This is a genomic window from Actinomadura luzonensis (genome assembly GCF_022664455.2).
GTDB lineage: Bacteria > Actinomycetota > Actinomycetes > Streptosporangiales > Streptosporangiaceae > Nonomuraea > Nonomuraea luzonensis.
In genome coordinates, this window is record NZ_JAKRKC020000001.1 from 1,555,001 (window position 1) to 2,006,672 (window position 451,672).

A 451,672-nucleotide genomic window follows, 5' to 3' on the forward strand; every position below is an offset into this window, starting at 1 on the left:
CTACCCGGCCGCGGGCCAGGGCTGGCGGGAGCGGGCCGAGGCGGCCGAGCGGAACGCGTACGAGATCGACTTCCCCGAGCCGCTGTACGACGTCGGCCCGGCCGGCAACCCCATGTTCACCACGACCCGGCTGCGGCTGGCGTACACGAGCATGGTCACCCCGCCCAGCGTGTACGACTACGAGCTCGACACCCACGAGCTGATCCTGCTGAGGCGGCGCCCGGTGCTGGGCGGCTACGACCCGGAGGACTACGAGCAGTTCCGCGAGTGGGCGACGGCCGAGGACGGCACGAAGGTGCCGATCTCGATCGTCAAGCGCAAGGACGCCGCGAGGCCCGCGCCGACCCTGCTCTACGGCTACGGCAGCTACGAGACCTCCATCGACCCGGGCTTCTCGGTGCCCCGGTTGTCGCTGCTCGACCGCGGGTTCGTCTTCGCCGTCGCGCACGTCAGGGGCGGCGGCGAGATGGGCCGGCGCTGGTACGAGGAGGGCAAGCTGACCAGGAAGCGGAACACGTTCACCGACTTCGTGGCGGCGGCCAGGCACCTGAAGGCGTCCGGCTGGAGCGAGCGGATCATCGCGCGGGGCGGCTCGGCCGGCGGGCTGCTGATGGGCGCGGTGACGAACCTGGCGCCGGAGGAGTTCGCGGGCGTGGTGGCCGAGGTGCCGTTCGTGGACGCGCTCAACACGATCCTCGACCCGTCGCTGCCGCTGACGGTGATCGAGTGGGACGAGTGGGGCGACCCGCTGCACGACCCCGACGTGTACGCCTACATGAAGAGCTACACGCCGTACGAGAACGTGGACGGCCGGCCGTACCCGCCGATCCTGGCGATCACCAGCCTGAACGACACCCGCGTCCTCTACCACGAGCCGGCCAAGTGGATCGCGCGGCTGCGGGCGACCGCGCGGGGCGGCCCGTTCCTGCTGAAGACGGAGATGGGGGCCGGCCACGGCGGGCGCAGCGGGCGCTACGACGCCTGGCGCGAGGAGGCGTTCGCGCTGTCCTGGATCATCGAAAGGGGCACGTCATGACCTATCAGGCGGACGAGCGGCGCTACGAGCGCCAGCCGTACAACCGCAGCGGGCGCAGCGGGCTGCGGCTGCCGGCGGTGTCGCTGGGGCTCTGGCACAACTTCGGCGACGACCGGCCGGTCGAGAACTCGCGGGCGATCCTGCGGCGGGCGTTCGACCTCGGGGTGACGCACTTCGACCTGGCCAACAACTACGGCGTGCCGTACGGCTCGGCGGAGCGGAACTTCGGCCGCGTCCTGCGCGAGGACTTCCTGCCGTACCGGGACGAGCTGGTCATCTCCACCAAGGCCGGGTACGACATGTGGCCCGGCCCGTACGGCGAGTGGGGCTCGCGCAAGTACCTGCTGGCCAGCCTCGACCAGTCGCTCGCCCGCATGGGCCTCGACTACGTGGACATCTTCTACAGCCACCGGCCCGACCCGGACACGCCGCTGGAGGAGACCATGGGGGCGCTGGACCGGGCGGTGCGCTCCGGCAAGGCGCTGTACGCGGGCATCTCCAACTACTCCGCCGAGCAGACGACGCAGGCCGCGCGGATCATGCGTGAGCTGGGCACGCCGCTGCTCATCCACCAGCCGTCGTACTCGATGATCAACCGGTGGATCGAGGACGGGCTGCTGGACGCGCTGGAGGAGGCGGGCATGGGGTGCATCGTGTTCTCGCCGCTGGCGCAGGGGCTGCTGACCGACCGCTACCTGGAGGGCGTGCCGGCCGACTCGCGGGCGGCCACCAGCCGCTTCCTCAGCGCGGACCGGATCGACCGGGACCTCGCGCGCGACCTCGGCGAGATCGCGCGGGGCCGCGGGCAGACGCTGGCGCAGATGGCGTTGTCGTGGACGCTGCGGGACCCGCGGGTGACGAGCGTGCTCATCGGGGCGAGCAGCGTGCGGCAGCTGGAGGACAACGTGGCCTGCGTGGACGGCCCCGACTTCACCGAGGACGAGCTCGAGGCGATAGACAAGATCACAGGGCCTCGTGCCGCTGGAGGTAGGTGAAGGAGGCCCAGCCGGGCAGCACCGGCAGCCAGAACGTGAGCAGCCGGTGCAGCAGCACGGCCGAGGTGGCGAGCTCGGCCGGCAGCCCGGCCACGGTCAGGCCCAGGGCCAGCGCGCCCTCGACCGCGCCCAGGCCGCCCGGCGTGGGCGCGGCCGAGCCGATGGCGTTGGCCGTGAGGTAGACGACGGCGACGGCGGTGAAGCTGAGCTCGCCGCCGAAGGCCGCCACGCAGGCGTCCAGGCACACCACGAACGCGATCGTGATCATGAGGGTGCCTGCGCACGCCTCGATCATCTTGCGCGGCGACTGGAGCACGTCGAGCAGGCGTGGCAGCACGTTCGAGAACAGCCTGCGCAGCCGTGAGGTGACGAGCCTGCGCAGCGGCGGCACGCCCAGCACGACGACGACCAGCAGCGCCACCACCAGCAGCACCAGCACCAGCCCGCGCGACGGGGTGAAGGAGGTGGCGGTGTTGGAGCCGGTGATGTAGGCGAACAGCAGCAGCAGCGCGATGTGGAAGACCAGCATGATGAGCTGGGAGGCGCCGACGCTGGCCACCGCGCTGCCCGGGGCGATGCCGCGTTTTTGCAGATAGCGGGTGTTGATCGCGACGCCGCCGACGGCGGCGGGCGCGACGAGCTTGACGAACGAGGACGCGAACTGCACCAGCACGGTCCGCCACAGCGGCAGCGGCTCGGGCACGAAGCCGCGCAGCATGAGCGCGGCGGCCACGAAGCTGACGAACGAGGCGGCGAGCGCCAGCACCGACCACGCCCAGTTGGCGGTGGTGACCACCTGGTAGAGGTTGACCTGGCTGAGCTGGGAGAGCAGGAAGTAGGCGGCGATCGCGCTGGCGATGATGGTGACGAGCGTGCGCGGACGGAAGCGTTCGAGCCGGACCTCCTCGACCTTGCCCTGCGGCTTGAGCGCGACGATCTGCTCGCGGATGCCGGGCAGCACCTGCTTGGCCTTGCCGAGGGCCGAGCGGGTCTCGCGGGTCAGCGCGATGCGCTGGAGCAGCGGCATGGCGGCGGCCAGCACGTCGGGGCCCATCACGGCGGCGGCCGCGCGGACCGAGCGCTCGGGGCCGACGCGGAGCGCGAGGTAGGTGAGGAGCTGGGCGACGTCGATGCGCAGCAGCAGGTCGCCGGCGGCGATCTCGCCGCTGCGGGCGTCGGTGAGCACGACCCGGCCGGCCCGGTCGAGGTGGATGCCGTCGCCGGTGAGGCGGCGGTGCGCCAGGCGCTGGATCTGCAGCAGCTCGACCTGCTCCCAGATCTGGTGCAGCAGGGCGTCGTCGATCTCGGTGTCGGGGATCTCGTCGAGCGGGCGGGTCTCGATGTGCTCGTAGGCGAGCAGCGCCGCCTCGGTGCCGATCTCGCTGGTGCCGAGCAGGCGCGGGGTGCTGGCGCCGGCGGCCTGGCCCGCGTACGACATGAGGGCCTCGCGCTCCAGCTCGGCGCGCAGGGAGCGGATGGCGCGGCGGCGGGTCTCGGAGTTGAGCCTGATGCGCCGCCACAGCCGGTACGGCAGCCCGGCCACCTGCCGGTCCCGGTCGAGGACGGTGACGTCGAGGCTGGTGCCGTCCTTCAGGCCGATGGCGTAACGGCGGCTGCCCTGGTGGTCGTCCTCGATGCGGCGGGCCGAGACGACCTGGAACGACAGCTTGCGCAGCGCGGCCACCACGGCGCTGCCGGGCGGCCTGGTGTTGGGGCTGCCGACGCCGTACAGGGTGGCGTAGCCGATGGCCATGCCGACGAGGACGGTGACGATGGCGCTGGGCAGCGTGATCTGGCGGCCGGAGAAGAAGGCGAGGATGTAGAGCGCGATCGTGGTCCACATCAGCATGCGCCAGGTGGGGCGGCGGGAGATGCGGACCGCGGTGGCGTAGGCGATGACCGAGGTGAGCAGGGTGTTGATGGGCTCGATGTCGCGGTTGCCGGTGAGCAGCACGCGGAGGTCCTCGGCGCTGCCGGCGACCAGCCACTGGCCGACCAGGAACGAGCCGGCCATGCCGACGATGGCGGCGATGAGCCCTTCGGCGACCCGGAGGCCGTCGCGGTGGAAGACCCGCTCGACGGCGAACGCGGCGGGCACCACGAGCACGGCGGCGCCGCCGAGGAAGGCGGCGATGCGGCTCAGCAGCGGGACGAGCTCGGCGCCCTGCTTGACGTCCTGCTCCAGGCCGATGAGCGTCTGCTTGGCGACCAGGGCGAGCAGCACGACCGCGGCCAGCACCGCGAGCGTGGCGAAGAAGCGCAGCAGGTCGGAGGGCCGGCGCAGGCGCTGGGGCAGCAGCGGCTCGACGACGTACACGTCGTTGTCCGCGCGTGACTCACCCACGGCCGGATCCCCCTCCGTGAGGTCCCCCGTGTCATCTCGTTCCCTGATTTCGGCCACCGTCAGTGATTCTGCACCTTCCCGGCCGGACCGTACGATCTCCGGTGTCCAGTGTCCCCGTTTCGCAACTCGCGGTCGCCGCCGTCCCGTCCGGCGGGTGATGTCCGCGCAGGCAGGCTACACGGTGGGGCTCCAGCAGTTCATCTTTCATGCCCCGACATAGGCTGTGTCCCATGTCGGGTGAATTGACGGTTCTCGGGGCGTGTCCGCTGGACTGCCCGGACACCTGCTCCTGGGTCGTGACAGTGCGGGACGGTGAGGCCGTCAAGCTGCGCGGCAACCCGGACCAGCCGTACACGCGGGGCGCGCTGTGCGTGAAGGTCAATCGTTATCTGGAGCACACGCGGGCGCCCGACCGCATCCTGCACCCCATGCGCCGGGTCGGCCCGAAGGGCTCGGGGCGCTTCGAGCGCATCACGTGGGACGAGGCGCTGGAGGAGATCGCCACCCGGCTGCGCGCCATCGTGGCCGAGCACGGCGGCGAGGCGATCTGGCCCTATCTCGGCACCGGGACGCTCGGCTACCTCCAGGGCTGCGAGGGCGTGGCGGGCCGGCGGTTCTGGAACGTGCTGGGCGCGTCGAAGCACTGGCTGAACATCTGCTCGGCGGCCGGCAGCAGCGGTCTGTTCCGGGCGAACGGCACCGCGGGCGGCATGGACCCCGAGGACTTCGCCTCCTCCCGGCTGATCCTGCTCTGGGGCACCAACACGCTGACCAGCGGCCACCACCTGTGGAAGTTCATCCAGGACGCGCGGGCGGCCGGGGCGCACGTGGTCGCCGTCGACCCGATCCGCACCCGCACCGCCGACCAGGCCGACGAGCACCTGGCCATCCGGCCGGGGACGGACGCGGCGCTCGCGCTCGGCCTGCTCAACGTGGTGCTGGCCGAGGGCGCGCAGGACGAGGCGTACCTGGCCGAGCACACCGAGGGCTGGGCGGAGTTCCGGGAGGAGATCCTGGCGCACCCGGTGGACAAGGTGAGCGGGATCACCGGCATCCCGGCGGCCGACATCCACAGGCTGGGGATGCGGCTGGCGCACACCCGGCCGACCGGGATCAGGGCCACGATGGGCATCCAGCGGCACGCGGGCGGCGGCACGGCGATGCGCACGATCGCCGCGATCCCGGCCGTCACCGGCGACTGGCGGCTGCCCGGGGGCGGGGTGGCGTACTCGACCAGCGGCCACGTGCACCTGAACATCGACACCCGCGACGACCTGCTGGCCAGGCCGGTGCGGACGCTGGTCATGACGAAGCTGGCCTCGCAGCTCGACGACGTGAAGTGCCTGTGGGTGTACGCGGCCAACCCGCTCGGCTCGACCCCCGACGCGAACGCGATCCGGCGGCAGCTCGCCCGCGAGGACCTGTTCACGGTGGTGATGGAGCACTTCCCGACCGACACCGTGGACTACGCCGACCTGGTGCTGCCGGCCACCATGCAGACCGAGCACCACGACCTGCACGCCGGCTACGGCCACCTGTACCTGCTGTGGAACGAGGCCGCGGTGGAGCCGCCGGGCGAGTGCCTGTCCACGACGGAGACCTTCCGGCGGCTGGCCAGGCACATGGGGCTGAGCGAGCCGTCCCTGTACGACTCGGACCTGGAGCTGGCCGAGCAGTTGCTGGCCGGCGGGCATCCGTCGCTGGAGGGCGTGACGCTCGACCGGCTACGCAAGGAGGGGTGGGTGCGGATGAACTATCCCAAGCCGTTCCTGCCCTTCGCCGACGGGTTCCCGACGCGGTCGGGCCGGATGCGCTTCCCGCGGGCCGGGCAGGCGTACGTGCCGTCGCACGCGACGCTGGCGGCGGAGGGCTCGCCGTACAAGCTGACGCTGGTGACGCCCGCCGCGCACACGTTCCTCAACACGACGTTCGGCAACAACGCGGAGCTGCGGCGGCGGGCGAAGGACCCGGTGGTGCTGGTCAACCCGGCCGACGCGGCGGCGCGCGGGCTGGTGGACGGGCAGCGGGTGCGCGTGCACAACGACGGCGGCGAGTTCCTGGCCGACGTGGAGATCAGCGACCGGGTGGCGGCCGGGGTCGTGGCCTCGCCCAAGGGCCGCTGGCCGAAGCTCAGCCCGGGCGGCTCGAACGCCAACGCGGTCGTGGCCGAGCGGGACGGCGACATGGGCAGGGGGCCGGGCTTCCACGACAACCTGGTCGAGGTCAGCCCTTGTGCCGGTTCATGAAGGTCTCGATCGCGTCCAGCACCTGAGCGGCGTGCGGGCTGCCGAGCAGGGCCGAGGCGTGCAGGCGCGCGCCGGGGATGATCAGGAGCTCGTCGTCGGGGGCCTGGGCGGCGGCGGCCTCCAGCGCCTCGCGGCCGCCGTAGTCGTCGTGCTCGCTGCCGATCTGCAGCAGCGGGACGGTGAGCCTGGCCGCGTCCTCGGGGGCGATCTCGCCTGACAGGGCGACCACGCCGGCGACCTTCCGCGGGCCGAGCTTCAGCGCCGCTGGGACGGCGGTGGTCGCGCCGATCGAGCCGCCGACCAGGAACACCCGCTTGACGCCTTTCTCCTTGGCCAGGCGCCGCGCCATGGCGACGGCGGTGTCCTCGGGGGCGGCGACGGCGCTCCTGGCGTAGAGGAGCACGCGGTAGCCGGTGGCGACCAGGCGGTCGGCGAGCGGGCGCCAGGTGCAGACGTTGCCGCGGCGCTCGTAGGTGACGACGACGCCGGTGGAGCCGGTGCCCGTGATGACGCCGGGCAGGCCGCCGCCGTACTCGAAGATCGTGCCGTCGGCCTCGGTGAAGCAGCCGGAGACGTTGGGGCCGGTCGCCACGGGCCGCGCCGAGGCGGTGGTGACCGGCGCGGGGGTGGTGACCGGCGCGGGAGTGGGGGCGGCCCCCGCGCCGCCCCCGCCCCCGCCTCCGCCCCCGCAGGCGGTCAGTGCCGCCACGAGCCCTGCCGCAGCCAAGGACAACCTGCGCACGACCGCCACCTCCGGCTTCCCCGCTATGTCTGAACTGACATAGTGGCTGGCACTCTATCCTGGGGCGACGATGACCTCAACGCTGGGATTCGCGATCCTCGCCGTGCTGGCCCGCGGCGAGCGCACCGGGTACGACCTCGCCGCGGCCATGCGCCGCCCGGTGGGCTACTTCTGGACGGCCGGCCACAGCCAGATCCACGCCGAGCTGCAGAAGCTGCGCGCCGCCGGGCTGGTCGGCTTCGAGACCGAGCGCGGGCCCGGCCCGCAGGACAAGAAGGTCTACCACCTGACCGCCGAGGGCCTGGCGGAGCTGCGGGAATGGGTGACCGAGCCGCCGCGCGCCCGGCCGGAGCGCGACGAGCTGGTGCTGAAGACGTTCGCGTCGTGGCTGGCCGAGCCGGGGCTGCTGCGGCGGATGTTCGCCGACCAGCTCGCGATGCACGAGGAGCGCCTGGCCGCCTACGAGCGGGAGGAGGCCGCCATCGGGGAGCCGCCCCCGCCCGGCGACCCCCGGTTCGGCAACTACGCGACGCTGCGGTGCGGCCTCGGCTACGAGCGGCACCGCGCGGAGTGGTGCAGATGGATGCTGGCGCAGCTCAGCTCAGCGTGAGCTTGAAGCCCTCGTGGGAGCCCGCGAAGCCGAGCGAGCCGTAGAAGCGGTGGGCGTCGGTGCGGGACTTGTCGGAGGTGAGCTGCACCATGGCGCAGCCGCGCTCGCGCGCCCGGTCGACCGCCCAGGTGATCATGCGGCGGCCGATGCCCTGGCCCCGGGTCGAGGCGTGCACGCGCACCGCCTCGATCTGGCAGCGCTCGGCCCCCAGCCGCGACAGCCCGGCCAGGTACGTGAGCTGCATCGTGCCCACGACCTTGCCGCCCCGCTCGGCCACGATCAGCTCGTCGTAGGGGTCGGCGTCGATGCGCTCGAAGGCCGCCAGGTAGCGCGGGTCGCCGGGGTCGCCCTCGCGTCGCGCGCCGAGGGGGTCGTCGGCCAGCATCTCGACGATCGCGGGCACGTCGTCCCTGCGGGCCAGGCGGAAGGTCACGTCATCAGGCATGGAGGTCACGTCGTCAGGCATGGACGCATCATGTCAGGGACAGCTCAGGGTCCGTCCCCGATGCCCCCAAGGGGCCCCAAAAGGGACCATGAATGCATGAACGAAATCAGTCGACGCGATGAGGTCTCGCTTTCGGGCGCCGCGCTTCGCGGAGCCCCTTGGAAGGCCGCGGCCATCGGCGGCGGCGTCGTGACGGCGGCCAGCTACGGCATGGGCCTGATCACCGGCGGCGGCGACCTGGTGTGGGCCCTGGGCCTCGGCATCAGCCTGTTCGCGCTGATCGCCGCGATCGGCGCGGTGTCCAAGCCGGAGGAGGGCGACCGGGTCACCCGCCAGGCGCGCCTGTGGTCGCTGCGCCACCCGTGGAAGTTCTCGCTGCTGCCCGCGGCCATCACCGCGGTGCTGGACTACCCGGTGCAGCTCGTGCTGGACGGCGAAGGGGTCTTCGGCTCGGCCGTGCAGGCCATGTGGCACGGCGCGCTGGTCTACCTGATCGCCGGCATCCTGACGCTCACGATGCAGGGCCGGGCCCGCTCGGCCCGGTGACCCCCGCTCGTCCCGTCACGCCTCCCGCTCGGCCTGGCTGCGGCACACGCAGAACTCGTTGCCCTCGGGGTCGAGCATCGTCACCCAACCAGTGCCGTCGGGCTGGCGCCGATCCGCATCGATGGTCGCGCCCAGCCCGACGAGCCGTTCGACCTCCTGGTCCCTGGTGCGGCCGTCGGTGCCGTTGACGTCGAAGTGCAGGCGGTTCTTGACCGACTTGCCCTCGGGGACGCGGATGAACAGCAGGTACGGGTCCTGCTTGGTGCGCAGCATCACCTCGTCGTCGCCCGGCCGGTCGTCGTCGCCGAGGGGCAGGCCGGTGGCCTGGCTCCACCAGCTCGCGATCGCGTAGGGGTCGTGGGCGTCGATGGTGACGGCGTGGATCTCGATCATGCGGTCCACCCAACCCGACACCACCGTGGACGTCAAACCGGTTTCAGTCCCACCAGACGGTCACCCAGCGGTCGCGCGGCAACGGCCACATGCCCAGCTCAGCGGCCGTCTCGGCGACCTCGTCCGCCCTGGACGGGTCGAGGCAGGCCCGCCGGCAGGCGCTGGCCGCCAGCTCCTCCAGGGAGCTGAAACGTTCCAGGGGAGCCTCCCGCTCCTCCACCCGCACCGGGAAGCCGAGCGCCGCCGCCAGGGCCACGCAGTCCTCGGCGACCGGCCGCACCGGCCGGTCGATGCCGTGGAAGTGCTGCCAGAGCGGCGTCATCCAGCTCATCGGATGGCGGTGCGGCAGCTCCAGCACCACCCGCCCGCGCGTGTGCGCGTCGAGCGCGCGCAGGAAGCCCGCCAGGTCCGGGACGTTGTAGACGACGTGGGCGGCGATCGCGACGTCGGCCACCGGGGCCTGCTCGGCGACCTCGGGCCAGCGGCCGTGGATGGTCGTGACCGGCACCCCGAGCTTGTCCGCCCGGAGCGTGAGCCCTTCCAGCATGCGGGCCGAGGCGTCCACCGCGTACAGGTGGCCGATGCGCTCGCCGAGCGGCAGCGAGGACGCGCCGGGGCCGGAGCCCACGTCGAGGACAGTGCCGCCGTCGGGCAGCGCCTCGACCAGCCGGGTCATGGTGGGCCCGTCGTCCGGCTCGCTGAGCGCCCGGTCGGTGCGCGCGCCGAACCGCTCCGGCGAATGGCTCCACGGGTCGGCGGGGGCCTGGGCGAGGATCTCCTCCGGGATGGCCCAGGCTTCCAGTCGCTCCCGCCACCGGGCGGCGAGTTCTTCGGCGTCCATGAGGACGAGCATGCCATGCATGCCGGGGGTTACCCGCGGGTAGCATTTCAGAGTAAGGTTACTCGTCAGTACACCCCGCCCTCGGTTCAAGGAGATCGACGCCCATGGGCCACTACAAGAGCAATGTGCGCGACCTGGAGTTCAACCTCTTCGAGGTGTTCGGGCGACGTGAGATCCTCGGCACAGGGCCCTTCGCGGAAGTGGACGAGGACATCGCGCGCAGCATCCTCGACGAGGTCAACAGGCTGGCGACCGGCGTGCTCGCCGACTCCTTCGAGGAGGGCGACAGGAAGCCGCCGGTGTTCGACCCCGCGACGAGCTCCGTCACCGTGCCCGAGGGCGTGAAGAAGTCGTTCAAGGCGCTGGTGGACGGCGGCTGGGCGCACCTCGACCTGCCGGCCGAGCTGGGCGGCCCCGGCATCCCCCGCAGCCTCGCCTGGGCGACCGCGGAGATGGTGCTCGGCGCGAACCCCGCGCTCTACATGTACGCCGCCGGCCCCAACTTCGCCTACACCCTGTGGAAGCTCGGCAACGAGGACCAGAAGCGCTTCGCGGAGTGGGCCATCGAGCTCAACTGGGGCGCCACCATGGTACTGACCGAGCCGGACGCCGGCTCCGACGTGGGCGCGGGGCGTACGAAGGCGGTGCCGCAGCCCGACGGGAGCTGGCACATCGAGGGCGTCAAGCGCTTCATCACCAGCGCCGAGCACGACATGGCCGACAACATCTTCCACCTGGTGCTGGCCCGCCCCGAGGGCCACGGCGCCGGCACCAAGGGCCTGTCGATGTTCCTGGTGCCGAAGTACCACGTGGACCTGGAGACCGGCAAGCTCGGCGAGCGCAACGGCGTCTACGTCACCAACGTCGAGAAGAAGATGGGCCTGAAGGTCTCCACCACCTGCGAGCTGACCTTCGGCGAGAAGCACCCGGCGGTCGGCTGGCTGGTCGGCGACGTGCACGAGGGCATCAAGCAGATGTTCATGGTCATCGAGCACGCCCGCATGATGGTCGGCACCAAGGCCATCGCCACCCTCTCGACCGGCTACCTCAACGCCCTCGAGTACGCCAAGTCCCGCGTCCAGGGCGCGGACCTGACGAAGATGACCGACAAGACCGCCCCGCGCGTCGCCATCACCCACCACCCCGACGTACGCCGCGAGCTGATGCTGCAGAAGGCGTACGCCGAGGGCATGCGCGCCCTGGTGCTCTACACGGCCACCTTCCAGGACGCCGTCATGATCGACCCCGGCGACCAGCACGCGCACGCCATGAACGACCTGCTGCTGCCGCTGGTCAAGGGCGTCGGCTCCGAGCGGTCGTACGAGCTGCTGTCGCGCTCCCTCCAGACCCTCGGCGGCTCCGGCTACCTCCAGGACTACCCGATCGAGCAGTACATCAGGGACGCCAAGATCGACTCCCTGTACGAGGGCACCACCGCCATCCAGGGCATGGACCTGTTCTTCCGCAAGATCCTGCGCAACCAGGGCGCCGCCGTCGGCGCGCTGCTCGGCGAGATCAACGCCTTCGCCGCCTCCGAGGCCGGCAACGGGCGGCTGAAGGAGGAGCGCACGCTGCTCGCCGAGGCCGCCGGCGAGGTCAAGGCCATGGGCGACACCATGGCGACCTGGGCGCTCGGCTCGCTGGAGAAGCCGGAGGAGGTCTACAAGGTCGGCCTCAACACCACCCGCCTGCTGCTGTCGCTCGGCGACCTGGTCATCGGCTGGCTGCTGCTGCGCCAGGCCGAGGTGGCGCTGGCCCGGCTGGCCGAGGGCGAGGACCCGTTCTACCTGGGCAAGGTCGCGGCGGCCTCGTTCTTCGCCAAGACCGTGCTGCCCCGGCTGGCCGCCGAGCGGCGCGTGCTCGACTCCACCGGCCAGGAGCTCATGGAGCTCCCCGAAGCGGCCTTCTGAGGCCTCCCCTCTCTGCCACCCGCGGCAGTCCGGCAGAACGCCCGCCCTCGTGCGGGCGTTCTGTCGTCCAGGACACACCCGCCGGGCGCGGCGGCCGGGTACCTTCGCGGGCATGAGCTCGACCGCGCACGATCACCCCCTGCCGCCGCCGCGGGTCGAAGAGGTCTCCGACGGCGTCTACGCCTACATCCAGCCCGACGGCAGCTGGTGGATCAACAACACCGGCTTCCTGGCCGGGCGGCGCGGCGTGATCTGCGTCGACGCCTGCTCGACCGAGCGCCGCACCCGCCTGCTCCGCGAGGCCGTCGGCAAGGTCAGCGGACGGCCGATCACCACGCTCGTCAACACCCACCACCACGGCGACCACACCTTCGGCAACTGGCTGTTCCCGGAGGCGACGATCGTCGGGCACGAGGGCGTGCGCGCGCAGATCCTCGCCGACGGGGTGCCCGCCTACCGCGCCGCCTGGTCGGCCGAGGTCGAGTGGGGGGCGCTGGAGCTCGCGCCGCCGTTCCTCACCTTCACCGACCGGATCACGCTGCACTCCGACGAGCTGCGCTGCGAGGTCCGGCACGTCGGGCACGCGGCCCACACCACCAACGACTCCTACCTGTGGATCCCGGAGCGGCGCGTGCTGTTCTGCGGCGACCTGGTCTTCAACGGCGGCACCCCGTTCGTGCTCATGGGCTCGGTCACCGGCGCCATCGACGCGCTCGCGCAGCTGCGGGAGCTGGGGGCCGAGACCGTCGTGCCCGGGCACGGCGAGGTGTGCGGGCCGGAGGCCTACGATGAGGTGGAAGGGTATCTGCGGTTCGTGCTGGAGACCGCCGGACGCGGCCGGCAGGCGGGGCTGTCGCCGCTCGACGCCGCCCGGCAGACCGACCTCGGCCCGTGGGGGCGGCTGCTCGACGCCGAGCGCATCGTGGGCAACCTGCATCGCGCCTACGCCGAGCTGGCCGGTCACCCGCCGGGCGCGCCGATCGACCTGGCCGCCGCCGTGGGCGACATGATCGCCTACAACGGTGGCCGGCCGCTGTCGTGCCTGGCGTGAGACGGGACGGGTGTGATCGTTGATACCCGGGTATGACCGTGGGCGTACCCGTTGTTTACTGGAGGCTCGTCATGGGTGTCGGGGTCAGCATCTTCTTCCTCACGCTCGGCGCCATCCTGAAGTTCGCGATCGAGCCCGACGTGTTCGGCAAAAGCGTGCACATGGACGTCATCGGGATCATCTTCATGATCGTGGGCGGGGTGGGCGTGGTGCTCAGCATCGTGCTGGCCCCGAGGCGGGGCCGCACGTCCGATGACCGGCTCATGCACCGGGAGAACAACCCGCCGGAGATCTAGACCTCGAGCTGCGCGGCGGCGCGGGTGGCCAGGATCGGCTTGATGTGCTCGGCGATGACCGCCTGGTGCTGCGGGTGGTCGCGGTAGACCAGGTAGTCCTCGACGCTGTCGAAGTCGGCCACCACCGCGTAGGCGTGGTTGCCCTGGTTGATCCCGGCGTCGGGGCCGACGGTGTAGGAGCGGAGCTGCGGGATGGCGGCCGGCAGCTTGCGCAGCTCGGCGGTCACCGTCTCCTTCTGCGCGTCGGTCGCGTCGTCGGTCCAGGTGAACAGCACGATGTGGCGAATCATGGGGAAACCCTAGTGCCCGCGGAAAGGCGTGTATCAGAGCGGGTGGGGCCGATCTCTGGTGAGGGTGACGGCGACCGTGCGGCTCACCCCGCACGGGCCACGCCCCGGAGGGTTCACGCGCTCTCCGCCGGGCCCGCGGTGACCGCCGGGGGAGGGGTCCTCCCGGCGGTCACCGCCGTTCCGTGCGCTCCAGGCCCTTGTTCAGCTCCAGGCCATGATCCGGAGCGGGTCCTCCAGCATGTCGCCGACGTCCCGCAGGAAGCGGGAGCCCAGCTCGCCGTCCACGATGCGGTGGTCGAACGACAGCGACAGGGTCGTCACCTTGCGGACGGCCAGCTCGCCGTCCACCACCCACGGCAGGTCGCGTACCTGGCCGAAGGCGAGGATCGCGGCCTCGCCCGGGTTGAGTATCGGCGTGCCGGTGTCGACGCCGAACACGCCGACGTTGGTGATGGTGATCGTGCCGCCCGCCATGTCGGCCGGCTGGGTGCGGCCCGCGCGGGCGGTCTCCGCCAGCTCGGTCAGGCTCCGCGCCAGGTCCGGCAGGGAGAGGGCGTGGGCGTCCTTGACGTTGGGCACCACCAGGCCCCGGGGGGTCGCGGCGGCGATCCCGAGGTTGACGTAGTGCTTGACGACGATCTCCTGCGCCTGCTCGTCCCAGGAGGAGTTGATCATCGGGTGGCGGCGGGCCGCCGTCAGGACGGCCTTGGCGACCAGCAGCAGCGGGCTCACCTTGACCTCGGCGAAGTCCGGCAGGGCGCGCAGGCGCTGGACGGCCTCCATGGTGCGGGTCACGTCGATCTGGAGGAACTCCGTGACGTGCGGGGCCGTGTAGGCGCTGGAGACCATGGCCGCGGCCATCATCTTGCGCACGCCCTTGACGGGGACGCGCTCCTCCAGGGCCTGCGCGGCCGGCGCGGTGGCTGTTCGCGGGGCCGGAGTCGCCTCCGCCGGTGCCGCGGCCGGTGCCGCCGTCGGAGTCGCGGCCGCCGCGTGGACGTCCTCGCGGGTGATCGAGCCCTGCGGGCCGGTGCCGGTGATCGTGGTGAGGTCGACGCCGAGGTCCTTGGCCAGCTTGCGGACGGGCGGCTTGGCCAGCACGGAGATCGCGCCGGGCACGCCCCCGGCGGGGGCCGGAGGCGCGGGAGCCGGGGCAGCGGCAGGGGCAGCGGCAGGGGCGCCGTCCACCTCCACGCGCCTCGGGTTGGCGACCGGGGTGGCCGGGATCGCGGCGGTGGCGGCGGTGGCGGCGGTTGCGCCCTTGCGCGGGCGGCGCTTGGTGGCTCCGGTCTTGACGCCGTAGCCGACCAGGACCGCCTGGCGCTCCTCCTTCGGCGCGGGGCTGCCGTGCGCGCCCGGCTCGACGGCGCCCTCCGCCGGAGGCTTGGGCACCAGGTCGTCGGCCAGGGCCTTCGCCCGGTCGGCCGGCTGGGACAGCGCGGCCGGCCCGGCCGCCGCGGTGGCGCCCGCCGGCTCACCCGCGGCCGGCTCACCCCCGGCCGGCTCCCCCGCGGCCGGCTCCGTGTCGACGGCGATGATCGGGACGCCGACGTCCACCGTCTGGCCCTCGTCCGCCAGCAGGCCGGCCACCACGCCGTCCCACGGGATGGGCAGCTCCACGATCGACTTGGCGGTCTCGATCTCGACCACGATCTGGTTGACCTTGACGTCGTCGCCCGCCTTGACGTGCCAGCGGACGATCTCGGCCTCGGTCAGGCCCTCCCCGACGTCGGGGAGCCTGAACTCGCGTCGCATGTGCCCCCCTTCCTAGAACCCGAAGGCCCGGTCGACGGCGTCGAGCACCCGGTCCAGGTCGGGCAGGTAGTGCTCCTCCAGCTTGGACGGGGGGTAGGGGGTGGAGAAGCCGCCGACCCGCAGGACGGGGGCCTCCAGGTGGTAGAAGCACTGCTCGGTGACGCGGGCGGCCAGCTCGGCGCCGAAGCCGTTGTAGACCGGGGCCTCGTGCACGACCACGACCCGGCCGGTGCGCCGTACCGACTCCATGACCACGGCCTCGTCGAGCGGGTTGAGCGAGCGCAGGTCGACGACCTCCAGGGAGCGGCCGTCGTCCTCGGCCGCCGCCGCGGCCTCCAGGCAGGTCTTCACCATCGGCCCGTACGCCAGCAGCGTCGCGTCGGCGCCCGGCCGCACCACCTTGGCCGCGTGCAGCGGCGTCCACCAGTCGGTGGAGGAGGTGTCGATGTCGGCCTTCTCCCAGTAGCGGCGCTTGGGCTCGAAGAACACCACGGGGTCGTCGCTGCGGATCGCCTGCTGGATCATCGTGTACGCGTCGGCCGGGTTGGAGCAGGCGACGACGCGCAGCCCGGCCGTGTGCGTGAAGTGCGCCTCGGGGGACTCGCTGTGGTGCTCGACCGCGCCGATGCCGCCGCCGCAGGGGATGCGGACGACGACCGGCAGCTTGATCGCGCCGAGCGAGCGCATGGGCATCTTGGCGAGCTGGGTGATGATCTGGTCGGCGGCGGGGAAGACGAAGCCGTCGAACTGGATCTCGCACACCGGCCGGTAGCCGCGCAGCGCCAGCCCGATCGCGGTGCCGATGATGCCGGACTCGGCGAGCGGCGTGTCGATGACGCGGTCCTCGCCGAAGTCCTTCTGCAGGCCGTCGGTGACGCGGAAGACGCCGCCCAGCTTGCCGACGTCCTCGCCCATGATGAGGACCTTGGGGTCGTCCTCCATGGCTTTGCGCATGCCCTCGTTCAGGGCCTTCGACAAGCTCAGTATGGTCACTTCTCGAACCCCTCCAGATACCCGGCGAACTGGGCGCGCTCCTGGTCGATCAGGGCGTGGGGCTCGCGGTAGACGTGGTCGAAGATGTCGAGCGGCTCGGGGTCGGGCATGGCCAGGCAGCGCCGCCGCAGGTCGGCGCCGAGCTGGTCGGCCTCCTTGTCGACGGAGTCGAAGAACGCCTGGTCGGCCAGCTCGTTCTTGAACAGGTAGGCCTTGACCCGCTCGATGGGGTCCTTCAGCTTCCACGCCTCCAGCTCGCTCGCCACGCGGTAGCGCGTCGGGTCGTCGGTCGTGGTGTGGGCGCCCATCCGGTACGTGAACGCCTCGATGAGCGTCGGCCCCTGGCCGGTGCGCGCCGCCTCCAGCGCCTTGCGGGTGACCGCGAGGCAGGCGAAGACGTCGTTGCCGTCGACCCTGATGCCCGGGAACCCGAAGCCGGAGGCGCGGCGGTAGAGCGGAATGCGGGTCTGCTTCTCCAGCGGCTCGGAAATGGCCCACTGGTTGTTCTGGCAGAAGAACACGACCGGCGCGTTGAAGACGCTGGCCCAGATGAACGACTCGTTCACGTCGCCCTGGGAGGTGGCGCCGTCGCCGAAGTAGACGATCGTGGCGGCGGTGGCGTCGTCGCGCTGGATGCCCATGGCGTAGCCGACGGCGTGCAGGGTCTGGCTGCCGATGACGATCGTGTAGAGGTGGAAGTTGTGCTCCTTGGGGTCCCATCCGCCGTGGTTGACGCCGCGGAACAGGCCGAGCAGCTTGACCGGGTCGACGTCGCGGCACCAGGCCACGCCGTGCTCGCGGTAGGTGGGGAAGGCCATGTCGGAGTCGGTCAGGGCGCGGCCCGAGCCGATCTGGGCGGCCTCCTGGCCGAGCAGCGAGGCCCAGATGCCGAGCTCGCCCTGGCGTTGCAGGGCGACGGCCTCCAGGTCGATGCGACGGACGAGCACCAGGTCGCGGTAGAGCGACCGGATCTCCTCCGGGGTCAGGTCGAGGTCGTAGTCGGGGTGCTCGACCCGCTCCCCCTCGGGGGTGAGCAGCTGGACGAGCTCCGGAGGTGCTTCGTCGCGGGCACCGCGAGAGGCTTCGACGGTCACGTGCCACTCCTGTGCGATCGGGGCCGGTCGTCTGGATGGGATTGCCACCTTAGGCCAGCCTTACCGGCGAGGAACCATGTGGTGGTGGTTCGTACGCTTTTGGGGACATCGTGGCAGACGTCACAGCCCTCCGCGCAAGCCCCATGTCCTCCCCGTTCCCGTTGTGCCGTCAGCCACACGCCCCCGGTAGGCTGGCTTTCCCAACCCCACCGCACGCAGGAGGAAGTCAGTGGCGCGCGTCATCGTGGACGTCATGCTGAAGCCCGAGATCCTCGACCCGCAGGGCCAGGCGATCGCGCGGGCGCTGCCCCGGCTCGGCTTCTCCGGCGTCTCCGCCGTCCGGCAGGGCAAGCGGTTCGAGATCGAGCTGGAGGGGCCGGCCGACGACGCGGCGCTGCAGGAGGTCCGCAAGATGGCCGAGACGCTGCTGGCCAACACCGTGATCGAGGACTACGCCGTCCGGGTTGAGGAGTAGAAGGGAGATTTGGCGTCCCTTTTTCACCGTGGGTGCGCAAAGCCGGGTTCTGACGTGCCACAATGCCACGGGCTTGCCAACACTGAATAACAACAACGTGATTTTGCGGTTAGCCCCGTTTTCACAGGGAAATCTACTCCAGGTGACATTCCGGCGCCCGGAGGAGTCCGGTGGATATTGAGTTCTCGTTGGCACTGCCTCGGGATGCGATCGGCATACCGATGGTCAGGCGAGTGCTCGGCGATGCCATGAGGTCGCTCAACGTGAGCGAGACCTGCATCGCCGACATGTTGCTCGCCGTCTCCGAGGCGTGCTCCAATGCGGTTCGGCACGGGGGGCCCGCCAACCGCTACGAGGTGACAGCGTCGATCGGCTACGGCCAGTGCGACGTCCGGGTGGCGGACAACGGCACGGGGGTGCCGTCGATCCCGCCGGGCTTCCCCCCTCCTGACACCGAGAACGGCCGCGGGCTGCTGATCATGCGCAGCGTCGTCGACGAGATCTCCTTCGGCATCACACCCGGCCGTGGCACCACCGTCCACCTGCGCAAATCGCTCGACTGGGAGAACGAGGCAGAAGTCCGTCCCCGGGAGCTCGCCGCCGTCTGACCGCGGATACCGGGCATCTGAGCGCACCCGATACCCTGAGGAGACCGCCGCAGACCACCGTCCACCCCGTAGAGACGGTGGCGCGTGCGCGCGCGCATTCCTCGGAGGGGACGACTGTCATGAGCGCTGCCCGTGTGGGCGTAGTCACGTTTCCAGGAACTCTCGACGACCAGGACGCCGCCAGAGCCGTGCGCCTCGTGGGCGCCGAGGCGGTTCCGCTGTGGCACGCCGACCACGACCTGAAGGGAGTGGACGCCGTGTTCCTGCCCGGCGGCTTCTCCTACGGCGACTACCTGCGCTGCGGCGCCATCTCGCGGTTCGCGCCGCTGATGGACGAGCTGATCCCGGCCGCCAGGGCCGGCTTGCCGGTGATCGGCACGTGCAACGGCTTCCAGATCCTGTGCGAGGCGCACCTGCTGCCCGGCGCGCTCACGCGCAACGCCTCGCTCCACTACGTCTGCCGCGACCAGCGGCTGCGCGTGGAGCGCGTCTCGACCGCCTGGACGAACGCGTTCGAGCAGGGCCAGGAGGTCACGCTGCCGATCAAGCACGGCGAGGGCCGCTACGTCGCCTCCGCCGAGACCGTGGCCGAGCTGGAGGCGAACGGCCAGGTGGTCGTGCGCTACCTCGGCAACCCCAACGGCTCGCTCAACGACATCGCCGGCATCAGCAACGCCGCCGGCAACGTCGTCGGCCTCATGCCGCACCCCGAGCACGCGGTCGAGGAGCTGGTCGGCGCGCCGAGCACCGACGGCCTCGGCTTCTTCACCTCCATCCTCAAGGCCATGGTGAACGCATGACCGACACGGTTGAGCGGGCGGCCGGCACGCCCGACGAGCCGATGCCCTTCGCCGAGCTGGGCATGAAGCAGGACGAGTACGACCGGGTCAAGCAGATCCTGGGCCGCCGCCCCACCGGCGCCGAGCTGGCCATCTACAGCGTCATGTGGTCCGAGCACTGCTCCTACAAGTCGTCCAAGGTGCACCTGCGGCAGTTCGCCACCAAGGCTCCCAAGTCGGAGGCGCTGCTGGTCGGCATGGGCGAGAACGCGGGCGTCGTGGACATCGGCGACGGCTGGGCGGCCACGTTCAAGATCGAGTCGCACAACCACCCGTCGTACGTCGAGCCGCACCAGGGCGCGGCCACCGGCGTCGGCGGCATCGTGCGCGACATCATGTCGATGGGCGCGCGCCCGATCGCCGTCATGGACTCCTTGCGCTTCGGCGCGGCCGACGCCGTCGACACCCGGCGCGTGCTGCCCGGCGTGGTCGAGGGCATCAGCAGCTACGGCAACTGCCTGGGCCTGCCCAACATCGGCGGCGAGGTCGTCTTCGACCCCTGCTACCTCGGCAACCCGCTGGTCAACGCCCTGTGCGTGGGCCTGCTGCGCAAGGACCAGATCAAGCTGGCCACCGCGCCCGGCCCGGGCAACAAGGTCGTGCTGTTCGGCGCGTCCACCGGCCCCGACGGCATCGGCGGCGCGAGCGTGCTGGCCAGCGCCACGTTCGAGGACGAGTCGCAGGCCAAGCGGCCCGCCGTGCAGGTGGGCGACCCGTTCATGGAGAAGCTGCTCATCGAGTGCTGCCTGGAGCTGTACGCGGCCGACGTCGTCGTCGGCATCCAGGACCTCGGCGCGGCCGGCGTCTCCTGCGCCACGACCGAGCTGGCCGCCAAGGGCACCGGCGGCATGACGGTCGACCTCAACCTGGTGCCGCTCCGCGACCCCTCGCTCCGCCCCGAGGAGATCCTCATGAGCGAGTCGCAGGAGCGCATGATGGCCGTGGTCCGGCCCGACGACATCCCGGCGTTCATGGCGATCTGCGCCAAGTGGGACGTCCCGGCCACCGTCATCGGCGAGGTCACCGACACCGGCCGCCTCGTGATGACGTGGGACGGCGAGGTCATCGTGGACATCCCGCCGGGAACGGCGGCCGACGACGGGCCGGTCTACGAGCGGCCGTTCCACGAGCCGGCCGGGCAGTCCGCGCTCAACGCCGACACCCCCGACCGCCTGGAGCGGCCCGCCGACCTGCGCGAGACGCTGCTGAAGCTGCTCGGCTCCCCCAACCTGGCCTCCAAGGAGTGGGTGACCGACCAGTACGACCGTTACGTCCGCTCCAACACCGTGCTGGCCCAGCCGGCCGACGCGGGCATGCTGCGCATCTCCGAGGCGATCGACGGCGCCGAGCCGACGACCAGGGGCATCGCGCTCGCCACCGACGGCAACGGCCGCTACGCCAAGCTCGACCCGTACGCGGGGGCGCAGCTCGCGCTGTCCGAGGCGTACCGGAACGTGGCCGTCACCGGCGCGCGGCCGCTGGCCGTCACCAACTGCCTCAACTTCGGCTCGCCGGAGGACCCCGAGGTCATGTGGCAGTTCGCCGAGGCGACGCGCGGCCTGGCCGACGCCTGCCGAACGCTCGGCGTGCCGGTCACCGGCGGCAACGTCTCCTTCTACAACCAGACGGGCGCGACCGCCATCAACCCGACGCCGGTCGTGGGCGTGCTCGGCGTCATCGAGGACGTCGCGAGGCGGGTGCCGTCCGGGTTCGTCGCCGAGGGGCTTCGCGTGGTGCTGCTCGGCGACACGCGCGAGGAGCTCGGCGGGTCGGAGTGGGCGCACGTCGCGCACCGCCACCTCGGCGGGCTGCCGCCGCAGGCGGACCTGGAGGCCGAGCAGGCGCTCGGCGCGGTGCTGGTGGAGGCGGCCCGGCGCGGGCTGCTGGAGGGCTCGCACGACCTGTCCGACGGCGGGCTCGCGGTGGCGCTGGCCGAGTCGTGCCTGGCGCGGGGTGTGGGCGCGAGCGTGGCGCTGACCGGCGATCCGTTCGTCGACCTGTTCAGCGAGTCGGCGGCGCGGGCGCTGGTCGTGGTGCGGCCGGAGGCCTACGAGGAGTTCGCCTCGCTGTGCGGGCGGCACGACGTGCCGTGCTACGGGCTCGGGGTCACCGGCGGGGAGTCGCTGGTGGTCGAGGGCGTGTTCGAGGTGCCGGTGGAGGAGCTGCGGGAGACGCACCGGGCGGCGCTGCCGGCGTTGTTCGGCTGACGGTCACCCGGCAAGGGCCGGTACGGGCTTCCGTACCGGCCCTTTCCCGCGTCAGATGCAGATGGCGGTGGCGGTGCCGCCGACGTTGCCGTCGAGCTCGACGTACCAGGTGCTGGAGTTCATCGGGGCGCTCTTGACGGCCTTCACGTTCGAGGAGAAGCCGCCGCCGGTGAGCAGCTTGCCCTCGGGGCAGGAGGCGTAGCCGGCCTTGCCGCTGAAGGACTTGTTGACGATGACGGGGGTGACGGTGGTGCCGCCGCCGCCCGTGCCGGGGTCGCCCTTGTCGCCCTTCTCGCCCTTGAGCGAGGCGAGGAACTGGGCCACGGTCTTGTTGCCGTTGCCCGGCTGGCTGCGCCAGATCTCGTAGGCGCTCTTGCCGTCCTCGCCGTCCTGGCCGTCGCGGCCGTTGCGGCCGTCCCGGCCGTCGGCGCCCTTGGGGCCCTGCGGGCCCGCGTCGCCCTTGGGGCCGGTGTCGCCCTTCGGGCCCTGCTCGCCGTTCTTGCCGGGGAGGCCGTCCTTGCCGTCCTGGCCGTTCTTGCCGTCCTCACCCTTGGGGCCCTGCGGGCCCTGCGGACCGGTGTCGCCCTTCGGGCCCTGCGGGCCGACCGCGCCCTGCTTGCCGGGGCGGCCCTGCGGGCCCTGCGGCCCGGCGTCGCCCTTCGGGCCCTGCGGGCCGGTGTCGCCCTTGGGGCCGACGGTCACCGAGTTGGTGGTGGCCTCGCCGCTGCCGCCGCCGATGAGGATGCGCACCTCCGTCACGCGGCACTTCGTGGTCGGGTTCACGATGCGGGCGTACCGCGTCTTCTTGTTCACGCAGGCGGTGACCTGGCCTGAGGCCGAGGAGGCGGTGGCGACGCCACCGACGGTGAGGAGCGAGGCGGCGAGCGCTCCGACAGCGGCGAGGGTGAGCGTGCGCCCACCGCGGACCTTGATAGCCACGGCTTTCCTTCCAGGGGAACCAGATGGTGCTGAAGTGATGCATGAGAGACACGTTTCAAACGGTCCAAGGGATGGCAGGAACTACATAACGTATTCGTCACGAAACATTCTGTTACTGATGATTTGACCGATTGTCGGTAACCTTGGTGAGTAAAACGACGCATTGGAGGCATGGGCCGCGCGTGGATAATCGGCTTGTGCCAAGCGCCGATCCCGCCCCTTACCTGCCCCCGGCCACGCAGCCCGTCCGCGGAGTGGTGTGGGCGATCCACCTGGTCCTGCCCATGCTGGGCCTCTGGCTGCTGCTCGCCAACGACAAGATCAACATCCCCTGGCAGCACAACCCGAGCCACTTCTGGTCGATCCTCGCGGTCGCCGGGGTCAACGTGGCGCTCGGCCTGATGATCAGCGAGGCGGCGCGGCGGCGCGGCGACGCCCGGCTGTTCCTCGTGTCCATGGTCTTCCTGAGCAGCGCCGGCTTCTTCTTCATGCACGGCCTGGCCACGCCGGGGTTCATCCTGCGCACCGGCTCGCTCGGCTTCGACGCCGGCCAGCAGGTCGGGCTGTCGGTGGCCGCCCTGTTCGCCTTCGCCTCCGCGCTGCCGCTCGGCGAGCGGGCCGCCGGGCGGGTGCTGGCCGCGCAGCACTTCGTCCGGGCGGCGCTGCTCGGCTTCATGCTGGTGTGGGGCCTGACGTCGCTGACGCCGGGCCTGACGCCGCTCAGCGAGCCCCCGGCCGAGGCGCCGGTGCCCTGGCTCGCCTGGGGCTCGCTGCCCGGGCTGCTGGCGTACGCGGCGGCGAGCGTGATGATGTTCCTCATCCACCGGCGGCGGCCCTCGGCCATGCTGATCAGCCTCATCACCGCGTACGCGCTGCTGGCCGAGTCCATGGTCGCCGGCATGTCCCAGCACAACTGGCACCTGTCGTGGTGGGAGTGGCACCTGCTGCTGACGCTGGCCTTCGTCTTCGTGGCCTACAGCTCCTACCTGCAGTTCCGGCGCGAGGGATCGAGCGCCGGCCTGTTCGACTCGGTGGCGCTCTCGGCCACCGTGCGGCGCATCAGGCAGGACTACGACCGGGCGCTGGAGGAGCTGGTCGAGCACGTACGGCGCGGCGAGCCGCTGGCCGCGACCCGGCTGTCGGGCAAGTTCCGGCTCAACGAGGGCCAGGCCGCGGTGCTGGACCGGGCCGGCCGGGCCCTGGCCGAGGAGCGTGAGCTGTCGGTGCGGCTGGCGGCGCTGGTCGACGTCAGCGGGCGGACCAAGGTCGGCCTGCCGGAGAACGAGCTGCTGGCTTCGTCGCTGGAGCGGGTGCGGCAGGCGTACGGGGACGTCAGGATCGCGCTGGTCGCCGACGGGAGGACCCAGGTGGGCTCGCGCGAGTACGCCTTCACCGGCGACGAGCCGATCCGGCGCGACCACCTGCTGGCCTTCCCCCTCACGGTCAAGGGGAAGCTGGCGGGCGTGCTGGAGGTGCCGATCGGCCGCACCAGCCAGGACGAGGCGCTGGCCGCCACGCTGGCCGGCCAGCTGTCGATCTCGCTGGAGAACGCCCGCCTCTACCAGGAGCTGCACACGCTGTTCCACCAGTACATGTCGCCGGACGTGGCGCACGCGCTGCTGGCCGACCCCGCGCAGGCGGCGCTCGGCGGCGAGCTGAGGGAGCTGACGGCGTTGTTCGCCGACCTCAAGGGCTTCACCACGTTCTCGGAGAAGGTGACGCCCGGCGAGATCGTCGAGATGCTCAACCGCTACCACACCGCCGCCGTGCCGTGCATCCTCGACAACGGCGGCACGATCGTGCAGTTCGTCGGCGACGCGCTGCTCGCGCTGTTCAACGCGCCGGCGGCGCAGGCCGACCACGCGCGGGCCGCCTGCCGGGCCGCGCTCGCGATGCAGCAGGCGGCGGCCGAGGTGGCCGAGGAGATGGCCTGGAAGCGGGTGGACGACGTGCCGTGGCCGACGTTCCGGGTGGGCGTCAACACCGGGCCCGCCCTGGTCGGCAACATCGGCAGCCCTGAGCTGCGCGGCTTCAACGCCATGGGCGACTGCGTGAACGTGGCCGCCCGGCTGGAGGGCGTCGCCGTGCCCGGCACGGTGGTCATCGGCGAGACCACGCTACGGCACCTGGGCGAGGGCGCCTCGGTGCGGCCGCTGGGGGACCTGAGCCTGAAGGGCAAGGAGGAACTCGTCACGGCCTATGTTCTGACGGATTTGGCGTAGTAGGGCCGGGCTCGTACCGACATAATCGGGCGCATGGATCCAGAGCCAGGCGAGTTCCTTTCCATGCTCACCGACGAGGAGGCGCAGGCGCTGCGGGCGGCCGGCCGCATCCGGCGGTGGGACCGCGGCACCGCCGTCATGAACGAGGGCGACCTGGCCGACTGGGTGCTCGTGCTGCTCGACGGCCGGGTGAAGGTGTCGTCGCACACCAGCAGCGGCACCGAGGTGGTGCTCGCCGTGCGCGGGCCGGGCGGGCTGCTCGGCGACATGTCGGCCATCGACGGCTCGCCGCGCTCGGCCACCGTGACGGCGCTGGAGCCGATCACCGGGATCGTGGTGCGCGACTTCCCGGCGTTCCTGGAGACCCATGGGCGCATCGCGGTGCTGCTGATGAAGCTCGTCACCGGCCGGCTGCGCGACTCCGACCGGAAGCGCATCGAGTACGGCGCCTTCGACACGACCGGCCGGGTGGCCACGCGCCTGATCGAGCTGGCCGAGCGGTACGGCGAGAAGACCAACGGCGGGGTGCGGGTGGCGCTGCCGCTGTCGCAGGACGAGCTGGCGGGCTGGACCGGCGCGTCCAGGGAGGCGGTCAGCAAGGCGCTGCGCACGCTGCGCGACCGGGGGCTCATCGAGACGGGGCGGCGGCGGGTGGTCATCCACGACCTCGACGGGCTCAGGAAGCGCGCCAGGTAACCCCTGTCACAAAACGGACGTACGTCGTACGTCATAGTGGGAGCATGGTCGCGGTCACCCCCCATGACGACAGCCGGCTCCGCTACGCCTGGAAGGTGTGCTCCGTCACCAGCCTGGGGCTCGTCCTCATCGGCATCGCCGGCAGCACGCTCAACGTGGCGCTGCCCGCCGTGGTGCGGCACTTCCACGCCGACGCGACGGAGTCCGGCTGGATCCTGCTGTCGTTCCTGCTGGTCAACACGGCGAGCCTGGTCTTCTTCGGCCGGGTCGCCGACCTGCTCGGGCGGCGGGAGGTCTACCTGGCGGGGTTCGCGCTGTTCACCGTCGCCTCGCTGCTGGCGGGGCTGTCGCCGGACGTGTGGTTCCTCATCGCGATGCGCGTGGTGCAGGCGGTCGGCGCGGCGATGATCCTGGCCAACGGCACCGTGATCATCACCGACGCGTTCCCGCCGGAACGGCTCAGCCAGGGCATGGGCGTCTACATCGGCACGTTGTCGGTGGCGCAGCTCGCCGGGCCCACGGTCGGCGGGCTCATCGCGGAGACGGCCGGCTGGCAGTGGATCTTCTGGGTGAACGTGCCGGCCGGGCTGATCGCGCTCGCCTGGGGCGCGGCGATCTTACGGAAGGTGCCCAGGGGGCCGCGGCAGCCGGTGGACGGCCTCGGCAACGTGCTGCTGTTCGCCGCGCTGTCGGCGCTGCTGCTGGCGCTGTCGGAGACCGGCTCGCGCGGGGTGGGCAGCCCGGTGGTGCTGGCCGGGGCCGGGGTGTTCGCGGTGCTGGTGCCGCTCATCGTGCTGGCCGAACGGCGGGCCGCGAACCCCGTGCTGGACCTGCGGCTGTTCGGCGGGCGGCTGCTCGCCTACGCGAACGCGGCCTCGTTCTGCAACGCGCTCGCCCGCTCGGCGCTGATCCTCGTGGTGGCGCTGTACTTCCAGGCGGCGCGGGGGCTCGACGCGTTCGCGGCGGGGCTCAGCGTGCTGCCGGTGCCGGTCGGGATCGGGCTGGCCTCGCCGCTCGTGGGGCTGCTGGGGCGGCGGGTGTCGCCGTACGCGCTGTCGATCGGCGGCGCGACGCTGAGCGCGCTCGGGCTCGGGACGCTGACGCTGACGGCCGGCCCAGGGACGCCGTACTGGGTGACCGGGATAGGGCTGTTCGTGGCCGGCTGCGGCAGCGGGACGTTCCTCACCGGCAACACCACCCAGGTCATGCGGGCGCTGCCGAGCGGCAGCCTGGGCGTGGTCAACGGCTTCCGCGTCATGATCATGAACGTCGGGATCGTGATCAGCGTCGGCCTGTCGCTGAGCGTGCTGACCGCCTCCGTCGGGCCCGAGCTGCGCGCCCAGGTGTACGCCGGCACGCTCTCCAGGCTCTCCCCCGTGGCCGTGGGGCAGCTCATGGAGGGTTTCCAGCGGGCCTACGGGGTGTTGTTCGCGGTGGCCGTGGCGGGCGCGCTGCTGGCCGCCCTGGCCCGCGGTCAGAGCAGCGCGGAGAGCCTGGACTCGACGTCGCGGTAGCGGGAGACCGGCACCAGGTGCACCCCGGCGAACGCGCCCGACTCGCGCAGCGCGAGCACCTGCTCGCAGGCCGCCTCGACGCCCGCCATGCGGTCGGCCGCCACCCGGCGCACCAGGTCGTCCGGCAGGTCGATGTCGGGGATGGCGGCCGCCAGCGTGCGGGCATGGCGCTCGCTGGCCAGCACCATCACTCCGGCGTAGACCGGCACGTCCGCCGGGTGCGCCTCGCGCCACCGGAGCTGGGCCTCCACCGAGTAGCTGACCTGGAGGAACAGGAAGTCGGCCGCGCGCTTCCACGACGGCAGGGAGCGCAGCCCGGCCGCCGCGCCGAGCCGCAGGTCCGGCGAGAACGCACGGGCCTCGTCGAGCATCGAGCGCACCGTGAGGTCGCTGGTGCGGTTGCCGCTCGTGGGCTTGTCGCCGTAGACGAACAGGAACTGGTCGACCCCGTAGGCCGCCGCCGTGAGCAGGTCGCGCCGGAAGCCGAGCAGGTTGCGGTCGCGGGAGTTGAGGCAGGCGATGCCGCGCCCGCCCATGGCCTCGACCTCGTGCGCGACCGCGACGCTGGAGACGGTGGCGCGGCCGATGTGGTTGTCGGGGATGAGGAACGCGTGCGCGATCTTGCTCATGGTGCCGATCTGGTGCCTGACGTGCTTCAGATCGGGCTTGGTCGGGGGTTCGATCTCGCAGATCAGCTCGAAGGTCACGGCTCCGACTGTATCCGGCGGGCCGCCAGCGCCTCGATGCCCGCCAGGACGAGATCGACGCCGAAGGTGTCGTACAGCTCCGGGTCCATGCCGCCGGCCAGCGGCGCGGCCATCTCCACGATGAACGGGTACCGCTCGGGCGGCAGCGCCTGCAGCCCGGCGCGCCTGGCCCTGACCTCCTGTTCGTCGCGGGAGTGCCCCGGGGCGTCGGCGATGGCGATGGCGCTCCGCAGCAGGTACTGGCTGATGAGGCAGCTCTCGTCGGCGCTGAAGCCGGCCGTGCGGCCGAGGCCGAGCGCCCGGTTCCAGACGGCCAGGTAGTTGGGGACGGCCACCTGGCCGACGCGCTCGAACACGTCGCGGGCGCACCGGTGCGCGCGCAGCGTGCGGATCAGGCCCACCGTGAGGTCACGGAGCTGCTCCTGCCACGGGCGCTCGTCGGCGGGCTGCGGCGCGAAGCCGGCGATCAGGTGGTCGGCCATGCCGGCGAGGAGCTGGTCCTTGTTCTTGAAGTGCCAGTAGAGGGCCATCGGGGTCACGCCCAACTCGGCGGCGAGGCGCCTGATCGTCACGGCGTCGAGACCTTCGGCGTCGCCGATCTCCAGGGCGCGCTCCGCGATCGCCTGAGCGGTCAGTTTTCCCATCACGGTTGACAACTATACGCCGTACACGTTGAACTGTACGACGTACAAGTACGGCGTATAGGAAGGCGTCGCCATGCGGTGGTGGGCGTTGGTCGCGGTGACTCTGGGCACCTTCATGACCTATCTGGACAACAACGTGGGCAACGTGGCGTTGCCCACCATCCAGCGGGAGCTGGGGCTCACGGTCTCCGGGCTGGAATGGATCGTGAGCTCGTACATCCTGGTCTTCGCCGGGCTCATGCTGGCCGGCGGGCGGCTCGCGGACGTGTTCGGGGCGCGCGGGGTGTTCCTCGCCGGCCTCGGCGTCTTCACCGCCGCGTCGCTGACCGCCGGCCTCGCCACCAGCGGCGGCCTGCTCATCGCGGCGCGGGGCGCGCAGGGCGTCGGGGCGGCGCTGCTCACGCCGACCGCGCTGGCGCTGATCGGGCAGATCTTCCCCGACCCCGCCGAGCGCGACCGGCGCGCTGTCCATGGCGCTCGGGCCGGTGGCGGGCGGCTTCATCAGCGAGCACCTGCACTGGGGCTGGATCTACCTGGTCAACGTGCCGATCGGGGCGGCCACGGCCGGGCTCGCGCTGTGGGCGGTCAAGCCCTCCGCGCGGGGCCGGCGGCACAGCCTGGACCTGCCCGGGCTGGTCACCTCGGCGCTGGCGCTGGTGGCGCTCACGTACGGGCTCATCGAGGGCGACGGGGCCGGGTGGACGTCGCCGGAGATCCTGGCCGCGTTCGGGGTCGCCCTGGCGGCGGCCGTGGCGTTCGTGGTGATCGAGTCGCGGGCCGCCGAGCCGATGCTGGTGATGGCGCTGTTCCGGTCGCGGGTGTTCACCGGCGGACTGCTCACCAGCGGCATCTGGTCGTTCGGGGTGTTCGGGATCTACTTCTTCAGCGCCCTGTGGCTGCAGAACGTGCTCGGCTTCTCCCCCACCGAGGCGGGCGCCTCGTTCGTGCCGATGGCCCTGGTCACGGCCGTCGTGGCGCTGCTGTCGCAGCGGGTGAGCCGGCTGTTCGGCATCGGCCCGACCGTCGCGACCGGCCTGGCGCTCATGGGCACCGCCGTCTACCTGCTCTCCCGGGTCGGCGGCGGGGCCGGCTACGGCGACGTCGGCCCGTGGTTCATCCTGTACGGCGTCGGCGCCGGCCTGATGGTGCCGCTGACCGCCGCCGTCCTCGCCGGCCTGCCGGCCGGGCGCTCGGGGGTGGCCGCCGGCATGCTGAACGTCTCCCGCGAGGTCTTCGGCCTGCTCGGCGTCACCGTCCTCGGGGCGATCCTGAGCGCCCGGCAGAGCGCGAGCGGGCTGCCCGCGCTGCCCGCCTTCCTGGACGGGTACGCGTTCACGCTGGTGATCGCGGCGGCCGTGATGCTGGCCGCCATCCCGATCGCCCTGTGGGCCCTCCGGGCCCGCCGCGGCCCCGTCCCGGCCGAGGACCCGACGGCCCCCGAGCCGGCCGCCGTCGGAAGCCCGACCTCTCAGGCGAGCGGGAGGACCGCCCAGACCACCCGCTCGCGGCGCTCGTTGCGGAAGTGACCCCACAGGCCACCGGTCAGCAGGTCCACCAGGACGAGGCCCCGCAGCCGCTCGACACCCGGGTCAGGGTCGGGGTCCGGCGAGGGGTCGTTGTCGGGCAGGCCCATGGCGGGCTCGCCCGGCGACCGTCCCGGGTCGGTGACCAGCAGCTCGCAGCGACGCGACTCGGTGGTCAGCTTGAGGCGGACGTACCCGGCGTCCGGCATCGGACCGAGGCCGTGGCGGACGGCGTTGGTGACCAATTCGCTGGTGACCGTCTCCAGGTCGTGCGCCCGCGCCCCGATCCAGCGGCAGACGGTGTCCCGGGCCATCGAGGGGAAGAGCAGCGGGTCCGCGATCCCCGCCAGGAAGGTGTGCTCCATGGGCATACGGCTTTCTCGTGGGCGGTAGGCCAACAAGAGCATGACCGTCTGGCTATGGAAGCGCCGCAGGTTGCGGGCGTACCGTTCCGTACCGTTCGTAGGCGACTGCGGTGGGTGACGGAGGGCGGCATGGCGGAGAACGGGCAGGACCCCAGCCTCAAAGCCTGGCAGGAGTACGCCGAGCGCCTCCACCGGTACCGGTCCGACCAGGGGTTGAGCCAGCAACGGCTGGCCGAGCGCATTCCCTACAGCGAAGCGGCGGTAGGGCATGTGGAACGGCTCATCCGCAAGCCGTCCCATGGGCTCACCAAGGAGCTGGAGAGGGTGTTCGGGCTCCAGGGCGAGCTGATGGAGCTGCTGCCGGAGATCCACGGCGTGGGGCCGAAGTGGTTCCGGGAGTGGCCTCGGGTGGAGAAGCTGGCGCACACGATCAGGACGTCCGAGCCGATGCTCATCCCCGGCCTGCTCCAGACGGAGAGGTACGCGAGTCACACGTTCCTCGGAGAGCCGGGAGCATCCGTGGAAGAGATCGAGACGGCGGTCGGCTTCCGGCTTCGCCGTCAGCGGATCTTCGCACGGGCCAGGCCTCCCGTGTACTCGGCGCTGATCGACGAGAGCGTGCTGCGGCGTCCTGTGGGCGGGGGCGCGGTGATGCGCGAGCAGTTGCAGAAGCTGACCGATGTGCTGAACCCGCCCTATGTCACGGTGCGGATCATTCCTCTGTCCGCGGGGCTCACGGCCGGCTGCCTCGGAGCCTTCGAGATCGCCACGCTCCTCGACGGCGGGCCGACCCACGCGTACGTGGAGTCCGCCGAAGAAGGCCGCGTCACCAGTCGCGCCAAGACGGTGCAGGCGCTTACGGTTCGATGGGAGGCGCTGTCCGGCATGGCGCATCCCGTGGACCGGAGTCGCGCGATCATCCGCGAGGTGATGGAGAGCTATGAGCAGTGAGCGGGGCCTCCGTACAGGCGTGTGGACCAAGGCCAGGGCGTCGGGCGGGAACGGCGGGAGCTGTGTCGAGGTGATGCGGCTGGCGGATGGCGGGGTGCTGGTCAGGGACAGCAAGGACGGCGGCCAGGGGCCCGAGCTGAGCTTCACCCGGGCCGAATGGCTGGCCTTCCTGGACGGGGCCGGGAAGGGCGAGTTCGACCTGTCCTAGGGCCTGTACGGAGTTGAGATCAGAGGGATTACCTGCGGTATGGCCGGCGGTCCTGGTAGGCCATCGGGCATGGCGCGTGGAGACCTCACCGACGAGGAATGGTCCTTGATCGAGCCTCACTTACCGCTGGGTGAGCGGGGTCCGATCCCGGATCTGCGACGGCTGTTCAATGCGGTGATGTGGCGGTTTCGTACCGGCAGCCCGTGGCGCGACCTGCCGACCGAGTACGGACCTTGGTCCACCGCCTACGACCGGTTCCGCTCCTGGGCGCTGAACGGCGTGTTCGAGCAACTGATGCAGGCGATGATCGCCGAGGCCGCGGCCCGTGGGCAGGCCGACCTCGACCTGGTCAGCGTGGATTCCACCACCGCCCGCGCTCACCATCATGCCGCCGGGATGGTCTTGGACGGCGAGCTGAGCGCAGCGCTGGAAGAAGCCGCCGAACGGGAAAAGGGGCTACGCCAAAGGGGCAAAACGCCCGCAACGACAGCGACGACGAAGGGTGCGACGGGGACGGGGACGGACGAAGGCGGCTGCGACGCCGACACCGGTTCCGGCTGAAGGCGGCCATGCTGGGCCGCTCGCGAGGCGGGCTGACCAGCAAGGTGCATCTGGCCGCCGACCGGCGATGCCGTCCGTTGTCCTTCGTCCTGACTGCCGGCCAGGCAGGCGATAGCCCGCAGTTCCGCGCCGTGCTGGAGCGCATCAAGATCGGCCTGCCGATCGGCCGTCCGCGCACTCGGCCGGGCGCGGTGGCCGCGGACAAGGCCTACTCCTCCCGCGGCAACCGCGCCTACCTGCGTCGGCGTCGGATCAAAGCGATCATTCCGGAGAAGATCGACCAGGCGGCCAACCGCAAGAAGCGCGGCTCCCGTGGCGGCCGGCCGGTCACCCATGATCCCGATCTCTACAAGCAGCGCAACACGGCCGAACGCTGCATCAACCGGATGAAGGAGTGGCGTGGGCTGGCCTTCCGGTTCGACAAGACGCCCGCCAGCTATCTGGCCGGCCTGCACCTGCGAGGAGCCGTCTTATGGATTCGAAGCCTGCGACCAGCCTAGAGATCCGAACTCCGTACACGCCCTAGCGCGGCTCGGACGGTCCGGGAGGATCGCCCGAGCCGCTTCGGAGCGGGGCGGTCAGTCACACAGCAGAAGGCTGAGCCCGCTGTCGGCCGCGCAGCCGGTGATGCTCAGGTGCGATTGAGCGGCGGCCTGGTCACCGCCCTTGGGGTCGCGCTCCGGTGGCAGGGCCTGCAGGTCGAGAAGGGTCATGGGATTCACCTCCTTTCGTCCAGGAAGGGCAGGGAGGCGGGGCGGCGGTGCTGGGCGGCGGCGAGGGCGAGCAGGACGCCGGCGGCGCCGGTCGCGAGGTCGGCCGACAGGCGGAGCAGCTGCTCGCCGGGGAAGGCCAGGCCGCCCCGGTGGGGCAGGGCGTGCCAGGCGAGCCGGCGCGCCTGCTCGGGGCCGTGCTCCGGGTCGTCCGCCAGCGCCAGGACGGCTCCGGCGCGCCCGCTGAACAGGCCGGGCTGGACGAAGAAGCCGCTGCGGGCCACCCGCCGGATCCCGGCCAGCGCCCGCGCGAACCGCGCGTCGTGGCGGTGCCGCAGGTAGCGGCGCAGCACCAGGCCGATGCCGATGCTGCCGCCCGCCAGGTACGGCATCAGCCGCCATCCTTCGTCGACCTGGAGAAGGCCGTCGTCATCGGTGACGCAGCGGCCGAGGTCGTGGCGGAGGGCGGTGGCCGCCCGGTCCAGGTACGCGGGGTCGCCGCGGTCCTCGTACAGGGCGAGGAACAGCAGGGCGGGCCCGGAGGCGCCGTGCATGAGGCCCGCCTGCGCGGGCGGGTCGTCGCCGATCCGGCCGGCCAGCAGGTGCGCGGCCTCCCGCAGGTCGGGGCGGGCGGTCAGGCGGGCGAAGTGCAGCAGGTTGAGGCCGATGCCGGCCAGGCCGCCGTACAGGTCGTGGCCGCAGTCCGTCAGGTCGTGGCGCCGGGCGGCGGCCAGCACGTCCAGGGCCTCGGGGAGGCGGCCCAGGCAGGCCAGCGCGTACGCGATGCCGTGCAGCCCGTCGTAGAAGCCGGGCCGGACGTCGCGGCCGGTCAGGACGCGGTCGAGCAGCCACCGCTCGTGGCCGGGGAACCGGCCCGCGCCGGAGGCGTGCAGGGCGTAGAGGACGCCCGCCGCCCCGTGCGCCAGGTTGAGCCCGCCGCCCGGGCCGAACTGGGCGATGTCGCCGGGGAAGAGCCGGTCGGCGCGGCCGGGGGTGGCGGTGGCGAGGATCGCGCGGGTGATCGCGTCCCGGCCCGGCCCGTCCGGTGCGAGGCGCGGGCGGGACGGCGGCCGGTCGGGGGCGATGACCGCGACGGCCTCCCGCAGCCACTCCTCGGGCACGGGGAAGTGCTCGGCGACGAGGTCCGCGAGGTGGGCGGCCTTGCCGCGGTCGAGCTGCAGCAGCATGGGCATCGGCAGGAACAGCGCCAGCCGCAGCACGGCCAGCGCGTGCCGGTCCAGGTCGGCGCCGGCGCGGCCGGGCGGCGCGAGGAAGCCGGGCGCGGCCACCGCGGGGCGGCGCCGCTCCGCGACCGGGAAGGCCGCCTCGTAGTCGATGAGCGTCACCGACCCGTCCGGGCGGCTCAGGACGTTGCCCAGGTGCAGGTCGCCGTGGACGTAGCCGCGGCGGTGGAGCTCGGCGACCGCCTGCTCGACGAGGCCGTGGGTGCGGAGGGCCCAGCGGGTGAAGCCGGCCACGTCGCGCTCGCGGCCGACCTCGGCGGTCAGCGGGTGCCGCCTGGCCAGGGCGGTGCTGAGGGTGATGCCCGGGACGAGCTCCATGGCCAGGAACTCGTGGTCGCCGAGGGTGACGTAGCCGTCCAGCGCGGGCACGGCGGGGAGCCCGGACAGCCGCTCCAGCAGGTTCCGCTCGTGGCGCAGCCGGGTGACCGCGTCGGAGCCGTCGGCGGAGAAGCCGGCGTGCGGGCGGGCCTCCTTCAGCACCACCGGCTCGCCGTCGTCCCTGCGGCGGGCGCGGTAGAGGCCGCCGCCGTTGGAATGGTGCAGGGCGGCCTCGATCTCGTACGGCAGCGCGCCGACCGTCACGGCCTCGCGGGCCGCCAGGTGGGGCGCGAGGAAGGGCGGCAGGTCGACCCAGGGCGGCAGCGCGAACACCGGGCCGCGCGGATCGGGCACCAGGGCGCCGGCGGGGTCCTCGATCGCGGGCACCCGCTCGCCGTCCGCGGACCGGCACCAGCGGGGGACGAAGGCGCCGTAGCGGACGTACAGCGGGCCGGCCGCGATGCGCAGGTCGCTCAGGATGTACGGGCCCGGCTCCCCCTCCAGCAGGCCGCCCAGCTCGGCGCACACGCGCTCCAGCTCGGCCTCGTCGCGCGGGTAGAGGGTCAGGAGCTTGCCGCTGCCCGCGCGAGGGGCGTACTTGGCGTTGCGGGCGAGCACCGCGCGCGGGCCGCGCAGGAACTTGAAGGCGAGCCCGCGCGGCAGGCAGTAGGCGCGCACCGCGGCGATGAGCCGTTCGGCGTTGTCGGGGCGGCCGGAGACGTGGATCTTCCAGCCCTGGGCGGGCAGGCCCGGGCCGGGCGGCAGGCAGCTGCGCCACTCGTGGTGGTCGTGGCGCAGCCAGCCGGGCGGCAAGGGGGCGCAGGGGAAGTCGTCCGCCGCGGGAGGGACGTCGTAGAAGAGCGGGTCGGCTTGGCAGAAGAGGTGGTAATCCCTGTTCACTGGTCACCTCGTCAGGGCTCACCCGTTACGGTCCCCCGAAAAGGAACTACCTAAAGTGACCGCGAGGTGACATCAAGCGACCCCCACGGTCGCCGGGTCGTCGAACTGGGTGCGGTAGAGCTCCTCGTAGCGGCCGCCGGCGGCCAGCAGCTCGGCGTGGGTGCCGCGCTCGACGATCCGGCCGTCCTCGACGACCAGGATGAGGTCGGCGGCGCGGATCGTGGACAGGCGGTGCGCGATGACCACGGCGGTGCGGCCGGCCAGGGCCTCGCCGAGGGCGGCCTGGACGGCGGCCTCCGAGGTGGCGTCGAGCGCCGCGGTGGCCTCGTCCAGGATCACCACCCGGGGCTGGGCCAGCAGCAGGCGGGCGATCGTCAGGCGCTGGCGCTCGCCGCCGGACAGGCGGTAGCCGCGCTCGCCCACCACCGTGTCGAGGCCGTCGGGCAGCGAGGCGATGAGGGCGGCCAGGCGGGCGCGGGTCAGGGCGTCCCAGAGGTCGTCCTCGGTGGCCTCGGGGCGGGCCAGCAGCAGGTTGGCCCTGATCGTGTCGTGGAACAGGTGGCCGTCCTGGGTGACCAGGCCGAGCGTGTCGCGGATGGCGTCGAAGGACAGCTCGCGCACGTCCACGCCGCCGAGCCGGACCGCGCCCGCGTCCACGTCGTACAGGCGGGGCAGGAGCTGGGCGATGGTGGACTTGCCGGCGCCCGACGAGCCGACCAGGGCGACCATCTGTCCTGGTTCGGCGCGGAACGAGATGCCGTGCAGCACCTCCTCGCCGCCGCGCGAGTCGAGCACGGCGACCTCCTCCAGCGAGGCCAGCGAGACCTTGTCGGCCGAGGGGTAGGCGAAGCGCACGTCGTCGAACTCGACCGCGACCGGGCCGTCGGGCACCCGGCGCGCGCCCGGCCGCTCCTCGATGAGCGGCTTGAGGTCCAGCACCTCGAAGACGCGCTCGAAGCTGACGACCGCGGCCATGACGTCCATGCGGGCCGAGGCGAGGGCGGTGAGCGGGGCGTACAGGCGGGTGAGGAGCATGGCCATCGAGACGACCGCGCCGGGCTGGAGCTGCTCGCGCAGGGCGTAGAAGCCGCCGAGGCCGTACACCAGGGCCAGGGCGAGCGCCGAGACCAGGGTCAGCGCGGTGACGAAGGCCGACTGGGTCATGGCCGAGCGCACGCCGATGTCGCGCACCCGGCGGGCCCTGGCGGCGAACTCGGCGGACTCGCGGGCCGGCCGGCCGAACAGCTTGACCAGCGTCGCGCCGGGCGCGGAGAAGCGCTCGGTCATCTGGGTGCCCATGGCGGCGTTGTGGTCGGCCGCCTCGCGGCGCAGCCGGGCGATGCGGGCGCCCATGCGGCGGGCCGGGAGCACGAAGACGGGCAGGAGCAGCAGCGCGAGCAGGGTGATCTGCCAGGAGATGCCGACCATCGCGGTGAGCGTGAGCGCGAGCGTCACGAGGTTGCCGACGACGCCGGACAGCGTGTCGGTGAAGGCGCGCTGCGCGCCGATCACGTCGTTGTTGAGCCGGCTGACCAGGGCGCCGGTGCGGGTCCTGGTGAAGAAGGCGACCGGCATGCGCTGGACGTGGTCGAAGACGGCGGTGCGGAGGTTCAGGATCAGGTCCTCGCCGATGCCGGCCGACAACCAGCGGTTGAGCAGCCCGAGGCCCGCCTCGGCCACGGCGATCGCGGCGATGGCGAGCGCCACCGTGACCACCGCGCTCAGCGGCTCGGCGTTGAAGATGGCGTCCACCACCCGTCCCGCGAGCAGCGGCGAGGCCACCGCGAGGCCCGCGAGCACCACGCTGAGCAGCACGAACAGGGCGAGCTTGCGGCGGTGCGGCCGGGCGAAGCCGCCGATGCGCCGGAGCGTCGCCCGCGACAGGGGACGGCGCTCCGGCCGGTTGTTCATCGAGTACAGCTGGTGCCAGGCGGTCATCTCCATGCTCATGGCATGGAACACTAGTTCCTCAAGTTAAGTTGAGGTCAACTGCCGATCTTCTTGTTCTTCGCGTGCCAGACCACGGCCACGGCGGGGCGCGGCTGGTCGCCGTCGGGCCAGCGGCTCGCCGGCTGGTCCGGGGAGGCGCCGTCGATCTCGCCCGGGTGCTGCACCGCCACGAACACGCTGCGCTGGTCCTCGCTCACCAGCGGGCCGCAGGTCTCCGCGCCGACCGGGACGGTGAGGAACTGGCGCAGGTGGCCGCGCTCCTTGCCGCGCACCGGCATGACGAACAGGCCGTCGTTGGAGCCGAGGGCGTTGCCGTCGGTGGAGATCCACAGGTTGCCGTCGCGGTCGAACGTGACGTTGTCCGGGCACGAGATCGGCGAGACCTTGCTCTTGTCGTAGCCGGCGAAGTACGTCGCGGGGTCGGCCGGGTCGCCGCAGACCAGCGGCAGCGACCAGGCGAAGGTGCGCTGGCCCGCGTCGTTGCCCTTCTCGACGAGCTCGAGCACGTGGCCGTGCTTGTTGGACGGGCGCGGGTTGGCCTCGTCCACCTGGGCGGCGGTGCGGTTGGTGTTGTTGGTCAGGGCCACGTAGACGCCGCCGGTGACCGGGTTGCGCTCCATGTCCTCGGGACGGTCCATCTTGGTGGCGCCGCCCTTCACCCGGTCGGCGGCGACCCGGGTGTAGACCAGGACCTCCGCGGCGGTCATGCCCTCCACGTACGACTTGTCGCCCGACACCAGCGGCAGCCACTCGCCGGAGCCGTCGAACGCGCCGTCCGAAGGCAGCTTGCCGGTGCCGTCGATCTCGGCGGCCGGGCTGTCGCCGGTGAACTTGGCCACGTACAGGGTGCCCTCGTCCAGCAGCGTCCGGTTGTGCCGGTCGAAGCCCGGGATGTAGCGGTTCTTGGAGACGAACTTGTAGATGTACTCGAAGCGCGAGTCGTCGCCCATGTAGACGACCAGGTGGTTGTCGCGCGACAGGGTGGTGTTGGCGGCCTCGTGCTTGAGCCGGCCGAGCGCGGTGCGCTTGATCGGCGTGGAGTCCGGGTCGAACGGGTCGATCTCCACGATCCACCCGAACCGGTTGGCCTCGTTCGGGTGCTTGGCCAGGTCGAAGCGCTCCTCGACGCGGTCGAAGCGGCGGTTGCCGGCCGGGGTGCCGGTGGTGATCGTGTAGCGGGCAATGTACGGCTTCTGCGCCTCGGGGACCTTGTCGCCGTTGACGAAGTACTGGTCGATGTTCTCCTCGGCGGTCAGGACCGTGCCCCACGGGGTGGTGCCGCCGGAGCAGTTGTTGAGCATGCCGACCGGGTTGCGGCCCTCGGGGTCGGCGGCGGTCTTGAGCAGGTCGCTGCCCGCCGCCGGGCCGGTGAACCGCATCGGGGTCTGGGCGGTGATGCGCCGGTTGTAGCGGCGGCGGCCCTTGGTGACCAGCTTCCACTGGCCGGTGTTGCCGGCCCGCTCGATCTCGACGACCGAGCCGCCGTGCGCGGCCAGCGCGATCTTGATCTGCTCCTCGGTGGCCGTGGCGCCGCCCGTGTAGCCGCGGAACATCAGGCTCTCGTCGGTGTACTCGTGGTTGACCCACAGCAGCGCGCGGTCGCGGCCCAGCGGAAGCAGCGTCACGTAGTCACAGTTGTAGCCGAACTGCTTGGCCTGGGCCTCGGCCGTCTGGTTGTCGAAGTCGAAGGCCGGGGCGTCGGGCAGCACCGGGTCGCCCCAGCGCGCCACCACGGAGGAGCTGTAGCCGTCGGGGATGCGCAGCGCGTCCTCGGTGCTGGGCGCGACGGGCGTGAAGTTCAGGCCACCGTTGCCGCCGCCGGTCCAGCCCTTGGCGGCGGCGGCCTCCGGCTCGTCGGCGAGCGCCGGCGCGGCCCCGGCGACGCCCACGCCGGCCACCAGCGCGCCGAGGGCGCCGGCCCGCAGCACGCCGCGGCGCGACAGCGCCTCCTTCACCACGTCGCCGAAGTAGGCGTTGTCCGTCGTGTTGGCCACGTCGTGCGCGCACGCGTTCCCACAGCGGAACTGGCAGGTCAACGCGGAACGGCCACCTTTGTGCGGAGTGGAAAGCAGCGGCAGCGGCCGCCGCCCGCCCCCGATGAGGTTTGCCACAGGTCCTCCATATATGCGCGGTTGTACCGCCGGGAGGTTACGGTCGGCGGCGAAACCGCAGGTGAACGAAGACCTCCGTCTCGATGAACGCTTCCCGCGAGACAATGGCGGGGTGCCACCACGCAAGATGGACCCGGAAAAGCTGAGAGCCGCCCTCGACGCCCAGCTCGTCGCCCTGGACGAGCCGCCGTACGACGGGCCGGCCGCCGCGCTGCCCGGCGCGCTGGTCGCGGCCGTGCTGGCCGCCTACGACCGCGGCCTCGCCCCCGAGCGCGACGCGGCCCGCCAGGCCGTGACCGCGCACCTGCTCGACCGCCTGGCCGCCGCCGCCCGGGGCGCACCGTGGAGGTGCGCGTGCCGCCGTACGCGGCCGTGCAGGCGATCCCCGGCCCGCGCCACACCCGCGGCACCCCGCCCAACGTCGTGGAGACCGACGGGCGCACCTGGATCGAGCTGGCCGTCGGGCGGCTCACCTGGGAGGAGGCGGTGGCCAAGGGAGCGGTCTCCGCCAGCGGCTCACGCGCCGATCTGGCAGAGCACCTGCCGCTGCGCGACTAGCCGCGGCGGCCGCCGCTCATCCAGGGGAAGCGCTCCTCGAAGCAGCGGTCGGCGGCCGGGCCCGACAGGTGGGCGCAGTCCTGCACCACGTTCCAGAACCAGATCGCCACGATCGCGAACAGGATCAGCGACAGGACGCTGATCACGATGCCGGCCAGGGCGCGGCCCTTGCCCGCCTTCCTGGCGAGCGCGACGCAGCCGAAGACGATCGACAGGATCGCGGTGATCAGGCCGGTGAAGCAGACGAACACGAGGAACGGGCTGGCCACGCCCAGCACCAGCGACGCCGTGGCCAGGCCGTTGCCGGTCCTGTCCTGGGGCGGGCGGTCGCCGTACTGGTAGGGCGGGGCCCCCGGGTAGCCGTACGGGGGCGAGGGGTAGCCGGGCGGGCCGCCGTACGGGCTGGACGGGCTGGTGCCGGGCACCGCCTCCTGGTGCGGCGGGACGCCGCCCCCTTGCGGGCCGCCCTGGGGGCGGCCGGGAGTGCGGTCGGGCGTCGTGTACCCGCCGCCGTACGGGTGCTCGGGGCGCGGCTCCTCGTAGCGGGAGGGCGCGGGCGGCCGGGCCGGGGGCTGCTCGTCCTGCGGAGGAGCGCTCTCCCAGCCGGGGTAGGCGGGCGTCGCGCCCGGGATCGGGAACGCCTGGGTCGCCTCCGCGTCCTCGCCCGCCGCCGGGGCCGGGGTCTCGGGCGCGGCCGGCAGATCGGGATGCCCGGGCCGTTCACCCGGGCGCGGCTCGTGCGGCGGGTGGGGGCCCGGCTCGGGGCCCGGCTCGGGGCCCGGCTCGCGGGGCGGCTCGTGGGGCGGCTCGCGGGGCGGTTCATGGGGCGGCGGGACGACGGGCGGCGCGGGCGCGATCGGCTCCTCGCCCTCGCGCGGCGTCGCGGGAACGCCCGGTTCCTCCCCTTCGCGTGGGTCCTGCCCCGGGCGGGGCTCGTTCGGATCCCCAGGTGTGGTCACGTCTGCGTCTCCCGACGGGTCTGCATGCCGGATACTTCACCCTTTCGCGGAGGCCGTCCGCTAAACCACGCGACACGGTAAGAGGGCGCTCATCCTTGGGTCACCATGCGCCAAAGCGGCAGGCGGCGGGCAAGATGGGGACATGCTGGACGAGTCCCCGTACCGGCCCGCCGAGCTGCGGGAACGGCTGCGGCACGTCTACTGGCTCGGCGGCGGCAGCGGCGCGGGCAAGTCGACGATCGCCCGCCGCCTCGCGGCCCGGCACGGCCTGACCGTGTACGCGACCGACGACGTCATGCCGGACCACGCCCGCCGCCTCACCCCCGAGGACGCCCCCCAGCTCAGCCGCTTCAAGGACATGGACATGGACGAGCGCTGGCTGAACCGCTCGCCGCGCGCCATGCTGGACACCTTCCACTGGTACCGGGGCGAGGGCTTCGCCCTGATCGTTTCGGACCTGCTGCGGCTGCCCCCGGGCCGGGGCGTGCTCGCCGAGGGCTTCCGGCTGCTGCCGCACCTGGTCCGGCCGCTGCTCGCGGACCCGGCCCGCGCCGTGTGGCTGCTGCCGACGCCCGCGTTCCGGCGGGCCGCGTTCGAGCGCCGGGGCTGGGACATCCCGCGCAGGACCAGCGACCCGCCGCGCGCCCGCGACAACCTCCTGGAACGCGACCGCCTGTTCACCGACCGGCTCGCCGCCGAGACCCGCCGCCTCGGGCTGCCCGCCGTCGGGGTGGACGCCACGCTGGGCGAGGACGAGCTCACGGACCACGTGGCCGGCCTCATGGGGCTCCGGCCGGCGTGCGGGCAGGTCACCGCCCGCGACGTCAGCCCGCCCCGGGGTGCGAGCACGGAAGCGGCCGACCTAGACTGAAGCACGTGCTGAAGGGCGACGGCCGGCTCGGCCATGACCTGGACCCCCACGACCGCGCACCTAAAGACGCCTGTGGCGTCTTCGGCGTCTGGGCGCCAGGCGAGGAAGTTTCCAAACTCACCTACTACGGGCTGTACGCGTTGCAGCACCGCGGGCAGGAGTCCGCGGGCATCGCGGCCAGCGAGGGCAGCCGCATCCTCGTCTACAAGGACATGGGTCTGGTCTCCCAGGTCTTCGACGAGTCCGTGCTGGGCACCCTGAGGGGCCACCTGGCGATCGGCCACTGCCGCTACTCCACCACCGGCTCCAGCGTGTGGGAGAACGCGCAGCCGACGCTCAGCTCCACCGAGGTCGGCGGGCTCGCGCTCGCGCACAACGGCAACCTGATCAACACCCCCGAGCTGGCCCAGCGCCTCGCTCCGGGCTCCACCAGGGCCACCACCGACACCGAGGTCCTGACCACGCTGCTCGCGCAGGACCGCACCCGCTCCATCGAGGACTCCGCCGCCGAGCTGCTGCCGCAGGTCAAGGGCGCGTACTCGCTGGTGTTCATGGACGAGAAGACGCTGTACGCGGCCCGCGACCCGCAGGGCATCCGCCCGCTGGTGCTCGGCCGCCTGGAGCGCGGCTGGGTGGTGGCCTCCGAGACGGCGGCGCTCGACATCGTGGGCGCCACGTTCGTCCGCGAGATCGAGCCGGGCGAGCTGCTCACCATCGACGAGCGCGGCGTGCGCTCGCGCCGCTTCGCGCTGGCCGAGCCCAAGGGCTGCCTGTTCGAGTACGTCTACCTGGCCCGCCCCGACACCACGATCGCCGGGCGCGGCGTGCAGGTCACCCGGGTCGAGGTGGGCCGCGTGCTGGCCCGCGAGCACCCGGTCGAGGCCGACCTCGTCATCCCCACGCCCGAGTCCGGCACCCCGGCCGCCGTCGGCTACGCCGAGGAGAGCGGCATCCCGTACGGGCAGGGCCTGGTCAAGAACTCCTACGTGGGCCGCACCTTCATCCAGCCGTCGCAGACCATCCGGCAGCTCGGCATCAGGCTGAAGCTCAACCCGCTGCGCGAGGTCGTCGAGGGCAAGCGCCTGGTCGTCGTGGACGACTCGATCGTGCGCGGCAACACCCAGCGGGCGATCGTCAAGATGCTCCGCGAGGCGGGGGCGCGCGAGGTGCACGTGCGCATCTCCTCGCCGCCGGTGGCCTGGCCGTGCTTCTACGGCATCGACTTCGCGACGCGGGCCGAGCTGATCGCGGGCTCGCTGACGGTGGAGGAGATCCGGGCCTCGCTCGGCGCCGACTCCCTCGGCTACATCTCGCTGGAGGGCCTGACGAAGGCCACCACGCTGCCGGCCGACCGGCTGTGCCGGGCCTGCTTCACCGGCGAGTACCCGATCCCGATCGACCAGGACAACGTCGGCAAGTTCGTGTTGGAGAGCAAGGCGTGAGTACGTACGAGGCCGCCGGGGTCGACATCGAGGCCGGCGAGCGGGCCGTCGAGCTGATGAAGGACAAGGTGGCCCGTTCGCGCCGGCCCGAGGTGGTCGACGACGCCAGCGGCTTCGCCGGGCTGTTCGACGCCTCCGCCCTGCTGCGCTACCGCCGGCCGCTGCTGGCCACCTCGACCGACGGCGTCGGCACCAAGGTCATGATCGCGCAGCGCTACGGCAAGCACGACACGATCGGCATCGACCTGGTCGGCATGGTCCTCGACGACCTCGTGGTGTGCGGGGCCGAGCCGCTGTTCATGACCGACTACATCGCCTGCGGCAAGGTGGTGCCCGAGCGCGTCGCCGAGATCGTGGGCGGCGTCGCCGAGGGCTGCCGCCTGGCCGGGGCCGCGCTGGTGGGCGGCGAGACGGCCGAGCACCCGGGCGCGATGGGCCCCGACGAGTACGACCTGGCCGGCGCCGGCACGGGCGTGGTGGAGGCCGACGCGCTGCTCGGCCCCGACCGCGTCAGGGCGGGCGACGTCGTGCTGGGCCTCGCCTCCTCCGGCATCCACTCCAACGGCTACTCGCTGGTCCGCCACATCGTGCGCGAGGCCGGCCTGTCGCTCGACGCGGAGCTGCCCGAGCTGGGCCGGCCGCTCGGCGAGGAGCTGCTGGAGCCGACCCGCATCTACTCGCTCGACTGCCTGGAGCTGGCGCGTTCGGTGGAGGTGCACGCCTTCGCGCACATCACCGGGGGCGGCGTGGAGTCCAACCTGGCCCGTTCGCTGCCGTCCGGGCTGGACGCCGTGCTCGACCGCGCGTCCTGGACCCCGCCGCCGGTCTTCGGCGTGCTGGCCGGGCACGGGCGGGTGGCCCAGCAGGACATGGACCGCACGTTCAACCTGGGGGTGGGCATGGCGGCCGTGGTCGCCGCCGACGCCGCCGACGCCGCCCTCCGCCTCCTCGCGGACCGGGGGCTGCCGGCGTGGGTGCTGGGCGAGATCGTCCCGGGGGCCGGCCAGGCCCGTTACCGCTGACCATCGGCGCGCGAACGGGGCCGGGCGGCGCGCCCAGCCCCGTTCGCGTCATTTGTGCCGCTGATAGTGGCGGGCCACCCGGACGCGGTTGCCGCACAGGTCGGGTGAGCACCAGCGGCGGCGCGGGTGGGCGGGCAGGAAGAGCAGGACGCAGCCGGGGCCCTCGCAGCCGCGCACCCGGGTGACGGCCGGGTCGGCGAGCAGGCCGGCGGCGGCCTCGGCGAGCTGGGCGAGCAGCACGGCCAGGGGGTCGCCGTCGCGGGCCGCCGACAGGCGCGGCCCGCCGTCCCGCCACTCCAGCACCTGGTACGCCGGCGCGGCCCGGGCGGCCTCGTTGATCGCGGCCAGGGCGGCGGCGGGCGGCGGGGCGCCCTCGCGGACGGCGTCCAGGGCCGTCGCCACGTGCGCGCGCAGCCGGCGGACGGCCGCCAGGCCGCCGGGCGTGAGCGGGCCGCCGGGCGCGGTGAGCCGCCCGGCCTGGCGGGCGAGCCAGGTCTGGAAGTCGCCGGGCGTGTCGAGCACGTCGAGGTCGCGGGTGCGGGTGTTGAGCAGGTCCAGCGCCAGCGGCTCGCCGATCAGCAGCTCCATGGCACCTAATGGTACATCCCGGGATTGACCCATTAGACTCGGGCTCGCTATAACTAATGCGTCTTCGACTGAAAGAGGCATTAGTGATGGTCATCCCAGAGGTGCGGCACGGTTTCGTGGACGTGGCGGGCGCGCAGGTCTTCTACCGCGAGGCAGGCCCGCGCGACGGCCTGCCGGTGCTCCTGCTGCACGGCTTCCCGTCCGCCTCCCACCAGTACCGGCGGCTCATGGACGCCCTGGGCGGCGGCCGGTTCCGGCTGATCGCCCCCGACTACCCCGGGTTCGGGCACACCCGGGCCCCTGCGGGCTTCACGTACTCCTTCGACCGGCTGGCCGACGTCGTGGAGGGCTTCGTCCAGGCGCTCGGCCTGGAGCGCTTCGCCTGGTACGCCTTCGACTTCGGCGGCCCGGTCGGCTTCCGCGTGGCGCAGCGGCACCCGGAGTGGATCGCCGCGCTCGTCGTGCAGAACGCCAACGCCTACGAGGAGGGCCTGTCGGACCTGGCCCGCGCGACGATCGCCGAGCCGCCCGCGGAGCTGTTCGACCTCGCGGTCACCCGCTCCCAGTACGTGGACGGCGCCGCCGACCCGGCCCGGATCGCCCCGGACGGCTGGACCCTGGACCAGCACTTCCTCGACCTGCCCGGCCGCAGGGAGGCCCAGCTCGCGCTGGCGCTCGACTACCGGAGCAACGTCGAGCTGTACCCGGCCTGGCAGGCGTGGCTGCGCGAGCACCGCCCGCCCACGCTGGTGCTGTGGGGCCGGGGGGACGCCTTCTTCCCCGAGGCCGGCGCGCACGCCTACCGCAAGGACGTGCCCGATGCGGAGGTGCACGTGTTCGACACCGGGCACTTCGCGCTGGAGGAGCGGCTGCCGGAGATCGCCCCGCTGATCGCGGGCTTCCTGCGGGGCCTGGACGCGCGAGCGTGACTGAGCCCCACGGTCACCCGTGGGGCCCGACGAGCACGGGCGAGGGTCCGGCGCGAACGCCGGCCCTCGGCCCCGTGTCAACCAGGAGTGCGGCTATCGGCGGCCGGACGGACGGCCATCGTCGTCGTCACCGGCGCCGTAGTCGTCGGCGTAATCGGCATAGCGATCCGCCAGCTCATCGTTGAGGTCGTCGGCGTCGTCATTGCGGCCGGGGTCTCCGACCCCGAGTTCGTCGCGAAGACGGTCAAGATCTGTGCCACCGCTGTTGTACTTCAGCTGGCGAGCAACCTTGACCTGCTTGGCCTTTGCTCGGCCGCGCCCCATTGGCTCGACCCCCTCGTCGGGGTCGTCCCCGACCCCTCGTCGCTAACGCACCACACACTGACGCCGCCCTGACTTCGGGCGTCAGCCTATCGTTCGCCTATTACCGTACCTGTTTTGTGCCCAGCTCGGTACGCCGTATGGCCGTGGGGCGTCAGTGGCCAAGCCAAATGGCCCTAATACGCCCGACTTCCGACATTCTGCGCTCAGCTAGCCTATCCGCTGCGACCGCGGGAGGAACTCCCTCATCGGCCGCGATTCGGAAGATCTTCGAAGTCGTGTCGTAGATCTGGGCGGCCTTGGCCCTGGCCCGCTCCATGTCGAAGCCCCTCAGCTCGTCGGCGACCTGGATCACGCCGCCCGAGTTGACCACGTAGTCGGGGGCGTACAGGATGCCGCGCTCGGCGAGCTGCTTCTCGACCCCGGCGTGCGCGAGCTGGTTGTTGGCCGCGCCGCAGACGATCCGCGCGCGAAGGCGCCCCACGGTCTCGTCGTCGAGCGCCCCGCCGAGCGCGCACGGCGAGAACACGTCGAGGTCGGCCGCCGTCAGCGCCGCCGCGTCGGCCACCACCTCGACCTCGGGATGGCGCTGGCGCACCCGCTCGACGGCCCTGGGGTCGACGTCGCAGACCACGACCTCGGCGCCGTCCTCGCGCAGGAGCTCCACCAGGCGGTGGCCGACCTTGCCCACCCCCTCGACACCCACGCGCCGGCCGTGCAGGGAGGGCGTGCCGTAGACCAGCTCGGCCGAGGCGCGCATGCCCTGGAAGACGCCGTACGCGGTGAGGATGGAGGAGTCGCCGGCGCCGCCGTTGGCCAGGGTGCGGCCGGTCACGAAGCGTGACTCACGGGCGACGACGTCCATGTCCTCGCTGTAGGTGCCGACGTCGCAGGCGGTGACGTAGCGCCCGCCCAGCGACTCGACGAACCTGCCGTAGGCGCGGAGCAGCGCCTCGCTCTTGTCGCGGGCCGGGTCGCCGATGATGACGGCCTTGCCGCCGCCGTGGTCGAGACCGGCCAGGGCGTTCTTGTAGGCCATGCCCTTGGCCAGGTTGAGCACGTCGGCGAGGGCCGCCTGCTCGCTCTCGTAGGGATAGAAACGGGTCCCGCCGAGTGCGGGGCCGAGCGCCGTGTTGTGGACGGCGATGATGGCGCGCAGCCCGCTCTGCTCGTCGGCGCAGAACACGACCTGCTCGTGGACGTCCTTATGGGACGTGCCGAAGACGTCGGTCACTGTGGTGACTCCCTGTCCGGTCCGCCGCCTCTTCGCGACGGAGATCACACTGAACACTGTAGTGAGGGCACAACGGTGCATCGAGGTTCGCTTCGTGACACGATTCCTCCGTGCTGCCCTATGCCGCCTACCTCCGCGTCTATGAGCCACTGACCGCGTTCGCCGAGTCCGAGCGCAAGATGTGGGCCGACTACGCCGACTCACGTGACCGCCCGCGCCGCGCGAACGCGCTCAACGCGGAGCACGACGAGTCGGTGATGCGCCTGCTCGGCATGCCCCCTCAACCCGTTCCCGCTCAGGAGAGCCCCAACGCCTATCTGCGGCGCGTTGAGGACCGACTGTACGTGTGCCCCTGGCAGACCCGGCTGCGCTCGTGGCTGGCCTTCTCACGGCGGCGTGGGACGACTCCGCAGAAGCTGATGGACCACCTGGTGCCGAGGAACGTCGCCGACCAGATCGCCGACGACTTCGACCGGTTCAAGCGGAAGGCCGGATCCTCCGGGTTGCGCACGCACATCCGCTCCACGGCGTGGCACGTCCCGCCGGCGTGGTTCGTGCCGTTTGATGGGAACGAGCGCTGGCTGGTGCTCGGCTCCTCCATCCCTGGACAGGACGTGAAGACGACCGCTACGGGCCGTAACCTCATCTACGTCACCTCCATGGCGCAGGCCAGGCGGCGGGCGGCGCGGGCGCTCAACGTCCTGCGGAGGCACCTCGGCGACCTCGCGGCCGGCTTCGAGGTCGAGGACATCGCCAGGTGGCTGGAGGAGTTCCATCCCCACTCGCTGGTCGAGCTCGACTACGGCGGCCTGGTGCACCTGATGGACGACGACGCGCTGCAGGCCGACCAGTCCGTGGCGGAGATGGCGGCGGCCCTGACGGGCCTGGACACGGGTCAAGAAGAACTTGCCTACGCCATGTATCAGCGGGTCATCCTGCGGTGGAAGTCAATGCAACAGCTGGAATCAGCCAACTGAACCCCAATACGGCCGTCTGACCTGCATGAGTAGGTCACGGCTCGCGGCTGCTCTCTTCTGCGAACTGAGTAGTTTGCCGTTTTCACTGCGATACCACGAAACGTGTCGCTAGAATCACCGAGCGTGACATGGCCACGGGGGCGGGCAGTTGGGTCAAAGAAGGGCTCGCCAATCGCTCTGCGTGGCGGTATGGTCACATCGGGTGATGCCGCATATGGCTCAGAAAAGCCGCACGCTCTGTGCCATAGGCGGACATCCGTGACACGCGCAAAGGCAGTCACAGGATCGCGAAGCCGGTCCACACGGAGGAGAGGCCGCACAAATGTCAGCTCGTACACCCGAGGCCGAGCCGCTGCTTACGCCCGCTGAGGTCGCCACCATGTTCAGGGTCGACCCCAAGACCGTCACGCGGTGGGCCAAGGCGGGTAAGTTGACGTCCATCCGTACTCTCGGTGGCCATCGGCGTTACCGGGAGACCGAGGTTCGGGCACTGCTCGCGGGCATTCCGCAGCAGCGCTCCGAGTAATCGAGGGTCGTCACTCACGAACCTCAGGGGGGATGAAGGGTGGACCAGGCTGGCACTGGGGCCCGGTCCACCTCGAAGAGTTGGCGTCGCCCGCCCGGCGCCATCCTTCCTTCCGCGCCCGCGCCCCAGGCCCTCCGCGCCCTGAGGCCCGCCGGGCCCGCGCGCTAGGCCAGCCGCTCCAGCAGGGCGGCCACGCCGGCGTCGTAGGTGGCCGCGACCCCGAGCAGCGCCACCATCTGGTCCACCAGCATGCGTTCGAGCGCCGGGCGCTCCAGATCCCGGTGCTCCAGCCAATCGAGACCGGCCGTCTCCACCGACGCGATCCACGAGCGCAGGGTCGCGCGCAGCACCGGGCTGGGCTCCTCCACCCCCATCTGCTTCTGGATGAGGCGGAACAGCCGCCGCCGCACGCCGTCGACGATCTCGCCGACCTCGCCGGTCCGGTTGGCCGGGCCGCCGCGCAGCAACGCGGCGAAGCCGGCCGCGTGCTCCTCCACGAAGTCGAAGTAGCGCCCGAGCCCCGAGGCCAGCTCGTCCAGCGGCCGGCCGCCCCCCTGGGGTCTCAGCCGCGACTCGAGCTGCTCGGCCGCGCTCTTCAGCGCGGCCACGTAGAGCTCCTGCTTGCCGCCGAAGTAGTGGTAGACCAGGGCCCGCGACGCGCCCGCCGCCGACGCCACGTCGTCGATCGAGACATCCTCCGCGTCGCGGGTGCTGAACAGCTCCAGGGCCGCCGCCATCAGCTCCTCGCGGCGGCGGTCGACGCTGAGCCTGCGCCGCGCCGGCCGTGCCGTCTCGGCTGACTTACCGGATGTCACACCTGTACGGTATCCGACCCCCGGCCCATGGCTGACGTGTGCATATCCCGTCAAGGTCGACTTCTCTTCGTCAATCCGCAGTGCAGGCCGTACCCTGCGGCGAACTCGATCGTTTGGTCAGACAGGTGCCCATATCCGCATCGCGGGGGAGACACATGTCAGGACCGCCCGTCAAAACTTCAACGATCACTGAGCTGAGAGAGGTAGATGCCTTGCCTCGGCCCAGACCAACCATCCGTAACGTCGCCGAGCGAGCCGGCGTCTCGAAATCGCTGGTCTCTCTCGTGCTGCGCGGATCCCCGCACGTGAGCGAGCACCGGCGCCAGGCCGTGCTGCAGGCTGCCCGCGAGCTGGGCTACCGGCCCAACGCGGTCGCGCGCAGCCTGGTCGAAGGCCGTACGCATCTCGTCGGCGCGCTCGTCGCCGACCTGCACAATCCGTTCTACGCCGAGTTCCTCGACGGCCTTCAGGAGAGCCTGCACGGCGACGGGCTGCGCATGCTCATCGGGAACAGCCAGTGGGACCCCGCGTTCGAGGACGAGGCCGTGGAGGCCTTCCTGGAGCTGCGGGTGGACGGGCTGGTCCTGCTGGGCATCCCGCCGACCAGCGAGACCCTGATCGAGGCGACCGCCTACACGCCCACGGTGGTCGTCGGGGAACGTGACATCGAGCTCGACGGCGTCGACATCGTGGTCGACGACGACCAGCTCGGCGCCCGCCTGGCCATCGACCACCTGGTCGAGCTGGGGCACAAGCGCATCGCGCACATCGAGGGGCCGCGCTCGTCACGGTGCGAGGGCTACCTCGTGGCCATGCGCAGGCACTCGCTGGCGCCGTACATCATGGTCGAGGCGGCCGACGCCTCGGAGGAGGGCGGCCGGGAGGCGGCGACGGCGCTGCTGACCCGCGACCCCAGGCCCACGGCGATCTTCGCCGCCAACGACGTGGTCGCGCTGGGCGTGCTGTCCGCCGCCGCCGGCCTGGGCCTGCGCGTCCCCGAGGACCTGTCCGTGATCGGCTACGACAACACGCACCTGTCGGCCTCCACCCACATCTCCCTGACCTCCGTCGACCAGGCCCGCCGGGCCATGGGCCGGTCGGCGGCGGCGCTGCTGAGCGACCGGATCGGCGACCCCGGCAAGGCCTCGCGGCTGCGCGAGGTGCGGCCGGAGCTGATCGTGCGGCGGAGCACGGGTCGCGTCTGAGAACGGCCAAGGCTGGGTCAAGCCGTGTGGCGGCGCGGCCGCACGGCGGTTTACTCGGCAGCGTCATGCTATTGGTGGCCGGACCCGTTCCGGCCACGCGTCGATCCGGGGGAACAGTCATGCGTGATCCGGAACTGGTGTCCTGCGCTCAGCGCGCGGCTGCCGAGCTCGAACGCGCCTGGGGGCACTGGCGCGCGGGCAGGGGGCGGGGCGCCGACGGCGGGGCCGAGTCCGTCGCCAGCTACGTCGCCCACTCCCTCGACCACCCGTGGGGCCGCCCCCGCGTGGTCCTCGGGCTCGACGCCGAGGACGCGCGGGAGCTGGCCGCCCTGCTGGAGCGCCAGGAGGTCGGCGAGCACGTGTGGTAACGCGCCGAGCTTGCCGTTCTGCGAGGTTCGCACCCGGGGCCTGACGTAAGTTAGAGGCCATGCGTGCTCTAGCAGCCTCAGCTCTCGCCGTCTGCGGCCTGATCGCCTCCGCGTGCGGCGGCGCCGGCTCGGGGGCCGGCTCCGGGGCCGGTTCCGGTTCCGGTGACGCCGCGGCGGGTCAGGCCGCTCCCGTGACCACCACCGCCTCTCAGCAGTCGCAGCCGCCGCAGACCTCCGGCAAGCAGGAGCCGCCGGCCGCCAAGCCGCTCGACGGCAAGGTCATCGTCATCGACCCGGGGCACAACGGCGGCAACTACCGCCGTCCCGACATCATCAACCGCCAGGTGGACGTGCTGACCGAGAAGAAGGCGTGCGACACCACCGGCACCTCCACCAACGACGGCTACAGCGAGGCCGCCTTCACCTGGGACGTCTCCAACCGCCTCGCCAAGATCCTCAAGAGCCGGGGCGCCGCCGTCAAGCTCACCAGGAGCGACAACACCGGCGTCGGCCCCTGCATCACCCAGCGGGCCGCGATCGGCAACAAGGCGAAGGCGGACGCCGCGATCTCCGTCCACGCCGACGGGGCGGGCCCCGGCGACCACGGCTTCCACGTCATCATGCCGAAGAAGATCGGCGGGCCGGTGGACAAGGTGGTGGCCAAGTCGTCGCGGCTCGGCGTCGACGTCCGCGACGCCTACCGCAAGGGCACCGGCATCGCCTACTCCACCTACATCGGCCGCGACGCGCTCGACTACCGCAACGACCTCGGCGGCCTCAACCTGTCCACCGTGCCGAAGGTCTTCATCGAGACCGGCAACATGCGCAACGCGGGCGACGCGGCCAAGCTGAAGAGCCCGGCGTTCCGGCAGCGGATCGCGGTGGCGCTGGCGAACGGATTGCAGCACTATCTGGGAGCATGATCCCTCGTCCTGAGCTTTTCTCCCGCCTGTCCGGTTCCTTCGAGCTGAGCGCCGGCGCGACCGTGTCCGGCGACCTCGTGGACGCCGTGCGTCTCGCCCTCCCCGGCCTCGACCTGCGGCCCGGCGACGCGGGCGAGATCGACGTGCGGCGCGACCCGGCGATCGGCGAGGAGGCCTACCGGCTGACGACGGGCTCGCGGGGCGTGGAGATCGTGGCCGGCGGCCGGGCCGGGGCCTTCTACGCGGCCCAGACGCTGCACCAGCTCCTGCCGCCCGCGTCCTACCGGTTCGCCGAGCGGACGTCCTGGCCGGTGCCCGGCGCGCGGATCGAGGACGCCCCGCGCTTCTCCTGGCGGGGCCTGCACCTGGACGTGGCCCGGCACTTCTTCCCCACGCGGGAGGTCCTGCGGCTGATCGACCTGATGGCGCTGCACAAGCTCAACCGGCTGCACCTGCACCTGGTCGACGACCAGGGCTGGCGGGTGGAGAGCCGGGCGTACCCGCTGCTGCACGAGGTCAGCTCGCACCGGCCGCGCACCGTCGTCAGCCACTACCGGGAGCCGGTCGTCTACGACGAGGTGCCGCACGGCGGTTACTACACGCTGGACGACCTGGCCGAGATCGGCGCGTACGCGCGCTCGCGCTGCGTGACGGTCGTGCCGGAGATCGACGTGCCGGGCCACGCCTCGGCGATCCTGGCCGCCTACCCGGCGTTCGGGGCGACCGGGGAGCCGTACGAGGTGCTGGACCGGTGGGGCATCTCCCCCGCCATCCTGTCGCCGCTGCCGCCGACGGTCGAGTTCCTGACCACGATCTTCGACGAGGTGATCGGCGCGCTGGGCGGGACGCCGTACGTGCACATCGGCGGCGACGAGGTGGTGCTCGACCACTGGGCCGGCTCCGCCGAGATCACCGCGTACCGCGAGTCGCTGGGCCTGTCGTCGGTCAACGACCTCCAGGCGTGGTTCCTGCGCCGGCTGGCCGACGCGCTGGCCGAGCGCGGGGCCCGGGCCGTGGTGTGGGACGAGGCGTTCGTCAGCGGCGGGCTGCGCGAGGACACCGTGGTCATGCCGTGGCGCGGCATGGGCGTGGGCCGGCGGGCGGCGGCGGCCGGGCACGACGTGGTGGCGACGCCGGTGTTCCCGCTCTACTTCGACTACGCCGAGTCGTCCTCGCCGGACGAGCCGATGGCCATCGGCGACGCGATCACGCTCGCGGACGTGGCCGCCTTCCGTCCCGCGCCGGAGGACTGGAGCGACGCGGAGCGCGCCCGGGTGCTGGGCGCGCAGGCGCAGCTCTGGAGCGAGCGGGTCCCCGACGCCCGCACGCTCGACTACCGGATGTGGCCGCGGGCCTGCGCGCTCGCCGAGGTCGCCTGGTCGGGCACCGGCCAGGACGGCTTCGCCGGCCGGCTGGAGGAGCACCTGGGCCGGCTGGACGCGCTCGGCGTGGAGTACCGGCCCCTGGCCGGGCCGCACCCGTGGCAGCGCCGCCGCCCGCACCGGCCGAGCACGGTCCGGGTGACGGACGTCATGGCCCGCATCGAGGCCATGACGCACGACCCGGAGTCGACCCGGCCGAGCGTGTGAGCCTCAGAACGTGAACGCGGGCCGGTCGTTGAGTATGCGCTGGAACAGCCGGTGGTCCTGCCAGCGGCCGTCGATCTCCAGGTAGTCGGGGGCGGTGCCGAACTGCTCGAAGCCGGCCTTGCGGAGCACGCTCTGCGAGGCCGCGTTGTCGAGCAGGGTCGCGGCGGCGATGCGGTGCAGGCCGAGCTCCTGGTCGGCGATCCTGCACACCTCCAGCACGGCCTTGGTGGTCAGGCCGCGGCCGGTGTAGCGGGCGTCGGTCCAGTAGCCGAGGTCGGCGTTGAGCCACGGGCCGCGGACGATGTTGTTGAGCGTCATGCCGCCCACCACCTCGTCGCCGTCGGCCAGCACCCACGGCACGGTGCGGCCGTCGGCCTGCTGGCGCAGCAGGTCCTTCAGGCGGTGGGCCTGGCCGGGCAGGGTGTAGAACTCGTCGGGGCGCCGGGGCTCCCAGCGGCGCAGGTGGTCGCGGTTGCGGGTGTAGGCCCGCAGGAGGGCTTCGTCGTCCCGCTCGGTGACCGGGCGCAGGATGACGTCGTCGGTGAGTGGTACTGCTTCGATCACTTTCCCACCTTAGGGGGCGGACTCGGCCGCCGGGCTACGCGGCGGTGCGGCCGATCGCCTCGGTGATGTTCTTCAGGCCGTGCCGGCGCACGCGGCGGGCGAGCTGCCGGTGGATGCGGGCCGCCCACAGCGGGCCGCCGTAGATCCAGCCGGTGTAGCCCTGCACCAGGGTGGCCCCGGCGAGGAGGCGCTCCCACACGTCGTCGGCGTCCTCGACGCCGCCCACGGACACCAGCGTGAGCCGGTCGCCGACGCGGGCGCGCAGCCGGCGCAGCACCTCCAGCGAGCGCTCCTTCAGCGGGCGGCCGGACAGCCCGCCGCTCTGGCCGCCGTGCCTGATCGTGGTGTTGGTCGCGATGATGCCGTCCAGGCCCAGTTCGAGGGCCAGGTCGGCGACGGCGTCCACGTCGGCGTCGGCGAGGTCGGGCGCGATCTTGACCAGCAGCGGGGTGCGGCGCGGCGTGCCGTCGGCGACCTCCTTGACCGCCGTGAGCAGCGGGCGCAGCAGCTCGACGGCCTGGAGGTCGCGCAGCCCGGGCGTGTTGGGCGAGCTGACGTTGACCACCAGGTAGTCGGCGAGCGGGGCCAGCTCCCTGGCGCCGGCCACGTAGTCGGCGGCGGCCCCGGACTCGGGCACGACCTTGGTCTTGCCGATGTTCACCCCGATGACGACCGGCACGCCGCGGGTGCGGCGCAGCCGCCGGGCGGCGGCCGCGGCGCCGGCGTTGTTGAAGCCCATCCGGTTGATCACCGCGTGCTGCGGCACCAGCCGGAACAGCCGCGGGCGCGGGTTGCCCGGCTGGGCGTGCGCGGTGATCGTGCCGACCTCGACGTGCCCGAAGCCGAGCGCCGCGAGGGCCTCCGCGCAGACGGCGTCCTTGTCGAAGCCGGCGGCGAGGCCGAGCGGGCCGGGGAAGTGCACGCCGAACGCGGTGATCCGCAGGGCCGGGTCGTGCGGCGCGAGCGCCCGGTGCAGCAGCCGCCTGAGCAGCGGCAGCCGGGCGAGGAGCGCGAGGGCGCTCACGGTCAGGTGGTGCACGGCCTCGGCGTCGAAACGCCGCAAGACCTGCGTGAACACGAGGCGATACATCACAGGTCAGGCTACCAACCCGGCCTCGTGGGCGATGATCGCGGCCTGCACCCGGTTGCGCACGTCGAGCCGGGTGAGGATGGCGCTCACGTACGCCTTCACCGTGCCCTCCACGAGGTGCAGCCTGGCGGCGATCTCCGCGTTGGACAGCCCGGCCCCGACCAGGGCCAGCACCTCGCGCTCGCGCTCGGTCAGCGCCTCGATCCGGTCGCGGGCCAGCGCGCCGCGCGCCATCCGGCCGCCGGACAGCTGCGCGATGACCCGCTGGGCGACCTTCGGCGACAGGTACGCCGCCCCCTCGGCCACGGCGTGGACGCCCGCGATCAGCTCGCGCGGGTCGCCGGACTTCAGCAGGAACCCGGCCGCGCCGAGGTCGAGCGCCTTGGCGATGTAGTCGTCCTCGCCGAACGTGGTGAGCATCACCACCGCGGTCGCCGGCGCGGCCCGGCGGATCTCGGCGGCGGCGGCCAGCCCGTCGAGGCGCGGCATGCGGATGTCCAGCAGCGCGACGTCGGGGTGGTGGCTGATGGCCAGGTCGACGGCCTGCCGCCCGTCGCCCGCCTCGGCCACCACGTCGAGCTCGGGGTCGGAGGCGAGGATGGCGCGCACGCCGGCGCGCATCATGGCCTCGTCGTCGGCGAGAAGGATGCGGATCACGCCTTCTATAGTGGCGGCATGGCTCAGGTGAAGGTGTACGGACGGCGTGAGGTCTGGGGCGGGCGGCAGCGCGAGCTGTCCGACCTGCTGCAGGAGTGCCTGGTGAGCGCGTGGGGGGTGCCGGCCGACAAGCGGTTCCACCGCTTCCTGCTGCTCGACGGCGACGACTTCGTCTGCCCGCAGCGCGGCGAGCGCTACCTCATCGTGGAGATCGTCTGCTTCACCGGCCGGAGCGACGACGCCAAGCGGGCGCTGATCCGGGCGCTCTATGACAAATGGCCGCACGACCCCGAGGACCTGGAGCTGACGATCGTCGAGATGCCCAAGGTCAACTGGGGGATCCGGGGTGTTCCCGCTGATGAGCTGACGCTGTCGTACAAGGTGGAGGTCTAGCGTCAGGGATGGTTCCGGGCGGGCGGTATGGTCCGTCCCATGAGCACTCACTATGACGTCGTCGTTCTCGGCGCGGGTCCGGGAGGATACACGGCCGCGGTCCGCGCCGCCCAGCTCGGGCTGCGCACCGCGGTCGTCGAGGAGAAATACTGGGGAGGCGTCTGCCTGAACGTGGGCTGCATCCCGTCCAAGGCGCTGCTGCGCAACGCCGAGCTGGCCCACATCTTCCACAACGAGGCCAAGACCTTCGGCATCAGCGGCGAGGTGAGCTTCGACTACGGCGCGGCCTTCCAGCGCAGCCGCAAGGTGGCCGACGGGCGGGTCAAGGGCGTTCACTACCTGATGAAGAAGAACGCCATCACCGAGTACGACGGCCGGGGCACCTTCCTCGACGCCAACACGCTCCAGGTGAACGGCGAGACCATCACCTTCTCGCACTGCATCATCGCGGCCGGCGCCACCACCAGGCTGATCCCGGGCACGCGGCTGTCGGAGCGGGTGGTGACGTACGAGGAGCAGATCCTCACCGAGGAGCTGCCGCGCAGCATCATCATCGCGGGCGCCGGCGCCATCGGCGTGGAGTTCGCGTACGTGCTGCACAACTACGGCGTCAAGGTGACCATCGTCGAGTTCCTCGACCGGGTGGTGCCGCTGGAGGACGAGGAGGTCTCGGCCGAGCTGGCCAAGCGCTACAAGCGGCTCGGCATCGAGGTGATGACCTCGACCCGCGTGGACGGCATCGAGGACACCGGCTCCTCGGTCAAGGTCACCGTCACCAAGGGCGGGCAGCAGCAGGTCCTGGAGGCCGACAAGGTCATGCAGGCCATCGGCTTCCAGCCGCGCGTCGAGGGCTACGGCCTGGAGAAGACCGGCGTCGAGCTGACCGAGCGCGGCGCGATCGCCGTGGACGGCCGCTGCCGCACGAACGTGCCGCACATCTTCGCCATCGGCGACGTCACGGCCAAGCTGATGCTGGCGCACGCCGCCGAGTCCATGGGCGTCATCGCGGCCGAGACGATCGCCGACGCGGAGACCATGGAGCTCGACTACGTGATGATCCCGCGGGCCACGTACTGCCAGCCGCAGGTGGCGAGCTTCGGCTACACCGAGGCGCAGGCCCGCGACCTGGGCTACGACGTGAAGGTGGCGAAGTTCCCCTTCACCGCGAACGGCAAGGCGCACGGCCTCGGCGACACGGCCGGCTTCGTCAAGATCATCAGTGACGACACGCACGGCGAGCTGCTCGGCGCGCACATGATCGGCCCGGAGGTCACCGAGCTGCTGCCCGAGCTGACGCTGGCCCAGCAGTGGGACCTGACCGTGCACGAGGTGGCGCGCAACGTCCACGCGCACCCCACGCTCGGCGAGGCGGTCAAGGAGGCCGTCCACGGGCTCGCGGGGCACATGATCAACATGTGATCGCCCGGCGACGCGACGCGGCCCCGATGTCGTCGCCGTCGGGGCCCGTCGCCGGGGTGGCGCGGATCAGCGAGAGGCCTGGCGCATGGCTCTGGCGACCTCCCAGCCGTCGCCGACCGGCCCGACGTGCCGCAGCTTGTCCGGGTTGGACACCGCCCAGATCGTGTGCACGTGCCCGTCGCGGATGTCGAGCGTGATCGTGTTGACGACCTTGCCGTCGCGGTCGCGCAGGATGGCGCCGGGCTGGCCGTTCAGCTCGTGCGGCTCCACCGTGCCGCCGATCGCGAGCAGCGCGGGCACGGTGACCGCCAGCACCCTGGCCACGTTGTCGACGCCCGTGACCGCGCGCGCGAAGGCCGGGGCCTTGCCGCCGCCGTCGCCGACCGCCTGCACGTCGGCCGCGAGCACCTCGCGCAGGGCGTCCACGTCGCCGCCGCACAGCGCGTCGAAGAAGCGGCCGGCCAGTTCCTCGCGCTCGCGCCGGCCGGCCGCGTACCGGGGACGGCCGTCGCTCATGTGCCGCCTGGCCCGCACGGCGAGCTGCCGGCACGCCGCCTCCGACCGGCCGACGGCGTCGGCGATCTCGGGGAACTCGAAGGCGAAGACGTCGCGCAGCACGAACACCGCCCGCTCCAGGGGGCTCAACCTCTCCAGCATCAGCAGCGCGGACATGGAGATGGAGTCGGCCAGCTCCGCCGAGCGCTCGGGGTCCTCGTAGGGGTCCTGGAGCAGCGGCTCGGGGAACCACTCGCCGACGTACGACTCGCGCCGCACCCGGGCCGAGCGGAGCACGTCGATCGCGATCCGGGTCACGACGGTCGACAGGTACGCCTGGACCGAGACGGGCTCGACGTCGGACGTCAGATACCGGAGCCAGGTCTCCTGGACGGCGTCCTCGGCGTCGTCCACGCTGCCGAGGATGCGGTAGGCGATGGAGAACAGCAGCGGGCGGAAGCGTTCGAACTCCTGGGCGCGGTCCGCGCCGGGGGCCGCCAGGTCACTGTCGTTCATCGGTGCTCCGTTCCGGTGTGGTTCGCCGCCAGCGTACTGGGCCACGGGTGGTCAACCAAGGGTTGACGGTCTCCCAGCGTCAACTTATGGTTGACGCATGGAAGGAACCGTTCGTCTCGACGACCTCATCTCCGTGATCAAGCACCGCCACCCGGACGGCGACCCGCTCGGCGAGCTGACCGACGCCGTCTCGCTCGGCGAGCACATCGGCGAGGTGGCCGACCACCTGATCGGCCATTTCGTCGATCAGGCCAGGCGCTCGGGCGCGTCCTGGACCGACATCGGGCGCAGCATGGGCGTCACCAAGCAGGCCGCGCAGAAGCGGTTCGTGCCCAAGGGCGGCGGAACGCCCACCCTGGGCGAGGAGCTGCGCGTCTACGCCCGCTACGACGACCACGCCCGCGCCGCCGTGGTCAAGGCCCAGCGGGCCGCGCTGAGCGGCCGGCACGACCACATCGAGCCCGGCCACCTGGTCCTCGGCCTGCTCGACGAGCCCGACGGGCTCGGCGCCAGGACCCTGGCCAGGCTCGGCGCCTCGCCGGAGGCGGTCGGGCAGGCCGTGCGCGACGTCCTCGGGACCGGGACCGAGCCGGCCGGCGCCCGGGAGGTGCCGTTCTCCGGGCAGAGCAAGAAGGCTCTGGAGCTCACCATGCGGGAGGGGCTGCGGCTGGGGCACGACCACGTGGGCACCGAGCACCTGCTGCTCGGGGTGCTGGAGCTGGGGGACGGGCCGCTGGCGCGGGCGCTCGCCGGGCTGGGCGTCACCAAGGAGGCGGCCGAGCGGGAGATCACGGCGGCGCTGTAGCAGGACGGCCCCGGGCGGCGGGTTCGCTGAGCCGGGTTCGCTGAGCCGGGTTCGCTGAGCACGGTGAGAATGTCGTGCCAGGTTGCTAGCGTGCCGGTCATGCTGGGAACGGGCGATGTCGTGGCCATCCCGCTGCCCCTGGGCGGCTACGGAGCCTGCCAGGTGACCGCGGCGGACGAATACCTCACGGTCTGCGTGCTCGACTGGCACTCCCCCGAGCCGCCCGGGCTCGACGACCTGCGCGCGGCGGGCCCGCTCATCGTCGATCACCATTCCTGGTCCGGCGACCCCGAGGTCGTCAACGTGGCGGCCGACGAGCACCTGCCGGCCGGCTACGTCCGGCTCGGCCGGCTCCCGGTGCGGCCCGAGCTGCCCCGAGGCACCAGCTCCTACGCCTTCTGGGCCGGCCTCGGCACGCAGGTGGTGCTCCAGCGGCGCTGGCAGCTCGAGGTGCCGGCCCGGGTCAGGGAGGCGTACAAACGGGCCGGGCACGGCCGGGTCCAGGTCGACCTCGGCAACGGGCCGATGACCAGGTCGGCCGCGCTGTCCCACCTCGACCTGCGCGACCAGCGCGGCGACGTGCGGTGGGCGGGGCTCGACGCGCTGCCGCACCTGACCCAGCTGAGCTGGCGCGGCGACGAGCGGGGCCTGGTGGCGGCGCTCCGGGACCGGCCGCTCGTCTCGGCCCTGCGCTGGGAGGACCCGCCGGCCGGCGTCGTCGACCTCGGCCGGACGTTCCTCCACGAGCTGACCCTCGCGGGCCGGATGCCGCGCCGGCTGGTCCTGCCGCCGGGGCTGATGACGTTACGGCTGGAGGGCGCGGCGCCGCCGGAGGCGGTGGAGGCGGCGCACGACGGGCGGTGGGTCGCCCTCACCACCGGGTGCGGGGTGCCGCAGGGGTTACGCGGCGTCCGCGAGCTGGTGGTGGAGGCCGCCGGCGACGTCACGGGCACGCTGCTGGACGGGCTGGCCGAGCTGGAGGCGCTGCGCGTGCGGTGGGCCCGGCCCTACGGCGGGCTGGCCGGGCTCGACGCGCTGCCCCGGCTGCACACGCTGGAGCTGGTCGACGCGTACGAGGTGGACGCGTCGATGTTGCCCGCCCCCGACGGGCCGCTGCGGCGGCTGGCCGTCGACGGGCTCAGGAGCAGCCGGTCCAAGGCCGTCAAGCAGCGCTACAAGGGCAGCGACGTGGCGGTCGAGGTGCGGGGCGCCAAGCCGGACCGGTGGCTGGCGGCCAACATCGACAACCCGCTGCGCGACTGGGTCGACGACCACAAGCGGGCCGGCGAGGCCGCCTGCCGGGCGTACGCGGCGGCGGCCCGGGCCCTCGGCGGCCTCGCGGCCGACGACCCGGGGGCGGTGGCCGACGCGCGGGTGATCCTGCGGGAGTTCGTGCACACGCTCAACGGGATCGACGAGCGGTACGAGGTCATCGACACCGTGCGGCGGGAGGAGGCCTGGGAGGTGTTCCTGGAGCTGGCCGACCGGGCGGGCGTCCCGTCGGCGGAGGCGGAGGCGTGGTTCGGCGACTGGCGCGAGTTCTGACGCCAGGGGCGGTCAGCGGGGCCTCCGCTCACCAGGGCCGGTGGTGACGGGGCCGGTGGTGACGGGGCCGGTGGCGAGGGAGTCGGTGGCGAGGGACTGGTGGAGGGTCGCCGTCAGGGTGGTCGCGTGGGCGGTCAGGCGGCGCACCTCGTCCGTGTCGTGAGCGGAGGCGAGCAGGTCGCGGTAGCGGTCGTTGCCGCGTTGCCGGTCGTGGGCGTGGAGTGCCAGGTCGGCGGCTCGTACGGACCGGGCGTAGTCCTCCAGCTCCCGCACCCGCCGCGCCGTGAACGCCACCGACGAGGCGAGCGCGTCGCGCTGCGCATCGAGCACGGCGGCGAGCTCCTGAGCGGGATCCTCCGCCGCCGGGTGCTGCGCCCGTGGCTCGCCGGGGGCGGCCAGGGTCGCCGCCTGCTCGGCGCGCAGGCGCGCGAGCGCGGTGTACGCGCCGGCCTGCTCCGCCCGCAGACCGGTGTGGGCGCGGAGCAGCCGCGCGATCTCCCACAGCCGCTCCGGCAGGACGACGTCGCAGGCCGCGGTGTCGAGCAGGCCGAGCCGGTACGCCCGCGACCCGCGCACGTCCGTGACCGCCCGGCGGGCCCGCGCCAGCAGCTCCAGCGCCGCCCGGTCCAGCTCGGCCGGGACGACGACACATTCGGGCGCGGGCCGCGGCCGCGAACGCCGGTAGCCCATGCCCGGCCGCGACAGCCCGATGAGCACCATGGTGACGACCACCACCGTCACGGCCGACATCGCCGCCGCCTCACCGTCCGTACGATGCGCCGCCATCGTGAACAACGCCCCGCTCACGACCGTCACGACCGCCCCCGCCCGCAGCGCCCACCGGACCCACGGCGGCGGCTCGCTCTCCCCCTGCCCGGGCTCCCCTCCCCCCGTCCGGCGGCCGGCGGCGCGACGGGCGGTCCTGGCGGGCGCGGCGGGGTCCACGATCGGCTCGTCGATCCAGTCCGGCGCTTCGGGCACGGCATCCTCCATCGCGGTCAGGGAACCCCCTTCGAGCAGACCCGAACAACGCGTCCCGATCCACCCGGCCGATGTGCGGATGTCGTGAAAAAGTCGTGCAGCCCGCCGCCGGCCCCATCCCGGGAAAGTCGCGGCGCGGAAGGCTGATCCTGGTGATATTGAGAGCCGCAACCATTTTCTCACCAGATCTTCAGAATCCGCACAGGTTGCTCTGAGCCTGCCGCGGCAGATTCCGGGTCATGACCTCAACCTCGGAGAGGGCGGCGCACCGCCGCCGGATCGCTCAAGCAGGCCCGATCTCGCTGCGTCTCGGACTCCTGGGGCTGGTCGCGGTCGGCATCGCGGGGGCGGTGCTGGAGCTGGCCTTCGAACGGCACTGGCACTCCCCGGTCCAGCTCATCCCCTGGGCGGCGCTGGCCCTGCTGGTGGTCGCGCTCGTGCTGCTCGCGCTGAGCGACGCCCCGCGGACGGTCACCGCGGTGCGGGTGCTGGCGGGCGTGGTGCTGCTCGCCTCGGCGTACGGCGTCTTCATGCACGTGTCGGTCAATCACGGCATGGGGTCGTCCGACGCGGAATGGGACGCGCTCTCGCCGCTCACCCAGTGGTGGTACGCGCTGACCAAGACGGTCGGCTCGGCGCCGCCGCTCGCGCCCGGCATGCTCGCGCAGAGCTCGCTGCTGCTCCTGCTGGCCAGCCTGACGCCCCGCAGAAAGCAGGCCTGAGCCCCCCGGGAGGGCGGCTCTGGTCAACGCCCGGCGCCGCGACGTATGTTCACGGTGTGACGGCGCGCCTGCAGCAGGTCTTCCGCACCGCACCCGGCCGTGCCCGCCTGGCGACGCAGTTCCTCCTGGCCTTCGGGGCGGCCTCGATCGTGCTGGTCCCCGCTCTGGCGGCCGGTGTCCCGCTCGCCGCGGCGTGGGTGGCGCTCGCGGTGGCCGCCTGCCTGGCCTGGGCGCTGGCCCGCGCCTGGCCTCGCGACCGGATCGTGCGCCGCTTGCCCTACGCGACGATCGTCGTCCGGTTCGGCGATCTGCTCGCCGAGGCGGAGCGCGAGCGGGCCGATCTGGTGGTGGGCTGCGGCGACACGTTCGACCTGGACGCGGGCTCCCTGGGCACGGCCTACGGCGGCGAACCGGATCGCCTCGGCGACGACCTGGACCGCGCCCTGGCCGCCCGGGTGCCGGTCTCGGTCGCGACGCGCGAGGCCAAGCCCGTGGGCCGGGTGCGGCGCTACCCGATCGGCACGGTGGCGGCGCTCGGCGGCGGCCCGCACCGCCGGGTCTACTGCCTGGCCTGCGCCCGCACGGGCGAGGACCCGTCCATGGACGACCTGTGGACGGCGCTCGGTCACCTGTGGACGTCGGTGCGCGACAGCGAGCGCGTGGCGGTGCCCCTGCTCGGGTCGGAGCTGTGGCTCGGCAGGGAGAACCTGGTCAAGCTGATCGTCCTGTCGTTCGCCGCCCAGGCCCAGGCGTGGCCGGTGTGCCGGGAGCTGGTGGTCGTGGTCCCGTCCGAGGAGACCAGAAACGTGGATCTGCGGCGGCTGGAGACGTTCCTGACGAACTTATGAACCCCAGATGACGTCACATTGTGCATTCGATGCCCAATGTGAGGCTGGTGAGGTAAGTGATGTTAGGTCGTGTCTTCATCGCTGTGGCCGCCCTGGCGGCCGTCGTGCTCGGCACGGACGGGACCGCCGCCGCGGCCGAGCCGGGCCCGGCCACCGCCGAGACGCGGGTCACGCCCGGGACGACGCAGGCGAAGGCCGAGGCCGACCCGGTGTGCGTCCGCGTCAAGGGCGCGGAGGCGTGCGTCGGCCCGGACGGCAGCGACCGCCCGGGCATCACGATCGAGGACACGGCCGGTGACCGGCTCCACGCCGCCGTCGAGTACTACCTCAACGGCTACCTCGGCACCGAGTACGTCGTCCACAACCTGGCCGGCCGGGGCGCGGTCCGCGGCAGCCGGGAGATCGGCAAGGTCGTCACGTTCCGGGCCGCGCTGTACCGGGGCAACCGCCGGGTCAAGTACGGCCGCTGGAAGACCGTCCAGAACATCGCCAAATATCCGGTCAAGCGGGAGACCCGCATCACCCCCGACACCGCCCGCGCCCGCGCCAAGCTCTGCACCACCACCCGCGGCGCCGCCATGACCTGCTTCGCCGAGCGCGGCACCGGCACCTACGTCCTCGCCTGCGACGTGCGCGCCGACAAGTACCAGGCCCGCGCCGAGTACTTCGTCGGCGGCGACCCCACCGCCCGCTTCGAGATCCACCAGCTCGCCGGCGTCGGCACCTGCGGCAAGGCCCAGCACGGCGACCTGTCGATCAGCATGTACCGGGCCGCGGTCTTCGACGGCCGCCACCGCGTCGCCGACAAGCTCTACAAGTACAACTGACCCCGAAGAGGGACCTTCGCCCCGGGCCACGAGCGCGCTCGACGCCTACGATGAGATCGCGCGTCTGTTCCTCCACGTGAGGCCGTGGTCCCGGGCGCCGCCCGCCGGCCGCGGCCGCGATCGGTCACGTCGACGGGAGACCGGCATGGGCAGCGACCTCATCACCGAACTGGCCGGCGCGGCGGCAGCCGATCCGGCGTACGCGGGCGGCAAGGGCGCGAGCCTGGCCGCCATGGTCCGGAGCGGCCTGCCGGTGCCCGGCGGCTTCGTGATCTCCACAGCCGCGTACCGGCGGCACGTCGCCGAGCGCGGCCTCGACGCGATGATCGACGCCGCCGTCAAGCGGGCGACCACGGACGCGGACACCGCAGGGGCGGACACCACAGGGGCGGACACCACGGGCGCGGACACCACGGGCGCGGACACCGCGGAGGCCGCCTCGGCGGAGCTGCGGGCGGCCTTCGAGGAGGGACCGGCGCCCGCCTGGCTGCGCGAGGCGCTGGCCCCCGCGTACCGCGCGCTCGGCGAGCCGCCGGTGGCGGTGCGATCGTCGGCGACGGCCGAGGACCTGCCCACGGCCAGCTTCGCCGGCCAGCAGGAGAGCGTGCTCGACGTGTCCGGCCTCGACGCGGTGTGCGCGGCGGTGCGCCGCTGCTGGTCGTCGCTGTGGACCGCGCGGGCGCTGGCCTACCGGCGCGAGCAGGACGTCGGCGAGGAGAGCCTCGCCATGGCGGTGGTCGTCCAGCGCATGGTGCCCGCCGAGCTGGCGGGCGTGCTGTTCACCGCGGACCCGGTGACCGGGCGGCGCGACCGGGTCGTGGTCGAGGCGGTGCCCGGGCTGGGAGAGGCCCTGGTGAGCGGACGGGTCACGCCCGACCGGTGGGTGCTCGACGCGGCCTCCGGCAGGGTCCTGTCCAGGACGGGCCGCTCCGTGACCGGGCTGCCCGCCGGCCGGCTCGCGGAGCTTGGGGCGCGGGCGGCCGCGCTGTTCGGCGGGCCGCAGGACGTCGAGTGGGCGGTCGCCGGCGGCGAATGCCTGCTGCTGCAGTCCCGGCCGATCACCTCGCTCTTCCCGCTGCCGGCCGCGCCGCCGGGGGACGGGCCGCGGGTGTACCTGGCGGCGTTGCTCGTCGCGCAGGGCATCGCCGAGCCGCTGACGCCCGCGGGGAACGCGTTCATGGCGGAAGTGGTCGGCCGGTGGATCCGTTACCTGTGGTCCGGTTCGTACGGACGGCCCGGCGAGCCGAGCGCCGCCGGGATGCCGGTCCTGGCGTGCCGTCTGTACGGCGACATCACCCCCTTGCTGCTGCGGCCCCGGCTGGCGTACCGGGTCGCCGCCCGGCTGCGGACGAAGGATCCGCAGGCCGAGCAGATCCTGACGGAGTGGCTGCGGGCCAATTCCGCCCGGCTGCCGCGCCCGCGGGGCGCCTCCCTGCCGCGCGGGCTCGCCCGCGTCGCGCCGGGCATCCTGACCGGCCTGGCGGCCGCGCTCGCCGCGCCCGCGCGCACCCGCCGCCGCCTGGTGGCACGGGCGGACCGGCGGCTGGCCGACGCCGAGCGGCGGAGCGCGGCGCTGACGTCGCCGCGGGCCCAGGTGGACGTCGCCACCGGGGTCCTGCCGGTGCTGGTGGTCCGGCTGGTCGTGGAGCAGCTCGCGCCCGTCTGTGCCGAGATCCTGCTCAGGGTGCTGGCCGAAGGGCTGGTCCGGCGCTGGCTGGGCACGGTCTCGGCGATGGAGCCGGTGCGGCGGTGGTTGCCGTACGACCCGACCATGGCGATGGGCGCGGAGCTGGCCCGTCTGGCGGGCCGGGCGGGCGAGCCGTCGCCGGCCGATCCCGAGGTGCGCCGGTTCCTGGCCGGGTACGGGCACCGGGCGCCCAGCCGGGAGATCGACCTGGGCCTGCCCCGGCTGGCCGACGATCCCGCTTATGTCATGGAGCTGATCCGCGGTTACCGGCACTCCGGGGAGGCGGCGTCGCGGTTCGCGGAGGGAGCGGCGCGGAGCAGGGCCGCGGAGCGGGAGCTCGTGGCGCGGGTGCGGCGGGCCAAGGGGGTGTGGCGTGCCGCGATCCTGGCCACCGTGCTGCGGCGGCACCGGGAGCTGGGCGGGCTGCGGGAACGGCCGAAGTTCGACCTGGTGCGGGTCGTCGCGCTCGCCCGGCGGACGTTGCTCCGCACCGGCGTGGCGCTCGTCGAGCGCGGGCTGCTGGACGACCCCGACGACGTCTTCTACCTCGACCTCGCCGACCTGCGCCGCGCGGTGACCGACGACGCGGGCGACGGGACCGCGTCCCGCACTCCGGGCGTGGCGGCCTGGTGGCCGGGCGAGCGGGCCGCCGCCCGCCGCCGCGAGTACCGTCGCGAGCTGCGCCGCCGCCGCGTCCCCCGCCTCCTCGTCAGCGACGGCGAGACGATCTACGGCGCCGCCGCCCCGGCCGGCGGCCCGGCGGCGGGGCTGAGCGGGACCCCGGTCTCCCCCGGCGTGCACGAGGGCGTCGTCCGCGTGCTGCTCTCACCGGTCGGCGCGAACCTGCGGCCCGGCGAGGTCCTGGTCGCCCCCAGCACCGACCCGGGCTGGACGCCGCTGTTCCTGCTGGCCGGGGCGCTGGTGATGGAGGTGGGCGGGGTGATCTCGCACGGCTCGGTGGTGGCCCGCGAGTACGGCATCCCGGCCGTCGCGGGGATCCAGGACGCGACGAGCCGGCTGCGCACGGGCCAGCGGGTCCGGGTGGACGGCGAGAACGGCGTCGTCACGCTCCTGGACCCGGGCTGAGACGCGCCCGGGACGGACCGCCCCGGCCAGGTGAAAGTTTCACGTCCGGTTGACGGGCCAGGCGCCACACCTCATGATCCTCATGCCTCCTGGTCAGGAGGGGGCGTCGAGTGTTTACCGCAATCCGTGGCGAGGTGCGTCGATGCCGAGATCCCTGTTACCAGCCGCGTCCGCAGTCCTGCTGGCGCTCACCGTGCTCAATGCCCCGGCGGCGCGGGCCGCCGACGATCCGTCCCCGGTCGCCGTGACCGTCAACGCGCGCGCCGCCCTCGCCACCGTCCCCGAGACCGGCATCGGCAGCAACCACGCGATCTGGGACACGAACCTGGGCACCGACGACACCGCCGACAAGCTGAAGGCGGCCGGCGTGAAGCTGCTGCGCTACCCCGGCGGCTCCTACTCCGACATCTACCACTGGGAGACCCACACCGCGCCCGGCGGGTACGTGGCCCCGAACACCGACTTCGACACGTTCATGCGCGGCGTCCGCCGCACCGGCGCCCAGGCCATGGTGACCGCCAACTACGGCACCGGCACCGCCGCGGAGGCCGCCGCCTGGGTCCGCCAGGCCAACGTCGTCAAGGGCTACGGCATCAAGCTGTGGGAGATCGGCAACGAGAACTACGGCAACGGCCACTACGGCACCGCCTGGGAGGCCGACGACCACGCCGACAAGAGCCCGGCCGAGTACGCCCGCAACGTCGTCGCCTACGCCGACGCGATGAAGGCCGTCGACCCGACCATCAAGATCGGCGCGGTGCTGACCACGCCCGCGAACTGGCCCGACGCCCTGGTGGGCGAGGGCGACGCCGGCACCTGGAACAAGGTCGTCCTGTCCACCGCCGGACCCAAGATCGACTTCGTGATCGTGCACTGGTACCCCGGCGCCCTCGACCGCACCGGCCACGTGCCCGACATGATCCAGCTCACCCGCGAGCAGATCGCCAGGTACGCCGGCCCGGACGCGGACCGGATCGGCATCGCGATGACCGAGTTCAACACCGGCAGCAGCAGCAACGGCACCAACACCCAGCCCGGCGCGCTCGCCGCCGCCGACTCCTACGCCACGCTCCTCGCGAACGGCGTGTTCACGGTCGACTGGTGGAACGTCCACAACGGCATCGGCACCGTCACCGAGGTCGCCGGCCACACCGACTACGGCGACTTCGGCCTGCTGTCCAGCGGCACCTGCACCGCCGACGGCTCGGTGTGCGAGCCGGCGCTGAACACCCCGTTCGCGCCGTACTACGCGCTGCAGATGGTGAGCAGGTTCGCCCGGCCCGGCGACCAGTTCGTCCGGGCGGCGACCGACCAGCCCGAGGTCAGCGCGCACGCCGCCCGCCGCCCCAACGGCGACCTCGCGGTCATGCTGGTCAACACCTCGCAGGACACCTCCTACCCGGTCACCATCGGCTACGCCGGCTACCGTCCCGCCGCGGGCGCGCCGACCGTCCTGACGCACACGAACGGCGCGACCGCCATCACGACCGCCACGTCGGGGACCGCGACCGCGCAGACCCTGCCCCCGCTCTCCCTCACCACGATCGTGCTGCACCCGGCCGCCTCGCAGGCGGGCCTGCCCGGCGCGCCCGGGCAGCCGAAGGCGGCGAACGTCACCGACCGGGCCGCCACCCTCTCCTGGCCCGCCGCCGCCCCCGGCGCCCGCCCGATCGCCAAGTACGAGATCCACCGCCAGAACGGCGCGGTCACCGAGCAGCTCGGCGAGACCTCCGGCACCTCGTTCACCGTCGGCAACCTCACCCCGGGCACCCGCTACACCGTCAACGTGCTCGCCCGCGACACCGGCGGCGGCCTGTCCTGGGCCTCCCCGCCGCTGACGTTCACCACCGGCACGCCCGCGACCAGCACCTGCTCGGTCCGCCTGACCGACCAGAACGACTGGGCCAGCGGCTACGTCGGCGGCCTCGACATCACCAACAACGGCGCCCCGCTCAACGGCTGGACTCTGACCTTCTCCTGGCCCCGGCCGTGGCAGAGCCTCGGCAGCGGCTGGAGCGCCGTCTGGACGCAGACCGGCTCGGAGGTCAAGGTCGTCAACGACCCGGCCAACCCGGTGCTGCCCACGGGCGGCACGGTCACGGTCGGCTACGTCGGCAACTACAGCGGCCCGAACGTCCTGCCGTCCGTCTTCACCCTGAACGGCACCGTCTGCCACACCGAGTGACCCTCGGCGGCCGCCGGTCGTACGGCACCGCGCCGTGCGACCGGCGGCACGGCCTCAGCGGCCGCCGTCCTCGACGGTGAGCAGGCCGCGCCGGAAGGCGACCGCGACGGCCGCCGCCCGGTCGTTGACGCCGAGCTTGGCGTAGATGTGCAGCACGTGGCTCTTGACCGTGGCCTCGCTGATGAACAGCCGCGCCGCCGCCTCGCGGTTGGTGGCGCCGTCCGCGATGAGCCGGAGGATCTCCAGCTCCCTGGCGCTCAGCGGGTCGGCGGGCGTGCGGACCTGGCCGAGCAGCCGCGTGGCGACCGACGGCGACAGGACGGCCTCGCCACGCGCCGCGGTCCTGACGGCGCGGACCAGCTCGTCGCGGCCGGTGTCCTTGAGCAGGTAGCCGGTGGCCCCCGCCTCGACGGCGGGCAGGACGTCCCGGTCGGTGTCGTACGTCGTGAGGACGAGCACCCGGGCGCGGAGCCCCAGCTCGGCGAGGCGTTTGATGGCGGTGACGCCGTCGGTGCCCGGCATGCGCAGGTCCATCAGGATCACGTCGGGGTCGAGCACCCGCGCGAGGTCGACGGCCTGCGCCCCGTCGGCGGCCTCGCCGAGCACCTCGAAGCCGGGGTCGCCGGCGAACATGCCGCGCAGCCCGTCCCTGACGATGGGATGGTCGTCGGCGATCAGCAGCCTGATGGGGGACGCCGGCTCAGCCACGCGGCACCGCCGGCAGGCTCGCCGAGATCGCGGTGCCCGCGCCGCCCTCGGACTCGACCTCCAGGGCGCCGGCCAGCCGGTCCACCCGTTTGCGCATCGCCGTCAGGCCGAAGGCGGTCAGGCCGGGGTCGAAGCCGATGCCGTCGTCGCGCACGTCCAGGGTGATCACGTCCTCCATGTACGACAGGGTCAGCCCGACGCGGGAGGCGTGCGCGTGCTTGGCGACGTTCGCCAGCGCCTCCTGCGCGGTGCGGAGCAGCGTCTCCTCGATCTCCGGGTGCATGGGACGGACCGTACCGGTGACCGTGAAGTCCGCGCGCACCCCGTTGAGCTCGCGCCACCGGGCGACGACCTCCTCCAGCGCCTCGGGCAGCGGCGCCGACTCCAGCTGGCCCGGCCCGAGCGCGTGCACCGAGCGGCGGGCCTCGGCCAGGCTCTCGCGGGCCAGCCGCGTCGCCTGGTCGACGTGCTTGCGCCAGTCCTCGGCCTGCCGCGCGGCCTGGAGCTGGGTGATGATGCCGGTCAGGCCCTGGGCGAGGGTGTCGTGGATCTCGGCCGCCATGCGGCGGCGCTCGTCGAGCACGCCGGCCTCGCGGGCCTGGACGAGGAGCTGGGCGTGCAGGCCGGCGTTCTCGCGCATGGCCTCCTCCAGCCGGGCGACCATGCGCTTGCGTTCGGCGCTGCGCTCGTTCGTGATCTCGCCGAGGAAGCTGAACAGGCCGACGGCGGCCACGATGGCGCCGGTGAAGAACAGGTAGGCGAGGATCGCGGACGGGGTGGGCTCGGGCAGGCCGCCGTTGTAGGCCGCGACGCAGATCGCCGCCGTCGCGGTCACCCCCGCGAACCGCCACTTCCCCCCCAGGTACTGCCAGGAGTGGAGGTAGCCGACGAAGCCGAAGAAGCTGGCGAACCACGCGCTCTGCGTGCAGAGCGCCCCGATCAGGACCACCAGCCCGGCCACGTACACCGGGCCGCGCGGCACCAGCCCCAGCCACGCGGCGGCGGCCGCGGCCAGCCCCAGCGTGATCCACACCGGGCCGCCGCCGATCAGGCTGAGCACCACGGAGACCGCCAGCAGGACGTACGGCGCCGCCACGAGCTGGCGCTCCAGCATCCGTTCCCAACGGTCGAGCCTGCTGGTCATCCCCCACTCACTCCCAGCGGAACAGCCTGGCCGCGGCAGCGCTCACGACCAGGGCGTAGACCGCCATCACCGCCAGCGGCACCGGGCTGGGGAACTCCCCCGCCCAGACCTCCCGCAGACTCCGCCCGAACGCGCCCAACGGGGTGTACTCCCCGACACGGGCCACCATAGCGGGCATCTGCCCGGCCGGTTGGATGAGCCCGGCCAGGTAGGCCATCGGGAAGTACAGCAGGACGCCGATGCCGTTCGCGGCCCGGCCGTTCGGCGCCAGGGCCGCCACCAGCAGCCCGATCGCGAACATGCTCGCCGTGCCCAGCACGAACACCAGCACCCCCGCGAGCACCCGGCCCGGCAGGTGCGCCCCCAGCACCGTGCCCGCGACGGCGATCAGCAGCCCGCAGGCGGTCACCGCGAGCACGAGCTGCAGCAGCAGCTGCACCACCAGCAGCCGGACCGGCCGCACCGGCGTCGCGGACATCCTGCGCAGGATCCCCCGCTCCCGGTAGGTGGCGAGCGTCGTCGGCACCAGGTACAGGCCCACCAGCCCGACCGCGATGGCCAGCGCCATCGGCAGCAGCACCGTGTCGCCCGGCTCGATCGAGCTGCCGAACACCACCAGGATGAACAGCGGGATCAGCAGCGAGAACAGCGCGCCGGGCTCGCGCACCAGCAGCTTGGTCTCGACGAAGGCGAGCTTCCTCATGGTTCGGGGCCTCTCTCAAGTGTCAGTTGTCGTCGAAGGAACGCCCGGTGAGCGCGGTGAACGCCTCATCCAGGGTGCGCTTGTCGATGCGCAGGTCACTCACCAGGACGCCGTGCCGGGCGAGGTACGCGGTGACGGCCGTGGCGAAGTCCCCCCGTCCGGTGACCACCACCCGGTCCCCCGTACGGGTCACTCCGGCGACCCCCGGCACGTCCGCCAGCCCGCCGAGGTCCCCCTCCTTGACCGTGAACCGCATCCGGTGCTCGCCCCCGAGCAGCCCCGACGGCGAGTCGAGCGCCACGACCCGGCCCCGGTTCAGCACCGCGACCCGGTCGCACAGCTCCTCCACCTCGTCCATGAAGTGGCTGACCAGCACCACGGTCACGCCGCTCGCCCGTACCTGCTTGATCAGCTCCCAGGTCGCCCGGCGGGCCTGCGGGTCGAGGCCCGTGGTCAGCTCGTCCAGGAACGCCACCCGCGGGTTGCCGACCAGGGCCAGCGCGATGAACAACCGCTGCCGCTGCCCGCCCGACAACTTCCCGAAGCGGGTGTCGCGCTTGTCGCCGAGCCCCCACTCCGCCAGCAGCTCCCGCCAGTCACGCGGGTTCGCGTAGAAGGAGGCGTACAGGTCGAGCGCCTCCCACACCTTGAGGTTCTCCGGCAGCTGGGTCTGCTGGAGCTGCACCCCGATCTGCTCGCGCAGCCGCCGCGCGTCCCGGACGGGGTCCAGCCCGAGCACCCTGATCGTCCCGCTGTCCGGCCGCCGCAGCCCCTCCACGCACTCGACGGCGGTCGTCTTGCCCGTCCCGTTCGGCCCGAGGACCCCGAAGATCTCGCCCTCCTCCACCGAGAACGACACCCCGTCCAGAACGGTCAGCTCCGCGTACCTCTTGCGTAGGTCTGTGACCTCGATGACTGCCATGCCGCAAGCATGCTTCTCCCCGCCCCACCCCCGAATCGACCTCCCGGCCACCCTCACCCCCACCCCCTGCTGACCCCAGAACCCACCGAACGGTGGATACCGCCACGCTCCTCCAGCAGATCCAGGGCGGAGGACCGGCCTCGGGGCGGTCACGTCTGCGCGGTGAGCAGGGCGTCGGCGAGGCCCGTACGGGAGTACAGCACCGCCCGCCCCGCCCGGTGCGCGCTCGTCAGCCCCGCCGCCCGCAGCGCGGTGAGGTGCTGGGACACGCCCGCCGCCGACAGCCCCGCCCGCTGGGCCAGCTCGGTGGTGGAGGCGGGCGAGTCCAGCTCGGCGAGGATCAGCGCCCGGGACCGGCCGATCACCGCGGCCAGGGCTTCGAGCTGCGCGTGCGTCCGGCGTTCCCACAACGCGCCGATGCCGCGCGCCGGGTAGGCGAGCTGCGGCGGCTCGGCCGCGACGGACCTGGTCAGCACCCGCGGCCAGGCGAACACCGACGGCACCAGCAGCAGCCCCGCTCCCGTCTCGATCCTGGTGACCGGGCAGTGCCGCTCGGCCAGTTGCAGGCAGTCGCCCGCCCAGCGCACGGTGTGGTGCAGCCGGTCGAGGACGTCGGCCGTGCCGTGCTCGGCGACCTGCCGGCCCCGGTGGAAGACGTCCGCCTCCAGCACCGCGCGGATCCTGTCCCAGTAGGGCGCGATCGCCAGCTGCCAGTAGACCTCGATCTCCGCGACGATCCGCGGCAGGTGGGTCTCCGGGGCGCGGTGGAGGCTCCGCAGCCGCGGGGACAGCCGGCCGTCGCGTTCGGCGGCCAGCTGGTCGAGGTCGCGCCGTACCTGCTCGGGGCCGGTGGCCGCGATCGCGGCCAGCTCGTCGGCGAGCTCGGGGGACGCGGTCGTCGGCGACGGGTTGAGGAAGTCGGGCAGGTGACCGGCGGGCGGGATCATGTCGGCCAGCCACCCCCGGTCGAGCCCCGCCGCGGCGAGCCTGGGACGCACCTGGCCGGCCCACACCCGGTGCGGCTCGGGCACGGTGGCGGCGGCCAGCGTCCGGCAGCTGGTGACGACCTCCCACATGGGCGAGACGGCGAACCGCGTCTCCGCCAGGTCGTGCACGGAGAAGGTCAGCCGCGTCCTCATGCCGCCCCCTGAGCGCTCGACGATTCGGCCTCAGCTTAATCAATGGACGCCCGCCGCTCCGCCCGCCAGCATCGTCTCAACCCGGAACGACACACGAAGGCGGTCACCCCATGCCAGTCGACGAGCTCCTGTCCTCCAAGGCCGAGCAGTTCCGCTCGCTGCACGCCCAGCAGTCCGTCCTGGTGCTGCCGAACGCCTGGGACGCCGCCAGCGCCGCCGTGATCGCCGCGGCCGGCGCGCCGGCGATCGCCACGACCAGCGGCGGCGTGTCCTGGTCCCTGGGGCGCGGCGACGGGCAGCGGCTCGGCCGCGACGAGATGACCGCCGCCGTCCGGCGCGTCGCGGCCACCGTCGACGTCCCGGTGACGGCCGACGTCGAGGGCGGCTACGGCCCGGCCCCGGCCGACGTCGCCGCGACCGTGCGGGCCGTGGCCGAGGCCGGCGCGGTGGGCGTCAACCTGGAGGACTCCCGGGCGCCGGGCGGCCCGCTGTTCGACGTCGCCGAGCAGGCCGCCCGGCTGCGCGCCGCCCGCGACGCCGCGGCCGCCGCCGGCCTGCCCGCCCTGTTCGTCAACGCCCGCACGGACGTCTTCCTCTTCGGCATCGGCCCGGCCGAGGGCCGGCTGGACGACGTGCTCACCCGCACGGCGGCGTACGCGGAGGCGGGCGCGGACGGCATCTTCGTCCCCGGCCTGCTCGACCTGGACACCCTGAGCACCCTCTGCGCCAAGTCGCCGCTGCCCGTGAACGCGATGGCCGTCGCCGGCGGACCCACCGTCGCCGAGCTGGCGCGGGCCGGCGTCCGCCGGATCAGCCTCGGCACCGCCCTGGCCCAGGCCGCCTACACCGCCACCCGCCGCGCCGCCGCCGAACTCCTCGACGCGGGCACCCTCACCACCCTGACGGGCACCCTGGACTTCGGCGAACTCAACGCCCTGTTCCGCCCCTGACCGGTGCCGAACACGAAAAAGCCCCGAAGCGATGATCGCTACGGGGCATTTCGATGATGGTGGTCAGGGGCGTGCGGACGGTGCGCAGACGCGTGGTCGAGCAGCGGTATCAAGCCGTGCTGCAGGTGCTGTCCGGGGCGAGTCTCACCGAGGTCGCCCGCAGGTTCGGGGTCTCGCGTCAGGCGGCGCATCGATGGTCGAGCCGATCAAGAAGGTCTCGTCCCGGCTCACCTCTCGGCACCTGCGGCAACTGATCGTCGATGGCGGCACCCGCAACCAGCCCGCGACCAAACCGGCCCGCCCCGGCGTCGGTGAGGTGGTCGAAGTCGACCGGACCATCAACGCCAGCGGCCTGGTCGCCTTAAGGCGGTCGGCAGTGCTCGGTTGGCTACCAGTTCGCCGGACGCCGGCTGACCGTCCGCGTCGACGGCATCTTGCTGCACCTTGCCGATGGACGCACGCTGCTGCGAACCCTGCCCAACCCGCTCACTAGCGATGAGATGGCCCGCCTCCGGGACGCCCGCCCCGCCGGCCCCGAACCCCAACCGGCCGCCGAACCCGTCCACGTGCAGCGGCGCCTCAGCAGCCGCGGCCAGCTCTCCATCGCCGGCCAGCGTATCCGCGTCGGCATCGGCCACGCCGGAGCAACCGTGACCGTCGAGGACCCGGGGGGACCTTCCGTATCACCCACGCCGGCCAGATCATCGCCGAGGTCGCCCGCACCACCGCCACCAAGCCAATCACCCGGTTCAAAGTCCGCAGGCCCCAGCATCAACGGGAGATCACATCGGGCGGGTAGAACTGCGTTCATGGATCAGGTGAAGCTGCAACAGGCCCTGGACGAGATCTTCGACCAAACCCTGCTCCACCACAGCTACGTGGACTACCTGCGCGACTATCAGCTCGTGATCCACGCCACCGCCGACCCCAGAACCGGGATCGCGCCGACGACGTTGCGCTACCTGTTCCGCCACTGCGTGCAGGCCAACTGCGTCACAACCGTGCCGGCCGGCACCTGGCGCACCTCCCTCGATGACCGGCTTACTACCTACGAAACCGGTGTCGACCTCGACGGATACGTCTGGGGAGTCAACTGGCAGGAGCTCTACCCCGGAGCCACGCTCATCGCCGACTCACCAACCGCCCGGCACTGGGCCACAGCTATCGGCATCGACTTCCATGAAGTCCGGATCCAAACCAACGCCCACGACCTCACCCTGATCTTCTCCGACCTGCGGATTGAAGAACTCCCGCCTGAATCACCGGGACCAGACCACAGATTCCCGATTCAATAGGCATCAAGAGAACGACAGATCATCTAGCCGGAGTGTCACCCGCCTCCCGAGCCGGATCTGTCGCACGGGTCACGAAACTCGACACTGCCGCCATGCTTCGATGATCTTGGTTGCTACGTCCGAACGCCTCTCCTCAGCGCCAGACCTAATCAAGCTGTGGTTCCGGTTCGTGCCGCGGGAGGGCTGGCTTCCCAACGACATCGAAGGGCTCTGGGCCACGCGCTTGAGCCAGGACGCTGTCCGCGTGGCGAACGTCTCTTTCCTACAGGACGGCGTGGCCGAGGGCGATGTGGCGCTTGGTCACCAACGCCTGGAGAAGCGCCTGACGATTGGCTCGTTCACGGGCTCTCATCGAATGAGTCCACGTTCCACAGCGCCGGCAGGTCGCTCCCGCAGAAGACGCAGACGAAGTCGTCCTCTCGGACGATGTTGCGCTCCTGGCAGGTGGGGCAGCGCCGGAACACCACCTCCTGCGTGAAGCCCGGCGGATATCCCAGGCAGGCCCGGTCCAGAGCTGCGGCGACCGCCGTCCATGAGCTGGTGTCCGGGCAGTATCCAGTCGAGTGGTTGCTGACCTCGACTACCGTCCAGCGGCCTGCCTCACCGCTGAAGCTGATCTCACCGGCGCTCAGCACCGGTCCGCCTCCGGCACATGCGACATGCTCGCTACGGCGGGGTGCCAGCCGCAAGACGCCGTCCATGTCGACCACAAAGGTGAACGGCTCGGCAAGTTCCGCGGGCGTGCGCTCGGCGATCCAGTCGTCGAAGTCATTCCTCGAACGGATGGGGTGGCCTGCGCTGTCAGCGCGGATCGCGGTCTTCAAATGGGCCGGTCCCGCGTACCGATAGCTCCGCTGCCGATCCTGCACGCGAGCCAACTTAGACCAGTTCCGCGGCAGGCCGTTGGCGATCAGATGAAAGGTCTCACCGTACGAGGCGAGAGAGCAGGGCGCGCCATGTGGCGTAGCCCGCTCGTGTGTTCATACGGTGGGTCTCGTAGATCGTTCCAGTGCCTGCTTCGGCGCGTCGATAGTAGGTCTGGCCGCCTGCCGCGCACAGTTCATAGATGACGTCGGCGCAGTGGCTGTCGACGACGCGTGAATACTGACCCCCAGGCGACGGCTGAATGTTGACCCCTCCACTCTCTGGAGGGTGATCAAGGTGGAGGACTGGGCGGAGATCCGCCGGCTGCACCGGGCCGAGGGCATGCCGATCAAGGCGATCGCGCGGCATCTGGGCGTCGCCAGGAACACGGTGCGGCCGGCGTTGTCGCCGTTGCGTGGGATCTCTACGTCGCTTGCCAAGGTGCCGAGCGAGCACTTGCGAAATACGTGATAGTTGGTCGACCTAAACTAGAAGAGGTCAGAGGAGCGCTGGAGTCCGCCATGAGCGAGGCGTCCCGGGCACGTGGAATATTCTTGAGTAACGGTCGTGCTCCCTTGGAGGGAAAGAGGATCCCTCTCCAAGGCGAACCAAGTCTCTGACTCCAAACCGCTCTTCAGGGCGGGGCAAGTTGCCTTCATCAGAGCATACCGGGAACTGTACCCGGCTCCGGAAGTCCAGGTATTGGGGCTCCAAAGGAGTCCACTTCTGGCTCCAGAAGTGCCTCTATGCGCTCCGATTCCTCTTCCGTAAGGTTCTCTCCGAATGAGAGGATTCGGTCCTCGAACTTGTCCATCAATCGCTCAGTAACTAGGCCGATAAACATCGACGCACGAAGGAGCTCATCCCCCATATACTCACAACCCTCCATGGAAACGAGGGCGAATGAACGCTCATGGAAGTAGTTGTGAGCTAGGAAATTGCGAATCCTTCTAACTCTGTCTATGTCTCGTTCGAGCTGCCCTAGCTCACCGCCGAAACGGGATCCCAGCTCTCGCCTAAGTCGCTCAATAGGCTTTCGAGCTAAGTCGAGTGCATCGCTCTCAAGGGCTTCAACTGTGGTCGCAGTGCCCATGGCCAGTGATATCAGAATTAGGGTATGTTCGAGCTCCTGTGCCTGCTCCATAGCGCGCGCATAGTCCAAATGAACTTCCTGGAATCTCTCACGCAACTCCTGGCGAGCCAGCGCCCGATCCTTCTTTTTCCCCACGATATCCACCATACGTACATTGCCTTGATGAGGCCACCGATTTCGATCAGACCCGACCTCATTTGGCATCGGCCTGATCACCTCACGGGCTGGAGATCTCCACCGGCGGCATTCTCTGTCCTTCACCCACCTCGGAGGGTGCAAGCGTCACCACGGGCCGTCTGCCTTTGTTCGACGAGGACACCGTCCTCGTGATCGCCCACTGGGCCTACGCCGGACAAGGGCTATCCGCCGGCGACCAACTCCTCGCCACGGCCATCACCGGTACACCGTTCTCAGGTCCAACCCGCTAGGAGGCCACCCATGAATGACCTCGTGCTCACCGTTGACGAGGCCGCTGCGCGGCTCCGCGTCAGCCGGTGGACCCTCTACACCCTGATCCGCTCAGACCGACTCCGAAGCTTCAAGGTCGGCCGCCGTCGCCTCATCGAGGTTGAGGCGCTGAACGAGTGCATCAAGACCCTGGCAGAGGTGGCCTGATGACGAAGACGACACTCGGCACGCCCGAGGAAGAGCCCAAGCGCCGCACCGGCCGCATCCGTAAGCGCTCAAACGGTGAGGGAAGCATCTGGTCGCGCAAGGATGGCCGCTACGGCTACGCCGCCTTCGTTCAGACCACGGCGGGCACCGTCAAGCGCGTCCAGGGCTCCGCCCGTACCCAGGAGGACGCGAGGAAGAAGCTGACCGAGCTTCTCCGCCAGGCCGACGAGGGCATACCCGTCTCGTCCGAGAATTGGACGCTGGCCGACTTCCTGACGTACTGGCTCAAGCACATCGTCAGCCAGGAGCGGCGCCCCAAGACCTACCAGGGGTACGAGGGCGTCGTCCGGCTTCACCCCATCCCTGGTCTTGGCAAGAAGGGCCTCGGCAAGCTCAACGCCCAGGACGTCCGCCTCTTCATCAATCGCGTCCGCTCCGAATGCCAGTGCTGCCGAAACGGTTGGGATGCTTCCCGCGAGAAGCCGGTGTGCTGAGCTCTGAAGAGCGGACAGTGCTGCGAGTCCCGCCTGTCCACCCGCATGGTCCAGTCCATGCACGCGGTCCTGCGGAACGCTCTGGAGTGCGCCGTACGCGAGGAGATCATCGCGCGCAACGTCGCCAAGCTCGTCAAGGTCCCGGTGCCCAAATCAAGGTCAACCGCGGCCTGACCGTCCCGCAGGCCCGCGCCGTTCTCAAGGCCGCCCGGGACCACCGCCTCTACGCGCTGTACGTCCTGGCGCTCTGCCTCGGCCTGCGCCGTGGGGAACTCCTCGGGCTCCGCTGGACGGACGTCAACCTTGAGGCCGGCAAGTTGGAAGTGGTCCAAACCCTCCAGCGGGTCGCGGGCCGCCTCCAGTTCGTCCGTCCCAAGACCTCCGACTCGGAACGGACCGTCCCGCTGCCGCCCTATCTGTGTGGAGGCCCTGAAGGAGCACCGAAGGAAGCTGTTCGCCGAACGCTCGGACCGCTGGGAGGAGTGGAAAGAACATGGCCTGGTCTTCCCCTCGCGCTGCGGGACCCCGATGGAGCCGGACAACCTACGGAGGAGTTGGGGAGCGATCCGCAAAGCCGCCGGCCTCGGAGAGATGAGGTTCCACGACCTCCGCCACACCTGCGTGACGCTCCTGCTAAACCTCGGCGTCCCGCCCCAGGTCGTCCGGGACATCGTCGGTCACAGCGACATCGAAGTGACCGACGATCTACGCTCACGCATCCCTCGACGACAAGCGCAACGCACTACGCAAGCTCGGAGATGCCTTGGGCTGATTCCAAGTTCTGCCTTGCTGGAGGCCGCCGCCCATCAGGGTGGTGGCCTCCCATCGTGCTCCAGCCCATCCCCCTTGATTGATGTGGAGAGATCGCCGAGCGAGCTGCTTCACTCTCGGTATGGGCCAAGCGCTTGACCTCGTTGTCCGATTTGCCACCACCGGCCGACTCGGACCCCTGCACTGCGGCATGCCGTTGCAGAATCTGGAGACCCTGATCGGGCCATTCCACGACCGCATGCACGACTCCAAGCCTCGCCGATGGCGGCCCCGACTCCATTTCTGGGACGATCTTGAGGTCTTGATCTGCCATGGGCTCGTGATCGATGTCGGAGTACCCCTGTGGCGTGACACAGTTGCCCTGCCCACCGCACTGTCCGGCTGGGAGCGGCCCATACCTGCCCGGCTCGACATGCTGGAGGTCCTCAGCGCCCTGGACACGGCTGGATGCGAGCGGGAAGAAGCGCCAGACATCGTCGTAGGCGACGGGGCTCGCGGCATCCGGACTCGTCGGCATGACGTTTGCCTCGTCTTCGCGCCCGAACGCCATTCAAGAGATTCACGTCTGCACAAGATCTACAAGTCAGACCCTGAAGCAGATCAGAACGATCATTCGCCCCGGCGAGGACGGGTGACTCAATGAAGCGTCGGGGACGTTGCTGTCACGGTTGCTGTCGCCAGACATCAAAAGCCCCGAACGATGATCCGTTCGGGGCGTTTTTGCTGTTCGAAGCTGGTGGTCAGGGGCAGGGTCGAACTGCCGACCTTCCGCTTTTCAGGCGGACGCTCGTACCAACTGAGCTACCTGACCCAGAGCGGTCCTGACGGGACTTGAACCCGCGACCTCCACCTTGACAGGGTGGCGAGCACTCCAAACTGCTCTACAGGACCTTGCTTGCCTTGCGGCGTTTCTTGCTGTTTGCGCTCGCTTAGCTTACCAGCTCTTCGGTGGTCTTCGACCGGCCGTTTCGCTCGTGCGCCAGGCGCTCGCGGTGCCCCCAACGGGATTCGAACCCGTGCCGCCGCCTTGAAAGGGCGGTGTCCTAGGCCGCTAGACGATGGGGGCCCTTAGGATTCCCTGTCGCCTTCCGTCGGAGACCTCTGAAGCATAGGGGACGATTGCCCTTGATGCCAAAGTGGCGGTCCGGCGTCGGGTGACGCGGAGCCGGTGACCATCCCCGTTGGCGACGGGGCGTTCGACGGCTCCGGAGAAATCATACGTTGTGGGTCGGGCTCCACGTGACGTTGGATGTACACGGATTGCTCGCCGAGCCCGCCGAGCGTGATGTCGTCCCAGGCCCGGAGGCGGCGGGTCTCCTTGTCGAAGTACAGGACCGAGGCCTGGACGGGCGTGGGCTGGGCGTGTTCGAGGGCGCGCAGGCCGGCTCCGCCGGTGGAGCCCTGCACCAGCATGCGGGTGCCGGTCGGCAGCAGGGTGGTGCTGCGCTCGTGGGTGTGGCCGGCCAGGATCATCGGGGCGGCGCCGGTGAAGCCCTGGCCGACGACCGGGTCGTGGACGGCGATCAGGTCGGGCGCGCGGACGTTGCCCAGGTGGGAGCGGGCGAACTGCTGGAGGGCGGCCGGGTCGGAGTCCACGGTGACCGACTTGTCCGGTGTGAAGCGGGGGTCGCCGAGGCCGTAGACGGTCAGGCCGGCGACCTTCTCCGCCCGGTCGTCGAGGACGATCGCGTTCTTCTGCTTCTCGACGGCCTTCTGCGTGGTCATGGAGTCGTGGTTGCCCCTGACGTACACGTACGGGACGTCGAGGCGGCTGATCTCGTCCACGAACTTGTTCTCCGGCTTGGTGCCGTGGTCGGAGATGTCGCCGGTGTCGATGATCACGTCGACCTTGAACTGGTCCTTGAGCGAGCGGATGACGTTCCAGGCGATGGGGTTGAGGTGGATGTCGGAGATGTGGAGCACCCGGATGGACTTCGGGTCGGCGTCGTACAGGGGCAGCGTCGAGACCGTGTCGTAGAGCTTGGAGACGTTCGTGACGAGTTTGGTGAGCTGCGACCGGTACGACTCGAACCGCGTCACGATCGACTCCGCGCTGCCCACCAGGGACGGCGCGGCGGCCACCAGGCCGGAGTAGCGCGGCTCCATGAGCGAGCTGGCGCGGAAGGTGGTGATCGCGAGCACGCCCGTGCCGGCGAGGGCCACCGAGGCCGCCAGGAGGCCCGTGAGGGCCACGCGCGGGCGCCTGAAGACCAGCAGGGCCGCGACGAGCGCCCCCGCCCCCGCGCACAGCAGCGAGCGGACGGCGAGCGCCCGCACGCCCGCCATCAGGTCCTCCTCGATGACCTGGGGCAGCCGGTCGGCCAGGCGCGGGTCCTCGATGAAGGCCTTGGCGCGTTCCTGGTCGATGTTCTCGAGGGTGATGCGCAGCCGCAGCGGGGCGTCGTGGGTGCGGAAGGTGAGCGTGCCGAGGGGGCTGGCGTCCACGACGGTCTCGCCGTTCCAGGCCGGCCTCAGGGACATCGCGGTCTCGACCGGGCCCACCTGGGCGCGTACGGCGCCGCTGAGGAAGATGCCGAGCCACGCCCCCACGGCGGCCACGACGAGCACGGCTGCCACGCGCGAAGCCCGCGAACGGATGATGACTTTTACGGTATTAGCGAACTTCATGCCGTTTCTTGCATAGCTGGCCGTCGGGGCAGAATGGCAGGTGTGATCGAGGTATCGCGGGAGAAGTTCGAGGCACTCGTGTCCGAGGCGCTGGACACGATCCCCGCCGATCTCGCGTCCGCCATGAGCAACGTCGTCGTGGTCGTCGTCGATGATCCGCCGGAGCCCCACCTGCTCGGCCTGTACACCGGTGTCCCCCTCACCGAACGCGGCGACTGGTACTCAGGAGTTCTGCCCGACCGGATCGAGATCTACCGCAATCCGATATGCGAGATATGCGATACGGAGGAGGACGTCGTGGACGAAGTGCGCATCACGGTCGTCCACGAGGTCGGGCACCACTTCGGCATCTCCGACGAACGCCTGCACGAGCTCGGCTGGTAACCCTTTGCTTTTGGTTGGCTGCTATGGGTTGCGGCCCGCCCCGCCCTTCGGGCACCTTAGGTGACATAGCGAGCACGCAAAGCGAGCGTCGAAAGTCAGGCACAGCGGAGTCCAATGGGGGCCATGCGGGCGCGACGGCCGCCGGGACGTCATCGACGTGCCGACGCCGCCGCGGAAGGACAGCGAGCCACATACCGGGAAGTCATCGCCATCAGGGAGTTCCGGGCCCTGTGGTACGGCCAGGGCCTCTCCCTCCTCGGCGACCAGCTCGCGCAGGTGGCGCTCGCCGTGCTGGTCTACGACCGCACCCGGTCCGCGCTGGCCACGGCCGCCGTGTACGCGCTCACGTACCTGCCGTCGATCGTCGGCGGCCCGCTGCTGGCCGGGCTGGCCGACCGCTTCGCCCGCCGCGGCGTGATGCTGGCCTGCGACCTCCTCCGGTTCGTGCTGGTGGCGGCCATGGCGCTGCCGGTCACGCCGTTCTGGGCGTTGTGCGTGCTGGTGTTCCTCGTCGTGCTGCTGAGCGCGCCGTTCTCCGCGGCGCGGGCGGCGCTGCTGCCCGAGGTGCTCGACGGCGACGCGTACGTGATCGGCTCGGCCCTGCAGAACATGACCAACCAGGCGGGGCAGATGCTCGGCTTCGCGGCGGGCGGCGCGGTGATCGCCGCGATGGGGCCGTACCGGGCGCTGGCCGTCGACGCCGCGACGTTCCTCGCCTCGGCGCTCATCCTGGTCTCCGGGGTGCGCCGCCGCCCCGCGCCGTGCCCCGACGACGGCTCCAGGCCGTCCATGTGGACCATGGCCAGGGCCGGAGCCCGGCTCGTCTTCGGCTCGCGCAAGCTGCGGACGCTGGTGTTGTTCGCCTGGTTGTGCGGCTTCTACGTACTGCCCGAGGGCATCGCCGCGCCCTACGCGGCCCGGCTCGCCATCGGCGCGGACGCGGGCGCGCTGCCGGTTCCGGTGATCACCGGGTTGCTGATGGCCGCCATGCCGGCCGGAACGGTGATAGGTGCGTTCCTGTTCAGTAAGTTCGTCGCGCCGGCGAGGCGACTGCGGTTCATGGGGTGGCTCGCCATGCTGAGCTGCGCGCCGCTGATCGTCACGGCGTTGCGGCCGCCGCTGGCCGTCGTGCTGGCGGCGTGGGTCCTGTCAGGGGTCGGCGGGGCTTACCAGCTCGCGGCCAATGCCGCATTCGTGCAGGCGGTGCCCGCCGAGCGCCGCGCCCAGGCGTTCGGGATCGTGCAGTCCGGGCTCATGGCCGCCCAGGGGATCGGCATCCTCGTCGGCGGCTTCGCGGCGGAGAGACTCGGTCCTGAGCCGGTGGTCGCGCTGTCCGGCATCGCCGGGGTCGTCTGCGCGGCCGTGCTGGCCATGCTCTGGACCGAGTCCCGGGGTGACAAGACCTCTCGGGTGCGGGCCGAGGCCGCCGCTTGATCACGGCTGCGGCTTGTGCTCGCCGGTCGTCCAGTCGGTGCCGCCGCCGTTGCGGTTCTGCTGCTTGCTGATGAGGTCCTGGACGATGGAGGTGTCGCTGGTCTCGTCCGGCATGAGGAGCCAGCCGATCGCGTAGACGCCGACGCCGAGGCCGCCGAACAGGGTGACGACCGCCAGGGCGATCCTGATGAGGTTGGGGTCGACGCCCACGTACTCGCCGATGCCGGAGCAGACGCCCGCGACGATGCGGCCCTTCTCCGTCCTGCGGAGCTTCTTGACGGGGGTCTTGGGGGACTCGCTGCCGTACTCGTGGTATTCGCTCATGTCTCAAGACTGCCCCCGGGCCCGGTGTTAGCACATCAGGTTTCCCCCTGGTACAACCCTGGTAGCCCCCTAAGCCCGCATCCTGTCCGACTGTCCGACGGAGGGACCACCGCCATGGACGACCTGCTGCGCCTCGACGAACGACTCGACGCCGACCAGCGGCTCATCCGCGACACGGTCAGGTCGTTCGTGGCCGACCGGGTGCTGCCGCACGTCGGCGACTGGTTCGAGGAGGCCACGTTCCCGGCGCGCGAGCTCGCGCCCGAGCTGGGCGCGCTCGGGCTGCTCGGCATGCACCTGCAGGGGTACGGGTGCGCCGGGACGGACGCCGTCTCGTACGGGGTGGCCTGCCGCGAGCTGGAGGCCGGCGACTCGGGGCTGCGTTCGTTCGTGTCCGTCCAGGGATCGCTGGCGATGTTCCCCATCTGGCGGTACGGCTCCGACGAGCAGAAACAGGAGTGGCTGCCCCGCATGTCCGCCGGCGAGGCGATCGGCTGCTTCGGGCTCACCGAGCCGGACCACGGGTCCGATCCGGCGAGCATGCGGACGTACGCGAAGAAGGACGGCTCCGACTGGATACTCAACGGCTCCAAGATGTGGATCACGAACGGCTCGATCGCCGACGTCGCGGTCGTGTGGGCGCAGACGGACGAGGGCGTCCGCGGCTTCGTCGTCCCCACCTCCACGCCCGGCTTCTCCGCCCCTGAGATCCACAAGAAGCTGTCCCTGAGGGCGTCGGTCACCTCGTCCCTCTACTTCGACGACGTACGCCTGCCCGCCTCGGCCGCGCTGCCCGGCGTCACCGGCCTCAAGGGGCCGCTGTCGTGCCTGTCCGAGGCCCGCTTCGGCATCGTGTGGGGCGTGACCGGGGCGGCGCGCGCCTGCCTGGAGGCCGCCGTCGACTACGCCAGGACCCGCGTCCAGTTCGACAAGCCGATCGGGGCGTTCCAGCTCACCCAGGAGAAGCTCGCCTGGATGTACGTCGGCCTCGCCCAGGCCCAGCTCACCGCCCTCCACCTGGGCTCGCTCAAGGACGCGGGCGACCTGACGCCCCGGCAGATCAGCTTCGGCAAGCTCGCCAACGTCCGGGCCGCGCTCGACATCGCCCGCCAGGCCCGCTCGATCCTGGGCGGGAACGGGATCACGCTGGAGTACCCTGTGATCAGGCACATGAACAACCTGGAGAGTGTGCTGACGTACGAGGGGACTCAGGAGATACACACGCTGGTGCTGGGGGAAGCGCTCACCGGCCTGTCCGCCTACCGGTGACCCTCGCGCGGCGTGGCACGGGGGCGGTTCGAGCGGATGTGGGGTACCGGTGTTGATTTGACCGGTGCTGTAGCCGTCGCGAGCGGGGCGGTAGTCTCTGTACCCTTGCTGTTGCTAGGGGCGTTAGCTCAATTGGCAGAGCTGCGGACTTTTAATCCGTAGGTTCCGGGTTCGAGCCCCGGGCGCCCTACCACTCCTTAAGTGCAGGCCGAAAGCGCTTTCTTCGAGGTGGCGACACGACCTGGCGGGATCGTCTCGAAGATCATGTTCCCGCATCTCAGCACGCAACGGTGAAAAGTCCGTTCGTTGATGCGAGTCGTGACCGTCTGTGCAAGCTGCTTCCTTCACCATGCGTCCCTGGACCGTCAGGGGGAGTTGTGGCGCGGATCATCGAACGCATGGCCAGGAACGGCGTGAGATCGTGGCTGGTGAAGTGACGTACAGGTGGGGGAAGAGGCGGAAAGGCGGCTACCCCAAAGGCTGCCACGGCATCGAGGACCCGCACTTCGACGGCACCCTTGACGCCGACATGCCGACCTTCGAGCAGTACGCGCGCCACGACTACGCCACCCGCCTCGGGGCCGCCCCCACTCAGCGCTTCGTCTACCTGACCGAGGCCGAACGGCATGTCTTCCCCTTCTTCGGCCACCTGCCCCTGGATCGGATCACCCGTCGAGTGCTGCGCGAATGGGCGGAATGGATGCTCGCCAAACCATCCGCACGCAACGAACACCAGCCCGCCCCTCCGTGTCGGATGAGCAGGCGGCACGACGATGGGCACGAACCAACGACATCGCGGTCAAGAAGACCGGGCGCGTGCCGCCCAATGTGCTGCGGCAGTGGCGGGACGCAGGCGCTCCCCGACCCGCACCACCGACCCCCGCGACGCTCTCCCCGGCCACAGCGGCGAAGGTTTATCGAGGAGCGATCAAGCCGGTCTTCAAGGCGGCCACGCAGCAGGGCGAGAACCCGGACACCGCCTTGTTCATCGTGACCGAAATGGCCACCGGCCTGCGCTGGGGTGAGATCGCCGGGCTTCACGTGTCCGGCCTGGATCCGATCGGCTGCGTGATCCAGGTAGTACAGACGTACGCCTACCTACTGGACGAAACGACCGGCCGCCAGCGCTGGCCGCTCAGGCTCTACCCGAAGGGTAAGAAGCAGCGCGACGTGCCCATCTGCCACGAACTGGCGACACTCCTGGCGCGCCGCGCAACGGTCGGGATCCTGGCCAGCCCCTCTTTCAGGGACGCAGAGGCGGCTACATCGATTACGTCAACCAGCGCAACAACGTGCTGCAGCCCGCCCTCGAGCGCGCTCACCAACGCGGCCTGGCCAAGCACATCACCCCACACGCACTTCGACACACCATGATCACCATGCTCCGTGATGGCGGCGTCGCACCAGGAGCCATGCAACTCATCGCCGGACACGAGTCCCACCAGACAACCGCGGGATGCTCCGGTCAGCACACCCCCGCCCAACGAACGCTTATCCTCAACTCCGTCCATCCCGTCATCAAGGCAGCAGGATTCCTGTTCAGCAATCCAGAACACGATGGGGAAGCCTCACCGTAGGTTACGCTCGGTGTCCGCTTGGCTGCATGGCGGAAATCGCGCAGGATAGATTCGTGGATTTGTGGGCCGAATGGGACGACCCGGTCGAGCTACGAATGCGGTTGGACGCCGCCTTGGTCGAGATCGCAGAGTTGCGTGAGGAGAACGACCGGCTCAAGCATCTTCTCCGTCAGCGAGCCTCGGCTTCGCGCGAGCACGAGGCCGCCGACCCTGATCAGACCTCCGCTGCCTGCGTCAACCCGCCGCAGGACGGCTTGCCGTATGCGGACATGTCGTCGTCTCCGTCTGCGAAGCTCGCCTTGTTCAAGGCGTTGTTCGTCGGCCGCCGCGATGTGTATGCGACCCGCTTCTTCAGCCGCAAGTCCGGACGGCACGGGTGGAGCCCTGCGGAGAAGGAGTTCTGGCGTAAACGCGACGACGCCGAGCGGGAGTTCCTGCCGCTGACGGACGAGGTTCTCATCGCGCACCTGAGCCGAACCACCGACGGGCGCGACTCCCATGTTGGGCTGTATCCGATGCTGCCCGACGACACCTGCCAGTTGCTGGCGTGCGATTTCGACGGCGCGGGCTGGCAAGGCGACGCCGCCGCCTACGCGGAAGCCTGTACGCGGGCGGGCATCCCTACGGCGGCGGAGATTTCCCGGTCCGGAGCCGGTGCCCACGTGTGGATGTTCTTCACCGAGCCCGTCCTGGCCGCGTCGGCACGTGCCATCGGCATGGGACTGTTGCGTGAGGCGATCGACCGGCGAGGCACGATGTCGCTGACCAGCTATGACCGGCTGTTTCCCGCGCAGGATTCGCTTCCGGTCAAGGCGGCGGCCCGGTTCCGGTTCGGGAATCTGATCGCGCTGCCGTTGCACGGCAGCAGTCGGGAGCAGGGCACAACGCTGTTCTGCGACCCACGAAACTGGCAGCCTTATGAGGACCAGTTCGCGTTCCTGTCCGGTGTGCGCCGGCTACGCCCGGTCGAGGTGGATGCACTGGTGAAGCGGTTCGGCCAGATCGACGCCGGACCGTCGACGTCGGGCAGGCTACCGGCCAAACCGCGTAGGGAAGCGCTGGGTGTCGCTCCTCAACAGGTGCACGCACGGCTCGGCGCAATGCTGGCGATTTCGACCGACAGCCTGCCCACGCCACTGATCGCCGCTCTCAAACACCTGGCCGCCTTTCACAACCCGGAGTTCTACCGGCGGCAGTCGATGCGGTACTCCACCTTCGCCACTCCGCGCTTCATATGCTGCTTCGATGACAGCGACCCCGACTGGCTACGACTCCCACGAGGGCTGGCAGAGCAAGCGGAACATCTGATCGCGGCAGCGGGCGGCGCCATCGAGATCACCACCACGGTGCCGGACCATGACCCCATCGCGGTGCGTTTCACCGGTGAGCTGACGGATGTACAGACCGAGGCGGTCACCGCGATGGCCAAGCACCTCATGGGAGTCCTGATGGCGCCACCCGGCGCGGGCAAGACCGTGATGGCCTGCGCACTGATCGCCCGGCACCAAGTACCAACTGCGATCATCGTGAACCGCGCCGAACTGCTCGACCAATGGAGAGACCGGCTGACGATGATCCTCGATCTTGACGGAGCGCAGGTGGGTGCCAAGGGCAGGGGCAAGGACAAGCGGCACGGAGTCGTCGATGTCATCATGCTGCAGTCCGTTGCCCACCGCGACGCCGACCCATCGCTACTGGACGCGTACGGCATGGTCATCGTCGACGAATGTCATGCGGTCGGTGCTCCGGCCGCCGAGGCCGCCATCCGTCAGGTGGCAGTGAAGCGCTGGATCGGGCTCTCTGCGACGCCATACCGGGCCGACCAGATGGACGCGCTCATCACCATGCAGTGCGGACCGATCCGCCATGAGATCACCTCTGAGGTGTCGTTCGCCCAGCGGCTCATTGTTCACGCGACCGGCTTCAGCAGCGAGGAGATCGGAAACGACGGCGCCTCCTTCCAAGCGATCTATGGCGAACTGGCCGCAGACGAGACCCGGACCGCCCGGATCGCCGCTGACGTCGCGGACGCGGCGAGCCGAGGCAGGAACAGCCTCCTGTTGACCAACCGAATGGAACACCTCGAACGCTTGGCCGCGGCCCTGGAGGACAAGGGCATGACCGTGACACTCCTTCACGGGCAGCTCAGCACCGCAGAACGCGACCGCGTCCGCACCCGCCTTGCCGATGCCGGGGCAGGCCCGCTGGTGCTCCTGGCCATCGACAAGGTCGCAGGCGAAGGATTCGATCTGCCGCGACTGGACGCCCTGTTCCTCGCGATGCCGATCTCGTTCAAAGGAAAGGTGATCCAGCACGTCGGCCGGATCATGCGAGAAGCCGCCACCAAGCACGACGTCGAAGTCCACGACTATCTGGACGCACAAGTCCCACAGTTGGAACGCATGTACGGCAAGCGGCGCCGCACCCTCACCCGCCTCGGCTTCACCACCACAGCATCCGGCTCAAATGAGCACCCACCAGCCACCGACGCGCCCCCGCGCCCTTCCTCGCCAAAGACACCAGCAGAGATCACACGTCCAAGCGACCAGCAGCCGATCGCATCGCAGGTGCGCGCGTGGGCTCGTGAACATGGACTCCCGGTCGCCGACCGCGGCAGACTCCGCCCTGAGATCTGGGAAGCCTGGCATGCCGCCGCCGACATCACGCCCGGGGAGAACCCCTGACTCTGCGGAAACCGCAGGAGGATGCCGGCCATCGGCCAGAGTGAAGCTCGGCCACCAGTTACGCTGGAGGTGCAACTCAGGCACCGCGACGGAGGGAGTCGAGCGACGGTGAGCGTGGACCTCGAACACGAGCCCATCCATGACCTCGCCCGCCGGGTCATCCGGCTGGCCGAGGAAACCCAGCACGCCGCTCAAGTGCTCGAACGCCGCCTGGATGCGCTGGAACGCCGTTCCGAAGCCGCCGGCAGGGCCGAACGCATTCTGAGCGTTGCCGCCGGCATGCGGACGCACCTCGGTCGAGGTCGACTGTCCGTGGAAGATCTGTACGACCAGGACACTGGTCTTCCCGCGGATCATCGACTCCAGCGCCATCATTGCGGTCATCAACGGTGAGCCAGAGGCCGTCCCATTCGCTCACACCATCGCCGCAAACGTGTGTCGCATCTCAGCCGTCAACTACGTCGAAGCGGCCATCGTGGCGGACAACCGTGGTGAAGCCATGCGCAACGCCTTGCCTTCGACACGCTCGTTGATGAGATGGGCCTCATCATCGAGCCAGTAACGCCTCATCAGGCCAGGATCGCGCGCCGGGCGTACCAGACCTACGGCAAAGGCAACAATTCCAAGGCCAAGCTCAACATGGGCGACTGCTTCGCCTACGCGCTCGCCAAAGACCTCGACCAGCCCCTGCTCTTCAAAGGCGAGGACTTCCCGCACACCGACATCACCCCCGCACAGCCCTGACGGTCCAGCAGTCTCTTGCCAAGCTGATCGAAGGGGTTCCCGCATCCCGCAGGAGTATCGTGTGCTCCTGTGACTCGGCTCCCTGACGATCCAGCTGGCGATCGGCATCCTCGGCCTGCCGCTGCCCGACCCGTCACCGGCCGGAGCCGAGTGAACCCGCGCGTTCGGACGCTGGATTGGGTGAGAGCGTGAGCGAATACCAGTACTACGAGTTCCTGGCCATCGACCGGCCGCTCACCGACCAGCAGCAGGCCGAGGTGCGCGCCCTGTCCACCCGGGCCCACATCACCGCAACCAGCTTCACCAACGAGTACCACTGGGGCGACTTCCACGGAGACCCGTCCCGCCTGATGGAGCGTTACTACGACGCCCACCTGTATCTGGCCAACTGGGGCACGCACCGGATCATGCTGCGTCTGCCCAAGGCCGTGCTCGACCCCAAGCAGGCAGAACGCTACCGCGTGGGCGAGCAGGTCAGCACCTGGACCAGCGGCGGACACCTCATCCTCGACTTCACCAGCGAGGCGGAGGAGGAGTACTGGGAGGACAACGTCGAACGATCGCTGTCGGCGATTGTCGGCATCCGCGCCGAGCTGGCCGCCGGGGATTCGCGGCCGCTCTATCTGGCCTGGCTGTCGGCGTACGGTGCATGGGAACGTGACGAGGACGCCTTCGACTACGAGGAAGAGGACGCGCTGGAGCCGCCCGTCCCGCCGGGGCTGGGTTCGCTCAGCGCGCCGCAACGAGCCCTGGCCGACTTCCTGCGCCTGGACGACGACCTGCTCGCTGCCGCCGCCGAAGCCAGCCCGCCGGCGCAACCCGTACAGCACGACCGAAAGGCCGTTGCCGCCTGGATCGGCGCGCTGCCCGCCAAACGCAAGGACGCGCTGCTGCTGCGGGTGATCGAAGAGGACGGCGTGAAGGTCCGGTGGGAGTTGCTGCGCGAGTTCGCCGGCGGAACCACCGGCCAGGAGGTGGAGACGGGGCGGACGGTCGCCGAACTGCTGGACGCCGCCAGCGCCCGCCGCCACGTACGCGAGCAGCAGGAGGCCGCGCAGCGCGCCGAAGAACAGGCCCGCCAGGAACAGGAGCGACGGCAGGCCAGGGAGCTGCGCCTGAACCGGCTCGCCCAGGATCTCGACGCCGCGTGGGACGTGGTGGAGACCACCATCGGCACCAAGAAGCCCCGAGAATACGACCTGGCCGTCGAACTCCTGCGCGACCTGCACGCCCTGGCCCTCCGTGACGAGGACGCCGGCGCCTTCACCCAGCGCCTCACCCACCTCCGGGAACGACACCGGGGCAAGCCAAGTCTCATCAAACGGCTCAACGACGCGGGCCTCACAGCCGGGTAACCGGCGATTGCATGCCTGGTGACCAGCGGTCCGCACCGCGGCGGCCTCGACATCACCATCGATCTGGCCGCGCGCGAACGATCGCCCGACTCGGCACCCCTCACTCGGGCCGCTCGCCAGGAGCCGGCACAGGTCTTCCCGGCTTGCTGGACGCACCCTTCGGGCAGCCGGGGCCCGTCGCCGGTCCAGCCGAGTGCCTTGACCACCTGTGCCGAGGCCAGGTCGCCGACCTCCAGGCCGGAGGTGGCGGGCAGTGGCCCGGCCACTAGCGTGGTCGTGCCGAGCACGTCGCCGCTGGAGCGGTCGATCACCAGCCGCCGTTCCAGCGGGTCTCGATCGACTTTGCGGACGATGGCCATGCCGGTTCGCCCGTCGGCGTCCCTGGCCTCGTCCACGGTTCGCGCGCCCGGCAGCGCGGCCATCATGGCAGGACGGCGGCCCGCACGGCGGACGGGGCAGGCGTGTTCATGAGGATGGTCTCGCCCATGAGCCACAGGGTGTCCTGCTCCGAGTACTGCTTGACGGAGGAACGGCCGGCAGGTTCGCGGCGCTCCTCGTCGCGCAGCCGCAGCAGCTCCGCTTCCAGCCGCCGCGGGTCCTGCGGGAGTGTGAGGAGCTGGGCACGGGACAGTGAGACCTCGCCGAGCTCGAAGCCCTCCGGGAAGGAGTAGTCCCGCCGGCCCTGCACGCCTTCGCAGCCCACCTGGAAGCCGCACAGGTCGGGCGCGCCCGCGGCACGCCATTTCCGTTCGTCGGCGGTCGTGTCCGGCCGGCTGTAGAGCGACGTGGTCTCCACGGCGGGGCCGCGAGGAGTCGCTCAGGAGACCCGGCGGACGTTGTCCTCGATGGTGTACGTCTGCCTGGCCGGCCGCCCCCACGTCAGCGTCTCCGATTCGCTGCGCCAGTACGCACGCGGCTGCTCGGCTCGCCGCGCCAGCGCGTCCACGACCGCGCTGAACCCCGCCGGACCCTCGGAGAGCCCAGCAGCGAGGGGACGATCGCGACCGCGCCGAGCACCATCGCGACGGAGGCCGCCGCCAGTACCGGCAGTCCCCGCACGCCTCTGCGCGGCCGGATCGAGACGGGAGTTCCGGCGGCTTTCAGGCTCTCCGGGGTCACCAGTTCCGCACCCGCGGCGAACGCGTCACGGAGCCGGGCTTCAACCTGACGGGTCATCGCTCCTCCTGCAGTGTCGCGGCGAGCGCCTTCAGCGCCCGCGATGCCGTCGATTTGACCGTTCCGCGGCTGACCCCCATCACCTGGGCGATCTCCGCCTCCGACAGGTCGAGGTAGAACCGCAGCACCGTCCGGCACCCGTTGACCACGGCCGCCCGCAGATATGGCAGCACCTGCCCGCGGTCGGCCAGCCGGCTCCACCTGCGATACACCGCGGCGAACGCGTCCTGCACCACGTCCTCGGCGCTCTCCTGGTCACCCACCAGCAGGAACGCCAGGCGCACGAGCGCGAGGCGGTGGGCGAGGAACAACTCGGTGACGACCGCGTCGGCCGAGGCCTCGCCGCCCGGAGCACCGGGCGGGGAGTGGATGATCTCAGACTTCATACCACCTACATGCGCAAGCCCCTCAACAGGTTGCGTCACTCCGTCGATCGAGCGGGCGGGAGCTCGCCAGTGTCGCAGACACCGCATCTGGACCACCTATGGTTCACCGATCGCCCGCCCATACGCGTCGGCCGATAAATGTGATCGCCCTCGACATTCCCGTAGAGAGGATCACAGGAAATGAGCCGTGCACGAGCGACCTGCGTGACCGGGCTGGCCATCGCCCTATTGGCATCGAGCCTCCAGACGCCGGCCAACGCCGCCGACCAGGCGAAGCCCGCGAACATCAAGCAGGCGATCGACACCGTGGCCGCCATCGACGGCGTGGTGGGCGTCATCGCCGAGCTGTACGTCGACGGCAATCGGAAGGGCCAGGCAAGCGCGGGAACCCGCCTGATCGGCGGCAAGGGCGGGCGCATCCCGCCGGGGTCCCGCTACCGCATCGCGTCCCAGACCAAGCTGATGGAGGCGGCGGTCGTCCTGCAACTGGCCGGGGAGGGCAAGCTCGGCCTGGACGACAAGCTCGGCGACATCCTGCCCGGCGTGTACGGGGAAGGGGACGAGAAGATCACCGTACAGGACCTGATCCGGCACACCTCCGGCATCCCCGACTCCGCCGAAGCCGGGAAGTTCGACGTCTTCGACTTCACCACCGCCTACAAGCCCATCGACCTGGTGAAGGCCGCCCGTGCCCTCCCTCAGGGCGAGCTCGGGAAATACCGCTACGCCACCACCAACTACGTCCTCCTCGGCATGATCATCGAGAAGGTGACCGGCCACGACCGGGCCGCCGAGTTCCAGCGGCGCCTGTTCGCCCCGCTCGGCATGGAGCACACCTACCTGGCCACCAAGATCTCCGACCAGATCAAGGGCCCGCACGGCCACGGCTACTACCCGGACGCCGACGGCCGGCCGCGCGACGTCGACCGGCTCAACGCCACCAGCTACGGCGTCGAAGGAGCGATCTCCACCGCGCACGACGTCAGCGCCTTCTTCCGCGCGCTCAACCAGGGCAAGCTGGTGCCCTCAGAGCTGTCGAAGCAGCTGCCGCGCCCCTTCCCCGAGCTGTGCGGCGGCACGGTCTCCTCGGCCTCGGGCGGCCTGCCCGGAATCAGCTCGGTCACCTTCTCCTCCGCCGACGGCCGGACCCAGCTCGCGATGGCAGCCACGCTGAAGATCGACAATGAGAAGGCCATGGCCGTCGGCGACGCCATGAAGCAGGCCGCCGAAGCCGTACTCTGCCCCGGCCGATGACCGCAGGTCAGTCACCCTTGCATCCGACGAGAGCTTTCATGAGACGACGAACCCGTGGCATGCTGCTCACGGCGCCGATCGCGTACACCCTGATGTTGACCGGCTGCGGCTGCGGCGACGGAGGTGGCCTCGGCCGGCGGCACGGGCAAGCAGACCGCGGCAGGCGCGCCGCCCAGCGCGGACTCGCAGGAGAAGGCGCTGAAGTTCGCCCAGTGCATGCGCGAGAACGGCGTCGACATGCCGGACCCCGACGGCAGCGGCAAGATGACGATGACGTTCGACGCGCCGCAGGACAAGGTCCAGGCGGCCCAGGAGACGCGCCGGCAGTACGTCCCCAGCGGGTGCAGCGGTTTCCCAGCCGCTTGCCTGTCACCGCGTCGGCGCAGCCACAACGCCGACACACCACGGGATCTTGAGCGCATGCCGTCGCCCTCCCCTCACGCTTGGATCACGTGAGACGACGGCGACGACAGCATCTACGTCCGACGAAGATCAGGTAGATCTCCTCGCCTCAATCTTTCTCGACCTTGAGGCGGTCGTCCATCGCCCCGGCCGAGCGCCGCAGACAACAGGTCCCGACCAGCCCGGGACCTCGCCCGCCGGCCGGCCATCAGCTGCTACCGGAATCGTCTGCCGTTCCGTCCCGACCGACGACCGGCGACCGGTGCCGTGATGGTCACGGGGACGCCTGAGGGAGCTTGGGCGCCCGTGATGCGCCTCAGCTCGGCCTCGCCCGAACGGACCTCGCTGGTCTGCGGGACGATGCCGGCGTCGGCCATCAAACGGGTCATGTCACGACGCTGGTTGGGCAGCACCAGGGTGACGACGCTGCCGGACTCGCCGGCGCGGGCGGTGCGGCCGCCGCGATGCAGGTAGTCCTTGTGGTCGTTCGGCGGGTCGACGTTGACGACGAGGTCCAGGTTGTCGACGTGGATGCCGCGGGCCGCGACGTTGGTCGCCACCAGCGCCGTGACATGGCCGCTCTTGAACTGGTCGAGAGTGCGGGTGCGCTGGGGCTGCGACTTGCCTCCGTGCAGCGCGGCGGCGCGCACTCCGCTGTTCAGCAGCTGTTCGGTGAGCCGGTCCACAGCGTGCTTGGTGTCCAGGAACATGATCACCCGGCCGTCGCGAGCAGCGATCTCCACAGTGGTGGCCTGCTTGTCGGCACCCTGGACGTGCAGCACGTGGTGCTCCATCGTGGTGACCGCGCCCGCCGAGGGGTCGACCGAATGGACCACCGGGTCGTTCAGATAGCGGCGGACCAGCAGATCGACGTTGCGGTCCAAAGTGGCGGAGAACAGCATGCGCTGGCCACCTGGGCGCACCTGGTCGAGCAGGTGGGTGATCTGCGGCATGAAGCCCATGTCGGCCATCTGGTCGGCCTCATCCAGCACGGTGACGCCGACCTGGTCCAGGCGGCACTCGCCACGCTCGATGAGATCCCTGAGCCGTCCCGGGGTCGCTACGACGACCTCCGCGCCGTTGCGCAGCGCCTGGGCCTGGCGGCCGATCGACATGCCGCCGACGACCGTGGCCAGCCGCAGCTTCAGTGCTTGGGCGTACGGCGTGAGCGCATCGGTGACCTGCTGGGCCAGTTCCCTGGTGGGGACGAGGATCAGAGCAAGCGGTCGCCGCGACTGTGCCCGCTGTCCGGAGGTGCGGACGAGCAGGGCCAGGCCGAAGGCGAGCGTCTTGCCCGACCCGGTGCGCCCCCGCCCCAGGACGTCCCGGCCGGCCAGGGAGTTCGGCAGCGTGGCCGCCTGGATCGGGAACGGTTCGTTCAAGCCCAGGCTGGTGAGCACCTTCAGCAGCGCGGGCGGCATGCTCAGCTCAGCGAACGTCGCGGCTGCGGGCAGGGCCGGGGTGACAGTGACCGGCAGCGCGAACTCTCCCTGGACCGCAGCGGGACGCCGCCCGTTGCCGCCCCGGCTGGAGGCGCCTGAACGGCCCTGAGCCCGAGAGCCGAGTCGGCCGCCCCTGCTTCGGGCGGAGCCGCCCGTCCGGGGCGAAGAGTTGCGATCGTGCGCGCGAGTTGTGTGGTTCATGCAGAACCTTCCTCAATGCGGCACGTGTCAGGTGGTTCTCGGTGCGATGAGCGGCACAAGAACAGCGAGCACGAGCCGAAGAAAAGACGAGTCGAACCGGCGGAAACGGCCTGGGCTCGTACGTCGAAATGGTCGGCTTTCGCCGAAAGAACGCGGCTGTGCTGCCGCGCCGTAGACCTGGAGCGGGCCTGTGCCCGCACCGGAGCCATCGGTGGTGCATCCGGTGTGCGGCGGAAGAACAGCCACGCTGCGCTTCTCGGGTTGTGAGGCCATCACGGCACGAGGGATGCCACAAAAGCAACGCGCCGGGTCCGCGCCCTACGGCGCGAGCCCCGGCTACGTGGTGCCTCAGTGTCAGGCGGGAACGATGTTCTCGGCCTGCGGGCCCTTCTGGCCCTGCGTGACGTCGAAGGCCACCTTCTGGCCCTCGTGCAGCTCACGGTAGCCGCCGTTGGCGACGATGTTGGAGTAGTGCGCGAAGACGTCGGCGCCGCCGCCGTCCTGCTCGATGAAGCCGAAGCCCTTTTCCGCGTTGAACCACTTCACGGTGCCAGAAGCCATGTTGATCTCCTTTGATAGGTGCAAAGCCGAAATCCGCATCGAACGGATCCCGCGTCGCCGCGGCAGGACCACACCCGGAGATGACCGGCAAACAAAAAATGCACCTGGGCTACATACCGTCAGGTGCACACAAGTCTTTATGGGTACCACAACTGCAACTGACCCCAATCTAGCACATGTGCCGTCGTGCTGCGCACGCCCCCCGCCAAAAGCCGGCGCGGCCTGCCTGTGCGGCCGAGGAGACCAGCAGGTCGGCGCGGCACCCGGCGGCAGCGGCCAGGACGGACGGACCTTCCAGCCGGAGCAGCCCCGGCGCTGGTCAGCGGCGGCCTCGTTCGGGAAGTGGCCGCGGGCCCGGACGGCCTCACGGATACGGGCATTGCCTCTTTCGATGGTGTTACGGCACGAACTCCGTCCAACTGGTCGCCCACAGCCGCACGATCGCCGGGTACTTCGGGGCGGTGTTGCCTCCGCGGCACTGCCTCAGATGCAGGAGACGGAAAGCCACCAGGCCGGGGTGACGGCCTCCCATGTCAGCGGCGCTGTCAGGACGGCGTCGGCCCCGTATCAGCGCGTTCGGCGACGGTAGTCCCCATGAACGGCCCACCGGCCGACCGGCCGACCGGACCGACTCGCTGCAAGGAGCACAGCATGCCCACCTTCGACACCGCCGCCCCGATCACCGTCGTCCTGCACATCCCCGCCGGCCGCGTGCGGTTCGCCGCCGCCGACCGGACCGACACCACCGTCCAGATCCGGCCCGCCAACCCCGCCAAGGCCCGCGACACCAAGGCCGCCGAGCAGACCACGGTCGCGTACGCCGACGGCGTCCTGCGCGTCGAGACCGCGATCAAGAACCAGTACCTCGGCCCCACCGGCGCCGTCGAGGTGACGGTCGAGCTGCCCGCCGGCTCCCACATCGAGGCCAGGACCGCCGGCGCCGAGCTGCGCACCGCGGGCCGCCTCGGCAACGTCGCCTTCGAGGGCGCCTACCGCCAGATCACGCTCGACGAGGCGGCGAGCCTGCGCCTCACCGCGACCGACGGCGACGTCGAGGTCGGCCGCCTGACCGGCCCCGCCCACATCACCACCGCGCGGGGCGACATCCAGATCGCCGAAGCCGGGGGCGGCACGCTCGTGCTCGCCACGCAGTCCGGCGACATCTCCGTCACCGCCGCCGCCGGCGTCTCGGCCTCCCTGGACGCCGGCACCACCTACGGCCGCATCACCAACGCCCTCAAGAACACCGGCACCGCCGAGCTGGACATCCACGCCACCACGTCCAACGGCGACATCACCGCCCGCAGCCTCTGAGCCGCGGCCGGACCGATGGGTCAGGAGGCGGGCTCGACGCGGGAGTGCCGCGCCTGGAACCAGTCGGCGGCGACGTCCGTTCCCGTGACGCGGCCGATCAGCGCCAAGGCCGAGCTGATGCTCTCGTCCACCTCCACGAGCTCGCCCGGGTCGTCGGACTCGGTGTCGTCGTACCGCTCGGCCGGCGAGGAGGGGTCGAAGGAGACGGTCACCCGCCCGTCGCGGGCGTGGACGAGGGAGGCGTTGTAGTTGATGTCCATGCTGAGGCCGATCGCCTCGCGGCCGTCCTCGGAGAGGGAGCGCACCACCTCGCGGTCGGCCTGCGCCGGTATGACGGCGGTCCAGCCGCCGGCCTCGGCCACCCAGCGGGAGCCGTCGTCGATGGCGTGGTCGGTCGCGGCGAGGGCGCCGAGGTCCGCGTCCTTGACCCAGACGGCGGTGAAACCGAGCGCCCACAGGTCCGTGTCGCCGTCGAGCCCTTCGGTGAAGAGGGTCGAGACCAGGAGGTCGTACAGGTGGGTCCGTGCCTGCATGGCCGCCTCTCGGCGGAGAAGCATCCCGCGGGACGCCCCCTCCTGTCCGTTTCCTCACGAAGAAGGCATTGCCGGGCTTGTCCCGCAGTCCTTCTGCGGAGGTCGTCGGATTTTGTAGAAGGCGCTCAGATCGCGCGGACCATTGCCCCTTTCTGAGCGACATGATTGGATTATCCGTCTGGATAAGATGCGCCTGGACGCCGCGCGGCCCTTGCCCACGACCATTCGTCCCTCGACGGACCAGAGGAGGCCCTGATGAGCACGGTGGCCGCAGTGGAGTCGTACGTCGAGAGCCTGCCGGTGCGGCAACTGTCCGGTGTGGTCCGGACCGTGTGGATCCAGCGCATCGGCGCGGCCGACCACGTCCACCGGCATCTGCCGACCGGCGGGGTCGAGATCCACTTCCCGCTCGGGGAGCAGCCGCGACTGCTCGGGCCGCTGACGCGACCGGCCCATGAGGTGATCCCGGCCGGCACCACGCTGGTCGGCGTACGGTTCCGTCCGGGGACCGCTCCGCCGCTGCCTGCGGCGCTGGACGAGTTGGTCGACCAGCAGCTCAGCCTGGCGGATCTGTGGGGTCACACCGCGGATCGGCTGGTCGAGGGGATGGCGCGGGCGACGTCGCCGGAGCGGGCGTTGCTGTACGCGCAGGCGCAACTGCTGAACGAGTTCCGGGCCGATCGGCTGGATCCCCTGGTGCGAGAGGCCGTCCGGGGGCTGATGCCGTGGCGACCGGTGTCGATCGACTCGCTGGCCACGGAGTTGGCGCTGTCGTCGAGCCAGCTCCGGCGTCGGTGCCTGCAGGCGGTCGGGACGACGCCGAAGGTGTTGCAGCGGACGTTGCGGTTCCAGGGATTCCTCGCCCTGGCGCAGGCTGGTGCGACGCCGTCCGGGCGGCGCGGGACGGACGGGACCGCAGGGCTCGCGATCGACGCGGGGTATGCCGATCAGGCGCACCTCAGCCGGGAATGTCTGCGGCTGACCGGGTTGACGCCGAAACAGTTGCTCGGCGTGAACCTGAACCGCTGCGGGTGTGAGCACGACCACTCGGGGTCGTACCTGCCGTTCCTGGCCGGGATGCACGATTCGTTCAAGAAGCCGGTGGTGCCGCGCTCCTAAGGTCGGCGCATGATCACTTGCCAGGTGGTGCGGTGCCGGTCGGTCGCGGAGGTTGTCGCCGCGATCAAGCACGCACGGCAGTCCGGTGCGCGGCTGGTGCCGCGCGGCTCTGGACCATGCGGGCCGGGCGCTTCCGGTCGCCCGGATCTCCGCACAGTGGTCTCCCCCGGACCTCGAACTCCTAGCCGCGGCCTGGCAAGCCGGCCGGGCCGACCCGGGAGCTCGTCCGGGAGTTGAGCGATCTGACCGGGTACGAGATCCCGTTCGAACTGCGGGGCGGCATGTCGCTGCCGGAGTTGCAGCGGAGTCTCAACGGGCCGGTGGAGGAGCACCACATCCGATCCGAGTTCTTCGCTCGTCCGCTCTCGGACCGGGTGCTCACCGAACTGCTGGATCACCAACCGCGTCGGTCCCGACGCCACCGCGTTCGCCCACCGCGACGTACGGTTCCTCATCGAGCACGTCGGCACCCCCGGCCGGGTCGACACCTCATGGGCGATCGCCCACGAAGATCCGGCCCTGGCCGACGGCCCCGCGGCGTACCACGGCGAGAATCTCGGCCGTCTCCGCGCGGTGAGACACGTCCACGACCCGGACCGCTTCTTCGACTTCCCGCAAGCACTGTGAAAGGACGTCCCATGAGCAAGGTGGTGGCGGCACTCGCCGTCTCGGTCGACGGCTACATCAGTGGCCGGACGCCGGAGGGCGCCGACGAGCTCGGCCGCGGGCTCGGCGACGCCGGCATGCTGTTCGACTGGTACTTCAACGGCGACACCCCGAGCAAGGTGTTCGGCGACGGGTTCAAGCTGAGCCCGGAGAGCGCCCGGATCTTCGACGAGCTCGCGGGCCGGGACGGCGCCGTGATCTGCGGGCGGACGACGTACGAGCACTCCGGTCATTTCAGCGACGGCAGCCCGCACCCGGACGCTCCGCTCGTCGTACTGACCCACCGGCCGGTGCCGGAGCTGCATCCGAGGCAGACGATCGCCTCCACCGTCGAAGCGGCGGTCGAGATCGCCCGCAAGCTCGCCGGCGGCAAGGACGTCGGCATCATGGGCGGCGGCGCCGTCACCTCCGCGCTGGCTGCCGGGCTGGTCGACGAGATCGTCCTGCACCAGGTCCCGATCCTGCTCGGCGGCGGGCACCCGTTCTTCCGGACACTCCCCCAGCATGTCGAGCTGCGCCTGCTCGAGGCCGTCCCGGCTCCGGGCGTCACGCACCTGCGCTACGAGGTGGTCCGGTGATCCTCATCACCGGCGGACCCGGCATGATCGGCGCCCGCACCGGCGTGCCGACGTACCGTCGTTCGCGCGTTCGTCGAGGCGGTCAGGGCCGTCCGCCCGGAGATCGCCGCCGAGCTGCTTCCTGGCGGTTCACGCCGAAGTTCGACATCGACCGCGCCGTCGCCGACTACGTCGACCGGCGAACCACCAATCCCCGTTGAGGAGTCCCACCATGCTGGAACCCGCCGTACGCGCCGCCCTCGACGCCGCGTCCTTCGGTCACCTCGCCACCATCGGCCCCGACGGCTCGCCGCACAGCACACCCGTGTACGTCGCGGCCCGCGGCGAACACGTCGTCTTCTTCACCGGCCCGCACACTCGCAAAGCTCGCAACCTCGCCCGCGACCCCCGCCTCGCCATCTCCATCGTCCCCGCCGCCAGGTGGTTCGAGCCCGTCGTCGTCCGCGGCCGGGTCGTCGACCGCATCGAAGGCGACGCCGCCTGGGAAATCATCGACGCCATCGCCGCGAAGTACACCGACCAGCCCTATCCCCGCGACAGCCCCCGCACCGTCTTCGTGATCGACCCCGAACATCAGAAGGTCGGGATGGGCTGAGGCGCGCGGCTTCCGGGACGGCACGCCAGACTCTCAAGGGCTGCCGCCACCCTCCGGGGCGTTTACGCCTCACGCCGAAGGTAACACAACGTAACCTATTGTTACGAGACGTAATTACCACCTATGGGCATGAGTCAGGAGACGCATCGTCAACGGAAGGCTCACCATGCATCTCCTGTCTCGTTGTCTCGTCCTCGCCTCCGCCGCCGCGGCGTTCCTCGTGTGCGCCTCGGCCGCCCAGGCGCAGGTGGATCCCCTGATCGCCGATGCGTGTGCGATCCTTTCCCCGATTCAGGTCCGGCTCTTGGATCCCGCGCAACCGGTCCTGTCGGGAGAGGGCATCTGCTGAAGATGATCTTCGGCTGCGGCGTCACCGGGCCGGCGGGTGGCCCCGGCCTGCGGTCACGCCCCGCCTCCGCCTGAGCCGAGGAGCCAGTCACCCCGCGTTCACCCACCCCGAGGTTGCGCCATGACCCGCATCACCATCAACGGTCACTCCTTCGATCCCCCGCGAGAGCGGCCCGGCGAACGCGCCGCCGCCGACGCCTCACACTCGGACTACGTCCTGGTGCAGGTCGATGGCCTGCTGACCGGCCGACGCAAGGCTGAGCTGTCCGGCCTGGGAGCCGAGATTCTCGAGTACGTGCCCGACGACGCCTACCTGTGCCGCTACCGCCCGGCCGACCTCGACGCCCTTCGCGCCCTGCCGTACGTGAGCTGGGCCGACGTCTACCAGCCGCACCTGAAGATCGAACCGGTCTCCCCCGGCGGGCCGCCCGGAAGCCGGCTCCGGCCGCGGGCCGGCCCTGTCGAGGTCGTCTTCCACGCCGGCGTGGACCCGGCCGCCTCCGGCCTGGCCGGCCGGCTCGCGGCCATCGCGTCGCAGGCGTCGGACCCGCCACGGATGAGCGCGCACAAGGCCCGCCTGACCGTCACCGAGGACGGCCTCGCCGAGCTGGCCGCGCTCGACGAGGTGCGCCTCATCCGTCCCGTGCCCCGCTACGGCCCGCACAACAACGTCGCGCGCTGCGTCCTCAACGCCGACGTCCTGATCGCCGACACCGTCTACCAGGGCGAGGGCCAGGTGGTCGGCGTCGTCGACACCGGCTTCGACAAGGGCTCCACCATCGACGTGCACCCCGCCTTCACCGGCCGGGTGGCCCGGCTGTACGCGCTCGGCCGGCCGGACAACGCCGACGATCCGCACGGTCACGGCACGCACGTGTCCGGCTCCATCCTGGGTAGCGTCAACTCGCCCATGAGCGGCGGCCTGATCGAGGGCACGGCGCCGCGTGCCCGCCTTGTGCTGCAGTCCGTCATCGACGAGGACGGCGACTGGAGCGGCCTGCCCGACGATCTGCGCGAGCTCTACACCCCGGTCTACTACGCTGACGGCGTCCGCGTGCACAGCAACTCCTGGGGCCTGACCGAGTCCGGTCTGCGCTACGACCAGAGCTCCTGGGAGATCGACGACTTCATCTGGCGCCACCCGGACATGGTCATCTGCTTCAGCGCCGGCAACTCCGGCGCCGATGCCGACAGCGACGGCGTCGTCGACCCCGGCCAGCTCGGCGACACCGCCGCGGCCAAGAACTCCATCACGGTGGGCGCCAGCGAGAACGTCCGCCCCGACATCGATCGCACGTACCGCGACATCTACCCCAAGGAGTTCCCCGCCGAGCCGATCCGCTCCGACAGGGTGGCCGACGCCGCCCACGGCATGGCCGCCTTCAGCAGCCGCGGCCCGACCAAGGAAGGCCGCTACAAGCCGGACGTCGTCGCGCCCGGCACCGCCGTCCTGTCCGCGCGCTCACGCATCCTGCCCCCGAACCCCGGGTCGCTCTCGCGCGACCCGCTGCTGACGTTCATGAACGGCACCAGCATGTCCTGCCCCCTGGTGGCCGGCTGCGCCGCCGTCGTCCGTGAGAGCCTGCTCAAGAACGGCACCCCCGACCCCACCGCGGCCCTGATCAAGGCGCTGCTCATCAACGGCGCCGTCGAACTCACCGGCCAGTACGCGCCCACGGAAGCAGGCACCTCACCCAACAGCAACTCCGGCTTCGGCCGCGTCGACCTGGCCCGCTCCGTCATCGTCCCGGGCCGCACCCCGCACGCGGGCTTCCACCAGGGCGATCCCCTGGAGCAGCAGCGCGAGCATGCTCTGAGCATCGACGTCCCGGCCTCCGGCACGCTCAAGGTCACCCTCGTGTGGACCGACCCGCCCGGCGCGGGACTGCAGAACGACCTCGACCTGATCGTCCGCGCCGGCGACGGCTCCGAACGTCACGGGAACATGGGCGCCTCCGATGGCTTCGACCGCCACAACAACGTCGAACAGGTGTGGTGGACCGGCGTCCCCACCGGCCAGGCCACCCTCACCGTCCGCGCCCACCGCATCACCGTCCACCCCCAGCCCTACGCCGTCGTCTGGCGCGTCACCTGAGGGCAGAAAGGAGGACTGCCGGGACCGCGGCCGTCCGCTGCCGGCCCGGTCCCGCGCATGCGGCGCGGCGGGACGCCCGCGGGGTCGCGTCAGTCGGTGGGGCGATATTCGGGATGGGCGGCCAGGTGGTCGCGGAGTTCGAGGTGGCGGAACTGGTAGGCGATCCCGGAGATCCTCAGCAGACCGGCGCCGTAGCACCAGGCGAGGAAGCGGCCGAGACGCCAGGGCAGGAGGCCGCGGGTGCAGAGCAGGAAGGCCAGGTAGCGCAGGCTCGCCGGGCCGCCCATGAGGGGCGCGGAGCTCACGAGGAGCAGGCTGACGGCGAGGCCGCAGGTGGCCGCGAGCGCGGCGGGCCACTGTGCGACGAACGTGCAGATGAGGGCGGTCGTGGACGCGTAGATGAGCAGCAGCGTGAGAGCGCCCGCGGTGTCGGATCGGATGATCGTTCTGGCGTCCGCGGCGGCGGGGTCGCTGGAGCTGAGCCCGACCGCGATGCCGATGACGAGCCCCAGCGAAGCGCCGAGCGACGCTCCGATGGCCGGCCCCAGCACGAACGAGAACGCGACTCCGTAGGCGAGCGCGCCCGGCAGCACGATGCACACTCCCCAGCCGAGTCTTCTGAGGCCCGCCGCGGTTCTGAAACGGGACAGGTCGATGGACTTCGGGGCGTACCAGGGCTGCGACCAGGGGCCTGAGCCGATCTTCTGCAGGAAGACCACGCAGCCTACGGCGATCAGGCCATTCGGCACGGTCAGCCTGTCCGACGGGTAGTGGCTCCAGATCTGGAGGAGGAAGAGAACCGCTACCAGGAGGCCGGCGGCCCTGAGGATGCGCACGCCGACGTGGTGGAAACGGTCCCCGGCCAGGGCCCACAGCTCGTGCAGGACCAGGTCGGTGGCGGACAGGGCACGGCCGGCGAACGGCGGGCGGCTCTCGTTGGCGTGCAGGTAAGTGGCCAGGACCGCGAGCCAGGCGTGCGCCCGCTCCGGCGCCGGGGCGCCTCTTCCGCCCGCGGCGGTGACACGAACATGGACGAATCGGCGGAGAAGGTGCTCGTGCACGTCCTCCTCGCTGGTCAGCGCGGTCAGCTCACGAGGATCGCGGAGGTACCGGCCGCCGGCCGGGTCCCGGCCCTGGTAGACGGTGGTGGCCAGGGTGAGCCGCCATGGCGTGCTGAGCGCCCTGGCCAGCACACCGCCACCGCTGGTCAGGGCGTCCAGCACGGGCTGCCAGCGCGCCGGATCCCGCTGGTCCGTCACCGCCTCGATGAACCGCCAGGCCTTGTCGCCGGACACCGGGGTCAGCTCGATCCGGACGGTCGCCCTCGCGCCCGCGTCTGCCTCGACGAGAGCGTCGTACTGGCCGGTCCGGCAGGTGACCACGAGGCAGGACCGGGTCAGCCCGTGCTGGTAGCCGTCCAGCGCCCGCAACATCTGGCTCGCGCGCGAGGCGAAGCCGGGCGAGGACGTCGGGTCCATCTCGTCCAGGCCGTCGATGACCGGCAGGACGCGACCGGTCTCCACCAGCGCGCGGGCCGTCACGGGTGGCAGGGCGAACGCCGTGGTCAGGTGTCCGGCGAGCTGGTCGGCCACCGGCAGTCCGGTGTTCCAGCTCGCCGCCGACAACCGGATCGGGACCGGGTCGTCCGGCGCGCGTCCGTCGAGCAGCCCGATGATGAGCTGCACGGCGAGGACCGTCTTCCCCGAGCCGGCGGGTCCCGTGATGACCAGCCGTCGCGGCGCGTCCAGCCCTCGGAAGTAGGAGACGACGTCGCGCAGGCTGCCGTGCGGCTCGGCCGGCACGGGGCCGCCCTGGCGGCGGAAGGTGAACTCGACGTCGATGACCGCGAGGTCGCCCAGCAACTGGGCCCGCTGCTTCGTCTCCGTCCGTAAGACCGCCTCGGCCAGGCGTGCCGACCACAGGTGCAGGTCGGCGTCGGCCGCCCGCTGCGCGAGCCGGCCCTGGCGCCACGCCGCCGCGGCCAGTCCCAGCGATATCAGCCCGATGACCGCGCCGACCGGGTCGACGTCGCCTTGCCTCTGCGACCAGGCCCACGCCGCGGCTCCCACCGCGACCGCCGCGCACATCGCGGCGATTCCCTTGAACAGATTCGCCCGCCCCATGACGTCATCATCCCCATGCGCGGCACCCGATGGGACAGAGCAGTCCGTCTCAGGATGTGAGACGCCGCTGGCGTGGTGACCAGCGGAAAGGGCCGCTGACGACAGGCGGTGACAAGAGTCGGGACCGGCTTGTCAGCCGGGCCGCAAGTGGTTCCTAAGCGCGTGTCACGAAGCTCTTCTCCGCACGGCGTACCCACCGTGCCCGAAGAAGGGACGGATGCGATGGAACTCGACATCAAGGCGCTCGACCTGCTCCCCGCGCAGACGGTGAGCGGCCTGGCCGCGTGTGAGATCACCTGCCCGCCGAGGGGCACCTGCACGTACACCTGCGAGGTCACGCACCAGTAGCCGGCCGTTCCAACCAGAGAGAGGGACACATCCATGGAACTCGACATCAGGGCGCTCGACCTGCTCCCGGCCCAGGCGGAGAGCGGGCTCGCCGCTTGTGAGATCACCTGCGGCCACACGTGCAGGACGAACAACACCTGCAACGACACCATCCGCTGACCAGGGCCGCCGACGAGCCCGCAGGGCGTACCGCCGGTCCGCCTCGGGTTCGTCCGGTCCTCCCTCGGTAGCCGAAAGAGAGCACACAGATGCTGACGCAATGCCGCCGTGCCGGTGACGGCCGTGGCTGAGCCGCCCGCCCCGGTCCCTGTGCCGCTCGACCAGGTGCCCGGGCTGGCGGACTTCCTCACGCGGCTCCGCCTGGGCGCGCTGCGCCCCGACGCGGTCTCCGCGTTCTTCGGCAGGAACGACACCTGGGCGGGCGTGACCGACGAGGGCGTCCCCGTCTTCGTCAAGCGCGTGCTCGGGGAGGCGGGCCAGGTACGCCGCAGGGTGGCACGTACCAGGGCGATGGGGACGGCGCTCGACGGGCACCCGGTGATCAACACGCCGCGGTTCCTGGGCGCCGACGAGGAGTCGGGGCTGCTGGCCTTCACCCTGGTGCAGGACGCGCGCAGCGGCGCCGACCTCGCCGGGGACGACGCGTTCACCTGGGACCTCGCGTACTCCGCCGGCAGGCAGGTGGGCACGCTCCACACCCTCGCCGCGCCGCCGCCCGTCGCGGCCGACGACTCCGAGCCGCCCATGCCGCCCCGCGACCGCCTCGTGGCCCTGTCCCTGGAGGCGCACGCCGCCGCCAGCGGAGCGGAGCTGGAGGCGTGGGCGCTCCTGCACAACGACCCGGTGCTCGTCCAGGCCGTCGAGGACCTGTGCGACCGGGAACGGCGCGGCCCGCACGTGCTGGTGCACGGCGACGTCCGGCTCGACCAGTTCCTCTGCCACGACGGCGTCCTGCACCTGACCGACTGGGAGGAGGCGAGGCTCGCCGACGCCGCGCGCGACGTGGGAGCCTTCGCCGGCGAATGGCTCTACCGGGGGGTGCTCGGCATGGCGGGGCCCGACGACGGCATGAGCGATCGCGAGGTCATCGCGAACGGCGCGCGCCGCTTCGAGGCCCTGCGTCCCCACGTCGAGGCGTTCTGGACCGGCTACCTGGAGGCCCGGCCCGAGGCGCGCGACGACCGCGGGCTCGCGGCCAGGGCGGCGGCGTTCGCGGGCTGGCACCTGATCGACCGGATCATCGTCGCGGGTCACCAGCGCGGCCGGTTGAGCGCGGTGGAACGCGCCGTCGCGGGCGTCGGCCGTACGGCGCTGCTGCGGCCCGCCGACCTCACCACCACGCTGGGCCTGGGGGAACGGCATGAAGTCCACGCTTGACCGGGTGCGGATCGGCGCCGGCCTGACCTCGGCGTACGTCGACGACCGCGAGATCGTCGCCGACGGCCCGAAGGCGCTGCGCGGCGCGCTGGCCGACGCGCTGTACGACACCTTCCACACCGGCCACCCGCGGCCCGGGGAAGCGGAGCACCGGTCGGTGCGCGACCCGGAGTTCGAGCGCCTGCTGCGCGAGCGCGTCCCGCACCGGGACACGGCCGCCGTCGCGCCGGTCGAGCCCGGCATGCCGGGCGTGCTGCGGCTGAACGGGGTGCGCGTGCGCGTCCCGGAGTCCCGGCTCGGCGACGAGGTCGCCACCCCGGCCGGGCCCGCCCGGCACGTGCGCCTGCCGGCCGTGCGGCCGTCGGTGTCGCCGGGGTTCCTCCTGGCCGGCGGCTCGGCCGGAGAGGGGCTCGGCGAGGGCGGATGCCTGCGGGTCTACCTGGGCGCCGAGAGCGCCGAGGCCGCGCCCGGCCTGTGGGGCGCGGTGCTCGAACGGCTGGAGCTGCTGCGGCTGCCGTACCGGGCCAAGGTGCTCTCCGCCCGCGACCTGCATCCGCGGCGCGACAGCGTCGTGGTGTACCTGGGCCCTTCCGCCTGGCAAGCCGTGCCGGAGATCGCCGCGGCCGCCCGTGCGGCCGGTGGGCTGCGCGAGGACCGGTCCGCCTACGTCGCCCCGCTCGGCCCGGGCGCCGGCTGGGCCTGGGAGCCGGACGACCGGCGGCCCGGCATGCGCGGGCTGAGCTTCGGCGAGCACCGCTCCCACGCCGTCGCCGCCGGTCTGCTGGCCTGCGCCGAGCACGGCGGCGACCGGGCGGAGGCGGTACGGGAGGCGCTGCTGGCCGCGGGGATCGACCCCGACGCGCCGCACCGCAACCTCACCTCCCCGGCGCGGCCCTTCCAGACTTCCGGTCCCGAACCCGGGCCCGGACCCCGCGAGGACAAGGAAGGAGGTGATCCGCATGTCCACTGAACTGCTCATGGAGGGCGCCGAGGCGTACACCTCGCTCGCCGAGGTCGCGGCGGTGCCCGGCAGCGACGCTCCCGGCGCCTGGCCGCGCACGAGCTACCTGACCGCTCACCTGTGCTACATCGCGTACACGATCAGCTGACGGTCGCGGTGCCGCGGGCGTCGACCGCGACCCGCGGCACCACCACCGAGCCCCCTGACGCCGGCGAGGAAGGCCATGACGACCGGACTGATGTTCCCGCTCCAGCACACCGACCCCGAGAAGGTCGTGCCGTTCGGCGAGCTGGTGGCGGGCGGGCTGGCCGGCCGGCTCTGGCTCGGGCAGTCGGTCCTGGCCGAGACCCACCAGACGCTCGCCTACCTGGCCGGCAGAGGGCTCAGGGTGCCCTGCGGTCTCGGCGTGACGCTGATGCCGCTGCGCCACCCGATGGAGGCGGCGGCGCAGGCACGCAGCCTGGCGGCGCTCACCGGCCGCCCGCTGGTCGCCGGGTACGGCACCGCGACCCCGGACCTGGTCCAGGCGTTGCGCGGCGCCCCGTACCGCAGACCGGCCGCCGCCGCCGCGGACTACGCCCGCGCGGTGCGCGCCTTCCTCGACGGTGACGCCGCGCTGCCCCCGATGAGCCACCCGCCCGTCGAGGTCGGCCTCGGCGTGCTGCGCCCCGGCATGGCGCGGGCGGCGGGCGCCGCCGCCGACGTGGCGGTGACCTGGATGACGCCGCCGCGCTACCTGGCGGAGACGCTGATCCCCGCGCTGGCGGAAGGGGCCGGCGGGCGCGGCGGGCGGCCCCGGGTCGTGACCGTCGTGCACGTCGCGCCGGCCGCGCGGGGCCGCGACCCGCGCAGGCTCGCCTACGGCGCCGCCGCCGACCACCTGCGGGCCCCGCACTACACCGACATGCTCCGGCGGGCCGGGGTGCCCGCCGACCCGGCCGACCCGCGGGCCGGCGCCGCCGCCCTGGTCGAGGCGGGCGTCTACGCGTACGGCCCGGTCGAGGACGTCGTCGCGAGACTGCGCGGCTACCGCGAGGCGGGCGCCGACGAGGTCGTGCTCAACCTCGCGGGCGTCGCGGCCCTCGAAGGGTTCGGCGCGGCACTGGCCGACGCGGAAGCCCTGCTGCACGCCCTGGCGGACGCCGGCGGGTGAGCCCCGCCGCCCGCCTGATCGAGAGACGAGGCTGCGCGCCACGCGCGGGAAGGAGGACCCGGTGACCGGCTCAGGCACGGGCTACGTGCTGACCGCGATCACGCGGTCGGCCGGGGGGTACTACTGGTGGACCCGCCGTCCGGGCCCGCACCCGGGGGGCGCGCTGCGTACGCCCGGCCCCGCAGTCCTGGCCGCAGTGGCGGCGGTGGCGCCCGGCCGGGTCGCGCTCACGCTGCCCGAACGCGCCGAGGCCACCGGCGTGGCCTACCGCACCAGGCAGAACCGCTCGCTCGCCGCGATGCTCCTCGGCCCGGCGGCGGGCGAGAGCGACGCCGAGATCGTCCGGATCGTCGCGCACACGCTGGCCGAGACCGGCGTGGCGCTCTCCCGGCTGCACGCCGTGCCGCCGCCGGAGCCCGGCCTGCCGGCGCCCGACGGGCTGGTGCGCCTGCTGTCCTGGCTGCGCGCGGGGCACGGTCCCGGCGCCGCGGCCGTCCTGCACCGCCGGGCGAGCGAGCTGCTGGGCCGGGACCGGATGGCCACGGCGGCGGAGTGGTGCCTCCCGCCCGAGGGGGCGCCGCGCGTCCTGCTGCACGGCGGCCCCGGCCTCGGCATCCTGCTCCCCGTGGTCCCCGGGACCGACGGCGCCCTGCTGACCGGCGAGAACCTGGCCGCGGGGCCGCCCGAGACCGACGTCGGGTGGCTCGTCGGCGAGCTGGTCGAGCTCGGCGCGTCCGTCGGCCGCTTCGGCGCCCGCAGATCCTTCGACACCGGCCTGTTCGCCGCCCGTGTCCTCGACGGCTACCCGGGCGCCCTCGACCTGGAGGCGGTGGGCAGGACGGCCGCGCTGCGCTTCCTGACCCACCTGCACGACTTCGCCGCCTACCTGAAATGGCACGACGTCCTGCTGGAGTACCTCAAGCTGGCCGCCGACGTGCTCGACGCCGCCGCGGAAGGCAGGTTGGTGCACCGGTGATCACCCGTGTGACGCTGGGCAACGGGCTGCGGGTCGTCATCGAGGAGGAGCGCTCCGTGCCCGTGGCGGGCGTGGCCGTGCACTACGACGTCGGCTTCCGCGCGGAGGCCGAGCACGCCTCCGGCCTGGCCCACCTGTTCGAGCACCTCATGTTCCAGGGCCACTTCCAGCAGGTCGAACGGGTCGGAGGGATCTGCAACGCCTCGACCCGCCAGGACTACACCGACTTCTACACCGTGGTCCCGTCCGGCTCGGTCGCGGCGGTGATCGCGCTGGAGGCGGGCCGCATGCGCGCCCCGGAGATCACCGAGCGGGCGGTGCGCACCCAGGTGTCGGTGATCAGGGAGGAGATCCTGGGCAAGACGCGCCGGCCGTACGGCGGGTTCCCCTGGCCGCGCATCTCGCCCGTGTTGTTCCGCTCCTTCGCCAACGCCCACGACGGCTACGGGGACCACGCGGCGCTCCAGCACGTGACCGTCGCCGACTGCGCGGAGTTCTTCGAACGGCACTACGGGCCGGGCGACGCCGTCCTGACGGTCGCCGGCGACGTCGAGCCTGAGGAGGTGCTGGCGCTCGTCGAGCGGGCCTTCGGCGGCATCCCGGGGCGTCCCCGGGCCGCGCGGGCCTCGTACGCGGAGCCGGAACCGGCCGGGCAGGTCACGGCCCGGCACGCCGACCCGCTGGCGCCGCTGCCCGCGCTCGCGCTCGGTCACCGGGTGCCCGACCCGGCGGCCGGGCCCGCCGCCCACGTCGCGCTGTCCGTCCTGGCCGGGGTGCTGACCGGCGGCGTGCGGTCCCGGCTGACGGAGAGGCTGCACCGGGACACCGGCCACGACGTCACCTTCTCGGCGCGCACCGGGCTGTTCGACCTCCTGGACGCCCGCGACCCCGACCTGTGGCTGCTCACCGCGATCCACCCGGCGGCCCTGCCGGCGCAGCGGATGCTGGCCGCCGTGGACGCCGAGCTCCGCGCGCTCGCCGCCGGCGGGCCCACGCGGGAGGAGCTGCGCCGCTGCCGTAATGCCTGGTCGTTGTCCCACCACCGGTCCATGGACGCGCTCGCCGACCGGGTGCGCATGCTGGGCCGCTTCGAGCTGCTGTTCGGCGATCCCGGGCTGGCCGCCCGCCTGCCCGAGCTGTACGCGGCCGTGGACGCCGAGGACGTGGCGGCGGCGGCCCGCGGTCTGCGCCCCGACTCCCGCGCGCTGCTGACGATCACCCCGGGGAGGGACCGATGACCGCGGACCGCACACTGGCGAACGGGCTGCGGGTGCTGGCGATCAAGCACGGCAGGGCCCCGGTGGCCGAGGCCCGCCTGATCCTGCCCGCCCCCTGCCGCACCCGGGAGACGCTGGCGGAGTCGGTCCTGCTGGCGGCCTGCCTGTCCCGGGGGCGGGTCGCCGAGCACGGGATGGAGCTGGACGTCGCGGCCGACGTCCACCAGCTGACCGCCACCCTGTCGGGCCCGCTGGACGACCTGGACACGCTGGTCCGGGGGCTGGCGGACGTGGCGCGCGGGGTGCCCGCCGAGGTCGACGCGGCGCGCGGGCAGCTGGTCGCGCGGCTCGCGCTGCTGCGCGCGAACCCCGACCTCGCGATGCGCGCGGAGCTGGCGCGGCACCTGTTCGGCGGGCATCCGGTGGCCTTCCCCATGCCGGGCGACGACGAGCTGGCCGCAATCGCCGAGCCGCGGCACCGGCCGGCGGGGCCGCGCGGCGCCGTCCTGGTGATCCTCGCGCCGGACGATCCGGACCGGCTGGCCGACGCGTGCGAGCGCGCGTTCGAGGGCTGGCAGGACGCCTCGCCGCTGCCGCCGCTGCCGCCGCTGCCCGGGATCGGGCGGGGCCGCCTGCTGCCGCTGCCCACGCCGGGCGCGCCGCAGTCGCGCATCCGCCTGCGCGCGCCGGGCGTGACCGTGGCGGACGAGCGTTACCCCGCGCTGTTCCTGGCCCGCGACATCCTGGGCGGCTCGCTGTCCTCCCGGCTCTCCCGCAGCCTGCGCGAGGACAAAGGCTACGTGTACGGCGTCACGGCGTTCTTCGACCACCATCCCGGCGCCGGATTCCTGTCGATCGAGGCCGACACCGCGACCGCGACCACCCGCCCCGCCCTGGACGTGCTGTTCGCCGAGTTGGACCGGATGCGGACGCACCCGCCCACGGCCGACGAGATCGAGGCCGCGCGCGCCTACGCGCTGGGCTCGGCGGCGGTCCGGCTGGCCCCTGCCGTCAAGCTCGCGGGCGCGCTCGCCGGCCTCGCCGCCAAGGCCGTGGACCCCTTGCTGCTGCTCGGCTTCCCGCGCAGGCTGGCCGCCGTGACGCCGGAGTCGGTGGTCGAGGCGGCCGGGCGGTTCTTCGCGCCGGGCAGCTTCTCCGGCGTGGTGGCCGCCGACCCCGGGGAGCTGACGGGCCTGCGGTGAGGCACGGCGGCCGCACCGCAGGGAATCCCGGGGACGGGTGACGCTACTCGGCGGCGGACACGTAGACGACGCTGTTGAAGATGCACGTCAGGCAGCACCGGGCCCGCGCGGACGCCGCGTTCCCCGGCTTCATCGGCAGTCTGTCCAGGGCTTCGACGTTGAGTTCCATCGTTGGATTCCTTTCTGTCGGGCGAAGAGCCTCCGCCGGTCCCGCGAGGATCGCAGGACCCTCTAACGGGCCGCTTAGCCGCGCTTAACGCCCGGGCCGCCGCCGCCTTTAGGGGTTCATTAGCCGCCGCTGGCACGCTCGCTGCGATCCATCCCGCAGCGGAAGAACGGAGAGCCGGCGTCGTGAGTGAACGTGGTCCGTCGGGGGACGGCGTCGCAGGTGCCGATCGGCACGTGCTCGAGGACGTCGCCCGCGCGGCGTTGCGCCGGTCGGGAGGCGACCGGGAGTGGCGGTTCAGGACCGACCCGCCCTGGACGTACGCGGCTCCCGACGGCGCCGCCACCCGGCCGCAGGGCTGGAAGCTGCACGTGGCGGCGACGCCGCTGTCGGCCCCCGTGGTCCTGGCCCGGGTGGCGCGGGTGCTCGGCCGGCGCGGCTGCCCCTTCAAGTACGCCGCCGACCTCGAGGAGCTGGCCCGGCTCGTCGCGCGTGACCAGGACCGGGGCTCGGTGGGCAAGTTCGTCACGGTCTATCCCCCCACGGACGCCGAAGCGGCCGAGATCGCCGAAGAGCTGCACGAGGCCACCCGCGGCCTGCCCGGCGCGCCGATACTCTCCGACCGCGTCTACCGGCCGGGCAGCCTGGTGCACTACCGCTTCGGCGTGTTCTCCGCGCCGAGCGAGCTGGACAACGACGGCTCGTACGCCTCCCGCCTGACCGCGCCCGACGGCACGCGGGTGCCCGACGAGCGCAACGCCTGGTACTCGCCGCCGGACTGGGCCGAGTGCCCGTTCGAGTCGGGCCGGGAGCCCGCGCGTACCGCGCCGCCGCAGGCGGTGCTGCTGGCCGGCAGGTTCGTGGTGCGCGAGGCCATCAGGCACGGCGCCAAGGGCGGGGTGTTCCTGGCCGAGGACCGCGAGAGCGGCCGCACGGTCGTGATCAAGCAGGCGCGCCCGCACCTGGGCGCGGGGCTCGACGGGACCGACGAGCGGGACCGGCTGCGCCACGAGGCGCGCATGCTGGACGTCTTCGGCCCGCTGGACGTCACCGCCCGCAAGGTGCTGCTGTTCGAGCAGGACGGCAACGTGTTCCTGGCGCAGGAGCACATCGAGGGCGGCGCGCTGGCCGGCTGGGAGCCGGACGCCGGCGACCGGGCCGGCGACCTGCTGGGCGCGCTGCGCGGCCTGGCCGAGCTGGTCGGCGTCGTGCACGAGCAGGGTCACGTGCTGCGCGACCTGACGCCCAACAACGTCATCATGACCGGGGACGGCGGCTGCCGGCTGATCGACCTGGAGATGGCCGCCGTGCCCGGCACGGTGGTCGGGCGGGCCTTCACGCCCGGGTACGCGGCCCCCGAGCAGGTGAACGCGCCGACGTACGCGCCCGCTCCCGGCGTGGCGGCCGACCTGTACGCCTTCGGGGCGATCGTCCTGTTCGCCGCCACGGGCTGCCAGCCGCCCCACCTGAAGGACCGGCCCGCCGGCGCGCGGTCCTGGGACGAGCGGGTGGAGACGACGGTACGGGTGGCGGTCTCGGGCGACCCCCTCGCCACCGCCCTGTCCCCGCTGATGCTGGGCCTGCTGCGGGAGCGCCCCGACCAGCGCTGGGACCTTCCCCGCGTGCGGGACTTCCTGGCCGCCCTGGACCCCGCCGCCCCGGGTCCCGCCGCGCGCCACCGCCTGGAGACGGCCGACCAGGACCGGCTGCTCCACGACGGCCTCGCCTTCACCCTGCGCACCATGACGCCCGGCACCGCCGAGCGCCCGTCCGCCCGCCTGTGGCCGAGCACGGGCTTCGGCCTGACCGCCGACCCGTGCGCCGTCCAGTACGGCTCCGCGGGCGTGATCGCCCTGTGGACGGCGCTGCTCGACGGGGACGCGCTCGCGCAGGACGTCCGGCCGGCACTGACCGACGCGCTGCGGGAGGCGGCGGGCTGGACCGCGCGGCGGCTGGAGCGGGAGCGGCGGCCGTCCCCCGGCCTGTACTTCGGCCGGGCCGGCATCGCCGTCGCCCTGCACGACGCGGGCCGCCTCCTCGACGACGAGGGCCTGCGCTCCACCGGGGTGGAACTGGGGCTCGGCCTGCCGGTCGGCTGGCCCAACCCCGACATCTGCCACGGCGCCGCCGGGACCGGCCTGGCCCTGCTGCACCTGTGGCGGGCCACCGGCGACGCGCGCTTCCGCGACCTGGCCGACGCGTGCGCGGACGGCCTGCTCAAGGCGGCGAGGCGTACCGACGAGGGCGGCGTGTCGTGGCCCGTCCCCGCCGGCTTCGACTCCAAGCTCGCCGGCGCCGACCACTACGGGTTCGCGCACGGTGTCGCGGGGGTGGCGGCGTACCTGCTGGCCGCGGGGACCGCGCTCGGCCGCGGCGACTGCGTGGAGACGGCCGTGACCGCGGGCGAGACGCTACTGCGCGCGGCCGAGCGCCACGGCGAAGGCGTCTGGTGGGCGGAGGGCCCGTCGGGCGGCTCGAAGCTGCCGCACTGGTGCAACGGCTCGTCGGGCGTCGGCACGTTCCTGGTCCGCCTGTACGCGGCCACCGGGGACCGGCGCTTCCGCGAGGCCGCGCACGGGGCCGCCATGGCCGTGCGCGACACCAGGCACGCCTCGGGCACGGCGGCCTGCCACGGGCTCGCGGGCGACGGGCAGTTCCTGCTGGACATGGCCGCCCTGCTCGACGAGCCCGCCTACCACGAGCTGGCCGAGGACCTGGCGGCGAGCCTGTGGGCGCGCGCCGTCCTGCGGGACGGGCTCCTGGTGGTGCCCGACGAGCTGGGGGGCGAGCACGTCTCCGTCGCCTGGAACACCGGCCTGGCCGGCCCGCTCGACTTCCTGCACCGCCTGCGTCACGGCGGCCCGCGCCGCTGGATGGCCGAGCAGGCCGGCCAGGCGTGATGACCACCGCGACGAGCACACCGCGCGCCACCGCGCACCGGCTCAACTTCCGCTTCTCCCCCGGCGGCCGGTACGCCGCCTGCCTGGTCGCGGGCGGCTCCGCGATGCGCCCCGAGGTGTGGGACCTGACCGGCGCCGGGCCGCGTCCCAGGGCGGTGCGGACCGGGGACGGCGAGAGCGCGACGAGCGTGCCCCTGCCCACCGACGAGGGCGATCTGTTCCTGTGCCGGTCGGGACCCTACGGCTCGCGGCTCACCTTCGCCGCCTGCCAGGGCCGCGACACGGCGGAGGAGACCGAGCTGATGGCCGTGCGCAGAGGCGGCCTCGGACTGGTGCCCGGCACGGCCGGGACCCCCGCCCTCGTCCTGGAGCTGGACGGCGACGGCGGCACCACCGTGTGGCGCCTGCCCGGCGGCGCCACGCCACCGGAGCGGATCGCCGAGGTGCCGCACCCGATCGGCGCGACGGCCTGGCTCGACGAGCGGGGGGACCGGCTCGCGCTGGGAGCCGGCGTCCTGGACCTGGCCCTCGGCACCGTCACCCCTCTCGGCCTGCCCGAGGGCGAGCACCTGCTCATGGCCGCTCCCCGCGCCGGGGTGCTGCTGACCGCCGTGCCCCACGGCAGCGGCTACCGGCTCGGCGTGCGCACGCCGGGCGAGCCGGGGCCGGCGCGGCTCCCCGAGCGGCTGAACGCCGTCGAGGGCAGCGTGACCCCGCTGGCGCTCGACCCCGGCGGCCGGTTCCTGGCCCTGTCGCTCACCCGCCGCGCCCGTTCCCACCTGCTGCTCCACGACCTCGCGGCCGACACCTCCAGCGAGATCGAGCTGCCGCCCGGCATCCTGTACCCGGCGGCCTGCTGGCCGGGCGACGGGCTGCGCCTGGTGCACAGCGCCGGGGACCGCCCGGCGGGCGTCGTCATGATCCCCGACCCGTCCAGGCCGCGCGTGCTCGCCGCGACCGGCGCCCCCTGGTCAGGGTGGGCGGCACCCCGTACGCGCGACTACCCCGCTCAGGACGGCGTCACGGAGGCCGTCGTGTACGGCGACCCCGCCGCCGCCCCCGGCCTGGTCGTGGCGTTGCACGGCGGGCCCGAGGCCGCCTGGCGGCTCGGCTTCGACCCGCTGTTCCAGCGGCTGGCCGCCGAGGGGATCGCGGTCGTGGCGCCCAACCAGCGCGGCAGCACCGGCTACGGCGCGGCGCACCGCGAGGCCGTCCGCGGCGCCTGGGGCGGCCCCGACCTGGCCGACCTCCTGCGCCTGGGCCGCCACCTCGCCGCGGAACGCGCCCCTGGCCTGCCCCGCCCCATGCTGTACGGCGTGAGCTACGGCGCCTACCTGGCGCTGCTGGCCGCGGCCGCCGAGCCGGACCTGTGGGGGCGCGCGGTGGCCGTCGCGCCGTTCCTGTCCGGCCCGCTGCTTTACGAGGACGGCTCCGAGCAGGTGCGCGACCTGATCGACCGGCTGGGCGGACGTGAGGACGTCCACGACGACCTCGGGCCGCGCGACCTGCTCAGGCTGGCCCACCGCATCCGCCTGCCGCTGCTCATCGTGCACGGCGAGCACGACCCGGTCATCCCGGTCGGCCACTCCCGCCGCCTGCGCGAGCGGCTGCGCGCGACCGGCCACCCCGGCGCGGCCTACCTGGAGGTGCCGGACGCCGGCCACGACCCCCTGTCCGACCTCGGCGGACACGCGGCCAGGGAGCGCGTGCTCGGCTTCCTCGACCAGGGCGCGGCCCGCTGATGCGGGCCCGGACCGCGGACCCCGCCGCGGCGCGGGTGACGCGGCGGGACGGTGACCGCCTGCTCGCCGCGACGGCACGCGGGGTCTGGGCGTCCCTGCTGGTGACCGGGGCGGCCGTCGCGCTCTCGACGGCGGCCGCCCTGGCCCTGCCCGCCGCCCTCGCGGCCGCCGTGGACGGCGTCGTGTCGGGCGACAGCGCGCGGGCCGCCCGGCTGCTCGCGCTCGTCCTGGCCGCCGCCGTCTGCGCCGAGCTGGTCAGCGGCCTCGCGGGCGCGGAGGCCACCGCGTCCGCGACGGCCGCGCTCCGCCTGCGCCTCGTCTCCCACCTGCTGCGGCTCGACGCCTCCCGCGCCCGCCGCCTCCCGCCGGGCGAGCTGGTCAACCGGCTGGTCGGCAACACGGGGACCGTCGGCCGCGTCCCGCTCACCCTGCTGCACGCCGTCACCGAGCTCATCAGCACGACCGGCGGCATCGTCATGCTCCTGGTGACCGACTGGCGCTCGGGCGTCGCCTTCGTGGCGGGGCTGCCCGTCGTGCTGGTCATCCTGCGGCTGTTCGTCACCCGCCTGTCCGGCGCGTACGAGCGCTACCAGGGCGCCCAGGGACGCCTGTCGGCACGCCTGACCGAGACCCTGGCCGGCATCCGGACGGTCCGCGCGTCCGGCACCGAGGACCGCGAGATCGCCCGGGTGCTGCGCCCGCTGGCCGAGCTCTCCGAGGCGGGCCACGAGGTGTGGCGGACCCAGGCGCGCAGCGTGTGGCAGGTCAGCCTGCTGCTGCCGCTGATCGAGGTGCTCGTGCTCGTCGTGGCGGGGCTCGGCGTCACCGACGGCCGTCTGCAACCGGGCCAGCTGCTGGCCGTGGCCGGCTACGCGGCGATGGGCGTGGGCTTCGTCGAGCAGGTCAACGCCGTCCTGGGCGTGGCGGAGGCCCGCGTGGCCGCCCGCCGGATCCAGGAGGTGCTCCTGCTGCCGCCGCTCGTGCCGGGCACCCGCCCGCTCCCGCCCGGGCCCGGCGCGTTGTCGCTGCGCGGCGTCACCGTCGTCCGGGAGGGCGCCCGCCTGCTGGACGGCGTCGACCTGGACCTCGTCCCCGGCTCGCTGACCGCCCTCGTCGGGCCCTCCGGCGCCGGCAAGACGACGCTCGCGCTGCTGGCCGGGCGGCTGCTCGACCCCGATCACGGCCGGGTCCTGCTCGACGGCCACGACGTCGCGGAGCTGGCGCCGCGGGCGCTGAGCGACGCGGTCGCCTACGCCTTCGAACGTCCCGTGCTGCTCGGCGGCGACCTCGCCGCCGCCATCGCCTACGGCCGGCCGGAGCTGAGCCTCGACCAGGTCCGCCGGGCCGCCTGGGCGGCGCACGTCGACGACGTCGTACGCCGGCTGCCCGGCGGTTACCGCACCCCGGCCGCGTCCGCCCCGCTGTCCGGCGGCGAGTTCCAGCGGCTCGGCCTGGCCCGCGCCATGGTGCGGCGCGCCCGGCTGACCGTGCTGGACGACGCCACCTCCAGCCTGGACACCGCGACCGAGGCCCAGGTGACCCGCGCGCTGGCCGAGGGCATGCGCGGCACCACCCGCCTGGTCGTCGCGCACCGCGCGGCCACCGCCGCCCGGGCCGACCGCGTGGTGTGGCTGGACGGCGGCCGGGTCGTCGCCCAGGGCAGGCACGCGGAGCTGTGGCGCCACCCGGCCTACCGGGCGCTCTTCGCGGGAGGCGAGGGATGAGCCGCCGGGCCTCCCGCAGCGGGTTCGGGCTGCTGGTCGCGCTGCTGCGTCCCCGCAGGCGGCCGCTGGGCTTCGCGCTGGTCTGGACGCTCGTCGAGGCCGTGCCCGGGCTGGTGTCCGGGCTGTTCGTCGCCAACGCGGTCGACGACGGCTTCCTCGCCGGCCGGCCGGGCACCGGGCTGGCCTGGCTCGGCCTGCTCGCGGCCGCGATGCTGGCCGGGACCGTGGCCACGCGGCTGATGTTCCCGCACCTCGCCGCGGTGGTCGAGCCGCTGCGCGACGACCTCGTCCGCGCCGTCGTCACGGCCACGGTGACCCGCGCCGCGCGGGGCGAGAGCCCCGACACCGCCGCCGTCAGCCGGCTCACGGGGCAGGTCGAGACGCTGCGCAGCCTGGTGTCCGCGCTGCTGCGCACCACCAACGGCCTGGGCATCTCGCTGGTCAGCGCGCTGGCCGGGCTGCTGGTGCTCTCGCCCCTGGCCGCGGCCGTCGTCGCGGGGCCCGTGCTCGTGGCGCTCGCGGTGTTCCTCCTGCTGCTGCGGGTGCTGCTGGCCCGTCAGCGCGGGCTCGTCCTGGCCGACGAGAGGCTGACGGCGGAGGCGACGCCGATCCTGTCGGGCATGCGGGACGTCGCCGCCTGCGGGGCCGGCGAGCAGGCGTACGCGGCCGTGCGGGCCGCGGTGGACGCCCAGGCCGCCGCCACCCGCGCGCTGGCCAGGGCCGGCGCGGCCCGGCGCCTGATCGTCAGCGTCGGCGCGCACGTGCCGATGCTCGTCCTGATCCTCGCCGCCGCGCCGCTGACCAGGCAGGGGCGGCTCAGCGCGGGCGAGGTGGTGGGCGCCGTGACGTACCTGGCGAACGGCCTGCAGCCGGCCCTGCAGTCGATGACCGGCATCCTGGCGAGCTGGGGCGTGTCCCTCGCGGTCACCCTGCGCCGGCTGGCCGAGACCGTCGTGCCGCCGCCCCCCGAGCCGTCGCTCGCGCACGCCTGCCCGCCCGCCGGGTTCGAGCTGACGGCGAGGGGGCTGACCTTCGCCTACGCGCCCCAGGCCACGCCCGTCGTGCAGGGGCTCGACCTGCGGATCCCCGAAGGGGAGCACCTGGCCGTGGTCGGCCCGAGCGGCATCGGCAAGTCGACGCTCTCCCTGCTGCTCACCGGGCTGCGCCGGCCCACCCACGGGCAGCTCCTGTTCGGCGGGATCCCCCTGGACAGGGTGCCCGAGCGCCACCTGCGCTCGGCGGTGGCGCTCGTGCCGCAGGAGGCGTACGTCTTCGCGGGCACCGTCAGGGAGAACCTGGGCTACCTGTGCCCGCCCGGCGTCCCGGACGCCTGGCTGCACCAGGCGGCCGAGCGGGTCGGCGCGCGGGCGCTGCTGGACCGGCTCGGCGGGCTCGACGCCGAGATCGGCGAGCCGGGCGCGCTGTCGGCGGGCGAGCGGCAGCTCATCGCCCTGGCCAGGACGTACGCGTCCCCGGCCCGCCTGGTCGTCCTCGACGAGGCGACCTGCCATCTCGACCCGGCCGCGGAGGCGCGGGCGGAGACCGCGTTCGCCGCCCGCCCGGGCTCGCTCGTCGTCATCGCCCACCGCATCAGCTCCGCCGTCCGGGCCCGGCGGGTGCTGCTGATGGACGGCGGCACCGCCCGCACCGGGAGCCACGCCGACCTGCTGGCCCGCTCCCGGTTGTACGCCGACCTGGTCGGCCACTGGTCGAACACGCCGCCGCCCGCCGCCCACCCCCTCGCGACAAGGAGGTTCCCATGAACAGGCCCACCCACGTCATCTGGGACGTCACCTACGCCTGCCCCCTGCGCTGTGTCCACTGCTACTCGGAGTCGGGAAGACGCCCGGCCAGGCGGCTCGCCCACGGCGACCTGTTCCGGCTCGCCGACGCGATCATCGCCATGGGCCCGCGCTCGGTCGAGTTCGCCGGCGGCGAGCCGCTGGTGGTCAAGGGCATCCACGAGGTGGCCGAGCACATCGGCAAGGCGGGCATCGAGGTCGGCCTCTACACCGGCGCCTGGACGCTCACCCCGGAGGACGCCGAGGAGAGCGCCAGGGTCTTCGACCGCGTCACCGTCAGCCTCGACGGGGCCGACGCCGAGGTGCACGACCGCGTGCGCGGCAGGCGCGGGTCCTTCGACCGCGTGCTGAACGCCCTGGCGCTGTTCGACGCCGTTCCCGGCCTGGAGTACGGCATCGACTGCTCGGTCATGCGCGCCAACTTCCACCAGCTTCCCGGCTTGTGCGCCGACCTCGCCCCCAGGTTCCCGCGGATGAGCTTCCTCAACCTGGCCGCCGCGGTGCCGGCCGGGCTCGCCAGCCGGCCGGGCTTCGCCGAGTCCGAGCTGCTGTCCAACGCCGAGCTCGCCACGCTGACCAGCCAGGAGTACACCGAGCGGCTGCGCTCGCTGGCGCCGCCCTCGCTCCGGGTGACGACGTCCGACAACTGGTTCCTGATGATGCATCCCCGCACCGTCGCCAGGCACGGCTTCCCGCTCATGCAGATCGAGCCCGACGGCGAGGTGCGCGCCATGCCGGTGTACGAGGGCTGCGTGGGCAACCTGCTGACCGACGACCCCGACGCGATCTGGCGGCGCGCGGTCGAGCGGTGGAGCGATCCCTTCGTGGTCGAGACGTTGTCGCCGGTGCGCTCCATGGCCGACTGGGCGGAGGCGGCCAGGAGGATCGACCGCCGGTTCGGGTCCCCGGAGGTGATCGCCCGCATCGAGCGCCGTCCCGCCTGGCCGCTCGCCGCCCGGCCCGCCTGACCGTCAGCGGCCGTCGAGCGCCGTGGTGAGCAGGGCGAGGAAGTGGTCGACCGGGCCGATGCAGGACACCGCGGACCCGCCGGAGATCCGGCCGGCGTAGGGCAGCAGCTTCTCCCGCGTCGCCCGGCACGCCGGCAGGTCGCCGACGGCGGCCTGGGCGGCGCCCTGCAGGCAGGTCATGGTCAGCCACGACCAGTCCCGCGGCGGCGACGGCCACCCGTCCCGGGTGAGGGCCCTGGCCTCCGCCACCCGGCCGCGGGCGCAGAGCTCCAGGACCCGGGCGTCGTGGTCGACGCTGGGATGGATGCCGGTGATCTGGTCGATCAGCGGCCCCGCCTCGGCCATGGCCCCGCGCTGGTAGTACAGCATGAGGCGGCCGTTGGCCACGACGGCGCCCGCGTACCACATGCCGAGCCGCTGGGCCTGGTGCTCGGCCTCGTCGTACAGCGCGGCCGCCTCGTCGAACCGGCCGTCGAGCGTGAGCCGGTTGGCCCGCCACATGGTGTGCTGGAACGTCGGCCAGGGCAGTTGCAGGTGCTCCAGCATCGCCTCGCAGCGGGCGGCGGCCCGGTCGGCGCCCGCCAGGTCGTGCGTCTCCAGCTTGTAGTGGGTGTCCATCATGTGCGCGAGCAGCTCGAACCTCGGCTCGTCCGCCCGGGGCGCCAGCTCGTGCAGCTCCTCGGCGACCCGCATCAGCTCGCCGAGGTGGGCCGACTGCGGCACCGACAGGGAGCGGGCGTTGAGCGCCCGCATGAGCAGGAGCGGGTCGCCGATCCTGCGCGCCATGGCGACCGCCTCGGCGGACAGGGTCAGGCAGCGGATGTCGCCGTCGCCGTACAGCTCCTGGGCCAGGCCGCCGAGCAGCAGCGCGCGCTCCGGGCTGTCGTCGTCGGGCAGCCGGCGCAGCACCGCGTCGAACTGGTCGACCAGCCGCACCTCCACCGGCTCGTACGGGTTGCGCAGCGTCCAGATGGCGGGCGCGTCGAGCGCCGTGAGCGCGCGGGCGGTCAGCTCGGGCCCCGCCCCCGCCCGCGCCGCGACGCGCAGGGCCTGCGCCCGCACCTGCCGGGCGCCCATCGCGTCGCCCGCCTCCAGGAGGGCGCGCACCTGGCGCAGCAGCAGCTCCACATGCTCGACGGGGTCGCCGCCGCAGGCGCCGTGCGCGGTGACGGCCCTGCCCCACCACTCGGCGGCCTCCTCGTACGCGGCCGCCTCGCTCGCCTGCCCGGCCGCCGCCCGCGCCCAGCGCGCCGCCTCCTGGTAGGCCGCGGGGCCCGCCTGCACCGCGTGGTGGGCGATGGTCGTCACGTCGGCGCACGGCCTGGCCGACAGCGCGGCCATCACCTCCCGGTGCAGCAGCGCCCTGCGCAGCGGCGGCACGTCGCCGGCCAGCGTGTCCCTGACCAGGTCGTGCACGAACGTCAGGCACCCGTCCCCCGCCACCAGGAGCCCGGCCCGCACCGCCAGGTCGAGCGCGCGGTGGGCGTACTTGGGGTCCGGCGCCCACGCCCCGCACACCTCCACGACCAGGCCGGGGTCGAAGCTCCTGCCGATCAGCGCGGCGGCGCCGAGCACCGCGCCGGCCTCGGGGCCGAGCGCGACCAGCCGCTGCCTGATCAGGTCGGCCACCCGCTCGGGCACGATCTCCAGGCTCTGCCCCTCGGCCAGCAGCCTGGCGCTCTCGCACACGAAGAACGGGTTGCCGCCGGTGCGCTCGGCCAGGCGCCGCGCCTCCGCGCCGCTGACCTTGGCGCCCATCTCCTCGGCCAGTTCGCGCACCTCGTCGGTGGACAGGCCGCCGAGCCTGACGCGGACCAGGTCGTAGCGGGCGAGCTGGTAGAGGATCTCGTCGGCGGAGAGCCTGAAGGCGCCGGCCGGGTCGCCCAGGTCGCGCTGCGGCGCCTCGCGGAACGCGGTGACCAGGGTGAGCGAGACGTCCTTGGCCTGCGCCCCGGACAGCACGGTGACGTCCCTGAGCAGTTCGAGCGTGGCGGAGTCCGCCCAGTGCAGGTCGTCCAGGACGATCACCAGGGGCCTGAGGCGGGCGGCCTCGACGAGCCATCGCGCGATGAGCTGGTTGCGGTGGCGGACCGTGGCCGACGTCGTCCCGGCGGGCCGTTCGTCGTCCAGCAGGCCCGCCAGCGCCCGGCGGTCGGGAGGCGGCACCAGCTCGGCCAGCGCCCGCAGCACCTGCAGCCACGGCCACAGCGGGGGCACGCCCTCGCCCTCGTGGCAGCGCCCGTCCAGCACCACGTAGCCGAGCTCGGCGCAGGCGTCGCGGAACGCCTGTAACAGCCGGGTCTTGCCGATGCCGGGCTCGCCGCTGACGGCGGCGGTGACCACCCCGTTGCGCTCCATCAGGACGGGAAGCGTCATCAGCGTCGCGACCTGCCGGTCGCGCCCGATCAGCCCGGCGCGCTCCGGAACCCCGGGCGGCGGGCCGGAGGAGGACGGGGGCGGCGGCGCGCCGGGCCCGGGCGGGAACGCGAGCGACGGCGACTGCTGGAGGATGTCCTGCTCCAGAGCCTGCAGCTCCGGGCCGGGGTCGAGGCCGAGCTGGTCGGCGAGCACGTTCCGCGCCCTGCGCAGCGTGGCCAGCGCGTCGGCCTGCCTGCCGCTGCGGTAGTGGGCCACGGCGAGCAGCCACCACAGCCGCTCGCGCAGCGGGTGTTCGCCGGTCTCCGGCTCCAGCTCGTGGATCACCGCCTGGGGGCGGCCGAGGTCGAGCTGAGCCTGCGCGCGGCGTTCCACCGCGGTCAGGCGCAGCTCGTGCAGGCGGTTCACCTCGGACATCGCCCACAGCTCGGCGGCGAACTCGCCGTACGGCAGGCCGCGCCACAGCCCCAGCGCCTCCTCCAGCAGGGCCAGCGCCTCGACCGGCGGGCGTTGCTCGGCGCTGTCGACGAGGTCGCAGAACCGCAGGGCGTCGACGTCGTCCGGGGTGAGCACGTAGCCGGGCCGCCGGGCGACCAGGAGCCTCGGCGGCGTGCGCGGGGCCCGGTCCGGCTCGATCACCCTGCGGATGTTCGACACGTGGACGTGGATCGAGGCCAGCGCGTTCGCCGGCGGCGCGCCGTGGTACAGGTCGTCGATCAGGGCGTCGATCGAGACGACGGACCCGGCCGCCGCCACCAGCCGCGCCAGCAGGGCGCGCTGCCGCGGGCCGCCGAGGCCGGCCGGGACGCCGCCGACGAGCACCTCGAAGGGGCCCAGCACCCGGAACTCGACGTGCCGCGCGTCGTCCGGCCGCCGGTGAAGCGACTCCTCGATCCCCCTGTTCGAGTTGCCTGCTTCACGGTCCCTCACACTGCCTCCTGAAGAAGAGCGGTTCACGACGTACCGCCCATGATGGCCGCGCGAACCCCTCGTCTCGTCACCCCGGAGGCGGATGCGCGGTCCACCGGGAGCGGTATACGAAACCGGTGTTGCGAAATTGTCCCGCTCCGGGTAACTTCTATTTCGCTACATGAGTTTCGGAATGAAGGAGGTCCCCGATGCCGCCTCGCGGACGACCGCGCGACGCGGAAGTGGACGAGCGGGTGCTGCGGATCGCCGCCGCGCTGCTGCTCGAGCGCGGCTACGCCGGCCTGTCCATCGACGAGGTGGCCGAACGGGCCGGCACGGCCAAGACCACGCTGTACCGCCGCTGGCCCACCAAGGACCACCTGGCCGTGGCGGTGGTGGCGCGGCTGCAGGCGGACGACGAGATCACCGACACCGGCGACATCCGGGCCGACCTCGTCGACTACCTGGAGAAGATCGCCGCCGGGCTCAACCGCATGCGCGCGGCGGGCGGCCGCGAGGGCCCGTCGTCGGGCACGGCCGGCGAGCTGGTGGCCGCCGCGGCCCGGCACGAGGACATCGGCCGGCTCACCCGCGAGCAGTACGCCAGGCGCAACGCCCTCGCGCTCGCCCTCATCGAGCGCGCCCGCGCCCGCGGCGAGCTGCGCGCCGACCTCGACGCCGAGACGCTGTTCGACCAGCTGGCCGGCGCCCTCTACTACCGAGTGATGATCACAGGCGCGCCTGTCGACCGGGCCTACGCGCAGCGGCTCGTGGCGTCGGCGCTCGAAGGGAGCCTGACATGTCAATGATCACGAACACGGCCCTGGTCCGCGCGGCCGACGCCGAGACGATCGTCTCGCCCGCGGCCACGGGCCGGCTGCTCCTCGACTCCAGCGACACCGGCGGCGCGCTGAGCACCATCAGGATGACGCTCACCGAGGGCGCCGACGGCGCCGTCCCGCACCACCACGCCACCTCCACCGAGCTGTTCTACGTCCTCGAAGGCAGGGCCCGGGTCCTGTCCGGCGACGAGATCGTGACGCTGGCGGCGGGCGACGCGGCGGCCGTGCCCCCGCTGACGCCCCACGCCTTCGCCGCCGCTCCCGGCCACACCGCCGACCTGCTCATCGTCGTCGCCCCCGGCATCCAGCGGTTCGCGTACTTCCGCCTGCTCGACCGCCTCCGCAGGGGCGAGGCCACGCTGGAGGAGCTGCTCGCCTCCCAGGAGCTGTACGACAACCACTTCCTCGACAGCCCCGCCTGGACCCGCGACCGCCAGGCCGCCTCGTCCACGGCCCACGCCGGAGGAGACCGTTGAGGCCCGCGAGGCTGCCGTCCCGCGGCACGGCAGGCGCCGTGCTCGCCGTCATCGGCGCGATCTTCATCGGCTACGTCGGGATCTCGTACCTCCTCACCCCCGCGTCCATGGCGCCCGCCTTCGGCCTGCCGAGCCGGCCCCGGGCCGAGGGCGCGGGCTTCCTCGCCGTCAAGGGGATCCGGGACGTGGTGTCCGGGCTGGTGATCCTCACCGTCCTGCTCGCCGGGAACCGCCGCGTCCTCGGGTGGGTCGTGCTCGTCACCGCGCTCACCCCGCTCGGCGACATGATCCTCGTGCTGGGGTCCGGCGGAGCCGCCGCGACCGCCTTCGGCGTGCACGGCGCCACCGCGGCCGCGGTCGTCCTGGCCGGCGGCCTCCTGCTGAGCGGTGCCCGGCCACGGCCCGCCACGCCTGCGCCTTGATCCACCGGTAGAACCCCGAACGAGACACCTTCACCACTCCGTACAGCCGCTTGACGCCGAAGGCAGGCGGATGCGTTCATCCAGCCGGCTGTGCGGTGACCGCAGCGGGTCGTCGTGCCGGCCGCTCCGCGGCCCGTGAGTGAGGCGGGAGCTCGATGGTGATGTCGAGGCCGCCGCCCGCGCGGGCGGCGATCGCGAGGTTCCCCTGGTGGGCATGGGTGATCGCGCGCACGATGGACAGTCCCAGGCCCAGGCCGGGGCCGTCGGTGCGGACGCGGGTGCCCTGTCCGTGCACGAACGGTTCCAGCAGCGTCTGAGCTTCCTCGGGCGCGATCTCGCGGCCGGTGTTGCGGATCCGCAGCACGGCGCGCGGGCCCGCTGTGCACGTCTCGACGACGAGGTGCCCGCCGGCGTGGTTGTGGCGCACCGCGTTGTCGACCAGGTTGCCGACCAGGCGTTCCAGCAGGACGGGCTCGCCGGTGACCAGCGCCGGCCGCAGCCTTGCATGTACGGCCATGCCGGCGGCTGTCGCCCGCTCCCGCGCCGTGTCGAGGACGTCGGCCGCGATGGCGGCCAGGTCGGCCGGTTCGCGCGCGCCGGAGCCGGCCTGGCTGCGGGCCAGCAGCAGCAGCCCGTCCAGGACGCGCTGCATGTGGGTGACGGCGTCGCGGACGTCGCCGGCCATCGCGAGCAGTTCGTCCCGGCTGGGGTTTCCGTCCAGGGTGACGTCGATCGCGGTGCGGGCGGTGGTCAGCGGGGTGCGCAGCTCGTGGGCGGCGTTGGCGGTGAACAGCCGCTGGCTGTCCAGGATCCGGTCGCGCTCGGCGACGCCGCGCTGGATGCGGTCCAGCATGTCGTTGACCGTGCCGGCCAGCGTCGACAGCTCGTCGGCCGGGGTGGTGACCGGGACCCGTTCGGTGAGGTTCTCGGCCGACAGCCGCCGGGCGGCCGAGGAAATCACGCGGATCGGCCGCAGCACCCGTCCGGCCACCAGCCAGGCCAGGACGGCGGCCAGGGCGGTCACCACGACGAGCGCCAGACCGGCCTGGGGCAGCAGCGCGGACAGCGTGTCGGCCTGCACCCGGTCGGCCAGCTCGCGCAGGTCCTGCGGCTGCGGCACCAGCCGCAGCGTGCCCTGCGCGTCGGGGCCGGCCGGGTCCAGATGGGTGACGAGCGCCGGGCGGCGCTTCATCAGCAGGTAGGTCAACCCGGCCAGCGCGGCCCCCGCGGCCAGCACGAGGGCGGTCTGCAGGACGGCGAGCCGGGCGCGGGCGGTCAGCATCACGGGCCGATCCGGTAGCCGGCGCCGATGACGGTCTCGATCAGCGGCGGGTCGCCGAGCTTGCGGCGCAGCGTGCCGACGGTGATCCGGACCGCGTTGGTGAACGGGTCGGCGTGCTCGTCCCACACCTTCTCCAGCAGCGTCTCCGCGCTGATGACGTCACCGCCGGCGGCCAGCAGCTGCTCCAGCACGCCGAACTCCTTGGGCGTCAGGCGCAGCAGCCGGCCGTCCCGCTCGGCGCTGCGCCGGGCCGGATCCAGGCTCACCCCGCCGGCGCGCAGCACCGGTGGACGGGCCGGCGCGCTGCGCCGGACGAGCGCGTGCACCCGGGCGACCAGCTCGGAGAAGGCGAACGGCTTGCCGAGATAGTCGTCGGCGCCCAGCATCAGCCCGCCGACCCGGTCCTCCACCGCGTCGGACGCGGTCAGCATCAGCACCCGCGACACGCCCCGCTGCACCAGCCGGCGGCAGACCTGGTCGCCGTGCACCTCCGGCAGGTCCCGGTCCAGCACGACCACCTCGTACGGGGTCAGCTCGCACTTGTCCAGCGCACTACGGCCGTCCAGGGCGACGTCCACGGTGAAACCGTGCTTGCGCAGCCCGGCCTCGATGTAACGGGCGAGGGGCTGCTCGTCCTCGACCAGGAGCACACGCATCCGGGCAGTATCGCAACGTCCGCATATGGACCGCATATGGTCCGCCGATCGCCCGCCGATACGCGCCGGCCGGTAGATGTGATCACCTCGAAAGCCCCATGGAAAGGATCATGACGAGATGAGCCGTGCACGAGCGGCCGGCCTGACCGGGTTGGCATCGGCCATGCTGGCGTTGAGTCTCCACACCTCCGCCACCGCCGCCGTCGAGGTCAAGACGGGAGACGTCCAGCAGGCGATGAAGGACCTGGCGAAGACGGACGGCGTGGTGGGGGCCATCGGCGAGCTGTACGTCGACGGCCGGCGCCAGGGGCAGGGGAGCGCGGGGACCCGCCTGCTCGGCGGCAAGGGCGGGCACATTCCCGCGGCTTCCCGTTACCGGGTCGGGTCCCAGACCAAGCTCATGACGGCCACCGTGGTCCTGCAACTGGTCAAGGAGGGCAAGCTCCGCCTGGAGGACACGCTGGCCGCCGTTCTGCCCCAGGTGGCGCAGCAGGACCTGGTCGAGCGGGCCGGCGAGATCACCGTCCAGCAGCTGCTCCGCCACAGCTCCGGCATCCCCGACTTCTTCGCTTCGGGGAAGTTCGACGACGCCTTCGACTTCACGACCTACTACTCCCCGATCGACCTGGTGAAGGCCTCCCGCGAGGTCCCCCGCACCGGGGAGCCGGGCGCGGGGTTCGCCTACTCCAACACCAACTACGTTCTCCTCGGCCTGATCGTGGAGAAGGTGACCGGCCGCAGCCTGTCCGCCGAGCTGGAGCGGCGTCTCTTCGTACCGCTGGGGATGAAGCACACCTACCTGACCACCAGGCCTCCTCAGGGGATCAAGGGCCCGCACGGGCACGGCTACCACCCCGACGCCAAGGGCAGGCCGCGCGACGTCGACCGGCAGAACGCGAGCTTCGGCGGCGCGGCCGGAGGAGTGGTCTCCACCTCCGGCGATCTGAGCGCCTTCTACCGCGCGCTCGGCCAGGGCCGGCTGCTGCCGGCGGACCTGCAAAGAGCGGTCGGACAGCCGCGGCCCGATCTGTGCGGCGGGACGGTCGCGGCGGCCGCGGGCAGCGGCCCCGGCTTCCTGGCGGTGACCTACACCTCCGCCGACGGCCGGACCCAGTTCGCGGTATCCACCACCTTGAAGATCGACAACCGGCAGGCCATGCCGATCAATGACGCCATGAACAAGGCCGCCGCGAGCGTGCTCTGTCCCTAGCCGGGCCGCGGTGGCGACAGCGCGAGGCAGTCCCCTGCCCCTGCACTCGAAAGGAATATCCCATGGATGTCAGCCGCAGGGCCTTTGCCGGCGGAGCGTTGCTGGCAGCGCTCGCCGCCACCGGACGGCCGGTCGCGCAGGCGGCCGCTGCTCCCTCACGAGAAGACTGGCGTGCCTTCCATGCCTACCTGAAGGACCTGGCCGCCGCCGGGAAGTTCTCGGGAGCGGTCCTGGTGGCCAAGCACGGCCGGCCGGTACTGAACAACGCCTACGGCATGGCCGACAAGGTCAGGAACGAGGTCAACACGCCGCGGACGCGGTTCTGCATCGGCTCCATGGGCAAGATGATCACCGGCGTCGCCGTCGCCCAGCTCGTCCAGCAAGGCAAGGTCTCCTTCCAGGACACGATCGGCACGCACGTCAAGGGCTTCCCGGACGAGATCGCCGACACGGTGACCGTCCACCACCTCCTCACCCACACCTCGGGCATGGGCGAGATTCCCGGGAACGACCATGCGCAGACCGACGTCGACGTGCTGATGAAGGAGATCGTCAAGCAGCCGCTGACGTCCGAGCCGGGCGCGAAGATGCAGTACAGCAACGCCGGCTACATCGTCCTGGGCGCGCTCATCGAGCAGGTGGGCAAGCAGGACTACGCCGACTACGTCCGCAAGCACATCCTGACGCCCGCGCGGATGCACGACACCTTCCTCGGCCCCTGGACGCCCGCCAAGGTCAAGCGCATGGCGCATCCCTACGCGCTGTTCGACACGAACGGCCAGTGGGTCGGCATGCCGACGATGGACGGCACCACCCCGGAGGGCGAGCTGCGCGACCTCGGCGACCAGCCCGACGGGGCGTCCCCCGCCGGTGGCGCCATCTCCACCGTGGGCGACATGCTCAACTTCGCCCAGGCCCTGCGGGGACACCGGCTGCTCAACGCCAAGCTCACCCGGACCGTCATGGAAGGCAAGGTGCAAGGCCTGAACAAGGACAGCAAGTACGGCTACGGCTTCAGCGACGAACTGCGGGGCGGCGTGCGCGTGGTGGGCCACAACGGCGGCATCCCCGGCTACTGGAGTGAGCTGGACATGTTCCCCACCAAGGGCTACACCATCGTCATTCTCACCAACCAGGACCTCGCCCTCTTCGAGCCACTCAGGAAGGCCAGAACCCTGATAACGGGTTAGCGCCGCCTCCAGGCGCTTGAGTCTTTCCGATCGACAAATTGTCGGCATCCGCCGGCGCGAACGCTACGTCGGCTTCTGCTTCGGCGCCCCAGGCCACCTCGATGGCACTCTCAAGGAACCCGATCCAGGGCATCAAGATCGCGACACCAGCACCCGCGACTCGCCCCCGCTGGACGAGCCGCCACCTCGTACGGAGTGAGCTCGCACTTGTCCGGCGCGCTGCGGCCGTCGAGAGCGAGGTCCACGGTGAAACCGTGCTTGCGCCGCCCGTCAGACGCCGCGTACGCCCGTCCGGACCAGCCTGCCGAACAGGCTGACAACACCGTTCTCCTACCGGACAGGCGCCCGGACAGGAACGTTGGACTCCGCCGCACAGGCATCACCCCGAGCCCTCGCACAGGAGTCGACGATGAAGCTGCCCGCCCGCGCCGCCGCCCTCATGCCGGCCGTCCTGCTCGCTTCGCTGACGGCGGCGATCGCGGGACCGGCGGCACAGGCGGCGCGAGCGGCCGACGCCGGCGCGCTGCCGAGCGTGAACATGGCGGCCACCGTCAAGGCGGCGCAGATCGACCCGCGGCGGCCCGACGACACGCTGACCCCCGGCGCCAGGGCCGGCGTGCTCCTCGTCGAGGAGGCGTTGCGGGACCGGCGCCTGCTCGACGCGAAGTGGGTGGACGGCTACTTCGGCACCACGACGGTCGCCGCCTACGCCGGCTACCAGAGGTCGCTCGGGCTCACCGGGCTCGCCGCCAACGGCCTGCCGGGCCGGACGTCGCTCACCAAGCTCGGCGCCGGCCGCTTCACGGTCACGGACGTCGTCGAGCCGGGCGCCAAGGTGTCCGTGGACGGGATGACCGTCGACGCCCGCACGCGGGACATGCTGGCGGAGGCCGAGCGGCTGCTCGGCCGTGACCTCACGCTGGATCAGGGCTCGTACAACCCCGGCGGCGACCCCACGTCCGCGGGCACGCACGACGGCGGAGGCGTCGTGGACGTCTCGGTGAAAGGCATGAACGCCGCCACGCGCACCGCGGTCGTCCGCGCGTTGCGCCTGGTCGGCTTCGCCGCGTGGGTGCGCAGCCCGCGGCAGGGCGACTGGCCGTGGCACATCCACGCCGCCGCCATCAGCGACACCGACCTGTCCAGCCAGGCTCAGCACCAGATCGGTGACTACTACCTCGGCCTGAACGGGCTCGCCGGCCGCGGCCAGGACGACGGCCCGCGCGTCGCCGTCCGCACCTGGGAGGAGTACCGGCGCCGCTGACGTGCCCGGCTCCCGATTTACCGACGAACACAAGGAGATCAGCATGAGCAAGCTCACCAGGGTCCTCGCGGCGGCGAGCGCCACGATGGCGTTCGGCGGGACGGTCCTCGCGGCCGCGCCGCCCGCCTCGGCCGCGAGCCGGGACGGCGTCTGCGACAGCGGCGAGTTCTGCTACTACTTCAACAGCGGCAACCAGGGCTCCGTCTCCGACTTCACCACCTCCGTCGCCGACTACGCCACCACCCAGCCCACCTGCTACGACTTCAAGGGCCCCGGCGCCGGCAAGGGCACCTGCGTCAAGAACTCCGCGGCCGCCGCCTGGAACCGCACCGCCAAGACCGTCCGCGTCTACTTCAACAGCGGCTACAGCGGCAGCTACCAGGACTTCGCCCCCGGCGCCAAGGCCGACCTCAACGCCACCCTGAAGAACCAGAACGCCTCCCACCAGATCGGCCCGTCGTCGGCGGCGCGCAGCAACATGTCGTACGCGCTGTACAAGGCGAGCGGCGGCCGGATCACCTGCGGCTTCGACGGCTACACCTCCACCTCCGGCCGGCACGAGGGCATCGACTTCGCGCGCGGCGTGGGCTCGAACGTCTACTCGCTGGTGGCGGGCGAGGTCGTCAGCGTCGTACGCGGAGCCACCGGCCGGGCGAACCTCTCCACGATCGCCATCTACAACGCCGCCTCCAACAAGACGGTGATCTACCTGCACTCCGCCCCGCTGTCCGCCCTGCGCGCGGGCCAGCGGGTGAGCCGCGGCCAGGCGATCGCCACCGAGTCGTGGCGCGGGGTGTCGAGCCGGTCGTCCGCGCACACCCACGTCGAGGTGCGCGCCGGACGGGTCGCGCAGGCGTCCAAGAGCGTCGGCGACCCGCACCTGGACAACGCGAACCCGGCCGCGTTCTGGGCCGCGCAGGGTTACCACGTCCGATGACGCGGAGGAGGGTTCCCGTGCTTCCACCCACTGCCCGGCCGTTGTCGCTGCTGGCCGTGACCGCACTCGCCGGGACGGTCCTCGCGGCCGCGCCGCCCGCCTCGGCCGCGAGCCGGGACGGCGTCTGCGACAGCGGCGAGTTCTGCTACTCCTTCAACAGCGGCAACCAGGGGGCACCCGGCTGACCCGCGCCGGGAAGATCTTCCGCGCCCAGTACTGCGCGACGACGACGGCGTGCGGCAACTGGGTGGACGGCGACTGGATGTCGCAGAACGGCTCCCGCGACCAGGCCCGGGCGGGCTGGAGCCACTCCAGGATCCTCAAGCACTACTACACGGGGATCGTCCTCGGCTCCTGACCGGCGTCACTCGACGATGATCTGGAAGTTGATCGGCCGGTTCCCGGGGAACGCGACCGCGCCCGAGGCGTCCACCACCTTGAAGCGCACGTAGCACAGGCCCGGCTTCCTGGGCGTGGTGACGGCGGTCTGAATGTCGACCGTCTCGCCGGGCGGGGTGTCCTTGATCGGCACGTCGGAGATGGTCTGGCACTGGTCGGCCTGCCGGCCGGGGTCGAGGCGGCGCAGCGAGTACCCCTTCCACGGCACGGTGCCGGCGTTCTTCAGCCGCCACACCTTGCTCACGGTCTCGCCTGCGGGGACGCGGGTGCAGTCGGACAGCGTGATGTCCGCGATGAACTGGGCGGCGTCGCCCTCGTGCGGCGGCGCGGCCCAGGGCGGGTTGGTGGCGCGGACCGGGCAGTCGGCCGGGGACAGCCCGGCGGCCGACGGGGCGGGGCCGGCCGGCTCCGTCCTGAAGCCCCAGGTGGTGGCGGCCACGGCCAGCGCCGCCACTCCCACGACGGCGGCCGCCGTCACCAGCACGGCGGGGCGGGTCGGCGGCCGGGGTCGCCCGTTCGTCCCTGGCGCGGGCGGTGCGGGCCGGGCGTCGCCGAGCGGAGGCGGCGGCACGGACACCGTGATCCCGCCGGCCGGCCTGGCCGCCGGGGACCCGGTGGTGAGGGGCACGGCACGGGCTTCCGCGAGCTCGCGGCCCGCACGGTCACCGGTGCCCGCCGATCTGACCACCCGGTTCGCGCTCTCCCACCGTTCGCGGTAGGCGGCCGGGTCCGCGTCGCACGCCTTGACGAACTCGACGGTGGTCTCCCAGCTCGGGAGCCGGTTGCCCTTCGTGGCCTCGTGCAGCGTGGTGTGGGAGATCGCCCCCGACCTGCCGGACATCTCGCGGAAAGAGGGATTGCCGACTGCGTTGCGTAATTCCCGCAGGGCAGCCGCGAAATCCTCGATCACCTCCGCTCGTGCACGCCTGTCGTCCACCGTGCGAAGGTAACAGCACCCCCGGCCCCGCTCAATCGGAACCGGAATCCCGGCCCGTTCACCGGGCGCCGCCCGTCCTGGCGAAGGGGGCGAACGGGGCTTGGCGGGAGCGTTCGACGGCGGCGAAGCCGTCGCGCAGCATCCGCGTCTCGTACGCCTGCTTGGCCTCGGCCAGGGACGCGCGCCCGGCGAGCAGGCGGGACAGCAGCGCGGCGTGCTGGAGCGCGACATTGGCGCCGTCGCCCCGGCCCGGCGACATGGTGTGGATCGCGTCGCCGAGCAGGGTGACGGCGGGCTCGGCCCAGGGCCGGACGGGGCGGGCCGAGGTGATCGAGACGCCGAACGTGCCGTCGCGGTCGGCGGCGGCGACGAGGTCGCCGAGCGCCGGGTGCCAGGTCTCGACGGTGCGGGCGGCCAGCCGGTGCAGGTCCGCGGGCGCGGACGGGCGTTCGCCGCCGGGGACGGCGACCATCCAGGAGAAGTAGCCGGGGACGTCGGTCAGGCAGGCGCGCGGGGCGATGCGCGCGGCTGCCCGCGAGGGTGGTTCCGGGGTGCGGCAGGTCGCCACGGAGAGGGCGGCGCCGGCGGGGCCGAGGACGCGGTTGAAGCTGTCGACCAGCTCGGGCGGGATCCGGTCCAGGAGGGCGGGCGTGATCGGGGTGCGGCCCCAGACGGCCCGGTCCAGCTCGTCGATGACGGCGTCGGGAACGAGTTGCCGCCGGACCGCCGAGCCGGTGCCGTCGGCGCCGACCAGCAGGTCGGCCACGTCCTGCGAGCCGTCGGCGAACACGACGCGGACCCGGCCGCCGGGCGCCGGCTCGTAGCGCTCGACGGCGGAGCCGAACCGTACGACGTCCTCCAGGCCGGTCAGCAGGATCTCCCTGAGGGTGAGCCGGTTGACGCCGAACGGGGCGTCGTCGCCGCCGGGCGGCGGCGGGATCTCGCGCTGGAACCTGGGCCGGAGCTGCTCGTCCAGGAAGATCATGCGGGTGGCGGTGCGGATGGCGGTGGCGCGGCACAGCCGGTAGAGGTCGCCGGGCAGGCACTCGCGCAGCGCCCGCGCCCCGGTCTCCTTGAGGCCCAGCCGGTAGCCCTGCGCACGGGCGGCCGGGGAGTCGTCGCGTTCGTGCACGCGGACGTCGACGCCCGAGGCGCGCAGGCCCTGGGCGAGGCAGAGGCCGGCGATGCCGCCGCCGGCCACGATGACGTGGAGGGGGTTTCTGAGGGGATTCATCACCGTCAGGTTAACCTGACCGCCCTTCGGCGTCAAGGCAACCTGACGCACGGAGAGTGACCGCTCCGGCTCGGCTAAGGTGACGGGCGTGAGCGCCAACACCGACCGCGGCAACGAACTGTGGCAGAAGTGGAGCACCTTCCTGGAGCGCATCCAGCTCGAACAGGCGCTGACCACCGCGCGGGCGGCCGATCAGCAGGACGAGGCCGCCCGGCTGGAGGCCAGGCTCGCGGACCTGCCGCGGATCACCTCGCTGGAGGCGCTCCAGGCCAACGCCGACCTCATGGCCATGCTCGGCACGCAGCGGTGGATCGCCATGCGCATCGCCCAGGAGGAGGGCGCCAGCCTGGAGCAGATCGGCCGGCAGCTCGGCATCTCCAAGCAGTCGGCGTGGGAGTTCATGAAGCGCCGCATCGACGAGCACAGGAACGCCTGAGTCGTCCCGGCGGAAAACGAGTGGAGCCCGGGCGGGCCGGGTGTGAGGAACGCACACCGTCCGGTGACAGATCGCATCTGGGCCGGGCGGCGCCCCGCCCTTACCGTCGGGGCATGTCTCTCACACGTGTGGCGGCCATGTGCGGCGTGGCGCTGCTGGCCGCCGGGTCGCTGGTGGCGCCGGCACAGGCCCAGGACTACGACTACGTGTGCCTGCTGGGCGGGCAGACCTTCCCGCCCGTCGGGCCGGTGTACGACTTCTCGGGCCGGGGGTGTCGCGGGTCGGGGAGCACGGACGTGACGATCGCCGCGCCGCCGGCCTACCACCGCTGCCGGACGGCCGAGATCACCTCCTCCGTCACCCGGTCGTTGTGGGCGACCGGGTGCGTGCAGATCCAGGGCTGAGGATCGGGCCTTCGGCGGTGGCGGCGAGCCGCGGGTAGAGCGTTTCCAGGACGGCCGCCACTCCGTCGTCGTCGTTGCCGGGCGCGTGGTGGCGAACCGCCTCCAGCACGGCGGGGTGCGCGTTCGCGACCGCGTACGAGCGGCCCGCCCAGGCCAGCATGGGGAGGTCGTTCGGCATGTCGCCGAACGCCATCACCTGCGACGGCAGGATGCCGCGCCGCTCGCAGAGCCGGGCGAGTGAGGTGGCCTTGTCCACCCCCCGCGCGCAGATCTCGACGAGCCGCCGCCGGTTGGTGTTCACCGGGGTCGCGAGGTCGCCGACGGCGATGACGGCGTGCGCGACGAGCTCTCCGGCGGACAGCCGCGGATGGCGAGCGAGAAGCTTGACGCAGGGCAGGGCGACCAGTTCGCTCAGCGGCGCCGTCGATCCGCACGGCGAGCGGGAGTCGTGCCCGCCCAGCTCATGGCCGGGCTCATAGGCGAAGCGGTCGCGATACTCGGCGGCGAACGTCAGCTCGGGCAGCGCCCCGCGCAGCCGCCGGACGATCTCACGGGCGACGTCTGGCGGGATCGCGTGCTCGGCCAGGACCCGCCGCGTGCGCAGGTCGTACTCGATCGCCCCGTTGGCGCAGATCGCCAGGCCGTCGCCGCGGAGCCGGTCGGCCGGCTCGGCCATCCGGCGCGGGGGCCGCCCGGTCACGACGGCGACAAGGGTGCCAGCGGCTCTGACCCGATCGAGCGCGGCCAGCGTGCGTCCCGAAAGCGTGCCGTCGGACCTGAGAAGGGTGCCGTCGAGATCGGTGGCGACGAGGCGCGGGATCACCATGGCGCCGAGTATGGCACCGGCCGGCCGACCGCGGACATGACAGCTTGTGGCCAGCGGCAGAAAGTGACAGGCGGCATCGCTGGCGGTTGATGCGGCCCTGTGGAAACTGGGGACGTGGTGCCCGTCCGCGAGAAAGAGGCCGGCATGAAACTGTTTCTGGACTCGGCTGATCCCGCCGAGATCGAACAAGCTCTGGAACGGGGTCTGATCGAGGGCGTGACGACAAATCCCTCGGTACTCCGGGCCGCCACGGGAACATCCAGCATGACGCAGCTCAAGAAAATCGCCCGGCTGCTCGGTGATCACCCACCGCACCTCCCCTTTTCCGTTCAGGTGATGGCGGACAGCCCCGAGGAGACGGTCCGGCAGGCGCTTTCCGTCGCCGACGAGCTGGCCTACAAATCGCTCGTCATCAAGGTGTCCTGCGGCTGGGAGGCGTTGCGCGCGGTCCACCGGCTGGCCCGCGACGGCTTCCAGGTCAACGTGACCGCCTGCATGACCACGGCGCAGGGGCTGCTGGCCGCCGCGGCCGGCGCGCGGTACGTGTCGTTCTTCGCGGGGAAGATGAGCGACGCCGGAATGGATCCGCGAACGGTCGTGGCGCAGTCGGTCCCGCTGCTGGAGAAACACGGCGTCGAGGTCATCTTGGGCAGTTTGCGGCGCTCGTACGACGTCACCGAACTCGCCCTGGCCGGCGCGCATGTCGTGACCGTTCCCTGGCGTTTCCTGCGGCCGCTGGCCGAGCACCCCAAAACGGCCGAGGCAATCGATCTGTTCGCCGCGGACTTCCAGCCGCTCGTGGCGGGGCAGCCGGGATGAACGACGTTCTCGACCGATGGGTTCATCCGCTCGCGGAGAACGGCACCTGGCGCGCTCTGAGCACTTTGCCGGAGAAATTTCAGCATTTCGCGACGGATTCCGCGTTCCGGGAGAGCTGGCGCACGGCCGTCGAGGTCCTCGGCGCCGACGCCCTGCCGTTCTTCCAGCGGTTGGCGATCATCACGATCAAGCCCGACGGCGTGTTGTCCAGGAAGGCGGACGCCTGCCTCGACTACCTCGCCGCGCACGACTTCGTGCCCGTGCACGCGGAGATGTTCTGGTACGACCGGCCGACGGCCCGCGACCTGTGGCGCTTCCAGTGGAACGTGGCGACGCAGGACCGCATCGAGCTCACCGACCTCATCCTCTACCGCACCCAGGCCATGACGGTCTTCCTGATGGACGTGAGCGACCCGCTCGCCATCCCGGCCGCCCCGCGCCTGATCCGGCTGAAGGGATCTGCCTTCCCCGAGGACCGTGATCCGGTCCAGCTGCGCGAGGTGCTCGGCGCGCCCAACCGCGTCGCCGTGCTCGTGCACTGCCCGGACGAGCCGATGGACATCGTCAGGGAGCTGGGCGTGGTCTTCGACCGGGCGACGCTGGCCGAGATCTACGCGACCCTGGCGACGGCCTTCCGCTCCCCCGCGCCGCAGGACATGACCGTCCCCGTGGAGAAGCTCTACACGGGCACGCCGCAGGTCAGCCTGGACGTCGACAGGGCGGTGGCCGGATTGTTCGATCGCCTGCGCGGCGAGGCCGGCCCCGGCGGCCGGGCGGCGGCCGCGCTGCTGCGGGCCAGGCAGGGCGTACCGCTGGAGTGGCGGAGCTGGGCGGCCGACGTCGCGGCGGCCGGGCTCTCCCCCACCGACTGGGAGACGGTGCTCATCGCGAGCCAGTACATCCAGCACGACCTGCCCGGCTCGAAGACCCTGATCAGGGAGACGGGACGCCGCCGATGGCTGGCCGGCGAGGGTCTGATGCGGGCTCCCGGGGCGTGAGCCGCGGCGGCGCGGCGGCGAGGACCGCGGACACCGCCTCTCCGACGGCCGCGCCGCTCAGCCGCAGCCCTGTCCCCCACACCTCGTGCGCGGCGTTGACCTTGGCGGTGAGCGACGCCAGCGGGACGGCGGCGTCCGCGCCCGCTGCGATGAGCTTGGCGTAGCGGAAACTGTCCACCAGAGCGGTTTTGACTGTCTCGTGTGCCCGGTAAACGCGTAGGTCGTGTTCCCAGCCGCGAATGTGCGCGGCTGGGAGCGCGCCGCTCCAGGCGCGCAGGACGGCGTCCTCCTCCGCGCCCCGATAACACATCTTCGACAGGTGCACGGCCAGGTCGTAAACCGGGTCACCGTGCGGCAGGCACAATTCCCAGTCGATGAAGAACGTGCCGCCATCGGCCACGATCAGATTCTTCCTGTGCAGATCGCAATGCACAGGCGCGAACCGCCGCCCGGCCATTTCCGGCCACCGCTCGCCCAATATTGCGAGCGGGTCGTCCGGGATCGCCAGCCGCTCGTAGAGCGGTGCGTAGGAGCTCGCGCGCACCTGGTCGGCCACGTGCTGCGTGGCCCCCGCCACCAGGCGGGCGAACCCGGCCGTGGTCCGCGGCCAGCCGGCGGGCGGCGGCGGGACCCGGCCCGCCGGGATGCGGCACAGCAGCTCCATCAGCTCCACGACGTCGCTGATGACGTGCGCGGGGACGGCGCGGCCGCGCGGCGCGAGATCGTGCAGCGTGGTCCCCGCGATGAACGTGTGCACCTGGAACGGCGGCCGGCTGGAGCGGTGCAGCAGCCGCGGCATGCGCGGCACGAGCGGGGCGAGGGCGGACAACGCCTCGGGCTCCGGCCACAGGCGCAGATCGCGCGCGTCGCCGCCCTCGATCGGGATGCGCACGACGACCCCGGCGTCCGGCAACACGATGTTCACATTGTAGTTCCCGTACCGACGAATGCCGTCGCCGGCCAGCGCCCGTGCATACCAGGAAAGCATGAAGCCCAGCCTAGAAATACGTCCGGGCGCGGCGCCATGGCAGCTCATGGCCATTGCCGACAAGTGCCATCGAAAAGCGTCGACAGCCGGAAACGGACAGCGCCAGAATAACGGCGGAACCCGGCCTCGAGAGGAGGGAGAAAGCCATGGGAAAGCCCCCTACGTCGACTGGTCTGCGCATTCGCGAGTAGCAGAGTGAGCGTGGAGGGGAGCGTCTTCCCCTCCACGCTGCCTTGTTCGTCGGGAGAAAAGGGAGGCCGTATGGAATGGAACCCGGAACGCCAGCTCGGCGAGGCGATGGCCGCCGCCGCGGTCGTAGCCCGGGACTATCCGGATGCGGGCGTCTACCTCGGCGGCGCGACCACCGCGGGCCTCGGCACCCCGATGTCGGACGTGGACGTCTTCGTGGTCGGCCGCGCGGGGGAGACACGGCAGGTGGCGGTGGGCGAACGCAGGGCGGACGTGGAGTTCGTCGCCCTGGAGCGGTTCGCCGGCGACGTGCGCGACTTCAGCCGCTACCGCTGCCACGAGGACGACTTCGACCAGCTCGCGCGGGCGTCGGCCAAACGGCTGGACGTCGTCGTCCGGTTCTGCCTGGGGCGGGTCGTCACCGATCCCCACGGCCGCCTCGGCGAGCTACGGGACGAGCTGCGCTCCAGCCCTGGGTTCGCCCGGCTCGTCATCGCCCGCCACAGCGTCGACTGCGGCAACCTGTCGGAGGACCTCAAGGGCGCGACCGCCCTGCGCGACCGGGGCTCGGCCGACTTCCTCGCCCAGCAGCTCCTGCTGCAGGCCGCCCAGGCGCTGCTCACCTCGCTCGGCGACCTGTACATGGGACAGAAGTGGGTCTGGCGGCGCTGGGAACGCACCGCGCAGAAGCTGGCGCACCCCCTCCTCACCGGGATCCTGACGGAGCGCGGGGGCGCGATGGCCACTGGGCACGACGTCGAGGCGTGGGTCCGCCGCGCCCTGCACACCGCGCAGGACATGCTGGTCATGGCGGCGACCGGCACCCTCTACGACCCCCGCCCGGTGGACGCCGCCGGCGCCCGCCGGGACCCCTGGCGGATGCCGCTGCCGCTGCGCGAGGGCGTGACCCTGTCGGAGCCGGACGGGCGCAACGGGGTGAGCTGCAGCGACCTGGGCGCCCTGCTCTGGGGGCTGTCGCACGGCCGTACCGAGGAGGAGGCGGTGTCGGAGCTGATGGCGGTGTCCGGGCGGCCCCTGCCGCGCGAGGAGATCGCCGAGTACTATGACGGCCTGGTCGCCTGCGGTGTGATCACCCGTGCCGCGAGCTGACTTCGCCCGCTTCTGGGCGGCGCAGGCGATCTCGGGCGTGGGGTCGCAGATCACGGTCCTGGCTCTGCCGATCCTGGCGCTCAACACCCTCGGGGTGACGCCCTGGGAGCTGGGGCTGCTGAACGCGCTGCAGTTCGCGCCGCTGGTGCTGTTCACCCTGGTCGCCGGCATGCTGGTGGACCGGCACGCGCCCAGGCCGGTCCTGATCTGGGGCAACGCGCTCGCGGGCGTCGTCCTGCTCGCCCTGCCCGCGCTGTGGACGGCGGACCTGCTTTCCTTCTGGATGGTCTGCGTGGCCGGCTTCCTGCTGGGCGCCTTCCGCGTCGGCATCGACGTCAGCGTCCACTCCTACCCGCCCTACATCCTGAGCCAGGACGCGCTGGTGACCGCCAACGCGCGGCTGGGCGTGACCTACGCGGCCACCGAGGTCGCCGGTCCCGGCCTGGCGGGGCTCGTCCTGCAGCTCGTCAGGCCGGCCGTCGCGCTCGCGGCGGATGCCGTGTCCTACCTGGTGGCCGCCGTCCTGGTCAGCCGGACGGTCGTGGTGCGGCAGCACCGGCGGCCCGCGCGCTTCAGGTTCGCCGACGTTCTCGGCGGCTTCGCGCCGGCCTTCCGCGACCCGTACCTCCGCGCGATGGTCCTGCTGTCGTCCTGGTTCAACCTCTGGGGCAGCGCGATCTCGACCGCGCTGATGGTGTACGCCGTCAGGGAGGCCCGCCTCGACGTGCGGGTGATCGGCCTGTGCCTGACCGTGGGCGGGCTGGGCGGATTGCTGGGCTCGGCGGCGGCGCCGCGGGTGGGGCGGATCATCGGGGTCGGCATGACGCTCCGGGTGAGCATCCTCGTCACGCTGGGCGGGTGGTTCCTGATCCCGTGGGGCGGCGGAGCCGTCCTCCTCTGCGCCGGGCTCGCCGTGCAGACGTTCGGCGACGGGCTGTACAACGTCTTCGCGATGAGCCTGCGGCAGACCGTCGCCGAGCCGGAGCGGCTCGGCCGGATCAACGCGTGCTACCGGCTGCTCTCCCACGGCGGCATCCCGCTGGGCGCCCTGGTGGCGGGCCTGCTGATGGACGTGCTCAGCGCCCGGCAGGTGCTACTGGTGGCGGCCTGCGCGGCCACCGCCGGATCCGTGCCTCTCCTGCTCAGCCGGGTGTTCGCCGTCCGCGACATCGAGTCCCTGGCCGCGGCCCGCGGGTGAGGCGGGCCCGCCGGTGGTGAGCCAGCCCGCCTGCATGGCCCGCGCTCCGGCCTGGAACCTGCTCTGCGCCTGCAGCTTCGTCATCAGGGAGGACATCAGCCGGCGGGTCGTGCGGAGCGACAGGCCGAGGCTGCGCGCCGCCCGCTCGTCGGTGTAGCCCTCGTTGAGCAGGCGGAGCAGCGCGCGCTCACGCGTGGACAGCCCTTCCCCGCCGACGGCGCACGGGGCGCTCAGCGGGGTGGCGCCCTGCCACACGTGCTCGAAGAGCGCGTGGAGCGTGGCGACGATGTCGGGCTGCTCGACGTACACGGCGGGGACCGACAGGGTCAGCACCGCACGGCGGTCCACGATGACCATGGCCATCGGCAGGGTGGGCGCCGTGCGCACGCCCGCGCCGGCGTCACGCAGCCACGTCAGGTGCTGTCTGGCGGCGGCGTCGGTGGAGAAGCTGTCCTGGTAGACGCCGCGCAGGCCGACGCCGCGCGCGAGGGCGGCCTGGTCCCATGAGCGGTCGGCCGCGGGCGTCCCGCTCCGGCTCGTGGTCAGCGACAGGCACTCGGACTGGGCCTGGCCTCTGACCTCCTCGAGCCTGGCCCGCGCGGCGACCGCGTCCCCCAGCCGCTCGACGACCTCCCCGCCCGCCTGGACCACGGAGAGGTACTCGTCCGCGAGGGCGGCGATGGCCTCGCGGGTGCTCTCGATCTGCCGCTGGCGTTCGTGCAGCTCGGCCTGGCTCCTGGCGAGCAGCGCCGACAGGCCGAACTGGGGGCGGACCGCCCGGAACGGACCGCAGGGCAGGTGCTCGGCCCGGACGAGCGACAGCCCGACGAGGCGTTCGAGGATCCGGCGGACGTCCTCGGCGGTGGTCTTGAGCTGGGCGGCGAGGGTGTCCACGTCGCCGTCCGGGTGACGCAGGAGGAGACGGTAAACGTTTTCGGCTTGGTGATCGAGACCCAACAGCTCAAGCATGCTCTCTCCGGGGACTCGGCGACGTCGCGAAAATAAGCTTCACGCCGCGAGGCGGTCAAGGGAAACGATCTCGGCCCGGTGGCCGGTGACCCGGCCGGACCGGTGAAGGGCCTGCGTGCGGGCCCGCGCGCGGACCGATCACGGACCGGCAGCCGACCGCTGGACGACCAATCGCCGTACATTTCCGCAGTGATCGTCTAATGTCGGCTCATGGTGGCACGCGCCTGGGCGTTCCAGATCTTGGGAGCGGTCGCGGTGACGGTCGACGGCGAGGAGGTCCCGCTCCCGTCGCAACAGGCCACGGTGCTGGCCACGCTCGTCCTGAACGCCGGCGCCGTGGTACCGGTCGACCACCTCGCGCACGTTCTCTGGGGCGACGCGTTCCCGCGTCACCACCGCGCCCGGATCCGCACGCTGGTCTCGAAGCTGCGCACGGCCTGCCGCGCCGGACCCGACGAGCTGATCGTCACCCGCCCTCCGGGCTACCTCCTGCGCGTCGAGCCCGGCCGGCTCGACGCCGACCGGTTCGCCGACCTCGCCGGACGGGCCCGCGCCGCCGCGGCGGACGACCGGCGCGAGGAGGCCGTCGCCCTGTACGGCGAGGCGTTGTCCCTATGGTCCGCCCCGTTCGCCGGCATCGATCACCCCTTCGCGAGTGCGAGGATCGCCCGTCTCGAAGAGCTGCACCTGGCGGCGGTCGAAGGCCGCGCGGAAGAACTGCTGGCGCTCGGGCGCGCGGCCGAGGCCGTCGCCGACCTGAGCGCGGTCGTGGTGGAGCATCCGCTGCGCGAGCGTCCGCACGGTCAGCTCATGCGCGCCCTGGCCGCCACCGGCCGCACCCCCGAAGCCGTGGAGCTCTACCACCGATTACGCCTGCGCCTCCGCGAGGAGCTCGGCGTGGAGCCGGCGGCGCCCCTGCGCGACCTGTACGCCCGGCTGATCGCCGGGGAGCGGCGGGTGGTCCCCCGGCACCTGCCGCCGGTCACCGGCAGCCTGTTCGGCAGGCGGCCCGATCTGGCCAGGGTGAGCGCCGCCGCCGCGGGGCCGGCCAGGACCGTGGCCGTCGTGGGACCGGCCGGCGTCGGCAAGACCAGCCTGGCCCTGTGGTGGGCGCACGAGCACGCTGGGGACTTCCCCGACGGCCAGCTCTTCCTCGACCTGCGCGGCTTCCAGCGCGCCCCTGCGACCACCGACCCGCTCACCCGGCTCCTCTGCGCGCTCGGGCACGCGCCGAGGGAGGTGCCGGAGGACCCCGACGCCCGCCTGTCGCTTTATCGGTCCTCCCTCGCCGGCCGCCGCATGCTCATCGTCCTGGACGATGCCGTGGACGCCGCGCAGGTCCGCCCGCTGCTGCCGGGCGAGCCCCGCTGCCTCGCCCTGGTGACCAGCCGCGACCGGCTCAGCGGGCTGGCGGCCCGTGACGGGGCCGAACGGGTCGCGCTCGACGTCCTCGTCCAGGACGACTGCCTCGCGCTGCTCGCCCACTCGGCCGGCGAGCGCAGGCTCGCGACCGAGCCCGAGGCGGCGGCCCGGCTCGTCGAACTGTGCGGCCGGCTGCCGCTCGCGCTGCGGATCGCGGGCGCCCTGCTGTCGGACCACCCGCGGCAGACGATCGACGGCTTCGTGACGCGGCTGCGCGAGCACGGGCGGCTGGCCGGGCTGCGCATCGAAGGGGACGACGGCGTGGCCGTACGTCCTGCGCTCGAACAGTCGTACCGTGCGCTGCCGCCTCTCGCGCGGCGGATGTTCCGCCTGGTCAACCTGATCCCCGGGACGGACATCACACTCGAGGCGGCGGCCGCGCTCGCGGACGTGCCGCGGACGGAGGCGGAGGGCCTGCTCGGCGAGCTCACCCGCGTGCACCTCGCGACCGAGAACGGCGCCGGGCGCTTCGCCTGCCATGACCTGCTCGCCGAGCTGGCCGGGGAGCTCAACGCCGCCGCCGACCCCGGCGAGCAGGAGGCGGCCGTCACCCGGCTGGCGCACTACTACCTGCACAGCATCGCCGCCGTCGCCAGGCTGGCGCACTCCCGCCCCGTCGACCTGCTCCCGGAGCCGCCTGCCGGGTCACCGGAGGTCTTCGGCTCGCGGGAGGAGGCGGAGGCATGGATGACGGCCGAGTGGGAGAGCGTCACGACCGTGGTGGAGCACGTCGCCCGGCACGGACCGCCGGGCCTGGCCTGGCGGCTGGTCGACGCGCTGCGCATCATCCTCTACCGGCGGCGCTGGATGGCGCAGTGGCTGCGTCTGGCCCGCCTCGGCCTGGAGACGGCCCGGCGAGAGCAGAGCCTGGAGGGCGAGGCCGCGATGCGCCTGTCGCTGGGGCTGGCCCACCACTGCGCGGGCGACTACCTGCTGTCGATCAAGGAGCTGGACCGGGCGACCGTCCTGTGCCGCCGCGCCCGCTGGCCGAGCGGGGAGGCCGACGCCCTCAGAGCCGCCGGCTCGGCGCTGGCCGTGCCCGGACGCCTCAGAGCGGCCCTGGGCAGGACCCGCCGGGCGCTGGACATCTACGCCTCGATCGGCGACCACGACCGGGCGGCCTCCAGCGTCAACAACCTGGCCTACATCCTGCGTCACCTCGGGCGCTTGTCGGAGGCCGAGGAGTACCTGGAGCGGGCGCGGACCATGGCGGCCGGGATCGCCTCCGCCGAGCCGCTCGTCCTGACGCTGGCCGGGCTCGGCCTGGTCAGGCAGGAGCAGGGCCGGCTGGAGGAGGCGCTGGACGTCCTCGGCCGGGCGCTGGAGCTGTCCCACTCGGCCGCGAGCCGGTACGGCCAGGTGGCGGTGCTGGACGCGATCGGCGCCGTGCACGCCGACGCGGGCCGGGACGAGGACGCGCTGGACGTCCGCAGGCGGATGCTCGATTTGGCCATGAGCATCGGCGATCACGGCTACGAGCTCCTCGCGCTCATCGGCCTGGCGCGTGCGGAGGTCCGGCTGGGCCGGCCGGTCACCTTCCGGCTGCAGGCCGCGAGCCGGGAGGCGGAGGGCATTGGGCACCGGCAGGGCTGTGTGGAGGCCGCGCTCGGGTTGTCGGAGCTGGCCGTGCGCGGGGGCCGGCTCGACGAGGCCACCGCGCACGCCAGGTCCGCGCTGGACTGGGCGGTACGGGGGTACGCGCCCGGCATCGGCAAGGCCGGGACCGCCTTGGCCGTGGCGGACCTCGCCCGGGGCGACTTCCAGCAGTGCGCGAGCCACTGCCAGCGGGCGGTGCGCGTCTTCGCCAGGACCGGGCAGCGCCTCGATCAGGCGAGGGCGCTGGAGCTCCTGGGGCAGGCGCGCGAGCGGAGCGGCGACCTGCGCGGCGCGCGGTCGGCCAGGTCGCGGGCGCGGGGCGTCCTGGACGGGCTCGGCGCCCGCCAGGATGCGGCCAGGATACGGACAGGATGCGCCCGGCCAGAACAATGATCGACCATGCAGGTGCAGTTGCTCGGCCCGGTCTGCCTGCGGGGCAGAACCGGTCCGGTCCGTTCCGTGCCGGGCCGCGCCAGGAGCCTTCTCGCCGCGCTGGCCTGGCAGCCGGCGGAGTTCGTGCCCGACGAGGTCCTGATCGAGCGCATCTGGGGGGAGGCGACGCCCCGCGACCCGCGTGACGCGCTCTACACCGCGGCCAAGCGGCTCCGCCGCACGGCCGCTGAGGTCTCCAGGGATCCGCTGGTCAGGCGGCGCGGCGGCTACGTCCTGGAGGCCGAGCCGCAGCGCGTCGACCTGTACCGCTTCCGCGCGCTGGTGGGCGCGGCGCGCGAGGCGGACGACGACGTCAGGCGTTCCCGGCTCTACGCGCAGGCCCTGCGCCTGTGGACGGGCCCGCCGCTGGCCGATCTGGCCGGCCGGTGGGCGGGCGGCGCGCGGGAGGCGCTGGCGTTCGAGCGGCTGGCGGCCCGGATCGCGACCATCGAGACCAGCCTCCGCCTCGGCCGCCCCGCCGAGGTGGCTCCGCTGCTGGTCGGCCTGATGAGCGAGAATCCGCTCAACGAACGCCTCGCGGCGCTGCTGATGCTCGCGCTCTACCTGAGCGGGCGCGGACCATGGCGGCCGGGATCGCCTCCGCCGAGCCGCTCGTCCTGACGCTGGCCGGGCTCGGCCTGGTCAGGCAGGAGCAGGGCCGGCTGGAGGAGGCGCTGGACGTCCTCGGCCGGGCGCTGGAGCTGTCCCACTCGGCCGCGAGCCGGTACGGCCAGGTGGCGGTGCTGGACGCGATCGGCGCCGTGCACGCCGACGCGGGCCGGGACGAGGACGCGCTGGACGTCCGCAGGCGGATGCTCGATTTGGCCATGAGCATCGGCGATCACGGCTACGAGCTCCTCGCGCTCATCGGCCTGGCGCGTGCGGAGGTCCGGCTGGGCCGGCCGGTCACCTTCCGGCTGCAGGCCGCGAGCCGGGAGGCGGAGGGCATTGGGCACCGGCAGGGCTGTGTGGAGGCCGCGCTCGGGTTGTCGGAGCTGGCCGTGCGCGGGGGCCGGCTCGACGAGGCCACCGCGCACGCCAGGTCCGCGCTGGACTGGGCGGTACGGGGGTACGCGCCCGGCATCGGCAAGGCCGGGACCGCCTTGGCCGTGGCGGACCTCGCCCGGGGCGACTTCCAGCAGTGCGCGAGCCACTGCCAGCGGGCGGTGCGCGTCTTCGCCAGGACCGGGCAGCGCCTCGATCAGGCGAGGGCGCTGGAGCTCCTGGGGCAGGCGCGCGAGCGGAGCGGCGACCTGCGCGGCGCGCGGTCGGCCAGGTCGCGGGCGCGGGGCGTCCTGGACGGGCTCGGCGCCCGCCAGGATGCGGCCAGGATACGGACAGGATGCGCCCGGCCAGAACAATGATCGACCATGCAGGTGCAGTTGCTCGGCCCGGTCTGCCTGCGGGGCAGAACCGGTCCGGTCCGTTCCGTGCCGGGCCGCGCCAGGAGCCTTCTCGCCGCGCTGGCCTGGCAGCCGGCGGAGTTCGTGCCCGACGAGGTCCTGATCGAGCGCATCTGGGGGGAGGCGACGCCCCGCGACCCGCGTGACGCGCTCTACACCGCGGCCAAGCGGCTCCGCCGCACGGCCGCTGAGGTCTCCAGGGATCCGCTGGTCAGGCGGCGCGGCGGCTACGTCCTGGAGGCCGAGCCGCAGCGCGTCGACCTGTACCGCTTCCGCGCGCTGGTGGGCGCGGCGCGCGAGGCGGACGACGACGTCAGGCGTTCCCGGCTCTACGCGCAGGCCCTGCGCCTGTGGACGGGCCCGCCGCTGGCCGATCTGGCCGGCCGGTGGGCGGGCGGCGCGCGGGAGGCGCTGGCGTTCGAGCGGCTGGCGGCCCGGATCGCGACCATCGAGACCAGCCTCCGCCTCGGCCGCCCCGCCGAGGTGGCTCCGCTGCTGGTCGGCCTGATGAGCGAGAATCCGCTCAACGAACGCCTCGCGGCGCTGCTGATGCTCGCGCTCTACCTGAGCGGGCAGCGCGCCGAGGCGCTGGCCTGGTACACGCGGGTGCGTACGGGCCTGGTGGAGGCCCTGGGCGACGAGCCGGGCGTCCCGCTCAAGGACCTGCACACGCGCATCCTGCGCGACGACCCCGCGCTGAGGGCCGCCGCGCCGCTCCTCGGGATCGGACCTGAGGAGTCGCGGCGGCCGGTCACTCCGTGGAGCGGCGCTCGACCAGCTCCGCGGGCAGCCGGATGACGGCCCGGGGCCGGTCGGGGTCGGCGATGCGGCGCAGCAGCAGGTCGACCGCGGCGGTGCCGGCCTCGTCGGCGGGCAGCCGGATCGTGCTCAGGGCCGGGTGGAGGTAGGCGGCGAACGGGTGGTCGCCGTACCCGAGGACGCGCACGTCGTCGGGCACGGCGAGGCCGCACTCGCGGATGGCCCGGTAGAGGCCGAGCGCGAAGTAGTCGTTCGCGGTGACGACCAGGTCGGGGTGGTTGTCGCGGGTGATGAGGTTGGCCGCCAGGGCGTAGGCGTCGTCGGGACGCCAGGGCAGGCTGGCGCCGCTGGTGCGGCGGGTGGGCACCTTGAGCACGAGCGCGTGCTCGGGGGCGACGCCCAGCTCGTCGAGCGCCCGCCGGAAGCCGGCGACCCGGGCGTCCACCGTGCTGATCCGCAGGTCCTCCTCCAGCAGCCAGACCCGGCGGACGCCGTCGCGGGCCACCCGGGTCACCGCGTCGGCGATGGCGGACTCCACGTCGGTGCCGACGAAGTCGAGCCCGCGGCCGGAGGCGTCGCGGCTGAGCTGCACCACGGGGATGCCGGCCTCGCTCAGCCCGTCCCACACGTCGCTCCTGGACTCGGTGGCGACGCCCAGCACGCCGTCCACGCCGAAGCGCAGGAGCTGCTGGACGGCGCGCTTCTCGTTCTCCCCGGAGTCCTCGGTCACGAGGAGCAGCACGGAGTAGCCGGCCGCCCGGCACTCCCGTTCGACCGCGGAGATGAGCGCGGCGTAGAACGGGTTGGACGGGTTGGTGATGACCAGGCCGACGACCATGGTGCGGCCGGACACCAGCGAGCGGGCGTGGCTGTTCGGCACGTAGCCGAGCCGCTTGGCCTCGGCGGCGACCAGGGCCCTGGTGGCCTCGCTGACCTGGTCCTTGCCGGCCAGCGCCCGCGACACGGTGTTCGCCGACAGGCCCAGCCGGTCGGCGACATCGCGTAGCGTCACCCGTTGCGAACGTGCCATCCCGTCATTCTCCGCTCAGCTCTTGCCCACGAGGTAGATCCGAAGTCTGGCAGCCGCTCCGGGGTCGCCGGAAACGCGGCAGCGCACCCGCAGCCACTGGCCGAACCCGGTGACCAGCCAGCTCGTCATCCCGGGCGTCTCGGCGCGGAGCACCGGCACGTCGGCCGGGCACCAGGTAAGGCCGTCCGGGGAGATCTCCGTGGTCAGCTCCAGCGTCCCGGTCAGCTCGTGCGCCTGGACGAAGAAGCGCGCCTCCTGGGCCCAGGGCAGCTCGTACGGCTCGGTGGCCAGCTCGTCGGTCACCAGCGCGGCGCGTTCCAGCACCGCCGTCATGGTCGATCGCATCGTCGTCACCAATCCACCGAGATGAGAACGGAGTCAAGGAAGAGGAAGTTGCGGATGTTCGCGTGGGTCCGGACGGAGAAGTAGAAGTTGAGCAGGTTGTCCAGGGTGCTGTAGCGGTCGGGGTAGATCGGCACCGGGACGTCGCTCATGTCCATGACGCGGTCGTTGAGGCGGAGCTCCACGTTGGAGCGGGTGCTGGTGTCGATGTCCCAGCGCAGGTAGTGCCAGTTGATCTTGGTGGGCACCTCGTTGACGCACATCTCCAGCGGCTCGTCGAAGTACCGCCAGTCGTCCGGGTCGGGCGCGGTGAAGTCGGCCGCGTACGGCAGGGCGAACTTGCCCTCCTGGTGGTCGCGCGGCGTCGGCTCGGGCACCACCGGGTACATCCAGCGCTGCGTCATCTCGCCGTCCAGGTTCGTGTTCTGGTAGCGGATCACGTTGTGGTAGCGCACGCCGTTGTCGGCGCAGATGTCGGTGGCCACGGTGAACGCCCCGAACTGCGACTCCGACGGGTGCCGGTTGCCGTCCCAGGCCACGCTGGCGGGCAGCTCGTGGCCGACGGTCGCCTCGGCCTTGAACGCGAAGTACGTTTCGATGCGCACCCGCCCCCGCCCGGCCATGGTGAGCCGGCGGATGCCGGTGGCGGTGTGGCCCCGGTAGGCGCGGGTGGCGAGCTTCAGCGCGTAGTTGCCGCTGAGCGTGCCGTGCGTGCCGACGTCGAAGAACGAGCAGGAGGAGAGCTGCGGCGGCCGGAAGTCGCGCATGTGGTCGTCGACGGTGCCGAGGTCGCCCTGGCCGTTGTAGTTGCCGATCAGCTCGGTCCAGCCGTGGGTGGTCGAGTCGAACCGGTCGAAGCACAGGATCCGGCCGAGCGGATCGTACTTCGACAGGCCGGCGTAGGCGGCCGGCGCGGCGATAGACATGCGCAGTCCTCTCATTAACGCTCATGTAAATGACTAGCTGGCCGAGACTCTTGACCTGTCGAACAGGCCACTCGTAGTGTTACGGCCACATTAACGTTAATGGTCCTGATACGGACAGCGCAATCGACAAGCTGTGATGAGGGAGTCCACGATGACGCTGCGGCTCAGCCGGGCCACGATCGCTTCCACCGTCGGCACCGCACTCGAGTGGTACGACTTCTCGCTGTACGGCACCGCCGCCGCGCTGGTGCTCCCGCTCGTCTTCTTCCCCTCCGGCGACCCGGTGGCGGCGACCCTGTCCTCGCTGGCCACCTTCGCCGTCGGGTTCTTCGCCCGGCCCGTCGGCGGCATCGTCATCGGCGTGCTCGGCGACCGCGTCGGGCGGCGGACCATGTTGTTCGTCACGCTGCTGCTCATGGCGGTGGCCTCGACGCTGATCGGCCTGCTGCCCTCCTACGCCGCCGTCGGCCCGGCCGCGCCGATCATGCTCGTGGCGCTGCGCGTGGTGCAGGGGCTCGGCGCGGGCGGCGAGTACGCGGGCGCCATGCTGATGTCCGCCGAGCACGCCGAGACCCGCTCACGCGGGCTGAACGCCAGCGCCCCGACCCTCGGCAACGCGGTCGGCTCGCTGGTCGCGACGGGCGTGTTCTTCCTGGTCTCCGCGCTCATGCCGCACGAGGCGTTCGTCGACTACGGCTGGCGAATCCCGTTCCTGCTCAGCGTCCTGGTGGGCGTGGCCGGCGTGATCGTCCGGCTGAAGGTGTCGGACACCCCCGAGTTCCGCGAGGCCAGGGACGCGGCCAGGGACGGCGGCGGGCCCGCGCAGGCGCCGCTGCGGGCGTTGTTCGCCACCTCCCGCCACAAGATCGTGCCCGGCATGCTCATCAGCGTCGCGCCGAACGTGATCAGCTACCTGCCGTCCGTCTACGCCCTGACCTACCTGACCACGCACGTGCACACGGAGTCGTGGGTCGGCCTGATGGGCGTGGTGATCGCCAACCTCGTCAAGATCGTCACGGTGCCGGCCGCGGGCCTGCTGTGCGACCGGTTCGGGCGGCGGCCGGTGATGGTCGCCGGGTCGGTCGCGGCGGCCGTGCTGTTCTACCCCTTCTTCTTCATGCTCGACACCGGCACGCCCGTGGTGATCTGGGCCGCGTTCGTGATGATCTTCACGCTCTGCAACGACCTCACGCTCGCCTCACAGGCCACGATGATGTCGGAGCTGTTCGACGTCCGCTACCGCTACACCGGCGTCACCTTCACCCGCGAGATCGCCGGCGCGATCGTCGGCGGCTGCATCCCCTTCGTGGCCGCCTGGCTCGACGACTGGTCCGGCGGGCAGACCTGGCCGATCGTGGTGGTGTCGGCCCTGCTCTGCCTGCTGTCGGCGCTCGGCACCCGGTTCATCAGCGAGCCGGCCCACCTGCGGCGGCCCGTGCCGGCGCGGGCCGCCGGCTAGTGACCGTCGCAGCAGGAGGACCGCGCCGCGCGCAGCTCGGCGGGGTCATGCCACCAGAAGGCCGCGGTGCTCGGATGGGCCGGGACCCGCTCCCGCACCGCGGTCGGGTGCGCCGCCGCGGTGGTCGCCGTGGTCGCGGACGGGTACGGCGCCAGCAGCTCCTCCACCGTGTGGTGCCTGCCGCCGACCAGGACGGCGGTGACGTTGGCGGCGTCCTCGACGCGGGCCAGCGGGTCGCCGTCCACGACGGCCAGATCGGCGTACATGCCCTCGGCGATCCTGCCCAGCGGCTGCCCGAGGAACGCCCCTGACGTGCTGGTCGCGGCGGTCAGCGCCTCGCGCGGCGTCAGGCCGTACTTGACCATGGCGCGCAGGTTCATGTGCAGGCTGACGCCGAGGTGGTCGATCGGCGCGTCGGTGCCGACGGTCACCACGCCGCCGCGGCGGATCATCGCGACGAGCTGCGCGACCTGGTTGGCGAGGTTGGTGAGGGTCACCTGGACGGCCGCCGGGTCGGCGTTGCGCGCGGCGGCGACGGTCGCCTCCAACGCGGCCGTCCGCCACTTCGGGTAGAGCCGGCGGACCCGCTCGTCCGTGGCGAGCGAGGCGTCCTCCCGGTACAGGGCGCTGGAGTTGAACAGGGTAGGCGTGCGGGCCATCCTCGCGGCCACGAACATGGCGATAACGTCGGAGTAGGCGGTGCCGACGTTCGTGACGGTGCGGGAGTAGCCGAACCGGCTGGTGGCGCCGACGTGCTCGGTCTGGTCGCCGCCCATGGCGATCGCCGGGTAGTGGTAGTGGGAGGTGACCGGCAGGCCGCGGCGGTGCGCCCAGTCGATGACCTCCTTGTGCCAGCTCACGGGCAGCCGCACGTAGCACTTCATCAGGTCGTAGCCGAGGGCGTCGGCCCGCTCCAGCTCCAGCCGGAGCTGGTCGTGGGAGAACGTCGGGCGCATGAAGTTGTAGAAGATGCGCGGCCCGTCCACGGCCTCGCCGGTGGCCAGGTAGCGCGGCGCGAGCCGGGCCCCGGACTGCACCGCCTCCCGCTCCTCGGCCATGTGGTACGCGGGCGAGCCGGGCGAGCGCGTGGTGGTGACGCCGAGCGCCAGCCACAGCGGGCCCTGCCGCGAGCCGTAGGCGTAGCCCTGCATCTCGCGGTGGTGGTGGATGTCGATCAGGCCGGGCATGACGAACCGGTCGCTCGCGTCGATCAGCGTGCCGGGCCGCCCGGCGCGGCGCGGCTCGACCGCGGTGATCCGCTGGCCGCGCACCACGATGTCGACGTCGCGCGCCACGGACCCGGACACGCCGTCCCACATCCGCCCGGCGCGCACCACGACCTGCTCGGGGCCGCTGTCGTTGCGCCAGGTCAGCCGCATCGGGACGGCGCGGCCCGGCCGGCCGTCCAGGCGCACGGTCTTCAGCCGCCCGCCGTTGAGGTAGAGCAGGGTGGCGGAGTCGCCGGCCCAGACGGGGGCGTCGGAGACCTCACTGGTGACCTGGCGGGCCGGGCCGGTGGGCCGCCCGCTCCGGTCCACCGGCAGGACCCACAGCAGCGACTCCATGGCGAAGGCCAGCATGGTGCCGTCGGGCGACCAGACGGGGCCGTCGTCGCCGCGGGTCTGGAGCGATCGGTGCGGCGCGGGATCGACGTACGTGCCCGCGCCGGTGGCCCGGTCGACGAGCAGGATCTTCGACAGGCCCTCGCGGTAGCGGCGGGAGTACGGCACGACCGCGGCCAGCGCGATCGTCCGGCCGTCGGGCGACCAGGTGGGCCGGCCCGGCTCGAAGGTGGCGTCGAAGACCTTCCGCACGTCGCCGCCGGCCACGTCGAGGACCCAGAGGGCGCCGTCCTGGTCGAGGTAGGCGATCTCCGACCCGTCGGGCGACCAGCGGACGGACAGGGCGGCCGAGTCGGTGAGGTGGGTGAGCTGCCGGTCGGCCCCCGTGCTCAGGTCGCGCACCCAGATGTTGAGCGTGCCGGTGCGGTCGGTGACGAAGGCCAGGCTGCGCCCGTCGGGGGAGAAGTCCGGGTCGGCCTTCCACCAGCGGTCGCGGAACAGCGGCTCGGGCCGGTCGCCGGCGCGCGTCAGGTAGATGTCGTTGAGCGCGCGGAAGGCGACGGTGGAGCCGTCCGGCGACACGGCCGGGCTGCCGATGCCGATCACCGGGAACGAGCCGGGCGCGTCGAACACCCGGACCTTCTTGGCGTAGCGCGGGGTCGTCGTGGTCAGCGCGGCCGTGAAGCCGACGGTGCCGGCGGCGGCGGAGCCCAGGCGGCGGGTCCGCACGACGCCGGCGGAGGTGTAGAAGTAGCGGCCGTCAGGGCCGAAGCGCGCCCGGAACGGGAACACCTCCTCGCCCGTGACGAGCGGGCCCGCGGTGCCGGCCAGGTCGTTGGCGCCCGCGTGGAAGTGGTGGTAGACGAGGTCGGCGCCGTTGGGCAGCCAGGACGGCTGGTGCAGCACCTGGCCGGCGGGGACCGTGACCGCGGTGCTGCGCGCGCCGGTCGCGACCTCGACGACGTCGATCCTGGTGTCGGCCACGACGAAGGCGATCTTCCGGCCGTCGGGCGACCAGGCGGGCTCGTACTCCTCGGCGGCGGTGTCCGTCAGGGCGCGGCCGGCGCCGGTGGCGACGTCGAGCAGGTGGACGCCGTAGCTGCCGCCGGCGTCGGAGGAGTAGGCGATCGTGCGGCCGTCGGGGCTGTAGCGGGGCTCGCGGTGGTCGTACGGGCCGGTGGTGAGCCGCTTGAGGCCGGAGCCGTCGGGGCGGATCGTCCACAGGTCGAACACGCCGTCCCGGTACGACTGGAACACGATCGCCGAGCCGTCGGGGGCCCAGTCGGGCTGGGCGATGTCGTACAGGTCGCTGGTGAACCGGCGGGCGGTGCCGCCCGAGGCGGAGCAGACCCAGAGCACGCCGAGCAGGTCGAGGGCGAGCAGGCGGCCGTCGGGCGAGGGCGCCACGGCGAAGTCGGTGCCGGAGGTGACGGACGTCCCGGCCGCGTGGGCGGCCGGTGCGGCGCCGGCCGGCCGGGCGGCGACCGGGGACACGGCGGCGGTGAGGGCGACGCCGGCGCCGCCGGCCAGGACGGCGCGGCGGGACATGGACGCGGGGGCCGGCGCGGGGGCGGCGGAAGGGGGGATCGGTTCCATGGCGGGCGTGATCGCTCCTCGGCTGGGGATCTTCTGCGAGTAGACATCCGGTCAAGCGATCGGTCAAGAGCGGCCGGAGGAGGCGGACCGGCTGACGGATAGTATCTCGACGGTGACTGCACGTGTGATGGCGTTCGCCCAGAGGTGGCTGCTGGGCCTCATGCTCGGCTGCTACGCGCTGGCCGGGGCGTTCCCCGGCCCCGGCGAGCGGCTGCGCGCGCTCCGCCTGCCCTGGCCGGCCGTTCCGCTCACCGCGCCCATGCTGCTGCTGGCCGTGATGCTGGCCAACGCGGGCCTCGGCGTCCGGGTGGGCGACCTGCGCGGCGTGCTCCGCCGGCCGTCCGGGCCGGTGCTGGGGGTCGCCGTGAACGCCCTGCTGCCCGTGGTGCTGCTGCCGGCGGTCGCGGTGCTCCTGCGCCCCTGGCCGGACGCGGGCGAGGTGGAGTTCCTGCTGGTCGGGCTGATGCTGGTGCTGGCGATGCCGATCGCCGGCGGGGCGGCGTCCTGGGGGCAGAACGCGGGGGGCAACGTCCCGATGATCGTGGCGATGGTGGTGGGCTCGACGCTGCTCAGCCCGGTCACGGTCCCGCTGGGGCTGCGGCTGGCCGGCCGGCTGGTGGGCCCCTCGGGCACCGGCGGCCTGGACGACACCGCCAGGCTCGACGGGCTGGCCGGCGCGGCGGGGGCCGGCGCGTTCGCCCTGGCCTCGGTGGTGCTGCCGTGCCTGGCCGGGATGGCGGCGCGGGCCCTCCTCGGCGAGCGGAGGGCCGCGCGGGCGCTGCCGGCGGTCAAGGCGGTCAACCTCGCCGTCATCCTGCTGCTGTGCTACGTGAACGCGGCCGGCGCGCTCGCGCGGGCGCTCTCCCGGCCCGACCCCGACCTGTTCGTGCTGGCGTTCGCCGTGCCGGGGGCGGTGTGCGGCCTGTCGTTCCTGCTCGGCGGGTGGCTGTCCCGGTGGCCGCGGCGCGACGCGCCGGACCGGATCTCGCTCACCTTCGCCACCGGGATGAACAACACCAGCGCGGCCGCCGTGCTCGCCTCGGCCTGGTTCGCCCACCGGCCCGAGACGCTGCTGCCGATCCTGTCCTACAGCCTCCTGCAGAAGGTCATGGCCTCGGTGGTCACGCGTCCCGGCGTCGCGGGGCGCTCTGACACGGGGCCGGCGCCGAGCTGACACGGCACCGGCGCGGCACCCCTACGCTGACCCCATGTACGCGCGTATGAACCAGATCGTCGTGGACTGCCGGGATCCGCAGCGTCTGGTGCGTTTCTGGGCCGCCCTCCTCGGCGGCGACCCGGTCGACCGGGCCCGGGGCTGGTCCCACGTCGAGCCGCCCGGGGGTGTCCGGCTGGCGTTCCAGCCGGTCGCCGAGGACAAAGCGGCCAAGAACCGCCTGCACCTGGACGTCGCCGTCGAGGCCATCGAGCCGGCCGCCGCCCGCGCGCTCGCCCTGGGCGCCACCCGCATCGGCCCGCCGGTCACCGACGACCAGGGCTCCTTCCAGGTCATGGCCGACCCGGAGGGCAACGAGTTCTGCCTCGTCACCCAGACGTGACCGGACGGAGCCGGAGCACGGCTGCCGCCGGAGTCCGGCAGACCGCCGCCGCGCCGCTGGAACGGTCGCTACTATCCTCGGGTGGCGCAAGCTCAGCGCAGACACATCCCCATTGAGGTCCGGCGCGCGCTCTTCGACGCGACCGACAGGCGATGCACCATCTGCCGGAGACCTCTGGACATCGAGGGCGGCACCCACCACATCGGCGAGATGGGTCACATCGCGCCCCACTCCCCTGACGGGCCCAGGCGAGAGGCGGCCAGGCCGGCCGAGGTCGACGGCGTCGACAACCTCATGTTGTTGTGCCCGAGCTGCCACCGGACCATCGACAAGGAGCCGGGGCTCTGGCCGGAGCAGCACCTGCGCGCGATCAAGGCCGAGCACGAGGGATGGGTCGTGGTCGAGCGGGCCCGGCCGGAGCCGGACGTGCCGCGCGACGAGGCGCCGGCCGGCCTCGGGGAGGCCGTCGAGGTCGGCGGTGCGCTCTACCGGGTCGCGGGCGAGCCCGAGGAGGAGCGGTCCGCGGACGGCACGGCGGTATTGTCCAGGGCGTTCGCGATCACGTCCGACGGCGGCCCGGTGTGGGTCCGCAGGATCGCCGCCGTGTGCCCGGACGCGTCGATCCTGGCCCGGCGGGCCGCGCTGGCCGCCGAGGCGGGCCTGCTCGCCGAGTCGCCGCCGGGCCTGCCGCGACCGGTCGCCGCTTCCATGACGGCGGAGACGGCGGTGCTCGTCACCGCGGTTCCCTCGCTCACCACCCTGGCCGGCTTCTACGGCGGGCGGGAGCGGGCGGCCGAGATCGTGCGCGTCCTGGCCGCGGGGACCAAGGCGCTCTGCGAGGGGCTGGCCTCGCTGCACGTACGGGGGCTCGCCCACGGCGCCCTCGGCCCCGGCACGATCATGGCCGATCGCGCGGGGGTGCTGTTCCTGCGTGACGCCGGGCAGGCGTTCCTGGGTGCCGCCGACCCGGCCGAGGACGTCCGCCGGCTGGCCGAGCTGATCCATCGGATCGTGACCGGGCGGCCACCGGTGCCGCTCGTCTCGGCAGCGGTCCTGAACCCCGCCGTGCCGGAGCGTCTCGCCCGCGCTCTCGGGCGCGCGCTCTCCCCCGACCCCGCCGAGCGCGGCGACGTGATGGAGCTGGGCGCGGGTCTGCGCGTCTGAGGCGAAGGAGCAACCGTGGAGAGAAGGGTCGTCGACCTCGGCACCGAGGTCGGGCTGATCTGGTCCAAGAACTTTCCCGGCAAGCTGGTCGGGCAGCGCGAGCGCCATCCGCTCCTGCCCGGTCTGGAAGGGATCGGCCACGACCTGTGGGCGGCCGGACCGCAGAACCTGGTTCCCGCTCGTCTGGAACGCGGCCGCGAAGGCCGCGACGACTTCCTCAAGGTCTACGTCGACGGCCGGTACGCGCTCATGTTGTTCCCCACCCGGGACCTCCGCGGCTACTGGGTCGGCGGCATCCATCCCATGCGCTTCGACGACCACGACCAGATCGTCCGGGGCGGCCTGCTGCTGCGCGCCGGACGCTGGCGGGTCTACGACCATCCGCGCGAACTCGGCCACTCCTCCGGCTGGCCGGCCGTGCAGGCCGCCTGGAGCGCCGGCGGCCCGGCGCCGGCCGCGACCGCTGCGCCGCGGGCCTCGCACACGACCTACCTCGACCGGCTCGAGACCGTCGTTGAGCAGGGGCGGCGCATCGAGGCGTCAGGCGGTGACGCCAGCCGCCTGATCCCGTACCTGCGGGTCACTCCAGTGGCCGCGACCCGCAGGTCCGCGCGTTCGGTGCACGCCTTCCAGCTCATCGGCGGCAACCGGCTCACCGACGGCAGCCGCGTGCACATCGACGGCGAGCCTGACCTGCGCGGCCGGGTCGAACGCGTCGACGAGGGCGTGGCCACGGTGCGATTCGAGCGACCCGTGGACTTCGGCCGGATCCCGGAGAGCGGGGCGTTCGCCGAGTCGCCCAATCTCGTCTCCTACGACAAGAAGCGGGAGGCCATCGAGATCCTCCGGGAGGGCCGCGCGCGCAACCCGCTGCTGCTGACGGTGCTGGCGGACGGCCGCTTCCAGCCCTTCGCGCCCGCGCTCGGCCGCCGTCCCCGCGAACCCCTGGACGCCAGCCAGCTCAGCGCCTTCCAGAAGGCGCTCGCGGTGCCCGACCTCGGGCTCGTCCAGGGGCCGCCGGGCACCGGCAAGACGCACACCATCCGGCAGGTCGTCCTCGCCTGCGCCGAGGAACAGCGCAAGGTCCTCATCTCCTCCTACACCAACCGGGCCGTCGACAACGTCCTGCAGGGCCTCCCGGAGGATCTGCTGGTGCTGCGCGTCGGGCGGGAGGACGGCGTCACGCGGGGCTGCGAGCATCTGACGCTGGAGGCCCGCGCGCTTGAGCTCCAGCAACGCATCGCCGAGCGGACCGAACCCCTGCTCGCGCGTTACGGCGCCGCCGCCCCGGACGGGCCGGCCGACGCCCTGCTCCGGCAGCTCGGCGAGGACCTGCGCCGCCTCGACGAGGCCAGGGCGGTCGTCCGGCGCAGCGCCGCCGCCATGGCGGAGCGCGAGGAGGCGGTGACCGTCGAGATCCGGCGGCGGACTGCGTCCCTGGAGGAGGCCGGACGCCGGCACGAGGAGCTGCTGGCCGACAGCGTGCGGTCCCTCCACCGGCTCGGCCGCGCGGTGGACAGGGCCCGGCGGAGCGCCGGGCTGCCGCTGGTCGGCCTGCTCTTCCGCGGCCGGCTCGACCGGCTGGAGAGGGAGCGGGCCGCGATCGGCGCCGAGGCCGGGAAGGCCCGCCGCACGCTGGAGGCGATCGCGCGGGACCTGGCGCACGTGGCGGCCGAGCTCGACCAGGTGCGGGCCACCCACCCGGACCTGGTGGCAGCCCGCCGGGCCCACGAGCGCGAGCTGGCCGAGCAGCACGCTCGCGCCGAGCGGGCCGCGCGGGTCGCCGCCTCCCTCAGCGAGCTGCTCGACGGCGGCCTGCCCGCGCCCTCGCCCGACCCGGCGGGGCTGGCGGCCTTCTCCTCCGCCGCGGCCGCCGCGCTCGCCCTGATGCGGAGGCGGCTGCATCTGCTGAACTCCTGGCGGGCGAAGCTGGAACGCCGGACCGAGCAGCTCTACGCCGAGCTGGTCAGGTACGCCGACGTGATCGGCGCGACCTGCATCGGCGCGGCCACGAGCGAGCACCTGGACGACGTCGACCTCGACCTGGCCATCGTGGACGAGGCCGGCCAGATCAGCACAGCCGACCTGCTCGTCCCGCTGGTGCGGGCGCGGCGAGCCGTCCTCGTCGGCGACCACGTGCAGCTGCCGCCGCTGCCCGACCAGCGGCTGGTGGCCTGGGCCGCGGCCGAGCGTCCCGGCGATCACGAGCTGGCCAGGCTGATCACCGACAGCGCCTTCGAGCTGATGTTCTCCCTGACGCCGCCGGAGAACAAGGAGGTGCTGCGCTACCAGCGCCGCATGCCCGAGAGCCTGGCCCGATTCATCTCCGCCCACTTCTACGGGGGGTTCCTGTTGTCCGATGTGCGACGGGTGCACCACGACGACCTGTTCGCGGCTCCCGTGGCGTTCGTCGACACGGCGGAGCTGCCGCAGCGGGAACGGCGTGATCGCAAACCCCGCCCTGACGAGCCCTGGCCCAAGGACAGCCGGCTCAATGAGTGCGAGGCCCGGCTGCTGACGCTTCTCGCCGCTCACTATCACGCCAAGTCGGACGACTGGGCGGTGATCCTCCCGTACGCGGCCCAGATCGGCCTGGTCACCTCACTCCTGGCCCGCCGCATCGGCGACGAGAACGCGGTCGCCCGGCGGGTGGCGACCGTCGACTCCTTCCAGGGCGGACAGCACGACACGATCCTCTTCGGCTTCACGCTCAGCAACCCGCAGCGCAGCGTCGGCTTCCTGCGGGAGGTGCGCCGCTCCAACGTGGCCTTCTCCCGCGCCAAGCAGCGGCTCGTCCTCGTCGGCGACCTCTCCACGCTCCTCAACGCCACCGACCCCGGTTTCCGCGGCCTGGCACAGGCGCTGCACGACCACGTGCGCATCTCAGGGGACCTCCGCGGCTACCGTGAGGTCCTGCGTCATCTCGGGGAGGCCCCGTGAACGGCGCCTCGGCCGAGGCGATCCTCTACGCCCAGGCCCGCGCCCTGGAGCACGCCGCCGCCCTGCCCGGGATGCGGCCGCTGCGGATCCACGCGCTCGCCTTCCCGCTGCACGCCGCGGAGCTGTCGGCGACCATCGAGGAACGCGGCCCGTTCGACCTGCTCGACCGGTACGTCGGCCTCGCCATCGCCGAGGGCGGGTTCACCCGCCTGGTGGACATCGCCGCGTTCCTGGGCGTCACCGAGCACATGGTCGACCGGGTGCTGCGTTTCCTCGGCGGCATCGGGCACCTTGAGGGCACCGCCGAGGCCCTGTCGCTAACGGAGCGCGGCCTGCGCGCGGTCCGCGACGACCGCCGCTACACCGAGAAGCAGGAGCGGCTACGGCTGTATTTCGACGGCGTGCGGTGCGAGCCGCTGCGCACCGCGCACTACGCGCGCGGCGTGCGCGTCCTGGACCGGGAGGCCGCCTACGCCCAGCGGACGTTCCGGCTCCTGCCGGAGACGTGCGGCTTCCGGCCTGGCGCGGTCGAGGAGCTGGCCCGGCGGCCCGACCGGAGCGCGTACGACCTGCCGGACGAGCTGCTCGGCCTCGCGGTGCTGGAGGTGGGCCGGGCGTTCCTGCCCTGCTACGCGATCCGGGCGCACGACGGCCGGCGGCTCAGGACGCTCGTCTACTCCGGCGTCGCCGAGCTGCGTGACCGGCACCTGGAGGAGATCATCGAGTCCTGGCCGACTGCCGCGAACGTGATGGAGAGCGCCGACTCCGAGCAGCCGCGTGACCACTTCGCGGAGTGGATGCGCGAACGCGACATCCGTCCCCGGGCGCTCTCCTGGATCGACCACCACAGCGTCCGGCTCGTCCTGCCGCCCTCCCGGTACTCAGGGGCGCGGGACAAGGGCGCGTTCTCCCTCGCGATGCTCGGCTCGTACGTGGCCCCGCGCGGCCACGTCCTCCAGCTCTGGTGCGACGACGCCGCCACGCGGGCCAGGGCCGTCCTCGACCGGGCGCTGGCGTACGCCACGGCCACCCGCCGCACGGTGGCTGAGGTGGCGGAGTTCCTCGACCGGGTCTGCCGGCAGCTCGAACCGGGCACCGCCGTCACCGTGGACGACCTGCGGAGACATGCCCGGCAGGCCGGGTACGGCGCCCTTGACCTCGCCGAGTGATCGTCAAGGATCCTTGACAGCCGACGAAGCGTCAAGGATCCTTGACGGCATGAACGAACTCGACACAGCCTTGCGGGCCCTGCGCGACGCGCTCGACGAGCTGACCCGGCAGGACCCGGTCACCGCCATGCGCGGCGCGGCGCGGGCCGAGACGCTCGCCCGCGAGGCCGCGCAGCGGGCCGTGGCCGCCGCGTGCCTCAACGCGAACGCGTCCTGGGCGGACGTCGGCGCCGCCTTCGGCGTCAGCAGGCAGGCCGCCCACCAGCGCTTCGCCCGGCAGGTCCGGGCCGCCCGGCCGTGAGGCTCCCCCGCGGCCTGGCGATCGTCAGCGCCGGGGGCCCGCTCGTCTTCGCCGCGGCCGTCCTGGCGCTCCACGTCGTGCGGCCCGGCCTGGACCCGGTCGGGGTGACCGTGAGCGAGTACGTCCTCGGCCCGGGCGGGTGGCTGTTCACGGCGGGCTGCCTCGCCTGGGTGCTGGGATCGCTCGCGCTCGTCGCGCTCCTGGCCGGTGCCCGCCGGGCCCGGACCGGGCGGGTGCTGCTGGCGGCGTGGGCGATCGGCCTCCTGCTGGTCGCCGTCTTCCCGACCGACCCGATCGACCGCGCGCACCGGACCGTGCGCTTCACGGCGGCGGGGATCGTCCACGCGAGCGCCGGTCAGCTCGCCTTCCTCTGCTTCGGCGTGGCGGCCGTGCTGATCACCCGCGCCGTCGGCGGCCCGCCCGCTCTGCGGGTGCTCGCGGTGCTCTGCGCCGCCACCCTGGCCTTCGCCCTCGCGGTGACGGCGCTCGGCCGGTTCCAGCTCTTCGGCCTGGCCGAGCGCCTGCTGCTGCCCTCGTACGCGGCCTGGTCACTGCTCATGACCGGGTACGTCCGCCGTCTTCGGCGCCTCGGCCCGGCGGAGGGCGAAGGTGGCGCCCTCGCTGCTCAGCACGCGGTCGAGGGCGATCACGAGGACGTTCGCCACGGCGGCGGCGAGCAGCCAGGGAGCGAGCCGGCGGGGCCGCCAGGCCGCCGGCAGCGCGGGGACCCCGAAGATCAGCAGCACGATCTCGGCGACCGCCGGCCACAGCGTCGCCGTCCCACCGAGGCCGGGGGTCGCGCCCACGAGAGCGGCGATCCCGACACCGCCGGAACTCAGCGGACGGCGCCGGCCTGGGCGAGGAGGTTCTGGTACCAGGCGTCGTACGGGTGGTTGGTGGCGGGGTAGTTGGCCGGCGGGTCGGTGGCGTCGCCGGCGGAGTCGAAGTCCCAGCCGCGCACGAGCCGCCCCGCCCGCCGGGCCGCGGTGATGAACGCCGACTGCGTGGCGGGCGCGGCGTAGAACAGCGCGCCCTGCTGGAGCTCGGCGCTGTCGCCCTGCTGGAACTCGGTGAAGGCGACCTGCGGGTAGCGGATGCGGTCGCCGGTGCGCCGGTCGGTGTCGACGCGCAGGGTCTGGGACGGAGTCGGGCCGTCGGCGCCGGTCCAGACGTGCACGCGGGACGTACCGGCGGTCGCGGTGGTCCGGTCGTAGCGGGCGTCGGAGGTCCTGGCGTTGCCGGTCCACGCGACCGTGCGCGCGGCGGGGTCGAGGACGCCGGCCCAGGTCCAGTTCTGGCTGTTGCTCTGGCTTCGGTGGATCTCGCGCAGCCGGGTGCCGGCGTCGGTGAACCGGACCGTCGGCAGGACGCCGTTGTCGTACTGGCGGCTGGCGGACCAGGCGATCTCGCCGTCGGCGGCGACCCGGCCGACGCGGTACCAGAGCGTGGTGGCGCTCTGCGACTGGTGGACCTCGACCAGGTCGCCGTCGTCGTTGAGCGCGACGGCGGGGGTCACGCCGCTGTCGTACCTGCCGTGGCGCAGCCAGGTCACCGCGCCGTCGGCCCCGTACGTGCCGCTCCAGTACCAGAGGTCGCCCGAGCCCGAGTCGTGGACTTCGACGACCTGGCCGCGGCCGTTCACGGCGACGGCCGGGCCGGTGCCGACGTCGCGCTTGTACAGGGTGCGGGTCCTGCCGTTGCCGGAGATCAGCGCGAGCACGCGTCCGCGCAGGGCGTCGAGGGAGGGCGGGTCGGCCGGGTACTCGTCGGCGCGCAGCAGCCGGTCGCCGAAGGCGGCGGCGAGTTCCTGGTTGAGGGCGGCGAGGTTGCCGGCGGCGTAGGAGGTGTTGTCCGTCAGGTCATCCTTGACGTCGAGCGCGACGGTGATCGGGGCGGCGGCGGGATGCTGGGCGGACCAGGCGTCGATGACGGCGAGCCAGTCGCGGAGGAGGTTCGAGGCGGGGTTCCCGTCGTGGTCCACGGCGTCGCCGGGGGCGTCGTGGCCGAGGGAGTAGTCGTGCGCGGTGGCGTAGCCGTTGTCGTGGATGTCCAGCTCGATGAAGCGGACGCCCTGGTCGAGCTGCTGGGCGATGGAGCCGCGGGCGCCGTCGAGGTCGCCGGAGTAGCTGTTGTGGGTGGCCAGGAAGATCGCCGAGGGTAACGGCACGTCGGCCGCCGCCGCGGCGGGGGCGGCGGCGGCGGTCAGCAGGGCGAGCGCGGCGAACGCGGCGGCGGCTCTCGGGTGCGGCATGGCGGGTCCTGTTCGTCCGGGGGTGGTGCCGACCATCTGATCAAGGACCGCCGGCCGGGCCGGGTCAAGCGGGTCGCGCACATCCGCTCTTGTGGAGGGGGTGACCGGCGCGGTACAAACGTCCGCGAGAGAGCGCTCTCTCAACCTGGGCCAGGCGTGGAAAGGACCAACCGCATGACGACCCACCCCGCGAGGCGGCGGCTCGGCCGGGCACTCACGACGTTAGGCGTCGTGCTGGCGACCGCCGTCATGGCCGCAGGAACGGCCGGAGCGACGGACGGCACGGAAGCGGCACCCGCGGCCCACGGCGGCGGCGTCCCCAACCTGGGGCCCGACCTGGGGCCCGACCTGGGGCCCGACCTGGGGCCCGACCTGGGGCCCGACGTCACCGTCTTCGACCCGAGCATGCCCGTCGCCGACATCCAGGCGACCCTCGACGCCGCCCACGCCGCCCAGGTCGACGCCGAGATGAGCACCGCCCGCCACGCCTACCTGTTCCGGCCGGGCACCTACGGCACCGCCGAGCACCCCCTCCAGATCAAGGTCGGCTACTACACCGAGATCGCCGGCCTCGGCGCCTCCCCCACCGACGTCGTCATCAACGGCAAGATCGAGGTCTACAACCGCTGCCTCGCCGACGGCGGCACCGGCAACTGCCTGGCGCTGGTCAACTTCTGGCGCACCCTGTCCAACCTGTCCATCCGTGTCAACGCCGCCGGCCAGGACGGCTGCCGCTCCTCGGCGAACTTCTGGGCCGTCTCCCAGGCCGTCTCCCTGCGCCGCCTCGACGTCAGCGGCGGCACCTTCTCCCTCATGGACTACTGCACCGCCGGCCCCCAGTACGCCAGCGGCGGCTTCATCGCCGACTCCCGGCTCCCGTCCGTCACCAACGGCTCCCAGCAGCAGTGGCTGACCCGCGACAGTGAGATCGCCGGCTGGTCGAACGGCGTCTGGAACCAGGTCTTCTCCGGCGTCGTCGGCGCCCCGGAAGAGAGCGCGTTCCCGAACCCGCCGTACACCACGCTCGACACCACGCCGGTCAGCAGGGAGAAGCCGTTCCTCTACACCGACGCCCGCGGCCGCTACCAGGTGCGCGTGCCCGCCGCCCGCAGGGGCACGCGCGGCGTCTCGTGGGCGAACGGCCTGACGCCCGGCCGCACGCTGCCGCTCGGCGACTTCTTCGTCGCCCGGCCGTCGGACCCGGTGCAGGTCATCAACAGCCAGCTCGCCCGCGGCAAGCACCTGCTGCTCACCCCCGGCGTGTACGACATCGCGCGCAGCATCGAGGTCCGGCGGCCGGGCACCGTCGTCCTCGGGCTCGGGCACGCGACGCTCACCGCGGCCCGCGGCTCGATCCCGCTGGACGTCGCCGACGTGCCCGGCGTGGTCGTGGCCGGCGTGACGATCGACGCGGGCGAGCAGAAGTCGCCGGCGCTGCTGCGGGTCGGGAAGCCGCACGGCCGCTCCCGGGGCGCCGCGGCCGACCCGACGACGCTGTCCGACGTCTACTTCCGGGTCGGCGGCCCGCACGTCGGCCGGACCGACGTCGCGCTGGAGGTCAACAGCGACCACGTGCTCATCGACCACACCTGGGTGTGGCGCGCCGACCACGGCGTCGAGGGCCTCACCGACACCCAGCGCTGGAACACCAACCTCGGCCGCAACGGCGCCGTCATCAACGGCGACCACGTGACCGCGACCGGCCTGTTCGTCGAGCACTTCCAGCAGTACAACACGGTCTGGAACGGCGAGGACGGCACGACGGTCCTCTACCAGAACGAGCTGCCCTACGACCCGCCCACGCAGGCCGACTGGATGAACGGCGACGTCGAGGGCTACGCCGGCTACAAGGTCGGCGACCGGGTGCGGACCCACCGCCTGTACGGGGCCGGCGTCTACGTCTTCAACCAGAACAACCCGCAGATCCACACCGAGAACGGCTTCGAGGTGCCGGCCGCGCCGGGCGTCAAGCTGCACCACATCATGACCGTCAACCTCAGCGCGGGCACCATCGACCACGTCGTCAACGGGGTGGGCGAGGCGGCCGACACCGGCAAGGTGGGCGTGCCGGTGTACGTCACCGACCATCCGGCTCCTTAGCGGGCGGGCCCGGCGCAGGTTGATCGGCCTCTGGTGAACGGCCTGCGCCTGGCAAAAACGCCTCGCGCCCGCCGCCGCGCTCATTAGCATGCTCACACACGGTCACGTGCCCGTTTCACCACGTACCCGAGCACGCTTCCGGCCCGCTCGCTCCCCCCGTCGAAGGAGTCTCCGTGACTCGATACGCCATCGACCGAGCCCGCGGCGCGCTCGTCGCGCAGTGGAGCATCGGCATCGGCGAGACCGCCACGACGGTGGCCGACCTGCCCCCCGCCCTCCCCCGCCACGAGCTCCTGCGCCTGTCGGCCGGGCTGACGCGGCTCTCCCACGCCTGCTGGCGCTGCTACACCCACCCCGCCGACGTGGCCGACCACCAGGGGCCCGGCAGCCTCGGCTGGCACCGGCAGCAGGAGCGGGACGCCTTCGGCACCGTCCTCCGCCTGCTCACCACCGCCGGCCGGTCCGTCCCGCCGCCGGCCGGCACCAGGGTGCAGGAGGCCGCCCACACGGTCGGCCGCGCCCTGCACGTGCTGGGCTCGCCGGCGCTCACCGCGCGCATCACCGGCGACGTGGCCGCCGAGCTGGACGCCGTCGAGCGGGCCGAGCTCGGCGACCTGTCCGAACGGGCCGCGCAGGCCGTCGCGCTCAGCCGCGAGGACGCCTCCCCGTCGCAGGTGTCGCAGGCCGACCGGCTGCTGCGGCGGCACCCGTTCGGCTGCGACGCGCTGTTCACCCGGCTCGACCCCACGGCCGCCGCCATCGCCGCCGCCCACTGGCTGCACGCCGCCGTCGTCGTCACCGCCGACCTCACCCGGATCCACCCGGCCCAGATCGTGGCCGCCGCCGACCAGCACGCCAAGCCGCTCGCGTTCGAGAGCCTGACCGAGGTCGTCGGCGTGCTCGGCAGGGGCGGACGGCCCCGCCAGGTGGTGATGTCCCTGATCCGCAACGCCCTGCACGTCGGCGAGGGGCACCTGCGCGGCATCATCGACGCCAGGCACCGCATCAACGCCGCCGAACGGCTCATCGGCACGGTGCACGCCGAGCATCCGGAGCTGGGCATCGGCGCCGACACCGTCCCGCTGCCCCTGACGCCGCTCGACCCCGGCCGGCCCGCCCCCGACCTGCTGGAGAACCTGCTGCACGGCATCCAGAGCTGCTGGCGGCTCTACGAGCGCTACGTCGCGCTGCACCAGCCCCGGGGCGGCACCGTCGAGGGCGTGCGGCGCCAGAGGCTGCGCCGCGCCTTCCTCATCGCGGTCCGCGAGGAGGCCGGGCTGCGGCGCGACCAGCTCCTCTGAGACCGGGCGCAGGCGGGCGTCACTCGCCGGTGAGGCCGTCCACGGACTCGCGGAGGAGGTCGGCGTGGCCGTTGTGGCGGGCGTACTCCTCGATCATGTGGCACACGATCCAGCGCAGCGACGGGGTCGAGCCGTCGGGCCAGCTCATCCGCGCCAGGCGGTCGAGCCCGCCGTCGGCCAGGGCCTTCGCGGTCAGCTCGCGGGAGACGGCCACCGCGTCCTGCCACATGGCGAGAAGCTGCTCGGGCGAGTCGTCGGCGGCCGACGACCAGTCCCAGTCCGGCGTGAGCCGCCAGTCCACGGTGTCCCACGGCGGGCGGCGGTCGTGGCCGTGCAGGTAGCGGCCGAACCAGTGGTCCTCGACGTAGGACAGGTGCTTGAGCAGCCCGCCGAGCGTCATCGACGAGACGCCGACGGTGGCGCGCAGCCCGGCCGCGTCCAGCCCTGAGCACTTCCAGGCCAGGGTGGCGCGCTGGTAGTCGAGGAAGCCGAGCAGGGTGGCGCTCTCGTCGGCGGCGACCGGCGGCTCCGGCCGGCCCTGTGCGTCGATGACGGTCATGGCAGGCGAGTCTAGGGCCCCGGACCGGGGATCACGCACGGGAGGCGGGCGGCCCCGCCTGCACCGCGGCGCGGGCGGCCGCGATCGCCTGGTCGACGCGCTCGTGCAGGTAGACGGCCTGCCAGGCGCCGGTGATCTCCAGGATGCGGGTCGGCCTGGGCTGGAGCCCGGCCAGGTGGATGGCCGCGCCGTGCACGCGGGCCAGGGTCGCGGCGGCGAGCAGGACGGCGAGGCCCGAGCTGTCGAGGAAGGACATCTCGCGCACGTCGAAGACCAGGTGCTCGTCCAGCCGGCGGCGGGCCCGGTCGATGAAGCCCTCCAGCTCGGCGGACGTGGTGGCGTCGACCTGCCCGGACACGGTGATCAGTGTGATGTCCGGCAGGTGGCTGCAGGTCAGTTTCACTGGGGCTCCTGGAGTGGAGAGACGTGCCCGTCCAGCGCCGCGACGACGGCCTCCGCCGCGGTGGGGTGGATGTCGAGGGCGCTCCACACTCCGGTGATCTGCAACACGCGGGCGGGCACGTCCCGGACGTCGGCGAGGTGCAGGCCGCCGCCCCGCTCGCGGGCGGCGGCGTTGAGGCGTAAGAGCACGTGCAGGCCGCTGCTGTCGAGGAACGTCAGCCCGCCGAGGTCGAGCACCAGCGCAGCGCCCGACCGGCCGGCCTGGTTGATCGAGGTCTCCAGCCAGTCGGCGTTCGTGGAGTCGACCTCACCGGCCACGGTGATCAGGACGCCGGAGGGCAGGGCGCGGACGTCCAGGCTCAAGGGAGACATGGCGGCCTCGGTGCGGCGGTCAACGGGCGGGTGGCGGGAGTGCGACGATGGCGACGGGCATGCGGTCCCTCGGATGGGTCGGCGGGCGGTGACGGTTAGTTGCCGTCGCGCAAACACTAACGCCCGAAGCTGGATACCGGAAGGAGAGTTCACCATAGGATCTCCTGGTAAACCAGCTTCGCCTGCCCGTCCCGCCGGACGTCGCGCACCCATCATGCCCGAGTGCCGGTCGAGATCGCGGGCGATCCGGAAGTTCGGCCGCGGCGTCCTCACCCGGTACGGCCGGCCGGAGCGGCGCCCGCGACCGGGGCGAGCCACTCCCTGACCGCCTCCGCCAGCCCGTCCGTCCCCGCCCAGGCCACGTAGCCGTCGGGGCGGATCAGCAGCGCGTCCGCGGGCGGGCCGGCGCAGCGGGCGCGGACGACGTCCAGCCCGGCGGCCGCGTACACCGGGTCGGCGGGCAGCTCGCCGGCCAGGTGGAGCAGCACGAAACGGGGCCGCCGCAGCAGCTCGGCGACGCGGCGCGCGCCCCCGCCGGCGTCGGGGACCAGCGGCAGGTCGGGCACCAGGCGGCCGACGAGGGGATGCCCGGCGCCGTCGCCGTAGCGCACGTCGGAGCCGTTGAGCAGGGCGGCGAGGTGGCGGGCCGGCTGCTCGAAGGCGAACACCTCGGTGAGCACCGCGGTCAGGGCCTCGGCGTCCTCGCCGGTCAGGCGGTCGAGCACGGCCTGGGCGCGGGTCAGCGTGAGGGCGCGGGCGGCGGCGGGGCGGCGCTCGGCCTCGTAGGTGTCGAGCGGGCGGGCGCGGCCGTCGAGGGCGGCGGCCAGCTTCCAGCCGAGGTTGACGGCGTCGGTCAGGCCGACGTTGAGCGCCGAGCCGCCCGCCGGGAACAGGTGGGCCGCGTCCCCCGCCAGGAACACCCGGCCGGCCCGGTAGCGCTCGGCCAGCCGGGCCTGGGAGACCGTGCTCGACAACCAGATCGGCTCGCCGAGCGGCAGGTCCCTGCCGAGCACGCGGCGCACCGCGGCCCCGAACTCGGCGGGCGTCACCGGCCCGTCCTGCTCGCGGCTCCCCCGCTCCCTGACGCCCGCGACGCGCACGCCGGGCTGGAGCGAGGTGATCAGCAGGCGGCCGTGCGGCGTGCGGTTCCAGCCCGGCCGGAGGCCGGCGAAGCCGGGATCGGCGAACGGGTCGCCGGACTCGCCGGGGGCGCGGAAGTGGCCGAGGCGCAGCACCTCGCCGTCGGTGGTGCCGGGGAAGCCGATGCCGGCCAGCGTCCTGACCCGGCCGGCGCCGCCGTCGCAGCCCACGGCGTAGCGGGCGCGGACGGCGAACCCCGGGCCCTCGACGGTGACGCCGTCGGCGTCCTGGGCGAGGGCGGTCACCTCGCGGCCCCGGCGGACGGTCACGCCCAGCTCGGCCGCCCGCTCCCCCAGCAGCCGCTCCAGCCGGGGCTGCTGGATCATCAGCATGCGCAGCGGGATGCCGTCCAGGCCGGCGAAGCGCAGCGGCACGGGCCCGAACGGGAACCCCGGCGGCACGCCGAAGAAGGGGCTGCCGGCGCTCAGCCGCTCCAGCAGGCCCCGGTGGTCGAGCACGTCGAGGATCTGGCCGCCGATGCCGTTGGCCTTGGGCAGGTCGCCGGGCTCGGCGCGCTTGTCGAGCAGGAGGGGGCGGGCGCCGCACAGGCTCAGCTCGCAGGCGAGCAGGAGGCCGACGGGGCCCGCGCCCACGATGACGATGTCATGGTCGGTCATGCCTGTCAGGCTAGATTGACAGAGGGCGACTCGTCAATCCAGACTGACAGCGCGGCCCCGGCCCCGGCCCGCACGGTAGGCCGCGAAGGCCGCCGTCCCCGCGCCCGCGACGAGCAGCGCCGTGACGCCGAGCTGCCACGGCGGGCCGGCCGGCGCGGCCGGGCCGCGGGCGGGCGGCTGGAGCGCGGGCGCGTTGGCGGCCCCTGGCGCCCTCGTGAAGACGACGTCCGAGCAGGAGTAGTAGGTGTCGGGAGTGTCGGAGTTCTGCCAGATGGTGTAGATGAGGTGGCGGCCGGTCCTGCCGGTGGGCAGGCGGCCCTTGAAGACGTACGAGCCGTCGGCGAGCTTCGGGTCGGTGACCGTGAGGAACGGCTCGCGCTCCAGGGACGACCAGCGCAACGGCTTCGCCGGGTCGTAGCCGGGCTTCGTGACGTACAGGCGGAAGGTGCCCTTGTGCGGGATCGTGCCGCGGTACCTGAAGGTGAAGCGGGCGCCCGGGCGCAGCTTGGTGGCGGGCCAGTCGTCGCGCGGCAGGTCGAAGCCGCGGAAGCCGGGCAGGCCGCCGCTGCACAGCTTGCCGTCCGGGACGACCTGGCGGTCCCGGCCCGCGACGCCGGCGATCCTGAGGTCGTCCCAGCCGCCGGGGAGGACCGAGCCCTTGACCGCGGCGGCGGCCCGGCAGGCGGCGGGCGGCTTCGTCCCGCCGCAGGCGGCCGCCCGGCTGAGCGGGCTCTCCAGCGCGCCGTGGGCCATCGCCGGGGCGGCGATCAGGGCCGACGACAGCGTCAGCCCGGCGGCCGTGCTCGTGATCCGGTGGCGCAACGTGGGACCTCCCCGCTTCCGTCCGTCAAGCGGAGGTACGTCGCCCGCGGGCACGGGGTTCAGAGGGCGGGGGCGTCGCGGTCAGAGGGCGGGGGCGTCGCGGTCAGAGGGCGGGGGCTGGGGTGGCGGTGGGTGGGCGGAGGAGGGTGAGGCCGACGGCGCCGAAAGTGATCGTCAGGAGCACGGGCCCCGACAGGCTCAGCAGCAGCGTCCCGCTCCGCGCCCCGGCCAGGAACAGCGCCAGGCCGGCCGCCGTCCCCGCCGGCAGCCACCAGCCCGCCTGCCGCGCCCGCGCCACCGCGACGCCGGCCAGCACCAGGCCGAGCAGCGTCCCGGCCAGGCCGGGAAGCTGCCAGCCGAAGATCACCGCCGGCTGGTACGCCGCGTCCAGCAGCTCCCCCGCCCGCTCGGCGGGCAGCCGCCGGTAGGCGGCCGACTCGAAGAAGTCCACCATCGGCAGGGCGGCCATCGAGACCAGGCCGGGCACGGCCAGCACGGCGGCGGCCCGCGCCAACGCGGAGCCGGGCCCGCCGGCCCGCACGCCCGCCAGCATGCCGAGCACGCCCGGCACCAGCAGCAGCCAGCAGTAGTGCAGCAGCGTGGCGGTGAGGCCCGCGCCGGCCGGGTCGGCGGCGTAGGCGACGCCCTCGGCCTGCCCGCTCTGCGGGGTCGGGTCGACGATCAGGGCGAGGAGCAGCAGGACGGGGGCGAGCAGGAGGCTCGCGCCGGCGGCTCGCCGGTAGAAGGTGTCGGTGTTCATGACGGCGACGGTAGGAACCGGGCGGCCCCCGCGTCGTCAAGGCGTGCATGGACCCCGGCGTCCCCCCGGAGGTGGACCCGGCGTGCGGCGCTGGGCGGATGACCTTCTTGCGCCGGGTACCTAAGCTGCGCTCATGGCCGACACTTCCCCTGTCCCCCGCTCGAAGTGGCCGGGGGCGATCGACTGGCTGGTGGCCGCGGTGATCGGCCTGTTCGCGCTCACCGAGGAGCTGCGCAACCCCGCCGACCTGCCCGACCGGCCGGTCCCGGCGTTCTGGGTGGCCGGGGCGGTGCTCACCGCGGCCCTGGTGCTGGTGCGGCGGCGGTACCCGTTCGCGGTGGTGGGCGTGTTCACCGGCGTCAACGTCGCGGTGTTCCTGCTGGCCCACCAGCCGCCCGGGGCCTGGCAGTGGTACACCGAGCTGCTGTTGTTGTTCACGCTGCTCACCAAGGTGCCGCTGGGCAGCCCGCGCGGGATCGCCGGGATCGGGATGTCGGCGTTCTTCCTGTCCGGGCTGATCCTGACCACCTCGACCGGTCTGGAGGAGTACGTGGTGGCGGGCGTGATGGCGCTCATCGCCGGCGGCGCGGGCGTGGCGGTGCGCCGGCACGGGCTGCGCGCCGACCGGGCCGACGCGCGCAGCGAGCTGCTGGCCGCCCGCGGCGAGCTGCTCGCCCGCGAGGCGGTGGCCACCGAGCGCGCCCGCATCGCCCGCGAGCTGCACGACATCATCGCGCACAGCGTCAGCGTCATGGTGCTCCAGGCGGGCGGCGTCCGGCTGATGCTGCCCCAGGAGCTGCGGCAGGAGCGCGAGGCGCTGGCGCTGATCGAGGAGACCGGACGCGGCGCGGTGGAGGAGCTGCGCCGCATGCTGGACCTGCTGCGGGCGGTCCAGGACGGCGACGCCACCGCCCCGCAGCCCACCCTGGACCGGCTGGCCGAGCTGGTCACGCACCTGCGCTCGACCGGCCTGGACGTCGCGCTCCAGGTGGAGGGCACCCCCCGGCCGCTGCCCGCGGGCCTCGACCTGTCGGCCTACCGCATCGCGCAGGAGGCGCTGACGAACGTACTCAAGCACGCCGGCCCCACCGAAGCCCTGGTCAAGGTCACGCACGGCGACGCCGAGCTGTGCCTGGAGATCACCGACGAGGGGCCGCGCGACGGGCGGCGCGGGCCGCTGGTCCCGTCCGGCGGCAACGGGCTGACCGGCATCAGGGAGCGGGTGGCGCTCTTCCACGGCGCGTTCGACGCGGGCCCGCGCGAGAGCGGCGGGTACCGGGTGCACGCCGTGCTGCCGCTGCCCGGGGCGGGGGCTGGGGCCGGGGCGGCGGCGACAGGTCCGGCGGTGGGCCCGGCGGTGCGCGGGCGATGAGCGTGCGCGTCGTGGTGGCCGACGACCAGGACCTGGTCAGGGCCGGGTTGCGGCTGGTCATCGGCACCCAGGACGACCTGGAGGTCGTGGGCGAGGCGCGCGACGGCCGCGAGGCGGTGGAGCTGGCCCGGCGGCTCCGCCCGGACGTGGCGCTGCTGGACATCGCGATGCCGGTGATGACCGGGCTCACCGCGGCCGGGCGCGTCCTCGCCCTGCCGGAGCCGCCGCGGGTGATCCTGCTGACCACGTACGACACGGACGAGCACCTGGAGGGGGCGCTCGCCGCCGGGGTGAGCGGGTTCCTGCTCAAGACCTCGCCGCCGGAGCGGCTCTTCGCGGCCCTGCGGGCGGCGGCCACGGGCGAGGCGCTGCTCGACCCGGCCGTGACGCCGCGAGTGATCGCCGGGTACGCCGGCCGCCGGGCCGCGCGGCCGTCCCTGGACGGGCTGACCCCGCGCGAGACCGACATCCTGCGCCTGGTGGCGCGCGGCAGGACGAACGCCGAGATCGCCGCCGGCCTGTTCATCACGCAGGCCACGGTCGGCACGCACATCAACCGGCTGCTGGCCAAGCTGTCGCTGCGCAGCCGCGCGCAGCTCGTCGCGCACGCCTACGAGGCCGGGCTGCTGCGGCCGGGCGACGACGACTGAGGAGGAGGAGGAGGAGGTAGGGGCGGCGTCAGCCGGCGGGCTCGTCGTAGCTGAGCGGCTGGAAGGAGAGGGCGTCGAGGCGGCGGCGGAAGTCGCCCGACAGGCCGCTGAGCGTGAGCGCGGCCCCGGGGACGGCGCTGACCCGCTCCTGCACCGACAGGAGGGCGGCGATGCCGGTGGAGTCCCAGTACGTCATGCCGCCGAGGTCCAGCACGAGCCGGCCCGCCGCGCGGACCTTCAGCAGCGCCTGGACGGCGGCGACGAGGTCGCCGGAGGTGGTCTGGTCGAGGTCGCCGATCAGGCGCAGGGTGACGGTGCCGTCGCGTTCGTGCTGGAGCAGCCGGAAGGAGGGGCGGCCGGCCTCGGGGACGGCGAAGCCGATGGTGGCCACGGTGCCGCCGGGGCCGCGCGTCACGCTGTGCAGGTCGCCGAGGGAGCGGACGATCCACAGGCCGTGGCCGTACTCGTAGGGCCACGGCGGGGTCTCCCGCGTCGCGGCGGTGGCGCGGGAGTCGATCACCTCGCACCGGAGCAGGCCGTCCACGGCCAGCATGCGGACCCGGCCGGCGCCCGAGCCGTGCAGGATGACGTTGGTGGCCAGCTCGTGGACGGCGAGCACGAGGTCGGACGTGCGGCCCTCCGGCAGCCCGGCCTGGACGGCGTGCGCCTCCATCGTCGCTCTGAGCACGTACAGGGAATCGCGGTCGAAGGGCTGATCCACAACGCTCTCCAGGCCGCCTGGACCTGCTGCGCCGCCGGAGGCCGGGAGGCGGCTGTGCGGGGGCCGGTCATCCGTCATGGGCGGTCACCAGGCTCACTCCGGGGACGCCGGTCGCGCCGAGCAGGCGGAACCGGGCGCTGACCGCCGGGCTGCAGCGCAGCACGGCCGTGCGGGGCGGGGGCAGGCTACGGGCGGCGTCAATGATCATGCGTGCGCAGTACAGGTCGATGAACGACAGCTCCGCCATGTTGACCGTCACCTCGCCGTCGAACCGGATGGCCTCGGCGAGCGCCAGCCCGAGCGCGCTCTCGGCGGTGCGGTCGAGCTGCCCGGCCAGCCGGATGCCGGAGGGCGCGTACTGGCGGCAGATGCGCAGCAGCGGATCATGGTGGTAGGTGGCCGCGGCGACCGAACGGGTGTGGTAGCCGGAGACGGAGGCGAGCGTGACCGGGTCGAAGCGCTCGCGGTCGTACTGGCACAGCACCGCCGTGCTGACCCCGCCCAGCGCGGAGGCGATCTCCTCCTCGAACGCCGGGAGCTGCTCGATGCCGGTGATCGGGCGTAATGCCCAGCTCATGTCGAGCGCCACCCGCAACCCCGGATAGCCCGCCTGGCTGGTGACCTCCATCTGGTCGCGGAGCCAGGCCATCGCGTGGCCCACCGCGAACGCCTGCCCGTTCAGCAGGCTGTCCTGGCAGGCCAGCACCATCATGCGGCCGGTGACCGCGGCCGCCGGCGCGACCACGCCCCGCCGCCGCAGCTCGCCCAGCCGCCGCTCGGGCTCCTCGGCCAGCCACACGACCCGCTGCCCGGCGGACAGCCCGTCGCGGACGAACGCGGCGGTGAGGTCGAGCAGCTCCTCGCTCTCGCCGTAGGTGAGGCAGGCGTGATCGTTGATCGTCAGATCCGTGATCTGCGTTTCAGCGCTGACGGTCACCCACGCCACCCTTCGTCCCGGCCCCCTACAGTAGTGATCAAGAGGCGGGTCCGGCAGCCGCGGGGACCGCTCTTGCGCGACCTCCCCCGCTACCCCCGCAGCGGCGGACGACACCTGCTCACTCCTGGCCATGATTATGGACAGGTCAGGGCCGTCGCGGGCGCGGTTCGCGGCAGGAGGGGCGGTCACACCTCGCTACGGCGCCGCTCCTGCTCGCGCTGCGGCGGCACCGTGAGGTCGGCGCCGCGCGGGTGCGGGTAGGGGTCGTGGCCGTGCAGGCCGGCGGTCTGGATCGCGCGGCTGATGTCGCTCGGGGTGAGCAGCCCGAGGAGCCGGCCGGACGGGCCGAGCACCACGGCCCGGCCGTCGGCGCAGCCGCTCATCCGCGGCAGCAGGCCGGTCAGCGGCTCGTCGGGCACGGCCTTCGGCACGGCTTCCGGCGGGCAGGCGATGTCGCCGAGCCGGGTGGCCGCCCGCTGCTCGGGCGGCACCTCGCGCAGCCGGTTGAGCGTCACCAGGCCGAGGAAGAGGCCGTCGGCGTCCACCAGCGGGTACGTCGACAGCCGCCGGCTCATCACCAGCCGGTCGATGAGCCCGGCGACGGTCTCGTCCGGCGCGGCGGTGACGGGCTCGCCCGACATGACGTCGCCGACCCGCACCCCGTGCAGCGCGGCGCCGAGCTGGGCCTGCTGCTCCTCGGCGCTGGCGGCGTTCACCAGGAACAGGCCGATCAGGACCAGCCACAGCCCCTGAAAGCCCAGCCCGGTGACGACCTGGAGGAAACCGAGGGCGATGAGCGCGTAGCCGAAGACGCGCCCGGCGCGGGCGGCGGCGACGGCGGCGCGCACCCGGTCGCCCCAGCGGGCCCAGAGCGCGGCGCGCAGCACCCGGCCGCCGTCCAGCGGCGCGGCCGGGATCAGGTTGAACACGGCGAGCAGCACGTTGACCGCCGCAAGATAGGCGAACATGCCGGCCACCAGCGGCGCGCCCCCCGTGACCAGCGCCAGCGCGCCGGACACCACCCCGCAGGCCAGGCTGGTCAGCGGCCCGACGATCGCGATCCGCAGGTCCGCGCCCGGCGTGCGGGGCTCGCTCCGCAGCTCCGCCACCCCGCCGAGCAGCCACAGCGTGATGCGCGGCACCTCGATGCCGTTGCGCTTGGCCACCAGGGCGTGCGCCAGCTCGTGCGCGAGCAGCGAGGCCAGGAACAGCACCGCGGAGGCCAGCCCGGCCAGCAGGTACGCCACGACGGAGCGACCGGGGAAGGCGAGCGGGAACTGCCCGAAGGCCAGCCCGGCCACCAGGATCAGCACGATGACCAGCACGCTGATGTTGACGCCGACCTCGACCCCGCCGAGACGGCCCAACCGGAACGACGAACGCATGGTGCCTGCTCCTCCGCTCGGATGCGGTCCGGCTACCCGCCTGTGGCCGGAGAAACCTCCCCCGACCTGCATGATCGTCCGGTTTCGCGGCCCCGGTGCCGGGTACGGCGTGACGCTCATGAAGGTCAAGGACAAGGTCGTCGTGATCACCGGCGCGTCCAGCGGGATCGGCCGGGCGACCGCCCGCGCCTTCGCCGCCCGGGGCGCCGCCGTGGTGCTGGCCGCCCGGCGCGAGGAGGCGCTGGCCGAGGCGCGGCGCGAGTGCGAGGCGGCCGGCGGCCGGGCGCTCGCGGTGCCCACCGACGTGACCGACCCGCACGCGGTGCAGGAGCTGGCCCGGCGGGCGGCCGAGCGGTTCGGGCGCATCGACGTGTGGGTGAACTGCGCGGCCGTGCACCTGCTCGGCCCGTTCTCCGACGTGCCGCTGGCGGACTTCCGGCGGGTGCTGGACGTCAACGTCATGGGGTACGTGCACGGGGCCAGGGCGGCGCTGCCGTACCTGCGGGAGCAGGGGCGGGGCGTGCTGGTGAACGTCTCGTCCGTGGCGGGGGCGGTGGCGCAGCCGTACGCGGCGGCGTACTGCATGTCGAAGGCGGCCGTCCGGTCGCTGAGCGCGAGCATCAGGCAGGAGCTGCGGCTGGAGGGGCTGCGCGGGGTGCGGGTGTGCGCGGTGCTGCCCGCCGCCATCGACACGCCGATCTTCCAGCACGCCGCGAACTACACGGGCCGCCAGGTGCGGGCGCTGCCGCCGGTGTACCGGGCCGAGCGGGTGGCGCGGGCGATCGTGGACGTGGTGCGGTGGCCGCGCAAGGAGGCCGTGGTCGGGCCGATGGCACGCAACCTCATAAGCCAGTCGAAGCTGACGCCGGGGCTGGTCGAGCGGATGATGGCGGTGGAGGTGGACCGGGCGCACCTGTCGCGGAGGCGGCCGGCGCCGGCCTCGGAGGGCAACCTGTACCGGCCGGAGGACGGGGCGGGCTCGGTGACGGGCGGCTGGCACGGCGCGCGCAGGACCATGGTGCGCCGGGCCCTGACGGCGGCGGCGGTGGCCGGCACCCTCGCCTACGCCCGCCGCGCCCGTCGCGCCCAGCGGCCCCTGAGCCCGCTCAACCTGCTGTCGCGAGCGGGCGTTCCATCAGGGTGGTGTCGACCCAGCGGCCGAGCTTGAAGCCCACCTCGGTCAGCCGGCCTACCTCGGTGAAGCCGTGGCGGCGGTGCAGCGCCACCGAGCGGTCGTCGCCCGCGTCGGCGATGACGGCGATCATGCGGCGCAGGCCGGCCGCCTCGGACCGCCGTACCAGCTCGCCGAGCAGCGCGTCGCCGAGGCCGCGGCCGACGTGGGCCGGGGCCAGGTAGATCGTGTCCTCCACCGTGTGCCGGTAGGCGGGCTTGGGCCGCCAGGGACCGGCGTAGGCGTAGCCGGCGACCTCGCCGCCGAGGTCGGCGACGAGGAAGGGCAGGCCGCGGCCGGTGAGGTCGGCCAGCTTGGCCTGCCAGTCGGCCTCCGACGGCGGGTTCTCCTCGAAGGTGATCACGGTTTCGGCGACGTAGTGGGCGTTGATCGCGGTCACGGCCGCCAGGTCGGCGGGGGTGGCCGGGCGGATGACGGCTGCGGTGGGCGCCACGGCGATCGCCTTTCTCTATAGCGAAATCCGCTCGCATTATAGAGGAAAGCGCGCGATCCAGCGGCGTTGCCAGGGCGTCTCGATCGCGCGGGGATGGTGGTGCTCGCGCGTCCACGCCACGGCGGCGGCCGGGTCCAGCCCGGACGACACCGCCAGGCAGGCGAGCACCGTCCCGGTGCGGCCGACGCCGCCGCCGCAGGCCACCTCCACCGCCTGGCCGGCCGCCGCTCGCTCGCGCAGCTCCCTGATGCGGCGCACGGCGAGGTCGCGGTCGCGGGGCAGCAGGAAGTCGGGCCACTCGACCCACTCGTGCGGCCAGGTCAGCGCCGCGTCGTGGCGGCGGCGGAGCCGGGCGGAGCCGAGGTAGAGCCCGAAGTCGGGGACCGGGCCCGGCGGGAGGGGCCGCCGCAGCCCGCGCCCCCGCACCCACAACCCGTCCGGCAGCCGGATCGCGCCGACGAGGGCGCTCACCGGACCACGCCCCGCAGCCGGATCGCGCCGACGAGGGCGCTCATCGGGCCGCGCCTCGGAGGCGGGCGCGGTGCAGCGCGACGTTGACCCGGTTGCCGCACCGGTCCGGCGTGCAGTACGCGCGCCGCCCCGCCCGGCTGACGTCCACGAACACGCCCCGGCAGCCGGGGGCGGCGCAGGCGCGGAAGCGGCCGTGGCCGAGCGCGCGCACCGCGCCCAGCAGGCCGATGCCGATGACCGCGGCCAGCTCGGCGGCCAGCGGCGCGCCGGGCGCGGTGGGCACGCGCCACTGCCAGGCCCCGTCGTCGTCGCGCCGCAGCACCGGGGAGCGGCCGGCGCGCCCGGCCAGCACCATGGCCCCGGCCACGGCCTGCTCCTCCGTCTCGGTCTCGATGACGCCGCGGGTCTCGCGGCGCAGCAGGTGAACCTCGCGCAGGGCGGCCGCGTCGGGCGGCGGGGCGTCGAGGACGAGGCCGTGCCCGGCCAGGAACTCCGCCAGCGCCCCGGGGGACGGCAGCCCCTCCCCCGCCGCGCCCCGCACCGTCGGCGAGGTGGCGACCAGGTCGCTCGCCACTGTGGCGCCCGCCGGGTAACCGGCGATCGGGATGATCACTCGCACCTCCTGTAACCGTTGCAGGACGACTATAAGCCTTACACCCCTTCGGTACGATGTGCTCTTGGTGAACCTCGAAGCCCTGGGCCGGCACATTCAGGAGCTCCGCCACGACCGGGCCATGACGTTGCAGCAGCTCGCCCGCGCGGCCGACGTGAGCGTCAGCATGCTGTCCGCGGTCGAGCGCGGCCACAAGGCGCCCACGATCGTCGTGCTGGCCCGCATCGCCGAGGGCCTCGGCGTGCCGGTGGCCGAGCTGGTCGCCGCGCCCGACGACCAGCGCGTCGTGGTGCGGAGGGCCGCCGAGCAGGAGCACATCGACGAGCCGGGCGGCTGGCGCAGGACGGTCCTGACGCCGGTGGTGCCGGGGGTCAACTTCGAGTGGATCCGCACCACGCTGCCGCCGGGCTGCGACGCCGGCCCCTTCCCCGCCTACGCGGCGGGCTCCCACGAGTACGTCGCCGTCGAGTCCGGCACGCTCCGGCTCACGCTGGGCGGGCGCGCGCTCGACCTCGACGCGGGCGACTCGGTCTACTTCGCCGCCGACGTCGAGCACTCCTACGCCAACCCGGGGGCCGCCCCGTGCGCCTACTACGTGGCCGCGATCGTCATGCGCCCCAGGAGAGCCGGCCGCGACCGTCCGGCGAGGTAAGAATTAGCCCGCCGCATCTTCTACACCGGGCGGCGCCCGGATATGGTGCGGTAAAGGCAAGCCACGCCTTGTCCATGTTCCCTGAGAATTCGTTCTCGAATTCCGATCGGTGGGCATCGCATGCTGGATCTCACGTTCGCCGTGCAGAATCTGCCGGGCGTGTGCGTGATCTCCGTGGCGGGCGAGATAGATTCGGTCACCGCCCGCGAGTTCGACCGTTACATCCAGCGCAACCGGCGGGCGCCGGGCGAGCACGTGGTCATCGACCTGAGCGAGGTCACCTTCCTCGCCAGCGCCGGGCTGCGGGTGCTGCTCAACACCCACGCTTTCGCCCGTCAGCACGGCGCCGTGCTGCATCTGGCCGCGCCGCATCCCAAGATCGCCGGAATCATGGAGCTGACTCAGGCGAATACCGTTCTGCACGTGCACGACACGGTGGAACAGGCCGTTATCGCCGCCCTGCAGCAGGCCGGCGCGCGGGAGAAAACCCTCACTCAGGCCACATAAGGAATCGCACGAAATTCACCGGCTGGGCTCACGGGTCAGCAGCAGGTCGAGTTCGGCGTGCACGGCGGCCGGCAGCGCGCGCCCGCAGCGAGTTCGGGGGAATTTCCGGCCGTGCCCGGCGTCCCCGGCCAGCGGCGATAAGGCCGGTGTCAGAGCCGGACGAGCCACCCGATCTTTCCCTTAAGCAGGTCTTACCGGGCATTGATCACCCTGGTGTCATCGGGACGCTAGGAGATGACATGGACGCGAACGAACCTCGCGAGCAGGCAGCCGGTGGCTGGACCCAGTTCGGCGACACGCCGCCCACCGCGGGCGGGTTCCCGCGCAGGGAACCGGCCGGCCCGGCGCTGCCGCCGCCTCCGCCGCCGCGGCGGCCGGGGTTCCTGCTGACCCGCAAGGCGATCGCCGGGCTCGCGGTGGCCGCCGCGGCCGCGCTCGGGGTGACGGCGCTCGGCGGCGGGGCCGTCGGGGCGTACCTGGCCGGGGCCGACCGGCCGGTGGCGGCGGCGAGCGCGAGCGCGCCGAGCCCGGTCTTCCGCAGCGTGGCCGACCAGCTCACGGTGGCTGAGGTGGCGGCGAAGGTGCAGCCGTCGGTGGTGATGATCCAGGGGCGGACGGCCGAGGGCTCCGGCGTGGTGCTGTCGGAGGACGGCCTCATCCTCACCAACAACCACGTCGTCAGCGGGCAGGGCGACGTGCTGACGGTCAAGTTCAACGACGGCAGGACCGCCAAGGCGAGCGTGGTGGGCACCGACCCGGCGACCGACCTCGCCGTCATCCGCGCCGAAGGCGTCAAGGGCCTGGCCAAGGCCACGCTCGGCGACAGCGACCAGCTCAAGGTCGGCGACGACGTGCTCGCCGTCGGCAGCCCGCTCGGCCTGGACGGCACCGTGACGGCGGGCATCGTCAGCGCCCTCGACCGCACGGTCACCGCCGGCGACGGCGGCGGCGGCCAGCAGTTCCCCTGGGGTCAGCAGCAGCAGACCGAGACCACCACGCTCGGCGGCATGATCCAGACCGACGCCGCGATCAACCCGGGCAACTCCGGCGGCGCGCTGGTCAACGCGGCCGGCGAGCTGGTCGGCATCAACAGCGCGGTCTCCTCCGAGGGCGTCAACCTCGGCTTCGCGATCCCGGTGAACACCGCCAAGCAGGTGTCGCAGCAGCTCATCAGCAAGGGCAAGGTGAGCCACGCCTTCCTCGGCGTGAGCGTCACCGACGCCACCGGCGACGTGCCCGGCGCGCTGATCCGCCAGGTGAGCGCGGGCAGCCCGGCGGACAAGGCCGGCCTCAAGCAGGGCGACCTCATCACCAGGATCGGCGACACCAAGGTCGACGGCGGCGACACGGTCGTCGGGCAGGTCCGCGGGTTCACCGTGGGGCAGCAGGTGCGCATCACGTACCTGCGGGACGGCAAGGAGAACACCGTCACCGCCACCATGCAGCAGCAGAAGTAGCCGGGCCGCCCGGCGGGCGGCCCGGCCGGCTCACACCCGGTCGGCGGCGATGAGCAGGTACTGGAAGCTGCCGTTCTTGTACGCCTCCAGGAACGCCTCCTCGATGCCGGTCGCCAGGTGGCTCTTGGCCCGCAGCTCCCAGTAGGGGATGGTGGCCGCCGTCATGTCGATGACGCTGCACGGCACCAGCCGGTTGGCCACCAGCTCCCTGAAGTAGGTGCTGCGGGAGTGGATGTCGCAGATGTAGTGGGCGTTGATCTGGCTGATGGCCCGGGAGGGCAGGCCGTAGGCGTCGTTGTAGCAGCCGGTGATGCAGACGTAGCGCCCGCCGCGCCTGAGCAGGCGGGAGTGCTCGGCGAACAGCAGCGAGAGCTCGACGTACATGGTGCTCTCGTTGTTCCAGATCGCCTGGAACGCGCCGGTCTCGAAGCGGGTGTCGAGCATGTTGCGGAAGTGGAAGCGCACCTGGTCGGCCACGCCGCGCAGCCTCGCCTGCTCGTTGGCGAAGGCGACCTGCGACTCGGAGATCGACACCCCGTCCACCTGGCAGCCGTGCCGCAGGTTGGCCAGGAAGCTGGAGCCGCCCCGGCCGGAGCCGGCGTCCATGACGCGGTCGCCGGGCTCCAGCTTGCCGAGGTGGCCGACCAGCGTCTCGGCCTGCTGGGTCTCCAGCCGGTGCAGCTCGCCGACGACGCGCTGCTCGCGGCTCTCCTCCGGCCCCTCCAGCACCGACCAGTCGACGTGGCCGATGCCGTAGTGGTGGTGGTAGAGGCCGTCCACCTCGCCCAGCCTGAGGTTGACGGGATTGCGCTCGGCGTTCCAGTAGTCGGCGACGGAGCGCTGGTACTGGCTGCCGAGCACGGAGTTGTGGGCGTTCGTGGTGGTCACGCGGGCGGGGTCCTTTCTGCTGACGGTCATGACTGGTAGCGGGCGCTGCTGCCGTGCCATTCGAGGCAGCCGGCCATCCACGCCTGCGCGCCGCGCAGGAAGCGCTTCAGCTCCGGCGACGGCACGGCGGCCAGCGCCTGCCGGCTCGCCTCGAAACCTCGGACGAAGTCGTTGTGCAGGTGGACGGCGCGCTCGGTCGCCTCCTCGACCGAGCAGCCCTCCTCGTTGGCGATGAGCAGGATCACGTTGCTGTCGGGCAGCTCGTCGGCCGCCTCCTTGGCCACCGAGTGCAGGTCGTTGACCAGGACGCTGGCGGTGCCGGCCTGCATCAGCGCGGTGTGGAAGCGGCGGTCGCAGAACAGGTCGGCGGGCAGGTGGTAGCCGCCGACGATGTCGATGAGGGTCATCGAGGTGTAGAAGCTGTCGTGCTGGCGGGCCGCGAGGTAGCGCCACACCGGCGGCGGGGCCTCCAGGTAGCGCCAGGCGGCGTAGGCGCACCAGCTCACGTACATCTGGAACGTGATGCCGCAGATGCGCATGACCTGGGCCGGGGTGGCGTGCCTGCGCAGGTGGGCGGTGGCCGAGCGGAGCGAGACCAGCACGGGGTCGGCCTGGATGTGCTCCTCCAGCTCGCGGGTGTAGTCGCCGGCGGGCGGCGGCGGGTCCATGGCGGACATCACCAGCGCCAGGCGGGGCGGCAGCTCGGTCGGGGTGGCGCCGAGGTCGGTCTCGTCGGCGTAGTAGTCGTCGGCGGCCCACCAGGCGGTGTTGAGCTGGGCGGCGATCAGCAGCAGGTCGGGGTCGTCGGCGTCGGGGTGGGCCAGCATGATCAGCCGGCCGAACCCGGTGCGGGCGAACTCCTCCAGCCGCCCCTCGTGCAGGCCCAGCCGCTCGGCCCAGGCCAGCAGCCGCCGGTCGACCTCCGCGCCGAGCCGGTCGTCGACGCGGACGGTCTCGGGGCACAGCAGCGGCGGGTAGGAGCCGTCGCCCCACGGCCGCTCGACGTAGGGCAGCGGGGCCAGGCTGAGGTGCCGGGGCGGCGCCGCGAGGTTGGGCTCGTGGCCGTCGCCCTCCTCCCCGGCGGGTGCGGGGACGGGCGGGCAGAGGCTGAGCGCGGACGTGCCGAGGCCGGTGGGCAGCACCGGGACGCGGGGGGAAGGCATGACGCTCCTCGTGGGAAGGGGGCCGGATCAGGAGCGCGGGGCCGCGACGTCGGCGTTCTCCAGGATGCCGATCGCGTCGGGCACCAGGATCGCCGCCGAGTAGTAGGCGGTGACCAGGTAGGACATCACGGCCTGGTCGTTGATGCCCATGAAGCGCACGCTGAGCCCCGGCTCGCGCTCCTCCGGCAGCCCGGTCTGATGGAGGCCGACCACGCCCTGGTCGTCCTCGCCCACGCGCATCGCGATGATCGAGGTGGTCTGCTGCTCGCTGACCGGGATCTTGCCGCAGGGGAAGATCGGGATGCCGCGCCAGGCCGGGATCTCGTGGCCGTTCACCTCGGCGCTGCCCGGCACCAGCCCGCGCTTGTTGCACTCGCGGAAGAACGCGGCGATCGCCCTCGGGTGGGCCAGCAGCAGGCGGGTCTTGCGGCGCATGCTGATGAGGTCGTCGAGGTCGTCGGGGGTGGGCGGGCCCGACCAGGTGGACAGGCGCTGGTCGTAGTCGGCGTTGTGGAGCAGCCCGAACTCGCGGTTGTTGAGCAGCTCGTGCTCCTGGCGCTCGCGGATCTCGTGCACGGTGAGGCGGAGCTGCTCGTCGAGCTGGCTCATCGGGTGGTTGTAGAGGTCGGCCACCCGGGTGTGCACGCGGAGGACGGTCTGGGAGACGCTCAGCTCGTACTCGCGGGGCCGCAGGTCGTAGTCGACGAACGTGCCGCCGATGGTGGGCTCGCCCACGTGGCCGGCGGCGATCTCGACCGCGGCCTCGCCGCGCTTGTTGACGGGCCTGCGGGCGTCGGCGAGGTAGCGGTCGAGGTGGGCCTGGAGACCGGGGGCGCGGGCGAGGATGCGCTGGAAGGCGGCCCACGGCGAGACGAGGACGGTGCCGGCGGTGGCCGCCCGCACCGTGCACGACCAGCGGGGGTCGTCCTGGCCGAGCGCCTCGTCGCCGAACTGGTCGCCGTCGGTGATGACGCCGAGGGCCTCGGTGGCGCCGTACCGGCCGGCGGCCTGCTTCTCCAGGCGGCCGTGGGCGACGACGTACGTCTCGGTGACCGGCGCGCCGGCCTCCACGATCACCTCGCCGGGGGCGACGTCGCGGGGCGTGAACGTCGCGGCGATGGCGGAGAGCACGTCGAGGTCGTCGTAGCCGCGCAGCGCCCGCAGCTCGGCCAGCGTCTCCGGGATGACGCGGACGTCGTCGGGCCCCTGCTGCACCACGCTCACCCGGCCGCGCCCGACCCGGTGCGTCAGGCGCCGGTTGACCCGGTAGGTGCCGCCGCGCACGTCCACCCAGGGCAGCATGCGCAGCAGCCACCGGGAGGTGATGGCCTGCATCTGGGGGCGGGTCTTGGTGGTGGTGGCCAGGGTGCGGGCGGCCCTGGTGTCCAGGCTCAGCCGCTGTTCGGTGGGGTCCGTGGGCATCTTCCCTCGCAATCGCCGGCTCCTCGTCACCGAACGTATTCATATGAACACAATCGGTAGAGTCTCCAGAGGGATAGGGGATGCTTACCCCCGGCCCGGGGGCGGCGATGCCCGTCCCGCCGCCCCTTCGCCCGCTAGACGATCGCCGTGGCGGGGCCCACGAGCATCTCGACGCCCGCCCCGGCGAAGTTCGCCAGGTCGGCGGCCGTCGCCTTGCCGTGCTCGCCGGCCATCGCCGCGCCGAACGCGGCCTCGTCGTCCCAGGTCAGCACGGCGACCAGATAGTACGGCGGCCGCCCCGCCGGCCCCGCCGCGGGCCGCGTCACCGTGTAGGAGCGCAGCCCCGGCAGCCGCGCGGCCAGCGGGGCGTGCGTGCCGTCGTAGTGCTTGTCGAACGCCTCGGTGCTCTCGGGGTGGTTGTAGAGCACGATGAGCTGGAATGCCACTGTCTGCCTCCCGGATCGTGGGTGCTTCGATCAAACCCCGGTCCGGGCCCCGGCACCAGTGCTCAGGCGCCCAGGTCGCGGACGACGTTGTCCAGCCGGTGCGCCAGGTCGTCGAGGACCTGGTCGGTCAGCTCCTGGCTCGGGAGCTGGGCCAGCACCTCGTCGCGGCGGGCGACGACCAGCCCGCGGTGCGCGTCGTCCACCTCCGCGTCGGGCAGCACCACGCACTCGCCGCGGACGAAGACCAGCGTCGCATCGTCGCGGTCGGACTCCAGCAGCCTCCGCACGCACTCGCGGTCGATGAGCCGGGTGTCGATGGGCTCGTTCGTCATGTCGTGCCTCCTCCTCGTCGAGGCAGGGCGCTCCGCCCCGCCGCGGGTCACCCGAAGGTGGGCGGCCCGCCGTCCGATCGCGCCCGGCGCACGCCGAACGCCACCAGGTACACCGCCGCCGCCAGCGCCACCACGGCCGGCCCGATCGCCAGCGCCGGGTGGCCGGCCAGCAGCGCCCACACGGCCAGGACCACCCCGGCCAGCAGGACCAGGCCCGCGGCGAGCAGGCGGTAGCTCAGGGAGTTCCTGGGCGGCGGCTCCTTCGCCCAGTCGCCCCGCCCCGCGCCGTGGACGCCGGGCACGCCGGTGTCGCTCACCGGCCCGGGCTCCTGCCGCGCGCCCGATCCGCCGGGCGGGGGCTCACGCAGCACGGGGGCGAAGAACTCGTCGTCCGGGTTCTCGTCACGTCCGGTCATGGGGGTTCACCTCTTCTTCCTCCAGGGCGCGCAGGAAGGGTGTGACGACCTCGTTCAGCTCCGCCACCAGCGCCTCCAGCGACGCCTGGGCGTCGTCCAGGTTCGGCAGGCCCGCGGCGCGGGCGTGCGTGGGGGTGGGCAGCCGGCCCGGCGACAGCGGGGCCCGCAGCTCCAGCGTGGTCAGGGCGGTGGGCCGCTCGTACGGGGGCGCGGCGTACCCGGGCGCGCCGGCGTCCCGGCCGTCGCCGACTTCCCGGTCGTCGCCGGCGGGGCTGCGCTGCCAGGTGCGCCAGCCGGCGGGGAGCGGCACCGGCGGGGGGACGGCCAGCTCGACCACGGCCAGCGGGCCGCGCGTCTCCTCCGGCCGGTGGCAGGTCGCGTCGAGCACGCGCGGGTGGCAGCGCACGTAGGGCACGTCGGTGATCGGGCGCGTGGCGACCTCCCACGCGCCCAGCGCGAACCGCAGCGGGTCGAGCGTGACGGCGGCGTCCGTCTCCCGTTCCGCCGCGAACAGGTGCCGCCACCTGCGCAACTGCTCTCCGTAGCGGGCCTGCGCGCCCTCGCGGGCCGCGTCGATCCAGAACGCCTGGCTCCCGGCCATGGCCCCGCCCCCGCCCGGTCAGCCCCGTATCGAGATGCGGCGCGAGCGGCCCTGCTCGGTCTTGGGGACGCGCACGGTCAGCACGCCGTCGCTGAGCTCGCAGCCGACCCGGTCCGTGTCGGCGTCCGCGGGCAGGATGGTGCGGTAGGCGAACTTGCCGGTGCGCCGCTTGAGCCGGTTGCCCTTGTCGTCCTCGCTGATCTCGCCCGAGATGCACAGCTCGTTGCCGTCGATCTCGACGTTGACCTCGTCCCTGCGGAGGCCCGGCAGCTCCGCGCGCACCAGGTACGCCTCCGCCGCCTCCTCGGTCTCGGCGACCGGACGCCAGACGGCGGCGTCGGCCTCGCCCTGCTCGAACAGCCGGCCCATCTGGTCCCAGAGCTGCTGGAACTCGGTGAAGGGGTCCCACGAGCGGGACGGGAGCGTCGTGTTGCCCCATTGCATGGGCGCTCTGTGGCGCTTGGTGGGGAGTGCCATCGCTTTCACCTCCGTAACGACAGGAACAGATCGTCCCTGCTCATGTGGCTCATCGCGTCCCTACCCCCGCGTTAACCAGCAAACTCGGCGAAGCGCCGTTTCCTGACACTCCGGTGAACTGCGCTTCAACCTCCGCGTGATCAAAGCCGGTCGATCGGCCTCGCAGAACCCACGCGCGCCGTCCTCTCCCCTTCCACCTGCCTCGATTACTGTGAGTGACCGAGTAGGGAGGGGATCCGACCATGGCACAGGAACCGAGGATCGACGTCGAGATCAACGCCAGGACCGTCGAGAGCAGCCTGGCCCCGGACCAGATCGAACGCATCGCGAGCGCGCTCGGCGATCCGGGCGTCTGGTTCGCCGCCCCGCCGGTGCGCGAGGGGGAGGCGAGGCGGCCCGACGCCGTGTGGGAGCTGGTCGCGGACCAGCCGCACCGGGGGCACGTGGCGACCGGCCGCGCCCATGTCCACCTGGCCGAGGGGCGCACGGCGCCGGTCCGGCCGCTGATCTTCGCCGACGGCTTCAACTACGGGCCCAGCGACCTGGCCTCCATGTGGCGGCACTTCGACGCCCCGTACGAGCCGGGCGTCCCCGGCCTGCTGGACCAGGTGCTGGCGATGGGCATCGACGTCGTGCTGCTGGGCTTCGACCAGCGGCAGACGTACGTGCAGGCGAACGCGGGCGTGGCGATCACCTGCCTGCGGCGGACGCTGCAGGAGCGCCAGGGCGACACGCCGCTCGTCGTCGGCGGCGTCGGCACGGGCGGCATGATCACCCGGTACGCGCTGGCCCGTATGGAGAGCGAGGGCGTGGACCACCAGACCGACAAGTACTTCTCCTACGACACCCCGCACCTCGGGGCGTGGATCCCGCTGGTGCTGCAGCAGCTCGCGTACCTGCACGAGACGATCCAGCCGCGCCTCGACGGGGCCGGGCAGGCCGAGCTGATCCGCAGCCCGGCGGCGCAGCAGCTGCTGTGGGGGTGGGTGCCGGGCACCGGCTACTCGGGCCCGGTGACCTCCTCCAGCCCGCTGCGCAAGGAGCTGCTGGAGGACCTGCGCCGGGTCGGCCGGTTCCCGATGCGGCCGTACAAGCTGGGCCTGGCCAACGGCGGCGGCGACGGCCGCGGGCCGGACCTGCCGCCCGGCACTCCGGTGCTGGACCTGGGCGAGGGCCCGCTGCGGCTGGCGGCCAGGATCCAGCCGGACGGGGGCGAGCTCCGCAACGTCGGCGCGATCGGCTTCGGCGAGCCGGTGTGGACGAGCGCGACCTCGCACGTGGCGGCCTTCGACGGCGCGCCCGGCGGCACGCTGGACGCCTTCGGCCGGGTGGCGGACGCGATGGGGCTGCCCATCCAGGACCGCTTCCGCGGCACCTGCTTCGTCCCGTCGGTGAGCGCGATCGCGCTGGCCAGGGAGCCGCTGGCGTGGCAGTCCGAGCTGTACGCCGACCTGCGGGAGCTGCCGAAGGACGAGACGTTCCTCGACGCGTTCTGCTGCGACACCGGCAACGGCCCGCACGGGGCGGTGTCGGCCACGCTGGCGGAGTGGTTCGTGGGCCAGCTCGCGGGCTGGTAGGCGCACCAGGGCCCCACCGGCGGGGCGCCGGACCGCGGTCCGGCGCCCCCGCGCGGGCTCAGCGGCTGCCGCGGTGCAGCACGAGGAGCTGGTCGCGGGTGGCGTTGCGGTCGCGGTAGGCGATGGCCGCCGGGGCCTCGGCGCTGTAGTGGCCGGGCAGGCGCTCGTCGGCGCTCCAGTTCGCGCCGTCGAACACGGCCCACCAGAGGCTCTGGTCGGCGGCGCCGCGGTGCACGACGTAGAGGCGGTCCTTGTAGACGGTCAGGGCCGGGCCCTCGGCGGAGAAGTGGCCGGGCAGGCGCTCGTCGGGGCTCCAGGAGGAGCCGTCCCAGCGGGTCCACCAGAGCGCGGTGTCGTCGCCCGCGCCGCGGTGCACGCAGTAGAGGTGGCCGCGGAAGACGGCGAGCGCCGGGTTGGAGCGGCTGGCGTGGCGGGGGAAGCGCTGGTCCTCGCTCCACTGGCCGCCGTCCCAGGTGGTCCACCACAGGCTGTCGTCGTGGGCGCCGCGGTGCACGCACCACAGCTTGCCGTCGTAGCCGGCGAGCGCCGGGCTGCCGGCGCTGAAGTGGCGGGGCAGCCGGGCGTCCTGGCTCCACTGGGAGCCGTCCCAGCGGGCCCACCACAGGGCGGAGTCCTGGTCGGCGCCGCGGTGCACGCAGTAGAGCTGGTCGTCGTACACGGCCAGCGCCGGGGCGCTCGCGCTGAAGTGCCGGGGGAAGCGCTGGTCCTCGCTCCAGCCCTGCTCGGCGTCGTAGACGGCCCACCACAGGGCGGAGTCGCCGTCGCTGCCGCGGTGGGCGACGTAGAGCCGGTCGCGGTACTCGGCGAGCGCCGCGCCGGAGGCGGTGAAGTGGTCGACGAAGCGCTGGTCCTCGCTCCAGCCCTCGCCGGGCTCGTGCACGGCCCACCACAGGCGGGCGTCGCCGGTCGGCACGCCGGCCACGCGGATCGGGACGAGCGAGGCGGGCGCGGTCCACGGGGACACCAGGCGGGCGCCGTACGGGCGGGCGACCGAGGCGATCCAGCGGGCCTTGTTGCGGGCCGACCACTCGACGACCGGGGCCAGCCAGCCGCCGAGCACCGCGCCGGCGGTCTCGCCGATCAGGGCCGCGAGCTCGGCGGCCCGCACGGCGGCCTGCTCGTTGAGGTTGACCTCGAAGCCCCACCAGCGGGCCACCGGCCACACCTCGGCGCCGACGGCGCGGAGCTCGCTCTGCAGCCGGCGTACCCGGTCCTGGTCGCGCGCGTCCAGCTCGCGGATGCGGCGCTCGCTGTCGCGCCTGGCCGCCAGCCACTCGGCCTCGGCCGCGGCGCGGTTGGCGAGGTCGTCGTCCTCCAGCAGCTCGGTCTCGACCGCGATGTCGACCGCCGCGGCGGCGATCGGGTCGTCCTGCGCCTGGAGCAGCGGCGCCTCGGCGTCGATGCCGAGCTCTGAGATGTCGGTCCTGTTCTCGTCCATATCCAGCCCCCCTGGAATTCGTGCTGCGTATCCGCATGAACCTGACATATAGTAACTGTGCGTGTTCGAGCGGTTACGATAGGGTTGGAAGATAGGCGGTAAAGGCCCTACGACGCCGGTTTTCTGGCGGCTCCAGCCAGCAGGAGGCCGGGCAGCGGGGGCTCGCCGACGAGCGTGACGGCCTCGTCGGCCTCGGGGGCGCCGAGCGAGCCGACCCCGCTCCAGCGCCGCCCCGCGCTGAGCCCGGTCGGGCCGGTCAGGCCGGGGCGGCGGCCGGCAGGGTGAGCGTGAACACCGTGCTGCCCGGCACGCTGGCCACCTCCACCCGCCCCTCGTGCGCGGCGGCGACCGCCGACACGATCGCCAGGCCGAGCCCGCTGCCCCCGGCCCGCCTCGACCGCGATCCGTCCCCCCGCGCGAACCGCCCGAACACGTGCGGCAGCACGTGCGGCGCGATGCCCGGCCCGTCGTCGGCGACCCGCACCCGCACCTCGCCGCCGTCCGCCAGCACGGTCGTGGTGACGGTGGTGCCCGGCGGCGTGTGGGTGCGGGCGTTGGCCAGCAGGTTGGTCAGCACCTGGTGCAGGCGGTCGGCGTCGCCGACGACCAGGGCGGGCTGGTCGGGCAGGCTGACCAGCCAGCGGTGCCGGGGCGCGGCGGCGTAGGCGTCGCCGACCGCGGTCACGACCAGCGGCGACAGGTCCAGCTCCACCCGTTCCAGCGGGCGGCCGGCGTCCAGGCGGGCCAGCAGCAGCAGGTCCTCCACCAGGGTTGTCATCCGGCCGGCCTCGGAGCTGATGCGGCCGAGCGCGTGCGTGGTCTGCGGGCCGTGCGGCTCGCCGCTCCGCCTGGTCAGCTCGGCGTAGCCGACGATGGAGGCGAGCGGGGTGCGCAGCTCGTGGCTGGCGTCGGCGATGAACCGGCGGAGCCGGGTCTCGCTCTCGTGCCGCACCGCGAAGGCGGTCTCGACGTGCCCGAGCATGCGGTTGAGCGCGCCGCCGACCTGCCCGATCTCGGTGCGCGGATCGGTGTCGGGCTCGGGGACGCGGGCCAGGCGCACCGCGTCGCCCGTGGCCAGCGGCAGCTCGGACACGCGGGCGGCGGTGGCGGCCAGCCGGCCGAGCGGCCGCACGGCGTGCCGGACGAGCAGCGTGCCGGCGGCGGCCGTCAGCGCCACCCCGGCCAGCGTCACCGCGGCCTCCACCATGACCAGCCGGGTCAGCGTGGACTCCACGCCGTTGAGCGGCAACCCGGTGACCAGCACGTCGCCGTCCGGCGCCGGCCGGCTCGCCATCCGGTACGCGCCGAGCCGCCCCAGGTCGACGGTGACCGGCCGGCCGGTGACGGCGGCGACCTTCGGGGGCGCGGGCACGTCCCGGACGGTGCCGCCGCTCAGCACGGCGGCCCTGTGCACCCGGCCGAGCCGCACCCGCGCCCCGAACGTCCCCTCGGCCTGGCCCGGGGACAGGAGGAACCACACCTCCCGCGCCGCCTCGGGCGCGAGCCCGGCGGGCGGCTCCGCCGACGCGCCGGCGGAGCGGCGGGCGGCCGAGCTGACCTGGATGTCCAGCCGGTCGGTGAGGAAGTCCTCGAACAGCAGGGTGGTGGCGGTGGCGATGACCGCGGAGACGACGGCGAGCAGCGCGATCGACGAGACCACGAGCTTGGTCTCCAGCGACATGCTGATCCGGCGGCTCATCCAGCGGGCCGCAGCGTGTAGCCCACGCCCCGCACGGTGTGGATCATCGGCGCCCGCCGCGCGTCGATCTTGCGCCGCAGGTACGAGATGTACAGCTCCACGACGTTGCTCTGGCCGCCGAAGTCGTAGGCCCACACCCGGTCGAGGATCTGCGCCTTGCTGAGCACCCGGCCCGGGTTGTGCATGAGGAAGCGCAGCAGCTCGAACTCGGTGGGCGTCAGCTTGACCTCCGTGCCGCCGCGGCGCACCTCGCGGGTCTCCTGGTCGAGCGTGAGGTCGCCGACGACGAGCACGGCGTCCGGCCGCACCCGCACCGCCCCCGAGCGGCGGAGCAGGCCGCGCAGCCGGATGACGACCTCCTCCAGGCTGAACGGCTTGGTGACGTAGTCGTCGGCGCCGGCGCGCAGCCCCGCCAGCCGGTCCTGCACCGAGTCCTTGGCGGTCAGGAACAGCACCGGGACGCCGGGCAGCACGGCGCGGAGGCGCGGCAGGAGCTCGACGCCGTCCATGTCGGGCAGCATCACGTCCAGGACGATCGCGTCGGGGCGGAAGCCGCGGGCCGCGCGGATGGCCTCGCCGCCGTTGTGCGCGCTGCGGACGTCCCAGGACTCCTGCCGCATCACCATGGACAGCAGCTCCGTCAGCGCCGGCTCGTCGTCCACGACGAGGATGTTGATCGGGCTGCCGTCGGGGCGGCGCACGGGCTCGGACTGGAGGTTCGGGCTGGTCGTGTGCATGCTGGAACGATGGCGTGCCCGGATGAAGGTTCGCTGATGCGGGCTTATGAATCGCCTGTGAGTTCCGGGCCGCCGACCAGCGCGTACGGGCAGCGGAAGGGCCCGGCGGGGATGCGTGCGCCGCACCGCCCCACCGGGCCCTTCCTATCCCTTTAAAGCGCTCTCACAGCTGCCGGAGTCACCCAGAGCGATATCCCCCTTCCCCTAGAAGAGCTTTCCAGACCAGACGTTGGCGGCGGAGGCGTAGACGCTGTAGGTCTCGCCGTCGAAGTACGGCGAGCTGATGTGGTCCACGCGGTCGTTCTCGTCCTGGTCGTAGAAGGCGCTGGTCACACCGTTGAGGTAACCGGTGCGCTTGGCGCTGCTGTACTTGACCAGCCACGGGCCGCCGTCGGCGCCCGCGGTCATGGCGCACTTGAGGCCGACGTGCTCCTCGATCTTCTTCGCGGCCGAGCCGACGGTCTTGGCCGTGGTCGTGCCGTAGCACCACTTCGGCGTGACGCCGGTGTAGGGCTTGTTGCCGTCGGGCTGCGGCGCCTGCGGGTAGCCGAAGACGTAGTGCGCCTTCTTCAGCGGCTGGTTCCAGGCGATGCCCTGGCCGCCGACGTTGTCGCCGAGGCGGCCGGCGTCCTCGACCTCCAGCCCGTGGCGGGAGGTCGTGCTCTTCTTGATCGTCACGCCGTTGTAGACCGAGACGAAGGCGTAGTCGCGGTCGTAGTCCTCGTAGACGCTGTAGTCGTAGTGCACGAACGCCTGCTTGCCGACGTACACGCCCCACGGGGCCTTGCCCTGGTAGTAGCCGGGGACGAAGACCCAGTTGTCGAGCAGCTGCTCGTCGTTGGCGGTGTCGTACACGCAGTGGCCGGCGGTGGCGACGATGTTGCGGTACTTGCCCTGGATCGAGGAGGCGGAGCACCAGCGCTTGTCGCCGTCCTTGTCCACGAAGAAGACCTTGCCGATGGTCTTCGGCAGGTTCACGTTCTTGGACTTGGTGGTGGTCGTGGTGGTGCCGGTCGGCGCGACCGAGCCCGCCTTGGTGTCGGTGGTGGCGGTGCCGGTCGAGGTCAGCTTGTCGACGTCGGTGGTGTCCTCCTCGACGTACGTGGCGGCCTGGAGGGCGGCGCCGTTGTTCTCCAGCCAGAACCGGGCGATGCCCTGGGCGCCGGCGATGCTGACGCTCTCGCTGTGCGCCACGTGGCCCTTGGCCTCGACGGCGCCGGCGAAGGAGGCGGTGAGCAGCGCGGCGGCGGCCAGCCCGCCGCCCACGGGCACGAGGGCGTGCTTGATCTTCAAGGGATGTGCTCCTTGTCGTCGCGGGAACGCCATGAGCGTTCGGTGCGTCTATGGGGCAGGAACGTATCCCTCTTGACCGTGGCTTTATGCCCCCTTTGTCCGGTTTTAGCTGGTACACAGGTCGCCGTGATCTCCCCGTGATCATCCGCCGATGCGAAATTCCGCGCCCCACGAGTTGTTCCGTGAGAACGCTGAGAATTTCTGGGAGAAACCTATGTGTTGCAGATCACAAACATGGCGGCCAAGGCCGTCACCTGCTCTTATCCCATTCATAAGCCAATGACAGGCTGCTCTCAGATTCGCGGCGCACAGTGTTCGGCGAGGGATGACCTTCGGGGCTGAACACAGATGGTTCGGCCAGGTCCGTCCCAGGATTGGAAACTCGAGTAGTGCGCTTCTCCAAGCCCTTCACCGTGACCCTCGCCGGCGCCGCCCTCCTCGCCCTGCCGCTCTCGGGCGCCGCCCTCGCCGACGCCCCCAAGCCGGGCGCGACCGCCGAGGCGCCGCAGCCCGCGCACGCCGCCCCGGCCAAGCAGGACGACCACGGCAAGAAGGACGACCGCGACAAGAAGGACGTCAAGCAGCGCAGGGACCCGCAGCGTGTCTCGCTGACGGCCTCGGTGAACCCGAGCCGGGTGCGCGCCGGGCAGTCCTACGGCGTGACCATCGTCGTCAAGGGCCTGTCCTCGGGCACCGCCACGGTGACCAGCCCCGAGGGCAAGAGCTACCGCGTGGCCCTGTCCGGCGGGCGCGCCACGAAGACGCTGACCGTCCCGTCCCGCACGACGGCGGGCAGCAGGACAGTGACCGTCAAGGTCGGCAACAGGACGGCCACCGCCGACTTCACCGTGGTCGGCCCGCAGCCGCGCAAGCGGGACGATGACCGCCGCCACCACGTGTCCAAGTAGGACCGCCCGCCGGCGTCTCCCATGCCACCCCGCCAGGAACCGGACCTGGCGGGGTTTTGGTCTACTGCCTGCATGACGATTCTGTCGGAGGACTGGGGCGGGCCCGGATGGGACAGCCAGGCGCGGCTGGTCGGCGGCCGCTGGGTGGAGCGGCGTCCCCGGCGGCCGGACGTGGCCGCGCGGCTGCTCAGGGAGACCCGGCTGGCGCCGTGGCTGGCCCCGCTGCTGCCGCTGCCCATCCCGGTGCCGCGCGTGCTTCACGTGGAACCATTGATCGTCCGGCACGAGGCGGTGCCCGGCGAGCCGCTGGAGTCGTTCGACGCGGGTCGCGGGCGGGCCCTGGGCGGGTTCCTGCGCGCCCTGCACGCGGCCGACCCGGCGCGGGCCGTCCGGCTGGGCGCGCAGCCGGCGGCCGAGGTGCTGCGGGAACGGGCGGCCGGCACGGCGGACCTCGCCGCGCGGGTGGTGCCGCTGCTGCCCCGCGAACGGCGGGCCGCCGCCGCGGAGCTGCTGGAGGCCGTGGCCGCGTTCCCCGCCTGCGCCGTCGTGCACGGCGACCTCGCGCCCGAGCACGTGCTGGAGCGGGACGGCGCGGTGAGCGGGGTCATCGACTTCACCGACGCGCACGTCGGCGACCCGGCGCTCGACCTGGCCTGGCCGCTCCACGGCGCTCCCCCGGCCTTCGCCGGCGCCGTGGCGGCCGCGTACGGCGTGCCCGCCGGGCTGCGGGAGCGGGCGCTGCTGTGGTGGCGGCTCGGGCCGTGGCACGAGGTGGTCTACGGCCTCGACGGCGACCGTCCCGACCGGGTCCGCGACGGCCTCGCCGCCGTCCTCGCCCGCCTCCCCCGTTGAGCGTCAGAAGGCGAGGGCGCGGCGGAGGGCGCCGGCGGGGTCGTCGTCGCCGCGCCAGGCCACGTGCTGGTCCGGGCGGACCAGGGTCAGCGGCTCGCCGGGCAGGTTCACCACCTCCAGGGGGACGCCCAGGTCGGCGGCCTCCTTGGCGAGGACCGCCGCGCCCGGCGCGCTCGCGTCGCCGACGAGGCTGAAGCCGCGGCCCAGGCGGTCGTAGAGGGAGACGCCGGGGGCGAGCCAGCGGTGCGGGAGGCGTTCGCCGGCGCCGTCGGCGACGATCGGCGAGCCCGTGTAGGCGTAGCCGAGCACCAGGTCGAGGCTGTGGAACTCGCTGTCCTTGGTGCGCAGCACGGCCTCGGCGACCGCCGGCCGGACCTTCTCGAACTCCGCCTCGTCGCCCATCAGCGCCGGGTCGGCCAGCTCGGGGGCGAGGGTGGCCATGTTGGCGGCGGCGGCCTCGATGGTGTCGGCGGCGATGGGGCGGCGCTCGGCCTCGTACGTCGCCAGCAACGCCTCAGGGGCCCAGCCGTTCAGCACGGCGGCGAGCTTCCAGCCGATGTTGACCGCGTCGCCGACGCCGGTGTTGAAGCCGTGCCCGCCGTAGGGCGGGTTCTGGTGGGCGGCGTCGCCCGCCAGGAAGACCCGGCCCGTGGAGTAGCGGTCGGCGAGCAGCATGCGGGCCGTCCACGGGTCGGTGGCCAGGATCTCGACCTCGATGTCGTCGCCGGCCAGGTTGCGGACCAGCCGCACCGGGTCGGCGTCCTCGGCCCGGACGCCCTGCGCGATGCACCACCAGGTGTCCTCCAGGTCGAGCCGGCCGACCAGGCCCGGCTGGGCCGGGTTGAGCACCCAGTAGTGCACGGCGGGGCCGTGCGGGATGCGCTCGGCCAGGCCGGGGGCGCGGAAGACGACGTTGTAGTTGGGGCGGGCGTCCTGGCGGCCCTCGTAGCGGGCGCCGATGGCGGCCCGGGTGACGCTGCGCGGGCCGTCGCAGCCGACCATGTACGCGGCCCGGATCTCGCGTTCGCCGCTGCCGTCGGGCGCGGCGACGCGGACGGTGACGCCGTCGGCGTCCTCGGTCAGGCCGGTCACCTGCCGGCCGGTGAGCAGCGCGTCGCCGACCGCCTCGCGCAGGATCTCCTCCACCAGCGGCTGGGGCGCCTGCTGGCCGGGCTCGGCGGCCAGGTCGGAGCCCACCAGGTCGAGCCCGAAGCAGCCGCCGATCCTGGTGATCTCGCGGCCGAGCAGGCTGTTGACGAACACCGCCTGGTCCGACCACGACACCGCCAGCGGCGCCCGCTCGCGCAGCGTCCGGGCGAGGCCCCAGCGGCGCAGCAGCTCCATGGTGCGGGCGGAGGTGGTCTTGGCGCGGGGGCGCAGCCAGGACACCGTCTCCCGCGGCTCCACGACGAGGCTCCGCACGCCGTGATGGGCCAGCTCCACGGCGGTCGCCAGGCCGACGGGCCCGCCTCCGGCGACCAGCACGGGCACCACTTCCGGTACGCCCGCCTTTTCCATCTATACCGTCCTCAATCGTCCCGATAGCTAGGGGCATGCTCGTGGTGTCATGCCGACTCGTCAAGGCGGGCTCCCAGGTTGCGGGACGGTGATCAAGCCCGGTACGAACACATAACTGATTGAAGATCACACTAGAGGCGCCCCTCCCGCGTTGTTACCTTTTACGGACCAACGACGATCTTTCAGGGGTTCCCATGACCGAGTCCTCGGTGATGCCGCTGCACATGCGGCGGGTGGAGTTCGACCCGGCGCCGGAGCTGGCCGCGGCCCGCGAGGAGGAGGGCGTCACCCGCGTCAGGACCGCGTTCGGCGCCGACGCCTGGCTGGTGAGCCGGTACGCCTACGTCCGCGAGGTCCTGGGCGACGCCGACCGGTTCAGGATCGCCCGGCAGACCATCGCGCGGCTGCCCGGCGCCCCCGAGATGACCGAGGAACAGCTCAAGAAGATCAACGCGGGCAACCTGCTCGGCCAGGACCCGCCCGAGCACACCCGGCTGCGCCGCATGCTGACCCCCGAGTTCACGATCCGGCGCATGCGGCGGCTGGAGCCCCGGATCCGGGCCATCGTCGACGAGCACCTGGACGCCATGGAGGCCGCCGGGCCGCCGGCCGACCTGGTGCCGTCGTTCGCGCTGCCCATCCCGTCGCTCGTGATCTGCGAGCTGCTCGGCGTGCCGTACGAGGACCGCGAAGGCTTCCAGGACCGGACCAGCCGCATGCTGGACGTCACGGTGCCCGCCGAGGAGCGGGTGGCGCTGCAGTTCCAGGCGCGGGCGTACATGGAGGACCTGGTCGGCCGCATCCAGGCCGACCCCGGCGAGGACCTGCTCGGCATGCTCGTGCGCGAGCACGGCGACGACCTCACCAAGGACGAGCTGGTCGGCATCGGCAGCCTGCTGCTGTTCGCCGGGCACGAGACGACCTCCAACATGCTCGCGCTCGGCACGCTGGCCCTGCTGCGCCACCCCGACCAGCTCGACCTCCTGCGCAAGGAGCCCGAGCGGATCGACGCGGCGGTGGAGGAGCTGCTGCGCTGGCTCAGCATCGTGCACTCCGGCACCACCAAGGTCGCCACCGCCGAGACCCGGCTCGGCGACACCGTCATCGCCGCCGGCGACCTGGTGATCTGCTCACTGCCCACGGCCAACCGCGACCCGGGGATGGTGCCGGACGCCGACCGGTTCGACCTGACGCGCGGGGCGCCCGGCCACGTCGCGTTCGGCCACGGCATCCACCACTGCCTGGGCGCGCCGCTGGCCCGGATGGAGCTGCGGACCGCCTTCCCCGCGCTGTTCCAGCGGTTCCCGGGGCTGCGGCCGGCCGACGGCGCGGAGCCGCGGTTCCGGTCGTTCAGCGTGGTGTACGGGCTGTCCTCGCTCAAGGTGGCCTGGTAGGGCGCGGCTCACTTGTAGTACTGCACCCAGTACTCGACGGTGTGCTTCTTCCTGAGAGAGAAGGACGCGTAGTACTCGCGGTGCCCGGCGTTGCTGATGCGGACGTAGCCGTACCGGCCGTTGCACCTGAACGTGCCGGCCTTGGCGACCTTCTCGCCGCCGCCCCAGTTGCGCACGAACCACAGCTTGACCTCGAGGTTCGTGTCGTTGCCCCAGCAGCGGGCCTTGACCTGCATCACGCGGGCCCCGGAGGGCCGCTGCCAGGAGTTGGTGGTGAAGTAGCCCTTCTGCGCGGGCATCGCCTCGTGCCGGAGGGTGTGCCAGGCCGCCGCGGCCTGCGTGTGCGCGGCCGGGGCCGCGACGGCGGGGGCCGCCGACGCCAGGGCCAGCGCGGCGGCCGTGGTGGCGAGGGCGAGGGAGATCGTCGGGAGACGCATGGTCTGCCTGCCTTTCCGTTCCTTGTTCTGCTGCGGATGAGGAGACGGTAGGGCGGAGCGGGTTGAGGCCCGGTTGAGCGCGTGTTGAGCCGCCGGACGGGGTTACGCTGCATCCATGCGTGTAGTGGTGATCGGCGCCAGTGGCCACATCGGCACCTACCTCGTCCCCCGGCTCGTGGACGCGGGCCACGACGTGGTCGCGGTGAGCAGGGGCAAGCGGGAGCCCTACACCCCGCACGGCGCGTGGCAGCGCGTCACCACCGTCTCCGCCGACCGCGACGCCGAGGACGCCGACGGCACGTTCGGCCGGCGCGTCGCCGAGCTGGACGGCGACGCCGTCATCGACCTCATCTGCTTCACCGAGGAGAGCGCCCGCCACCTGGCCGAGGCGCTGACCGGCCGGGTCCGGCACTTCCTGCACTGCGGCACGATCTGGACGCACGGCCCGAGCGCCCGCGTGCCCACGACCGAGGACCGGCCGAAGCGGCCGCTCGGCGAGTACGGCAGGCGCAAGGCCGCGATCGAGGCGTACCTGCTGGAGCGGGCGCACCGCGACGGCTTCCCGGCGACGGTCGTCCACCCCGGGCACATCACCGGGCCCGGCTGGGTGCCGGTCAACCCGGCGGGCAACGTCAACCCGGCCGTCTTCCAGACCCTCGCCGACGGGGAGGAGCTGGCGCTGCCCAACCTCGGCATGGAGACCGTGCAGCACGTGCACGCCGACGACGTGGCCCGGCTGTTCATGGACGCCCTCGCCACGCCCTCGGCGTCGGTGGGCGAGAGCTTCCACTCGGTCGCCACGGGCGCGCTCACGCTGCGCGGCTACGCCGAGGCGGTGGCCGGGTGGTTCGGGCGGGAGGCGCGGCTGGCGTACCTGCCGTTCGAGCGGTGGCGGGCTACGGTGTCCGAGGAGGACGCCCGGGTGACGCTCGACCACATCAGCTACAGCCCCCACTGCAGCATGGCCAAGGCCGAGCGGCTGCTCGGCCACCGCCCCCGCTACGAAGCGCTGGAGGCGATCCAGGAGGCGGTGGCCTGGCTGGTCGCGACCGGGGCCGTCAAGGCCTGAGGCCCGCTCAGCCGGTCAGCGGGCCGAACTCCTTGCGGGTGTCGATGACCTGGCCGAACAGCTCCCACCGGGCGCCCTTGAACTTCATGAGCTGCATCGACTCGATGGGGAACGCGTCGCCCTGCCCGGTCGTGAGCGTCACGCCCGGCAGCAGCATGTCGATTTTGACGTTGCGCAGGTTGCGCACCGAGTCGCGCAGCCCTTCGCGGGTGGGGCACCTGGCCGCGTCCATGGCCTTGTGGAAGCTGCTGGCGACGGCCCAGCCGAAGGTCAGGTACGGGATGTTCGGGTCCTCCCCGGGCGCGTACTGCTTGACCTTCTGCTTGTAGAGCTCCATCTCGGGGTCGGTCGCCCAGGTCGGGTCGTTCGGGTCCTTGTAGTACGAGCTGGACACCACGCCCTGCACGTTGTCGAAGCCGACCGGCTTGAGCACGGTGATGGAGGCGGAGACGTTGTTGATGATGTGCAGCGGGTTCCAGGCGGTGTTCCTGGCGTCGGCGGCGAGCGCCTGCGAGCCGAACTTCGGGGTGGTGATGTCGAGGAACACGTCGGCCTTGGAGCCGGCGAGGTTGCGCATCTGGGGGTCGATGCTGGGGTCGGTGACCTCGTAGCTCTGCTCGGCGACGATCGTGATCCCCGTGCCTTCGACGGCCCGTTTGAAGCCGCCGAGCAGGTCCTTGCCGAAGTCGTCGTTCTGGTAGAGCACGGCGACCTTGGCCGAGGGCTTCTCCGTCTTCAGGTACTGCGCGTAGACGCGGGCCTCGGAGACGTAGTTGGGCTGCCAGCCGATGGTCCACGGGTGCGCGGTGTCGGTGCCCCACTTGGACGCGCCGGTGGCGACGAAGACCTGCGGCACCTTGCGCTGGTTGGTGTAGTCCCAGGTGGCGGTGGTGGAGGGGGTGCCGAGCGTCTGGAACAGGGCGAAGACCTGGTCCTGCTCCACGAGCCTGCGGGCCTCCTCGACGGCCTTCGGCGGCTGGTAGCCGTCGTCGCGCACGACGAACTCGACCTTGCGCCCGCCGATGCCGCCCTTCTCGGCGTTGACGTAGTCGAAGTACGCCTTGATGCCCTTCGGGATGTCGCCGTAGGCCGAGGCCGGGCCGGACAGCGGGTAGATGCCGCCCAGCTTGATGCTCTTGTCGGTGATGCCGGTGGTCTGCTGGCCCTGGCACTGGCCGGTGGCGGTGGCGCCGGCGCCGCCGCCGCTCTCCCGCCCTCCGCAGGCAGCGGCGGCGAGCAGGAGCAGCGCCGCGCAGCCGATGGCAGATACACGCATCCCTCTCACTCCTTCCGGGGGATTTTCCCGATCAGACGGCCGGCGAGCCCGGCGAGGCCCGTGGGGGCCACGTACATCACCGCGATGATCAGCAGGCCGAAGATGACGCCGGGCGCGGCCTCGTTGAGGTCCTGCGCGATGCTGGGGACGAACATCACGAACAACGCGCCGAGCACCGGCCCGGCCATCGCGCCGAGCCCGCCCACGACCAGGCCGGCGAGCAGGGTGATCGACAGGTTGACGGTGAAGGAGTCGGGGCTGACGAACCCGATCACCCACGTGTAGACGCAGCCGGCCGCGCCCGCGAGCATCGCGCTCCAGGCGAAGGCGAGCGTCTTGTACGCCGACAGCCGCACCCCCATGACCTCGGCCGCGCCCTCGTCGTCGCGCAGCGCGTGCAGCGCCCGCCCCACCCGCGACCGCAGCAGGCCCGCGACCAGCGCGAACGAGGCCACGGCGACGGCGAGCGCGAGGAAGTACAGCCACTGGTCCTCGGCGAGGCCGGTCCAGGCGGGCGGCTGCGGCTTGGGCAGCGTCAGCCCCATCGAGCCGCCGGTGACGTGCTCGAACCGTTTGAGCAGCGGCACCAGGAAGATCGCGATCGCCAGCGTGACCAGCGCCAGGTACAGCCCGCGCAGCCGCACCGCGGGCACCCCGAACGCCAGCCCCAGCGCGAAGGCCACGGCCGCGGCCACCGGCAGCGTCACCGGGTACGGCACGGCCGGCCCGTGCAGCAGGATCGCCGCCGTGTACGCGCCGACGGCGAAGAACGCCCCGTGCCCGAGCGAGATCTGCCCGGCGTGGCCGACCAGCAGGTTCAGCCCGAGCAGCGCGACCGCGTACACCAGGACCATCGTGAGCTGGAAGACGTGGAAGGGGACGAGCTGGAACGGCGCGTAGACCGCGGCGGCCAGCAGCGCGGCCCCCGCCGCCCACCGCCACCGGGCCGCGTCCCAGCGGGCGCGGCGGGTGGACCCGGCCGCCACGTCGGCGTCCTTCACCTGTGTCATGCGCGTTCCACCACCGCTCGCCCGAACAGGCCGCGCGGCCGGACCAGCAGCACGCCGAGGATGATCACCAGGGGCACCCCGACCTTGAGGTCGGAGCCGACGACCGGCAGGTAGGCCCCGGCCAGCGTCTCGGCCACGCCGACGACGACGCCGCCCGCGACCGCGCCGGCCGGGCTGTCGAAGCCGCCGAGCGTGGCCGCGGCGAAGGCGTAGATGAGGACGCCGCCCATCATGTTGGGCTCCAGGAACAGCAGCGGCGCGACCAGGACGCCCGACACCGCGCCGACGGCGGCGGCCAGCCCCCAGCCGAGCGCCAGTGTCCAGCCGACGCGGATGCCGACCAGCCGGGCCGAGGTGGGGTTCGCGGCCACCGCGCGCATGCCGAGCCCGATCTTGGTGTGCTGGAAGAGCAGGTACAGCAGGCCCATGACCAGCGCCACCACGCCGAGCACGCCCAGCGTGGAGAAGCCGACGCTCACCCCGCCGAGCTCCAGCGCGCCCCGCGGGAACGGGTTGGGGAAGTCCTTGATGAGGAAGGTCCAGATCCAGCCGGCGGCGGCGTTGACGAAGATGAACAGCCCGACGGTGACGATGACCAGCGTCAGCTCGGGCGCGCCCTCGACCGGCCGGATGACGACCCGCTCGATGAGCATGCCGCCCGCGAACGACACCACCAGCGTGAGCGCCAGCGCCGCCCAGAACGGCAGCCCGGCCGCCACGCACTGCCAGGCGAGGTAGGTGGAGAACATGGCCAGCTCGCCCTGGGCGAAGTTGACGATCCCGGTGAACTGGTAGATCAGCACGAGCGCGAGCGCCATGCTGGCGTAGATCGCGCCCGCGCCGAGCCCTTCCACGACCTGCTGCAGGAACCCGGCCACGGCTACACCCGGTATCCCAGGTAGGACTGCGCGACCTGCTCGTCCGCCCTGATCTGCTCGGCCGTGCCGGACAGCACGATGCGCCCGGTCTCCAGCACGTGCGCCTGCCGGGCGACGCCGAGCGCGAGGTGGGCGTTCTGCTCCACGACGACCACGGTGGTCCGCTCCTCTTCGTTGATGGCCTGGACGATGCGGAACAGCTCCCGCGTGACCAGCGGCGCGAGGCCCAGGGACGGCTCGTCCAGCAGCAGCACCCTGGGTCGCAGCATGAGCGCCCGGCCGAGGGCGAGCATCTGCTGCTCGCCGCCGCTGAGGCTGCCCGCGACCTGCCCGAGCCGGTCGCGGAGCGGCGGGAAGTAGCCGCAGACCCGCTCCAGGTCCTCCTCGGCCGCGCGCCGGCCGCGCCGGGTGAACGCGCCGAGCCGCAGGTTCTCCTCGACCGTCAGCGGCATGAACGTGCCGCGCCCCTCGGGCACGTGCGCCACGCCCAGCCGGGCCACCGCGTCGGGCGGGCGGCCGGTCAGCGAGGTGCCGCCGAGCCGGACCGCGCCCCGTGCCCGGACCATCCCGGACAGGGCGCGGAGCAGCGTGGTCTTGCCCGCGCCGTTGGGGCCGAGGATGGCGCAGATCTCGCCCTCGGCCACGCTCAGGGTCACGCCGTGCAGCACGCGGGCGTCGCCGTAGCCGGCGACCAGGTCCGTCACCTCCAGGAAGCTCATCCGGCCGTCCCCAGGTACGCCTCGATGACTCCGGGGTCGCGCTGCACCTCGGCCGGCGGCCCTTCGGCGATCTTGCGGCCGAAGTCGAGGCAGACGATGCGGCGGCAGACGCCCATGACGAAGCCCATGTGGTGCTCGACCACGACCACGGTGAGGTCGTAGGCGTCCTTGAGCGCGCGGAGGGTGCCGGCGAACTCCGCCACCTCGGCCGCGTTCAGCCCGTTGACCGGCTCGTCGAGCAGCAGCAGGCGGGGGCGGGCGATCAGCGCGCGGGCCAGCTCGACCCGTTTGAGCGTGCCGAACGGCAGGCCGGCGGCCGGGTGACCGGCCACCCCGTCGAGGCCGAGCCGCCCGAGGACGTCGTCGGCGTCGGCCCGCAGCGCGCGCTCCTCGCGGCGCACGCCGGGCAGCCGCAGCCCGGCGGTGACGAAGCCGGCGCGGCCCCGGTGGTGCGCGCCGGTGAGCACGTTGTCGCGGACGGACATGCGGGGGAACAGGCCGAGGTTCTGGAAGGTGCGGGCGATGCCGAGCCGCGCGACCGCGTACGGGGGCACGTCCCGCAGGTCCGTGCCCTCGTAGGTGATGGTGCCTGAGCCGGCCGGGTGGCGGCGGGTGAGGCAGTTGAACAGGGTGGTCTTGCCGGCGCCGTTGGGCCCGATGAGCCCCACCATCTCGCCGCGCGTCACGGCGAAGCTGACGCCGTCCAGCGCCGTGATGCCGCCGAAGCGGACGGTGAGGTCGCGCACCTCCAGCATCCGGCCTCCTGGAGAACATTGTTCTGACCGTGGGCTCAGCGTAGGTTTCGGTCATCAGGGGCCGCATTGGGCACGGTGACCCAAGATGTCCCCGGCGCATTGTCCGCTGAGCACAGGGACGGTCTCGGACCGGTCACGACCCGTTGACCGCCCGCCGATGGGCATGGATCATCCCGGCATGTCCGGTCGTTTCAGCACGGGAACGCTCACTGGTACCGAGGCCGTCCGGGTGCAGCGGGCGCGCATCATCGCCGAGATGCTGGACAACGTTCAGGAGCTGGCCGACGCCGGGGCGGCGGCGATCAGGGCCGAGGTGCCGACGTACGCGGCGCAGGGCGCCGACTTCCTCGCCGACGTGCGCGACCAGGTCGTCCGGCACTACCGCGCCAAGCTCGCGGTGCTGCTGGAGGAGCGGGCGGTGACGGCCGCGGACATCGCCTTCGTCCGGCGGGCCGCCATGCGCCGGGCCAGGGCCGGGGTGCCCCTCGCCGACTACATCAACGCCTACCGGGTCGGGCAGCGGGTCTTCTGGGAGTCGCTGGTCGAGCGGGCCGGGCCGACGCCCGCCGGGCGGGAGGCCGCGCTGTCGCTGGCCGTCGCGCAGATGCGCTACTGCGACTTCGCGAGCACGCAGGCCGCGTACGCCTACATGGAGTTCCAGCAGTACGCCGCCGCCGAGGCCGTCAGGGAGAGCCGGGGCCTGCTGGAGACGCTGCTGGCCGGCGGCACGCCGACGCGCGGCAGGGAGCTGGCCGCCGCGCAGGCCCACGGCCTCGCGCCGGAGCCGCGCACGCCGCTCATGGTCGTGGTGGCGATGCTGGTCGAGGCCCCCGCCCCGGTCACGGCCGGGCTCAACAGGGACGCCGAGGCGCGGCACGCCGCCTGCGCCGCCCTCGCCAGGACCGGCGGCAACGGGGCCCGCACGCTGTCGGTGGTGCGCCAGTCGGAGATCGTGGCGGTGCCCGTGCTCGGGCCGGGCGCCGAGGCCGAGGACGTCTGCGACCGGCTGGAGGCCGTCGTCGCGGGCCTGGCCGGCGAGGGCATCAGGCTCGCCATGGGCGTCAGCACGCCGGCGGCCGGGACGGCGCAGATCCCGCAGGCCTACCAGGAGGCGCGGGCAGTGCTGGACTTCGTGCCCGAGGAGGGCGGCGTGGCGGCGCTGCCCAGGATCACCCCGTTCCAGTACCTGGCGCTGCGCGCCGACGACACGGCCCGGCACCTGGTTGACCCGCGCATCACGGCGCTGCTGGAGGAGGACCGGGCGCGCGGCGGCGTGCTCACCGCGACGATCCGGGCGTTCGCCGCCGCCGACCTCAACCTGCGCACCGCCGCCGAACGCCTGCAGATCCACCCAAACACCGCGCAGTACCGGATGCGCCGCATCCAGGAACGCACCGGGCGGAGCCTGCGCTCCATCAACGACCTCGTGGAGCTGCTGGTCGCCATCGCGCTCCAGGACGCGGTGCCCACCAACGCCGGGCGGGAAAGACTGGCCGCCGTGACCGATGAGGGGCGTGGGAGAGCCGACGTACGGTCGTCCCATGAACCTCGCTGACCGGCTCCACATCGCCGCCGGGCGGCTCGGCGGCCGGGCGGTCCTCACGCTGGACGGGGCAGGGCTCACCTACGCGGCGCTGGAGGAGCTGAGCGCCCGCCTGGCCGGGCTGCTGCGGCTGCGCGGGATCGGCCCCGGCGACCGCGTCGCCGTCATGCTGCCGAACGTGCCGGAGTTCGGCGTCGTCTACTACGGGGTGCTGCGCGCCGGGGCCGTGGTGGTGCCGCTGGACCCGCTGCTGAAGCGCCGTGAGATCGCCGCGTACCTGGCCGACTGCGGGGCGCGGCTGCTGGTCGCCTGGCACGCCTTCGCCGAGACCGCCGAGGCGGGCACGGCGGGCACCGGGGCCGACTGCTTCTTCGTGGTGCCGGGCGAGCTGCCCCGGCTGCTGCGGGCCGTCCCGCCGGAGCGCGGGCCGGCCCGCGCCGGGGGCGGCGACACCGCCGTGATCCACTACACCTCGGGCACCACCGGCCGGCCCAAGGGCATCGAGCTGACCCACGCCAACCTGGCCGGCAACGCCGAGGCGGTGGCCCGCATGCACGCGCTCGGCGTGGACGACGTGGTGCTCGGCGCGCTGCCGCTCTACCACACCTACGGCCAGACCTGCTCGCTCAACGCGAGCGTGCACGCGGGCGCGCGGCTCACGCTGCTGCCGCGCTTCGAGGCGGGCCGGGCGCTGGAGGTGATCAGGCGCGACGGGGTGACGGTGTTCCAGGGCGTGCCGGCCATGTACATCGCGCTGCTGGACCACCCGGGGGTGTCCGACCTGTCCATGCTGCGGGTGTGCACCTCGGGCGGGGCGGCGCTGCCGCTGGACGTGCTGCGCGCGTACGAGACCCGCTTCGGCTGCCGCATCGTCGAGGGCTACGGCCTGAGCGAGACCTCACCCGTGGCCGCCGCCAACCGGGGCGGGCCCGGCCGCCGTCCCGGCTCGATCGGCCGCCCGATCAGGGACGTCGAGATGAAGATCGTCGACGAGGACGGCCGCGAGCTGCCGCGCGGCGAGATCGGCGAGATCGTGGTGCGCGGCCCCAACGTCATGAAGGGCTACTGGAACGACCCGGCGGCGACGGCCGAGGCGGTCAGGGACGGCTGGTTCCACACCGGCGACCTCGGCCGGGTGGACGAGGACGGCTTCTTCTTCCTGGTGGACCGCCGCCGCGACGTGATCATCCGCGGCGGCTACACCGTCTACCCGCGCGAGGTCGAGGAGGTCCTGTACGAGCATCCGGCGGTGCGGCAGGCGGCCGTGGTGGGCGTGCCGCACGCGGAGCTGGGCGAGGAGGTCGGGGCCGTGGTGGCGGTGCGGACGCCGGTGAGCTGCGAGGAGCTGCGCGCCTTCGTGCGCGAGCGGGTGGCGGCCTACAAGTACCCGCGGCACATCACGTTCGCCGCCGAGCTGCCGACGAGCCCTACCGGCAAGATCCTCAAGCGCGAGCTGGGTCACCTCACGGCGGCCCTGCGCCGGTAGACGACGTACGGCCGCCACAGGTAGGCGATCGGCGCCGACCACACGTGCACGAGCCGGGTGAACGGCCAGATCGCCGCCAGCGCCCACGCCGACAGCGCGTGGAGCTGGAACACCAGCGGCACGTCCGCCATCAGCGCGGGGTCGGGACGGAAGGTGAGGACGCCCCGGAACCAGACGGCGATCGTCTCGCGGTAGTCGTAGCCGCCGCCGAGCAGGTTCTTGCCGACGGTCGCCGTCAGGCCGAGCAGGATCGTCACGGTCAGCACCGCGAACAGCACCTGGTCGGCGCGGGTGGTGGTGCGCCGCACCCGGGGGACGGTGAGGCGGCGGGCCAGCAGGAGCCCCAGGCCCGCCACCACCATGAGCCCCGCCACGGTCCCGGCGCTGACCGACACCAGGTGGTAGAGGTGCTCGTCCACGCCGACGGCCGCCGTCCAGCTCTTGGGGACCAGCAGGCCGAGCACGTGGCCGCCGATGGCCGCGAACGCGCCCAGGTGGAACAGCGGGGAGCCGAGCCGCAGCAGCCGGCTCTCCAGCACCTGCGTGGTCCTGGTCGTCCAGCCGAACTGGTCGACCCGCCAGCGCCAGACGTGGCCGACGACGAACACGGTCAGGGCGACGTAGGGGACGACCACCCACAGCGCGACGTTCACGAGCGGATCTCCAGTTCGGTCAGGGGCGGGCCGTAGGGAGCCAGGCCGACGTCCTCGGCGGGCGGCCCGGCGAGGGCGAGGCCCGCGACGGCGGCCCGCTCGGCGGCCGACAGCTCCGGCAGCTCGGCGCAGAGCGCGTCGAGGACCAGCCCGTACGGCGAGCGGGCGTCGCGGAGCGCGGTGCGGATCAGCTCCAGGCCCTTGTGGTGCTGGCGCAGCGGCGCCTCCCCCGCGCCGGGACCGGCCAGCGCGGCGAACTCGCACACCACGGGCAGGAAGTCGGGCAGCTCGCCGTCGGGCGGGGTGAGGCCGGCCGCCCGGTAGCGCTGCTTGAGGGTGAGCAGGGCCATGCCGCGGCGGCGGGTGTCGCCGTGCAGGTAGTAGGTGAGGTAGAGGCTGGACCTGCGGCGCAGGTCGAACGTCTCGACGTAGGAGCGGGCCAGCGGCATCGGCTCGCACTCGCGGTACCAGGCGGTGAAGGCGGCGAGCGCGTCGCGGGCGGGCGAGGCGGGCAGCTCCCCGGCGGCCCGGCACAGCTCGTCGCGGGCGGCCAGCAGCTCGGGGTCGGGGTACTGGAGGAGCAGCGAGACCAGCCGGAACAGCGCCGCCCGGTCCGCGGGCGCGGTGAGCGCGGCCGGCCGCTCCCTGCGCGGCAGCCTCATGCCGTCCCTCCCTTTCCCGCGAAGAGCTTCAGGCCGAGGCGGCCGTCGGAGCGGCGGCCGGTCAGGCCGGTCGGGTGGAACCCGCCCATGCCGGGGCCGCCGTCGCCGTCCAGGCTGCAGCCGTCCGCCTGGGCGGCCAGGGCGGCGGCGTCCTCGCGGTGGGCGGGCGGCACGACGTAGCGCTCGTCGTACTTGGCGACGGCGAGCAGGCGGTACATGTCCTCCATGTCGGCCGCCGTCATCCCGGACGCGGCCAGCAGATCCGCCGAGACGGTGCCGTCGAGGCTGCGGGCCCGCATGTACGCCCGCATCGCCGACAGCTTCATCAGCACCCCCGCGACGACCTCGGTGTCCCCGGCCGTGAACAGGCTCGCCAGGTACTCCAGCGGGATGCGCAGGTCGGTGATGGCGTGGAAGACGTTGTCCGGGTCGTCGGCGTCGGCCCCGACGCCGGTCACGGCGTCGAGCACGGGCGACAGCGGCGGGATGTACCAGACCATCGGCATCGTCCGGTACTCCGGGTGCAGCGGCAGCGCCACCCCGTACCGCATGGCCAGGCGGTGGACCGGCGAGCGCCGGGCGGCCTCGATCCAGTCGTCGCTGATGCCGCTCGCCCGCGCGGCGGCGACCACCTCCGGGTCGTCGGGGTCGAGGAAGACCCGCCGCTGGGCCTCCAGCAGCTCGCGCGGGTCGGCCACGCTCGCCGCGCCGAGCACGGCGTCGGCGTCGTAGAGGACGAGCCCGAGGTAGCGGAGCCGGCCGACGCAGGTCTCGGCGCACACGGTGGGCTGCCCGGCCTCGATGCGCGGGAAGCAGAAGGTGCACTTCTCCGCCTTGCCGGTCCTGTGGTTGACGTACACCTTCTTGTACGGGCACGACGAGACGCACATGCGCCAGCCGCGGCAGCGGTCCTGGTCCACCAGGACGATGCCGTCCTCCTCCCGCTTGTACATGGCGCCGGACGGGCAGGCGGCCACGCACGCCGGGTTGAGGCAGTGCTCGCAGATGCGCGGCAGGTGGAACATGAACGTGCGGTCGAACTCCAGGCGCACCTTCTCGGCCATGGCCGCCAGGTTGGGGTCGGCGGGCGCGTGCTCGGGGGCGCCGCCGAGGTCGTCCTCCCAGTTCGCGCCCCAGGTGATCGCGGTGTCCTCGCCGGTGATGGCCGACTTGGGGCGGATGACGGGGACGTGCGGCCCGGCGGGGGCGTTGATCAGGCTGTCGTAGTCGTAGGTGACCGGCTCGTAGTAGTCGTCGAGGTCCGGCAGGTCGGGGTTGGCGAACAGGCTGACCAGCCGGCGCACCCGGCCGCCGGCGCGCAGCTTGAGCCGGCCGCGCCGGTCCACCTGCCAGCCGCCGTGCCAGCGCTCCTGGTCCTCGTAGCGTCTGGGGTAGCCGACGCCGGGCTTGGTCTCGACGTTGTTGAACCAGACGTACTCGACGCCCTCCCGGTTCGTCCAGGTCTGCTTGCACGTGACGGAGCAGGTGTGGCAGCCGATGCACTTGTCCAGGTTCATCACCATGGCCACCTGGGCGAGGACCCGCATCAGTAGGTCACCTCCTGGCCGCGGCGGCGGATCACCGTGATCTCGTCACGCTGGTTGCCGGTCGGCCCGTAGTAGTTGAAGGCGTAGGTGAACTGCGCGTACCCGCCGATGAGGTGGCTGGGCTTGAGCAGCAGCCGGGTGAGGGAGTTGTGGACGCCGCCGCGCCGCCCCGACCTCTCGGTGAGCGGGACGTTCACGTTGCGGTCCTTGGCGTGGTACATGTACACGGTCCCGGCGGGCATGCGGTGCGAGACGACCGCCCTGGCCACCACCACGCCGTTGCGGTTGTACGCCTCGATCCAGTCGTTGTCGGCCACGCCGATCCTCGCCGCGTCCTCGACGCTCATCCAGATCGTGGGGCCGCCGCGTGACAGGGCCAGCATGTACGCGTTGTCCTGGTACTCGGAGTGGATCGACCATTTGGAGTGCGGGGTGAGGTAGCGCACGGTCACCTCGGCCGCGTCGCCGTCGCCCTGCTCGCCGTAGTGGCGGCGCATGTTGAGCGGCGGGCGGTAGGCGGGGAGCTGCTCCCCCAGCTCGATGATCCAGTCGTGGTCCAGGAAGAACTGCTGGCGGCCGGTCAGGGTGTGCCAGGGTTTGTCGCGTTCGACGTTGATGACGAAGGCCGAGTAGCGCCGCCCGCCGGTCTCCGAGCCGGACCATTCGGGCGAGGTGATGACGGGCTGCGGCCGCGACTGCGTGTCGGCGAACGTGATGCGTTTGCCCTCGTGCTCGGCGGCCAGGTCGGCGAGCCGGGTGCCGATGCGCCGCTCCAGCGTCTCGAAGCCCTGCGTGGCCAGGCGGCCGTTCGTGGTGCCGGACAGGGCGAGGATGGCCTCGCACATGCGGTCGGCGGTGGCCAGCGAGATGCGGCCCTCCGGGGTGGTGCCGTTCTGGGCGCGCAGGTGCACCAGCTCGGGGCCGACCTGGTAGGTGACGCCCTTGGTGGTGAGCCCCAGCTTGCCGAACAGCGGGCCGATGCCGCGCATGCGCTCGCCGATCGCGGCGTAGTCGCGCTCGATCGTGACGATCCTCGGCATGGTCCTGCCGGGGACGGGCTCGCACTCGCCGTGCCTCCAGTCGCGCACCCGGCCGCCGGGCTGCGCCAGCTCGTCGGGGGTGTCGTGGGCGAGCGGGACTGCCAGCACGTCGGTGCGGGCGCCCAGGTGCTCCGCGGCCAGCTCGGAGAAGCGGTCGGCGAGGCCGAGGAAGACGTCGTAGTCGGCGCGGGTCTGCCAGGGCGGCGCGATGGCCGGGTTGAAGGCGTGCACGAACGGGTGCATGTCGGTCGAGGACAGGTCGTGCTTCTCGTACCAGGTGGCGGCCGGGAGCACGACGTCGGAGAACAGCGCGGTGGACGTCATGCGGAAGTCGATCGCGGTGAGCAGGTCGAGCTTGCCCTCGGCGGGCTCCTCGCGCCAGGTCACCTCGGCGGGGTGGACGCCCTCCTCGTTGCGGGTCTCGGCGTCGGCGCCGAGCAGGTGGCGCAGGAAGTACTCGTTGCCCTTGCCGGAGGAGCCGAGCAGGTTGGCCCGCCAGACGGTGAGCACCCGCGGGTAGTTGGCGGGGTCGCCGGGGTCCTCGGCGGCGAAGCGCAGCCGGCCGGCGGTCAGCTCGCGCACCACGTGCTCGGCGACCGGGACGCCCTTCGCGGCGGCCTCGTCGGCGAGGTCGAGCGGGTTGCGGTCGAACGTCGGGTGCGAGGGCAGCCAGCCGAGCCGGGCGGCCTGGGCGTTGCAGTCGGCGAACGAGCGGCCGGCGAACAGCCCGTCGCCGAGCGGGCTGGACAGCTCGCCGGCCTCGATGCGCTCGTAGCGCCACTGGTCGGTGGCGAGGTACCAGAAGGCGGTGCCGGCCATGTGGCGGGTGGGCCGCTGCCAGTCGAAGGCGAAGGCCAGGTGCTGGAAGCCGGTGACCGGGCGGACCTTCTCCTGGCCGACGTAGTGGGCCCAGCCGCCGCCGTTGACGCCCTGGCAGCCGGTCAGCAGCACGAGCGTGAGGAACGAGCGGTAGATCTGGTCGGAGTGGAACCAGTGGTTGGTGCCCGCGCCCATGGCGATCATCGAGCGGCCCTCGGTGACCTCGGCGTTGCGGGCGAACTCGCGGGCGATCCTGGCGGTCGTGGCGGCCGGGACCGAGGTGATCTCCTCCGCCCAGGCCGGCGTGTACGGCTGCGACGGGTCGTCGTAGCCGGTCGCCCACTCGCCGGGCAGGCCGTCGCGGGCCACCCCGTACTGGGCCATGAGCAGGTCGAACACGGTGGTGACGAGCCTGCCGCCGACCTCGGTGACGGGCACGCCGCGGCGCATGGCCGCGCCGCCCTCGGTGGCGCCCTCGTCGAAGCGCGGCAGGTCCACCTCGACCGCGCGGCCGCCGAGCAGCGTCAGGGCCGGGTCGGCGCCGGCCAGGTCGAGGTTCCAGCGGCCCGCGCCCTCCTCGCCCCAGCGGAAGCCGAGCGAGCCGTTCGGGACGACCGGCCCGCCGCTTCCCGCGTCCAGGAAGACGGTCTTGAACTGGGCGTTCTCGCCGGTCTCGGCCAGGTCGGCGGCGGTGAGGAAGCGGCGCGGCACGTACGCGTCGCCGCGCGGCTCCAGGGTGACCAGGAACGGTAGGTCCGTATATTTCCGGACGTAGTCGGTGAAGTAGGGGACCTGGCGGTCCCGGAAGAACTCCGCCAGCACCACGTGACCCATCGCCATCGCGAGCGCCCCGTCCGTGCCGGGGTGCGGGGCCAGCCAGTCGTCGGCGAACTTGACGTTGTCGGCGTAGTCGGGGCTGACCGCGACGACCTTGGTGCCCTGGTAGCGGGCCTCGGTCATGAAGTGGGCGTCCGGGGTGCGGGTGACCGGGATGTTGGAGCCCCACATGACGAGGTAGCGGGAGTTCCACCAGTCGGCGGCCTCCGGCACGTCCGTCTGGTCGCCCCACACCTGCGGGGAGGCGATCGGCAGGTCGGCGTACCAGTCGTAGAACGACAGCAGCGTGCCACCGATCATCGACAGGAAGCGCGTGCCGGCCGCGAACGACGCCATCGACATCGCCGGGATCGGCGAGAAGCCCACCACGCGGTCGGGGCCGTACCGCTTGACCGTGTGCACGTGCGCGGCGGCCATCAGCTCCAGGACCTCGTCCCAGCTCGACCGGACGAAGCCGCCCTTGCCGCGCGCCCGCTTGTACGCCCGCGCCCGCTCCGGGTCGCCGGTCAGCTCCGCCCACGCCGCGACCGGGTCGCCCAGCCGCGCCTTCGCCTCGCGCCACATCTCCAGCAGCACGCCCCGCACGTACGGGTACCGCACCCGCGACGGCGAGTAGGTGTACCAGGAGAACGACGCGCCCCGGGGGCAGCCGCGCGGCTCGTACTCCGGCGAGTCCGGCCCCACGGACGGGTAGTCGGTGGCCTGGTGCTCCCAGGTGATCAAGCCGTCCTTGACGAAGACCTGCCAGGAGCAGGACCCGGTGCAGTTCACGCCGTGCGTCGAGCGCACGACCTTGTCGTGCGACCACCGGTCGCGGTAGAAGCGGTCCCAGGCGGCGGGGTCGATCTGGTGGAGCGTGCGCCCGTCGGCCGACACCTCGCCCTTGGTGAAGAACCTCCTGGCGGCGAGCCTTTTCGGCACAGGCGTTTCTGCGGTCATGGCCCCAAGGATCAGGGGCGGCGTCCCGAATCGGGCAGGGACGAAAGTCCTTTTTCACACGTCCGATGGACCATCCGTGCAGTGTGCGGCTAGGTCGCGGGCAGCGCCGTGGCCAGCAGCACCACGCCGAGCGAGCCCACCAGCGAGGCGATGGCGAGGGCGCGGGCGAGACGGGCGCGCCCGGCGCCGCTCGCCCAGCCGTGCAGCCCGGCCGCGAGCATCACCGCGGCGAACAGCCCGAGCTTGGCCGCCAGGATCCGCCCGTAGCCCGGCTCGGCCAGCGACTGCCAGGTGACGCCCTTGCGCGCGGCGAGCGCCACGCCGGTGGCTAGCTGCACCGGCAGGAACGCCGCGGCCGTCACGAGCCCGAACCGCCGCCCGACCGCGCTCAGCACCGCGGCCCGCCGCTCGCCGTCGAGCAGCCGGCGGGCCGCGGGCAGCACCACGAGCGAGACCGCGAGCTGCCCGCCCACCCACAGGGCCGCGGACAACACGTGCAGGAAACGGACGACGGACCACCAGGTCATGACGGCTCTCCCTTCGCGGGCAGGCAGACTACCCGACGCCCGCCCCGGGACGTACCTGCGCAAAGCCCGCGACGATCGGGGACCTAGGTCACTACCTGAGTGGGCCGGTCGGCGGTTAGCGTGGACCTATGATTCACGTTTTCCTTGTCGACGATCATGAAGTCGTGCGCCGGGGTGTGGCCGCCCTGCTGGACTCCGAGGACGATATCGAGGTCATCGGCGAGGCCGGCACCGCCGAGTCGGCCATCGCGCGCATCCCCGCGCTGAAGCCGGACGTCGCGGTGCTCGACGTGCGGCTGCCCGACGGCAACGGCGTGGACGTGTGCCGCGAGGTCCGCTCGCGGGTGCCGGGGCTGGCGTGCCTGATGCTGACGTCGTTCGCCGACGACGACGCCCTGTTCGACGCCGTGATGGCCGGGGCCTCGGGCTACGTGCTCAAGCAGATCCACGGCTCCGACCTGGTGGGCGCGGTGCGCACGGTGGCCTCCGGGCAGTCGTTGCTCGATCCGCAGACCACGGCCGCCATGTTGCAGCGGCTGCGCGAGCAGGCCGCCAGGAAGGACCCCCTCGCGGCGCTGTCGGAGCAGGAGCGGCACATCCTCGACCTCATCGGCGAGGGCCTGACCAACCGGCAGATCGGCGAGCGGCTGTTCCTCGCTGAGAAGACCGTCAAGAACTACGTCTCCAACCTGCTGTCCAAGCTCAACATGCAGCGCCGCACCCAGGCGGCCGCGCTGGCAGCGCGGCTGCGCAACGACCGGCGCCCCTGAGGGGGGAAGTTCGGCGCGCCACGACAGGACTTTCGCCCCTAAGCGTCCCGCGCGCCCGGCGGCGAAGCTGGCAGGCATGAAACTCGATTCGTCCGGACTCCAGGTGCTCACCGAGGCGGAGTGCCTGCGCCTGCTCGCCTCGGCGCCCATCGGCCGGATCGTCTTCACCGACCGGGCGCTGCCGGCGGTGCAGCCCGTCACGTTCTGCCTCGACGGCGACGCGATCGTCATCCGCACCGGCCTCGGCTCCAAGCTGGCCGCCGCCACCCGCCGGACCGTGGTCGCCTTCGAGGTCGACGACTACGACCCGGTGCTGCGTACCGGATGGTCGGTGAGCGTGGTCGGGCACGCCGACGCCGTCACCGACCCCGCCGAGATGTCCCGCCTGGCCATGCTGCCGATCGAGCCGTGGGCGCCGGGCAGCCGCGACCACTTCATCCGGGTGCGCGTGGAGCAGGTCAGCGGCCGCCGGATCACAAGGGGACACTCCAACTGACCACGGTGCCGCCCGACTCCCCCGGCGCGGCGCTGAACGAACCCCCGAGCCGCGTCGCCCGGTCCTCCAGGTTGCGCAGGCCGCTGCGCCTCCCGCCGGACGGCAGCCCCACGCCGTTGTCGCGGACCGACAGCGACAGCAGCCCGTCGCTCACCTCCACCGCCACGTCGGCCCTGGTCGCCTTGGCGTGCCTGACCACGTTGGACAGGGTCTCGCGCAGGACCGCGAGCAGCTGCTCGGCGAGGTCGCCGGAGATCCGGGCGTCGAGCTGGCCCTCCATGCGCAGCCCCGGCATGAAGCCGAGGTGCCCCCGCGCCCCCTCGACCAGCTCCACGATCTGGGTGCGCAGGCTCGGGGCCGCGCTCTCCCTCGGGTTCTGCAGGGCGAAGATGGTGGAGCGGATCTGCCGGATGGTCTCGTCCAGCTCGTCGATGGCGTGCTGCAGGCGGCTCGACGCCTCGGGGTGCTCGACCAGCCGGACCGTGCTCATCAGCGTCATGGCCGTGGCGAACAGCCGCTGGATGACCACGTCGTGCAGGTCCTTGGCGATGCGGTCGCGGTCCTCGAGCAGGCTCAGCCGCTCGGCGTCGCGGCGGGTGTCGGCCAGCTCCAGCGCGATCGCCGCCTGGCCGCCGAACGCCTCCAGCGCCCGGATGTCGGCGGCGCTGAACGGCATGCGGCCGACGCACTTGGCGAGCGCCAGCACGCCGCGCACCGCCTCGCCCGCGCCGAGCGGCAGCAGCAGCTCGGGGCCGAAGCCGAGGTCGCGCAGGCGGGAGTCGGCGTCGAGCAGGTCGGGCGAGCAGAGCGAGCGCCCGGTGCGGAACACCTCGCCCGCCGCCGTCGAGTCGAGCGGGAAGGAGACGTCGGCGAGCACGTCCTCGGGCAGGCCCTCCTCGAACTCCACCAGCAGGCGCTGCCCGGCCGGGTCCGGGAGCAGGATCTTCACCAGGTCGGCGTCGCTCATCTGCCGGGCCCTGGTCGCCATCATGGCCAGCACCTCGTGGGTGTCACCGCCGGACAGCAGCCGCGTGGTGAGATCGGAGGACGCCTCCAGCCACGACTCGCGGCGGCGCGACTCCTCGTACAGGCGGGCGTTCTCGACGGCGACGCCGGCGGCCGTGGCCAGCGCGATCACGATGGCCTCGTCCTCCTCGTCGAACTCGCCGCCGCCGCGCTTCTCCGTCAGGTAGAGGTTGCCGAACACCTCGTCGCGGACCCGGATGGGCACGCCGAGGAAGGTGCCCATCGGCGGGTGGCCCGGCGGGAAGCCGTAGGACTCGGGGTGGTCGGAGATGCGGCCCAGCCGGAGCGGCCGGGCGTCCTTGATCAGCAGCCCGAGCAGGCCCAGCCCGTGGGGCCAGTGCTCGATGGCCGCGATCTCCTCGTCGCTCAGGCCGACCGGGATGAACTGCAGGAGCGTCTGTTCCTGCCCGACCACGCCGAGCGCGCCGTAGCTGGCGTCGACCAGCTTGGTCGCGGTCTCGACGATCCGGCGCAGGACGGTCTCCAGGTCCAGGTCGCTGCCCACCGACACGACCGCCTCCAGCAGGGCGTGGACGCGGTCGCGGGTGGCCAGCACGGCGTTGAGCCGGACCTGGAGCTCGGCCAGCAGCTCGTCGAGCCGCATGTTCGGCATCAGCGGGCGGTGCTCGTCATCCACCATGCGTTCAGTGTCGCACCTGAAGGTGTCGGTCAGACATCGTAGGTTCGGGCGATCGCGACGAGGTCGCCGTCCTCGCGGGTGGCCGCCACCAGGTCCTGAGGTCTCGGGACAAATCCCGGCACTACGGACAGGCCGTCGGACTCGGCGATGGCGGTGATCCGCACCTTCCCCGCGCCCTGGACGCGCAGCGTGACGCGGGCGCCGGTGTCCGGCAGGCCGCGGAAGCGGATCTCGCCCGGCCAGGTGTTCGCCCTCGTCCCGGCGACGGCGACGGTCACGGGGGCGGTGCCGGCCGTGGCCGCCGTCGCCTCGGTGATCGGCCGCTCGACCCGGAGCGTGACGGAGCGGGCCGGACGGCCCGCGCTGACGCGCAGCTCGACCCGGTCGCCGGTGCGGCGCAGCACGGTCAGGCGGGGGGCCGCCGCGCGGGCGAGCGCGGGGGCGGGCCCGGTCCACAGGCCGGCGCCGCGGGCGTAGCCGGGAGGCAGCGGCGCGGTGTCGTGGCCGGTGACGTACCTCCTGGTCCAGGCGGGCGGCTCGCGGTCGGCGCTGACCCAGCTCGCGGTGCGGCTGCCGGCGTCCATGACGTAGGCCAGGTGGGTGCGGCCGGGGTGGCGGGCGTCGAACCGGTCGGCGGCCAGACCGGCGGCGACCAGCGCGGGGACGAGCGCGATCGCCGGCGCCAGGCGGAGCGCGCGGCGCGGGCGGGCGGGGGCGTCCGGCTCCGGCAGCCACAGCTCGGCGAACGGCAGCAGCATGAGGCCGAGCAGGGCCGCGAGCAGCGCGCTCGCCCCGCCGAGGGCCAGGCCCATGCCGTCGAAGACGGTCCTGACCAGGCCGGACAGCAACATCACGGCCGGCACCGCCCCGGCCGTCAACACGACCACCGCTCCACGACGGCCCCCCTTCGAGACGAGGGCGGCCGGTCCACGGCGACGTCCCCCTCCCAAGGCGAGAGCGGCCGGTCCACGGCGACGTCCCCCTCCCAAGGCGAGAGCGGCCGGTCCGCGGCGGCCTCCCCCTGCCGACGCGAGAGCGGCCGGTCCGCGGCGGCGTCCCAAGGCCAGGGTGGCGAGGGCGGCGAGGGCGCAGAACAGGGTGGGGAGCGCGAACACGAACGACGCCCCCGGCGCGACGGCGGCGCACAACGCGCCGAGCCCCGCCGGCCAGGCCAGCCCGCCGACCGCCAGCGCGGCCGGCCCGAGCCGCCGGCGCAGGAGCAGGTACCAGGCCAGCACCACCAGCCCGCTCTGCAGCACGACGGCCACGCGGAAGGCGTCCGGCCGGTGCAGCAGCCCGCCCATCCCGTCGTACGCCGGCCGCCACGCCACCAGCACCTCCCACAACCCCTGCGCGAGCAGCGCGGCCCCGCCGAGCGGCAGCACCCCCGACACCGCCGCGGCCACCAGCCGCGGCACGCTGAGCAGCCGCCGGACCCGGGCCACGGCCGCGAGCCCCAGGACCGCCGCGACGGCGAGCCCGGCCAGCGGCCACACCAGCGCGTCCGGGTAGGTGACCATGACCCCGAAGATCCGGAAGTAGGTGGCGTCGTGGCCGGCGCGCAGCGCGGGCAGGTCGGCGCCGCCGAGCGCGCGGGCCAGCGCGAGCATGGTCGAGCCGTGGTGCTGGAGGCTGCCCCGGTCCAGCTCGGCGAGGGAGTCGCGGGCCGTGTGGTAGTGGGAGGAGCGCTCGATGTAGGCGAAGTTCAGCCCCGCGAACCCGGCCGCGGTGAGCGGGGTGAAGTCGGTGTTGTTCGGCAGCAGCCGGTAGAGCGCCGCCATCGTCGAGTCGCCGCGCGGGCGCGGCGCGGCGGCGGCGAACGCCCGCACCAGCCCGGCGTCGCCCGGCGAGGTCTCGAACATCAGCGACGGCCCGGCGACGCCCCGCGCCTCCCAGTTCAGCAGCACGCCCCCGGCCCGGCCGAGCGGGTGTTCCCTGGCGAACGCCTCCGCGCCGAGCACGCCGTCCTCCTCGCCGTCGGTCATGAGCAGCACGAGGTCGTTGCGGAGCGGCGCGTCGCCGAGCGCCCGCACGGTCTCCAGCATGGCGGCCACGGCGGCGGCGTCGTCGGAGGCGCCGGGGCCCATCGCCGCCGAGTCGTAGTGGGCGGCGATGAGCAGCGTGCCCGTGGAGGCGGTGCCGCGCCGGGTGGCGACGAGGTTGTGCACCTGCCCGAACGAGGCCAGCCCGGTCGAGGCGTTCGCGCCCACGGCCCGCTGCACCTCGACCTTGAGGCCCGCCGCGCGGAGCTGCCCGGCCAGGTAGTTCCTGGCCCGCTCGCCCGCCGGGCCGCCGATGGGGCGCGGCTCGGCCGCGAAGCGCTCCAGGTGCGCGAAGGCCCGCGCGGCGCTGAACTCGCCGGGCGGCGCGGAGGCGGGCAGCGGCTGCATCGTGCTGTCGGTCATCGCGGCCAGCAGCACGGCCGCCGCCAGCGCCAGCGCCGCGACGAGGCCGGCCACCGCCCGCCGGGGGACGTCGATCAACTTCGCTCTCATGCCCGGAACGCTACGGATCGTGCCCATGCGCCCGGAATGATGCGCGTACCCGAGACAACCTGCGGTTTTCCTCAGTCCGGCAGGAAGCGGGCCCTCAGGTCGGGGCGGAGGTAGGCGGCGGGCGAGGCGATCGACAGGCCGCCGTCCACGGGCAGCACCACGCCCGTGATGAACGCCGCCCGCGGCGAGGCCAGGAACGTCACCGCCTCCGCCACGTCCTCGGGCAGACCGGTGCGGCCGAGCGGGTAGCCCTCGGCGGCGCCCTCCAGGTCAGCGCCGCCGATCAGGCCGGGGGCCACCGAGTTGACGCGGATCCCGGCGGGGCCGTACTCCAGGGCGAGCTGCCGGACGAAGGCGTCCAGCCCGCCCTTGGCGGCGGCGTAGGCGGGCAGGCCGGGCGCGGCCAGGAAGGAGTTGACCGAGCCGACGGCCACCACCGCGCCGCCGCGCGGCAGGTGCGGCAGGGCGGCCCGGCACAGGTGGAAGGCCACGTCGAGGGTCGCGCCGAGGGCCGCGCGCCACTGCTCGCCGGTGGTGCGGGTCACGGGCGCGACCGGCATCACGGCGGTGGCCAGCACCAGCACGTCCAGCCGGCCGAGCAGGGCCAGCGCCTCCTCCACCGCCGTCCCGGCCTGGTCCGGGTCGGCGCAGTCGCGGACGAGGAAGCCCGTGTAGGCGGGGTCGTCGCACGGCTCCAGCCCGATCCCGGCGACCCGGTCGCCGCCGCCGGCGAACGCGGCCGCGACCGCCCGCCCGATGGGCGAGTTCCCGCCGGCCAGCAGCACCCCGCGTCCGGTTCCCGTCACCACCGGATCCGTCACCACAGGATTCGTCACCACAGGGCGGCCAGCACGTCGTCGAGCAGCGCGCGGCTCGCCGGGTCGAGCGGCCGGGCTGGGGAGCGGACGGCGGCCGAGGCGATGAGCCCGCGCCGCACCAGCACCTCCTTGTGCACCGCCCAGGCCAGCCCGGGCTGCATGCCCGTGCGGATCAGCGGCAGCAGGCGGGCGTGCGCGGCCCGGGCGTCCTCCGCGCGCCCGGCGGCCCAGTCGGCGAGGACCGGCGCGAGCAGGTCCGTGAACTCGCAGGCCGGCATCGTGCCGACCGCGCCCAGCGCGTACTCCTCCAGGCAGAACAGCGCGTTCTGCCCGCCGAACACCGCGAAGTCGCCGGCCACGCCCGCCGCCACCGCGCCCACCTTGGGGGCGGTCGGCGGGGCCTCGACCTTGACCGAGGTGACGCCGTCGAGCTTGCTCAGCTCCACGATCAGCGGCTCCGGCATGCTGACGCCGGTCGCCCCGGGGGCGTCCTGGACCATGACGTCCACGCCCGCGCGGGCGGCGAGCTCGCCGTAGAAGTCCACGAGCTGCCCTCCGGTCGGCCTGACCAGGTACGGCGGCAGCACCATGAGCGCGTCCGCGCCGCCGTCGCGCGCGGCGAGCGCCTGCTCCAGCGCGGTCGCGGTGCTGGTGGCGCCCACCCCGGCGACCACGGGGGCGGCGCCGGCCGCGGCGCGCACCTCGGCCAGGATCGCCGCCCGGTCCGCGGCGGTCAGCGCGAAGCCCTCGCTGGCCATGCCGAACACGGCGACGCCGGCCGCGCCGGAGGCGAGCTGCCACTCGGTGAGCCGGCGCAGGCTCGGCAGGTCGAGCTCGCCGTCGTCCGTGAAGGGGGTGGCGAGGATGGGGATCAGTCCGGACAGAGCCAACGAAGGTTCTCCAATCAGAGGGCGGCTGAGGGCACCAGGGCGGCGGGATCGACGTCCACGCCGAGGCCGGGGCCGGGCGGCACGGGGAAGCCGGCGGCGTCGCCGGGCAGCGGCGCGCGCAGGATCGCGCCGGCCACCTCGCAGGTGGTGGGCTGGTACTCGAACCAGGCCAGGTTCGCCAGCGCCGCGCTGACGTGCACGCCGGCGGCCAGCGCGACGCCGAGCCCGGTCGAGTGGTGCGGCGCGACCCGCACGTGGTGGGCCGCCGCCAGCTCGCCGATCGCCATCAGCTCGGTGATCCCGGTGCGGCCCACGTCCGGCTGGGCCAGGCCGGTGGCGCGCCGGCCGAGCCAGTGCGCGAACTCGTACCGGTTGCGCAGCGTCTCGCCCACGGCGATCGGCAGGTCGGCGCGGCGGGCCAGCTCGCGGTGGCCCTCGACGTCCTCGGGGGCGAGCGGCGCCTCCAGGAACAACGCGCCGCGCTCGGCCAGGCCGCGGGCCAGCCGGACCGCCGCGGGCACCTCGTACACCCAGTGGGCGTCCACCGCGACCTGGAGGCTGGAGGCGGCGACCGCGTCGAAGGTCGCGAGGTCCTCCTCGACGCCGTGGCCGAGGTGCAGCTTGACCCGGGTCGCGCCCTTGCCCGCCCACTGGCGGGCCAGCTCGGCGCGCTCGGCGTCGGTGGGCCTCGGCAGGCCGCTGACGTAGACGGGGACCTCGCTCCTGAACGCCCCGCCGAGCAGGTCGGCGACCGGGCGGCCGGTGAGCCTGCCGGTCAGGTCCCAGAGGGCGATGTCCACGGCGGCGAGGGCGTCGGCCTGGTGGCCGGTGAGGTGGCCGCGCTCACGCATGAGGCCGGTGAGCTTGTCCCAGAGGGGCCGCACCCGGGTCGGGTCCTCGCCGATGAGCACGGGCGCGAGCAGCCGCTCGACGATCGCCGCGGGCACCTCGGGGGCGACCGGCGCCAGGGCCTCGCCCCAGCCGGTGGTGCCGTCGTCGGCCGTCACGCTGACCAGCAGCGTCTCGAAGCGGGCGGAGTAGAGGCTGCGCCAGGGCGGCCGGACGAAGTAGCCCTCCTCCTGGGCCGGCGTGCCGAGGTAGGCGTCCTGGTGGCGGATCTTCACCGGGAAACTACGCACTTGACGGATTTGCGGCATGTGCAGGACCATCCCACATAGTGCAAGCCAATTGCAATGGAGACAGGGTGGCTTCCGATCAGAGCAACAACCAGAGCGTGGAGCGGGCGATCTCGGTCCTGCGGGCGTTCTTGACCGGCCGGCCCGAGCTGCGCGTGTCGGACGTCGCCAAGGCCACGGGGCTCGGCACCTCCACCGCCTCGCGGCTGCTGGCCACGCTGGAGACGCTGGAGTTCGTCGAGCGGGACGAGGTCAGCGGCCTCTACCGGCTCGGCACCGCCCCGATCACGCTCGGCGGCGTCGCGCTGAACCAGAACCCGGTGCACCGCGAGGCGAGGCAGATCGCCCAGGACCTGGCGGCGGCGCTCGGCCTCGGCGTCAACGTGGCGGTCCGGCGCGGCGGGTCGATGTTCTACCTGCTGAACTTCGAGGGCCGCCTGGCGCCCCGGTCGTTCGTGCTGACCGGGCAGCGCAAGCCGCTCTACGCGACCGGCATCGGCAAGTGCCTGCTGCTCGCGCTCGCCCCGGAGGAGCGGCGCGCGCTGCTGCCCGAGCTGCCGCCGTTCACCTCCCGGACGATCACCGCGCACGAGGCGCTGGATCGCGAGCTGGCCGCCACGGCCGGGCGCGGCTACGCGACGGAGGTGGAGGAGCTGGCCTTCGGCCGGGCCTGCGTGGCGGCCCCCATCCGCGACATGTCGGGCACGATCGTCGCGGCCATCTCCATCTCCGGGCCGCTGTCGGCCATCGACCTGGAGGCCCGTGAGGCCGAGCTGGCCCGCACGGTCATCGAGACCGCCGACTCCATCAGCATCGGGCTCGGCTACGTCGGCCCCGTCCACGCGCTGGCGGGCTCGTCGTGACCGGCCGCAAGCTCACCGACGGGCAGTTCGCCTGGCTGCTCATGGTGCCGGGCCTCGCGCTGTTCGCCGCGATCATCGCCTACCCGCTGGTGTCCGCGCTGGTCACCGGCTTCTTCGAGCAGAGCCTGGTGCGGCCGGGCCGCTCGTTCGTCGGCCTCGCCAACTACGGCGACCTGCTCGGCGGCGACTTCTGGCCGGTGCTCCGCAACACGCTGGTCTTCACGCTCGGCGCGACCATCGCCCCCTTCGTCATCGGTTACGCTCTCGCGCTGGCGCTCAACAGCGGGCTGCCCGGCTGGCTGCGCGGGCTGTTCCTGTTCCCGTGGGTGATCCCGGGCGTCGTCGTCTCCTTCCTCTGGCTGTGGATCTTCAACGCCAACTACGGCGTGCTCAACGGCCTGCTCGGCACGCACGTGAGCTGGCTCGGCGAGCCCGGCACCGCGATGCTGGCGGTGATCGTCACCAAGACCTGGGCGAGCTTCCCGTGGATGATGGTCATGCTGCTGGCCGGCCTGCAGACCATGCCGAAGGAGCTGCACGAGGCCGCCTCCGTGGACGGCGCGGGCGCGATCCGCCGCTTCCGCTCGGTGACCGTGCCGCACATGCGGGCCATCGCCGGGATCGCGTTCCTGCTGGAGTTCATCTGGAACTTCCAGCACTTCGACACGATCTACGTGCTCACCGGCGGCGGCCCCGCCGGGGCCACCAAGACCTTCGCCGTCGCCGTCTACGACACCGCGTTCAAGGGCTTCGACCTCGGCCACGCCACCGCGCTCGGCGGCCTGTGGATGCTCCTGCTGCTCGTCCTCATGGCCTTCTACCTGCGCAAGGAGAACGCATGACGGCCACGCTCACCCGCCCGGTCGCCCTGCCGGAGGCCCCGCGCCGGCGCCGGCCGCGCTCGCGGGCCGCCGCCTGGGCCGCCGTGGCCGTCATCGGGTTCTTCGGCCTCGCGCCGATCTACTGGCTGGTCGTCACCGCGTTCACGCCGGACGACCAGGCGTTCAGCTTCCCGCCCGCACTGTTCCCCACCGAGATCACCTTCGACCACTTCACCAGGCTGGCCGACAACGAGCAGCTCTTCGGCTACCTCGTCAACAGCGTGGTGGTGTCGGTGGTCACGGCGGTGCTGAGCGTGCTGGTGTCGGCGTACATGGCCTACGCCTTCTCCAAGTTCCGCTACCGGGGCCGCAGGTCGCTCATGCACCTGGTGCTGGCCTCGCAGCTCTTCCCGCAGGCGCTGCTGCTCGTCACCCTGTACGCCGTCTTCAGCGCGACCGGCCTGCTCGGCAGCTACGGAGCGCTGATCCTGTCGTTCACCACGTTCACGCTGCCGCTGTGCGTGTGGATGCTGAAGGGCATCTTCGACACCGTGCCGAGCACGCTCATGGAGGCGGCCGCCATCGACGGGGCCTCCCGGTGGCGCACGCTGCACACGATCGCGCTGCCGCTGGCCGCGCCGGGGCTGGTGGCGGCCGGGCTGTTCGCGTTCGTGCGGGCCTGGAACGACTTCGTCTTCGCCCTCACCCTCACCGACCCCGACCGGCAGACCCTGCCGCCGGGCCTGGTGCACACCTATCTCGGGGAGTTCCAAACCGCCTGGCCGGACCTCATGGCCGCGTCCTTCGTCGTCTCGCTCCCGGTCATCGCCGCGTTCATGTTCCTGCAGCGGTACCTGGTCGGCGGGCTGACGGCGGGCGCGGTCAAGGGCTGACCCCAACCCCCCTTTTCTGTCAGGAGAGACATGAACACGCTCAACCGCCGCGACGCCTTCCGGCTGGCCGGCCTGTCCGCGCTCGGTGCGGCCGTGGCCGCCTGCGCCCCCGACGCCGCCTCCGGAGGGGGCGCGCCGAAGGGCGACGCGGCCGCGAAGACGTTCGGCTTCACGTCCTGGTCGCTGAACGAGGAGGCGCAGAAGGGCGCCGTGCAGGCCATCGTGGACGCCTACGCCGCCGCCAGGCAGGTGAAGATCGAGACGGCGTCGTTCCCGTACAACGAGTACCTCAACCAGGTGACGCTCAAGCTGCGCGGCGGCCAGGTCGGCGGCGCGATCCAGCTCGACATCTCGTGGCTGGCCGCGCTCGCCGCCGTGGGCCGGCTGAAGGACCTCGGCGCGCAGGCCGCCAAGGGCGGCTACACCGACGTCGCGCTGAGCAGCGGCACGTTCGGCGGCAAGCAGCTCGGACTGCCGTGGACCACCGGCTCGATCGGGCTGGTCGCCAACACCGAGATCCTGAAGAAGGCCGGGGTCGAGGAGCTGCCGGCCACGGTCGAGGAGTTCGAGGCGGCGCTGCGGGCGGTCGCCGAGCTGGGCGGCGGCATCACGCCGTACGCGGCGGCGACCAAGGCGGCGCAGCTCAAGGACATCCTGCCGTGGATGCGCACGTTCGGCAGCCCGCTGCTCGACGGCGAGACGATCACCGTGGGCGACGACGCCTCGGTGGCCGCGGTCGAGTGGTACAAGAAGCTCTACGACGCCCGGCTCATCGCGCCCGACGTGGACCGCTTCGACGCCCGCGCCCTGTTCGCGCAGGGCAAGGCGGCCTTCTACGACGACGCGATCATCACCAGGGGCGTGGTGGCCGCCCAGTCTCCGGACAAGTCGCTGGCGGAGAAGATGGCGCCGCTGGCCCGGCCGGTGCTGAAGAGCGGCGACACGCCGCAGGCGCTGCTGTGGGGGCACGTGATCGTGGTGGTGGAGGGCGAGGGCTCGGACGCGGCGGCCGACTTCGCCGCGTACGCGACCTCCGACACCGCGACGGTCGCCGGCTTCTTCGAGAAGGTCAAGCTGCCGCCGACGACCACCGCCGGGCTCGCCGACCCGAAGGTGGCCGGGGACGCCTTCACCACCGCGTGGACCGAGAAGATCACCAAGACCGCGACCGCCAACCCGTTCTGGCGCTACGCCGGCTACGCCCAGATCGAGACCGCCATCGCCGAGCAGGTGCAGGCGGTGCTCGTCGGCCGGGCGTCGGCCAAGGACGCCCTGGCCAAGGCCGCCGAGACCGCCAGGCCGCTGCAGAAGTAGGAGAACCGCCCGGCTGAGGACCCGGGCCGCGGGAACGGCAATTCCCGCGACCGGGGGAACGGCAATTCCCCGGTGGTCCGCCGGGCGGCCTCCGACACCCCGTGCCCATCACGACAGAGGTGGTCCTGCCATGTTCCCACGAAAGCTCTTACCGGCCGCGCTGCTGGCCGCCCTGACCCTCCTGCCCGCCGTTCCGGCGTCCGCCACGCCCGCCGGGCCGGCGATCGAGCGGCTGCCCGTCACCGTCGACTCCTCCAACCAGGCCGGCTGGTGGCGGCCCGTCGACACCTTCGGCGGCGTCACGTACTTCGCCTTCGACGCGCCCGCGCCGGTCGAGGGCCGGCACGAGGTGCACCTCGCCTCGCGGGGCCCGGACGGCGCCTGGCGGACCGGGTGCCTGCCCGACGCGGCCGGCGGCTGCGTCACGTACGTGGACGACGTCGGCCACAACCAGCCGTCCATCGTCGTGGACGGCGACGGCCGCATCCACGCCTTCGTCTCCATGCACAACAACGCCTGGCGCTACTACCGCAGCGCCAGGCCGGGCGACGTGACCTCGATGGCCGAGGCCGCCGCGCAGCTCCCCGACCGCGACCTGAGCTTCACCTACCCGGTGACCGTCCGGGGCGCGGACGGGGACGCCTACGTGCTGGCCCGCGCCGACCAGGACGCCCAGCGCGTCCGCGGCGGCCGGCTCTACCGCTTCGACACCGCCACCGGCGCCTGGAGCCGCGCCGCCGTCCTGGGCGCCGCACCCGGCCACTCCTTCTACCCCGACGACCTCCAGGTGGACGCGGCCGGCCGGGTGCACGTGCTGTGGGAGTGGGCGGCGTGGCCGGCCAGCGCCTTCCGGCACCTCGGCTCGTACGCGGTCTACGACCCCGCCGACGGCTCGCTCAAGGACGTCACGGGCGCCCCGCTCACCCAGCCGGTCTCCCCCGGAGCCGGCGCGCCGGTGGTCTACCAGCCCTTCGAGGGCGACGAGACGATCACCTCCAGCGACCGGGCCGTGCAGTCGGCCAAGCTCGCGGTGACCGGCGACCGCCTGGTCGGCATCGCCTACCGCTACCTGCGGGAGAAGTCCGGCAATTCGAACTTCTCCGGCTTCGACGTCCGCTACGCGACCTGGACCGGCACGGAATGGCGGCGCGAGACCGTCGTCTCCCGCGACGACCACCCCGTGGACAACTCGGCCACGATCGGCGTCACCCACGCCGGGCCGAGCACCCGGATCTACTTCGTGGCCGAGGCGAACGGCTGTCTCGGCAGCCGCAGCCAGGTGGTCAAGGCCGAGCGGGCGGACGCCGGCGGGTGGGCGTTCAGCGCGGTCGGCGACGTGCGGCAGGGCTTGCAGCGGCTCCGCGCGATCCGCGGCGCGGACGGCACCGACCTGCTCTACGTCACCGCGCCGCTGGCGGGCGCGCTCTGGCGGGTGACGGTCCCGCGGACCGGCGTGCCGGGACAGGGCGAGCCGTTCGCGGCGGTCGCCGCCCGGCTGACCGCCGCCTCGTCCGGCGGCGGCGTGAACGCCGCGCTCGGCGCGACGGTGACCGTCTCGTCGGTGCTGCGGGCCGGCGCGGAGGGCGGCAAGGCCGTGGACGGCCTGTGCACCGACGACAGCCGGTGGATCTCCGCCGACGGCGACACCGCGCCGACGATCACCGTCGACCTCGGCCGGCAGGTGACGGTGGGCGAGGTCCGGGTGTGGTCCGGGTACTCCAGGGCCCCGGTCCCCGGCACGGACGTGCTGCGTGACTTCGCGGTGGAGGCGCGCACGGCGGACGGCTGGACCCGGCTCGGCGCGGTGACCGGCAACACGGCGGGCGTGGTCCGCGTCCCGGGCGGCGCGGCCGTCGCCGACCAGGTCCGCCTCCTCATCACGGACCCGTCCGGCAACACGCTGGACGTGGCCCGCGTGTACGAGATCGAGGTGATCACCGGCTGACCGGGATGCCCGCTGTGCGCTTCCACCCCCCGCTGCCCGCCCGTCCCCGCTCAACCGGCCAGGCCGAGGGCGAACGCGACCGGCACGAACGCCGCCGTGAGCGCCACCGCCCACCAGCGGGGGGCCGGGCCGGCGCGCAGCACCGCGACGCCCAGCGGCACCAGGGCGGCGGCGAGCCCGGCCAGCGCCACCAGCGCGACCGGGTCGCTGCTGCCCTTCAGCACGCCGAGCGGCAGGGCGGCGGCCAGGCCGAGCGCCACGCACCGCGCCACGCCGAGCGGCCCAGGGCCGAACGCCCGGGCGAGGTGCGCGCCGATCGCCAGCACCACCCAGCCGCCCATGATGCACACGTCGGTCGCCTTGAACACGTGGAAGGCGCCGTAGGACGCGGCGACCGCGCGCTGCGCGGCCGGCAGGCCGAGGACGTCCACGAGCTGGAAGGCCAGGTGGCTCACGCCGGCGTGGAAGACCCGGCCGAACAGGCCCAGCACCGCCAGCGTGCCGCCCCACGCGGCCCAGCCGGGACGCCGGGCGGCGATCAGCCGGGCCAGGCCGGTCACCGCCGGCCACAGGAGCACCGCGCCGGCCGCGTACAGGGCGTAGGACAGCGCCATCCGCCCCGGGGCGGCGGCGTAGGCGGCGAGCTGGCCGGGGAAGAAGTCGTCCGCGCCGGCGCGGACCAGCACCCCAGCGAGCAGGAGCAGCGGCCCGAGCACGAGGCCGGTTCCCTCGACCCAGCGGCCGGGGACAGAGGTGATCGTCATGTCCTCGATCCAACCGGGCGGCCGGGGCCGGGGCACGGGCGCTGTCACGAGGGTTGCACTCCACCCAGCACTACCCCGCCCGGCGTTTCGATAGCCTGCGTAGTCCCGTACGAATGCGACAGAAGGGACCGGGCTCGTGCTCGACGACGCCGGCCTCCAGGCGCTCCGGGAGGCGGCGCGCCTGTCCCCGGACAACCTCCCGCTGCGGCGGCACCTCGGCGAGCAACTGCTCGCCAAGGGGTATCTCGCCGAGGCCGAGGCGGAGCTGCGCGCCGCCCTCGTGCTCGCGCCCCGCGACCCGGACGTGACGGCGGGGCTGGCGGAGGCGTTCGTCCGGCAGAGCGCGTACGGCGAGGCGCTCACGGCGCTGGAGCCGTTCCTGGCGGCGCCCGGCTACCCGCCGCGCATGGGCGTGCTCGCGGCGCGGGCGCTGCTCGGCGAGGGCGACTTCGGGCGGGCCGCCTACCGCTACTACGAGGCCGTCTCCCGCGACCCGTCGGTGGCCGACCCGGACATCGCCGGCGCCCTCACCCTCCCCGCCGCCGGCCCGCCGTCCCCCGTCCCCGCCGCCGCCCCGCCCACCGCGCCTGCCCCCGCCGCCGGGCCGGCCCCCGCCCCCGGACCCGCTGACGGGGCGGAGGTGGAGCGGGCGCGGACGACGTTCGCCGACGTCGCCGGCATGGACGCCGTCAAGGAGTCCCTGCGCGTCAAGCTCCTCCTCCCCCTCCAGCAGCCCGAGCTGTTCGCCGCCTTCGGCAAGCGCGCCGGCGGCGGCGTCCTGCTGTACGGCCCGCCGGGCGCGGGCAAGACGCACCTGGCCAGGGCGGCGGCCGGCGAGCTGGGCGCGGCGTTCGTCAGCGTCGGCCTGGCCGACATTCTGGACATGTACATCGGTTCCAGCGAGCGCAACCTGCGCGCCACGTTCGACCTGGCCCGCCGCAACCGCCCGTGCGTGTTGTTCTTCGACGAGGTGGACGCCCTGGCCGCCCGCCGCTCCGACGCCCGCCACACGCACAACCGGCAGATCGTCAACCAGTTCCTGGCCGAGCTGGACGGCGTGGACCAGGACGCCAACGAGGGCGTGCTCGTCCTGGCCGCCACGAACGCTCCCTGGTACATCGACGTGGCCTTCCGCCGCCCCGGCCGGTTCGACCAGCTCGTGTTCGTGCCGCCGCCCGACCTGGCCGCCCGCGCCGCCATCCTGCGCATCCTGTGCCGCGACAAGCCGCTGGCCGAGATGGACTTCGACGCGGTGGCGCGGGCCACCGAGCACATGGTGGGCGCGGACCTCAAGGGCGTCGTGGACCGGGCGGTGGAGGCCAAGCTGCACGAGTCGATCAAGGCCGGCCGCCCGGTGCCGCTGACGACCATGGACCTGCTGGCCGCCGCCAAGGCCGCCCGTCCCACCGCCGTGCGGGAGTGGATGGCCACGGCGCGCAACTACGTCCTGCACGCCAACGAGTCCGGCGCGTGGGACGACCTCATGCCCTGGGTCAAGGGCAAGTGGTGAGGACCGGCGAGTCGCTGGAACGGGCGCGGACGCTGCTGCGGCTGTCCCGCCCGGCGGACGCCGAACGGGAGCTGCGCGGCGTGCTGGCCACCGAGCCCGAGCAGGAGATGGCGCACTGCCTGCTGGCCCTCGCCCTGATCAGCCAGGGCAGGGCGGAGGAGGCCGCCGAGGAGGCGCGCGAGGCGGTCCGGCTGGCCCCGGAGCACTGGTACCCGCACTACGTCGCGGGCCAGGTGCACCTCCGTTCGGGCCGGCCGGACGAGGCGGTGCGGGCGGCGGAGGCGGCGCTCGCGCACGCGCCCGAGGAGAGCGCGGGGTGGGAGCTGCTGGCCCGCGCCCACGCGGGGGCGGCCCGCTGGCGCCCGATGGCGGAGGCGGCGCGCGGCGGGCTGGCCGTCGATCCGGAGAACGCCGACCTGGCCGCGCTGGCCTCGACGGCGCACACCGGGCTCGGCGAGACCGGGCTGGCCAGGCAGGCGGCCGGGTACGCGCTCCGGCTCGACCCGGAGAGCGCGAACGCGCACCTGGCGAGCGGCCGGGCGGCGCTCGCGGCCGGCGAGCCGAGGGCGGCGGCCGAGCACTTCCGCGAGGTGCTGCGCCTCGACCCCGGCTTCGACCCGGCGAGGGAGCTGCTGGTGGCGGCGCTGAAGCAGCGCAACCCGCTCCAGCGCCGCCTGTCGCGGCTGCGGCAGGGCTACCGGGGCGGCTGGCGGCTGCTGTTCCTGCTGCCCGTGGCCCCGCCGCTGATCGCGGTGTTCGCGCTGATCGCGCTGCTGCACTGGCTGGCCTGGGTCGGGGAGGCGGTGACGGTGCTGCGGCTGGCCCGCGCCAGGGCCACCCGGCTGCTGTTCGAGGGGGCCGAGGCGCGGATCGCGGTGGCCTGCTGCGCGTTGCTCGCCGCCGGGGTGGCGGTGCTCGCGCTCGGCGCGGCGCTCGGCTCGCCCGCGCTCGCCGTCACGGGCGCGACGGTCATGGCCCTGGTCACGCCGGTGCAGGAGGCCGCGCACACCGGCTCGCCGAACGGCCGCGCCACCCTGTACCTGTGGGCCGGGCTGCTGGCGGTGGCGGCCGTCGTGGGGGCGGTGTCGGGACTGCCGCCGGTGGTGCTGCTGACCCTGTACGCCGCGCTCGGCACGATCTGGATCGCCGCCTGGGTGCGCCGCGCGACAGCACCTCGGGCGGCGTCTCGGGCGGCGTCTCGGGCGGGCTGAAAGTTTCACGCGTTCCCGCAGGTCAGAGCCCCTGGAAGCACCGCCCGCATTGACGGCCCGCGAGGCGCTGGCGAGCATGGCGCCGCGTTCTCCCTCCTCGAAAGGGCACCCCCATGCACTTGTCCAAGGCGGTGACGTCCGCCCTGGCCGCGCTCGTCGCGGGCGCGGCCGTGACGGTCGCGCTGACCACGGCGGCCCCGGCGGGTGCGGCCGCCGGCACGGGCACCGGCTACCTCCACACGAACGGCAACAAGATCGTCGACAGCACGGGCGCGACCGTCCGGCTGACCGGCATCAACTGGTTCGGCATGGAGACCGACAACAAGACCTTCCACGGCCTGTGGTCCAGCAACCCGTGGAAGAGCCAGCTCGACCTGATGGCCCGGCTCGGCTACAACACGCTGCGCGTGCCGTACTCGAACGACGCGCTCAAGCCGGGCGCGACGGCCACCGGCATCAACGACTACGTCAACCCGGACCTCATCGGCCTGTCGCCGCTGCAGATCCTGGACAAGATCGTGGACTACGCGGGCACGAAGGGCATGCGGATCATCCTCGACCGCCACCGCCCGACCGCCGCCGGCCAGTCGGCCCTCTGGTACGTCTCCGCCACCCCCGAGAGCACCTGGATCAACGACTGGAAGGCGCTCGCCCAGCACTACGCGAACAACCCGACGGTCATCGGCGCGGACCTGCACAACGAGCCGCACGCGGAGGGCACCAACCCGAACGCCACCGGCTCCTGCTGGGGCTGCGGCGACCAGGCGCGCGACTGGCGGCTCGCCGCCGAGCGGGCGGGGAACGCGGTCCTGTCGGTCAACCCCAACTGGCTGATCTTCGTCGAGGGCGTGAGCTGCCCGAGCGGCGGCCAGCCCAACGTGTGGGACGGCGACCCGAGCAACGACGAGGACTGCGGCTGGTGGGGCGGCAACCTGTCGAAGGCGGGCCAGTACCCGGTGCGGCTCAACGTGGCCAACCGCCTGGTCTACTCCCCCCACGAGTACGCCACGTCGGTCTACCACCAGACCTGGTTCGACGACCCGACCTACCCGGCCAACATGCCGGCGATCTGGGACAAGTACTGGGGCTACCTCTACAAGCAGAACATCGCCCCGATCATGATGGGCGAGTTCGGCACCACGCTGGCCTCGAACGTGGACAAGATCTGGCTCCAGGAGCTGATGAAGTACACCGGCACCGGGGTCAACGGGATGTCGTTCACGTACTGGTCGTGGAACCCGAACTCGGGTGACACGGGCGGCATACTCAACGACGACTGGACCACGGTCAACCAGGCCAAGCAGGACATCCTGCAGCCGTACCTGATCCCGCCGGTCGGCGGCAGCGGCCCGACGCCCACCAGCACGATGACGGTCACCCCGCCCGGCCAGTGCACGGTCGCCTACCGGCAGGTGAACGCGTGGCAGGGCGGCTTCCAGGGCGAGGTGACGGTGAAGAACACCGGGTCCTCGGCGATCAGCAACTGGAGCGCCACCTGGACGTTCCCGTCCGGCGTGACGCTGGTGAACGGCTGGAACGCGGTCGTGACGCAGTCCGGCACGACGTGGACCGCGAAGGGACCGGACTACGCGAGGAGCCTGGCCCCCGGGGCGTCGGTGGCGATCGGCTTCACCGCCAACGGCCCGGCGAGCACGCCGCAGAACCCGGCCTGCTCCTGACGGGGCCGCCGGGTCGCGGACGGACACGCGCTCCCGCCCGCGACCCGGCGGCACCGCCTCCCAGCCCTGTGTACACTTCTGTATACAAGGGCTGACGACGAGGAGCACCATGGCCGGAATGCCGGAGCGTAAGGGCCGCCGCACCGCGGAGTTCATGGCGGACGTCGTGCACGAGCGGTTGCGCGAGGCCATCCTGGCGGCGGAGTTCCGCCCCAACCACCGGCTGGTGGAGGAGGAGCTCGCCGACTGGCTCCAGGTGAGCCGCACCCCGGTGCGCGAGGCGCTGCTGCGGCTGCGCCAGGAGGGCCTGGTCGTCCAGCGCAAGGGGTGGTTCGTGCGCGACCACGCCCCCGAGGAGATCCTGGAGATCATCGAGGCGCGGGCCGGGGTGGAGGCGCACGCGGCGTACCTGGCGGCCGGGCGGCTCGACGGCGAGAGGCTGGCCCGGCTGGAGGAGCTGATCGAGCAGATGGAGGTGCCCGGCCTCCCCCGCCCCAAGCTCAACGAGCTGAACAACGAGTTCCACGAGATCATCACCGAGGGCGCGGGCAACGCGCTGATCGCCCAGTTCTACCGGCGCACCAAGGTCAACTACTGGAACTTCAACCAGCCGGTCGTCTTCACCCCGGCCGACGACGACATCGTCAACGCCCAGCACCGCGAGCTGGCCGCCGCCATCGCCGCCAAGGACGGCGAGAGCGCCGCCCGCATCGCCCGCGAGCACGTCGGCAACACCACACGGATCATCCGCGCCGCGCTCGGCCTGGGCTGAGCCGGGCCGCCCCGAAGACCAGCAGCCCGGCGAGGATCACGCCGAGCGCCGCCCACTGCCGCCCGCTCATGGCCTCGTCCAGCACCAGCCCGCCGAGCAGCAGCCCGACGAACGGCTGCAGGTAGGTGTTGACCGAGGCCGCGGTGGACCCCCAGCGCAGGATGAACCGGAAGTACAGCAGGTAGGCGGCCGCCGAGGCGAGCAGTCCCAGCTCCAGCAGCGCCAGCGCCGGCACCGGCCGCACCTCCCCCACCTCCAGGTGTCCGGTGAGGGCGGTGACCGGCAGCAGGCAGAGGACGGCGGCGGCGATCTGGCCGAAGGCGATCACCGCCGGGTCCAGGTGCGGCAGCCGGCGGCGGGTGTAGACGTTCCCCGACGCGAACAGCGCCGAGCTCGCCACCACCGCCAGCGGCCAGCCCCACAGCTCGACCCCGCCGCCGGCCAGCAGCACCATGCCGGCGAACGCCGTGCCGATCCCGGCCAGCCGCCCCACGGTGAACCGCTCGGCCCGCAGCCCGAGGCTCGCGATGAGGAACACGAACACCGGCGTCGTGGCCGACAGCACCACGGCCGTGGACGAGGTGACGTGCTCCTGCGCCAGCGTGAGCAGCGTGAACGGCAGCGCCATGTTGCCCGCGCCGAGCACCAGCAGGTGCCCGAGCGTCCGCCGCTCGCGCGGCACGGACAGCCCGCGCGCCCGCACCACGACGCCGAGCACCGCCGCCGCGACCGCCATCCGCACCAGCACCACCATGTACGGGTTGAAGGAGCGCAGGGCGAGCGCGGTGAAGAAGAAGCTCGCCCCCCAGATCGACGTCATGGCCGCGTAGAGCGCGTGGTCGCGCGCCGTGCCGCGGATCACGCCGGGGCGCTCCTGCTGGACATCCGCGCGAGGAACGCCCTGGTCCGCTCGTGCTCCGGCGACGTGAGCACCCGCTCGGCGGGTCCCTGCTCGACGACGCCGCCGTCCACCATGAAGACGACGCGGTCGGCGATGTCCTCGACGAGCGGGATGTCGTGCGTGGCCATGAGCATCGTGCACCGCTGGCCGGCCAGGTCCCTGATCACCCCGGCCACCTCCACGCGCAGCTCGGGGTCGAGGGCGCTGGTCGGCTCGTCGAGCAGGATCATGCTCGGGTCCATGGCGAGGGCGCGGGCGATCGCGACGCGCTGCTGCTGGCCGCCGGAGAGCTGGCGCGGGTAGTGGTGCTCGCGTCCGGCGAGGCCCATGCGCTCCAGCAGCTCGGCGGCCTGCCGGGCGGCCTCGGCCTTCGGCGTGCCGAGGACCTGGCGGGGGCCGTAGGCGACGTTCTGCAGCGCGGTCATGTGCCGGAACAGGTTGAAGTGCTGGAAGACCATGCCGATGCGGGCCCGCTGCCGGCTGGCCTCGCGCTCGGGCAACGGCTCCAGGAAGCCGCCGGCCTCGCGGTAGCCGACCAGCTCGCCGTCCACCTCGATCCGGCCGGAGTCGATGACCTCCAGGTTGTTGACGCAGCGCAGGAAGGTGGACTTGCCCGCCCCGGACGGGCCGATCAGCGCGACGATCTCGCCGTCGCGCACCTCGGCCGAGACGTCCCTCAGCACCGGCGTGGCCCCGAAGGACTTGAACACGTGCCGGGAGCGCATCTTGACCGCTCGTTCCATCACGCTCACCTCGCAGGGAACTTGCGCTCGAGGACGTGCTGCCCGACCGTGATCAGCGCGGTCAGCAGCAGGTACCAGAAGGCGGCGACGAGCAGCAGTTCGAGATACTTGAAGTTGGTGTAGTAGACGCGGCTGACCGACAGCAGGATCTCCGAGTAGCCGATGGCGTACGCCAGCGACGTGTTCTTGATCATCAGGATGTACTGGTTGCCGACCGCCGGCATGACGATCCGGAAGGCCTGGGCCAGCACGATCTGCCGGGTGATCTTCCCGCCGGGCACGCCGAGCGCCCGGGCCGCGTCGCGCTGGCCCTGGTCCACGCCCTGGATGCCGCTGCGGATGACCTCCGCCATGTACGCGCTCTCGGCCAGCGTCAGCGCGAACAGCCCCGCCATGAACGGCGTGAAGAACTGGCTGGCCGGCTGGTCCTGCACGAGCACGACGTCGGTGAACGGGACCGACAGGCTGACCCGCCCGATCACCCGCGGCACCGCGTAGAACCAGATGAGCAGCTGCACCAGCATCGGCGTGCCGCGGAAGACGAACACGAACGCGGCCGCCGCCCACCTCAGCACCGCGTTGTCGCTGATGCGCAGCAGCGCGACGCCGGTGCCGAGCACGATGGCGAGGGCCGTGCTGAGCGTGGCGAGGGAGAGCGTCCCCCAGACCGCCTGGAGGATCTGCGGCCCGATCAGGTAGCGCCCGACCGTGGCCAGGTCGAACACGCCCGAGCGCAGGAACGGCCAGACGATCAGCGGGACGGCCGCGACGACGGCGCAGGCCTGGAGGATCTGCCCCCAGGGCCTGGGCCGCCGCACCGGGAAGTAGACCGGGCTGTCAGGGCTTGCCATCGAGCTGTCCGTTGTAGGCCGGCTTCTCCAGCCCGCCGACGTTCAGGTTCCACTTGGCGAGGATCTTGTCGTAGGCGCCGTCCCGCATCATCGCCGCCAGCGTGTCGTAGACGGCGTCGCGCAGCCCCGGGTCGCCGCCCTTGCCGAACGTGAAGTTGATCAGGTAGTCGACCAGGTGGTAGTCCGTGGTGGCGAACTGGTCAGGGTTCTGCTTGACGATGTACTGCGCCTGCGCCAGGTCCGGCGTGTACGCCTCGATGCGCTCCGACAGCAGCCCTTGGAGGCCGAGCGGCGTCGAGGTGTAGTGCTCGACCTGGATCGGGCCGCCGGAGCAGGAGGCGTTGGCCTGCTCCACGGCCTTCTCCAGGGTGGTCGAGCCCTCCAGCATGCCGAGCTTGTGGCCGCAGACGGCCTTGGCGTCGGGGTACTTGCCGGCGTCGGCCTTGCGGACCAGGAACGTGGCGCCCGACCGGTAGTAGCCGATCATGTCCACCTGCTGGAGGCGTTCGGGGTTGGGGCTCATGCCGCCCGAGCCCATGTCGAACTGCCCGGCCTGCAGGCCGGTGATGATGGCCGAGTAGTCGGTCTGCACCCACTGGGTCTTCAGGCCGAGCCGGCGGGCGATCTCGGCCACGATCTCGACGCCGAAGCCCTGGAGGTCCTGCGAGCCCTCGGCGCGGAACTCGCCGGGGATGTACGACTGCTGCGAGCCGATCATCAGGACGCCCTGCTGGACGGTCTGCACCGCGCCGCCGGACGCCGTGGCCGTGGCGCTCCCGCCGCCGCCTCCTGAGCAGGCGGCCAGCAGCACCGCGACGGCGGTCGCCACGGCCGGGAAGAACAGCCTTCCTGACATGCGAATCTCCCTGTCGGTGTCGGGGGGCGGCCGCGGCTAGCGGGAGTCGGCGGAGCGGCCCGGCTTGCCGGCGGGCACGGGACGGTCGAAGTCGGGGCACTCGGCGGCGTCGTCGAAGGTCTGCTGGACCTCGGCCCGGTAGTCGGCGGGGAAGTTCTGCTCGGCGAGGCCGGCGGGCACGCGCTCCCAGTAGAAGCGCGGCGGGCGCATGCGGATGCCGGGCTGCGACAGCACGTAGGTGAAGCAGTCGTAGTGGTTGCCGTCCTCGCCCCGGACGGTCAGGAAGACGATGTCGAAGTCGTCGAACTCGTCCTTCAGGTGCGCGTCGTCGACCTCGAAGACGATGCCCTGGGCGGCCTTGCCGTACGTGCCGGTGTCGGCCAGGTGGCACCACCCGCGGTCGGTGCGGTCGCCCGCCGCGCGGAACTGGATCTGCCGGTTGACCGCCGTCGCCTTGGTCACCGCGACCGCCTCGGGCAGGTATTTCCGCAGCTCGGACTCCAGCAGGTAGGTGCAGTAGCCGAAGTAGTACATGGAGGCTCCAGGGGGAACATTTTTGTATGTGTTACCGTGCACCAATCTGTATACAGCCATTCCCGGCATCACGTCCAGACAGGGAGAACTTGTGATTTCGCTCTTCAGGAGCCTGCACCACGTGTGCGTCGTCGTCGCGGACCTGGACCAGGCCGTGGCGTACTACGAGAGCCTCGGCGTCGGCCCCTGGTACGACTACCCGAAGGGCGGGCCGTACGAGACGTACGAGGTGCCGAACCCGGTGGCCTCGGCCGCCATGCGCTACAAGTGCGCCGACCTCGACAACGTGCAGCTCCAGCTCTGCCAGCCGCCCGCCGGGCTGGACTCCCCGCAGCGGCGCTTCCTGGAGGAGTGCGGCGAGGGCGTCTACCACCTGGGCTTCGAGTCGCCCGACCTCGGCGCCGCCGAGGAGCGGGCGCGGACGCTCGGCGTGGACGTCCTCGCCCGCGGCCGGCGCGCGGACGGCTCCGGGTTCTGCTACTTCGACACCCGCGCCCGCGCCGGCGTGACCCTGGAGATCCGCAGGACCCAGCACGACGCGGGTTGACCCGGCCTGAACGGTAGTGGATAACGGTATTCCGACAGGGGGAGTAAACCTGCACTGTTACGGAGATCCCGATGACACGTCTGGCTACTCCTGCGCTGGTCGGGCGCGACGCCCCACTGCGGACGCTCACCGGCGCGCTCACCGCCCCACCCGCTGTCATCCAGGTGCAGGGCGAGGCGGGCATCGGCAAGACCCGGCTGGTCCGGGCCGCGGTCGAGCGGGTCGACCGGCTCGTGCTGCCCGGCCACTGTCACCAGATCCGCGAGCCGTTCCCGTACGGGCCGGTGCTCGACGCCCTCCGGCACCTCGCCCCCGCCCTGCCCGGCGGCGACCGGCTCAGCCCGGTCACCGGGGCGCTGCGCGGGCACCTGCCCGAGCTGGCCGACCGCCTGCCGCCCGTCCCGTCGCCCCCGCCCGACGACCCGCGGGCCGAGCGCCACCGGCTCTTCCGCGCCGTGCACGCCCTGCTGGCCGCCGCCGGGCCGGTCGTGCTCGTCATCGAGGACCTGCACTGGGCCGACGACGGCACCCGCGACCTGCTGCGCTTCCTCATCGGGCAGCCGCCCGACGGGCTGGCGCTGGTGGTCACCTTCCGCCGCGAGGACCTGCCGGTGCCCGAGCTGCCGTTCGGGCACGCCTACCGCCGGCCGCCCGGGGTGCGCAGCGAGGTGATCTCGCTCGCCCCGCTCGGCGTGGAGGACGTGCGCAGGCTCGCCGGGGCGCTCGTCGGGCAGGGGCCGGCCGGGCGCGAGCTGGCCGCCCGGCTGCACGAGCGGACCGCCGGCGTGCCGTTCGTGATCGAGGAGGTGGTGCGCTCCCTGGTCGACGACGAGGGCCGATTACCCGGGCCCGAGGCGCTGGAGCGGATGGCGGTGCCGCTGCTGCTGCGCGAGGCGATGGCCGAGCAGCTCGCCGGGCTGTCGCCGGCCGCGCTGCGCGCCGTGCGCGCCGCCGCCGTGCTCGGCGTCCCCGCCGACGAGCCCCTGATCACCGCGGTCGCCGCCGCCGGGCCCGGCGGCGGCGGGTTGTGCGAGGCGCTGCAGGCCGGCGTGCTCCTGGAGCAGCCCGACGGCCAGTACGCCTTCCGCCACGCCCTCGCCCAGCAGGCCGTCTACGACACCATCCCCGGCCCCGACCGCCGCCTGGTCCACCAGCGGGCCATGACCGCGCTCGCCGCCCTCGACCTGCCCCCGCTCGTCCAGCTCGCCCACCACGCCCGCCGCGCCGGCGACCTCGCCGCCTGGCGGCGGCACGGCGTCGCCGCCGCCGACCACGCCGCCGCGCTCGGCGACATCCCGCTGGCCGTCGAGGTGCTGGAAGGGCTGCTCGCCGACCCCAAGCTGCCGCGCGAGGCGCGCGGCCCGCTGGCGTTGCGGCTCAGCCGGCTCGCCGCGATCGGCCTGTCCCACCGCCGCGTCGTCCGCATCCTGCGCCACCTGCTCTCGGACGACTTCCTGTCCCCGCGGGTACGCGGCGAGGCCCGGCTCAACCTCGGCGTGCTGCTGTCCAACCAGGCGGGCGCGGTCGCCGCGGGCCGCCAGGAGATCCTGGCCGCGCTCCCCGACCTCCGCGACAGCCCGAGCCTCGCCGCCCGCGGGCTGGCCCTGCTGGCGATGCCCGCCTGGGGCGCCGAGCCGCTGTCCGCGCACGAGGAGTGGATGGCCCAGGCGGAGAAACTGCTGGTCGAGGGGCACGACCCCGAGCTGACCGCCGCCGTGCTCGCCAACAAGGTCACCCTCGCCATGCTCACCGGCGCCCCCGACGCCTTCGCGCAGGTCACCACCATGCCCGTGGACGGGCCCTCCGCGGCCGTGCGGCGGCAGGTGGCGCGCGGCTACTCCAACCTGTACGACGCCGCGCTCGCCCTCGGCCACTACGCCGCCGCCGAACGCTTCGCCGCGCAGAGCCGCCGCATCGCCGAGGAGACCGGGGCGCTGTACCCGGCGTTCCTGGTCGAGATGTCGTCGATCCGGCTCGACCTGCTCACCGGCCGCTGGAACGGGCTGCGCGAGCGGGCGCTGGCGGCCGTGGAGATGACCTTCGAGGCGCCGCTGCTCGCCGTCGAGGCCCGGCTGGCGCTCGGCGTCCTGGCCCTCGCGCGGGGCGAATGGGCCGAGGCCGGCGAGCACCTGGAGGCGGCCGGCGTCCGGGACGTCGACTCCGGCTTCCTGCCGGTCGCCATGGCCGGCTCGGCCGCCCTGATCGAGCTGCACCTCGCCATGGGCGAGCCGGACGCGGCGCTGCGCGAGGCCGGGCTCGGGCTCGACCGGCTGCGCCGCAAGGGCGTGTGGGTGTGGGGCGACCAGCTCGTCCCCGCCGCCGTCGTCGCCCTGCTCGGGGCCGGGGACCGGGCCGCCGCGGAACGGCTGGTCGCCGAGTTCGCGGCGGGCATCGAGGGCCGCGACGCCCCGTCGGCCCACGCCGGCCTCCACGCCGCCCGCGCCGCCCTCGCCCGCGCCGCCGGCGACCCCCCGAGTCCCGGGGAAGGGCGGGGGGCGTACGGGGAGGCGGTGCGGTGGTACGGGCGGGCGCGGGAGGCGTACGAGGCCATGCCCCGCCCGTACGGCGCCGCCCGCGCGGCGGAGTCGCAGGCGGGCGCGCTGCTCGCGCTGGGCGACCGGGCGGCCGCCGCCGACCTGGCGGCCGACGCCGCCGAGCGGTACGCGGCCCTCGGCGCCACCCACGACGCCGCCCGCTGCCGCCGTTTCCTGCGCGACCTCGGCCCCCTCGCGGGCGCCCCGTCCAGGCGGGCCAGGCGGAGCGGCGGCGGCGTGCTGACGCCGCGCGAGAGCGAGGTGGCCCGCCTGGTCGCCCTGGGCCGCACGAACCGGGAGATCGCCGAGGTGCTGTTCCTGTCGCGCCGCACGGTGGACACGCACGTCGCCCAGGTGCTGCGCAAGCTCGGCGTGCGCACCCGCGCGGACATCAGGGAGCCCCGGCCGGACAGGCGGCCGGGGCTCCGTGACGGCGGGACGCCCTGACGGTCATCGGCGGCAGGGCGTCCGCGCGTTCCGGGGAGGCCGGGGTTCAGAGGGTGATGGACCAGGAGTCGAGGTAGCCGGTGTCGCCGGCGTAGACGTCCTCGATGTCGAGCACCCAGGTGCCGGCCGCCTGCTGGCTGACCGGGACGGAGAACGTCCTGGTGCCGTACTGGGTGCAGGTGGTGCCGCCGTAGGCGTCCACGACGTACCAGGTGCCGTTCGGGCCGCGGAGCCAGATGTCGAGGTCCTCGGCGCAGGTGTGGCTGATCGTGATCGACACCCGGACCGGCGTGGTGGCCGTGCCGGTCAGCGTCGAGGCGATCGAGCTCTGGGTGTTGGCGTAGTCCTGGATGGGATAGTCGGTGTCGTTGGTGAGGGTCCGGCCGCCGGAGGTGCCCTGGACGGTCAGCGTGTACGTCGCCGTCCTGGTGCCCGTCTCGCCGGTGCCGGTGACCGTGACGGTGTAGGTGCCGGCGGGCGTGGTGGGCGCGGTGCTGAGCGTCATCGTGGAGGAGCCGCCGGAGGTCACCGAGGCCGGGTTGAAGGCGGCCGAGGCGCCGGTGGGCAGGCCGGTGGCGGACAGGTTCACGGTCTGGGCGGTGCCCGCCGTGGTGCTGGTGGCGATGGTGGCGGTGGCCGCCGAGCCGGCCTGGACGGTGCCGGAGGCCGGGCTGGCCGAGACGGAGAAGTCACGGGTGGGCGGGTTGCCGGTGCCGACGGCCTGCTTCCAGATCGCGTACATCGCCGCGTCCGCCGCCCGGTCCAGGATCGTGTCGTTGATGTTGGACGTGGTGTCGCACGAGGAGTGGTAGCAGGAGTCGTAGGCCCGCCCCGCCGTGCCGCCCCACTTGGCGGCCTGCGCGGAGGTCTTGGTCGCGCTGGCGCCGGCCGCGACGCCGGAGCTGGCGATGCCGGCGTTGCGGAAGGAGGCGTCGTCGGAGCGGTTGGCGCCCTCGGTGTTCTCCTCGGGCTGGAGGCTCAGCCGGTCGTAGAACTCCTTCAGGTACGCGGCCCCGGTGGTGGTGATGTTGTTGATGAAGTAGCCGCCGTTCGGCGAGCCGGTCATGTCGTAGTTGTAGTAGACCTTGATCTTCGCGCGGTCGGTGGCGCTCAGCGAGGCGACGTAGAACTCCGAGCCGTTGAGCCCCTGCTCCTCGTCCGTCCACCAGCCGAAGCGCACGTGCTTGGCCAGCGACGGGTTCTGCCGGGCGAGGGTGAGCGCGGCTTCGAGGAGGTTGGCCGAGCCGGAGCCGTTGTCGTTGATGCCGGGGCCGGCCGAGACGCTGTCGAGGTGCGCGCCGGACATGATGACCTGGTTCTCGTCGCCGCCCGGCCAGTCGGCGATCAGGTTCGGGCCCGCGCCGCTCGTGCAGTACGTCGTCGTGCAGCTCTGCCGAACGACGGTGTAGCCGGCCGCGCGCAGCTTGTCCTCCAGGTAGGTGACGGACTGCAGGTAGCCGTTGGTGGTGGAGCGGCGGGTGCCGCCGTTGGCGGTCGCGATCGACTGGAGCTGCGCCAGGTGCGTCTTGACGTTGGCGAGGCTCACGTCGGGCGGGTCGCCGCCGCCGGGGCCCTGCCCGACGGTGAGCGTGTAGGTGGCGGTGTGGGTGACGCTGCCCGTCCCGGTCACGGTGATCGGGTACGTGCCCTGCGCCGTGGCGGAGCCGGCCGACAGCGTCAGCGTCGAGGAGCCGCCCGAGGTGACGGACGCCGGGCTGAAGCTCGCCGTGGTGCCGCTGGGCAGGCCGGAGGCGGTGAGGTTGACGGTCTGCGCGCTGCCCGAGGTGGTCTGGGTGCCGACCGAGACCGTGGCCTGCTGGCCGGGCGAGACGGTGCCGGACGACGGGGTCAGCGACAGCGAGAAGTCGTTGGTCGGAGTGCTGCCGCAGGCGGGCTCGCCGGAGGCGGCGGCCACGCTGACCGCGCTCCAGGCGGCCTTGGTGGTGTTGCACTCGGCGCTGTTCGCGCCGTACAGCTCGATGGCGGCGGCGACGGAGGCGGCGCGGACGTTGGTGTAGCGCCACGTCGAGGTCTTGCGGCTGAGCGCGCCCAGGTAGATCTTTCCGGCCTTCTGGATGCCGACGCCGGTCACGGAAGATGGCCCGCCGGAGCAGATCGGGCTGGACGGCTTGCCGCCGCCGGGGTTGCTGCCCTCGGCCAGCAGGTAGAACCAGTGGTTGAGGGGGCCGGCCGCGGCGTGCACCTCGGTGCTCGGGATGGAGGAGGAGTAGCAGTTGGGGTCGCCGAGCGCGGACGGGTTGTACATGTTGCGGATCGGGCCCTGGCCGACCAGGTCGACCTCCTCGCCGACCAGGTAGTCGGGCGGGTCCTGGGCGTGGTTGGCGTACGCCTCGGTGAGCGCGCCGAAGATGTCGCCGGTGCCCTCGTTGATGCCGCCGTTCTCGTTGCCGGAGCCGGCGCCGCCCGGGGTGGTCTGGAAGATGGCGTGGCCGAACTCGTGCGCGACGACGTCGATGGGGGTCGCCTGCTGGGTGCCCGCCTGGTTGTGGCCGAAGTTCGTGTAGCTGCCGTTCCAGTAGGCGTTGACGTCGTTGAGGCCGACGCGGGCGGGGAAGCCGCGGCCGCTGCCGTTGATGCCGTTGCGGCCCAGCCAGTCGCGCAGCATGTCCCATTCGCGCTGCACGCCGTACAGGGCGTCCACGCAGGCGGTCTCCAGGTTGGTGCCGGAGCCGTTGCCCCAGGAGTCGTCGGTGCCGGTGTAGGCGCTGCCGCCCTGGCCGCCGCACTGGAGGCCGGGCCTGGTGCCGTCGGTCATCGCGTACGAGCTGCCCGAGCCGCTGGTCTGGATGGTGACCTGGCCGTAGTAGAAGCCGTTGCCGGTGCCTGCGCGGACCAGGTCGTAGGAGTCGGCGATCTTGCCGGAGCGGGCGTCCACGAACACGTGCTGGATGCTCGGCCTGCCGTCGGCGATGCCGCTGACCACGGCCTCCCAGGCCAGGCGGGGCCGCTCGCCCCAGGCCAGCACGACCAGCCGCGGCTCGCCCGTGTCGTCCACCCGCGACAGCTCGGCCCGCGCGACCTCGGTGGCGCGGGCGGCGCCGATCACGGCCTTGACCGGGACGTCGCGCGGGCTCGGCCCGGACGCCGCGACCGTGTCCCTGACGTGCCCGGCCGCGTCGGTGACCACGACGGCGTCGCCGCCGACCACGGGCAGGCCCTTGTACGTGCGCTCGTAGGCCACGTAGAACATGTCGCTCGCGCCGGGGGTGACCGAGACGCGGCTGTAGGCCTCGTCCGGGCCCCTGGTCAGCTCGTCGAGCTGGCTCGCGACGGCCTGGTCGGCGACCGCGGCGGCGCGGGAGGCGGGGTCGGCCTGGGCGGTGCTCCCGGCGGCTCGGGCGGTGTTCCCGGCTCGGGTGGCCCCGGGCGGGGCGGCGTACGCGGGCGGCGGCACCAGTGCCACCGTGGCGGCCGTGGCCAGGCCGGCCACCGCCGCCAGTAAGGCTTTGCTTCTCACGGCTGTGTTGCTCCTTTCGGCGTTCCCCCGGGTCGGCGGCGCCGGTGAGCGCGCGGCGGCCGGCGCGGCGTCCGGGGTCGCCCGGGCGGCGCGTGCACGGCGGGGAAACTGGGGGGTGATGGGGGGTGTCGGGAAAGCGAGCGGGCCGTTTCGCCTTGTCGCCGCCGTACGCTAAGCGCTCCGTGGCGGGCGGGAAATACGTATGTGCATCGGTACGTGTTACCGATAATTCCGTTCCCGCTGGTCACCGGACATCTGGGACAATCGGCGCGTGCAGTTCGGCATCCTGGGGCCGCTCCTGGTCCGCACGCCCGACGGCCGGGAGATCCCGATCGGCGGCCCGCGCCCGCGCGCCCTGCTCGCCCTGCTGCTCCTCGACGCCGGGCGCACGGTCAGCCTCGACCGCCTCATCGACGGCCAGTACGGCGACGACCCGCCCGCCGGGGCCGCCAACGCCGTCCAGGCCCAGGTCTCCCGCCTGCGCCGGGCCCTGCCCGGGGGGCTGGTCGAGCTGCACGGCGCCGGCTACCGGCTGGCGGCCGAACGCGAGGACGTCGACTGCCACCGCTTCGAACGCCTCGCCCGCGAGGGGCGGAGGCTGCTCGCCAGCGGCCTCTGCGCGGGGGCGGCGGCCGTCCTCGGCGACGCCCTGGAGCTGTGGCGCGGGCCGGCGCTCGCGGACGTCTCCGACGCGCCGTTCGCCGGGCCGCAGGCGCGGCGGCTGGAGGAGCTGCGCCTGTCGGCCAGGGAGGACCTGCTGGCGGCCGAGCTGGCGCTGCCCGAGGCGAGCCCGGTAGGCGCGTTGCAGGAGCTGGTGGCCGCGCACCCGCTGCGGGAGCGGGCGCGCGGGCTGCTCATGCGCGCCCTGCACGCCGCCGGACGCCAGGCCGAGGCCCTGGCCGTGTACGAGGACACGCGGCGGCTGCTCGCCGACGAGCTGGGCGCGGACCCGTCGGCCGAGCTGGCGGCCCTGCACCTGGAGATCCTGCGCGGCGAGGCGGCCCCGCGGGCCGCGGTGACCAGGGCCGCGCCGCCACGGCAGCTCACCGGCTTCGTGGGGCGGGAGGAGGAGCTGGCGCGGCTCCGGTCCCTGGAGGACGCCCGGCTGGTGACGATCGTCGGGCCGGGCGGCACCGGCAAGACCCGCCTCGCCGTCGAGGCCACCCGCGCCTTCCCGCCGCGGCGCGAGGTGTGCTTCGTGGACCTCTCGCTCGTCGAGGCCACCCAAGGACGGCCGGGCGGTGGACAGGCCGGCCTGCCGGGCGGCGGGCAGGTGGCCGTGGCGGTGCTCGGGGCGCTCGGGCTGCGCGAGCCGGCGCTCCGCGCCCCCGGGGCCGCGCCGGGCTCCCTCGGGGCTACGCCGGGCTCGCTCGGGGCCGCGCCCGGCTCCCCCGGGCCGCCGGCGAGCGCGGCGGACGAGGCCACCGAGCGCGTCGTCGCCGCCCTGGCCGAGCAGGAGCTGACCCTCGTCCTCGACAACTGCGAGCACGTGGTCGCCGAGGCCGCCGCGCTCGCCCGCCGCCTGCTCACCGCCTGCCCCGGGCTGAGCGTCCTGGCCACCGGCAGGGAGCCGCTGAACATCACCGGCGAGCACCTCATCCCCCTCGCCCCGCTGCCCGAGGAGCCCGCCGTCCGGCTGTTCGCCGAGCGGGCGGCGGCCGTGCGCCAGGGCTTCACGCTCACCCCGGACGCCCTCGACGCCGTCCGCCGGATCTGCGCCGCGCTCGACGGCCTGCCGCTCGCCATCGAGCTGGCGGCGGCCCGGGTGCGCACGTTCGGCGTCGCCGAGCTGGCCGCCCGGCTGGCCGAGCACGGCCGCTTCACGCTGCTGTCGCGCGGCGACCGCACCGCCGCCGCCCGCCACCGCACGCTGCGCGGCGTGGTCGAGTGGAGCTGGAGCCTGCTGGAGCCGGCGGAGCAGGAGCTGGCCCGGCGGTTCGCGGTGTTCGCGGGCGGGGCGCGGCTGGAGGCCGTGGAGGCGGTCTGCGGCGCGGACGCCGCCGGGCCGCTGGCCGGCCTGGTGGACAAGTCGCTGGTGGAGACCGACGGCGAGCGCTACCACATGCTGGAGACGATCCGGCTGTTCTGCGCGGAACGGCTGGCGGAGGCGGGCGAGGAGGAACGGCTGCGCCGGGCGCACGCCGCCTGGTTCCTGGAGCTGGCCAGGGCCGCCGACGACCACCTCTACCGGGCCGAGCAGCTCGGCTGGCTGGCCCGGTTGTCGGCCGACGACGCGAACCTGCGGGCGGCGCTGCGCTGGAGCGTCGAGCACGACCGGCCGGCGGCGATGCGGCTGGTGGCCGCGCTGACCATGTACTGGTGGCTGAGCGGCCGGCGCGGCCAGGCCATCGCGCCCGCCGCCCGCCTGCTCGACGCGATCGGCGCGGAGCCGCCCGAGGGGCTGGCGGAGGAGTACGTGCTGACGGTGCTGCACGCCGTCCCCGAGGCCGGGTCGCCGCACTGGGCGCGGGCCCGCGCGGCCTTCGGCTCGCTGGGCCGGCCGATGCGCTGCCGGTTCGGGCCCGCGCTGTGGGGCATGATCGCCGGGCCGCCGGAGGAGGGCGACGGCATCGGCGCCGTCCTGCCGCCGGATCCGTGGAGCCAGGCGCTCGGCCGGCTCAGCCAGGCGCTGCTCGCGCTGATGCGGGGCCGGGTGGGGGCCGCCGAGCGGGAGCTGGAGGGCGTGCTGGCCGCGTTCGACGCCCTGGGCGAGCGGTGGGGCAAGGCGCAGGCGCTCGACTCGCTGGCGCTGATCACCAGCCGGCGCGGCGACTGGGCGCGGGCCATGCGGCTCTGGCACGACACGCTCGGGATGCTGGAGGAGCTGGGCGCGTCCGAGGAGCTGGTGGACGTGCTCGGCCGCCGCGCCGAGGCCCGCTGGCGGGCCGGCGACCTGCGGGGGGCGGCGGCCGACTGCGAGCGGGCGGCCGAGCTGGCCCGGCTGGCCGGGCGGCCGGGGCTGCTGGTGACGGTCCACCTGCGGCTCGCCGAGATCGCCCGGGTCCGTCCCGGGGAGGGCGGGCTGGAGGAGGCGGCCGGACGGCTGGCGGCGGCACTGGAGCTCGCCTCGGGGCCGGCGGCGGGCTTCACCGCGGCCGGCACCAGGTCACGGGTGCTGACGGCCCTCGGGCGGCTCGCCGAGGCCAGGGGCGACACGGCGGAGGCGGCCCGGCGGCACGGGGAGGCGCTGGCCGCCGTCCTGACGTTCCCGATCAACGACGACCTCGCGGCCGTCGCCGAGGGCCTGGCCGGCGCCGCCCTGACGGCCACCCGGGCCGCCCCCGACGCCCCGGCGGCCCCCGACGCCCCGGACGCTCCCGACGCCCCGGCCGTCCCGGACGCCCCGGACGCCGCCGGAGCGGCCGGGCGGGCGGCGCTGCTCGGGATCGGCGCCGCGCTCCGGGGCACGGCCGTCGCGGGCGACCCGGACGTGGCCGCCACCGCCGCCGCCGCGACCGCCGTCCTCGGCCCGGACGCCTTCGCCGCCGCCTACGCCAGGGGCGCCGCCATGGACCGCCCCGAGGCCGTCCGCGTCCTGACGCAGACCCCCTGACCGGCCCGGCGCGCCGCTGACAGGGGCGGCGGGACCTGTCAGCCGGTGGTCGCCGGGCTGTCAGCGCCGGACGCGAGGCTGCCTGACATGAAGAACGCGAACATCCTCATCTCCGGCGCGAGCATCGCCGGCCCCGCCCTCGCCCACTGGCTCGTCCGCGCCGGCTGCGCCGTCACCGTCGTCGAGAAGGCCCCGGCCCTGCGCCCCGGCGGGCAGGCCGTGGACTTCAAGGGCGCGACCCACCGCACGGTGCTGGAGCGGATGGGCCTCCTGGACGACGTCCGCGAGCTCCAGACCGGCGGCGCCGACCAGCACCTCGTGGACGCCCAGGGCCGCACCCTGGCGATCATGCCCGGCGAGTTCACCGGCGGCGACCTGGAGATCAAGCGCGGCGACCTGGCCCGCCTGCTCCACGAACGCACCGCCCCCGCCTGCGAGTACGTCTTCGGCGACTCGATCACCTCGCTGACCGAGACCGGGGACGGCGTGCACGTGACCTTCGAACGGTCCGCGCCCCGCACGTTCGACCTGGTGGTGGGCGCGGACGGCATCCACTCCAACGTCCGCCGCCTCGCCTTCGGCCCGGAGCCCGAGCACGTGCGCTTCCTCGGCCACTACTACGCCCTCGTGGATCTCGACCAGGACTTCGGCCCGACCGGGCAGATGTACAACGAGCCCGGCCGCATGGTGGCGGTCGGCGGGCCGAAGGCGCCGGCGTTCTTCGTCTTCGCCTCCGGGCCCCTCGACTACGACCGTTACGACGCCGGCCAGCAGAAGGACCTCCTGGCGCGGGCCTACACCGGCATGGGGTGGCGGACGCCGGAGGTGCTGGCGGCGGTGCGCCGCGCGGACAGCGTGTACCTGGACTCGCTCAGCCAGGTGCGCGTCGACCGCTACAGCCAGGGGCGGGTGGTGCTCCTCGGCGACGCGGCCTACGGCAACACGCTGGCGGGCTTCGGCACGGGGCTGGCCGTGGTGGGCGCGTACGTGCTGGCCGGCGAGCTGGCGGCGGCGGGCGGCGATCACCGTGCGGCCTTCGCCGCGTACGAGCGGATCTTCCGCCCGTACGCCAGGATCGCGAAGAACGGCAACGCCGGCCCCTTCCTCGCCCCCGGGTCGCCGTCGCGGATCCGGATGCGCAACTGGATGTTCAAGAACTCCCTGCTCCTCGGTCTGATGCAGAAGATGACCGACAAGTTCGCAACCGACATCGAGCTCAAGAGGTACTGAACTTCCGCCGCTCCCCGCGCATCCAACCCGGACATGAGCAGACACCAGTGGCTCGCGGCCCTGACGGCCGCCGGCCTCGCCGCGACCGTGATCGCCGCCCCCGCCGCCGGAGCGGCCGCCCGCCCCTCCTGCCCGTCCCCGACGAAGGCCGACATCCGGAAGTCGGACGCCACCCGGAGCGACCACCCGCCGAAGGGCGCCACCGCGCTCAGGGGCGTCCGGGTGGGCTACCTCCCCGGGGGCTTCGCCTACGGACAGGTCACCGTCGCCCGCCACGACGGCCTCACCGAGTACAGCTACCTGTGGTCGGACAACCGCGACGACGTCGCGCCCGGGCACCGGTCGTTGTCGGTGCGGGTGATCTGCTGGCCCCGGGCCAAGAAGCTGAGCCAGTTGCGGGACGCCCCGTTCTATGTCGGCACGTTCCCCCACGAGGTCGTGCGCACCGCCACGATCGGCGGCAGGCGCGTGCTCGTGCAGGAGGGCGACGGCGCGCTCGGGGCCGGCCGCCAGGTCGGCTGGGTGGAGCGCGAGGGCGTCGTCGTCACCGTGACGGCCTCGACGCCGCTCGTCCCGCGGCTCGGCCGGATCGTCAGGGGGATCAAGCTCTGACCCGTCCCACGCCGGCCGCGATGAGCACGTGCGGCGTGCCGTCGAGCAGCGGGACGTCCTCGTCGTCAGGGCCGAGCCGCCACTCGTGGACCGGCCGCAGCCCCGGCCCGATCAGCTCGAATCCCTTCAGCAGCCGCAGCACCTCCTCCCGGGTGCGGAAGGCGGCCTGCGCGGGGGTGCCGTCGGTGGCCTGGCGCAGCCGCTTGACGGCCTCGGGGTCGCTCTCGGCCAGGGCGTGCGTGAACACCAGGTAACTGCCCGGCGCCATCCGCTCCCGGAAGGCGGCGACGACGCCGGCCGGGTCCTCCTCGTCCATCACGTAGTGCAGCACGCCCACCATCAGCACGCACACCGGCTGGTCGACGTCGATCAGCCCGGTGACGTGCGGGTCCGTCAGGATGTCGGCCGGCCGGCGCAGGTCGGCCTGGACGGCGGCGATGCCGGGGGCGTCGGCCAGCAGCACCTGGGCGTGCAGCCGCACCACCGGGTCGTGGTCCACGTAGACCACCCGGCAGGAGGGGTGCACCGCCCGGACCGTCTCGTGGATGCTGGGCGAGGTGGGGATGCCGGTGCCCAGGTCGAGGAACTGCCGCACGCCCTGCTCGGCGAGGTGGCGCACCGCCTCGATCTGGAAGCGGCGGCTGGCCCGCGCCACGAGCCGGGTGTCGGGGGCGACCGCGAGCAGCCGGTCGGCGACCGCGCGGTCGACGGCGACGTTGTCCTTGCCGCCGAGCAGGTAGTCGTACACCCGGGCCGAGCTGGGCACCGTCGGGTCGACGCCGGGCGGAACGCGTTCTAGGTCGGTCACCAGCGCCCGTCTCCTTAGCCACGTGACAACGTGAACGCCATCCTACTCAACCGACCGAACGTTGTTCCGTCGGAAGGTCCGGTCAGCCGGGTTTCGACTGCAACACGTTCTAGCGGGCAGGAAAAACCCGGCCCCCTGAGGAAAAGAGAGCCGGATGGCCGATGCGGTGGCGGCCTTCGCCTGTGCATCCTGGTGGTGAAGGGTCCGGCGGGGGCCGGTCCCTCTCGGAGAGGAGTCACGAGGGAATGGACTACGCGGCAGGCCGCCCCACCGTGATCTTGGACAACGGCGTCGTCGGCCGGGTCATGCTGGCCCACCCGTCGCGGCGGGACCTCGTGCTCGTGCTCGGCATGAACGGGACACTGCTCAGCGTCCAGCTCGACGACATCGCGTGCGTGGTGGGCGGCGAGCCCCTCTGCCACGAGGCCTGAGAGCCCGGCTCAGGCGAGGAAGTCCTGGAGCCCGGCGGCCAGGGACTTCGCCATGCGCTGCCGGAAGGCCGGGTCGGACATCTTGGCCGCGTCGCCCGGGTTGCGCATGTTGCCGCACTCGATGAAGACCGCCGGCCGGGTCGAGAGGTTGAGCCCGCCGAGGTCGGTGCGGGTCTGCAGGCCGTCCTTGGCGGTGTAGGTCGCGTACGGCAGGCCGGTGCCGGCCCGGTAGGCGTCGCGGACGGCGCGCCCGAGCCGCCTGGACGGCTCCACCACCTCGTCGTTGTGCCCGCGCAGCAGCCCCGGCATGATCACGTGGAAGCCGTGCCCGCCGGCCAGGGCGCCGTCGCCGTGGATGGACAGCACCGCGTCCGCGCGGGCGTCGTTGCCGATGGCGGCCCGCTCGGTGACGCACGGGCCGACGCCCTTGTCGTTGGGGCGGGTGAGCACCACCTTCGCGCCCATGCGCTCCAGGATCGGCTTGAGCCGGCCGGCGACGTCCCAGGTGAAGGCGTGCTCGGGGTAGCCGTCGTCGGTCTCGGTGCCGGTCGTGTTGCACGCCTTGGTGCCGTTGATGATGTCGACCTGACGGTTGATCTCGTCCGGGTGGGCGGCGTTGCCGCCGTTGTGGCCGGGGTCGAGCACCACGGTCCTGCCTTGGAGCGGCGCTGCGGTGGCGGACGGCGTGGCGGGCAGCGCCGCCTCGCGCGCGACGGGGACCGGCGGGCTCCCGCACGCGGCGGACAGCGCGGCCGTGACCGTGAGTGCCGTGAGGACCGCGAGGCTGGCGCGCATGGTCCCGACCGTACCCGGCGCCGCACGGCAAACCCAATACATACGCTGACCTGCTATTCCGTGTCGTCCGGCGGGGTAGGTCGGCGGTGTGATCCGAGGCTATGTGGAGCAGCCGAGCCCGCGCGCGGGCGGGCGGCTGACACTGCGGGCGGCGACGGACGCCCCGCGCTTCCGGGTGGAGTTCCACCGGTGCGGCGACGGGCTGACGCTGTGCGCCAAGTCGCCGTGGCTGCCCGGCGCGGACGCCCCGCCGCACCTGCCCGCGCACGACTGGGGCCGCGACGGCGCCGGCCCGCGTGGCGAGCCGCTGCGGGCCTGGCCGGGCCACGAGCTGCCCGCCCCGGCCGAGCCCGGCGTGTACGTGGCCGTGCTCGTGGAGGGCGACGACAGCGGGCGCGACCTGGCCGGGCCCGGCCCGGCGAGCGCGTACGCCCCCGAGGCGCAGGCGCTGTTCGTGGTCCGCCCGGCGGCCCCGGCGGCCCGCATCCTCTACAAGCTGCCGCTGCTGACCTACCACGCCTACAACGTCTCCGGCGGCTGGTGCCTGTACAACCATCCACAGCCTGGGGAGATCCCCGGCGACCCGGCCCCCGGGGTGTCGCTGCACCGGCCGGGCGGCGGCACCGGCGCCGTCCCGTACGACGTGACGAACTTCGACCCCTACGACCCGACGCCCCGCCAGACCTTCGTGCACTGGGACGGCCGCTTCGCCGCCTGGCTGGAGCGCCGCGGCTACCAGGTCGACTACTGCACGGACCTGGACCTGCACCGCGACGGCGACGCGCTGCTGGCGCCGTACCGGCTGCTGCTGAGCGCGGGCCACGACGAGTACTGGAGCGACGCCATGCGGGCCGCGCTGTCGCGGCACGTCGCGGCCGGCCGCAACGCCGCCTTCTTCGGCGGCAACACCTGCTGGTGGCGGGTCGCCTTCCACGACGCCGTCACCTTCGAGCGCACCGGCTTCTGGCACGAGCACGGCCCGCCGGAGAACGAGCTGATCGGCGTCAGCTTCCGCAACGGCGGCGAGCGCGACCGCGACGAGCATCCCGTCCCGGTCGGCTTCCGCGTCCAGCACGCCGGGCACTGGGCGTACGCGGGCACGGGGCTGCGCGACGGCGACGTGTTCGGCCTGGAGGAGTGCCTGGTGGGCTACGAGTGCGACGGGGCCGCGTTCGACCGGCAGGCCGCGCCGCCGTACGTCCCCACCTGCGCCGACGGCACCCCGCCCGGGTTCACCATCCTGGCGGTCGGCGACTGCGCGGCGGCCGGCTGGGGGTTCGGCAACAGGGCCGCCACCATGGGCCTCCACACGGCGGGCGGCACGGTCTTCACCGGCGCCACCACCGACTGGGCACGCGGCCTGGACGGTTCGGCGGCGGTCGAGCGCATCACGGCCAACGTGCTCGACCGCCTCGGCGGGCCGCCGGCGGTCAGTCCGCCTTCCTGATCAGGTACGGCGGCATCACCAGCGCGTGCATGCCGGTCGTGCGCAGGGTGTCGATCGAGTGCTCCGGCGTCTCGGTGAGCGGCTGGCCCGGGCCGTTGAGCGAGGTGTTGATCAGCACGGGCATGCCGGTCCGCTCGTACCAGCGGGTGAGCAGCGCGTGCAGGAACGGCGTGTGCCGCGGCTCCACCGTCTGCAGCCGGGCGGTGCCGTCCACGTGCGTGACGCCGGGCAGCAGCTCGCGGCACTCGGGGCGGACGTCGGCGGCGTACTGCATGAACGGCGCCGCCCGGTCCACCTCGAAGAAGCGCTGGGCGTGCTCGGCGAGCACCAGCGGGGCGAGCGGCCGGAACCACTCGCGGCCCTTCACCTCGTAGTTGACGTAGTCCTGGATGTCGGGTCTGCGCGGGTCGGCGATGATGCTGCGGTTGCCGAGGGCGCGCGGCCCCGACTCGCTGCGGCCCTGGTGCAGGCCGACGACGCGGCCGTCCTCCAGCAGCGCCACCATCGCGCCGAGCAGGTCCTCCGGCTGCTCGGCGACCAGGCCCTCGGGCAGGCTGCCGACGGCCGCGGTGATCTCGCTCTCGTCCGGGTCGGGGCCGAGGTAGTCGTTCTCCCAGCGCCAGCTCCCCTTGCGGCCGAGCACGGCCTCCAGCCCGTACAGGGCGCAGCCGACCGCGGTGCCGCCGTCGTGCGGGCTCGGCGGGATGAACACCTCGCGGAACGGGCTCCGCCTGATGAGCCGGCCGTTGGCCGAGCAGTTGAGCGCCGTGCCGCCGGCGAAGGCCAGCCGGTCCAGGCCGGTCCGCGCGTGCAGCCACCCGGCGAGCGCGGCCAGGGCGTCCTCGAAGGCGCGCTGCCCGGCGGCGGCCAGGTTCGCCGCCAGGCGGAACGGCTCGCCGCCCGGCTCGTAGAGGAAGTCCTCGCGGCGGGCGAACACCTCTGTCCAGGCGCGCGGGATCAGCACCTCGTGCTCGCGCACGTCCAGGCCGGGCAGGCCGAGCGCGTCCGGGTCGCCGTACGGGGCCAGGCCCATGACCTTGCCCTCGTTGCCCTCGCCCTCCGGCCAGAGCGCCTTGGTGAGCAGGGCGTAGAAGCAGCCGAGCCCGGCCGGGTCCGCCCAGTCGCCGTGCCAGAGCTGCTTGGCCAGGCACTCGACGCCGTCGCGGGTGCAGCGGTAGAAGGAGGCGACCTCCAGCAGGTCCGGGGAGGCCCCCGGCGGCGGCGTGAAAGGCTCGGTGAAGTGCCGCACCCGGCTGCCCTGGTTGTCCACGACGAGACCGGCCGCCTGCTCGAACGGCGAGGGGTGGAAGGCGCTGTAGAGATGGCTCAGGTGGTGCGAGACCTGGACGATCGGGGCGCCCTCCTTGAGGCTCAGCGTCTCGCGCAGCTCCTCGTGGTACTCCTCCAGGTTCTCGATCTCCGTGTCGGAGGAGTACCCCTCGACCACGAGGTCCACCGGCTCCTTGAGCAGCGGCATCGCGGGCAGGTAGCGGTCGGGCAGGTCGCCGAGCCGGCCCCAGTGGTGCTTGCGCCGGGTGATGCGCTCCTTCTGCAGGCTGTACATGCCCGACTCGCCGACCGCGACGGCGATGGATCCGTCCTGGGTGCGGTTGATACCGATGACGATGGGAAAATCGGCCATCTCCGGTGCCTCCTGATTGTGATCACGGCACCCGTACCCGAGCCCAGGACAAGTGGATCTCTCAAGGACGTAAGAGACACGTCAGCGGCAGAGCGCGCCGCTGTGCGGGGTGGCGGGGAGGGCGGTCCTCCTTACGAACCAGACATCTGCCGATATGGCTGTGCGAAGCCTCCTGATCGCCGCATGATGGGGACTGGACCGCCGTCCGCCGCCGGACCCGCCTGACCGGAGAGGACCCAGCGCCATGAAAGACACCTTCACCATGCGCCCGGACGTGCGCGCGGCCTCCGCCGCGGACGCCCCCGAGGTCGCCGAGCTCATCGCCACCGCGTTCGCCGGGCTCAAGCACGTGACCTACCTGGTGCCCGACCGGCGCGAGCGGCACCGCGTCCTCGCCGCGAGCTTCCTGATCCTCGTCGAGCACGCCCTGGAGCACGGCGAGATCCACCTCGCCGAGGAGGGGCGGGCGGTCGCCGTCTGGATCCCGCACACCGCGCCGCCGCCCGCCCTCGCCGGCTACGACCGCCGTCTCGCCGAGGCCGCCGGCGAGTGGCTGGAGCGCTTCCGCACGCTCGACGCGCTCTTCGCCCGCAACCGCCCCGCCGAGCCGCACCACTACCTGGCCGTCATGGCCGTGCACCCCGACCGGCAGAACCAGGGGCTCGGCTCGGCGCTGCTGCGCCACCAGCACGGGCGGCTCGGCGGCGGGGCGGCGTACCTGGAGGCCAGCAGCGCCGGCAGCCGCGACCTGTACGCGCGGCACGGCTACCGGGCGCGGGAGCCCTTCGCGCTGCCGGACGGCACACTGTTCTGGCCGATGTGGCGGGCCGGCGAGCCATAGCGTCATCGCAGATTCATCCCGCGTCCGGTTCACAAGCGGGCAAAGGTGAACGATCGTGATGACAATCTCGATCTCGTTCCCGACCCCGAGTGGATGGAGCAGGGATGCACCGCCGCACCTTCTTACGCACCGTCTCGGCCGGACTCGGCGCCGTCGCCTTCTCCGGCGCGGTGTGGCACGACGCCGCCGCCTCCCTGGCGGCGGTCTCGGCCGGTGAGAGCCCGTACGGGCCGCTCGGCGCGCCCGACGCCAACGGCATGGCGCTGCCCGCCGGGTTCACCGGCCGCATCGTGGCCAGGTCCGGCCGCTCCGTCGGCGGGACGATCTGGCACCCGGCCCCCGACGGCGGCGCCTGCTTCGCCGACGGCACCGGCTGGATCTACGTCTCCAACTCCGAGGTGCCGCTCATCGGCGGAGCCTCGGCCATCAGGTTCCGCGCCGACGGCTCGATCGAGCGGGCCTACCGCATCCTCAGCGGCACCACGCTCAACTGCGCGGGCGGCGCCACCCCCTGGAACACCTGGCTGTCGTGCGAGGAGGTCTTCCGCGGCCGGGTGTACGAGACCGACCCGTACGGCCTGCGGGCCGCCCAGCCGCGCCCCGCCATGGGCCGCTTCAAGCACGAGGCCGCCGCCTGCGACCCCGACCACCGCGTGGTCTACCTCACCGAGGACGAGACCGACGGCTGCTTCTACCGCTTCACCCCCACCACCTGGGGCGACCTGTCCAGCGGCCGGCTCGACGTGCTGTGCGGCGCGGGCGGCGACGCCGTCGAGTGGCGGCCGGTGCCCGACCCGGGGCCCGCCGTGCTGGAGACCCAGACCCGGCACCAGGTCTCCGCCGCCCGCCACTTCAGCGGCGGCGAAGGCTGCCACTACGCCAACGGGGTCTGCTACTTCACCGCCAAGGGCGACCGCAAGGTGTGGGCGTACGACGTGGCCCGCCAGACCGTCAAGGCCGTCTACGACGGCGGCGGCACGCTCGACGGCGTCGACAACATCACCGGCCGGCCCTCGGGCGACCTCTACGTGGCCGAGGACGGCGGCAACATGGAGATCAACATCATCACCCCGGACGGGGTCGTCGCGCCCGTCATGCGGCTCGACGGGCAGGCCAAGTCCGAGATCACCGGGCCCGCGTTCTCGCCGGACGGCACCCGGCTCTACTTCTCCTCCCAGCGCGGCACCAGCGGGGAGTCCGCCGGGACGGGCGGCATCACGTACGAGGTGACAGGGCCCTTCCGGCGCTGAACCCTTCCGGAGCTGAACCCGCCCGGCGCCGGGCACGGGTGAAGGCCCCGCCGGGGACCGGGGGCGGGGCCTTCGCCAGGGGGCCGCGGGAGGCGGCTACTGGGCGGTCAGCTTGAGCTTGACCGTGTACGTGTAATCGGTCTCGTCGTGTCCCTGGATGATGGTCGTGTCGTAGTCGACGTCGCCGCTGCTCAGGCCGGCGCAGATCGAGGCGTGGGCGACCGCCACGCCCAGGCTGTCGCCCTCACCGATGATCGGCGGGGTGACCTCGCGCAGGTCGAACTTCACGTTCGTGCTGCCCACCAGGAGCGTCGTCGGGTTGCCGAAGTCGCCCGGGTCGCCGTCGCCGCCGCTGCGCATGGCGAAGTACTTGGCGCCGAACTTCGGGAACAGGTTCCCGTCCACCTTGAAGCGGAGCTCGTCCTGGCCGTCCCGCTCCGCCACGTTGTTGGCGTCGATGTCGTAGAGGTCCACGCGGCACGAGCCGGCCGCGTGGGCCGGGCCCGTGACCGCGAGCACGGGCGCGATCATGCCGCCGGCCAGGGCGAGGGCGGCGATGAGCGGTCGAGAGCGCATGCTGGTTCTCCTTCGTTGCCGAGGCTCCGCGGCCTTCGCGGAACCGGCACCAGAGTGGGCAGGCCGCCGTGAGCCGACCGTGAGCGCCCAGGTCAGTGACACAGAACACCCGCGTTGTGCGCCTTTCGGCACAGCCGGGCGGCCCGGTCGCCGCCTACCGTGTGCGCCCATGGGGAAGCTGACCCTGCTGCTGCTCGGCCCGCCCGAGCTGGCCGTCGGCGGGACACCCGTCGGCATCCGCTCCGCCAAGAGCCGCGCCCTGCTCTGCTACCTCGCCAGCGTCCCCGGGCCCCGCCCGCGCGCCGAGCTGGCGGAGCTGCTGTGGGGCGAACGGCCCGACGCCAACGCCCGGGGCAGCCTGCGGCTGGCGCTGTCCGAGCTGCGCCGCGAGGTCGGCGGCTGGCTCGACATCCACCGCGACCAGGTGCGCTTCCGCGCCGAGGACCCGTGCTTCGTCGACCACCGGCAGCTCGCGCTGGAGCCGACGGTGGAGGGCGCGCTGCGGCTGTGGCGCGGCGAGTTCCTGGACGGCGTCTCCTTCTGCGACGCGCCCTCCTTCTCCTGCTGGCTGGAGGCCGAACGGCGGCGGGTGCGCCTGCTGCTGCGCGAGGCCCTGCTCCGCACCGGCAACGGCCGGGCCGGGGAGCGGGACCCGGGGCAGGTGCTGCGGCTGGCGCGGCTCGTGGCGGAGCTGGACCCGTACGACGAGGAGGCCCACCGGCTGCTGATCGCCCGCCTGGCCGGGAGCGGCAACCGGGCGGCGGCGCTCGCCTGCTACGAGGAGCTGCGCCGGCGGCTGTCCGCCGACCTGGGCGTCGAACCCGCCCCCGAGACCCTGGCCCTGCGACGGGACCTGGCCCGCCGCCCGCCCCCGGCCCGCCGCGCCGGCCCGCCCGTACCGGGGACCGAGCTGATCGGGCGGGCGGCGGACGTACGGCGGGTGCGGGCCCTGCTGGAACGCGGACGCCTGGTCACGCTGCTGGGCCCGGGAGGCATCGGCAAGACCCGCCTCGCCCTCGCCGCCACCTCGCCCCCTCCCGCCGGAGAGAGCCCTCCCGCCGGAGGGAGTCCTCCCGCCGGAGGGAGCCCTCCCACCGCCCGCGACGCCGCCGCCTCGTCGTGCCTCAGCGGCCGGGGTGACCGCGAGGACGACGTCGCGTTCGTCTCCTTCGCCGGGGTACGGCCGGAGGCGGCCGTGACCACGCTCGCCCGGCACCTCGGCGTGGATCTTTCCCCGCCCCGCCCCGCCGCCGACCTCCTCCTCGCCGCGCTGGCCGGCCGCCGCACCCTCCTGGTCCTGGACAACCTCGAACACCTCCCGGCCTTCGACGCGTTCATCGCCCGCGTCCTGCGGCACGCGCCCGGCGTGCGCGTCCTGGCCACCAGCAGGCGACGGCTCACGCTGCCCGGCCAGAGCGTCGTGCGGGTGGAGGAGCTGCCGGCCCACGACGCCGAGACGTTGTTCGCGGCCCGTGCGCTGCGCGCGCAGCCCGCGTTCGACGCCGGGCGGGAGGCCGCGCACGTCGCGGCCGTCTGCGCCGCGACCGGCGGCCTGCCCCTCGCCATCGAGCTGGCCGCCGGCCTGCTGCGGGCCGTCCCGTGCGCGGACCTGGCGCAGCGGCTCGGCGCCGACCCCGGCCTGCTCGCCGCCTCCGGTCCCGCCGTACGGGCCCGGCACGCGGGGATGCGGGCGGTGTTCGACACCTCCTGGGGGCTGCTGGACCGGGCGGGGCAGGAGGCGCTGGCCGCGCTGTCGGTGTTCGGGGGCGGGTGCACGCTGCGGGCCGCGCTGGAGGTGGCGAGGACCACGCCGCAGGTGCTGGTGCGGCTGGTGGACCACAGCATGATCGAGCTCACCCCGGCCGGCCGGTACGTCGTGCACCCCCTCATCCAGCAGCTCGCCGGCCTGCGGCTCCCGCCCGAGCGCCGCCGCGACGCCCGCGAGCGCCACGCGGCGCACTTCGCCCGCCTCCTCGACCGGCACGCGGCGTCCCTGCGCGACGGCGCCGACCCGGAGGGCGTCGGCGTGCTCGGGCCCGAGCTGGACAACCTCCGGCTGGCCTGGCAGGCGTCGCGCCGGCCCCGCTTCCTGGACCACTACTGGACGTTGTGCCTGCGGCTGCGGTTGTACGAGGAGTCGGCGGCCGTCGTCCACGACCATCTCGCCCGGACGCCGGAGGCCGCGCACGTGCGGGCGCGGTGGCTGTGGATGGCGGCGTTGAGCGAGCACCAGCTCGCCCGCGAGTGCGAGGCCGCCCGCCTGGCGAGCGCGGCCCTCACCACCCTCGGCCGGCCCCTCCCCTCCTCACCCGCGGGCCGCCTCGCCGCCCTCGCCGCCGCCGCCCTCCGCCAAGCCGTCCACCGCCTCACCCCCGCCCACCTCCCCGCAGACCCGGAGCCGGGGCCGGAGCCGGGGCCGGAGTCGGGGCGGCGGCGGGCTGCTGGGGCGGAGGCTGCGCAGGCGTTGACGTTGCTGGCCAGGCTGGCCTTCCTTCGGCAGGACCTGCCCACGATGCTGGTGGCGTCCCTCCGCCAGCTCAACGCCGCCGACCGCGCGGCCGACACCGCCCTGCGCGCCGAGGCGTACGCGAACTTCGCGACGATCGCCAGGATCGCCCGCCTGGGCCGCCTCGCCGACCACTACGGCAGGCTGGCCGACCGCGCCCTGGCCGCCGTCCGCAGCCCCACGGACGCCGCGAGCCGCGCCCGGCTGGCGCGGGGGCTCGGCCGGCTCCACGCGGGGGCCTTCGAGGACGCCCGCCGCTCGTTCGCCGAGGGCCGGGACCGGACGCTCGACCCGAGGACGGCCGAGAACTGCTCGGGCATGCTCGCCGAGACCGCCCTGTGGCGGGGCGACTTCGCCGAGGCGGTGGAGCTGTTCGCGGCGACCGAGGAGCTGGCCGTGCGCCGGGTGGGCGGGGACGACATCGGCCGCCACTGGTGCCTGACCGGCCGCGCGGAGGCCCTGCTCCGCCTCCGCGACGACGACGGCGACGACGGCGACGGCGACGGCGACGGCGACGACGGCGACGGCATCGCGCCCGGCGGCGTCCCGCAGCGGGAGATCGCGGACGTCCTGGTGGCGGCGGGGGCCTCGGCCGAGCGGCGCCGTACGCACGGGGAGGCGTTCGGGCTGCGGGACAGCGAGGCCGCGCGGACGATCCAGCGCCTGCGGCTGCTCACCGCCTCCGCCCGCCTCGGGCTCCGTCCGGCACCCGAGGCCCTGGACGAGGCGCTGGCTCTGGCGGCCCGGCTGCCCGCCGCCCAGCCCGGCATGCTCGAATGCTGGACCGGCCTCGCCGAGCTGCTCTGGCGGCATGCGGGCACGCCGGCCGCCGCGCCGGCCGCCGCACCCGCGCACCCGGGGTTGCGGCGGCGCGGGCGGTGGCGCGGCGGTTGCACGGCAGCTGGCCCGTTACCTGGCCGGGAACCCGGGGCCGCCGCCCGGATCGGCTGGGCGGACGCGCTCACGCTGGCCGTCGCGGGCCGGCGCCGGGCGGCGCGGCGGGCGGCCGCGCGGGCGGTGGCGGCGGCGGAGCGGCTGGGGGTCGCCTACGACCGGGAGCGGGCGGCTCGGACGGCGCTGGTCGTCGGCCGCCGTCCCGGACGGCGGCGGTGATGAAAGTTTCACCGTCTTGAACGGCGGATGGTGCGGGGCCGTTGACGGGACCGCGACCGCCCAGCAGGATTGGGAGCGCTCCCAATCCCCCCCGAAGGACCTCCATGACCCGATGCCGGGCCGCCTTATTGGCCCTTCTCACCCTGGTCGCCCTGTCCCCCGCCCTGTCGCCCGCGGCGTCCGCCCGCGCCGCCGACGAGGGACCCGAGCAGATCGTGAACGGCACCTTCGACGCCGGCACCGCCCCCTGGTGGGGCACCGGCAACGTCACCCTCGAAGCCCAGGACGGCCGGCTGTGCGCCGACATCCCCGGCGGCACCGCCAACCCGTGGGACGTCATCATCGGCCAGAACGACATCCCCCTGGTCGAGGGCGACACCTACGCCTACCGCTTCTTCGCCTCCGCCACCCCGGCCAAGGTCGGCCGCGCGCTGGTGCAGCTCCCGGTGGACCCGTGGACGCAGTACCTGTCGGCCGCCCCCGAGCTGAGCGTCTCGGGCAACGACTACTCCTACACCTTCACCGCCCCCGTGTCGCTGCCGAACGCCCAGGTGGTGTTCCAGCTGGGCGGCAGCGCCGAGCCCTGGAGGTTCTGCATGGACGACGTGTCGCTGAAGGGCGGCGCGGAGCCCGAGGTCTACGAGCCGGACACCGGCCCCCGCGTCCGGGTGAACATGCTCGGCTACCTCCCCTCGGGCCCCAAGAAGGCCACCGTGGTCACCGCCGCCACGACCGCGCTGGACTGGGAGCTGAAGAACGCCGCCAACGAGACGGTCGCCAAGGGCAGGACCACCCCGAGGGGCGTGGACGCCAGCTCCGGCCAGAACGTCCACACGCTCGACTTCAGCTCCTACCGCAGGACCGGCGAGGGCTTCACGATCACGGCGGACGGTGAGACCAGCCGCCCGTTCGACATCGCCGCCGACCTCTACGACCAGCTCCCGACCGACGCGCTGAAGTTCTACTACACGCAGCGCAGCGGCATCGAGATCCTCGGCAGCCTGCGTCCCGGCTACGCGCGTCCCGCCGGCCACGTCGGCGTCGCGCCGAACCAGGGCGACGTGAGCGTGCCGTGCCAGCCGGGCGTCTGCGACTACTCGCTGGACGTCAAGGGCGGCTGGTACGACGCCGGCGACCACGGCAAGTACGTCGTCAACGGCGGCATCTCGGTCTACCAGCTCATGGCGGCCTACGAGCGGGACCGGGCCGCGTTCAAGGACGGCCAGCTCGCGATCCCGGAGAGCGGCAACGGCCGCCCCGACATCCTGGACGAGGCCCGCTGGGAGCAGGAGTTCCTGCTGAGCATGCAGGTGCCGGACGGCAAGCCGCTGGCCGGCATGGCGCACCACAAGATCCACGACCAGAACTGGACCGGCCTGCCGCTGCTGCCGCACCTCGACCCGCAGCCGCGTGAGCTGCACCCGCCCTCCACGGCCGCGACGCTGAACCTGGCCGCGACGGCGGCGCAGGCGGCCCGGCTGTTCGCCCCGTACGACCCGGCCTTCGCCGCCCGCAACCTGACGGCGGCCCGCAAGGCGTGGGCGGCGGCCAAGGCCAACCCGGCCAGGTACGCCGACCCGAACGACGGCGTCGGCGGCGGCGCCTACAACGACGGCGACGTCAGCGACGAGTTCTACTGGGCGGCGGCCGAGCTGTACATCACGACGGGCGAGAAGGAGTTCAGGGACTTCGTGCTGGCCTCGCCGCACCACACCGGCGACATCTGGCGCGACCGGGGCTTCGACTGGGGCAACACGGCCCAGCTCGGCCGCCTGGACCTGGCGACCGTGCCGAACGGGCTGCCCGACCGGGCCCGGGTGCGGCAGTCGGTGGTCGAGGGGGCGGAGAAGTACCTGGCGATCCAGCGGGCGCACCCGTACGCGCTGCCGTACGACCCGCCGGACTACGACTGGGGCTCCAACAACCTGGTGCTGAACAACCTGGTGGTCATCGCCACCGCCTACGACCTGACCGGCCAGGAGAAGTACCGGGCCGGGGTCCGCGAGGGCATGGACTACATCCTCGGCCGCAACGCGCTCAACCAGTCGTACGTGACCGGCTACGGCGAGGTCGCCTCGAAGAACCAGCACAGCCGCTGGTACGCCCACCAGCTCGACCCGGCCCTGCCCAACCCGCCGCGCGGCACGCTGGCCGGCGGCCCGAACTCCGGCATCCAGGACCCGCTGGCGCAGCGCCTGCTGAAGGGCTGCAAGCCGCAGTTCTGCTACGTGGACCACATCGAGTCGTGGTCGACGAACGAGCTGACCATCAACTGGAACTCGCCGCTGGCCTGGGTCTCGGCGTTCCTGGCCGACAGGGGTGAGCGCGCGGACTGCCGGGTGCGCTACAGCGCGCACGCGGCCGGCCCGAACGCCTTCGCCGCCCAGGTCACGATCGAGAACACCGGCCGGCACGCGGTGGACGGCTGGACCCTGCGCTGGTCGTTCCCCGGCGGCCAGCGGGTGAAGCAGGACTGGGGCGCGTCGTTGTCGCAGTCCGGCGCGGTGGTGACGGCGAAGGGCCAGGGCACGATCAGGCCGGGCAGGACGGCGGCGTTCGGCTTCACCGCCGCCGTCCCCTCCGGCCCGAACCCGGCCCCGGAGGTGTTCCACCTGAACGGCGGCCGCTGCCGCTAGAGCCACGGTCCCCTGGGCATTGCGGACGCTTCGTTCAACGGAATACTGTCGTCCCCATGCCCAGGGGAACCGCTGAAGTGAGCGAGCCGATGTACTTCGTGCTCACGGCGCTCCGCGCCGGCCCGCTGCACGGGCACGCGATCAGCAAGTCCATCAAGGAGCTGTCGCGCGGGCGGGTGCAGCCGTCCGTCGGCACGCTGTACGGCATCCTGGAGCGCCTCAACGAGCGCGGCCTGATCAGCGTGGACCGCGAGGAGACGGTCAACGGCCGCAACCGGCGCTACTTCCGCATCACCGACGCGGGCCAGCGGCTCGTGGAGGCCGAGGCCCGCCGGATGCAGGAGGCGGCCTCCCTGGTCCTGCGCCCGTCCGGCGCCTGACGGCGGCCGCGGACGCGATGGGGTGAGCCGATCGGGGCCGCTCGCGCGTCCAAGAAACATGAGAATCATCCGCATCGTGCTCCTGGCCGCGCTCGTGCCCGCGCTGGGCGCGTCCGTGGCCCCGGTCCCCGCCCAGGCGGCCACGGCGAGGTCCGTGCTGGTGGAATACCGCAGGCAGGGCGGCTTCGCCGGGTTCGACGACCGGGTGGTCGCGTACGGGAACGGCTGCGTCCGGCTGAGCCGCCGCACCGGGCCCGTCGTCAACGCCTGCCTGACCGGCAAGGAGGAGCGCGGGCTGCGGGCGGCGCTGAAGGCCCTGCGCCTCGGCCGGTCGGAGCGGCCCCCGCAGGGGGCGGACTTCCTGAGGTACACGCTGGCCTACAAGGGCCACCGCGCGACCCGCTACACGCTGCCGAAGACCTGGCGGCCGGTCGTGGCCCGGCTCGACGCGATCATGACGAAGTACTGGGCGCCGGACTGACCGCCAACGATCTCCATCAAGTGATTGACCGGCAGGGGGTGGCGGAACTATGTTCGGGCGCATGACAGCAGCGGACGGCGGTCAGGTGGCCCTGATCGTCAAGGTCGCGACCCAGCTCTTCGCGGCCCTCGGCTACGACGGCACCTCCACCCGCCAGATCGCCGAGGCCGCCGGGCTCAACATCGCCACCGTCAACTACCACGTCGGCGGCAAGCGCGAGCTGTACCTGACCGTCATGGAACGCGCCCACCAGGCCGAACGGGCCGCGCTGGAGCAGGCGCTCGCCCGGCTGGCCGACGCCGAGCCGGTCCCCGCGATCCACCGGCTCGTGGACGACTACCTCGACTTCTGCGTGGACAACCCCGAGATCCCCGCCCTGTGGATGCACCGCTGGCTCTCCGACGCCGGTGACATCACCGAGCTGGAGCGCCAGTACGTCAAGCCGCTGATCGCCGCCGTGGGCGCCGCGCTGCGCCCGGCCCGCGCGGCCGGCGTCATCGACCCGGACGTGGACCTCGACTACACGATCTGGTCCGCGATCTGGTCCATCCACGGCTTCGCCAAGGGCGGCGTGCTCGACGACGAGGGCCGCCGCCGGGGCACCGGCGACCGGGCGGCCCTGCGCCGCTTCCGCGCCCACCTGCACCTGACCCTCCACCGCACGCTCGGCCTGCCCGGCGACGTCCCATGACGCACGCCGTCGAGCGCCGGCTCGGCCGGGACCGGCTGCTCGGTTACGGCGTCGGCTCGGTGGGCACCGGCGTGTTCTCCGCCGTCCCCGGGCTGCTGCTGCTCTACTACCTGACCGACGTGCTGGGCGTGCCGGCGTCGCTGGCCGGCGCCGTGCTGGTGGCCCCGAAGATCTGGGACGTGCTGCTCAACCCGCTCGTCGGCGCGGCCAGCGACCGCGAGGCCGTGCGCACCGGCCGCCGCACCCGGCTGCTCGCGGTCGGCGCGGCGACGCTGCCGGTGACGTTCGCGCTGATGTTCGCCGTGCCCGGCGGCCTGCCCGGCGGCGCGGCGGGGGCGCTCTGGCCCGGGGCGGCGTTCCTGCTGGCGGCCACCGCCTTCGCCTGCTTCCAGGTCCCGTACGTGGCCCTGCCCGCCGAGATGGCCGGCACCCAGGCCGCGCGGACCCGGATCATGTCCTGGCGGGTGGTGTGCCTGACGGTCGGCATCCTTGTCGCGGGCGGCCTGGCCCCCGCCGTGGTGGACCTGGCGGGCGGCGGCCGGGCCGGGTACGCGGTCATGGGCGTGGTCGTCGGCGCGGTCATGGCGGCGGCGCTGGCCGCCGCGACGCTGGCCACCCGCTGGGTGCCGTCGCGGCCGGGGCCGCGCCAGCTCGGCCTGGTCGCCGCCGTCCGGCTGGCGCGCGGCAACCTGCCGTTCTTCGTGCTGCTGACCGCGTTCGTGACGCAGGCGCTGGCCGTGGCGGTGATGCTGGCCGGGGCGCCGTACGTGGCGTCGTACCGGCTGGGCGACTACGGGCTGACGTCGGTGATGTTCGTCTGCCTGGTCGGGCCCAGCATGCTCGCGGTGCCCGGCTGGGCCTGGCTGGCCCGGCGGCACGGGCCGGTCCGGTGCTACCTGGCGGCCTCGGCCGGGTTCTGCGCGGTCGCGTTCGCGCTGATCCCCGCGATCGCGGCGGCGGGGCCCGGCGCCGGGGCCGGCACGGGCGGGCTGGTCGCCACGCTGGCGCTGACGGCGCTGGCCGGGGTCTGCTACGCGGCGCTGCAACTGCTGCCGCTCTCCCTGCTGCCGGACACCGTGCACGCCGACGCCGCCCGCACCGGGCAGGCGCAGTCGGGCGCGTTCACCGGCCTGTGGACGGCGGGCGAGACCGCCGGGCTGGCGCTCGGGCCCGGCCTGTTCGCGCTGGTGCTGGCCGGGTCGGGGTTCGTGTCCGCGCCCACCGAGTCGCCCGTCCCGCAGGAGCCGGCGGCGCTGACCGGGCTGCTGCTCGGCTTCACCGCGCTGCCCGCCCTGCTCATGCTGATCAGCCTGCCGTTCGTGGCCTGGTACGGCCGTCTCGCCAAGGAGCCCGTGTGAACCTCCCCCCGACCGGACGCGCCACCGGCGACCTGCTGGCCGAGCTCGCCCGGCTCAAGCGGCACGACCTGCCGGTGCGCGGCGGCCAGGTGACCGCCTACGTGTACGACACCGGCCGCGCCGAGGTCAGCGACGCGGCGGCGCGCGCGTACTTCGAGATGCTGGAGGTCAACTGCCTGGACCCGACCGCGTTCCCCAGCATCGTGGAGATGGAGCGGCAGGTCGTGGGCGCGGTCGCGGACGAGCTGGGCGGCGGCCACGGCATCTTCACCAGCGGCGGCACCGAGTCGATCATGCTGGCGGTGAAGGCGGCGCGCGACGCGGCCGGGCGGGCGCGGCCCAACCTGGTGGTGCCGGTCACCGCGCACCCCGCCTTCCACAAGGCCGCGCACTACCTCGGCGTGGAGGTCGTCGCCATTCCGGTGGACCTGGAGACGTACCGGGTGCGGGCGGCCGACGTGGCCGCGGCGATCACCGGGGACACGGTCCTGGTGGTCGTCTCCGCGCCGTCGTACCCGCAGGGCGTGCTCGACCCGGTCGAGGAGGTCGCCGCCGTCGCGGCGGCGGCCGGCGTGCCCTGCCACGTGGACGCCTGCGTCGGCGGCTGGCTGCTGCCGTGGCTGCGCGCGGCCGGGGCCGAGATCCCGCCGTTCGACCTGTCGGTGCCCGGCGTGACGTCGATCTCCTGCGACCTGCACAAGTTCGGGTACGCGCCGAAGGGGGCCTCGGTGGTGCTGTTCGCCGATCCCGCGATGCGGCGCAGGGCGTACTTCGCCTCGGCGGCCTGGCCCGGGTACACGATCATCAACGCGACCGTGCAGAGCTCGCGCTCGGCCGGGCCGCTCGGCGGCGCGTGGGCCACGCTCCAGGCGCTCGGCCGGGAGGGGTACGCCGAGCTGGGCCGGGCCACGCTGGAGGCGGCGACCAGGCTGCGCGAGGGCATCGCGGCCATCCCGGGGCTGCGGGTGCTGGGCGCGCCCGAGTCGTCGCTGGTGGCCTTCGCGGGCGCCGACCTCGACGTGTTCGTGCTGGCCGACGAGGCCCGCGCGCGGGGCTGGTTCCTGCAGCCGCAGCTCTCCTACGCCGGCATCCCGGCCAACCTGCACATCACCGTCACCGGCGTGACGCTGGCCGGGGTGGAGGCCATGCTCAAGGTCATCGCCGACGCGGCCGCCGCCGCCCGGGAGCGCGGCCCGGTCGTCCTGCCCGAGGGGCTGGTCGAGCTGGTGGCCGGCCTCGACCTGGACGCCCTCGACGACGCCGCCTTCGCCGAGCTGGCCGCCTCGGTGGGGGCGGACCTGCGGCCGGGCGCGGGCCAGCCCGAGATGGCGGTGGTCAACACGGTGCTGGACGCCCTGCCGGCGAGCAGCCGCGAGGCCGTGCTGGTGCGCTTCCTCTCGGTGCTCTACGGCACCGGCTGAGCCCGGCGCCGCTCCTGCTCCAGCCGCCGGTACAGCTCCGTCAGCGTCTTGCCGCAGCGCACGTTGGACTGCCCGCTGCCCGGCGGCACGGGCACGACGCGGACCGCGATGTAGCCGCCGCCCGCGCCCTCCAGGATCTCCCATCCGGCGATCCGCCTGATCCCCGTCACGACGTCCTCGCCGTAGGCACGAAATCACCTTTCCTTTCGCCGGTCCGGACAACGGAGGGAGGTGAATGTCCGGAAGCCCGGCGCGGTTTTCGACGGCCACTTACCAGGGTGCCGTGTCCGGGTTACGTTGTAACCAGCGCGGCACTGTCCGTGTCCAGACAGACGACGGGACCTGGCATGTCGGTGGACGAGCGGCTGGAAACGTACGGCGAGGTGTTGAGAAGGGCCCGGGTGGCGGCCGGGCTGTCGCAGGCGGCGCTGGGCGCGGTGCTGTCCTGCAGCGAGAGCCTGGTGGGGCTGATCGAGCGCGGCAAACGCCGGCCGACGAGGGGTTTCACGCTCGCCGCCGAGGCCGCGCTGGAGCTGAACGGCGACCTGCTCAGCCGGCTGCCCAACACGACCGCGATGACGGTGCCGAAGTGGTTCAGGGAGTGGCCGCGCGTGGAGGAGAACGCGCACACCATCCGCACATGGGAGCCGCTCGTTGTCCCGGGGCTGCTCCAGACGCCCCGCTACGCGCGCGCCCTGCTGTCCGCCGAACCGGGGGCCACCGAACAATGGGTGGCGGAGGCCGTCGAGACCCGGATGCGGCGGCAGGCGGTGTTCGAGCGGGCCCATCCGCCGATGTTCTGGGCCCTCATGGACGAGTGCGTGCTGCGGCGCCCGGTGGGCGGCCGGGAGGTGATGCGCGAACAACTGGGACACCTGCAGGAAATGGCCCAGCGGCCGAATATCTCTTTACAGATCGTGCCGCTGGAGGTGGGCGCCACGGCGGGGTTGCTCGGCGGCTTCGCGCTCGCCCGGGGCGAGGGCATGCCCGAGCACATCTCTCTGGAGGACGCCGCCCAGGGCTCGGTAACTGCCCACGAGGAGACGGTACGGCGGGTTAACCTCAGGTACGACGCGATCCACACGTGGGCGCACCCCATACACGTGAGTCAGCGACTAGTACGTGAGGTGGCGGCGAAGTATGACGAGTGACGAATCGACCGACGAGCTGCGGGCCGAGCTGGAGAGCACGCGGTGGACGAAGTCCTCGCTCTCCGGCTCCAGCGGCGGCAACTGCCTTTTCGCCGCCAGGCTGAGCGGCGACCGGTACGCGATCCGCGATTCCGAGCAGCCCGACGTGCCGCCGATGATCCTGCGCGGCAGCGTGTTCCGCGCATTCGTCGGCGGGGCGAAACTCGGCGAATTCGACTTTTAACCGGAATATCCGCTTACCAGCAGCCGTGCCTCGCTGCCGGGGAGAGGTCAGCTCGTGGGGAGGGTGGCCGTGACCAGGAAGCCGCCGTCCTCCTCCGGGCCCGCCTTGAGCGTGCCGCCCGCCAGCTCCACCCACTGGCTCACCTCGCGCAGCCCCGCGCCGCCCGGCCCGCCCGGCGCGACCGGCTCCTCCGGCCGCGCGTTGCGCACGCTGATCCGCACCACGCCCGGCAGGTAGCGCACCTCCACCCGGGCGTCCGCGCCCGGCGCGTGCGCCCGCACGTTGGCCAGCGCCTCCTGCACCACCCGGTACGCGGTCCGCCCCACCGCCCCCGGCACGGACACCGGCACGCCGCTCACCACCAGCTTCGCCGGCACGCCCCGGAAGGCCGACTCCGACACCAGCGAGCGCAGGTCGGGCAGCGGCAGCCCGAGGTCGAAGCCCTCGCCGGTGCCGCGCCGCAGCAGCGCGCTCATGTGCCGCAGCTCCTCCAGCGCCGCGCAGCCGGCCGCCCGCAGCTCCTCGGCCGCCGCCCGGGAGCGCTCGTCGCCCGCCTCCTCGGCCAGCGTCCCGGCGCGCAGCACCATGTGGCTGACCCGGTGGGTGACGACGTCGTGCATCTCGCCGGCCAGCCGCTCGCGCTCCACCCGGGCGGCCCGCTCCTCCAGCGCGCGCCGCAGGCGGGTGGCGGACTCGGCGTACAGGCCGTACAGGAGGGCGAGGGCGAGCACCACCTCGGTGCGCAGCACGAGGAGGGCCGCGCCCGGCCAGCCGGCGAGCAGCAGCACGGCCAGGGCGAGGGCGAGCACCGGCGCCCAGCGGCGGGCGGCGCGGTGCCGCTCGGCGCGAACGCCATGGCCGCGTACGCCGCGAACGGCCCGGCCGGCGGCCACAGCGGCAGGCTCTCCAGCGGCGGGACCGCGGCGGGCGCGAGCACGCACAACACCGGCAGCAGCGCGGCCGTGGCCGCGGCGGCCCAGGCGGCGGTCAGCGGCGCGCGCCGCATCCACAGCAGCGGCACCGTGGCCGCGAGCAGGAGCGGGAGCAACGGCCCCGGCGGGTGGGCCGCCAGCGTCATGCCCGCCGCGACGAGGACCGCGACCGCCTCGGCAGGCCGCGGGCGGACACCGTCCACCGGCTCATCGTACGATCACCGGCCGCCCCTGCCCAGGCGTCGCTCACACCTTGGTGATGCGGACGGCGTCCGCGATGACGTAACCGGCGGCCGAGGTCCAGCGGCTCACGCCGACCACGTTGTACGTCCCCGCGGCCAGTGAGAACGTGCCGATGCTCCGCCACGCCCCGCCGCCGCTCCGCTGGTCCACGACGACGGTCTGGCTGCCGCCGGAGGCCGCCACGACGTACGGCGTCGCGCTGTTGTAGCCGGCGTTCGCCGGGTACCACACCTCCACCCGGTAGCTGCCCGCGCTCGGGATCGTCGCCGCGTACCAGGCGGGGTCGCTGGCGGCGACCGGGTCGGCGAAGCGGTAGTCGCTCCCGTAGAGCTGGCCGGAGTAGGTGGAGGTGCCCCAGCTCGCGCTCGCGGTGAAGCCGGCGGCGGCGTTGTCGAGCGTCACGCTGAACGCGCCGCCCGCGGAGCCGGCGCTCCGGCCCGCGCTGGGCGCGCTCTCCTGGTGGGTCCTGGTGAGCGCGGTGACGTAGTAGGTGCTCTGGCCGCTCGCCGTGGTGTCGGTGAACGTCCTGGCGCGGGTGGTGCCGAGCAGGTTGCGGGCGTCGGCGAAGAAGCACGGGTCGGCGGCGGACGGGGTGCCGGCCACCCGGTAGACGGCGTACGCGGCGCCGGAGCCGGTCCAGGCGAGCTGGACGCCGCCGGACCCCTGCGTGGCGGCGGTGATGACGGGCGCGGCGGGGGCGGCGGCGGTGCCGCGCGCGGGCAGCAGGGCGGGCCGGGTGTAGTGGGCGCTCACCAGGCGGGTGATCGCGCCGATCCGGTCGGCCTTGACGTCCTTGGCGCTGAAGTACACGTCGCCGGCGATCTCGGGGTGCTTCCTGTTGTCGTACAGGTGGTCGCTCAGCTCGGCGGGGTCCTGCCAGGCGGCGTCCTGGCCGGAGGCGCCGGCCCGGTAGGCGGCCTGGCCGACGACGAGCTGCACGCCGGTGTCCCTGACGACGTCGGACCACCAGGCGGTGAGCACCTCGTAGGCGGCGGTGGAGAAGCCGAGGTGCCAGTAGATCTGCGGCGAGATGTAGTCGACCCAGCCCTGCTTGACCCAGGTGCGGCTGTCGGCGTAGATCGCGTCGTAGGACTGGAGGCCGGAGGTGCGCGAGCCGAGCGGGTCGGTGCCGGAGTTGCGCCAGATCCCGAACGGGCTGACGCCGAAGGAGACGTGCGGCTTGGCCGCGTGGATGCGCTGGTCCAGCTCCTTGACCAGGAGGTTCACGTTCTCCCGCCGCCAGTCGGCGACGTTGCCGAACGAGCCGCCGTACTGGGCGAAGGTGGCGGAGTCGGGGATGGGCTCGCCGCTCACCGGATACGGGTAGAAGTAGTCGTCGAGGTGCACGCCGTCCACGTCGTGCGTCGAGACGGCGTCCATGATCGCGTCCTCGATGAAGTCGCGGACCGCCGGGATGCCGGGGTTGTAGTAGAGCTTGCCGCCGTAGGCGAAGCGCCAGCCGGGGTTCTGCCGGGCGGGGTGCGTGGCGACCAGCTTGCTCGGGTCGTCGTGGTTGGCGATCCGGTACGGGTTGAACCAGGCGTGGAACTCCAGGTTGCGGGCGTGGGCCTCGCTGACCATGAACGCCAGCGGGTCGTAGCCCGGGTCGCCGCCCTGGGTGCCGGTCAGCCACTGCGACCACGGCTCGTACGGCGAGGGCCAGAACGCGTCGGCCGTCGGCCTGACCTGCACGACCACGGCGTTCATGCGCTTGGCGACCGCGAGGTCCAGCCAGGCGCGAAACTCGGCCTGCTGGGCGGCGGCGCTCAGCCCGGTGCGGCTCGGCCAGTCGATGTTGGCGACCGAGGAGATCCACATGGCCCGGAGCTGGCGCTTCGGGGTGGCGGGATCAGTGGTGCAGGCGGCGGCGACGGCCGCGGGGCCGGGGGCGACGAGGGTGACGAATGCGGCGAGCAGCGCCGCCAGGACGGTACGCGGGAGCGCGGTCACGAAGGGAAGTTTCAGCGCATTGACCCCATAGCGCAATAGTTTTCACCATTTTGCGGGGGCCCAACTTCGGACACCCTGTCAACGAGGGTGAAAAGTTTCACTTAACCCGCAAGTAATGTCAATTATCGACATTCGTCAGGTGGGTGTCGTAGCGTGCGAGCCGTCACCCTTGTGAACGAGGAGCACCCCCATGAGACTCGCCCGCACGCGATTAGCAGCCCTCGCCACCTCCTTCCTCGCCGTCCTCCTCCTCATCGCCGCAGGCCGGCCCGCCCTGGCCCAGCCGGTCGCCCAGGACGGCCCGCTCCCCGCCGCCTTCGCCAAGGCGGCCGCCCAGTACGACGTGCCGCGCGATCTGCTGGTCGCCCTCGCCTACGCCGAGACCCACCTCGACGGGCACCGGGGCGAGCCCAGCGCCAGCGGCGGCTACGGCGTGATGCACCTGGTCAGCAACCCCACCAACCACTCCCTGGAGAAGGCCGCCGAGCTGACCGGGCTCCCGGTGGAGAAGCTGCGCACCGACGACGCCGCCAACATCCTCGGCGGCGCCGCCGTCCTCCGCTCCCACGCCGACGCCCTCGGCCTCGACGAGCCGGCCCGCAAGGACGCCGGCCGCTGGTACCAGGCGGTCGCCAAGTACGGCAACGCCACCACGCCCGAGCTCGCCCGCCTGTACGCCGACGCCGTCTACGACGGCCTCGGCCTCGGCATCGACCTCCACGGCGTGCAGGTCAAGCCGCAGGAGGTCACCGCCGACCGGGGCGAGTACGCCAAGGCCCGCGACCTCAACGCCAAGGCCGACGCGAGCATCCTCAGCACCGACTACGGCCCCGCCGCCTGGGTCGCCGCCAGCTCCAGCAACTACACCGCCTCCAGCCGCCCGTCGAGCTACGCCATCGACCGCGTGGTCATCCACGTCACGCAGGGCTCGTACGCCGGCACCATCTCCTGGTTCCAGAACTCCAGCGCCCAGGTCTCCGCCCACTACGTGGTCAAGTCCTCCAACGGCGCCATCACCCAGATGGTGCGGGAGAAGGACATCGCCTGGCACGCCGGCAACTGGACCTACAACACCCGCTCCATCGGCATCGAGCACGAGGGCTACGTCAGCGAGGCCTCGTGGTTCACCGACGCGATGTACCGGGCGTCCGCGGCCCTGACCAAGGCCATCTGCGACAAGTACGGCATCCCGAAGGACCGCAGCCACATCATCGGCCACAACGAGGTGCCCGGCGCCACCCACACCGACCCCGGTTCCTACTGGAACTGGACCACGTACATGAACTACGTGACCGGCGGCGGCACCCCCTCGTGGACCACCACCGTGGACAACTCCACCTCCGGCCAGTTCACCGCGAGCGCCAACTGGGGCACCTCCACCTACTCCAGCCAGCGCTACGGCGCCGACTACCGCTTCGCCGACCCGGTCTCCGCCAGCGACCCGGCGTGGTACTCGGCCACCATCCCGAGCGCCGGCACCTACCGCGTCGAGGTCTGGTACCCGGCCGACCCGGGCTACAACAGCTCGGCGCCGTACATCGTGGCGGCCTCGGGCGGCAACCAGACCGTGTACGTCGACCAGCGGAGCGGCGGCGGGGCCTGGAAGAGCATCGGCACGTTCTCGCTGAGCGCGGGGACGTACAACGTGGTCGGCCTGAGCCGGTGGACGGCCGGCACGGGCTACGTCATCGCCGACGCCGTCCGCATCAGCCGCGTCTGACCCCCTCCGACCGGCGGCCCGCGTCCTCGTGGAGGGCGCGGGCCCGCGGCCGTTATGGTGGCACGCAAAAACGGAGCTCCGCGTGCCGCCATCAGCGTTACTGACCTGGCTGGGCGCCCTGTGCGCCGCCGCCTTCCCGACCTACGAGTCGTGGAGCGCCCGCACCGCGGGCACGGAGTTGAGCGTTTGCGTGTCCGACGCCTTCTCCGCCGACGGCATGTGGCACTGGCTGGTCACGCCGGTCGTCCTGGCGCTGCGCGGCGACCTCGACGCGCTCTGCCAGATCGCCGTCACGTGGGCGGTCCCCGCGCTCGTGGTCCTGGCGGGCTTCTCCCGCTGGCACTCAGCGGTGGCGGGGCGGCGGACGGCCGGGGCGCTCGCGTCGATCGCCGTGCTCGGGCCGCTCGTGTGGCCGTACTGGGATCCGGCGGCCTGCGACACCGTGCCGATGTTCAGCGGCGAGTGGCTGGCGGAGGTGAGCGGCCAGTTCGGCGGGACGGCGGTGACGGCCCCGCTGGTGGCCGCCGTGCTGGTGCTGCTCGCGACGCAGGTGCTGGGCCCGGCCGAGGAGCGGCCCGCCGCCCCCGCGAGCCGGGTGGCGCGGCGGGCGGGGGCGGTCCTGATCGACTATTGGGTGGTCGTGGTGTGCGTCGTCCTCGTGGCGCGCTCGTCCGCGGACGCGCTGGAGTACGGCCTGTGGAACTGGCTCGTTCTCGACGCCGTCGTGTCCGAGCCCGCGCGGCTGCTGCTCCCGGTCGCGGTGATCGGTTACGTGCTGAGCGGGCGGACGCTCGGGGCCTGGCTCATGGGCCTGCGCGGCCGCGGTCAGGCGGTGGCGCCGCCGTCGATGACGTGATCCTGGCCGACGACGAAGCCCGACTCGGGCGAGGTCAGCCAGAGCACCGCCGCCGCGATCTCCTCGGGCGCAGCCACCCGCCCGATGGGCAGGGAGGCGCTCATCCGCTCGTCCCGCTGCTCGCGGGTCTCGCCGGGGCGCGTGGACATGGGCGAGTCGATCGGCCCCGGGCTGACCGCGTTGATCCGGACGCCGTCGGCGATGTGGTCGCGGGCGGCGGTGCGGGTCAGGTGACTGACGGCGGCCTTCGACGCGGCGTACGCGGCGGCCCCCGGCAGCCGCCAGTGCGCGCCCAGGTTGGAGGCGACGTTGACGATCGTCCCGCCGCCGTGCGCGCGCATGTGGCGGATCTCGTGCTTCATGGTCAGGAAGACGCCCTTCAGGTTGACCGCCAGCACCTGGTCCCAGACGTCCTCGTCGTAGTCGGCGGCGGGCGCGAGCATGCCGAAGATGCCGGCCGCGTTGCAGGCCACGTCGAGCCCGCCGTACCGGGAGACCGCGGCGTCGACCATGGCGGCGGCCTCGGCCGAGCGGGTGACGTCGGCGGCGAAGGCGCTCGCCCGCCCGCCGTCCGCCTCGATGTCCTTGACGAGCGCGGCCAGCCGGCCGGGGTCACGCCCGGCGGCCAGCACCGCGGCGCCCTCGCCGGCGTAGGCCCGGGCCACCGCCGCGCCCACCACTCCGGTGGCGCCGGTGACGAGCGCGACTTTTCCCGCGAAACGAGCTGTCATAATTCAATACCAATCGTTCTCAAATGGAGACGGCCGTCATGGCCTGGTCGACGGCGTCGCGCAACCGGCGCGGGTCCGGGTCGGCCCGGCCGAGCACTCTGACGCCCTGCAGCAGCACGAGCAGGAACCTGGCCAGCGCGTGCGGGTCCTTGTGCGCCGGGATCTCCCCCTGGGCCCGCGCCCGCACCAGCACGCCGGCGATCGCGGTCTCCAGCTCTGCCCAGCTCGCCGCCACCCGCCGCGACACGACCGCGTCGCGGGAGCCGAACTCGACCGCCGAGTTCACCACCATGCACCCGCGGCGCAGCTCGTCGGCCAGGCATTCGGCGACGTAGCCGTCGAGGAAGGCGCGCAGGGCGGGCAGCGCCGGCCCCGGCTGGGACAGCGGCTCCACGACGCCGGACCGCGCCAGGTACAGCTCCAGCGCCTTCAGGTACAGCTCCCGCTTGCCGCCGAAGGTGCCGTAGATGCTCGCCCGCGCGATGCCGAGCGCGGCCACGAGGTCCGCCATCGACGTGCCCTCGTAGCCGCGCTCCCAGAACAGCTCCAGGGCCTTCTCCAGCGCGACCTGGGGATCGAACTCCTTGCTCCGTGCCACGCGAGCACGCTAGCAGTATCGAGAACGATCGGTCAAAAATGTCAGCGCGGGGTGAGGATCCAGCGCCAGGCGCCGTCCCGGTTGGAGTCGCGGTTCGCGGCGAGCTGCGTCATGCGCTCGCCGTCCACGCTGACCAGGACCAGGCCGTTGTCGAACTCGTCGCCGCAGGAGCCGGCGCAGCCGAGGGCGAGCACGTTGTCGTCGTCGGCCCAGGCGTGGAGCTGCAGGACCCGCTGGCGGCCGGCGACGGCGCCGGTCGCGCGGTCGGTGATCTCGGTGGGCAGGCCGTCGGGACCGAGCACGAGCCGGCCGTCCGGGGAGAGCGCAGACTCGGCGGAGTAGCCCACGTAGACCTGGCCCTGCGGCGCCTCGCGCGGCGCGCCGTCCAGGGTGTACCAGACCCGGTCGGGCTGGGTGTCGGTGGGCGCCCAGATCGCCGTGCCGTCCAGGCTCCAGCCGAGGTCCTGGCGGCCGTTCATGTTGGCCGGCTCGTCGCCCGACGTCCTCGCCGGGAGCTCGTGGTAGTCCGCGGTGCCGGCCTCGACGTCCACCACGTAGTAGCCGGTGCGGGTGCTGGGGGGCAGCGTCTCGTTGCGGGTCCGCGGGTCGCGGCCCCTCGTGTCGGGAAAGCCGGAGTAGGCGGTGGCCAGCACCTTCCTGCCGTCCGGCGACCAGGAGAGCCCGGCCACCGGATGCTCCACGTCGAACCAGGCGAGGATCCGCCGGGTGTTCAGGTCCAGGACGCCGATCCGCCGGGCGGGCAGGTCGCGCTCCAGCACGGCCGCGACCTGGAGGCCGGGGGCCACGTCCAGCCAGCCCCACGAGGTGCGCTCGTAGCCGCCCGTGCGGGGGTCGTACAGGGACCAGGTGCGGACGTACCGGGTCAGGTTCGGCCCGGCCGGCTCCTCGCTCGTCGTGTAGTACGCCGACATCGCCAGGCGGCCCGCCGCGACCAGGCGCGCCGGCGGGCTGTGCTCGACGTCGGCGCGCACGTCGGTCGGGGCGGGAGAGGGCCGGGCGGGCAGCGTGATCCCGGTGGCCGGGCGCACCGTCACCGCCGGCTGCCGCTGGCCGGACAGCACGAACGTGACGCCCGCGATCAGCACCGCCACCAGCCCCGCCGCCAGGCCGGCCAGCAGGACCGGCGGCCCGGCCGGCCGCCGGACGCGCCCCCGCAGCGCCCGGTCGGCGAGGTCGTGCGGGACGCGGGCCTCCCCCGCCCACTCCTCCATCGTGTCGCGCAGCAGCCGGGTCACCGGTACTCCTCCTTCGTCGGGCGAAACGGGTCGAGCGGCGGCGTCATCGGACCGCCGCCAGTTCCTGGGCCAGCTCGGGGGCGATCTCCCTGAGGCGCGCCAGTGACCGGTGCGCGGTGCTCCTGACCGTGCCCACCGAGCAGCCCAGCGCGCGCGCCACGTCCTGCTCGGGCAGGTCCTCGAAGTAGCGCAGCACCAGCACCGCGCGCTGGCGGGCGGTCAGCCGGGCCAGCGCCGCGCGGAGCACCAGGCGCAGCTCGCTCTGGTGGTTGAGGTCCCGGGCCGCGGCCTCCGGCGGGTCCGCCAGCACCACCTCGCCGCGCCGCGTGCTCGTCCGCCACCAGCTCACCTGCTGCCGGTACATGGTCTGCCGCGCGTACGCCTCAGGGGCGGCCACCCGCCGCCACCTGGTGGCGAGCTTGGCCAGCGCGTGCTGCACCAGGTCCTCGGCCGCATGCTGGTCGCCGCCGGTGAGCAGGAACCCGAGCCGCATGAGTGCGGGGGAACGCGCGGCGACGAACTCGCGGAAACGCTGCTCGTCCGCGGCGTCCACGATCACCTCCGAAGGGGTCGACGTCACCCTCTCAGACGCCGCGCGTACCCTCCCGCTATGCCTCCGCGCCCCCCGTTTCCCTCCCGCTACGCCCGCGTCGCTCCCCCGGTCTCCCGGCCGCGCAGCGCGAGCAGGCTCTCGGCCTCCTCCAGCACGGCCTCCACCGGGACGTCGGTCACCCACGGCACGTCGTGCGGACAGCGCTCGGCCCGCGGGCGCACGCCGTCCGCGCCGCACACCGGGCAGGCGGTGGTCCACGAGATGAGCGGCCGGTGCCAGGTCCTGGAGAGCGGGCCGTAGCCGATGAGGTTGACGCACCAGTAGACGGCGACCGTGGGCGTGCCGACGGCGGCGGCCAGGTGGCGCGGGCCGGTGTCGGTGCCGATCACCAGGTCGCAGCGCTCGTACAGCGCGGCCAGCGCGCCGAGCCCGAGCGTGCCGGCGGCGGCGACGGCCGGGCTGCGCATCGCGGCGGCCACGCCCTCCACCAGCTCCCGCTCGGCGGCCGAGCCGGTGACCACGACCGGCCGGCCGAGCCGGTCGGCGACCTCGGCGAACCGCTCCACGGGCCAGCGGCGGCGCGGGTCGCGCGCCCCCGGGTGCACCGCGACCAGGCCGGGCGGCGGCTCGCCGAACGCGTCCGCCAGCTCCTCCCGGTCACGTCCGGTGACCGCCGCCCGCGGCTCCAGCCGGCCGGGCGCGGCCCCGACCAGCTCGACCGCCTGGAGGAGCCGCAGGGCCTCGTGGTGGTAGCCGGCGTACGGCATCCAGCGGTCGAGCTCCTCGGCGTCCGGCGTCCGCAGCCCGGCCGTCACCCGCGCGCCGAGCCGCCGCACGAAGGGGTTGGAGTACCGGCCGCCGCCGTGGAGCTGCACGGCCAGGTCGAAGGCGCGCTCACGCAGCCCCTCGAACAGCCCGGGCGGCGCGGCGTGCCCGTCCTCCGCGACGGACACGCCGGTGACCGGCGGCAGCGCGATCACCTCGTCCACCGGGCCCGGCCGCTGCGCCAGGAACCCGGCGTGCCAGGGCAGCCCGAGCAGCGTCAGCTTGGCGTCCGGGTAGGCCGCCTTCAGCGCCTCCAGCGCGGGGACGGCCAGCAGGTAGTCGCCGATCGCGTTGGCCCGCAGCACGACGATCCGCTCGACGCCCGGCACCGGCCCGCCCATCACGTCTCCAGCACGTAGTCGTAGCACTCGGCCCGCCGGTCCACGACGGTGGTGGGCAGCTCCAGGTGGTAGGCGCGGCTCGGCAGCAGGCCCGCGCCGCCGTGCCGTTCCATGACGCGGAGCTGGGCCACGACGTCCTCGCCGGCGTGCGCGGCCGGGACCGACGGCCAGAAGGCGAACCCGCCGCACGCCACCAGCCGCTCCCGCGCGTAGAGCACGCAGCCGCCGATCCAGGCCACCTTGTACGCCCGCCACCCCCGGTCCGCGCCCACCTTCTCGGCCAGGTGCAGCGGGTTGGCCGCGTTGTGGAGGTGGTGCCGCCGCCAGGCGGGCCCGTCCCTCCGCACCCGCTCGGGGCGCACCTGGCCGGTCCACTCCTCGTACGCGGTCAGCTCGTGCGGCCGCCGGTCCTCCCGGTAGGACAGCCCGTGCAGCGCGTACCCGACGAACCCGCAGCCCAGCTCGTCCAGGGCGCCGGTCATCGTGGCGAGCGCGTCCGGCTCCAGCCACACGTCGTCGTCCAGGTAGAGCGCGTGCCTGCGCCGCGCCCGCTCCAGCAGGAACTGCCGCTGCTCGGCCAGCCCGCGCGGCGGCACGTGCCGCAGCAGCTCCACCGGCGACCGCCGGTGCTCCAGGATCCGCACGGCGGCGGCCACGAGCGGGTCCGCGTCCACGGGCGTGTCCGACTGGTCGGACACGACCACCCGGAACCCGGTCACGCTCTGCGCGGCGAGCCCCGCGAGCGTGACCGCGAGCGCTCCCGGCCGGTCCTTCGTCGGTACGAGCACATCGAGATCCAACCCCTGCATAGCGGCCCGGCTACCCAGGCAGAACCCCCTTAACCAGCCGTAACAGCAGGTCGCCGGGGTTTGAGAAGGCTCTCTCCAGGTACTCGCTTCTCATGGGCACCACAGACGAGAAGGTCATCGACGCGGTCGTCGTCGGCGACGTCATGCTCGACTCCTGGCTGCACGGCTCGGCCAAACGGCTGGCGCAGGAGGCGCCGGTGCCCGTGATGAGCCTGGAGGCCACCGAGAACGCCCCGGGCGGCGCCGCCAACACCGCCGCCAACCTGGTCGCGCTCGGCGCCCGGGTGTGCCTGATCGGCGTCGTGGGCGACGACGAGCCGGCCGAGGAGCTGAAGCAGGCGCTGCGCCTGCGCGGCGTCGAGGCCGACCTGCTGGCCGTGCCGGGCCGGCGCACCGCGCACAAGCGGCGGCTGGTCACCGACGGCCAGCTCACCGCACGCTTCGACGAGGAGGACCCGGACGAGCTGCCCGAGGCGGCCGAGCGCGAGCTGCTGCGCCGCATCGCGGCCGTGGCGCCCGCCGCCGACGTGGTGGTGGCCTGCGACTACGCGGGCGGCGTGTGCACCCCGGCGGTGCGGCGGGCGCTCGCCGGGCTGCCGCTGCTGGTCGTGGACGCGCACGCGGTGGCCCCGTGGCGGGAGTGCCGGCCGACGGCCGTGCTGCCCAACTACGCCGAGGTCGTCCGGCTGCTCGCCGAGGAGGACGAGGAGCAGGACCGGCTGGGGTTCCTGCTGGCCCGCAGCGATCGGGTGCTGGAGCTGACCGGCGCGGACATGGTGGTGACGACCCTCGACGGCGAGGGCACGCTGCTGCACCGCGCCGGGGTCCCGCCGTACCGGACCTACGCCGAGCCCGCGCCGCAGCACATGGCGACCGGCGCGGGCGACACCTACACCGCGGCCTTCGCGCTCTGGCTGGCCGGCGGCGCGCCGCCCGAGGAGGCCGCGCAGGCGGGGCAGGCCGCGGCGGCGGTGGTCGTGAGCCGGCCGGGCACGGCCGTGTGCACCCGGCACGACCTGCTGCGGGCGCTGCGGCGGCGCGACGGCGCGGTGCAGAGCGCCGAGCGGCTGGCCCAGCTCCTCGACGAGCACCGGCGGCGGGGCGAGCGGGTGGTGTTCACCAACGGCTGCTTCGACGTGCTGCACCGCGGCCACGTCACCTACCTGGAGCAGGCGGGACGGCTCGGCGACGTGCTGGTGGTCGCGGTCAACAGCGACGCGGGCGTGACCCGGCTGAAGGGGCCGGGCCGCCCGGTGAACCCGTGCGAGGACCGCATGTCGGTGCTGGCCGCGCTGCACGGCGTGGACTACGTGATCGAGTTCGACGAGGACACGCCCGAGCGGCTGATCCGGATGATCCGTCCCGAGCTGTACGTGAAGGGCGGCGACTACACGCCGGAGATGTTGCCGGAGACCCCGCTCGTGCGGGCGCTCGGCGGCGAGGTGCGGGTGCTCGACTACCTGCCCGACCGCTCCACCACGGCCATCATCGGCCGCATGCGGTCACTGCCCGAGAACGCCTGACCCGCGCGGCGCCCAATCACGTCAGCCCGGTCACGCCAGGACGCGCTCCAGCCAGGGCCGGAGGACCGGCAGGACGTTGCCCGGCAGCATGGCCCCCATGTGGTCGAGGCCGTCCAGCACGACGACGTCCCAGCCGCGCGCCTCCAGCTCGGCGCGGTGGCGGGTGAGCGGGCCGCCGAGGTCGACCCGGGTGCCGCCCCACTCCTCGGCGTAGCTGATCTCGTCGGCGGAGCCGGCGAAGCACAGGCGCGGGCAGTCCAGCCGGACGGATTTGTCGTCGAAGTCCTGCAACGCCTGGTAGAGCGTGACGAACTGGCGCGCCTGCGCGACGCTCGGCACCGACTGGACCGACGACCAGTCGCCGGGCTCGGCCGGCCGGTCGGCGGGCGGGGGCGGGGCGAGCGCCTTGTCGTACGTGGCGGTCGTGACCTTCAGCATCTCGGCGTACGGCCCGTCGTAGGGCGGGTACCCGCCCATGACCAGCGCCGAGAGCCGGTCGGTGCGCACGGCGAGCTGCAGCCCGCTGAGCGCGAGCCACGAGTAGCCGTAGTACGCGAACCGGTCCCCGCCCACGGCGTCGGCCACCGCCAGCAGGTCGGCGGCGACGTTGTCCGGGGTGAGGGTGTCCGGCTTGGGGACGGCCATGACGTGGCCGGTGTAGTCGAAGGCGGCGACGCGGAAGGCGTCGCTGAGCCCGTCGACGAGGGTGCGGCCGAGCGCCGGGTCGGCGCCCCATTTGCGCATCTCCTCGGCCTGCTCGCCCTCGATCGGGCGCGGGTCGACGGGGAGCAGCACGAGCGGCCCCGACCCGCGCACCTCCACCTCGATGGCGCTGCCGTCGTGCAGGATCGCCTCGGTCATGGCCCTCCTCCTCCGTGAAGCGTGTCGAGGAGGACAATAGCTTATGGCGTAAAGAGTCTCAACGGATTGGGGACCGGGACGCAGCGCATCGCCTCGCCCTCGGCGTCCGTCCAGCGCAGCAGCAGGTTGGCCTTGGCCGGGAGGTACGGCCCCGACAGCAGCTCCCGCAGCTCCTCAGGGTCGGCGTGGTCCCGCCCCGCGTCCTTGAACACCGCGCGCGCCCGCGCCCACAGCTCGTCCCGCAGCGCGGGATGGCGCTCGGTCACGGCTCCGCCGATCTCCAGCAGGTTGTTGACCAGCAGGCAGTAGACCAGCCGCTCCCAGCCGTAGGCCCGGCTCACCGAGGCCGCGCCGGGCAGCCCGGGACGCCGCTCGGCCAGGATGCGCACGCCCTCGTGGTCGCGGAAGAGCGCCTGCGCGGGCAGGCCGCGCGCGTCCACCCCGACCAGCACGTTCTGCAGGTGGCACTCCAGCACGACGCCGTGCCGCAGGTACGCGTGCAGCACCGGCGGCACCACGTGCTCCAGGTAGCGCTCCCACCAGAGCAGGGCCGTGTCCTCGTCCAGGCCGTCCAGCGGGTTGCCGGGGAAGCCCTCGCTGATCCCGGCCGCCTGCGCCGCGCGCAGCCCGGGACGCAGCCGGCCGCCCAGCCCGTCGCGGACGATCACCGCCAGCGCCTCGCCGCCGTCGCCGCCCAGCTCCGCGCTGCGGTACCCCCGGTCGCGCAGCACGGCCGGCCGCGGCACGTGCTCGGCCAGCCCGTCGAAGGCCCCGTCCACCAGGTCGGCGACCTCGCTCAGGCGGCGCAGGTCGCGCAGCCACAGCCGGCGGACGTCGTTGGTGATGCGCACGTCCAGGCTGAACTTGCAGAACAGGTCCGCCTCGGGCAGGTACACCGTGCGGATCGAGGAGGTGGCGACGGCCTCCCGCGCGGTCTCGCCGAGGTGGCGCAGCTCGGTGCCGCCGAGGTGGCGCAGCCGCCCGCCGCGCAGGCCGCCCAGCAGCTCCACCTGCCAGGGGTGCGCGGGCAGCGGCACCAGGCCGTCGGCCGGGACGGCGGGCGCGAGCGCGTCCAGGGCGGCCGGGTCGCCCTCCTCCACCAGCAGCTCGGCCGGCACGCCGAGCACCGGCAGGGTGAAGCTCGCGCGGACCTCGGGCGAGTAGCGCAGCCACTCCCGGGGGCCGCCGCCGCCCCTGGCCTTGGGGGCGGGATGGTAGCGGTGGCCGGCGACGAGGGCCTGCTCCGAGCGCAGGTACAGGTCGGCGGGCGGCTCGGTGGCCCGGCGGGCGGCCAGCAGCACGGCGGTGACGTCGCGGCTGTGCCGGATCTCGGCGGGCAGGGCCGCGTTCTCCACCCCGGTGCGGGCGCGCAGCTCGGCCGCGGTGAGCGCGATCAGCTCGTCGAGCGGCAGCGGACGCCAGCCGCGCGGCGTGCGCAGCTCGGGGTCGGCGGGGAAGCGGGACCCGTGCACGCGGAGGACGTGACCGGTCGCGGGCAGCACGTGCGCGCCGGCCTCTGGACCCGGCCGGGCGACCTCCCTGACCAGGCAGTTCAGCAGCGCCGTCACCGTGAGGGCGGTGGCGCCGGTCCAGGCCTCGCGCTCCGGCCCGCCAGGCGGGAGGAGGCCGTCTGTGGATGCCATAGCGACCTTCTCCTACCGTTTGTACCCATTAGTGGACTCAGGCTAGCTAACCGGGATGTACATGGAAGCCGAGGGGAATATGGGGCGAGTGGAGAGCGAGTTCGCGGCGCGGGTGGCCGCCGTGCGCCCCGCGCTGTCGGGGGCGTACGCCGCCGCCGTGCCGGGCGCCCGCGCCGCCGTCCTGGGCCGCCTGTGGCGGAGCCTCCTCCACGAGCCGCTGCCCGGCGTCGCCGCCTCCCCGGGACACTCCGTCCAGCGCGGGCAGACGCCTGGGCTGGGCCCGGCCACGGTGACGCTGGCCGACGGCCGCGTCCTGCGCGGGCCCGGGCGGCGGCCGCACGACCTCGGCGAGGTGCCCGCCCTGTGGCTGGACGGCGAGCCGTACGCGGAGCCCGCCGGGCTGCTGGCCGCGCTCGCCCTGCCCGGCTCCGCCCGGCTGACCGAAGACCTGGCCAACAGCGTCGCCTCCCTGGCCCTGTCCCGCGCGAACGCCCGCCCCCGGCCGCCCCGCACCCCGGAGGACCACGAGCAGGGCGTCGTGGACGGGCACCCGTACCACCCGTGCTGCCGCAACCGGCCCGGCGTGTCGGTGGCCGAGCAGCTCGCCTACATGCCCGAGCACCGGCCCGTCGTCGCCCTGGACCTGGTCGCCGTCCCCGCCGCCGGCTGCCTGGTGTCCGGCCCGTGGCCGGCCGCGCTGACCGACGGCGACCGGCTGCTCCTGCCCGTGCACCCGTGGCAGAGCGAGCACGTGCTGCCCGACCTGGGCCTGCGCCCGCACGTCACGGGGGCGGTCCCGGCGCACCCGCTGATGTCCGTGCGCACCCTCGCCCCGCTGGACGGCGGCCCGCATCTCAAGACGGCCTTCAGCACCCGGATGACCTCGGACGTGCGCGACATCTCCCCCGGCTCGATCCGCGACTGCGTGCTGCTGTCGGACCTCCTCGCCGCCCTGTCCCGCCGCGCCGGAGGCCCGCGCATGGTCCGCTACCTGGCCGGGGCCGCCGCGAGCGTGAAGGGCGAGTACAGCGCCGACGTGTCGGTGATGCTGCGCGAGCCCACCAGCGCCTTCGCGGGCGGCGGGGCGGCCGTGCTGCCCGTGGCCGCGGTGACGTCCGACACCACCGGCGACCCGGCCGCCTGGCTCACGGCCTTCGCCCGGATCGCGCTGCCGCCCGCGCTGCGCCTGCTCACCCTCGGCGCGGCCCTGGAGGCCCACGGCCAGAACCTCCTGGTCGTCCTGGACGGGCACGGCCTGCCCGCGCGGCTGGCCTACCGCGACCTCGCCGACGTGCGCCTCAGCCCGGCGCGGCTGGCCCGGCACGGCGTGGCGGTGCCGCCGGTCAGCGCCCGGCTGCTGCACGACGATCCGCGGGTCCTGCACGCCAAGCTTTTCGGCTCGCTCGTCGGCACCACTTTCGGCAGCCTCATCGCCCGCTTCGCCGGCGGCGACCTGGACAGGGAGCGCGGCCTGTGGCGGATCGTGCGCGAGACCGCGCGGAAGGCGTTCGAGGAGCTACCCTGCAACCCTGACGTGCGGCTCGACCGTGAGGCGCTGTTCGCCCCGTACATCATGGGCAAGGCGCACCTGCTGGCGCAGCTGGAGGGCACACGGTCAGGAGACAACTGGATAAAGCTGCCTAATCCACTCTTCGCAGTGATGTGACTGCGAATCGTCTGGCCCTGGGCGTCAAGAGGGGGGAATATGGCCGTGAGCCGCGTGTGCGCCGCCGCTCGTGGAACGCGGGGTGAGGAGGCCGTCCGGTGATGCAACTGTCAGTGCGGCTCGTCCCCGTCGGGGAGACGACCCTGGTGGTCGCCCTGACGGGAGAGCTCGATTCGACGACCAGGCCCGTCCTGGCCGCCTTCCTGGACCCGTTGCCGCAGTCCAGGGTGAAGTACGTCGTGGTCGCCGCCGCCGACCTGTGGTTCTGCGACCTCAACGGGCTGGAGCAGCTCGCGATCACGCACCGCGCGATGCAGGCCAAGGGCGGCTACCTCGCCGTGGCGGAGGCCAAGCAGCCGCTGCGCCGGCTCATCGCGCTCATGGCCGAGCACGCGCAGCCGGCGATCCCGGTCTACGCGAGCATGCCGGAGGCGCTGGCCGAGACCGACGTGGACGTCTACGAGGTGCCGCAGCCGCCCACGCCCGTGCCCCGGCACATGCCCGCGCTGCGCACCGTGCCGAAGTCGGTGAACGGCGGCGGCGACCGGCCGCTCCCGCGCCGCAAGCCGGAGCCCCGCGAGGCTGGCGCGCCGCCGCTGTCGCTGGTCATGGACCGCTCGCGCCACCTGCGCGAGCAGACGCTCCGCCAGCGCTACACGCTGACCCGCCAGTTGCTGGAGGCCGGCGAGTCCCGGCTGCTGCTGCAGTCGGCGCGCGAGCGCTGCTCGGCCAGCCTGGCCGCGCTGCGCACCAATCGCGCCGTCATCCTGACGGCGATCTCGGGCGCACCGGCAGCCCCGCTCACGAAGAATGCCGCCGGCACGCATGACGACGGCATTACCGGACAGGGAAGGAGGTATGCGGACGGCAGGGCGTGACCTCGTCGTCGTCGCCGCCAGTGCCGGCGGCGTCGACCCACTGCGCAACCTGCTCGCGGGCCTGCCCGGCGACCTGCCCGCGGCCGTGCTCGTGGTCCTGCACGTCCCGCCGCACAGCAAGAGCGTGCTGGCCGGCATCCTCGACCGGGCGGGCCCCCTGCCCGCCGCCCCCGCGCTGGACGGGGAGCAGATCCGGCCGGGCCGCGTCTACGTCGCCCGCCCCGACCACCACCTGCTGGTCCAGGACGGCCGGATCCGGCTGTCGCGCGGCCCCCAGCACAACGGGCACCGCCCGGCCGCCGACGCGCTGTTCCTGAGCGCCGCGCTCGACGCGGGCCCGCACGTCGCGGCCGTCGTGCTGAGCGGCGCGCTCGACGACGGCGCGCGCGGCAGCGAGGCCGTCCACCGGCAGGGCGGCGCGGTCGCCGTCCAGAGCCTGGAGGAGTGCGTCTTCCCCGGCATGCCGTCCGCCGCCCTCGCCGCGGTGCCGGAGGCCGAGGAGCTGACCGTGCAGAAGCTCGCGGCCTGGGTCGAGCACCAGAGCCGCACCCCTGTGGAGGTGGAGGAGCGGATGCCCGACAACGACATGGAGAGGGAGATCGACCTCCTGCTGCGGGAGGGCCCGGCCCTCGGCGACCCCGACGGCGAGCTCATCGCCTTCAGCTGCCCGACCTGCGACGGCCCCATGTACGAGCAGCGGAGCGGGCGCAGCTCCCGCTACGTCTGCCGGGTCGGCCACGCCTGGTCCCGTGAGGCCATGCTGAACGCCCAGTCGGACGCGGTCGAGCGGGCCCTGTGGGTGGCCGTGCAGCGGCTGGAGGAACGCATCCGGGTGCTGGAGCGCATGCGCAGCTCCGCGGAGGACCGCCGGCAGACCATCTCCGCCCAGTACCTCCGTGAGGAGGAGGAACGCACCAGGGAAGCCCTGGAAACCCTCCGCACGCTGCAATCGCGCATCGGTCGCGGCGACGAGCCGTCGTTGGCGGACTGAGCAGCGCCGGGCAGCGTAGGCTGGCGCCGTGACACCTGAGGAAGAGCGCGAGTTCGACGATCTCCTCCTCCTGCTGAAGGAGACCCGCGGCTTCGACTTCACCGGCTACAAGCGCAACACGCTCATACGACGCATCGCCCGCCGGCTGGAGGCGCTGAAGCTCCACACCTACAGCGAATACCGCGACCACCTGGAGTTGCAGCCGGAGGAGTACAGCAGGCTGTTCGACAGCCTGCTCATCAACGTGACCAGCTTCTTCAGGGACGCCGCCGCCTGGCAACGGCTGCGTGAGACGGTCATCCCCGCCCTGATGGAGCACAAGGACACCGGCCAGCCCATCCGGGTGTGGAGCGCGGGCTGCGCCACGGGCGAGGAGGCGTACACGATCGCCATGGTCCTCGCCGAGGAGCTCGGCATGGAGTCCTTCCGCGATCGCGTCAAGATCTACGGCACCGACCTCGACGAGAAGGCGCTGCACGCGGCGCGCACCGGCGTCTACACCGACCGCGCGCTCGCCGACGTGCCCCTCGACCTGCGCGAGACCTACTTCGAGCCGGTCGACAACGGCTTCACCTTCCGCCGCGACCTGCGCCGCCAGCTCATCTTCGGCCGCAACGACCTGACCCGCGACGCCCCGATCTCGCGCGTCGACCTGCTGCTGGCCCGCAACACGCTGATGTACTTCAACACGGAGATGCAGCTCAACATCATCCGGCGCTTCCACTTCGCGCTCGCCGACCCGGGCTTCCTGTTCCTCGGCAAGGCCGAGATGCTGCTCAACCACAGCGACAAGTTCGAGCCCGTCGACCTGCGGATGCGGCTGTTCAGGAAGATCCGGCCGGCCAGCCACAACAACCGCGCCACCTGGTCCGTGGTCGGCACCGCCACCGACCTCGCCGCGCGGCTGCCGACGCTGGCGTCCGTCGCCCTCGCCTCGGGGCCGGTGGCGCAGCTCGTGCTCGACCTGTCCGGCAACCTGGCCCTGGCCAACAGCAGGGCCGAGGCGCTGTTCAACCTCAACCCGCGCGACGTCGGCCGCCCGTTCCAGGACCTCGAGGTCTCCTACCGGCCGGTGGAGCTGCGCTCGGTGATCGAGCAGGCCCGCCACGACCTTCGCACGGTCGAACTCCAGGAGGTGACCTGGCACCGGCCCGGCATGCCCGAGGACAACGTCTTCGACGTCTCCGTGGTCCCGCTCCTCGCCTCCGGCAACCTCGTGGGGATCAGCATCCACTTCAACGACGTGACCCGCTACCGCAAGCTGCGCGATGAGCTGGAAGAGGCCAACCGCCAGCTCGAACAGGCCTACGAGGAGCTCCAGTCCCTCAACGAGGAGCTGGAGACCACCAACGAGGAGCTCCAGTCCACCAACGAGGAGCTGGAGACCACCAACGAGGAGCTCCAGTCCACCAACGAGGAGTTGGAGACGATGAACGAGGAGCTCCAGTCCACCAACGACGAGCTCCAGCAGATCAACGACGCCCTGACGGCCCGCACGATCGAGCTGGACGAGGTCAACACGTTCGTCTCCTCGGTGGTGCGGAGCCTCGGCGACGCGGTGGTGGTGCTCGACGACCAGCTCCGGGTCATCGTCTGGAGCCCCGGCGCCGAGGACCTGTGGGGCGTGCGCTCCGACGAGGCCGTGGGCAAGAACCTGTCGGCGCTCGACATCGGCCTGCCGCTCGACGTGCTCTCGCCGCGGCTGCAGGCGGCCCTGTCCGCCGACGGCGGCAAACCGGCGGACGAGCTCGAAGGGCTGGTTCTGGACGCCGTCAACCGCAGGGGCCGGCCGGCGGCGCTCGCCGTGCAGGTGTCCCACCTGCGGGCCGAGGACGGCGACACCCACGGCCTCATCATGGTGATGAACCTGATCGGCTCCGACGCCCCGACCGACCGCTAGATCGCGAGCTCCGCCAGCGGGATCCGGCGGAAGGCGATGCTCTCGTACGGGCCGAAGTCGCCGGTCTCGAACAGCAGCCCCACCGTGTCCGCGTCCAGCCTGACCAGGTCGGAGTAGGCCGCGGGCAGCCCGGACACGGTGTGGGCGACCCGCCAGGTGACGCCGTGGTCGTGGCTGGCCCGCACGGTCATCAGCGCCCGGGCGGCCGGGTCCGCCGGGCCGGAGAACAGCAGCACGCCCGGCGGGTCGCACCACAGCAGGCTGCCCTCCACCACTGGGCCCACCAGGCCCGCCTGGGGCCGGAACGGCAGCTCCAGCGTCTGCCCGCCGTCGGCCGAGTAGGCGTCGGCGCGGGTGCCGGGGGCGGTCGAGTCGGTGCGGGTGTTGAGGTAGACCCGGCCGCCGGGCAGCTCGGCCGCGGTGGTCTCGTTGACGTTGACGTAGCCGTCGGGGGTGTCGTCGACGTAGCCGATGCGCCAGCTCCGGCCGCCGTCGTCGCTGAGCAGGCAGTGGCCGCCGTTGTACTTGCCCTCGGTGCCGTTGTCCTGGCCCGCGGGGGGCAGGGAGTGGTTGGCGGGGACGAGGAGGCGGCCGGCGTGCGGGCCCTCGCGCAGCTCGATCGCGTGGCCGGGGGTGGTCGCGTACCAGCGCCACTCCGGCCTCTTCACCTGCTCGGTGATCTCGCGGGGCGCGGACCAGGTGACGCCGTCGTCCGCGCTCACCTGCACGAACACCCGCCGCCCGGCCTCGGCGGCCACCTGGCCGCGCCGGATTTTCTCCTCGGTCGCGCCCGGGCCCTGCCGCACCAGGACCAGCACCACCCGGCCGTCGGACGTCACGATCGGCGCGGGATTGCCCGCGGTGCCGCCGCGCGGCTCGGTGGCGACGACCTGGAGCGCGTCCCAGGTGCGGCCGCCGTCGTGGGACCGCTTGAGCACCACGTCGATGTGCCCGGAGTCGCCCGCCGACTCCCGCCGCCCCTCCGCGAACGCCAGCACGACCCCCGCGCTGGTGGTCACCGCGGCCGGGATCCGGAACGTGTGGTAGCCGTCGCTCCCCTGACGATAGGGCAGGGACGTCGGATGCTGATCGACCATGCGCGCACGCTACGACCCCCGGATGAACACCATCCGACCCCCCGGCGAACGCCCGCCCCCGGAGCGTGGGGTGGTGGCGGCACACGCCGGGAAGTGGCCCGGGGGTCGTCGCGGGGGTGCGGCGTGAAAGAGTGCGTTGCAGGAACGAGTGCATGGGGAGGCTGGGGTGGCCGACGAGTTCGACGTGATCGTGATCGGCGCCGGTCCCGCCGGTGAGAACGTCGCGGACCGGGCGGTACGGGGCGGCCTGACCGCGGCGATCGTGGAGGAGCGCCTGGCCGGCGGCGAGTGCTCCTACTGGGCGTGCGTGCCGAGCAAGGCGCTGCTGCGCCCGGTGGACCTGGCGGGCGAGGTGAGCCGGGTGCCGGGCATGTCGCTCGGCGAGATCGACGTGGCGGCCGTGCTGGCCCGCCGCGACGAGGCCGTCGGCAACTACGACGACGGCGGCCAGGTGCGGTGGATCGAGGGCGTGCCGGCGGAGTTCGTCCGCGGGCGGGGGCGGCTGGACGGGCCGAAGCGGGTGCGGGTGACGCTGGAGGACGGCGCCGAGCGGGTGCTGACCGCCCGCCAGGCCGTGGTCCTGGCGACGGGCAGCACGGCGGCGGTCCCGCCGGTGCCCGGCCTGGCCGAGGCGCGCCCGTGGACCAGCCACGAGGTGACGGCGGCCGCCGGGATCCCGGAGCGGCTGGCCGTGCTGGGCGGCGGCGTGGTGGCGTGCGAGATGGCGCAGGCCATGCACGGCCTCGGCGCCCGCCAGACGACGCTACTGGTGCGCGGCGGCGGGCTGCTCGGCCGCATGGAGCCGTTCGCGGGCGAGCTGCTGGCCGAGTCGTTCGCCGCGAGCGGCATCGACGTGCGCACCCGCACCGACGTGGTCCGGGTGGAGCGCCCCGAGCCGGGCGGCAAGGTGACGGTGCACCTGTCCGACGGCCCGCCGCTGGAGGCCGACGAGCTGCTGGTGGCCACCGGCCGCCATCCCGCGACCCGCGGTCTCGGGCTGTCCTCGGTGGGCCTGGCCGACGGCGCGTACGTCGAGGTGGACGACAGCATGCGGGCGACCGGCGTCCCCGGCGGCTGGTTGTACGCCGTGGGCGACGTCAACGGCCGGGCGCTGCTCACCCACATGGGCAAGTACCAGGCGCGGATCTGCGGCGACGTGATCGCGGCGCGGGCCCGCGGCGACGAGCTGCCCGGGATGCGCGACCTGGCGGGCGGCTACGGCGAGCCGCAGGTGGTGTTCACCGACCCGCAGGTGTGCGCGGTGGGCCGGACGGAGGCGGCCGCCAGGGAGGCCGGCTTCCGGGTGCGCGCGGTCGACTACGACCTGGGCTCGGTGACCGGCGCCTACCTGCTGGGCGACGGCTACCGGGGCCGGGCGAAGGCCGTCGTGGACGAGGACAGGAAGGTGCTGCTGGGGGTGACGTTCGCCGGTCCGGGGGTCGGCGAGCTGCTGCACGCGGCGACGATCGCGGTGACCGCCGAGGTGCCGCTGGAGCGGCTGTGGCACGCCGTGCCGTCGTTCCCGACGGTCAGTGAGGTCTGGTTGCGTCTTCTGGAGGCGTACGGGCTGTAGGGCCGGTCACCGGGGGTCCGGCCCGGGAGGGCGCGGAGCCGTGTGGTCCCCGCTGCAGCATCAGCTCCGCCACGGTCTCCTCGACGCTGTCGCGCACGTCCACGCGCGACAGCAGGTCCGTCAGCCGCAGCACGGACAGCAGGTGGCCGGACGGCCGGACCAGGATGATCCGGCCGCCGGCCTCGCCCGTGCCGTCCTGCTGCTCCTCCATGCGTTGCATCGCCATCGCCAGCACGCCGATCACGGAGGAGTCGTAGAAGTCGAGATCGGCGAGGTCGAACACGAGGACCGGGCCAGGGGACCAGTCCCAGACGGCGGTGACGCAAGCGCTGAACCGGACTCTTCCGGCGTGGTCGAGCCGGCCGCTGGCGCGGATGACCGTGCAGTGAAGGTGCCGGGTCGTCTCAATGCGCAGGCCGCTCCTGGTCACCTTTTTCCACTGCCCCCAGAGCGGCGTTATCACAGGTGATCGCCATTTTTCCGGGTATGGCGGGGCGGGCAGGCGCCCGCCCCGTGAAGGGCGGGCACTCCCGTGACCCGCGGGAAAGGTGGTCCCCCTACTCGTACGGGGACAGCTCCATCCCGTACGACCGGTCGCTGACGGTGGCGTACTCCAGGGTCGGCACGACGCCCTGGTCGGGCGCGAGGAGCACGAGCAGCGGCGAGCGGGCCGGGCTCGGCACCTCCAGCTCGGTCAGGTTGCCCTGGGGCCGCTGCTCCGGCACGCCGATGTCGCCGTCGCGGATGCTGAGGACCTGCTCGACGTCCGGGGCGGCGGCGCGCATGAGCTTCTTCGTGGCGTGCCGCAGCCAGCGCCACTCGCTGTTCATCCGCCGCCAGGTCGCCGGGATGACGGCGGCCGGCTCGGCCTTGGTGCTGAGCCGGAAGGTGATGTAGCCGCTGGAGCCGAACGTGTTCCGCAGCACCGGGTTGACCAGGAACATGCCGGAGCGGAGCTGCCGGGGGCCCTGCCGGTTGAGGTTGACCAGGCCGCCGGCGCTGATCAGCGAGTAGAGCTCGCAGCGGCAGCCGTCGAGCTGGTCGGGGTCGAAGTCGACGGCCGGCGGCTCCTCGAAGACGATCTTGTCGATGCGCACGCCCGCCACGCCGTCCGGGATGACCCGGCCGGCCAGGATCTCGCGCGCCTCGGGGCCGACGCCGTCGCCCTCCATGATGTCCAGCGCCTCGACGCAGATCAGCCCGTCGTCGGGGATCTCCTCGGCGGCGAGGTCGAAGGCGACCTGGGCGTGCGAGCGGCGCCCGCGCAGCAGCACGCACTGGCGCAGCAGCCCCTGGGAGCGGATCTGGATCAGCCGGGGCAGCGTGCTGACCGGGTCGGTCGCGCCGGTGTGCCAGCCGCTGATCGAGTGCTCGTCCACCGACAGCGACATGCGCACCCGCAGCGGACGGCCCTGCGCGGCGATCTTGAAGCCGGCCAGCCCCGAGGTCTCGAACCTGCCGACGATCTGCGAGCCGCGGTGCAGCCGGTCGGTGATCTGCAGGGCGGCGATCTGACCGCTGAGCAGGTGGGTCGGCGGGATCGCGGGCAGGATCACCTGGTCGAGGTCGGTGGCGGAGCCTACGCTGATCATCGGGCGCTCCTCGCGGGGGTGAGTGTGGTGGACAGCCCTGCCGGGTAACGGAAGTCGAAGCGGGTGAGCAGGGGTTCACGCCGCTCCCACATGCGGTGCACCGCGCTGAAGAGGGGGTCGCCGTCGCGCTCGACGTAGCGGAGGTTGACTGCCAGCACGCGCGGGTAGTCGGCGCCGTGCGCCCAGTGCGGCAGGAGCTGGGTGGGCACGTCGGCGCCGCACCGGCGCATCCACAACCACAGGCGGGCGCGCTCGCGCTGCTCGGGGCCGAGGATGGTGTCGCCCTTGGCGTGCGTGGCGACGGCCTCCTCCAGCAGCCGCTGGTGGTCGGCGGCGGTCTGCGACAGGTGGGTGGCGCCGCAGCAGGCGCCCTCCGACCAGCCGGCCTGGATGACCGGGATGCCGAAGGCGGGCAGGTCGCTGTCCTCGAAGGTGACGGCGACGTCGGTGAGGCTCCACAGGATGTTGGTCGACAGCCCGGCGAGGCCGGACTTCATCCGCGGGTGGCTGGGCGCGATCGGGTCGAAGAACAGCCAGTTCGCCGACTCGTCGGAGGCCGCGAACTGCGCCGTGAGCTCGAACAGCTCGGTGTCCCTGCCGGGCACGTGGCCGGTCACGGCGATCGTGGGCAGGCCGGGGTCGAGCCCGAGGCGGGCGCAGCCGTAGTTGCGGAGCTGGCGGCGCTCGGTGTCGGTGCGCACCTGGTAGCCGCTCTTGGCCTGCCAGGCCACCCGCTCGGCGCTCGGCCTGATGACCTCGCGGTGCGGCCAGACGTACTGCTCGAAGAAGGCCGCCACGCGGCCGGGCAGCTCCTCCTCGAAGGAGGCCGAGCCCTCCTCCGGGAACAGCGCGTACGCCTGCAGCGTGCCGGTGCCGTGCACGTGCACGACCGGGATGTCCCGGGGCACGCCGCGGTCCACCCGCCCGGTCACCAGCGCGACCGGCGGCGTCTCCGGCTGCAGGTCGGCCGCCGCCCCGAACACCTCGGCGAGCTGCCTCGACTCCGGATCGCCCAGCACCACCAGGCGGGCGGCGGCGGCGCCGCACACGGCCTTGGCCACCATGAGCGTCCGCACCACGGCTCTGATGTCCTGGTCGAACACCTCCGCCACGACGCAGCGCTCGCCACTGGGGCTCTCTCCCCAGTAGGTACGGGCGGCGCGGAGCAGCCGATCGAAATGCCCGCCATCCCCGACACGACGCATGAGACCTCCAACGGGCTGGATAGATATGCCCTGGTAGAGGCTGCCAGAGTGCCGTACGTCCGCTCTGACGCCGCGACGACGTTTTGCCGACGTCTGACGGGAACCAGAAGGAACCGTGCCACACCGGACGCTGTGCCGGAAGTCACGGGCGCCGGGTGCGAACCAACCGGCGCCCATCGGGGTCCAAGCTTTTACATGGAGCACGCCATGGCCGGGTTTAGGATGCACCCTATTGCCACGAGGGGGAGGAATTTCCGCATGGGTTCCCGCATGTCGAGTATCGCGCGCCTCATCGGCGCGGCAGCCGCGGCCGGCGTGGTGGCGGCGGCCATCGCGCTGCCGGCGGTCGGCGGCACGGGAGCCATGTTCGTCGGCGCGTCGGAGGATCTGGGGATCAAGCCCGAGGAGCTCAAGGAGCCCCCGCTGGCCGAGCAGACCACCGTGCTCGACGCCAAGGGCAACGAGATCGCCTACTTCTACGAGCAGTACCGCACGACGGTCAGCCTGGACCAGGTGGCCGACGTGATGAAGAACGCGATCATCTCCATCGAGGACTACCGCTTCTACGAGCACGGCGCCATCGACATCGAGGGCACCGTCCGCGCCCTGGCCAAGAACCTCGCCTCCGGCGGCATCGCGCAGGGCGGCTCGTCCATCACCCAGCAGTACGTCAAGCAGGTGCTGCTCAACTCGGCGACCACCGAGAAGGAGAAGAACGCCGCGCTGGAGGCCAGCTACGCCCGCAAGCTCAAGGAGCTGCGTTACGCGATGGCCGTGGAGGAGAAGTACACCAAGGACCAGATCCTGGAGAAGTACCTCAACATCGCCTACTTCGGCGCCAGCGCGTACGGCGTGGAGGCGGCGGCCCAGCGCTTCTTCGGCGTCAGCGCCTCCGAGCTCAACCTCTGGCAGGCGGCCACCCTGGCCGGCGCGGTCCAGGACCCCAACGCGACGGACCCCAACCTCGGCAAGAAGCACCGCGCCGCGCTGCTCGACCGCCGCAACGTGGTGCTCAACCGGATGGCGGAGCTGAAGAAGATCACGCCGCAGGAGGCCGAGGAGGCCAAGTCCCACAAGCTCGGCTACAAGGGCTCCGACATCCCGGGCGGCTGCGGGGCCAGCGAGTACCCGTACTTCTGCGTGTACGTCCGCAACGAGATCCTCAGCAACCCGGAGTTCGGCAAGACGGCCAAGGCCCGTGAGCAGTTCCTCAACCGCGGCGGCCTGACGATCAAGACCACGATCGACCCGAAGATGCAGGCCGCGGCCGAGAAGGCGATCAAGAAGCACGTCTTCGCCTCCGACAACCCGGTGGCCTCCGAGGCCCTGGTGCAGCCGGGCACGGGCCAGATCAAGGCGATGGCGGCCAGCCGCGCGTACGGCACCAGCAAGCGCAAGAAGGAGATGTCGTACAACGTCGTGGCCGACGCGGTGCACGGCGGCGGCGTCGGCTTCCAGGCCGGCTCGACGTTCAAGACCTTCACGCTGCTGACCGCGCTCAAGCAGGGCATGAAGATCAACGACGGGTTCACGGTGGGCAGCGGCTACCGCGCCCCCTACTACTCCTCGTTCAAGAACTGCAAGGGCGAGAACATCGCCGACCCCACGCACACCGTCACCAACGACGAGGGCGGCGGCGGCTTCAAGTCGCTGGCCACCGGCACGTGGGGCTCGGTCAACACCTTCTTCATGATGCTGGAGCAGAAGGTCGGGCTGTGCGAGGTGGTCAAGACCGCCAAGGACCTCGGCATCAAGCGCTCCGACGGGCAGAAGCTGCAGGAGTTCTCCACCTTCACGCTGGGCATCAACGAGATGGACCCGGTGACCGTGGCCACCGCCTACGCGGCGATCGGGGCGCGCGGCAAGTACTGCCCGCCGATGGCGATCACCTCGATCAAGGACCGCAACGGCAAGGTCACGAACTACAAGCCCAAGTGCAAGCAGGCCATCGACCCCGAGGTGACCGACGCGGCGGCGAACATCCTGTCGGGCGTCTTCACCAAGGGCACGATGAAGGGCGTCGGCGGCATCGGCCGCCCGGCGGCGGGCAAGACCGGCACCACCGACTCGCAGGCCACCGCGTGGTTCGCCGGGTTCACCCCGGACCTCGCGGGGGCGGTCAGCATCGGCGACCCGCGCGGCGCGGTCACCCACAAGCTGAACAACATCACGATCGGCGGCCGCTACTACGGCTCGGTCTTCGGCGCCTCGATCCCCGGCCCGATCTGGAAGGACACCATGATCGCCGCGCTGAAGGACGTCCCGCCGACGGACTTCACGCCGGTCAACACCTCCCGGTTCGGCGGCTGCGGCTCGGGCTGCCAGCCGCAGCCCCGGCAGCCCGCGCAGCCCGACCCGGGCAACGACGACGGCTTCGACGTGCACTTCGGCGGCGGGGACAACTGATCGATAAGTGGTCTTTTCAATTAGGTCGGATACGACAAAACGGACACGGAAATATGGCGGTGATCATCACTCTGCACAAAAACCTCTGAGGGTTACCAGCGCCACTAGCTCAGCAAATTCGGAGTGCGTCCGCACAATGGGACGCACTCTCAGCAAAGGCCCTATTAACAGCGGCGAAACATTGGTAACGTGGGAGCGCTCCCAGGATCTTTCCGCGAGGTGCTCCATGACCGAGCAGCCCACACTGGCACAGGTGGCGGCCGCTGCGGGGGTTTCCCCGGCGACCGCATCGAGAGTCCTCACGGGCTCGGTGCGGGTCAGTACCTCGACCCGCCGCCAAGTCTACGACGCGGTCTCCCGCATGGGTTACGTCCGCCACCGGGCCCCCAGAGGCGCGGCCGCCAAGACCACGGCCGACGGTGTCACGGCCGTGATCTGTGACCACCTTCCCCGACTGTTCTCCGAGCCCTACTACGCCAGGCTCCTGTCCGCCGCGGGCGCCGTGATCGCCGAGCACGGCACCCACCTGATGGTGACCACCGTCACCCCCACCTCCTCGACCCTCCCCGCGCTGTCCGGCGCGGTGCTCATCATCGGCGCGCGCGAGCGCCACCCCTTGGCGATCAAGCTGTCCACCTCGGGCGTCCCGGTCCGCAACATCGGCCGGCCGCCCCACGACCTCAAGCTGCCGTACGCGGACGTCGACAACCTCGACGGCGGACGGCAGGCGGCCGAGCACTTCCTCCTCACCGGCCGCCGCAACGTCGCCGCGATCGGCGGCCCCCCGTCCCTGCCCGCCGCCCGCGACCGGCTGGAAGGGCTGGTGCGCACGCTCCATGCGGCCGGCGCGCCCGACGTGCCGGTGGCCTACGGCGACTTCACCGCCGCCTCGGGCACCCACGCCATGCAATGGTTGTTACGTCACGCCCCAGGGCTGGACGCGGTCTTCGTGGCCTCCGACCTGATGGCGGCGGGCGCGATCCAGGCGCTGCGGCGGGCCGGGCGCAAGGTGCCGGCCGACGTCGCGGTGATCGGGTTCGACGACGCGCCGGTCGCCAAGCACACCGTCCCCGCGCTGACCACCATCCGCCAGCCCGTCGAGGAACTGGCCACGGTGGCGACCCGGCTGCTCCTGACCGGAGCCGCGGGAGTCGACCCCGTCCTGCCCACGGAACTGGTCGTCCGTGAGTCGGCTTGAGCCAGGGGACGTTCTGGCCCGGCGGTATCTGCTGCTGGATCCGCTGGCCAGAGGCGGCATGTCGGTCATCTGGCGGGCCTTCGACCAGTCGCTGCACCGGATGATCGCCGTCAAGGTGCTCACCGCCTCCCTGCACACCGACCAGGGAGAGCGGGTGAGCGTCCGCAGCGAGGCCCGCGCCGCCGCCCGGTTCCTGCACCCCGACACGATCGAGATCTACGACTACGGGGAGACCGTCACCCCGCACGGCTCCCTCGCGGCCTACGTGGTGATGCCGCTGCTCGACGGCACGCCCCTGGGCGAGCGCATCGAGCAGGGGCCGCTGCCGTGGACCGACGCCGCGGCCATCGCGCTGCGCCTGGCCCGGGTGCTCATGGCCGGGCACGCGCGTGGCCTGGTGCACCGCGACGTCACGGCCGAGAACGTGCTGCTCACCGACGACGGGCCGAAGCTGCTCGACTTCGGCATCGCGGCGTGGGCCGGCGACCCCGAGGACGACCGGGGCACCCCGCCCTACGTCGCCCCCGAACGGCTGCTCGGCGCCCCCACCCACCCCGCGGTGGACGTCTACGCCCTCGGCGTGCTGCTGCACACCATGCTGACCGGGCGCACGCCGTACCCGGAGACCACGTGGGAGGAGATCGAGGCGGCCCGCCGCACCGAGCCCCCGCCGCGGGTCCCCGGGGTGCCGCACGCCGTCGCCACGCTGTGCCAGCGCTGCCTGGCGCACCGGCCGGAGGAGCGGCCGACGGCGGCGGAGATCGTCGCCGAGTTGACCTCCGTGCTGGGCACGGCCTCCTTCGGGCGGCACGTCCGGCGGGGGGTGACGGTCGTGGGGTCGGCCGCGGTGGCGCTGTCGGCGCTGCTGTGGTTCCAGCAGACCGGCGTCCGGCAGCAGGAGAGGGTGATCTCCGGGGGGCCGGTCGTGAGCTCCGTGCCCACGGTCAGCGCCACGGCCCGCTACCTGGAGAGCTCACCGGCCTCGGCCGTCACGGTCGAGCAGGCGGTCACCGAGTTCCAGAGCGTGCTGGAGGCCCGCACCCCGTGCGGCGCGACCGACGCCGACGTGGTGCTCGACCTCAAGCAGGTGCTGCACACCACCGTGCTGCCGCGGGGGCCGTACGGGTCGACGACGGAGAATCTGCGGCGCAAGCTCTCCGACCGGTTGCGGGAGGGCCGGCTGGCGCCGGCCTGCCTGAGCGAGCTGCAGGCCCGGCTCGACGACATCGAGCAGGCGCTCAAGCGCGACTGACCCGCGTGTTGATGGAGGGGTACGGCAGCACCAGCCGTACCCCTCCCTTGCGCGCGGCCCGTGCCCCTCGCAAAAGCACGCCCGCGCGGGTCTCACGCGCAGGTGTAGCCGCTCGGCACCTGCGTGTTGCCGTCCGGCCGGCTGGCCTGGAAGCCGAAGCTGGTCGAGGCGTTCGGCGCCAGCGTGCCGTTGCTGCCGCTGTTGCGCGCCGTGACCGTGGAGCCGCTGACGCTGAGGGTCGCGTTCCAGGAGCCGGTGATCGTGTGCCCGGCCGGGAGCGTGAAGGTCACGGTCCAGCCGTTCTTGGTCGCCGAGCCGGTGTTGGTCACCGTCACGGGCTGGATGACGTAGCCGTTGTTCCACTGGGTCTGCGTGGTGGCGACGGCCGTGCAGCCGCCGCCGGTGCCGCCGCCGGACAGGGTGGTCACGGTGACGGCCCCCGACTCCGGTGAGACGTTGCCTGCGGCGTCCCTGGCCCGCACCCGGTAGCGGTAGGTGGTGGACGGCGTCAGGCCGCTGTCGGTGTAGGACCGCCCGCCGGTGGTGCCGACGACCGAGAAGGAGTCGCCGGTGGCGCGCAGCACGTCGTAGCCGGTCACGCCCACGTTGTCGCTGGAGGCGCCCCAGCTGAGGGTGGTGCTGGTGGAGGTGGTGCCGGACGCGGACGGCGTGCCGGGCGTGCTGGGCGGGCTGGTGTCGCCGGTGTTGCCGCCCGAGCCGAAGGAGAAGGAGTTGACCGCGAGGCCGGCGCCGCCGACCCAGGGCTCGAAGCCGGCCTGGACGCTGGTCAGGTACCAGGAGCGCTGGGCGTAGCCGCGGCTGATCGCGTCCGACAGGAACGTGTTGATCGTGAAGTCGATCGACGAGGTCGCCGAGGTGCGCACGTACGAGATGACGTTCCAGCCGATGTTGCCGTACCAGACCTGCCAGGTGCCGCCGGCCAGGTTGACGGTGCCGACCTGGGAGCCGACCGGCTGGATCGAGCCCTGGCGGTTGAGCCAGACCATGATCTCGGCGCCGGTGTTCTGGCCGTCGGTGCGCGGTGTGGGGTCGAACCAGATGTCGTAGGCGGCGTCCCACACCCCGCTGCCCGGGTAGGTCATGCTCACGCTGGTGCGCAGCGAGCTGAACGCCGACGAGCTGGCCTGCATCGGCAGGTTGCTGCCGGTGCTGCAGTTGGCGTAGTGGCAGCCGGCGTAGATCGCGGGGTAGGCGGCCGGGGCGCCGTTGGTGGCCTTGTTGTGCGCGGCCTGGGTGATGGTGAAGCCGCCGTTCTGGTTGACGTCGATGCACTGCGCGGTGTCGGCGCCCCAGACGTTGTTGATGACGACGTAGCGGCCGTTCTGGACGGTGGTGGAGGCGTACTTGTCGCACAGCACCGGGGCGGCCTGCGCGGGCGTGGCGAACAGGCAGGTCGCCAGTAACGCCCCGATGAGCAGATGGATGTGCGCGTACCTCATGACATGTTGCTCCCGCTTCTTGGAGAACAGGGTACTTGGGAGCGCTCCCAGATGCAGGCTTTCCCGGCCGCACCGCGTACGGCAAGGCCGTTCGCCTGCTTTCAGCAGCGGCGGGGCGGCCACCTGGAGAACCATGACCATGATCGGTTGAAAGTTTCACGAGCCTTTGTCGAAAAGCCCCGGCACGTGGTTCAATCGCGCTGGCCGGGCGGGCTGGGTCATGGGGCGGTTTCCTCTGTCGTCAGCGCAAGGGAATGCCCAGATGAAGTTAGCGAAGAGGACGGCGATCGCCGCCGTCATGGTCCTGATCACCACCATCCTGATCGCGCCGAACGCCGCCCAGGCGCACGGCGTGATGATGATGCCGGGCAGCCGCACGTTCCTGTGCTGGCAGGACGGCCTGCGGGAGAACGGCCAGATCATCTCCTACAACCCCGCGTGCGCCGCGGCCGTCGCGCAGAGCGGCACGACGCCCCTCTACAACTGGTTCGCGGTGCTGCGCTCCGACGGCGCCGGCCGCACCACCGGATTCATCAACGACGGCCAGCTCTGCAGCGGCGGCACCGGCGGCCCGTACGACTTCACCGCCTACAACGCCGTCCGCTCCGACTGGCCGGTGACCCACCTGACCGCGGGCGCGACGATCCAGATGCGGCACAGCAACTGGGCCAAGCACCCCGGATCCTTCAACTACTACATCACCAAGAACGGCTGGAACCCGAACGGGCCGCTCAAGTGGTCCGACCTGGAGCCGTTCGGCAGCGTCACCAACCCGCCGGACACCGGCCCGGCCGGCGCGCTCAACTACTACTACTGGAACGCCCAGCTCCCGTCCGGCAAGACCGGCCGGCACATCATCTACACGCACTGGATCCGCTCGGACAGCAGCGAGAACTTCTACAGCTGCTCCGACGTCGTCTTCGACGGCGGCAACGGCAACGTCACCGGCGTCGGCCCGGGCGGCAGCACGCCCGACCCGTCGGTCACCCCGACGGTGACGTCCACGCCGACCCCGAACGGCGCCTGCACCGCGACGTGGAAGGCCACCGACACCGGCTGGGCCGGCCACTTCCAGGGTGAGGTGACGGTGAAGAACACCAGCACCTCCAGCATCAACGGCTGGACGGTGTCCTGGACCTACAGCGGCGGCCAGGGCTTCGACGGCTCGCCGTGGAACGGCGTGCTGAGCGGTCAGCCGCCGAACGTGAAGGTCAAGAACGCCAGCTACAACGGCCAGCTCGCGCCGAACGCCAGCACGACGTTCGGCTTCAACGCCACCGGCTCCATCCCGAGCCCCGCCCCCACCCTGACCTGCACCAGCCCGTGATCAAGTCTCGTCGCGGGCTCGTCGCGGCGATCGTCACCCTGGCCAGCCTGACCCTGGCCGGGGTGATGTATTTCGCCGCCAGGCAGCCGTCCTCGCAGCTCGACCGGGAGCTCTCCGCCCAGGTCACCAAGATCCTGGAGGAGTCCTCGCCGGCCGAGCACCACGCCCACGGCCACAGCACCGTCGACTCGGCGGTCATCTGCGCGGTGGAGCCGTTCGGCACCGAGCCGGCGAACGCCAGATCGCTGGTCGAGGTCACCTGGGTCTACGCCCGCCACCTGTGCGCGGTCACCGGAGAGGGCACGGACTGGGCGCAGTCGGTGCGCGCCTCCGGCCCGATCGCCGTCAAGATCAGCATCCCGCCGCAGGTGCGGGTGCCCGAGCCGGGGCCCGGCTACCAGGACCGGGTGCGCCGGCTGATCCCCGAGCGCTATCACGCGCAGGCGCTCCACGAGGAGTTCGAGGACGAGTCGTTCATCGACGTCGCGCGCGAGCGCTTCGCCGAGGCCGTCCAGCGCGCGAAGTGAGCGGACATGACGGACGCGGCCGGCTGGAGGTGCCGGCCGCGTCCGTCCCATCCGGGCGGGGATGGTGTTCATCGGGCAGGGATATGAAGTTGTGGCCTCACCTCCTCATACGCAGCCGGCGGCCCGGGTGTTCAGGCCCCCGGATCATTGGGCTGGGGTGCAGGTGACCGGATCCGGCACGGCCGCCGTGCCGTTGGCGAGGAAGCCGAACGTCGTGCTCGCGCCCGCCGCCAGTGCGCCGTTGTAGGTCTCGTTCTTCACCGTGACGGCCGAGCCGGACTGGGTGAGCTTGCCGCCCCAGAGCTGGGTGATGGCGCTCTGTGAGGTCCAGGCCGTGGTCCAGCCGGTGATGGCCGAGGTGCTCGTGTTCTTCACGGTCACCTCGCCCTGGAAGCCGCCGCCCCACGAGTTCGTCACCTTGAACGTGGCCTGGCAGCCGCCCGGCGGCGGCGTGGTCTCGTTCGTGGTGGTGAACGTCGTGGCGTCCGAGGCCGCCGAGGCGTTGCCGGCCGCGTCCCTGGCCACGACGGTGACCGAGTAGGACGTGGCCGGGGTGAGCCCGCTCAGGTCGAAGGAGGCCGACGGGGACGAGCCCGCCTTGGTGGACCCCAGGTAGACGTCGTACCCCGCCACGCCCACGTCGTCCGTGGAGGCCGTCCAGGTCAGCCTGGCGGTGGAGCCCGTGATCCCGGATACCGCGGGCTTGCCCGGCTTGCTGGGCGGGGTGTCGTCCTCTTCCTCCGGACCCGGGGGCTCACCCCAGATCTTGGTGGCGCCGCTGTAGAGGGTGATGTTCGAGGTGCGCACCGGCGTCGCGCCGGGCGTGGTGGGGATGTTCCGGTACGACCAGTCGTTCGCCGGGTCCCACGTGCCCGCGCTGGTGATCCTGAACTGCACCTCCCTGCGGTGCTGCGACTGCCCGGCGGGCGCGATGACCTGCCCGGAGCAGTCGATGTTCACGTAGTACACGCCGCCGCCGGCCGAGCCGAGCGTCGGGGCCTTGCACTGCGTGTAGGCCGACGACACGCTGATCTGCGAGGCGGTCGTCGAGCCGTCGAGCGTGAAGTAGTAGCGGAACGAGCCGTCGGACAGCACCCGGGCGGGCCAGGCCGACTGGTTGCGGACGATGGCCTTGATCTCGGTGAAGTTCGTGCCGGAGGCGTTCACGCCCGCCTCCACGAAGATCTCCGGGCCGTCCGGGGTCTCCGCCACCGGGAAGTTCGCCGCCGGGGCGCCGCCGTACTCCTTGTAGAGCCGGGCCAGCGCGCCGGTGAAGGCGGCGTTGTAGTCGGTGGCGACCTCGTTCATCACGTAGTCGTCGCGTTTGTCGGTGTAGGCGTCGTTCGGGTCGGGCGGGCCGCCGACGAGCGCGCCGTACAGGGTGTGGCGGGTCTGCTCGGGGTTGGTGATCTGGTCGGTCCACGAGCCGTGCGCCGTGCGGTGGTGCGGGTTCTTCGGCGGGTTGGCGCCGAAGCCGATCATGTACGATGAGTTGCGCGGGTTGTCACCCAGCGCGTAGTTGATCTGCCGGACCGCGAAGTCGTGGTAGCGGGCCTTCAGCGTCGCGTCGGTGATCGTGTCGCTGTGCACCAGCGCCGCGAACGCGGTGTTGGCCGCGTACCGCAGCGAGCCCCAGCGGTCGAGCACGGCCTGCCCGCCCGGCGAGTACTTCACCTTCGACCCGTTGACGCCGACCGTCCACCAGTCGAGCCAGCGGTTCGCGTCGTCCAGGTAGCGCTGCTTGCCGGTGAGCTTGTACAGCAGCACGTACGCGCCGTACGACTTGTCGTCCCAGGCCAGCGTCCACTTGTACGACTTCGTCGTGGTCTGCGGCTCGGTGCCCAGGTTGTCGTAGCCGGCCTCGGCCTTGGCCAGGTAGGAGGCGTCGTTCGTGGCCCGGTAGAGCCAGAGCGCGCCCCACACCAGCTCGTCGTTGTAGCCGCTCCAGGAGTTGTAGTAGCCCTGCGCGTCGGTGATGCAGTCGCTGTACTTCTTCCTCACCGTGTCGGCGAAGGAGTAGAGCTGCTTGGCGTGCGTCAGCAGCGTGTCGGCGTAGGCCGCGTTCGTCGGCCGGAAGACGATCGAGGAGGCGGCCATCGCCGCCGCCGTCTCGCCCGCCAGGTCCGACCCGCCGCAGGAGGCGTCGATCTTGTACGCCGGCCGCGTCATCTGCATCGCCTCGGCCGGCCCCCACCAGGCGTGGTCGGTGCCGCCGTTGCCGACCTGCCCGTACAGCACGTTCGCGCTCGGGTGGGCCTTGATGAAGTAGTCGTTGACGAACTTGAGGTTGTTCAGCAGGTGGGTGAGCTGGCCGGAGGAGCTGTAGGCGTCGCGGTACTCGACCGCGCCCCAGGCCAGCATGGTGGCGGAGTAGGCCATCGGGAGACCGAACTTGACGTGGTCGCCCGCGTCGTACCAGCCGCCGGTGAGGTCCACGCCGACGTCCTTGCCGTCGTTCATGCCCGAGTCGCCGCGCCAGGAGACGCGGTTCCAGGCGGGCAGGTCGCCCGACTGCTGGGCCTCGTAGAACCACAGGGACTTCTGCAGGGCCTCGCCGTAGTTGAAGGCGGGAGCGGCGTGGGCCGCCGGCCCCACCCCTGTCACCAGGGGCAGGACCAGCGACGCCGCAGCGACGAGCGCTGCTTTTCGCACACGGATCACGGGAAGAGCCGCCCGTACTCGGCCAGGGCGACGGCGACGTCCACCTGCGCCCAGAACCGGTGGTAGTTGAAGACCGGAGCCGGGCCGGTGCCCTGGAGGAAGGCGTTCACCTTCGGCCAGTCCGGGTCGTTCTTGTAGAACGAGCGGATGGAGATGAAGGTCGAGCTGGAGTTGATGGTGTCGCCGTTCGGCATCTTGCCGCTCCAGCCGGACGGCACGTACACCGGGTCGTCGATCCGGTTGTAGTCCGTCTTGGTCTCCGGCACCGACACGCCCTTGGCGTCCCGGTTCTTCCAGACGCCGTCGAGCAGCGCCTTCGCGGTGTTCTTGGCCTCGGTGTGGTTGGCGCGGGCCGCGTAGTACATGAGCACCTTGGCGTACGCGCCGGCCACGCCGACGTCCGTGGTGTAGTCGGCGATCGTCACGTGCAGGCCGGGGTTGGCCGCCGGCATGCCGCTCGACGAGCTGAAGTCACCGGCCGGCTGGCCGGTCCACCGCAGCGTCGACGGCATCTGGTAGGTGCCGTCGGCGTTGATCGTGGTGTTGGCCAGCGCCCAGGTGACCCACTTGTCGAGGATGGCCTTGGCGTCGGTGTTGCCGGTCTGGTTGTACAGCTCGGCGACCCGCTCCATCGTCCACGCCTGGAAGCCGAACCACTGGTTCGACGGCGGGTCGTGGTAGACGGGCTGCCAGTCGTAGGTCATGCCGAAGAACTTCGGCAGGCCGCTCGGCGGGGCGGCGTAGTGGCCCTCCCAGCTGTTGGTCGCGCCGCCGGCGATCGCGCCCTCGTCGGACTGGAGCCACTTGTAGAACTGGAGCTGCCGGGTGAGGCTGGTGCTCCAGTCGGTGGCGCCGGTCGCGCTCTTGGGCTTGAGCTCGGCCACGTTGGACAGCGCCCAGGCCGCGAACGGGTTCTGGTAGCCGGAGTGGTTGTGGCTGGAGCCGATGCGCCACGCCCAGCCCGCGCTGGTGTCGGTCGCGCCGCCCCAGGCGTAGTACCACGACAGCAGGTACGCCGAGGCGTCCTTGCCGGTGCCGGCCGCGCACGACGTGCTCGTGCAGCCCGGCTTCTTGAAGTACTTGTCGTACATCGCGTAGCGCAGGTAGTCGCCCATCTTGGCGGCCTTGGCCACGCTGGCGGACACGTCCGACGCCTTGTTCTGCGCCTTGGCCCAGGTCAGCGCCCAGTACGCGGCCTGCACGGCGCGGGCGTCGGCGTCAGGGGCGTTGGTGTACTTCCACTGCTTGGCGTAGGAGCTGTCCTTGATGAACAGGTCCAGGTAGCCGTTCGGGCCGCCGTGCTTGAAGGTGTCGCAGGACGGCTGCGGGATCGTCTCGAAGACCGACTCCTCCGGGCCGCGCTGGTAGGTGTTGATGTAGGCGTTCTTGGTGGTGCCGTCGCCGCAGTGACCGAAGCCGTAGGTGTTGTCGACGTCGAGCAGCCAGTGCATGCCGTAGATGTCGCGGGTGCCGTACGCGCTCTGCAGCTCGCTCGCCAGCGGGTCGGTGCCGACGGACACGCTGGAGTCGATCTGCGTCGGGTAGTTGCTGATCGAGTTGTACTCGGCCGCGTACGTGGCCGGCTTCGAGGCGTTGTAGAAGGAGTTCGTCGGCTGGTCGGCGGCCGAGGGGATGATGTACTTCTCCATCGACGCCCACGCCGTGTTGAACTTCGACCAGTCACCGGTCACCTGGCCGTAGGCCGCCTCCAGCCACAGGTAGTAGCTGTAGGCCTCGGACGTGGTCTCGTGCCCGTGGTCCGGAGCCTCGACCATGAACGTCTCGACCGAGTGGTACGGCACGCCGTCGGGCGAGAAGTAGCCGTTGGCCGGGTCGTGGATCTCGTTGTACATCTCGACGAAGCGCTTGACGTACTCGTTGTCGCCGCCCACGTCGTCGTCGGCCTCGCTGACCGTCACGTCCACGGGCGTGTAGCCGGTGGCGCTGACCCGGATCACGGCCGAGCCGCTGGTCGTGTCGGAGTCCTGGGCCGCGGCGAGCGTGACGTTCTGCGCGGTGTTCCAGTTGGACGTGGTGAAGGTCAGGCTCGCCCCGCCGGAGACCGTGAGGTCGGCGTCGCCGCTGGCGCGGGCCACGCTGACGGTCACGTTGGCGGAGGGCGCCTGCGACAGCTTGACGCCGAAGGTCGCGGTGCCGCCCTCGGGCACCGACAGCGTGGTCGGGCTGACCACCAGGGCCGGGCCGGTGGGGGGCGAGACCGTGATGCCGACCGGCGAGGAGGTCGTGGTCGCGCCGCTGTTGTCGGTGGCGCGGGCGGTGATCGAGTAGCTGCCGGCCGCCACGTTCGTCCAGTTGTAGCTGTACGGCGAGGAGGTGTCGGTGCCGAGCAGCGTGCTGCCCTGGTAGAAGTCGACCTTGGAGACCGTGCCGTCGGCGTCGGCGGCGTTGGCGGCGATCGGCACGGTGGCGGGGGCGGTGAAGGTCTGGCCGGCGGTGGGCGAGGTCAGCGAGACCGTGGGCGGCTGCGGGTTGCCGGTGCCGCCGCAGGTGACGCCGTTCACGCTGAACGACGTCGGGTTCGGGTTGCTGCCGCTCCAGGTGCCGTTGAAGCCGATGTTGGTGGAGGCGCCGGTGGCCAGGCTGCCGTTCCAGGGCATGTTGGTGGCGGTGACCCGGGTGCCGCTCTGGCTCCAGTTCGCGCCCCAGCCGCTCGGCGTGTACTTCTGGCCGGTGGTCGGGAAGTCGAAGGCGAGGTTCCAGGAGGTGATGGGGTCGCCGGTGTTCTTCAGCGTGATGTTGGCGGTGAAGCCACCCTGGCCGGGGCTGCTGGTCCACTGGTTGGCGGCGTACGTCACGTCGCACGCGACCGCGGCCTGGGCGGGGGCGGCCGCCACGGCCGAGGTCGCGCCGGCCACGAGGACGAGCGTCGTGGCCACGGCGAGCCGCCGCGATAAGCGCGACAGAAGGGAAGGAGGTCTGAATTTCACGGGATCTCCAGGGAGTAGGAATGTGGGAGCGCTCCCAATTCGGGATTGTGGGTGTGCGCCGCTGTATGTCAACGAAATGGCCTCCGGGTAACCCCTCTGTTTCCTCTCACCTGGCTGCCCTAGATGAAAGTTTCATCGTCGTCAGAGGGCATTCACTGAGCATGCGGGGCGGCGGGCGGTGGCGCGCGAGGCGGGCCCTGTACACCGCTCCGGCGGCGGCTCACCATGGGAGCGCTCCCAGCCAACTAGCAGCACTGGAGATGATCGCTCGTGAGACTCCAACGCGGCCTCCGCAAATGGGCCGTGACGATGACCGCCGCGAGTACCGCGGCCTTGGGGCTTGTCGTGGGGCAGGGCACCGCCGCGAACGCCGCGGTCGCCTGCGACGTGACCTACACTGCCAACTCGTGGACGAGCAGCCCCGGCCAGGGCGGTTTCACCGCGAACATCACGCTGAAGAACACCGGTGACCCGCTCTCGTCGTGGTCGCTGGCCTTCGACTACCCGACGACCGGGCAGAAGTACACCCCCAGCGGCTGGGGCGCCAACTGGAGCCAGAGCGGCACCCGGGTGACCGGCACCAACATGCCGTACAACGGCAGCGTGGCCACCGGGGCGTCGGTCTCCGTCGGCTTCAACGGCACCTGGACGGGCAGCAACCCCAACCCGACCTCGTTCAGCGTGAACGGCACCACCTGCGGCGGCACCCAGACCACGCCCTCCGTGGTGCTGTCGGCCAGCTCGGTCGCCGTGAACGAGGGCTCGACGGCCACGTTCACCGCCAAGCTGTCGTCCGCCCCCAGCTCCAACGTCACCGTCACCACCGCCCGCACCAGCGGCGACACCGACCTGACCGTGAGCTCGGGCTCCTCGCTGACCTTCACGCCGTCCAACTGGAACACCGCGCAGACCGTCACCCTGGCCGCGGCCCAGGACAGTGACACGACCGCGGGCACGGCCTCCTTCAGCGTCAGCGGCAACGGCGTCACCGGCGCCACCGTGAACGCCACCGAGGTCGACGACGACGCGGTCCAGGAGCAGTCGATCGTCGTCACGCCGACGTCGGTGACCGTGCCGGAAGGCGGCACCGCCACCTACACGGCGCGGCTGGCCGCCCAGCCCTCCTCGAACGTGACCGTCACCTCGACGGCCGGCTCCGGCGACACCAGCATCACCGTCTCCTCCGGCGCCAGCCTCACGTTCACCTCGGCGAACTGGAACACCCCGCAGACGGTCACCCTGGCCGCCGCGCAGGACACCGACACGACCAACGGCAGCCGGACCATCACGGTCGCCGCCACCGGTCTGACCTCCCGCACGGTCACCGCGACCGAGGCCGACGACGACGGCGGTCCCACCCCGACCCACGTCGACAACCCGTACGCCGGCGCCACCGGCTACGTGAACCCGAACTGGAGCGCCAAGGCCGCGGCCGAGCCCGGCGGCTCGGCGGTCGCCAACACCTCGACCGCCGTGTGGCTGGACCGCATCGCCGCCATCGCCGGCGCCGGCGGGGCCATGGGCCTGCGCGCCCACCTCGACGAGGCCGTCCGGCAGGACGCCGCCAACGGCTCCTCGCCGCTGACCATCCAGCTCGTCATCTACGACCTGCCGAACCGCGACTGCTCGGCCCTCGCCTCCAACGGTGAGCTGCTGATCTCGCAGGACGGCTTCAACCGCTACAAGACCGAGTACATCGACGCGATCTCCGCGATCCTCCGCGACTCGGCCTACGCGAACCTGCGCATCGTCACGATCATCGAGCCCGACTCGCTGCCGAACCTCGTCACCAACATCAACAGCTTCGAGAAGTGCCGCGAGGCCAACGGCACCGGCGGCTACCGCGACGGCGTCCGGTACGCGCTCAACCAGCTCCACGCCATCTCCAACGTCTACACCTACATCGACGCCGCCCACCACGCGTGGCTCGGCTGGGACTCGAACTTCCAGCCCTCGGTGAACCTCTTCTACGACGTCGTCTCCGGCACCACCGCCGGCGTCGACAGCGTGGACGGCTTCATCGTCAACACCGCCAACTACTCGGCCACGACCGAGCCGTACTTCACCATCAACACCACGGTGAACGGCACCACGGTCCGCCAGTCCAACTGGGTGGACTGGAACTACTACGTGGACGAGCTGACCTTCGCCCAGGCCCTGCGCAGCGCGCTGATCAGCAAGGGCTTCCGCTCGGGGCTCGGCATGCTGATCGACACCTCGCGCAACGGCTGGGGCGGCAGCGCCCGCCCGTCCGGGCCGAGCACCTCGAACGACGTCAACCAGTTCGTCGACGGCTCGCGGGTGGACCGGCGCATCCACGCCGGCAACTGGTGCAACCAGAGCGGCGCGGGCCTCGGCGCGCGGCCGACCGCCAACCCGGCCACCGGCCTCGACGCCTACGTGTGGATCAAGCCGCCGGGCGAGTCCGACGGCGCCAGCACGGACATCCCGAACGACGAGGGCAAGAAGTTCGACCGGATGTGCGACCCGACCTACACCGGCAACGACCTCAACAAGCACAACATGAGCGGGGCGCTGGCCGGCGCGCCGCTGTCCGGCCAGTGGTTCTCCGCCCAGTTCCGCCAGCTCCTGGCCAACGCCTACCCGCCCGTCAGCTGACGGACCCGCCCGTCACCTGACGGCGACCGGCTCGAGGGGCCCGCCTGACCCGGGTCCCTCGGCTCGGGAAGGGGCTCGCGCACCCGCGCGGGCCCCTTCTCGCCCGCCCAGGCTCACTGCTCCTTGCGCCACTCGGAAACGATTCGGTCGACGTCGAACGGCATCAGGTTGAGCGGCGGCCCGGACAGCCCGGTCCTGATGGCCTGCCGGATCCGCTCGTTGATCTCCTCCAGGACCCGCCGCACCTCGGCCTCGGTGCGCGCCCCGCGCGCCTCGGCCAGCGCCGCCTCGGCGTCCTTGCGCAGCGCCAGCGTGGGCGGCAGCGGCATCTCCAGCCCTTCGCTCGCCACCTTCTGCTTGATCCACCACAGGTCGTCCTGCGGTCTGTCCAGGCCGGGCAGCGGCTTGCCTGACCCCGGCAGGTCGTCGAACTCCCCGCGCTCCTCGGCCTCGCGGATCTGCCGGTCGATCCAGCTCTCGAACGGCATGCCGATCGGCTTGCGGTCGGTCACGTGCGCCCCCTCACGCCAGGTTGTGGCTCGGCGCGACAGGCTCGCGCCAGCCCAGGACGGCCTCGGTCATGCGGACGGAGGCGACGGTCGCGGGCACGTCGTGCACCCGCAGGATCCTGGCCCCCTTGAGGACGGCGACGACGTTCGCGGCGATCGTGCCCTCGGTGCGCTCCCCCTGCGGCCGGTCGATCGTCTCGCCGATGAAGTCCTTGTTCGACAGCGCCACCAGCGTCGGGTAGCCGATCGCGGTGATCTCCTCCAGCCGGCGGGTCAGCTCGAGCGAGTGGTAGGTGTTCTTGTTGAGGTCGTGGCCGGGGTCGATGATGATCCTGTCGGGGGCGATGCCGGCCTCCAGCGCGTACGCCACCCGCTCCCGCAGGAACCCCGCCACCTCGGCGACCACGTCGTCGTAGCTGGGCCGGAAGACGCGCCGGCCGGGGCCGCCCAGGCTGTGGGTGACCACGACGCTCACCCCGGTCGCGGCGGCGACCTCGGCGAGGCCCGGCTCGCGCAGCCCGTTGGTGTCGTTGATGACGTCCGCGCCCGCCTCGACGGCGGCCCGCGCCACCTCGGGGCGGTGGGTGTCGACCGAGATGACCGCGTCGGTGACGGCCCGGACCTCGGCGATCACGGGGGCCACCCGGTCGATCTCCTCAGCGACGCCGATCTGCTCCTGCGCGGCGCTGAAGGCGAACCCGCCGATGTCGACCCAGTCGGCCCCGTCGGCGACCGCCCGCCTGGCCGCCGCGACGGCGCTGTCCAGCGCGTACGTGCGGCCCTGGTCGTGGAAGGAGTTGGGGGTGCGGTTGACGATGGCCATGACCGCGACCTGGCGCGCGAAGTCGAACGTCCGCCGGCCGAGGCGCCGGACCGGGGCGATGATCGCGGGGGAAGGCTGCTCGCGGCTCACTCTTGCGAGCCTACCTGGCCCTACGCGGGCCGGGACGCCAGGGCCGGAGCGCCTCGCCTCACGCCGAGAAGTGCCCGGGCGGGTGGCCGTCGGCCGCGACCCGGATGCGTCTCATGCGCCCCCGCGTGCCGTGCCCGGCGGAGTGCGGCAGGCGCATGGTGATGCGGACCGTCGTGCCGAGCGGCCCGGTGCGGAAGTCCACCCCGTCGCACAGGCGGCGGATCAGGTAGATCCCCCGGCCGGTGTAGCTCATGTCGGACGGCCGGTGCGCGCCGTCCACGTAGTCGTCGGGGATGCCCGCTCCCCGGTCGGTGGTCTCGGAACGGATCACCCCGTCCACCGTGTAGAGCTTGAAGTACCCGTGACCGCCCGCGTGCTCCACGGCGTTGACCACGCTCTCGTGCACGGCGAGGACGAAGTCGTCCAGGCGCGGGCCGCTCAGCCCGCACTGCTCGGCCTGCTCGGCCACCGTGCGCCGGAGTTTCGTGACGTCGTGGAGGGTGAAGGGCTGGGTCAATAGGGTCCGCATGGCAGGCTCCTCCAACCTGGCCTGGACACGTCGACGCGCAGCAGCGGACGGCGAGGGCACGCCGCCCCCGCCGGATGACGTCCGTTCGGGATAGTCGAGGCGAAGGACCTGCGAGAAGTCGCTTCGGGAAAAGGGGTCCATGGCGTTCCTCCCGTGTCGAAATGACACCCGGGCCGCGCCTCAGGACCTCGCGTACCCCCCACCTCTTCCCGCGGACGGGGGAATTACACTCCGCATTCGTTCCGGGATTGCGTCACGGGCGTGCGCCCATGCCCGTCGCGAACTCCTTCACGCGGCGCGCGGGGCCGTCGGGGGCGAGCGGCGGGGTGTCCATGCCCGCGCCGTCGTGCAGTCCCTCGAACAGCTCCCGCATGGCCTCCAGGGACGAGTGCCGCGGCCGCCAGCCCAGCACGTCCCTGGCACGATCGGTCCTCATCACCGGCAGCCGCAGGGCCAGGTCGAACAGCCCCGGCGAGGCGGGCACCAGCCTGAGGCGCCAGCCGGCCGCGACGGCCGCCTTGGCCAGCCCCCGCGGGACCGGCACGGTACGGGTGTCGAGCAGCTCGGCGAGGTCGTGGGGGTCGAGCACCGGCTCGGCGGCGATGTTGAACGCGCCCTCGACCTCGCGCACCACCGCCAGGCGGTAGGCCTCCCCGGCGTCCTCGGCGTGCAGCACCTGCAGCCGCAGCCCGGGGATGTCCGGCACGAAGGGGATCCGCCCGGCGCGGATGAGCCGCCGCGGCACCAGCGGGCCGCCGAACAGCCTGCGCTGCTCGGTCGCCGCCGCCCGCTGGAAGATGAAGCCCGGCCGCATCCGCACCACCCGGATGCCGGGGTGGTCGTGCTCGAACACGTCGAGCACGCGTTCCACGTACGCCTTCTCCCGTCCGTAGGCGGCGCCCGGCCAGCCGTGCGTGGGCCAGCTCTCGTCCACCGGACGGTCCTTGGGCCCCGGCGAGTACGCCCCCACGGAGGAGGCGTGCACCAGCGCCGGCACCCCGGCCTCGGCGGCGGCGCGGAAGACCCGCATGCTGCCGAGCACGTTCGCCCGCCAGGTCGTCGCCGGGTCCCTGGTCGGCTGGAACAGCCAGGCCAGGTGCACCACGGCGGCCGCGCCGTCGAAGATCCGGGTGAGGTCGGCGGAGGCCACGTCGGCCTGCCGCCATTCGGTGCGGTCGACGCGCCAACCGGGCAGGCGGCGCGCGACCCCGACGATCGAGGTTACGCTGTCGTCGGCGCTCAGCGCGCGTACCACGCTGGTGCCGACGTTCCCGGTTGCTCCCACCACGACGACTCTCATGAGGGCACCGCTGCCCGCTATCCGGCCGGTGAAACGCCCATCGAGGCCGTAGGAGGACCTGCGAGGCCGTCTCGGCCTTCTTCTGCACCAATTCGTACGCTTGTGCCGCGCTAGCCGTCCGGGAAGTCGCCGGCCAGGCGCAGGGCCTCCTCCACCAGGGTCTCCACGATCCGCGACTCCGGGACGGTCCTGACGACCTCGCCCCTGACGAAGATCTGGCCCTTGCCGTTGCCGGCGGCCACGCCGAGGTCGGCCTCGCGCGCCTCGCCCGGGCCGTTGACCACGCAGCCCATCACCGCCACCCGCAGCGGGTGGGGGAAGCCGTCGAGCGCCGCCGCCACCCGGTCGGCCAGCGTGTAGACGTCCACCTGCGCCCGCCCGCAGGACGGGCACGAGACGATCTCCAGCCGCCGCCCGCGCAGCCCCAGCGACTCCAGGATGCCGATGCCGACCTTGACCTCCTCCACCGGCGGCGCGGACAGCGAGACCCTGACGGTGTCGCCGATGCCCTCGGCCAGCAGCAGCCCGAAGGCCACCGCCGACTTGACCGTGCCCTGCAGCAGCGGCCCCGCCTCGGTGACACCGAGGTGCAGCGGGTAGTCGCAGCGCCGCGCCAGCAGCCGGTAGGCCGCCACCGTGACCTGCGGGTCGTGGTGCTTGACCGAGATCTTCAGCTCGCGGAAGCCGTGCTCCTCGAACAACGAGCACTCCCACAGCGCCGACTCCACCAGCGCCTCGGGCGTCGCCCGGCCGTGCTTGCGCAGCAGCCGGGGGTCGAGCGAGCCGGCGTTGACGCCGATGCGGATCGGCACCCCGGCCGCGCCCGCCGCCCGCGCGATCTCGCCCACCTTGTCGTCGAATTTCCTGATGTTGCCTGGATTGACCCGCACGGCCGCGCAACCCGCGTCGATGGCGGCGAAGACGTACCTCGGCTGGAAGTGGATGTCGGCGACCACCGGGATCCGCGACCTGCGGGCGATGGCCGCAAGGGCGTCGGCGTCGTCCTGCGACGGCACCGCCACCCGGACGATCTGGCAGCCGGCCGCCGTCAGCTCGGCGATCTGCCGCAGCGTGGCGTCGACGTCGGCCGTGACGGTGGTGGTCATGGACTGGACGGAGACGGGCGCGTCGCCGCCGACCGGCACCCCGCCCACCATGATCTGGCGGCACCGGCGGCGCGGGCGCGGGACGGACGGCGTGCCGAGGTCTACAGCGGGCATCCGGGCAGCTCCTTCCGTACGGCGGACGCGATGCCCTGGCCGGTCAGCCCGGCCTCGGCCAGCAGCTCGGCGCGGCTGCCGTGGGCGACGAACGCGGTGGGCAGCCCGAGGTTGAGCACCGGCAGGCCGGGCGGGCAGGCCTGCCGGAGCAGCGCCCCGGCCCCGGAGGCGGCGACGCCGTCCTCGACCGTGACCACGAGCCGGCTGGCGCGCGCCAGCGCCCGCAGGTCGGCCGAGACCGGGATCACCCAGCGCGGGTCGGCCACGGTGACGCCGACGCCCGAGGCCGACAGCAGGGCCGCCGCGTCGAGGCACGGCCGCGCCATGGGCCCGACGGCCACGAGCAGCACGTCGCCGCCGCCGGCGAGCACGTCCACCTCGCCGTGCGCGCCCGTGGCGGCGAGCTCGGGCTCGACCACGGCCTTGGGGAAGCGCAGCGCCGTGGGGCCGTCGTGCGCGACGGCCTCCTCCAGCAGCTCGCACAGCCGCACCGCGTCGCGCGGCGCGGCCACCCGCATGCCGGGCACCGCCGCCAGCGCCGCGAGGTCCCACATGCCGTGGTGCGAGGCCCCGTCGGGGCCGGTGAGCCCGGCCCGGTCGAGCACGAGCGTGACCGGCAGCCGGTGCAGCGCGAGGTCGGTGACGACCTGGTCGAAGGCGCGGTTGAGGAACGTGGCGTAGACGGCCACCACGGGGTGCAGCCCGCTCATGGCCATGCCCGCCGCCGAGGCCAGCGCGTGCTGCTCGGCGATGCCGACGTCGAACATGCGCCCGGGGAAGCGCCGGCCGAAGGCGGCCAGGCCGGTCGGCCCGGGCATCGCGGCGGTGATCGCCACCAGGTCGCGGCGGCGCTCGCCGAGCAGGCACAGGTGGTCGGCGAAGGCGTGGGTCCAGGTGGGGCGGCCCGGCGCGAGCGGCCGCCCGGTGGCGGGGTCGGTGACCGGGATGGCGTGCAGGTGCTCGTCGAGGTCGCGCTCGGCCGGGCCGTAGCCCTCGCCCTTGCGGGTGACGCAGTGCAGCACGACCGGCGCGCGCAGCTCGTGCGCCATGCGCAGCGCCTGCTCCAGGGCGGCGATGTCGTGGCCGTCGACGGGCCCGAGGTAGCGCAGGCCGAGGCTCTCGAAGACGGTGACGTCGACCGTGGCGCGCAGCCGGGCCAGGTGGGCGGCGATCGCGCCGTGGGTGGGGGCGTAGGAGCGGCCGTTGTCGTTGAGCACGACGATGACCGGCGGCGCGCCCGCCACCCCGAGGTTGTTGAGCGCCTCCCAGGCGACGCCGCCGGTGAGCGCGCCGTCGCCGACCACCGCCACCACGGCCCGCTCGTCGCCGGTCAGGCGGCGGGCCTTGGCCATGCCCTCGGCGTAGGCGAGCGCGGTGGAGGCGTGGGAGCTTTCGAGGTGGTCGTGCGCGGACTCGCCGCGGCTCGGGTAGCCGCTGAGCCCGCCCCTGCGGCGCAGCGCGTCGAAGCCGTCGCGGCGGCCGGTGAGCAGCTTGTGGACGTAGGACTGGTGGCCGGTGTCGAACAGGATGACGTCGCCGGGCGAGCGGAACACCCGGTGCAGGGCGATCGTGAGCTCCACGACGCCGAGGTTGGAGCCCAGGTGGCCGCCGCTCGCGGAGACCTTGCGGACCAGGAAGGCGCGGATCTCGCGGGCCAGCCCGGGAAGCAGCTCGGAGGGGAGGGCGCGGAGGTCGTCGGGGGTGGAAACGTAGGGCAGCAGGGTCTTCATGGCATCCCCTGACCTTGGGACTGCTGTGGCAAAACAAGTCGCCAGCTACAAAAGACACTTTACACGCTGAGTATTCGGTGAGTAACTATTGGTAGCGACCGACTGACCGAAGGAGCCACGCGCATGCCGGTGGGCTTCACTCAGCACTCCCTTGGTTCACGCATCGACCAGCAGCTGAGCGCTTTCCTCGAATCGTGGCGGGCCCCCGTGTCCGACCCCGACGTCGAGGTCGCGTACAAGGTGCTGAACGAGTTCGTCCTCGGCGGCGGCAAGCGGGTCAGGCCACAACTGTGCTACTGGGGCTGGCGCGGCGCGGGCGGCGACGACTGCGAGGAGATCATCAAGGCCGCGGCGGCGCTGGAGCTGTGCCACGCGGGCCTGCTCATCCACGACGACATCATGGACGGCAGCGAGCTGCGCCGGGGCCGCTCCACCGTGCACAAGAGCCTGGAGCGGCTGCACGCGGGGCCGGGCGCGCAGGTGTTCGGCCAGGCGGGCGGCATCCTGCTCGGCACGCTCAGCCTGGCCTGGTCCGACGCCATGTTGTCGTCGTGCGGGGTCGACCCGCCCCGGCTGCGGGCCGCGCACCGCGTCTTCGACGCCATGCGCACCGAGGTGATCAGCGGCCAGTACCTCGACATGCTCGCCCAGCTCCGCGCCGGCGCGAGCGTGGACGAGGCGCTGACGGTCATCCGCTACAAGACCGCCAAGTACACCGTGGAGCGCCCCCTGCAGATCGGCGGCGCGCTCGCCGGCGGCGACCCCGGGCTGCTGGAGTCGTACTCGCGCTTCGGCGTGCCGCTGGGCGAGGCGTTCCAGCTCCGCGACGACGTGCTCGGCACGTTCGGCTCGGCGGCGGAGACCGGCAAGTCGGCGCTGGACGACCTCCGCGAGGGCAAGCACACCGTGCTGGTCGCCCACGCGCTGCGCCGGGCCACGCCCGCGCAGCGCGAGCACCTGCGGCGCTGGCACGGCGACCCGGAGCTGGGCGAGGAGCGCGCCGCCGAGCTGCGGCAGATCCTGCTCGACACGGGCGCGGTCGCGAAGGTCGAGGACATGATCGAGCACCGGGTGCGCGAGGCCGTGACGGCGCTGGCGGAGGCCGACATCAAGCCGGAGGCGGCGAGCGCGCTCACCGTGCTCGCCGACCGGCTCGCGCACCGCACCAGGTAGGGGGGCTTTCCCGATGGGACGGGTACTACTCGCGGCGCCGCGCGGCTACTGCGCGGGCGTCGACCGGGCGATCGTGACGGTCGAGGAGGCGCTGAGACGCTTCGGCCCGCCCGTCTACGTGCGAAAACAGATCGTCCACAACACCTCCGTGGTCGCCGGGCTGTCCCGGCGCGGCGCGGTCTTCGTCGAGGAGCTCGACGAGGTGCCCGACGGCGCGCTGGTGATCTTCAGCGCCCACGGGGTGTCGCCGGCGGTCAAGGACGAGGCGGCGCGGCGCGGGCTGCGCAGCATCGACGCGACCTGCCCGCTGGTCACCAAGGTCCACAAGGAGGCCGTCCGCATGGCGGAGGCCGGCCACGAGATCGTGCTCATCGGCCACGCCGAGCACGAGGAGGTGGAGGGCACGGTCGGCGAGGCCCCCGGCCACGTCCACGTGGTCGACCCGGCCCGGCCCGACGAGGTGCCGGACCGGCTGCGCGCCGCCGGCTCCGGCCGCATGAGCTGGCTGTCGCAGACCACGCTCGCCGTGGACGAGACCATGCGCGCGGTCGGCGCGCTGCGCGAGCGCTTCCCGCACCTGGCCGACCCGCCGAGCGACGACATCTGCTACGCCAGCCAGAACCGTCAGGAGGCGGTCGCCAGGATCGCCCCTGAGTGCGAGCTGGTCCTCGTCGTCGGCTCGGCCAACTCCTCCAACTCCCGGCGGCTGGTCGAGGTCGCGCTGGAGGCCGGGGCGCGGGCGGCGCACCTGGTGGACCACGCCGGCGAGGCCGACGAGGAGTGGCTGCGCGGCGTCGAGACCGTGGGCGTCACCTCGGGCGCCTCGGCGCCGGAGCGGCTGGTGCAAGAGCTGCTCGACTGGCTCGCCGCGCGCGGCCACGCCGACGTCGAGCAGGTGACCGTCACCCAGGAGACCCTGACCTTCTCCCTTCCCCCCGAACTACGTCCGACCCGCAATCCCGGCCAGCCCAGCACGGAACAGGCAGGTAGAACATGACAGAAACCACCCATTCCACCGCCCCTGAGAACGGCAACGGACAGCTCAGCCTGAGCACCGAGGCCGCCAGGCAGCTCTCGACCACCACCAAGACGCCGCCGCAGATGCAGGAGATCACCTCACGGTGGCTGCTGCGCCTGCTGCCGTGGGTGCAGTGCTCGGGCGGTGTGTACCGGGTGAACCGGCGGCTCACCTACACCCTGGGGGACGGCCGCATCACGTTCAGCACCACCGGGTCGGAGGTGCGCGTCATCCCGGCGGAGCTGACCGAGCTGCCCATGTTGCGCGGCTTCGACGACATGGAGGTGCTGGAGGCGCTGGCCGGGCGCTTCACGCAGCGGGAGGTGGCGGCCGGCGAGGAGATCGTCGCCGAGGGCGCCCAGGGCGACCTGCTCGTCCTCATCGCGCACGGCCGGGTGGGCAAGGTGAGCCGTGGTGCCTACGGCGACGAGCAGGACCTCGGCGTGCTGGCCGACGGCGACCACCTCGGCGAGCAGGCGCTCACCGACGGCGCACCGTTCGCCTTCAGCGCGCGGGCCAAGACCGCCACCACGCTGCTGACGTTGTCGCGCCAGGACTTCGAGCAGGTCGTCGAGCAGTCCGACGCGCTGCGCGAGCACCTGGAGAGCCGGGTCAGCAGCGGCGGGCGGGCCCAGAACGACTACGGCGAGGCCGCCATCGACATGTCCTCGGGCCACAGCGGCGAGCCGACGCTGCCCGGCACGTTCGTCGACTACGAGGTCAGCCCCCGCGAGTACGAGCTGAGCGTCGCCCAGACCATCCTGCGCGTCCACAGCCGGGTCTCCGACCTGTACAACCAGCCGATGAGCCAGCTCGACCAGCAGCTCCGCCTCACGATCGAGGCGCTGCGCGAGCGCCAGGAGCACGAGCTGATCAACAACCGGGAGTTCGGCCTGCTCCACAACGCCGACTTCAGCCAGCGCATCCGCACCCGCTCGGGCCCGCCCACCCCCGACGACCTCGACGACCTGCTCGCCACCGTGTGGAAGGAGCCGGCGTTCTTCCTGGCCCACCCGCAGGCCATCGCCGCCTTCGGCCGGGAGTGCAGCAAGCGCGGCGTCTACCCGCAGGGCAGCGAGGTCAACGGGCACCGGGTGCCGGCCTGGCGCGGCGTGCCGATCTTCCCGTGCAACAAGATCCCGGTCTCGGCCAGCCGCACGACGTCGTTCCTGCTCATGCGCACCGGACAGGAGAGCCAGGGCGTGGTGGGCCTGCACCAGACCGGCATCCCCGACGAGTACCAGCCGAGCCTGTCGGTGCGGTTCATGAACATCAACGACAAGGCCGTCGTCTCCTACCTGGTCAGCGCCTACTACTCGGCCGCGGTCCTGGTGCCGGACGCGCTCGGCGTCCTGGAGGACGTGGAGCTCGGCAGGAACGACTAGCCCGGGGCACGTCCGTCGGGGGAATGGTGGTGTTGGCACATTGACGGGGTCGGACCAGAGGCTCAGCCTCGACACCCGGGCGGCGCGCGGGCTCGCCACGACGACCAAGACGCCTCCGCAGGCGCGGGAGATCACCCCGCGCTGGTTGTTGCGGATGCTGCCGTGGGTCGGCGTGGCGGCCGGCACGTACCGGGTGAACCGGCGGCTCACCTACCCGGTCGGGGGCGGCCGGGTGAGTTTCTTCACCACCGGGGCCCGGCTCCAGGTGATCCTACCGAGCCTGACGGAGCTGCCCCTGCTGCACGGGCTGGCGGGCGGCGAGGAGCTGGACCTCCTCGCCCGCGCCTTCCGGCAGCGGGAGTACGGCCCGGGCGACACGATCGCCCGGGCCGGCCGCCCGGCCGACGAGATCCTGCTCGTCGCGCGCGGCAAGGTCGCTCAGCTCCAGCCCGCCGGGTACGGCGGCCACCTGGCGCGCGGCACGCTGGCCGACGGCGACCACGCCGGCGGCGGCCTGCCGGGCGCGACCTGGGAGTTCACGCTGGAGACCCGCACCCCCTGCACGGTGCTGGCCCTGCCGCGCGAGGAGCTGGACGCCCTGACCGCGCGCTCGCCCGCGCTCCGCGCCCAGGTCGAGCGGCACCGCGCCCGCCTCGCCCGGCCGCGCAACACGCTGGGCGAGGCGGCCGTCGCGATCGCCGCCGGCCACCGGGGCGAGCATCCGCTGCCCGGCACGTTCGTCGACTACGACCCCGGGCCGCGCGAATACCCGATGAGCCTGTCGCAGACCGTGCTGCGCGTCCACAGCAGGGTCGCCGACCTGTACAACCAGCCGATGGACCAGACCGAGGAGCAGCTCCGGCTGACGGTCGAGGCGCTGCGCGAGTCGCAGGAGCACGAGCTGGTCAACAACCGCGACTTCGGGCTGCTGCACAACGTCGACCCCCGGCAGCGGATCTACACCCGCACCGGCCCGCCCGGCCCCGACGACCTCGACGAGCTGCTCTGCCGCCGCAAGAAGTCGCGCTTCTTCCTCGCCCATCCGCAGGCCATCGCCGCCTTCCACCGGCAGTGCAGCGCCGGCGGAGTCTACCTGGAGAGCGTCGAGCTGCACGGGGCCCGGCTGACCGCCTGGCGCGGCGTGCCGCTGCTGCCCTGCGACAAGATCCCGGTCACCCGGCAGGGCACCAGCACGATCCTCGTCCTTCGCACCGGCGAGGACGACCAGGGCGTCGTCGGGCTGCGCCCGGCCGCGGTGCCGGACGAGCGGGAGCCGGGGCTGAGCGTGCGCTTCACCGGCATCGACCCGCACGGCATCGCCTCCTACCTGGTCAGCGCCTACTACTCGGCCGCCGTGCTGGTGCCGGACGCGCTCGGCGCGCTGGAGCACGCCGAGGTGGCCCGCTGAACGTTCCCTCGTGAAGGAGCATGGATGAGCCAGCCGTTCGAACTGCCGGACTTCTACGTGCCGTACCCGGCCCGGCTGAACCCCCATCTGGAGGTCGCGAACGCGCACGCCAAGCAGTGGGCGCGCGACATGGGCATGCTGGAGGGCTCGGGCGTCTGGGAGGAGGCCGACCTCGACGCGCACGACTATCCGCTGATGTGCGCCTACACCCACCCCGACTGCGACGCCGACGAGCTGTGCCTGATCACCGACTGGTACGTGTGGGTGTTCTTCTTCGACGACCACTTCCTGGAGGTGTACAAGCGCCCCGGCGACCTCGACGGCAGCCGGGGCTACCTGGCCAGGCTGGCGGCGTTCATGCCGATGGGCGACGACCTGTCGATGCCGGAGCCGCGCAACCCGGTCGAGGCGGGCCTCGCCGACCTGTGGGTCCGCACGGTGCCCGGCATGTCGGCCGGCTGGCGCGAGCGGTTCGCCGAGAGCACCCGCAACCTGCTGAACGAGTCGTTGTGGGAGCTGGCCAACATCAACACCGGCCGCATCGCCAACCCCGTCGAGTACGTCGAGATGCGCCGCAAGGTCGGCGGCGCGCCCTGGTCGGCGGGGCTGGTCGAGCACGCCGTGCGGGCCGAGGTGCCGGCCCGGCTGGCCGCCACCCGGCCGCTGCGGGTGCTGAAGGACGCCTTCTCCGACGCCGTGCACCTGCGCAACGACCTGTTCTCCTACCAGCGGGAGGTGGGCGACGAGGGCGAGCTGAGCAACGGCGTGCTGGTGCTGGAGACCTTCCTCGGCTGCACCACGCAGGAGGCGGCGAACGCGGTCAACGACCTGCTGACCTCGCGGCTGCAGCAGTTCGAGCACACGGCGGTCTTCGAGCTGGGGCCGCTGTTCGCCGAGCACGGCGTCGACCCGGTCACGGCGGCCGGGGTGCTGGCCTACGTCAAGGGGCTCCAGGACTGGCAGTCGGGCGGCCACGAGTGGCACCTGCGCTCCAGCCGGTACATGAACGAGCGGGCCGGGGCGAGCCGGCCGCTCGGCATGTCCTCGCTGGTCGACCTGCTGGGCGCCAAGCGGGTCAGGAACTTCACGCACGTGCCGTACCAGCGGGTGGGGCCGAGCGAGATCCCCGACCTGTACGTGCCGTTCCCGCTCCGGCTCTCGCCGCACCTCGACGACGCGCGGCGGCACACGGTGGCCTGGTGCCGGGAGATGGGCATGCTGGAGGCCCAGCCGGGGGTGGCCGGGTCGGCGGTGTGGGACGAGCGCAAGGTGGCCGACTACGACCTGCCGCTGTGCGCGGCCGGGCTGCATCCCGACGCCACCCCGGAGGAACTGGACCTGGCCTCGTTCTGGCTGGCCTGGGGCACCTACGGCGACGACTACTTCCCCGTGGTCTACGGCCGCACCGCGAACCTGGCCGCCGCCAGGATCGCGGTGGCCAGGTTCTCGGCGTTCATGCCGCTCGACGGCACGCCCCCGCCGCCGCCGGCGGGCGCGCTGGAGCGCGGGCTGGCCGACGTGTGGGCGCGCACGGCCGCGCCCATGCCGCCCGCGCACCGCGCCCGGCTGCGCGCGGCGGTGGAGAAGATGTGCCAGGGCTGGTTGTGGGAGCTGGCCAACGAGATCGCCCGGCACGTCCCCGACCCGGTGGACTACCTGGAGATGCGCCGGCTGACCTTCGGCTCCGACCTGACGATGAACCTGTGCCGGCTGCGGCACGAGAAGGGCGTGCCGGACGAGGTGTACGCCAGCGGCTCGATGCAGGCGCTGGAGAACGCCATGATGGACGCCGGCTGCCTGCTCAACGACATCTTCTCCTACCAGAAGGAGATCGAGTTCCAGGGCGAGGTGCACAACTGCGTCCTGGTCGTCCAGAACTTCTTCGACTGCGACCGGCGCACCGCGCTCGGCATCGTCAACGACCTGATGGCCTCGCGGGTGCGGCAGTTCGAGCACATCGTCGCCGACGAGCTGCCGGTCGTGTGCGCGGAGTTCGGCCTGGACGGCGAGGCGCGGGCCGCCCTGGACGGGTTCGTGGCGGAGCTGCGCGACTGGCTGGCGGGCATACTCAACTGGCACCGCGGCTGCTTCCGCTACGACGAGGAGAGCCTGCGCCGGCACCACCTGCCGCCGCGCTTCACGCTCGGCGGCCCGACCGGCCTCGGCACCTCGGCCGCGGTCGCCTTCACCCCGCTCGCCAGTAAGCTGACCGGCGGGCTCAGCGGCGGGCTCACCGGCAGGTGAGAGCGGGCTTCAGATGGGCAGGTGATGGGCGCGGGGCTCGTGGTACCAGCCCATCAGGCGCAGCAGCCGGAGCTGGTACGGCGTAGGGTTGCGCAGCCGGATCCAGCGCTGCTCCGGCGGCAGCGCCGGCAGGGCCAGCACGCGCAGCCCCGAGACGTCGACGAAGGTCAGCCCGCCGGTGTCGACGACGATGTACGCGCCCTGGCGGCAGCCGGCCAGGGCGAGGGCCAAGGCATGGCTGTTGGAGGCGTCGATCTGGCCGATCAGCGTGACGACGGGCGCCTCGGCCGTCGCGCGCACGGTGACCTTGAGCTGCTCGTCCTGATGGAGCAGCCGCTCGTCGAGACGGTTCACACCCCTCACACCCCCCTGCACATACGCTCCCCGGGGGCCAGAACCAAGGCTACACGAAGGATGTTTCGGTATGTGATCTTCGCGGGAATATGACCGAATTAGCGCGTAATCCTGAAGGGCCTTTCCCGGCGGCCGTCGCGCCATCGCCAGGGGAGGCGTCGAGCCCCGTGTACGCCGGGGCCGGATACCCGTTCTGCCCGGTTTGCCATGGATCTTCCCGGCCCGGATTTTTCGCGACTCGTCCGCTTTTGTCGGAAGACTTCCCGCGCCTTTCCGCGGTAGAGAAAGCCGCACAGCAGACGGGGGTGAGAACGCATGAACGGAAAAAGCTCACGGGCATTCACGGCGGCGGCATGCGTCGTCGTGTGCCTGCTCCAGTCACCGGCCGCGCAGGCCGCGCACCGGGCGCGCTCGGCCGCCGGCGGGATCGCGCTGCGGGCGGCGCTGGAGATGGTCGGGGTGCCGTACTCGTGGGGCGGCGGCGGGGTGCGCGGGCCCGGGTACGGCATCGGCAAGGGAGCGGGGACGCGCGGCTTCGACTGCTCGGGCCTCACCGAGTACGCCTACGCGCGGGCGGGGGCGCTCATCGGGACCACGTCGCAGGAGCAGTGGCGCGCCGGCATCCGCCTGCCGAAGGAGCTGATCGAACCAGGGGACCTGGTCTTCTACGACAACGACCGCGCGCATCCCGGGCCGGAGCACGTCGGGATCGCGGTCGACGCGAGGACGATGGTGCACGCGCCCTACACGGGGGCGTTCGTGCGGCTGGACCGGCTCGACCGGTCCGACTTCCTGGGGGTGGTGCGGCCGGGCGTCGGGCGCGCGGACGAGCGGTGACCTGCCCGGACGCGGAAATGAGCCGTGCGGCCCCTGACCGGCCCCTCGCGAAAGAGCCGGCCCGGGGCCGCACAGCGCCCGAACAATTTTCGGTGACCTCAAGGGCCGTCCGTGGTCTCGCGAGTCCCCACGTCGGGCCCTGGTCGCTCACCTAGGCACCAGGAAGGCGACTGGCCAGGCGGCTCCGCACACGGGAGCCGCGATCGACCCTCCTGCCTACGCCGTCCTTAGCTGAGGTCGGAGCCGGCGTTGTCGATGTCGACACCCTTGTTGGCGTCGCCGACCTCGGGCTGGTTGTTGTTCAGCAGGTCGAGCTCGACCTCGTCGGCGATCTGGATGATGTTGACGTCGATGCTCTCGAGCGAGTCGTTCAGCACGTCGTTCAGGACGTCGTCGATGATCTGCCACTGGCTCAGAACGGCCTGGCCGCCGTTGTGCGGGTTGGGGCCGACGTCAGCGGAGGCAGCGGAGGCCGAGAAGCCAAGAGCGACGGCCGCGATCGCTGCACCGGCGAGGATACGACGGATCATGATTGTTTCCTCCATGGATCGGCGCGGAATTCCCGACGCCATAGTCGTTTGTGCAGGGCTGTGAGGTGCCGGGAATAACAATCGCGGCAGGCAGCGAAATCCGCAACTCAGAAAGCCCTCATCGAGGTCAAGGAGGCACCTCGATTTCTTGGCATTGGGTTTTCACGCTCATCGGCCGAGCGCGGCGAATACCGCACTGCCGTGGGCCGGTGAAAGGCATTTGTTTTAGCTGCGCCCGAGAAATGCGCCGCAGCCATTCACCCCGCCATGAGGGATGATCACCCGAAACTTGAGCTTCCGGCTACGCCTCCCGGCGTACCTGGAGCGCCATCCGGGGGCCGACGACCGGCGCGGACAAAGCCGGGACGATGGCCGTCAGTTCGGCGAATCCGAGTGAGGTGAGCATGCTGCGACCGCGTATCCGCAAGACGGTCCTGGTTATCCACATCGCCGTCTCCGTCGCGCTCGCGGGCGAGGTGTGGGGGCTGGTGGCGCTGAATACGGCGGCCGCCCTGACTAAGGACGGGGAGCTGGCGCACGCCGCCTATCGGCTGATGCCGGTGCTGGTGTTCGCGGGCGGGATACCGCTCAGCCTGACCGCATTGATCAGCGGGATCACGCTCGGGCTGGGCGGTCATTGGGGGCTGTTTCGCTATTACTGGGTGACGGCCAAGCTGGTGCTGCTGGTGGCGGTCATCTGCACCGGCATGTTCCTGTTCGACCCGGCGGGAATGGCCGAGGCGACCGCGGGGGGCGGGGCGGCCGGGGCCGGCCGGCAGTGGGGGCAGGTGGCGGTGCCGGGGACGCAGCTCGCGATGCTGCTGGCGGCGACGGCGCTGTCGGTCTTCAAGCCGCGCGGGTCACGCCGGGGGGACGCCCCACGCCCCGGCGGAACCGTGAAAAATTTGGCGGATCCGCAGGAAAAGCACAAATAAGCGGCACATTTCGTTCAGCAGGAAATACAGTACACGGGCCGGAGGGCGTGGCAGGATTGACCACGGGCCGGAACCGTGGCGAGATGCCGATTGAGGAGCATAGATGCGGAGTGCTCACAATATGGGCGACATGACCGAAATACCGGATCGTGATTCCCTGCAATCCGGGCCGAGCGCCCTACGCCTCCTCATCGGCGCCCACCTGCGCCGGCTCCGCGAGGCCGCCGGCGTCACCCGCGAGGCCGCCGCCTACACCATCCGCGGCTCGCAGTCCAAGATCAGCCGCATGGAGGCCGGCCGCACCAGCTTCAAGCCGCGCGACGTGACCGACCTGCTGCTCCTGTACGGCGTGCGCGACCAGGCCGAACGCGACAGCCTGCTGGCCCTCGTCGCCCAGGCCAACGTGCCGCGCTGGTGGCAGGAATACCGCGACGTCGTCCCCGACTGGTTCGAGCCCTACCTGGGCCTGGAGCAGGACGCCGCGCTCATCCGCGGCTACGCCGTGCAGTTCGTCCCGGCCCTGCTCCAGACCGAGGGCTACGCCCGCGAGGTGCTGAGGAGCAGCCACGAGGGCGAGCCCGCCGAGCGCGTCGAGCGGCTGCTCGCCGTGCGCCTGCGCCGCCGCCGCATCCTCGACCCGCCCGCGCCGCGCAAGCTCTGGGCGGTGCTCGACGAGGGCGTGCTGCACCGCCGGGTCGGCGACGAGGAGACCATGCGGGCCCAGCTCGAACACCTGGCGCGCATGGCCGAGCGGCCGCACGTCACGCTGCAGGTGTTCCCGTTCTCCGCCGGGGCGGCGCTCGGCGGCGGCGGCCCGGTCACCCTGCTGCGCTTCGCCCAGGAGGGGCTGGGCGACATGGTCTACGCCGAGCACCTCACCGGCGCCCAGTTCTTCACCAAGGAGGCCGAGGTGCGCCCCTACCGCCACCTGCTCAACGAGCTGGGCGTGCACGCCCCGCCCCCGGCCGAGACCCCGGCGATCCTGCGCGGCATCATCGCCCGGCTCTGAGGCGGGTCAGGGCTTGCGGGCCACCCCGCAGAGCGCGTCCACCTCGTCGGACGAGCCCATCGGGTCGGGGTCGGGCCGCCAGCGGGTGATCGACACCACGCCCGGCTCGACCAGCTCCAGGCCGTCGAAGAAGCGCGTGAACTCCTCGCGGGTGCGCAGGTGGTACGGCGCTCCCGGCCCCTCGTTGTGCTGCTCCTGCGCCCGGTCCAGCGCCTCGCCGGTGACGACGTTGACGCCGTCCCACAGCGCGAGGTAGCTGCCGGACGGCAGGGCGTCCATCAGCCGCCCCACGATCGTGTACGCGCCCTCCTCCTCGCTCACGTAGCCGGCGATGCCCATGAGCATGAGCGCGACCGGCCGGGTGAGGTCGAGGGTCCTGGCCGCGGCGGCGATGATCGCGTCGGGGTCGCGCAGGTCGGCGTCCACGTAGTCGGTCGCGCCCTCGGGGGTGCCGACCAGGAGGGCGCGGGCGTGGGCGAGCACCAGGGGGTCGTTGTCCACGTACACGACCCGGCACGACGGGTCGGCGCGCTGGGCGACCTCGTGGGTGTTGTCCACGGTCGGCAGGCCGGTGCCGACGTCGAGGAACTGGCGGACGCCCGCCTCGTTCACCAGGTGGCGCACGATGCGGGCGAGCAGGTGCCGGGACAGCCGGGCGATCTCCACGATGTCGGGGAAGGCCTCGCTGAACCGGTCGCCTGCCTCCCGGTCCACGTCGTAGTGGTCCTTGCCGCCGAGCCAGTAGTTCCACATGCGGGCGGCGTGCGGGACGTTCGTGTCGATCCGCGGCGGAAGTGCCTCTCCGGCGGAGGAGCGTTCTCCGGTCATGGAGCTTCTCCAGTGGTGTCGGATCTGCGGGTTATTCAACCTAGCGTCCGGACTTTCCACCTTCCAGGCCCAGACGCGAGATCATCGATCTTCGTCGCCGAGCCGGTCGAGGGCGGCCGACAGCCGCCGCACGGCCTCCAGGCAGCGCTCGGCCTCCTCCCGGCCCAGCTCCGCCACGAGCCGGTCGGCGAACTCCTGGTGCCCGGGGACGATCCTGGCGATGGCCTCCCGCGCGGCCGGGGTCTGCTGGAGCAGCTTGGCCCGGCGGTGCGCGGGGTTCGGCCGGTACTCGGCGAGGCCCCGCTCGACCAGCAGGTCGGCGATGCGCTGCACGCCCTGCCGGCTCATCCCCATGACCCGGGCGATGCCGGCGACCGGCAGCGGCTCCTGCTGCACCGCGCCGAGCACCTGCCACCAGGCCGCCGTGATGCCCGCGGGCCGCGCCAGCTCCTCCGCGACGTGGAGGAACTGGCCGTTGAGCCGGAAGGCGCCGAGCGCCAGCCCCGACAGCAGCCGCGGGTTGTCGCTCATGCCGACATCAGCACCTCGTACGCGGCCGCGTCGCTCCGGGCGAACAGCCGGTACCAGGCGTCCAGGACGTCGGGCCGGAAGACGTCGAGGCGGCGGAAGACCTCGCGGGCGAAGGCCACCGGCTCGGTCGGGCCGGCCGTGACGAGGTCGCCGTCGAGCACCGCGTCGCGGTCGAGGTAGCGCTTCGCGCCGGCGTAGCCCTCCTGGGCCTCCAGGTACTGGAGGGCGCCGCTGGTGTGGTCGCGGTCGTCGAGCAGGCCCTCCCTGGCGAGCCCGGCGGTCGCGCCGCAGATGGCCGCGACCGGCACGCCGGCCTCCAGGAACTCCCTGGCCTTGCGGGCGAACGGGACCAGGGCGTCGCCCTCGTCCCACAGGGCCGCGCCCGGCAGGATCAGCAGCGCGCTGTCACCGGGAGTGAGCCGGTCGAGCGTCAGGCCGGGGGTGATGCGCGCGCCGCCCATGGTGACGACGGGGTCGGCGGTCAGGCCGACGGTGACGACGTCGTAGCCGCCGGGCTCGCGGTGGTAGGCGCCGCTCCGCAGGTGGGCGGTGGCGTGCCCGGTCTCCCAGTCGGCGAGCGTGTCGTAGACGGCGTGGTGAATGATTCCCTTCATGACAACAGCTTGTCATATCGACAGCATGCTGTCAATCACAACCCGTGCAAGGATAGGCGCATGGCAGAGATCGTCGGCGGTGGACGTCCGGTCAACGACGCCGAGCGGCGGGTCATCGCGCACCTCCGCGACCACGCGCCCGCCGACTGGCTGCTGCTGCACAACATCGAGGTCCCGCGCGGCCACGACGTCTTCGAGGTCGACCTGCTCGTGCTGACCGGCCACTCGCTCGTGGTCGTCGACGTCAAGGGCACGCGGGGGCGCATCGAGGTGTCCGGCACGCGCTGGTTCCCGCCGCGCCGCGAGGCGTTCGGCTCGCCCGTGGCCAAGCTGCGGGGCACCGCCAAGGCGCTGAAGGGCCTGCTCGTCTCGCGGGCCACCCAGCTCGAACGCGTGTACGTCGACAGCCTCGTCGTGCTCTCCTCCCCCGACGCCGAGCTGGTCGACCCGGCCGGCCGCGACGCGGTCAACGTCACGAGCCTGCCCGCGCTGGTGGCCACGCTGAGCGACGTGTCGCGGGTGCGGCGCGGGTGCAGCCCGCACGTGCGCCCGTACATGACGGCCGTGCTCGACGCGCTCAACCAGACCGTCCGGCGCAGCACCGCGCCGCCCCGCTTCGGCAACTGGGAGGTCGAGGAGCAGCTCGGCGGCGACGCCAAGGTCACCGAATACCGCGCCTTCAACGTCACGCTGCCCGGCAGCGAGACCGTCCTGCTGCGGGTCTACCAGGCCGACCCGCTGGCCGACCACGAGGCGCGGGCGGCCGAGCGGCAGCGCATCGCCAACGCCTACCAGAGCCTCGCCCGCATCCCTCCGCACCCGTGCGTGGTGCGCTCGCGTGACTTCTTCGCCATCGACGACGAGAGCCGGTTCGTGCTGGTGCTCGACGACGTGCACGGCCGCTCGCTGCACCTGTCGGCGGCCAGGGAGGCGCCGCTGCGGGTGATCGGCGACCTGCTGCGCGGCCTCGCGCACGCGCACGCCCACGGCGTCGTGCACCGCGCGCTCACCCCGGCCAGCGTGCTGGTCACCGACGACGGGCACGCCGTGCTGACCGGCTTCGACTACGCCAAGCCCGGCCCGCGCAACTACACCGTCGCCCACGAGTTGGGCAACGTGCTCGACGCCCACTACGTCTCCCCCGAGTGCCAGGAGCGCCCCGACCGGATGACCACGGCCTCCGACGTGTACGCGGCCGGGGTGATCTCCTACCAGCTCCTCACCGGCGAGCTGCCCACCAGCGCCGACGCCCACGGCCCCGACGTGCCCGAGGTCGTGCGGCGGATGCTCGACCACTCCCCCGCCAAGCGGCCGTCCGCGGCCGAGGCGCTGGAGGCCCTGACCGCCCCGCCGCCGCCCCGGGGCTCGCGGCTCGGCCGCCTGGTCCGTCGCATAGTGTCCCGTCCATGACGATCACCCTGCGGGCGGTCGGCGAGGACGACCTGGCGGCCTGCTCGGCGACGTGGTGTACGGCGTCGTGCGCGGCGACCTCGCCAAGCGGTACGCCTAGACCTGCGGGGTGACGGTGTCCAGGACGTCGATGACGTACATCCTGGGCTCGTCCTCCGTGCCCGGCACCGCGAGGCGGCAGCCGACGTGCCGCCCGGTCAGCGCCTCCAGCCACGACGCGGGCACCGACCCGGGCCGCAGCGTGAACGCGCTCGGCCCGCCCCGGCGGTAGGAGGAGTCGACGACCGCCCGCGACGGCCAGGCCGCGGCCACGTACTGGAGGACGACCTTGGCCCCCGCCACGATCTCCCGCCCCGAGCCGTCGATGAGCAGGCGGGGCGCGTCGCCGGGCCGCAGGTCGGACGGGACCACCGGCAGCGCGCGGCCGATCAGCCGCGCGTCCGGCGGGTAGCCGCCCAGGATGTCGAAGACGACGACCAGCGTGTCCGCGGGCGAGACGCCGGTGTGCGGCAGGTTGGGCCCGAGCGCGTCGGCGGCCGGGCCGACCAGCATGACCCGGCTGCCCGCCGGATGCCCGATGAGCGACTGCCGCCAGGTCTCCGACACCTGCCGCCCGTCGAAGACGACCGTGGTGGGCTGGTTGGCGTCGAACGTGCTCATGTAGGGCTGGTTGCCCGCCCAGCGCCGGATGTCCACGTCGGCGAGCACGACGTCGCCCGGCAGCGTACGACGCCCGCTGCCCAGCGACAACACGGTGATGCGGGGCGTGCGGCCGGGCTTGCCGGCCGGGATCGCGACGACGGGTTTGCTGCCGAACGTGCCGCTGACGACGGGCTGCGTGCCCTCCTCGGCCCCCTTGAAAGAGGCAGAGCCACACGAGGTGGCGAGCATCAGGACGGCGGGCCAGAAAAGGCGCACGGGTCTTCCTCCAGGACACGAAAAATCCGAGGGGTTATTTGCCGCAACGCGCACAAGGAAAGCCTGCGCTTCGTCCATCTCCCGACAAAGGCGCGCGCCCGCGCGCGGGCGCGGGAGACTGGAGGGCGTGAGCAAGCCCAGCCTGGCGCGCAGGGTCGCCGACGCGGCCGAGATCGCCCTGACCACCCGCAAGTACGTGACGTTCATCGACGTGGTCACGGGGCTGCGCTGGCTGCACTCGCGGCACGTCGACACCTGGCGGCAGGGACGGGTGCCCACGCTCGCCCACCTGGCCGCCGTCGACGAGGAACGCCTGGTCGCGACCGTCGCCCTGCTGCGGGACTGGGCGGAGGCCAAGGGGCTCAGGCCGGTGGACACGCCGTACGTGGCGGGCACCCGCGACCGCCGCGAGCTGCGCTTCACCGCCGGTCATCCGCAGGAGCCCTTCCGCGTCCACTGGATCTCGCCCGAGCTGAGCGAGGCCCGGGTGCGCCGGCTCACCGAGCGGCAGAGCAAGGCGCCCGACCTGGTGGCCGTGGCCCCGCTGGAGCCCTGGACGTGCGCGGGCTGCGGCGACACCGGCCCCTACCTGATCATGGAGGACGACCGTCCGCACTGCCTGACCTGCGCGGACCTCGACCATCTGGTGTTCCTGCCGGCCGGCGACGCGGCGCTCAGCCGCCGGGCCAAGCAGGAGAGCCGGCTCGCGGCCGTCGTCGTGCGCTTCAACCGGCGGCGCAAGGTCTACCAGCGGGCCGGCCTGCTGGTCGAGCAGGCGGCGCTGGAGGCGGCCGAGGAGCGGTGCCTGGCCGACGAGGAGGCGCGCGAGCGCCGCCGCGAGCGCGACCGGGTGCGCCGCGCCGAGCAGGACGTGGAGTTCCAGGCGCGGATGGCGGCCGAGATCGCCCGGCTCTTCCCCGGCTGCCCCGAGCAGCGGGCCCGGGACATCGCCGAGCACGCCGGGCAGCGCGGCAGCGGCCGCGTGGGCCGGACGGCGGCGGCCCGGGCGCTCGACGAGAACGCGATCACGCTGGCGGTGATCGCCTCGATCCGGCACCTCGACACCGACTACGACAACCTGCTCATGTCGGGCGTGCCGCGCATGACCGCGCGCGACATGATCAAGGAGCGGATCGAGAGCAGGCTGGCCGAGTTCCGCGGCATGCCAGGGAGGTGACTAGGTGACGGCGAGGCGCTGGGCGTAGCGCTCGTCGCGCCAGAGCTCCTTGTCCAGCACCTCGCGCAGCGTGGCCGCCGCGTCGTGGACGTCGACGTAGCGGATGTAGAGCGGGGCGAAGCCGAAGCGGAGGATGTCCGGCGCGCGGAAGTCGCCGTGCACGCCCCGGTCGATCAGCGCCCGCATCACCGGGTAGCCGTCGGGGTGGCGCAGGCTCACCTGGCTGCCGCGCGCCTCGGCGTCGGCGGGCGAGACGAGCTCCAGCAGGTCGCCGACCAGATCCACGAACAGCGAGGTCAACGCCATGCTCTTGGCCCGCAGCAGGTCCATCGGCACGCGTTCCCAGATCTCCAGCGCCGCGTCCAGGGCCGCGGAGGACAACACGTGCGGGGTGCCGACCGCGAACCGCCTGATGCCCTCGGCCGGCCGGTAGCCGGTCTCGAAGGCGAACGGGGCGGCGTGGCCGTGCCAGCCCTGCAGCACGTTCTCCGCGGTGGCGTGGTGGCGCGGGCTGACGTACAGGAAGGCGGGCGCGCCCGGCCCCGCGTTCAGGTACTTGTACGTGCAGCCCACCGCGAAGTCGGCCGCCGACACGTCCACCGGCATCGCGCCGACGCTGTGGCACAGGTCCCACACCATGAGCGCCCCGGCCTCGTGGGCGCGGGCGGTGACGGCCGGCACGTCGGCGCGGGCCCCGGTGCGGTAGTCGACCTCCGACAGCAGCACCACGGCCGCGTCGTCGAAGCGGCCCTCGGCGGCGTCGCGGATCTCGTACCCGCCGAGCAGCCCGGCCAGGCCCTGCACGACGTAGTGGTCGGTCGGGAAGTTGCGGGCGTCGGAGACGATCACCCGGCGGTCCGGACGCAGCCGCAGCGCCGCGGCGACCGCCTGGTAGATCGCGATCGACGTGGAGTTGCCCACCACGACCTCGCCCGGGCCCGCGCCGATCAGCGGGGCGATCCGGTCGCCGAGGGCGAGGGGCTGGTCGTACCAGCCGGCCTGGTTCCAGCCGCCCACGAGCTGCCCGCCCCACTCCTGCTCGACCGCCCGCCGTACGCGGTCGGCGGCGCGGCGCGGCAGCGCGCCGAGAGAGTTGCCGACGAGGTAGATCACGCCCTCCGGCAGCACGAACTCCTCGCGGAACGCACGCAGCGGGTCGGCGGCGTCCAGGGCCAGGCAGCGGTCCCGGTCGATCACGCGGTCACTCCTGTCGGGGCGGGTCGTGGACGCCCCCATTCCACACCATTCCGGCCGCGTGGAGCGACGCCGGGTCGCCCCGGACGTCCGGCCCGGGTGACCGGTCAGGCGTGCAGGGCGGTCGCCCAGAGGGCCGCCAGCGCCTCGCGGTGCCGCCGGTCGGCGTCCGCGTCGTACGTCGGGACGTCCGGCACGGCGAAGCCGTGAGCGGCCGGGTAGGTCTCCAGCGTGTGCCGCACGCCGGCCTCGGTGAGCGCCCGCCGCAGCCGTTCGTGCTGGTCGGGCGGGAAGGACCGGTCGGCCTCTGCCGCCGCGACGTGGATCGCCGCCCGCATCCGCCCGGCCAGCAGGTGCGGGCTGTCCGGGTCGCCCTCGGCGGCGAGGTTGCCGCCGTGGAAGGACGCGGCGGCCGCGACCCGGCCGGGATGGCGGCCGGCGGCCCGCAGCGCCAGCCGGCCGCCCATGCAGTAGCCGGTGACGCCCACGCCGGTCCCGGACACGTCCGGGTGGGCGGCGAGGAAGTCCAGGAACGCGCCCGCGTCCCGGTCGGCGAGGTCGGCGCCGACGCTCTTCACGAGCGCCTCCAGCCGTGCTCGCTCGGCCGGGTCGGCGAACACGGTGGCGGGGTCGAACGGCGTGTACGGGGTGCGGTAGTAGACGTCCGGCAGCAGCACCGCGTAGCCCGGCCCGGCCAGCCGGTCGGCCAGGACGGCGAAGGTCTCCCGGACCCCGGCGGCGTCGGGGTAGAGGATCACCCCCGGCCAGGGCCCGTCGCCGGCGGGCGTGTGCAGGGTGGCGGGGCAGGCCCCGTCCGGGGTGGGGACGACGACGGCCGTCCGTGGCATGGGAGCTCCTTTCAGTCCAGGAACGTCTCGGCGTCGCCGCCGAGGTTGACCGCCTCCCGCTCGGACTCCACGCGCGGCCGGGGCGCCCCGGGCCGGCCCTCGGGCGCGTGGCGCGGGTGGACGTCGCCGACCGCCTAGCCCTTGCCCGGGTGCAGGGCGCCGCAGGTGCCGCAGGTGCGGGCCTTGTCGTCGGCGTAGAACGCCTCGAACACCGGCGGCAGGTCCTTGACGATGTCGCGGACCTGCAGCTCGACCTCGTGCACCAGGGCGCCGCAGTCCGCGCAGTACCACTGGAACCGCTCCAGCGTGCCCTCGGGCCGGACGCGCTCGACCACCAGCCCGACCGAGCCCTCCTCGGGCCGCTGCGGCGAGTGCGGCACGCCGGCCGGCAGCAGCCACATCTGGCCCTCGCGCACGTGCACCGTCTCGGGGCCGTCGGGAGTGACCACGTTGACGTGCATGTTGCCGCGCACCTGGTAGAACAGCTCCTCGTACGGGTCCACGTGGAAGTCGGTGCGGGAGTTGGGCCCGCCGACCACCATGACGATGAAGTCGTCCGCGCCTTCGAAGACCAGCTTGTTGCCGACCGGCGGCCGCAGCAGGTGGGCGTGCTCGTCGATCCACTTGGTGAAGTCGATGGGGGGAATCATGATCGCTCCTGCGGGTGGTAGGCGACGGCTTGCATCTCGATGAGCAGGTGCGGGTGCGGGAGCTGGTGCACCGCCACCGTGGTCCGCGTCGGGCCCTCCTCGTCGAAGAACTCGGCGTAGACCTCGTTGTAGCCCTTGAAGTCGTTCATGTTCACCAGGTACGTGGTGATCTGCACGAGGTCGGCCAGCGAGCCGCCGGCCGCTTTGAGTATGTCGCCGATGTTCTCGATGACCGCCCGGGTCTGAGCGCGGATGTCCAGGTTCGTCGCCCCGTACTTGTCCACCTCCACGCCCACGAACGAGTCGTCCGGGCGCCGGGAGCTGGTGCCCGAGACGTACAGGAAGTCGCCGGCCCGCTTGACGTGCGGGAAGGCGCCGCGCGGCGTGGCCTTGCCGGGCACGCGCATGCCCTTGGACCTCACTTCGACCTCACTTCGTGAACACCGCCCGCACCGACCCCAGGCCCTCGACGCGGGCCTCCAGCACGTCGCCCGGCTCCACCGGCACGACCGGGCCGAGCGTGCCGGTCAGCACGACCTCGCCGGCCCGCAGCGGACGCTCGGTGCGGCCGAGCCGGTCGGCCAGCCAGACGGCGGCGTTGACCGGGTGGCCGAGGCAGGCCGCGCCGGAGCCGGCCGACACCTGCTCGCCGGACCTGGTCATCGTCATGGTGGCCGAGCGCAGGTCGATCCCGGCGAGCGGCACCGGCGTGTTGCCCAGCACGAAGACGCCGGCGGAGGCGTTGTCGGCCACGGTGTCGGCGAGCTGGATGTCCCAGCCGGCGACGCGGGAGTCGGCGATCTCGATGGCGACCAGCGCGAAGTCGATCGCCCGCAGCACCTCGGCCGCGGTGAAGGGGCCGCCCTCCAGGTCGCGGCCGAGCACCAGCGCGACCTCGGCCTCGGCGCGCGGCTGCAGCAGCCGGTCGTACGGGATGGGCATCCCGTCGGGGTAGGCCATGTCCGCGAAGAGCGGGCCGCAGGTGGGGTGGTCGATGCCGAGCTGCCGCTGGACGTCCGGGTTGGTGACGCCGATCTTGCGGCCGACCGGCCGGCGGCCCTCGGCGAGCGCCCGCGCCGTGGCGAGGTCCTGCACCGCGTAGGCGTCGGCGGCCGTCCCGATCAGGTCCCGGATCGGCGCGCACGGCTTGCCGGTGCGCACGGCTTCGGCCAGCCGCTCCGCGGCCTGCGAGCGCGCGTCCACGGCTTGGGACCATTCGTCATGCATCGGGCTGCTCCATCTTGATGGTGATCGTGGTGGGTTCGGAGTAGAAGTCCAGCGACTGGGTGCCGCCCTCCCTGCCGATGCCCGACAGGCGCAGCCCGCCGAAGGGCGTGCGCAGGTCGCGGAGGTACCAGGTGTTGACCCAGACCAGGCCGGCTTCCAGCCGTTGCGCCACCCGGTGGGCGCGGTCGAGGCCGCCGGTCCAGACCGCGGCGGCCAGGCCGTACTCGCTGTTGTTGGCCAGGTCGATCGCCTCGGCCTCGGTGTCGAACGGGGTCACGTGACACACCGGGCCGAAGATCTCTTCCCTGTTGAAGCGGGACCACTCGGACAAGCCTGTCATCACCGTCGGTTCCACGAAATAGCCTGAGTCGCGCTGATCCCCGAAGACCGGCGTGCCGCCTCCCGCGAGCACCTTGGCTCCCTCCGAGCGGGCCAAGGCGTAGTAGGACAGGACCTTCTCGCGGTGCTCGGCGCTGATCATCGGCTGCGGCACGACCTCCTGGGCGCGGGCCGCCAGCCGGTCGGAGAACTCCTCGAAGATCGGGCGCTGGACGTAGAGCCGCTCGGTGCACAGGCACACCTGGCCGCCGTTGGTGAAGACCGACCGGACGCAGCCCTCGACCGCGCGCTCCAGGTCGCAGTCCGCGAAGACCACGCCGGCGTTCTTGCCGCCCAGCTCGAACGAGACCGGCTTGACCCGGTCGGCCACCGCCTTCATGATCGCCGTGCCGGTGCGGGTGGAGCCGGTGAACGTCACGGCGTCCACCCAGGGGTGCTCGACCAGGAGCTGCCCGGAGGAGCCGTAGCCGTAGATGATGTTGACGACGCCCGGCGGCAGCCCGGCGGCGGCGCAGATCTCGGCGAACACGGCCGCCGAGCCCGGCGTGTGCTCCGACGGCTTGACCACGACGGTGTTGCCGGACACCAGGGCGGGGGCCAGCTTCCACGTCATGAGCAGGAACGGCAGGTTCCACGGCACGATCACCGCGACCACGCCGAGCGGCCGCCGCACGGTGTAGCTGAGCACGCCCGACAGGTGGAAGGCCTCGTCGGGGCGCTGGGCGGCGATCTCGGCGAAGGCGCGGAAGTTCGCGATGCCGCGCGGGATGTCGAGGGTGCGGGTCTGGTCGAGCGGCTTGCCGGTGTCGGCGATCTCGGCCGCGACGAGGTCGTCGAAGCGGGCCTCGATGCCCTCGGCGAGCCGCCGCAGCCACCCCGCCCGCTCGGCCACCGGCAGCGCGGCCCAGTCGCGGGCCGCCTCCCTCGCGGCGCGCACGGCGCGGTCGACCGCCTCCGGGTCGGCCTCGCAGACCTGCCTGATCACCGCGCCGGTCATCGGGTCGTGGACCGGGAAGGCCGTGCCCGCGGTCACCGGCTCGCCGCCGATGAAATGGGTCAGCACTGCGGTCTCCTCCTTCCGGGGGACGACGGGACCCCTCGATCGCCATCGTCTCCCCCGACCACGGGGGAGAGGACTCGGAGAAGACCTGTCCGAAAGGACATCTTCCGGTACCCCTTGATCGCTGTCCATCATGGACGAATGGCGCAGACGTGGGAATTGTGGGGAAAGGTGGTTATTGCTGGTACGTTTACCCTCTTCCTGGCGATTCCCGCGATCATGTTTCTCGCCCGCCGCCGGGCCCGCGCCGGGCACCCCGCGCCGTCGCGCAGCGCGATCGCCGATGTCGGGATCGTGGTCGGCACGGCCCCGTGGATCTGGATGACCCTGACCCCCGTGGGCGGCCCGGGCGGCGTGCGGCTGGTGCCGTTCACGGACCTGGCCGACCTCGCCTCGGCGCCGTGGCAGGCGGTGTTCGTGCAGGTGGGGGGCAATCTGCTGGTGTTCGCCGCGCTGGGGGCGCTGCTGCCGGTGCGCGCCGCGGCGATGGCCTCGACCGCCCGGGTTGCGGCGGTCGCGGCGGCCTTTTCGGTCCTGGTCGAGGTGCTCCAACTCATGCTGAAGTCGGGACGTTTCTCGTCCGTGGACGACGTCCTGCTCAACACGGCGGGCGCGGTGATCTCCGCGGCGGTTACTCGCCGCTGGTGGGCCACCCGGGATCCGGCCGGGACCGTTCCACGGTAACGGGCCGCTTAAACTCCGCGTAGTTCACCACACAGGCACGATCCGCTCAAAAACAACCCGCGACCAACCTCTGTATCTGTGCGATCGTGGACAAGACGGGGCAAGTTCTCTGGAGACGCCACAACCTGGTTGGTGACAGAGGGTGATCAAAGTTGTCTGAATCCCCGGTACCCCACGAGCCCCCTATCTATCGCCGCATCGCCGACGGTCTCCGCGCCCGGATCCTGTCCGGCGAGCTGCGTGACGGGGACCGACTACCGGGCGAGAACGCACTGATGGCCGACTACGCAATCGCACGAGCCACCGCCAGGCAGGCGCTTGCCGTACTGATCAACGAAGGGCTGGCGGTGCCCAAACGAGGTTCGGGGGTTTACGTGCGGCTGTTCAAACCGATCCGACGGCACGGCTCACGCCGTCTGTCACGCGAGCAGTGGGGCCAGGGCCGGGCCATCTGGGACGCCGACACCAGGGGCCGGCCGTTCACCGTCGACCACCTGGAGGTGGCTCTGGAGCGCGCCACGGAGGACGTGGCGGCCGTACTCGACTCCGGCGAGGTGTGGGTCCGCCGCCGCCGCTACTCCGTCGACGCCAGGCCCGTACAGCTGGCCAGCTCCTTCTTCCCCGCGCACCTGGTCCAGGGCAGCGCGATCACCCTGCCCGACACGGGTCCCGGCGGCGTCTACGCCCGCCTCGGCGACCTCGGCCTGCCCCCCGCCCACTTCACCGAGGAGGTACGGGCCCGGATGCCGCAGCCGCGCGAGAGCGCGTTGCTCGACCTGCCGGGCGGAACACCGGTCATCGTCATCGCGCGCACGGCGTACACGTCGGGCGGGCTCCCCGTCGAGGTCAACGAGATGGTCCTGGACTCGGCCGCATACGTACTCCAGTACGACTTCGATGCCTAGTTCAACCCGATCTGTCAAGCGGTAGGTTGACCTGTCCTTCAGATCATTGAATTCTCTAGAGAAGTCCTTCATCGTCTAAGGAGATGGAAACCTCGCCTGGGGCCCGGAAGGTGGACAGCGATGTCCTTTGATCGGCACCTCGCCGAGATCGCCCGGGAGTATCCCCGATGGACCATCTGGCGGAGCGACGCGGGCCGCTGGTGGGCCACGAGACACCATCCGCTGAGCGCGGCGCAGCGCGAGGCCGGATGCGCGATGACCATCGACGCGGACGACCCGGACGGCCTTCGGGACCACCTCCGGGACCAGGAGAGACGGGCCGGCGAGCCACACCGGTGGCAGACCGGCCCCGCACCACCCTGACGTCCGCCGTGGGGCGGCCCCACGGCGGGCGCACGCGAGCAGCCCGGTGCCGGGTCCAGCGTCTCGGCGGCCCCGGCACCGGGCCCCCAAACCGCGGGGCCACGAGCGCGGAAGCCTCCGACCCTATCGGGGGCGGAGGCTTCCGCTCCTGGCCGCTCCCTAGCTCCTGGGCATCCTGACGACGGTGACCTCCGTGTCGTCGGGGGCGGGCCGGTCGTGGACGGTGACCGGGCGCGTGCGGTCGTCCTCGTCGTCCTCGACGATCACCCGCACGTCGTCCTGCGGGTGGGGCCTGGGCTCGTCCTGCGCCTGCTCCCGCGGGCCGGCCTGGGACGGCGGCTCCGGGTGCGCCTGGGGCTCGGTCACGGAGTCGGGACCGGCGTGGAGACCCGCCTCGGGGCTCGTGTCGTGGCCCGCCTCGTGGCCCGCCTCGTGGCCCGCGTCGCGGCTCGCGTCGTGGCCCGCGTCCTGGCCTGCCTCGGGGCCCGGGTTCGCCGGGAGCTGAGGCTGCTGCCGGGGCGGCGCGATGGCCTCGGGCACCAGCGGCCCCGCGCCCGACTCGGTGCGCATGAGGTCGCCGAGCACCGAGCTGATCTCGTTGAGCCGGCGCACCACCTCGGTGTGCGTGTTGGTCAGGTAGTCCACGCGCCGGCCCGCCTGCTCGTCCAGCGCCGCCGTCCGCTGCCGGGCCGTGGCCAGCATCGCCTCGGCCTCGCTCCGGGCGCTCATGACGAGCTGCTCGGCCTGGGCGCCGGCGTTCTTCATGAGCTGCTCGGACTCGGCCTGGGACGTGGTGAGCAGCCGCTCGGCCTCGCCCCGCGCCTCACGCAGGGTCTCCTCGGCCTCGGCGCGGGCCGAGACGAGCTGCTCCTCGGCGTCGGAGCCGGCCTGCGCCAGCATGCGCTCGGCGGCCTGCGTGGCCTCGTTGACCCGGCGCTCCGCCTCGGCCTGCGCGGAGGTGAGGATCTTGTCGGCGGTCTCGCGCGAGGTCGTCAGCAGCCGCTCGGCCTCGGCGTGCGCCGACTCGCGCACGGCCGTGGCCTCGGCCTCGGCCTCGGCGCGCTTGGCCGCGGCCTCCTCCTCGCCGAGCTTGAGTATCTGGGCGAGGCGGGGGCTCAGGTCCTCGTAGCTCTGCGGCGTCTCGACCATGCGCCGCCGGGCCTCCGCCAGCTCGATGCGGCCCTGCTCGGCCTGGTCGATCGCCCGTGCCAGCCGTTCTTCCAGATCCCGTATCTGGTTACGGGTGCGCAGCATGTAGTCGTGCACCTGGCGGCGGTTGTAGCCGCGCATCACGACCTCGAAGGTGTCCTCTTGCATCAGATCGGGGAAGTTCTCGTGCTGGTTCATCATGGGGGTTACCTAAGGGTGGTTTGCGTGAGGCGGGGGAAAACTGCTGGTTGTGAGGGTCTGACAGCGACACGTCAGGAAACGACTTTCCTGCCATCTGCCCACGTCCGCAACCGGAACGCCATACCCGGACCGGGAATTACGATGTGACGAATGTACATAGCGGCATTGGACGGCGGCGCGGTCCCCGACATCCATCCCGAGGCGTACCTCGCCCCCGGCGCGACCGTGGTCGGCCGGGTCCGCGTCGGACGGGCGTCCAGCATCTGGTACGGCTCCGTGCTCCGCGGCGACGACGAACGCGTCGAGATCGGCGAGGAGTGCAACGTCCAGGACCTGTGCTGCCTCCACGCCGACCCCGGCGAGCCGGCGATCCTGGAGGACCGGGTGAGCCTGGGCCACAAGGCCATGGTGCACGGCGCCCACGTGGAGCGCGGCGCGCTGATCGGCATCGGCGCGATCGTGCTCGGCGGCGCCCGCGTCGGCGCGGGCACCCTGGTGGCCGCCGGGGCGCTGGTCGGCCCGGGCAAGAAGATCCCGTCCGGGGTGCTGGTCGCCGGCGTGCCCGGCCGGATCGTGCGCGAGCTCACCGACGACGACCGGGCGTCCTTCGCCCGCACCCCGGACAACTACATCGCCAAGGCGCTCAGGCACCGGCGGGCGTCAGCACTTTGACGAGGACGTTCTCCGGCACGGACTTGTCGTTGAGCGGGTCGGCGTAGTCGGGCAGCTCCGGCCGGAGGAACCGGACGAAGTCGACCGTCAGCTTCAGGTCGGGCGTGCCCTTGACCTGCCGGGCGTTGGCCTTGGCCGCGTCCTTCTTGAGCGCGGCGTAGCTGTCCCAGTCGGTGTAGGCGGTGACGCCCCACTGGAGAGCGTCCGGCAGGTTGGAGGGCCAGCGCTGGCCGACCTTCCACTGGCCGCCCTGCTCCCGGTACAGCGCGGCGAAGACCCGCCCGGCGCGCGCCAGGACGAGATCCACCCAGCCGGCCTTGACCGGGATCTCCTTGGGCTTGGAGCTGCCGTTCTCGGTCCATTTGACCTCGATCTGGCCGCTCTTCCCTGCGGCGCCGGTGGTGATGGAGACCCAGTTGGGGCTGGCGTACGAGCCGGGCTGGCGGGCCATGAGCCCGCCGAGCGAGAACTGGCGCTTGGGCCGGCCGCCGTTCTTGCCCTCGACCTTGACCCGGGCGTGCATCACGATGTCGCCCGCGAGGTCCTGGTAGAGGAAGGGGCCGCGGAAGCCGTCGAACCAGGCCGAGGTCTTGGGCTCCAGGTAGAGCGAGCCCTTCACGGTCTTGTTCACGTCGAGCTTGGCGATCCGGTCGACGTCCTTCTCGGTGTCGCTGAGCTTGGTCCACATGGCGAGGTCGCGGGCGTCGGCGAACTCGGTGGAGGCCTCGCCGACCTCACCGCCGGGCGCCGGCGGGGTGGCCCGGTCGAGCGTGAGCACGCCGGGGCCGGTGAGGGCGGGCTCCGCCGAGCCGGTCTTGCCGCATCCGGCGAGCACGCTCACGACCGCCAACGTCCCTGCCACCTTCACCCTCATAGCGGACATTCTGCCGTGTTCTGCCGATGGGTTGACCCGGACCGGTTCAGTACGATGACGCCCGTGCCACCCTGGGATGCGTTCACCGCCGCCGAGGCGGCGGTCCGCGCGATGGTCGCCGACCCGCGCTGGCAGGAGCTCCCGGTGCCCGACCGCGCCCACGTGCTGGCCGCCAGGATCCTCGTGACGCGCGACGGCGACCGGTGGCTGTTCGGCGCGCACGCCCGCTGGCACCTGCACGACCCGGCGACCGGCCGCTGGCACCTCGCGCCGCCGCCGCGCGGCACGCGCGCCCGCCAGGTCCGCCATGCCGCGGCCGACCTGCCGCCCGAGGTCGTGCCGGCCGGGCCCGACTTCCACGCCGAGCCGGGCTCCACGATGGCCTTCATCGGCCCCGACGTCTCGGCCGACCTCACCGAGCGGGTGCGCGTGCTGGTGCGGGCCTGCGGGCGCAAGTCGGAGCTGGACTATCCGCTGACGGCCTTCGACGACATCTTCGCCGGCGACGTGCCGAGCACGGTGGCCGCCGTCTGGGGCGCGGTCATGTGGTGCGCGTACGCGCCCGCCTTCGACGGCAACGAGCGGCTGATCACGGTCTTCGGCGAGTACCTGCGCCGCCCGCTGCCCGGCGACGAGTGGGTGCGCTGGCTGCCCGCCCCGCCGCTCATGGACCTCGTCACGCTGGTCGCCGAGCGGGCCGGGGCCGGCCGGCCGCGCGAGGCGCTGCGGCTGGCCGCCGTGCTGGCCGACGCCGCACAGGTGCTGATGTCCGACACCCGGTTCAGGCCGCGGGCGCTCGCGCTGCTCACCATGGTGGAGCCCGCGCTGCGCCGGCCGGGCCTGGACGACGGCCTGCCGGACGCGGCGGAGGTGCGGCGGGCGTGGCTGGGCCGCGCCCCCGCGCGGCTGGGCCGGGCGCTGCTGCCCGAGACGGACGTGGCGGCGCACTTCGCGCACTCCGTCTACGACCTGGCCGAGGCGCTGGCCTTCACGCGTGACCCGGCGCGGGCGGCGGCCGGGTTCCTCGCCGACCTGTCGGACTCCCGGCGCAGGCTGCCGGCGCTGCTGGACCACCGGCTGCGGGCGGCGTACGAGGAGCTGGAGCGGGCGGGGCGCACCGAGACCTCCGTGGCCGAGACCACCGCGCCCGAGGGCTTCCCGGTGCGGGCGGGCGGGCTCTCGACCGTGCCCGCGCCGGTGCTGGAGGTGGCGCCGCCCGACCGGGCGAGCGCCGCGGCGGTCCTGGGGGCCGCGTACGCCACGGGACTGGCCTGGGGACGGCTGACGGGCGCCAAGGTGCCGGAGCGGGGCCTCGCGGGCCAGTCGGCGCTCGTGAGCAAGCTCGTCCACGAGCGGGACGACCACCCGGCCGGCGACTCCCGTCACATCTAAACCACTAATCTCGCTATTTCCCCCTTACCTCCCCTATATCGTTCTAACACTCGAACGATCAGCAAATTCGCTGAATTGTGATCTCTGATTCGGGAAATGACCCCACTGGGGCCCCGGGGCGCCGAAAGGAATGACTCCTATGGGCCATGTCGCCGGAAGGGGGTCGCGCCGTAACCTCGAAGAGGGTGTGGGCTGCGGAAGGAAAGGACGACGCGGTGGGGCACGACGAGCTGGACTCTCGGGTCCACGACCGTGTCGCGTTGGACGAGATTGCGCTCTACGCCGAGGTGCTCACGGCCGTGGCTGTCAGCGAGCGGCGGCTGACCTTGGACGAACTCGACGACGCGCTCGGATTGCGGACTTCGGCGAGTCGCTGAAGGACCATCACGACCATTACCGAACCCCGGGAACCTAGTTCCCGGGGTTTCGCATAACTAGTCACTTGCCGGCCCGCCCTCCTACGAAAGGATGAGGCCGCTCACGACTTGACCAGACGGGCGATGGCCGCCGAGGCCTCCTTCACCTTCGCCTCGGCCTCCGGGCCGCCCGTGTTGATGGCGTCGGCCACGCAGTGCGAGATGTGCTCCTCCAGCAGGCCCAGCGCCACGGCCTGGAGGGCGCGCGTGGCGGCGGAGACCTGGGTGAGGATGTCGATGCAGTACGCGTCGTCCTCGACCATGCGCTGCAGGCCCCTGACCTGACCCTCGATACGCCTGAGCCGCGTCAGATATGCCTGCTTGTCTCCGCTGTACCCATGCATGCTTCTACGGTACCCGTAACCCGTATGCCGCCGGGGTCAATGCAGATCAGCGATCAGTTTCTCCCATTGCCCGGCCACCTCGGCCGCCGCGTGCCTGGCCGCGGTGTCGAGCGCGCCGGCCGCGAGCGAGCGCCGCCTGCGCTCGTCGTCGATCAGCGCCAGCAGCGCCATCGCCAGCACCTCCTCCTCGGGCCCCGAGTCCGGCACCAGCACGCCGTTGTAGCCCGTGGCCACGAACTCGGCCGGGGCCCGCGCCCCCTCGTAGGCCACCACCGGCACGCCGCAGCCCATGGCCTCCAGCACCGTCATGGCCTGGTCGTCGCCGCGCGAGGGGTGGGCCACGATCGAGGCCTTGGCGAACTCGCCCGCGAGGTCGGGGGTGGTGCCCATGAAGTAAACGTGGTTGTGCAGATGGAGCTCCTGGGCCAGGGCGCGCAGCCGCCGCTCCTCCGGACCGCCGCCGTACAGGCGGAGCTGCCAGTCGGGCCGTTTGTCGGCCACCACCGCGAACGCCCGGATCAGCCGGTCGTAGCCCTTGACCGCCACCCAGCGCCCGCCCGCCGCGACGATCCTGTTGTCCATGCGCGAGCGCGGCCACGGGCCGGGCGGCAGCGCGTCCTGCACGAAGCACACGGCAGGGCTGACAGCAGGGCTGACGGCAGGACTCGAAGCGGGGCTCCCGGCAGGGCCCACGGCGGGCCCGTCGCCGAGGAGCCTGCTCCACTCCTCCCGGCCCGCCTCCGTGGCCGTCACGACGGCGTTCAGCCGCGGGTAGAAGCGTCTGACGGGCCCGGGCACGGCCGGCCGCGCCCACTCCCTGGCGATCTTGAGGAGCTCGCGCGGCGCGTGCCTGGCGGCCTGCACGCCGAGCCCCGGCCTGGTGGTGATCAGCACGTCGGACCTGAGGCCGCGCAGCACCCGCCAGAGCGCGACCTCGGTGCGCACCTGGCCGCGCGGCAGCAGGTGCCGCACGCCCGGCCGGGCGTCCACCACGCTCCGCATGACCACCCCCGGGCCGACCGGGAAGAACGGCTTCTCCTTCTGCCGGCGCACGCTGATCACCTCGACCTCGTGCCGCTCGGCCAGGGCGTTGGCCAGGTTGAGCGTGGCCCGCACGTCGCCGCGCATGCCGTAGGCGGAGGGCAGGAGGAGGGAGACCTTCATGCGCCCACCTCGATGCGCAGCTCGTCGTCGGCCGTGTAGCAGGGCCGGACGGGCACGCCGTCCACCTCCAGCGCGGGATAGGGGAGCCGGCGGCGCTTGCCGTCGACGTCGTCGAGGCGGGAGCCGAGCCGCAGCGGCGTCGGGACGCCCTCGACCTGCAACGTCGGCTCCCAGGTGCCCGCGCCGTCGGGGTCGGCGGCCAGCACGTCCACCAGCGAGACGGCCGCGTGGAAGCGCACCCCCTGGACGAGGGCCGTGGCCGACACCCGGGCGCCGGCCTGCCTGCGGTCGAGGGTGAGCGTGGCCTCGTGGCGGGAGTCGTCGTCCTCCAGGCCGGTGAAGGCCAGCAGGCCCATGACCTCGAAGCGGCCCTCCCTGAACCACACCCTGCGCACCTCGGCGACCGGCTCGGCGTCGGTGATCTTCAGGGCGAGGAAGCCGTTGCGGGTGCGGTAGGAGCGGTAGGCGAGCGTGCGCTTGCACAGCGCGTACGCGTCGAGGTGGTCCAGCGAGAAGCCCGGGTCGACGCTCTGCAGCCGGTTGCGCCGGCCGTCGTGGCGCAGGTAGGCGTCCCAGCGGCCGGCGGACAGGTCGAGCGGCGCGAGCGAGACCGCGAGCGTGGCCTCGCGCGCCCGCGCCCCCGGCGTGCCGAGCCGCACCTCGCGCTCCACCCCCGTGGTGCGGTGCCGCAGGACGAGCTCGGTGCCTTCGCGCAGTGGTTCGTCGATGGAGAGGCGCAGGGAGAGCACGTCAGCCAGGGTCACCTCGGCGTCGGTGACGACGACGCCCATCACGAGCCCCCTCCCCGTCGAATAGACCCATGCGACGTTGAGGTTACCGTGATTTTCCCGTTATGTGGATGGCAGATTTCTCGTAACCACCCTTGTTGACAAGCGGAACTCCTCCACACCAGGTGTGGAGGAGTCCGACTTTTCATCGTCAGGAAGCGCCCTTGACCGATTTGATCAAGAGCTGGGCGACGTCCACGACTTCCAGCGAGTCCTTGGCCTCGCCGCTGTTCTTCTTCTCGTTGATCGCGTCACCGAGCATCACCATGCAGAACGGGCACGCGGTGGAGACGGTGTCGGGATCGGTGGTCAGCGCCTCGTCCACCCGCTCGGTGTTGATGCGCTTGCCGATGCGCTCCTCCATCCACATGCGCGCGCCGCCGGCGCCGCAGCAGAACCCGCGGTCCTTGTGGCGGTGCATCTCCTGGGTCTGGACGCCCGGCACCTTCGCCATGATGTCGCGGGGCTGGGAGTAGACCTTGTTGTGGCGGCCGAGGAAGCACGGGTCGTGGTAGGTGATCTTCTCCTCGATCGGGGTGACCGGGGTGAGCAGGCCCTCGTCCACCAGCTTCGCCAGGAGCTGGGTGTGGTGCACGACCTCGTAGGTGCCGCCGAGCTGCGGGTACTCGTTGGCGAGGGTGTTGAAGCAGTGGGGACAGGTCGCGACGATCTTCTTGACGCCGGCCTCGTTCAGCGTCTCGATGTTCTGCTGGGCCAGCATGTTGAACAGGTACTCCATGCCGAGGCGGCGGGCCGGGTCGCCGGAGCAGGCCTCCATCGGACCGAGCACCGCGAACTTCACGCCCGCGATGTGCAGCAGCTCCGCGACCGCCTTGGTGGTGCGCTTGGCGCGGTCCTCCAGCGCGCCCGCGCAGCCCACCCAGAACAGGTACTCGGCGTCCTCGGGCATCCTCTCCTCGACGACCTCGACCTCGAAGTCGAGCTCCTCGATCCAGTCGGCCCGCTTCATCTCGGACATCCCCCACGGGTTGCCCTTGTTCTCCAGGTTCTTGACCATCACCCCCGCCTCGGACGGGAACGACGACTCGACCATCACCTGGTAGCGGCGCATGTCGAGGATGTGGTCGATGTGCTCGATGTCCACCGGGCACTGCTCGACGCAGGCGCCGCAGTTGGTGCACGACCAGAGCACGTCGGGGTGGATGACGCCGTCCTCGCCGACCAGCGGCTTGTCCAGCAGCGCCAGCACGTCGGTGTCCTTGTGCTCGACGCCGTTCGCGGCGGCCAGCAGGTACGGGGCCACCTTGAAGGCGTGGTCGCGCTGGTCGAGGATGAGCATCTTCGGCGACAGCGGCTTGTCGGTGTTCCAGGCCGGGCACTGCGACTGGCAGCGGCCGCACTCGGTGCAGGAGTAGAAGTCGAGGAAGCCCTTCCACGTGGTGTCGGCGATCTTGCCGCGGCCCAGCCGCTCGGGGTCGAGGTCCTCGTCCTCGAAGTCGACCGGCTTGCCGTCCACGCGCAGCTCGGGCGCGGGGCCGAGGCCGTTGGGGCGGCGGGAGAAGAGCACGTTGAGCGGCGCGGTGAAGATGTGCAGGTGCTTGGAGTTCACCACGATGACCAGGAACACCAGCATGAAGCCGATGTGCAGCAGGAGCGCGATCTCCTCCAGCAGCTCGCTGCGCGGCAGCACGCGGCCGAGCGCGAGCGACGCCTCCGCCCCCCAGCTGTAGGGGAAGTTGCCGTTGGCGGCCGAGGCGCCGCGGGCCAGGAACAGCGTCCAGATGATGTTGAAGATCATGAACAGCACGAGCCACGCGCCGCCCAGGTGGGAGCCGGAGAAGCGGGAGGCGCGCCCATGCGTCTTCGGGCTCTCCTTGATCCGGATCGCGGCGAAGACCACCAGGCCGACCAGACAGGCCACGGCGATGAAGTCCTGGAGGAAGCCCAGCACGCCCCAGGTGCCGATGAGCGGGATGTGGAAGTTGGGGCGGCCGGTGACGGCGCCCTGGACGATCCCGCCGTACGCCTCGATGTAGACGGTCAGCAGGATGAAGAACGCCCACATGACGAAGAAGTGGGCCACGCCCGACGGGGTCCACTTCAGCAGCTTGCGCTGGCCGAACACCTCGGTCAGCTGCGCCTTGGCCTCCTCGCCCGCGTGCGTCCTCGCGTACTCGACGCGTTCGGGCGCGGGCGGCCCCACGGTCGCGAGCTTGTACAGGAACTGCACCCGGCGGCCGGCGACGGCCACCGCCAGCACGGTCATGACGAGCCCGATGATGGCTACCCAGAGCACGGGGTCCTCCCACAGACGACGATGGCTGTCGTTGGCTGTCAGCGTACGTGCAGCCGCCTCACAGGCCAGTACCCCGGATTCTACCGGCGAGTAACATAACCGGGGCACGTGACATACCCTATGGTCACCGTCCCCTCCAGAACAATGCTCTAGCCCGTGAAGTACCTCTGGATCGTCGGCCCCAGCAGCTCCACCAGCTCCTCGGGGTCGGCGCTCGCCATCGGCTCCAGCTTGAGCACGTAACGCGCCATGATCATGCCGAACATCTGCGCGAAGGCCGCCTCGATCCGCAGGTACGGCACCTCCAGCCGGTCGGCCACCTGGTAGAGCAGGGCGTTCGTGATGAACTCCCGGAACATCGCCTGCGCCTGCTCGTTCGTCATCGCGGAGCGCAGCAGCGCCACCATCGGCTCGCGCGTCTCGGGCGCGGCGGTCACCCGCAGCAGCATGCGCACCAGCCGCTCGCCGATCTCCTCGCGCGGCCCGTCCAGCAACGTCGGGACCATCACCTCAGGCGTGACCGGCAGCCGCATGGCCGCCGCGAAGATGCCCTCCTTGGTGTCGAAGTAGTGATGGACGAGCGCGGGATCGACGCCGGCCTCCTTCGCGATGCCGCGCACGGTCGCCTTGTCGAACCCCTTCTCCGCGAACACCCGCCGCGCCGCGGTCAGGATCTCCCCCCGCGTGTCCACGGCCCCGGGCCGCCGCCCGGGCCCCCGCCTCGCGGTGCTCATGACCGCGCCCCGGTCGCCGCGCCCCCTCGCGTCACCTGCCCACCGCCAGGTAGACCCGCATGGGCACCGACAGCAGACCTTCGGGGAACTCGCGGCGCAGCTCGGCCCGCTGCCGCTCCACCAGCGCGTCGGCCGCCTCCGGCGACAGCGCCGCCATGTACGAGTGGGAGCGCAGGTCGAGCAGGAAGTCCTCGATGCCGACGAGCCGCGTCCAGGGGATCCACCGCTCCTCGATCACCTCGAAGGCCGCGGCGATGGGCGGCACCGCCCACTCCTCCACCGCCGGCCCCCAGTACGCCGGCACCTCCTCGGCCAGCCGCGCCTCGTAGTCGGCCAGCCAGCGGGCCTGGGCGGCGTGGTGCAGGTTCCAGCAGCCGACGATCGCGCCGCGCGGCCGCAGCACCCGCCGGGCCTCGGCGATCGAGGCCGCCGGGTCGAGCCAGTGCCAGGACTGCCCGTACGTCACCAGGTCGGCCACCCCGTCGGCCACCGGCAGCGCGTTGCCGTCGCCCTGCACGGCCGCGAGCGGCGGCTGCCCGCCGCCGCCGGCCCGCGCCAGCAGCCGCGCCAGCATCCCCGCGCCAGGATCGACGGCGATCACCTGCGAGCCGCGCGCCCGCAGCGCCCGCGTCAGGATGCCGGTGCCCGCGCCGACGTCCACCGTCATGGCGCCGTCGAGCTCGACGCCGGTCAGCTCGCACACCGCGCGGTACATCTCGTCGGGGTAGCTGGGCCGGCCTGCGTCGTAGGCGTCGGCCACCCGGTCGAACACCCCGCCCAGCTCGCGCATGGGACCGATGTTCATGTGGTGGCCGCCAGGTGGAGGCGGGCGAAGGCCAGCCCCTCCGCCAGGTCGTCGATGCGCTCGGTGCGGCTGGCGGCCTTGCGGGTGTTGATCTCCAGCACCACCAGGCCGGAGTAGCCGGTGGTGGCCAGGCGCTCCAGCATCTGGGCGCACGGCTGGGTGCCCCGGCCGGGCACCAGGTGCTCGTCCTTGTTCGTCACGCCGACGCCGTCGGCGAGGTGCAGGTGGGCCAGCCGGTCGCCGAGCTTGACGGCCATCTCCATCGCGTCGGAGCCCGACACCGCCGTGTGCGACAGGTCGAGGGTGACCTGCGGGAAGTCGTAGTCGATCGGGTTCCAGTCGGGCGCGTACGGCACCACGTCGTTGCCCCTGGCCCGCAGCGGGAACATGTTCTCGACCGCGAACGTGACGTCCGTCTCGTCGCGCATCCTGGCCAGGCCGGTCTCGAACTCCCTGGCGTACTCGCGCTGCCACCGGAACGGCGGGTGCACCACGACCGTGGAGGCGCCGAGCCGCTCGGCCGCCTTCTGCGCCTTCAGCAGCTTGGCCCACGGGTCGCGGCCCCACACCCGCTGCGTGACCAGCAGGCAGGGCGCGTGGATCGCCAGGACGGGCACCTGATAATGCTCGGAGAGCCGCTCGATCACGTCGATGTCCTGGCTCACCGGGTCGGCGCCGACCATGATCTCCACGCCGTCGTAGCCCAGGCGGGCGGCCAGCTCGAACGCGTCGGGAGTGCGTTCCGGATATACCGAAGCCGTGGACAATGCGATCTTCGCATTGGGCACGCGGATGACATCAGCCACGTTGCCAGCCTAAGCCGGATAAGCCGAGAAGGCGCGCGACCCCCTAGCGTTGGGGCATGCCACGCATTGCGAAGGGGGCGGTTCCCAGCCCGAACATCTGGAACACCCCGCAGGTCTACGAGCTGGAGAACCGCGCCGTCGACCCCGAGCGGGCCGCCGAGGCCGCGATGCGCGCGGTGCGCCCCTGGGACGGCGCCACCGTGCTCGACATCGGCTGCGGCACCGGCTACCACCTGCCCGGCCTGGCCGCCGAGGCGGCCCGGGTGATCGGCGTGGAGCCGCACCACGACCTGGCCGCGCTGGCCCGCCGCCGCTGCGCCGCGCTGCCCGGCGTCAGCGTGCACGCCGCGGCGGCCCAGGACCTGCCGCTGCCGGACGCGAGCGTGGACGTGGCGATGGCGCGCTGGGCGTACTTCTTCGGGCCCGGCTGCGAGCCCGGGCTGCGCGAGCTGTCGCGGGTGCTGCGGCGCGGCGGCACGGCGTTCGTCATCGACCTGGACGCCACGCGCGGCGCGTTCGGGCGGTGGTTCTCGCGGACCGTTCCCGCGTACTCGGCCAGGGAGGTCGAGGCGTTCTGGGACCGGCACGGCTGGCAGCGCCGGCCGCTCGACCTCCGCATGGCCTTCGAGCGGCGGGCCGACCTGGAGGCGGTGCTGCGCATCGAGTTCGCGCCCGAGGTCGCCGAGCAGGCCATCGCCGAGACGCCGGGGCTGGAGCTGGCCTACCCGAACGTGCTGCGCTGGCGTCACTACTGAGGCTTGACATTGACGTCGGTGTCAACGTTTACCGTGGAAGCATGCGCATCGGAGAGCTGGCGGAACGCACCGGGGTGAGCACCCGCTCGCTGCGTTACTACGAGCAGCACGGGCTGCTCAAGGCCCGGCGCGGGTCCAACGGCTACCGGCAGTACACCGAGGACGACGTGAAGCTGGTCAGCGAGATCCGGGCGCTGCTCGCGGTCGGCTTCACCCTGGAGGACACCCGCCCGTTCGTCGACTGCCTGCGCAGGGGGCACAGCACGGGCGGCGCGTGCGCCGAGTCGGTCGAGGTGTACCAGCGCAAGCTCGACGAGATCGACGCGGAGATCCGGGCGTTGCTCAACCGCCGCGCCGAGGTCGCCGCCCAGCTCGCCCAGTCGTGCCCGGGTTGTTTCGTAAGGGGATGAATCACATGATCACGCTGACCACCGAGAACTTCGAGGAGCAGGTGCTCAAGAGCGACAAGCCGGTGCTGGTCGACTTCTGGGCCGAATGGTGCGGGCCGTGCCGGATGGTGGCGCCCGTGCTGGAGCAGATCGAGGCCGAGCGCGGCCTGACGATCGGCAAGCTCAACACCGACGAGAACCCCGAGATCATGGCCAAGTACGGCGTGATGGGCATCCCGACGCTGCTGCTGTTCGAGAACGGCGAGCCGGTCAAGCGGGTCGTCGGCGCCAAGCCCAAGCGTCTGCTGGAGGGCGAGCTGGGCCTCGCCTGACGGGAGTTTGTCGGCGCGCGGCGCTAGCCTGCTCGGCATGGCCAAGACGACTGCCCCGAAGCCCGGCTACCGCTGCGCCGAGTGCGGCTGGCGCACCAGTAAGTGGGTCGGCCGGTGCGGCGAGTGCCAGGCGTGGGGCACGGTCGACGAGGAGGGCGGGCGGGCCGGCGTCACCATGGTCCAGGGCGGCGCCACCACCGCGCCCGCCCTGCCCATCGGCCAGGTCAAGGCCGAGGTCGCCACGGCCCGCACCACCGGGGTGAGCGAGCTCGACCGCGTGCTCGGCGGCGGCCTGGTGCCGGGCGCGGTCGTGCTGCTGGCCGGCGAGCCCGGCATCGGCAAGTCCACGCTGCTGCTGGAGGCCGCGGCCCGCATCGCCGAGCGCGAGACCGTGCTCTACGTCACCGGCGAGGAGTCCGCCGCCCAGGTGCGGCTGCGCGCCGACCGCATCGGCGCCATCCAGCCAAATCTCTACCTCGCCGCCGAGACCGAGCTGTCGGCGCTGGTCACCCACGTGGAGAAGGTCCAGCCGACGCTGCTCGTGGTCGACTCGGTGCAGACGATCGGCTCGGCCCAGGCCACCGGCGTGCCCGGCGGCGTCACCCAGGTGCGCGAGGTCGCGGCCAACCTCGTCCGGCTGGCCAAGGAGCGCAACATGGCGGCCGTCCTGGTCGGCCACGTCACCAAGGAAGGCTCGATCGCCGGCCCGCGCACGCTGGAGCACCTGGTCGACGTCGTGCTCAACTTCGAGGGCGACCGCTACTCCCGGCTGCGCATGGTCCGCGCGATCAAGAACAGGTTCGGCCCCACCGACGAGGTCGGCTGCTTCGACCTGCACGAACGCGGCATCGAGGGCATCACCGACCCGAGCGGCCTGTTCGTCTCCCGGCGCAGCGAGCCGGTGCCCGGCACCTGCGTCACCGTCACCGTCGAGGGCACCCGCCCGCTGCCCGCCGAGGTGCAGGCCCTCGTCGCGCGCACCGAGGCGCAGCAGCCCCGGCGCACCTCCTCCGGGCTCGACACCTACCGCGTGCAGATGATCCTCGCCGTCCTGGAGCGGCGGCTCAACGCCCGCCTCGGCGGCTGCGACGTCTTCACCGCCACCGTGGGCGGCATCAAGCTGGCCGACCCGGCGGTCGACCTGTCGGTCATGCTCGCCGTGGCGAGCGCCGCCGGCGACAAGCCGCTGCCGGCCGGGCTGGTCGCGCTCGGCGAGGTCGGCCTGGCCGGGGAGCTGCGGCCGGTCAAGGACGTGCGCCGGCGGCTCACCGAGGCCGCCCGGCTGGGTTTCAAGCGGGCGCTCGTCCCCGCGGGCTCGCTGGAGGACGGCACCCGCCGGCGCGCCGGGCAGCGCGCGCTCGTGCCGGTCGGGCCGGTCGCCTTCGCGCCCGGGTTCGAGGTCGTGCAGGCGGAGAACGTCTGGGACGCTCTCACACACGTCACATAGCACGGCTAAGCTGGGCGTGACCGATCGACACGGGGGTCAGGTGGATAGGAGTCTGGACGACCGCCGGCGCGAAGCTCTGGCGGCGGTGGCGCCGGGCACGCCCCTGCGCGACGGCCTGGAGCGCATCCTGCGCGGGCAGACCGGCGGGCTGATCGTGCTCGGCTACAACGACGGCGTCGAGACGCTCTGCAGCGGCGGCTTCCAGCTCGACGTCGACTTCTCGGCGACCCGGCTGCGCGAGCTGGCCAAGATGGACGGCGCCATCGTCATCAGCGACGACGACAAGATCGTACGGGCCGCCGTGCACCTCGTGCCCGACCCGTCCATCCCCACCGACGAGTCCGGCACCCGCCACCGCACCGCCCAGCGCGTCGCCCGCCAGACCGGCCTGCCCATCATCGCGATCAGCAAGTCGATGCGGATCATCGCCCTCTACCTCGACGGCATCCGCTACGTGCTGGAGGAGTCGGCGGCCATCCTGTCCAAGGCCAACCAGGCCCTCGCCACGCTCGAACGCTACAAGCACCGCCTCGACGAGGTCTCCGGCACGCTGTCGGCCCTGGAGATCGAGGACCTCGTCACCGTCCGCGACGTGGCCGCCGTCGCCCAGCGGCTGGAGATGGTGCGCCGCATCTCCGACGAGATCAAGGGCTACGTGGTCGAGCTGGGCACCGACGGGCGGCTGCTGTCGCTGCAGCTCGACGAGCTGGTGGCCGGGGTCGACTCCGAGCGCGAGCTGGTGGTGCGCGACTACCTGCCCGCGCCCTCCGGGCGGCGGCACAAGCGGCTGCCGGAGGCCATGCACGACCTCGACCAGCTCTCCGGCGCCGACCTGCTCGACCTGTCGGCGGTCGCGCACGTCCTCGGCCACCACGGGGCCGACAAGCTCGACAGCCCGGTCAGCCCGCGCGGCTTCCGGCTGCTCGCCAAGGTGCCCCGGCTGCCCGCCACCGTCGTCGAGCGGCTGGTCAACCACTTCGGCGGGCTGCAGAAGCTGCTCGCGGCCAGCATCGACGACCTGCAGGCGGTGGGCGGGGTCGGCGAGTCCCGGGCGCGCAGCGTCCGCGAGGGCCTGTCCCGCCTCGCCGAGTCCTCCATCCTCGAACGCTACGTCTGACCCGTCCCCTCCGGGGCGCTCAGCGGAGGTGGAAGACGCCCTTGGTGCTGCGCAGCCTCCCGAAGCGGGCGGTGGCGACGTACGTGCCGGGCAGCGCGGCCGGCGGGGTGGAGCGGCAGTCGGCGCTGGAGCGGCGGCGGTCCCAGCTCAGCGACCGCACGTACGGCACGCCCCGCTGCAGCTCGGCGACGTCGTTCGCGACGCCGCTCACGCAGTCGGCGGTGGACCAGATGCGGTCCTGCCCCGAGGTGATCCGGATCTCCATGGCGCGCGGCCCGACGTCGGCCCGGCACATCACCGGGCCCGTGTTGACCAGCGTGACGATGAAGGACGGCCGGACGTCCGCCGCGTAGATCTGGTCCTTGCCGCCCTGGAGGCTCAGCACGAGGTCCTCCTCGGCGCAGGGCGCGCCCGGCCGCTTGTACCGGGAGGTCGCGGGGGTGGGCCGGCCCGACGAGGTGGGGGTCGGCGACGGGCTGGCGGTGCCCATGGCGAGCGTCCGCAGCCCCGCCAGCAGCGGATCGACCGCCGGCGTGGCGCTCGGCGACGCCTTCGCCTCCGAGCTCTGCTCCGGCCCGCCCTCGCCCCCGCTGGAACACGCCCACGCCACCACGGCCACCACGACGAGCACCGCCACCAGCACGCTCATCCGGCGCCGCCAGTAAACGTCACCGCCGTCGCCACGCATCGTCTCGGGATCCATAGGCTCCAGCATGGTAACCAGAGCGATGCGCACAGTGACGACACGCCGAGGTCATTCCCGTAGGCATACCCTTGTCGGCGTGGTTGAGCCTCATCTCCTGCACAACGCTGTCCTCAGTTGGTACGAGGACAACGCAAGAGACCTGCCCTGGCGGGCCGCCGACGCCACCCCGTGGGGCGTGCTGGTCAGCGAGATCATGCTGCAGCAGACCCCGGTCGTCCGCGTCCTGCCGGTGTGGCACGAGTGGATGGAACGCTGGCCCACCCCCAAGGACCTCGCGGCCGAGCAGCCCGGCGAGGCGGTGCGCCACTGGGGCCGGCTCGGCTACCCGAGGCGGGCGCTGCGCCTGCACGCCTGCGCCCGCGCGATCACCGACGAGCACGGCGGCGAGGTGCCCGCCGACCACGCCACGCTGCTGGCCCTGCCGGGCATCGGCGAGTACACCGCCGCCGCGGTCGCCAGCTTCGCCTACGGCGGCCGGCACGCGGTGCTGGACACCAACGTGCGCCGGGTGTTCGCCAGGGCGGTGCGCGCCGAGGAGTACCCGCCGACAGCCACCTCGGCGGCCGAGCGGCGGCTGGCGGAGTCGCTGCTGCCCGAGCTGGGCGCGGCCCGCTGGGGGGTGGCGGTGATGGAGCTGGGGGCGCTGGTCTGCACGGCCCGCGCGCCACGCTGCGCCGACTGCCCGCTCGCCCAGGTGTGCGCCTGGCGGCTCGCCGGCAAGCCGCCGCACGCCGGGCCCGCGCGCAAGGGCCAGACGTACGCGGGCAGCGACCGGCAGTGCCGCGGCCGCCTGCTGGCGGTGCTGCGCGCCGCCCACGGGCCGGTGCCGAAGGCGGCGCTGGACGTGGTGTGGGACGACGCGGTCCAGCGCGAACGCGCCCTGGACGGCCTCGTCGCCGACGGCCTCGCCGAAGCCCTCGACGACGACACCTACCGCCTCCCCCACGCCTGAGGCCGTCAGCGGGCCCAGAGGGGCACCAGGCGTTCGGTGCCCTTGGGGGCCAGGTCGCAGGCGTCCGGAGCCGCGGCGCCGTCCGGGTTGTAGACCTTCGTCCCGGCGGGCGCGGTCACGATGGAGACGAAGCCGCGCTCCGGGTCGGCGAGCATGCGCCGGCTCACGTCCGCCGGCAACACCATCGTGTCACCGGCCGCCACCTCGTGGCGTTCCCCGCCCAGCTCGACCACCGCGGCCCCGTCGAGCCACGTCCACAACACCTCGGCGTCGAAGGCGTGCACCGGCCCGACCATCCCGGGCCTGGCGTCCACCCGCCACACGGCCTGCTCGGCCTGTCCCTGCGTCGGGGAGGCGAGCGTGGTCATGACGCCGTTGGGCGTCTCGGTGCGGCGGCACTCGGCATTCAGCACAACAGGCATGGAAGTCCTTCCTCTCACGCGATCCACGGCGGGGTGCCGTAGTCGTCGGATCCGTCGGCGGACAGCGCCCTGGCGCCGGCGCGGGCGGTGACGACGGCGGTGTAGCCGGTGTCCGGCCCGGCGGTGACCCGGCGCGGCGTGCGGGCCGGCATGACGACGGTGTCGCCCGCCGCCACGCTGAAGCTCTCCTCGCCGAGTTCGACGGTCGCCGTCCCGTCGAGCCAGCTCCACACCTGCTCGGCGTCGAAGTCGTGCAGCGGCCCGACCGCGCGGGGCCTGGCCTCCACGCGCCACATCGACCGGGCGGCCGCGCCTTGCGTGGGCGAGGCGAAGGTCGTCATGACCCCGCCCGGTGTCTCGGAACGCCGCGCGTCGGCGGCGCGAATGACGGTCATCGCGGGGAACCCCCTAAGATAGGCAACTACGTTGTCCATCCATATAGTCAATCAGGTTGTCTATTGTGTCAAGCGACGCCCCCGCCCCCGGTTTCGAGCTGCCGCTGCGGCTGCTGCTGGCGTTCCGGGCGCTCATCGACGAGTTGCACGCCGAGCTGGCCCGGCAGGGTCATCCCGACCTGCGGCCCATGCACGGCTTCGTCATGCAGGCCATCGGCCCGGGCGGCACCACGGCGGTCGAGCTGGGCCGGGTGCTCGGCGTGTCCAAACAGGCGGCCGGCAAGACGATCGAGGCGCTGGAGCGCGTCGGGTACGTGCAGCGCGCCACCGACCCGCGTGACACGCGGCGCAAGGTCGTGCGGCTGACGCCGTACGGGATGGACGCGCTGCGCCGCTCGGCCGTCGTCTTCGACGCCCTGCGCGCCCGCTGGGCCGCCGAGCTGGGCGAGGAGCGGCTGCGCGAGCTGGAGTCCGACCTGCGGAAGATGACGCCGGCCAACCCGTGGCGGCTGGACATGCCCGGCTGGTTCGGCTCCCTGTAGCCCCCACACACGTCCCCGGCCGCGACGGGCGGGCCGCCCCAGGGCGGCCGGGCCGCAGACGGGCCACCGGGTCGCGGGCGGGCGGCCCTCACAGCGTTCGGGGGGCGCGGGCGGGCGGCCTTCGGGTGGCCGCCCTTGCGAGGTGCCGGCGGGCGGTCGGCTCAGGCGGCCAGTTGGAGACCCAGGCCGGTCAGGTTGCTGCGGGCCCAGTCCAGCTCCTCCGCCAGCATCGACACCAGCGCCCCGGGCCCCTTGGCGCGGCCGGGCACGAACAGGTTGTGCGTCTCGACCTCGATGTGCGCGCTCCCGCTGACCGCCCCCGACAACATCGCCGTCAGCGTGTCGTGCAGCACCGCCCCGGTGCTGGGCGTCTGCCCGCTGTGGTTGTGGACGTGGCCCAGCTTGACGACCGGCGCGCCCGCCTCGGCCAGGCCCTTGAGTGCGGCGCCCGGCTCCTCGTCCCCGCAGGCGAGGTGGCAGGCGTCCAGGCAGACGCCGAGGTGCTCGGAGTCGATGCCGCCGACCCGCTCCAGCGCCTGCTCGGTGGTCTCCAGGACACAGCCGGGCCACGGCTCGAAGCCGACCCTGATCGTCTTGCCGGTGACGCTGTAGATGCCGCGCAGCTCGCGGGCCAGCCGCTCCAGGCGGCGGGTGGCGATGGTGTGCAGGTCGGCGGGCCAGTCGCGGCGCCAGCCGATCGGGATCGTGGAGATGCTGCCGAAGCGCACGTCCTCGGGCAGCAGGAAGGCGAGGATGCGGGCCAGCGCCATGGTGTAGCGGTAGCGTTCGGGCTTGGCCCAGTCGGGGCCGGGCACCTCCTGGTTGCGGCCGCCGGTGCCGTTGAGGCTGACGACCTCCAGACCGCGCTCCTCCAGGGAGCGGCGCAGCCGGACGAGCTCGATGCGGTCGGCCGTGAGGTGGTCGGCCACGCTCGGCGACAGCCACAGGCCGATGCCCATCCGCTCGACCCCGAGCCGCTTGCGCACGGGCACGGCGTAGCGGGTGAGGTGGGCGATCAGGTTCTCCAGGTCCTCGGCGGGGTGGACGCCTGCGTTGTAGGCGAGGTGAACGAGCGTTCCGTCATCGTGACGCAGGCGCATCGGTTTCCTCCACGGCTTGCTGGTGTGTGTCCGTCGCCCGCCCCGGACGCGCGGACCTCGTCGAGCATGCCTGCTCACGAGCCCCGCCCGCGTCCGCCCAGAGTTGATTCCGCACTACTCCCCGGGGAGCAGGCCCCAGGCTAGGAACGCGCTCTTGTGGCTCACTTGGATGAGACTTGGCGAAGCTCTACGCAGTGTAGTACTACTTGCGGTGGTGGCATACCCGCCATGCCAACAATTACGCAACGACGTGGTTACCACCCGTACGTCACGGTCCGCCCGCCCTCTCAAGGGACGCGCACGGCCCCACAAGGCACGAAGAGCGCTCCCTGCCCGGGAAGCGCCCCACTGCACCAGCCGCACCGTCACGGGCGACCACACGATCCCACAGCGCGTCCCGCCGGGCATGCGAAAAGCCCCCGTGTGACGAAACACACGGGGGCTTCACGTCAGCGTCAGGCCGCCCTGGGCCGGCGCCGGGCCGGGCCCGGCGCCGCGGGGGTCAGTGCTGGATCGGAGCCGCGATGGCCGCCGCCGAGTCCGGGACCTTCGAGGACGACTCGCCCTTGAAGATGAACTTGGCCTCGTCGCCCTCGCCCTCGATCGTCACCTTCACGACCTGCCCCGGACGGAGCTCGCCGTAGAGGATCTTCTCCGACAGGGAGTCCTCGAGCTCGCGCTGGATGGTCCGGCGGAGCGGCCGGGCGCCCATGACCGGGTCGTAACCGCGGTCGGCCAGCAGCTGCTTGGCCTCGGGCGAGACGTCGAGCCCCATGTCGCGGTCCTTCAGCCGGGCGTCGACCTGGGCGAGCATCAGATCCACGATCTGGATGATCTCGACCGGGGTGAGCTGGTGGAAGACCACGATGTCGTCGACACGGTTGAGGAACTCGGGCCGGAAGTGCTGCTTCAGCTCCTCCTGGACCTTCGCCTTCATCCGCTCGTAGTTGGACTCGGTGTCGTTGGACTTCGCGAACCCGACCCCGATGCCCTTGGAGATGTCACGGGTGCCGAGGTTGGTGGTCATGATGATGACCGTGTTCTTGAAGTCGACCACCCGACCCTGGGCGTCGGTCAGGCGACCGTCCTCCAGAATCTGCAGCAGCGAGTTGAAGATGTCAGGGTGGGCCTTCTCGATCTCGTCGAACAGGACCACGGAGAACGGCTTGCGCCGCACCTTCTCGGTGAGCTGGCCGCCCTCCTCGTAGCCGACGTAGCCGGGAGGCGAGCCGAACAGCCGGGAGACGGTGTGCTTCTCCATGAACTCCGACATGTCCAGGCTGATCAGCGCGTCCTCGTCGCCGAAGAGGAACTCCGCGAGCGCCTTGGACAGCTCGGTCTTACCGACGCCGGACGGGCCGGCGAAGATGAACGAGCCACCGGGACGGCGCGGGTCCTTCAGACCGGCGCGGGTGCGCCGGATGGAGCGCGACAGGCCCTTGATGGCGTCGTCCTGGCCGATGATCCGCTTGTGGAGCTCGTCCTCCATGCGGAGCAGGCGCTGCGACTCCTCCTCGGTCAGCTTGAAGACCGGGATGCCGGTGGCCGTCGCCAGGACCTCGGCGATGAGCTCCTGGGTGACCTCGGCCACGACGTCCATGTCGCCGGCCTTCCACTCCTTCTCCCGGCGCTCGCGCTTGAGCTGGAGCTGCTTCTCCTGGTCGCGGAGGGCGGCCGCCTTCTCGAAGTCCTGCGCGTCGATCGCGGACTCCTTGTCGCGGCGCACGTTGGCGATCTTCTCGTCGTACTCGCGCAGGTCCGGCGGCGCGGTCATGCGGCGGATGCGCATCCGCGAGCCGGCCTCGTCGATGAGGTCGATCGCCTTGTCGGGAAGGTAGCGGTCGCTGATGTAGCGGTCGGCGAGCTGGGCCGCGGCCACCAGCGCGTCGTCGGTGATGGACACGCGGTGGTGCGCCTCGTAGCGGTCGCGCAGACCCTTGAGGATCTCGATCGTGTGGCTGAGCGAGGGCTCGGCCACCTGGATCGGCTGGAAGCGGCGCTCCAGCGCGGCGTCCTTCTCGAGGTACTTGCGGTACTCGTCGAGCGTGGTCGCGCCGATCGTCTGCAGCTCGCCGCGGGCCAGCATGGGCTTGAGGATGCTGGCCGCGTCGATCGCGCCCTCGGCGGCGCCCGCACCCACGAGCGTGTGCAGCTCGTCGATGAACAGGATGATGTCGCCGCGCGTGCGGATCTCCTTGAGCACCTTCTTCAGGCGCTCCTCGAAGTCACCGCGGTAGCGGGAGCCGGCGACCAGGGCGCCGAGGTCAAGCGTGTAGAGCTGCTTGTCCTTCAGCGTCTCGGGCACCTCGCCCCTGACGATCTTCTGCGACAGGCCCTCGACGACGGCGGTCTTGCCGACGCCGGGCTCGCCGATGAGAACGGGGTTGTTCTTGGTCCTCCGGGAGAGGACCTGCATGACCCGCTCGATCTCCTTCTCACGGCCGATGACCGGATCCAGCTTGCCCTCGCGGGCCGCCTGGGTCAGGTTGCGGCCGAACTGGTCGAGCACCAGGGACGTGGACGGGGCCGACTCCTGGGGGCCGCCCGCGGCGGCCGGCTCCTTGCCCTGGTAACCGTGCAGCAGCTGGATCACCTGCTGCCGGACGCGGTTGAGATCAGCTCCAAGCTTGACCAGCACCTGGGCCGCCACACCCTCACCCTCGCGGATGAGCCCGAGCAGGATGTGCTCGGTGCCGATGTAGTTGTGGCCCAGCTGCAGAGCCTCACGGAGCGACAGCTCGAGGACCTTCTTGGCCCGCGGGGTGAAGGGAATGTGCCCCGACGGAGCCGACTGGCCCTGGCCGATGATCTCCTCGACCTGCTGGCGCACACCCTCAAGGCTGATGCCCAGGCTCTCCAGAGCCTTGGCGGCAACGCCCTCACCTTCGTGGATCAAGCCAAGAAGAATGTGCTCAGTGCCGATGTAGTTGTGGTTGAGCATCCTGGCCTCTTCCTGGGCCAAGACGACAACACGCCTCGCTCGGTCGGTGAACCTCTCGAACATCTCGTCGCTCCTCACAGAGCGGTCAGTCAGGCCGGTAAATCCGGTCCCGTCCTCCCGCATGCTAGCCCTGGCTCGGCGAACCGTGCCCATCGCCTCTGACACGCTCTATAGCAGAGACGTTCCCCGAGAGCAGGGCGTTCACCCTCCATCCAACTACTGTTCGGGGGTGACGTGTTCCCGATACGCCGCAAGCGAACGATGTTTAGGCCGCTACGGGGAGACGACACCGAATTGCCGCCGCGGCGTACGCAGATCAACACGGATCGGCCGCCGGACGCCCGGGCGTCGTGGCCCGCCGGGGGCCGCGCCCGCCGCATCGCCGATGATGCCGCGTCCGTATCTGTTGCGTAATCATCCTATGTCGTCCGGCAATGGATGGCCAAGCGCGCGCGCTACGCCCTGAGCATGACACGGCACCTACCGCACTCTCACTCCAATACCCATCCGGTCAGCGGAGTTACCGGACAGGAACGGCGCCCCAACAGCCACGCTGGTCCCGGTGATCCGGCGATTGGGCCGCCTGCCGCGCTCAGCCGCACTCGGGGAGAACCGACATTGTGCGTACATGTCGGGTCAAGCGGGTTTTGCCGCGCCGCACGCGGGCATCCGCGGGAGATCGCGCATAAGGAGCCCGGCCGGCTCCACAGCTTTTACCCAGGAACACGGTGAGGGCCCGCATACCTCATTCAACGTACGTTCCCCGCGCCGGGACGCCCGCAATGCCCGGCGCATCTCGCCACCCAACTCGCCCGTCGCCCTCCGTCATCCCCGGGCCATCGGCGGGGCCATCCGCGGGCGCGCACGCCGCGCAACGGCGCCCGCGGCCTTTCGGCATTCGGGCAGGCCGGGCACGGAACCTTCACATATGCGGGCGCTCATGGACGAAAGGGCACCGGACACGAACCGTGACCCCGCCCAAAACGCCCGCATATGTGGGCAAGTCAGCAGATCGTCCTCCGGGGCGTCCGGCATTCGAGACGCCCCTGAATACGATCATGCGCTTATGGCGGCCGCCGGGGTCCAAGGCGAACGGCATAAGCGCATGGTCGAGCGACCGGCTCTTTCAGTGAGCCGCCTCGTACTTCTCGACGACGGTGGAGGCGATACGGCCACGCTCGCTGACCGGCAGACCGTGGGCCTTGGCCCACTGCCGGATCTCCGAGCTCTTCTCGCGGCTCATCGCACGGTTGCCGCTACGGCCGCGGCGACGCGTGGAGGTGGCGCCCGCCCGGCGCGCGTGCTGCACGAAAGGCGAGAGCGCGTCCCTCAGCTTCTTGGCGTTAAGGTCGCTGAGGTCAATCTCATAGGAGGAGCCGTCAATAGCGAAGCTGACCGTCTCATTGGCCTCGCCCCCATCGAGGTCATCGATGAGAATCTCCTGGATCTGCTTGGCCATCTACGCAATCCTTTCGCGGGCATTGTTTCATTCGCCTGCCCAAACATATACCCGGAAAGGCGCTGAGACAATTCAGCCTGCGGGGATTCGGCTGACTGGCCGATCAGTTCTGCTTCTCGGCCGGCTCCTGAGCCTTAGGACGCCGCCCGGGCCCCTCGTGGCGGACCAACTTCACTACGCCAAAGATGAAGGCTCCGGCGACCACGACCGGGGGGATGAGCGCTGACAATACGTCTGTTACGGCTTCCATTCGTCCTCGCCTCCACGGCTGACGGGGTTTCGGGGGCGCTATATGCGCCCGGGTCCGCTGCCTGGAGGAGCGTGACCCCCGTGCAGCGTACGGCGGGAACCGCCCGCACCTGACCATAGCGGCACACACATGCCCTGCGCGTCGCAGGGGCGCCAACACCCGGCAACCCGGACGCCCCATAGCCTAATGCCAGTCTCTCCAGGCTCCTTACCGGATCAAGCGAAAATTTTGCGAAAAGGCATCCGCCCAGGTACGCCCCGCTCAGCGAAGATCTTTTACCACGCGCGTTCCGGCCAGCCGGTCGTGCGGACCGCGCTCCAGCGGCTTGTCGATCAGGATGAGCAGGCCCACGCCGAACAGCAACATTCCGGCCAGGAGATTGACCACCGGAATGCCCACCAGCATGAGCGGGCCCGGATAGACCAGCGCCCGTTTCAGCGCCGCGCCGGGCGCCGGCTCGTCCGGGACCAGGTGAATCCGCATGATCGTCTTGCCGAACGTGCGGCCGCCCCGGGAATGGGCCCACCAGTCGTAGCCCGTATAAGCGGCTCCGGCGGCCAGCCAGGCGCCCATGCCGGGCAGCCGCCCGCCGAACGCCTCCAGGACGCCGACAGTTCGAAAGACGCCCCAGAGCGTGATGAACAGAATGTAATAGATGACCCCGAAGACGAGACCCTCAATCAGCCGGGCACCGAGTCGTTCCCACCATTCCGCCGGCCGCGTGTCCGCTCGCGGCGCCGTCCCGGCCATAACCTCCACCTCGCGTCATCGGTGGCCCCTTCGGGGAGTGCAGGTCTCACCATTCTGGTACGGCCGGGCGGGCAAACAATAGGGGCCGGCGCGAAGCCGGCCCCTGTTGACGTCCCGCACGGGACTATTTGATCTTCACGACCACCGTGCGCGCGAACTTGTCGGCGAACGTCTGCTGCAGCGGCTTGTCCCAGAGCTGGGAGGCGCCGTTGACCGCGACACCGGCGTAGGCGAACAGCCAGCCGAGGATCGGGATCGCGTTCAGCACCCACCAGCCCCACGTGCCGCCGGCCCGCTTGAGCGCGGCGTCGTTGGACAGGCCCTTGACCGGCATCGGCTGGCCCACGGGGACCACCTTGATGCCCATCACCATCTTGCCGACGGTCTGCCCGCTCATCTTCAGCAGGAAGTAGTCGTAGGCGATCCAGAGCAGACCCGCCACGACGGCCGCCAGGATGCTCGCCAGGAAGGACGAGCCGATCCCGCTGGTGCTGCCGTCGAGCGAGCTGTAGCTGGCCACGAAGAAGATGCCCAGGATCAGGCCGACGACGAAGTTGATGATCGCCAGGATGACGCCGTCGATGAGCCTGGCCACCAGGCGCTGCCACCACTCGGCGAGCGGGGCGGGCGCGCCGGGAGGCTGGACGCCCACCGGCCCGGGGCCGTAACCGGGCTGGCCGTAGCCGGGCTGACCGTACTGCTGCGGGCCGTAGCCCTGCTGGCCGTACTGCTGCTGGCCGTACTGCTGGTCGCCGTATTGGCCCGGCTGGGCGTACTGGCCGGGCTGGCCGTAGCCGGGCTGCGACTGCTGCTGCTGGCCGTAGCCCTGGCCGTAGTCCGGCTGGGACTGCGGCTGCTGGCCGTACTGGCCGTAGTCCGGCTGCGACTGGGGCTGCTGGCCGTACTGCTGCTGGCCGTAGCCCTGCTGGCCGTAGTCGGGCTGCGTGCCGTACTGGCCCGAGGACGGCTGCTGGCCGTAACCCGGCTGGGAGCCGGGCTGCTGGCCGTAGCCCTGCTGCTGGCCGTACTGCTGCTGGCCGTAGCCCTGCTGGCCGTAGTCCGGCTGGGACTGCGGCTGCTGCCCGTACTGGGGCTGCTGGCCGTAGCCCTGCTGCTGGCCGTAGCCGGGCTGGGACTGCGGCTGCTGGCCGTACTGCTGCTGCTGCTGGCCGTACTGCCCCTGCTGGCCGTAGCCCTGCTGCCCCTGCTGGGGCTGCTGGCCGTACTGCCCCTGCTGTCCCTGCTGGCCGTACTGACCTTGCTGCTGGCCGTAGGGGGACTGGCCGCCGAAGGCGTCGTCGGCGCGGTAGCCGACGACCGTGGCGTCAGGGTCGGGCTCGCCGGGGTGGCGGCCCTGGTTCTGCTGGCCGTAGGGGGGCTGGCCGTACTGGGGATTGCCAGGCGCGGAGTTCTCGCCGGATTCGTCTTGCGGATACGGCGGCTGTCCGGTGCTCACCGTGTCACCTCGCTTCGCGTGCGCATGTGGCACGTGTCAGGGCACATGCCTGTGCTGCCCAACGTATCGACATAGGTATCAACAATCACCTTTCCAAGTGGTCAAGGTCCGCGTCACCCGATGTCAGATGGAGCAGCATGCGGGTGTTGCCCAGGGTGTTCGGCTTGACGTGCTCCAGGTCGAGGAACTCCGCCACTCCCTCGTCGTACGAGGCCAGCAGTTCTGCGTAGACCTCGGGTGAGACCGGTGTCCCCTGGATGGGACGGAAGCCGTGTCTCGCGAAGAAGTCGACCTCAAAAGTCAGACAGAATACACGTCGCAGACCCAGATCCTTCGCCTGCTGTATGAGTGCCTCGACGATCCGGTGGCCGATGCCCTTGCCCCGGCACTCCGGATCGACGGCGACCGTGCGGACCTCGGCGAGGTCCTCCCACAGGACGTGGAGGGCGCCGCAGCCGGCGACCCGCCCGCCGAGGTCGGCCACCCAGAACTCCTGTACGTCCTCGTACAGCGTCACCGTGGTCTTCTCCAGGAGCCGGGGACCCGCGCCCGCGTAGGTGTCGACCAGGCGCCTGATCTCGCGGACGTCGGGCGTGCGGGCACGCCGGACCACCACCGCGGTCTCGGGCACTGTCAGTTCGGCCACCTGCTCCATGGCTCTCCAGAGTACAGATGTCATTACGGCTCGGACTTATCTCCCTCGCCTGTCCCCCTCCTGCGTCACTTACGGGACATCCTCGGGCAGGTCCGGCCTCCACCTCCGCCCGTTAGAACCAAGGGCAAAGAGGACATAAAGTTCCTTCTGTACGCTTGATCACGAGATCACCTTGTGACCCTTCAGTTGTGAAACCTCAACAGATCAAGCAGTTCTGGTTGAGCAGGAACCGGGAGTGCATTAGTGTCCAGCGACGACGTTCCCCGCGTGTCGCACGCGGGAGACACGCCCAATTCCCGCGAGGGAAGCCGGGGACCCGCCGATGGCGACCGCCGCACGCCATCACCCGGGGTGAATCCGAATCGTTCGGTAGGGCTGCTCCGGCCCGAACCCGTCAGCTAACCCGGTAGGCGTCGAGGAAAGGAGCTGGTTGGTGAAGCGCACGCGCACGCGTGGGGACAACAGGTCGGCGGGCGGGGACGCCCGCCCCGTGGAACGGTTCCGGCGGCCGTTCCGCCTCGGAGCGGCGGCCGTCGCGGTCGCCGCGCTCCTGACCTCCGTCACCGGCGCCCCGGCGTCCGCGGAGCCCAAGCCTTCGCTCAAGGAGCTGTCCGACAAGGTCGAGAAGCTGCACGTGCAGATCGAGACGCTGACGGAGCAGTACAACGGCCAGCGGGAGAAGTACAAGACCGCCAAGAAGGCCGCCGACGCCGCGCAGAAGACGCTCGCCGACAGCCAGGCCGATCTCGCCGCCAAGCGCGCCAAGGCGGTCATGCTCGCCCAGAACGCCTACATCACCGGCGGCCTCAGCCGCACCCTCGCCTTCACGCAGTCGGAGAACCCCGAGCAGTTCCTCGACCGGGCCGCCACCACGTACGCGCTGGAGACCCAGCAGAGCGAAGAGGTCAACCAGTTGCTCAAGGCCATGGACGCGGCCACCCGCGCCCAGGCCGGCGCCAAGACCCGCATGGAGGAGCTGCGCCGCATCGTCGCCGACCTCGACTCCAAGCGCGACAAGATCACCGGCCTGGTGGCCAAGGCCGAGAGCAGCCTCTACCGGCGCGCGCTCGGCGAGGCCGGGCAGCCGGGCACCCGCGCGGTGCGCGTCAACCTGCCCATCCCCGGCACCGGCAAGGCGGCCGAGGCCGCGAGGTGGGCGCTCACGCAGCAGCTCAAGCCGTACGTGTGGGGCGCCGAGGGGCCGAGCTCCTACGACTGCTCGGGGCTGGTCATGGCCGCCTTCCAGCGTGTGGGCATCTCCCTGCCGCACTACACCGGCGACCAGTGGACGGCCGGCCGGCACATCTCGCGGGAGGAGCTGCGCCCCGGCGACCTGGTCTTCTTCTACAGCGACCTGCACCACGTCGGCATCTACATCGGCGGCGGCATGATGGTGCACGCCCCGCGTACGGGTGACGTGGTCCGGGTGGCCTCCCTCGCGAACCGGCCCTTCGCCGGCGCGGTCCGCATCGCCGACTGACGGGCGCGTGCCCGCGGTCACCGGACGCCCGCTTCCTGAGCGCCGGGCCGCGGTGCCAAGCGTCCCGTCAGATGAGCTGTCGGCGCGCCGCCCAGGCGACCGCCTCGATGGCCGTGGCCACGCCGATGCGGTCGCAGATGCAGCGCAACCGACGGCGTACCGTACGTCCGCTGATGTCCAGACGTCTGCCCACCCGATCTACCGTGACGCCTTTGGCCAGCTCGCCGAGTAAAGCCAGATCCGCGTGGCTCAGCTCAACGCCTTCGAGCACTTCCATCGGGAGCCCTCCCCCCCAACAGACCAGAATTCGGACCTCGCAACGGGCCAAAGCCGCTCGTCTCGCAGACGGTAAACGCATCTCGGAAAGGTCGTCAAGCGTACCCATTCCAGCACTTGACGAGCGCTATTGACATGATCCCGTATATGTGACGTACTCGCCATATGCGGATCGGATCCTGGACACGTGATGACCGATCCGGATGATCAGTCCACGCGTTCGGGTCCCTTCTCCCCGGGTCGGCGGACGTCCTGGGTTTTGATCCCGCGGACCCTGGTTTTCTGGATGATCCCTATGCGCGCCACCGGGCGCTGCGCGAGCGCGGGCCGATCGTCCGCACCCCCGCTGGGCTGCTCGTCCTGACCGGTCACGAGCTGTGCGCGGCCATGCTCCGCGACCCCCGATTCGGGCACAGTTCGCGACCGTCCGATCACAGAGCCGCAGGTCAACCCGTCGAGTCGTGTCTCCGGCCGGACCCGCCCGATCACACGAGGTTACCCGGGCTGGTGAGCAGGGCGTTCACCCCGCGCACGGTCGAGCGGCCGCGGCCCCGCGTCGAGGCCGGCACGGCCGGGCTGATCGGGGCGTTGCCGGAGGAGGCTGACCTGGTTTCCGGTTTCGTGTGCCCCCTGCCGGTCATGGTGATCTCCGAGCTGCTGGGGGTGCCGCCGAGAGATCACGACCGCTTCCGCGGATGGAACGAAGCCGTCGCGCGCAGCCTTGACCCGATGCTTACAGACGAGCTGAAGTCGGAAAGCGGCCGGTCCGGAAGGGAGTTTCGCGACTACTTCCGCGACCTGGCGAAGCTCCGGCGCCGGCTGCGGGACGCCGGCGCCAACGGCGCCGCCGTACAAGCCGACCCTGGTGCTGCGCGGCCTCGCCCGGCTGCCGGTGCGGCTGGATCGCTGAACGTTTCACGCGCCGGGGCAGGCGTCGTAGCGCCGCCTGGCCTCCTCGACGTCCTCGATGTGCCGCTCCGCCCACCCCTTGATGGCCGAGACCAGCGGCATGAGGCTCTCGCCCAGCGGCGTCAGCGCGTAGTCGACCCGCACCGGCACCGACGGCGTCAGCGTCCGGGTCACCAGGCCGTCGCGCTCCAGCCCGCGCAACGTCTGGGTGAGCATCTTCTGGCTCACGCCCGCGATGCGGCGGGCCAGGTCGCTGTAGCGGCGCGGCCCGTCCTCCAGCGCGGTCAGCACCAGCGTCACCCATTTGTCGCTGAGCCGGTCGAGCAGCTTGCGCGACGGGCACTCGGCGAAGTACGCGTCGAACGCCTGCCGGGCCTCCTCGCGCCGCTCGGCCGCCGTCCTCGTGGCCATCGCCCCTCCAAGGTGAGTTACGAACTTTCAGGTGCCTACTTACCAGAAGAGAGCAACTCTTTCTAGGGTCGCGGACATGACGAACATGCGTGCACTGATCGGCGGTTCCGGCGCTCCCCTGCTGGTGGAGGTGCCGGTGCCGCAGGCGGGCCCCGGCCAGGTGCGGATCCGGGTGGCCGCCGCCGGGGTGAACCCCTTCGACCTCGCCATCGCCGACGGCACCGTGGCCGACTACGGGGTGGCGCGGCGGCTGGAGTCGTACGGGCTGGGCTTCGACGCGGCCGGCACCGTGGACCAGGTCGGCGAGGGCGCCGGTTTCCGGGTGGGCGAGGCGGTGATCGGCCTGGCCGCCCGCCTGGAGGTCCCGGTCAAGGCCCAGGCCGAGTACGTCGTCCTGGACGCCGACGCGGTCGCGCCCGCCCCGCGCGGCGTGGACCCGGTGGCCGCCGCGACGCTCCCGCTCAACACGCTGACCGCCTGGCAGGCGCTCGACCGCGCGAGCCTCGCCCCCGGAGGGACGCTGCTGGTGACCGGCGCGGCCGGCGCCGTCGGCGGCCACCTGGTGGAGCTGGGCCGGCTGCGCGGCCTGCGGGTCGTGGCGGTCGCGGGAGCGGCGGACGAGGAGCTGGTGCGCGAGCTCGGGGCCGAGTGGTTCGTGCCGCGCGGCGAGGGCCTGGCCGACCGGGTGCGGGCCGCGGTGCCGGGAGGCGCGGACGCCGCGGTGGACGCGGCGGTGCTGGGGCTGGCCGCCCTCGACGCGGTGCGCGACGGCGGCCGCTTCGTGACGCTGACGGCCGGCGTGGCGCCCGTCGGGCTGCGGGGCATCGACGTGGCGACGGTGTTCTTCCGCGCCGACCCGGCGCAGTTGCGGGAGATCGTCCGGCTGGTGGAGGCCGGGCTGCTGACGCCCAGGGTGGCGGGGACGTACCCGCTGGAGCGGGCCGCCGAGGCGCACGCCCGGCTGGCCGCCGGCGGCGTGCGCGGCCGGCTGGTGCTGACCCTCTGAGGAGGCGGGCGGGGCCTCGAAGGCCCCGCCCCGCGCTCACTGGGTGGGCTTGACCAGGGGGAACAGGATGGTCTCGCGGATGTTCTTGCCGGTGAACGCCATGATCATCCGGTCGATGCCGGCGCCCATGCCGCCGGTGGGCGGCATGCCGTACTCGAGGGCCGTCAGGAAGTCCTCGTCGAGCTGCATCGCCTCGGGGTCGCCGCCGGCCGCCAGCAACGACTGCTCGACCAGCCGCTGCCGCTGGTCGAGCGGGTCGTTGAGCTCGGAGTAGGCGGTGCCCAGCTCGGTGCCGAACCCGATGAGGTCCCACTTCTCGGTGAGCAGCGGGTTGTCGCGGTGGAGCCGGGCCAGCGGCGAGGTCTCCAGCGGATAGTCCATGACGAACGTCGGCTGCACGAGCGTGTGCTCCACCAGCGCCTCGAACAGCTCCTGCACGAGCTTGCCCGCGCCCCACTTCGGGTCCCAGTGCACCTCGCGCCGGTCGGCGATCTTGCGCAGCTCCTCCAGCGTCGTCGCGGTGGTGATCTCCTCGCCGACGGCCTCCGAGACCAGCCCGTACAGCGGGACCCGGGGCCACTCGGCGAGGCCGAGGTCGACCTCGACGCCGTCGTGCACGACCACGGTGGTGTCCAGGGCGGCCACGACGGCCTTCTGGTACATCCGCTGCGTCAGGTCGGCCATGTCGTGGTAGTCGAGGTAGGTGCCGTACGCCTCGATCATGGTGAACTCGGGGTTGTGCGTGGAGTCGGCGCCCTCGTTGCGGAAGTTGCGGTTGATCTCGAAGACCTTCTCGATGCCGCCGACCACCAGCCGCTTGAGGTAGAGCTCGATCGCGATGCGGAGGTAGAGCTCCATGTCGTAGGCGTTGATGTGGGTCTTGAAGGGCCGGGCCGCCGCGCCGCCGTGGATGGGCTGCAACATCGGCGTCTCGACCTCGAGGTAGCCCTCCTCGTGCCAGAAGTCGCGCACCGCGCGCACGGTGGCGCTGCGGATGCGGGCCGTCCGCCTGGCCTCGTCGTTGACGATGAGGTCGACGTAGCGCTGCCGGACGCGGGCCTCGGGGTCGGTGAGGCCGACGTGCTTCTCCGGCAGCGGGCGCAGGCACTTGGCGGTGATCTGCCAGGAGTCGGCCAGGATCGACAGCTCGCCCCTTCGCGAGGTGATGACCTCGCCGGTCACGCCGACGTGGTCGCCGAGGTCGACGTCGCGCTTCCAGCGGGCCAGCGACTCCTCGCCGACCCGGTCGAGGGAGATCATGACCTGCAGGTCGCCCTCGGCGTCGCGCAGGGTGGCGAAGCAGAGCTTCCCGCCCACGCGGCTGAGCATGACGCGGCCGGCCACCGAGACGGTGTCACCGGTGGCGGTGTCGGGCTCCAGGCCCTGGTATTTCTCCCTGACCTCGGCGTTGGTCGCCGTACGGGGGAAATTCACCGGGTAAGGGTCGACGCCCTCGCTCCGAAGGCGGTCGAGCTTCTCCCTCCGGATCCGCATCTGCTCGGGAAGTTCTTCGCTCACAGCATCAAAGCGTAGGGGATATGGCGAACTGCAAGGGCTCGTCGGCCCGCTGCAGGGGCGCTGCAAGAGGGCTCTTTTATCAATGACTCACGAGCTCAGGGGGGAGCCGGCAGGGAGCCGGCCCAGGGGAGCTCCAGGAGAGAGAAATGTTCAAGAAGCTCGCGATCGGCACCCTCGCCGCCGCCGCCACCACCGCTCTGGCCCTGTCGATGTCGGGCGCGGCCCTCGCGGACTCGCCCCACTACGACGACTACTCCTCGGGCTGGGGCCCGCTGTACTCCAAGAACTACCAGGCCAAGGCGCAGGGCACGATCAGCGTGAACTGGGACGGCGACGGGGAGTCGAACGAGGTCCAGGTCTACGGCCGCCTCTGGGACCGCGACAACCGCAGCTACGACGAGGGCGGCAAGTGCGCCTACATCCGCTTCCAGGCCGAGGACTTCGACCACGACTGGTCGCCGGTCTACAGCAAGAAGTACTGCGGCTACCCCGGCTACAAGAAGTTCTTCTACCAGGACAACGACGTCTACAGCGTGCGCGCCCAGGTCTGCCAGATCGGCCTGTACAGCAAGTACCCGACCAAGTGCGGCTACTGGCAGGACATCTACAGCGTCGACGGCGACGAGTAGGCGTGACGCCGGATCCGCACCCGAGTGCCGCAGGCGGCCCCCTCACCCGAGCGGGGGGCCGCCTGCTCCACGTCCGGGGTACGGAGGGCTCAGCCCGCGTTGCGGTGGTAGATCAGGCGCAGGCCGATGAGCGTCAGCCACGGCTCGTGCACGTCGATCGAGCGCGACTCGCCCACCACCAGCCCGGCGTGGCCGCCGGTGGCGACGACCGTCACCTCGTCGGGGTCGTCGGCCAGCTCGGCCGCCATGCGCTCGACGATGCCGTCCACCTGGCCGGCGAAGCCGTAGATGATGCCGGCCTGCAGGGCCTCCACCGTGTTCTTGGCGATCACCGAGCGGGGGCGGACCAGCTCGACCTTGTGGAGCTGGGCGCCGGCGGCGGCGAGGGCGTCCACGGAGATCTCGATGCCGGGCGCGGTGACCGCCCCGACGTACTCGCCCTTGGCGGAGACCGCGTCGAAGGAGGTGGCGGTGCCGAAGTCGACGATGACGCAGGGGCCGCCGTACTGGTCGATGGCGGCCAGCGCGTTCACGATGCGGTCGCTGCCGACCTCCTTGGGGTTGTCCATCCGGACGGGCACGCCGGTGCGGATGCCCGGCTCCACGATCACCGCCGTGACGTCGCCGTAGTAGCGGCGGCACATCTCGCGCATCTCGTTGAGCACGCTCGGGACCGTGGAGCAGATGGCGATGCCGTCGATGTCGGCCCCCTTGAGCAGCGGCGACTGCGCCAGCAGCCCCTGGAGGACGACCGCGATCTCGTCGGCGGTGCGGCGGGCGTCGGTCGCCAGCCGCCAGTGCTCGATGACGTCCTCGCCCTCGAAGAGCCCCAGCACCGTGTGCGTGTTGCCGACGTCGATCGTGAGCAGCATCAATTACCCCCGCAGATCCAATGCGATGTCCAGGGCCGGCGCCGAGTGCGTTAGCGCTCCCACCGCCAGGTGGTCAACGCCAGTCTCGGCCACAGCACGGGCCGATTCCAAGGTCAATCCCCCGCTCGCTTCAAGGGCAACCCCTTTTTTCGCCCGCTTTTTCACGAGTTGTACGGCACGCGCTATGTCCTCGACCGTGAAGTTGTCCAGCAGGATCTCCTCGGCGCCCTCGTCGAGCACCGCCTCCAACTGGTCCAGCCGGTCGATCTCCACCTCGATCGGCAGCTCGGGGAACCGCTCGCGCACCGCGCGGAACGCCTCGGCCACTCCCCCTGCCGCCACCACGTGATTGTCCTTGATCAGCGCGGCGTCCGACAGCGACATGCGATGATTGACCCCGCCGCCGCAGCGCACGGCGTACTTCTCCAGCGCCCGCAGGCCGGGCAGGGTCTTGCGGCTGTCGCGCACGCGGGCGGAGGTGCCCGCGATCGCCTCGGCCCACCTGGCGGTCAGCGTCGCCACCCCGGACAGGTGCGTGACGAAGTTGAGCGCGGTGCGCTCGGCGGTCAGCAGGGCGCGGGCCGGGCCCTCGACGGTGAGCAGCACGTCGCCCGCCCGCACCCGCTCGCCGTCCTTGGCCTGGCGCTCGGTGCGGGCCGCGCCCAGCCGCACGAACACCGCCTCGGCCACGGCCAGGCCCGCCACCACGCCGTCCTTGCGGGCCACCAGGTCGCCGGCCGCCTGCCGGTCGGCCGGGACGGTGGCCAGGCTGGTCACGTCGCCGGCCTCCTGCAGGTCCTCCTCCAGCGCGCGGCCGATGAGCGCGTCCACCTCGGCCGGGTCGAGCCCGGCAGCCGCCAGCTCCTGCGCCAGGCGCGGCGGCATCGCGTCACCGTGCGGCGTGTACGTCATGCGAAGGCCCTCCTCCGTCAGGGTCACATCCAGGTGGCCCAGCCATTCGTTGTCGTCGCGCGCGTCGTGGTCCTCGCGCCAGTGTGAGCCACGGGTCTCCAGCCGGGCCGCCGCCGCGCCGGTCAGCACGGTGGCCACGGTCAGCAGGTTCGTCGCCTCCCAGGACTCGGTGCGCGGCGTCACCTCGACCGGCGTCCAGCGGGCGTCGAGCAGCGCCCGCGCGGTCTCCCGCAGCGACTCGCGGCTGCGCAGCACGCTCGCGCCCCTGCTCATGTGGCCCTGGATCCTGGTCCTGGCCCGCGGGTCCACCAGGCCCGCGGGAGCGGCGGACGGCACCGGGTCGCCGGGGGCCGGGCGGGTGGCGTGCACGTCCGCGGCGATGCGCTCGGCGAAGACCAGGCCCTCCAGCAGCGAGTTGGAGGCCAGCCGGTTCGCGCCGTGCACGCCGGTGCAGGCGACCTCGCCGCAGGCGTACAGGCCGTCGATCGAGGTACGGCCGCGCAGGTCGGTGCGGACGCCGCCGCTGGCGTAGTGGGCGGCCGGGGCCACCGGGACGGGCTCGGTGGCCGGATCGATGCCGTGCTCGCGGCAGATGGCGTAGATGGTGGGGAACCGGGTCTCCCACTTCTCCCGGCCGAAGTGGCGGCCGTCGAGGTACACGTGGTCGCGGCCGGTCGCGCTCATCGTCCGCATGATCGCCTTGGCCACGACGTCGCGCGGCGCCAGGTCGGCCAGCTCGTGCACGCCGGCCATGAACCGGTTGCCCTCGTGGTCCACCAGGAAGGCGCCCTCGCCGCGCACCGCCTCCGAGATCAGCGGCTGCTGGCCGGTCGAGCCCTCGCCGAGCCAGAGCACGGTGGGATGGAACTGGACGAACTCCAGGTCGCGCACCACCGCGCCGGCCCGCAGCGCCAGCGCGACGCCGTCGCCGGTGGAGACGGCGGGGTTCGTGGTGGCCGCGTACACCTGGCCCATGCCGCCGGTGGCCAGCACGACGGCCCTGGCCAGCACCGCGCCGACGCCGTCGCGGTCGCCCTCGCCCATGACGTGCAGGGTGACGCCCCTGGCCCGGCCGCGGGCGTCCTTGAGCAGGTCGAGCACCAGCGCGTGCTCGACGACCTCGATCGAGCCGGCCCGCACCGCCTCGATGAGCGCCCGCTGCACCTCGGCGCCGGTGGCGTCACCGCCCGCGTGCACGATCCTGCGCCGCCGGTGGCCGCCCTCCCTGGTGAGCTGGAGCTCGCCGTCGGGGGTGCGGTCGAAGCGGGCGCCCCTCGCGATCAGCCGGCGCACCGCGCCCGGGCCCTCGGTGACCAGCGCCCGCACGGCGCGCTCGTCGCTCAGGCCCACCCCGGCGACCAGCGTGTCGTTCAGGTGCTCCTCCGGGGTGTCGCGCGGGTCGAGCACGGCCGCGATGCCGCCCTGGGCCCAGCGCGTGGAGCCCGAGGAGAGCACGTCCTTGGTGACGATCAGGACCTTGGCCGCCGGCTCCAGCTCGGCGTAGCGCAGGGCCACGGTCAGGCCCGCGATGCCGGAGCCCACGACGACCAGGTCGGCCTCGGCCGTCCAGCCGGGCTCGGGGGCGGTCAGCCGCAGTGGGATCACCGGTGCGCTCATGGGGATCTCCTTGGATCAGCGCTATATCGTCAACATGACGATAACGCCTGCCGCGGCGTGGTCATGCCCCGGGGGTGGGTCAGCGACCGGCGGGGCCGTCCGGCTCGCGCACCGCGGCCGTCCGCCCGATGGGCTCCGTCTTCCTGATGAACGCCTCGTACTCGGCGAACGGCTCCAGCCCCACGGCCGCGCGGCGCTCGTCGAGCAGGCCGGGCTCCTCGATCGGCATCGGCTCCAGGCCGTCGGCGCCGTCGTGGAACTGGGTGCCGTAGAGCTGGGGACGGCCCGAGCGCACCCGCACCCGATCCTCCAGGTACGCCAGATCGCGCGGCGAGGCCTCGTCCCGCTCGACCGCCTCGGCCATCAGCTCCCGGAACAGCCGCTGCGCCGCGAGCGCCGTCGCGTGCTGGGCCAGCAGCCAGGCCGCCCGCGCGGCCCGCTCCCCCACCTGCGAGACCAGCGGCCAGCCGCGGTTGGCCACCACCGAGTAGAGCCAGGCGGTGTTGCCCTCGTCCAGCTTCTGGAGCCGGGCGAGCCGCCTGTCCCCCGGGAAGCCCTTGGCCGGGTCGCGCAGGGCCTGGTCGACCTTCATGCGCCGGAGCAGCTCGTCCCGCAACTCCTCGTCGGTCATGTCCCGACGGTAATCCGCCTCAGGCGGGATTCAAGGTCAGGATGACGTTGTCGATCAGCCGGGTGGCGCCGACCCGCGCCGCCACCGCGAGCACGGCCTCGCCCGTGTGCTCCTCGCCCACCTCGGCGAAGGTCGCCGGGTCCACCAGGGCCAGGTAGTCCACGTCGAGGGCGGGCCCGGCGGCGGCGAGCACCTCGCGGGCCGCCGCGCGGACCGCCCCGGGAGTGGTCGCGGCCTCGCCCGCGCGAAGGGCGCGGGAGAGCGCCAGGGCCACCTGCCGGTCCTCGGCGGACAGGTAGCGGTTGCGGCTGGACAGGGCCAGCCCGTCGGGCTCGCGCACGGTGGGCGCGCCGACGATCTCGACCGGCACGTCCAGGTCGGCCACCATGCGGCGGATCAGCGCGAGCTGCTGGGCGTCCTTCTGCCCGAAGACCGCCACCCGCGGCTGGACCAGGTTGAACAGCTTGAGCACGACGGTCAGCACCCCGTCGAAGTGCCCCGGCCGGGACGCGCCCTCGACGATCTCGCCCATCCGCCCCGCCAGGACGCTCACCTGGCGGTCGGGGCGGTACATGTCCTCGGCGGACGGGTGGAGGACGACGTCGACGCCCTCGGCCCGGCACACCTCCAGATCCGCCTCGAACGTACGGGGATAGCGGGAGAAGTCCTCGTTCGGCCCGAACTGCAGCGGGTTGACGAAGACGCTGACCACGACCTGGTCGGCCCTGGACCGGGCGAGCCTGATGAGCGACCGGTGGCCCTCGTGCAGCGCGCCCATGGTGGGCACCAGCGCCACGTCGCCACCGCTACGCGCCTTGACCAGGTCTTCCCTGTTCCTCGCGACGATCAGATCCATGTGGGCGGCCCCTGGTGTTCACGGCCTCCGCATCGCGGCGGCGCGGCTTGGCACGGTCAGGTCCATATATTGCCGCCCAGCGCGTCCAGCAGCCGCTCCGCCTCCTCCGGTTTGAGCAGCCCGGCGGCGAGCGCGCGGTCGGCCGTGAGCCTGGCCAGCGCGATGTAGGCGTCGGCCGCCTCCGGCGCGGCCAGGATCAGCGCGTCGACGTGCTTGCGGACGGTGCCCGCGTCGCCGCGCACGACCGGGCCGGTGAGGCCCGCGATGCCGAGCCGCAGCACGTTGTCGAGCGCGGCCCCGAGCAGCGGGCCCAGCATGCGGCCCGGGTGCTCGACGCCGATGCGCTCCAGCAGGTCGGAGGACTCGGCGATGAGGGTGACCATGTGGTTGGCGGCCCCGGCCAGGGCCGCGTGGTAGAGGGCGCGGTCGGAGTCGGCGATCCAGACCGGCTCGCCGCCCATCTCGATCACCAGCGCCTCGGCGATCGGGCGCAGCGCGTCGGGCGCGGTGACGCCGTAGGAGATGCCGGTGAGCTTGTTGAGGTCGTCGTCGCGGCCGGTGAACGTCATGACCGGGTGCAGCGCGAGCGGCAGCGCCCCGGCCCTGGCGGCCGGGTCGAGCACCGACAGCCCGTACGCGCCGCTGGTGTGCACGAGAAGCTTGCCCTGGAGGTCGGCGCCGGTGGCGGCGAGGCCGCCCACGAGGTCGGGCAGCGTGTCGTCGGGCACGGTCAGCAGGATGAGCTGAGCCGCGGCCACCACCTCGTCGGGCCGCGACGGCGTCAGGCCCAGCCGCTCGGCCGCCCACCGCTGGGAGTTGTCGGACACGCCGCTCGCGGCGACGACCCGGTGACCGGCCTGCGCCAGCGCGGCGCCGAGGGCCGAGCCGACCTTGCCGGCTCCCAGCACGCCCACGCTCAGCCGGGCCGGGCGATCTCCTGCCTCCATGACGTCTCACCCCTGTCGACCGGATGGCACTGCCGCCCAGCGTAACGGCCTCTCCGTCCGGGGAACGTGACCGGTGCTTTGCCGCATGTTGAGTTAACGACAAAAGCGACAAGGGCATACAAAAAGTGCACCCCCTGTCGGAAGAGATGAGGAGAGGGGTCATCGCACGACAGTGGGCGCCGAGTCCGTGAGGACCCGACGCCCATCGGTGCGACCTCTCGGAGGTGCGCCTGGCCGGTGCATCCGCCGACTGCCCGGCCGGGAGTCCGAGCCCGGACCGGACCGCGCCGGTCCGGGCTCTCAGCTGGGGTCAGCGGTGGTCCGTGATCGTGGAGTTGGACCCGCCCTTGCAGCCGGCGACGCTGACGCCGATGACCGCCACGGCGTTGCCGCAGACGTCGATCGGGACGCTGATCGGGACGGCGACCTGGTTGCCACCCAGGATGCTGCCGTTGCCGCTGGTGATGTCGGCGTGGGCGGCCGGGGCGGACAGCGCGAGGGCAGCGGCGGCACCGACCAGGACCAGGGTCTTCTTCAGCATGCGAGCTCCTTCCGATTTCGCGGCGCGGGGCCGCGGACGTTGGCTTGTGGGGGAACGGCCGCTGCAGTCGCCACTTGGGGGTTGGCGCAACGCAGCCGCTCGATGACAATACGTAAACGCTACCGCAAGCGCGCGACAAAGAGTAGTCACATTATGACTGTGCGTGTCATCCGGAAGTCGTGAGATAGTCCATGGCATGTGGCTGACCTGGCGCGCCGCGACGGAGCGAGCGCTGTACGGCGAGGAGGGCTTCTACCTCCGCGAACGCCCGTCGGGCCACTTCCGCACCTCGGTCAGCGCCTCGGCGGCCTTCGCCGACGCGGTGCTGGCGCTGCTCCGGCAGGTGGACGCCGAGCTGGGCAAACCGGACACACTCGACCTGGTCGACATCGGGGCGGGCGAGGGCACGCTGGTGACCCGCGTGCTGGCCGGCGCCGAGCCGGGGCTCAGCGAGCGGCTGCGGGTCACGGCGGTCGACCTCTCCCCCCGGCCCGAGGGCCTGCCCGAGCGCGTCGAGTGGCGCGGCGCGCTGCCCGACTCCATCGCGGGGCTCGCCATCGCCAACGAATGGCTCGACAACGTGCCGCTGGACGTGGCCGAGCAGACGCCCGACGGGCCCCGGCTGGTGATGGTGAACGTCCACACGGGCGAGGAGCGCATCGGCGGGCCGCTCCGGCCGGCCGACCGCGACTGGGTCGAACGGTGGTGGCCGCTGCCCCGGGTGGGGGCGCGGGCCGAGATCGGCTGGCCGCGCGACGAGGCGTGGGCGGCGGTCGTCACCCGCCTCGCCAGGGGCCGGGCGATCGCCGTCGATTATGCACATCCTGTGGATAACCGGCCCCTCTGGGGAACGCTGACCGGGTACCGGGACGGGGCGGTCGTCAGCCCCATACCCGACGGGACCTGCGATATCACGGCACATGTGGCACTCGACGCGTGCGCGGAGGCCGGGCGGCGGGCCGGTGCGATATCCACAGCCTTGTCCACACAACGCGCGGCCCTGCGCGCCCTCGGCCTCGACGGCGCCCGGCCGCCGGTCGAGCTCACCCACCAGGACCCACGCGGCTACCTGCGGGCGCTGGCGCGGGCGTCGGAGGAGGGCGAGCTGCTCGACCCCCGAGGGCTCGGCGGCTTCGGCTGGCTCGACCAACGCCGCTGACCCCCTGCCCCTGGTCCGCCAGGCTGAGGGAACGGTGGTGGCGGTCAGGCCGGGGTGGCGGTCAGGGGCAGGGAGTGGAGGCCGCGGATGACGTAGCCGGGCTTCCAGGCGGGCTGCTCGCGCAGTTCCAGGCTCGCCGTCCGGTCGAGGAGGGCGCCGAACGACTCGATCAGCTCGATGCGGGCGAGCGGCGCCCCCAGGCAGAAGTGGATGCCGGCGCCGAAGGAGATGTGCGGGTTGTCCGCGCGCCCGACGTCCAGCCGGTCCGGGTCGTCGAACACGGCAGGGTCGCGGTTGGCCGAGCCGAACAGCAGCGCGACCTCCGACCCGCGCGGGATCCGTACGCCGTGCACCTCGATGTCCTCCAGCACCCACCGCTCGAACATCTGCAGCGGCGTGTCCCAGCGCAGCAGCTCCTCGACCGCCGTGGGCAGCAGCGAGCGGTCGGCGCGGAGCCGCGCCAGCTCGGCCGAGTTGCGGAACAGCGCCCACCAGCCGTTGCCGGTGACGTTCACGGTGGCCTCGTGGCCGGCGTTGAGCAGCAGCACACAGGTGCCGACCAGCTCGTCCTCGGTCAGTTCCGGGATCTGGGTGAGCGCGCTGATCAGGTCGTCGCCGGGAGCGGCGCGGCGGGCCCTGGCCAGCTCCTTGAGGTAGCCGGCGAACTCCGACGCCGCCCGTACCGCGGTGTGCTGCGCCTCGATGCCCGGGTTCAGCTCGTACATGCCGCAGATGTCGGCCGACCAGGCACGGAGCAGGTGGCGGTCGGCGTCCGGGATGCCGAGCATCTCCGCGATCACCGTCACCGGCAGCGGCTCGGCGACCTCGGCGAGGAGGTCGCCGCCGCCCTTCTCCACGAACGTGTCCGCCAGCCCGGCGGCGATGGCCCGCACGCGCGGCCGCAGGGACTCGACCATGCGCGGCGTGAACGCCTTCGACACCAGCCGGCGCAGCCGAGTGTGCACCGGCGGCTCGACGTCCAGCATGCCCGCTCTGATCACCCGCCAGAACGGCTCCTGGAACTCCGGCTCCGGCTGCCTGCCGAACTCCTCGTGCGTGGCCGCGTGCAGGTACGACCGGCCGAGGCGGCGGTCCCTGAGCAGGGCGTTGACGTCCGCGTGGCGGGAGATGAGCCACTGGCCGGTCGGCTCGAACCAGCAGACGGGGGCCTCGCGGCGCAGCTCGTCGTAGACCCGGTACGGGTGGGCTACAAAATCCGGATTCCAGGGATCAAAGCGCACTATTTCATCTTAGGAGCCTCGTCCTGCTGCTCCGCAGCCTCGGCCCGCGCCTCCGGCGCCTCGACCGCCTTCTTGGCGTGCCGCCCGCGCATCCGGATGTTGAGCAGCTCCACGACGACCGAGAACGCCATCGCGAAGTAGATGTACCCCTTCGGGATGTGCTGGTCCAGGCCCTCGGCGACGAGCACCACGCCGATCAGCACCAGGAACGCCAGCGCCAGCATCTTGATGCTCGGGTGCTCGTCCACGAAGCGGCTGATCGGCCCGGAGGCGAACAACATCACCGCCACCGCCACCACGACCGCCGCGATCATGACGCCGAGCTGGTCCACCATGCCCACGGCGGTGATCACCGAGTCCAGCGAGAACACGATGTCCAGGACCATGATCTGCGCGATCACCGCGGCGAAGGACACGCCGGCGCCCTGCTTGCCGTCCTTGCCCTGCGGGGCCTCCATGCTGTGGTGGATCTCCGTGACGCTCTTGCCCAGCAGGAACAGGCCGCCGAGCAGCAGGATCAGGTCCCGTCCCGAGATGTCCTGGCCGAGAACGGTGAACAGCGGCTCGGTGAGCCGCACCACCCACGACAGGGCGAGCAGCAGGAGCAGCCGGCTGACCAGGGCGGCGGCCAGGCCGAGCACGCGGGCCCGGTCCCGCTGTTCGGGCGGGAGCTTCCCGGCCAGGATGGAGATGAAGATGATGTTGTCGATCCCCAGCACGATCTCCAGGGCGACAAGGGTGAAGAAGCCGATCCAGATCTGCGGGTCGGCCACCCAGTCCAACATCCGAACACCTCCATGACACGTTGGCCGATGACTTTCCGGGCACAACGAGTCACACCTCACATAAGTTCGCGACTTGCGTTTCGTGGCCGATCGTCGGTTATAGTGCGGTCGTAGGTCATGAGCGCCAGCGACAAGCCCCGGCTAGCTGGCCGGCAACCCTCGCGTCCGCGGCGGGGTGCCCCGGGTGAAGACCTGGTCCGTCACGAGGTGTGGCGGGCAAGCGCGGGCTCCGAGGCTGCCTCCAGGGGTCCGATGACCCAAGGAGAAGTGCCGTGTCCACGCTGACGATCTTCAACGCCGACGCCGACGCCGCCGCCCCCGCCGCCGCTGCCGCCCCGGTCACGGCGACCGGCCGCCCCGTTCCCGCCGTCATCGGGGCCGACCTGGAGGTCCCGGTCAAGGGCGGTCGGCTCGTCCGGTACGCCAACCTCGACTACGCGGCGAGCGCGCCCTGTCTGGAGCCGGTCAGCGCCGCCGTCGCCGCCGCGCTCCCGGCCTACTCCAGCGTCCACCGCGGCGCCGGCTACGCCTCCCAGCTCACCACCGCCCGGTACGAGCAGGCCCGCCACACCGTCCGCGCGTTCGTCGGGGCGCGTCCCGCCGACGCGGTGATCTTCACCCGCAACACCACGGACGCCACCAACCTGCTGGCCCGCTGCCTGCCCGCCGGCACCACCGTCGTGGTCTTCGACACCGAGCACCACGCCTCGCTGCTCCCCTGGCCGGACGCCGTCCGCCTGGCCCCGCCCGCCTTCCCCGGCGAGGCCGTCCGCGCCGCCGACGAGGCGCTGGCCGCCGTCGAGGGGCCGAAGCTGCTCGTGGTCACCGCCGCCTCCAACGTCACCGGCGAGCTGTGGCCGATCGCCGCGCTGGCGCACATCGCGCACCGGCACGGGGCGCGCATCCTGGTGGACGCCGCGCAGTTCGTCCCGCACCGGCGGCTCAACCTGACCGCGCTGGACCTCGACTACGTGGCCTTCTCCGGGCACAAGCTGTACGCGCCGTTCGGCGCCGGGGTGCTCGTCGGGCGCGGGGACTGGCTGGCGGAGGGGGAGCCGTACCTGAAGGGCGGGGGCGCGGTGCGCTCGGTCGGGGACGCCGCCGAGTGGCACGAGGACCCCGAGCCGCGCCACGAGGCGGGCACCCCGAACGTGCTGGGCGCGATCGCCCTGGCCGCCGCCTGCGACGCGCTCACCGCCACCGGCTGGACGGCGCTGGTGCGGGAGGAGGAGCGGCTGCTCGCGCGGCTGCGCGCGGGGCTGGCCTCGATCGACGGCGTGCGCGAGCTGTCGTTGTGGGGGGAGGACCACCCGCGGGTGGGCATCGTGTCGTTCACCGTGGCCGGGCGGTCGGCGCGCGAGGTGGCCGAGGCGCTGTCCGGCGAGTACGGGATCGGGGTGCGCGACGGCAAGTTCTGCGCGCACCCGTTCGTGCGGCACCTGCTGGGCACGGCCGACGGCGGCTGCGAGGACGACACGGCCTCGGCGGTGCGGGCCTCCATCGGCATCGGCACCACCCAGGAGCACGTGGACCGGCTGGTGGAGGCGCTGCGCGACCTCGCCTCCCGCTGAGCGGCAGGGCGGTCAGCGGTTCGGGGGCTTGCGGTGCTCGGGCTGGTCGTCGCTGACCAGGGCGTCGATGTCGCGCATGTCCTCGTCGCTGAGGTTGCTCGCGCCGGAACGCGGCGCCGTGGGCTGACGCGGGACCTCCGGCGGCTCGCCGGGGGTCGCGGGCTCGGCCGGCGTCATCGGGCCACCCGCACGCCCGCCCGCCCCGGCGCCCATGCCGGGCTCGGTGCCCATGCCGGACTCGGTCCCCATGCCGGACTCGGTCCCCATGCCGGACTCGGCGCCCATGCCGGACTGGTAGCCGGTCCCGGTGCCGACGCCGGCCTCGGAGCCGGACTGCATCCCGGCCCCGGCGGCGGTGCCGGCCCCCGCTCCCATCCCGGTGGCGGTTCCGGTGGTCCGGACGTTCGACGGGCCGGTGTCCGTGCGGTCGCCCTGGAGCCGCCCCCGCCGGTGCGCGTCCAGCTCCTCCTCCGCCGCCCGCCGCTCGCCCCGGCGCCGGAAGATCGCCCCGAACAGCCCGTCCAGCCCGATCCGCCCGCCGCCGAGCGCCAGGAACAGCAGGCTCAGCGCGCCGAGCGCCCCCGCGAGCTCCCACCCGCCGTTGCCCACCATGACGCCCTTGCCGCCGTGCACGAAGGCGATCGCGCCCAGCATGTTGAGCAGCAGCAGCAACGCCACCGGCCGCACCAGCAGCCCGAGGATCAGGAAGATCCCGCCGACGGTCTCGACGATCGTCGCGTAACCGGCGGCCGTCCCCGGCATCGGGATGCCCATCTCCCGGAACATCCCCGTGGTCGCGCCCAGGCCGCTCTGCCACTTCTGCCAGCCGTGCGCCACGAAGATCACGCCGGTCACCACCCGGGCGATCAGGGCCGCCACATCAAACAGAACTCTCTTCATGGTGCTTTCTCCCCCCGTCCCCCGCTTCCTCCCCCCGTCCAACCCCAAGTCCCCACGATCGATGCGTTTCCGTACCATTCCTTGACCCGAGACGGTGGCAGCATGGCCGTATGACGGAACGCGTGGTCGGAATCGGTGCCGGCGCCAAAGAGCTGGCCACGGAGGACATGATCCTCAACATCGGCCCGCAGCACCCCTCGACGCACGGCGTGCTCCGGCTCCGCCTCACGCTCGACGGCGAGCGCATCGCCACCGCCGAGCCGATCATCGGCTACATGCACCGGGGCGCGGAGAAGCTGTTCGAGGTCCGCGACTACCGGCAGATCATCATGCTGGCCAACCGGCACGACTGGCTGGCCGGCTTCGCCAACGAGCTGGGCGTGGTGATGGCCGCCGAGCGCCTGCTCGGCATGGAGCCGCCGGTGCGGGCCGTGTGGGCGCGCACGCTGCTGGCCGAGCTGAACCGGGCGCTCAGCCACCTGATGTTCCTCGGCTCCTACCCGCTGGAGCTGGGCGCGATGACGCCCATCTTCTACTCCTTCAACGAGCGCGAACGCCTCCAGGCCGTCATGGAGGAGATCTCCGGCGGGCGCATGCACTACATGTTCAACCGGGTCGGCGGCCTGAAGGAGGACCTGCCGCTGGGCTGGCTGGACCGGGTGTCGGAGGCGGTCGCCGAGACCCGCCGCCGGGTGCCGGTCATCGAGGACCTCATCCTGCACAACGAGATCTTCGCCGCCCGCACCAAGGGCGTCGGCGTGCTGACCCGGGAGCAGGTCATGCAGTACGGCGTGAGCGGCCCCATCGCCCGCGCCTCCGGCGTCGACCTGGACCTGCGCCGCGACGACCCGTACCTCGCCTACCCGGAGCTGCCGGTCAAGGTCGTCACCCGCGAGGCCGGCGACTGCCAGGCGCGCTTCGAGGTGCTGTTCGACCAGCTCAAGGTCTCCCTCGACCTGGCCGAGGCGTGCGTGGAGCGGCTGCGCTCGCTGCCGCCCGGGCCGATCAACCAGCGGCTGCCGAAGGTGCTCAAGGTGCCGGAGGGGCACACGTACGCGTGGACCGAGAACCCGCTCGGCATCAACGGCTACTACCTGGTCTCCAAGGGCGACAAGACGCCGTGGCGGCTCAAGCTGCGCTCGGCCTCCTACGGCAACGTGCAGGTGCTGCGCGAGATGTTGCCCGGCCACCTGGTGGCCGACATGGTCGCCATCCTCGGCTCGATGTTCTTCGTGGTGGGTGACATCGACAAGTGACGCAGCAGCAGGTCGGCACCGTCGTCGAACGGGACAAGTACGTCGACTGGCTCCGCGCGCTGAGCCTGGTCGTGGTGGTCGGGTGGCACTGGGCGTTCACGATCCTGGTGTGGGGGCCGTCCGGGCCGGAGCCGACGAGCCCGCTGGGGTTCACCTCGGGCTTATGGATCCTCACCTGGCTGCTCCAGGTGCTGCCGCTGTTCTTCTACGTCGGCGGGCACGTGCACCTGCTGTCGTGGGGGCGGGCGCAGGGGCGCGGGGTCGGGCTCGGCGCGTTCGTGTGGCGGCGCATCCGGGCGCTGGCCCTGCCGGCGCTGGTGCTGTCGGGTGTGTGGGCGGTCATCGGGGCGGCGGTCACGGCCGTCTTCCGGGTGGACTGGATGTGGCGGGTCGTGCTGCTCGTGCTCAGCCCGCTCTGGTTCCTCGGCGTCTACCTGGTGCTGATCGCGCTGCTGCCGGTGGCGCTCTGGCTGCACCGCCGCTACGACGTGCTGGCGCTGATCTGGCTCGGCGGCGCGGCGCTGGTCGTGGACGTCCTCCGCTTCCGCTACGGCGTCGAGCAGGCGGGCTGGCTCAACATGGTCATCGTGTGGGGGCTGGCGCACCAGGCCGGCTTCTTCTACGACCGGGTGGTGATCCTGCCGCGCCGCTACGACGTCGCGCTGCTCTGGACCGGGCTGTTCGCGCTGTTCGGCCTGGTCTACTCGGGCATCTACCCGGGCTCGATGGTGGGCGTGCCGGGCGACAAGTGGTCGAACATGGCGCCGCCGACGTTCGTGATCGTGGCGCTGTTGCTGTTCCAGATCGGCGTGGTCGAGGTGTTGCGGCCGGCGATGGAGCGGGTGCTGGAACGGCCGCGCTGGCAGCGGGTCAACGCCTTCATCAACCGGTACGCGCTGCCGCTGTTCCTGTTCCACACCACCGGCATGGCGATCGCGCTCGGGCTGTCGTGGTGGCTGTTCGGCAGCCTGGGCGGGACGATCCCGCCGGACCTCAAGTGGTGGCTGGAGCGGCCCATCGCGATCGTCGGGCCGCTGGTGTGCACCGCGCCCGTCATCTACCTCTTCGGCCGCCGCCGCGGCAGGCGTCAGTCGGGCTTCTGATCCTCCGGGCCCTTCGGCACCCGGCAGGCGTGCTCCAGGTAGAGCGCCGCGACCACCAGCACCACGCACGCCACGAACGACCCCGCCGCGACGAAGAACTCCGAGCGCGGCGTCTCCCGGTCGAGGATCTGCACCGTGTGCAGGGCGAACCCGGCGAACAGCCCGCCGAAGGCCGCCCCCGCGTACGCCGACGCCTTGGCCAGCGCCGCCAGCCGGGCCACCGCCAGCGGCTCGACCGGCTTGGTGCCCGGCTTCCTGTCGATGCGGGCCTTGGTGGCCCAGGCGCTGTAGCCCTCGCCGAGCGCCAGCAGCAGCACGGTGGGGATCGCCGTCCACGGCAGGAGCGGCAGGTCGGAGTAGAACTGGTGGACCACCGCCCACGTCAGCAGCGCGACGACGACGAGGATGCCGACCACGTGGCCGGGACGGGTGGGGGTCAATCGGGCCTCTGCAACGTCAGGTCGGGCCGCAGCCGCACGCCCTGCCGGTCGAGCCCGGCCAGCAGGTCGACCACCCGGCCGTGCCCCGGCACGGCGGCCTCGGGGTCGGCCTCCAGCCAGGGCACCAGCACGAACGCCCGCTCGTGCGCCCGGGGATGCGGCAGCGTCAGGTCGGGGTCGTCGCAGGTGCGCTCGCCCACGACGATCAGGTCGACGTCGAGCGTGCGCGGCCCCCAGCGCTCGGCCCGCACCCGCCCGAAGGCGTTCTCGACGCTCAGCGCCCGCTCCAGCAGCGTGCGCGGCTCCAGCGTGGTCTCGGCCACGACCACCGCGTTCAGGTACGGCTCCTGCCCGCCCGGCCCGCCCACCGGATCGGTCTCGTAGACCGGCGACGCCTTGACGAACTCGAGGCCGGGCGCGTCGAACAGGGCGTCGATCGCGCCCTGGAGGGTCTGGAAGCGGCGGCCCAGGTTGCTGCCGAGTGCGAGGACGGCCTTCATGCGCGGCTCCGCTCGATCGTCACGACCACGTCGTCGAAGGGCACCGGGATGGGCGCCGCCGGCTTGTGCACGCTCACCTCGACCCGGCACACCGCCTCGTGCGCCAGGCAGACCTCGGCCAGCCGCTGCGCCAGCGTCTCGATGAGCCGCACCGGCTCGCCCTCCACCACCTTCGCCAGCGCCTCGGCCAGCTCTCCGTAGTGGACGGTCATGGTGAGGTCGTCGCCGGCCGCGGCCGGCGCGGTGTCGAGGAACAGCGTGGCGTCGACGACGAACTCCTGGCCCAGCTCCCGCTCGGCCGCGAGCACGCCGTGCCGCCCGCGGGCCCGCAGGCCCTTGAGCGTGATGCGATCAGGGCTCAAGCTCGCCGTCCTCCTCCTCGTCGTCGTCGCCCTGCAGCACCGGCGAGCCGTGGTGCATCCACAGCCGCCAGCCCTGCGGGGTGCGGAGATAGACGTTGCTCGCCACCACCTTGCCCGCGGCGAAGCTCGCCTCGCCCTCGTCGCCCGCGGTGAGGATGTTCTCCACGCAGGTGAGGACCGCGACGTCGCCGAGCACGGTGGTGTTGACGTCGGTCAGCACGAACTGGATGTAGGTCGTGTTGGCCATGATCAGCGCCCACGAGCGCAGCACCTCGGAGCGGCCGGTCAGCAGCGCCCACCCGGGGTGCACGCAGCTCACCTGGTCGTCGGCGGTGTCCTCGGCCCAGATCTCGGTCATCTTGTCGAGGTCGCCGCTCTCGATGGCGGTGTAGAACTCCTGGTTGGTCGTCTCGATGGCGGCCGTGTCGACGCTCATGTGCCTGCTCCCGCTTTCGTCCATGCGGCGGCCACGCGCACCGCGTCGGCGTTGGGGCCGACGTCGTGCACGCGCACGCACCAGGCGCCCGCCTGAGCCGCCAGGGCGGTCACGGCCAGGGTGGCGTCGTCGCTTCGGCTGAACGGCCGGGGCGTGCCGTCGGGGCCGGCCAGCAGGCGCCCCAGGAATCGCTTGCGCGACGCCCCGATGAGCAGCGGGTATCCCAGCTCCGCCAGCTGGGGGATGCCGGCCAGCAGCGCCCAGTTGTGCTCGGCGTTCTTGGCGAAGCCGAGGCCGGGGTCGAGCACGATCTGCTCCTCCGACACGCCCTCGGCCAGCACCAGGTTGACCCGCTTGCTCAGCTCTTCGCGCACCTCGCCGACCACGTCGGCGTAGACGGCGCGCGCGTACATGTCGTGGCTGTGGCCCCGCCAGTGCATCACCACGTAGGAGACCCCGGTCGCCGCCACCACGCGCGGCATCTCCGGGTCGGCCAGGCCGCCGCTGACGTCGTTGACCAGCCGCGCGCCCGCCTCGACCGCGGCCTTGGCGACCTCGGCGCGCATCGTGTCGACGCTGACCGCCACGCCCTCCGCGGCCAGCGCCCTGATCACCGGGACGACCCGGGCCAGCTCCTCCTCCAGCGAGACCCGGGCGGCGCCGGGACGGGTGGACTCGCCGCCCACGTCGACGAGGTCGGCGCCCTCATCGACCAGCTCGAAGCCGTGCCTGATGGCGGCCGCCTCGTCGAACCAGAGGCCGCCGTCGGAGAAGGAGTCGGGCGTCACATTGACCACGCCCATGACGAGACACCGCTCCGCCCCTCCTGGCACGCTGATGGGCATGCTAGTCATGGGCCAAGCCTAGGCGTTCCCCCACACCTGCTGACATCGCGGGTCCCCGGTTGTGGATGACGATGGCTCACCTGCCGAGGATGAGCGCCATCGCCTCGGCACGGGTCTTGTCGCTGGTCCTGAAGTCGCCGCGGACGGCCGAGGTCACGGTCTTCGCGCCCGGCTTGCGCACCCCGCGCATGGTCATGCACAGGTGCTCGCACTCGACCACCACGATGACGCCGCGCGGCTCCAGCACCCGCATGAGCGCGTCGGCGATCTGGGACGTCATCCGCTCCTGCACCTGTGGCCGGCGGGCGAAGACGTCGACCAGCCTGGCCAGCTTCGACAGCCCCGTCACCTGGCCCCGCTCGTTGGGGATGTAGCCGACGTGGGCCAGGCCGTGGAAGGGGACCAGGTGGTGCTCGCAGGTCGAGTAGACCTCGATGTCCCTGACGAGCACCATCTCGTCGTGATCGACGTCGAACACCTTGTTGAGCACGTCCTCGGGCGTCTGGCCGAGCCCCGAATACTGCTCGGCCATGGCCCTGGCGACGCGGGCGGGCGTCTCGACCAGGCCGTCGCGGTCGGGATCCTCGCCGATGGCGTAGAGGATCTCGCGGACGGCCTTCTCGATGCGCCCGAGGTCGACGTCGTGGTGTGTCACAAACTACTCCGTGGTGGTGCTACGCGCCGTCCCCCGACGGCAGCGCGTCCTGGCGGCCGTTGGTCAGCGAGCCGTTGGCCGACTGCTTCTCCTTCGGCGTCAGGATCGGCGGACGGTCCGAGGGCAGGCGCTTGCCGTAACCCGCGTACGACGGGCGGTGCTCCTTGACGACCACCGGCGCGAAGATCTGCAGGACCTGCTCGCGGGACAGGGTCTCCTTCTCCATGAGCTCCAGGACCAGGTTGTCGAGGACGTCGCGGTACTGGACCAGGATGTCCCAGGCCTGGTCGTGCGCCGTCTCGATCATCCGGCGGACCTCCTCGTCGATCGTCGAGGCGATCTTCTCGGAGTAGTCGCGCTCGTGGCCCATCTCCCGGCCGAGGAACACCTCGGCCTGGCCGGTGCCGAACTTGCGGGCGCCGAGCTGCTCGCTCATGCCGTACTCGGTGACCATGCGGCGGGCGACCGCGGTGGCCTTCTCGATGTCGTTGGAGGCGCCGGTGGTGGGCTCGTGGAAGACGAGCTCCTCCGCCGCGCGGCCGCCCAGCAGCATCGCGAGCTGGTCCATCATCTCCGACCTGGTGGCCAGGAACTTGTCCTCCATCGGCAGCGTCATCGTGTAACCGAGGGCGCGGCCGCGGGACAGGATCGTGATCTTGTGCACCGGGTCGGCGTTGGGCAGCGCGTGCGCCACCAGCGCGTGACCGCCCTCGTGGTAGGCGATCATCTTCTTTTCCTTGTCGGACATGACCCGCGACTTGCGCTCGGGCCCTGCCATGACGCGGTCGATCGACTCCTCGAGGACGTCCATCGTGATCAGCTTCTGGTCGGCCCGCGCGGTGAGCAGGGCGGCCTCGTTGATCACGTTGGCCAGGTCGGCGCCGGTGAACCCGGGCGTGCGGCGCGCGATGACGTCGAGGTCGACGTCGGGCGCGAACGGCTTGCCGCGGCCGTGCACCTTGAGGATGCCCTTGCGGCCCTCCAGGTCGGGACGGTCGACGGTGACCTGCCGGTCGAAGCGGCCCGGGCGCAGCAGCGCCGGGTCGAGGATGTCGGGCCGGTTGGTGGCCGCGATGAGGATCACGCCGCCCTTGACGTCGAAGCCGTCCATCTCGACGAGGAGCTGGTTGAGCGTCTGCTCGCGCTCGTCGTGACCGCCGCCGAGGCCGGCGCCGCGGTGGCGGCCGACCGCGTCGATCTCGTCGATGAAGATGATCGCCGGGGCGTTCGCCTTGGCCTGCTCGAACAGGTCGCGCACGCGGGAGGCGCCGACGCCGACGAACATCTCGACGAAGTCGGAGCCGGAGATCGAGTAGAACGGCACGCCGGCCTCGCCCGCGACCGCGCGGGCCAGCAGGGTCTTGCCGGTGCCGGGCGGGCCGTAGAGCAGCACGCCCTTGGGGATCTTCGCGCCGATCGCCTGGAACTTGGCCGGGGCCTGGAGGAACTCCTTGATCTCCTGGAGCTCCTCGATGGCCTCGTCGGCGCCGGCGACGTCGGCGAAGGTGGTCTTCGGGGTGTCCTTGGTGATGAGCTTGGCCTTGGACTTGCCGAAGTTCATCACCCGCGAGCCGCCGCCCTGCATCTGGTTCATGATGAACAGGAAGATCAGCACGATGATGACGATCGGCAGGAAGCTCACGAGAATGCTGACCAGGAGATTCTCCTGGGGCACCTCGGTCGTGAAGCTGTTGGTGCGCTTGGCGTCGACCTGGGCCTGGAGCTCATCGGTGAGCTTGCCGCCGTAGCCGGTCACCCAATAAGCCTGGATCAGCTTGGTCGGCTGATCGCCCGACCGCACGGCGACGGGGTTCTTCAGCGTCACCTCGATGCGGTTGTCCTTGTCGACGACCTTGGCGTTGCTGACGTTGCCGGCGCGAATCTGCTGGAGCACCAGGGACGTGTCGGCCTGCTTGAAGTTTCCGCCGCCACTCCACAGCTGGGTGACGAGCAGGAGCAGCACGACGATGCCCAGGATCCACAGCAGTGGCCCACGTGTAAATCGCTTGAGATCCATCCGATGCGGAACCCCTTGCGGGCCCGTCCCTTCCTGACCATGGCCTGGAACCCCGGGCGTGCCCGGGGCCGCGGCATCCGACACCGCGACTTCTGACTACCCGAAGGGGACGCAAGGTCACCCTTCCGGAGTCTGAAGGTACACCGGCAGAGCGCGCGGAGGGACCGCCCGCTGCACCGGCCTTGCCCTATCAACGTACGTCACGTTGCGCGATGTTCCCGGCCATGGCAAGAGGGGCCGCTCGGCCTCTTATCGGTATACGTGCTCGGCGAGAGTGCCGATGAACGGCAGGTTCCGGTATCGCTCGGCGTAGTCGAGCCCATATCCGATGACGAACTCGTTGGGAATGTCGAAGCCCACGTATTTGACGTCGATCGGCACCTTCACGGCGTCGGGTTTACGCAGCGCGGCGCAGATCTCCAAAGAGGCGGGCTTGCGCGACTTCAGGTTTTCCAGCAGCCAGTGGAGGGTGAGGCCGGAGTCGATGATGTCCTCGACGATCAGCACGTGGCGGTCGAGGATGTCGGTGTCGAGGTCTTTCAGCACGCGGACGACGCCGGACGACTTGGTGCCCGCGCCGTAGGACGACACCGCCATCCAGTCCATCTGCACCGGCACGTGCAAGGCCCTGGCCAGGTCGGCCATCACCATGACGGCGCCCTTGAGCACGCCCACGAGCAGGACGTCCTTGCCCGCGTAATCTTGGTCGATGCGCCCGGCCAGCTCTTTGATCTTGGCCTGGAGGTCGTCCTCGGAAATGAGCACCTTTTCCAGGTCATTGCCCATGTCGGCAGCGTCCACCTGTGGTTCCTTACGCGTGGGGACTCTTGGCGAGTATCAGGGTGCCATACCGCCGCGCGGCGCTCAGACCCCCGGGCAGATCGGCGGGCTTCTGCCCGCGCCACCGCGTGACCAGCCGATCCACGGCCAGCACGTGCGTGGCGGAGAGCGCGCCGGAGGGCGCGCCGGCGGCGATGGCAGCCCGGCGGAGCACCCGCCGCCGGACGGCGTCCGGCAGCCGTTCCAGCTCCGCCACGGCGAGGGTCACCGACTCGCCGATATCGCTAAGAGCGCAATTCTGGTACGCCGATTCGGCCCATCCGTCGAGCGCGTCGGCGTCCTCCCGGGCCAGCCGCGCGGTGCGGGCGAGGGCCTCGGCCACGCCGGGGCCGAGCTCGGCCTCCAGCACGGGCAGCACCCGGCGGCGGACGCGCACCCGGGTGTAGCGGGGGTCGTCGTTGTGCGGGTCGTCCCAGGGGTCGAGGCCGAGCGCCTGGCAGGCCGCGACCGTTGTCGCCCTGGGCAGGTCGAGGAAGGGGCGGCGGTAGCGGCCCGCCCGCGCCGCCATCCCGGACAACGAGCGCGGCCCGCTGCCCCTCGCGAGACCCAGGAGCACGGTCTCGGCCTGGTCGTCCCTGGTGTGGCCGAGGAGCACGGCCACGGCGCCGTGCCGGTCGGCGGCGGCGGCGAGCGCGGCGTAGCGGGCGTCCCTGGCCGCCGCCTCCGGGCCGCCCTCGGCGCCGACGGTGACGGTCAGCACGTCGGCGGGCTCCAGGCCCAGCCGGGCCCCCTGGGCGGCGACCTCGCGCGCCCGCTCGCCCGAGCCCTCCTGGAGCCGGTGGTCGACGGTGAGCAGGCCGGCGCGCAGGCCCAGGCGGGGCGCGGTGAACGCGAGCGCGGCGGCGAGCGCGGTGGAGTCGGCCCCGCCGCTGCACGCCGCCAGCACCAGGGCCGCGCGCGGCAGGTCGGCGAGCGCCTCCCGCACGGCCCGGCGGACGTCGGCTACGGCTGGATGTGGACCCACGACCGCCATTGTCGCGGGTCCGGGGCGGCCGGCGGTCAGGCGGGAAGGGCCGGGGTGCCGATCACGCGGTCGATCCAGGAGCCGGGGTCGGCGATCTCCTGGGTGGTGGGCAGGGTGTCCTTGCTGGTCCAGATCTTGTTGAAGCCGTCCATGCCGGCCCGCTCGACCACCGCGCGCACGAACGCCGAGCCCTCGGCGTACTGCTTCATCTTGACCTCGATGCCGAGCAGCCGGCGCACGGTGCGGTCGAGCCGCGAGCCGCCCTCACGGCGCTGGGCGAACTTGCCGCGGATCTCGGCCACCGACGGCACCACCGACGGGCCCACGGCGTCCATCACGTAGTCGCCGTGCCCCTCGACCAGGGTCATCACGGCCGTGAGCCGGTCGAGGATGGCCTTCTGGGCGGGCGACTGGATGACGTCGATGAGGTTGCCCTCGCCGCCCCGCACCACGTCGGCCACGGTGTCGGCGGCGTTGCGGAGGCGTTCGAGCAGCGTGGGCAGGTCGAGGTCGGAGGCGAGCAGGAACTCGGTCATCTGCGAGCGGACGTACTCGCGCAGCCACGGCACGCCGGTGAACTGCACCCGGTGGGTCTCCTCGTGCAGGCACACCCACAGGCGGAAGTCGTGCGGGTTGACGCCCATCTCGCGCTCGGCGTGGACGATGTTGGGCGCGACGAGCGTCAGCCGCCCGGCCGGCTCCTGGCCGGTGGGGTCGGGCGGCAGGAACAGCTCGTACTGGCCCAGCACGCGCGAGGCGAGGAAGGCCAGGACCGCCCCGACCTCGACGCCCGTGATGCGCGAGCCCACGGCCGTGACGATGGCGGGCGGCGGGTTGTCGCTGTTGCCCATGCGCTGCGTCAGGGGTTCGAGCACCACGCGGAACCCCTCGACGTTGGCCCTGATCCAGCCGGGCCGGTCCACGATGGTGGCCGGCTGGGGCGCGGTCTCCGTGTGGATCTTCGTGAACTCCCGTACGTGGCCCTCGGCCTCGCGCGACAGGGTGCGGAGCTCGGTGACGGCCTGCCTGGCCTCCTCCCGGCTCACTTGAGGACCGGGGCGCACCAGGCGCGTGCCGGTCGTGACGGCCAGATCCCAGTCGATCACCTGCATACCGTCCACCGTACGTGGTTCCGCTCAAGACCGCGCGACGATGGCCGCGAGGCGGTCGAGCACGGGCTCGGCGTTGATCGGCACCTGGTCGGCCATGAAGGCGAAGGTGACCAGCCGGCCGTCCTTGGTCGTGGCGAGGCCGGCCAGGGTGTTGACGTTGTTGAGCGTGCCGGTCTTGGCGCGGACCAGGCCCACCTGGCCGCGGCTGTCGCTCGCGGTGAAGCGGCGGCCGTTGCCGAGCGTGCCGGAGAAGCCCGCGATCGGCATGCCGGAGGCGACGGCGTGCAGGCCGGGCGAGGCCGGCGAGCCGGCCATGGCGACCAGCTTGGCGAGGGCGGCGGCGCTGATGCGGTTGCGGGGGGAAAGGCCGCTGCCGTCGGACAGCGCGACGCCCTGGGCCGCGTTGAGCCGCTTGAGCACCCCGAGCACGGCCGCCGCGCCGCCCTCGAAGGAGGCCGGCTGCCCCTCCTTGATGGCGACGTGCCTGGCCAGCGCCTCGGCCATGTCGTTGTCGCTGTGCGTCAGGGTGTGCTCGACCAGGGCGTAGATCGGCGCCGAGTCGACCCGGCCCAGCTCGGCGGCCCCGGCGGGGGCCCTGCCCGGGCGGATCGACTTCGCCACGGAGATGCCCTGCTTGCCGAGCAGCCGGGCGAAGGCCGCGGCGGCGTAGGCGGGCGGGTCGGCGACGCGCGGGGTGTTGGAGCGCGGGTTCTGGCGGCCCTCGTCGATGGCGAGGGCGTGGACCGGGGCGACGTTGCCCTCGGGGACGATGTAGCCGGGCTTCCAGCCGGCCGCCGTGGTGGGGCCGGTGAACAGCGACGTGTCGTAGGTGAGGGTGACCTTCGTGACCTTCTGGGCCTTCAGCGTGGCGGCCGTGCGGGCGGCGAGGGTGGCGAGGCTCGCCTGCTTCGGGTACCGCGGCCTGGCCGACGGGCCGGCGAGCAGCGGGTCGCCGCCGCCGACGAGCACCACCGAGCCCGGCTTGCCGCCCTGCACCACGCGGGTGGACAGGTGGGCGTCGGGGCCGAGAGAGGCCAGCGCCGCCGTGCAGGTGACGATCTTGGTGGTGGAGGCGGGCGTGATCGGGGTGTCGGCGTTCGCGGCGAAGATCCGCTCGCCGGTGGCCGCGTCGAGCACGACCGCGCCGACCCGTTTGCCGAGCGCTTCGTCACCCAGCGCGTCGGTGAGCTGCCGCGTCAAAGTACCCTTAGTCGGGAGAGGTCCGTCTCCTGGCCTCACCGAGAGCTGGGCCAGCACAGGCCCTGAGGTGACCACGGGGGCGGGAGGAGGAGACCCTTCCGGCGGAGACGCCGTCGGCTCGGTCGGTGACGTCTGCCTCGTCAGCGCGCCCAGGCTGAAGTCGGTGGTCATCGCGTACACGCCGGTGACCGTCGTCAGCACCTGGAGCACGGCGAGAGTGGCCAGCATCACCCACCGGTCGTGCCGCGCCACGTCGCCTGCCCTCTCTCCTGTGTTCGCCTAGAGACATTAACGCCCGACCGGGGGTACCCGGGGGCTTGAGCGGAGGAACCGCGGTGGAGTTCGACGTTGTCGTTGAGATTCCCAAGGGGCAACGGAACAAGTACGAAGTGGACCACGAGACCGGGAAGATCCGGCTGGACCGGCTCCTGTTCACCTCCACGCAGTACCCCGCCGACTACGGCTTCATCGAGAACACCCTCGGCGAGGACGGCGACCCGCTCGACGCCCTGGTGCTGCTGCAGGAGCCGACGTTCCCGGGGTGCTACATCACCTGCCGCGCGGTCGGCATGTTCCGGATGACCGACGAGAAGGGCGGCGACGACAAGGTGCTCTGCGTGCCGTCCACCGACCCGCGGATGCACCACATCCAGGACATCCACCACGTGTCGGAGTTCGACCGGCTGGAGATCCAGCACTTCTTCGAGGTCTACAAGGACCTGGAGCCCGGCAAGTCCGTCGAGGGCGCCAACTGGGTCGGCCGGGCCGAGGCCGAGGCCGAGATCGAGCGCTCCTTCCAGCGGCTGAAGGAGTCCGGCGGGCATCACTGACCCCTCCGGGGCATCACGGACGCCTCTAGCTGGGCCTGGTGGCGCCCACCAGGTCCCCGCGTCCGATGGGGGCGACCCGCACCACGTCGCCCGTCTGCGGGGCGTGCACCATCTGGCCGCGGCCCACGTAGATGCCGACGTGGTGGATGGTCGCCGGGTTGCTCGTGTCGCGGGCGAAGAACAGCAGGTCGCCGCGGCGCAGCTGGTCGAGCGGGACGTGCGGGCCGGCCGTCCACTGCGTACCGGTCCAGTGGTCGAGCCGGACGCCGGCCCGCTCCCACGCGCGCATCGTCAGTCCCGAGCAGTCGTAGGTCGCCGGGCCGGCCGCCGCCCACACGTACGGCTTGCCGAGCTGGGTGAGCGCCCAGTCGGCGGCCCGGTCCCCCAGGGCCGAGCCGCCGGTGATCAGCCCGGCCGCCGAGGCGGCCACCGTACGCCGGCGGGCCAGCAGGTCGGCCCGGGCGCGGGCGGCGTCCACCCGGTGCTGCAGCCGGTGCTCGCGGGCCCGCAGCTCCCGCGTCTCGTGGCGCTGACCGGCCACGGCGGCCCGCGCCGCCTCCTTCGCCGCGCGGGCGCGCTCGGCCATGACCGCCTGGCCGGCCCGGGCCTCGGCCGCCTGGGTGCGCAGGATCGCCGCGACCTGCTGAGCGTCGCGCAGCCGGGCCAGGATCGCCGCCCGCTCCCCGCTGAGCTGGCCGAGCACGCCCGCCCGGTGCAGCGCGCCGTCGTCGTCGCCGCGGTCGGTGAGCAGGCCCATGATCGGCTCCAGCGGCCCGAGCCCGCCGTACGCCTGCGCCGCGAGTAGCGCGACCGGCTGCCGGGCCCGCTCCACCTCGGCGTCGGCGGCGGCCAGGCGCTCCTGGGTGAGGCGGGCCCGCTCCTCGGCGGCGCGCAGCTGCACCACCTGCCCGTTGTACGCCTCCACCAGCCGCTCCACCTCGGCCGCGAGGGCCGCCAGGCGGGACTGCGCGGCGGCGAGCCTGGCGCTGGTGGTGGCCAGGGCGCGGGAGCGGTCGCGGACGGTCGCGCGGGCCTCGCGGACGTCATGGGCGCTGGGCGGACGCGGCTCGGTGCGGGCCGGCGGGCACAGCGCGACCAGCAGGCAGCCCGCCAGCAGCGTCGCACGGAATGTGCGCATAGGTCCCCCCAGAAACAGATGGTGACTCTATGCACGCGATTCCCCCCGGTTCGCTCACGTAACGTGACGAACGCTCCCCTTGGGCGAACCTGTAACCATGCCGGGAGCGAGCCTCAGGTGGTCTCGGCCGGGGAGGTCGGCGGCTCCTCGGTGGGGGTGGGCGTCGCCGTCTCGGCGGGCGTCGTGGTGGGGGTGGGCGTCTGCGTCGGGATCGGGGTCGCGGTGGGCGTCGGCGTGGGGCAGGGCATCGTGTGGCGCGGCCGGTCGGGGCAGGGGCCTGGACGCGGGCCAGGACCGGGATGGTGGCCAGGGCCGCCCGGACGGGGATCGGGGCCACCGGGGCCGCCGGGGCCGTCCGGATCGAGCGGGCCGGTGCCGGGACCGGGCTCGGCCGGGTCTCCGGAAGGGTCGGCGGGCGGGTCGGCGGGCTCGCCCCCGTCCGGCGGCAGGCCGGACGACGGCGCGGGCCGGGCCGTCACGCCGGCCGGGCGCAGCGGGCCCTCCGCCGGCCCCGCGGGGTGCGGGGCGGTGGCGTCGACGACGGGGTCCACGGTCATGGGCACATCCTGAGGTCGCTCCTGCCAGGGCAGCCGGACGGCGGGCGGCTCGCCGGTGGGCGGGAACGCGGCCGTCGCCACTCCCGACACGACGCCGTCGCCGCCGAACTCATGGAAGATCATCGCTATCGCCACCACGGCCGCGACCGCCGCCAGCGCGCCCGCCACCGCCTTGGGCCACCGCCGAACAGTCCGCTGCGACGGGACGGGAAACCCGGCGGCGCCCAGGCCGCGGCCGGTGCGCCGGGCCACGTACCGCCGGTAGGGCGCCAGCTCGGGATCGGCGAAGCAGCTCAGCACCCGGATGCGCAGCGCGTCGGGCAGCTCCGCGGCCGGCAGCAGCTCGAACACCTTGGCCGCCGAGACCTCCCGGCCCCGGTGCGGCGAGCAGGCCGCGCACTCCCGCAGGTGCCGCACCAGCCGCTCGCGCGTCTCGGCGGTCAGCCGCCCCGAGGAGCCCTTGAGGATGGCGGCCCGGCTCGGGCAGTCGTCCGGCTCCCTCCCGGCCAGGATCTCGGCGGTGATCGCGTCGCGCAGCCGGTCGCGCGCGGCCCGCATGGCGGGCTCGACCTGCCGCGCCGGGACGGCGAGGACCTGGGCCAGCTCGGGCTCGGGCAGCCCGTGCGCGATCGCCAGCTCCAGCACCTCGCGGTCGGCGACGGGCGAGGCTGTGGACCGCGTTCCCGGCCACGGCGCGCAGCCCGCCGCCGCCCGGCCGTCCTGCGCAGCTCCGGCGGCGGGCGGGGCGGCGGGCGGGGCGGCGGGCGGCGGCGGGCGGGGCGGCGGGCGGGGCGGCGGGTGGGGCGGCGGGTGGGGCGGCGGCGCGGCGGCGCAGGCACTCGGCAGCGCGTACAGCCAGGCGCGCAGCCGCGCGGGGTCGGCCAGCGCCCCGGCGTGCGCCTCGGCGGCGATCAGCGCGTCGCGCAGCGCCACCTGCGCGCTCTCGGCGTCGCCGAGGAGGGACCGGCAGTAGCGGTAGACGCCCTCCGCGTACGCGTCGTAAAGCGCGGCGGGGGCGCCGGGATCGCGGGCGCGGAGCGCTTCCACCAGATTGCGGTCGTTCATGTGACCGAAGGTAATGGATCGGTAACTAGTAGTTCTACCGGTTCCGGACCGATGGCATTTATACCGGCGAATTACTGCTGGTAATCCGCGATGATTTGGGTGCTGCGGTCCTCCGTGAACGGCTCGGTCGTCGGCTTCACGGTGTGCACCGGCACGGCTCCGGCGAGGGCCAGATCCTCGTAGGGCCGGCCGGTGGAGCCCCAGGTCCGGGCCGATATGTCGGTCCGCGCGACCACGGCGTCCCGCGACAGTCCCGAGACGGTCATGATGAACCGGGGCGGGCTGCCCGCTTTCACATCGTCCACGAACGTGCTGCCGCCTCCGAGCAATTTGCCCGCCTTGTCGCGCAGCAACGCGTTCACGACCAGACTGCCCGCCGGCAATTGATACGGATTCCCCACATATCCGGTAATGAGGTAAGAGCCGTCTTTCTGGCGCATTGTCTGCGCGCGCGTGATGGGGAACCGCTGAAAGGCGGACGGCACCCGTGCCGCCTGCCGCCACTGCGCCGGGCGGTACTGGATCGTCACCTTGGCCGGCCGCTCGGCCGCGGTCGCCTGCCCGGTGAACTCCAGGCTGCCGCCCGGCGGCACCGCGTCCAGCGGCTGGTCCAGGCGGACGACCTCGGTGCCCTTGGCGTCCTGGCCGACGATCGTGGCCACCACGTGCTCGCCGAAGTGCCACGGGTTGGCGTTGCTGAGCACGCCGGCCCAGTTGACGGCGTACCCGTCCGCCGACTTGACGATGTTCGAGACCTGTTCCTTGAGCGCGAGGGGCTTGAGCTCCTGCGCCGGCTGCTTTTCGCCGGCGCATCCGGTGAGGCAGATCGCCCCGAGTGCGAGAAGGCTGGCGGTTCGGCTGCGTGGGATCACTTTGCCGTGATAACCCGAGCATGGGCGCGGCTGGCAGGTGACACGCGCCCGCCGTACCAACTCTTGAAGCAGCTATACGGATTCTGAAGGTCGATGTCCTCCTGTCGGGCGACATGTGGGGAACCAGAGCCGGACTGCTGCCGTTGGTGCTCGTGATGGCCGTGCCGGCCGGCTCGCTCAGCGCGGGCGGGCGACCCTGGTCTCGTCCCACACCGGCTCGGACGACTCGTAGACCCTGCCGTCGGAGCCGAAGACCAGGTAGCGGTCGAAGTCGGCGGCGAACCAGCGGTCGTGGGTGACCGCCAGCACCGTGCCGTCGAAGGCGTCGAGGCCCGCCTGGAGCGCCTCGGCGCTGGCCAGGTCGAGGTTGTCGGTCGGCTCGTCGAGCAGCAGCAGCGTGGCCCCGGACAGCTCCAGCAGCAGGATCTGCAGCCGCGCCTGCTGGCCGCCGGACAACGTCTCGAAGCGCTGCTCGGCGACCCGGCCGGCCAGCTCGTAGCGGGCCAGCGCCTTCATGGCCTCGTTCTGGAGCCGGGCGTGCTCGGTCATGACGATCTCGACCGGGGTGCGGCCGACCAGGTCGGGACGGGCGTGCGTCTGCGCGAAGTGGCCGGGCACCACGCGCGCGCCGAGCCGGGCGACGCCCTCGTGCGTGACCGGCTCGCCGGCCAGCAGGCGCAGGAAGTGGGACTTGCCGGAGCCGTTGGAGCCGAGCACCGCGACCCGCTCGCCGTACCAGACCTCCAGGTCGAAGGGGCGCATGAGCCCGCTCAGCTCCAGGCCCTCGCAGACGACCGCGCGCTTGCCGGTGCGGCCGCCGCGCAGCCGCATCCGGATGTTCTGCTCGGCCGGGGACACCTCGGGCGGGCCCGCCTCCTCGAACTTGCGCAGCCGGGTCTGGGCCGCGTGGTAGGCGGGGGCCATGCCGTCGTTGTACCTGGCCTTGTTCTTGAGCATGTTGACCAGGGTCTTGAGCTTGGCGTGCTCCTCGTCCCAGCGCCTGCGCAGCTCGTCCAGGCGTTCGTTGCGGGCCTTGCGCGCCTCGGCGTACGTGCCGAAGCCGCCGCCGTGGATCCACACCCCGCCGTTCTCGACGGTGATGATGCGGTCGGCGGTGTTGGCGAGGAGCTGGCGGTCGTGGCTGACCAGCAGCACGGTCTTGGGCGTCTCCTTGAGCTGCTGCTCCAGCCATTCCTTGCCGGGTACGTCGAGGTAGTTGTCGGGCTCGTCGAGCAGCAGGGTCTGGTCGGGGCCGCGCAGCAGCGCCTCCAGCACGAGCCGTTTCTGCTCGCCGCCGGACAGCGTGGCCACGTCCCGATATTTCACCCTCTCGTACGGAACGCCGAGCGCGGCCACCGTACAGGTGTCCCAGAGCACCTCGATCTCGTAGCCGCCCGCGTCGGTGTAGTCGGCGATGGCCTGCGCGTACCGCATCTGCGTCTTCTCGTCGTCGCGCTCCATCATCGCCAGCTCGGCCGCGTCGAGCCGCTCGGCGGCCCGCCGCACGGCCGGCGGCGCGACGCCCAGCAGCAGCTCGCGCACCCCGCTCCCGTCGCGCACGCTGCCGATGAACTGGCGCATCACGCCGAGCCCGCCCGAGCCGGCGACGCTGCCGTCGACCGGTTGCAGGTCGCCCGCGATCAGGCGCAGCAGCGTGGTCTTGCCCGCGCCGTTGGGCCCGACGAGCGCCGCCTTGACGCCCTCGCCGACGCGGAAGGACACGTCGTTGAGCAGGGGCCGCCCGTCGGGCAGCACGTACGTCAGATGTCCTGCTTCGACGTGGCCCATCCGCGCAGGCTATCCGCGAGCTTCCGCCCGCCGCATCCGGTTTTCGGAGCGGCGCGCTCACGAGGGCCCTGGACAGCAAGTGATCTAATGACTAGAACTGTAGGGAACCTCACCCCCTAGGGATCACTCATGACGCGATTCCGCTTCGCCCTCGCCCCCCTGGCCATCGCGTTGCTCGGGTTCACCGCCGCGCCGCCGCCACCCGCCGCTGCCGCCGCCTGCACTCCCGCGGTCGTCACCGGCGCCACCACCGACGCCCGCCTGACCGGCCTGTTCACCGCGTACGGCAACGACAACAGCCGCCTGGACGACTGGACCGGCGCCGACGGCACCTACTCGCTCCGGCTGCCCAGCGGCAAGGAGCTGTGGATCTTCTCCGACACCTTCCTCGGCCAGGTCAACCCGGACGGCTCGCGCCCGCCGGTGGTCGAGGAGGGCGGCACGACCGTGTTCCTCAACAACTCCTTCGCCGTGGAGCGCGACGGCCGGCTGTCCACCGTCCACGACGGCACCGCCGCGAAGCCGGCCGCCGTCATGCCGCCGCGCGACGCGAACCACTGGTTCTGGGCCGGCGACGCCACGCTGGCCGGCGGCCTGGTCGAGGTCACCTACCAGGAGTACGAGCGGTTCGGCACCGGCGCGTGGGACTGGCGCTGGCACCGCAACGTGGTCGCCAGGTTCGCCCCCGGACGGCTGGAGCGGCCGATCAGCGTGCACGACCTGCCCTCCGGGCACGGCGTCTCCTGGGCCTCGGCCACGCTCAAGGACGGCGGCTACACCTACGTCTACGGCGTGGAGGACCTGGGCTCGCCGAAGTACATGCACCTCGCCCGGGTCAAGGGGCAGAGCCTGCTGGGCACGTGGGAGTTCCTGAAGGCGGACGGCACCTGGTCGGCGGACGAGGGCGACTCGGCGCGGATCATGAGCGGGGTGGCGAACGAGTACAGCGTCACCCGGGTCGGATCCTCCTATGTCCTGATCACGCATGACACGTCCGAGGCGCTGAGCCCGAACATCGTCGCCTACACCTCGTGCTCCCCCGCCGGCCCGTTCACCGGCAAGCAGCACGTCTACACCACGCCGGAGACCGGCGGGAACATCTTCACCTACAACGCCCACGCCCACCCGGACGTCGCCGGGACCGGGCTGGTGGTCTCGTACAACGTCAACAGCTTCGTCAACACCGACCACTACCGCGACGTCACCATCTACCGCCCCCGCTTCCTGGACGTGACCTTCCGGTGAGACGGAACTGGGGGGCGCGGCTCAGGCGGATCACCCTCGACGGGCTCCGGGCCGTGGTGCTGGAGAACGAGCGGTTGCGGGTGACCGTGGTGGTGGACAAGGGCGGGGACGTGGTCGAGTTCCTGCACAAGCCCACCGACACCGACCTCGTCTGGCTCGCCCCCCAGGGCCTGCGGAACCCGCGTGACCACCTGCTGGGCGCGCCCGACGACGTGGCCCCGTTCGTGGACCACTACGAGGGCGGCTGGCAGGAGGTCTTCCCGAACGGCGGCGCGCCCAGCGAGTACCGGGGCGCGCGGCTGGCCCAGCACGGCGAGGTCGCCGGCCTGCCGTGGGAGTGCGAGGTCGTGGCCGACCGCGAGGAGGAGGTCGCAGTCCGGCTGGCGGTGCGCACCCGGCGGCTGCCGTACCGGGTGGAGAAGGTGCTCCGGCTGCGGTCGGGCACGGCCGCGCTGGAGGTCGGGTCGGCCGCGACGAACGACTCCCCCGTGCCGCTGCACGCGATGTGGGGGCAGCACCTCGTGTACGGCCGCCCGTTCCTGCGGCCCGGGGCCCGGATCCGGCTGCCGGAGGGCGTCCGGGTGATCCCGCACGCGAGCGCGATCGACCCGGGCGGGCGGCGGGTGCGGGCGGGCGGGCCGTGGGAGTGGCCGTCGGTCCCCGGTGACGGCGGCGGCGAGACGGATCTGAGCGTGGTCCAGGAGCCGGGCGGGCCGAGCGACATCGTGTACCTGACGGGCTTCGGCCCCGAGGGTTGGTATGAAATTTCGGGGGATATCAGTATGCGGGTCTCGTGGGACGCGACGGTCCTGCCGTATCTGTGGCTGTGGCAGGAGCTCGGCGCGTCCACCGGATATCCCTGGTGGGGACGGGTGTACACGGTCGGGCTCGAACCGTTCTCCAGCATGCCGACCGACGGCCTGGCCGCCGCCGTGGCCAACGGGACGGCGCTCACGCTCGGCCCCCACGAGACGAGGAAACTGTGGATGCGCGCGGAGGTGCGGACGCATGAGTGAGTTCGGCGGGAAAGTGGCGCTGGTCACGGGCGGTTCGACCGGGATCGGCCGGGCCGTGGTGGACCGGCTGGCCGACGGCGGCGCGTCCGTGGTGTTCTGCGGCGTGGACAAGGACGCCGAGCTGGAGACCGAGCACGTGCTCGGCCGCACGGCCGACGTGCGCCGCGCCGACCAGCTGCGCGACCTGGTGGACCTCGCGGTGAGCCGGTTCGGCGGGCTCGACATCGTGGTCACCTGCGCGGGCGTGCAGCGTTACGGCACCGTCGAGGACACCCCCGAGGAGGTCTGGGACGAGGTGCTGGACATCAACCTCAAGGGCGTCTACCTCACCTGCAAGGCCGCGGTCCCGCGGCTCAGGGAGCGCGGCGGCGGCTCGATCGTGCTGATGTCGTCGGTGCAGGCGTTCTCCTCGCAGGCCCAGGTCGCGGCCTACACCGCGAGCAAGGCCGCGATCAACGGCCTGACCAGGGCCATGGCGCTCGACCACGCCCCCGACGGCATCCGGGTCAACGTCGTGTGCCCGGGCTCCGTGGACACGCCGATGCTGCGCTGGGCGGCCGACCTGTGGCGGGGCGAGCTGTCGCAGGAGGAGCAGGTCCGGCAGTGGGGCGCGGCGCATCCGCTGGGCCGGGTCGGGCGGCCGGAGGAGGTGGCGGAGCTGGTGGCGTTCCTGGCCGGGCCGCGCTCGTCGTTCATCACCGGGGCCGAGCACCGCGTGGACGGCGGCCTGCTGGCGCGCAACCCGGCCGCGCTCCCCGAATAAGGCTCAATTTCTTTCTTGAACGGCAAGAGTTGCGTCAACGATAAGAACTCGCAGGTCACCCCCTTGATACGAGTGTGACGGCGTGCGGCGAGTCATGACGACTCGTATTCGATTCAGCACGCTAGGTTACGTGGTCGAAACGACTCACCGATCGAGGAGAGACCTGTGAGGCTCAGCAAAAAGGTCGCCGGCTTCGTCGCGGCGGCCGCCGCCCTGTTCGCCGTGGCCGCCCCTGCCGCCCCCGCGTCCGCCAGCCCCCGCTCCACCTGCTACGGCGGCCGCGTCTGCCTGTACGCGGGCTTCGACTACAACCGCGGTCAGGTCGACCACTGGCGCGACTTCGTCGCGGACGATTCGAACTTCGCCGACAACAACTGGCTGAATTGGGACTTCAGCAATTCCTGGCACAGCATGAACAACGAGACCAGCTCCATCCGCAACCGAATCGGTTGCAGCGCCACCCTCTGGCAGCACCCCGGTTACACCGGCGCGCACAGCACGTTCACGCACAACTCCAACGACGGGTTCCTCGCGAACAACGCCGTCGGCAACAACCGCGCCAGCTCGCTCGACATCTGGTGCCGCTGACCGTCAAGGGGGGCGCCGGTTTCCGGAACTGGCCGCCGGAAACCGGCCGTCGCGTTCTCGTCGCGGGCATGCTGCTACTGGCCGTGGCTGCCTGCGGCGCGGAGGAACCCCCGCCGCGGGTGCCCGCGCCCGCGGGGGCGACCTCGCCGGGGCAGCTCGTGCTGCCCTTCGACGCGTACAAGACCACCCCCGAGCAGCGGGCCACGCTGGGCAACGCGCACAACCTGCTGGTGATGCGGTGCATGCGCGCGCAGGGCGTCACCATCGAGCCGCCCGCCGAGGACCCGGCGCTCATCGCCGAGCTCGATCCGGGCAACTCCCGCCGCTACGGCGTCGTCGACACCGAGGCGGCCCGCCGTTACGGCTACCACCTCGCCCGCCCGCCGTCCCCGGACACGACCGCCTGGGCCGCCGGGCTGCCCGCCGCCACCAGGCAGCTCCTGTACGGGACGGCGAAGGAGCAGGGCTGCCTGGACCGGGCGACGCAGGCGCTGCGGCGCGGCGCGCGCAAGGCGGACTGGCCGTGGTTCTCCCTCCAGGACGCGCTCACGCTGGAGCAGTCCGCCAAGGAGCGGCCGGTGATCGCGGCGGTGAAGCGCTGGCAGGCGTGCATGGCCGAGGCCGGCCACGACTACCCGGCCCCGGAGGCGGCCATCGCCGACAGCCGCTGGGACCTGGACGAGCAGGCCGTCACCGAGGACGAGAAGCAGGCCGCGGTCGCCGACACGCAGTGCAAGTGGTCCTCGGGCCTGGTCGCCGCCTGGCACGCGGCCGACGCGGCGCTGCAGCGGGCGCTCGTCCGCGACAACCGCGACCGCTTCGCCGCGCTGCGCGCCGACCTGGCGCACCGGCTGCGGCAGGCCTCAGCCGTGCTCGCCGAGCACGAAGGCGGCCAGGTCCGCTGACTGGCGCAGCCGGCTGGGCTCGTGGACGTACATCATGTGCCCGGCCTCGTAGTAGGCGAACTCGATGTTGCGGGCCAGCTCGGCGGGCACCGGCAGGTGCGCGAAGGCGTGCTCGGCGGCGTAGTACGGCGTCGCCCCGTCGTGGTAGCCGCAGGCGACGTGGACGCGCAGGTGCGGGTTGGCCCGCATCGCCGCCGACAGCTTGTCGACGACCTGCACGTGCGCGCCCTCGAACTCCTTGAACGACCACGGCCGCACCCGCGAGGTGAGCATCTCGTAGGGCAGGTCGTTGGCGTAGCCCAGCTCGGTGCGCAGGTAGTGGTTGAGCGCGGCGCTGTACGGGCCCATGATCGCGTTCATGCTGGGGTCGGCGGTGAAGTGCTCGCGCCCGGCGTCGGGGTCCCAGCCGACGAAGCGGCCGTCGAGCCGCCCGACCACCTGGCGGCGGGCGCGCAGCAGCTCGGTGAAGAAGCGGATGTGCTCGATGCGCAGGTCCACCCGGTCGACGTAGTCCTCGCTGAGCCCGGTCAGCGCGGCGACCCTGGCGACGGCGGCGGCGCGCTCGTCGGCGGTGAGCCGGTTGCCGCGGGCGAGGGCCCACGGGTAGTCGCGCTCGGCGTACTCCTCGGCCTCGCGCAGCACGTCGGCGAGCGGCCGGTCGCCGTGCAGCCCGTGGTGGTGGGCGATGGCGGCGTAGGTCGGCAGGTAGAGGGCGTAGGCGAGGTCGTTGCCCTGGTTGAAGTCGCCGGTGATGAAGTCGAGCACCGAGGAGATCAGCATGACGCCGTTGAGGTACATGCCGTAGCGGGACTGGAGGTGGTCGGCGAGGCCGGCCGCGCGGACCGTCCCGTACGACTCCCCGGCGAGGAACTTCGGCGACATCCACCGCCCGTTCCTGGTGGTCCACAGCCGGATGATCTCGCCGACGGACTCCAGGTCGCCGGAGAAGCCGTGGTACGGCTCGGCCTTCTCGCCCTCGGCGGCCCGGGAGTAGCCGGTGGAGACCGGGTCGATGAAGACCAGGTCGCTGACCGCGAGCAGGCTCTCCTCGTTGTCCGCCAGCCCGTACGGCGGCGGCAGCAGCGCCCCCGCGTCGCCCATGACCACCCGGCGCGGCCCGAGCACGCCGAGGTGCAGCCACACGCTGGAGGAGCCGGGCCCGCCGTTGAAGGCGAAGGTGACGGGCCGGCGCTGCGGGTCGGCGCCGTCCAGCGTGTACGCCGTGACGAACACCTCGGCCTTCGGCCGCAGCCCGTCGAACCGGCCTTCGGTGAACACCTCCTCGCGCAGCACCATCGTGCCGGTCACGGCGGTGTAGGACTGGCCGGACGGCAGCGCGTGGGAGGTGGTCACCAGGTTGTCAGCGGGCGGAGCAGGCTGTGAAGTTTCCGACATGTCGCCCAATTATGGGGTGGCGGCCTCCGGGTCGGCGAAACGCTCGTTCGGGACGGTGGCGTACCAGCCGGGCCGGCCAGGATCGCGGTCGTAGGGATAGCCGCCCAGCTCGCGGTACAGCTCGGCGTAGCGCGCCACCTGCTCCCGGTCCAGCCGCACGCCGAGCCCGGGCCCCGACGGCACCGCGATGGCCCCGTCCGAGTAGGCCAGCTTGCCGCCCTCGATCACGTCGTCGCGGAGCTGGTGGTAGTGGGCGTCGGCGGCGTAGGTGAGGTTCGGCAGCACCGCGCCGAGGTGCAGCATGGTCGCGAGCTGGACGCCCAGCTCCCCCGAGGAGTGCACGGCCACGCCGAGCTGGAACGTCTCGCACACCCCCGCCGCCTTCACGCACGGCCGGATGCCGCCCCAGAACGTGGTGTCCAGCAGCACCACGTCGGCGGCCCTGCGCAGCACGTTGGAGGCGAGCTGCTCGAAGTTGACGACGACGGTGTTGGTCGCCAGCGGCACCCGGACCTGCTCCCGAACGGCCCGCAGCCCCTCCAGACCCCAGACCGGGTCCTCCAGGTAGTCGTTGTTCAGCCCCTCGATGGCCTTGCCGAACCGCAGCCCCTCGGCCACCGACAACACCGCGTTCGGGTCGTAGCGCAGCCGGTCTCCGGGGAACGCCTCGGCCAGCGCCCGGTAGCACTCCAGCTCGTAGTCCGGCGGGAAGACGCCGCCCTTGAGCTTGTGGACGGTGAAGCCGTGGGCCTCCTTGAGCGCCCGGGTGTGCCCGACGAGCTGGTCGGGGGTGCGGATCTCGGCCTGGCCCTCGTCGGCGTACCGGAAGAACAGGTACGACGCGAACGGCACCGCGTCGCGCACCCGCCCGCCGAGCAGGTCGCAGACCGCCACCCCGAGATGCTGCCCGATGAGGTCGAGGCAGGCGAACTCGATCGCGGCGAGGAGCTGGGTGCGGTTGTTGTAGAGCGAGGCCGTCGGATTGGCGATCTTGAAGCGCAGGGCCTCCAGCTGGAAGGGGTCGTGGTCGCGCAGGTACGGCAGCAGCGCGCGGAAGGCCGCCTCCGCGCTCTCCCCGCCGCCGCCCATCTCGCCCAGGCCGACGAGCCCGTTGTCGGCCTCGACCTCGACGATCGTGCGGACGAAGCGCCCCCAGTGGGCGCCGTTGCTGTGCCGCAGCGGCGCCTCCAGGGGCACGGCGACCGTGGTGGCCCGGACGTCGACGATCTTCACTGACGCGTCCTCCCGATGATGGCGACCCCGCACGCGGGCAGCCGTACCGTCGTGGTCTCGTTCCCCGCGCGCACCGTCGCCTCGACCGGCTCGGCGGCCAGCGACTGGAGCCGGACGCCGTCCTGCCCGATCGAGGTGATCAGCACGTCGGGATGATCCACCGAGGCGTAGCTCTCCTCGGCCGGGGCGCCGCCGGTCACCAGCGCGCCGACGAACGCGTCGGTGAGCCCGGACGCCGCCGCCGCGCCCAGCCGGCGCGCGGGGACGCCGGCCGCCGAGGCGACCGCGTACCGGAACGTGGTCTCGCCCTGCTGCTGCGCGGGGAAGTTGGTGTCCCAGATGTTGTTGAGCGCCCAGGAGTAGACCGTCCCGTCCTCCTGGTCCAGCGTGGGCGGGAACGGCGCGTACGGCATGTGGATGGTGCCGAGCTGCACCAGCGGCGCCTCCATCGTGGCCCAGGCGATGCTCAGCTCGGGGTCCTCGAAGGCGATCCAGTGCCTGATGGGCAGCATGTACGCGGCCGAGCCCGGCACGCGCGGCACGTCGGGACCGCCCACGCCGCCGGTCAGCTCCCAGGCGGCGGGCGCCCCGGCGGCGAACGGGAAGGCCAGGAACACCGCCTCCTTCGCCGGGGTGCCCTGCTTGGCGAGCTGGTAGGTCAGGTCGAGGCGGGGCACGCCGTAGTGCAGCTCGATCGTGGTGCGGATCCAGTCGACGCCCTTGCCGCGCAGCTCGACGACCAGCCGCTCGCCGACCGCCGTGCGCCGGCACTCGGTCAGCGTGGCGTGCCGGCCGATGGCCCGGTCGCCGAGCAGGGTGCGGTCGTGCGCGCCGACGTGCCCGGACAGGTGGTTGAAGTGCGGGGCGGTCGCGTACCGGTCGTAGACGTACTGGCCGAAGCCGGCCGCCGCGTCGCCGTTGACCAGCTCGCGGCCGGCCCGCTTGTCGAAGACCGAGCTGATGTAGCCCTCGCGCAGGTCGTAGGCCACCCGGTAGAACTCGTTCTCGATGACGGTGTCCTCGGCGGGCTCCACCGGCTCCTGGGCCTGCGCCCCGGCGCGCACCACGTCCAGCCGGACGTGGCCGAACCCCGGCACGTCCCTGACCACCGCGTGGATGTGCCGCCCGATCGGCCGGGTCGGCCAGTCGTCGGGGTCCACGAACTCCTCGTGGTGCGGCACGGTCTCACCGGTCCTGGCGTCCACCAGCGCGATCGGCACGTCCACGCCGACCACGTCGCGGGGCAGGAACGCGCGCACCACGTCGGTGCGGGTCGCGGTGCCCGGGTTGAACACCGCGAACGCCGCCTCCTGCCCCGGCTCCGACAGGGCCGCCGCGAACCGGCGCACGCCCGCGTGCAGCAGGTCGGCCGCGTCGTCCTGGGCCTGGTAGGCGCCGGAGGACTTGCGCGTCCACTGCAGGCCGCCGGAGTCGCCGGCCTCCTCGGCGTCCTCCCACGGGTTGGCCGCGCCCCAGGTGTGCTCGTTGAACAGGGCGACCCCGTCGTAGGCGGCGTCCACCTGCTCGGTGACGTCCACGCCGGCCAGCGTGTGCAGCGTCTCGGCCACCCGGAGCGCCGACTGCGCCCGCCGGACGTAGCCGAGCGGGCGCGCGCCCGAGCCGAGCCCGTCGGCCCACCAGTCGGTCCAGTCGCCCTCGTGCACCGCCAGCCGGTCCAGGCAGTGCGCCTCGACGTGCGCGAAGAAGTCGCTGTTGACCGCCGAGCGGAGGCGCGGCCAGGCCCACTGCTCGTTCCAGCGGCGGGCGATCGAGGCCGGCACGATCGACGGGCCCGCGTTGTCGGCGTGCGCGCCCTGCACCCGCAGGTGCAGCACGTCCAGCTCGTACGGCTCCCGAGGCGCGTCGGGCCCCTGCCAGCCGAACGTGCCCGGCCCGTACGGGTAGCCGCGCGTGGCGAGCGCCGACAGGTAGCGCGGCAGCAGGTCGTCGGCCAGCTCGTAGGAGTCGGTCAGCCCGACCGTGTTGCCCTCCATGTACGCCATCCCGTGCGGCGTGTCGGTGAACCACACCAGGATCTCGTTCCCGCTCGGCGCCCGCCACCGGAACGGCCGGGTGAGCTTGTCGCCGCCGTGCAGGTACGGCACCGACCGCCCGGCCCAGTTGTGGGCGGCGGCCAGGTAGCGCACGCCGGCCGCGCTGAGCGCGTCCACCAGCCCGACGACCGCGCCCGGCACGTCGGTGTGCATCGCCGACCTGACCGGGAGCCCCGACTCGCGGGCGAAGCGGAGCTGGCGGTGCAGCTCCTCGGTGGAGCACGCCTCGGTGTGGAGCTGGAACGGCAGCGCGGTCACCTCGATCACGCCCTCGCGGGCGAAGCGCCGGAACGCCTCCACCATGGCGGCCGGCCGCGCGGCCAGCCACTTCTGCGCCGGCCACGACGACTCGACCGTCCAGCGGAACCTGGCGTCGTCCGGCCAGGACGCGGTCTCCTCGGCCAGCCGCACCGCCGCGTCGAGGTAGTCGAGGTGGTGGCGGAGCACCGTGCCCTGCGGGTCGGTGTAGCCGATGTCGAGGTGCGAGTGGTGCACGACGAACACGCTCCACTTGCGCTGCGGCGTCACCGTCACCCGGGCGGTGCCGACCACGCCGGCCTCGTCGCGGCACTCCAGCGTCAGCACGCGCGGCGCGTCCACCTCGGGCACCAGCAGCGTCACGTCCGTGCCCGACGCGCTGTCCACGCCCACCAGCACGTGCGTCAGCGGCTCGGTGCTCGTCACCCGGACCGCCTGGCGGCCGTCGTGCGTGAACAGCGGCACCACCGCCACCCGCACCTCCAGCCCGCGCACGCTGATCACCGGCGTCGAGGTGTCGTCCCGCAACGCCTGCCTGATGCCGTCATAGTCGGGGCTCCCCAGGCTCCGCTGGAGCAACCGGCTGGTCATTGCACACTCCCTAGGGAAAGGCCTCGGGCGAAGAGGCGCTGGGTGGCGAGGAACAACACGACCGTGGGCAGCGAGACCACCAGCCCCGCGGCCAGGCCGACCGGCACCGGGGTGCCGGCGTAGACGTCGGTCATGAGGCCGGCGATGGCGGTCATGACCGGCCGCACGTCCTCGGTCTGGGAGAGGGTCAGGCCGAAGACGAGGTCGTTCCAGATGAAGGTGAACTCCAGGATGAAGACGGCGGTCAGCGCGCTGGCCGACATCGGCAGGTAGACGCGCCAGAAGATGCGCCAGGTGGACGCGCCGTCCATGCGGGCCGCCTCGAAGATCGAGAACGCCACGCCCTGGTAGAAGTTGCGCAGCACGAACGCGCCGAGCGGCACATTGATCGCGGTGTAGACGAGGATGAGGCCGAGGCGGGTGTCGTACAGGCCGGCGTCGCTGTAGCTGACGAACAGCGGCACCAGCAACATCTGCGACGGGAACACGGTGCCGCCGAAGATCAGCAGGAACCACCAGAAGCCGTGCCGCAGCCGCAGCACCACGATCGTGTACCCGGCCAGCGCGCCGATCAGCACGCCGAGCAGCGGCGAGACCAGCGCGTAGAGCGCGGTGCTGGCCAGGCTGCCGCCCAGGTTCGCGCCCTCGACCGCCCGCGCCACGTTCTCCAGCAGCGCGAAGTCGCCGGAGGGCGCCCAGGCCCGCGCCGGGTCGTAGGAGTCGGCCGGGCGCGCGGCGTTGACGAGCAGCAGGTAGGTGGGCCCGAGCCAGATCAGCCCGAGCACGACGAGCACGGCTCTGCGGATCATCGCACCTGCCTCCTGAGGTAGAGGTAGGACGCCAGCCCGGTCACGACCGTGAGCAGCACCGCCACGGCCGAGCCGTAGCCGTACTGGCTGGCCACGAACGTCTCCTTGTACATCGTCACCGCCAGCGTCTCGGAGTTGCGCCCGGGACCGCCCTGCGTCAGCACCCACACGATGTCGAACGTCTTCAGGCTCGCCACCAGCGCGAGCCCCACCACGACCGCCGTCAGCGGGCGCAGCAGCGGCCAGATCACGTGCCGGAACAGCCGCCAGCCCGCCGCGCCGTCCAGCCGGGCCGCCTCGATCGGCTCCTTCGGGATGGACTGCAGGCCCACGACGAACAGCAGCGTGTTCACGCCGAGCTGCTGCCAGGTCCACACCAGCAGCATGGCCACGGTGTTCTGCGGCGCCTCCTGGAGGAACGCGGTGTCCACGCCGAGCAGCAGGTTCGCGATGCCGTCGTGGGACAGGACCGGGCTCCACACCATCGCGAGGCCCGCGCCGCTCAGCGCGTACGGCAACATGAACGGCACCCGGTACCAGGCGCCGCCCTTGAGGTCGTAGGACAGCACCGCCACCAGCAGGCCGAGCCCGACCGGCAGCACCATCGTGCCGAGCACCCAGATCAGCGTGTTGCGGACCGAGGTGAGCAGCGCCGGGTCGGCGAACAGCTTGCCGAAGTTGTCCAGGCCGACCCAGCTCGGCGGCTCCAGCCCGTCGTAGCGGGTGAGGCTGAGGTAGGCGGTCCACACGAACGGCGCGTAGAGCAGCACCGCGACCAGGACGGCCGCAGGCGCCACGTACCCGTGCCGGAACCGCCCGAGTACCGGGGACCTCACTGGTGAGTGCTCCAGTACTCGTCGGCGGCCTTCTGGATGGTCTCCAGCACCTCCTTGTAGCTGCCGGGCTCGGTGACGAACTTGCCGAACCCGTCCAGGGCGGCCGTCAGCACCGGCGGCGGGGTGGCCTCGAAGTAGCGGTTGACCAGGCGGTACTTGCCGCCGCCCGCGTCCTTGGTGACCGCGCCGAGTGCCTCGTCCTGGATGGTGACCTTGGGATTGGCGCTCACGTCGCCGCGACTGGTGGCCCACTTCTCCTGGGCCTCGGCGGTGGTCCACCACTTGAGGTACTTCATGCTGGCGTCCGGGTCGGCGGCCTTGGTGAGCGAGCAGAGCGGGCCGCTCTCGAAGATCATCGAGGTCTTGGGGAGCGCGGCGTTGACGTTGGGGATGACGAAGAAGCCGTAGTCGGCGCCGGCCTTCATGTTGCGCTGGGTCATGCTGGTGTTGAACCAGGTGCCGAACGACACCATGGCGGCCTTGCCGTTCTTCAGGACGTCGCCCGGGTCCGTCTTGTCACCCGGATTAATGAAATATCCGGCGTCGATCATCGACTTCCACCGCTCCATCACCTGCACCACGCCCGGGTCGGTGTACTTGGCCTTGCCGGTGGCGAGGCGGTCGTACAGGTCGGGGTCGGTGCCGGCCATGAGCTGCTCGAACCAGACGAACGAGAACAGCACGCTGGTGTGGTAGAACGCCTTGACCCCGTTCCGCTTGAGGGTGTCGGCGACCTTGATCAGCTCGTCCCAGGTCTGCGGCGGTGCCAGTCGGTACTTGTCGAAGACCTTCTTGTTGTAGAACATCCCCCAGTAGGCGACGTTCATCGGCACGCAGTACTGCTTGCCGCCGATCGTGTAGTAGGGCGCGAGGTCCTGCGACAGGTCGCCCGCCTTGATCGCCTCCTGCCAGACGGCCGTGGTCTCGGCCACCTGCTTCTGCTTGACGATCTCCTCCAGCATCCCCCCGGTCTGCCAGGTGAACAGGTCGGGCTTGACGTTCGTGCGGAACGACGCCTTGATGAACGCCTGGTACTGCGCCGAGTCCGTGTATCCCGTCGGCTTCATGCCCAGGCCGATCTGCTGCTTGGACAGGGCGCCCATCTCGTCGAAGAACTTCGTCCACGCGCCCTTGTCGTTGTACAGCGTCAGCTCGCTCTTCTTCTGCTGCGTGGCGGTGCCGTTGCCGCCGCACGCGGCGAGGACGAGCGCCGCCACGCCCAGCGTGGCCACACGTGACCGGAACATGGGCCGGCCTCCTTGGTTCTTTGGTGTTCCTACCGGGGGGTTTCTGGGTGCAGCCGACGCTCGACGACCGTCTTCACGTCGGCCAGGTGAGCCCGCATGCGCGCCTCGGCCTGCGCCGCGTCCCGCGCTTCGACGGCCTCCAGGATGGCCAGGTGCTCGTCGTAGTCGCGGCGCCGGTCGTCGAAGATCTGCAGGATCTCGCGCTGCTCCGGGCCGTGCACGGTGAGCAGTGAGTCGACCACCTCGTGCAGGACGCCGTTGCCCGCCGCGCGGGCGGTGGCCCGGTGGAAGGACATGTTGGCGTCGTGCAGCTCGGCGTCCTCGCCGCGCAGGTGCCGGCCCGCCTCGTCGAGGACCTTGCGCAGCGCGGCCAGCTCCTCGCGGCCGGCGTGCTCGGCGGCCATGGCGGCCAGCGGCGGCTCGATGACGATGCGGGCGTCGAGCAGCTCCAGCAGCCGGGCGGCGCGGATCTCGCGCATGTTGGGGTTGGGCAGGACGAGCCGTTCGATGTCGGCGCCGACGTAGATGCCGGAGCCGTGCCGCAGCTCTATCGCGCCGGTGGCCTCCAGCCGGCGCAGCGCCTCGCGCAGGGTCGGGGTGGTGACGGCGAAGCGCTGGGAGAGCTCCCTGGTCGAGGGCAGCCGGTCGCCCGGCCGGTGCCCGCCCGTGCGGATGAGCTCCAGCATGCGCTCGGTCAGAGCGTCGGACAGTGTGGGCCGCGTCACCTCGGACATATCAAGTGATCTAATCACTTCTCGCGGCTGGCGTCTATGCGGAATTTGCCGCCACGGGTGTCGTCAGGAGTCCTTGACCAGCTTCGTCATCAGCTCCACCTGGCCGCGCCGGGAGGTCTCCACCCGCTCCGCCCACGCCTTGGCGTCCGGGTTGACGCCGCTCGCGGCCTCGGCCTGCGCCATCCGGACGGCGGCGTCCTGGTGCGCGATGAGCAGGTTGAGCAGGTCGCGCTCGAAGTGCCTGGACGTCCTGAGCGCCCGGATCCGCTCAGCGTCGGTCTCCGGCAGGCCGCCGTGGTGGTCATGCGCGTGCTCGCCGGCCCGCAACGGCTGCTCCCAGTCGTGCAGCCAGCGGAGCATCATCTCGACCTCGTCCTGCTGGGTCGTCTCGATGGCGGCGGTCAGCGTGCGCACCTCCGGGTTCTTCGCGCGCTCGGCCCCCAGCCCGGCGATCTCGATGCCCTGGCGGTGGTGCTGGACCATCATCTGGACGAACATCACGTCGTCGGCGTTCAGCGGCGGCTCGGCGGCCCGCGCGCCGCATCCGGCCAGGAGAACGAGAAGGACCGCCGTCGCGCGCACCACGCCCATCCCCCCTCTTACAGGAAACTTTCCTAAGAGTTGACGATTTCGCGGCCCGGCGCAAGGGCCCCCTCCTCGCTCAGGGCTTCCGCCCTGCGACGCTCAGGGCTCCTGCCCGGCGACGACCGCCACCAGCACGTCCCCGTGACACTCCTGGTCCAGAGGACACCAGCAGGCCAGGTCCCGCCCCTGGAGCTCCTGCCGGGCCCGCTCGACGAGCTCCGGATGCTCACGCAGGTGCTCCCGGCACAACGAGATCACCTCGCTCCGCTCGTGCACCCGCCCGCCGCACGCCCGGCACCCGCGCCCCCCGACGCTGTGCGGGCTGCTGTACGGGCTCGCCTTCAGCCCCGGGGCGGCGCGGCCCACGTACACGGCCCCTTCCGGCACCCACCCGTGGTACCGGTCCCCTTCGACCTTCACCCGACGCGCCATGGCGGCCTCCTTCCTCCCCCCGCCAGCATGCCCGCCCGGCCCGCCTTCGGGGCACCGGGCCGGCCGGCGCCCCGTCGTGCCGTTACGCGATCGAGCCGGTCCAGACCACGGCGGCGTCCTGGTAGACCGCGCGCGTCTCCCCGTCGAAGTCCGGCGACAGGCTCGTGGCGTACCGCAGGTCCCCCCGTCGCTGTCGGGCCGACTGGATCGTCTGCCCGTCGTAGGGCCCGTCACCGTCCGGGTGCGGGCCCGCCGGGTAGCCGAAGACGTCCACTGGCCCGCCCCGCGCCTGGTTGTAGGCCAGGCCCTGCCCGCCGACGTTGTCGCCGAGCCGCCCGGCGTTCGCCAGCCCGCCTCCAGCGGCAGGGACGACGCGCCACCTGCTGCGCGGCCGGCGTGTCGGGGGCCAGGGTCGTCGGCCAGCAAGCCCGATAAGCGCGTCATGTGACGCTACGTGCCCGGCCACCTGCCGTCCCAGCACCCCACCCCCTCTGACCAGTCCCCTCACCGGGGCGGCCGCACCGCCGCCCCCGACGATCCACAGCAAACCGTAAGCCGCCTCCCGTCAGTCCAGGCAGAACTCGTTGCCCTCCGGATCGGCCATCACCATGTGCCCCGCGTCCAGCGGCGGAGCCGGCTCGAACCGCCGCAGCCGGGTCGCGCCGAGCGCCACGAGCCGGTCGGCCTCCGCCTCCAGCGCGGCCATCCGCGCCTCGCCCGCCAGCCCCGGCGCGGCCCGCACATCGAGGTGCACCCGGTTCTTGACCTGCTTCGGCTCCGGCACCCGCTGGAAGAACAGCCGCGGCCCGACCCCGTCCGGGTCGATCACCGCCGAGGCGTCGTTCCACCTCTCCCGCGGCACGCCGCTCGCCTCCAGCGCCTGCTCCCACGTCTCGAACCCCTTGGGCGGCACCTGCAGCCGATAACCGAGCACTTCTGCCCAGAACGCCGAAACCGCACCAGGATCCGCACAGTCGAACGTGACCTGCACCTCACGAGCCATCACGAACCACTCCCTTCTGAACCTCGCTGCCGATAGTGATAAAGATCCCGAAGCAGGCACACTTCGGATAGGTGATGAATCAGCTCCCGGTTGATGTGCAGCACCAGCGCCGCCATCGGGAGCTCGGCGTACACCCCTTCCGCCTCCCCGCAGGGCCGCGCCAGCCCGTCCGCGCCGAGCGACTCGACCCCGGCCAGCCACGTCGCGTACTCCGCGTCGAGCTGCTCCAGCGCCGCCGCCGCGCTCCCGGCGTACGCGAACGACTGGTAGTCGGTCGGCGGACGGCCGAAGTGCGAGGCGTTCCGCATCGCGAGCACGCCCACGATCACGTGCCCGAGCCGCCAGGCGATCGTCGTGAACGGGGGCGGCTCGGGCGGCGGGAACGCGAAGTCGATGACCAGCTCCCCGGACCCGGCCTGGACCGGCGCGGTGCCGGTGCCGCGCGGGCGCACGTTCCAGCAGCCGGGCACCGGCTCCCAGAAGTACTCGTCGTCACTGAGCCCGTCGAGACGGCCGCGCAGCTGGTGCGTCCAGTGGAAGTCGATCTGCTCCCGCAGCAGTGGGTTCCACCCGATTCGCTCGCTCATGGAACCCACCTTGCCCGCAAACCCGGACAGGATCGGTCCGCTATCCGTGACACGATGGCAAACATGACCGTCGAGGGGACGACCGAGCGCGTGCTGCGCCTGCTCGCGCTGCTGCAGCGCCGCCCGTCCTGGACCGCCGGCGAGCTGGCCGCCGAGCTGCGCGTCACCGACCGCTCGATCCGCCGCGACGTCGAACGCCTGCGCGCCCTCGGCTACCCCGTGCACGCCACGGCCGGCGTCGGCGGCGGCTACCAGCTCGGCGCGGGCACCCGCCTGCCGCCGCTCCTCCTCGACGACGAGGAGGCGATCGCGACGGCGGTGTCGCTGCGGCTGGCGTCCGGGGGCACGGTCGCCGGCGCGGGCGAGGCGGCGCTCCGCGCGCTGGCCAAGCTCGACCAGGTGATGCCGCCCCGGCTGCGCGCCGAGGTGCGGGCGGTGCACAACGCCACCGACACCCTGCTCGGCCCCGCCGCCGAGATCGACCCCGAGCTGCTGGTGACGCTCGCCCGCGCCTGCCGCGACGCCGTCCGCGTCCGCTTCCGCTACGCCGCCGCCCGCCACGCCGCCCCCCGCTACACCACCCCCCGCGACGGCGACGCCCGCGATGCCGCCGCCCACGACGGAGCCGCCCGCGACGCCGCCGCGCCCGCCGCCGCGCACGACGCCGCCGCCCGCGAACGCACCGTCGAGCCGGTCCGCCTGGTCGCCACCGGCCGCCGCTGGTACCTCATGGCCTGGGACGTCGACCGCGCCGACTGGCGCACCTTCCGCCTCGACCGCATGCACGACGTGACCGCCACGACCTGGCGCTTCCGCCCCCGGCCGCACCCGGACCCGGCCTCCTACGTCCAGCACTCCGTGACCGGCGCGCCGTACCGCCACCTGGCCCGCGTCCGCCTCCGCGCCCACCCCGACCAGGTCCGCGAACTGGTCCCACCCCAGGTCGGCCGCGTCGAGGCCGACGACCGCGACGGCTGGTGCCTGCTCACCGCCGGCGGCGACGACCTGGACTGGCTCGCCCTGCACGTGGCCCGCCTCGGCTTCGACACCGAGATCCTCGACCCGCCCGAGCTCCGCGAGGCCGCCGCCCGCCTCGCCGCCCGCCTGGCCGCCATGTCCAGCCCGCCCTTGCCCTGATCATCCGCTTGTGCTTGCGTATCCGCAATGAGTCGCGCTCCCCGTCCGAAGACCGGCCTCCTCGCCCTGGGAGCCCTCCCCCTCCTGCTCGCCGACTGGTTCATCGCCCTCATGGTCCTCGGCCGCGACTGCGCCCCTCTGTACGAGGGCGGCAACCTGACCCGATGCGCCGGCGGCCTCTCGGAGGAAGAGCTGACCGCCACAGCAGCACTCATCGCCCCAGCCCTGCTCACCCTCCAGACCGCCCTGATCATCCTGATACGTCGACCCGGCCGAGCCCCCAGAATGACCACCGACCGCCCCTGGACGGGTGACGACCACCACCACAACAACGCCTGCCACACGCGCTGGCGCGAGTCGATGAACCGCTCCTCCACCCGACCCGACCCGCCGGACGAGTGGTACTCCACCCAGTGCGGCGGATGCCGCTTCTGGATCGCCCTGACCGGTCAACTCGGCCTCGACCACGGAGCCTGCACCAACCCCGCCTCCCCGTTCGACGCCCGAGTGCGCTTCGAACACGACGGCTGCCCACAATTCGCCGTACGCGAGGACGGCTCCTTCGGCTGACAGCCCCGGCCTGGCCGCCGCCCGCCCCGCCCCAACCACCCCCGGCTCCGGCGTCCACACCCGCTCCTGACCGCCTCCTCCAGACCGGATCAGGCAACGCGCGGCCGCTCCGCCCCGCCCGCGCCTCCCTCGACGCTCCCCGTCCGGGCACGGCCGCTGAATGTCCGGTCAACGCCCTGGCCGGAGCCCTCTCGGTGAACAATGATTCACGCAAAAGGTAAATGACCGATTCCGCAGCCTTTCATCATTGTCGAAGAACCGGCGCACGCAGAACCACGAACCGCGCCACCCACGACGGCGGACCACAGAAGCGCCCCGCAGCCGGAATCAAACACCATGCGAAAAAGAACCACGAAAGGAAACCGCGCTATGCGATTAATCGCCAAACTCGCCACAGTCGTGGTGGCGGGCACGGCCGCCGTCGCCACGCTGACCGCGCCGGCCCAGGCCGCCGGAGGAACGAAATACTGCCCGGTGAGCAGCAACCTGGAGCCGTGGTGCGACCTGCAGCTCTATCCGACCCGCTTCCCCGGCGGAACGATTTCGATCGACGTCGACGTGTCCGGCTCCAACCCCGTCGTCGGACACTGGACCCTGTACATCGACGGCGGTTCAGTATGCGGAGCGGATTTCGCCTACAGCGACCCGCCCCGGTCGTGGGTGTGCAGAAATGTGCGAGCAGGTTATCCCACCCTGTCGGTGCCGAGAGGGTACGAGGCGGCGCGAATAGGGCTCCGCTGGTGAATCACCCGGCCGCACCGCTCCACCAGCTCCGCCGAATACCTCCATCACGAAAGGCCGGACCATGACGAGACGCGCCACGAAATGGCTGCCGCTCATGGGCATCGCCATCGCGCTCACCGCCGGACCGATGACGGCGGCCCCGGCATTCGCGGCGGCCTCGACCGCCGCCGCCGACTGCGTCATCATCCCCTACAAGGACTGGATACCGCCCGAGGTACATGTCCGCTGCGCCACGACCGGACCGTACAAAGCGATCGCCCTCTGCTCCAACAAGTTCTACAAGGACAAGTGGTTCGAGTCCCCCTGGACCGGCGCCGGCTCCTGGGCCCAGGTCGCCTGCCCGCTGGGCTACACGCTGACGGGCTGGGGCAAGCAGGGCGGCGGCAGCGCCTGACCAGGACGTCGCCCACCTCCCAGCCGCGACCACCCGCAACCGCACGTAGGCCACTCACGCGGAAGGCCCTCCCGGACCGGCCGGGAGGGCCTTCGTGCTGGGAGCCGCCTTGGGGATTCGAACCCCAGACCCCTTCATTACGAGTGAAGTGCTCTGGCCGACTGAGCTAAGGCGGCGTGTGCCGTGCAGCGTGAAAGAGTCTACAGGAGCCCAGAGGGTTCTCGCTCCTGTCGGTCACCAGATGTCCCGTACCGCCCGCTAGCCCCGCTGGCCGTCCTCGCCGTACGTCGCGTCGTACGCCTTGCGGGGGGAGCACACGCTGGCCTTGGAGCAGGAGCAGCGGCGGCCGCCGTCGTTGAGGCGGACCACCAGCGAGTCGGACGGGACGTTGTGGGCCACCACCGTGCCCGGGCCCTCCGGGGTTTCCACGCTCGCCCCCACCCGCGGGGCCGAGGCGCGGAATTCCTGGTAGAGGGGGTGCTCGTACTTGAGGCAGCACATCAGGCGGCCGCAGGCGCCGGCGATGCGCAGGGGGTTGACGGGGAGGTCCTGGTCCTTGGCCATGCGGACCGAGACCGGCTCGAAGTCCTTGAGGAACGTGGCGCAGCACAGGTCGCGGCCGCAGGGGCCGATGCCGCCCTGGAGGCGGGCCTCGTCGCGCGGGCCGATCTGGCGGAGCTCGACCCTGGCCCGCAGGTTGCGGGCCAGGTCGCGGACCAGGGCGCGGAAGTCGACGCGGTGCGGGGCCGAGAAGTAGACGGTGTAGACGTTGTCCTGGTCGAGGTAGTCGATGCCGACCACCTTCATCGGCAGGCTGTGCCGTTTGATCAGGCGTTTCGAGACGCTTCGCGCCTCGGCCCTGCGGCGTTTGTTGGTCTCGTCGCGGGTGAGGTGCTCCTCGCCGGCGAGCCCGGCGCAGACGGGCAGGCCGTCGATGTCCTCGGACGTGTACTGCGGCGCCCAGACGCACTCCGCCACCTCCGGACCCGAATCGGTGGGGACGAGCACCTTGTCGCCCACTTTCGGGCTGTGCTCGCCGGGGTCGAGGTAGTAGAGCCTCCCGTAGCGGGTGAAGCTCACGGCCATGATCATTCCCATGGGCTCGAGCTCGCCTCCTGACGCCTAGGTCTTTTCGGCCTTCCTTGCCACATTACGTGGGCTCGTGGGGTGACGGTCAGGGGGTGACGGGGAGGTTGTTTCCGGACTACCCGCCCGGCGAACACACCTGGTCATCGGACAGGCTCAGCCCGTATCGGCTCAGGGCGAGCAGCCGATCCCGCTGGCAGGGCAGGTAGGCGGCGCTCGCCACGCCGGGCTGGCGTCTGAGGACGGCGAGCGCTCCGGCCCAGTCGGCCTCCGGCTTGAGCAGCACGCGGAAGGACTCCGGCAGGTCGCTCACCTTCGTGGCGTTGAGCAGGGCCTTGTTGGACGCGAACGTGCGGCGGAAGTTCTCGTACGCCGCCCGCTGGTCCTCGAATGTGACCTCCTCGACCTGAGGCAGCCCCGCGATGACGCGCTGGATGGCCTTCTTCTGGGCGAGAGTCACCGCCTTGCCTTCCTTGGTGACGGTGACCCCGCCGGGGCCGTCTCCGCCGGGCTCGGTCCTGGCACCGCAGGCGGGCAGGGCGGAGCCTTTGGCGCACAGGAAGACGTTGAGCAGTGCCTTCGAGCGTTGCCCGGCCGACAGCTCGGCCTCGGTGGCGGCGTTGTCGAAGACCCCCAGGACCGCGGGCACGTCGCGGAGCGCCTCCTCCACCTTCCGGTGATCCTCTCCTTCCCGGATCGCCAGCCGGATCGACACCGGCAGGTCGGTGACCTTGACCGCGTCCAGAATCGTCCGGTTGCGGGCGAAGTCGGCGCGGACGTTGTCGTAGGCGAGGCTCTGGCTCACCGTGTACGCCGACTCGACCTGCGGGAGCCGGAGCGCCGCCCGCTCGGCTTCGCGCACCTGCTCGGCGGTGGCTGCGCGACCCTGGCAGCGCTCCTCCTTCAACAGCAGGGGGCCGTCGGCGCACATGACGATGGTCATGTCGGCATTGCCCGGCTCGGCCAGCGAGGGGCCGGCGGCCACCACGCGGTCCTCGCCGGCGGCGTCGCCGAGCCCGAAGCCCAGCATGGCGACGGTAGCCGCGGTCGCGACCACGACGGCCGCCCCCGCTGTGACCAGGCGGGCGTCCACCCGGGCCCGACGCCGCTCCGCCGCGCGCAGGGGCCGCAGGGTGTCGGGGTCGATCGTCGCGCCCGCCTCCGCCAGGGCGGCGCGCAGTCGTTCTTCCACTGGGCTGTTCATGAGTCCTCCCCGAGTGCCCGGGCGAGGGCGGCCAGCCCTCGCGCGATCGTGGATCTCACCGTGCTCGCGCCGACCCCCATGGTCTCGGCGATCTCCTGGTCGGTGAGGTCGAAGTAGTAGCGCAGGGTCAGCGCCTCACGCTGCCGGCCGGGCAGTGCGCGCAGCGCCTGCAGCACCTCACGGCGTTCCTCGCCCACGAGGACGGCGCTCTCCGCCGACCAGACGGGCGGCTCGTACGGCACCGCCCGCCGGAACACCGTCGCCCGCCGCCGCAGCACCGACCGGCAGCCGTTGAGCACCGCCGACCGGACGTAGGCCAGCGCCTTGTCCACGTCGCGCAGCCGCCCCCGGCCGGCGTGGGTGCGGGCGAACGCGTCCTGGACGACGTCCTCGGCGGTCGCCCGGTCACCGACCATGATGAGGGCCAGCCGGACGAGGCCCACATGGTGCTCGGTGAAGATCGACGCCACGTCGACCCGCTGCCGCGCCAGGGCCTCTCGCTGGGTGAGTAGTTCGACTTCCACGTATCAGAGACGCCCGGCCACCACTCCTGCTGCTCCCGTCACCCAGCTGTCTTCAGGCGACGGCGGCCGGCCGCCCCACCGCGTGCGCGCGGCCGAGCGGGCGGGCGCGGCGGCGGCTCACCCGGTGCCAGGTGCGCAGGCGGTCGCGACGGCCTGCGACTCGGGCAGCTGGTAGGCGAGGAGCCCGTACTTCGTGTCGAGCTTCCCCAGAGTCTCCCTGCACCTGGTGTTGCTGGCGGAGCTGACGCCCGGCAGCCGGGCCGAGCGCGCCGTCACGGTGTTCCAGTCGGCCTCGGGACGCAGGATCAGACGGTACGACTCCGGCATGTCCGACACTTGAGTGCTGGCGATCAGGGGCTGGTTGTCGGCGAAGATCTCCTTGAAGTTCTGGTAGGCCGTCTTCTGATCCTCGAAGACGTACGACAGGACCGCGGGATCCTTGGCGAGCGCCGCCGCGATGGCCTGCCGCTCGCGAGCTGTGGCCGGCTTCTTGTTCGCCGGGCCCCTGTCGTGCCGGCACGGGCCGGCCGCCGAGCCCGCGGTGCAGAGGAAGACGCTCGCGTCCCAGTCGCTGTTCCAGGACAGCGGATCCCGCTCGGCGTCGGCCTGGTCGGAGACCCACGCGACACCGGGCCGCCCGGTCACGGCGCGCGTCACGCCGTCCCGGTCGACGCCCGGCTTCACCCGCAGGACGAACGCCTCCGGCAGGTCCTTCGCCCGGTACCGCTTCAGCAGGGGCCCGTTGGCGGCGAAGTCGGCGCGGAAGCCCGCGTACATCGCGGCCCGGCTCACGAACCGCACCTCGTCCAGCTCCGGCATGCCCTCCAGCAGCGTCCGCACCGCCTGCCTCTGCTTGCCGGTGGCCGCGCGCCTGTGGCAGCCGTACGTGGAAGGCGTGCACAGGAAGACGGAGATCTCCCCCTGCTCGCCCCCGGCAGCGGCGGCCGCGGACGTGCTCAGGGGCGCGACCGGTGACGCCGAGATCGCCAGCGCCAGCGCAGCGGCCGATCCCCGCCTTGACCATGAACGCACGAGCTCAGCCCTCCGTAGGGCACCACGTCGTCAGCCGCGCAGCCCCAGCATCATCGCCTCGACCGCGATCTGCGGGTTGACGTTGGCCGCGAGCCGTTCGCGGCATTGCATGATCGCATCGATCCGCCGCAGTGTCTCCTCAGGAGTGCACTTCTTCGCGAACTGGTCCAGATCGAAACGAAGGTCGTCGTTCGCCAGCTCGACGCCCGCCCCGAACTGCATGGCCAGCACGTCGCGGTAGAACGACACCAGCTCCAGCAGCGCCGCGTCCAGGGAGTCGCGCTTGATCCGGGTGGCGCGGGACTTCTGCCGGTCCTCCAGCTCCTTCAGCGCCCCGGCGCCGCCCCGCACCAGGCCGCGGTTGAGCCCCTTGCCCGTGGAGCCCTCGCCGTAGATCTTGCGCAGCTCGGCCGTCTCGTTCTCGTTGAGCGCGGCCGTGGCGGCGGCGGCCTCCTCCTCGGCGGTCTTGACCAGGCGCTCGGCGGCGGACACGCACTCCCCCACCCCGGTGAGCGAGCGGGGGATGCCCAGCACGGCCTCGCGGCGCCGCCGGGCGGCCTCGTCCAGGGCCAGCGACCGGGCCCGGCTGATGTGGCCCTGGGCGGCGCGCGCGGCGAACGTGGCCGTCTCCCACGGCACCCCGTCGCGCTCGGACAGCACCCGGGCGACCGCCTCCGTGCCGGGCGTCGCGAGCGTCACCAGCCGGCACCGCGACCGGATGGTGATCATCAGATCGTCGGGCGCGGGCGCGCAGAGCAGCCACACCGTACGCAGCGGCGGCTCCTCGATGGCCTTGAGCAGGGCGTTCGCGGCCGACTCCGTGGCCCGGTCGGCGTCCTCGAACAGGATGACCCGCCACCGCCCCTGCGTGGGCGCCCCGGCCGCGCGCAGGATGAGCTCGCGGGTCTGCTTGACGCTGTAGGACAGCCCCTCGGGACGCACGGACTCCAGGTCGGGGTGGGAGCCGATCAGCACCTGGTGGCACTGGTCGCAGTGGCCGCAGCCGGCGTCGGGGCACAGCAGCGCGGCAGCGAAGGCGCGGGCGGCGTCCTCTCGCCCCGCGCCGGGCGGGCCGGTGAACAGCCAGGCGTGCGTCATACCCGCGCCGCGCCCGCCCGCGACGACCTCACCGGCCGCCGCCGCGGCCCGCGACAGCACCGTCACGGCCTGGTCCTGCCCCACGAGGTCATCGAAGACGGTCACGGACCAAGGTTAGTCGCGGATGGCGGGCATGGTGCCCGTGATGTCCTCGGACTCGCGGGGCACCGGGTCGGGCAGGAGGTCGTGGATGCGGTCCTGGATCTGGCGGGTGATCTCGTCCATCGGCAGCGTGCCGTCGACCACGAGGTAGCGCTCGGGCGCGGCGGCGGCCAGCGCGCGGAACTCCTTGCGCACCCGCTCGTGGAACTCCAGCGGCTCGGCCTCGATCCGGTCGACCGCCCCGCCCAGCCGGGTCAGCCCCACCTCGGGCGGGGTGTCGATGAGCACGGTCAGGTGCGGCACCAGCCCGCCGGTGGCCCAGGCGTTGATCTTGGAGACGTCCTCGGGGGCGAGCGCCCGCCCCGCGCCCTGGTACGCCAGCGACGAGTCGACGTACCGATCGGTGATCACCAGCGAGCCCCGGTAGAGCGCCGGCCTGATCACCTTCTCCACGTGCTCGGCCCGGTCGGCGGCGTACAGCAGCGCCTCGGCCCGCGCCGACAGCCCCTTCTCGGCCGCGTCGAGCAGGATGGCGCGCAGCCGCATGCCGACCTTGGTGGAGCCCGGCTCGCGCGTCTGCACCACGTCGTAGCCCTGGTCGCGCAGCCAGATCGCGATGATCCTGGACTGGGTGGTCTTGCCCGACCCCTCCCCGCCCTCGAACGCCACGAACAGCCCGGGCACGTGCTCGGGCGACTCGGCCGGGAACCGGTCGCCCCGGACCGCGGCGATGAGGTCGGCCGCCAGCGAGACGCCCTTGCGGTCGTCCATGTGCCGCAGCGCGAGCAGGCCGACGGTCATGGCCAGCGCGCCGCCGATCACCAGCACGAGGTTGGTGCCGTCGAATCGGTAGCCGAGCGCGCCGAGACGCAGCTCGTGCGCGCCGAACAGCGCCGCCAGCGGGCTCGCCACCGCGACCACGAGCAGCAGCGTCACCCGCGCGGTGGACTGCAGGAAGGAGAACGTGCGGCCGCGCAGCGCGTCCTCGACCTCCAGCCCGATGAGGGTGTAGCCGATGATCCAGGCGATGCCCGCGCACGCGCCGAGCAGCACGGTCAGCATGACCACGATGACGAGGTTGTGCACCAGCGCGATCGCCACCAGCACCAGCCCGGCCACCGTGATCGCCAGCCCGAACAGCCGCCGCCGCGACAGCTCGCGCAGCAGCCGCAGCCCGAAGAACATGCCGAGCGCCATGCCGACGAAGACCGCCGCGAACACCACGCCGTACGCCGCGTCGCCGCCGCCCAGCGTGAGCACGTAGATCTTGGCCACGCCCACCACGGCCCCGCCGGCGGCGAACGCCCCCAGCATGCCGATGATCAGCCCGCGCACCAGCCGGTTGCCGCCGACGAACCGCCAGCCCTCGACCACCTGCTTGAGCACCGAGGGCGTGGAGATCGCGCCGTCCCGCTCCGGGATGCCGCGCAGCGTGAAGATCAGGAACGCCGACACCAGGTAGGCACAGGCGTTGACCACCAGCGCCAGCCCCGGGCCGGTCAGGGCAGGCGCGAGGCCGGCGACCAGGTCGCCCGCCACCGACAGCGCCGCGAACAACATGGCCGCGACGGGCGCGCTGCCGTAGGTGACCAGCAGGTTGAGCCGGTTGGCCGCCTCCAGCTGCTCCTTCGGCACCAGGTTGGGCACGGTGGCGTCCTTGGCCGGCACCCAGAAGAGGTTGACGCACTCGACGAGCACGGTCGCGACGAGGATCCACTGGTAGCTGCCGACCAGCGGGATCGACAGCACCACGGCGAAGCGGGCCAGGTCGGCCGCGAACATCGTCAGCCGCCGGTCGAACCGGTCGGCGAACACGCCCGCCAGCGGCCCGAGGAGCACGGCCGGCAACATCTTGGCGATGAAGACGCCGCCGACGGCCAGCGACTGGACGCGGTAGTCGTCGCCGCTGGTGAGGTTGGCGGCCAGGGCGGTCAGGGCGAGGATGTTGAGCCAGTCACCCAGACTGCACACCGACATGGCCGTCCAGAGCCGTCGGAACGGCGCGTTGGCCAGCACGTGAGCGGGGCGGCGTCGGCCGGGGGCAGTCATCTTTTCAGCGTATCCAGGTTGGCCGGAAGCGGTCGGACTAGAGACGAGCCGGATATTCCCGGCGGCTCGTGGCCGAGGGTATTACGTCCACGGGCCGGTGCGCAGGTTACACACCTGGAATAGGCCCCCGAAATCGACATCAATTGCTAACTCCGGCCCCATGTCGAGCTTCTTCCACCAATGACACCCATGCCGCCCGGATATCGGGCGGCAGGTCCAGTTCGTCCCACAACTCGGCCAGCAGCACGCCGTCCACGTGGTCGCGCACCTCCTGCTCGGTGCCCTCGCTCAGCAGCAGCGCGTACGCCGCCCGCCGCGCCCCCCGCTCGGCCAGGTCGTAATCGCGCCCGCGCAGCCGGGCCACGCCGAGCGCCGCGGCGACCGGCAGCCGGGGCAGCCGGCTCGGCACGTGGAAGCGGCGGCCGTCGCCCGTCACCCGCGTCGTGAAGCCGACCTTCGGCTCCAGCACCAGCCGGAAGCCCGCCGCGTCGAGGATGCGCCCCGCGGTCTCCAGCGTCGGGGACTTCCTACCGTGCTCGTAGGCCGACAACGTGGTCCTCGACGTGCCGCTCATGGTGGCCAGCACTCGCTGGTTCATGCTCGCCGCCTGCCTGGCCTGCCGGAACAGCAGCCCGCCGCGCTCGGCCCAAGCCGCGACGTCGGCCGCCAGCGCGGCCTCCATCACCGAGCCCCCGGCCTCCATCACCGAGCCCTCGGCCGCCTCCCCTGTGGACGTCATGCTCACCTCACCAACCGTATCCGCTCGGATACTACGGCATGATGGCGTCCCGTGACCACTCCATTACCTTACGTCAAGCGTGCAGCTCCAGCATGGTGATCTCCGGCGGCGCGCCGACGCGCACCGGTGGCCCCCAGAAGCCGGCCCCCCTGGTCGTGTACACCTGCACCCCGTCGATGGTGGCCAGCCCCGACACCATGGGCTGCTGCAGCCCCACCACGAGGTTGAACGGCGCGATCTGCCCGCCGTGCGTGTGCCCGGAGAGCTGGAGGTCCACGCCGTGCCTGGCGGCGTCGAACACCTGCACCGGCTGGTGCGCCAGCAGCACCACCGGCCGCCCGGCCGGCCGCCCGTCGAGCGCCCTGGCGAAGTCCGGCCCGTCGCCCTGCGAGGTCCCGTTGAGGTCGTTGACCCCGGCGAGGTCCAGCACGGCCCCCTGGTGGGCGATCTCCACCCGCTCGTTGCGCAACGAGCGGACGCCCAGCTCGTCCAGCTCGTCGATCCACTCGAGGAAGCCGCCTGGGGCGAAGTACTCGTGGTTGCCGGTCACGAAGTAGGCGCCGTACCGCGACTCCAGGCTCCTCAGCGGCCGGGCCAGCGGCCCGAGGCGCGCGACCGACCCGTCGACCAGGTCGCCGACGATCGCGACGACGTCGGCCTCCAGCCCGTTGACCATGCGCACGATGCGCTCGGTGTGGGCGCGGCCGGTGAGCGGCCCCAGGTGGATGTCGCTGACCACGGCGAAGCGCAGGCCGTTCATCCGGGGGTCCAGCTTCGGCAGCCGGATCCTCACCGGCTCGATCACCGGGTCGCCGAGCGCGCTCGACACGCCGTACCCGACCGTGGCCAGCGCGCCCACCCCCGCGACCGCCGCGCCCGCGCGTCCCAGGAACAGCCGCCTGCTCACCCCGGCCGGCGGCGGCACCGGCTCCTCGGCCGCGCTGGGAGCCCCCGCGAGGACGTCGTCCGGCGCCGGCGTGCCCGCGAGCACCGCGACCGGCTCGGGCGCGGGCGCCCCCCGCCGCTCGGCCCTGCGCAGCAGCACCACGGCCACGGCCCGCGGGATCTCCAGCACCGCGAGGAACAGGAACAGGTAGAACACCATCGCCAGCCACAGGTAGCCGGGCCAGGCCAGCCAGGTCCCGAAGTCGGCCCGCGTGCTCGCGAACGTCGCCACGACCAGCGCCATCAGCACGACGACGCCCCAGGTCAGCGCCTTGCGGAGCCGTCCAGGGGCGGTGGTCGAGCGCACCAGCCGGTGCCACAGGTAGTAGTGCGCCAGCAGGATCAAGCCGACGAAGACCAGGACAATCACATAGGTGATGCTACTTACGATTTGGCCGCCGGCTTCTTCGCCGCCGTAGCGGGCTTCTTGGCCGCCGTCGTGGTCTTCTTCGCCGGCGCCTTGCGCGTGGTCTTCTTCGGCGCGGGCGCCCGCTCCCGCCGCTCGGCCAGCAGCTCGGCGGCCCGCTCGATGGTGATGTCCTCGACGGTGTCGCCCTTGCGCAGGGAGGCGTTGGTCTCGCCGTCGGTCACGTACGGCCCGAACCGCCCCTCCTTGACTACCACCGGCTTCTTCGAGACCGGGTCGTCGCCCAGCTCGCGCAGCGGCGCCGCCGCCGCGGCCCGCCGCCCGCGCTGCTTGGGCTGCGCGAACAGCTCCTTGGCCTGGTCGATGGTGACGGTCAGCAGGTCCTCCTCGGCGGCCAGCGAGCGCGAGTCGGTGCCCTTCTTCAGGTACGGGCCGAACTTGCCGTTGTGCGCCACCACCTCCTCGCCCTCCAGCTCGCCCACGACCCTGGGGATCGACAGGAGCCTGAGCGCGTCGTCGAGAGTGATGGTGTCCAGCGACATGGTCTTGAACAGCGAGCTCGTCCGCGGCTTCGGCGCGTCGGCCTTGCGGGTGCGCTTCTTCGGCGCCTCGTCCTCGGCCGGCTCGGGCAGGATCTCGGTCACGTACGGCCCGTAGCGCCCGTCCTTGGCCACGATGACGTGCCCGCTCACCGGGTCGCGCCCCAGCTCGCGGTCGCCGGTCGGGCGCGAGAACAGCTCCTCGGCCTTCTCCGCGGTCAGCTCGTCGGGCGTCATGTCCTCGGGCACGTTGACCCGCGCGCCGTTCCTGTCCAGGTACGGGCCGTAACGCCCGACCCGCAGGACGATGTCCGTGCCCTTGATCGGGAAGGAGCTGATCTCCCTGGCGTCGATGTCGCCGAGGTCGGTGACCATCTCCTTCAGGCCCTCGTCGCCGTCGGCCCCGTAGTAGAAGCGCTGCAGCTCGGGCACCCGCTCGGCCCGGTCGTTGGCGATGTCGTCGAGCACCTTCTCCATGTCGGCGGTGAAGTCGTAGTCGACGAGGTTGCCGAAGTGCTGCTCCAGCAGGTTGACCACGGCGAACGCCAGGAACGACGGCACCAGCGCCGTGCCCTTCTTGAACACGTAGCCGCGGTCGAGGATGGTGCCGATGATCGAGGCGTACGTCGAGGGCCGCCCGATCTCGCGGTCCTCCAGCTCCTTGACCAGCGACGCCTCGGTGTAGCGGGCCGGCGGCTTGGTGGCGTGGCCGGCCACGTCGAGCCTGGTCACGCTGAGCGCGTCGCCCTCGGCGAGGTTGGGCAGGCGCTTCTCGGCGTCGTCGCGGTCGCTCGACGGGTCGTCGTGGCCCTCGACGTAGGCCTTGAGGAAGCCGTAGAAGGTGATCGTCCGGCCGGAGGCGCTGAACTCGACGTTCTCGCCGGTCGCGGACGTGCCGCCGACCTTGACGCTGATCGACTCGCCGACCGCGTCCTTCATCTGGGACGAGACCGTGCGCTGCCAGATCAGCTCGTACAGCCGGAACATGTCGCCGCTCAGCCCGGTCTCGCCGGGCGTGCGGAACTCCTCGCCCGACGGGCGGATGGCCTCGTGGGCCTCCTGGGCGTTCTTGACCTTGCTGCTGTAGACGCGCGGCTTGTCGGGCACGTACTCGGCGCCGTACAGGCGGATGGCCTGGGCCCGCGCGGCCGCGACCGCCGTCTCCGACAGCGTGATGCTGTCGGTACGCATGTAGGTGATGAAGCCGTTCTCGTAGAGCCGCTGCGCCACCTGCATCGTGTACTTGGCGGAGAAGCCCAGCTTGCGGCTGGCCTCCTGCTGCAACGTGGTCGTCCGGAACGGCGCGTACGGCTTGCGCGTGTACGGCTTGCGCTCCACGGACCTGACCGTGAACGACGCCCCGCGCAGCCGCCCGGCCAGCTCGCCCGCCGCCTGCTCCGACAGGTGCAGCACGTCGGCCGTCTTGAGCTGCCCGGTGCTGGCGAAGTCGCGGCCCTGCGCCACCCGCCTGCCGTCGACGCCGGTCAGCGTCGCGGTGAAGTCGCGCGGCCGCTCCTCGGACCGGCCGGTGTCGAACAACGCCTGAAGGTCCCAGTAGTGGGCAGAGGTGAACGCCATGCGCTCGCGCTCACGCTCCACGACCAGCCGCGTCGCCACCGACTGCACCCGCCCGGCGGACAGCCGCGGCTTGACCTTCTTCCACAGCACGGGGCTGACCTCGTAGCCGTAGAGCCGGTCGAGGATGCGGCGGGTCTCCTGGGCGTCGACCAGGCGCAGGTTGAGGTCGCGGGGGTTGGAGACCGCGTCGCGGATGGCCTGCGGCGTGATCTCGTGGAAGACCATGCGGTGCACGGGCACCTTGGGCTTCAGCACCTCGCGCAGGTGCCAGGCGATCGCCTCGCCCTCACGGTCCTCGTCGGTCGCGAGGTAGAGTTCGTCGGCGTCCTTAAGAAGCTGGCGCAGCTTGTTGACCTGCGCTCTCTTGTCAGGATTGACCACGTACAGAGGCTCGAAGTCGTGCTCGACATTGACCCCCAGCCGCGCCCACGGCGCGCCCTTGAACTTCTCGGGGATGTCCTCGGCCTTCTCCGGCAGATCGCGGATGTGTCCGATGCTGGACTCGACCATGTAGCCAGCACCGAGGTAATCCTTGATCGTCTTCGCCTTGGCGGGCGACTCGACGATCACCAGGCGTGTTCCGCCGGTGCTGCCGTTCTTGGCTGGCACGCTGCTTCCTACCTCACTGTTCGCTTGCAAATCCCCCTGCCGGGAGTCGGCACAGACTGAAAGGTAACCCGACTCGCGGAAATTTCCTTCCCCCGGGCTACCCACTACCTTCCGGGTCCACCCACAAGCACGCAGAATAAGGCCCATCGAGCGGCATGGCGCCCTGACTCACCCTGGAGACTAATCGTTGTGCTCGACTACTCCTACATGGATATCTTCATTCCGCGCGACCTCACTCGCGAAGCAGCACGTCAACTGCTGACCGAACACGCAGAGTACGGTCAGTGGGAGCTCGCGCGCGTCCGCGTCCACCCCGACGGCAGCCGCCACGTGCGGCTGCGCCGCAAGGTCATGCGCGTACGCAGCACGCTCTGACCCTGCCACCGGCCTGCCACCGGCCTGCCACCGGCCTGCCGCCCACCTGCCGCCGGCCTGCTCCGGCCTTGCCAGGCGCCGGCCGTGGACATGGCTTTGCCCGCCCCGGGCCGCGCCCCCGGAACGGGCAAAGCGTCTCCTGCTGTCCGCTCACGGAGTGTGGGCGGCAGTCGTCGTGCGGAAGATCTCTGCGATTGCCTTACTTACGGTCTGACCGCATCCCTAGCTTGCGGCCGAGTCCTTACCTGTCTCCTGGCTCACTTGCGGCCGAACCGCACCCGGCGGGCCGTGGCGAACAGCGCCGCCGAGGCCGCGAACATCGCACCGAGCGCCAGGGCCAGCAGCGAGCCGCTGTTCATCCCGACGACGCCGGCGGGCTGCGCGGCGCTCATCAGGCCGATGTCGCCGACGGGCAGGCCGTGGGTGACCGAGCCCACCGCGCCGCCGACCGGCGTGGAGCCGACCAGGTCGGTCGCGGGACTGAGCGGCGAGGACGGACGGGCCGGAGCGGACGGGACGCGCCCGTTGACGCCGGGGACGCCGGCGTTGCCCCGGCCGTGGCGGTCACCGTGGCCGGACATCGCGAACCTGCCGGGCGTGACCTTGACCGGCGCGACCGGGGGCTGGGCGTCGGCGGGCAGGCCGGGCAGCTCGGGGAGCTGCGGCAGGCCGAAGGTGCGGGAGGCGTCCTCGACCAGCGGGATCGAGGAGGCGCCGCCGGTGCCGCGCTGCAGGCGGTTGGCGAGGCCGCCGTTGGCGAGGTCCTGGACGGGCTGGGTGACGCTCTGGCCCGAGGTCAGCCCCTGGACGGGGGCCGCGAGGCCGCCCTCGCCCGTGGCGAGCTCCTGAACGGGCTGAGCGAGACCGCCCTGACCGGTCGCGAGCTCCTGAACGGGCTGAGCGAGACCGCCCTGACCCGTGGCGAGCTCCTGCACCGGCTGAGCGAGACCGCCCTGACCCGTGGCGAGCTCCTGCACCGGCTGGGCGACGCTGAGGCCGTCGGCGACGCCCGTTCCCATCCCCTGCGCGGCGCCCTTGGCGCCCTTGGCGCCCTTGGCGCCCTTCGGCCCCTTGGCGGCGGGCACGGCGTTCGGCCCGGCCACGGCCCCGCCGGCGCCGGTCGCGCCGGTCACTCCTTGCAGCGCGCCCAGGGCCGGGATGCCCTGGAGACCGCCCAGACCGCTCAGCGCCGGAACACCCTGCAGCCCGCCCAGCACCGGCAGCCCGGCACCCCCGGGAGCCGGGGCCGAGGGCAGCGCCGGCAGCCCGCCGTTGGCCGCCTTGAACTTGTCCGTGGCCCGGGCGAACGACCCCAGACCACCACGATCCGGCCCCGTCCGCCCGACGTGGGCCCCGCCGAGGCAGCCGGCCGCGGCGTCGCCCAGGACGGCGACGGCGTTGCCGCACACGTTCAGCGGCGCAGCGATCGGAGCCACCGCCTGGTTGCCGGCCAGCACCCCGGCCCGGCCGGAGGTCAGGTTGCCGCCCGCCCCCTGCTGCGGGACGACGCTCGCCCCGCCGACGCAGTGGGCCACGGCGTTGCCGAGCACCGCGGCCGCGTTGCCGCACACGTCGATCGGGGCCGCGATCGGCGCGACCGCCTGGTTGCCCGACCCGACGCCCGCGTCGCCCGAGGTGCGGTTGCCGCCCGCGCCCCGGCCGCCCTGCTTGACCGTGGCGCCGCCCGTGCAGCCGGCGAACGCGTGCCCGATCACCGCGGCCGCGTTGCCGCAGACGTTGACCGGGGCCGCGACCGGCGCGATGGCCTGGTTGCCGCTCAGCACGCCGGCGTCGCCCGAGGTGGTTGCCGCCCGCGCCTGGCGCGGCGGTGCGGGTGCGGGCCGCGCCCGCCGCCGGGGAGTCGTCGACCGACGCGCCGCCCGTGCAGCTCGCGGTCGCGTTGCCGACGGCGTTGCCGCAGGCGTCGACCGGCAGGGCGACCGGGCTCACGACCTGGTTGCCGCTGCCCGCGCCGAACCGCCCGTCGGTGTCGTTGCCGGACGATCCGGGCGCGGCCATGTGCCGGGCGGCCGCGTACGTGGCGCCGCCGCCGCCACCGCCGCCGCCGCCGTTGTGCACGGAGGAGCCGCCCTTGCAGCCGGCGAAGGCCCGGCCGACCGCGGCGACCGCGTTGCCGCAGATGTTGACCGGCACGGTGATCGGCGCGACCACCTGGTTGCCGCCCCCGACTCCCGCGTCGCCCGAGGTGTGGTTGCCGCCCGCGCCGGTGCCGGTGTTGTGCACGGAGGAGCCGCCCTTGCAGCCCGCGGTCGCGTCGCCGAAGATCGCGACCGCGTTGCCGCAGACGTTCAGCGGGGCGGAGATGGGCGCGGTGATCTGGTTGCCGCCGAGCACGGAGGCGTTGCCGGAGGTGCGGTTGCCGCCCGCGCCGCCCCGGCCGTGGTTGCGGACGGTCGCGCCGCCCTTGCAGCCGGCGTCGGACTTGCCGATCAGCGACACGGCGTTGCCGCAGGCGTTGATCGGGGCGCTGATGGGGATGTTGACCTGGTTGCCGCCGCCGACCGAGGCGTTGCCCGAGGTCCTGTTGGGGATGCCGTTCCTGCGGCTGTCGACGACCGTCGCGCCGCCCTGCGAGGAGGCCTGCGCCGAGCCGATCGCCGCGACCGAGTTGCCGCTGATGTCGATCGGCAGGTTGACGGGCAGGTCGACCTGGTTGCCGCCGAGGACGGACGCGTCGCCGGAGGTGTCGGCGAGAGCGGTGCCGCTGCCGGCGAACGACATGACCGCCACCGCGAGAAGGGCGGCGGGGGTCGATGCCTTGGCCCACGTACGCATGATGAATGCTCCTAGTGGTTCTGGGGGGATACCTGAACGGATCGCGGACGTCCCGAGGCCGTGGTGACGGCGAAGGCCACGCACAGCGGGACCTCGGGATTCGCGAATCGGGAGAACTGACGTGTCACCCGCCGGCGGAGGGGATCAGGCCACGCTCCGCCGCGACACATGGGTCATCGGTGCTTGGGAGAGACCGGCCGTGCTGAGACTGGATCGGTTCGGGACGAACCGGCCGACCGGTGCCCGGGCGGGGATCAGTCAGGTGAGAAGGAAGGGTCGTCCGCCGCTGTGCGGACGAGGGGGGGCAGCACGTACGCGACGGGGGCGCGCCATGCCTGCGGCCGCGGGTCGAAGAGCGACCTCGCGACGTCCCCGGAAACCGGCCCGAACGGGCCGCTGCCACCGCCGTTGGGCACCAGACCATTGGTGCTGTCCAGGATCTTGCCGGCGGTGGAAGGTGATGGCAGGCCAGGATCCTGCTGGCTGTTGAGCCCGGCCACCGTGCGCCCGGCCATGGCCTCGGCGTTGTCGGACGCCGCGAGGCCGCCTGCGCCCACGAGGGCGGGGAGGTGGGTGGAGCCGGCCTCCGCGTCCGCGGAGGCTCCTGTCGCCGCCTTCGCACCCGTCGCCGCGGTGGAGTCCGCGGCCGCCGGAGCGGCGGTGAGCATGCCGAACAGAACAGCGAGCAGCCACCCGGCGGCCATGACGGCGCCGATGTGAACCGCTCGCACGACGAGCCGACGGGCACCGGCCGCGAACCGCGCCATCCGGTCGTCCCGGTCGGCGATCGCGTTCTGTCCCGGGATCGCGGTCACGCGCACACGGCAAGCAGCGAGGGACATCTCCCTCAGCCGCTGCATCGCCGTGCCTGTCACGTGACCTCCCGAACTCCAGAACCGGCCTCACAGGTCGTGAGGCCGGTCGTGGACTCACCCCTCAACGGTCCGTAACCGTAGCAGTACTCAAGGTCGCCGCAAGAGCTTTTCACCGGAGACCCAGCAATTCACCAAGTCCCCATCGGACACATCCCGCCCAACCCCCGCAATCCCTCAGGCCCCGTCCCACGCGCTCCCCATCACGGTCTCCCGCCCGCCCCATCCGGCCCTGCCGAAGACCATCCGAAGACTGGCCCGATACTTGGTATGACGCACTCCCCAGAGTTTGCTAACCTTACGGAGCCGACGCGAGATGACGGTCTCGCGTGCAGGCACCAAGTCCGGGTGGCGGAATAGGCAGACGCGCTAGCTTGAGGTGCTAGTGCCCAGTGATGGGCATGGGGGTTCAAGTCCCCCCTCGGACACACACCGCACGCACATGTGGGGGCTCCGGTTCGATCCGGGCCTCCACATATTGCTTTTCCGGGTAGTACGTGAGCTTTAGCCCCAGCTGCGTGTAGAGCTCGGCCTTGTCGTCGGGATCAGCCTGTCCGACGAGCCGCACCAAGTCGCCGACCTCCTCGATCATCGACCTGATCTCCGCGACGCTGATGGGCTGGGCGACCGGAACCGCCTTCAGTTCGCCCTCTAGGCGCGCGCGTTCGCTCTTCGTCTCGTTGATCCACAAGGAGATCTCGGTAGGGTCGCCTCCCGCGTCGAGCGCGGAGCGGTACTGGCTGAGCTTGCGGTCGCACCGCGACAGGCGTTTGCGCAGGTCGATCAGGGCCGCCGCCTCATTAGGGTCGATCGCCTGCTCGGCCATCGCCGCGATCGTCTGTTCCAGCCTGTTGGGCCCGAACGCAGTCCCGAGCCAGCCGTCGACCTCATCCAGGATTTCCGACTCCCGCAGGTAGACGACCTTAGGGTGGTCGAGGTCGTTGACGATGGCGTACTGAGCGGGGAAGCGGCACCGATAGTAAGCCTGCCGATTGTTCCAGTTGCCCTGCATACGGCGCTCGCAGTACCCACAGAACAGCACGCCCCGGAAGGCGTAGGGACGCCGCGTGGGGTGGGGTCGCTGACTGAACGTGCCCCTGGCACGCGTGGCGAGAACCTCCTGAACGCGTTGATACTCCTCAACACTCACGATCGCGTCATGGACAGGGTGCTCCGACCAGATCCACTTGTCCTTGGTGTTCCACCGCTGTTTTGTGGTCGTCCCCAGCGCGACGTTCTCCACATCCAGGAGAATCTCGTCCTTGCGCTGCTTGTTCCACACCTGGTGGCCGGTGTAGCGCGGATTGGTGAGGATCACCCGGACGGCGTACTTCGACCACGCCCGCTGATCCCGATGCTTGTTCCGCTCCGGGTCACTAGCGGAGGGCGACAAGATGCCCTGCAGGGTCAGATCCTCGGCGATGTCCAGATAGCCGCGCCCCTTGAGGAACTCGCTGTAGATCCACCGCACCACCCGTGAGGTGACCGGATCGGGCAACAGCCGCCGCAGCCTCCGCCCATCGGCCGCCTTACCGGGGTTCGGGTGCGGACCAGCATCCTGGAGCGTGTACCCGTACGGCGGACGCCCACCGAGAAACCTGCCCTCGGTCGCTGTGATCGCCGCCATCGCGGCTCGTACCCGGATCTTGATACGGTTCCGCTCGCCCTTCGACAGACCGCCGAAGACGCCCATGATCATGTCGTGGGCCTCGTTGGCGGGATCGATGGGCCCGCCGACCTCAGGCACCCACAGCGGTACCCCGAAGTGCTCGAACAACGGGAACGTGAGGCTGTACTGGTTGCCGTAGAACGCCCGCTGCGGCTCCCCGATCACCACTGCGTCGAAGCCTCGACGCGCGTCTTTCAACTCCTCGATCAGCGCCGCCGCGTGCGGCCGGAGCTGCCAGGGGATCGAGCGGGACTTGTCGACGTCGAAGAACTCGGCGACGATCTCGCCGCCCCGCGACTCGATCAGCGCCCGCGCCCGATGCAGCTGCCAGGCCCGCGACGCCTCCGGGTCCTGGTTGTCCTCTGTCGACACCCGGCCGTAGAAGCCGAACCTGATCGTCATTTCTCCTGCTCCTTCACGGTGTGCGGCTGCTTCACGCGGGCGACGGCCTTGAGCAGGATCCGGAGCACTACGCCCGCCGCGCCGGGGGTGAGCCTGAGCTCCTCCCCCGGCACGACCAACCGCAGCCCGCTACCCGCGCCGTTCACGCCCCGCCCCGGCTCGGAACGAGTTCCCGCGCCCACCGGCGACCGATTTGGGCCCTACGGGCCCGACCGCCCCGGCGGCCCTACATGACCGCTCGCCTCGACAACCGATGTCAATCACCGCCTGGACACGAACCCCCGCCCCTCGAGCCGCTGACGGCCATACACAACCTGTGGACAACGAGTCCAGGCATCGCTCGCCGCAGTCCCTGCCGCCGTAGAAGGTCGCCCTCATCCCCGACCATCCCCTGTGCGGAGAATGAGAAGGTCCTCGTGCGCCACGGCACACACCGGCCGCCCCTTCTCTTCGTTCCTCCACGCCTCCAGCATCTGGAAGAACGATGCTCGGTTGATCAGCCGGCCATCCCGGAGCCCACACAGCAACGCCGCCAGGCGGTGCGTGAGCACCAGGCCGGCCGCCTCTGCGGTCTCGATGACCTGCCCAGGAAGATCGACAAGGTGTCCGTTCACCCGGATCGGCCGAACCGTGATCGCGACGACTCCACCAGGCCTCAGCAGCTGCCCGCACCGAGCGAGAATCTGCCCGAAGCCCTCCATCAGCTGGGGCAACCGCTGGTGGGCGAGATTGCGCTTGTCTGTGGAGTACCGGTGGTTCGACTTCTGCACCGGCCCGCCGCCTTCCCGGCTTCCGCACCGGACATGACCGTGCGTCCGCACCCCGTAGGGCGGAGAGGTCAGCACCAGCGCCGCCATGCCCTGAAGGTCCCCGAACACCGTTGCGATGTTCCGCGCATCCCCACAGGCCACCCGGGCGAATCCAGTGGCGCCCTGAGAGCGGGCGTGCTGAACGTTGGCGGCAGTGAGGCCGGCGAAGTCAGCCTCGTACTCCATCCCCGCAGCGTGCCGCCCCAGATGCACCGCCTCGACCAAGGTGGTCCCGATTCCGCACATCGGATCCACCACCAGGTCCCCCGGTTCGGTAAACGCGGAGATGACCTGTGAGGCGATCGACGGGAGCATCTTGCCCGGATGCCTCATCGAATCGGCGACATATCGGCCGCGCCGCTGCACCCGCGACTGCAGCTGCCCTGTAGCAAGTACCGACGGCAGCACGCTCTCGCTCATCGAGCACCTCCGCCGGGACGAGCGAACAGACACACGTCCGCATGCACCGACACCACCGGCGGCAACTCCGCGGACTGAGCCCGGCGAAGCTGCGCCAGCTCCGCCGGGCCAGCCTGAACAACTAGCGTGTCGCCCTCAACGGGCACACGTACTGCGATGACGTGCTGCACGTAGGCAAGCCCCACGGCAGCCGCGCGCCGGATGATCCCCGGAGCCAAATCTATGAGCCTGCCCCGCTCGTGGCGCGCTGTCGTGATCACTGCCAGGTGTCCGCCCGGCGTGAGAGCACGCCGTGCATCCTCCAGGAACCGACCGAGCTGTGGCATCGCCAGCGTAGGCTGCTCCGTCCTGCACGAAGGACATGACGTCGATTTTGAGCCGACTGCCCATCCGACCTCGGGATGGAGCGGAAGAGCTGCGATCAGCAGGTCGACCTTGCCCTCGAAGCCGGACAGCGCCTCCCGCATCTCATGCGGCCCGTGTGGACGCAGCCGAACCGCCGCCCGCTGCTCCGCTGTGAGTCCCTGCCGAAGGCGACCGACCAGGTGCTGAGCGACCGGGAGACGCGGAACGAAACCGATCCCCAACCGCCCCATCTCCGCCGCTGCGACGAGCACGGTCTCGCTCGTCGTGAAGACATCCGCGACGACCCCGCCCGGGCGGGTGCAGGCGTCGATCAAATGCCGCGCCAGTTCCCGCCCCACAGTCTGACGATGCCGGCCGCATATTGCTTCGCCCGCACACGGGCCGTCCTTGGCCCTGGCCGTTTCGGTCGTGGTGTCAGAACACAGCCACACCGAGAGCGGCACCAGCCGCCTTTCGGCAGCCCGCGAGCCTCTCGGCCGCGGTTCTTGCTTCTTGCTCATCTACGGTGACCCGCGACGGTCACCCGTTCCCATGTACTGAAACACCAGATGATCGGCGCCAGTTGGAACCCTTCGCGCCTCCTTAGTGGGCGTTTGGTCCTGTCTGATCCCGGGTTCAGGTGCCGCGCCAGGTGGGGGTGTTTTCGCCGGTGAGGCGGCGGGTCATGAGGTCGATCATGGCGATGTGGATCATGGCTTCGGAGCGGTCGGGACGGGCTTCGTAGTCGCGGACCAGGCGGCGGCGCAGCATCAGCCAGCCGAGGGTGCGCTCGGCCACCCAACGCCGCGGCAGCGGGGTGAATCCCCTGGTCGCCGGGTCACGGCGGACGACTTCGACGTCGATGCCCAGGGCGGCGGCGCCCTCGATGACGGTGGTGCGGTAGGCGCTGTCGGCCCAGGCCTTGGCCAGGGGCAGGCTGAGCTGCGGCGACCTGGGTCAGCAGTGGCAGGCCGGCGGCGCTGTCGGAGATGCCGGCGGCGGTGACCAGCACGGCCAGGAGCAGGCCGAGGGTGTCGGTGACGATGCTGCGTTTGCGTCCGGCGATCTTCTTGCCGGCGTCGTAGCCCTGGCCGGTGGCCGGGACGTTGGCGGAGGTTTTGACGCTCTGGGCGTCGATCACGCACGCGCTCGGGTCGGGATCCCGTCCGGCGGCGGTGCGTACGTGGCGGCGCAGCAGGCTGGTGAGCTGCTCGAAGATGCCGTCCTTTTGCCAGTCGCGGAAGTAGGCATAGGCGGTCTGCCAGGGCGGGTACTCGTGCGGCAGGTAGCGCCAGGGGATGCCGGTGCGGTTGACGTAGAGGATCGCATCGAGGATGGTGCGCAGGTCGTGTTCGGGCGGCCGGCCGATGTCCAGGGCGCCGGCGCGGCGTTGGCTGCGCCAGGCGGTCAGCACGGGCTCGACGAGCGCCCAGCGGGCGTCGGACAGATCGCTGGGATAGGGTCGCGGTTCGGTCATGTCTTCGGCGTACTGCCGCGCGGAGTGGCCGGCCAGACGGCTGTGCGGCCGTCGATCAAACGTGGGCGAAGCACCGCGTATTGGGATGAGACAGGATCTTCTGGTGTCAGACGGACGTATCGCCTGCGCCGAAATCACCGATTCGGCTTCAGCGGGGTCGAAACGTGCAGGAAACCGGCAGCCGCGCCCGCGGAGCAAAACTCGCTATACGGCACCAATAGGGCCTAAACGCCCACTTAGACGTCGTCTCATTTGGTGAGTCG

Annotated in this window: 418 protein-coding genes, 6 tRNA genes, 9 pseudogenes and 2 riboswitches (2 of these 435 cut by a window edge); of the genes and pseudogenes, 206 read left to right on the forward strand and 227 right to left on the reverse strand. The window is 72.6% G+C overall.

The window, feature by feature from the left end; all coding sequences use genetic code 11:
- Both MF672_RS07360 and mgrA read left to right on the forward strand, forming a co-directional pair.
- Positions 1 to 1,036: the 3' end of a S9 family peptidase gene (locus tag MF672_RS07360; RefSeq protein ID WP_242380814.1), read on the forward strand. It extends 1,055 nt beyond the left edge of the window; the window shows 1,036 of its 2,091 coding nt (coding positions 1,056–2,091); its start codon lies beyond the left edge, outside the window; the stop codon is at positions 1,034 to 1,036.
- On the forward strand, positions 1,033 to 2,031 hold the full coding sequence (mgrA, locus tag MF672_RS07365) for an L-glyceraldehyde 3-phosphate reductase (protein ID WP_242380815.1): 999 nt from the start codon (positions 1,033 to 1,035) through the stop codon (positions 2,029 to 2,031). Before MF672_RS07360 ends, mgrA begins: the two co-directional genes overlap by 4 nt.
- Here the strand turns inward: mgrA and MF672_RS07370 are convergent.
- On the reverse strand, positions 2,000 to 4,375 hold the full coding sequence (locus tag MF672_RS07370; protein WP_242380816.1) for a lysylphosphatidylglycerol synthase transmembrane domain-containing protein: 2,376 nt from the start codon (positions 4,373 to 4,375) through the stop codon (positions 2,000 to 2,002). The genes mgrA and MF672_RS07370 overlap by 32 nt on opposite strands.
- Positions 4,376 to 4,605: 230 nt before the next feature.
- On the opposite strand from MF672_RS07370, the gene MF672_RS07375 reads away from it, so the two are divergent.
- Complete coding sequence (locus MF672_RS07375) at positions 4,606 to 6,621, forward strand: molybdopterin-containing oxidoreductase family protein (RefSeq protein ID WP_242380817.1); 2,016 nt, start codon at positions 4,606 to 4,608, stop codon at positions 6,619 to 6,621.
- Here MF672_RS07375 and MF672_RS07380 read toward each other — a convergent pair.
- Positions 6,599 to 7,363 carry an alpha/beta fold hydrolase gene (locus tag MF672_RS07380; protein ID WP_242380818.1) on the reverse strand — a complete coding sequence of 255 codons (765 nt, stop codon included), beginning with the start codon at positions 7,361 to 7,363 and terminating at the stop codon, positions 6,599 to 6,601. The two genes, MF672_RS07375 and MF672_RS07380, sit on opposite strands and share 23 nt — an antisense overlap.
- Positions 7,364 to 7,433: 70 nt before the next feature.
- Between MF672_RS07380 and MF672_RS07385 the strand changes: the two genes are divergently transcribed.
- On the forward strand, positions 7,434 to 7,973 hold the full coding sequence (locus MF672_RS07385) for a PadR family transcriptional regulator (protein WP_242380819.1): 540 nt from the start codon (positions 7,434 to 7,436) through the stop codon (positions 7,971 to 7,973).
- On the opposite strand, the gene MF672_RS07390 is transcribed toward MF672_RS07385, so the two are convergent.
- Complete coding sequence (locus MF672_RS07390) at positions 7,960 to 8,439, reverse strand: GNAT family N-acetyltransferase (protein WP_242380820.1); 480 nt, start codon at positions 8,437 to 8,439, stop codon at positions 7,960 to 7,962. The genes MF672_RS07385 and MF672_RS07390 overlap by 14 nt on opposite strands.
- Before the next feature lie 75 nt (positions 8,440 to 8,514).
- On the opposite strand from MF672_RS07390, the gene MF672_RS07395 reads away from it, so the two are divergent.
- On the forward strand, positions 8,515 to 8,964 hold the full coding sequence (locus MF672_RS07395) for a hypothetical protein (protein WP_242380821.1): 450 nt from the start codon (positions 8,515 to 8,517) through the stop codon (positions 8,962 to 8,964).
- Between the two features lie 15 nt (positions 8,965 to 8,979).
- On the opposite strand, the gene MF672_RS07400 is transcribed toward MF672_RS07395, so the two are convergent.
- Together MF672_RS07400 and MF672_RS07405 are read right to left on the reverse strand one after the other, a co-directional pair.
- Entirely contained in the window at positions 8,980 to 9,357 is a 378-nt protein-coding gene (locus MF672_RS07400) for a VOC family protein (protein ID WP_242380822.1), read from the reverse strand.
- Between the two features lie 43 nt (positions 9,358 to 9,400).
- Positions 9,401 to 10,198 (reverse strand): class I SAM-dependent methyltransferase, encoded by a 798-nt coding sequence (locus MF672_RS07405; protein WP_242380823.1) that lies wholly within the window; start codon positions 10,196 to 10,198, stop codon positions 9,401 to 9,403.
- Between the two features lie 104 nt (positions 10,199 to 10,302).
- Between MF672_RS07405 and MF672_RS07410 the strand changes: the two genes are divergently transcribed.
- The 3 genes from MF672_RS07410 (at position 10,303) to MF672_RS07420 (ending at position 13,455) form a co-directional block, all read left to right on the forward strand.
- Positions 10,303 to 12,108 (forward strand): acyl-CoA dehydrogenase, encoded by a 1,806-nt coding sequence (locus MF672_RS07410; protein ID WP_242380824.1) that lies wholly within the window; start codon positions 10,303 to 10,305, stop codon positions 12,106 to 12,108.
- 112 nt (positions 12,109 to 12,220) lie between these two features.
- Positions 12,221 to 13,159 carry an MBL fold metallo-hydrolase gene (locus tag MF672_RS07415; protein WP_242380825.1) on the forward strand — a complete coding sequence of 313 codons (939 nt, stop codon included), beginning with the start codon at positions 12,221 to 12,223 and terminating at the stop codon, positions 13,157 to 13,159.
- A gap of 71 nt (positions 13,160 to 13,230) precedes the next feature.
- Positions 13,231 to 13,455, forward strand: a complete 225-nt coding sequence (locus MF672_RS07420) for a hypothetical protein (RefSeq protein ID WP_242380826.1) — start codon at positions 13,231 to 13,233, stop codon at positions 13,453 to 13,455.
- Here the strand turns inward: MF672_RS07420 and MF672_RS07425 are convergent.
- From MF672_RS07425 to pdhA, 4 genes are all read right to left on the reverse strand, one after another.
- Complete coding sequence (locus tag MF672_RS07425) at positions 13,452 to 13,745, reverse strand: Dabb family protein (protein WP_242380827.1); 294 nt, start codon at positions 13,743 to 13,745, stop codon at positions 13,452 to 13,454. The genes MF672_RS07420 and MF672_RS07425 overlap by 4 nt on opposite strands.
- 201 nt (positions 13,746 to 13,946) lie before the next feature.
- Positions 13,947 to 15,500, reverse strand: a complete 1,554-nt coding sequence (locus MF672_RS07430) for a dihydrolipoamide acetyltransferase family protein (protein WP_242380828.1) — start codon at positions 15,498 to 15,500, stop codon at positions 13,947 to 13,949.
- Between the two features lie 12 nt (positions 15,501 to 15,512).
- Positions 15,513 to 16,493 carry an alpha-ketoacid dehydrogenase subunit beta gene (locus tag MF672_RS07435; RefSeq protein WP_242380829.1) on the reverse strand — a complete coding sequence of 327 codons (981 nt, stop codon included), beginning with the start codon at positions 16,491 to 16,493 and terminating at the stop codon, positions 15,513 to 15,515.
- On the reverse strand, positions 16,490 to 17,587 hold the full coding sequence (gene pdhA, locus MF672_RS07440) for a pyruvate dehydrogenase (acetyl-transferring) E1 component subunit alpha (RefSeq protein WP_242380830.1): 1,098 nt from the start codon (positions 17,585 to 17,587) through the stop codon (positions 16,490 to 16,492). Before pdhA ends, MF672_RS07435 begins: the two co-directional genes overlap by 4 nt.
- Positions 17,588 to 17,816: 229 nt before the next feature.
- On the opposite strand from pdhA, the gene purS reads away from it, so the two are divergent.
- The 4 genes from purS (at position 17,817) to purL (ending at position 21,716) form a co-directional block, all read left to right on the forward strand.
- Positions 17,817 to 18,062 carry a phosphoribosylformylglycinamidine synthase subunit PurS gene (gene purS, locus MF672_RS07445; protein ID WP_242380831.1) on the forward strand — a complete coding sequence of 82 codons (246 nt, stop codon included), beginning with the start codon at positions 17,817 to 17,819 and terminating at the stop codon, positions 18,060 to 18,062.
- 170 nt (positions 18,063 to 18,232) lie between these two features.
- Entirely contained in the window at positions 18,233 to 18,670 is a 438-nt protein-coding gene (locus tag MF672_RS07450) for an ATP-binding protein (RefSeq protein WP_242380832.1), read from the forward strand.
- 119 nt (positions 18,671 to 18,789) lie between these two features.
- The gene (gene purQ / locus MF672_RS07455) at positions 18,790 to 19,470 is read left to right on the forward strand and encodes a phosphoribosylformylglycinamidine synthase subunit PurQ (RefSeq protein ID WP_242380833.1); all 681 of its coding nucleotides are present in this window, start codon (positions 18,790 to 18,792) and stop codon (positions 19,468 to 19,470) included.
- Positions 19,467 to 21,716, forward strand: coding sequence for a phosphoribosylformylglycinamidine synthase subunit PurL (purL, locus tag MF672_RS07460; RefSeq protein ID WP_242380834.1), 2,250 nt, complete (start codon positions 19,467 to 19,469; stop codon positions 21,714 to 21,716). The genes purQ and purL overlap by 4 nt, the downstream gene beginning before the upstream one ends.
- A 51-nt stretch (positions 21,717 to 21,767) precedes the next feature.
- Here the strand turns inward: purL and MF672_RS07465 are convergent, their stop codons facing one another.
- On the reverse strand, positions 21,768 to 22,655 hold the full coding sequence (locus tag MF672_RS07465; RefSeq protein WP_242380835.1) for a collagen-like domain-containing protein: 888 nt from the start codon (positions 22,653 to 22,655) through the stop codon (positions 21,768 to 21,770).
- Between the two features lie 197 nt (positions 22,656 to 22,852).
- Here MF672_RS07465 and MF672_RS07470 point away from each other — a divergent pair, with 197 nt between their 5' ends.
- From MF672_RS07470 to MF672_RS07480, 3 genes are read left to right on the forward strand one after another with little or no spacing between them, the layout of a single operon-like run.
- Positions 22,853 to 24,877: an adenylate/guanylate cyclase domain-containing protein gene (locus MF672_RS07470; protein WP_242380836.1), complete on the forward strand. Its 2,025-nt coding sequence runs from the start codon at positions 22,853 to 22,855 to the stop codon at positions 24,875 to 24,877.
- Between the two features lie 33 nt (positions 24,878 to 24,910).
- On the forward strand, positions 24,911 to 25,573 hold the full coding sequence (locus MF672_RS07475) for a Crp/Fnr family transcriptional regulator (RefSeq protein WP_242380837.1): 663 nt from the start codon (positions 24,911 to 24,913) through the stop codon (positions 25,571 to 25,573).
- A gap of 44 nt (positions 25,574 to 25,617) precedes the next feature.
- Positions 25,618 to 27,087 (forward strand): MFS transporter, encoded by a 1,470-nt coding sequence (locus tag MF672_RS07480; protein ID WP_242380838.1) that lies wholly within the window; start codon positions 25,618 to 25,620, stop codon positions 27,085 to 27,087.
- On the opposite strand, the gene MF672_RS07485 is transcribed toward MF672_RS07480, so the two are convergent.
- The gene (locus tag MF672_RS07485) at positions 27,048 to 27,794 is read right to left on the reverse strand and encodes a methylenetetrahydrofolate reductase (RefSeq protein WP_242380839.1); all 747 of its coding nucleotides are present in this window, start codon (positions 27,792 to 27,794) and stop codon (positions 27,048 to 27,050) included. The two genes, MF672_RS07480 and MF672_RS07485, sit on opposite strands and share 40 nt — an antisense overlap.
- Positions 27,791 to 28,438, reverse strand: coding sequence for a TetR family transcriptional regulator (locus MF672_RS07490; RefSeq protein ID WP_242380843.1), 648 nt, complete (start codon positions 28,436 to 28,438; stop codon positions 27,791 to 27,793). Before MF672_RS07490 ends, MF672_RS07485 begins: the two co-directional genes overlap by 4 nt.
- A 115-nt stretch (positions 28,439 to 28,553) precedes the next feature.
- Between MF672_RS07490 and MF672_RS07495 the strand changes: the two are divergent.
- Positions 28,554 to 29,964: pseudogene (locus tag MF672_RS07495) on the forward strand (MFS transporter).
- Here MF672_RS07495 and MF672_RS07500 read toward each other — a convergent pair.
- Positions 29,907 to 30,326, reverse strand: a complete 420-nt coding sequence (locus tag MF672_RS07500) for an ATP-binding protein (RefSeq protein WP_242380840.1) — start codon at positions 30,324 to 30,326, stop codon at positions 29,907 to 29,909. The pseudogene MF672_RS07495 and the gene MF672_RS07500 overlap by 58 nt on opposite strands.
- 129 nt (positions 30,327 to 30,455) lie before the next feature.
- Here MF672_RS07500 and MF672_RS07505 point away from each other — a divergent pair, with 129 nt between their 5' ends.
- From MF672_RS07505 to MF672_RS07515, 3 genes and pseudogenes are all read left to right on the forward strand, one after another.
- The gene (locus MF672_RS07505) at positions 30,456 to 31,277 is read left to right on the forward strand and encodes a helix-turn-helix domain-containing protein (RefSeq protein WP_242380841.1); all 822 of its coding nucleotides are present in this window, start codon (positions 30,456 to 30,458) and stop codon (positions 31,275 to 31,277) included.
- Positions 31,267 to 31,485 (forward strand): DUF397 domain-containing protein, encoded by a 219-nt coding sequence (locus tag MF672_RS07510; protein ID WP_242380842.1) that lies wholly within the window; start codon positions 31,267 to 31,269, stop codon positions 31,483 to 31,485. The genes MF672_RS07505 and MF672_RS07510 overlap by 11 nt, the downstream gene beginning before the upstream one ends.
- A gap of 69 nt (positions 31,486 to 31,554) precedes the next feature.
- Positions 31,555 to 32,546: pseudogene (locus tag MF672_RS07515) on the forward strand (IS5 family transposase).
- Between the two features lie 78 nt (positions 32,547 to 32,624).
- On the opposite strand, the gene MF672_RS07520 reads toward MF672_RS07515, so the two are convergent.
- From MF672_RS07520 to MF672_RS07535, 4 genes are all read right to left on the reverse strand, one after another.
- A complete protein-coding gene (locus tag MF672_RS07520) occupies positions 32,625 to 32,759 on the reverse strand; it encodes a SapB/AmfS family lanthipeptide (protein WP_242371943.1) in 135 nt (44 codons plus the stop codon).
- A gap of 5 nt (positions 32,760 to 32,764) precedes the next feature.
- Positions 32,765 to 35,218, reverse strand: a complete 2,454-nt coding sequence (lanKC, locus tag MF672_RS07525; RefSeq protein ID WP_242371942.1) for a class III lanthionine synthetase LanKC — start codon at positions 35,216 to 35,218, stop codon at positions 32,765 to 32,767.
- A gap of 72 nt (positions 35,219 to 35,290) precedes the next feature.
- Entirely contained in the window at positions 35,291 to 37,168 is a 1,878-nt protein-coding gene (locus MF672_RS07530) for an ABC transporter ATP-binding protein (RefSeq protein ID WP_242371941.1), read from the reverse strand.
- A 35-nt stretch (positions 37,169 to 37,203) separates the two neighbouring features.
- Positions 37,204 to 39,279, reverse strand: a complete 2,076-nt coding sequence (locus MF672_RS07535; RefSeq protein WP_242371940.1) for a PhoX family protein — start codon at positions 39,277 to 39,279, stop codon at positions 37,204 to 37,206.
- A gap of 112 nt (positions 39,280 to 39,391) precedes the next feature.
- On the opposite strand from MF672_RS07535, the pseudogene MF672_RS07540 reads away from it, so the two are divergent.
- Positions 39,392 to 39,837, forward strand: a pseudogene (locus tag MF672_RS07540) (sterol carrier family protein).
- Here the strand turns inward: MF672_RS07540 and MF672_RS07545 are convergent.
- Positions 39,834 to 40,796, reverse strand: coding sequence for a DUF4190 domain-containing protein (locus tag MF672_RS07545; protein WP_242371939.1), 963 nt, complete (start codon positions 40,794 to 40,796; stop codon positions 39,834 to 39,836). The pseudogene MF672_RS07540 and the gene MF672_RS07545 overlap by 4 nt on opposite strands.
- Positions 40,797 to 40,938: 142 nt before the next feature.
- Between MF672_RS07545 and MF672_RS07550 the strand changes: the two genes are divergently transcribed.
- The 3 genes from MF672_RS07550 to purM are packed head-to-tail and all read left to right on the forward strand — an operon-like array spanning position 40,939 to position 44,131.
- Positions 40,939 to 41,667: a hypothetical protein gene (locus MF672_RS07550; RefSeq protein WP_242371938.1), complete on the forward strand. Its 729-nt coding sequence runs from the start codon at positions 40,939 to 40,941 to the stop codon at positions 41,665 to 41,667.
- A 5-nt stretch (positions 41,668 to 41,672) separates the two neighbouring features.
- Positions 41,673 to 43,109, forward strand: a complete 1,437-nt coding sequence (purF, locus tag MF672_RS07555; RefSeq protein WP_242371937.1) for an amidophosphoribosyltransferase — start codon at positions 41,673 to 41,675, stop codon at positions 43,107 to 43,109.
- Entirely contained in the window at positions 43,106 to 44,131 is a 1,026-nt protein-coding gene (purM, locus tag MF672_RS07560) for a phosphoribosylformylglycinamidine cyclo-ligase (protein ID WP_242371936.1), read from the forward strand. The genes purF and purM overlap by 4 nt, the downstream gene beginning before the upstream one ends.
- Positions 44,132 to 44,179: 48 nt before the next feature.
- Here the strand turns inward: purM and MF672_RS07565 are convergent, their stop codons facing one another.
- A complete protein-coding gene (locus tag MF672_RS07565) occupies positions 44,180 to 44,719 on the reverse strand; it encodes a CGNR zinc finger domain-containing protein (RefSeq protein WP_242371933.1) in 540 nt (179 codons plus the stop codon).
- A gap of 86 nt (positions 44,720 to 44,805) precedes the next feature.
- Between MF672_RS07565 and MF672_RS07570 the strand changes: the two genes are divergently transcribed.
- Complete coding sequence (locus MF672_RS07570) at positions 44,806 to 45,648, forward strand: alpha/beta fold hydrolase (RefSeq protein WP_242371931.1); 843 nt, start codon at positions 44,806 to 44,808, stop codon at positions 45,646 to 45,648.
- Between the two features lie 93 nt (positions 45,649 to 45,741).
- Here the strand turns inward: MF672_RS07570 and MF672_RS07575 are convergent, their stop codons facing one another.
- Both MF672_RS07575 and MF672_RS07580 read right to left on the reverse strand, forming a co-directional pair.
- Positions 45,742 to 45,972 carry a DUF3073 domain-containing protein gene (locus MF672_RS07575; RefSeq protein ID WP_242371929.1) on the reverse strand — a complete coding sequence of 77 codons (231 nt, stop codon included), beginning with the start codon at positions 45,970 to 45,972 and terminating at the stop codon, positions 45,742 to 45,744.
- Between the two features lie 151 nt (positions 45,973 to 46,123).
- On the reverse strand, positions 46,124 to 47,203 hold the full coding sequence (locus MF672_RS07580; RefSeq protein ID WP_242371927.1) for a Leu/Phe/Val dehydrogenase: 1,080 nt from the start codon (positions 47,201 to 47,203) through the stop codon (positions 46,124 to 46,126).
- Between the two features lie 110 nt (positions 47,204 to 47,313).
- On the opposite strand from MF672_RS07580, the gene MF672_RS07585 reads away from it, so the two are divergent.
- Together MF672_RS07585 and bldC are read left to right on the forward strand one after the other, a co-directional pair.
- Entirely contained in the window at positions 47,314 to 48,180 is an 867-nt protein-coding gene (locus MF672_RS07585) for a DUF8083 family protein (RefSeq protein WP_242371926.1), read from the forward strand.
- A 322-nt stretch (positions 48,181 to 48,502) separates the two neighbouring features.
- Complete coding sequence (bldC, locus tag MF672_RS07590) at positions 48,503 to 48,706, forward strand: developmental transcriptional regulator BldC (RefSeq protein ID WP_013133571.1); 204 nt, start codon at positions 48,503 to 48,505, stop codon at positions 48,704 to 48,706.
- 164 nt (positions 48,707 to 48,870) lie between these two features.
- Here bldC and MF672_RS07595 read toward each other — a convergent pair whose 3' ends face one another.
- Positions 48,871 to 49,521, reverse strand: coding sequence for a TetR/AcrR family transcriptional regulator (locus MF672_RS07595; protein ID WP_242371925.1), 651 nt, complete (start codon positions 49,519 to 49,521; stop codon positions 48,871 to 48,873).
- 155 nt (positions 49,522 to 49,676) lie between these two features.
- Between MF672_RS07595 and MF672_RS07600 the strand changes: the two genes are divergently transcribed.
- The 4 genes from MF672_RS07600 to MF672_RS07615 all read left to right on the forward strand — a co-directional run bounded on the left by MF672_RS07600 (position 49,677) and on the right by MF672_RS07615 (position 53,606).
- Positions 49,677 to 50,726: a LacI family DNA-binding transcriptional regulator gene (locus tag MF672_RS07600; RefSeq protein ID WP_242371924.1), complete on the forward strand. Its 1,050-nt coding sequence runs from the start codon at positions 49,677 to 49,679 to the stop codon at positions 50,724 to 50,726.
- 119 nt (positions 50,727 to 50,845) lie between these two features.
- Positions 50,846 to 51,094, forward strand: coding sequence for a hypothetical protein (locus MF672_RS07605; protein ID WP_043621500.1), 249 nt, complete (start codon positions 50,846 to 50,848; stop codon positions 51,092 to 51,094).
- Between the two features lie 59 nt (positions 51,095 to 51,153).
- Positions 51,154 to 52,017: an N-acetylmuramoyl-L-alanine amidase gene (locus MF672_RS07610; protein WP_242371923.1), complete on the forward strand. Its 864-nt coding sequence runs from the start codon at positions 51,154 to 51,156 to the stop codon at positions 52,015 to 52,017.
- Positions 52,014 to 53,606, forward strand: a complete 1,593-nt coding sequence (locus tag MF672_RS07615; RefSeq protein ID WP_242371922.1) for a beta-N-acetylhexosaminidase — start codon at positions 52,014 to 52,016, stop codon at positions 53,604 to 53,606. The genes MF672_RS07610 and MF672_RS07615 overlap by 4 nt, the downstream gene beginning before the upstream one ends.
- 3 nt (positions 53,607 to 53,609) lie before the next feature.
- Here MF672_RS07615 and MF672_RS07620 read toward each other — a convergent pair whose 3' ends face one another.
- The 3 genes from MF672_RS07620 to MF672_RS07630 are packed head-to-tail and all read right to left on the reverse strand — an operon-like array spanning position 53,610 to position 55,917.
- On the reverse strand, positions 53,610 to 54,170 hold the full coding sequence (locus MF672_RS07620; protein WP_242371920.1) for a GNAT family N-acetyltransferase: 561 nt from the start codon (positions 54,168 to 54,170) through the stop codon (positions 53,610 to 53,612).
- Between the two features lie 34 nt (positions 54,171 to 54,204).
- A complete protein-coding gene (locus MF672_RS07625) occupies positions 54,205 to 55,260 on the reverse strand; it encodes a quinone-dependent dihydroorotate dehydrogenase (protein ID WP_242371919.1) in 1,056 nt (351 codons plus the stop codon).
- Positions 55,261 to 55,266: 6 nt separating this feature from the next.
- Entirely contained in the window at positions 55,267 to 55,917 is a 651-nt protein-coding gene (locus MF672_RS07630) for a response regulator (RefSeq protein WP_242371918.1), read from the reverse strand.
- Between the two features lie 18 nt (positions 55,918 to 55,935).
- Here MF672_RS07630 and MF672_RS07635 point away from each other — a divergent pair, with 18 nt between their 5' ends.
- Both MF672_RS07635 and lpdA read left to right on the forward strand, forming a co-directional pair.
- The gene (locus MF672_RS07635) at positions 55,936 to 56,310 is read left to right on the forward strand and encodes a tautomerase family protein (RefSeq protein ID WP_242371917.1); all 375 of its coding nucleotides are present in this window, start codon (positions 55,936 to 55,938) and stop codon (positions 56,308 to 56,310) included.
- A gap of 39 nt (positions 56,311 to 56,349) precedes the next feature.
- Complete coding sequence (lpdA, locus tag MF672_RS07640; protein ID WP_242371916.1) at positions 56,350 to 57,729, forward strand: dihydrolipoyl dehydrogenase; 1,380 nt, start codon at positions 56,350 to 56,352, stop codon at positions 57,727 to 57,729.
- Positions 57,730 to 57,795: 66 nt separating this feature from the next.
- Here the strand turns inward: lpdA and MF672_RS07645 are convergent, their stop codons facing one another.
- Positions 57,796 to 58,740 (reverse strand): RNA polymerase sigma-70 factor, encoded by a 945-nt coding sequence (locus MF672_RS07645; RefSeq protein ID WP_242371915.1) that lies wholly within the window; start codon positions 58,738 to 58,740, stop codon positions 57,796 to 57,798.
- Between the two features lie 97 nt (positions 58,741 to 58,837).
- Between MF672_RS07645 and MF672_RS07650 the strand changes: the two genes are divergently transcribed.
- Together MF672_RS07650 and MF672_RS07655 are read left to right on the forward strand one after the other, a co-directional pair.
- A complete protein-coding gene (locus MF672_RS07650; protein ID WP_242371914.1) occupies positions 58,838 to 59,545 on the forward strand; it encodes a Clp protease N-terminal domain-containing protein in 708 nt (235 codons plus the stop codon).
- A 99-nt stretch (positions 59,546 to 59,644) separates the two neighbouring features.
- Complete coding sequence (locus MF672_RS07655) at positions 59,645 to 61,090, forward strand: hypothetical protein (protein ID WP_242371913.1); 1,446 nt, start codon at positions 59,645 to 59,647, stop codon at positions 61,088 to 61,090.
- 12 nt (positions 61,091 to 61,102) lie between these two features.
- On the opposite strand, the gene MF672_RS07660 is transcribed toward MF672_RS07655, so the two are convergent.
- Positions 61,103 to 62,071, reverse strand: a complete 969-nt coding sequence (locus MF672_RS07660; protein ID WP_242371912.1) for a hypothetical protein — start codon at positions 62,069 to 62,071, stop codon at positions 61,103 to 61,105.
- A gap of 239 nt (positions 62,072 to 62,310) precedes the next feature.
- On the opposite strand from MF672_RS07660, the gene MF672_RS07665 reads away from it, so the two are divergent.
- The 5 genes from MF672_RS07665 to MF672_RS07685 all read left to right on the forward strand — a co-directional run bounded on the left by MF672_RS07665 (position 62,311) and on the right by MF672_RS07685 (position 69,426).
- A complete protein-coding gene (locus MF672_RS07665; RefSeq protein ID WP_242371910.1) occupies positions 62,311 to 62,793 on the forward strand; it encodes a hypothetical protein in 483 nt (160 codons plus the stop codon).
- A 56-nt stretch (positions 62,794 to 62,849) separates the two neighbouring features.
- Positions 62,850 to 63,641: a macro domain-containing protein gene (locus MF672_RS07670; protein WP_242371908.1), complete on the forward strand. Its 792-nt coding sequence runs from the start codon at positions 62,850 to 62,852 to the stop codon at positions 63,639 to 63,641.
- Between the two features lie 59 nt (positions 63,642 to 63,700).
- The gene (locus MF672_RS07675) at positions 63,701 to 64,468 is read left to right on the forward strand and encodes a hypothetical protein (protein ID WP_242371906.1); all 768 of its coding nucleotides are present in this window, start codon (positions 63,701 to 63,703) and stop codon (positions 64,466 to 64,468) included.
- A gap of 145 nt (positions 64,469 to 64,613) precedes the next feature.
- Complete coding sequence (locus MF672_RS07680; protein WP_242371904.1) at positions 64,614 to 67,241, forward strand: PEP/pyruvate-binding domain-containing protein; 2,628 nt, start codon at positions 64,614 to 64,616, stop codon at positions 67,239 to 67,241.
- A 142-nt stretch (positions 67,242 to 67,383) separates the two neighbouring features.
- Positions 67,384 to 69,426, forward strand: a complete 2,043-nt coding sequence (locus MF672_RS07685) for a cellulose binding domain-containing protein (protein ID WP_242371903.1) — start codon at positions 67,384 to 67,386, stop codon at positions 69,424 to 69,426.
- Between the two features lie 54 nt (positions 69,427 to 69,480).
- Here MF672_RS07685 and MF672_RS07690 read toward each other — a convergent pair whose 3' ends face one another.
- The 5 genes from MF672_RS07690 to MF672_RS07710 all read right to left on the reverse strand — a co-directional run bounded on the left by MF672_RS07690 (position 69,481) and on the right by MF672_RS07710 (position 74,042).
- Positions 69,481 to 70,134, reverse strand: coding sequence for a response regulator (locus MF672_RS07690; protein WP_302893174.1), 654 nt, complete (start codon positions 70,132 to 70,134; stop codon positions 69,481 to 69,483).
- Positions 70,127 to 71,278, reverse strand: coding sequence for a sensor histidine kinase (locus tag MF672_RS07695; RefSeq protein WP_242371901.1), 1,152 nt, complete (start codon positions 71,276 to 71,278; stop codon positions 70,127 to 70,129). Before MF672_RS07695 ends, MF672_RS07690 begins: the two co-directional genes overlap by 8 nt.
- 7 nt (positions 71,279 to 71,285) lie before the next feature.
- Complete coding sequence (locus MF672_RS07700) at positions 71,286 to 71,981, reverse strand: ABC transporter permease (RefSeq protein ID WP_242371899.1); 696 nt, start codon at positions 71,979 to 71,981, stop codon at positions 71,286 to 71,288.
- A 22-nt stretch (positions 71,982 to 72,003) separates the two neighbouring features.
- Complete coding sequence (locus MF672_RS07705) at positions 72,004 to 72,903, reverse strand: ABC transporter ATP-binding protein (RefSeq protein WP_242371897.1); 900 nt, start codon at positions 72,901 to 72,903, stop codon at positions 72,004 to 72,006.
- A gap of 149 nt (positions 72,904 to 73,052) precedes the next feature.
- Positions 73,053 to 74,042, reverse strand: a complete 990-nt coding sequence (locus MF672_RS07710) for a DUF5937 family protein (RefSeq protein ID WP_242371895.1) — start codon at positions 74,040 to 74,042, stop codon at positions 73,053 to 73,055.
- 110 nt (positions 74,043 to 74,152) lie between these two features.
- Between MF672_RS07710 and MF672_RS07715 the strand changes: the two genes are divergently transcribed.
- Both MF672_RS07715 and MF672_RS07720 read left to right on the forward strand, forming a co-directional pair.
- Entirely contained in the window at positions 74,153 to 74,992 is an 840-nt protein-coding gene (locus MF672_RS07715; RefSeq protein ID WP_242371893.1) for an isocitrate lyase/PEP mutase family protein, read from the forward strand.
- A 56-nt stretch (positions 74,993 to 75,048) separates the two neighbouring features.
- A complete protein-coding gene (locus MF672_RS07720; RefSeq protein ID WP_328517126.1) occupies positions 75,049 to 75,246 on the forward strand; it encodes a helix-turn-helix domain-containing protein in 198 nt (65 codons plus the stop codon).
- Positions 75,247 to 75,330: 84 nt separating this feature from the next.
- Here the strand turns inward: MF672_RS07720 and MF672_RS07725 are convergent, their stop codons facing one another.
- Complete coding sequence (locus MF672_RS07725; protein ID WP_242371891.1) at positions 75,331 to 75,630, reverse strand: hypothetical protein; 300 nt, start codon at positions 75,628 to 75,630, stop codon at positions 75,331 to 75,333.
- 171 nt (positions 75,631 to 75,801) lie between these two features.
- On the opposite strand from MF672_RS07725, the gene MF672_RS07730 reads away from it, so the two are divergent.
- Together MF672_RS07730 and MF672_RS52060 are read left to right on the forward strand one after the other, a co-directional pair.
- A complete protein-coding gene (locus MF672_RS07730; RefSeq protein ID WP_242371889.1) occupies positions 75,802 to 76,287 on the forward strand; it encodes a YxiG-like protein in 486 nt (161 codons plus the stop codon).
- A 100-nt stretch (positions 76,288 to 76,387) separates the two neighbouring features.
- Positions 76,388 to 76,576 (forward strand): annotated as a pseudogene (locus MF672_RS52060) (hypothetical protein); the annotation flags it as partial.
- A 49-nt stretch (positions 76,577 to 76,625) separates the two neighbouring features.
- Here the strand turns inward: MF672_RS52060 and MF672_RS07735 are convergent.
- Complete coding sequence (locus MF672_RS07735) at positions 76,626 to 77,156, reverse strand: hypothetical protein (RefSeq protein ID WP_242371887.1); 531 nt, start codon at positions 77,154 to 77,156, stop codon at positions 76,626 to 76,628.
- 283 nt (positions 77,157 to 77,439) lie between these two features.
- Between MF672_RS07735 and MF672_RS07740 the strand changes: the two are divergent.
- Positions 77,440 to 77,556 (forward strand): annotated as a pseudogene (locus tag MF672_RS07740) (helix-turn-helix domain-containing protein); the annotation flags it as partial.
- Between the two features lie 253 nt (positions 77,557 to 77,809).
- Here MF672_RS07740 and MF672_RS07745 read toward each other — a convergent pair.
- Positions 77,810 to 78,379: a hypothetical protein gene (locus MF672_RS07745; protein ID WP_242371885.1), complete on the reverse strand. Its 570-nt coding sequence runs from the start codon at positions 78,377 to 78,379 to the stop codon at positions 77,810 to 77,812.
- 303 nt (positions 78,380 to 78,682) lie between these two features.
- Between MF672_RS07745 and MF672_RS07750 the strand changes: the two genes are divergently transcribed.
- The 3 genes from MF672_RS07750 (at position 78,683) to MF672_RS07760 (ending at position 80,262) form a co-directional block, all read left to right on the forward strand.
- Entirely contained in the window at positions 78,683 to 78,859 is a 177-nt protein-coding gene (locus MF672_RS07750; RefSeq protein ID WP_242371883.1) for a helix-turn-helix domain-containing protein, read from the forward strand.
- Complete coding sequence (locus MF672_RS07755; protein ID WP_242371881.1) at positions 78,859 to 79,353, forward strand: tyrosine-type recombinase/integrase; 495 nt, start codon at positions 78,859 to 78,861, stop codon at positions 79,351 to 79,353. Before MF672_RS07750 ends, MF672_RS07755 begins: the two co-directional genes overlap by 1 nt.
- 420 nt (positions 79,354 to 79,773) lie before the next feature.
- Positions 79,774 to 80,262, forward strand: coding sequence for a tyrosine-type recombinase/integrase (locus MF672_RS07760; RefSeq protein WP_242371879.1), 489 nt, complete (start codon positions 79,774 to 79,776; stop codon positions 80,260 to 80,262).
- Between the two features lie 596 nt (positions 80,263 to 80,858).
- Here the strand turns inward: MF672_RS07760 and MF672_RS07765 are convergent.
- The 4 genes from MF672_RS07765 to MF672_RS07780 form a co-directional block, all read right to left on the reverse strand.
- A tRNA-Phe gene (locus MF672_RS07765) sits at positions 80,859 to 80,935 on the reverse strand.
- Positions 80,936 to 80,940: 5 nt separating this feature from the next.
- A tRNA-Asp gene (locus tag MF672_RS07770) sits at positions 80,941 to 81,015 on the reverse strand.
- A gap of 102 nt (positions 81,016 to 81,117) precedes the next feature.
- A tRNA-Glu gene (locus MF672_RS07775) sits at positions 81,118 to 81,190 on the reverse strand.
- Positions 81,191 to 81,192: 2 nt separating this feature from the next.
- The gene (locus MF672_RS07780) at positions 81,193 to 82,701 is read right to left on the reverse strand and encodes a metallophosphoesterase family protein (protein WP_242371878.1); all 1,509 of its coding nucleotides are present in this window, start codon (positions 82,699 to 82,701) and stop codon (positions 81,193 to 81,195) included.
- Positions 82,702 to 82,785: 84 nt separating this feature from the next.
- Between MF672_RS07780 and MF672_RS07785 the strand changes: the two genes are divergently transcribed.
- Together MF672_RS07785 and MF672_RS07790 are read left to right on the forward strand one after the other, a co-directional pair.
- A complete protein-coding gene (locus MF672_RS07785) occupies positions 82,786 to 83,136 on the forward strand; it encodes a metallopeptidase family protein (RefSeq protein ID WP_407654715.1) in 351 nt (116 codons plus the stop codon).
- A gap of 123 nt (positions 83,137 to 83,259) precedes the next feature.
- On the forward strand, positions 83,260 to 84,570 hold the full coding sequence (locus MF672_RS07790) for an MFS transporter (protein WP_308210467.1): 1,311 nt from the start codon (positions 83,260 to 83,262) through the stop codon (positions 84,568 to 84,570).
- Here the strand turns inward: MF672_RS07790 and MF672_RS07795 are convergent, their stop codons facing one another.
- Positions 84,571 to 84,894, reverse strand: a complete 324-nt coding sequence (locus MF672_RS07795) for a PspC domain-containing protein (RefSeq protein WP_242371873.1) — start codon at positions 84,892 to 84,894, stop codon at positions 84,571 to 84,573.
- Between the two features lie 114 nt (positions 84,895 to 85,008).
- On the opposite strand from MF672_RS07795, the gene MF672_RS07800 reads away from it, so the two are divergent.
- Positions 85,009 to 86,163 carry an acyl-CoA dehydrogenase family protein gene (locus tag MF672_RS07800; RefSeq protein WP_242371872.1) on the forward strand — a complete coding sequence of 385 codons (1,155 nt, stop codon included), beginning with the start codon at positions 85,009 to 85,011 and terminating at the stop codon, positions 86,161 to 86,163.
- A gap of 117 nt (positions 86,164 to 86,280) precedes the next feature.
- Positions 86,281 to 86,356 (forward strand) — tRNA-Lys (locus MF672_RS07805).
- An 84-nt stretch (positions 86,357 to 86,440) separates the two neighbouring features.
- Here MF672_RS07805 and MF672_RS07810 read toward each other — a convergent pair.
- Positions 86,441 to 86,944 carry a hypothetical protein gene (locus tag MF672_RS07810; protein WP_242371871.1) on the reverse strand — a complete coding sequence of 168 codons (504 nt, stop codon included), beginning with the start codon at positions 86,942 to 86,944 and terminating at the stop codon, positions 86,441 to 86,443.
- On the opposite strand from MF672_RS07810, the gene MF672_RS07815 reads away from it, so the two are divergent.
- From MF672_RS07815 to MF672_RS07840, 6 genes are all read left to right on the forward strand, one after another.
- Positions 86,911 to 87,537, forward strand: a complete 627-nt coding sequence (locus MF672_RS07815) for a hypothetical protein (protein WP_242371950.1) — start codon at positions 86,911 to 86,913, stop codon at positions 87,535 to 87,537. The genes MF672_RS07810 and MF672_RS07815 overlap by 34 nt on opposite strands.
- Positions 87,456 to 87,740 (forward strand): tyrosine-type recombinase/integrase, encoded by a 285-nt coding sequence (locus tag MF672_RS07820; protein ID WP_242371870.1) that lies wholly within the window; start codon positions 87,456 to 87,458, stop codon positions 87,738 to 87,740. The genes MF672_RS07815 and MF672_RS07820 overlap by 82 nt, the downstream gene beginning before the upstream one ends.
- A 26-nt stretch (positions 87,741 to 87,766) precedes the next feature.
- Positions 87,767 to 90,424 carry a TOTE conflict system archaeo-eukaryotic primase domain-containing protein gene (locus MF672_RS07825; RefSeq protein ID WP_242371869.1) on the forward strand — a complete coding sequence of 886 codons (2,658 nt, stop codon included), beginning with the start codon at positions 87,767 to 87,769 and terminating at the stop codon, positions 90,422 to 90,424.
- Between the two features lie 108 nt (positions 90,425 to 90,532).
- Positions 90,533 to 90,817, forward strand: a complete 285-nt coding sequence (locus MF672_RS07830) for a hypothetical protein (protein ID WP_242371867.1) — start codon at positions 90,533 to 90,535, stop codon at positions 90,815 to 90,817.
- Positions 90,818 to 90,961: 144 nt separating this feature from the next.
- Positions 90,962 to 91,168 carry a type II toxin-antitoxin system VapC family toxin gene (locus MF672_RS07835; protein ID WP_242371866.1) on the forward strand — a complete coding sequence of 69 codons (207 nt, stop codon included), beginning with the start codon at positions 90,962 to 90,964 and terminating at the stop codon, positions 91,166 to 91,168.
- Positions 91,169 to 91,356: 188 nt separating this feature from the next.
- A complete protein-coding gene (locus tag MF672_RS07840; RefSeq protein WP_242371864.1) occupies positions 91,357 to 92,523 on the forward strand; it encodes a DEAD/DEAH box helicase in 1,167 nt (388 codons plus the stop codon).
- Positions 92,524 to 92,944: 421 nt separating this feature from the next.
- Here MF672_RS07840 and MF672_RS07845 read toward each other — a convergent pair whose 3' ends face one another.
- From MF672_RS07845 to MF672_RS07850, 3 genes are all read right to left on the reverse strand, one after another.
- The gene (locus tag MF672_RS07845) at positions 92,945 to 93,319 is read right to left on the reverse strand and encodes a hypothetical protein (protein ID WP_242371863.1); all 375 of its coding nucleotides are present in this window, start codon (positions 93,317 to 93,319) and stop codon (positions 92,945 to 92,947) included.
- 21 nt (positions 93,320 to 93,340) lie between these two features.
- Positions 93,341 to 93,469 carry a hypothetical protein gene (locus tag MF672_RS51280; RefSeq protein WP_302893175.1) on the reverse strand — a complete coding sequence of 43 codons (129 nt, stop codon included), beginning with the start codon at positions 93,467 to 93,469 and terminating at the stop codon, positions 93,341 to 93,343.
- 226 nt (positions 93,470 to 93,695) lie between these two features.
- Positions 93,696 to 94,085 carry a sigma factor-like helix-turn-helix DNA-binding protein gene (locus tag MF672_RS07850; RefSeq protein ID WP_242371862.1) on the reverse strand — a complete coding sequence of 130 codons (390 nt, stop codon included), beginning with the start codon at positions 94,083 to 94,085 and terminating at the stop codon, positions 93,696 to 93,698.
- A gap of 180 nt (positions 94,086 to 94,265) precedes the next feature.
- On the opposite strand from MF672_RS07850, the gene MF672_RS07855 reads away from it, so the two are divergent.
- Positions 94,266 to 95,339, forward strand: a complete 1,074-nt coding sequence (locus MF672_RS07855; RefSeq protein WP_242371861.1) for a serine hydrolase domain-containing protein — start codon at positions 94,266 to 94,268, stop codon at positions 95,337 to 95,339.
- A 123-nt stretch (positions 95,340 to 95,462) separates the two neighbouring features.
- Positions 95,463 to 95,795 (forward strand): ubiquitin family protein, encoded by a 333-nt coding sequence (locus MF672_RS07860; RefSeq protein ID WP_242371860.1) that lies wholly within the window; start codon positions 95,463 to 95,465, stop codon positions 95,793 to 95,795.
- 161 nt (positions 95,796 to 95,956) lie between these two features.
- On the opposite strand, the gene MF672_RS07865 is transcribed toward MF672_RS07860, so the two are convergent.
- Complete coding sequence (locus MF672_RS07865) at positions 95,957 to 97,384, reverse strand: DEAD/DEAH box helicase (protein WP_242371859.1); 1,428 nt, start codon at positions 97,382 to 97,384, stop codon at positions 95,957 to 95,959.
- Positions 97,385 to 97,738: 354 nt separating this feature from the next.
- Complete coding sequence (locus MF672_RS07870; RefSeq protein ID WP_080044586.1) at positions 97,739 to 97,945, reverse strand: cold-shock protein; 207 nt, start codon at positions 97,943 to 97,945, stop codon at positions 97,739 to 97,741.
- A gap of 651 nt (positions 97,946 to 98,596) precedes the next feature.
- On the opposite strand from MF672_RS07870, the gene MF672_RS07875 reads away from it, so the two are divergent.
- The gene (locus MF672_RS07875; RefSeq protein ID WP_242371858.1) at positions 98,597 to 99,259 is read left to right on the forward strand and encodes a DUF4097 family beta strand repeat-containing protein; all 663 of its coding nucleotides are present in this window, start codon (positions 98,597 to 98,599) and stop codon (positions 99,257 to 99,259) included.
- Positions 99,260 to 99,279: 20 nt separating this feature from the next.
- Here the strand turns inward: MF672_RS07875 and MF672_RS07880 are convergent, their stop codons facing one another.
- Complete coding sequence (locus MF672_RS07880) at positions 99,280 to 99,792, reverse strand: DUF6461 domain-containing protein (protein WP_242371857.1); 513 nt, start codon at positions 99,790 to 99,792, stop codon at positions 99,280 to 99,282.
- 255 nt (positions 99,793 to 100,047) lie between these two features.
- Between MF672_RS07880 and MF672_RS07885 the strand changes: the two genes are divergently transcribed.
- The 6 genes from MF672_RS07885 to MF672_RS07905 all read left to right on the forward strand — a co-directional run bounded on the left by MF672_RS07885 (position 100,048) and on the right by MF672_RS07905 (position 105,193).
- Entirely contained in the window at positions 100,048 to 100,911 is an 864-nt protein-coding gene (locus tag MF672_RS07885) for a helix-turn-helix domain-containing protein (RefSeq protein WP_242371856.1), read from the forward strand.
- A gap of 519 nt (positions 100,912 to 101,430) precedes the next feature.
- Positions 101,431 to 101,538 (forward strand): BBE domain-containing protein, encoded by a 108-nt coding sequence (locus tag MF672_RS52065; protein WP_407654761.1) that lies wholly within the window; start codon positions 101,431 to 101,433, stop codon positions 101,536 to 101,538.
- A gap of 11 nt (positions 101,539 to 101,549) precedes the next feature.
- Positions 101,550 to 102,155: a dihydrofolate reductase family protein gene (locus tag MF672_RS07890; protein WP_242371855.1), complete on the forward strand. Its 606-nt coding sequence runs from the start codon at positions 101,550 to 101,552 to the stop codon at positions 102,153 to 102,155.
- A complete protein-coding gene (locus MF672_RS07895; protein ID WP_242371853.1) occupies positions 102,152 to 102,355 on the forward strand; it encodes a hypothetical protein in 204 nt (67 codons plus the stop codon). The genes MF672_RS07890 and MF672_RS07895 overlap by 4 nt, the downstream gene beginning before the upstream one ends.
- Positions 102,356 to 102,366: 11 nt before the next feature.
- On the forward strand, positions 102,367 to 102,750 hold the full coding sequence (locus tag MF672_RS07900; RefSeq protein WP_242371851.1) for a TIGR03618 family F420-dependent PPOX class oxidoreductase: 384 nt from the start codon (positions 102,367 to 102,369) through the stop codon (positions 102,748 to 102,750).
- A gap of 469 nt (positions 102,751 to 103,219) precedes the next feature.
- Positions 103,220 to 105,193 carry a S8 family serine peptidase gene (locus MF672_RS07905; protein WP_242371849.1) on the forward strand — a complete coding sequence of 658 codons (1,974 nt, stop codon included), beginning with the start codon at positions 103,220 to 103,222 and terminating at the stop codon, positions 105,191 to 105,193.
- Positions 105,194 to 105,282: 89 nt separating this feature from the next.
- Here MF672_RS07905 and MF672_RS07910 read toward each other — a convergent pair whose 3' ends face one another.
- Entirely contained in the window at positions 105,283 to 107,316 is a 2,034-nt protein-coding gene (locus tag MF672_RS07910; RefSeq protein ID WP_242371848.1) for an NACHT domain-containing protein, read from the reverse strand.
- Between the two features lie 222 nt (positions 107,317 to 107,538).
- Here MF672_RS07910 and MF672_RS51285 point away from each other — a divergent pair, with 222 nt between their 5' ends.
- The 9 genes from MF672_RS51285 to MF672_RS07945 all read left to right on the forward strand — a co-directional run bounded on the left by MF672_RS51285 (position 107,539) and on the right by MF672_RS07945 (position 114,550).
- Entirely contained in the window at positions 107,539 to 107,664 is a 126-nt protein-coding gene (locus MF672_RS51285; RefSeq protein ID WP_302893176.1) for a hypothetical protein, read from the forward strand.
- Positions 107,665 to 107,697: 33 nt separating this feature from the next.
- The gene (locus tag MF672_RS51290) at positions 107,698 to 107,823 is read left to right on the forward strand and encodes a hypothetical protein (protein ID WP_302893177.1); all 126 of its coding nucleotides are present in this window, start codon (positions 107,698 to 107,700) and stop codon (positions 107,821 to 107,823) included.
- A gap of 123 nt (positions 107,824 to 107,946) precedes the next feature.
- Complete coding sequence (lxmK, locus tag MF672_RS07915; protein ID WP_242371846.1) at positions 107,947 to 109,041, forward strand: class V lanthionine synthetase subunit LxmK; 1,095 nt, start codon at positions 107,947 to 107,949, stop codon at positions 109,039 to 109,041.
- Complete coding sequence (locus MF672_RS07920) at positions 109,025 to 110,011, forward strand: T3SS effector HopA1 family protein (protein WP_242371844.1); 987 nt, start codon at positions 109,025 to 109,027, stop codon at positions 110,009 to 110,011. Before lxmK ends, MF672_RS07920 begins: the two co-directional genes overlap by 17 nt.
- On the forward strand, positions 110,001 to 110,150 hold the full coding sequence (locus MF672_RS07925) for a hypothetical protein (RefSeq protein WP_242371842.1): 150 nt from the start codon (positions 110,001 to 110,003) through the stop codon (positions 110,148 to 110,150). The genes MF672_RS07920 and MF672_RS07925 overlap by 11 nt, the downstream gene beginning before the upstream one ends.
- A 75-nt stretch (positions 110,151 to 110,225) precedes the next feature.
- Entirely contained in the window at positions 110,226 to 111,155 is a 930-nt protein-coding gene (locus tag MF672_RS07930; protein WP_242371841.1) for an LLM class flavin-dependent oxidoreductase, read from the forward strand.
- Between the two features lie 61 nt (positions 111,156 to 111,216).
- Positions 111,217 to 112,131: a hypothetical protein gene (locus MF672_RS07935; RefSeq protein WP_242371838.1), complete on the forward strand. Its 915-nt coding sequence runs from the start codon at positions 111,217 to 111,219 to the stop codon at positions 112,129 to 112,131.
- On the forward strand, positions 112,128 to 113,369 hold the full coding sequence (locus MF672_RS07940) for a M16 family metallopeptidase (protein ID WP_242371837.1): 1,242 nt from the start codon (positions 112,128 to 112,130) through the stop codon (positions 113,367 to 113,369). The genes MF672_RS07935 and MF672_RS07940 overlap by 4 nt, the downstream gene beginning before the upstream one ends.
- Positions 113,366 to 114,550 carry a M16 family metallopeptidase gene (locus tag MF672_RS07945; RefSeq protein ID WP_242371834.1) on the forward strand — a complete coding sequence of 395 codons (1,185 nt, stop codon included), beginning with the start codon at positions 113,366 to 113,368 and terminating at the stop codon, positions 114,548 to 114,550. Before MF672_RS07940 ends, MF672_RS07945 begins: the two co-directional genes overlap by 4 nt.
- 43 nt (positions 114,551 to 114,593) lie before the next feature.
- Here the strand turns inward: MF672_RS07945 and MF672_RS51295 are convergent, their stop codons facing one another.
- Positions 114,594 to 114,719: a hypothetical protein gene (locus tag MF672_RS51295; RefSeq protein WP_302893178.1), complete on the reverse strand. Its 126-nt coding sequence runs from the start codon at positions 114,717 to 114,719 to the stop codon at positions 114,594 to 114,596.
- A 233-nt stretch (positions 114,720 to 114,952) separates the two neighbouring features.
- Here MF672_RS51295 and lanL point away from each other — a divergent pair, with 233 nt between their 5' ends.
- Genes lanL through MF672_RS07970 form a run of 5 tightly spaced genes read left to right on the forward strand, consistent with a single transcriptional unit; the run spans position 114,953 to position 123,852 of the window.
- Positions 114,953 to 117,616, forward strand: a complete 2,664-nt coding sequence (lanL, locus tag MF672_RS07950; protein WP_242371832.1) for a class IV lanthionine synthetase LanL — start codon at positions 114,953 to 114,955, stop codon at positions 117,614 to 117,616.
- Entirely contained in the window at positions 117,616 to 119,358 is a 1,743-nt protein-coding gene (locus MF672_RS07955) for an alpha/beta hydrolase family protein (protein WP_242371830.1), read from the forward strand. Before lanL ends, MF672_RS07955 begins: the two co-directional genes overlap by 1 nt.
- Complete coding sequence (locus MF672_RS07960) at positions 119,358 to 121,082, forward strand: ABC transporter ATP-binding protein (RefSeq protein ID WP_242371828.1); 1,725 nt, start codon at positions 119,358 to 119,360, stop codon at positions 121,080 to 121,082. Before MF672_RS07955 ends, MF672_RS07960 begins: the two co-directional genes overlap by 1 nt.
- Positions 121,079 to 122,845: an ATP-binding cassette domain-containing protein gene (locus MF672_RS07965; RefSeq protein WP_242371827.1), complete on the forward strand. Its 1,767-nt coding sequence runs from the start codon at positions 121,079 to 121,081 to the stop codon at positions 122,843 to 122,845. The genes MF672_RS07960 and MF672_RS07965 overlap by 4 nt, the downstream gene beginning before the upstream one ends.
- Positions 122,842 to 123,852, forward strand: coding sequence for a radical SAM protein (locus tag MF672_RS07970; RefSeq protein WP_242371826.1), 1,011 nt, complete (start codon positions 122,842 to 122,844; stop codon positions 123,850 to 123,852). The genes MF672_RS07965 and MF672_RS07970 overlap by 4 nt, the downstream gene beginning before the upstream one ends.
- Before the next feature lie 3 nt (positions 123,853 to 123,855).
- On the opposite strand, the gene MF672_RS07975 is transcribed toward MF672_RS07970, so the two are convergent.
- The gene (locus tag MF672_RS07975; RefSeq protein ID WP_242371825.1) at positions 123,856 to 127,158 is read right to left on the reverse strand and encodes an ATP-binding protein; all 3,303 of its coding nucleotides are present in this window, start codon (positions 127,156 to 127,158) and stop codon (positions 123,856 to 123,858) included.
- 188 nt (positions 127,159 to 127,346) lie between these two features.
- On the opposite strand from MF672_RS07975, the gene MF672_RS07980 reads away from it, so the two are divergent.
- The 3 genes from MF672_RS07980 to MF672_RS07990 are packed head-to-tail and all read left to right on the forward strand — an operon-like array spanning position 127,347 to position 128,877.
- A complete protein-coding gene (locus tag MF672_RS07980) occupies positions 127,347 to 127,946 on the forward strand; it encodes a TetR/AcrR family transcriptional regulator (RefSeq protein WP_242371824.1) in 600 nt (199 codons plus the stop codon).
- A complete protein-coding gene (locus tag MF672_RS07985) occupies positions 127,937 to 128,455 on the forward strand; it encodes a cupin domain-containing protein (protein ID WP_242371823.1) in 519 nt (172 codons plus the stop codon). The genes MF672_RS07980 and MF672_RS07985 overlap by 10 nt, the downstream gene beginning before the upstream one ends.
- Positions 128,452 to 128,877 carry a DUF4267 domain-containing protein gene (locus MF672_RS07990; RefSeq protein WP_242371822.1) on the forward strand — a complete coding sequence of 142 codons (426 nt, stop codon included), beginning with the start codon at positions 128,452 to 128,454 and terminating at the stop codon, positions 128,875 to 128,877. The genes MF672_RS07985 and MF672_RS07990 overlap by 4 nt, the downstream gene beginning before the upstream one ends.
- Before the next feature lie 76 nt (positions 128,878 to 128,953).
- Here MF672_RS07990 and MF672_RS07995 read toward each other — a convergent pair whose 3' ends face one another.
- Together MF672_RS07995 and MF672_RS08000 are read right to left on the reverse strand one after the other, a co-directional pair.
- Entirely contained in the window at positions 128,954 to 130,159 is a 1,206-nt protein-coding gene (locus tag MF672_RS07995; RefSeq protein WP_242371944.1) for a sensor histidine kinase, read from the reverse strand.
- On the reverse strand, positions 130,159 to 130,815 hold the full coding sequence (locus tag MF672_RS08000) for a response regulator transcription factor (protein ID WP_242371821.1): 657 nt from the start codon (positions 130,813 to 130,815) through the stop codon (positions 130,159 to 130,161). The genes MF672_RS07995 and MF672_RS08000 overlap by 1 nt, the downstream gene beginning before the upstream one ends.
- Positions 130,816 to 130,933: 118 nt before the next feature.
- Between MF672_RS08000 and MF672_RS08005 the strand changes: the two genes are divergently transcribed.
- From MF672_RS08005 to MF672_RS08025, 5 genes are all read left to right on the forward strand, one after another.
- Complete coding sequence (locus tag MF672_RS08005; protein WP_242371819.1) at positions 130,934 to 132,025, forward strand: serine hydrolase domain-containing protein; 1,092 nt, start codon at positions 130,934 to 130,936, stop codon at positions 132,023 to 132,025.
- A gap of 62 nt (positions 132,026 to 132,087) precedes the next feature.
- Complete coding sequence (locus tag MF672_RS08010; protein WP_242371817.1) at positions 132,088 to 133,215, forward strand: serine hydrolase domain-containing protein; 1,128 nt, start codon at positions 132,088 to 132,090, stop codon at positions 133,213 to 133,215.
- A 409-nt stretch (positions 133,216 to 133,624) separates the two neighbouring features.
- Positions 133,625 to 134,479 carry a peptidoglycan-binding protein gene (locus MF672_RS08015; protein WP_242371815.1) on the forward strand — a complete coding sequence of 285 codons (855 nt, stop codon included), beginning with the start codon at positions 133,625 to 133,627 and terminating at the stop codon, positions 134,477 to 134,479.
- A 43-nt stretch (positions 134,480 to 134,522) separates the two neighbouring features.
- On the forward strand, positions 134,523 to 135,416 hold the full coding sequence (locus tag MF672_RS08020; protein WP_242371814.1) for a peptidoglycan DD-metalloendopeptidase family protein: 894 nt from the start codon (positions 134,523 to 134,525) through the stop codon (positions 135,414 to 135,416).
- Positions 135,417 to 135,433: 17 nt separating this feature from the next.
- Complete coding sequence (locus MF672_RS08025) at positions 135,434 to 135,601, forward strand: hypothetical protein (protein WP_242371812.1); 168 nt, start codon at positions 135,434 to 135,436, stop codon at positions 135,599 to 135,601.
- Positions 135,602 to 135,780: 179 nt separating this feature from the next.
- Here MF672_RS08025 and MF672_RS08030 read toward each other — a convergent pair whose 3' ends face one another.
- Both MF672_RS08030 and MF672_RS08035 read right to left on the reverse strand, forming a co-directional pair.
- Positions 135,781 to 136,656: an NBR1-Ig-like domain-containing protein gene (locus tag MF672_RS08030; protein WP_242371810.1), complete on the reverse strand. Its 876-nt coding sequence runs from the start codon at positions 136,654 to 136,656 to the stop codon at positions 135,781 to 135,783.
- A 154-nt stretch (positions 136,657 to 136,810) separates the two neighbouring features.
- A complete protein-coding gene (locus MF672_RS08035; protein WP_242371808.1) occupies positions 136,811 to 137,986 on the reverse strand; it encodes an FAD-dependent oxidoreductase in 1,176 nt (391 codons plus the stop codon).
- Between the two features lie 88 nt (positions 137,987 to 138,074).
- Here MF672_RS08035 and MF672_RS08040 point away from each other — a divergent pair, with 88 nt between their 5' ends.
- On the forward strand, positions 138,075 to 138,422 hold the full coding sequence (locus MF672_RS08040) for a hypothetical protein (protein ID WP_242371806.1): 348 nt from the start codon (positions 138,075 to 138,077) through the stop codon (positions 138,420 to 138,422).
- 113 nt (positions 138,423 to 138,535) lie between these two features.
- Positions 138,536 to 138,826 carry a hypothetical protein gene (locus MF672_RS08045; RefSeq protein WP_242371804.1) on the forward strand — a complete coding sequence of 97 codons (291 nt, stop codon included), beginning with the start codon at positions 138,536 to 138,538 and terminating at the stop codon, positions 138,824 to 138,826.
- Here MF672_RS08045 and MF672_RS08050 read toward each other — a convergent pair.
- Positions 138,780 to 139,652 (reverse strand): HAD family hydrolase, encoded by an 873-nt coding sequence (locus tag MF672_RS08050; RefSeq protein WP_242371802.1) that lies wholly within the window; start codon positions 139,650 to 139,652, stop codon positions 138,780 to 138,782. The genes MF672_RS08045 and MF672_RS08050 overlap by 47 nt on opposite strands.
- Before the next feature lie 144 nt (positions 139,653 to 139,796).
- Between MF672_RS08050 and MF672_RS08055 the strand changes: the two genes are divergently transcribed.
- Both MF672_RS08055 and MF672_RS08060 read left to right on the forward strand, forming a co-directional pair.
- On the forward strand, positions 139,797 to 140,471 hold the full coding sequence (locus MF672_RS08055; protein ID WP_242371801.1) for a transaldolase family protein: 675 nt from the start codon (positions 139,797 to 139,799) through the stop codon (positions 140,469 to 140,471).
- Entirely contained in the window at positions 140,468 to 141,469 is a 1,002-nt protein-coding gene (locus MF672_RS08060) for a nucleoside-diphosphate kinase (RefSeq protein WP_242371799.1), read from the forward strand. The genes MF672_RS08055 and MF672_RS08060 overlap by 4 nt, the downstream gene beginning before the upstream one ends.
- Here the strand turns inward: MF672_RS08060 and MF672_RS08065 are convergent.
- A complete protein-coding gene (locus tag MF672_RS08065; RefSeq protein ID WP_242371797.1) occupies positions 141,405 to 142,457 on the reverse strand; it encodes an aminoglycoside phosphotransferase family protein in 1,053 nt (350 codons plus the stop codon). The two genes, MF672_RS08060 and MF672_RS08065, sit on opposite strands and share 65 nt — an antisense overlap.
- 261 nt (positions 142,458 to 142,718) lie before the next feature.
- Here MF672_RS08065 and MF672_RS08070 point away from each other — a divergent pair, with 261 nt between their 5' ends.
- The gene (locus tag MF672_RS08070; protein WP_242371795.1) at positions 142,719 to 143,756 is read left to right on the forward strand and encodes a nucleotidyltransferase domain-containing protein; all 1,038 of its coding nucleotides are present in this window, start codon (positions 142,719 to 142,721) and stop codon (positions 143,754 to 143,756) included.
- On the forward strand, positions 143,743 to 144,954 hold the full coding sequence (locus MF672_RS08075) for an MFS transporter (protein WP_242371793.1): 1,212 nt from the start codon (positions 143,743 to 143,745) through the stop codon (positions 144,952 to 144,954). Before MF672_RS08070 ends, MF672_RS08075 begins: the two co-directional genes overlap by 14 nt.
- On the opposite strand, the gene MF672_RS08080 is transcribed toward MF672_RS08075, so the two are convergent.
- Entirely contained in the window at positions 144,850 to 145,848 is a 999-nt protein-coding gene (locus tag MF672_RS08080; RefSeq protein WP_242371792.1) for a helix-turn-helix transcriptional regulator, read from the reverse strand. The two genes, MF672_RS08075 and MF672_RS08080, sit on opposite strands and share 105 nt — an antisense overlap.
- 285 nt (positions 145,849 to 146,133) lie before the next feature.
- On the opposite strand from MF672_RS08080, the gene MF672_RS08085 reads away from it, so the two are divergent.
- Genes MF672_RS08085 through MF672_RS08100 form a run of 4 tightly spaced genes read left to right on the forward strand, consistent with a single transcriptional unit; the run spans position 146,134 to position 151,574 of the window.
- Positions 146,134 to 149,334 (forward strand): AfsR/SARP family transcriptional regulator, encoded by a 3,201-nt coding sequence (locus tag MF672_RS08085; RefSeq protein WP_242371790.1) that lies wholly within the window; start codon positions 146,134 to 146,136, stop codon positions 149,332 to 149,334.
- Between the two features lie 6 nt (positions 149,335 to 149,340).
- Complete coding sequence (locus MF672_RS08090; RefSeq protein WP_247815198.1) at positions 149,341 to 149,994, forward strand: AfsR/SARP family transcriptional regulator; 654 nt, start codon at positions 149,341 to 149,343, stop codon at positions 149,992 to 149,994.
- Positions 149,955 to 150,737: a tetratricopeptide repeat protein gene (locus tag MF672_RS08095; RefSeq protein ID WP_247815199.1), complete on the forward strand. Its 783-nt coding sequence runs from the start codon at positions 149,955 to 149,957 to the stop codon at positions 150,735 to 150,737. The genes MF672_RS08090 and MF672_RS08095 overlap by 40 nt, the downstream gene beginning before the upstream one ends.
- Before the next feature lie 6 nt (positions 150,738 to 150,743).
- The gene (locus MF672_RS08100) at positions 150,744 to 151,574 is read left to right on the forward strand and encodes an AfsR/SARP family transcriptional regulator (RefSeq protein WP_242371789.1); all 831 of its coding nucleotides are present in this window, start codon (positions 150,744 to 150,746) and stop codon (positions 151,572 to 151,574) included.
- Here MF672_RS08100 and MF672_RS08105 read toward each other — a convergent pair.
- From MF672_RS08105 to MF672_RS08115, 3 genes are read right to left on the reverse strand one after another with little or no spacing between them, the layout of a single operon-like run.
- Positions 151,528 to 152,547 carry a LacI family DNA-binding transcriptional regulator gene (locus MF672_RS08105; RefSeq protein WP_242371787.1) on the reverse strand — a complete coding sequence of 340 codons (1,020 nt, stop codon included), beginning with the start codon at positions 152,545 to 152,547 and terminating at the stop codon, positions 151,528 to 151,530. The two genes, MF672_RS08100 and MF672_RS08105, sit on opposite strands and share 47 nt — an antisense overlap.
- 33 nt (positions 152,548 to 152,580) lie before the next feature.
- Complete coding sequence (locus MF672_RS08110; protein WP_242371785.1) at positions 152,581 to 152,910, reverse strand: hypothetical protein; 330 nt, start codon at positions 152,908 to 152,910, stop codon at positions 152,581 to 152,583.
- A 5-nt stretch (positions 152,911 to 152,915) separates the two neighbouring features.
- A complete protein-coding gene (locus MF672_RS08115) occupies positions 152,916 to 153,833 on the reverse strand; it encodes a DUF6772 family protein (RefSeq protein ID WP_242371783.1) in 918 nt (305 codons plus the stop codon).
- Between the two features lie 151 nt (positions 153,834 to 153,984).
- Between MF672_RS08115 and MF672_RS08120 the strand changes: the two genes are divergently transcribed.
- A complete protein-coding gene (locus MF672_RS08120) occupies positions 153,985 to 155,292 on the forward strand; it encodes an MFS transporter (RefSeq protein ID WP_242371781.1) in 1,308 nt (435 codons plus the stop codon).
- On the opposite strand, the gene MF672_RS08125 is transcribed toward MF672_RS08120, so the two are convergent.
- Positions 155,289 to 158,450 carry an amidohydrolase family protein gene (locus MF672_RS08125; protein ID WP_242371780.1) on the reverse strand — a complete coding sequence of 1,054 codons (3,162 nt, stop codon included), beginning with the start codon at positions 158,448 to 158,450 and terminating at the stop codon, positions 155,289 to 155,291. The genes MF672_RS08120 and MF672_RS08125 overlap by 4 nt on opposite strands.
- Before the next feature lie 112 nt (positions 158,451 to 158,562).
- On the opposite strand from MF672_RS08125, the gene MF672_RS08130 reads away from it, so the two are divergent.
- From MF672_RS08130 to MF672_RS08160, 7 genes are all read left to right on the forward strand, one after another.
- On the forward strand, positions 158,563 to 159,624 hold the full coding sequence (locus MF672_RS08130; RefSeq protein WP_242371779.1) for a bile acid:sodium symporter family protein: 1,062 nt from the start codon (positions 158,563 to 158,565) through the stop codon (positions 159,622 to 159,624).
- A gap of 34 nt (positions 159,625 to 159,658) precedes the next feature.
- Positions 159,659 to 160,006: a VOC family protein gene (locus tag MF672_RS08135; RefSeq protein WP_242371778.1), complete on the forward strand. Its 348-nt coding sequence runs from the start codon at positions 159,659 to 159,661 to the stop codon at positions 160,004 to 160,006.
- Between the two features lie 81 nt (positions 160,007 to 160,087).
- Positions 160,088 to 161,170 (forward strand): HNH endonuclease, encoded by a 1,083-nt coding sequence (locus MF672_RS08140; protein WP_247815200.1) that lies wholly within the window; start codon positions 160,088 to 160,090, stop codon positions 161,168 to 161,170.
- A 15-nt stretch (positions 161,171 to 161,185) separates the two neighbouring features.
- Positions 161,186 to 164,110 carry a DEAD/DEAH box helicase gene (locus MF672_RS08145; protein ID WP_242371776.1) on the forward strand — a complete coding sequence of 975 codons (2,925 nt, stop codon included), beginning with the start codon at positions 161,186 to 161,188 and terminating at the stop codon, positions 164,108 to 164,110.
- On the forward strand, positions 164,107 to 165,279 hold the full coding sequence (locus MF672_RS08150) for a hypothetical protein (RefSeq protein WP_242371775.1): 1,173 nt from the start codon (positions 164,107 to 164,109) through the stop codon (positions 165,277 to 165,279). Before MF672_RS08145 ends, MF672_RS08150 begins: the two co-directional genes overlap by 4 nt.
- A gap of 49 nt (positions 165,280 to 165,328) precedes the next feature.
- Entirely contained in the window at positions 165,329 to 165,580 is a 252-nt protein-coding gene (locus tag MF672_RS08155) for a hypothetical protein (RefSeq protein ID WP_242371774.1), read from the forward strand.
- On the forward strand, positions 165,577 to 166,488 hold the full coding sequence (locus MF672_RS08160) for a DUF998 domain-containing protein (RefSeq protein WP_242371772.1): 912 nt from the start codon (positions 165,577 to 165,579) through the stop codon (positions 166,486 to 166,488). The genes MF672_RS08155 and MF672_RS08160 overlap by 4 nt, the downstream gene beginning before the upstream one ends.
- On the opposite strand, the gene MF672_RS08165 is transcribed toward MF672_RS08160, so the two are convergent.
- On the reverse strand, positions 166,416 to 167,831 hold the full coding sequence (locus tag MF672_RS08165; protein ID WP_242371771.1) for a PI-PLC domain-containing protein: 1,416 nt from the start codon (positions 167,829 to 167,831) through the stop codon (positions 166,416 to 166,418). The genes MF672_RS08160 and MF672_RS08165 overlap by 73 nt on opposite strands.
- Before the next feature lie 174 nt (positions 167,832 to 168,005).
- Here MF672_RS08165 and MF672_RS08170 point away from each other — a divergent pair, with 174 nt between their 5' ends.
- Together MF672_RS08170 and MF672_RS08175 are read left to right on the forward strand one after the other, a co-directional pair.
- Complete coding sequence (locus MF672_RS08170; protein WP_242371768.1) at positions 168,006 to 169,931, forward strand: pectate lyase-like domain-containing protein; 1,926 nt, start codon at positions 168,006 to 168,008, stop codon at positions 169,929 to 169,931.
- 173 nt (positions 169,932 to 170,104) lie between these two features.
- Positions 170,105 to 171,232, forward strand: coding sequence for a hypothetical protein (locus tag MF672_RS08175; protein ID WP_242371766.1), 1,128 nt, complete (start codon positions 170,105 to 170,107; stop codon positions 171,230 to 171,232).
- Positions 171,233 to 171,251: 19 nt separating this feature from the next.
- On the opposite strand, the gene MF672_RS08180 is transcribed toward MF672_RS08175, so the two are convergent.
- From MF672_RS08180 to MF672_RS08205, 6 genes are all read right to left on the reverse strand, one after another.
- Positions 171,252 to 171,791, reverse strand: coding sequence for a DinB family protein (locus MF672_RS08180; RefSeq protein ID WP_242371764.1), 540 nt, complete (start codon positions 171,789 to 171,791; stop codon positions 171,252 to 171,254).
- A 31-nt stretch (positions 171,792 to 171,822) separates the two neighbouring features.
- Positions 171,823 to 172,194, reverse strand: a complete 372-nt coding sequence (locus MF672_RS08185; RefSeq protein WP_242371762.1) for an STAS domain-containing protein — start codon at positions 172,192 to 172,194, stop codon at positions 171,823 to 171,825.
- Positions 172,191 to 172,565, reverse strand: a complete 375-nt coding sequence (locus MF672_RS08190; protein WP_242371760.1) for an STAS domain-containing protein — start codon at positions 172,563 to 172,565, stop codon at positions 172,191 to 172,193. The genes MF672_RS08185 and MF672_RS08190 overlap by 4 nt, the downstream gene beginning before the upstream one ends.
- A gap of 269 nt (positions 172,566 to 172,834) precedes the next feature.
- A complete protein-coding gene (locus MF672_RS08195; protein WP_242371759.1) occupies positions 172,835 to 174,322 on the reverse strand; it encodes an FAD-dependent monooxygenase in 1,488 nt (495 codons plus the stop codon).
- A 33-nt stretch (positions 174,323 to 174,355) separates the two neighbouring features.
- On the reverse strand, positions 174,356 to 175,144 hold the full coding sequence (locus MF672_RS08200; RefSeq protein WP_242371757.1) for a lytic polysaccharide monooxygenase auxiliary activity family 9 protein: 789 nt from the start codon (positions 175,142 to 175,144) through the stop codon (positions 174,356 to 174,358).
- A gap of 103 nt (positions 175,145 to 175,247) precedes the next feature.
- Complete coding sequence (locus MF672_RS08205) at positions 175,248 to 175,904, reverse strand: hypothetical protein (protein ID WP_242371755.1); 657 nt, start codon at positions 175,902 to 175,904, stop codon at positions 175,248 to 175,250.
- Between the two features lie 133 nt (positions 175,905 to 176,037).
- Here MF672_RS08205 and MF672_RS08210 point away from each other — a divergent pair, with 133 nt between their 5' ends.
- Both MF672_RS08210 and MF672_RS08215 read left to right on the forward strand, forming a co-directional pair.
- Entirely contained in the window at positions 176,038 to 177,276 is a 1,239-nt protein-coding gene (locus tag MF672_RS08210; protein WP_247815201.1) for a sensor histidine kinase, read from the forward strand.
- Positions 177,273 to 177,926 carry a response regulator gene (locus MF672_RS08215; protein ID WP_242375444.1) on the forward strand — a complete coding sequence of 218 codons (654 nt, stop codon included), beginning with the start codon at positions 177,273 to 177,275 and terminating at the stop codon, positions 177,924 to 177,926. Before MF672_RS08210 ends, MF672_RS08215 begins: the two co-directional genes overlap by 4 nt.
- Before the next feature lie 28 nt (positions 177,927 to 177,954).
- On the opposite strand, the gene MF672_RS08220 is transcribed toward MF672_RS08215, so the two are convergent.
- From MF672_RS08220 to MF672_RS08230, 3 genes are all read right to left on the reverse strand, one after another.
- On the reverse strand, positions 177,955 to 178,647 hold the full coding sequence (locus tag MF672_RS08220; protein WP_242375445.1) for an ATP-binding protein: 693 nt from the start codon (positions 178,645 to 178,647) through the stop codon (positions 177,955 to 177,957).
- A 67-nt stretch (positions 178,648 to 178,714) separates the two neighbouring features.
- A complete protein-coding gene (locus MF672_RS08225) occupies positions 178,715 to 179,584 on the reverse strand; it encodes an MEDS and STAS domain-containing protein (RefSeq protein WP_242375446.1) in 870 nt (289 codons plus the stop codon).
- A 185-nt stretch (positions 179,585 to 179,769) separates the two neighbouring features.
- Complete coding sequence (locus MF672_RS08230) at positions 179,770 to 180,969, reverse strand: site-2 protease family protein (protein ID WP_242375447.1); 1,200 nt, start codon at positions 180,967 to 180,969, stop codon at positions 179,770 to 179,772.
- Between the two features lie 70 nt (positions 180,970 to 181,039).
- Here MF672_RS08230 and MF672_RS08235 point away from each other — a divergent pair, with 70 nt between their 5' ends.
- Complete coding sequence (locus MF672_RS08235; RefSeq protein WP_242375448.1) at positions 181,040 to 182,137, forward strand: SDR family oxidoreductase; 1,098 nt, start codon at positions 181,040 to 181,042, stop codon at positions 182,135 to 182,137.
- Here MF672_RS08235 and MF672_RS08240 read toward each other — a convergent pair.
- Genes MF672_RS08240 through MF672_RS08250 form a run of 3 tightly spaced genes read right to left on the reverse strand, consistent with a single transcriptional unit; the run spans position 182,076 to position 183,678 of the window.
- Complete coding sequence (locus MF672_RS08240) at positions 182,076 to 182,594, reverse strand: GNAT family N-acetyltransferase (RefSeq protein ID WP_242375449.1); 519 nt, start codon at positions 182,592 to 182,594, stop codon at positions 182,076 to 182,078. The two genes, MF672_RS08235 and MF672_RS08240, sit on opposite strands and share 62 nt — an antisense overlap.
- Positions 182,595 to 182,630: 36 nt before the next feature.
- The gene (locus tag MF672_RS08245) at positions 182,631 to 183,065 is read right to left on the reverse strand and encodes a phosphatase domain-containing protein (RefSeq protein ID WP_242375450.1); all 435 of its coding nucleotides are present in this window, start codon (positions 183,063 to 183,065) and stop codon (positions 182,631 to 182,633) included.
- Positions 183,066 to 183,105: 40 nt separating this feature from the next.
- A complete protein-coding gene (locus MF672_RS08250; RefSeq protein ID WP_242375451.1) occupies positions 183,106 to 183,678 on the reverse strand; it encodes a CGNR zinc finger domain-containing protein in 573 nt (190 codons plus the stop codon).
- A gap of 67 nt (positions 183,679 to 183,745) precedes the next feature.
- On the opposite strand from MF672_RS08250, the gene MF672_RS08255 reads away from it, so the two are divergent.
- The 3 genes from MF672_RS08255 to MF672_RS08265 all read left to right on the forward strand — a co-directional run bounded on the left by MF672_RS08255 (position 183,746) and on the right by MF672_RS08265 (position 186,294).
- Positions 183,746 to 184,330: a helix-turn-helix domain-containing protein gene (locus tag MF672_RS08255; RefSeq protein WP_242375508.1), complete on the forward strand. Its 585-nt coding sequence runs from the start codon at positions 183,746 to 183,748 to the stop codon at positions 184,328 to 184,330.
- A gap of 120 nt (positions 184,331 to 184,450) precedes the next feature.
- Complete coding sequence (locus MF672_RS08260; protein ID WP_242375452.1) at positions 184,451 to 184,837, forward strand: STAS domain-containing protein; 387 nt, start codon at positions 184,451 to 184,453, stop codon at positions 184,835 to 184,837.
- Positions 184,838 to 185,076: 239 nt separating this feature from the next.
- Positions 185,077 to 186,294 (forward strand): S1C family serine protease, encoded by a 1,218-nt coding sequence (locus tag MF672_RS08265; RefSeq protein WP_242375453.1) that lies wholly within the window; start codon positions 185,077 to 185,079, stop codon positions 186,292 to 186,294.
- Positions 186,295 to 186,324: 30 nt separating this feature from the next.
- Here the strand turns inward: MF672_RS08265 and MF672_RS08270 are convergent, their stop codons facing one another.
- The 8 genes from MF672_RS08270 to MF672_RS08305 form a co-directional block, all read right to left on the reverse strand.
- The gene (locus MF672_RS08270) at positions 186,325 to 187,212 is read right to left on the reverse strand and encodes a geranyl diphosphate 2-C-methyltransferase (protein ID WP_242375454.1); all 888 of its coding nucleotides are present in this window, start codon (positions 187,210 to 187,212) and stop codon (positions 186,325 to 186,327) included.
- A complete protein-coding gene (locus MF672_RS08275; protein ID WP_242375455.1) occupies positions 187,209 to 188,345 on the reverse strand; it encodes a family 2 encapsulin nanocompartment cargo protein terpene cyclase in 1,137 nt (378 codons plus the stop codon). Before MF672_RS08275 ends, MF672_RS08270 begins: the two co-directional genes overlap by 4 nt.
- Positions 188,346 to 188,372: 27 nt before the next feature.
- A complete protein-coding gene (locus tag MF672_RS08280) occupies positions 188,373 to 189,767 on the reverse strand; it encodes a family 2B encapsulin nanocompartment shell protein (protein WP_242375456.1) in 1,395 nt (464 codons plus the stop codon).
- Between the two features lie 134 nt (positions 189,768 to 189,901).
- Positions 189,902 to 190,213, reverse strand: coding sequence for an EthD family reductase (locus MF672_RS08285; protein WP_242375457.1), 312 nt, complete (start codon positions 190,211 to 190,213; stop codon positions 189,902 to 189,904).
- 62 nt (positions 190,214 to 190,275) lie between these two features.
- Positions 190,276 to 190,545: a hypothetical protein gene (locus tag MF672_RS08290; protein ID WP_242375458.1), complete on the reverse strand. Its 270-nt coding sequence runs from the start codon at positions 190,543 to 190,545 to the stop codon at positions 190,276 to 190,278.
- Positions 190,546 to 190,592: 47 nt separating this feature from the next.
- Positions 190,593 to 190,961, reverse strand: coding sequence for a hypothetical protein (locus tag MF672_RS08295; RefSeq protein WP_242375459.1), 369 nt, complete (start codon positions 190,959 to 190,961; stop codon positions 190,593 to 190,595).
- Positions 190,948 to 191,562, reverse strand: coding sequence for a hypothetical protein (locus tag MF672_RS08300; protein WP_242375460.1), 615 nt, complete (start codon positions 191,560 to 191,562; stop codon positions 190,948 to 190,950). Before MF672_RS08300 ends, MF672_RS08295 begins: the two co-directional genes overlap by 14 nt.
- An 18-nt stretch (positions 191,563 to 191,580) precedes the next feature.
- Positions 191,581 to 192,039, reverse strand: coding sequence for an Hsp20/alpha crystallin family protein (locus MF672_RS08305; RefSeq protein ID WP_242375461.1), 459 nt, complete (start codon positions 192,037 to 192,039; stop codon positions 191,581 to 191,583).
- Positions 192,040 to 192,281: 242 nt separating this feature from the next.
- On the opposite strand from MF672_RS08305, the gene MF672_RS08310 reads away from it, so the two are divergent.
- A complete protein-coding gene (locus tag MF672_RS08310) occupies positions 192,282 to 193,616 on the forward strand; it encodes a hypothetical protein (RefSeq protein ID WP_242375462.1) in 1,335 nt (444 codons plus the stop codon).
- Between the two features lie 58 nt (positions 193,617 to 193,674).
- Here the strand turns inward: MF672_RS08310 and MF672_RS08315 are convergent, their stop codons facing one another.
- The 4 genes from MF672_RS08315 to MF672_RS08330 form a co-directional block, all read right to left on the reverse strand.
- On the reverse strand, positions 193,675 to 195,075 hold the full coding sequence (locus MF672_RS08315) for a PLL family lectin (RefSeq protein ID WP_242375463.1): 1,401 nt from the start codon (positions 195,073 to 195,075) through the stop codon (positions 193,675 to 193,677).
- Between the two features lie 256 nt (positions 195,076 to 195,331).
- Complete coding sequence (locus MF672_RS08320; RefSeq protein ID WP_242375464.1) at positions 195,332 to 196,774, reverse strand: sensor histidine kinase; 1,443 nt, start codon at positions 196,772 to 196,774, stop codon at positions 195,332 to 195,334.
- Complete coding sequence (locus MF672_RS08325; protein WP_302893179.1) at positions 196,771 to 197,511, reverse strand: response regulator transcription factor; 741 nt, start codon at positions 197,509 to 197,511, stop codon at positions 196,771 to 196,773. The genes MF672_RS08320 and MF672_RS08325 overlap by 4 nt, the downstream gene beginning before the upstream one ends.
- Before the next feature lie 204 nt (positions 197,512 to 197,715).
- On the reverse strand, positions 197,716 to 198,804 hold the full coding sequence (locus MF672_RS08330; protein ID WP_242375465.1) for a trypsin-like serine peptidase: 1,089 nt from the start codon (positions 198,802 to 198,804) through the stop codon (positions 197,716 to 197,718).
- 389 nt (positions 198,805 to 199,193) lie between these two features.
- Here MF672_RS08330 and MF672_RS08335 point away from each other — a divergent pair, with 389 nt between their 5' ends.
- The gene (locus tag MF672_RS08335; RefSeq protein ID WP_242375466.1) at positions 199,194 to 199,712 is read left to right on the forward strand and encodes a hypothetical protein; all 519 of its coding nucleotides are present in this window, start codon (positions 199,194 to 199,196) and stop codon (positions 199,710 to 199,712) included.
- Between the two features lie 72 nt (positions 199,713 to 199,784).
- On the forward strand, positions 199,785 to 200,564 hold the full coding sequence (locus MF672_RS08340) for a phosphotransferase (RefSeq protein WP_242375467.1): 780 nt from the start codon (positions 199,785 to 199,787) through the stop codon (positions 200,562 to 200,564).
- 3 nt (positions 200,565 to 200,567) lie between these two features.
- On the opposite strand, the gene MF672_RS08345 is transcribed toward MF672_RS08340, so the two are convergent.
- The gene (locus MF672_RS08345) at positions 200,568 to 202,082 is read right to left on the reverse strand and encodes an FAD-dependent monooxygenase (RefSeq protein ID WP_242375468.1); all 1,515 of its coding nucleotides are present in this window, start codon (positions 202,080 to 202,082) and stop codon (positions 200,568 to 200,570) included.
- A gap of 194 nt (positions 202,083 to 202,276) precedes the next feature.
- Between MF672_RS08345 and MF672_RS08350 the strand changes: the two genes are divergently transcribed.
- Complete coding sequence (locus tag MF672_RS08350) at positions 202,277 to 203,476, forward strand: cytochrome P450 (protein ID WP_242375469.1); 1,200 nt, start codon at positions 202,277 to 202,279, stop codon at positions 203,474 to 203,476.
- A gap of 8 nt (positions 203,477 to 203,484) precedes the next feature.
- On the opposite strand, the gene MF672_RS08355 is transcribed toward MF672_RS08350, so the two are convergent.
- Entirely contained in the window at positions 203,485 to 203,913 is a 429-nt protein-coding gene (locus MF672_RS08355; RefSeq protein WP_242375470.1) for a hypothetical protein, read from the reverse strand.
- Between the two features lie 115 nt (positions 203,914 to 204,028).
- On the opposite strand from MF672_RS08355, the gene MF672_RS08360 reads away from it, so the two are divergent.
- A complete protein-coding gene (locus tag MF672_RS08360; protein ID WP_242375471.1) occupies positions 204,029 to 204,982 on the forward strand; it encodes an NAD-dependent epimerase/dehydratase family protein in 954 nt (317 codons plus the stop codon).
- A gap of 7 nt (positions 204,983 to 204,989) precedes the next feature.
- Here MF672_RS08360 and MF672_RS08365 read toward each other — a convergent pair whose 3' ends face one another.
- The 5 genes from MF672_RS08365 to MF672_RS08385 are packed head-to-tail and all read right to left on the reverse strand — an operon-like array spanning position 204,990 to position 209,620.
- Positions 204,990 to 206,258 (reverse strand): ABC transporter substrate-binding protein, encoded by a 1,269-nt coding sequence (locus MF672_RS08365; RefSeq protein WP_242375472.1) that lies wholly within the window; start codon positions 206,256 to 206,258, stop codon positions 204,990 to 204,992.
- A gap of 5 nt (positions 206,259 to 206,263) precedes the next feature.
- Entirely contained in the window at positions 206,264 to 207,268 is a 1,005-nt protein-coding gene (locus tag MF672_RS08370; protein ID WP_242375473.1) for a branched-chain amino acid ABC transporter permease, read from the reverse strand.
- Positions 207,265 to 208,146 carry a branched-chain amino acid ABC transporter permease gene (locus MF672_RS08375; protein WP_242375474.1) on the reverse strand — a complete coding sequence of 294 codons (882 nt, stop codon included), beginning with the start codon at positions 208,144 to 208,146 and terminating at the stop codon, positions 207,265 to 207,267. Before MF672_RS08375 ends, MF672_RS08370 begins: the two co-directional genes overlap by 4 nt.
- A 2-nt stretch (positions 208,147 to 208,148) precedes the next feature.
- The gene (locus MF672_RS08380; protein ID WP_242375475.1) at positions 208,149 to 208,865 is read right to left on the reverse strand and encodes an ABC transporter ATP-binding protein; all 717 of its coding nucleotides are present in this window, start codon (positions 208,863 to 208,865) and stop codon (positions 208,149 to 208,151) included.
- Complete coding sequence (locus tag MF672_RS08385) at positions 208,862 to 209,620, reverse strand: ABC transporter ATP-binding protein (RefSeq protein WP_242375476.1); 759 nt, start codon at positions 209,618 to 209,620, stop codon at positions 208,862 to 208,864. Before MF672_RS08385 ends, MF672_RS08380 begins: the two co-directional genes overlap by 4 nt.
- A gap of 178 nt (positions 209,621 to 209,798) precedes the next feature.
- On the opposite strand from MF672_RS08385, the gene MF672_RS08390 reads away from it, so the two are divergent.
- Both MF672_RS08390 and MF672_RS08395 read left to right on the forward strand, forming a co-directional pair.
- Positions 209,799 to 211,175, forward strand: coding sequence for a PucR family transcriptional regulator (locus MF672_RS08390; protein ID WP_242375477.1), 1,377 nt, complete (start codon positions 209,799 to 209,801; stop codon positions 211,173 to 211,175).
- Positions 211,162 to 212,649 carry a long-chain-fatty-acid--CoA ligase gene (locus MF672_RS08395; RefSeq protein ID WP_242375478.1) on the forward strand — a complete coding sequence of 496 codons (1,488 nt, stop codon included), beginning with the start codon at positions 211,162 to 211,164 and terminating at the stop codon, positions 212,647 to 212,649. Before MF672_RS08390 ends, MF672_RS08395 begins: the two co-directional genes overlap by 14 nt.
- Here MF672_RS08395 and narI read toward each other — a convergent pair.
- From narI to MF672_RS08420, 5 genes are all read right to left on the reverse strand, one after another.
- Entirely contained in the window at positions 212,622 to 213,302 is a 681-nt protein-coding gene (narI, locus tag MF672_RS08400; protein WP_242375479.1) for a respiratory nitrate reductase subunit gamma, read from the reverse strand. The genes MF672_RS08395 and narI overlap by 28 nt on opposite strands.
- Positions 213,299 to 213,964, reverse strand: coding sequence for a nitrate reductase molybdenum cofactor assembly chaperone (gene narJ, locus MF672_RS08405; protein WP_242375480.1), 666 nt, complete (start codon positions 213,962 to 213,964; stop codon positions 213,299 to 213,301). The genes narI and narJ overlap by 4 nt, the downstream gene beginning before the upstream one ends.
- Positions 213,961 to 215,511 (reverse strand): nitrate reductase subunit beta, encoded by a 1,551-nt coding sequence (narH, locus tag MF672_RS08410; protein ID WP_242375481.1) that lies wholly within the window; start codon positions 215,509 to 215,511, stop codon positions 213,961 to 213,963. Before narH ends, narJ begins: the two co-directional genes overlap by 4 nt.
- Positions 215,511 to 219,146 (reverse strand): nitrate reductase subunit alpha, encoded by a 3,636-nt coding sequence (locus MF672_RS08415; protein WP_242375482.1) that lies wholly within the window; start codon positions 219,144 to 219,146, stop codon positions 215,511 to 215,513. The genes narH and MF672_RS08415 overlap by 1 nt, the downstream gene beginning before the upstream one ends.
- An 89-nt stretch (positions 219,147 to 219,235) precedes the next feature.
- Positions 219,236 to 219,673, reverse strand: a complete 438-nt coding sequence (locus MF672_RS08420; protein ID WP_242375483.1) for a hypothetical protein — start codon at positions 219,671 to 219,673, stop codon at positions 219,236 to 219,238.
- A gap of 128 nt (positions 219,674 to 219,801) precedes the next feature.
- Here MF672_RS08420 and MF672_RS08425 point away from each other — a divergent pair, with 128 nt between their 5' ends.
- Together MF672_RS08425 and MF672_RS08430 are read left to right on the forward strand one after the other, a co-directional pair.
- Positions 219,802 to 220,443: a response regulator transcription factor gene (locus MF672_RS08425; protein ID WP_242375484.1), complete on the forward strand. Its 642-nt coding sequence runs from the start codon at positions 219,802 to 219,804 to the stop codon at positions 220,441 to 220,443.
- Positions 220,444 to 220,519: 76 nt separating this feature from the next.
- A complete protein-coding gene (locus MF672_RS08430) occupies positions 220,520 to 220,939 on the forward strand; it encodes a pyridoxamine 5'-phosphate oxidase family protein (RefSeq protein ID WP_242375485.1) in 420 nt (139 codons plus the stop codon).
- Here MF672_RS08430 and MF672_RS08435 read toward each other — a convergent pair.
- The 5 genes from MF672_RS08435 to MF672_RS08455 all read right to left on the reverse strand — a co-directional run bounded on the left by MF672_RS08435 (position 220,917) and on the right by MF672_RS08455 (position 227,932).
- Positions 220,917 to 222,605: a GAF domain-containing sensor histidine kinase gene (locus tag MF672_RS08435; RefSeq protein ID WP_242375486.1), complete on the reverse strand. Its 1,689-nt coding sequence runs from the start codon at positions 222,603 to 222,605 to the stop codon at positions 220,917 to 220,919. The two genes, MF672_RS08430 and MF672_RS08435, sit on opposite strands and share 23 nt — an antisense overlap.
- A gap of 29 nt (positions 222,606 to 222,634) precedes the next feature.
- Positions 222,635 to 225,100: a M20/M25/M40 family metallo-hydrolase gene (locus MF672_RS08440; protein ID WP_242375487.1), complete on the reverse strand. Its 2,466-nt coding sequence runs from the start codon at positions 225,098 to 225,100 to the stop codon at positions 222,635 to 222,637.
- Between the two features lie 71 nt (positions 225,101 to 225,171).
- Entirely contained in the window at positions 225,172 to 225,906 is a 735-nt protein-coding gene (locus tag MF672_RS08445) for an SDR family oxidoreductase (protein WP_242375488.1), read from the reverse strand.
- A 26-nt stretch (positions 225,907 to 225,932) separates the two neighbouring features.
- Entirely contained in the window at positions 225,933 to 226,808 is an 876-nt protein-coding gene (locus MF672_RS08450) for a dihydrodipicolinate synthase family protein (RefSeq protein ID WP_242375489.1), read from the reverse strand.
- Between the two features lie 14 nt (positions 226,809 to 226,822).
- The gene (locus MF672_RS08455) at positions 226,823 to 227,932 is read right to left on the reverse strand and encodes a mandelate racemase/muconate lactonizing enzyme family protein (protein ID WP_247815202.1); all 1,110 of its coding nucleotides are present in this window, start codon (positions 227,930 to 227,932) and stop codon (positions 226,823 to 226,825) included.
- An 80-nt stretch (positions 227,933 to 228,012) separates the two neighbouring features.
- On the opposite strand from MF672_RS08455, the gene MF672_RS08460 reads away from it, so the two are divergent.
- The 5 genes from MF672_RS08460 (at position 228,013) to MF672_RS08480 (ending at position 233,780) form a co-directional block, all read left to right on the forward strand.
- Positions 228,013 to 228,807 carry an IclR family transcriptional regulator gene (locus tag MF672_RS08460; protein WP_242375491.1) on the forward strand — a complete coding sequence of 265 codons (795 nt, stop codon included), beginning with the start codon at positions 228,013 to 228,015 and terminating at the stop codon, positions 228,805 to 228,807.
- Entirely contained in the window at positions 228,804 to 229,649 is an 846-nt protein-coding gene (locus MF672_RS08465; RefSeq protein WP_242375492.1) for a carbohydrate ABC transporter permease, read from the forward strand. Before MF672_RS08460 ends, MF672_RS08465 begins: the two co-directional genes overlap by 4 nt.
- Positions 229,646 to 230,521 carry a carbohydrate ABC transporter permease gene (locus MF672_RS08470; RefSeq protein WP_242375493.1) on the forward strand — a complete coding sequence of 292 codons (876 nt, stop codon included), beginning with the start codon at positions 229,646 to 229,648 and terminating at the stop codon, positions 230,519 to 230,521. Before MF672_RS08465 ends, MF672_RS08470 begins: the two co-directional genes overlap by 4 nt.
- Positions 230,522 to 230,551: 30 nt before the next feature.
- Positions 230,552 to 231,835, forward strand: a complete 1,284-nt coding sequence (locus MF672_RS08475; RefSeq protein WP_242375494.1) for an ABC transporter substrate-binding protein — start codon at positions 230,552 to 230,554, stop codon at positions 231,833 to 231,835.
- A gap of 130 nt (positions 231,836 to 231,965) precedes the next feature.
- Positions 231,966 to 233,780, forward strand: a complete 1,815-nt coding sequence (locus MF672_RS08480) for a BNR-4 repeat-containing protein (protein WP_242375495.1) — start codon at positions 231,966 to 231,968, stop codon at positions 233,778 to 233,780.
- A 50-nt stretch (positions 233,781 to 233,830) separates the two neighbouring features.
- Here the strand turns inward: MF672_RS08480 and MF672_RS08485 are convergent, their stop codons facing one another.
- Positions 233,831 to 234,544, reverse strand: coding sequence for a hypothetical protein (locus tag MF672_RS08485; protein ID WP_242375496.1), 714 nt, complete (start codon positions 234,542 to 234,544; stop codon positions 233,831 to 233,833).
- A 136-nt stretch (positions 234,545 to 234,680) separates the two neighbouring features.
- Between MF672_RS08485 and MF672_RS08490 the strand changes: the two genes are divergently transcribed.
- From MF672_RS08490 to MF672_RS08505, 4 genes are all read left to right on the forward strand, one after another.
- On the forward strand, positions 234,681 to 236,054 hold the full coding sequence (locus tag MF672_RS08490; protein WP_242375497.1) for an ATP-binding protein: 1,374 nt from the start codon (positions 234,681 to 234,683) through the stop codon (positions 236,052 to 236,054).
- Entirely contained in the window at positions 236,051 to 237,265 is a 1,215-nt protein-coding gene (locus tag MF672_RS08495; protein ID WP_242375498.1) for a tetratricopeptide repeat protein, read from the forward strand. Before MF672_RS08490 ends, MF672_RS08495 begins: the two co-directional genes overlap by 4 nt.
- A 113-nt stretch (positions 237,266 to 237,378) precedes the next feature.
- Entirely contained in the window at positions 237,379 to 238,944 is a 1,566-nt protein-coding gene (locus MF672_RS08500; RefSeq protein WP_242375499.1) for a cellulase family glycosylhydrolase, read from the forward strand.
- Positions 238,945 to 239,062: 118 nt separating this feature from the next.
- On the forward strand, positions 239,063 to 239,716 hold the full coding sequence (locus MF672_RS08505; RefSeq protein ID WP_242375500.1) for a GntR family transcriptional regulator: 654 nt from the start codon (positions 239,063 to 239,065) through the stop codon (positions 239,714 to 239,716).
- Here MF672_RS08505 and MF672_RS08510 read toward each other — a convergent pair.
- The 5 genes from MF672_RS08510 to MF672_RS08530 are packed head-to-tail and all read right to left on the reverse strand — an operon-like array spanning position 239,688 to position 243,601.
- Positions 239,688 to 240,578 (reverse strand): DMT family transporter, encoded by an 891-nt coding sequence (locus MF672_RS08510; RefSeq protein WP_242375501.1) that lies wholly within the window; start codon positions 240,576 to 240,578, stop codon positions 239,688 to 239,690. The genes MF672_RS08505 and MF672_RS08510 overlap by 29 nt on opposite strands.
- The gene (locus MF672_RS08515; RefSeq protein ID WP_242375502.1) at positions 240,575 to 241,360 is read right to left on the reverse strand and encodes an amino acid ABC transporter ATP-binding protein; all 786 of its coding nucleotides are present in this window, start codon (positions 241,358 to 241,360) and stop codon (positions 240,575 to 240,577) included. Before MF672_RS08515 ends, MF672_RS08510 begins: the two co-directional genes overlap by 4 nt.
- Before the next feature lie 5 nt (positions 241,361 to 241,365).
- Positions 241,366 to 242,211: an amino acid ABC transporter permease gene (locus MF672_RS08520; protein WP_242375503.1), complete on the reverse strand. Its 846-nt coding sequence runs from the start codon at positions 242,209 to 242,211 to the stop codon at positions 241,366 to 241,368.
- Positions 242,198 to 243,067 (reverse strand): transporter substrate-binding domain-containing protein, encoded by an 870-nt coding sequence (locus MF672_RS08525; RefSeq protein ID WP_242375504.1) that lies wholly within the window; start codon positions 243,065 to 243,067, stop codon positions 242,198 to 242,200. The genes MF672_RS08520 and MF672_RS08525 overlap by 14 nt, the downstream gene beginning before the upstream one ends.
- Before the next feature lie 36 nt (positions 243,068 to 243,103).
- Positions 243,104 to 243,601, reverse strand: a complete 498-nt coding sequence (locus MF672_RS08530; protein ID WP_242375505.1) for a gamma-glutamylcyclotransferase family protein — start codon at positions 243,599 to 243,601, stop codon at positions 243,104 to 243,106.
- A 91-nt stretch (positions 243,602 to 243,692) separates the two neighbouring features.
- Here MF672_RS08530 and MF672_RS08535 point away from each other — a divergent pair, with 91 nt between their 5' ends.
- On the forward strand, positions 243,693 to 244,148 hold the full coding sequence (locus tag MF672_RS08535) for a VOC family protein (protein ID WP_242375506.1): 456 nt from the start codon (positions 243,693 to 243,695) through the stop codon (positions 244,146 to 244,148).
- Positions 244,149 to 244,219: 71 nt separating this feature from the next.
- Positions 244,220 to 247,129, forward strand: a complete 2,910-nt coding sequence (locus tag MF672_RS08540) for an ATP-binding protein (protein ID WP_247815203.1) — start codon at positions 244,220 to 244,222, stop codon at positions 247,127 to 247,129.
- Positions 247,130 to 247,175: 46 nt separating this feature from the next.
- Here the strand turns inward: MF672_RS08540 and MF672_RS08545 are convergent, their stop codons facing one another.
- Positions 247,176 to 250,607, reverse strand: a complete 3,432-nt coding sequence (locus tag MF672_RS08545) for a M28 family peptidase (RefSeq protein WP_242383757.1) — start codon at positions 250,605 to 250,607, stop codon at positions 247,176 to 247,178.
- A gap of 271 nt (positions 250,608 to 250,878) precedes the next feature.
- Here MF672_RS08545 and MF672_RS08550 point away from each other — a divergent pair, with 271 nt between their 5' ends.
- The 3 genes from MF672_RS08550 to MF672_RS08560 all read left to right on the forward strand — a co-directional run bounded on the left by MF672_RS08550 (position 250,879) and on the right by MF672_RS08560 (position 256,002).
- A complete protein-coding gene (locus MF672_RS08550) occupies positions 250,879 to 254,160 on the forward strand; it encodes an AfsR/SARP family transcriptional regulator (protein WP_247815204.1) in 3,282 nt (1,093 codons plus the stop codon).
- A gap of 87 nt (positions 254,161 to 254,247) precedes the next feature.
- On the forward strand, positions 254,248 to 255,390 hold the full coding sequence (locus tag MF672_RS08555; RefSeq protein WP_242382669.1) for an FAD-dependent monooxygenase: 1,143 nt from the start codon (positions 254,248 to 254,250) through the stop codon (positions 255,388 to 255,390).
- 33 nt (positions 255,391 to 255,423) lie between these two features.
- A complete protein-coding gene (locus MF672_RS08560; RefSeq protein ID WP_242382671.1) occupies positions 255,424 to 256,002 on the forward strand; it encodes a hypothetical protein in 579 nt (192 codons plus the stop codon).
- Here the strand turns inward: MF672_RS08560 and MF672_RS08565 are convergent.
- Positions 255,992 to 256,810, reverse strand: a complete 819-nt coding sequence (locus MF672_RS08565; protein WP_242382673.1) for an SAM-dependent methyltransferase — start codon at positions 256,808 to 256,810, stop codon at positions 255,992 to 255,994. The genes MF672_RS08560 and MF672_RS08565 overlap by 11 nt on opposite strands.
- Positions 256,811 to 257,055: 245 nt before the next feature.
- On the opposite strand from MF672_RS08565, the gene MF672_RS08570 reads away from it, so the two are divergent.
- On the forward strand, positions 257,056 to 257,241 hold the full coding sequence (locus MF672_RS08570) for a hypothetical protein (RefSeq protein WP_242382675.1): 186 nt from the start codon (positions 257,056 to 257,058) through the stop codon (positions 257,239 to 257,241).
- A 9-nt stretch (positions 257,242 to 257,250) separates the two neighbouring features.
- Here MF672_RS08570 and MF672_RS08575 read toward each other — a convergent pair whose 3' ends face one another.
- Positions 257,251 to 258,036 carry an N-acetylmuramoyl-L-alanine amidase gene (locus MF672_RS08575; RefSeq protein ID WP_242382677.1) on the reverse strand — a complete coding sequence of 262 codons (786 nt, stop codon included), beginning with the start codon at positions 258,034 to 258,036 and terminating at the stop codon, positions 257,251 to 257,253.
- Between the two features lie 88 nt (positions 258,037 to 258,124).
- Here MF672_RS08575 and MF672_RS08580 point away from each other — a divergent pair, with 88 nt between their 5' ends.
- A complete protein-coding gene (locus MF672_RS08580) occupies positions 258,125 to 259,483 on the forward strand; it encodes a N,N-dimethylformamidase beta subunit family domain-containing protein (RefSeq protein ID WP_242382678.1) in 1,359 nt (452 codons plus the stop codon).
- On the opposite strand, the gene MF672_RS08585 is transcribed toward MF672_RS08580, so the two are convergent.
- Entirely contained in the window at positions 259,467 to 261,125 is a 1,659-nt protein-coding gene (locus MF672_RS08585; RefSeq protein ID WP_242382680.1) for a carbamoyltransferase family protein, read from the reverse strand. The genes MF672_RS08580 and MF672_RS08585 overlap by 17 nt on opposite strands.
- Before the next feature lie 244 nt (positions 261,126 to 261,369).
- Here MF672_RS08585 and MF672_RS08590 point away from each other — a divergent pair, with 244 nt between their 5' ends.
- Both MF672_RS08590 and MF672_RS08595 read left to right on the forward strand, forming a co-directional pair.
- Complete coding sequence (locus MF672_RS08590; protein WP_242382681.1) at positions 261,370 to 261,966, forward strand: GNAT family N-acetyltransferase; 597 nt, start codon at positions 261,370 to 261,372, stop codon at positions 261,964 to 261,966.
- A 104-nt stretch (positions 261,967 to 262,070) separates the two neighbouring features.
- Positions 262,071 to 263,216, forward strand: coding sequence for an alkaline phosphatase PhoX (locus MF672_RS08595; RefSeq protein WP_242382682.1), 1,146 nt, complete (start codon positions 262,071 to 262,073; stop codon positions 263,214 to 263,216).
- A gap of 96 nt (positions 263,217 to 263,312) precedes the next feature.
- Here the strand turns inward: MF672_RS08595 and MF672_RS08600 are convergent, their stop codons facing one another.
- Positions 263,313 to 263,792, reverse strand: coding sequence for a hypothetical protein (locus MF672_RS08600; protein WP_242382683.1), 480 nt, complete (start codon positions 263,790 to 263,792; stop codon positions 263,313 to 263,315).
- Between the two features lie 169 nt (positions 263,793 to 263,961).
- On the opposite strand from MF672_RS08600, the gene MF672_RS08605 reads away from it, so the two are divergent.
- From MF672_RS08605 to MF672_RS08635, 7 genes are all read left to right on the forward strand, one after another.
- Entirely contained in the window at positions 263,962 to 267,411 is a 3,450-nt protein-coding gene (locus MF672_RS08605; protein WP_247815205.1) for an ATP-binding protein, read from the forward strand.
- A gap of 104 nt (positions 267,412 to 267,515) precedes the next feature.
- The gene (locus MF672_RS08610) at positions 267,516 to 270,047 is read left to right on the forward strand and encodes a glycoside hydrolase family 9 protein (protein WP_242372489.1); all 2,532 of its coding nucleotides are present in this window, start codon (positions 267,516 to 267,518) and stop codon (positions 270,045 to 270,047) included.
- A 56-nt stretch (positions 270,048 to 270,103) separates the two neighbouring features.
- Positions 270,104 to 270,427: a PadR family transcriptional regulator gene (locus tag MF672_RS08615; protein WP_242372486.1), complete on the forward strand. Its 324-nt coding sequence runs from the start codon at positions 270,104 to 270,106 to the stop codon at positions 270,425 to 270,427.
- Between the two features lie 58 nt (positions 270,428 to 270,485).
- Positions 270,486 to 270,908 (forward strand): hypothetical protein, encoded by a 423-nt coding sequence (locus MF672_RS08620; protein WP_242372483.1) that lies wholly within the window; start codon positions 270,486 to 270,488, stop codon positions 270,906 to 270,908.
- Between the two features lie 61 nt (positions 270,909 to 270,969).
- Complete coding sequence (locus MF672_RS08625; RefSeq protein ID WP_242372480.1) at positions 270,970 to 271,599, forward strand: TetR/AcrR family transcriptional regulator; 630 nt, start codon at positions 270,970 to 270,972, stop codon at positions 271,597 to 271,599.
- Positions 271,596 to 272,957 (forward strand): MFS transporter, encoded by a 1,362-nt coding sequence (locus tag MF672_RS08630; RefSeq protein ID WP_242372478.1) that lies wholly within the window; start codon positions 271,596 to 271,598, stop codon positions 272,955 to 272,957. The genes MF672_RS08625 and MF672_RS08630 overlap by 4 nt, the downstream gene beginning before the upstream one ends.
- Positions 272,954 to 274,378 (forward strand): pyridoxal phosphate-dependent decarboxylase family protein, encoded by a 1,425-nt coding sequence (locus MF672_RS08635; RefSeq protein ID WP_242372475.1) that lies wholly within the window; start codon positions 272,954 to 272,956, stop codon positions 274,376 to 274,378. Before MF672_RS08630 ends, MF672_RS08635 begins: the two co-directional genes overlap by 4 nt.
- Here the strand turns inward: MF672_RS08635 and MF672_RS08640 are convergent.
- The gene (locus MF672_RS08640; protein WP_242372472.1) at positions 274,363 to 274,548 is read right to left on the reverse strand and encodes a hypothetical protein; all 186 of its coding nucleotides are present in this window, start codon (positions 274,546 to 274,548) and stop codon (positions 274,363 to 274,365) included. The genes MF672_RS08635 and MF672_RS08640 overlap by 16 nt on opposite strands.
- Before the next feature lie 177 nt (positions 274,549 to 274,725).
- Here MF672_RS08640 and MF672_RS08645 point away from each other — a divergent pair, with 177 nt between their 5' ends.
- Positions 274,726 to 275,529 carry a helix-turn-helix domain-containing protein gene (locus tag MF672_RS08645; RefSeq protein WP_247815206.1) on the forward strand — a complete coding sequence of 268 codons (804 nt, stop codon included), beginning with the start codon at positions 274,726 to 274,728 and terminating at the stop codon, positions 275,527 to 275,529.
- A complete protein-coding gene (locus tag MF672_RS08650) occupies positions 275,519 to 275,752 on the forward strand; it encodes a DUF397 domain-containing protein (RefSeq protein ID WP_242372466.1) in 234 nt (77 codons plus the stop codon). Before MF672_RS08645 ends, MF672_RS08650 begins: the two co-directional genes overlap by 11 nt.
- 47 nt (positions 275,753 to 275,799) lie before the next feature.
- Here MF672_RS08650 and MF672_RS08655 read toward each other — a convergent pair whose 3' ends face one another.
- A complete protein-coding gene (locus tag MF672_RS08655) occupies positions 275,800 to 276,645 on the reverse strand; it encodes a sensor histidine kinase (RefSeq protein ID WP_247815207.1) in 846 nt (281 codons plus the stop codon).
- A gap of 285 nt (positions 276,646 to 276,930) precedes the next feature.
- Complete coding sequence (locus MF672_RS08660) at positions 276,931 to 278,877, reverse strand: family 10 glycosylhydrolase (protein WP_242372463.1); 1,947 nt, start codon at positions 278,875 to 278,877, stop codon at positions 276,931 to 276,933.
- A gap of 190 nt (positions 278,878 to 279,067) precedes the next feature.
- On the opposite strand from MF672_RS08660, the gene MF672_RS08665 reads away from it, so the two are divergent.
- Together MF672_RS08665 and MF672_RS08670 are read left to right on the forward strand one after the other, a co-directional pair.
- On the forward strand, positions 279,068 to 280,597 hold the full coding sequence (locus tag MF672_RS08665) for a golvesin C-terminal-like domain-containing protein (RefSeq protein WP_242372460.1): 1,530 nt from the start codon (positions 279,068 to 279,070) through the stop codon (positions 280,595 to 280,597).
- 82 nt (positions 280,598 to 280,679) lie between these two features.
- Entirely contained in the window at positions 280,680 to 281,453 is a 774-nt protein-coding gene (locus MF672_RS08670; protein WP_242372458.1) for a hypothetical protein, read from the forward strand.
- Here the strand turns inward: MF672_RS08670 and MF672_RS08675 are convergent.
- The 6 genes from MF672_RS08675 to MF672_RS08700 are packed head-to-tail and all read right to left on the reverse strand — an operon-like array spanning position 281,423 to position 286,545.
- On the reverse strand, positions 281,423 to 282,184 hold the full coding sequence (locus tag MF672_RS08675) for an SDR family NAD(P)-dependent oxidoreductase (protein ID WP_242372456.1): 762 nt from the start codon (positions 282,182 to 282,184) through the stop codon (positions 281,423 to 281,425). The two genes, MF672_RS08670 and MF672_RS08675, sit on opposite strands and share 31 nt — an antisense overlap.
- Before the next feature lie 19 nt (positions 282,185 to 282,203).
- On the reverse strand, positions 282,204 to 282,782 hold the full coding sequence (locus MF672_RS08680; RefSeq protein WP_242372454.1) for a TetR/AcrR family transcriptional regulator: 579 nt from the start codon (positions 282,780 to 282,782) through the stop codon (positions 282,204 to 282,206).
- 41 nt (positions 282,783 to 282,823) lie between these two features.
- Entirely contained in the window at positions 282,824 to 284,038 is a 1,215-nt protein-coding gene (locus MF672_RS08685; RefSeq protein ID WP_242372451.1) for a hypothetical protein, read from the reverse strand.
- A gap of 43 nt (positions 284,039 to 284,081) precedes the next feature.
- Positions 284,082 to 284,618 (reverse strand): SigE family RNA polymerase sigma factor, encoded by a 537-nt coding sequence (locus MF672_RS08690; protein ID WP_302893180.1) that lies wholly within the window; start codon positions 284,616 to 284,618, stop codon positions 284,082 to 284,084.
- A gap of 59 nt (positions 284,619 to 284,677) precedes the next feature.
- Positions 284,678 to 285,757 carry a glycosyltransferase family 9 protein gene (locus tag MF672_RS08695; protein ID WP_242372448.1) on the reverse strand — a complete coding sequence of 360 codons (1,080 nt, stop codon included), beginning with the start codon at positions 285,755 to 285,757 and terminating at the stop codon, positions 284,678 to 284,680.
- Positions 285,757 to 286,545: a glycosyltransferase gene (locus tag MF672_RS08700; protein WP_242372444.1), complete on the reverse strand. Its 789-nt coding sequence runs from the start codon at positions 286,543 to 286,545 to the stop codon at positions 285,757 to 285,759. Before MF672_RS08700 ends, MF672_RS08695 begins: the two co-directional genes overlap by 1 nt.
- A 113-nt stretch (positions 286,546 to 286,658) precedes the next feature.
- On the opposite strand from MF672_RS08700, the gene rfaE2 reads away from it, so the two are divergent.
- Complete coding sequence (rfaE2, locus tag MF672_RS08705; protein WP_242372442.1) at positions 286,659 to 288,089, forward strand: D-glycero-beta-D-manno-heptose 1-phosphate adenylyltransferase; 1,431 nt, start codon at positions 286,659 to 286,661, stop codon at positions 288,087 to 288,089.
- Positions 288,090 to 288,119: 30 nt separating this feature from the next.
- On the opposite strand, the gene MF672_RS08710 is transcribed toward rfaE2, so the two are convergent.
- Positions 288,120 to 288,950 (reverse strand): alpha/beta fold hydrolase, encoded by an 831-nt coding sequence (locus MF672_RS08710; RefSeq protein ID WP_242372439.1) that lies wholly within the window; start codon positions 288,948 to 288,950, stop codon positions 288,120 to 288,122.
- Positions 288,951 to 288,991: 41 nt separating this feature from the next.
- Entirely contained in the window at positions 288,992 to 290,593 is a 1,602-nt protein-coding gene (locus tag MF672_RS08715; RefSeq protein WP_242372437.1) for an IucA/IucC family protein, read from the reverse strand.
- Between the two features lie 79 nt (positions 290,594 to 290,672).
- Here MF672_RS08715 and MF672_RS08720 point away from each other — a divergent pair, with 79 nt between their 5' ends.
- From MF672_RS08720 to MF672_RS08735, 4 genes are all read left to right on the forward strand, one after another.
- Positions 290,673 to 292,259 (forward strand): IucA/IucC family protein, encoded by a 1,587-nt coding sequence (locus MF672_RS08720; RefSeq protein ID WP_242372435.1) that lies wholly within the window; start codon positions 290,673 to 290,675, stop codon positions 292,257 to 292,259.
- A 101-nt stretch (positions 292,260 to 292,360) separates the two neighbouring features.
- On the forward strand, positions 292,361 to 293,137 hold the full coding sequence (locus MF672_RS08725) for an STAS domain-containing protein (RefSeq protein WP_242372502.1): 777 nt from the start codon (positions 292,361 to 292,363) through the stop codon (positions 293,135 to 293,137).
- The gene (locus tag MF672_RS08730; protein ID WP_242372433.1) at positions 293,118 to 294,128 is read left to right on the forward strand and encodes a chemotaxis protein CheB; all 1,011 of its coding nucleotides are present in this window, start codon (positions 293,118 to 293,120) and stop codon (positions 294,126 to 294,128) included. Before MF672_RS08725 ends, MF672_RS08730 begins: the two co-directional genes overlap by 20 nt.
- A 28-nt stretch (positions 294,129 to 294,156) precedes the next feature.
- Entirely contained in the window at positions 294,157 to 296,028 is a 1,872-nt protein-coding gene (locus tag MF672_RS08735) for a CheR family methyltransferase (RefSeq protein WP_242372431.1), read from the forward strand.
- Here the strand turns inward: MF672_RS08735 and MF672_RS08740 are convergent.
- Complete coding sequence (locus MF672_RS08740; protein WP_242372428.1) at positions 296,025 to 297,125, reverse strand: sialidase family protein; 1,101 nt, start codon at positions 297,123 to 297,125, stop codon at positions 296,025 to 296,027. The two genes, MF672_RS08735 and MF672_RS08740, sit on opposite strands and share 4 nt — an antisense overlap.
- A 166-nt stretch (positions 297,126 to 297,291) precedes the next feature.
- On the opposite strand from MF672_RS08740, the gene MF672_RS08745 reads away from it, so the two are divergent.
- Entirely contained in the window at positions 297,292 to 298,698 is a 1,407-nt protein-coding gene (locus MF672_RS08745; RefSeq protein ID WP_242372426.1) for a dihydrolipoyl dehydrogenase family protein, read from the forward strand.
- Here the strand turns inward: MF672_RS08745 and MF672_RS08750 are convergent.
- The 3 genes from MF672_RS08750 to MF672_RS08760 all read right to left on the reverse strand — a co-directional run bounded on the left by MF672_RS08750 (position 298,655) and on the right by MF672_RS08760 (position 301,495).
- Positions 298,655 to 299,128, reverse strand: coding sequence for an STAS domain-containing protein (locus MF672_RS08750; protein ID WP_242372424.1), 474 nt, complete (start codon positions 299,126 to 299,128; stop codon positions 298,655 to 298,657). The genes MF672_RS08745 and MF672_RS08750 overlap by 44 nt on opposite strands.
- A gap of 127 nt (positions 299,129 to 299,255) precedes the next feature.
- A complete protein-coding gene (locus MF672_RS08755) occupies positions 299,256 to 300,290 on the reverse strand; it encodes a hypothetical protein (RefSeq protein WP_242372421.1) in 1,035 nt (344 codons plus the stop codon).
- A complete protein-coding gene (locus tag MF672_RS08760) occupies positions 300,287 to 301,495 on the reverse strand; it encodes a hypothetical protein (protein WP_242372417.1) in 1,209 nt (402 codons plus the stop codon). The genes MF672_RS08755 and MF672_RS08760 overlap by 4 nt, the downstream gene beginning before the upstream one ends.
- 270 nt (positions 301,496 to 301,765) lie before the next feature.
- On the opposite strand from MF672_RS08760, the gene MF672_RS08765 reads away from it, so the two are divergent.
- From MF672_RS08765 to MF672_RS08775, 3 genes are all read left to right on the forward strand, one after another.
- Positions 301,766 to 303,901 carry a transglycosylase domain-containing protein gene (locus MF672_RS08765; RefSeq protein ID WP_242372414.1) on the forward strand — a complete coding sequence of 712 codons (2,136 nt, stop codon included), beginning with the start codon at positions 301,766 to 301,768 and terminating at the stop codon, positions 303,899 to 303,901.
- A 226-nt stretch (positions 303,902 to 304,127) separates the two neighbouring features.
- Positions 304,128 to 305,099, forward strand: coding sequence for a LacI family DNA-binding transcriptional regulator (locus MF672_RS08770; RefSeq protein ID WP_242372411.1), 972 nt, complete (start codon positions 304,128 to 304,130; stop codon positions 305,097 to 305,099).
- Positions 305,086 to 306,351: a serine/threonine-protein kinase gene (locus MF672_RS08775; protein WP_242372409.1), complete on the forward strand. Its 1,266-nt coding sequence runs from the start codon at positions 305,086 to 305,088 to the stop codon at positions 306,349 to 306,351. Before MF672_RS08770 ends, MF672_RS08775 begins: the two co-directional genes overlap by 14 nt.
- Before the next feature lie 92 nt (positions 306,352 to 306,443).
- Here the strand turns inward: MF672_RS08775 and MF672_RS08780 are convergent, their stop codons facing one another.
- Positions 306,444 to 307,811, reverse strand: coding sequence for a GH12 family glycosyl hydrolase domain-containing protein (locus MF672_RS08780; RefSeq protein WP_242372406.1), 1,368 nt, complete (start codon positions 307,809 to 307,811; stop codon positions 306,444 to 306,446).
- Positions 307,812 to 308,073: 262 nt separating this feature from the next.
- On the opposite strand from MF672_RS08780, the gene MF672_RS08785 reads away from it, so the two are divergent.
- A complete protein-coding gene (locus MF672_RS08785) occupies positions 308,074 to 309,138 on the forward strand; it encodes a lytic polysaccharide monooxygenase (RefSeq protein ID WP_242372403.1) in 1,065 nt (354 codons plus the stop codon).
- A complete protein-coding gene (locus MF672_RS08790) occupies positions 309,135 to 309,665 on the forward strand; it encodes a hypothetical protein (protein ID WP_242372400.1) in 531 nt (176 codons plus the stop codon). Before MF672_RS08785 ends, MF672_RS08790 begins: the two co-directional genes overlap by 4 nt.
- A gap of 144 nt (positions 309,666 to 309,809) precedes the next feature.
- Here MF672_RS08790 and MF672_RS08795 read toward each other — a convergent pair whose 3' ends face one another.
- On the reverse strand, positions 309,810 to 312,380 hold the full coding sequence (locus tag MF672_RS08795; protein ID WP_407654762.1) for a glycoside hydrolase family 9 protein: 2,571 nt from the start codon (positions 312,378 to 312,380) through the stop codon (positions 309,810 to 309,812).
- Positions 312,323 to 315,223: a glycoside hydrolase family 48 protein gene (locus MF672_RS08800; protein ID WP_242372397.1), complete on the reverse strand. Its 2,901-nt coding sequence runs from the start codon at positions 315,221 to 315,223 to the stop codon at positions 312,323 to 312,325. The genes MF672_RS08795 and MF672_RS08800 overlap by 58 nt, the downstream gene beginning before the upstream one ends.
- A gap of 321 nt (positions 315,224 to 315,544) precedes the next feature.
- On the opposite strand from MF672_RS08800, the gene MF672_RS51775 reads away from it, so the two are divergent.
- Entirely contained in the window at positions 315,545 to 317,893 is a 2,349-nt protein-coding gene (locus MF672_RS51775; protein WP_407654716.1) for a glycoside hydrolase family 6 protein, read from the forward strand.
- 113 nt (positions 317,894 to 318,006) lie between these two features.
- Here MF672_RS51775 and MF672_RS08815 read toward each other — a convergent pair whose 3' ends face one another.
- The 6 genes from MF672_RS08815 to MF672_RS08840 all read right to left on the reverse strand — a co-directional run bounded on the left by MF672_RS08815 (position 318,007) and on the right by MF672_RS08840 (position 324,094).
- A complete protein-coding gene (locus MF672_RS08815; RefSeq protein WP_242372394.1) occupies positions 318,007 to 318,405 on the reverse strand; it encodes a DnaJ family domain-containing protein in 399 nt (132 codons plus the stop codon).
- Between the two features lie 10 nt (positions 318,406 to 318,415).
- Positions 318,416 to 319,315 (reverse strand): dihydropteroate synthase, encoded by a 900-nt coding sequence (gene folP / locus MF672_RS08820; RefSeq protein WP_242372391.1) that lies wholly within the window; start codon positions 319,313 to 319,315, stop codon positions 318,416 to 318,418.
- A 58-nt stretch (positions 319,316 to 319,373) separates the two neighbouring features.
- Complete coding sequence (locus MF672_RS08825) at positions 319,374 to 319,844, reverse strand: ATP-binding protein (protein WP_242372389.1); 471 nt, start codon at positions 319,842 to 319,844, stop codon at positions 319,374 to 319,376.
- A gap of 253 nt (positions 319,845 to 320,097) precedes the next feature.
- A complete protein-coding gene (locus MF672_RS08830; protein ID WP_242372387.1) occupies positions 320,098 to 321,144 on the reverse strand; it encodes an NAD-dependent epimerase/dehydratase family protein in 1,047 nt (348 codons plus the stop codon).
- A 110-nt stretch (positions 321,145 to 321,254) separates the two neighbouring features.
- Positions 321,255 to 322,364 (reverse strand): flavodoxin-dependent (E)-4-hydroxy-3-methylbut-2-enyl-diphosphate synthase, encoded by a 1,110-nt coding sequence (gene ispG, locus MF672_RS08835; RefSeq protein ID WP_242372384.1) that lies wholly within the window; start codon positions 322,362 to 322,364, stop codon positions 321,255 to 321,257.
- Positions 322,352 to 324,094 (reverse strand): 1-deoxy-D-xylulose-5-phosphate synthase, encoded by a 1,743-nt coding sequence (locus MF672_RS08840; RefSeq protein ID WP_308210469.1) that lies wholly within the window; start codon positions 324,092 to 324,094, stop codon positions 322,352 to 322,354. The genes ispG and MF672_RS08840 overlap by 13 nt, the downstream gene beginning before the upstream one ends.
- A gap of 123 nt (positions 324,095 to 324,217) precedes the next feature.
- Here MF672_RS08840 and MF672_RS08845 point away from each other — a divergent pair, with 123 nt between their 5' ends.
- Genes MF672_RS08845 through MF672_RS08865 form a run of 5 tightly spaced genes read left to right on the forward strand, consistent with a single transcriptional unit; the run spans position 324,218 to position 331,322 of the window.
- The gene (locus MF672_RS08845) at positions 324,218 to 325,267 is read left to right on the forward strand and encodes a polyprenyl synthetase family protein (RefSeq protein ID WP_242372381.1); all 1,050 of its coding nucleotides are present in this window, start codon (positions 324,218 to 324,220) and stop codon (positions 325,265 to 325,267) included.
- A gap of 13 nt (positions 325,268 to 325,280) precedes the next feature.
- The gene (locus tag MF672_RS08850; protein ID WP_242372378.1) at positions 325,281 to 326,264 is read left to right on the forward strand and encodes a 4-hydroxy-3-methylbut-2-enyl diphosphate reductase; all 984 of its coding nucleotides are present in this window, start codon (positions 325,281 to 325,283) and stop codon (positions 326,262 to 326,264) included.
- Complete coding sequence (locus tag MF672_RS08855; protein ID WP_242372375.1) at positions 326,261 to 327,670, forward strand: family 2B encapsulin nanocompartment shell protein; 1,410 nt, start codon at positions 326,261 to 326,263, stop codon at positions 327,668 to 327,670. The genes MF672_RS08850 and MF672_RS08855 overlap by 4 nt, the downstream gene beginning before the upstream one ends.
- Before the next feature lie 40 nt (positions 327,671 to 327,710).
- Positions 327,711 to 329,078, forward strand: a complete 1,368-nt coding sequence (locus MF672_RS08860; RefSeq protein ID WP_242372371.1) for a family 2B encapsulin nanocompartment shell protein — start codon at positions 327,711 to 327,713, stop codon at positions 329,076 to 329,078.
- A gap of 24 nt (positions 329,079 to 329,102) precedes the next feature.
- Positions 329,103 to 331,322, forward strand: a complete 2,220-nt coding sequence (locus tag MF672_RS08865) for a terpene synthase family protein (RefSeq protein ID WP_242372368.1) — start codon at positions 329,103 to 329,105, stop codon at positions 331,320 to 331,322.
- A gap of 9 nt (positions 331,323 to 331,331) precedes the next feature.
- On the opposite strand, the gene MF672_RS08870 is transcribed toward MF672_RS08865, so the two are convergent.
- On the reverse strand, positions 331,332 to 331,676 hold the full coding sequence (locus tag MF672_RS08870; RefSeq protein ID WP_242372365.1) for an STAS domain-containing protein: 345 nt from the start codon (positions 331,674 to 331,676) through the stop codon (positions 331,332 to 331,334).
- 315 nt (positions 331,677 to 331,991) lie between these two features.
- Here MF672_RS08870 and MF672_RS08875 point away from each other — a divergent pair, with 315 nt between their 5' ends.
- Entirely contained in the window at positions 331,992 to 332,513 is a 522-nt protein-coding gene (locus MF672_RS08875; protein ID WP_242372364.1) for a C40 family peptidase, read from the forward strand.
- A 227-nt stretch (positions 332,514 to 332,740) separates the two neighbouring features.
- On the opposite strand, the gene MF672_RS08880 is transcribed toward MF672_RS08875, so the two are convergent.
- Positions 332,741 to 333,043, reverse strand: a complete 303-nt coding sequence (locus tag MF672_RS08880; protein ID WP_242372361.1) for a hypothetical protein — start codon at positions 333,041 to 333,043, stop codon at positions 332,741 to 332,743.
- Between the two features lie 404 nt (positions 333,044 to 333,447).
- On the opposite strand from MF672_RS08880, the gene MF672_RS08885 reads away from it, so the two are divergent.
- Together MF672_RS08885 and MF672_RS08890 are read left to right on the forward strand one after the other, a co-directional pair.
- A complete protein-coding gene (locus MF672_RS08885) occupies positions 333,448 to 333,978 on the forward strand; it encodes a SirB2 family protein (RefSeq protein ID WP_242372359.1) in 531 nt (176 codons plus the stop codon).
- Positions 333,979 to 334,108: 130 nt separating this feature from the next.
- On the forward strand, positions 334,109 to 334,987 hold the full coding sequence (locus tag MF672_RS08890) for a helix-turn-helix domain-containing protein (RefSeq protein WP_308210470.1): 879 nt from the start codon (positions 334,109 to 334,111) through the stop codon (positions 334,985 to 334,987).
- Positions 334,988 to 334,993: 6 nt separating this feature from the next.
- Here MF672_RS08890 and MF672_RS08895 read toward each other — a convergent pair whose 3' ends face one another.
- From MF672_RS08895 to MF672_RS08905, 3 genes are all read right to left on the reverse strand, one after another.
- On the reverse strand, positions 334,994 to 335,815 hold the full coding sequence (locus MF672_RS08895; RefSeq protein ID WP_242372356.1) for an SAM-dependent methyltransferase: 822 nt from the start codon (positions 335,813 to 335,815) through the stop codon (positions 334,994 to 334,996).
- Between the two features lie 81 nt (positions 335,816 to 335,896).
- Positions 335,897 to 336,346, reverse strand: a complete 450-nt coding sequence (locus MF672_RS08900) for a MarR family winged helix-turn-helix transcriptional regulator (RefSeq protein ID WP_242372354.1) — start codon at positions 336,344 to 336,346, stop codon at positions 335,897 to 335,899.
- Positions 336,343 to 336,960 (reverse strand): DJ-1/PfpI family protein, encoded by a 618-nt coding sequence (locus MF672_RS08905; RefSeq protein WP_242372352.1) that lies wholly within the window; start codon positions 336,958 to 336,960, stop codon positions 336,343 to 336,345. Before MF672_RS08905 ends, MF672_RS08900 begins: the two co-directional genes overlap by 4 nt.
- Before the next feature lie 60 nt (positions 336,961 to 337,020).
- On the opposite strand from MF672_RS08905, the gene mads6 reads away from it, so the two are divergent.
- Complete coding sequence (gene mads6, locus MF672_RS08910) at positions 337,021 to 338,370, forward strand: methylation-associated defense system protein kinase MAD6 (RefSeq protein ID WP_242372351.1); 1,350 nt, start codon at positions 337,021 to 337,023, stop codon at positions 338,368 to 338,370.
- Between the two features lie 96 nt (positions 338,371 to 338,466).
- Here the strand turns inward: mads6 and MF672_RS08915 are convergent, their stop codons facing one another.
- A complete protein-coding gene (locus MF672_RS08915; RefSeq protein WP_242372348.1) occupies positions 338,467 to 339,288 on the reverse strand; it encodes an FKBP-type peptidyl-prolyl cis-trans isomerase in 822 nt (273 codons plus the stop codon).
- 127 nt (positions 339,289 to 339,415) lie between these two features.
- On the opposite strand from MF672_RS08915, the gene MF672_RS08920 reads away from it, so the two are divergent.
- A complete protein-coding gene (locus MF672_RS08920; protein WP_242372345.1) occupies positions 339,416 to 340,465 on the forward strand; it encodes a DUF2293 domain-containing protein in 1,050 nt (349 codons plus the stop codon).
- Here MF672_RS08920 and MF672_RS08925 read toward each other — a convergent pair whose 3' ends face one another.
- The 6 genes from MF672_RS08925 to MF672_RS08950 all read right to left on the reverse strand — a co-directional run bounded on the left by MF672_RS08925 (position 340,466) and on the right by MF672_RS08950 (position 345,786).
- Complete coding sequence (locus MF672_RS08925; RefSeq protein WP_247815208.1) at positions 340,466 to 341,662, reverse strand: kynureninase; 1,197 nt, start codon at positions 341,660 to 341,662, stop codon at positions 340,466 to 340,468.
- Between the two features lie 104 nt (positions 341,663 to 341,766).
- A complete protein-coding gene (locus MF672_RS08930; protein ID WP_242372338.1) occupies positions 341,767 to 342,507 on the reverse strand; it encodes a dienelactone hydrolase family protein in 741 nt (246 codons plus the stop codon).
- A gap of 134 nt (positions 342,508 to 342,641) precedes the next feature.
- The gene (locus MF672_RS08935; protein ID WP_242372335.1) at positions 342,642 to 343,157 is read right to left on the reverse strand and encodes a 3-hydroxyanthranilate 3,4-dioxygenase; all 516 of its coding nucleotides are present in this window, start codon (positions 343,155 to 343,157) and stop codon (positions 342,642 to 342,644) included.
- Complete coding sequence (locus MF672_RS08940) at positions 343,154 to 343,579, reverse strand: RidA family protein (protein ID WP_242372332.1); 426 nt, start codon at positions 343,577 to 343,579, stop codon at positions 343,154 to 343,156. Before MF672_RS08940 ends, MF672_RS08935 begins: the two co-directional genes overlap by 4 nt.
- A gap of 7 nt (positions 343,580 to 343,586) precedes the next feature.
- Positions 343,587 to 344,384 (reverse strand): 2-keto-4-pentenoate hydratase, encoded by a 798-nt coding sequence (locus tag MF672_RS08945; RefSeq protein ID WP_242372328.1) that lies wholly within the window; start codon positions 344,382 to 344,384, stop codon positions 343,587 to 343,589.
- Positions 344,377 to 345,786: an aldehyde dehydrogenase family protein gene (locus tag MF672_RS08950; RefSeq protein WP_242372326.1), complete on the reverse strand. Its 1,410-nt coding sequence runs from the start codon at positions 345,784 to 345,786 to the stop codon at positions 344,377 to 344,379. The genes MF672_RS08945 and MF672_RS08950 overlap by 8 nt, the downstream gene beginning before the upstream one ends.
- A gap of 138 nt (positions 345,787 to 345,924) precedes the next feature.
- On the opposite strand from MF672_RS08950, the gene MF672_RS08955 reads away from it, so the two are divergent.
- From MF672_RS08955 to MF672_RS08965, 3 genes are all read left to right on the forward strand, one after another.
- Positions 345,925 to 346,467, forward strand: coding sequence for a VanZ family protein (locus MF672_RS08955; protein WP_242372325.1), 543 nt, complete (start codon positions 345,925 to 345,927; stop codon positions 346,465 to 346,467).
- A 152-nt stretch (positions 346,468 to 346,619) separates the two neighbouring features.
- Entirely contained in the window at positions 346,620 to 347,372 is a 753-nt protein-coding gene (locus tag MF672_RS08960; RefSeq protein WP_242372323.1) for a GntR family transcriptional regulator, read from the forward strand.
- 120 nt (positions 347,373 to 347,492) lie between these two features.
- Entirely contained in the window at positions 347,493 to 347,735 is a 243-nt protein-coding gene (locus tag MF672_RS08965) for a hypothetical protein (protein ID WP_242372321.1), read from the forward strand.
- 159 nt (positions 347,736 to 347,894) lie between these two features.
- Here the strand turns inward: MF672_RS08965 and MF672_RS08970 are convergent, their stop codons facing one another.
- On the reverse strand, positions 347,895 to 349,085 hold the full coding sequence (locus tag MF672_RS08970) for a hypothetical protein (RefSeq protein WP_242372320.1): 1,191 nt from the start codon (positions 349,083 to 349,085) through the stop codon (positions 347,895 to 347,897).
- 150 nt (positions 349,086 to 349,235) lie between these two features.
- Here MF672_RS08970 and MF672_RS08975 point away from each other — a divergent pair, with 150 nt between their 5' ends.
- Positions 349,236 to 349,757 (forward strand): gamma carbonic anhydrase family protein, encoded by a 522-nt coding sequence (locus MF672_RS08975; protein WP_242372319.1) that lies wholly within the window; start codon positions 349,236 to 349,238, stop codon positions 349,755 to 349,757.
- Here MF672_RS08975 and MF672_RS08980 read toward each other — a convergent pair.
- Entirely contained in the window at positions 349,729 to 350,631 is a 903-nt protein-coding gene (locus MF672_RS08980) for a DUF1349 domain-containing protein (protein WP_242372317.1), read from the reverse strand. The two genes, MF672_RS08975 and MF672_RS08980, sit on opposite strands and share 29 nt — an antisense overlap.
- Positions 350,632 to 350,685: 54 nt before the next feature.
- Here MF672_RS08980 and MF672_RS08985 point away from each other — a divergent pair, with 54 nt between their 5' ends.
- Both MF672_RS08985 and MF672_RS08990 read left to right on the forward strand, forming a co-directional pair.
- Positions 350,686 to 352,023, forward strand: coding sequence for a hypothetical protein (locus tag MF672_RS08985; protein WP_242372315.1), 1,338 nt, complete (start codon positions 350,686 to 350,688; stop codon positions 352,021 to 352,023).
- 215 nt (positions 352,024 to 352,238) lie between these two features.
- The gene (locus MF672_RS08990; RefSeq protein WP_242372313.1) at positions 352,239 to 352,400 is read left to right on the forward strand and encodes a hypothetical protein; all 162 of its coding nucleotides are present in this window, start codon (positions 352,239 to 352,241) and stop codon (positions 352,398 to 352,400) included.
- 101 nt (positions 352,401 to 352,501) lie between these two features.
- Here the strand turns inward: MF672_RS08990 and MF672_RS08995 are convergent, their stop codons facing one another.
- The 7 genes from MF672_RS08995 to MF672_RS09025 all read right to left on the reverse strand — a co-directional run bounded on the left by MF672_RS08995 (position 352,502) and on the right by MF672_RS09025 (position 359,337).
- Positions 352,502 to 352,783, reverse strand: coding sequence for a metal-sensitive transcriptional regulator (locus MF672_RS08995; RefSeq protein ID WP_242372311.1), 282 nt, complete (start codon positions 352,781 to 352,783; stop codon positions 352,502 to 352,504).
- A 36-nt stretch (positions 352,784 to 352,819) separates the two neighbouring features.
- Positions 352,820 to 353,947 carry a glycosyltransferase gene (locus MF672_RS09000; RefSeq protein ID WP_242372308.1) on the reverse strand — a complete coding sequence of 376 codons (1,128 nt, stop codon included), beginning with the start codon at positions 353,945 to 353,947 and terminating at the stop codon, positions 352,820 to 352,822.
- Positions 353,944 to 354,738 carry a hypothetical protein gene (locus tag MF672_RS09005; protein ID WP_242372497.1) on the reverse strand — a complete coding sequence of 265 codons (795 nt, stop codon included), beginning with the start codon at positions 354,736 to 354,738 and terminating at the stop codon, positions 353,944 to 353,946. Before MF672_RS09005 ends, MF672_RS09000 begins: the two co-directional genes overlap by 4 nt.
- Positions 354,739 to 354,886: 148 nt before the next feature.
- Entirely contained in the window at positions 354,887 to 356,992 is a 2,106-nt protein-coding gene (locus MF672_RS09010) for a (Fe-S)-binding protein (protein WP_242372306.1), read from the reverse strand.
- A 149-nt stretch (positions 356,993 to 357,141) separates the two neighbouring features.
- Positions 357,142 to 357,726, reverse strand: coding sequence for a TetR/AcrR family transcriptional regulator (locus MF672_RS09015; protein ID WP_242372303.1), 585 nt, complete (start codon positions 357,724 to 357,726; stop codon positions 357,142 to 357,144).
- Between the two features lie 31 nt (positions 357,727 to 357,757).
- A complete protein-coding gene (locus tag MF672_RS09020; RefSeq protein WP_242372301.1) occupies positions 357,758 to 358,531 on the reverse strand; it encodes a class I SAM-dependent methyltransferase in 774 nt (257 codons plus the stop codon).
- The gene (locus tag MF672_RS09025; RefSeq protein ID WP_242372298.1) at positions 358,528 to 359,337 is read right to left on the reverse strand and encodes a sugar phosphate isomerase/epimerase family protein; all 810 of its coding nucleotides are present in this window, start codon (positions 359,335 to 359,337) and stop codon (positions 358,528 to 358,530) included. The genes MF672_RS09020 and MF672_RS09025 overlap by 4 nt, the downstream gene beginning before the upstream one ends.
- A gap of 56 nt (positions 359,338 to 359,393) precedes the next feature.
- Here MF672_RS09025 and MF672_RS09030 point away from each other — a divergent pair, with 56 nt between their 5' ends.
- From MF672_RS09030 to disA, 5 genes are read left to right on the forward strand one after another with little or no spacing between them, the layout of a single operon-like run.
- Positions 359,394 to 360,092 carry a class I SAM-dependent methyltransferase gene (locus MF672_RS09030; protein WP_242372295.1) on the forward strand — a complete coding sequence of 233 codons (699 nt, stop codon included), beginning with the start codon at positions 359,394 to 359,396 and terminating at the stop codon, positions 360,090 to 360,092.
- A 41-nt stretch (positions 360,093 to 360,133) separates the two neighbouring features.
- Positions 360,134 to 360,502, forward strand: coding sequence for a MerR family transcriptional regulator (locus MF672_RS09035; protein ID WP_242372293.1), 369 nt, complete (start codon positions 360,134 to 360,136; stop codon positions 360,500 to 360,502).
- A gap of 5 nt (positions 360,503 to 360,507) precedes the next feature.
- Positions 360,508 to 360,813: a thioredoxin gene (gene trxA, locus MF672_RS09040; RefSeq protein WP_242372290.1), complete on the forward strand. Its 306-nt coding sequence runs from the start codon at positions 360,508 to 360,510 to the stop codon at positions 360,811 to 360,813.
- Between the two features lie 37 nt (positions 360,814 to 360,850).
- Entirely contained in the window at positions 360,851 to 362,260 is a 1,410-nt protein-coding gene (gene radA / locus MF672_RS09045; RefSeq protein WP_242372287.1) for a DNA repair protein RadA, read from the forward strand.
- Positions 362,261 to 362,300: 40 nt separating this feature from the next.
- Complete coding sequence (gene disA / locus MF672_RS09050; RefSeq protein ID WP_242372283.1) at positions 362,301 to 363,377, forward strand: DNA integrity scanning diadenylate cyclase DisA; 1,077 nt, start codon at positions 362,301 to 362,303, stop codon at positions 363,375 to 363,377.
- 19 nt (positions 363,378 to 363,396) lie between these two features.
- Here the strand turns inward: disA and MF672_RS09055 are convergent, their stop codons facing one another.
- Positions 363,397 to 364,080, reverse strand: coding sequence for a hypothetical protein (locus MF672_RS09055; protein WP_242372280.1), 684 nt, complete (start codon positions 364,078 to 364,080; stop codon positions 363,397 to 363,399).
- Positions 364,081 to 364,276: 196 nt separating this feature from the next.
- Here MF672_RS09055 and MF672_RS09060 point away from each other — a divergent pair, with 196 nt between their 5' ends.
- Entirely contained in the window at positions 364,277 to 365,035 is a 759-nt protein-coding gene (locus tag MF672_RS09060; protein ID WP_407654763.1) for an iron-sulfur binding domain-containing protein, read from the forward strand.
- A 5-nt stretch (positions 365,036 to 365,040) separates the two neighbouring features.
- On the opposite strand, the gene MF672_RS09065 is transcribed toward MF672_RS09060, so the two are convergent.
- Both MF672_RS09065 and MF672_RS09070 read right to left on the reverse strand, forming a co-directional pair.
- Positions 365,041 to 365,457 (reverse strand): cupin domain-containing protein, encoded by a 417-nt coding sequence (locus MF672_RS09065; RefSeq protein ID WP_242372275.1) that lies wholly within the window; start codon positions 365,455 to 365,457, stop codon positions 365,041 to 365,043.
- A gap of 14 nt (positions 365,458 to 365,471) precedes the next feature.
- Positions 365,472 to 365,852, reverse strand: a complete 381-nt coding sequence (locus MF672_RS09070; RefSeq protein WP_242372273.1) for a cupin domain-containing protein — start codon at positions 365,850 to 365,852, stop codon at positions 365,472 to 365,474.
- A gap of 65 nt (positions 365,853 to 365,917) precedes the next feature.
- Between MF672_RS09070 and MF672_RS09075 the strand changes: the two genes are divergently transcribed.
- A complete protein-coding gene (locus MF672_RS09075) occupies positions 365,918 to 366,394 on the forward strand; it encodes a MarR family winged helix-turn-helix transcriptional regulator (protein WP_242372271.1) in 477 nt (158 codons plus the stop codon).
- Positions 366,395 to 366,555: 161 nt separating this feature from the next.
- Here the strand turns inward: MF672_RS09075 and MF672_RS09080 are convergent, their stop codons facing one another.
- From MF672_RS09080 to MF672_RS09105, 6 genes are all read right to left on the reverse strand, one after another.
- Positions 366,556 to 367,494, reverse strand: coding sequence for a sugar phosphate isomerase/epimerase family protein (locus MF672_RS09080; RefSeq protein WP_242372270.1), 939 nt, complete (start codon positions 367,492 to 367,494; stop codon positions 366,556 to 366,558).
- A 502-nt stretch (positions 367,495 to 367,996) separates the two neighbouring features.
- A complete protein-coding gene (locus MF672_RS09085; protein ID WP_242372269.1) occupies positions 367,997 to 370,498 on the reverse strand; it encodes an ATP-dependent Clp protease ATP-binding subunit in 2,502 nt (833 codons plus the stop codon).
- A 1,063-nt stretch (positions 370,499 to 371,561) separates the two neighbouring features.
- The gene (locus tag MF672_RS09090; RefSeq protein WP_242372259.1) at positions 371,562 to 371,894 is read right to left on the reverse strand and encodes a histone-like nucleoid-structuring protein Lsr2; all 333 of its coding nucleotides are present in this window, start codon (positions 371,892 to 371,894) and stop codon (positions 371,562 to 371,564) included.
- A 511-nt stretch (positions 371,895 to 372,405) separates the two neighbouring features.
- A complete protein-coding gene (locus tag MF672_RS09095) occupies positions 372,406 to 372,894 on the reverse strand; it encodes an RDD family protein (protein WP_242372250.1) in 489 nt (162 codons plus the stop codon).
- Positions 372,895 to 373,018: 124 nt separating this feature from the next.
- Positions 373,019 to 374,350 carry an RDD family protein gene (locus tag MF672_RS09100; protein ID WP_247815209.1) on the reverse strand — a complete coding sequence of 444 codons (1,332 nt, stop codon included), beginning with the start codon at positions 374,348 to 374,350 and terminating at the stop codon, positions 373,019 to 373,021.
- An 85-nt stretch (positions 374,351 to 374,435) separates the two neighbouring features.
- On the reverse strand, positions 374,436 to 375,005 hold the full coding sequence (locus MF672_RS09105; protein ID WP_242372244.1) for an amino-acid N-acetyltransferase: 570 nt from the start codon (positions 375,003 to 375,005) through the stop codon (positions 374,436 to 374,438).
- A gap of 276 nt (positions 375,006 to 375,281) precedes the next feature.
- Positions 375,282 to 375,433, forward strand: a riboswitch (cyclic di-AMP (ydaO/yuaA leader).
- Between the two features lie 5 nt (positions 375,434 to 375,438).
- Between MF672_RS09105 and MF672_RS09110 the strand changes: the two genes are divergently transcribed.
- A complete protein-coding gene (locus tag MF672_RS09110) occupies positions 375,439 to 376,485 on the forward strand; it encodes a C40 family peptidase (protein ID WP_242372242.1) in 1,047 nt (348 codons plus the stop codon).
- Between the two features lie 67 nt (positions 376,486 to 376,552).
- Here the strand turns inward: MF672_RS09110 and MF672_RS09115 are convergent, their stop codons facing one another.
- Positions 376,553 to 376,762 carry a LuxR C-terminal-related transcriptional regulator gene (locus MF672_RS09115; protein WP_242372239.1) on the reverse strand — a complete coding sequence of 70 codons (210 nt, stop codon included), beginning with the start codon at positions 376,760 to 376,762 and terminating at the stop codon, positions 376,553 to 376,555.
- A 914-nt stretch (positions 376,763 to 377,676) separates the two neighbouring features.
- A complete protein-coding gene (locus MF672_RS09120) occupies positions 377,677 to 378,081 on the reverse strand; it encodes a winged helix-turn-helix transcriptional regulator (protein WP_242372236.1) in 405 nt (134 codons plus the stop codon).
- Positions 378,082 to 378,157: 76 nt separating this feature from the next.
- Between MF672_RS09120 and MF672_RS09125 the strand changes: the two genes are divergently transcribed.
- Positions 378,158 to 379,087, forward strand: coding sequence for an NADP-dependent oxidoreductase (locus MF672_RS09125; RefSeq protein WP_242372234.1), 930 nt, complete (start codon positions 378,158 to 378,160; stop codon positions 379,085 to 379,087).
- A gap of 36 nt (positions 379,088 to 379,123) precedes the next feature.
- On the opposite strand, the gene lysX is transcribed toward MF672_RS09125, so the two are convergent.
- Entirely contained in the window at positions 379,124 to 380,605 is a 1,482-nt protein-coding gene (gene lysX / locus MF672_RS09130; protein WP_302893181.1) for a bifunctional lysylphosphatidylglycerol synthetase/lysine--tRNA ligase LysX, read from the reverse strand.
- Between the two features lie 146 nt (positions 380,606 to 380,751).
- On the opposite strand from lysX, the gene MF672_RS09135 reads away from it, so the two are divergent.
- Positions 380,752 to 381,234 carry a hypothetical protein gene (locus MF672_RS09135; RefSeq protein ID WP_242372231.1) on the forward strand — a complete coding sequence of 161 codons (483 nt, stop codon included), beginning with the start codon at positions 380,752 to 380,754 and terminating at the stop codon, positions 381,232 to 381,234.
- Between the two features lie 89 nt (positions 381,235 to 381,323).
- Here the strand turns inward: MF672_RS09135 and MF672_RS09140 are convergent, their stop codons facing one another.
- The 6 genes from MF672_RS09140 to MF672_RS09165 form a co-directional block, all read right to left on the reverse strand.
- Positions 381,324 to 382,106, reverse strand: coding sequence for a type III pantothenate kinase (locus tag MF672_RS09140; RefSeq protein ID WP_242372228.1), 783 nt, complete (start codon positions 382,104 to 382,106; stop codon positions 381,324 to 381,326).
- A gap of 3 nt (positions 382,107 to 382,109) precedes the next feature.
- On the reverse strand, positions 382,110 to 384,635 hold the full coding sequence (locus MF672_RS09145) for an L-aspartate oxidase (RefSeq protein ID WP_242372223.1): 2,526 nt from the start codon (positions 384,633 to 384,635) through the stop codon (positions 382,110 to 382,112).
- A 79-nt stretch (positions 384,636 to 384,714) separates the two neighbouring features.
- Positions 384,715 to 385,266, reverse strand: coding sequence for a DUF6624 domain-containing protein (locus MF672_RS09150; RefSeq protein ID WP_242372221.1), 552 nt, complete (start codon positions 385,264 to 385,266; stop codon positions 384,715 to 384,717).
- Between the two features lie 19 nt (positions 385,267 to 385,285).
- The gene (panC, locus tag MF672_RS09155) at positions 385,286 to 386,122 is read right to left on the reverse strand and encodes a pantoate--beta-alanine ligase (RefSeq protein WP_242372217.1); all 837 of its coding nucleotides are present in this window, start codon (positions 386,120 to 386,122) and stop codon (positions 385,286 to 385,288) included.
- A gap of 56 nt (positions 386,123 to 386,178) precedes the next feature.
- Positions 386,179 to 387,069 (reverse strand): Rossmann-like and DUF2520 domain-containing protein, encoded by an 891-nt coding sequence (locus tag MF672_RS09160; protein ID WP_242372199.1) that lies wholly within the window; start codon positions 387,067 to 387,069, stop codon positions 386,179 to 386,181.
- 310 nt (positions 387,070 to 387,379) lie between these two features.
- A complete protein-coding gene (locus MF672_RS09165; RefSeq protein ID WP_242372195.1) occupies positions 387,380 to 387,610 on the reverse strand; it encodes a chaplin family protein in 231 nt (76 codons plus the stop codon).
- Between the two features lie 196 nt (positions 387,611 to 387,806).
- Between MF672_RS09165 and MF672_RS09170 the strand changes: the two genes are divergently transcribed.
- Complete coding sequence (locus MF672_RS09170; protein WP_242372192.1) at positions 387,807 to 388,769, forward strand: SAM-dependent methyltransferase; 963 nt, start codon at positions 387,807 to 387,809, stop codon at positions 388,767 to 388,769.
- A gap of 44 nt (positions 388,770 to 388,813) precedes the next feature.
- Here MF672_RS09170 and MF672_RS09175 read toward each other — a convergent pair whose 3' ends face one another.
- Together MF672_RS09175 and MF672_RS09180 are read right to left on the reverse strand one after the other, a co-directional pair.
- Positions 388,814 to 390,010 (reverse strand): cytochrome P450, encoded by a 1,197-nt coding sequence (locus tag MF672_RS09175; RefSeq protein WP_242372188.1) that lies wholly within the window; start codon positions 390,008 to 390,010, stop codon positions 388,814 to 388,816.
- Positions 390,010 to 390,795 carry a TerC family protein gene (locus MF672_RS09180; RefSeq protein WP_242372180.1) on the reverse strand — a complete coding sequence of 262 codons (786 nt, stop codon included), beginning with the start codon at positions 390,793 to 390,795 and terminating at the stop codon, positions 390,010 to 390,012. Before MF672_RS09180 ends, MF672_RS09175 begins: the two co-directional genes overlap by 1 nt.
- A gap of 113 nt (positions 390,796 to 390,908) precedes the next feature.
- Positions 390,909 to 391,024, forward strand: a riboswitch (SAM riboswitch).
- A 43-nt stretch (positions 391,025 to 391,067) separates the two neighbouring features.
- Here MF672_RS09180 and MF672_RS09185 point away from each other — a divergent pair.
- A complete protein-coding gene (locus MF672_RS09185; protein WP_242372177.1) occupies positions 391,068 to 392,366 on the forward strand; it encodes an aminotransferase class V-fold PLP-dependent enzyme in 1,299 nt (432 codons plus the stop codon).
- 12 nt (positions 392,367 to 392,378) lie between these two features.
- Here MF672_RS09185 and MF672_RS09190 read toward each other — a convergent pair whose 3' ends face one another.
- Positions 392,379 to 393,266: a DoxX family protein gene (locus MF672_RS09190; protein WP_242372175.1), complete on the reverse strand. Its 888-nt coding sequence runs from the start codon at positions 393,264 to 393,266 to the stop codon at positions 392,379 to 392,381.
- Positions 393,267 to 393,376: 110 nt separating this feature from the next.
- Between MF672_RS09190 and MF672_RS09195 the strand changes: the two genes are divergently transcribed.
- A complete protein-coding gene (locus tag MF672_RS09195) occupies positions 393,377 to 394,522 on the forward strand; it encodes an NADH-quinone oxidoreductase subunit D (protein WP_242372173.1) in 1,146 nt (381 codons plus the stop codon).
- Positions 394,519 to 395,625, forward strand: a complete 1,107-nt coding sequence (locus tag MF672_RS09200) for an acyltransferase family protein (RefSeq protein ID WP_242372170.1) — start codon at positions 394,519 to 394,521, stop codon at positions 395,623 to 395,625. The genes MF672_RS09195 and MF672_RS09200 overlap by 4 nt, the downstream gene beginning before the upstream one ends.
- On the opposite strand, the gene MF672_RS09205 is transcribed toward MF672_RS09200, so the two are convergent.
- From MF672_RS09205 to dacB, 11 genes are all read right to left on the reverse strand, one after another.
- Complete coding sequence (locus MF672_RS09205) at positions 395,610 to 396,065, reverse strand: DUF3180 domain-containing protein (RefSeq protein ID WP_242372168.1); 456 nt, start codon at positions 396,063 to 396,065, stop codon at positions 395,610 to 395,612. The two genes, MF672_RS09200 and MF672_RS09205, sit on opposite strands and share 16 nt — an antisense overlap.
- Positions 396,062 to 396,565 carry a 2-amino-4-hydroxy-6-hydroxymethyldihydropteridine diphosphokinase gene (gene folK / locus MF672_RS09210; protein ID WP_242372164.1) on the reverse strand — a complete coding sequence of 168 codons (504 nt, stop codon included), beginning with the start codon at positions 396,563 to 396,565 and terminating at the stop codon, positions 396,062 to 396,064. The genes MF672_RS09205 and folK overlap by 4 nt, the downstream gene beginning before the upstream one ends.
- On the reverse strand, positions 396,562 to 396,927 hold the full coding sequence (gene folB, locus MF672_RS09215) for a dihydroneopterin aldolase (RefSeq protein ID WP_242372161.1): 366 nt from the start codon (positions 396,925 to 396,927) through the stop codon (positions 396,562 to 396,564). The genes folK and folB overlap by 4 nt, the downstream gene beginning before the upstream one ends.
- The gene (locus tag MF672_RS09220; protein ID WP_242372159.1) at positions 396,917 to 397,363 is read right to left on the reverse strand and encodes a nuclear transport factor 2 family protein; all 447 of its coding nucleotides are present in this window, start codon (positions 397,361 to 397,363) and stop codon (positions 396,917 to 396,919) included. Before MF672_RS09220 ends, folB begins: the two co-directional genes overlap by 11 nt.
- Complete coding sequence (gene folP, locus MF672_RS09225) at positions 397,360 to 398,217, reverse strand: dihydropteroate synthase (protein ID WP_444861105.1); 858 nt, start codon at positions 398,215 to 398,217, stop codon at positions 397,360 to 397,362. The genes MF672_RS09220 and folP (MF672_RS09225) overlap by 4 nt, the downstream gene beginning before the upstream one ends.
- Before the next feature lie 67 nt (positions 398,218 to 398,284).
- Complete coding sequence (gene folE / locus MF672_RS09230; protein WP_242372156.1) at positions 398,285 to 398,863, reverse strand: GTP cyclohydrolase I FolE; 579 nt, start codon at positions 398,861 to 398,863, stop codon at positions 398,285 to 398,287.
- A 19-nt stretch (positions 398,864 to 398,882) separates the two neighbouring features.
- Positions 398,883 to 400,880, reverse strand: coding sequence for an ATP-dependent zinc metalloprotease FtsH (gene ftsH / locus MF672_RS09235; protein ID WP_242372153.1), 1,998 nt, complete (start codon positions 400,878 to 400,880; stop codon positions 398,883 to 398,885).
- Positions 400,881 to 401,129: 249 nt separating this feature from the next.
- A complete protein-coding gene (hpt, locus tag MF672_RS09240; RefSeq protein ID WP_242372150.1) occupies positions 401,130 to 401,681 on the reverse strand; it encodes a hypoxanthine phosphoribosyltransferase in 552 nt (183 codons plus the stop codon).
- 10 nt (positions 401,682 to 401,691) lie between these two features.
- Complete coding sequence (gene tilS / locus MF672_RS09245; RefSeq protein WP_242372147.1) at positions 401,692 to 402,693, reverse strand: tRNA lysidine(34) synthetase TilS; 1,002 nt, start codon at positions 402,691 to 402,693, stop codon at positions 401,692 to 401,694.
- Between the two features lie 26 nt (positions 402,694 to 402,719).
- A complete protein-coding gene (locus MF672_RS09250; RefSeq protein ID WP_242372139.1) occupies positions 402,720 to 403,796 on the reverse strand; it encodes an Rv3626c family coenzyme F420 biosynthesis-associated protein in 1,077 nt (358 codons plus the stop codon).
- A gap of 24 nt (positions 403,797 to 403,820) precedes the next feature.
- A complete protein-coding gene (gene dacB / locus MF672_RS09255; protein WP_242372137.1) occupies positions 403,821 to 404,996 on the reverse strand; it encodes a D-alanyl-D-alanine carboxypeptidase/D-alanyl-D-alanine endopeptidase in 1,176 nt (391 codons plus the stop codon).
- Between the two features lie 335 nt (positions 404,997 to 405,331).
- Here dacB and MF672_RS09260 point away from each other — a divergent pair, with 335 nt between their 5' ends.
- Positions 405,332 to 405,826 carry an inorganic diphosphatase gene (locus MF672_RS09260; protein ID WP_091081296.1) on the forward strand — a complete coding sequence of 165 codons (495 nt, stop codon included), beginning with the start codon at positions 405,332 to 405,334 and terminating at the stop codon, positions 405,824 to 405,826.
- A gap of 25 nt (positions 405,827 to 405,851) precedes the next feature.
- Here the strand turns inward: MF672_RS09260 and MF672_RS51300 are convergent, their stop codons facing one another.
- From MF672_RS51300 to MF672_RS09280, 4 genes are all read right to left on the reverse strand, one after another.
- Complete coding sequence (locus tag MF672_RS51300) at positions 405,852 to 406,964, reverse strand: C40 family peptidase (RefSeq protein WP_302893182.1); 1,113 nt, start codon at positions 406,962 to 406,964, stop codon at positions 405,852 to 405,854.
- 113 nt (positions 406,965 to 407,077) lie between these two features.
- The gene (locus MF672_RS09270) at positions 407,078 to 408,586 is read right to left on the reverse strand and encodes an RNA polymerase sigma factor (protein ID WP_247815501.1); all 1,509 of its coding nucleotides are present in this window, start codon (positions 408,584 to 408,586) and stop codon (positions 407,078 to 407,080) included.
- A 71-nt stretch (positions 408,587 to 408,657) separates the two neighbouring features.
- The gene (locus MF672_RS09275) at positions 408,658 to 409,458 is read right to left on the reverse strand and encodes a hypothetical protein (RefSeq protein ID WP_242373317.1); all 801 of its coding nucleotides are present in this window, start codon (positions 409,456 to 409,458) and stop codon (positions 408,658 to 408,660) included.
- Between the two features lie 177 nt (positions 409,459 to 409,635).
- Positions 409,636 to 411,246: an ABC-F family ATP-binding cassette domain-containing protein gene (locus MF672_RS09280; protein WP_242373318.1), complete on the reverse strand. Its 1,611-nt coding sequence runs from the start codon at positions 411,244 to 411,246 to the stop codon at positions 409,636 to 409,638.
- 129 nt (positions 411,247 to 411,375) lie between these two features.
- On the opposite strand from MF672_RS09280, the gene MF672_RS09285 reads away from it, so the two are divergent.
- The 5 genes from MF672_RS09285 to MF672_RS09305 all read left to right on the forward strand — a co-directional run bounded on the left by MF672_RS09285 (position 411,376) and on the right by MF672_RS09305 (position 415,763).
- The gene (locus MF672_RS09285) at positions 411,376 to 412,491 is read left to right on the forward strand and encodes a DUF5005 domain-containing protein (RefSeq protein ID WP_242373319.1); all 1,116 of its coding nucleotides are present in this window, start codon (positions 411,376 to 411,378) and stop codon (positions 412,489 to 412,491) included.
- Positions 412,488 to 413,507, forward strand: a complete 1,020-nt coding sequence (locus MF672_RS09290; protein ID WP_242373320.1) for a DUF4432 family protein — start codon at positions 412,488 to 412,490, stop codon at positions 413,505 to 413,507. The genes MF672_RS09285 and MF672_RS09290 overlap by 4 nt, the downstream gene beginning before the upstream one ends.
- Positions 413,500 to 414,270, forward strand: a complete 771-nt coding sequence (locus MF672_RS09295) for an SDR family NAD(P)-dependent oxidoreductase (protein WP_242373321.1) — start codon at positions 413,500 to 413,502, stop codon at positions 414,268 to 414,270. The genes MF672_RS09290 and MF672_RS09295 overlap by 8 nt, the downstream gene beginning before the upstream one ends.
- Positions 414,271 to 414,435: 165 nt before the next feature.
- A complete protein-coding gene (locus MF672_RS09300) occupies positions 414,436 to 414,858 on the forward strand; it encodes a peptidase inhibitor family I36 protein (protein ID WP_242373322.1) in 423 nt (140 codons plus the stop codon).
- A gap of 68 nt (positions 414,859 to 414,926) precedes the next feature.
- On the forward strand, positions 414,927 to 415,763 hold the full coding sequence (locus tag MF672_RS09305; protein ID WP_242373323.1) for a hypothetical protein: 837 nt from the start codon (positions 414,927 to 414,929) through the stop codon (positions 415,761 to 415,763).
- Here MF672_RS09305 and MF672_RS09310 read toward each other — a convergent pair.
- From MF672_RS09310 to MF672_RS09365, 12 genes are all read right to left on the reverse strand, one after another.
- The gene (locus MF672_RS09310) at positions 415,722 to 417,158 is read right to left on the reverse strand and encodes a S10 family peptidase (RefSeq protein ID WP_242373324.1); all 1,437 of its coding nucleotides are present in this window, start codon (positions 417,156 to 417,158) and stop codon (positions 415,722 to 415,724) included. The genes MF672_RS09305 and MF672_RS09310 overlap by 42 nt on opposite strands.
- Positions 417,159 to 417,167: 9 nt before the next feature.
- Positions 417,168 to 418,391, reverse strand: coding sequence for an enolase C-terminal domain-like protein (locus MF672_RS09315; RefSeq protein ID WP_242373325.1), 1,224 nt, complete (start codon positions 418,389 to 418,391; stop codon positions 417,168 to 417,170).
- Positions 418,388 to 421,294 (reverse strand): glycoside hydrolase family 38 N-terminal domain-containing protein, encoded by a 2,907-nt coding sequence (locus tag MF672_RS09320; protein ID WP_242373326.1) that lies wholly within the window; start codon positions 421,292 to 421,294, stop codon positions 418,388 to 418,390. The genes MF672_RS09315 and MF672_RS09320 overlap by 4 nt, the downstream gene beginning before the upstream one ends.
- Positions 421,291 to 422,103, reverse strand: a complete 813-nt coding sequence (locus MF672_RS09325) for a carbohydrate ABC transporter permease (RefSeq protein WP_242373327.1) — start codon at positions 422,101 to 422,103, stop codon at positions 421,291 to 421,293. The genes MF672_RS09320 and MF672_RS09325 overlap by 4 nt, the downstream gene beginning before the upstream one ends.
- Positions 422,100 to 422,939 carry a carbohydrate ABC transporter permease gene (locus MF672_RS09330; protein WP_242373328.1) on the reverse strand — a complete coding sequence of 280 codons (840 nt, stop codon included), beginning with the start codon at positions 422,937 to 422,939 and terminating at the stop codon, positions 422,100 to 422,102. Before MF672_RS09330 ends, MF672_RS09325 begins: the two co-directional genes overlap by 4 nt.
- On the reverse strand, positions 422,936 to 424,186 hold the full coding sequence (locus MF672_RS09335) for an ABC transporter substrate-binding protein (RefSeq protein WP_242373329.1): 1,251 nt from the start codon (positions 424,184 to 424,186) through the stop codon (positions 422,936 to 422,938). Before MF672_RS09335 ends, MF672_RS09330 begins: the two co-directional genes overlap by 4 nt.
- A 29-nt stretch (positions 424,187 to 424,215) precedes the next feature.
- The gene (locus MF672_RS09340) at positions 424,216 to 424,920 is read right to left on the reverse strand and encodes a FadR/GntR family transcriptional regulator (protein WP_242373330.1); all 705 of its coding nucleotides are present in this window, start codon (positions 424,918 to 424,920) and stop codon (positions 424,216 to 424,218) included.
- Positions 424,921 to 424,983: 63 nt separating this feature from the next.
- The gene (locus MF672_RS09345) at positions 424,984 to 425,511 is read right to left on the reverse strand and encodes a DUF305 domain-containing protein (protein WP_242373331.1); all 528 of its coding nucleotides are present in this window, start codon (positions 425,509 to 425,511) and stop codon (positions 424,984 to 424,986) included.
- Between the two features lie 93 nt (positions 425,512 to 425,604).
- The gene (locus tag MF672_RS09350) at positions 425,605 to 425,937 is read right to left on the reverse strand and encodes a DUF4326 domain-containing protein (RefSeq protein WP_242373332.1); all 333 of its coding nucleotides are present in this window, start codon (positions 425,935 to 425,937) and stop codon (positions 425,605 to 425,607) included.
- An 82-nt stretch (positions 425,938 to 426,019) separates the two neighbouring features.
- The gene (locus tag MF672_RS09355) at positions 426,020 to 426,418 is read right to left on the reverse strand and encodes a hypothetical protein (protein ID WP_242373333.1); all 399 of its coding nucleotides are present in this window, start codon (positions 426,416 to 426,418) and stop codon (positions 426,020 to 426,022) included.
- A gap of 84 nt (positions 426,419 to 426,502) precedes the next feature.
- Positions 426,503 to 426,940, reverse strand: coding sequence for a VOC family protein (locus MF672_RS09360; protein WP_242373423.1), 438 nt, complete (start codon positions 426,938 to 426,940; stop codon positions 426,503 to 426,505).
- Positions 426,940 to 427,527 (reverse strand): DinB family protein, encoded by a 588-nt coding sequence (locus MF672_RS09365; protein ID WP_242373334.1) that lies wholly within the window; start codon positions 427,525 to 427,527, stop codon positions 426,940 to 426,942. The genes MF672_RS09360 and MF672_RS09365 overlap by 1 nt, the downstream gene beginning before the upstream one ends.
- A 63-nt stretch (positions 427,528 to 427,590) precedes the next feature.
- Here MF672_RS09365 and MF672_RS09370 point away from each other — a divergent pair, with 63 nt between their 5' ends.
- The 4 genes from MF672_RS09370 (at position 427,591) to MF672_RS09385 (ending at position 430,372) form a co-directional block, all read left to right on the forward strand.
- Positions 427,591 to 428,664 (forward strand): helix-turn-helix transcriptional regulator, encoded by a 1,074-nt coding sequence (locus MF672_RS09370; protein ID WP_242373335.1) that lies wholly within the window; start codon positions 427,591 to 427,593, stop codon positions 428,662 to 428,664.
- Positions 428,665 to 428,691: 27 nt separating this feature from the next.
- Positions 428,692 to 429,234: a DUF3027 domain-containing protein gene (locus MF672_RS09375; protein WP_242373336.1), complete on the forward strand. Its 543-nt coding sequence runs from the start codon at positions 428,692 to 428,694 to the stop codon at positions 429,232 to 429,234.
- Positions 429,235 to 429,603: 369 nt separating this feature from the next.
- Positions 429,604 to 429,978 carry a hypothetical protein gene (locus tag MF672_RS09380; protein ID WP_242373337.1) on the forward strand — a complete coding sequence of 125 codons (375 nt, stop codon included), beginning with the start codon at positions 429,604 to 429,606 and terminating at the stop codon, positions 429,976 to 429,978.
- Positions 429,979 to 430,039: 61 nt separating this feature from the next.
- On the forward strand, positions 430,040 to 430,372 hold the full coding sequence (locus tag MF672_RS09385; RefSeq protein ID WP_242373338.1) for a hypothetical protein: 333 nt from the start codon (positions 430,040 to 430,042) through the stop codon (positions 430,370 to 430,372).
- A 102-nt stretch (positions 430,373 to 430,474) separates the two neighbouring features.
- On the opposite strand, the gene MF672_RS09390 is transcribed toward MF672_RS09385, so the two are convergent.
- The 10 genes from MF672_RS09390 to topA all read right to left on the reverse strand — a co-directional run bounded on the left by MF672_RS09390 (position 430,475) and on the right by topA (position 442,244).
- Positions 430,475 to 430,548 (reverse strand) — tRNA-Thr (locus tag MF672_RS09390).
- 82 nt (positions 430,549 to 430,630) lie between these two features.
- Positions 430,631 to 431,458, reverse strand: a complete 828-nt coding sequence (locus MF672_RS09395; protein WP_242373339.1) for a PSP1 domain-containing protein — start codon at positions 431,456 to 431,458, stop codon at positions 430,631 to 430,633.
- Between the two features lie 118 nt (positions 431,459 to 431,576).
- On the reverse strand, positions 431,577 to 432,662 hold the full coding sequence (locus MF672_RS09400) for a permease-like cell division protein FtsX (protein ID WP_242373340.1): 1,086 nt from the start codon (positions 432,660 to 432,662) through the stop codon (positions 431,577 to 431,579).
- Positions 432,659 to 433,186: a sigma-70 family RNA polymerase sigma factor gene (locus MF672_RS09405; RefSeq protein ID WP_242373341.1), complete on the reverse strand. Its 528-nt coding sequence runs from the start codon at positions 433,184 to 433,186 to the stop codon at positions 432,659 to 432,661. Before MF672_RS09405 ends, MF672_RS09400 begins: the two co-directional genes overlap by 4 nt.
- Before the next feature lie 117 nt (positions 433,187 to 433,303).
- A complete protein-coding gene (locus MF672_RS09410; protein WP_242373342.1) occupies positions 433,304 to 434,218 on the reverse strand; it encodes a permease-like cell division protein FtsX in 915 nt (304 codons plus the stop codon).
- A gap of 30 nt (positions 434,219 to 434,248) precedes the next feature.
- Entirely contained in the window at positions 434,249 to 435,421 is a 1,173-nt protein-coding gene (locus MF672_RS09415; protein WP_242373343.1) for a DNA polymerase III subunit delta', read from the reverse strand.
- A gap of 9 nt (positions 435,422 to 435,430) precedes the next feature.
- Positions 435,431 to 437,467, reverse strand: coding sequence for a dTMP kinase (gene tmk, locus MF672_RS09420; protein WP_242373344.1), 2,037 nt, complete (start codon positions 437,465 to 437,467; stop codon positions 435,431 to 435,433).
- A gap of 139 nt (positions 437,468 to 437,606) precedes the next feature.
- Positions 437,607 to 438,206, reverse strand: coding sequence for a helix-turn-helix domain-containing protein (locus tag MF672_RS09425; RefSeq protein WP_242373345.1), 600 nt, complete (start codon positions 438,204 to 438,206; stop codon positions 437,607 to 437,609).
- A gap of 73 nt (positions 438,207 to 438,279) precedes the next feature.
- Positions 438,280 to 439,521: a metallophosphoesterase gene (locus tag MF672_RS09430; protein WP_242373346.1), complete on the reverse strand. Its 1,242-nt coding sequence runs from the start codon at positions 439,519 to 439,521 to the stop codon at positions 438,280 to 438,282.
- Positions 439,522 to 439,535: 14 nt separating this feature from the next.
- Entirely contained in the window at positions 439,536 to 442,244 is a 2,709-nt protein-coding gene (gene topA / locus MF672_RS09435; RefSeq protein ID WP_242373347.1) for a type I DNA topoisomerase, read from the reverse strand.
- A gap of 189 nt (positions 442,245 to 442,433) precedes the next feature.
- Between topA and MF672_RS09440 the strand changes: the two genes are divergently transcribed.
- On the forward strand, positions 442,434 to 442,619 hold the full coding sequence (locus MF672_RS09440; RefSeq protein ID WP_055508738.1) for a DUF5703 family protein: 186 nt from the start codon (positions 442,434 to 442,436) through the stop codon (positions 442,617 to 442,619).
- 257 nt (positions 442,620 to 442,876) lie between these two features.
- Here the strand turns inward: MF672_RS09440 and MF672_RS09445 are convergent, their stop codons facing one another.
- The 4 genes and pseudogenes from MF672_RS09445 to MF672_RS09455 form a co-directional block, all read right to left on the reverse strand.
- Positions 442,877 to 444,334: a chaplin family protein gene (locus tag MF672_RS09445; protein ID WP_302893287.1), complete on the reverse strand. Its 1,458-nt coding sequence runs from the start codon at positions 444,332 to 444,334 to the stop codon at positions 442,877 to 442,879.
- Positions 444,335 to 444,415: pseudogene (locus MF672_RS51305) on the reverse strand (chaplin family protein); the annotation flags it as partial.
- A 376-nt stretch (positions 444,416 to 444,791) separates the two neighbouring features.
- Positions 444,792 to 445,415: pseudogene (locus MF672_RS52070) on the reverse strand (chaplin family protein); the annotation flags it as partial.
- A gap of 254 nt (positions 445,416 to 445,669) precedes the next feature.
- Entirely contained in the window at positions 445,670 to 446,230 is a 561-nt protein-coding gene (locus MF672_RS09455; RefSeq protein WP_242373349.1) for a hypothetical protein, read from the reverse strand.
- A gap of 399 nt (positions 446,231 to 446,629) precedes the next feature.
- On the opposite strand from MF672_RS09455, the gene MF672_RS09460 reads away from it, so the two are divergent.
- A tRNA-Leu gene (locus MF672_RS09460) sits at positions 446,630 to 446,715 on the forward strand.
- Here the strand turns inward: MF672_RS09460 and MF672_RS09465 are convergent.
- The 6 genes and pseudogenes from MF672_RS09465 to MF672_RS09490 form a co-directional block, all read right to left on the reverse strand.
- Entirely contained in the window at positions 446,697 to 448,358 is a 1,662-nt protein-coding gene (locus MF672_RS09465; RefSeq protein ID WP_242373350.1) for a recombinase family protein, read from the reverse strand. The two genes, MF672_RS09460 and MF672_RS09465, sit on opposite strands and share 19 nt — an antisense overlap.
- On the reverse strand, positions 448,355 to 448,504 hold the full coding sequence (locus MF672_RS09470) for a hypothetical protein (RefSeq protein ID WP_242373351.1): 150 nt from the start codon (positions 448,502 to 448,504) through the stop codon (positions 448,355 to 448,357). The genes MF672_RS09465 and MF672_RS09470 overlap by 4 nt, the downstream gene beginning before the upstream one ends.
- A gap of 228 nt (positions 448,505 to 448,732) precedes the next feature.
- Positions 448,733 to 449,587, reverse strand: coding sequence for a TRM11 family SAM-dependent methyltransferase (locus tag MF672_RS09475; protein WP_242373352.1), 855 nt, complete (start codon positions 449,585 to 449,587; stop codon positions 448,733 to 448,735).
- Positions 449,584 to 450,453: a DNA methyltransferase gene (locus tag MF672_RS09480; RefSeq protein ID WP_242373353.1), complete on the reverse strand. Its 870-nt coding sequence runs from the start codon at positions 450,451 to 450,453 to the stop codon at positions 449,584 to 449,586. Before MF672_RS09480 ends, MF672_RS09475 begins: the two co-directional genes overlap by 4 nt.
- A 115-nt stretch (positions 450,454 to 450,568) precedes the next feature.
- Positions 450,569 to 451,409 (reverse strand): annotated as a pseudogene (locus MF672_RS09485) (IS5 family transposase).
- Between the two features lie 248 nt (positions 451,410 to 451,657).
- A pseudogene (locus MF672_RS09490) lies at positions 451,658 to 451,672 on the reverse strand (IS5 family transposase) (its annotated part continues 449 nt past the right edge of the window); the annotation flags it as partial.

Bases quoted from the DNA above. Each gene is read 5' to 3' on its own strand.
- MF672_RS08630 (WP_242372478.1), top strand. From the start codon at position 271,596: ATGACGCACGCCGTCGAGCGCCGGCTCGGCCGGGACCGGCTGCTCGGT.
- MF672_RS07960 (WP_242371828.1), top strand. From the start codon at position 119,358: ATGCGGGCCCGGACCGCGGACCCCGCCGCGGCGCGGGTGACGCGGCGG.
- MF672_RS08850 (WP_242372378.1), top strand. From the start codon at position 325,281: ATGGGACGGGTACTACTCGCGGCGCCGCGCGGCTACTGCGCGGGCGTC.
- MF672_RS08830 (WP_242372387.1), bottom strand. From the start codon at position 321,144: ATGAGAGTCGTCGTGGTGGGAGCAACCGGGAACGTCGGCACCAGCGTG.
- MF672_RS07930 (WP_242371841.1), top strand. From the start codon at position 110,226: ATGACGACCGGACTGATGTTCCCGCTCCAGCACACCGACCCCGAGAAG.
- MF672_RS08620 (WP_242372483.1), top strand. From the start codon at position 270,486: ATGAGAATCATCCGCATCGTGCTCCTGGCCGCGCTCGTGCCCGCGCTG.
- MF672_RS08430 (WP_242375485.1), top strand. From the start codon at position 220,520: ATGAAACTCGATTCGTCCGGACTCCAGGTGCTCACCGAGGCGGAGTGC.
- MF672_RS09380 (WP_242373337.1), top strand. From the start codon at position 429,604: ATGCGATTAATCGCCAAACTCGCCACAGTCGTGGTGGCGGGCACGGCC.
- MF672_RS08540 (WP_247815203.1), top strand. From the start codon at position 244,220: ATGACACGTCTGGCTACTCCTGCGCTGGTCGGGCGCGACGCCCCACTG.
- MF672_RS08865 (WP_242372368.1), top strand. From the start codon at position 329,103: ATGAGCCAGCCGTTCGAACTGCCGGACTTCTACGTGCCGTACCCGGCC.
- MF672_RS09250 (WP_242372139.1), bottom strand. From the start codon at position 403,796: ATGCAGGTGATCGACTGGGATCTGGCCGTCACGACCGGCACGCGCCTG.
- MF672_RS08505 (WP_242375500.1), top strand. From the start codon at position 239,063: ATGCCGGAGCGTAAGGGCCGCCGCACCGCGGAGTTCATGGCGGACGTC.
- MF672_RS08155 (WP_242371774.1), top strand. From the start codon at position 165,329: ATGAACGAACTCGACACAGCCTTGCGGGCCCTGCGCGACGCGCTCGAC.
- purQ (WP_242380833.1), top strand. From the start codon at position 18,790: ATGAGCGCTGCCCGTGTGGGCGTAGTCACGTTTCCAGGAACTCTCGAC.
- MF672_RS08755 (WP_242372421.1), bottom strand. From the start codon at position 300,290: ATGATCAGCGTAGGCTCCGCCACCGACCTCGACCAGGTGATCCTGCCC.
- MF672_RS08425 (WP_242375484.1), top strand. From the start codon at position 219,802: ATGATTCACGTTTTCCTTGTCGACGATCATGAAGTCGTGCGCCGGGGT.
- MF672_RS09180 (WP_242372180.1), bottom strand. From the start codon at position 390,795: ATGTTGGACTGGGTGGCCGACCCGCAGATCTGGATCGGCTTCTTCACC.
- MF672_RS07385 (WP_242380819.1), top strand. From the start codon at position 7,434: ATGACCTCAACGCTGGGATTCGCGATCCTCGCCGTGCTGGCCCGCGGC.
- MF672_RS08890 (WP_308210470.1), top strand. From the start codon at position 334,109: ATGACCGAAATACCGGATCGTGATTCCCTGCAATCCGGGCCGAGCGCC.
- MF672_RS09340 (WP_242373330.1), bottom strand. From the start codon at position 424,920: ATGTCCGAGGTGACGCGGCCCACACTGTCCGACGCTCTGACCGAGCGC.
- tilS (WP_242372147.1), bottom strand. From the start codon at position 402,693: ATGGCGGTCGTGGGTCCACATCCAGCCGTAGCCGACGTCCGCCGGGCC.
- MF672_RS08470 (WP_242375493.1), top strand. From the start codon at position 229,646: ATGACGGCCACGCTCACCCGCCCGGTCGCCCTGCCGGAGGCCCCGCGC.
- MF672_RS07475 (WP_242380837.1), top strand. From the start codon at position 24,911: ATGGATCCAGAGCCAGGCGAGTTCCTTTCCATGCTCACCGACGAGGAG.
- MF672_RS51295 (WP_302893178.1), bottom strand. From the start codon at position 114,719: ATGGAACTCAACGTCGAAGCCCTGGACAGACTGCCGATGAAGCCGGGG.
- MF672_RS09350 (WP_242373332.1), bottom strand. From the start codon at position 425,937: ATGGCGCGTCGGGTGAAGGTCGAAGGGGACCGGTACCACGGGTGGGTG.
- MF672_RS07635 (WP_242371917.1), top strand. From the start codon at position 55,936: ATGGCTCAGGTGAAGGTGTACGGACGGCGTGAGGTCTGGGGCGGGCGG.
- MF672_RS08880 (WP_242372361.1), bottom strand. From the start codon at position 333,043: ATGATCCGTCGTATCCTCGCCGGTGCAGCGATCGCGGCCGTCGCTCTT.
- MF672_RS08340 (WP_242375467.1), top strand. From the start codon at position 199,785: ATGACGATTCTGTCGGAGGACTGGGGCGGGCCCGGATGGGACAGCCAG.
- MF672_RS08205 (WP_242371755.1), bottom strand. From the start codon at position 175,904: ATGAACACCGACACCTTCTACCGGCGAGCCGCCGGCGCGAGCCTCCTG.
- MF672_RS09220 (WP_242372159.1), bottom strand. From the start codon at position 397,363: ATGAGCGTCGACACGGCCGCCATCGAGACGACCAACCAGGAGTTCTAC.
- MF672_RS07685 (WP_242371903.1), top strand. From the start codon at position 67,384: ATGCCGAGATCCCTGTTACCAGCCGCGTCCGCAGTCCTGCTGGCGCTC.
- MF672_RS08900 (WP_242372354.1), bottom strand. From the start codon at position 336,346: ATGAGCGACAACCCGCGGCTGCTGTCGGGGCTGGCGCTCGGCGCCTTC.
- MF672_RS08010 (WP_242371817.1), top strand. From the start codon at position 132,088: ATGGATGTCAGCCGCAGGGCCTTTGCCGGCGGAGCGTTGCTGGCAGCG.
- MF672_RS08035 (WP_242371808.1), bottom strand. From the start codon at position 137,986: ATGAATCCCCTCAGAAACCCCCTCCACGTCATCGTGGCCGGCGGCGGC.
- MF672_RS08230 (WP_242375447.1), bottom strand. From the start codon at position 180,969: ATGCGTTCGTCGTTCCGGTTGGGCCGTCTCGGCGGGGTCGAGGTCGGC.
- MF672_RS08115 (WP_242371783.1), bottom strand. From the start codon at position 153,833: ATGTCTATCGCCGCGCCGGCCGCCTACGCCGGCCTGTCGAAGTACGAT.
- MF672_RS07655 (WP_242371913.1), top strand. From the start codon at position 59,645: ATGCTGGGAACGGGCGATGTCGTGGCCATCCCGCTGCCCCTGGGCGGC.
- MF672_RS07715 (WP_242371893.1), top strand. From the start codon at position 74,153: ATGCCAGTCGACGAGCTCCTGTCCTCCAAGGCCGAGCAGTTCCGCTCG.
- MF672_RS08995 (WP_242372311.1), bottom strand. From the start codon at position 352,783: ATGCATGGGTACAGCGGAGACAAGCAGGCATATCTGACGCGGCTCAGG.
- MF672_RS08785 (WP_242372403.1), top strand. From the start codon at position 308,074: ATGAAGTTAGCGAAGAGGACGGCGATCGCCGCCGTCATGGTCCTGATC.
- MF672_RS09270 (WP_247815501.1), bottom strand. From the start codon at position 408,586: ATGAACGACCGCAATCTGGTGGAAGCGCTCCGCGCCCGCGATCCCGGC.
- MF672_RS09150 (WP_242372221.1), bottom strand. From the start codon at position 385,266: ATGACCGACGAGGAGTTGCGGGACGAGCTGCTCCGGCGCATGAAGGTC.
- MF672_RS08740 (WP_242372428.1), bottom strand. From the start codon at position 297,125: ATGGTCGATCAGCATCCGACGTCCCTGCCCTATCGTCAGGGGAGCGAC.
- MF672_RS08170 (WP_242371768.1), top strand. From the start codon at position 168,006: ATGACGACCCACCCCGCGAGGCGGCGGCTCGGCCGGGCACTCACGACG.
- MF672_RS08360 (WP_242375471.1), top strand. From the start codon at position 204,029: ATGCGTGTAGTGGTGATCGGCGCCAGTGGCCACATCGGCACCTACCTC.
- MF672_RS08030 (WP_242371810.1), bottom strand. From the start codon at position 136,656: ATGTCCGGCAGGTCGGGGGCGATCTCCCACACCACGCTGCACGAGGCC.
- MF672_RS07375 (WP_242380817.1), top strand. From the start codon at position 4,606: ATGTCGGGTGAATTGACGGTTCTCGGGGCGTGTCCGCTGGACTGCCCG.
- MF672_RS08475 (WP_242375494.1), top strand. From the start codon at position 230,552: ATGAACACGCTCAACCGCCGCGACGCCTTCCGGCTGGCCGGCCTGTCC.
- MF672_RS09465 (WP_242373350.1), bottom strand. From the start codon at position 448,358: ATGACGATCAGGTTCGGCTTCTACGGCCGGGTGTCGACAGAGGACAAC.
- MF672_RS07755 (WP_242371881.1), top strand. From the start codon at position 78,859: ATGACGAAGACGACACTCGGCACGCCCGAGGAAGAGCCCAAGCGCCGC.
- MF672_RS07800 (WP_242371872.1), top strand. From the start codon at position 85,009: ATGGACGACCTGCTGCGCCTCGACGAACGACTCGACGCCGACCAGCGG.
- MF672_RS08650 (WP_242372466.1), top strand. From the start codon at position 275,519: ATGACGAGTGACGAATCGACCGACGAGCTGCGGGCCGAGCTGGAGAGC.
- MF672_RS09285 (WP_242373319.1), top strand. From the start codon at position 411,376: ATGACGCGATTCCGCTTCGCCCTCGCCCCCCTGGCCATCGCGTTGCTC.
- MF672_RS07855 (WP_242371861.1), top strand. From the start codon at position 94,266: ATGAGCCGTGCACGAGCGACCTGCGTGACCGGGCTGGCCATCGCCCTA.
- MF672_RS08625 (WP_242372480.1), top strand. From the start codon at position 270,970: ATGACAGCAGCGGACGGCGGTCAGGTGGCCCTGATCGTCAAGGTCGCG.
- MF672_RS09310 (WP_242373324.1), bottom strand. From the start codon at position 417,158: ATGTCGGAAACTTCACAGCCTGCTCCGCCCGCTGACAACCTGGTGACC.
- MF672_RS07730 (WP_242371889.1), top strand. From the start codon at position 75,802: ATGGATCAGGTGAAGCTGCAACAGGCCCTGGACGAGATCTTCGACCAA.
- MF672_RS08885 (WP_242372359.1), top strand. From the start codon at position 333,448: ATGCTGCGACCGCGTATCCGCAAGACGGTCCTGGTTATCCACATCGCC.
- MF672_RS08760 (WP_242372417.1), bottom strand. From the start codon at position 301,495: ATGCGTCGTGTCGGGGATGGCGGGCATTTCGATCGGCTGCTCCGCGCC.
- MF672_RS08485 (WP_242375496.1), bottom strand. From the start codon at position 234,544: ATGACGATCACCTCTGTCCCCGGCCGCTGGGTCGAGGGAACCGGCCTC.
- MF672_RS07565 (WP_242371933.1), bottom strand. From the start codon at position 44,719: ATGGAGCTGCTGATCGGCGAGCCGCTGGCGCTGGACCTGCTCAACACC.
- MF672_RS08560 (WP_242382671.1), top strand. From the start codon at position 255,424: ATGAGCAGACACCAGTGGCTCGCGGCCCTGACGGCCGCCGGCCTCGCC.
- MF672_RS08645 (WP_247815206.1), top strand. From the start codon at position 274,726: ATGTCGGTGGACGAGCGGCTGGAAACGTACGGCGAGGTGTTGAGAAGG.
- MF672_RS07970 (WP_242371826.1), top strand. From the start codon at position 122,842: ATGAACAGGCCCACCCACGTCATCTGGGACGTCACCTACGCCTGCCCC.
- MF672_RS09395 (WP_242373339.1), bottom strand. From the start codon at position 431,458: ATGGCCGTGAGCTTCACCCGCTACGGGAGGCTCTACTACCTCGACCCC.
- MF672_RS08235 (WP_242375448.1), top strand. From the start codon at position 181,040: ATGATCGTCCGGTTTCGCGGCCCCGGTGCCGGGTACGGCGTGACGCTC.
- MF672_RS08305 (WP_242375461.1), bottom strand. From the start codon at position 192,039: ATGGCACTCCCCACCAAGCGCCACAGAGCGCCCATGCAATGGGGCAAC.
- MF672_RS08905 (WP_242372352.1), bottom strand. From the start codon at position 336,960: ATGAAGGGAATCATTCACCACGCCGTCTACGACACGCTCGCCGACTGG.
- MF672_RS08380 (WP_242375475.1), bottom strand. From the start codon at position 208,865: ATGAGCTTCCTGGAGGTGACGGACCTGGTCGCCGGCTACGGCGACGCC.
- MF672_RS07665 (WP_242371910.1), top strand. From the start codon at position 62,311: ATGACCTCAACCTCGGAGAGGGCGGCGCACCGCCGCCGGATCGCTCAA.
- MF672_RS07905 (WP_242371849.1), top strand. From the start codon at position 103,220: ATGACCCGCATCACCATCAACGGTCACTCCTTCGATCCCCCGCGAGAG.
- MF672_RS08125 (WP_242371780.1), bottom strand. From the start codon at position 158,450: ATGGAACCGATCCCCCCTTCCGCCGCCCCCGCGCCGGCCCCCGCGTCC.
- folP (WP_444861105.1), bottom strand. From the start codon at position 398,217: ATGACTAGCATGCCCATCAGCGTGCCAGGAGGGGCGGAGCGGTGTCTC.
- MF672_RS07885 (WP_242371856.1), top strand. From the start codon at position 100,048: ATGAGCACGGTGGCCGCAGTGGAGTCGTACGTCGAGAGCCTGCCGGTG.
- mads6 (WP_242372351.1), top strand. From the start codon at position 337,021: ATGGCAGAGATCGTCGGCGGTGGACGTCCGGTCAACGACGCCGAGCGG.
- MF672_RS07880 (WP_242371857.1), bottom strand. From the start codon at position 99,792: ATGCAGGCACGGACCCACCTGTACGACCTCCTGGTCTCGACCCTCTTC.
- MF672_RS07890 (WP_242371855.1), top strand. From the start codon at position 101,550: ATGAGCAAGGTGGTGGCGGCACTCGCCGTCTCGGTCGACGGCTACATC.
- MF672_RS07480 (WP_242380838.1), top strand. From the start codon at position 25,618: ATGGTCGCGGTCACCCCCCATGACGACAGCCGGCTCCGCTACGCCTGG.
- purL (WP_242380834.1), top strand. From the start codon at position 19,467: ATGACCGACACGGTTGAGCGGGCGGCCGGCACGCCCGACGAGCCGATG.
- MF672_RS07980 (WP_242371824.1), top strand. From the start codon at position 127,347: ATGCCGCCTCGCGGACGACCGCGCGACGCGGAAGTGGACGAGCGGGTG.
- MF672_RS08015 (WP_242371815.1), top strand. From the start codon at position 133,625: ATGAAGCTGCCCGCCCGCGCCGCCGCCCTCATGCCGGCCGTCCTGCTC.
- MF672_RS08110 (WP_242371785.1), bottom strand. From the start codon at position 152,910: ATGCGATCGACCATGACGGCGGTGCTGGAACGCGCCGCGCTGGTGACC.
- MF672_RS09105 (WP_242372244.1), bottom strand. From the start codon at position 375,005: ATGGAGCAGGTGGCCGAACTGACAGTGCCCGAGACCGCGGTGGTGGTC.
- MF672_RS07510 (WP_242380842.1), top strand. From the start codon at position 31,267: ATGAGCAGTGAGCGGGGCCTCCGTACAGGCGTGTGGACCAAGGCCAGG.
- MF672_RS07910 (WP_242371848.1), bottom strand. From the start codon at position 107,316: ATGGGGCGGGCGAATCTGTTCAAGGGAATCGCCGCGATGTGCGCGGCG.
- lpdA (WP_242371916.1), top strand. From the start codon at position 56,350: ATGAGCACTCACTATGACGTCGTCGTTCTCGGCGCGGGTCCGGGAGGA.
- MF672_RS08985 (WP_242372315.1), top strand. From the start codon at position 350,686: ATGACGCCCGTGCCACCCTGGGATGCGTTCACCGCCGCCGAGGCGGCG.
- MF672_RS09475 (WP_242373352.1), bottom strand. From the start codon at position 449,587: ATGAGCGAGAGCGTGCTGCCGTCGGTACTTGCTACAGGGCAGCTGCAG.
- MF672_RS07650 (WP_242371914.1), top strand. From the start codon at position 58,838: ATGGAAGGAACCGTTCGTCTCGACGACCTCATCTCCGTGATCAAGCAC.
- MF672_RS08840 (WP_308210469.1), bottom strand. From the start codon at position 324,094: ATGAAGACCCTGCTGCCCTACGTTTCCACCCCCGACGACCTCCGCGCC.
- MF672_RS08045 (WP_242371804.1), top strand. From the start codon at position 138,536: ATGTCTCTCACACGTGTGGCGGCCATGTGCGGCGTGGCGCTGCTGGCC.
- MF672_RS08615 (WP_242372486.1), top strand. From the start codon at position 270,104: ATGCCCAGGGGAACCGCTGAAGTGAGCGAGCCGATGTACTTCGTGCTC.
- MF672_RS07870 (WP_080044586.1), bottom strand. From the start codon at position 97,945: ATGGCTTCTGGCACCGTGAAGTGGTTCAACGCGGAAAAGGGCTTCGGC.
- narH (WP_242375481.1), bottom strand. From the start codon at position 215,511: ATGCGGGTCCTCGCCCAGGTGGCCATGGTGATGAACCTGGACAAGTGC.
- MF672_RS08000 (WP_242371821.1), bottom strand. From the start codon at position 130,815: ATGCGTGTGCTCCTGGTCGAGGACGAGCAGCCCCTCGCCCGTTACATC.
- MF672_RS09190 (WP_242372175.1), bottom strand. From the start codon at position 393,266: ATGAAGAGAGTTCTGTTTGATGTGGCGGCCCTGATCGCCCGGGTGGTG.
- MF672_RS08520 (WP_242375503.1), bottom strand. From the start codon at position 242,211: ATGGCAAGCCCTGACAGCCCGGTCTACTTCCCGGTGCGGCGGCCCAGG.
- MF672_RS08210 (WP_247815201.1), top strand. From the start codon at position 176,038: ATGGCCGACACTTCCCCTGTCCCCCGCTCGAAGTGGCCGGGGGCGATC.
- MF672_RS09145 (WP_242372223.1), bottom strand. From the start codon at position 384,635: ATGAGCGCACCGGTGATCCCACTGCGGCTGACCGCCCCCGAGCCCGGC.
- MF672_RS08270 (WP_242375454.1), bottom strand. From the start codon at position 187,212: ATGACCGTCAGCAGAAAGGACCCCGCCCGCGTGACCACCACGAACGCC.
- MF672_RS07610 (WP_242371923.1), top strand. From the start codon at position 51,154: ATGCGTGCTCTAGCAGCCTCAGCTCTCGCCGTCTGCGGCCTGATCGCC.
- MF672_RS08260 (WP_242375452.1), top strand. From the start codon at position 184,451: ATGCTGGATCTCACGTTCGCCGTGCAGAATCTGCCGGGCGTGTGCGTG.
- MF672_RS09070 (WP_242372273.1), bottom strand. From the start codon at position 365,852: ATGACCGTCATTCGCGCCGCCGACGCGCGGCGTTCCGAGACACCGGGC.
- MF672_RS08290 (WP_242375458.1), bottom strand. From the start codon at position 190,545: ATGACGAACGAGCCCATCGACACCCGGCTCATCGACCGCGAGTGCGTG.
- MF672_RS07675 (WP_242371906.1), top strand. From the start codon at position 63,701: ATGTTAGGTCGTGTCTTCATCGCTGTGGCCGCCCTGGCGGCCGTCGTG.
- MF672_RS08555 (WP_242382669.1), top strand. From the start codon at position 254,248: ATGAAGAACGCGAACATCCTCATCTCCGGCGCGAGCATCGCCGGCCCC.
- MF672_RS08780 (WP_242372406.1), bottom strand. From the start codon at position 307,811: ATGAGGTACGCGCACATCCATCTGCTCATCGGGGCGTTACTGGCGACC.
- MF672_RS09425 (WP_242373345.1), bottom strand. From the start codon at position 438,206: ATGACGTCCACAGGGGAGGCGGCCGAGGGCTCGGTGATGGAGGCCGGG.
- MF672_RS08695 (WP_242372448.1), bottom strand. From the start codon at position 285,757: ATGGGCGGGCCGGTGCCGGGCGTCGAGCGGATCGTCGTGCTGCGGGCC.
- MF672_RS08180 (WP_242371764.1), bottom strand. From the start codon at position 171,791: ATGACCGTCATCGACGCACAGGGCCGGCCGGAGCCGCCGGTCGCCGCC.
- MF672_RS08385 (WP_242375476.1), bottom strand. From the start codon at position 209,620: ATGCTGGAGGTGCGCGACCTCACCGTCCGCTTCGGCGGCATCACGGCG.
- MF672_RS09015 (WP_242372303.1), bottom strand. From the start codon at position 357,726: ATGAGCACCGCGAGGCGGGGGCCCGGGCGGCGGCCCGGGGCCGTGGAC.
- MF672_RS08055 (WP_242371801.1), top strand. From the start codon at position 139,797: ATGAAACTGTTTCTGGACTCGGCTGATCCCGCCGAGATCGAACAAGCT.
- MF672_RS09400 (WP_242373340.1), bottom strand. From the start codon at position 432,662: ATGAACAGCCCAGTGGAAGAACGACTGCGCGCCGCCCTGGCGGAGGCG.
- MF672_RS08875 (WP_242372364.1), top strand. From the start codon at position 331,992: ATGAACGGAAAAAGCTCACGGGCATTCACGGCGGCGGCATGCGTCGTC.
- MF672_RS08120 (WP_242371781.1), top strand. From the start codon at position 153,985: ATGACGCTGCGGCTCAGCCGGGCCACGATCGCTTCCACCGTCGGCACC.
- MF672_RS07790 (WP_308210467.1), top strand. From the start codon at position 83,260: ATGCGGGCGCGACGGCCGCCGGGACGTCATCGACGTGCCGACGCCGCC.
- radA (WP_242372287.1), top strand. From the start codon at position 360,851: ATGGCCAAGACGACTGCCCCGAAGCCCGGCTACCGCTGCGCCGAGTGC.
- MF672_RS07600 (WP_242371924.1), top strand. From the start codon at position 49,677: ATGTCAGGACCGCCCGTCAAAACTTCAACGATCACTGAGCTGAGAGAG.
- MF672_RS09165 (WP_242372195.1), bottom strand. From the start codon at position 387,610: ATGCTGAAGAAGACCCTGGTCCTGGTCGGTGCCGCCGCTGCCCTCGCG.
- MF672_RS07720 (WP_328517126.1), top strand. From the start codon at position 75,049: ATGGTGGTCAGGGGCGTGCGGACGGTGCGCAGACGCGTGGTCGAGCAG.
- MF672_RS07410 (WP_242380824.1), top strand. From the start codon at position 10,303: ATGGGCCACTACAAGAGCAATGTGCGCGACCTGGAGTTCAACCTCTTC.
- panC (WP_242372217.1), bottom strand. From the start codon at position 386,122: ATGGATCTGATCGTCGCGAGGAACAGGGAAGACCTGGTCAAGGCGCGT.
- MF672_RS08595 (WP_242382682.1), top strand. From the start codon at position 262,071: ATGCACCGCCGCACCTTCTTACGCACCGTCTCGGCCGGACTCGGCGCC.
- MF672_RS08345 (WP_242375468.1), bottom strand. From the start codon at position 202,082: ATGGAAAAGGCGGGCGTACCGGAAGTGGTGCCCGTGCTGGTCGCCGGA.
- MF672_RS07400 (WP_242380822.1), bottom strand. From the start codon at position 9,357: ATGATCGAGATCCACGCCGTCACCATCGACGCCCACGACCCCTACGCG.
- MF672_RS08265 (WP_242375453.1), top strand. From the start codon at position 185,077: ATGGACGCGAACGAACCTCGCGAGCAGGCAGCCGGTGGCTGGACCCAG.
- MF672_RS07395 (WP_242380821.1), top strand. From the start codon at position 8,515: ATGAACGAAATCAGTCGACGCGATGAGGTCTCGCTTTCGGGCGCCGCG.
- MF672_RS09030 (WP_242372295.1), top strand. From the start codon at position 359,394: ATGCCACGCATTGCGAAGGGGGCGGTTCCCAGCCCGAACATCTGGAAC.
- MF672_RS08295 (WP_242375459.1), bottom strand. From the start codon at position 190,961: ATGACCGGACGTGACGAGAACCCGGACGACGAGTTCTTCGCCCCCGTG.
- MF672_RS09295 (WP_242373321.1), top strand. From the start codon at position 413,500: ATGAGTGAGTTCGGCGGGAAAGTGGCGCTGGTCACGGGCGGTTCGACC.
- bldC (WP_013133571.1), top strand. From the start codon at position 48,503: ATGTCAGCTCGTACACCCGAGGCCGAGCCGCTGCTTACGCCCGCTGAG.
- MF672_RS08575 (WP_242382677.1), bottom strand. From the start codon at position 258,036: ATGCGCGCCAGCCTCGCGGTCCTCACGGCACTCACGGTCACGGCCGCG.
- MF672_RS09320 (WP_242373326.1), bottom strand. From the start codon at position 421,294: ATGACCAGCCGGTTGCTCCAGCGGAGCCTGGGGAGCCCCGACTATGAC.
- MF672_RS07785 (WP_407654715.1), top strand. From the start codon at position 82,786: ATGGCAGGTGTGATCGAGGTATCGCGGGAGAAGTTCGAGGCACTCGTG.
- MF672_RS07625 (WP_242371919.1), bottom strand. From the start codon at position 55,260: ATGTATCGCCTCGTGTTCACGCAGGTCTTGCGGCGTTTCGACGCCGAG.
- MF672_RS09305 (WP_242373323.1), top strand. From the start codon at position 414,927: ATGCTGCTACTGGCCGTGGCTGCCTGCGGCGCGGAGGAACCCCCGCCG.
- MF672_RS09085 (WP_242372269.1), bottom strand. From the start codon at position 370,498: ATGTTCGAGAGGTTCACCGACCGAGCGAGGCGTGTTGTCGTCTTGGCC.
- MF672_RS08730 (WP_242372433.1), top strand. From the start codon at position 293,118: ATGCGGACGGCAGGGCGTGACCTCGTCGTCGTCGCCGCCAGTGCCGGC.
- MF672_RS08765 (WP_242372414.1), top strand. From the start codon at position 301,766: ATGTCGAGTATCGCGCGCCTCATCGGCGCGGCAGCCGCGGCCGGCGTG.
- MF672_RS08095 (WP_247815199.1), top strand. From the start codon at position 149,955: ATGGCGGCCGGGATCGCCTCCGCCGAGCCGCTCGTCCTGACGCTGGCC.
- MF672_RS08355 (WP_242375470.1), bottom strand. From the start codon at position 203,913: ATGCGTCTCCCGACGATCTCCCTCGCCCTCGCCACCACGGCCGCCGCG.
- MF672_RS07500 (WP_242380840.1), bottom strand. From the start codon at position 30,326: ATGGAGCACACCTTCCTGGCGGGGATCGCGGACCCGCTGCTCTTCCCC.
- ispG (WP_242372384.1), bottom strand. From the start codon at position 322,364: ATGCCCGCTGTAGACCTCGGCACGCCGTCCGTCCCGCGCCCGCGCCGC.
- MF672_RS09140 (WP_242372228.1), bottom strand. From the start codon at position 382,106: ATGCTGCTCACGATCGACGTCGGCAACACGCACACGGTGCTGGGGCTC.
- mgrA (WP_242380815.1), top strand. From the start codon at position 1,033: ATGACCTATCAGGCGGACGAGCGGCGCTACGAGCGCCAGCCGTACAAC.
- MF672_RS08420 (WP_242375483.1), bottom strand. From the start codon at position 219,673: ATGACCTGGTGGTCCGTCGTCCGTTTCCTGCACGTGTTGTCCGCGGCC.
- MF672_RS08310 (WP_242375462.1), top strand. From the start codon at position 192,282: ATGGCACAGGAACCGAGGATCGACGTCGAGATCAACGCCAGGACCGTC.
- MF672_RS09135 (WP_242372231.1), top strand. From the start codon at position 380,752: ATGTTCAAGAAGCTCGCGATCGGCACCCTCGCCGCCGCCGCCACCACC.
- MF672_RS07575 (WP_242371929.1), bottom strand. From the start codon at position 45,972: ATGGGGCGCGGCCGAGCAAAGGCCAAGCAGGTCAAGGTTGCTCGCCAG.
- MF672_RS08350 (WP_242375469.1), top strand. From the start codon at position 202,277: ATGACCGAGTCCTCGGTGATGCCGCTGCACATGCGGCGGGTGGAGTTC.
- MF672_RS07710 (WP_242371895.1), bottom strand. From the start codon at position 74,042: ATGAGGACGCGGCTGACCTTCTCCGTGCACGACCTGGCGGAGACGCGG.
- MF672_RS09035 (WP_242372293.1), top strand. From the start codon at position 360,134: ATGCGCATCGGAGAGCTGGCGGAACGCACCGGGGTGAGCACCCGCTCG.
- MF672_RS08530 (WP_242375505.1), bottom strand. From the start codon at position 243,601: ATGTACTACTTCGGCTACTGCACCTACCTGCTGGAGTCCGAGCTGCGG.
- MF672_RS07405 (WP_242380823.1), bottom strand. From the start codon at position 10,198: ATGGACGCCGAAGAACTCGCCGCCCGGTGGCGGGAGCGACTGGAAGCC.
- MF672_RS07850 (WP_242371862.1), bottom strand. From the start codon at position 94,085: ATGAAGTCTGAGATCATCCACTCCCCGCCCGGTGCTCCGGGCGGCGAG.
- MF672_RS09280 (WP_242373318.1), bottom strand. From the start codon at position 411,246: ATGGGCCACGTCGAAGCAGGACATCTGACGTACGTGCTGCCCGACGGG.
- MF672_RS07900 (WP_242371851.1), top strand. From the start codon at position 102,367: ATGCTGGAACCCGCCGTACGCGCCGCCCTCGACGCCGCGTCCTTCGGT.
- MF672_RS08585 (WP_242382680.1), bottom strand. From the start codon at position 261,125: ATGGCCGATTTTCCCATCGTCATCGGTATCAACCGCACCCAGGACGGA.
- MF672_RS09120 (WP_242372236.1), bottom strand. From the start codon at position 378,081: ATGGCCACGAGGACGGCGGCCGAGCGGCGCGAGGAGGCCCGGCAGGCG.
- MF672_RS09160 (WP_242372199.1), bottom strand. From the start codon at position 387,069: ATGGAGGCAGGAGATCGCCCGGCCCGGCTGAGCGTGGGCGTGCTGGGA.
- MF672_RS07695 (WP_242371901.1), bottom strand. From the start codon at position 71,278: ATGACCAGCAGGCTCGACCGTTGGGAACGGATGCTGGAGCGCCAGCTC.
- MF672_RS08320 (WP_242375464.1), bottom strand. From the start codon at position 196,774: ATGAGCCGCCGGATCAGCATGTCGCTGGAGACCAAGCTCGTGGTCTCG.
- MF672_RS08135 (WP_242371778.1), top strand. From the start codon at position 159,659: ATGTACGCGCGTATGAACCAGATCGTCGTGGACTGCCGGGATCCGCAG.
- MF672_RS07420 (WP_242380826.1), top strand. From the start codon at position 13,231: ATGGGTGTCGGGGTCAGCATCTTCTTCCTCACGCTCGGCGCCATCCTG.
- MF672_RS07825 (WP_242371869.1), top strand. From the start codon at position 87,767: ATGGCGGAAATCGCGCAGGATAGATTCGTGGATTTGTGGGCCGAATGG.
- MF672_RS08300 (WP_242375460.1), bottom strand. From the start codon at position 191,562: ATGGCCGGGAGCCAGGCGTTCTGGATCGACGCGGCCCGCGAGGGCGCG.
- MF672_RS09090 (WP_242372259.1), bottom strand. From the start codon at position 371,894: ATGGCCAAGCAGATCCAGGAGATTCTCATCGATGACCTCGATGGGGGC.
- MF672_RS08395 (WP_242375478.1), top strand. From the start codon at position 211,162: ATGAACCTCGCTGACCGGCTCCACATCGCCGCCGGGCGGCTCGGCGGC.
- MF672_RS08440 (WP_242375487.1), bottom strand. From the start codon at position 225,100: ATGAGAGCGAAGTTGATCGACGTCCCCCGGCGGGCGGTGGCCGGCCTC.
- MF672_RS09065 (WP_242372275.1), bottom strand. From the start codon at position 365,457: ATGCCTGTTGTGCTGAATGCCGAGTGCCGCCGCACCGAGACGCCCAAC.
- MF672_RS07705 (WP_242371897.1), bottom strand. From the start codon at position 72,903: ATGGCAGTCATCGAGGTCACAGACCTACGCAAGAGGTACGCGGAGCTG.
- MF672_RS09170 (WP_242372192.1), top strand. From the start codon at position 387,807: ATGTGGCTGACCTGGCGCGCCGCGACGGAGCGAGCGCTGTACGGCGAG.
- MF672_RS07390 (WP_242380820.1), bottom strand. From the start codon at position 8,439: ATGCCTGACGACGTGACCTCCATGCCTGATGACGTGACCTTCCGCCTG.
- MF672_RS08070 (WP_242371795.1), top strand. From the start codon at position 142,719: ATGGAATGGAACCCGGAACGCCAGCTCGGCGAGGCGATGGCCGCCGCC.
- MF672_RS08365 (WP_242375472.1), bottom strand. From the start codon at position 206,258: ATGCGTGTATCTGCCATCGGCTGCGCGGCGCTGCTCCTGCTCGCCGCC.
- MF672_RS51300 (WP_302893182.1), bottom strand. From the start codon at position 406,964: ATGCGCACATTCCGTGCGACGCTGCTGGCGGGCTGCCTGCTGGTCGCG.
- MF672_RS08050 (WP_242371802.1), bottom strand. From the start codon at position 139,652: ATGGTGATCCCGCGCCTCGTCGCCACCGATCTCGACGGCACCCTTCTC.
- MF672_RS08930 (WP_242372338.1), bottom strand. From the start codon at position 342,507: ATGCCACGGACGGCCGTCGTCGTCCCCACCCCGGACGGGGCCTGCCCC.
- ftsH (WP_242372153.1), bottom strand. From the start codon at position 400,880: ATGGATCTCAAGCGATTTACACGTGGGCCACTGCTGTGGATCCTGGGC.
- MF672_RS08190 (WP_242371760.1), bottom strand. From the start codon at position 172,565: ATGTCTCCCTTGAGCCTGGACGTCCGCGCCCTGCCCTCCGGCGTCCTG.
- MF672_RS09115 (WP_242372239.1), bottom strand. From the start codon at position 376,762: ATGGAAGTGCTCGAAGGCGTTGAGCTGAGCCACGCGGATCTGGCTTTA.
- MF672_RS07955 (WP_242371830.1), top strand. From the start codon at position 117,616: ATGACCACCGCGACGAGCACACCGCGCGCCACCGCGCACCGGCTCAAC.
- MF672_RS08280 (WP_242375456.1), bottom strand. From the start codon at position 189,767: ATGCCCACGGACCCCACCGAACAGCGGCTGAGCCTGGACACCAGGGCC.
- MF672_RS09195 (WP_242372173.1), top strand. From the start codon at position 393,377: ATGACGGAACGCGTGGTCGGAATCGGTGCCGGCGCCAAAGAGCTGGCC.
- MF672_RS51285 (WP_302893176.1), top strand. From the start codon at position 107,539: ATGGAACTCGACATCAAGGCGCTCGACCTGCTCCCCGCGCAGACGGTG.
- MF672_RS07530 (WP_242371941.1), bottom strand. From the start codon at position 37,168: ATGAGCATGGAGATGACCGCCTGGCACCAGCTGTACTCGATGAACAAC.
- MF672_RS07925 (WP_242371842.1), top strand. From the start codon at position 110,001: ATGTCCACTGAACTGCTCATGGAGGGCGCCGAGGCGTACACCTCGCTC.
- MF672_RS08945 (WP_242372328.1), bottom strand. From the start codon at position 344,384: ATGCATGACGAATGGTCCCAAGCCGTGGACGCGCGCTCGCAGGCCGCG.
- MF672_RS07645 (WP_242371915.1), bottom strand. From the start codon at position 58,740: ATGAACGACAGTGACCTGGCGGCCCCCGGCGCGGACCGCGCCCAGGAG.
- MF672_RS08480 (WP_242375495.1), top strand. From the start codon at position 231,966: ATGTTCCCACGAAAGCTCTTACCGGCCGCGCTGCTGGCCGCCCTGACC.
- MF672_RS08720 (WP_242372435.1), top strand. From the start codon at position 290,673: ATGGGGCGAGTGGAGAGCGAGTTCGCGGCGCGGGTGGCCGCCGTGCGC.
- MF672_RS09095 (WP_242372250.1), bottom strand. From the start codon at position 372,894: ATGGCCGGGACGGCGCCGCGAGCGGACACGCGGCCGGCGGAATGGTGG.
- MF672_RS09480 (WP_242373353.1), bottom strand. From the start codon at position 450,453: ATGAGCAAGAAGCAAGAACCGCGGCCGAGAGGCTCGCGGGCTGCCGAA.
- MF672_RS07415 (WP_242380825.1), top strand. From the start codon at position 12,221: ATGAGCTCGACCGCGCACGATCACCCCCTGCCGCCGCCGCGGGTCGAA.
- MF672_RS51290 (WP_302893177.1), top strand. From the start codon at position 107,698: ATGGAACTCGACATCAGGGCGCTCGACCTGCTCCCGGCCCAGGCGGAG.
- MF672_RS09335 (WP_242373329.1), bottom strand. From the start codon at position 424,186: ATGTTCCGGTCACGTGTGGCCACGCTGGGCGTGGCGGCGCTCGTCCTC.
- MF672_RS08845 (WP_242372381.1), top strand. From the start codon at position 324,218: ATGCCGGTGGGCTTCACTCAGCACTCCCTTGGTTCACGCATCGACCAG.
- MF672_RS08935 (WP_242372335.1), bottom strand. From the start codon at position 343,157: ATGATTCCCCCCATCGACTTCACCAAGTGGATCGACGAGCACGCCCAC.
- MF672_RS07430 (WP_242380828.1), bottom strand. From the start codon at position 15,500: ATGCGACGCGAGTTCAGGCTCCCCGACGTCGGGGAGGGCCTGACCGAG.
- MF672_RS07505 (WP_242380841.1), top strand. From the start codon at position 30,456: ATGGCGGAGAACGGGCAGGACCCCAGCCTCAAAGCCTGGCAGGAGTAC.
- MF672_RS08590 (WP_242382681.1), top strand. From the start codon at position 261,370: ATGAAAGACACCTTCACCATGCGCCCGGACGTGCGCGCGGCCTCCGCC.
- MF672_RS08895 (WP_242372356.1), bottom strand. From the start codon at position 335,815: ATGACCGGAGAACGCTCCTCCGCCGGAGAGGCACTTCCGCCGCGGATC.
- MF672_RS08975 (WP_242372319.1), top strand. From the start codon at position 349,236: ATGTACATAGCGGCATTGGACGGCGGCGCGGTCCCCGACATCCATCCC.
- MF672_RS07945 (WP_242371834.1), top strand. From the start codon at position 113,366: ATGACCGCGGACCGCACACTGGCGAACGGGCTGCGGGTGCTGGCGATC.
- MF672_RS08855 (WP_242372375.1), top strand. From the start codon at position 326,261: ATGACAGAAACCACCCATTCCACCGCCCCTGAGAACGGCAACGGACAG.
- tmk (WP_242373344.1), bottom strand. From the start codon at position 437,467: ATGACTGCCCCCGGCCGACGCCGCCCCGCTCACGTGCTGGCCAACGCG.
- MF672_RS08675 (WP_242372456.1), bottom strand. From the start codon at position 282,184: ATGACAGCTCGTTTCGCGGGAAAAGTCGCGCTCGTCACCGGCGCCACC.
- MF672_RS08955 (WP_242372325.1), top strand. From the start codon at position 345,925: ATGGCGCAGACGTGGGAATTGTGGGGAAAGGTGGTTATTGCTGGTACG.
- MF672_RS09325 (WP_242373327.1), bottom strand. From the start codon at position 422,103: ATGATCCGCAGAGCCGTGCTCGTCGTGCTCGGGCTGATCTGGCTCGGG.
- MF672_RS08005 (WP_242371819.1), top strand. From the start codon at position 130,934: ATGAGCCGTGCACGAGCGGCCGGCCTGACCGGGTTGGCATCGGCCATG.
- MF672_RS08390 (WP_242375477.1), top strand. From the start codon at position 209,799: ATGTCCGGTCGTTTCAGCACGGGAACGCTCACTGGTACCGAGGCCGTC.
- MF672_RS09375 (WP_242373336.1), top strand. From the start codon at position 428,692: ATGAGTCGCGCTCCCCGTCCGAAGACCGGCCTCCTCGCCCTGGGAGCC.
- MF672_RS08065 (WP_242371797.1), bottom strand. From the start codon at position 142,457: ATGCTTTCCTGGTATGCACGGGCGCTGGCCGGCGACGGCATTCGTCGG.
- MF672_RS08020 (WP_242371814.1), top strand. From the start codon at position 134,523: ATGAGCAAGCTCACCAGGGTCCTCGCGGCGGCGAGCGCCACGATGGCG.
- MF672_RS08600 (WP_242382683.1), bottom strand. From the start codon at position 263,792: ATGCGCTCTCGACCGCTCATCGCCGCCCTCGCCCTGGCCGGCGGCATG.
- MF672_RS08165 (WP_242371771.1), bottom strand. From the start codon at position 167,831: ATGCCGCACCCGAGAGCCGCCGCCGCGTTCGCCGCGCTCGCCCTGCTG.
- MF672_RS08970 (WP_242372320.1), bottom strand. From the start codon at position 349,085: ATGATGAACCAGCACGAGAACTTCCCCGATCTGATGCAAGAGGACACC.
- MF672_RS09005 (WP_242372497.1), bottom strand. From the start codon at position 354,738: ATGGGCGTCGTCGTCACCGACGCCGAGGTGACCCTGGCTGACGTGCTC.
- MF672_RS09125 (WP_242372234.1), top strand. From the start codon at position 378,158: ATGACGAACATGCGTGCACTGATCGGCGGTTCCGGCGCTCCCCTGCTG.
- MF672_RS08195 (WP_242371759.1), bottom strand. From the start codon at position 174,322: ATGACCGACCATGACATCGTCATCGTGGGCGCGGGCCCCGTCGGCCTC.
- MF672_RS07570 (WP_242371931.1), top strand. From the start codon at position 44,806: ATGGTCATCCCAGAGGTGCGGCACGGTTTCGTGGACGTGGCGGGCGCG.
- MF672_RS08980 (WP_242372317.1), bottom strand. From the start codon at position 350,631: ATGAGGGTGAAGGTGGCAGGGACGTTGGCGGTCGTGAGCGTGCTCGCC.
- MF672_RS08275 (WP_242375455.1), bottom strand. From the start codon at position 188,345: ATGCCTTCCCCCCGCGTCCCGGTGCTGCCCACCGGCCTCGGCACGTCC.
- rfaE2 (WP_242372442.1), top strand. From the start codon at position 286,659: ATGGGCACCACAGACGAGAAGGTCATCGACGCGGTCGTCGTCGGCGAC.
- MF672_RS09000 (WP_242372308.1), bottom strand. From the start codon at position 353,947: ATGAAGGTCTCCCTCCTCCTGCCCTCCGCCTACGGCATGCGCGGCGAC.
- folK (WP_242372164.1), bottom strand. From the start codon at position 396,565: ATGAAGGCCGTCCTCGCACTCGGCAGCAACCTGGGCCGCCGCTTCCAG.
- MF672_RS08610 (WP_242372489.1), top strand. From the start codon at position 267,516: ATGACCCGATGCCGGGCCGCCTTATTGGCCCTTCTCACCCTGGTCGCC.
- MF672_RS09055 (WP_242372280.1), bottom strand. From the start codon at position 364,080: ATGGATCCCGAGACGATGCGTGGCGACGGCGGTGACGTTTACTGGCGG.
- MF672_RS08370 (WP_242375473.1), bottom strand. From the start codon at position 207,268: ATGACACAGGTGAAGGACGCCGACGTGGCGGCCGGGTCCACCCGCCGC.
- MF672_RS09345 (WP_242373331.1), bottom strand. From the start codon at position 425,511: ATGGGCGTGGTGCGCGCGACGGCGGTCCTTCTCGTTCTCCTGGCCGGA.
- MF672_RS07875 (WP_242371858.1), top strand. From the start codon at position 98,597: ATGCCCACCTTCGACACCGCCGCCCCGATCACCGTCGTCCTGCACATC.
- MF672_RS08770 (WP_242372411.1), top strand. From the start codon at position 304,128: ATGACCGAGCAGCCCACACTGGCACAGGTGGCGGCCGCTGCGGGGGTT.
- MF672_RS08500 (WP_242375499.1), top strand. From the start codon at position 237,379: ATGCACTTGTCCAAGGCGGTGACGTCCGCCCTGGCCGCGCTCGTCGCG.
- MF672_RS07550 (WP_242371938.1), top strand. From the start codon at position 40,939: ATGCTGGACGAGTCCCCGTACCGGCCCGCCGAGCTGCGGGAACGGCTG.
- MF672_RS07865 (WP_242371859.1), bottom strand. From the start codon at position 97,384: ATGAACCACACAACTCGCGCGCACGATCGCAACTCTTCGCCCCGGACG.
- MF672_RS08415 (WP_242375482.1), bottom strand. From the start codon at position 219,146: ATGACCGCAGAAACGCCTGTGCCGAAAAGGCTCGCCGCCAGGAGGTTC.
- MF672_RS08965 (WP_242372321.1), top strand. From the start codon at position 347,493: ATGTCCTTTGATCGGCACCTCGCCGAGATCGCCCGGGAGTATCCCCGA.
- MF672_RS08060 (WP_242371799.1), top strand. From the start codon at position 140,468: ATGAACGACGTTCTCGACCGATGGGTTCATCCGCTCGCGGAGAACGGC.
- MF672_RS09370 (WP_242373335.1), top strand. From the start codon at position 427,591: ATGACCGTCGAGGGGACGACCGAGCGCGTGCTGCGCCTGCTCGCGCTG.
- MF672_RS09020 (WP_242372301.1), bottom strand. From the start codon at position 358,531: ATGAACATCGGTCCCATGCGCGAGCTGGGCGGGGTGTTCGACCGGGTG.
- MF672_RS07425 (WP_242380827.1), bottom strand. From the start codon at position 13,745: ATGATTCGCCACATCGTGCTGTTCACCTGGACCGACGACGCGACCGAC.
- MF672_RS08100 (WP_242371789.1), top strand. From the start codon at position 150,744: ATGCAGGTGCAGTTGCTCGGCCCGGTCTGCCTGCGGGGCAGAACCGGT.
- MF672_RS07795 (WP_242371873.1), bottom strand. From the start codon at position 84,894: ATGAGCGAATACCACGAGTACGGCAGCGAGTCCCCCAAGACCCCCGTC.
- MF672_RS08710 (WP_242372439.1), bottom strand. From the start codon at position 288,950: ATGACCGAGGCGATCCTGCACGACGGCAGCGCCATCGAGGTGGAGGTG.
- MF672_RS08665 (WP_242372460.1), top strand. From the start codon at position 279,068: ATGAGACTCGCCCGCACGCGATTAGCAGCCCTCGCCACCTCCTTCCTC.
- MF672_RS07680 (WP_242371904.1), top strand. From the start codon at position 64,614: ATGGGCAGCGACCTCATCACCGAACTGGCCGGCGCGGCGGCAGCCGAT.
- MF672_RS08315 (WP_242375463.1), bottom strand. From the start codon at position 195,075: ATGGACGAGAACAGGACCGACATCTCAGAGCTCGGCATCGACGCCGAG.
- MF672_RS07490 (WP_242380843.1), bottom strand. From the start codon at position 28,438: ATGGGAAAACTGACCGCTCAGGCGATCGCGGAGCGCGCCCTGGAGATC.
- MF672_RS07985 (WP_242371823.1), top strand. From the start codon at position 127,937: ATGTCAATGATCACGAACACGGCCCTGGTCCGCGCGGCCGACGCCGAG.
- MF672_RS07520 (WP_242371943.1), bottom strand. From the start codon at position 32,759: ATGACCCTTCTCGACCTGCAGGCCCTGCCACCGGAGCGCGACCCCAAG.
- MF672_RS09365 (WP_242373334.1), bottom strand. From the start codon at position 427,527: ATGAGCGAGCGAATCGGGTGGAACCCACTGCTGCGGGAGCAGATCGAC.
- MF672_RS08715 (WP_242372437.1), bottom strand. From the start codon at position 290,593: ATGGCATCCACAGACGGCCTCCTCCCGCCTGGCGGGCCGGAGCGCGAG.
- MF672_RS07835 (WP_242371866.1), top strand. From the start codon at position 90,962: ATGGGCCTCATCATCGAGCCAGTAACGCCTCATCAGGCCAGGATCGCG.
- MF672_RS08435 (WP_242375486.1), bottom strand. From the start codon at position 222,605: ATGGTGGATGACGAGCACCGCCCGCTGATGCCGAACATGCGGCTCGAC.
- MF672_RS07965 (WP_242371827.1), top strand. From the start codon at position 121,079: ATGAGCCGCCGGGCCTCCCGCAGCGGGTTCGGGCTGCTGGTCGCGCTG.
- MF672_RS08325 (WP_302893179.1), bottom strand. From the start codon at position 197,511: ATGCACACGACCAGCCCGAACCTCCAGTCCGAGCCCGTGCGCCGCCCC.
- MF672_RS08090 (WP_247815198.1), top strand. From the start codon at position 149,341: ATGCAGGTGCAGTTGCTCGGCCCGGTCTGCCTGCGGGGCAGAACCGGT.
- MF672_RS08215 (WP_242375444.1), top strand. From the start codon at position 177,273: ATGAGCGTGCGCGTCGTGGTGGCCGACGACCAGGACCTGGTCAGGGCC.
- MF672_RS09360 (WP_242373423.1), bottom strand. From the start codon at position 426,940: ATGGCTCGTGAGGTGCAGGTCACGTTCGACTGTGCGGATCCTGGTGCG.
- narJ (WP_242375480.1), bottom strand. From the start codon at position 213,964: ATGAGGCTGCCGCGCAGGGAGCGGCCGGCCGCGCTCACCGCGCCCGCG.
- MF672_RS07615 (WP_242371922.1), top strand. From the start codon at position 52,014: ATGATCCCTCGTCCTGAGCTTTTCTCCCGCCTGTCCGGTTCCTTCGAG.
- MF672_RS09060 (WP_407654763.1), top strand. From the start codon at position 364,277: ATGCTGCAGCAGACCCCGGTCGTCCGCGTCCTGCCGGTGTGGCACGAG.
- trxA (WP_242372290.1), top strand. From the start codon at position 360,508: ATGATCACGCTGACCACCGAGAACTTCGAGGAGCAGGTGCTCAAGAGC.
- MF672_RS07750 (WP_242371883.1), top strand. From the start codon at position 78,683: ATGAATGACCTCGTGCTCACCGTTGACGAGGCCGCTGCGCGGCTCCGC.
- MF672_RS08605 (WP_247815205.1), top strand. From the start codon at position 263,962: ATGGGGAAGCTGACCCTGCTGCTGCTCGGCCCGCCCGAGCTGGCCGTC.
- MF672_RS07995 (WP_242371944.1), bottom strand. From the start codon at position 130,159: ATGCTGACCGCCCGCGCCCGGCTCGCCGTCCTGCAGACCGCCCTCGTG.
- MF672_RS08725 (WP_242372502.1), top strand. From the start codon at position 292,361: ATGCAACTGTCAGTGCGGCTCGTCCCCGTCGGGGAGACGACCCTGGTG.
- MF672_RS07605 (WP_043621500.1), top strand. From the start codon at position 50,846: ATGCGTGATCCGGAACTGGTGTCCTGCGCTCAGCGCGCGGCTGCCGAG.
- MF672_RS07700 (WP_242371899.1), bottom strand. From the start codon at position 71,981: ATGAGGAAGCTCGCCTTCGTCGAGACCAAGCTGCTGGTGCGCGAGCCC.
- MF672_RS08515 (WP_242375502.1), bottom strand. From the start codon at position 241,360: ATGGAACGAGCGGTCAAGATGCGCTCCCGGCACGTGTTCAAGTCCTTC.
- MF672_RS07920 (WP_242371844.1), top strand. From the start codon at position 109,025: ATGAAGTCCACGCTTGACCGGGTGCGGATCGGCGCCGGCCTGACCTCG.
- MF672_RS08570 (WP_242382675.1), top strand. From the start codon at position 257,056: ATGGACTACGCGGCAGGCCGCCCCACCGTGATCTTGGACAACGGCGTC.
- MF672_RS09080 (WP_242372270.1), bottom strand. From the start codon at position 367,494: ATGCGCCTGCGTCACGATGACGGAACGCTCGTTCACCTCGCCTACAAC.
- MF672_RS08525 (WP_242375504.1), bottom strand. From the start codon at position 243,067: ATGTCAGGAAGGCTGTTCTTCCCGGCCGTGGCGACCGCCGTCGCGGTG.
- MF672_RS08825 (WP_242372389.1), bottom strand. From the start codon at position 319,844: ATGCGGACCCTATTGACCCAGCCCTTCACCCTCCACGACGTCACGAAA.
- MF672_RS09385 (WP_242373338.1), top strand. From the start codon at position 430,040: ATGACGAGACGCGCCACGAAATGGCTGCCGCTCATGGGCATCGCCATC.
- MF672_RS08085 (WP_242371790.1), top strand. From the start codon at position 146,134: ATGGTGGCACGCGCCTGGGCGTTCCAGATCTTGGGAGCGGTCGCGGTG.